404 protein-coding genes, 6 tRNA genes, 3 rRNA genes, 1 other RNA gene, 6 pseudogenes and 1 riboswitch (2 of these 421 only partly in view) are annotated in these 461,373 nt (G+C 66.5%); of the genes and pseudogenes, 281 read left to right on the forward strand and 139 right to left on the reverse strand.

Features of this window, described 5'->3' with window-relative positions:
• A protein-coding gene (locus BKA23_RS05235) for a sensor histidine kinase (RefSeq protein ID WP_211841597.1) crosses the window boundary here: on the forward strand, positions 1-1,120 show its 3' portion. The gene continues 47 nt to the left of window position 1, outside the view; 1,120 of the gene's 1,167 nt are visible here — the last part of the coding sequence; the start codon falls outside the window, past its left edge; its stop codon occupies positions 1,118-1,120.
• A gap of 83 nt (positions 1,121-1,203) precedes the next feature.
• Here BKA23_RS05235 and BKA23_RS05240 read toward each other — a convergent pair whose 3' ends face one another.
• From BKA23_RS05240 to BKA23_RS05255, 4 genes are all read right to left on the reverse strand, one after another.
• The gene (locus BKA23_RS05240) at positions 1,204-1,728 is read right to left on the reverse strand and encodes an SRPBCC domain-containing protein (protein ID WP_145226132.1); all 525 of its coding nucleotides are present in this window, start codon (positions 1,726-1,728) and stop codon (positions 1,204-1,206) included.
• The gene (locus BKA23_RS05245) at positions 1,725-2,042 is read right to left on the reverse strand and encodes an ArsR/SmtB family transcription factor (RefSeq protein WP_145226134.1); all 318 of its coding nucleotides are present in this window, start codon (positions 2,040-2,042) and stop codon (positions 1,725-1,727) included. The genes BKA23_RS05240 and BKA23_RS05245 overlap by 4 nt, the downstream gene beginning before the upstream one ends.
• A gap of 182 nt (positions 2,043-2,224) precedes the next feature.
• Positions 2,225-2,569: a hypothetical protein gene (locus tag BKA23_RS05250; protein WP_145226136.1), complete on the reverse strand. Its 345-nt coding sequence runs from the start codon at positions 2,567-2,569 to the stop codon at positions 2,225-2,227.
• A gap of 458 nt (positions 2,570-3,027) precedes the next feature.
• Positions 3,028-3,516 (reverse strand): lamin tail domain-containing protein, encoded by a 489-nt coding sequence (locus BKA23_RS05255; protein WP_145226138.1) that lies wholly within the window; start codon positions 3,514-3,516, stop codon positions 3,028-3,030.
• 248 nt (positions 3,517-3,764) lie between these two features.
• Here BKA23_RS05255 and BKA23_RS05260 point away from each other — a divergent pair, with 248 nt between their 5' ends.
• Positions 3,765-5,534, forward strand: coding sequence for a proline--tRNA ligase (locus BKA23_RS05260; protein WP_145226140.1), 1,770 nt, complete (start codon positions 3,765-3,767; stop codon positions 5,532-5,534).
• Positions 5,535-5,608: 74 nt separating this feature from the next.
• On the opposite strand, the gene BKA23_RS05265 is transcribed toward BKA23_RS05260, so the two are convergent.
• Both BKA23_RS05265 and BKA23_RS05270 read right to left on the reverse strand, forming a co-directional pair.
• The gene (locus BKA23_RS05265; protein WP_145226142.1) at positions 5,609-6,079 is read right to left on the reverse strand and encodes a vitamin K epoxide reductase family protein; all 471 of its coding nucleotides are present in this window, start codon (positions 6,077-6,079) and stop codon (positions 5,609-5,611) included.
• Positions 6,079-6,960 carry a DUF929 family protein gene (locus tag BKA23_RS05270; RefSeq protein ID WP_145226146.1) on the reverse strand — a complete coding sequence of 294 codons (882 nt, stop codon included), beginning with the start codon at positions 6,958-6,960 and terminating at the stop codon, positions 6,079-6,081. The genes BKA23_RS05265 and BKA23_RS05270 overlap by 1 nt, the downstream gene beginning before the upstream one ends.
• A 121-nt stretch (positions 6,961-7,081) precedes the next feature.
• Between BKA23_RS05270 and BKA23_RS05275 the strand changes: the two genes are divergently transcribed.
• Positions 7,082-7,585 carry a DoxX family protein gene (locus BKA23_RS05275; protein WP_211841598.1) on the forward strand — a complete coding sequence of 168 codons (504 nt, stop codon included), beginning with the start codon at positions 7,082-7,084 and terminating at the stop codon, positions 7,583-7,585.
• A 33-nt stretch (positions 7,586-7,618) separates the two neighbouring features.
• Positions 7,619-8,386 carry a DsbA family protein gene (locus BKA23_RS05280; RefSeq protein WP_145226148.1) on the forward strand — a complete coding sequence of 256 codons (768 nt, stop codon included), beginning with the start codon at positions 7,619-7,621 and terminating at the stop codon, positions 8,384-8,386.
• 10 nt (positions 8,387-8,396) lie between these two features.
• Here the strand turns inward: BKA23_RS05280 and BKA23_RS05285 are convergent, their stop codons facing one another.
• From BKA23_RS05285 to BKA23_RS05300, 4 genes are all read right to left on the reverse strand, one after another.
• A complete protein-coding gene (locus tag BKA23_RS05285) occupies positions 8,397-9,947 on the reverse strand; it encodes a class I adenylate-forming enzyme family protein (RefSeq protein WP_145226150.1) in 1,551 nt (516 codons plus the stop codon).
• Positions 9,944-10,273: a hypothetical protein gene (locus BKA23_RS05290; RefSeq protein ID WP_211841599.1), complete on the reverse strand. Its 330-nt coding sequence runs from the start codon at positions 10,271-10,273 to the stop codon at positions 9,944-9,946. Before BKA23_RS05290 ends, BKA23_RS05285 begins: the two co-directional genes overlap by 4 nt.
• Positions 10,274-10,389: 116 nt before the next feature.
• Positions 10,390-11,307, reverse strand: coding sequence for an aminoglycoside phosphotransferase family protein (locus BKA23_RS05295; protein ID WP_246104465.1), 918 nt, complete (start codon positions 11,305-11,307; stop codon positions 10,390-10,392).
• Positions 11,307-12,284 carry a ferritin family protein gene (locus tag BKA23_RS05300; RefSeq protein WP_145226152.1) on the reverse strand — a complete coding sequence of 326 codons (978 nt, stop codon included), beginning with the start codon at positions 12,282-12,284 and terminating at the stop codon, positions 11,307-11,309. Before BKA23_RS05300 ends, BKA23_RS05295 begins: the two co-directional genes overlap by 1 nt.
• 106 nt (positions 12,285-12,390) lie before the next feature.
• Between BKA23_RS05300 and BKA23_RS05305 the strand changes: the two genes are divergently transcribed.
• The 20 genes from BKA23_RS05305 to BKA23_RS05400 all read left to right on the forward strand — a co-directional run bounded on the left by BKA23_RS05305 (position 12,391) and on the right by BKA23_RS05400 (position 35,309).
• Entirely contained in the window at positions 12,391-14,034 is a 1,644-nt protein-coding gene (locus tag BKA23_RS05305; protein WP_246104466.1) for a nitrite/sulfite reductase, read from the forward strand.
• Positions 14,031-14,726, forward strand: a complete 696-nt coding sequence (locus BKA23_RS05310) for a phosphoadenylyl-sulfate reductase (protein ID WP_145226156.1) — start codon at positions 14,031-14,033, stop codon at positions 14,724-14,726. Before BKA23_RS05305 ends, BKA23_RS05310 begins: the two co-directional genes overlap by 4 nt.
• A complete protein-coding gene (cysC, locus tag BKA23_RS05315; RefSeq protein ID WP_246104467.1) occupies positions 14,723-15,262 on the forward strand; it encodes an adenylyl-sulfate kinase in 540 nt (179 codons plus the stop codon). The genes BKA23_RS05310 and cysC overlap by 4 nt, the downstream gene beginning before the upstream one ends.
• Positions 15,259-16,173, forward strand: a complete 915-nt coding sequence (gene cysD / locus BKA23_RS05320) for a sulfate adenylyltransferase subunit CysD (protein ID WP_145226160.1) — start codon at positions 15,259-15,261, stop codon at positions 16,171-16,173. The genes cysC and cysD overlap by 4 nt, the downstream gene beginning before the upstream one ends.
• Positions 16,174-16,175: 2 nt before the next feature.
• Positions 16,176-17,435 carry a sulfate adenylyltransferase subunit 1 gene (locus tag BKA23_RS05325; RefSeq protein WP_145226162.1) on the forward strand — a complete coding sequence of 420 codons (1,260 nt, stop codon included), beginning with the start codon at positions 16,176-16,178 and terminating at the stop codon, positions 17,433-17,435.
• Positions 17,436-17,466: 31 nt separating this feature from the next.
• Positions 17,467-18,564, forward strand: coding sequence for an ABC transporter substrate-binding protein (locus BKA23_RS05330; RefSeq protein WP_145226178.1), 1,098 nt, complete (start codon positions 17,467-17,469; stop codon positions 18,562-18,564).
• The gene (locus BKA23_RS05335) at positions 18,561-19,349 is read left to right on the forward strand and encodes an ABC transporter ATP-binding protein (protein ID WP_170226380.1); all 789 of its coding nucleotides are present in this window, start codon (positions 18,561-18,563) and stop codon (positions 19,347-19,349) included. The genes BKA23_RS05330 and BKA23_RS05335 overlap by 4 nt, the downstream gene beginning before the upstream one ends.
• Positions 19,336-20,304: an ABC transporter permease gene (locus BKA23_RS05340; RefSeq protein ID WP_145226181.1), complete on the forward strand. Its 969-nt coding sequence runs from the start codon at positions 19,336-19,338 to the stop codon at positions 20,302-20,304. Before BKA23_RS05335 ends, BKA23_RS05340 begins: the two co-directional genes overlap by 14 nt.
• 128 nt (positions 20,305-20,432) lie before the next feature.
• The gene (rimP, locus tag BKA23_RS05345) at positions 20,433-20,960 is read left to right on the forward strand and encodes a ribosome maturation factor RimP (RefSeq protein WP_145226183.1); all 528 of its coding nucleotides are present in this window, start codon (positions 20,433-20,435) and stop codon (positions 20,958-20,960) included.
• Positions 20,960-21,976 (forward strand): transcription termination factor NusA, encoded by a 1,017-nt coding sequence (gene nusA, locus BKA23_RS05350; protein WP_145226185.1) that lies wholly within the window; start codon positions 20,960-20,962, stop codon positions 21,974-21,976. Before rimP ends, nusA begins: the two co-directional genes overlap by 1 nt.
• 16 nt (positions 21,977-21,992) lie before the next feature.
• Positions 21,993-22,331, forward strand: a complete 339-nt coding sequence (locus BKA23_RS05355; RefSeq protein WP_145226187.1) for a YlxR family protein — start codon at positions 21,993-21,995, stop codon at positions 22,329-22,331.
• 202 nt (positions 22,332-22,533) lie between these two features.
• Positions 22,534-25,413, forward strand: coding sequence for a translation initiation factor IF-2 (infB, locus tag BKA23_RS05360; protein ID WP_145226189.1), 2,880 nt, complete (start codon positions 22,534-22,536; stop codon positions 25,411-25,413).
• Positions 25,414-25,586: 173 nt separating this feature from the next.
• Positions 25,587-26,459, forward strand: coding sequence for a Gfo/Idh/MocA family protein (locus BKA23_RS05365; protein ID WP_145226191.1), 873 nt, complete (start codon positions 25,587-25,589; stop codon positions 26,457-26,459).
• An 83-nt stretch (positions 26,460-26,542) separates the two neighbouring features.
• Positions 26,543-27,568, forward strand: a complete 1,026-nt coding sequence (locus tag BKA23_RS05370; protein WP_145226193.1) for a TRM11 family SAM-dependent methyltransferase — start codon at positions 26,543-26,545, stop codon at positions 27,566-27,568.
• Between the two features lie 135 nt (positions 27,569-27,703).
• Positions 27,704-28,255, forward strand: coding sequence for a 30S ribosome-binding factor RbfA (rbfA, locus tag BKA23_RS05375; protein ID WP_145226195.1), 552 nt, complete (start codon positions 27,704-27,706; stop codon positions 28,253-28,255).
• 4 nt (positions 28,256-28,259) lie between these two features.
• A complete protein-coding gene (gene truB / locus BKA23_RS05380) occupies positions 28,260-29,168 on the forward strand; it encodes a tRNA pseudouridine(55) synthase TruB (RefSeq protein WP_425473745.1) in 909 nt (302 codons plus the stop codon).
• 110 nt (positions 29,169-29,278) lie between these two features.
• A complete protein-coding gene (gene nicT, locus BKA23_RS05385) occupies positions 29,279-30,397 on the forward strand; it encodes a Nickel transporter NicT (protein ID WP_145226198.1) in 1,119 nt (372 codons plus the stop codon).
• Positions 30,398-30,406: 9 nt separating this feature from the next.
• On the forward strand, positions 30,407-31,354 hold the full coding sequence (locus BKA23_RS05390; RefSeq protein ID WP_145226200.1) for a bifunctional riboflavin kinase/FAD synthetase: 948 nt from the start codon (positions 30,407-30,409) through the stop codon (positions 31,352-31,354).
• Between the two features lie 101 nt (positions 31,355-31,455).
• Positions 31,456-33,288, forward strand: coding sequence for an AMP-dependent synthetase/ligase (locus BKA23_RS05395; RefSeq protein ID WP_145226203.1), 1,833 nt, complete (start codon positions 31,456-31,458; stop codon positions 33,286-33,288).
• A 65-nt stretch (positions 33,289-33,353) separates the two neighbouring features.
• Positions 33,354-35,309, forward strand: a complete 1,956-nt coding sequence (locus BKA23_RS05400; RefSeq protein ID WP_145226205.1) for a TIGR03960 family B12-binding radical SAM protein — start codon at positions 33,354-33,356, stop codon at positions 35,307-35,309.
• A 16-nt stretch (positions 35,310-35,325) separates the two neighbouring features.
• On the opposite strand, the gene BKA23_RS05405 is transcribed toward BKA23_RS05400, so the two are convergent.
• Positions 35,326-35,937 carry a TetR/AcrR family transcriptional regulator gene (locus BKA23_RS05405; protein WP_170226381.1) on the reverse strand — a complete coding sequence of 204 codons (612 nt, stop codon included), beginning with the start codon at positions 35,935-35,937 and terminating at the stop codon, positions 35,326-35,328.
• A gap of 91 nt (positions 35,938-36,028) precedes the next feature.
• Here BKA23_RS05405 and BKA23_RS05410 point away from each other — a divergent pair, with 91 nt between their 5' ends.
• The 9 genes from BKA23_RS05410 to BKA23_RS05450 all read left to right on the forward strand — a co-directional run bounded on the left by BKA23_RS05410 (position 36,029) and on the right by BKA23_RS05450 (position 47,153).
• The gene (locus BKA23_RS05410) at positions 36,029-37,603 is read left to right on the forward strand and encodes an MFS transporter (protein WP_145226209.1); all 1,575 of its coding nucleotides are present in this window, start codon (positions 36,029-36,031) and stop codon (positions 37,601-37,603) included.
• Positions 37,604-37,626: 23 nt separating this feature from the next.
• Positions 37,627-38,364 (forward strand): TIGR03936 family radical SAM-associated protein, encoded by a 738-nt coding sequence (locus BKA23_RS05415; RefSeq protein ID WP_246104469.1) that lies wholly within the window; start codon positions 37,627-37,629, stop codon positions 38,362-38,364.
• Between the two features lie 393 nt (positions 38,365-38,757).
• Positions 38,758-41,352: an Rne/Rng family ribonuclease gene (locus BKA23_RS05420; RefSeq protein WP_425473769.1), complete on the forward strand. Its 2,595-nt coding sequence runs from the start codon at positions 38,758-38,760 to the stop codon at positions 41,350-41,352.
• A 104-nt stretch (positions 41,353-41,456) separates the two neighbouring features.
• The gene (rplU, locus tag BKA23_RS05425; protein ID WP_145228241.1) at positions 41,457-41,765 is read left to right on the forward strand and encodes a 50S ribosomal protein L21; all 309 of its coding nucleotides are present in this window, start codon (positions 41,457-41,459) and stop codon (positions 41,763-41,765) included.
• 97 nt (positions 41,766-41,862) lie between these two features.
• Positions 41,863-42,129: a 50S ribosomal protein L27 gene (gene rpmA / locus BKA23_RS05430; RefSeq protein ID WP_145226213.1), complete on the forward strand. Its 267-nt coding sequence runs from the start codon at positions 41,863-41,865 to the stop codon at positions 42,127-42,129.
• A 181-nt stretch (positions 42,130-42,310) separates the two neighbouring features.
• Positions 42,311-43,852: a GTPase ObgE gene (gene obgE, locus BKA23_RS05435; RefSeq protein WP_145226214.1), complete on the forward strand. Its 1,542-nt coding sequence runs from the start codon at positions 42,311-42,313 to the stop codon at positions 43,850-43,852.
• Positions 43,842-45,005: a glutamate 5-kinase gene (gene proB / locus BKA23_RS05440; RefSeq protein WP_145226216.1), complete on the forward strand. Its 1,164-nt coding sequence runs from the start codon at positions 43,842-43,844 to the stop codon at positions 45,003-45,005. Before obgE ends, proB begins: the two co-directional genes overlap by 11 nt.
• Positions 45,006-45,019: 14 nt before the next feature.
• Complete coding sequence (locus BKA23_RS05445; RefSeq protein ID WP_145226218.1) at positions 45,020-45,781, forward strand: DedA family protein; 762 nt, start codon at positions 45,020-45,022, stop codon at positions 45,779-45,781.
• 58 nt (positions 45,782-45,839) lie between these two features.
• Entirely contained in the window at positions 45,840-47,153 is a 1,314-nt protein-coding gene (locus tag BKA23_RS05450; protein ID WP_145226220.1) for a glutamate-5-semialdehyde dehydrogenase, read from the forward strand.
• On the opposite strand, the gene BKA23_RS05455 is transcribed toward BKA23_RS05450, so the two are convergent.
• Complete coding sequence (locus BKA23_RS05455) at positions 47,150-48,088, reverse strand: glycosyltransferase family 2 protein (protein WP_145226223.1); 939 nt, start codon at positions 48,086-48,088, stop codon at positions 47,150-47,152. The two genes, BKA23_RS05450 and BKA23_RS05455, sit on opposite strands and share 4 nt — an antisense overlap.
• A 64-nt stretch (positions 48,089-48,152) precedes the next feature.
• On the opposite strand from BKA23_RS05455, the gene BKA23_RS05460 reads away from it, so the two are divergent.
• The 10 genes from BKA23_RS05460 to BKA23_RS05505 all read left to right on the forward strand — a co-directional run bounded on the left by BKA23_RS05460 (position 48,153) and on the right by BKA23_RS05505 (position 54,886).
• Positions 48,153-48,362, forward strand: a complete 210-nt coding sequence (locus BKA23_RS05460) for a hypothetical protein (RefSeq protein WP_145226225.1) — start codon at positions 48,153-48,155, stop codon at positions 48,360-48,362.
• A 17-nt stretch (positions 48,363-48,379) separates the two neighbouring features.
• On the forward strand, positions 48,380-48,967 hold the full coding sequence (gene nadD, locus BKA23_RS05465; RefSeq protein ID WP_145226227.1) for a nicotinate-nucleotide adenylyltransferase: 588 nt from the start codon (positions 48,380-48,382) through the stop codon (positions 48,965-48,967).
• Positions 48,968-49,324, forward strand: a complete 357-nt coding sequence (gene rsfS, locus BKA23_RS05470; RefSeq protein WP_145226229.1) for a ribosome silencing factor — start codon at positions 48,968-48,970, stop codon at positions 49,322-49,324.
• 10 nt (positions 49,325-49,334) lie between these two features.
• Positions 49,335-49,949 (forward strand): histidine phosphatase family protein, encoded by a 615-nt coding sequence (locus tag BKA23_RS05475; RefSeq protein ID WP_145226231.1) that lies wholly within the window; start codon positions 49,335-49,337, stop codon positions 49,947-49,949.
• A complete protein-coding gene (locus BKA23_RS05480) occupies positions 49,946-50,434 on the forward strand; it encodes a DUF4442 domain-containing protein (protein ID WP_145226233.1) in 489 nt (162 codons plus the stop codon). The genes BKA23_RS05475 and BKA23_RS05480 overlap by 4 nt, the downstream gene beginning before the upstream one ends.
• Positions 50,435-50,610: 176 nt before the next feature.
• Positions 50,611-50,683: transfer RNA gene (locus BKA23_RS05485), tRNA-Ala, on the forward strand.
• A gap of 300 nt (positions 50,684-50,983) precedes the next feature.
• The gene (locus tag BKA23_RS05490; protein ID WP_145226235.1) at positions 50,984-51,823 is read left to right on the forward strand and encodes an SDR family NAD(P)-dependent oxidoreductase; all 840 of its coding nucleotides are present in this window, start codon (positions 50,984-50,986) and stop codon (positions 51,821-51,823) included.
• Between the two features lie 66 nt (positions 51,824-51,889).
• The gene (locus BKA23_RS05495; RefSeq protein WP_145226237.1) at positions 51,890-52,807 is read left to right on the forward strand and encodes a hypothetical protein; all 918 of its coding nucleotides are present in this window, start codon (positions 51,890-51,892) and stop codon (positions 52,805-52,807) included.
• A gap of 28 nt (positions 52,808-52,835) precedes the next feature.
• Complete coding sequence (locus BKA23_RS05500; protein WP_145226238.1) at positions 52,836-53,249, forward strand: nuclear transport factor 2 family protein; 414 nt, start codon at positions 52,836-52,838, stop codon at positions 53,247-53,249.
• A gap of 89 nt (positions 53,250-53,338) precedes the next feature.
• Positions 53,339-54,886, forward strand: coding sequence for an acyl-CoA synthetase (locus BKA23_RS05505; protein WP_145226240.1), 1,548 nt, complete (start codon positions 53,339-53,341; stop codon positions 54,884-54,886).
• A gap of 103 nt (positions 54,887-54,989) precedes the next feature.
• Here BKA23_RS05505 and BKA23_RS05510 read toward each other — a convergent pair whose 3' ends face one another.
• Positions 54,990-56,717, reverse strand: a complete 1,728-nt coding sequence (locus tag BKA23_RS05510) for a PLL family lectin (RefSeq protein WP_145226242.1) — start codon at positions 56,715-56,717, stop codon at positions 54,990-54,992.
• A 108-nt stretch (positions 56,718-56,825) separates the two neighbouring features.
• Positions 56,826-58,445, reverse strand: a complete 1,620-nt coding sequence (locus BKA23_RS05515; RefSeq protein WP_145226244.1) for a PLL family lectin — start codon at positions 58,443-58,445, stop codon at positions 56,826-56,828.
• A 216-nt stretch (positions 58,446-58,661) separates the two neighbouring features.
• Here BKA23_RS05515 and BKA23_RS05520 point away from each other — a divergent pair, with 216 nt between their 5' ends.
• Entirely contained in the window at positions 58,662-59,468 is an 807-nt protein-coding gene (locus BKA23_RS05520; RefSeq protein WP_145226246.1) for a hypothetical protein, read from the forward strand.
• 3 nt (positions 59,469-59,471) lie between these two features.
• Here BKA23_RS05520 and BKA23_RS05525 read toward each other — a convergent pair whose 3' ends face one another.
• Positions 59,472-62,258: an AfsR/SARP family transcriptional regulator gene (locus BKA23_RS05525; protein ID WP_170226383.1), complete on the reverse strand. Its 2,787-nt coding sequence runs from the start codon at positions 62,256-62,258 to the stop codon at positions 59,472-59,474.
• A 143-nt stretch (positions 62,259-62,401) separates the two neighbouring features.
• Between BKA23_RS05525 and fdh the strand changes: the two genes are divergently transcribed.
• The 3 genes from fdh to nrfD are packed head-to-tail and all read left to right on the forward strand — an operon-like array spanning position 62,402 to position 67,892.
• Positions 62,402-65,707: a formate dehydrogenase gene (gene fdh / locus BKA23_RS05535; RefSeq protein ID WP_246104471.1), complete on the forward strand. Its 3,306-nt coding sequence runs from the start codon at positions 62,402-62,404 to the stop codon at positions 65,705-65,707.
• Positions 65,707-66,801, forward strand: coding sequence for a 4Fe-4S dicluster domain-containing protein (locus tag BKA23_RS05540; RefSeq protein ID WP_145226252.1), 1,095 nt, complete (start codon positions 65,707-65,709; stop codon positions 66,799-66,801). The genes fdh and BKA23_RS05540 overlap by 1 nt, the downstream gene beginning before the upstream one ends.
• On the forward strand, positions 66,798-67,892 hold the full coding sequence (gene nrfD, locus BKA23_RS05545) for an NrfD/PsrC family molybdoenzyme membrane anchor subunit (RefSeq protein ID WP_145226254.1): 1,095 nt from the start codon (positions 66,798-66,800) through the stop codon (positions 67,890-67,892). Before BKA23_RS05540 ends, nrfD begins: the two co-directional genes overlap by 4 nt.
• Before the next feature lie 254 nt (positions 67,893-68,146).
• Here nrfD and BKA23_RS17955 read toward each other — a convergent pair whose 3' ends face one another.
• A complete protein-coding gene (locus tag BKA23_RS17955) occupies positions 68,147-68,521 on the reverse strand; it encodes a phenolic acid decarboxylase (protein WP_246104472.1) in 375 nt (124 codons plus the stop codon).
• Between the two features lie 164 nt (positions 68,522-68,685).
• On the opposite strand from BKA23_RS17955, the gene BKA23_RS05555 reads away from it, so the two are divergent.
• On the forward strand, positions 68,686-69,354 hold the full coding sequence (locus tag BKA23_RS05555; RefSeq protein ID WP_145226256.1) for a pyridoxamine 5'-phosphate oxidase family protein: 669 nt from the start codon (positions 68,686-68,688) through the stop codon (positions 69,352-69,354).
• Positions 69,355-69,409: 55 nt separating this feature from the next.
• On the opposite strand, the gene selD is transcribed toward BKA23_RS05555, so the two are convergent.
• Positions 69,410-70,423, reverse strand: a complete 1,014-nt coding sequence (gene selD / locus BKA23_RS05560; RefSeq protein ID WP_145226257.1) for a selenide, water dikinase SelD — start codon at positions 70,421-70,423, stop codon at positions 69,410-69,412.
• Positions 70,424-70,466: 43 nt separating this feature from the next.
• Between selD and BKA23_RS05565 the strand changes: the two genes are divergently transcribed.
• From BKA23_RS05565 to selB, 3 genes are all read left to right on the forward strand, one after another.
• A tRNA-Sec gene (locus BKA23_RS05565) sits at positions 70,467-70,562 on the forward strand.
• A gap of 26 nt (positions 70,563-70,588) precedes the next feature.
• Positions 70,589-71,950 (forward strand): L-seryl-tRNA(Sec) selenium transferase, encoded by a 1,362-nt coding sequence (gene selA / locus BKA23_RS05570; RefSeq protein ID WP_145226259.1) that lies wholly within the window; start codon positions 70,589-70,591, stop codon positions 71,948-71,950.
• A 3-nt stretch (positions 71,951-71,953) separates the two neighbouring features.
• Entirely contained in the window at positions 71,954-73,744 is a 1,791-nt protein-coding gene (selB, locus tag BKA23_RS05575; protein ID WP_145226261.1) for a selenocysteine-specific translation elongation factor, read from the forward strand.
• A gap of 93 nt (positions 73,745-73,837) precedes the next feature.
• Here selB and BKA23_RS05580 read toward each other — a convergent pair whose 3' ends face one another.
• Positions 73,838-76,783: a glycoside hydrolase family 2 TIM barrel-domain containing protein gene (locus BKA23_RS05580; RefSeq protein ID WP_145226263.1), complete on the reverse strand. Its 2,946-nt coding sequence runs from the start codon at positions 76,781-76,783 to the stop codon at positions 73,838-73,840.
• 143 nt (positions 76,784-76,926) lie between these two features.
• Between BKA23_RS05580 and BKA23_RS05585 the strand changes: the two genes are divergently transcribed.
• The 3 genes from BKA23_RS05585 to BKA23_RS05595 all read left to right on the forward strand — a co-directional run bounded on the left by BKA23_RS05585 (position 76,927) and on the right by BKA23_RS05595 (position 78,951).
• The gene (locus BKA23_RS05585; protein ID WP_145226265.1) at positions 76,927-77,769 is read left to right on the forward strand and encodes a transglutaminase-like domain-containing protein; all 843 of its coding nucleotides are present in this window, start codon (positions 76,927-76,929) and stop codon (positions 77,767-77,769) included.
• A 94-nt stretch (positions 77,770-77,863) separates the two neighbouring features.
• Positions 77,864-78,598, forward strand: a complete 735-nt coding sequence (locus tag BKA23_RS05590; protein WP_145226267.1) for a hypothetical protein — start codon at positions 77,864-77,866, stop codon at positions 78,596-78,598.
• Entirely contained in the window at positions 78,595-78,951 is a 357-nt protein-coding gene (locus BKA23_RS05595; protein ID WP_145226269.1) for a GntR family transcriptional regulator, read from the forward strand. Before BKA23_RS05590 ends, BKA23_RS05595 begins: the two co-directional genes overlap by 4 nt.
• Positions 78,952-79,009: 58 nt before the next feature.
• On the opposite strand, the gene BKA23_RS05600 is transcribed toward BKA23_RS05595, so the two are convergent.
• The 8 genes from BKA23_RS05600 to aceB all read right to left on the reverse strand — a co-directional run bounded on the left by BKA23_RS05600 (position 79,010) and on the right by aceB (position 89,367).
• Positions 79,010-80,065: an SIS domain-containing protein gene (locus BKA23_RS05600; protein ID WP_246104473.1), complete on the reverse strand. Its 1,056-nt coding sequence runs from the start codon at positions 80,063-80,065 to the stop codon at positions 79,010-79,012.
• A gap of 38 nt (positions 80,066-80,103) precedes the next feature.
• On the reverse strand, positions 80,104-81,348 hold the full coding sequence (locus BKA23_RS05605; RefSeq protein ID WP_145226271.1) for an acyl-CoA dehydrogenase family protein: 1,245 nt from the start codon (positions 81,346-81,348) through the stop codon (positions 80,104-80,106).
• A gap of 93 nt (positions 81,349-81,441) precedes the next feature.
• Complete coding sequence (locus BKA23_RS05610; protein WP_145226273.1) at positions 81,442-82,773, reverse strand: acyl-CoA dehydrogenase family protein; 1,332 nt, start codon at positions 82,771-82,773, stop codon at positions 81,442-81,444.
• Between the two features lie 146 nt (positions 82,774-82,919).
• Positions 82,920-83,678, reverse strand: a complete 759-nt coding sequence (locus tag BKA23_RS05615; RefSeq protein WP_170226384.1) for an IclR family transcriptional regulator — start codon at positions 83,676-83,678, stop codon at positions 82,920-82,922.
• Complete coding sequence (locus BKA23_RS05625; protein ID WP_145226279.1) at positions 83,675-85,021, reverse strand: (Fe-S)-binding protein; 1,347 nt, start codon at positions 85,019-85,021, stop codon at positions 83,675-83,677. Before BKA23_RS05625 ends, BKA23_RS05615 begins: the two co-directional genes overlap by 4 nt.
• Positions 85,021-86,274 carry an FAD-binding oxidoreductase gene (locus BKA23_RS05630; RefSeq protein WP_145226281.1) on the reverse strand — a complete coding sequence of 418 codons (1,254 nt, stop codon included), beginning with the start codon at positions 86,272-86,274 and terminating at the stop codon, positions 85,021-85,023. Before BKA23_RS05630 ends, BKA23_RS05625 begins: the two co-directional genes overlap by 1 nt.
• Positions 86,274-87,755, reverse strand: a complete 1,482-nt coding sequence (locus BKA23_RS05635; protein WP_145226283.1) for an FAD-binding oxidoreductase — start codon at positions 87,753-87,755, stop codon at positions 86,274-86,276. Before BKA23_RS05635 ends, BKA23_RS05630 begins: the two co-directional genes overlap by 1 nt.
• Before the next feature lie 4 nt (positions 87,756-87,759).
• On the reverse strand, positions 87,760-89,367 hold the full coding sequence (aceB, locus tag BKA23_RS05640) for a malate synthase A (protein ID WP_145226285.1): 1,608 nt from the start codon (positions 89,365-89,367) through the stop codon (positions 87,760-87,762).
• Between the two features lie 1,276 nt (positions 89,368-90,643).
• Here aceB and BKA23_RS05645 point away from each other — a divergent pair.
• Positions 90,644-91,879, forward strand: coding sequence for an MFS transporter (locus tag BKA23_RS05645; RefSeq protein WP_145226287.1), 1,236 nt, complete (start codon positions 90,644-90,646; stop codon positions 91,877-91,879).
• Positions 91,880-91,991: 112 nt separating this feature from the next.
• On the opposite strand, the gene BKA23_RS05650 is transcribed toward BKA23_RS05645, so the two are convergent.
• Positions 91,992-92,630 carry a hypothetical protein gene (locus BKA23_RS05650; protein WP_145226289.1) on the reverse strand — a complete coding sequence of 213 codons (639 nt, stop codon included), beginning with the start codon at positions 92,628-92,630 and terminating at the stop codon, positions 91,992-91,994.
• A 201-nt stretch (positions 92,631-92,831) separates the two neighbouring features.
• Between BKA23_RS05650 and lepA the strand changes: the two genes are divergently transcribed.
• The 3 genes from lepA (at position 92,832) to BKA23_RS05665 (ending at position 95,981) form a co-directional block, all read left to right on the forward strand.
• On the forward strand, positions 92,832-94,688 hold the full coding sequence (gene lepA / locus BKA23_RS05655) for a translation elongation factor 4 (protein WP_145226291.1): 1,857 nt from the start codon (positions 92,832-92,834) through the stop codon (positions 94,686-94,688).
• A gap of 87 nt (positions 94,689-94,775) precedes the next feature.
• Complete coding sequence (gene trmB / locus BKA23_RS05660; protein ID WP_246104474.1) at positions 94,776-95,459, forward strand: tRNA (guanosine(46)-N7)-methyltransferase TrmB; 684 nt, start codon at positions 94,776-94,778, stop codon at positions 95,457-95,459.
• 54 nt (positions 95,460-95,513) lie between these two features.
• Positions 95,514-95,981, forward strand: coding sequence for a hotdog fold domain-containing protein (locus tag BKA23_RS05665; protein WP_145226293.1), 468 nt, complete (start codon positions 95,514-95,516; stop codon positions 95,979-95,981).
• Here the strand turns inward: BKA23_RS05665 and BKA23_RS05670 are convergent.
• Positions 95,947-96,867, reverse strand: coding sequence for a LysR family transcriptional regulator (locus BKA23_RS05670; protein ID WP_145226295.1), 921 nt, complete (start codon positions 96,865-96,867; stop codon positions 95,947-95,949). The genes BKA23_RS05665 and BKA23_RS05670 overlap by 35 nt on opposite strands.
• A 71-nt stretch (positions 96,868-96,938) precedes the next feature.
• Between BKA23_RS05670 and BKA23_RS05675 the strand changes: the two genes are divergently transcribed.
• The gene (locus tag BKA23_RS05675) at positions 96,939-98,009 is read left to right on the forward strand and encodes a YeiH family protein (protein WP_246104475.1); all 1,071 of its coding nucleotides are present in this window, start codon (positions 96,939-96,941) and stop codon (positions 98,007-98,009) included.
• A gap of 55 nt (positions 98,010-98,064) precedes the next feature.
• Entirely contained in the window at positions 98,065-99,306 is a 1,242-nt protein-coding gene (gene hemW / locus BKA23_RS05680; RefSeq protein ID WP_145226296.1) for a radical SAM family heme chaperone HemW, read from the forward strand.
• A gap of 51 nt (positions 99,307-99,357) precedes the next feature.
• Here the strand turns inward: hemW and nadC are convergent, their stop codons facing one another.
• The 5 genes from nadC to BKA23_RS05705 form a co-directional block, all read right to left on the reverse strand.
• Positions 99,358-100,236 carry a carboxylating nicotinate-nucleotide diphosphorylase gene (gene nadC, locus BKA23_RS05685; RefSeq protein WP_145226298.1) on the reverse strand — a complete coding sequence of 293 codons (879 nt, stop codon included), beginning with the start codon at positions 100,234-100,236 and terminating at the stop codon, positions 99,358-99,360.
• A complete protein-coding gene (locus BKA23_RS05690; protein WP_145226301.1) occupies positions 100,233-101,702 on the reverse strand; it encodes an L-aspartate oxidase in 1,470 nt (489 codons plus the stop codon). The genes nadC and BKA23_RS05690 overlap by 4 nt, the downstream gene beginning before the upstream one ends.
• A complete protein-coding gene (gene nadA / locus BKA23_RS05695; protein ID WP_145226303.1) occupies positions 101,702-102,715 on the reverse strand; it encodes a quinolinate synthase NadA in 1,014 nt (337 codons plus the stop codon). Before nadA ends, BKA23_RS05690 begins: the two co-directional genes overlap by 1 nt.
• Before the next feature lie 148 nt (positions 102,716-102,863).
• Entirely contained in the window at positions 102,864-103,778 is a 915-nt protein-coding gene (locus BKA23_RS05700; protein WP_145226305.1) for an NUDIX hydrolase, read from the reverse strand.
• Positions 103,775-104,656 carry a DUF3097 domain-containing protein gene (locus BKA23_RS05705; protein WP_211841601.1) on the reverse strand — a complete coding sequence of 294 codons (882 nt, stop codon included), beginning with the start codon at positions 104,654-104,656 and terminating at the stop codon, positions 103,775-103,777. Before BKA23_RS05705 ends, BKA23_RS05700 begins: the two co-directional genes overlap by 4 nt.
• A 182-nt stretch (positions 104,657-104,838) precedes the next feature.
• On the opposite strand from BKA23_RS05705, the gene hrcA reads away from it, so the two are divergent.
• The 9 genes from hrcA to leuA all read left to right on the forward strand — a co-directional run bounded on the left by hrcA (position 104,839) and on the right by leuA (position 114,558).
• The gene (gene hrcA / locus BKA23_RS05710; protein WP_145226308.1) at positions 104,839-105,876 is read left to right on the forward strand and encodes a heat-inducible transcriptional repressor HrcA; all 1,038 of its coding nucleotides are present in this window, start codon (positions 104,839-104,841) and stop codon (positions 105,874-105,876) included.
• A 36-nt stretch (positions 105,877-105,912) separates the two neighbouring features.
• Positions 105,913-107,040 carry a molecular chaperone DnaJ gene (gene dnaJ, locus BKA23_RS05715; RefSeq protein WP_145226310.1) on the forward strand — a complete coding sequence of 376 codons (1,128 nt, stop codon included), beginning with the start codon at positions 105,913-105,915 and terminating at the stop codon, positions 107,038-107,040.
• On the forward strand, positions 107,037-107,777 hold the full coding sequence (locus BKA23_RS05720; RefSeq protein WP_145226312.1) for a 16S rRNA (uracil(1498)-N(3))-methyltransferase: 741 nt from the start codon (positions 107,037-107,039) through the stop codon (positions 107,775-107,777). The genes dnaJ and BKA23_RS05720 overlap by 4 nt, the downstream gene beginning before the upstream one ends.
• A gap of 60 nt (positions 107,778-107,837) precedes the next feature.
• The gene (locus BKA23_RS05725) at positions 107,838-108,983 is read left to right on the forward strand and encodes a PhoH family protein (RefSeq protein WP_145226314.1); all 1,146 of its coding nucleotides are present in this window, start codon (positions 107,838-107,840) and stop codon (positions 108,981-108,983) included.
• Positions 108,980-109,477: an rRNA maturation RNase YbeY gene (gene ybeY / locus BKA23_RS05730; protein WP_145226316.1), complete on the forward strand. Its 498-nt coding sequence runs from the start codon at positions 108,980-108,982 to the stop codon at positions 109,475-109,477. The genes BKA23_RS05725 and ybeY overlap by 4 nt, the downstream gene beginning before the upstream one ends.
• 6 nt (positions 109,478-109,483) lie before the next feature.
• Positions 109,484-110,869 carry a hemolysin family protein gene (locus tag BKA23_RS05735; protein ID WP_145226318.1) on the forward strand — a complete coding sequence of 462 codons (1,386 nt, stop codon included), beginning with the start codon at positions 109,484-109,486 and terminating at the stop codon, positions 110,867-110,869.
• On the forward strand, positions 110,866-111,777 hold the full coding sequence (gene era, locus BKA23_RS05740) for a GTPase Era (protein ID WP_145226320.1): 912 nt from the start codon (positions 110,866-110,868) through the stop codon (positions 111,775-111,777). Before BKA23_RS05735 ends, era begins: the two co-directional genes overlap by 4 nt.
• Before the next feature lie 4 nt (positions 111,778-111,781).
• Positions 111,782-112,528, forward strand: coding sequence for a class I SAM-dependent methyltransferase (locus BKA23_RS05745; protein ID WP_145226322.1), 747 nt, complete (start codon positions 111,782-111,784; stop codon positions 112,526-112,528).
• A gap of 245 nt (positions 112,529-112,773) precedes the next feature.
• On the forward strand, positions 112,774-114,558 hold the full coding sequence (gene leuA, locus BKA23_RS05750; protein ID WP_145226324.1) for a 2-isopropylmalate synthase: 1,785 nt from the start codon (positions 112,774-112,776) through the stop codon (positions 114,556-114,558).
• Positions 114,559-114,565: 7 nt separating this feature from the next.
• Here the strand turns inward: leuA and BKA23_RS05755 are convergent, their stop codons facing one another.
• Positions 114,566-115,363, reverse strand: a complete 798-nt coding sequence (locus BKA23_RS05755) for a maleylpyruvate isomerase N-terminal domain-containing protein (RefSeq protein ID WP_145226326.1) — start codon at positions 115,361-115,363, stop codon at positions 114,566-114,568.
• A gap of 85 nt (positions 115,364-115,448) precedes the next feature.
• Between BKA23_RS05755 and BKA23_RS05760 the strand changes: the two genes are divergently transcribed.
• Positions 115,449-116,678: an aminotransferase family protein gene (locus tag BKA23_RS05760; RefSeq protein WP_211841602.1), complete on the forward strand. Its 1,230-nt coding sequence runs from the start codon at positions 115,449-115,451 to the stop codon at positions 116,676-116,678.
• Positions 116,678-117,955, forward strand: a complete 1,278-nt coding sequence (locus BKA23_RS05765) for a cytochrome P450 (RefSeq protein ID WP_145226330.1) — start codon at positions 116,678-116,680, stop codon at positions 117,953-117,955. The genes BKA23_RS05760 and BKA23_RS05765 overlap by 1 nt, the downstream gene beginning before the upstream one ends.
• Before the next feature lie 18 nt (positions 117,956-117,973).
• Here BKA23_RS05765 and BKA23_RS05770 read toward each other — a convergent pair whose 3' ends face one another.
• Positions 117,974-118,927 (reverse strand): serine hydrolase, encoded by a 954-nt coding sequence (locus tag BKA23_RS05770; RefSeq protein ID WP_145226332.1) that lies wholly within the window; start codon positions 118,925-118,927, stop codon positions 117,974-117,976.
• A gap of 59 nt (positions 118,928-118,986) precedes the next feature.
• On the opposite strand from BKA23_RS05770, the gene BKA23_RS05775 reads away from it, so the two are divergent.
• A complete protein-coding gene (locus BKA23_RS05775) occupies positions 118,987-119,550 on the forward strand; it encodes a GNAT family N-acetyltransferase (RefSeq protein ID WP_170226385.1) in 564 nt (187 codons plus the stop codon).
• Between the two features lie 218 nt (positions 119,551-119,768).
• On the opposite strand, the gene BKA23_RS05780 is transcribed toward BKA23_RS05775, so the two are convergent.
• Positions 119,769-120,410, reverse strand: coding sequence for an alpha-ketoglutarate-dependent dioxygenase AlkB (locus BKA23_RS05780; RefSeq protein ID WP_145226336.1), 642 nt, complete (start codon positions 120,408-120,410; stop codon positions 119,769-119,771).
• 157 nt (positions 120,411-120,567) lie between these two features.
• Positions 120,568-122,112: a phytoene desaturase family protein gene (locus tag BKA23_RS05785; protein ID WP_145226337.1), complete on the reverse strand. Its 1,545-nt coding sequence runs from the start codon at positions 122,110-122,112 to the stop codon at positions 120,568-120,570.
• A gap of 66 nt (positions 122,113-122,178) precedes the next feature.
• Between BKA23_RS05785 and recO the strand changes: the two genes are divergently transcribed.
• On the forward strand, positions 122,179-122,925 hold the full coding sequence (gene recO, locus BKA23_RS05790; RefSeq protein ID WP_145226339.1) for a DNA repair protein RecO: 747 nt from the start codon (positions 122,179-122,181) through the stop codon (positions 122,923-122,925).
• Complete coding sequence (locus tag BKA23_RS05795) at positions 122,922-123,710, forward strand: isoprenyl transferase (protein WP_145226341.1); 789 nt, start codon at positions 122,922-122,924, stop codon at positions 123,708-123,710. The genes recO and BKA23_RS05795 overlap by 4 nt, the downstream gene beginning before the upstream one ends.
• 25 nt (positions 123,711-123,735) lie before the next feature.
• On the opposite strand, the gene BKA23_RS05800 is transcribed toward BKA23_RS05795, so the two are convergent.
• Complete coding sequence (locus tag BKA23_RS05800; protein ID WP_145226343.1) at positions 123,736-124,152, reverse strand: Fur family transcriptional regulator; 417 nt, start codon at positions 124,150-124,152, stop codon at positions 123,736-123,738.
• Between the two features lie 20 nt (positions 124,153-124,172).
• Complete coding sequence (locus BKA23_RS05805; protein ID WP_145226345.1) at positions 124,173-124,481, reverse strand: DUF6703 family protein; 309 nt, start codon at positions 124,479-124,481, stop codon at positions 124,173-124,175.
• A gap of 98 nt (positions 124,482-124,579) precedes the next feature.
• On the opposite strand from BKA23_RS05805, the gene BKA23_RS05810 reads away from it, so the two are divergent.
• The 5 genes from BKA23_RS05810 (at position 124,580) to dusB (ending at position 129,568) form a co-directional block, all read left to right on the forward strand.
• Complete coding sequence (locus tag BKA23_RS05810) at positions 124,580-125,542, forward strand: ABC transporter ATP-binding protein (protein WP_246104476.1); 963 nt, start codon at positions 124,580-124,582, stop codon at positions 125,540-125,542.
• Positions 125,539-126,345 carry an ABC transporter permease gene (locus tag BKA23_RS05815; protein WP_145226348.1) on the forward strand — a complete coding sequence of 269 codons (807 nt, stop codon included), beginning with the start codon at positions 125,539-125,541 and terminating at the stop codon, positions 126,343-126,345. Before BKA23_RS05810 ends, BKA23_RS05815 begins: the two co-directional genes overlap by 4 nt.
• A gap of 40 nt (positions 126,346-126,385) precedes the next feature.
• Positions 126,386-127,660, forward strand: a complete 1,275-nt coding sequence (locus tag BKA23_RS05820) for a sensor histidine kinase (protein ID WP_170226386.1) — start codon at positions 126,386-126,388, stop codon at positions 127,658-127,660.
• Between the two features lie 11 nt (positions 127,661-127,671).
• Positions 127,672-128,265: a response regulator transcription factor gene (locus BKA23_RS05825; RefSeq protein WP_211841675.1), complete on the forward strand. Its 594-nt coding sequence runs from the start codon at positions 127,672-127,674 to the stop codon at positions 128,263-128,265.
• A 73-nt stretch (positions 128,266-128,338) separates the two neighbouring features.
• Positions 128,339-129,568, forward strand: coding sequence for a tRNA dihydrouridine synthase DusB (gene dusB, locus BKA23_RS05830; RefSeq protein WP_145226354.1), 1,230 nt, complete (start codon positions 128,339-128,341; stop codon positions 129,566-129,568).
• A gap of 10 nt (positions 129,569-129,578) precedes the next feature.
• On the opposite strand, the gene BKA23_RS05835 is transcribed toward dusB, so the two are convergent.
• Both BKA23_RS05835 and BKA23_RS05840 read right to left on the reverse strand, forming a co-directional pair.
• A complete protein-coding gene (locus tag BKA23_RS05835; RefSeq protein ID WP_170226387.1) occupies positions 129,579-130,823 on the reverse strand; it encodes an MFS transporter in 1,245 nt (414 codons plus the stop codon).
• An 82-nt stretch (positions 130,824-130,905) separates the two neighbouring features.
• The gene (locus BKA23_RS05840) at positions 130,906-131,736 is read right to left on the reverse strand and encodes a sulfurtransferase (protein ID WP_145226358.1); all 831 of its coding nucleotides are present in this window, start codon (positions 131,734-131,736) and stop codon (positions 130,906-130,908) included.
• 144 nt (positions 131,737-131,880) lie between these two features.
• Here BKA23_RS05840 and BKA23_RS05845 point away from each other — a divergent pair, with 144 nt between their 5' ends.
• The 10 genes from BKA23_RS05845 (at position 131,881) to BKA23_RS05890 (ending at position 139,156) form a co-directional block, all read left to right on the forward strand.
• Positions 131,881-132,678 (forward strand): DoxX family protein, encoded by a 798-nt coding sequence (locus tag BKA23_RS05845; RefSeq protein WP_170226388.1) that lies wholly within the window; start codon positions 131,881-131,883, stop codon positions 132,676-132,678.
• A gap of 108 nt (positions 132,679-132,786) precedes the next feature.
• Positions 132,787-133,059, forward strand: coding sequence for a DUF2277 domain-containing protein (locus BKA23_RS05850; protein WP_145226362.1), 273 nt, complete (start codon positions 132,787-132,789; stop codon positions 133,057-133,059).
• A complete protein-coding gene (locus BKA23_RS05855) occupies positions 133,059-133,481 on the forward strand; it encodes a DUF3806 domain-containing protein (protein WP_145226364.1) in 423 nt (140 codons plus the stop codon). Before BKA23_RS05850 ends, BKA23_RS05855 begins: the two co-directional genes overlap by 1 nt.
• The gene (locus BKA23_RS05860; RefSeq protein WP_246104477.1) at positions 133,478-134,713 is read left to right on the forward strand and encodes a deoxyguanosinetriphosphate triphosphohydrolase; all 1,236 of its coding nucleotides are present in this window, start codon (positions 133,478-133,480) and stop codon (positions 134,711-134,713) included. Before BKA23_RS05855 ends, BKA23_RS05860 begins: the two co-directional genes overlap by 4 nt.
• Entirely contained in the window at positions 134,710-135,732 is a 1,023-nt protein-coding gene (locus BKA23_RS05865; protein WP_246104478.1) for a nitronate monooxygenase, read from the forward strand. Before BKA23_RS05860 ends, BKA23_RS05865 begins: the two co-directional genes overlap by 4 nt.
• A 43-nt stretch (positions 135,733-135,775) precedes the next feature.
• The gene (gene dnaG / locus BKA23_RS05870) at positions 135,776-137,674 is read left to right on the forward strand and encodes a DNA primase (RefSeq protein WP_145226368.1); all 1,899 of its coding nucleotides are present in this window, start codon (positions 135,776-135,778) and stop codon (positions 137,672-137,674) included.
• 94 nt (positions 137,675-137,768) lie between these two features.
• A complete protein-coding gene (locus BKA23_RS05875; protein WP_145226370.1) occupies positions 137,769-138,287 on the forward strand; it encodes a hypothetical protein in 519 nt (172 codons plus the stop codon).
• Between the two features lie 366 nt (positions 138,288-138,653).
• Positions 138,654-138,779 carry a helix-turn-helix transcriptional regulator gene (locus BKA23_RS18110; RefSeq protein WP_281287534.1) on the forward strand — a complete coding sequence of 42 codons (126 nt, stop codon included), beginning with the start codon at positions 138,654-138,656 and terminating at the stop codon, positions 138,777-138,779.
• A 108-nt stretch (positions 138,780-138,887) separates the two neighbouring features.
• Positions 138,888-138,960 (forward strand) — tRNA-Asn (locus tag BKA23_RS05885).
• A gap of 122 nt (positions 138,961-139,082) precedes the next feature.
• A tRNA-Ile gene (locus tag BKA23_RS05890) sits at positions 139,083-139,156 on the forward strand.
• A gap of 117 nt (positions 139,157-139,273) precedes the next feature.
• On the opposite strand, the gene BKA23_RS05895 is transcribed toward BKA23_RS05890, so the two are convergent.
• Positions 139,274-139,621: a DMT family transporter gene (locus tag BKA23_RS05895; protein ID WP_145226373.1), complete on the reverse strand. Its 348-nt coding sequence runs from the start codon at positions 139,619-139,621 to the stop codon at positions 139,274-139,276.
• Positions 139,622-139,801: 180 nt separating this feature from the next.
• Here BKA23_RS05895 and BKA23_RS05900 point away from each other — a divergent pair, with 180 nt between their 5' ends.
• A complete protein-coding gene (locus tag BKA23_RS05900; protein WP_145226375.1) occupies positions 139,802-140,473 on the forward strand; it encodes a TetR/AcrR family transcriptional regulator in 672 nt (223 codons plus the stop codon).
• Between the two features lie 57 nt (positions 140,474-140,530).
• Complete coding sequence (locus BKA23_RS05905) at positions 140,531-141,058, forward strand: YflT domain-containing protein (RefSeq protein ID WP_246104479.1); 528 nt, start codon at positions 140,531-140,533, stop codon at positions 141,056-141,058.
• A 47-nt stretch (positions 141,059-141,105) separates the two neighbouring features.
• Here BKA23_RS05905 and BKA23_RS05910 read toward each other — a convergent pair whose 3' ends face one another.
• Positions 141,106-141,993: a hypothetical protein gene (locus BKA23_RS05910; protein ID WP_145226376.1), complete on the reverse strand. Its 888-nt coding sequence runs from the start codon at positions 141,991-141,993 to the stop codon at positions 141,106-141,108.
• 305 nt (positions 141,994-142,298) lie between these two features.
• On the opposite strand from BKA23_RS05910, the gene BKA23_RS05915 reads away from it, so the two are divergent.
• Together BKA23_RS05915 and BKA23_RS05920 are read left to right on the forward strand one after the other, a co-directional pair.
• The gene (locus BKA23_RS05915) at positions 142,299-143,717 is read left to right on the forward strand and encodes an LCP family protein (RefSeq protein ID WP_145226378.1); all 1,419 of its coding nucleotides are present in this window, start codon (positions 142,299-142,301) and stop codon (positions 143,715-143,717) included.
• A gap of 155 nt (positions 143,718-143,872) precedes the next feature.
• Positions 143,873-144,388 carry a DUF3145 domain-containing protein gene (locus tag BKA23_RS05920; protein WP_145226380.1) on the forward strand — a complete coding sequence of 172 codons (516 nt, stop codon included), beginning with the start codon at positions 143,873-143,875 and terminating at the stop codon, positions 144,386-144,388.
• Between the two features lie 103 nt (positions 144,389-144,491).
• Here BKA23_RS05920 and fabF read toward each other — a convergent pair whose 3' ends face one another.
• The 5 genes from fabF to BKA23_RS05945 form a co-directional block, all read right to left on the reverse strand.
• Positions 144,492-145,736: a beta-ketoacyl-ACP synthase II gene (fabF, locus tag BKA23_RS05925; RefSeq protein WP_145226382.1), complete on the reverse strand. Its 1,245-nt coding sequence runs from the start codon at positions 145,734-145,736 to the stop codon at positions 144,492-144,494.
• An 87-nt stretch (positions 145,737-145,823) separates the two neighbouring features.
• Positions 145,824-146,072 (reverse strand): acyl carrier protein, encoded by a 249-nt coding sequence (locus tag BKA23_RS05930; RefSeq protein ID WP_145226384.1) that lies wholly within the window; start codon positions 146,070-146,072, stop codon positions 145,824-145,826.
• Between the two features lie 90 nt (positions 146,073-146,162).
• Positions 146,163-147,227, reverse strand: coding sequence for a beta-ketoacyl-ACP synthase III (locus BKA23_RS05935; RefSeq protein ID WP_145226386.1), 1,065 nt, complete (start codon positions 147,225-147,227; stop codon positions 146,163-146,165).
• Complete coding sequence (locus BKA23_RS05940; protein WP_145228256.1) at positions 147,227-148,189, reverse strand: ACP S-malonyltransferase; 963 nt, start codon at positions 148,187-148,189, stop codon at positions 147,227-147,229. The genes BKA23_RS05935 and BKA23_RS05940 overlap by 1 nt, the downstream gene beginning before the upstream one ends.
• A gap of 131 nt (positions 148,190-148,320) precedes the next feature.
• Positions 148,321-149,451, reverse strand: coding sequence for a PucR family transcriptional regulator (locus tag BKA23_RS05945; RefSeq protein WP_246104480.1), 1,131 nt, complete (start codon positions 149,449-149,451; stop codon positions 148,321-148,323).
• Between the two features lie 252 nt (positions 149,452-149,703).
• Between BKA23_RS05945 and BKA23_RS05950 the strand changes: the two genes are divergently transcribed.
• A complete protein-coding gene (locus tag BKA23_RS05950) occupies positions 149,704-150,768 on the forward strand; it encodes a glycerophosphodiester phosphodiesterase family protein (protein WP_170226389.1) in 1,065 nt (354 codons plus the stop codon).
• A gap of 81 nt (positions 150,769-150,849) precedes the next feature.
• Here BKA23_RS05950 and BKA23_RS05955 read toward each other — a convergent pair whose 3' ends face one another.
• The 9 genes from BKA23_RS05955 to BKA23_RS05995 all read right to left on the reverse strand — a co-directional run bounded on the left by BKA23_RS05955 (position 150,850) and on the right by BKA23_RS05995 (position 162,078).
• A complete protein-coding gene (locus BKA23_RS05955) occupies positions 150,850-150,969 on the reverse strand; it encodes a DivIVA domain-containing protein (RefSeq protein WP_145226391.1) in 120 nt (39 codons plus the stop codon).
• Between the two features lie 3 nt (positions 150,970-150,972).
• Positions 150,973-153,735 (reverse strand): pyruvate dehydrogenase (acetyl-transferring), homodimeric type, encoded by a 2,763-nt coding sequence (aceE, locus tag BKA23_RS05960; RefSeq protein WP_145226393.1) that lies wholly within the window; start codon positions 153,733-153,735, stop codon positions 150,973-150,975.
• Positions 153,736-153,874: 139 nt separating this feature from the next.
• Entirely contained in the window at positions 153,875-154,696 is an 822-nt protein-coding gene (locus tag BKA23_RS05965; RefSeq protein WP_145226395.1) for a bifunctional allantoicase/(S)-ureidoglycine aminohydrolase, read from the reverse strand.
• 1 nt (position 154,697) lies between these two features.
• Complete coding sequence (allB, locus tag BKA23_RS05970; RefSeq protein ID WP_145226397.1) at positions 154,698-156,044, reverse strand: allantoinase AllB; 1,347 nt, start codon at positions 156,042-156,044, stop codon at positions 154,698-154,700.
• Positions 156,041-157,174: a glycerate kinase gene (locus BKA23_RS05975; RefSeq protein ID WP_145226399.1), complete on the reverse strand. Its 1,134-nt coding sequence runs from the start codon at positions 157,172-157,174 to the stop codon at positions 156,041-156,043. The genes allB and BKA23_RS05975 overlap by 4 nt, the downstream gene beginning before the upstream one ends.
• A gap of 49 nt (positions 157,175-157,223) precedes the next feature.
• Positions 157,224-158,990: a glyoxylate carboligase gene (gcl, locus tag BKA23_RS05980; protein ID WP_145226401.1), complete on the reverse strand. Its 1,767-nt coding sequence runs from the start codon at positions 158,988-158,990 to the stop codon at positions 157,224-157,226.
• Positions 158,987-159,883, reverse strand: coding sequence for a 2-hydroxy-3-oxopropionate reductase (locus tag BKA23_RS05985; RefSeq protein ID WP_145226402.1), 897 nt, complete (start codon positions 159,881-159,883; stop codon positions 158,987-158,989). The genes gcl and BKA23_RS05985 overlap by 4 nt, the downstream gene beginning before the upstream one ends.
• A 41-nt stretch (positions 159,884-159,924) precedes the next feature.
• Positions 159,925-160,749, reverse strand: coding sequence for a hydroxypyruvate isomerase family protein (locus BKA23_RS05990; RefSeq protein ID WP_145226404.1), 825 nt, complete (start codon positions 160,747-160,749; stop codon positions 159,925-159,927).
• An 87-nt stretch (positions 160,750-160,836) separates the two neighbouring features.
• On the reverse strand, positions 160,837-162,078 hold the full coding sequence (locus BKA23_RS05995) for a DUF6986 family protein (protein ID WP_145226406.1): 1,242 nt from the start codon (positions 162,076-162,078) through the stop codon (positions 160,837-160,839).
• A gap of 163 nt (positions 162,079-162,241) precedes the next feature.
• Here BKA23_RS05995 and BKA23_RS06000 point away from each other — a divergent pair, with 163 nt between their 5' ends.
• The 13 genes from BKA23_RS06000 to BKA23_RS06060 all read left to right on the forward strand — a co-directional run bounded on the left by BKA23_RS06000 (position 162,242) and on the right by BKA23_RS06060 (position 171,827).
• Entirely contained in the window at positions 162,242-162,994 is a 753-nt protein-coding gene (locus BKA23_RS06000) for an IclR family transcriptional regulator (protein ID WP_145226408.1), read from the forward strand.
• Positions 162,995-163,105: 111 nt separating this feature from the next.
• On the forward strand, positions 163,106-163,594 hold the full coding sequence (gene uraD / locus BKA23_RS06005) for a 2-oxo-4-hydroxy-4-carboxy-5-ureidoimidazoline decarboxylase (RefSeq protein ID WP_170226390.1): 489 nt from the start codon (positions 163,106-163,108) through the stop codon (positions 163,592-163,594).
• Positions 163,591-163,935, forward strand: coding sequence for a hydroxyisourate hydrolase (uraH, locus tag BKA23_RS06010; protein WP_425473770.1), 345 nt, complete (start codon positions 163,591-163,593; stop codon positions 163,933-163,935). The genes uraD and uraH overlap by 4 nt, the downstream gene beginning before the upstream one ends.
• Positions 163,936-163,942: 7 nt before the next feature.
• Positions 163,943-164,833, forward strand: coding sequence for a factor-independent urate hydroxylase (pucL, locus tag BKA23_RS06015; RefSeq protein WP_145226414.1), 891 nt, complete (start codon positions 163,943-163,945; stop codon positions 164,831-164,833).
• A gap of 4 nt (positions 164,834-164,837) precedes the next feature.
• Entirely contained in the window at positions 164,838-166,283 is a 1,446-nt protein-coding gene (locus BKA23_RS06020; RefSeq protein ID WP_246104481.1) for a nucleobase:cation symporter-2 family protein, read from the forward strand.
• 12 nt (positions 166,284-166,295) lie between these two features.
• Positions 166,296-166,718 (forward strand): DUF3052 domain-containing protein, encoded by a 423-nt coding sequence (locus BKA23_RS06025; protein WP_145226416.1) that lies wholly within the window; start codon positions 166,296-166,298, stop codon positions 166,716-166,718.
• Positions 166,715-167,191, forward strand: a complete 477-nt coding sequence (locus tag BKA23_RS06030) for a peroxiredoxin (protein ID WP_145226418.1) — start codon at positions 166,715-166,717, stop codon at positions 167,189-167,191. The genes BKA23_RS06025 and BKA23_RS06030 overlap by 4 nt, the downstream gene beginning before the upstream one ends.
• 49 nt (positions 167,192-167,240) lie before the next feature.
• Positions 167,241-167,313, forward strand: a tRNA-Val gene (locus tag BKA23_RS06035).
• 68 nt (positions 167,314-167,381) lie between these two features.
• Positions 167,382-168,224, forward strand: a complete 843-nt coding sequence (locus tag BKA23_RS06040) for a Nif3-like dinuclear metal center hexameric protein (RefSeq protein ID WP_145226420.1) — start codon at positions 167,382-167,384, stop codon at positions 168,222-168,224.
• Positions 168,225-168,231: 7 nt separating this feature from the next.
• Entirely contained in the window at positions 168,232-168,972 is a 741-nt protein-coding gene (locus BKA23_RS06045) for a zinc ribbon domain-containing protein (RefSeq protein ID WP_246104482.1), read from the forward strand.
• A gap of 4 nt (positions 168,973-168,976) precedes the next feature.
• On the forward strand, positions 168,977-170,149 hold the full coding sequence (locus BKA23_RS06050) for a bifunctional RNase H/acid phosphatase (RefSeq protein ID WP_145226425.1): 1,173 nt from the start codon (positions 168,977-168,979) through the stop codon (positions 170,147-170,149).
• An 86-nt stretch (positions 170,150-170,235) separates the two neighbouring features.
• Positions 170,236-170,643, forward strand: a complete 408-nt coding sequence (locus BKA23_RS06055; RefSeq protein ID WP_145226427.1) for a rhodanese-like domain-containing protein — start codon at positions 170,236-170,238, stop codon at positions 170,641-170,643.
• Complete coding sequence (locus tag BKA23_RS06060; RefSeq protein WP_145226429.1) at positions 170,631-171,827, forward strand: O-succinylhomoserine sulfhydrylase; 1,197 nt, start codon at positions 170,631-170,633, stop codon at positions 171,825-171,827. Before BKA23_RS06055 ends, BKA23_RS06060 begins: the two co-directional genes overlap by 13 nt.
• Here BKA23_RS06060 and BKA23_RS06065 read toward each other — a convergent pair.
• Positions 171,808-172,884 carry an SLC13 family permease gene (locus BKA23_RS06065; protein WP_145226431.1) on the reverse strand — a complete coding sequence of 359 codons (1,077 nt, stop codon included), beginning with the start codon at positions 172,882-172,884 and terminating at the stop codon, positions 171,808-171,810. The genes BKA23_RS06060 and BKA23_RS06065 overlap by 20 nt on opposite strands.
• Entirely contained in the window at positions 172,881-173,627 is a 747-nt protein-coding gene (locus BKA23_RS06070; protein WP_145226433.1) for a YaaA family protein, read from the reverse strand. The genes BKA23_RS06065 and BKA23_RS06070 overlap by 4 nt, the downstream gene beginning before the upstream one ends.
• A 358-nt stretch (positions 173,628-173,985) precedes the next feature.
• Between BKA23_RS06070 and rnpB the strand changes: the two genes are divergently transcribed.
• An RNA gene (rnpB, locus tag BKA23_RS06075) (RNase P RNA component class A) lies at positions 173,986-174,361 on the forward strand.
• Positions 174,362-174,381: 20 nt separating this feature from the next.
• Here the strand turns inward: rnpB and BKA23_RS06080 are convergent.
• The gene (locus BKA23_RS06080) at positions 174,382-175,878 is read right to left on the reverse strand and encodes a hypothetical protein (protein ID WP_145226435.1); all 1,497 of its coding nucleotides are present in this window, start codon (positions 175,876-175,878) and stop codon (positions 174,382-174,384) included.
• Positions 175,879-175,885: 7 nt separating this feature from the next.
• Positions 175,886-177,346: a GuaB1 family IMP dehydrogenase-related protein gene (locus tag BKA23_RS06085; protein ID WP_145226437.1), complete on the reverse strand. Its 1,461-nt coding sequence runs from the start codon at positions 177,344-177,346 to the stop codon at positions 175,886-175,888.
• 70 nt (positions 177,347-177,416) lie between these two features.
• Here BKA23_RS06085 and BKA23_RS06090 point away from each other — a divergent pair, with 70 nt between their 5' ends.
• Positions 177,417-178,070, forward strand: coding sequence for an MBL fold metallo-hydrolase (locus tag BKA23_RS06090; RefSeq protein WP_145226439.1), 654 nt, complete (start codon positions 177,417-177,419; stop codon positions 178,068-178,070).
• A 63-nt stretch (positions 178,071-178,133) separates the two neighbouring features.
• The gene (locus BKA23_RS17605; RefSeq protein WP_170226298.1) at positions 178,134-178,310 is read left to right on the forward strand and encodes a hypothetical protein; all 177 of its coding nucleotides are present in this window, start codon (positions 178,134-178,136) and stop codon (positions 178,308-178,310) included.
• A gap of 18 nt (positions 178,311-178,328) precedes the next feature.
• Here BKA23_RS17605 and BKA23_RS06095 read toward each other — a convergent pair whose 3' ends face one another.
• The 3 genes from BKA23_RS06095 to map all read right to left on the reverse strand — a co-directional run bounded on the left by BKA23_RS06095 (position 178,329) and on the right by map (position 181,018).
• Positions 178,329-179,309 carry a lipid II:glycine glycyltransferase FemX gene (locus BKA23_RS06095; protein WP_145226441.1) on the reverse strand — a complete coding sequence of 327 codons (981 nt, stop codon included), beginning with the start codon at positions 179,307-179,309 and terminating at the stop codon, positions 178,329-178,331.
• Positions 179,310-180,086 carry a polyphosphate--glucose phosphotransferase gene (ppgK, locus tag BKA23_RS06100; RefSeq protein ID WP_145226443.1) on the reverse strand — a complete coding sequence of 259 codons (777 nt, stop codon included), beginning with the start codon at positions 180,084-180,086 and terminating at the stop codon, positions 179,310-179,312. It lies immediately after the preceding gene.
• A gap of 68 nt (positions 180,087-180,154) precedes the next feature.
• Positions 180,155-181,018 (reverse strand): type I methionyl aminopeptidase, encoded by an 864-nt coding sequence (gene map / locus BKA23_RS06105; RefSeq protein ID WP_145226445.1) that lies wholly within the window; start codon positions 181,016-181,018, stop codon positions 180,155-180,157.
• A gap of 56 nt (positions 181,019-181,074) precedes the next feature.
• On the opposite strand from map, the gene BKA23_RS06110 reads away from it, so the two are divergent.
• The gene (locus BKA23_RS06110) at positions 181,075-182,289 is read left to right on the forward strand and encodes an MFS transporter (RefSeq protein ID WP_145226447.1); all 1,215 of its coding nucleotides are present in this window, start codon (positions 181,075-181,077) and stop codon (positions 182,287-182,289) included.
• Here the strand turns inward: BKA23_RS06110 and BKA23_RS06115 are convergent.
• From BKA23_RS06115 to BKA23_RS06125, 3 genes are read right to left on the reverse strand one after another with little or no spacing between them, the layout of a single operon-like run.
• Positions 182,232-183,419 carry a DUF4037 domain-containing protein gene (locus tag BKA23_RS06115; RefSeq protein WP_145226449.1) on the reverse strand — a complete coding sequence of 396 codons (1,188 nt, stop codon included), beginning with the start codon at positions 183,417-183,419 and terminating at the stop codon, positions 182,232-182,234. The genes BKA23_RS06110 and BKA23_RS06115 overlap by 58 nt on opposite strands.
• Before the next feature lie 51 nt (positions 183,420-183,470).
• Complete coding sequence (locus BKA23_RS06120; protein ID WP_145226451.1) at positions 183,471-183,893, reverse strand: VOC family protein; 423 nt, start codon at positions 183,891-183,893, stop codon at positions 183,471-183,473.
• Between the two features lie 48 nt (positions 183,894-183,941).
• Positions 183,942-184,454 carry a helix-turn-helix domain-containing protein gene (locus tag BKA23_RS06125; protein ID WP_145226453.1) on the reverse strand — a complete coding sequence of 171 codons (513 nt, stop codon included), beginning with the start codon at positions 184,452-184,454 and terminating at the stop codon, positions 183,942-183,944.
• Between the two features lie 73 nt (positions 184,455-184,527).
• On the opposite strand from BKA23_RS06125, the gene BKA23_RS06130 reads away from it, so the two are divergent.
• Positions 184,528-185,745 carry an MFS transporter gene (locus BKA23_RS06130; protein ID WP_145226455.1) on the forward strand — a complete coding sequence of 406 codons (1,218 nt, stop codon included), beginning with the start codon at positions 184,528-184,530 and terminating at the stop codon, positions 185,743-185,745.
• Positions 185,746-185,819: 74 nt separating this feature from the next.
• On the opposite strand, the gene panB is transcribed toward BKA23_RS06130, so the two are convergent.
• Positions 185,820-186,680 carry a 3-methyl-2-oxobutanoate hydroxymethyltransferase gene (panB, locus tag BKA23_RS06135; RefSeq protein WP_145226457.1) on the reverse strand — a complete coding sequence of 287 codons (861 nt, stop codon included), beginning with the start codon at positions 186,678-186,680 and terminating at the stop codon, positions 185,820-185,822.
• Between the two features lie 164 nt (positions 186,681-186,844).
• Here panB and BKA23_RS06140 point away from each other — a divergent pair, with 164 nt between their 5' ends.
• From BKA23_RS06140 to BKA23_RS06185, 10 genes are all read left to right on the forward strand, one after another.
• Entirely contained in the window at positions 186,845-189,205 is a 2,361-nt protein-coding gene (locus tag BKA23_RS06140) for an immune inhibitor A domain-containing protein (RefSeq protein ID WP_145226459.1), read from the forward strand.
• Between the two features lie 108 nt (positions 189,206-189,313).
• Positions 189,314-190,651, forward strand: coding sequence for a glutamine synthetase family protein (locus BKA23_RS06145; RefSeq protein ID WP_145226461.1), 1,338 nt, complete (start codon positions 189,314-189,316; stop codon positions 190,649-190,651).
• On the forward strand, positions 190,648-193,638 hold the full coding sequence (locus BKA23_RS06150; RefSeq protein ID WP_246104483.1) for a bifunctional [glutamine synthetase] adenylyltransferase/[glutamine synthetase]-adenylyl-L-tyrosine phosphorylase: 2,991 nt from the start codon (positions 190,648-190,650) through the stop codon (positions 193,636-193,638). Before BKA23_RS06145 ends, BKA23_RS06150 begins: the two co-directional genes overlap by 4 nt.
• Positions 193,639-193,781: 143 nt before the next feature.
• On the forward strand, positions 193,782-195,128 hold the full coding sequence (gene hisD / locus BKA23_RS06155) for a histidinol dehydrogenase (RefSeq protein ID WP_145226465.1): 1,347 nt from the start codon (positions 193,782-193,784) through the stop codon (positions 195,126-195,128).
• A complete protein-coding gene (locus BKA23_RS06160) occupies positions 195,125-196,234 on the forward strand; it encodes a histidinol-phosphate transaminase (RefSeq protein ID WP_145226467.1) in 1,110 nt (369 codons plus the stop codon). Before hisD ends, BKA23_RS06160 begins: the two co-directional genes overlap by 4 nt.
• Positions 196,231-196,836, forward strand: coding sequence for an imidazoleglycerol-phosphate dehydratase HisB (hisB, locus tag BKA23_RS06165; RefSeq protein ID WP_145226469.1), 606 nt, complete (start codon positions 196,231-196,233; stop codon positions 196,834-196,836). Before BKA23_RS06160 ends, hisB begins: the two co-directional genes overlap by 4 nt.
• A 4-nt stretch (positions 196,837-196,840) precedes the next feature.
• A complete protein-coding gene (locus BKA23_RS06170) occupies positions 196,841-197,464 on the forward strand; it encodes a hypothetical protein (RefSeq protein WP_145226471.1) in 624 nt (207 codons plus the stop codon).
• Positions 197,461-198,096 carry an imidazole glycerol phosphate synthase subunit HisH gene (hisH, locus tag BKA23_RS06175; protein WP_145226473.1) on the forward strand — a complete coding sequence of 212 codons (636 nt, stop codon included), beginning with the start codon at positions 197,461-197,463 and terminating at the stop codon, positions 198,094-198,096. The genes BKA23_RS06170 and hisH overlap by 4 nt, the downstream gene beginning before the upstream one ends.
• A gap of 41 nt (positions 198,097-198,137) precedes the next feature.
• A complete protein-coding gene (gene priA, locus BKA23_RS06180) occupies positions 198,138-198,881 on the forward strand; it encodes a bifunctional 1-(5-phosphoribosyl)-5-((5-phosphoribosylamino)methylideneamino)imidazole-4-carboxamide isomerase/phosphoribosylanthranilate isomerase PriA (RefSeq protein WP_145226476.1) in 744 nt (247 codons plus the stop codon).
• Positions 198,878-199,597 (forward strand): SseB family protein, encoded by a 720-nt coding sequence (locus BKA23_RS06185; protein ID WP_145226478.1) that lies wholly within the window; start codon positions 198,878-198,880, stop codon positions 199,595-199,597. The genes priA and BKA23_RS06185 overlap by 4 nt, the downstream gene beginning before the upstream one ends.
• Here BKA23_RS06185 and BKA23_RS06190 read toward each other — a convergent pair.
• From BKA23_RS06190 to BKA23_RS06220, 7 genes are all read right to left on the reverse strand, one after another.
• Positions 199,584-200,609: a 1-acyl-sn-glycerol-3-phosphate acyltransferase gene (locus BKA23_RS06190; protein ID WP_211841603.1), complete on the reverse strand. Its 1,026-nt coding sequence runs from the start codon at positions 200,607-200,609 to the stop codon at positions 199,584-199,586. The genes BKA23_RS06185 and BKA23_RS06190 overlap by 14 nt on opposite strands.
• A gap of 8 nt (positions 200,610-200,617) precedes the next feature.
• Entirely contained in the window at positions 200,618-201,475 is an 858-nt protein-coding gene (locus BKA23_RS06195) for a patatin-like phospholipase family protein (protein ID WP_145226481.1), read from the reverse strand.
• Positions 201,476-201,486: 11 nt separating this feature from the next.
• Positions 201,487-202,272: a hypothetical protein gene (locus BKA23_RS06200; protein WP_211841604.1), complete on the reverse strand. Its 786-nt coding sequence runs from the start codon at positions 202,270-202,272 to the stop codon at positions 201,487-201,489.
• A 40-nt stretch (positions 202,273-202,312) separates the two neighbouring features.
• Positions 202,313-203,686 (reverse strand): amidase, encoded by a 1,374-nt coding sequence (locus tag BKA23_RS06205; protein WP_170226392.1) that lies wholly within the window; start codon positions 203,684-203,686, stop codon positions 202,313-202,315.
• 4 nt (positions 203,687-203,690) lie between these two features.
• Positions 203,691-205,148 carry a purine-cytosine permease family protein gene (locus BKA23_RS06210; protein ID WP_211841605.1) on the reverse strand — a complete coding sequence of 486 codons (1,458 nt, stop codon included), beginning with the start codon at positions 205,146-205,148 and terminating at the stop codon, positions 203,691-203,693.
• Between the two features lie 156 nt (positions 205,149-205,304).
• Positions 205,305-206,705: a dihydrolipoyl dehydrogenase gene (gene lpdA / locus BKA23_RS06215; RefSeq protein WP_145226485.1), complete on the reverse strand. Its 1,401-nt coding sequence runs from the start codon at positions 206,703-206,705 to the stop codon at positions 205,305-205,307.
• Between the two features lie 43 nt (positions 206,706-206,748).
• Entirely contained in the window at positions 206,749-207,102 is a 354-nt protein-coding gene (locus tag BKA23_RS06220) for a DUF952 domain-containing protein (protein WP_145226487.1), read from the reverse strand.
• Positions 207,103-207,319: 217 nt separating this feature from the next.
• Between BKA23_RS06220 and BKA23_RS06225 the strand changes: the two are divergent.
• Positions 207,320-207,520 (forward strand): annotated as a pseudogene (locus tag BKA23_RS06225) (IS5/IS1182 family transposase); the annotation flags it as partial.
• Positions 207,521-207,919: 399 nt separating this feature from the next.
• Here BKA23_RS06225 and BKA23_RS06230 read toward each other — a convergent pair.
• Positions 207,920-209,503 carry a catalase gene (locus tag BKA23_RS06230; RefSeq protein ID WP_145226489.1) on the reverse strand — a complete coding sequence of 528 codons (1,584 nt, stop codon included), beginning with the start codon at positions 209,501-209,503 and terminating at the stop codon, positions 207,920-207,922.
• A 106-nt stretch (positions 209,504-209,609) separates the two neighbouring features.
• Positions 209,610-209,741, reverse strand: a complete 132-nt coding sequence (locus BKA23_RS18115) for a hypothetical protein (RefSeq protein ID WP_281287535.1) — start codon at positions 209,739-209,741, stop codon at positions 209,610-209,612.
• Between BKA23_RS18115 and BKA23_RS06235 the strand changes: the two genes are divergently transcribed.
• The 3 genes from BKA23_RS06235 to BKA23_RS06245 all read left to right on the forward strand — a co-directional run bounded on the left by BKA23_RS06235 (position 209,740) and on the right by BKA23_RS06245 (position 212,840).
• Positions 209,740-210,213, forward strand: coding sequence for a VOC family protein (locus BKA23_RS06235; protein WP_145226491.1), 474 nt, complete (start codon positions 209,740-209,742; stop codon positions 210,211-210,213). The two genes, BKA23_RS18115 and BKA23_RS06235, sit on opposite strands and share 2 nt — an antisense overlap.
• 128 nt (positions 210,214-210,341) lie before the next feature.
• Complete coding sequence (locus BKA23_RS06240; protein WP_145226493.1) at positions 210,342-211,538, forward strand: MFS transporter; 1,197 nt, start codon at positions 210,342-210,344, stop codon at positions 211,536-211,538.
• A gap of 78 nt (positions 211,539-211,616) precedes the next feature.
• Entirely contained in the window at positions 211,617-212,840 is a 1,224-nt protein-coding gene (locus BKA23_RS06245; protein ID WP_246104484.1) for a winged helix-turn-helix domain-containing protein, read from the forward strand.
• Between the two features lie 107 nt (positions 212,841-212,947).
• Here BKA23_RS06245 and BKA23_RS06250 read toward each other — a convergent pair whose 3' ends face one another.
• Positions 212,948-213,754, reverse strand: a complete 807-nt coding sequence (locus tag BKA23_RS06250; RefSeq protein WP_145226495.1) for a trypsin-like serine peptidase — start codon at positions 213,752-213,754, stop codon at positions 212,948-212,950.
• 452 nt (positions 213,755-214,206) lie between these two features.
• Between BKA23_RS06250 and infC the strand changes: the two genes are divergently transcribed.
• The 30 genes from infC (at position 214,207) to BKA23_RS06400 (ending at position 247,168) form a co-directional block, all read left to right on the forward strand.
• Positions 214,207-214,815: a translation initiation factor IF-3 gene (infC, locus tag BKA23_RS06255; RefSeq protein ID WP_145228266.1), complete on the forward strand. Its 609-nt coding sequence runs from the start codon at positions 214,207-214,209 to the stop codon at positions 214,813-214,815.
• Positions 214,816-214,908: 93 nt separating this feature from the next.
• Positions 214,909-215,103 (forward strand): 50S ribosomal protein L35, encoded by a 195-nt coding sequence (gene rpmI / locus BKA23_RS06260; protein WP_145226497.1) that lies wholly within the window; start codon positions 214,909-214,911, stop codon positions 215,101-215,103.
• Between the two features lie 43 nt (positions 215,104-215,146).
• Positions 215,147-215,536: a 50S ribosomal protein L20 gene (gene rplT / locus BKA23_RS06265; RefSeq protein ID WP_145226499.1), complete on the forward strand. Its 390-nt coding sequence runs from the start codon at positions 215,147-215,149 to the stop codon at positions 215,534-215,536.
• A 40-nt stretch (positions 215,537-215,576) separates the two neighbouring features.
• Positions 215,577-216,383, forward strand: a complete 807-nt coding sequence (locus BKA23_RS06270; RefSeq protein WP_145226501.1) for a TrmH family RNA methyltransferase — start codon at positions 215,577-215,579, stop codon at positions 216,381-216,383.
• Between the two features lie 88 nt (positions 216,384-216,471).
• Positions 216,472-217,566, forward strand: coding sequence for a phenylalanine--tRNA ligase subunit alpha (gene pheS / locus BKA23_RS06275; protein ID WP_145226503.1), 1,095 nt, complete (start codon positions 216,472-216,474; stop codon positions 217,564-217,566).
• On the forward strand, positions 217,566-220,094 hold the full coding sequence (pheT, locus tag BKA23_RS06280) for a phenylalanine--tRNA ligase subunit beta (RefSeq protein WP_145226505.1): 2,529 nt from the start codon (positions 217,566-217,568) through the stop codon (positions 220,092-220,094). Before pheS ends, pheT begins: the two co-directional genes overlap by 1 nt.
• A gap of 49 nt (positions 220,095-220,143) precedes the next feature.
• Positions 220,144-221,184, forward strand: a complete 1,041-nt coding sequence (gene argC / locus BKA23_RS06285; protein ID WP_145226507.1) for an N-acetyl-gamma-glutamyl-phosphate reductase — start codon at positions 220,144-220,146, stop codon at positions 221,182-221,184.
• Positions 221,181-222,332 (forward strand): bifunctional glutamate N-acetyltransferase/amino-acid acetyltransferase ArgJ, encoded by a 1,152-nt coding sequence (argJ, locus tag BKA23_RS06290; protein WP_145226509.1) that lies wholly within the window; start codon positions 221,181-221,183, stop codon positions 222,330-222,332. The genes argC and argJ overlap by 4 nt, the downstream gene beginning before the upstream one ends.
• Entirely contained in the window at positions 222,329-223,246 is a 918-nt protein-coding gene (argB, locus tag BKA23_RS06295) for an acetylglutamate kinase (RefSeq protein ID WP_145226511.1), read from the forward strand. Before argJ ends, argB begins: the two co-directional genes overlap by 4 nt.
• The gene (locus tag BKA23_RS06300; protein ID WP_145226513.1) at positions 223,243-224,430 is read left to right on the forward strand and encodes an acetylornithine transaminase; all 1,188 of its coding nucleotides are present in this window, start codon (positions 223,243-223,245) and stop codon (positions 224,428-224,430) included. Before argB ends, BKA23_RS06300 begins: the two co-directional genes overlap by 4 nt.
• On the forward strand, positions 224,427-225,359 hold the full coding sequence (gene argF, locus BKA23_RS06305; protein ID WP_145226515.1) for an ornithine carbamoyltransferase: 933 nt from the start codon (positions 224,427-224,429) through the stop codon (positions 225,357-225,359). Before BKA23_RS06300 ends, argF begins: the two co-directional genes overlap by 4 nt.
• Positions 225,356-225,859 carry an arginine repressor gene (locus BKA23_RS06310; RefSeq protein WP_145226517.1) on the forward strand — a complete coding sequence of 168 codons (504 nt, stop codon included), beginning with the start codon at positions 225,356-225,358 and terminating at the stop codon, positions 225,857-225,859. Before argF ends, BKA23_RS06310 begins: the two co-directional genes overlap by 4 nt.
• Before the next feature lie 13 nt (positions 225,860-225,872).
• Positions 225,873-227,318, forward strand: coding sequence for an argininosuccinate lyase (gene argH / locus BKA23_RS06315; RefSeq protein ID WP_145228267.1), 1,446 nt, complete (start codon positions 225,873-225,875; stop codon positions 227,316-227,318).
• Complete coding sequence (locus BKA23_RS06320; protein ID WP_145226519.1) at positions 227,315-227,929, forward strand: DNA-3-methyladenine glycosylase; 615 nt, start codon at positions 227,315-227,317, stop codon at positions 227,927-227,929. Before argH ends, BKA23_RS06320 begins: the two co-directional genes overlap by 4 nt.
• 82 nt (positions 227,930-228,011) lie before the next feature.
• Complete coding sequence (gene tyrS / locus BKA23_RS06325; RefSeq protein WP_145226521.1) at positions 228,012-229,277, forward strand: tyrosine--tRNA ligase; 1,266 nt, start codon at positions 228,012-228,014, stop codon at positions 229,275-229,277.
• Between the two features lie 544 nt (positions 229,278-229,821).
• Positions 229,822-231,344, forward strand: a 16S ribosomal RNA gene (locus tag BKA23_RS06330).
• A 392-nt stretch (positions 231,345-231,736) separates the two neighbouring features.
• Positions 231,737-234,857: ribosomal RNA gene (locus BKA23_RS06335) — 23S ribosomal RNA — on the forward strand.
• A gap of 111 nt (positions 234,858-234,968) precedes the next feature.
• Positions 234,969-235,086, forward strand: a 5S ribosomal RNA gene (gene rrf, locus BKA23_RS06340).
• The 16S, 23S and 5S rRNA genes sit together here, the layout of an rRNA operon.
• 982 nt (positions 235,087-236,068) lie before the next feature.
• Positions 236,069-236,833: a tetratricopeptide repeat protein gene (locus BKA23_RS06345; RefSeq protein WP_246104485.1), complete on the forward strand. Its 765-nt coding sequence runs from the start codon at positions 236,069-236,071 to the stop codon at positions 236,831-236,833.
• 156 nt (positions 236,834-236,989) lie between these two features.
• Positions 236,990-237,397 carry a single-stranded DNA-binding protein gene (locus BKA23_RS06350; protein ID WP_246104486.1) on the forward strand — a complete coding sequence of 136 codons (408 nt, stop codon included), beginning with the start codon at positions 236,990-236,992 and terminating at the stop codon, positions 237,395-237,397.
• 75 nt (positions 237,398-237,472) lie between these two features.
• Positions 237,473-238,528, forward strand: a complete 1,056-nt coding sequence (locus BKA23_RS06355) for an HAD-IIA family hydrolase (protein ID WP_246104487.1) — start codon at positions 237,473-237,475, stop codon at positions 238,526-238,528.
• 92 nt (positions 238,529-238,620) lie between these two features.
• Positions 238,621-239,358, forward strand: a complete 738-nt coding sequence (locus tag BKA23_RS06360; RefSeq protein ID WP_145226523.1) for a hypothetical protein — start codon at positions 238,621-238,623, stop codon at positions 239,356-239,358.
• 106 nt (positions 239,359-239,464) lie between these two features.
• Positions 239,465-239,791: a hypothetical protein gene (locus tag BKA23_RS06365; protein ID WP_145226525.1), complete on the forward strand. Its 327-nt coding sequence runs from the start codon at positions 239,465-239,467 to the stop codon at positions 239,789-239,791.
• Positions 239,736-240,587, forward strand: coding sequence for a TlyA family RNA methyltransferase (locus BKA23_RS06370; RefSeq protein WP_246104488.1), 852 nt, complete (start codon positions 239,736-239,738; stop codon positions 240,585-240,587). The genes BKA23_RS06365 and BKA23_RS06370 overlap by 56 nt, the downstream gene beginning before the upstream one ends.
• Positions 240,584-241,495 carry an NAD kinase gene (locus tag BKA23_RS06375; protein ID WP_145226527.1) on the forward strand — a complete coding sequence of 304 codons (912 nt, stop codon included), beginning with the start codon at positions 240,584-240,586 and terminating at the stop codon, positions 241,493-241,495. Before BKA23_RS06370 ends, BKA23_RS06375 begins: the two co-directional genes overlap by 4 nt.
• A gap of 26 nt (positions 241,496-241,521) precedes the next feature.
• On the forward strand, positions 241,522-243,216 hold the full coding sequence (gene recN, locus BKA23_RS06380) for a DNA repair protein RecN (RefSeq protein ID WP_145226529.1): 1,695 nt from the start codon (positions 241,522-241,524) through the stop codon (positions 243,214-243,216).
• An 80-nt stretch (positions 243,217-243,296) separates the two neighbouring features.
• Positions 243,297-244,982 (forward strand): CTP synthase, encoded by a 1,686-nt coding sequence (locus BKA23_RS06385; protein WP_145226531.1) that lies wholly within the window; start codon positions 243,297-243,299, stop codon positions 244,980-244,982.
• Between the two features lie 7 nt (positions 244,983-244,989).
• The gene (locus tag BKA23_RS06390; RefSeq protein WP_145226534.1) at positions 244,990-245,649 is read left to right on the forward strand and encodes an NUDIX domain-containing protein; all 660 of its coding nucleotides are present in this window, start codon (positions 244,990-244,992) and stop codon (positions 245,647-245,649) included.
• Positions 245,646-246,800, forward strand: a complete 1,155-nt coding sequence (locus BKA23_RS06395) for an aminotransferase class I/II-fold pyridoxal phosphate-dependent enzyme (RefSeq protein WP_145226536.1) — start codon at positions 245,646-245,648, stop codon at positions 246,798-246,800. Before BKA23_RS06390 ends, BKA23_RS06395 begins: the two co-directional genes overlap by 4 nt.
• Before the next feature lie 65 nt (positions 246,801-246,865).
• Complete coding sequence (locus BKA23_RS06400; protein ID WP_211841606.1) at positions 246,866-247,168, forward strand: hypothetical protein; 303 nt, start codon at positions 246,866-246,868, stop codon at positions 247,166-247,168.
• A 42-nt stretch (positions 247,169-247,210) separates the two neighbouring features.
• Here the strand turns inward: BKA23_RS06400 and BKA23_RS06405 are convergent, their stop codons facing one another.
• Positions 247,211-248,095 carry a patatin-like phospholipase family protein gene (locus BKA23_RS06405; RefSeq protein ID WP_246104489.1) on the reverse strand — a complete coding sequence of 295 codons (885 nt, stop codon included), beginning with the start codon at positions 248,093-248,095 and terminating at the stop codon, positions 247,211-247,213.
• 18 nt (positions 248,096-248,113) lie between these two features.
• Positions 248,114-249,529, reverse strand: a complete 1,416-nt coding sequence (gene argG, locus BKA23_RS06410) for an argininosuccinate synthase (protein WP_145226542.1) — start codon at positions 249,527-249,529, stop codon at positions 248,114-248,116.
• 57 nt (positions 249,530-249,586) lie between these two features.
• Here argG and BKA23_RS06415 point away from each other — a divergent pair, with 57 nt between their 5' ends.
• Positions 249,587-249,961, forward strand: coding sequence for a YchJ family protein (locus tag BKA23_RS06415; protein WP_246104490.1), 375 nt, complete (start codon positions 249,587-249,589; stop codon positions 249,959-249,961).
• 33 nt (positions 249,962-249,994) lie between these two features.
• Here the strand turns inward: BKA23_RS06415 and BKA23_RS06420 are convergent, their stop codons facing one another.
• The 7 genes from BKA23_RS06420 to BKA23_RS06450 are packed head-to-tail and all read right to left on the reverse strand — an operon-like array spanning position 249,995 to position 255,950.
• Entirely contained in the window at positions 249,995-250,846 is an 852-nt protein-coding gene (locus BKA23_RS06420) for a MurR/RpiR family transcriptional regulator (RefSeq protein ID WP_170226393.1), read from the reverse strand.
• Entirely contained in the window at positions 250,843-251,724 is an 882-nt protein-coding gene (locus BKA23_RS06425) for a metallophosphoesterase (protein ID WP_145226547.1), read from the reverse strand. Before BKA23_RS06425 ends, BKA23_RS06420 begins: the two co-directional genes overlap by 4 nt.
• Positions 251,724-252,596: a phosphonate ABC transporter, permease protein PhnE gene (phnE, locus tag BKA23_RS06430; protein WP_145226549.1), complete on the reverse strand. Its 873-nt coding sequence runs from the start codon at positions 252,594-252,596 to the stop codon at positions 251,724-251,726. Before phnE (BKA23_RS06430) ends, BKA23_RS06425 begins: the two co-directional genes overlap by 1 nt.
• Positions 252,593-253,396: a phosphonate ABC transporter, permease protein PhnE gene (phnE, locus tag BKA23_RS06435; RefSeq protein WP_145226551.1), complete on the reverse strand. Its 804-nt coding sequence runs from the start codon at positions 253,394-253,396 to the stop codon at positions 252,593-252,595. The genes phnE (BKA23_RS06430) and phnE (BKA23_RS06435) overlap by 4 nt, the downstream gene beginning before the upstream one ends.
• Positions 253,393-254,214 carry a phosphonate ABC transporter ATP-binding protein gene (gene phnC / locus BKA23_RS06440; RefSeq protein WP_145226553.1) on the reverse strand — a complete coding sequence of 274 codons (822 nt, stop codon included), beginning with the start codon at positions 254,212-254,214 and terminating at the stop codon, positions 253,393-253,395. Before phnC ends, phnE (BKA23_RS06435) begins: the two co-directional genes overlap by 4 nt.
• A gap of 1 nt (position 254,215) precedes the next feature.
• Complete coding sequence (phnD, locus tag BKA23_RS06445) at positions 254,216-255,247, reverse strand: phosphate/phosphite/phosphonate ABC transporter substrate-binding protein (RefSeq protein ID WP_145226555.1); 1,032 nt, start codon at positions 255,245-255,247, stop codon at positions 254,216-254,218.
• A 1-nt stretch (position 255,248) separates the two neighbouring features.
• Positions 255,249-255,950 carry an HAD family hydrolase gene (locus BKA23_RS06450; protein WP_145226557.1) on the reverse strand — a complete coding sequence of 234 codons (702 nt, stop codon included), beginning with the start codon at positions 255,948-255,950 and terminating at the stop codon, positions 255,249-255,251.
• 236 nt (positions 255,951-256,186) lie between these two features.
• Here BKA23_RS06450 and aspS point away from each other — a divergent pair, with 236 nt between their 5' ends.
• The gene (aspS, locus tag BKA23_RS06455; RefSeq protein WP_145226559.1) at positions 256,187-257,977 is read left to right on the forward strand and encodes an aspartate--tRNA ligase; all 1,791 of its coding nucleotides are present in this window, start codon (positions 256,187-256,189) and stop codon (positions 257,975-257,977) included.
• Between the two features lie 776 nt (positions 257,978-258,753).
• Here aspS and BKA23_RS06460 read toward each other — a convergent pair.
• Both BKA23_RS06460 and BKA23_RS06465 read right to left on the reverse strand, forming a co-directional pair.
• Complete coding sequence (locus BKA23_RS06460) at positions 258,754-259,578, reverse strand: thioesterase family protein (protein WP_145226561.1); 825 nt, start codon at positions 259,576-259,578, stop codon at positions 258,754-258,756.
• Positions 259,579-259,631: 53 nt separating this feature from the next.
• Complete coding sequence (locus BKA23_RS06465) at positions 259,632-260,402, reverse strand: GNAT family N-acetyltransferase (protein ID WP_170226394.1); 771 nt, start codon at positions 260,400-260,402, stop codon at positions 259,632-259,634.
• A gap of 103 nt (positions 260,403-260,505) precedes the next feature.
• On the opposite strand from BKA23_RS06465, the gene BKA23_RS06470 reads away from it, so the two are divergent.
• From BKA23_RS06470 to BKA23_RS06710, 49 genes are all read left to right on the forward strand, one after another.
• Positions 260,506-261,873, forward strand: a complete 1,368-nt coding sequence (locus BKA23_RS06470; RefSeq protein WP_145226565.1) for a replication-associated recombination protein A — start codon at positions 260,506-260,508, stop codon at positions 261,871-261,873.
• Between the two features lie 330 nt (positions 261,874-262,203).
• Positions 262,204-263,217 carry an ABC transporter permease gene (locus tag BKA23_RS06475; RefSeq protein WP_145226567.1) on the forward strand — a complete coding sequence of 338 codons (1,014 nt, stop codon included), beginning with the start codon at positions 262,204-262,206 and terminating at the stop codon, positions 263,215-263,217.
• Positions 263,218-263,309: 92 nt separating this feature from the next.
• Complete coding sequence (locus BKA23_RS06480) at positions 263,310-265,061, forward strand: ABC transporter substrate-binding protein (protein ID WP_145226569.1); 1,752 nt, start codon at positions 263,310-263,312, stop codon at positions 265,059-265,061.
• Between the two features lie 109 nt (positions 265,062-265,170).
• A complete protein-coding gene (locus tag BKA23_RS06485) occupies positions 265,171-266,160 on the forward strand; it encodes an ABC transporter permease (RefSeq protein WP_145226571.1) in 990 nt (329 codons plus the stop codon).
• Positions 266,157-267,257, forward strand: coding sequence for an ABC transporter ATP-binding protein (locus tag BKA23_RS06490; protein ID WP_145226572.1), 1,101 nt, complete (start codon positions 266,157-266,159; stop codon positions 267,255-267,257). Before BKA23_RS06485 ends, BKA23_RS06490 begins: the two co-directional genes overlap by 4 nt.
• Before the next feature lie 11 nt (positions 267,258-267,268).
• Complete coding sequence (locus BKA23_RS06495) at positions 267,269-268,342, forward strand: ABC transporter ATP-binding protein (protein WP_145226574.1); 1,074 nt, start codon at positions 267,269-267,271, stop codon at positions 268,340-268,342.
• 172 nt (positions 268,343-268,514) lie between these two features.
• Positions 268,515-270,221: an ABC transporter substrate-binding protein gene (locus BKA23_RS06500; protein ID WP_145226576.1), complete on the forward strand. Its 1,707-nt coding sequence runs from the start codon at positions 268,515-268,517 to the stop codon at positions 270,219-270,221.
• A gap of 294 nt (positions 270,222-270,515) precedes the next feature.
• Positions 270,516-271,505 (forward strand): ABC transporter permease, encoded by a 990-nt coding sequence (locus tag BKA23_RS06505; RefSeq protein ID WP_246104491.1) that lies wholly within the window; start codon positions 270,516-270,518, stop codon positions 271,503-271,505.
• A 101-nt stretch (positions 271,506-271,606) separates the two neighbouring features.
• Positions 271,607-273,370 carry an ABC transporter substrate-binding protein gene (locus BKA23_RS06510; RefSeq protein WP_145226578.1) on the forward strand — a complete coding sequence of 588 codons (1,764 nt, stop codon included), beginning with the start codon at positions 271,607-271,609 and terminating at the stop codon, positions 273,368-273,370.
• An 82-nt stretch (positions 273,371-273,452) separates the two neighbouring features.
• Entirely contained in the window at positions 273,453-274,445 is a 993-nt protein-coding gene (locus tag BKA23_RS06515; RefSeq protein WP_145226580.1) for an ABC transporter permease, read from the forward strand.
• A complete protein-coding gene (locus tag BKA23_RS06520; RefSeq protein WP_145226582.1) occupies positions 274,442-275,539 on the forward strand; it encodes an ABC transporter ATP-binding protein in 1,098 nt (365 codons plus the stop codon). Before BKA23_RS06515 ends, BKA23_RS06520 begins: the two co-directional genes overlap by 4 nt.
• 4 nt (positions 275,540-275,543) lie before the next feature.
• On the forward strand, positions 275,544-276,674 hold the full coding sequence (locus BKA23_RS06525) for an ABC transporter ATP-binding protein (RefSeq protein WP_145226584.1): 1,131 nt from the start codon (positions 275,544-275,546) through the stop codon (positions 276,672-276,674).
• A 238-nt stretch (positions 276,675-276,912) separates the two neighbouring features.
• Complete coding sequence (locus tag BKA23_RS06530) at positions 276,913-277,287, forward strand: DUF948 domain-containing protein (RefSeq protein WP_145226586.1); 375 nt, start codon at positions 276,913-276,915, stop codon at positions 277,285-277,287.
• Positions 277,284-277,493, forward strand: a complete 210-nt coding sequence (locus tag BKA23_RS06535) for a hypothetical protein (RefSeq protein ID WP_145226588.1) — start codon at positions 277,284-277,286, stop codon at positions 277,491-277,493. Before BKA23_RS06530 ends, BKA23_RS06535 begins: the two co-directional genes overlap by 4 nt.
• Positions 277,494-277,563: 70 nt before the next feature.
• Entirely contained in the window at positions 277,564-280,281 is a 2,718-nt protein-coding gene (gene alaS / locus BKA23_RS06540; RefSeq protein WP_145226590.1) for an alanine--tRNA ligase, read from the forward strand.
• Positions 280,278-280,781 carry a Holliday junction resolvase RuvX gene (ruvX, locus tag BKA23_RS06545; protein ID WP_145226592.1) on the forward strand — a complete coding sequence of 168 codons (504 nt, stop codon included), beginning with the start codon at positions 280,278-280,280 and terminating at the stop codon, positions 280,779-280,781. Before alaS ends, ruvX begins: the two co-directional genes overlap by 4 nt.
• The gene (gene mltG / locus BKA23_RS06550; protein WP_145226594.1) at positions 280,778-282,403 is read left to right on the forward strand and encodes an endolytic transglycosylase MltG; all 1,626 of its coding nucleotides are present in this window, start codon (positions 280,778-280,780) and stop codon (positions 282,401-282,403) included. Before ruvX ends, mltG begins: the two co-directional genes overlap by 4 nt.
• Entirely contained in the window at positions 282,376-283,245 is an 870-nt protein-coding gene (locus BKA23_RS06555; protein ID WP_246104492.1) for a shikimate dehydrogenase, read from the forward strand. Before mltG ends, BKA23_RS06555 begins: the two co-directional genes overlap by 28 nt.
• Before the next feature lie 81 nt (positions 283,246-283,326).
• Positions 283,327-284,541 (forward strand): chorismate synthase, encoded by a 1,215-nt coding sequence (aroC, locus tag BKA23_RS06560; RefSeq protein WP_145226596.1) that lies wholly within the window; start codon positions 283,327-283,329, stop codon positions 284,539-284,541.
• Entirely contained in the window at positions 284,538-285,050 is a 513-nt protein-coding gene (locus BKA23_RS06565) for a shikimate kinase (protein WP_145226598.1), read from the forward strand. The genes aroC and BKA23_RS06565 overlap by 4 nt, the downstream gene beginning before the upstream one ends.
• Positions 285,047-286,183 carry a 3-dehydroquinate synthase gene (aroB, locus tag BKA23_RS06570; RefSeq protein ID WP_246104493.1) on the forward strand — a complete coding sequence of 379 codons (1,137 nt, stop codon included), beginning with the start codon at positions 285,047-285,049 and terminating at the stop codon, positions 286,181-286,183. Before BKA23_RS06565 ends, aroB begins: the two co-directional genes overlap by 4 nt.
• 90 nt (positions 286,184-286,273) lie before the next feature.
• Positions 286,274-286,834, forward strand: a complete 561-nt coding sequence (efp, locus tag BKA23_RS06575; RefSeq protein WP_145226600.1) for an elongation factor P — start codon at positions 286,274-286,276, stop codon at positions 286,832-286,834.
• Positions 286,835-286,836: 2 nt separating this feature from the next.
• Complete coding sequence (gene nusB, locus BKA23_RS06580; RefSeq protein ID WP_342783594.1) at positions 286,837-287,319, forward strand: transcription antitermination factor NusB; 483 nt, start codon at positions 286,837-286,839, stop codon at positions 287,317-287,319.
• A 349-nt stretch (positions 287,320-287,668) separates the two neighbouring features.
• Positions 287,669-288,277 carry a bifunctional pyr operon transcriptional regulator/uracil phosphoribosyltransferase PyrR gene (gene pyrR, locus BKA23_RS06585; RefSeq protein WP_145226602.1) on the forward strand — a complete coding sequence of 203 codons (609 nt, stop codon included), beginning with the start codon at positions 287,669-287,671 and terminating at the stop codon, positions 288,275-288,277.
• A complete protein-coding gene (locus BKA23_RS06590) occupies positions 288,274-289,197 on the forward strand; it encodes an aspartate carbamoyltransferase catalytic subunit (protein ID WP_145226604.1) in 924 nt (307 codons plus the stop codon). The genes pyrR and BKA23_RS06590 overlap by 4 nt, the downstream gene beginning before the upstream one ends.
• Positions 289,194-290,525: a dihydroorotase gene (locus tag BKA23_RS06595; RefSeq protein WP_246104494.1), complete on the forward strand. Its 1,332-nt coding sequence runs from the start codon at positions 289,194-289,196 to the stop codon at positions 290,523-290,525. The genes BKA23_RS06590 and BKA23_RS06595 overlap by 4 nt, the downstream gene beginning before the upstream one ends.
• Positions 290,522-291,670: a glutamine-hydrolyzing carbamoyl-phosphate synthase small subunit gene (carA, locus tag BKA23_RS06600; protein ID WP_145226606.1), complete on the forward strand. Its 1,149-nt coding sequence runs from the start codon at positions 290,522-290,524 to the stop codon at positions 291,668-291,670. Before BKA23_RS06595 ends, carA begins: the two co-directional genes overlap by 4 nt.
• On the forward strand, positions 291,670-294,996 hold the full coding sequence (gene carB, locus BKA23_RS06605) for a carbamoyl-phosphate synthase large subunit (protein ID WP_145226608.1): 3,327 nt from the start codon (positions 291,670-291,672) through the stop codon (positions 294,994-294,996). Before carA ends, carB begins: the two co-directional genes overlap by 1 nt.
• 86 nt (positions 294,997-295,082) lie before the next feature.
• On the forward strand, positions 295,083-295,937 hold the full coding sequence (pyrF, locus tag BKA23_RS06610; protein WP_145226610.1) for an orotidine-5'-phosphate decarboxylase: 855 nt from the start codon (positions 295,083-295,085) through the stop codon (positions 295,935-295,937).
• Between the two features lie 148 nt (positions 295,938-296,085).
• A complete protein-coding gene (gene mihF, locus BKA23_RS06615) occupies positions 296,086-296,412 on the forward strand; it encodes an integration host factor, actinobacterial type (RefSeq protein ID WP_145226611.1) in 327 nt (108 codons plus the stop codon).
• Positions 296,409-297,008: a guanylate kinase gene (gene gmk / locus BKA23_RS06620; RefSeq protein WP_246104495.1), complete on the forward strand. Its 600-nt coding sequence runs from the start codon at positions 296,409-296,411 to the stop codon at positions 297,006-297,008. Before mihF ends, gmk begins: the two co-directional genes overlap by 4 nt.
• 32 nt (positions 297,009-297,040) lie before the next feature.
• The gene (gene rpoZ / locus BKA23_RS06625) at positions 297,041-297,304 is read left to right on the forward strand and encodes a DNA-directed RNA polymerase subunit omega (RefSeq protein WP_145226612.1); all 264 of its coding nucleotides are present in this window, start codon (positions 297,041-297,043) and stop codon (positions 297,302-297,304) included.
• Between the two features lie 29 nt (positions 297,305-297,333).
• Positions 297,334-298,554: a bifunctional phosphopantothenoylcysteine decarboxylase/phosphopantothenate--cysteine ligase CoaBC gene (gene coaBC, locus BKA23_RS06630; protein ID WP_145226613.1), complete on the forward strand. Its 1,221-nt coding sequence runs from the start codon at positions 297,334-297,336 to the stop codon at positions 298,552-298,554.
• A 70-nt stretch (positions 298,555-298,624) separates the two neighbouring features.
• Entirely contained in the window at positions 298,625-299,845 is a 1,221-nt protein-coding gene (metK, locus tag BKA23_RS06635; protein WP_145226615.1) for a methionine adenosyltransferase, read from the forward strand.
• Between the two features lie 78 nt (positions 299,846-299,923).
• A complete protein-coding gene (locus BKA23_RS06640; protein ID WP_246104496.1) occupies positions 299,924-301,999 on the forward strand; it encodes a primosomal protein N' in 2,076 nt (691 codons plus the stop codon).
• A 21-nt stretch (positions 302,000-302,020) separates the two neighbouring features.
• Positions 302,021-302,743: an HAD family hydrolase gene (locus tag BKA23_RS06645; RefSeq protein ID WP_246104497.1), complete on the forward strand. Its 723-nt coding sequence runs from the start codon at positions 302,021-302,023 to the stop codon at positions 302,741-302,743.
• Positions 302,744-302,753: 10 nt separating this feature from the next.
• Positions 302,754-303,299 (forward strand): peptide deformylase, encoded by a 546-nt coding sequence (gene def, locus BKA23_RS06650; RefSeq protein WP_145226617.1) that lies wholly within the window; start codon positions 302,754-302,756, stop codon positions 303,297-303,299.
• 4 nt (positions 303,300-303,303) lie between these two features.
• Positions 303,304-304,245 carry a methionyl-tRNA formyltransferase gene (gene fmt, locus BKA23_RS06655; protein WP_145226619.1) on the forward strand — a complete coding sequence of 314 codons (942 nt, stop codon included), beginning with the start codon at positions 303,304-303,306 and terminating at the stop codon, positions 304,243-304,245.
• Positions 304,242-305,777 carry an RsmB/NOP family class I SAM-dependent RNA methyltransferase gene (locus BKA23_RS06660; RefSeq protein ID WP_145226621.1) on the forward strand — a complete coding sequence of 512 codons (1,536 nt, stop codon included), beginning with the start codon at positions 304,242-304,244 and terminating at the stop codon, positions 305,775-305,777. The genes fmt and BKA23_RS06660 overlap by 4 nt, the downstream gene beginning before the upstream one ends.
• Positions 305,774-306,460: a ribulose-phosphate 3-epimerase gene (gene rpe, locus BKA23_RS06665; protein WP_246104498.1), complete on the forward strand. Its 687-nt coding sequence runs from the start codon at positions 305,774-305,776 to the stop codon at positions 306,458-306,460. The genes BKA23_RS06660 and rpe overlap by 4 nt, the downstream gene beginning before the upstream one ends.
• A 25-nt stretch (positions 306,461-306,485) precedes the next feature.
• A riboswitch (FMN riboswitch) is annotated at positions 306,486-306,613 on the forward strand.
• Between the two features lie 113 nt (positions 306,614-306,726).
• The gene (gene ribD / locus BKA23_RS06670) at positions 306,727-307,773 is read left to right on the forward strand and encodes a bifunctional diaminohydroxyphosphoribosylaminopyrimidine deaminase/5-amino-6-(5-phosphoribosylamino)uracil reductase RibD (protein WP_145226623.1); all 1,047 of its coding nucleotides are present in this window, start codon (positions 306,727-306,729) and stop codon (positions 307,771-307,773) included.
• A complete protein-coding gene (locus tag BKA23_RS06675; RefSeq protein WP_145226625.1) occupies positions 307,758-308,369 on the forward strand; it encodes a riboflavin synthase in 612 nt (203 codons plus the stop codon). Before ribD ends, BKA23_RS06675 begins: the two co-directional genes overlap by 16 nt.
• Complete coding sequence (gene pnuC, locus BKA23_RS06680; protein ID WP_145226627.1) at positions 308,366-309,070, forward strand: nicotinamide riboside transporter PnuC; 705 nt, start codon at positions 308,366-308,368, stop codon at positions 309,068-309,070. The genes BKA23_RS06675 and pnuC overlap by 4 nt, the downstream gene beginning before the upstream one ends.
• Complete coding sequence (ribB, locus tag BKA23_RS06685) at positions 309,070-310,305, forward strand: 3,4-dihydroxy-2-butanone-4-phosphate synthase (RefSeq protein ID WP_145226629.1); 1,236 nt, start codon at positions 309,070-309,072, stop codon at positions 310,303-310,305. The genes pnuC and ribB overlap by 1 nt, the downstream gene beginning before the upstream one ends.
• On the forward strand, positions 310,302-310,787 hold the full coding sequence (ribH, locus tag BKA23_RS06690) for a 6,7-dimethyl-8-ribityllumazine synthase (RefSeq protein ID WP_145226631.1): 486 nt from the start codon (positions 310,302-310,304) through the stop codon (positions 310,785-310,787). Before ribB ends, ribH begins: the two co-directional genes overlap by 4 nt.
• The gene (locus BKA23_RS06695; RefSeq protein ID WP_281287538.1) at positions 310,784-311,647 is read left to right on the forward strand and encodes a class I SAM-dependent methyltransferase; all 864 of its coding nucleotides are present in this window, start codon (positions 310,784-310,786) and stop codon (positions 311,645-311,647) included. The genes ribH and BKA23_RS06695 overlap by 4 nt, the downstream gene beginning before the upstream one ends.
• A gap of 26 nt (positions 311,648-311,673) precedes the next feature.
• Positions 311,674-311,937 carry a phosphoribosyl-ATP diphosphatase gene (locus tag BKA23_RS06700; protein WP_145226635.1) on the forward strand — a complete coding sequence of 88 codons (264 nt, stop codon included), beginning with the start codon at positions 311,674-311,676 and terminating at the stop codon, positions 311,935-311,937.
• Entirely contained in the window at positions 311,924-312,796 is an 873-nt protein-coding gene (hisG, locus tag BKA23_RS06705) for an ATP phosphoribosyltransferase (RefSeq protein ID WP_145226637.1), read from the forward strand. The genes BKA23_RS06700 and hisG overlap by 14 nt, the downstream gene beginning before the upstream one ends.
• A complete protein-coding gene (locus BKA23_RS06710) occupies positions 312,793-313,260 on the forward strand; it encodes a PH domain-containing protein (protein ID WP_145226638.1) in 468 nt (155 codons plus the stop codon). The genes hisG and BKA23_RS06710 overlap by 4 nt, the downstream gene beginning before the upstream one ends.
• A gap of 45 nt (positions 313,261-313,305) precedes the next feature.
• Here BKA23_RS06710 and BKA23_RS06715 read toward each other — a convergent pair whose 3' ends face one another.
• Positions 313,306-313,890: a nucleoside/nucleotide kinase family protein gene (locus tag BKA23_RS06715; protein WP_246104499.1), complete on the reverse strand. Its 585-nt coding sequence runs from the start codon at positions 313,888-313,890 to the stop codon at positions 313,306-313,308.
• Between the two features lie 59 nt (positions 313,891-313,949).
• Here BKA23_RS06715 and hisF point away from each other — a divergent pair, with 59 nt between their 5' ends.
• Positions 313,950-314,705, forward strand: a complete 756-nt coding sequence (hisF, locus tag BKA23_RS06720; RefSeq protein ID WP_145226640.1) for an imidazole glycerol phosphate synthase subunit HisF — start codon at positions 313,950-313,952, stop codon at positions 314,703-314,705.
• Positions 314,706-314,982: 277 nt separating this feature from the next.
• Here the strand turns inward: hisF and BKA23_RS06725 are convergent, their stop codons facing one another.
• Complete coding sequence (locus BKA23_RS06725) at positions 314,983-315,627, reverse strand: TIGR03085 family metal-binding protein (protein ID WP_145226642.1); 645 nt, start codon at positions 315,625-315,627, stop codon at positions 314,983-314,985.
• A 709-nt stretch (positions 315,628-316,336) separates the two neighbouring features.
• Between BKA23_RS06725 and hisI the strand changes: the two genes are divergently transcribed.
• The 12 genes from hisI (at position 316,337) to BKA23_RS06785 (ending at position 331,366) form a co-directional block, all read left to right on the forward strand.
• Positions 316,337-316,714, forward strand: a complete 378-nt coding sequence (gene hisI / locus BKA23_RS06730; protein ID WP_145228295.1) for a phosphoribosyl-AMP cyclohydrolase — start codon at positions 316,337-316,339, stop codon at positions 316,712-316,714.
• Entirely contained in the window at positions 316,711-318,264 is a 1,554-nt protein-coding gene (locus BKA23_RS06735) for an anthranilate synthase component I (RefSeq protein WP_145226644.1), read from the forward strand. Before hisI ends, BKA23_RS06735 begins: the two co-directional genes overlap by 4 nt.
• Positions 318,261-318,890 carry a Trp biosynthesis-associated membrane protein gene (locus BKA23_RS06740; protein ID WP_145226647.1) on the forward strand — a complete coding sequence of 210 codons (630 nt, stop codon included), beginning with the start codon at positions 318,261-318,263 and terminating at the stop codon, positions 318,888-318,890. The genes BKA23_RS06735 and BKA23_RS06740 overlap by 4 nt, the downstream gene beginning before the upstream one ends.
• A complete protein-coding gene (locus BKA23_RS06745) occupies positions 318,883-319,152 on the forward strand; it encodes an HGxxPAAW family protein (protein WP_145226649.1) in 270 nt (89 codons plus the stop codon). The genes BKA23_RS06740 and BKA23_RS06745 overlap by 8 nt, the downstream gene beginning before the upstream one ends.
• Positions 319,153-319,944: an indole-3-glycerol phosphate synthase TrpC gene (gene trpC, locus BKA23_RS06750; protein ID WP_145226651.1), complete on the forward strand. Its 792-nt coding sequence runs from the start codon at positions 319,153-319,155 to the stop codon at positions 319,942-319,944.
• Positions 319,941-321,212 (forward strand): tryptophan synthase subunit beta, encoded by a 1,272-nt coding sequence (gene trpB / locus BKA23_RS06755; RefSeq protein WP_145226653.1) that lies wholly within the window; start codon positions 319,941-319,943, stop codon positions 321,210-321,212. Before trpC ends, trpB begins: the two co-directional genes overlap by 4 nt.
• Entirely contained in the window at positions 321,209-322,036 is an 828-nt protein-coding gene (gene trpA / locus BKA23_RS06760) for a tryptophan synthase subunit alpha (protein WP_425473751.1), read from the forward strand. Before trpB ends, trpA begins: the two co-directional genes overlap by 4 nt.
• Positions 322,033-323,121 (forward strand): prolipoprotein diacylglyceryl transferase, encoded by a 1,089-nt coding sequence (lgt, locus tag BKA23_RS06765; protein ID WP_145226655.1) that lies wholly within the window; start codon positions 322,033-322,035, stop codon positions 323,119-323,121. The genes trpA and lgt overlap by 4 nt, the downstream gene beginning before the upstream one ends.
• Positions 323,122-323,611: 490 nt before the next feature.
• Complete coding sequence (gene gltB, locus BKA23_RS06770; RefSeq protein WP_145226657.1) at positions 323,612-328,150, forward strand: glutamate synthase large subunit; 4,539 nt, start codon at positions 323,612-323,614, stop codon at positions 328,148-328,150.
• A complete protein-coding gene (locus BKA23_RS06775) occupies positions 328,143-329,600 on the forward strand; it encodes a glutamate synthase subunit beta (protein ID WP_145226659.1) in 1,458 nt (485 codons plus the stop codon). Before gltB ends, BKA23_RS06775 begins: the two co-directional genes overlap by 8 nt.
• A gap of 103 nt (positions 329,601-329,703) precedes the next feature.
• The gene (pyk, locus tag BKA23_RS06780; RefSeq protein ID WP_145226661.1) at positions 329,704-331,143 is read left to right on the forward strand and encodes a pyruvate kinase; all 1,440 of its coding nucleotides are present in this window, start codon (positions 329,704-329,706) and stop codon (positions 331,141-331,143) included.
• 137 nt (positions 331,144-331,280) lie between these two features.
• Positions 331,281-331,366, forward strand: a tRNA-Leu gene (locus tag BKA23_RS06785).
• 391 nt (positions 331,367-331,757) lie between these two features.
• Here the strand turns inward: BKA23_RS06785 and BKA23_RS06790 are convergent.
• From BKA23_RS06790 to BKA23_RS06850, 13 genes are all read right to left on the reverse strand, one after another.
• Positions 331,758-333,137, reverse strand: a complete 1,380-nt coding sequence (locus BKA23_RS06790) for a recombinase family protein (RefSeq protein WP_170226395.1) — start codon at positions 333,135-333,137, stop codon at positions 331,758-331,760.
• Entirely contained in the window at positions 333,134-333,781 is a 648-nt protein-coding gene (locus tag BKA23_RS06795; RefSeq protein ID WP_145226665.1) for an ImmA/IrrE family metallo-endopeptidase, read from the reverse strand. The genes BKA23_RS06790 and BKA23_RS06795 overlap by 4 nt, the downstream gene beginning before the upstream one ends.
• A gap of 35 nt (positions 333,782-333,816) precedes the next feature.
• On the reverse strand, positions 333,817-334,200 hold the full coding sequence (locus BKA23_RS06800) for a helix-turn-helix domain-containing protein (RefSeq protein WP_145226667.1): 384 nt from the start codon (positions 334,198-334,200) through the stop codon (positions 333,817-333,819).
• A 225-nt stretch (positions 334,201-334,425) separates the two neighbouring features.
• Positions 334,426-334,722 carry a ribbon-helix-helix protein, CopG family gene (locus tag BKA23_RS06805; RefSeq protein ID WP_211841607.1) on the reverse strand — a complete coding sequence of 99 codons (297 nt, stop codon included), beginning with the start codon at positions 334,720-334,722 and terminating at the stop codon, positions 334,426-334,428.
• A 145-nt stretch (positions 334,723-334,867) separates the two neighbouring features.
• The gene (locus BKA23_RS06810; protein ID WP_145226669.1) at positions 334,868-335,467 is read right to left on the reverse strand and encodes an antirestriction protein ArdA; all 600 of its coding nucleotides are present in this window, start codon (positions 335,465-335,467) and stop codon (positions 334,868-334,870) included.
• Complete coding sequence (locus tag BKA23_RS06815; RefSeq protein ID WP_145226671.1) at positions 335,464-336,087, reverse strand: MT-A70 family methyltransferase; 624 nt, start codon at positions 336,085-336,087, stop codon at positions 335,464-335,466. Before BKA23_RS06815 ends, BKA23_RS06810 begins: the two co-directional genes overlap by 4 nt.
• Positions 336,084-336,854, reverse strand: a complete 771-nt coding sequence (locus BKA23_RS06820) for a replication-relaxation family protein (protein ID WP_170226396.1) — start codon at positions 336,852-336,854, stop codon at positions 336,084-336,086. The genes BKA23_RS06815 and BKA23_RS06820 overlap by 4 nt, the downstream gene beginning before the upstream one ends.
• A gap of 257 nt (positions 336,855-337,111) precedes the next feature.
• Positions 337,112-339,382: a type IV secretory system conjugative DNA transfer family protein gene (locus tag BKA23_RS06825; RefSeq protein ID WP_145226675.1), complete on the reverse strand. Its 2,271-nt coding sequence runs from the start codon at positions 339,380-339,382 to the stop codon at positions 337,112-337,114.
• A gap of 521 nt (positions 339,383-339,903) precedes the next feature.
• Positions 339,904-340,101, reverse strand: coding sequence for a hypothetical protein (locus BKA23_RS06830; protein ID WP_145226677.1), 198 nt, complete (start codon positions 340,099-340,101; stop codon positions 339,904-339,906).
• Positions 340,102-340,317: 216 nt separating this feature from the next.
• Positions 340,318-340,545, reverse strand: a complete 228-nt coding sequence (locus BKA23_RS06835) for a hypothetical protein (RefSeq protein ID WP_145226679.1) — start codon at positions 340,543-340,545, stop codon at positions 340,318-340,320.
• Positions 340,546-340,840: 295 nt separating this feature from the next.
• On the reverse strand, positions 340,841-341,146 hold the full coding sequence (locus BKA23_RS06840) for a hypothetical protein (RefSeq protein WP_145226681.1): 306 nt from the start codon (positions 341,144-341,146) through the stop codon (positions 340,841-340,843).
• Positions 341,147-341,316: 170 nt separating this feature from the next.
• Positions 341,317-342,144: a hypothetical protein gene (locus BKA23_RS06845; protein WP_211841608.1), complete on the reverse strand. Its 828-nt coding sequence runs from the start codon at positions 342,142-342,144 to the stop codon at positions 341,317-341,319.
• A 156-nt stretch (positions 342,145-342,300) separates the two neighbouring features.
• Complete coding sequence (locus BKA23_RS06850; protein ID WP_145226685.1) at positions 342,301-343,260, reverse strand: helix-turn-helix transcriptional regulator; 960 nt, start codon at positions 343,258-343,260, stop codon at positions 342,301-342,303.
• Between the two features lie 1,081 nt (positions 343,261-344,341).
• On the opposite strand from BKA23_RS06850, the gene BKA23_RS06855 reads away from it, so the two are divergent.
• Positions 344,342-344,683, forward strand: coding sequence for a hypothetical protein (locus BKA23_RS06855; protein WP_145226687.1), 342 nt, complete (start codon positions 344,342-344,344; stop codon positions 344,681-344,683).
• Positions 344,684-344,987: 304 nt separating this feature from the next.
• Positions 344,988-345,233, forward strand: a complete 246-nt coding sequence (locus tag BKA23_RS06860) for a hypothetical protein (protein ID WP_145226689.1) — start codon at positions 344,988-344,990, stop codon at positions 345,231-345,233.
• A 375-nt stretch (positions 345,234-345,608) separates the two neighbouring features.
• On the opposite strand, the pseudogene BKA23_RS18220 reads toward BKA23_RS06860, so the two are convergent.
• A pseudogene (locus BKA23_RS18220) lies at positions 345,609-345,851 on the reverse strand (hypothetical protein); the annotation flags it as partial.
• Entirely contained in the window at positions 345,821-346,039 is a 219-nt protein-coding gene (locus BKA23_RS18225; protein WP_425473771.1) for an Lsr2 dimerization domain-containing protein, read from the reverse strand. The gene BKA23_RS18225 and the pseudogene BKA23_RS18220, both read right to left, overlap by 31 nt.
• A gap of 222 nt (positions 346,040-346,261) precedes the next feature.
• On the opposite strand from BKA23_RS18225, the gene BKA23_RS06870 reads away from it, so the two are divergent.
• Together BKA23_RS06870 and BKA23_RS06875 are read left to right on the forward strand one after the other, a co-directional pair.
• Positions 346,262-347,410, forward strand: coding sequence for a hypothetical protein (locus BKA23_RS06870; protein ID WP_211841610.1), 1,149 nt, complete (start codon positions 346,262-346,264; stop codon positions 347,408-347,410).
• Positions 347,411-347,535: 125 nt separating this feature from the next.
• Positions 347,536-347,793, forward strand: coding sequence for a helix-turn-helix domain-containing protein (locus tag BKA23_RS06875; protein WP_145226691.1), 258 nt, complete (start codon positions 347,536-347,538; stop codon positions 347,791-347,793).
• A gap of 43 nt (positions 347,794-347,836) precedes the next feature.
• Here BKA23_RS06875 and BKA23_RS06880 read toward each other — a convergent pair whose 3' ends face one another.
• On the reverse strand, positions 347,837-348,373 hold the full coding sequence (locus BKA23_RS06880) for a helix-turn-helix domain-containing protein (protein WP_145226693.1): 537 nt from the start codon (positions 348,371-348,373) through the stop codon (positions 347,837-347,839).
• Positions 348,374-349,829: 1,456 nt separating this feature from the next.
• Between BKA23_RS06880 and BKA23_RS06890 the strand changes: the two genes are divergently transcribed.
• Positions 349,830-351,062: a hypothetical protein gene (locus BKA23_RS06890; RefSeq protein ID WP_145226695.1), complete on the forward strand. Its 1,233-nt coding sequence runs from the start codon at positions 349,830-349,832 to the stop codon at positions 351,060-351,062.
• A 23-nt stretch (positions 351,063-351,085) separates the two neighbouring features.
• On the opposite strand, the gene BKA23_RS06895 is transcribed toward BKA23_RS06890, so the two are convergent.
• From BKA23_RS06895 to BKA23_RS06910, 5 genes are all read right to left on the reverse strand, one after another.
• On the reverse strand, positions 351,086-352,012 hold the full coding sequence (locus BKA23_RS06895) for a protein NO VEIN domain-containing protein (RefSeq protein WP_145226697.1): 927 nt from the start codon (positions 352,010-352,012) through the stop codon (positions 351,086-351,088).
• Positions 352,009-353,916, reverse strand: a complete 1,908-nt coding sequence (locus BKA23_RS06900; protein ID WP_170226397.1) for a DEAD/DEAH box helicase — start codon at positions 353,914-353,916, stop codon at positions 352,009-352,011. The genes BKA23_RS06895 and BKA23_RS06900 overlap by 4 nt, the downstream gene beginning before the upstream one ends.
• Positions 353,909-355,369, reverse strand: a complete 1,461-nt coding sequence (locus BKA23_RS17610) for a hypothetical protein (protein ID WP_170226398.1) — start codon at positions 355,367-355,369, stop codon at positions 353,909-353,911. Before BKA23_RS17610 ends, BKA23_RS06900 begins: the two co-directional genes overlap by 8 nt.
• 36 nt (positions 355,370-355,405) lie before the next feature.
• Positions 355,406-356,554 carry a hypothetical protein gene (locus tag BKA23_RS06905; RefSeq protein WP_145226701.1) on the reverse strand — a complete coding sequence of 383 codons (1,149 nt, stop codon included), beginning with the start codon at positions 356,552-356,554 and terminating at the stop codon, positions 355,406-355,408.
• A 153-nt stretch (positions 356,555-356,707) separates the two neighbouring features.
• Positions 356,708-357,091 carry a hypothetical protein gene (locus BKA23_RS06910; protein ID WP_170226399.1) on the reverse strand — a complete coding sequence of 128 codons (384 nt, stop codon included), beginning with the start codon at positions 357,089-357,091 and terminating at the stop codon, positions 356,708-356,710.
• A gap of 373 nt (positions 357,092-357,464) precedes the next feature.
• Between BKA23_RS06910 and BKA23_RS17960 the strand changes: the two are divergent.
• Positions 357,465-357,689, forward strand: a pseudogene (locus tag BKA23_RS17960) (IS21 family transposase); the annotation flags it as partial.
• Between the two features lies 1 nt (position 357,690).
• Here the strand turns inward: BKA23_RS17960 and BKA23_RS06920 are convergent.
• Positions 357,691-358,284 (reverse strand): annotated as a pseudogene (locus tag BKA23_RS06920) (transposase); the annotation flags it as partial.
• A 249-nt stretch (positions 358,285-358,533) separates the two neighbouring features.
• Between BKA23_RS06920 and BKA23_RS06925 the strand changes: the two are divergent.
• From BKA23_RS06925 to BKA23_RS06935, 3 genes and pseudogenes are all read left to right on the forward strand, one after another.
• A pseudogene (locus BKA23_RS06925) lies at positions 358,534-359,322 on the forward strand (IS256 family transposase); the annotation flags it as partial.
• Positions 359,323-359,563: 241 nt separating this feature from the next.
• Positions 359,564-360,790 (forward strand): IS110 family RNA-guided transposase, encoded by a 1,227-nt coding sequence (locus BKA23_RS06930; protein ID WP_145225232.1) that lies wholly within the window; start codon positions 359,564-359,566, stop codon positions 360,788-360,790.
• A gap of 98 nt (positions 360,791-360,888) precedes the next feature.
• A pseudogene (locus BKA23_RS06935) lies at positions 360,889-361,362 on the forward strand (transposase); the annotation flags it as partial.
• Between the two features lie 923 nt (positions 361,363-362,285).
• Here the strand turns inward: BKA23_RS06935 and lanL are convergent.
• The 4 genes from lanL to BKA23_RS06950 form a co-directional block, all read right to left on the reverse strand.
• Complete coding sequence (lanL, locus tag BKA23_RS06940) at positions 362,286-364,964, reverse strand: class IV lanthionine synthetase LanL (protein ID WP_145226705.1); 2,679 nt, start codon at positions 364,962-364,964, stop codon at positions 362,286-362,288.
• A 63-nt stretch (positions 364,965-365,027) separates the two neighbouring features.
• Positions 365,028-365,189, reverse strand: a complete 162-nt coding sequence (locus tag BKA23_RS17615; protein ID WP_170226401.1) for a hypothetical protein — start codon at positions 365,187-365,189, stop codon at positions 365,028-365,030.
• Positions 365,190-365,454: 265 nt separating this feature from the next.
• Complete coding sequence (locus tag BKA23_RS06945; protein WP_145226708.1) at positions 365,455-367,665, reverse strand: hypothetical protein; 2,211 nt, start codon at positions 367,663-367,665, stop codon at positions 365,455-365,457.
• 306 nt (positions 367,666-367,971) lie between these two features.
• Complete coding sequence (locus BKA23_RS06950) at positions 367,972-368,913, reverse strand: hypothetical protein (RefSeq protein WP_211841612.1); 942 nt, start codon at positions 368,911-368,913, stop codon at positions 367,972-367,974.
• Here BKA23_RS06950 and BKA23_RS06955 point away from each other — a divergent pair.
• The 9 genes from BKA23_RS06955 to BKA23_RS06995 all read left to right on the forward strand — a co-directional run bounded on the left by BKA23_RS06955 (position 368,885) and on the right by BKA23_RS06995 (position 383,151).
• Positions 368,885-375,133, forward strand: a complete 6,249-nt coding sequence (locus BKA23_RS06955) for a polymorphic toxin-type HINT domain-containing protein (RefSeq protein ID WP_211841613.1) — start codon at positions 368,885-368,887, stop codon at positions 375,131-375,133. The genes BKA23_RS06950 and BKA23_RS06955 overlap by 29 nt on opposite strands.
• A gap of 9 nt (positions 375,134-375,142) precedes the next feature.
• Positions 375,143-375,490 carry a hypothetical protein gene (locus BKA23_RS06960; RefSeq protein WP_145226714.1) on the forward strand — a complete coding sequence of 116 codons (348 nt, stop codon included), beginning with the start codon at positions 375,143-375,145 and terminating at the stop codon, positions 375,488-375,490.
• A gap of 199 nt (positions 375,491-375,689) precedes the next feature.
• Positions 375,690-376,202: a hypothetical protein gene (locus tag BKA23_RS06965; protein ID WP_145226716.1), complete on the forward strand. Its 513-nt coding sequence runs from the start codon at positions 375,690-375,692 to the stop codon at positions 376,200-376,202.
• A gap of 414 nt (positions 376,203-376,616) precedes the next feature.
• Positions 376,617-378,662: a KAP family P-loop NTPase fold protein gene (locus BKA23_RS06970; RefSeq protein ID WP_211841614.1), complete on the forward strand. Its 2,046-nt coding sequence runs from the start codon at positions 376,617-376,619 to the stop codon at positions 378,660-378,662.
• On the forward strand, positions 378,643-379,467 hold the full coding sequence (gene qatB / locus BKA23_RS18180; protein WP_145226718.1) for a Qat anti-phage system associated protein QatB: 825 nt from the start codon (positions 378,643-378,645) through the stop codon (positions 379,465-379,467). The genes BKA23_RS06970 and qatB overlap by 20 nt, the downstream gene beginning before the upstream one ends.
• Positions 379,464-380,759, forward strand: coding sequence for a Qat anti-phage system QueC-like protein QatC (qatC, locus tag BKA23_RS06980; RefSeq protein ID WP_211841616.1), 1,296 nt, complete (start codon positions 379,464-379,466; stop codon positions 380,757-380,759). The genes qatB and qatC overlap by 4 nt, the downstream gene beginning before the upstream one ends.
• Positions 380,760-380,777: 18 nt before the next feature.
• The gene (gene qatD, locus BKA23_RS18230; protein WP_145226720.1) at positions 380,778-381,557 is read left to right on the forward strand and encodes a Qat anti-phage system TatD family nuclease QatD; all 780 of its coding nucleotides are present in this window, start codon (positions 380,778-380,780) and stop codon (positions 381,555-381,557) included.
• Between the two features lie 151 nt (positions 381,558-381,708).
• Positions 381,709-382,209 (forward strand): hypothetical protein, encoded by a 501-nt coding sequence (locus BKA23_RS06990; protein ID WP_145226722.1) that lies wholly within the window; start codon positions 381,709-381,711, stop codon positions 382,207-382,209.
• Between the two features lie 705 nt (positions 382,210-382,914).
• Entirely contained in the window at positions 382,915-383,151 is a 237-nt protein-coding gene (locus BKA23_RS06995; RefSeq protein ID WP_145226723.1) for a hypothetical protein, read from the forward strand.
• Here the strand turns inward: BKA23_RS06995 and BKA23_RS07000 are convergent.
• The 3 genes from BKA23_RS07000 to BKA23_RS07010 are packed head-to-tail and all read right to left on the reverse strand — an operon-like array spanning position 383,139 to position 386,402.
• Positions 383,139-384,470, reverse strand: coding sequence for a sugar ABC transporter permease (locus tag BKA23_RS07000; RefSeq protein ID WP_145226724.1), 1,332 nt, complete (start codon positions 384,468-384,470; stop codon positions 383,139-383,141). The two genes, BKA23_RS06995 and BKA23_RS07000, sit on opposite strands and share 13 nt — an antisense overlap.
• Positions 384,467-385,309 (reverse strand): ATP-binding cassette domain-containing protein, encoded by an 843-nt coding sequence (locus BKA23_RS07005; protein ID WP_145226727.1) that lies wholly within the window; start codon positions 385,307-385,309, stop codon positions 384,467-384,469. The genes BKA23_RS07000 and BKA23_RS07005 overlap by 4 nt, the downstream gene beginning before the upstream one ends.
• Before the next feature lie 49 nt (positions 385,310-385,358).
• Positions 385,359-386,402: a sugar ABC transporter substrate-binding protein gene (locus BKA23_RS07010; protein ID WP_170226404.1), complete on the reverse strand. Its 1,044-nt coding sequence runs from the start codon at positions 386,400-386,402 to the stop codon at positions 385,359-385,361.
• Between BKA23_RS07010 and BKA23_RS17620 the strand changes: the two genes are divergently transcribed.
• Complete coding sequence (locus BKA23_RS17620) at positions 386,401-386,610, forward strand: hypothetical protein (protein ID WP_170226405.1); 210 nt, start codon at positions 386,401-386,403, stop codon at positions 386,608-386,610. The genes BKA23_RS07010 and BKA23_RS17620 overlap by 2 nt on opposite strands.
• 126 nt (positions 386,611-386,736) lie before the next feature.
• Here the strand turns inward: BKA23_RS17620 and BKA23_RS07015 are convergent, their stop codons facing one another.
• Both BKA23_RS07015 and BKA23_RS07020 read right to left on the reverse strand, forming a co-directional pair.
• Positions 386,737-387,492 carry a response regulator transcription factor gene (locus BKA23_RS07015; protein ID WP_211841617.1) on the reverse strand — a complete coding sequence of 252 codons (756 nt, stop codon included), beginning with the start codon at positions 387,490-387,492 and terminating at the stop codon, positions 386,737-386,739.
• Positions 387,493-387,499: 7 nt separating this feature from the next.
• The gene (locus BKA23_RS07020; RefSeq protein ID WP_145226731.1) at positions 387,500-389,479 is read right to left on the reverse strand and encodes an ATP-binding cassette domain-containing protein; all 1,980 of its coding nucleotides are present in this window, start codon (positions 389,477-389,479) and stop codon (positions 387,500-387,502) included.
• A 142-nt stretch (positions 389,480-389,621) separates the two neighbouring features.
• Here BKA23_RS07020 and BKA23_RS07025 point away from each other — a divergent pair, with 142 nt between their 5' ends.
• From BKA23_RS07025 to BKA23_RS07060, 8 genes are all read left to right on the forward strand, one after another.
• Entirely contained in the window at positions 389,622-390,656 is a 1,035-nt protein-coding gene (locus BKA23_RS07025) for a DUF695 domain-containing protein (RefSeq protein WP_170226406.1), read from the forward strand.
• A gap of 142 nt (positions 390,657-390,798) precedes the next feature.
• A complete protein-coding gene (locus tag BKA23_RS07030) occupies positions 390,799-391,389 on the forward strand; it encodes an ANTAR domain-containing response regulator (RefSeq protein ID WP_425473753.1) in 591 nt (196 codons plus the stop codon).
• A gap of 174 nt (positions 391,390-391,563) precedes the next feature.
• Positions 391,564-392,802: a branched-chain amino acid ABC transporter substrate-binding protein gene (locus tag BKA23_RS07035; RefSeq protein WP_211841618.1), complete on the forward strand. Its 1,239-nt coding sequence runs from the start codon at positions 391,564-391,566 to the stop codon at positions 392,800-392,802.
• A gap of 92 nt (positions 392,803-392,894) precedes the next feature.
• On the forward strand, positions 392,895-393,899 hold the full coding sequence (locus BKA23_RS07040; RefSeq protein ID WP_145226735.1) for a branched-chain amino acid ABC transporter permease: 1,005 nt from the start codon (positions 392,895-392,897) through the stop codon (positions 393,897-393,899).
• Between the two features lie 111 nt (positions 393,900-394,010).
• A complete protein-coding gene (locus BKA23_RS07045) occupies positions 394,011-395,204 on the forward strand; it encodes a branched-chain amino acid ABC transporter permease (protein ID WP_246104500.1) in 1,194 nt (397 codons plus the stop codon).
• Between the two features lie 86 nt (positions 395,205-395,290).
• On the forward strand, positions 395,291-396,130 hold the full coding sequence (locus tag BKA23_RS07050; protein ID WP_246104599.1) for an ABC transporter ATP-binding protein: 840 nt from the start codon (positions 395,291-395,293) through the stop codon (positions 396,128-396,130).
• The gene (locus BKA23_RS07055; protein ID WP_145226737.1) at positions 396,117-396,827 is read left to right on the forward strand and encodes an ABC transporter ATP-binding protein; all 711 of its coding nucleotides are present in this window, start codon (positions 396,117-396,119) and stop codon (positions 396,825-396,827) included. Before BKA23_RS07050 ends, BKA23_RS07055 begins: the two co-directional genes overlap by 14 nt.
• A gap of 143 nt (positions 396,828-396,970) precedes the next feature.
• Positions 396,971-397,573 (forward strand): GNAT family N-acetyltransferase, encoded by a 603-nt coding sequence (locus BKA23_RS07060; protein ID WP_145226739.1) that lies wholly within the window; start codon positions 396,971-396,973, stop codon positions 397,571-397,573.
• Between the two features lie 6 nt (positions 397,574-397,579).
• Here the strand turns inward: BKA23_RS07060 and BKA23_RS07065 are convergent, their stop codons facing one another.
• Positions 397,580-397,939, reverse strand: coding sequence for a PaaI family thioesterase (locus tag BKA23_RS07065; protein ID WP_246104600.1), 360 nt, complete (start codon positions 397,937-397,939; stop codon positions 397,580-397,582).
• 142 nt (positions 397,940-398,081) lie between these two features.
• On the opposite strand from BKA23_RS07065, the gene polA reads away from it, so the two are divergent.
• Complete coding sequence (gene polA / locus BKA23_RS07070) at positions 398,082-400,763, forward strand: DNA polymerase I (protein WP_211841619.1); 2,682 nt, start codon at positions 398,082-398,084, stop codon at positions 400,761-400,763.
• A gap of 133 nt (positions 400,764-400,896) precedes the next feature.
• Positions 400,897-401,310 (forward strand): hypothetical protein, encoded by a 414-nt coding sequence (locus tag BKA23_RS07075; RefSeq protein WP_145226745.1) that lies wholly within the window; start codon positions 400,897-400,899, stop codon positions 401,308-401,310.
• Positions 401,311-401,430: 120 nt separating this feature from the next.
• Here BKA23_RS07075 and BKA23_RS07080 read toward each other — a convergent pair whose 3' ends face one another.
• Together BKA23_RS07080 and BKA23_RS07085 are read right to left on the reverse strand one after the other, a co-directional pair.
• Entirely contained in the window at positions 401,431-402,405 is a 975-nt protein-coding gene (locus tag BKA23_RS07080) for a nucleotidyltransferase family protein (protein WP_145226747.1), read from the reverse strand.
• Positions 402,402-404,399 carry an acyltransferase family protein gene (locus BKA23_RS07085; RefSeq protein WP_170226407.1) on the reverse strand — a complete coding sequence of 666 codons (1,998 nt, stop codon included), beginning with the start codon at positions 404,397-404,399 and terminating at the stop codon, positions 402,402-402,404. Before BKA23_RS07085 ends, BKA23_RS07080 begins: the two co-directional genes overlap by 4 nt.
• Before the next feature lie 98 nt (positions 404,400-404,497).
• Here BKA23_RS07085 and BKA23_RS07090 point away from each other — a divergent pair, with 98 nt between their 5' ends.
• Positions 404,498-404,947 carry a hypothetical protein gene (locus BKA23_RS07090; RefSeq protein WP_145226751.1) on the forward strand — a complete coding sequence of 150 codons (450 nt, stop codon included), beginning with the start codon at positions 404,498-404,500 and terminating at the stop codon, positions 404,945-404,947.
• Positions 404,948-404,974: 27 nt separating this feature from the next.
• Positions 404,975-405,811, forward strand: coding sequence for a class I SAM-dependent methyltransferase (locus BKA23_RS07095; RefSeq protein WP_145226753.1), 837 nt, complete (start codon positions 404,975-404,977; stop codon positions 405,809-405,811).
• On the opposite strand, the gene BKA23_RS07100 is transcribed toward BKA23_RS07095, so the two are convergent.
• A complete protein-coding gene (locus BKA23_RS07100; protein WP_170226408.1) occupies positions 405,782-407,071 on the reverse strand; it encodes a lipopolysaccharide biosynthesis protein in 1,290 nt (429 codons plus the stop codon). The two genes, BKA23_RS07095 and BKA23_RS07100, sit on opposite strands and share 30 nt — an antisense overlap.
• Positions 407,072-407,246: 175 nt before the next feature.
• Between BKA23_RS07100 and BKA23_RS07105 the strand changes: the two genes are divergently transcribed.
• The 5 genes from BKA23_RS07105 (at position 407,247) to BKA23_RS07125 (ending at position 415,447) form a co-directional block, all read left to right on the forward strand.
• Entirely contained in the window at positions 407,247-411,500 is a 4,254-nt protein-coding gene (locus tag BKA23_RS07105; protein ID WP_170226409.1) for an alpha-(1->3)-arabinofuranosyltransferase domain-containing protein, read from the forward strand.
• Complete coding sequence (locus BKA23_RS07110; RefSeq protein WP_145226759.1) at positions 411,493-412,326, forward strand: glycosyltransferase family 2 protein; 834 nt, start codon at positions 411,493-411,495, stop codon at positions 412,324-412,326. Before BKA23_RS07105 ends, BKA23_RS07110 begins: the two co-directional genes overlap by 8 nt.
• Positions 412,323-413,402 carry a glycosyltransferase gene (locus tag BKA23_RS07115; RefSeq protein WP_145226761.1) on the forward strand — a complete coding sequence of 360 codons (1,080 nt, stop codon included), beginning with the start codon at positions 412,323-412,325 and terminating at the stop codon, positions 413,400-413,402. The genes BKA23_RS07110 and BKA23_RS07115 overlap by 4 nt, the downstream gene beginning before the upstream one ends.
• Positions 413,402-415,192: an MmpA family trehalose lipid delivery protein gene (locus BKA23_RS07120; RefSeq protein WP_145226763.1), complete on the forward strand. Its 1,791-nt coding sequence runs from the start codon at positions 413,402-413,404 to the stop codon at positions 415,190-415,192. Before BKA23_RS07115 ends, BKA23_RS07120 begins: the two co-directional genes overlap by 1 nt.
• A gap of 105 nt (positions 415,193-415,297) precedes the next feature.
• The gene (locus tag BKA23_RS07125) at positions 415,298-415,447 is read left to right on the forward strand and encodes a DUF2613 family protein (RefSeq protein WP_145226765.1); all 150 of its coding nucleotides are present in this window, start codon (positions 415,298-415,300) and stop codon (positions 415,445-415,447) included.
• 65 nt (positions 415,448-415,512) lie between these two features.
• On the opposite strand, the gene BKA23_RS07130 is transcribed toward BKA23_RS07125, so the two are convergent.
• Positions 415,513-416,745: a glycosyltransferase family 4 protein gene (locus BKA23_RS07130; RefSeq protein ID WP_246104501.1), complete on the reverse strand. Its 1,233-nt coding sequence runs from the start codon at positions 416,743-416,745 to the stop codon at positions 415,513-415,515.
• 110 nt (positions 416,746-416,855) lie between these two features.
• On the opposite strand from BKA23_RS07130, the gene BKA23_RS07135 reads away from it, so the two are divergent.
• The 3 genes from BKA23_RS07135 to BKA23_RS07145 are packed head-to-tail and all read left to right on the forward strand — an operon-like array spanning position 416,856 to position 422,007.
• The gene (locus BKA23_RS07135; protein WP_246104502.1) at positions 416,856-417,695 is read left to right on the forward strand and encodes a class I SAM-dependent methyltransferase; all 840 of its coding nucleotides are present in this window, start codon (positions 416,856-416,858) and stop codon (positions 417,693-417,695) included.
• Complete coding sequence (locus BKA23_RS07140; protein WP_145226769.1) at positions 417,695-418,402, forward strand: class I SAM-dependent methyltransferase; 708 nt, start codon at positions 417,695-417,697, stop codon at positions 418,400-418,402. The genes BKA23_RS07135 and BKA23_RS07140 overlap by 1 nt, the downstream gene beginning before the upstream one ends.
• A complete protein-coding gene (locus tag BKA23_RS07145) occupies positions 418,399-422,007 on the forward strand; it encodes an alpha-(1->3)-arabinofuranosyltransferase domain-containing protein (protein WP_145226771.1) in 3,609 nt (1,202 codons plus the stop codon). The genes BKA23_RS07140 and BKA23_RS07145 overlap by 4 nt, the downstream gene beginning before the upstream one ends.
• Here BKA23_RS07145 and BKA23_RS07150 read toward each other — a convergent pair.
• Positions 421,901-423,040, reverse strand: a complete 1,140-nt coding sequence (locus BKA23_RS07150; protein WP_145226773.1) for an acyltransferase family protein — start codon at positions 423,038-423,040, stop codon at positions 421,901-421,903. The two genes, BKA23_RS07145 and BKA23_RS07150, sit on opposite strands and share 107 nt — an antisense overlap.
• 141 nt (positions 423,041-423,181) lie before the next feature.
• Between BKA23_RS07150 and BKA23_RS07155 the strand changes: the two genes are divergently transcribed.
• The 5 genes from BKA23_RS07155 (at position 423,182) to BKA23_RS07175 (ending at position 427,552) form a co-directional block, all read left to right on the forward strand.
• Positions 423,182-424,264 carry a GHMP family kinase ATP-binding protein gene (locus BKA23_RS07155; RefSeq protein ID WP_145226775.1) on the forward strand — a complete coding sequence of 361 codons (1,083 nt, stop codon included), beginning with the start codon at positions 423,182-423,184 and terminating at the stop codon, positions 424,262-424,264.
• Positions 424,246-424,887 carry a D-sedoheptulose-7-phosphate isomerase gene (locus BKA23_RS07160; RefSeq protein ID WP_246104503.1) on the forward strand — a complete coding sequence of 214 codons (642 nt, stop codon included), beginning with the start codon at positions 424,246-424,248 and terminating at the stop codon, positions 424,885-424,887. Before BKA23_RS07155 ends, BKA23_RS07160 begins: the two co-directional genes overlap by 19 nt.
• On the forward strand, positions 424,878-425,435 hold the full coding sequence (locus tag BKA23_RS07165) for a D-glycero-alpha-D-manno-heptose-1,7-bisphosphate 7-phosphatase (RefSeq protein ID WP_145226777.1): 558 nt from the start codon (positions 424,878-424,880) through the stop codon (positions 425,433-425,435). The genes BKA23_RS07160 and BKA23_RS07165 overlap by 10 nt, the downstream gene beginning before the upstream one ends.
• Positions 425,436-425,552: 117 nt before the next feature.
• The gene (gene pgfA / locus BKA23_RS07170; protein ID WP_170226410.1) at positions 425,553-426,551 is read left to right on the forward strand and encodes a cell envelope lipid trafficking protein PgfA; all 999 of its coding nucleotides are present in this window, start codon (positions 425,553-425,555) and stop codon (positions 426,549-426,551) included.
• Between the two features lie 5 nt (positions 426,552-426,556).
• Entirely contained in the window at positions 426,557-427,552 is a 996-nt protein-coding gene (locus tag BKA23_RS07175) for a UDP-glucuronic acid decarboxylase family protein (RefSeq protein ID WP_145226781.1), read from the forward strand.
• Between the two features lie 74 nt (positions 427,553-427,626).
• Here the strand turns inward: BKA23_RS07175 and BKA23_RS07180 are convergent, their stop codons facing one another.
• The gene (locus tag BKA23_RS07180; RefSeq protein WP_246104504.1) at positions 427,627-428,424 is read right to left on the reverse strand and encodes a class I SAM-dependent methyltransferase; all 798 of its coding nucleotides are present in this window, start codon (positions 428,422-428,424) and stop codon (positions 427,627-427,629) included.
• Between the two features lie 224 nt (positions 428,425-428,648).
• Here BKA23_RS07180 and rpsA point away from each other — a divergent pair, with 224 nt between their 5' ends.
• The 9 genes from rpsA (at position 428,649) to BKA23_RS07225 (ending at position 439,352) form a co-directional block, all read left to right on the forward strand.
• Positions 428,649-430,148 carry a 30S ribosomal protein S1 gene (gene rpsA / locus BKA23_RS07185; protein WP_145226785.1) on the forward strand — a complete coding sequence of 500 codons (1,500 nt, stop codon included), beginning with the start codon at positions 428,649-428,651 and terminating at the stop codon, positions 430,146-430,148.
• A 348-nt stretch (positions 430,149-430,496) separates the two neighbouring features.
• Positions 430,497-431,729: a dephospho-CoA kinase gene (gene coaE, locus BKA23_RS07190; protein ID WP_145226787.1), complete on the forward strand. Its 1,233-nt coding sequence runs from the start codon at positions 430,497-430,499 to the stop codon at positions 431,727-431,729.
• Between the two features lie 83 nt (positions 431,730-431,812).
• Positions 431,813-432,772 carry a carbohydrate ABC transporter permease gene (locus BKA23_RS07195; RefSeq protein ID WP_246104505.1) on the forward strand — a complete coding sequence of 320 codons (960 nt, stop codon included), beginning with the start codon at positions 431,813-431,815 and terminating at the stop codon, positions 432,770-432,772.
• Positions 432,765-433,661 (forward strand): carbohydrate ABC transporter permease, encoded by an 897-nt coding sequence (locus tag BKA23_RS07200; protein WP_145226789.1) that lies wholly within the window; start codon positions 432,765-432,767, stop codon positions 433,659-433,661. The genes BKA23_RS07195 and BKA23_RS07200 overlap by 8 nt, the downstream gene beginning before the upstream one ends.
• Positions 433,662-433,683: 22 nt before the next feature.
• Entirely contained in the window at positions 433,684-435,000 is a 1,317-nt protein-coding gene (locus tag BKA23_RS07205; RefSeq protein ID WP_145226791.1) for an ABC transporter substrate-binding protein, read from the forward strand.
• Positions 435,001-435,003: 3 nt separating this feature from the next.
• Positions 435,004-436,074 carry an ABC transporter ATP-binding protein gene (locus BKA23_RS07210; protein ID WP_145226793.1) on the forward strand — a complete coding sequence of 357 codons (1,071 nt, stop codon included), beginning with the start codon at positions 435,004-435,006 and terminating at the stop codon, positions 436,072-436,074.
• 62 nt (positions 436,075-436,136) lie between these two features.
• Complete coding sequence (locus BKA23_RS07215) at positions 436,137-437,375, forward strand: chloride channel protein (RefSeq protein WP_211841620.1); 1,239 nt, start codon at positions 436,137-436,139, stop codon at positions 437,373-437,375.
• 100 nt (positions 437,376-437,475) lie between these two features.
• Positions 437,476-437,904, forward strand: coding sequence for a MarR family winged helix-turn-helix transcriptional regulator (locus tag BKA23_RS07220; RefSeq protein WP_145226797.1), 429 nt, complete (start codon positions 437,476-437,478; stop codon positions 437,902-437,904).
• A complete protein-coding gene (locus BKA23_RS07225) occupies positions 437,901-439,352 on the forward strand; it encodes an MFS transporter (RefSeq protein WP_145226799.1) in 1,452 nt (483 codons plus the stop codon). The genes BKA23_RS07220 and BKA23_RS07225 overlap by 4 nt, the downstream gene beginning before the upstream one ends.
• A gap of 117 nt (positions 439,353-439,469) precedes the next feature.
• Here BKA23_RS07225 and BKA23_RS07230 read toward each other — a convergent pair whose 3' ends face one another.
• The 4 genes from BKA23_RS07230 to BKA23_RS07245 all read right to left on the reverse strand — a co-directional run bounded on the left by BKA23_RS07230 (position 439,470) and on the right by BKA23_RS07245 (position 443,203).
• Positions 439,470-440,111 (reverse strand): NUDIX hydrolase, encoded by a 642-nt coding sequence (locus BKA23_RS07230; protein WP_145226801.1) that lies wholly within the window; start codon positions 440,109-440,111, stop codon positions 439,470-439,472.
• Positions 440,108-441,595: a nicotinate phosphoribosyltransferase gene (locus BKA23_RS07235; RefSeq protein ID WP_145226803.1), complete on the reverse strand. Its 1,488-nt coding sequence runs from the start codon at positions 441,593-441,595 to the stop codon at positions 440,108-440,110. Before BKA23_RS07235 ends, BKA23_RS07230 begins: the two co-directional genes overlap by 4 nt.
• A 6-nt stretch (positions 441,596-441,601) precedes the next feature.
• Positions 441,602-442,477, reverse strand: a complete 876-nt coding sequence (locus BKA23_RS07240) for a ribose-phosphate pyrophosphokinase (protein WP_145226806.1) — start codon at positions 442,475-442,477, stop codon at positions 441,602-441,604.
• Between the two features lie 87 nt (positions 442,478-442,564).
• Positions 442,565-443,203 (reverse strand): CHAP domain-containing protein, encoded by a 639-nt coding sequence (locus BKA23_RS07245; RefSeq protein WP_145226808.1) that lies wholly within the window; start codon positions 443,201-443,203, stop codon positions 442,565-442,567.
• A gap of 41 nt (positions 443,204-443,244) precedes the next feature.
• Between BKA23_RS07245 and lplAB the strand changes: the two genes are divergently transcribed.
• On the forward strand, positions 443,245-444,294 hold the full coding sequence (lplAB, locus tag BKA23_RS07250; RefSeq protein WP_145226810.1) for a lipoate-protein ligase LplAB: 1,050 nt from the start codon (positions 443,245-443,247) through the stop codon (positions 444,292-444,294).
• Positions 444,295-444,301: 7 nt separating this feature from the next.
• Here lplAB and BKA23_RS07255 read toward each other — a convergent pair whose 3' ends face one another.
• Both BKA23_RS07255 and BKA23_RS07260 read right to left on the reverse strand, forming a co-directional pair.
• Positions 444,302-445,054 (reverse strand): SDR family NAD(P)-dependent oxidoreductase, encoded by a 753-nt coding sequence (locus BKA23_RS07255; RefSeq protein WP_145226812.1) that lies wholly within the window; start codon positions 445,052-445,054, stop codon positions 444,302-444,304.
• Entirely contained in the window at positions 445,051-446,355 is a 1,305-nt protein-coding gene (locus tag BKA23_RS07260) for a threonine/serine exporter family protein (RefSeq protein ID WP_170226412.1), read from the reverse strand. The genes BKA23_RS07255 and BKA23_RS07260 overlap by 4 nt, the downstream gene beginning before the upstream one ends.
• A 99-nt stretch (positions 446,356-446,454) precedes the next feature.
• On the opposite strand from BKA23_RS07260, the gene uvrB reads away from it, so the two are divergent.
• Positions 446,455-448,560 (forward strand): excinuclease ABC subunit UvrB, encoded by a 2,106-nt coding sequence (gene uvrB, locus BKA23_RS07265; protein ID WP_145226816.1) that lies wholly within the window; start codon positions 446,455-446,457, stop codon positions 448,558-448,560.
• Positions 448,561-448,628: 68 nt separating this feature from the next.
• Here uvrB and BKA23_RS07270 read toward each other — a convergent pair whose 3' ends face one another.
• From BKA23_RS07270 to BKA23_RS07285, 4 genes are read right to left on the reverse strand one after another with little or no spacing between them, the layout of a single operon-like run.
• Positions 448,629-449,531 (reverse strand): EamA family transporter, encoded by a 903-nt coding sequence (locus BKA23_RS07270; RefSeq protein ID WP_342783595.1) that lies wholly within the window; start codon positions 449,529-449,531, stop codon positions 448,629-448,631.
• On the reverse strand, positions 449,528-450,310 hold the full coding sequence (locus tag BKA23_RS07275; protein ID WP_170226413.1) for a C40 family peptidase: 783 nt from the start codon (positions 450,308-450,310) through the stop codon (positions 449,528-449,530). Before BKA23_RS07275 ends, BKA23_RS07270 begins: the two co-directional genes overlap by 4 nt.
• The gene (locus tag BKA23_RS07280; RefSeq protein ID WP_145226820.1) at positions 450,307-450,972 is read right to left on the reverse strand and encodes an MBL fold metallo-hydrolase; all 666 of its coding nucleotides are present in this window, start codon (positions 450,970-450,972) and stop codon (positions 450,307-450,309) included. Before BKA23_RS07280 ends, BKA23_RS07275 begins: the two co-directional genes overlap by 4 nt.
• Positions 450,962-452,815 carry a glycoside hydrolase family 15 protein gene (locus tag BKA23_RS07285; RefSeq protein WP_246104506.1) on the reverse strand — a complete coding sequence of 618 codons (1,854 nt, stop codon included), beginning with the start codon at positions 452,813-452,815 and terminating at the stop codon, positions 450,962-450,964. Before BKA23_RS07285 ends, BKA23_RS07280 begins: the two co-directional genes overlap by 11 nt.
• Before the next feature lie 95 nt (positions 452,816-452,910).
• Between BKA23_RS07285 and uvrA the strand changes: the two genes are divergently transcribed.
• From uvrA to whiA, 6 genes are all read left to right on the forward strand, one after another.
• Entirely contained in the window at positions 452,911-456,042 is a 3,132-nt protein-coding gene (uvrA, locus tag BKA23_RS07290) for an excinuclease ABC subunit UvrA (RefSeq protein WP_145226824.1), read from the forward strand.
• A 58-nt stretch (positions 456,043-456,100) separates the two neighbouring features.
• Positions 456,101-456,553, forward strand: a complete 453-nt coding sequence (locus tag BKA23_RS07295; RefSeq protein WP_145226826.1) for a Rieske (2Fe-2S) protein — start codon at positions 456,101-456,103, stop codon at positions 456,551-456,553.
• A gap of 175 nt (positions 456,554-456,728) precedes the next feature.
• Positions 456,729-458,765, forward strand: coding sequence for an excinuclease ABC subunit UvrC (gene uvrC / locus BKA23_RS07300; RefSeq protein WP_145226828.1), 2,037 nt, complete (start codon positions 456,729-456,731; stop codon positions 458,763-458,765).
• 15 nt (positions 458,766-458,780) lie between these two features.
• Positions 458,781-459,668 carry an RNase adapter RapZ gene (rapZ, locus tag BKA23_RS07305; protein ID WP_145226830.1) on the forward strand — a complete coding sequence of 296 codons (888 nt, stop codon included), beginning with the start codon at positions 458,781-458,783 and terminating at the stop codon, positions 459,666-459,668.
• 145 nt (positions 459,669-459,813) lie between these two features.
• The gene (locus BKA23_RS07310) at positions 459,814-460,758 is read left to right on the forward strand and encodes a gluconeogenesis factor YvcK family protein (RefSeq protein ID WP_145226832.1); all 945 of its coding nucleotides are present in this window, start codon (positions 459,814-459,816) and stop codon (positions 460,756-460,758) included.
• 92 nt (positions 460,759-460,850) lie between these two features.
• A protein-coding gene (whiA, locus tag BKA23_RS07315; RefSeq protein ID WP_145226834.1) for a DNA-binding protein WhiA crosses the window boundary here: on the forward strand, positions 460,851-461,373 show its 5' portion. Its footprint extends 458 nt past the window's final position; only the first 523 of its 981 coding nucleotides appear in the window; its start codon is at positions 460,851-460,853; its stop codon lies off the right edge, out of view.

The raw sequence follows: 461,373 nt of genomic DNA on the forward strand, positions 1-461,373 counted from the left end.
CGTCAGCCTGGTGTGCAGCCTGCTCGTCGGAGGTGCCGGCCTGCTGCTGGCTCGGCTGACCCGCACGTGGTCGCTGCGCTGGCACATCGTGCTGCTGGTGGCGATCGCCATCGGCGGCGCGTATGCCGGAATCCTGGCCATCGCGGCACTGATGTTCGTCTCCGAGCACGACCTGTTGGTCGAGACCGTCGTCAGCAGCACGTCCGCGGTGACGGCCTTCGCGATCGCTGTCATTGCGGGTGACCTGATCAGCAAGTGGTCGACCGTCATACGTGGGCAGGTCAAGGACCTGCAGTTGGACGACTCCGCTTCGCCGTCGCAACCTGATGGACCGCGTGAATTCCGTGACCTGGCAACCGAACTCGCGATCACCAAGGAGCGTTTGGCGCTCGCCCGGCAACGGGAATTGCACTTGGAGGAGTCGCGGCGCGAGCTGGTGTCGTGGGTCTCACACGACCTGCGCACTCCGCTGGCGGGTCTGCTGGCGATGACCGAGGCGCTGCAGGACGGTCTGGCCGACGACCCCGCGCGATTCCACGCGATGATGCGCGACGAGGTGCACCGTATGACGGCGTTGGTGGACGACCTGTTCGAGTTGTCCCGCATCCACGCCGGTGTGCTCAAGATCTCGCCTCGGACGCTGTCGCTCGAGGATCTGGTCAGTGACGCGATCGCGGCGGCGAGGTCGGTTGCGACCAAGCACGGCGTCACTGTCGACGGCCATGTCGATGCCGGACTCGAGGTCACCGCCGACTCCGCCGGCATCTCGCGGGCGCTGTCGAACCTCATCATGAATGCCGTGCGGCACACGCCGGCTCACGGCTCGGTCTATGTCACCGGCACGTCCAGCGGGGGATCGGTCGAGCTGCAAGTCATGGATCAGTGCGGGGGACTCACCCAGCACGAGATGTCACGCGTCTTCGACCTCGGCTGGCAGGGCACCAATTCCCGCGCCACCGGCGAGCAGGTGGGTTCGACGGCAGGGGCCGGGCTGGGCCTGGCCATCGTCAAGGGAATCGTCGAGGCTCACCAGGGTGAGGTGCTGGTGGCCAACCGTCCCGAGGACGAGGGCTGCAGCTTCTCGATCGTGATGCCTGCGGAGTCGGGGGCAGTCTGCTGACGTATGTCGGAGTCTGACCCCGTCGTGTCGAGCGAGGAATTGGCCCCAGAGTGCTGGTCGTAGATGAGCGGACGGAGTCGACGTCACTGCACCGCCATCGCCTGATAGTCGGGTATCAGCTCGACCCAGCGGTTGTGCCAGTTGGTCGAGGCTTGTGTGGTCGACCAGCCATCGGAGTGCACGGGGCCGTCGAGGCGAAGCGAGTGTGCGAGGTCTTCGAGGTGGACTTGCCATCCGGCACCGTGGAAGTGAAGCGTGTCGACGGGAAGACCGCGTTCTTCCACGACCAGTCGGGTCCGAGAGCCCTCATCAGTGAGCCACGCCTCGATCTGGGCCTCGTCGGCGGTGCCGGGTTCTGTGGTGAGCAGCAGGTGGTGCGGCGAGTCGCATATCTCGACCCGCGCGGGGCCGGTCCACGTGCTGGTGAAGGTGAGCTGGACAGTGCCGCCGACGTGCAGGTCGCCGGAGACCTGGGCGAGCCAACGGGCCAACCGCTCCGGCGCGGTGCATGCCTCCCAGAGGTCGCTGATGTCGGTGTCATAGAGATCTTCCACTCGTACCGCTCCGCGCTTGTGGTCGAGCGTGCGCATTGTGCCGATTGTCGTCATCGCCTGGTCCTCTTTCCTCGTTTGATTTCGGTGTGTAGCGCGTCGATCCGGTGCTGCCAGAGGGTTCGGTAGGTCTCCAGCCAGTCGTTGACTTCGATCAGTGGCTCCGGGCGTAGGTAGTAAATCCGTCGTTGGGCCTCTTGACGCACCTCGACCAAACCTGACTCGCGCAGGACCCGTAGGTGCCGCGAGACGCCTGGACGGGCGATCGGCAGCGCGTCGGCGAGTTCTCCCGCGGTGGCTTCGTGATCGCGCAGGATGTCAAGCACTGTCCGGCGATGGGGGTCGGCAAGAGCACGCATCACTGCATCCATGCGGATAAGCGTACCCACTACGTTACGTAACAACAAGGTTAAATATGAACTTGCCAGGCCGCAGACGTCCCGCCAGCACCTCGACCAGCGGATCGGGGATCGGATCGAATCGGAAAGCGCGTTAGAGATTGCGCGGGTAGGTCATGGCCGGTGTGTGGGTTTGGGTTCCAGCGGTGGGTGGTCTAGGCGGTGCGGATGAGGAGTCGGGTGATGGTGATCGTCTTGGCCAGGGCGTTGAACGCGTTGATGATCGGGGTGCGTCGTTCGGTGCGGACGCGGAGATCCCACTGGTAACAGACACGGTGCCCGCTCTTCGCGGCCGCGTGACTGTGCCGGCTCCTGGCGAGCGCCGAATACAGCCCGCACAATCTGTACGTCGCCGATGTGGCACCAGAGGTCGCCTCATGGGTCGCATGAACCCCGAAGACCTCACGCATCACGCATACGTCGCCGATGCGGCGGCGACGAGGACCCTCGCGTGGTGCGGTGACTGCCACCCGCCACATACGCCACGCCAGCAACGCCACGGTGGCCAGAATGACGATTACTTCCGGTCGCGGTCGCGATACTGGGAAGTAATCGTCATCTCGACCATGCACTTGCTGTGCCGGGGCAGCCCGGGCACCTGTACGTCGCCGATTCGGCGACGTACGGAGGGCGATGGCGGATACGTTGGGCGCCACACCGAGCACCTACCCGCGTAATTCCTTACACGCCGTATCAGGGACCCGTTTGACACTCAGGCCGGGCGTGGGCGGCTCGATGGCCCAGTTGCGGCACAAACGCTGTTTCCTTGGCCGCGGGTCCTATTCGGCGGATCAACTGGTCGTCGCAACACCGTGACCACGGAGATGATCTGAGCGCGGGTGAGATCTGCTGTAAACGTTGGCTGGATGCCATCGTCATGCTCGACGTCCACTGCCAGGTCCTGGAATCTCTGCGGTCCTGTCGGGTCGGCGATCTCAGGGCTGTCGACTGCCATCACTCAGCAGGTCTTGAATCCACCTGTCTTCGACGTGCTCTTCTTCGGTTTCACGTAGGTGCACGATGTAACGATCTTGCCCTTGGGGTTCAGCAAGGTCGCGGTGTCGCCGGTGTTGTTCCACACGAAGTTGCGCTGACTCCAGTAGAGGTTCGCAGCTGAGTTCCGACCCGATCCGGTGTGGATGGTGACCGATTTCTTCGCCCCGAGTGTGAAAGTGCCGAAGGTGTAGGTGTGCTTGGCCTTGGAGTCGCGCACCTTGTAGCCCTTCAACGACATAGCTTTCCGGGTCGTGTTCGTGACGACGATGTACTCCTTGTTCAAGCTGCTCGACGTCGCTCTGTCTGTCCCTGGCAAGTCGACGAACCACTTGCCGAACTTGACCGGGGGAGCGGCCGCTTGCGCATCAGTTGGACCGACAATGCCGGCGAATCCGCCGGCAAGCACGGTGACAGCCAGGACGTGGGCGAGGGCAGCGGTAGTACGGCGCATGAAGAGGGCTCCAGGTGACGCGACGGGGTGGCAACAAGTGGATCTACTGTCGAAGGACACCTGCCTTCGAGTGACGGTCAGTGACTCCAGCACGGATTATGGTGCAGCAGATCGACTGTCACACAATCGACCGCGCAGTTGTCCTCTACGTTCCGCACCCTGCGGACGGCCCCGATTCAGCACGGTTGCGCGGCATACAACACTATGGGAGCCGCTGATCATCATCATGAAGGAGCACACCTGTGGCTATGCGTATGTCGACCCTGTTCCTGCGGACCCTGCGCGAGGACCCGGCCGATGCTGAACTGCCGGGCCACAAGCTGCTCGTGCGCGCCGGCTACGTGCGCCGGGTCGCGCCCGGCATCTATACCTGGCTGCCGTTGGGCATGCGGGTGCTGGCCAAGGTCGAGGCGATCGTCCGCGAGGAGATGGACCGCATCGGCAGCCAGGAGGTCAAGTTCCCCGCGCTGCTGCCGCGTGAGCCATACGAGGTCACGAACCGGTGGACCGAGTACGGCGAGAACCTGTTCCGCCTGACCGACCGTAAGGACGCCGACATGTTGCTCGGCCCCACGCACGAGGAGATGTTCTGCCTCACGGTCAAGGACATGTACTCCTCCTACAAGGACCTGCCGCTGGCGCTCTACCAGATCCAGAACAAGTACCGCGACGAAGCGCGTCCGCGGGCCGGGATCCTGCGCGGCCGCGAGTTCATCATGAAGGACTCCTACTCCTTCGACGTCGACTCCGCCGGTCTGCAGAAGGCGTATGACGCCCACCGCGAGGCCTACATCCGCATCTTCAACCGGCTCGGATTCGAGTACGTCATCGTGCACGCCGACTCCGGCGCGATGGGCGGCTCCGCCTCGGAGGAGTTCCTCGCGGTCAGCGAGTATGGCGAGGACACCTTCGTGCGAGACGAGCACGGGTATGCCGCCAATGTCGAGGCTGTCGAGGTGCCGCAGGCTCCGGCGGTCGAGGTGACCGCGGGCCCCGCGCACGTCGAGGACACCCCGAACACGCCCACGATCGACACTCTCGTCGCGGCGCTCAACGAGCGTCACCCTCGCACGGACGGTCGCAGCTGGACCGGCGCCGACACCCTCAAGAACGTCATCGTGATGCTCGTGCACCCCGACGGCACCCGCGAACCGCTGGCGATCGGTCTGCCCGGTGACCGGGAGGTCGACGCGAAGCGTCTGGAGGCCAAGGTCGCTCCGGCCGAGGTCGAGGCCTTCGAGGAGAAGGACTTCGCGGCATATCCGATGCTCGCCAAGGGTTACATCGGCCCGGGGGTCCTCGGTTCGGAGAAGGCCTCCGGCATCCGTTACCTGCTCGACCCGCTGGTGGGGGAGGGCTCGGCCTGGGTGACCGGCGCCGACGAGCACGGCAAGCACGTCATCGATCTGGTGCACGGCCGCGACTTCACCGCCGACGGCACGATCCAGGCCGCCGAGCTGCGCGAGGGCGACGTCTCACCGTCCGGCAACGGCACGTTGCACCTGGCGCGGGGCATCGAGATGGGCCACATCTTCCAGCTCGGCACCAAGTATGCCGAGGCGCTCGGTCTGAAGGTCCTCGACGAGAACGGCAAGCTGGTCACGGTCACGATGGGCTCGTATGGCGTGGGCGTCACCCGCGCCGTGGGTGTCATCGCCGAGGACAACCTCGACGACTCCGGGCTGATCTGGCCCCGCAACGTGTCCCCGGCCGATGTGCACCTGGTCGCGACGGGCAAGGACGAAGAGGTCTTCGTCAAGTCCGAGGAACTGGTCAACACCCTGGAGGCCGCCGGCATCGAGGTGCTCTTCGACGACCGCCGCAAAGTCTCGCCCGGCGTGAAGTTCAAGGACGCCGAGCTGATCGGTGTGCCGACCATCGTGATCGTCGGCAAGGGCCTGGCCGACGGCGTCGTCGAGATCAAGGACCGCCGCTCCGGTGAACGCCGCGAGGTCGCGCTCGACGCCCTGCTTGCCGAGGTCCAGCGCGAGATCGCCGATCACGACGACGCCCGCTGAGCCAGTCGTTTCCAACACAACCGAGCCGCCCCGACAACACGTCGGGGCGGCTCAGTTGTGTCCGCGTCAGCAGGTCAGGCGGTCGGTTCTGCCGGCTTCCGGAGGATCTCGCCGAAGACGAGCGTGAAGAACAACACGAACGTCAGGATGTGAACTCCGGTGCACCACAAGCAGATTGCGTGGATCTTGAAGAACTCCGCCCACACCAGGTAGAACACCATCACCAGGCCACCGGCAGCTCCGACGAGCCGCACCGCGTCGACCACGCGCGGCGCGCGGCGCCATACCTGCGGCAGGCACAGCAACACCATGACGACGAAGAAGATCAGCCCGAGCAGGGCCACCGGCATACCCAGGAAGTGCGACCACTGACTGGTCGTCACCTTGGTGCAGTCGACGGTGCCCTTGTCCGAGCACGCCAGCGACGTCGATCCGGTGTAGTGCTCGAACGTCAGGTATGCCGCATCGGCGGCACCCAGCACGCTGAGCACGAGGCTGGTCGGTGGCAGCCAGCGCGGCGGCCGCAACGCGAGCGCGCCTGCCATCAGAGCTTGGAGCCGGCGGCCATGACGCCTGCGGTACCGCAGACGTTGCTCGGTTGATCCTTGGTGAGTTGGCAGATCTGAGCGGTGAGCACGTTAGCTGCGCCGACGATTCCCTGGGTGATGGGAGAGTTGGGGTTCTTCAGCGCGGCGATCACCTGCGCCTGCGTCATACCGCTCATCTGGCTCGCGTCGTTGTAGGTCGAGCCGGCCGAGGCGTAGGTCCCGCCGAAGATGAGGAACGGAATCGTTCCCGGACCGTTCTGCCCGATGCTCGGGACGTATTCGACCGCGTCGTACTTCGTGAACAACGCATTGTCGGCCGCGGGCGGGGTCTGCAGGGTGTTGTGGTTCTGGTCCAGCACCTCGTAGGGGGTGAACGAGATGTACTGGCTGGTGTATGACGACTTCAGGAAGTCCAGCGTCGGGATGCTGTCCTCACTTGACACCATGCCGGACAGCCCCTTGAAGGAGCCGAACCTGCTGAGCGCGGCCACGATCGACCAGCGCTCCATGGCGCAGTACGGGCAGAACTGACCGCCGTAGTAGATGATCCGCGGTTTGCCGTCGACGGTCAGCGCTGTTGCGCCCTTCAGCGCGCTCGGGAAGTTGGATGCGCTGCCCAGACCGACGGTGTTGAAGGTGCTCGCCGGGATCGAGGTCAGCGGGCCGACGAACGAACTGTTCTTGGCGGCCGCCGCCTGCGCGTTCTGCTGGTTCTGGTGGTCCTTGTCCGCGACCACCCAGAGGATCGCGACCACCGCAAGGACGACCACGACTGCGGCCGAGGTGATCGCGAGGAGCGTCTTTTGCCGTTTGGCGCGGGCCTGCTCGGCCTTCAACTGGGCGAGCTTGTCGCGTCCGGTGCGCTGCGTGGTCGACATTCGTCGTGGCCTCTCGTGGGCGATTGGTTTCCAGGGAAGTGTGGCTAGAAGCGCTGTGGGCGCGCTGAACAGAACGTGCGAGCGTCGACAATGTCGATGATCGATCAACTAGTTTAAGGGAGTGAGTTCTTCGACTGATGCGTCGTCCGTCACAACCACCCCCTGGATGCGGCGACCCGCCGCGGAACTGCTCGGCCTTCTCGCGCGGCTGATCCTGGGCATCACCTATCTGGTGGCGGGGGTGATCAAGATCCAGCAACTCGAGCAGACACGGATGGACACGCGGGCCTTCCGGATCCTTCCGTATGACGTGGCCAATCTGTGGGGCACCTTCATGCCGTTCCTGGAGATCGTCCTCGGGGTACTGCTCATCGCCGGGTTGCTGACCCGGATGACGGCCGTGGTTGGCGGCCTGTTGATGATCGCCTTCATCATCGGCATCGTCTCGGTCTGGGCGAGAGGCATCGTCATACAGTGCGGTTGTTTCGGGCACAGTGGTTCGCTGCCGACGACCGCGGCCTACAAATGGGACCTGCTGCGCGACATCGGCCTGTTGATCTGCGCGCTGTGGCTGGTGCTGTGGCCGCGCACCCGGGTGAGCGCCGATCGGGCGCTCTGGGGCTGAGGCGTCGAAAGGTCCGCTAGGTATGGTGACGCCATGCCCCGTCCAGATGCCTCCCAGAGACTTGCCGCAACCAAGCCGAAACAGGGCCCGTCACAGGCGCTGATCGCGTCGATCGTCGCCGTCATCCTGGTGCTCGGCGCTATCACGACCTTTGTGATCGTGCGCAGCAGCAACTCCAGCACCAAGGTCGCCGTGGCCGAGACCCCGGTGGGAGGGCTGCCGAACGGGAACGGCATCAACCCCTATCCCAACGTGAAGCTGCAGGCGGGCGCGCCGACGGTCGACCTCTATGAGGACTTCCAGTGCCCGGTCTGCAAGATGCTCGAGACCAACAACGACAGCCAGATCAATGCCGCCGCGCAGTCGGGCAAGATCAAGCTGATCTACCACATGATGACCTTCCTGGACGGCAACTTCGGCAACACCGCATCGGCGCTCGCGGCGAACGCGTCATACTGCGCGGCAGCCGACGGGAAGTTCGCGGAGTACCACCACCAGAACTACCTCGGCCAGCCGGCGAAGGAGGGCACGGGGTACACCGTCGCCCAGGTCAAGGAATTCGGTCAGAAGGCCGGCATCAGCGGTGCCGCCCTCACCACGTTCAACCAGTGCGTCGACGCCAACACGTTTGCGAAGTATGTCGCGGCGACGCAAACCCAGTCCGGCAAGAACGGTGTCACCGGTACGCCGACGTTGTTCTTCAACGGCAAGGAGTTGAGCCAGTCCTCGCAGCAGTACGCGGAACTGCTGCAGCAGCCCAACACCTTCGACTCGGTGCTGCAGAGCCAGACCGGCAAGTAGTCCCGACCGTTCAGCGGACCTGATCGCCCCACTGCGTCTCGCGGCGCAGTGGGGCCTTCAGTATCTTGCCGCCGGGATTGCGCGGCAACGGTTCATTGCGCACGTGGATGTACTGCGGGATCTTGAAATCCGCGATCCGGCCGCTGAGGTAGTCGGTCACCGCGACCGGGTCGATGTGACCGCCCGGTGGTGGCACGAGCACTGCACCCACTGCCTCGCCGAGGCGTTCGTTCGGCACCGCGATGACGGCCGACTCGAAGACGCCGGGAGCACCCGCCAGGGCGTTCTCGACCTCGACGCTGTAGACGTTCTCGCCGCCGCGGTTGATCAGATCCTTGGCCCGGTCGACGACATACACCTTGCCGTCCTCGGCCACCCGCGCCATGTCACCGGTGCGCAACCACCCGTCGATGAAGGCATCGCGGGTCTGTTCGGGCTTGTTCCAGTAGCCGGTGGTGATGTTCGGCCCGCGCACCAACAGCTCGCCGACACCGGTCTGCGGATCAGCCAGGTAGAGCGCCAGATCGACCACCGGCACCTGGTATCCCACCGAGTCGGCGTGCTCCGCGGCTTTGTCGTCGGGCAGCGACGTCAGCAGTGAGGCGGTCTCGGTCATACCGAAACCGTTGGAGACCTGCGCATTCGGGAAGGCCGCCTTGATCCGGTGGACCAGGTCCGGTGCGATGGGCGCGCCGCCGTATCCGCACCGTATGACGGTGCTCAGATCAGCGGTCTGCAGTGTCGGATGCGCCAGCATCATGGCGTACACCGCGGGCACGGTCACCATGAACGAGATGCGCTCGCGCGACAGTTCGGCGATCAGCCGCCCGACGTCGAGCGTCGGCATGATGACGCTGGTGCCACCGGCATACATCGACGTCAGCAGTTGGCTGTTGCACCCGGTGACGTGGAACAACGGCACGCTGATCAGCGTGCGGTAGGCATCCCCGGATGGCCGCTCCTCCCGCGGCGTGCCGCGCAGCATACTCTCGCAGTTGGACAGGAACGCCTCGTGGGTGGTGAGCGCGCCCTTCGGCTTGCCGGTGGTGCCGGAGGTGTAGAAGATCGCCGCGAGATCGCCCGGCTGAGGCTCGACCGCGGTCGCTGCTCCGCGCGGCAGAGGCTCACCCGGCGCGAAGACGTATGCCGCTCCGCTGTCGTCGAGGACGTAGTCGATCTCAGGTGGGGCGAACCGGGTGTTGATCGGCACAGCGACGACGCCGGCGAGCAGACATCCCCACAGGGCCAGCACCCAGTCGACGCCGGCCGGCAGCATGATCGCTGCACGGTCACCGGGCTGCAGCCCGGCCTCTCGCAAACCACCGGCGACCTGCGCTGCCCGTTGCCACACCTGCGCGAAGGTCAGGCGCTCGCCGTCGAGCGCGACGACGGCCTCGTCATTGGCGCGCTCGTCGGCCTGCTGGCGCAGCATGTGCACGAGCGACTGCGGCAGGTTGGTGTAGTGCGCGATGCCGTCGGCGTCGCGGCTGATGTCGGTTACGTCCCAGGTGGCCCCGCTCGGCGGGTCGACCAGCCGGATGTCGGGGGAGTGGTCGCTCATGACGCGGGGGTGAAGTAGTCGCGCGGGTTGTCCACGTGCATGCTGGTGATCTGCTGCTCGCTGACTCCCTGCTCCTTGACGGCGCACTTGAGGAAGGCCGCCTTGATGCCGGTGCCTGCGATGCCCTCGGTGATGTCCTTGATGAACAGCGGTGTCATCGGCTCGTCGCCACCGAGCAAGGTGCCTGGGCCGGTGAGGGAGAACACGAACGGCAACTCGTTGTTGATGCGGAATTCCTCGTTGAGCACGAAGACGTGCTCGTGCATCAGCACCTGACCGAGCGAGTCGATGGCGACAGCACCCCTGACTGTTGCGACTGTGGTCATGACACTCCGTCGGATCGTGGACCTGTCTTGCGATCCTATGGCGGGAGGGTGGCCTCGGGTCCGTGGTTCAGGGGAACGGCTTCGAACCCGTCGCGGACCGGCTCCGACCGTCGCTGTCAGTCGGTCATCGCCTTGGCGATAGTGATGCACTGCGAGATCCACTCGTCGTCCGGGATCGGTTCCTGCGCTTCCCAGACTGCGTTGAGCACCATGCGCGCGAACGTCCAGGCCAGTGCTCGGGACTCGTCCAGCCCGGCTGCCTCTGCCACCACGCCGAGGCGCAGTCGAAGGTGGGTGCGCACGTTGTGTGCTGCCGCGGCGTGATCCCACCGGTTCCACAGCAGCGGTGCGACGGCGAACTCCCACTCGCCCGAGAGCGGCTTGGGGTCGATCGCGAGCCACGGCTCGCGCTGCGCGGCCAGAACGTTCTCATAGTGCAGATCCCGGTGGATCAGCCTGCCGTCGCAGTCCGGCGCAAGTTCGGAGAGCAGCCCGGCCGCCTGGTCGGTCAACCGTCGCGGCACCAGCCGAGAACCACTGCGGCACAGGGTGATCCAGCGTTCGGCGCACTCGCTCAATCGCGTGAACTGCGGAGTCGCCGGCCGGTCGAGGCGGGTGAACAGGCCGCCGATGACCTCGATCGCATCCAGCAGCGGAGGGTCGGTGAGGTCGGCGTCATGGGCCACCGATTCGAGCAGCATCGCCCAGTGCGCCGGATCAGCCGCGAGCAGCCTGACCGCGCCTCGTCCATGCCAGTTCTGCAGCGCGAGGTGCTCCAGGCGGGCCTCCTCGTGCGGCCAACTGACCTTGAGGACGACCGGCTCGCCATCGCGATGGCAGGGCAGCACGAGCGCGCACTGACCGTGCCACACCGGCCCGTCGAGACGCAGCGACCACTGCCGAACGCAGTGGTCGACGATCCCCGGCAATGACGCAAGCCAGTCGTCGCCACTCACGCCGACGTCGGCGGCTCGCCCTTCGACCAACTCGCGGAAGGATGCCGGGATCGCCTCACCGCCGAAATTCATTGGCATCACAGCAATCCGGGGAAGGCCGCAGGCGTTGATCCCCACTGCCAACTCAGCCCGGTCACGTCGCCCCAGAGCTGCACGAGTCCGGCGAATTGCGCCGGCTGGTGGTGGGTCTGGCCGACCTGACTGGCGATCGTCGTGACCAGGGTGCCGAGCAGCTGCTGCGCCAACCGGCTGCGCGCCGCATCGGTCGTGGGCTGGATCGGCAGGTCGTAGCCCGGCGGCTCGACCGGGGCAGCACCGGCGGCAGTCGCCTCGTAGGAAGACCGCGCGGCATACAGCACAGTCAGCGTTGCTTGCGCCCGACTGCGAGCGTTCTCAGGGGTCTTGGCGATGATCGTCTCGAGTCCGTAGACCGCGGCGCGCAGATTCGGCAGCACCGCGACGATCGCGGTCGTGGGGGGAGTGCTCTGCGGGGCAAGCGTGATCGGCGATCCCAGCAAGCGTGTGGCGGCGACGCGGGTCGCCAGCACGGCGGCCCCCATGGGCAGGTCCGAGGTGGTGAGCTTCGAGACCTCCGACAGCAATGAGGCGGTCAGACCGACCTTCTCGATGGTCAGCAGCTGGGCGGCGGTCGGTTCGGTCACAGCCGTGGACGAGGTGGACGAGGTGGGCGAGGACGTCGAGGAGGCAGGTGCGGACGTTGCCACCGACGCCGCCGGCACCGCGATGCCCTCACTGGCCATCACGGCCTCGAGTGTGGTCAGCTGGGCCCGGTGCATCATTGCCAGTCGAGACACCCACGAGGTGGATGTGGGGACGTCATTCGTGGTCGCTGCCCGCACGCCGGCCAGCAGAGCGAGTAGCGCGGCCTGATTCTCCGGCGGACCCTGCGCCGCAATGCCAGGGATGTCGGGCGCGTTCTTCTTGAGCCGTATGTCGCAGCCGGTGAGTCCGAGAGCGGTTGTTCCGACGGTGGCCAGCAACAGCGTCCGACGGCTGGTTTTGCGTGGCGGCACCCGATCCGGCATGTGCGTCATCTTCGCATCCCGATCGCGCGGTCACGGCGATGAGACGACGTCTCGCGCCGTGAGACGTCGTGGCGTCAGGTTGACCGGCTGCTGAAGTTAATGACACGTTATGCAAGTGGTAACAAGAACGAATGGTCAATGGGCGCTGGGTGAACACACCCCGCTGAACTCGAACGAGCAGTTCAAGCTCGACGACGACGGTCTCAACGTCCGTGCGCGGATCGAACAGGTTTATTCACGTAAGGGCTTCGCCTCGATCGACCCCAGTGACCTGCGCGGCCGGATGCGCTGGTGGGGGCTCTACACCCAGCGCAAGGAGGGCATCGACGGTGGTCGCACGGCGACGCTGGAGCCGGAAGAACTCGACGCAGAGTTCTTCATGATGCGGGTGCGCGTCGACGGGGGAGCGCTCACCACGGAACAACTGCGCGTCATCGCGGACATCTCGGTGGAGTTCGCAAGGAACACAGCCGATCTCACCGACCGGCAGAACATTCAGTACCACTGGATCCGCATCGAGGACGTTCCCGAGATCTGGCGGCGCCTGGAGGCTGTGGGGTTGTCGACCACCGAGGCCTGCGGCGACTGCCCGCGCGTGGTGCTGGGATCACCGGTCGCCGGCGTCAGCGCCGACGAGGTCATCGACGCGACCCCCGCGATCGACGAGATCACCCGCCGGTTCATCGGTGACCCGACGTTGTCCAACCTGCCTCGTAAGTTCAAGACCTCGGTCGCCTGGCTGCCGGACTGCGCTCCCGAAATCAACGACCTGTCCTTCGTCGGTGTCGAACACCCCACGCTGGGTTATGGATTCGATGTCCTTGTCGGCGGGGGGCTGTCGACCAACCCACGTCTGGCTGAGCGTCTCGGAGTTTTCGTGACGCTGGAGCAGGTGCCCGACGTGTGGCACGCCGTCGTGCAGGTCTTCCGCGACTACGGCTATCGCCGGTTGCGCAACAAGGCGCGGCTGAAATTCCTCATGGCCGACTGGGGCCCGCAGAAGTTCCGCGAGGTGCTTGAAACCGAGTACCTCAAGCAGCCGCTTCCGGACGGACCGGCAGCTGCCATCGGTGGCACGACGCTGGATCACATCGGCGTGCACCGGCAGCAGGACGGCCGCTCCTACATCGGCTTCGCCCCGATCGCCGGCCGGGTGAGCGGGGTGACCCTCGCCGAGGTGGCGGACGCCGCGGAGCAGGCCGGGTCGCATCGGGTTCGCCTCACGCCCTACCAGAAGCTCCTCGTCCTCGACGTGAGCGACGATGCCGTGCAGCCGCTGACGGAACGGCTGAGTCACGTAGGTCTGCAATCGGATCCGTCGCCGTGGCGACGTTCGGTCATGGCATGCACCGGCCTCGAGTTCTGCAAGCTGGCGATCGTCGAGACCAAGGCCCGTGCACACACCCTCGTGGCCGAGTTGGAGCGGCGCCTTGCGGACATCGAGCTCGACACGCCGCTGTCGATTCACCTCAACGGCTGCCCCAACTCCTGCGCGCGCATTCAGGTCGCGGACATCGGTCTCAAGGGCCAGATCGTCACCGACGGCGAGGGACGTCAGGTCGAGGGCTACCAGGTGCGCCTCGGTGGTCGCCTCGGTCAGGATGCCGAATTCGGTCGCAAGGTCCGCGCGCTGAAGGTCACCGCTGACGATCTCGGTGACTACGTCGAGCGGGTGACGCGCACGTATGTCGACACCCGTTCTCCCGGTGAGCCATTCGCCCAGTGGGCGGTTCGCGTCGACGAGTCGGCGCTGCAATGAGCGCGCTCGACGTGGATCTGCGCGCGCTCGCTGTGGAGGCGGCCGAGCGGCTGGAGGAGGCCTCGGCTCAAGACGTGATCGCCTGGGCTGCAGAGACTTTCGGGTCACGAGTGGCTGTTGCCGGATCCATGCAGGACACGGTGCTGATCCACCTGGCAAGCAGTGTCGTGCCCGGCATCGAGGTGCTCTTCCTCGACACCGGGTACCACTTCGCGCAGACGCTGCAGACTCGTGACCGGGTCGCCGATCGATATCCGGTACGGGTGCGCACCCTGCACCCTCGCCAGACCGTCGCTGAGCAGGACGCCGACTTCGGGGCGGCGCTGCACGATCGGGATCCCGACCTGTGCTGCGCGCTGCGCAAAACCCAGCCGCTTGATGACGCCCTCGACGACTACGACGCCTGGGCCACCGGCCTGCGCCGGGTGGAGTCGCCGTCTCGAGCATCCACGGCGGTCGTCTCCTACGATGCGCGCCGCGACAAGGTCAAGCTGGCGCCTCTCGCGGCCTGGACCGACGACGACGTCGCGGCATACAGCTCGAAGCATGGCCTGATCGCGAATCCCCTTTTGCAACAGGGGTATCCGTCAATCGGGTGCGCGCCGTGCACGTCCCGAGTCGCAGCCGGTGGTGACAGCCGCGCGGGACGGTGGGCGGACAGTGACAAGACCGAGTGCGGAATCCACCTGTGAGCGGCGGCAGCACGATCTGGCTGACCGGACTGTCCGGCGCAGGCAAGACCACCATCGCGCAGGCACTGGCAGCTGAGCTGAGCGCGGTCGGCAACCGTGTCCAGGTGCTCGACGGCGACGAGTTGCGCACGAATCTGTCTGCCGGGCTTGGCTTTTCGCGGCAGGACCGCAATACCCACGTCGAGCGGGTGGGCTTCGTTGCCCAGTTGCTCGCCACACACGGTGTGACGGTGATCGTGCCGGTCATCGCGCCCTATGCCGACGCCCGGGCGCGGGTGCGGTCCTCGCACGAAACTCGCGGCCTGACCTTCCGCGAGGTGTATGTCGCAACCTCTCTGCAGGAGTGCCGACGTCGTGACGTCAAAGGCCTCTACGCCCGCTCCGCAGCCGGCGAGATCGCCGCGATGACCGGAGTCGACGACCCCTACGAACCACCCACCGACCCCGACCTGGTGCTGGACACCGAGCACGTGTCGATCGACGCCGCCGTCGCGCGCGTGCGATCGCTGCTCACTGAGCTGAAGGAGACCGCATGACGACCGTGACGGCGCTGCCCACCGACTCCGCACTGCGCGAGTTGGAGGCCGAAGCCATCGAGATCATCCGGGAGGTCGTCGCCGAATTCGACCGCCCAGCCTTGCTTTTCAGTGGTGGCAAAGACTCCGCCGTGTTGCTGCATCTTGCGCGTAAGGCGGTCTGGCCGGCACCGCTGGGCATCACCTTGTTGCATGTCGACACCGGCCACAACCTGCAGGAGGTCCTCGACTTCCGCGATGCCCTCGTCGCCGACGGCGGTCACCGCCTGGTGGTCGCCGAGGTCGAGCAGTGGCTGGCCGACGGACGTCTCGCCGAGCGCCCCGACGGCACCCGCAACCCGCTGCAGACGGTTCCACTGCTCGACACGATCGTCGAGCAGAAGTTCGACGCACTGCTCGGGGGAGCGCGACGTGATGAGGACCGCGCCCGCGCCAAGGAACGGATCTTCTCGGTGCGTGACGCCTTCGGCGGCTGGGACCCACGCCGACAGCGTCCGGAGCTCTGGAACATCTACAACGGCCGGCACGCACCCGGTGAACACACCCGCGTCTTCCCGATCTCCAACTGGACCGAGCTCGATGTGTGGCGCTACATCGCGGCGGAGGATGTCGCGCTGCCGAGCATCTACTACGCACATGACCGGGATGTCTTCGAGCGTGCCGGCATGCTGCTGACTCCCGGTCCCTGGGGCGGTCCCAAGCCGGGAGAAGCCCTGCAACGACTGCGAGTTCGTTATCGCACCGTCGGCGACGGCTCGTGTACCGGAGCCGTCCTCAGCACTGCCACGACGGTCGACGAGGTCATCGAGGAGATCTCGGTGAGCCGCATCACCGAACGCGGCGCGACCAGGGCCGACGACCGGCTGTCCGAAGCGGCGATGGAAGACCGCAAACGTGAAGGGTATTTCTAGACATGAGCGATCAATTGCGCCTGGTCGTCGCCGGCTCCGTCGACGACGGCAAGTCCACCCTCGTTGGGCGGCTGCTGCACGACACGAAGTCGATCCTGGCCGACCAGTTCGAGTCCACGCTGCGCGCGAGTGAGGGTCGTGGCGCCACCGAGATCGATCTGGCGCTGCTGACCGACGGACTGCGGGCCGAACGTGAGCAGGGCATCACGATCGACGTGGCATACCGCTACTTCGCCACTCCGGCACGCAGCTTCGTGCTGGCCGACACCCCGGGGCACGTGCAGTACACCCGCAACACGGTCACCGGAGCGTCGACGGCCGATGCCGCAGTCGTGCTGGTCGATGTGCGTGGTGGCGTCTCGGTGCAGACGAGGCGGCACGCCGCCGTGCTGGCGTTGCTGCGGGTGCCGCACGTGATCTTCGCGGTCAACAAGATGGATGCGATCGACTGGTCGGAGCAGCGCTTCGCCGAGGTCGCCGACCAGATCCGCGATGTCGCCGCGCGGGTCGGTCTGGTGTCACCGGCGATCGTGCCGATCAGTGCTCTCACCGGAGCGAATGTCGTTGCACCGGGTCCTGATTGGTATGCCGGGCTGCCGCTGCTGACCCTCCTCGAACAGCTGCCGGCGCGCCCGGATGAGATCGATGCGCCATTCCGTATGCCGGTGCAACTGGTCATCCGCCCGCGCACCGCCGAGCACCCCGACTACCGAGGTCTGGCCGGTCGCGTCGCGTCCGGAACGATCGCCGTCGGTGACTCGATCACCGCCCACCCGAGCGGCGCCACCTCCGTCGTGTCCGCGATCGACGGCCCGACCGGTCCGTTGGATCGGGCGTCGGCAGGTCAGTCGGTCACGGTGCGCCTCGCCGACGAACTCGACGTGGCTCGCGGCGAGGTGCTGACCGACGACGCAGGCATCGCCTCCTCCCGCGCGTTCGACGCCGTGCTGACCTGGCTCGACGAACGCCCGGCCAAAGCTCGACAGCGCGTTCTGATCAAGGCCGGGACGAAGACCACCCGCGGCCTGCTGTCTGCTGCGACGTCGACCTGGGATGTCGATGACCTGCGGTGGCGTGAGGCTCGAGAAGACCTGCACCTGAACGACATCGGCCGGGTGAACGTGCAGCTGGCGGATCCGGTCGCCGTCGACGACTACGCCGACCATCGAGCGACGGGTGCCTTCCTGGTCATCGATCCCGATTCCGGGGCGACTCTCGCAGCCGGGCTGACCGGCGCCGATCTCGGCCAGCTTGTCCACTGAATCGTCATACTTCACAAAGGAATTCAAACTCATGACACGTCATTCTCTGGCGACGGTGCTCACCGTGCCCGTCGTCGCCGCACTTGCCATCGCTTCGCTCAGCGGGTGCTCCCGAAGGACCTCGAGCGCCGACGACATCGCGACCGCGGGCGCGAGGACCAGCCCGGCCGCGCAGCTGCGGCTGGGGTACTTTCCGAATGTCACGCATGCCGTCCCGGTCCTGGGCGTCGCCGACGGCACCTACCGCAAAGACCTCGGCTCCACAAAGCTGACCACCCAGACGTTCAACGCGGGGCCGGCCGCGACCGAGGCACTGGTGGCCGGCTCCGTGGACGCTGTGTATGTCGGACCGAATCCCGCGATCAACGCCTACGTCAAGACCGGCGGCGCTGTCCGCCTCATCGCGGGTGGCGCATCCGGAGGAGCAGCCCTGGTCGTCAAGCAGGGCATCACCTCGATCGCCGATCTGGCAGGCAAGACCCTGGCTGACCCGCAACTGGGCGGCACCCAGGACATCGCGTTGAAGTACTTCCTCAAGCAGCACGGCTTCACCGTCAACGGCTCCGGCCCCAAGAACGTCACGGTGGTATCCGAGGACAACGCCCAGACGCTGCAACTGTTCCAGCAGGGCACCATCGACGGTGGTTGGTTGCCCGAGCCGTGGGCCACCCGCCTGGAGGTGCAGGGCGGAGCGCACCAGCTGGTGAACGAGAAGTCGCAGTGGCCCGGCGGCAACTTCATCACCACCAACCTGCTTGTCTCGACGAAGTACCTCAACGCGCATCCGGACACCATCGAGGCGTTGCTGCGGGCGCAGGTCCAGACCGCCGAATACATCCGCGCCAACCCGGCCAAGGCCGCGATTCAGATCGATGCGGCGCTGACGAAGCTCAACGGCAAGGCGCTGCCCAAGGGCGTGACCGCGAAAGCGCTCGCGAATGTCAGCGTCGGCTGGGACCCGTACGCAGCCAGTCTGCAAGAGGTCGCAGCGCACGCGGTCGACGTCGGTCTGTTGAAGAAGCCCGATCTCGCCGGCCTCTACGACCTCACGCCACTGAACAATGTGCTGAAATCTCTTGGCCTTCCAGCGGTTTCGGCTGATGGTCTGGAAGCGAAGGCAGCGTCATGAGTCTTGTCGACGAACGTATGCCGCAGACGGTCGAGGCGACCGCTCCTCGTGCACGAGTGCGCGGACTCGGCAAGACGTTTCGGCAGGGCAATCGGTCGGTGGTCGCGCTCGACGGCATCGATCTCGACGTCGCGCCGGGGGAGTTCGTCACGGTGTTGGGAGCTTCCGGCTGCGGTAAGAGCACTCTGCTGCAATTGCTCGCCGGCCTCGACAGGCCGACCACCGGCACGATCGAGACGAGCGAGCAACCGGCGCTGATGTTTCAGGAGTCGGCACTGTTCCCGTGGCTGACGGCGGCCGGCAACATCGACCTGGCGCTGCGCCTGGCTGGGGTGCCGCGCGCGCAGCGCCGCGACCGGGTGCACGAACTGCTGGAGGTGGTTCGTCTCGGCGCTGCTGGTGACCGCCGCGTGCACGAACTCTCCGGTGGGCAGCGGCAGCGAATCGCGTTGGCGCGCAGTCTTGCTCAGGGATCCAACCTGTTGCTGATGGATGAGCCGTTTGCTGCGCTCGATGCGATCACGCGGGATGTGCTGCACGAGGAGCTGACCAGGTTGTGGCAGCGCACCGGCATGAGCGTCGTCTTCGTGACGCACAACGTGCGAGAGGCAGTCCGGCTCGGGCAACGAGTCGTGTTGCTGTCGTCCCGGCCGGGCCGGGTACTGCGCACCTGGGAGGTCGAGCTGTCGCAACCACGCAGCATCGAGGATCCGGGCGTCGGAGCACTGTCGGCAGAAATCACCACGGCGTTGCGTCAGGAGATCAGTCGTCATGCCACTTCGTGAACGCACCCGCTCCGCTGCGCGTACGAGTGGCGAGCAGTCTTCGAACGGGCAGCCTGATCGCATCCGCGCCGACAGCCGCCGGACCGACGTCGATCGGCCGGAGATCGACAACCTCGACTCCGTCAGCGACGGACTGGACGCGTTGGAGGTCGTGCCCTCCCAGCGGCGGCGCGTCGACTGGGTCGCGATCGTTGCGCCGGTGCTCGTCCTCGCAGCCTTTGTCGGCGTCTGGCAGTTCATCTGGTGGACCGCATGGAAGCCGGAGTCGACCCTGCCCGCGCCTGCCACGGTCGGCAGCACGCTGTGGAGCGAGATCACCGACGGCACAGCGGGTTCGGCGATCTGGACCAGTCTGAGCCGCGGGCTGTTCGGGTTCGCGATCGCGGTGGTGGTCGGGACGGTGCTCGGTGTGCTCGTCGGCCAGGTCTCGTTGCTGCGCAAAGGTTTCCGGCCGATCCTGTCCGCGCTGCAGTCGCTGCCGTCCGTGGCGTGGGTGCCGTTCGCGCTGATGTGGTACGGCCTTGGCACCGGCACGATCTACTTCGTGATCCTGCTGGGCGCCGTCCCATCGATCGCGAACGGTCTCATCGGCGGACTCGACCAGACTCCTCCGCTGCTGCGCCGTGCCGGAATCGTCCTAGGCGCCAAGAGAGTCCAGCTCGTGCGACGGGTGCTGCTGCCAGCGGCGCTCCCGACATACGTAACGGGTCTCAAGCAGGGGTGGGCCTTCGCCTGGCGATCGCTGATGGCGGCGGAGGTCATCGTCAACAGTCCCGACCTCGGCACCGGTCTCGGCCAGCTGCTCGAGAACGGCCGCGAGCTGCTCGACATGCCGACGGTGATCTCGTCGATCCTGCTGATCCTGGCCGTCGGCATCGTGGTCGATCTGTGCATCTTCGGACCCGTCGAACGCAAGGTGCTGCGCGATCGGGGGCTCACCGGGTCGGGGTTGTGAACCCCTGACAGTGGCACCGTCGCGACCGAGTGGATGACCGGCACGGCGGTTCGCGCACCCGGGAGTCCGCTGCGATCCGGGTATTGTGTGGTGTCCACTCGAGAACAGCAGGAGCGAAAGTCACAGCCATGAGCGCGAACCCATCCGCCCGAACTTCGCGGATCGCCGCAGATGTGACCGAGGTCCTCGCTCCGATCGGATTACTGGTCGAGGACATCTCCGTCGCACCCGCCGGCAAGCGTCGCATCGTCCGTGTGCTGGTCGACCGTGTCATCGCCGATGATGCAGACCCGGAGGCACAGGTGCCGCCGCTCGATCTCGACGAGGTCGCCGAGGCCACCCGCGTCGTGAGCGAGTGTCTCGACGAGACCGACGCCATGGGCGAGCAGCCCTACGTGCTCGAGGTGAGCTCGCCGGGCACCGATCGACCCTTGGTCCTGCCACGGCACTTCCGGCGCAACATCGGACGACTGATCCGGCTCGACGGCGAAGGCAATGTCGCCGGCCGTATCCGCCGGGCGGATGCCGAGGGCTTCGACCTCGAGGTTGTCGGCAAGGCCGGCCGGATGTCTGTCCGCACTGTGACGTATGCCGATGAGCCGCGCGCTCACGTGGAACTCGAATTCAACCGGCCCGACGGCGGAGAGGACGACTGATGGATATCGACATGGCAGCGTTGCGTGCATTGGAGCGCGAACGCGAGATCCCGCTGGATGTCATCATCCCCGCAATCGAGCAGGCGCTCCTTGCGGCATACCACCGCGAGGAGGGCACCTACCGCAACGCGCGGGTCGAACTCGACCGCAAGAGCGGCCACGTGGTCGTGCTCGCGCGTGAGGACGGTGTCGTCGACGAGGACGGCGTTCGTGGCGAACCCGGTCCTGAGTTCGACGACACCCCGTCCGACTTCGGCCGCGTTGCGGCAGCGACCGCCCGCCAGGTGATCGTGCAGCGGATGAGTGACGTCGAGGACGAAGCCATCCTGGGCGACTTCCGCGGCCGTGAGGGCGACATCGTCGCCGGTGTCATCCAGCAGTCGAACGACCCGCACAATGTGCACGTCGACTTCGGCACGGTCGAGGGCATCCTGCCGTCCGCCGAGCAGGTTCCGGGCGAGACCTATCAACACGGCGACCGTTTGCGCTGCTACGTCGTGAGCGTCAAGCGCGGCCCCAAGGGTCCGCAGATCACCTTGTCCCGCAAGCACCCCAACCTGGTGCGCAAGCTCTTCGCGCTCGAGGTGCCCGAGATCGCCGACGGCACCGTCGAGATCGCGGCTCTGGCGCGCGAGTCCGGCCATCGCACCAAGATCGCGGTGCACACCAAGGTGGCCGGCCTCAACGCTAAGGGCGCGTGCATCGGGCCGATGGGCTCGCGGGTGCGTGCTGTCATGGCCGAGTTGCACGGCGAGAAGATCGACATCGTCGATTTCTCCAACGACCCGGCAGTCTTCGTCGCCGCGGCCCTGTCGCCCTCGCGGGTGCAGTCGGTCGAGATCGTGGACGAGCGCTCCCGCTCGGCCAGGGTCGTCGTGCCGGACTTTCAGCTCAGCCTGGCGATCGGCAAGGAAGGGCAGAACGCCCGACTGGCCGCGAAACTCACCGGCTGGCGCATCGACATCAGGCCGGACACTGCCGCCGCTGGCTCTGCCGCGTCGGCCACCGCAGAGTGACTGCGGTAAGCTGACGATGAGCGGTCGGCTGCGAGCCCGCCGCACACCCACGCCAGTCACAGTCCGGACAACCGGGCTGCGCACCTGTGTGGGATGCAGGGCTCGCGACGAACGGTCAATGTTGCTGCGGGTGGTCGCGCTCCCGGGGAACGACAGCGGTTCCGACCCGGTCGGGATGGCTGTCCTGGCCCCCGATGAGCGGGTCCGGCTGCCGGGCCGCGGGGCCTGGTTGCATCCGTCGCTGGACTGCCTCGACAAGGCGATCCAGCGCCGCACGTTCGCTCGCGCGTTGCGCCTTTCCACCTCGGTGGATGCAACGCGGGTGCGCGCCTGGATCACGCAGCAGCAGGTATGAGCACACGTCATACGTTCTCGTATGACGTGACGTATGACGACAGACACTGCTCGGCTTCGGCCGGGCGATCACGACCAAAGGCGGGTTTGACGCTGATGAGCACCCGATGAGTACTCAGCGATGACGCACCCATAACTGGCGGTTTGTGCTGCCCGGCGACAGCCGGAGGCCCGGACCGCCGCAAACTTCGACGAGGAGAAGCGTGGCTAAGGTTCGGGTTCACGAGCTGGCAAAAGAGCTCGGAATGCCCAGCAAGGATTTGCTGGCCTATTTGAAGGAGCAGGGCGAGTTCGTCAAGACGGCGAGCTCGACCATCGAGGCTCCCGTTGTTCGCAAGATCAAGGAAAATCCCCCCGCCGGCGCGACGACCGGTGGCGACGCCCCGGCGCAGTCCGCTCCGGCTGCCAAGAAAACATCTCCGGCTCCCGCCGCTGCGCCCAAGGCGACGGCTGGTGGCGCTGCGCCGACCCCCGGCCCGCGTCCTGGTCCGAAGCCAGCGGCGACGCCGGCTCCGGCTGCCGAGCAGACGGTTGCCGAACCGGCTCCATCCGCTGCCCCGGCGCAGCCTGCAGCTGCGGCCAAGCCCGCTGCTGCGGCGGCACCCGCCGCGGCCGCAGGGACTCGCACCGAGCAGCCGGTTGCTCCGACGGCACCGGCCGCTCGTGAAGGCGCCCCGCGTCCGTCCGCCCCGCGTCCGGCTCAGCCGGCCCCGCGTCAGCCTGCCGCTCGTGGTGGTGCCGGCGGTGCCGGTCGTCCCGGTGGTGGCGCACCCCGCCCCGGTAACAACCCGTTCTCGCCCAGTCAGGGCATGCGCTCCGGCGCTCCGGCCCGTCCGGGCAACAATCCGTTCGCCAGCAGCCAGGGCATGCCGCGTCCGGCCGCGGCACGCGGTGCCGGCGGCGCCGCGGGCCCTCGTCCGGGTGCGCCGCGCCCGGCCGGCGCGGGTGCAGCTGCCGGCGGTCCGCGTCCCGGCGGTGCCCGTCCCAACCCGGGCATGATGCCCGACCGCGCCGCTGTCCGTCCGGGTGAGCGCCCGGCACGCGGTGGCGGCCGTGGCGGGCCCGGTGGCGGCGGTCCCGCGGGTGGTCAGCGCGGTGGATTCGCTGGTCGCCCCGGTGGTGGCGGTCGTGGCCCCGGCGGTCGGGGCGGCACGCAGGGTGCGTTCGGACGTGGCGGTGGAAAGGTCAAGGGCCGCAAGTCCAAGCGCGCCAAGCGCCAGGAATTCGAGCAGATGCAGGCGCCGACGATCGGCGGCGTCAGCGTGCCGCACGGTGACGGCAAGACCGTCGTGCGCGTGCGTCGCGGCGCGTCGCTGACCGACTTCGCCGACCGCATCGATGCCAACCCCGCATCGCTGGTCACCGTGCTGTTCCACCTCGGTGAAATGGCAACGGCGACGCAGTCGCTGGACGAGGACACCTTCAAGCTGCTCGGTGCCGAACTCGGTTACAACATCGAGGTCGTCTCGCCCGAGGACGAGGAGAAGGAGCTGTTCAGCTCGTTCAACATCGACCTCGAGGCCGAGGAAGCCGCCGAGGACGACGACGACCTGCAGCCGCGTCCGCCGGTCGTGACCGTCATGGGTCACGTCGACCACGGTAAGACGCGACTGCTGGACGCCATCCGTAATGCGGACGTCGCCGAGGGGGAGGCCGGTGGCATCACGCAGCACATCGGTGCCTACCAGGTGCACGTCGAGCACGAAGGCAACGACCGCGCCATCACCTTCATCGACACCCCGGGTCACGAGGCGTTCACCGCCATGCGTGCCCGTGGTGCGAAGGTCACGGACATCGCGATCCTCGTGGTCGCGGCCGATGACGGTGTCATGCCGCAGACCATCGAGGCGCTCAACCACGCGCAGGCCGCTGACCTGCCGATCGTGGTGGCGGTCAACAAGGTCGACGTCGAGGGTGCGAACCCGGCCAAGGTGCGTCAGCAGCTGACCGAGTACAACCTCATCGCCGAGGAGTATGGCGGCGACACGATGTTCGTCGACGTCTCTGCCAAACAGGGCCAGAACATCGACGGTCTGCTGGAAGCGGTGCTGCTGACCGCGGACGCTGCACTCGACCTGCGTGCCAACCCCGACAAAGACGCCCGCGGTGTCGCGATCGAGGCCAACCTCGACCGTGGACGCGGTGCCGTTGCAACGGTTCTGGTGCAGTCGGGCACATTGCGCGTCGGTGACGGCATCGTCGCCGGCACGGCCCACGGTCGCGTGCGTGCGCTGCTGGACGAGCACGGCAACAACCTGCAGGAGGCCGGTCCCTCGCGTCCGGTGCTCGTGATGGGTCTGGCGTCCGTGCCGCGTGCGGGTGACACCTTCATCGTGGCTCCCGACGACCGCACTGCACGTCAGATTGCTGAGCGCCGCGAGGCGGCCGACCGCCAGGCGTCGCTGGCCAAGGCACGCAAGCGGATCAGCCTGGAGGACCTCAACGACGCGCTCGCCGCCGGCAAGGTGGAGACGCTCAACCTGATCCTCAAGGGCGATGTCTCCGGTTCGGTGGAAGCCCTCGAAGACGCGTTGATGCAGATCGACGTGGGCGATGAGGTCGAACTGCGCATCATCGACCGTGGCGTCGGTGCGATCACGATGAACAACATCAACCTTGCGGTGGCCTCGAATGCGGTCATCATCGGCTTCAACGTCCGGGCCGAGGGCCAGAACGCTGAGTATGCCGACAAGGAGGGCGTCGAGATCCGCTACTACTCGGTGATCTACCAGGCCATCGAGGAGATCGAGTCCGCGCTCAAGGGCATGCTGAAGCCGGAGTTCGAGGAGGTCGAGCTCGGCACCGCCGAGATCCGCGAGATCTTCCGCTCCAGCAAGTTCGGCAACATCGCCGGTTCGATGGTGAAGTCCGGTGAGATCAAGCGCGGCTCGAAGGCGCGCATCACGCGTAACGGCGTGGTCGTGGCCGAGAACATCGAGGTCGCCGGTCTGCGTCGCTTCAAGGATGACGTCACCGAGGTTCGCGAGGGCTTCGAGTGCGGTATCAACCTGGGGTCCTACAACGACCTGCAGGAGGGTGACCTGATCGCCACCTACGAGATGCGTGAGAAGCCTCGCGACTGATCGGTTGATCGGGTGATCACCCGCTGAATATTCGACGCCGGGGCGGCACCAGCCGCCCCGGCGTCGATTATTGGTGGGGTGTTCCCCCGGCAACACCGCTGGCTGTTCGTCGTGGATGTGCGCACCGCGGATCCCGCGTTGCTCTGGGAGGAGCCGGCTGGCAGGTTGGACCCATGCGATTCGGACTGGTCGGCACAGGTCACTGGGCACGTGTGACACATGGGCCGGGTATCAAGGCGTCTGCACAAGAGCTCGTGGGAGTCTGGGGCCGCGACCCCGAGAAGACCGCTGCGATGGCGGAAGGCCTTGGGGTGCCATCGTTTTCGTCATACGCGAGCATGCTCGAGGCGGTCGATGCTGTGGCCTTCGCGGTGCCGCCGGACGTGCAGGCACCGGCGGCAATCCAGGCCGCCCGTGCCGGCAAGCACCTTCTGCTGGACAAGCCCGTGGCGCTCGATGCCGAGGTGGCCGCCGAGTTGCGCGATGTCGCGCATGCCAATGCCGTGCGCAGCGTGGTCTTCTTCACTGCGCGCTTCACCCCCGAGTTGCGCGAGTGGCTCGCGACCCAGCAGGCGATCGACGGCTGGCGGGGTGCGTGGGTGCGATGGGTGGTCGCGAACCAACGGCCGGACAGCCCTTACAAGGATTCGGCCTGGCGTCAGCGAGAGGGCGCTCTCTGGGACATCGGGCCGCATCTGCTGGCCACCGTCATACCGGTGGCAGGCGACGTCACGTCACTGAAAGCCGTTGCAGGGCAAGGTGATGCGGTCTTCCTGACGCTGACACATGACTCCGGAATGGTCACCTCGGCGACGCTGTCGCTGTTCGGACCACCCGCGGCATACATCTGGTCGACGCAGTTGTGGGGAGATGCGGGGGTGACCGACGCACCGGCACCCGTCGACGAACCACAGGTCGCCTTGGCGGTCGCAGCCGACGAACTTGCTCGCAGCGTTGCAGACGGCGTCGAACATCCGCTCGGTCTGGATTTCGGCGTCCGTGTCGTCGAGATTCTGGCCGAAGCGACTCGCAGGCTGCGCTCCTGACAGAGCGATGTTCGACGGGAGGGCGGCTATCACCGCCGCCGTGTCGAATATCGAGCAGATCGGCGAGCACTACCCTGTCGATCGTGCCAGAACATCTCGTCCTCATCTCACCCAGCGCCAACCGGGTGTATGCCGCAGCCACGCCTTCGCTGATCACCGCCGAAACACGCGCACTGGCAACGGGTTTCGGCATACCTGACATCGAGGTCGAGCCGACTGTCCTCGGCGGAGTGCCGTATCTCGCAGTACGCACACCGGACCATCTCGCAGAGGACGGCGTCGCACTGCTGTCCAACCTGTCCGCGGTGCACGCGTTGTTCCGTCGTGAGGGGGCCCTGCTGGCGCCGGTGGAATTGCAACGCTCCGAGCGGTATCCGAGCGATCTGGTGACGATCCAGAAGTACCAGGGCAAGACCAACGAGCAATGGACGCGCCTCCTGCTCAACGTCACTGCCGCCGCCACCCGCCACCCGCGCAAGCTTCTCGACGGCACCCTGCAGGTGTTCGACCCGATGTGCGGTCGCGGCACGACACTCAACCTCGCGCTCTCGCTCGGTCTCGATGTCACCGGCGTCGACCTGGATCGCAAGGATTACGAGGCATATTCGGCGTTCATCAAGACCTGGCTCCGTCAGCACCGGCTCAAGCACACCGCCGAGGACAAGCAGTTACGAACGGGCGGCCAGACCCGTGGCAGGCGACTGGACATCGAAGTCGCGCCCACCAAGGAGGACTTCAAAGCAGGCGCCGTGCAGCGGGCGAGCTTCCTCAACACCGACACCTCCGACCTCGACGGGTTGCTGCGTGCAACGAGCCAGGACGTCATCGTCACCGACACTCCGTACGGCGTGCTGCACGGCTCGCACGGAGACCGCTTGGCGCGCAGCCCGTTGGATCTGCTTGAGGTCGCTCTGTCGGGCTGGCATCGAGTGCTGCGCTCCGGCGGCGCCATCGGATTGTCCTTCAACAGGCACGTCGCTCCCCGATCGGAGTTGTCGACACTGTTGCAGCAGCATGGTTTTGAGCCGGTAACGGGTGAGGAGGATGCCTTCCGGCATCGCGTCGACGCCTCTATCGACCGCGACCTGCTGGTGGCCGTCAAAGCGTGAGCGGTTCGGCCGCCACCGACGTCAGGGAGCCACCGCTGTTCTCGTGGCTGCCCCTGCTGCCCGCGCGCGATGGTGAATCGGTTTCGCACTAGGCTTGCTCTTTGCCAGCAAGACCGTCGCACCCCGGAGGCACTCATGGCTGACCCTGCCCGCGCCCGCAAGATCGCCGAGCGCACCAAGGCACTCGTCGCAGGATTCATCGAGCATCGCCTCAAGGACGAGCGCCTTGGTTTCATCACCGTCACAGACGTCCGCGTGACCGGAGACCTGCAGCATGCCTCGATCTTCTACACCGTCTTCGGCGATGACGACGAACGTCAGAAAACCGCTGCTGCGCTTGAAGATTGGCGTGGACGGATCCGGTCGCACGTGGGCAAGGGCCTCGGCATCCGCCTGACGCCCTCGCTCGAGTTCATCCCCGACGCCATCCCCGAGGGTGCCGCCTCGATCGAAGAGGCGCTGCGCGCAGCCCGCGAGCGCGACGAAGAACTCGCCAAGGCCAAGACCCAAGCGTCGTATGCCGGGGACGCCGACCCCTACAAGAAGCCGGCGCCCACGGATGAATCCGCTGACGAGGACGCAACCGATGCGCCTTCGGCTGACGTGAGCGACGCGGCCGGCGCCGGCAGCAGGTCCGACGCGGGCACCGAGCAGCAGACAGCGACGGCCGGAGCCCGGGATCAGTGACCTGGTGACGCCGGACGGCCTGCTGATCGTCGACAAGCCGGCCGGCTGGACCAGTCACGACGTCGTCGCACGCACGCGCCGGTTGGCGCGCACGCGTCGCGTCGGGCATGCCGGCACCCTCGACCCGATGGCCACCGGCGTCCTGGTGCTCGGCATCAACAAGGCCACCAAACTGCTGACCTTCCTGGTCGGCTGTGACAAGACCTATACCGCGACGATCCGCCTCGGGCAGTCCACGCTGACCGATGACGCCGAAGGCGAGGTGACCGCCCAGCATGACGCCGCCGGCATCACCGATGCTGCGGTCGCGGCCGCCGTCGAGGCACTGACCGGCGACATCCAGCAGGTCCCCAGCTCGGTCAGCGCGATCAAGGTCGACGGCGTCCGCTCGTATGCCAAGGTGCGCGGCGGCGACGACGTCACACTGCAGGCACGGCCCGTCCGCGTCGATCGCTTCGACATACTCGATCGCCGCGAATCACCGGACGACACAACGGATTCGACGTTCCTCGATCTGGACGTCGAAGTGGTGGTGTCATCCGGCACCTACGTCCGCGCACTCGCTCGCGATCTCGGCACGATGCTCGGGGTGGGTGGCCACCTGACCGCGCTGCGCCGCACCCGCGTCGGCCGGTTCACGCTCGACGATGCGCGCGCCCTGACCGACCTCGAGCGCGGCTTCGACGCCGGCGCGGTGCTTGACGTCGTACCGATGGCGGCTGCCGCGGCGGCGCAGTTCCCGGTGCGCGCCGTCACTGCGACCGAGGCCCGCGATCTGCGGCACGGAAAACGTCTCGCCGCCCGTGACGAACGCCACGACGTCAGCGCTGCGATCACCGCTGCAAACGAACTCGTGGCCATGCTCGACGAGAGCGGCGCCATACCTGTGTCCCGGGTTGTCTTCCCGGCCTGACGATTCGGCCCTCCCCGGTCGAACAGGTCGGCCCCGCCATACAGGTGGATCTGATCCTCGCCTGATGCGACATAGTCGCATCACCTGTACGCTCCCTGACCGTGGCCACAATGACAGCTCAACCCCAGTCATCCGTCAGTCGTCTGCGGACCGGGTTCGCCGATCTCACCCCGGGTGAGCGACGGTCGCTGCTCGGTATGACGCTCGCGGTCCTCGCTCTGCACATCATCGGATGGGGCACGCTGATCGGGCTGGTCGCTCCGCGCCACTTCTCGATGGGAATCGACGCCGGACACGCCCAGGTCTTCGGGATCGGGCTCGGCGTCACGGCATACACCCTCGGCATGCGACACGCGTTCGACGCCGACCACATCGCCGCGATCGACAACACCACCCGCAAGCTGCTCAACGACGGTCGACGCCCGATGAGCGTCGGCTTCTGGTTCTCCCTCGGCCACTCCAGCGTCGTCTTCGGCCTGTGCTTCCTGCTGGCCCTCGGTCTCAAGGCCCTCGCCGGCCCGGTAGAAAACGGCAACTCCACCCTGCACACCGTCACCGGCATCATCGGCACCAGCGTGTCCGGCACCTTCCTGTGGATCATCGGCGTGCTGAATCTGTTTGCCCTCATCGGCATCGTCAAGGTCTGGCGCCGTGCCCGCACCGGCGAACTCGACGAGGCCGCACTCGAGCACCACCTCAACTCGCGGGGTTTCTTCAACCGGTTCCTCGGGGGGATGACTCGCTCGGTGCGCAAGCCCTGGCAGATGTACCCCATCGGCTTCGTCTTCGGTCTCGGGTTCGACACCGCCACCGAAGTGAGTCTGCTGGTCCTTGCCGGGGGCGCGGCGACGATGTCCCTTCCGTGGTACGCCATCCTGACGTTGCCGGTCCTGTTCGCCGCCGGCATGAGCCTGCTCGACGCGGCCGACGGTGTCTTCATGAGCAAGGCCTACGGCTGGGCCTTCGCAAAACCGCTGCGGCGGCTCTACTACAACGCGACCGTCACCTGGTTGTCGGTCTTCGTCGCCCTCGTCATCGGCACCATCGAGTTGTCGTCCGTGGTCTCCGACCAGCTCAACTGGTCGTCCGGGCCGGTCGCCGCACTCGGGTCGATCGACCTCGACGGAGTGGGCTTCGTGATCGTCGGTGTGTTCGTCGCGACCTGGCTGCTCGCCGTGCTCGTATGGCGCATGCTGCGGCTGGACAGCAAGGAATTGTCAGCGGGCTAAAGTGGCGCCGTGCTGCGCCTCTCCTCAGTCAGCGACCTGCCCGCCGATTTCGGCGAAACCGTCGTCACCATCGGCAATTTCGACGGAGTCCACCGTGGTCACGCAGCCCTGCTCGACGCGGTCGTGCAGCAGGGTCACAGCACGGGGCTGAAGTCGGTCGCGGTCACCTTCGAGCCACATCCGTTGCTCGTGCTGCACCCCGACCGTGCGCCGGCGCTCATCAGTTCGCTCAGCGAGCGCATCGAACTTCTCGACGCCGCCGGTCTCGACGCCGTCCTGGTCATGGAGTTCACCCTCGACCTCGCCGCCCGCACTCCAGAGGAGTTCGTCAGCGAGACCTTCGTCGACGGGCTGCATGCCCGCCACGTCGTCGTCGGCGCTGACACCCGTTTCGGCGTGCGCAATTCCGGCGATGTCTCGACCTTGCGTGAACTCGGCCGTCGGTACGGCTTCGACGTGCGGGTGGTCGCCGACGTCGGCGAAGGCCATCGATACTCCTCCAGCGACGTCCGCGCCGCGCTGGCCGCGGGCGATGTCGAAGCCGCCGCGGCGGTGCTGGGCCGGTTGCACGAGGTGCGCGGGGTCGTCGTCCGTGGCCTGCAGCGTGGACGCGACCTGGGCTTCCCGACCGCCAACCTGCGCAGCGACAGCGAAGGTCTGGTGCCGGCCGACGGGGTGTATGCCGGGTGGCTGGTGCGCGAGGCACTTCCTGCCACCGATCCCGAACATTGCATGCCTGCAGCGATCTCGGTCGGCACGAATCCCACCTTCGACGACGTTCCCGAGCGCACCGTCGAGGCCTACGTCCTGGATCGCGACGATCTCGACCTGTATGACGAGGTCGTGCGCGTGCAGTTCGTCCGACGGCTGCGCGGCAACACCCGTTTCGAGTCGATCGATGCGCTGGTCGTGCAGATCGGCCACGACGTCGAGGCGACACGCGACCTGTTGTGCTGACAGCAAGGTCGCCAAGCACCTGCGTTCGCCACCTGGTGCATCTCATCGTGCCGTCGGGCGGCGTAGGGCCGCTGCGCTGACCCGTGGGTAGGCTGCGCTTCATGACCATGTCGCTCGCCGACGAGCACCCGGACCTCACCATCATCGAGCAGCGCGCCACATCGGTGGCGCAGTTGTTCGTCGATCGCGTCGCCGCGTCGCCGACTCGGGAGGCATTCCGCTTTCCGGTGGGGGAGCAGTGGCGGTCGATGACGTGGCGGCAGGCAGATGACCGGGTCCGGCTGATCGCGGCCGGGCTGGTTTCGCTCGGGGTGCAGCCCGAGGATCGCGTGGCCATCGCAGCCGCAACGAGCATCGAGTGGGTCCTGGCCGATCTCGGAGTGATGCTCGCGGCAGCGGCCACCACGACGGTGTACGCGACCAGCACTGCCGACGACGTGATCTACATCATTTCCGACTCCGGCAGCCGCGTCGTCTTCGCCGACGACGACTCCCAGATCGAGAAGCTGCGCGCTCATCGCGACTCCATCCCCGGCGTGGCCAAGGTGGTCACCTTTCACGGGACCGCAGACGGTGAGTGGGTCATCGGCCTGGACGAGCTCGAGACCCTCGGCGCGGCATACCTGAAGGACGATCCGACGGTGCTCGACCAGCGCATCGGCGGCATCGAGGCGCAGTCGCTGGCAACGTTGATCTACACCTCCGGCACGACCGGACGGCCCAAGGGCGTCCGGCTGCCGCACGACGCCTGGACCTACGAGGCTGCCGCGGTCGACGCCACCGGCATCCTCAGCCAGGACGACGTGCAATACCTCTGGCTTCCGCTGGCCCATGTCTTCGGCAAGGTGCTACTGACGCTGCCGCTGCAGATCGGCTTCCCGACCGCCATCGACGGCCGGGTCGACAAGATCGTCGAAAATCTCCCCACCGTGCGACCGACCTGGATGGGCGCTGCGCCGCGCATCTTCGAGAAGGTCTACGGCCGGATCACCACGATGATGGCCGACGAGGGCGGAGCCAAGGCCAAGCTGTTCGACTGGGCATCGGCCAACGGCACCAAGGTGGCGACACTGCGCAGCGAGGGCAAGCCGGTCGGCGCGATGCTCGCGGCGCAGCACGCTGTCGGCGACAAGCTGGTGCTGGGCAAGATTCGTGACCGTTTCGGCGGCCGGGTGCGTTTCTTCATCTCCGGCTCCGCGGCACTGAACCGCGACGTCGCCCGGTGGTTCGATGCGATGGGTATGCCGATCCTCGAGGGGTACGGCCTGACCGAGACGTCGGCGGCGTCCTGTGTGAACCGTCCTCACGCCAACCTCGTCGGCACCGTCGGCTGGCCGATTCCCGGCACACAGGTCACGATCGCCGACGACGGCGAGATCCTCATCAAAGGCCCTGGTGTCATGCAGGGCTACCGCGGCCTGGAGGACGCGACCGCCGAGGCGCTGGTCGACGGGTGGTTCCACACCGGCGACATCGGCGAACTCCTCGAGACCGGTCACCTGCGCATCACCGACCGCAAGAAAGACCTGTTCAAGACCTCCAACGGCAAGTACGTCGCCCCCAGCCTCATCGAGGCGACCTTCAAGGGCATCTGCCCCTACGCCTCGCAACTTGTCGTCGAAGGCGACGGTCGCACCTTCGTGTCGGCCCTGATCACGCTCGACGAGGAGTCGATCATGGAGTGGGCCGCAGGCAAGGGGATGCAGGACGCGGACTACCACACCGTCGTCACCTCCGAGCAGGCGCGCGAGATGGTGCAGGACTACGTCGACGAACTCAACCTCGGCCTCAACCGCTGGGAGCAGATCAAGAAGTTCATCATCCTGCCGCGTGACCTCAGCGTTGAGGAGGGTGAGATCACGCCGAGCCTCAAGCTCAAGCGCAAGGTCGTGATCCGCAAACACCAGCAGGAGCTGGACGACCTCTACAACTGAGGCAACCACAACTGGCGCAGGCACGAATTCGCGCGCGGCAGGGGCACCGCCATACCCTGGAACCCATGTCCGGAGAGTCTGTCTTCCACGATCTCGAGCCGCTGCTGGAGCGGGTGAGCAAACCGATCCAGTATGTCGGGGGCGAGCTCAACTGCACGGTCAAGGACTGGCAGTGCGGTGGCTTCGGGGACGGCGGTGAAGAACTCACCACGCGCTGGGCGCTGATGTATCCCGACGCCTATGAGGTCGGCCTGCCCAACCAGGGCGTGATGATCCTGTACGAGGTGCTCAACGAGCGGCCCGATGCGCTGGCCGAGCGCACGTATGCCGTCTGGCCCGACATGGAAGCCGCCATGCGCGAGGCGCGGGTGCCGCAGTTCACGGTCGACGGCCATCGACCGGTGCGCGACTTCGACGTCTTCGGGCTGTCGTTCTCCACCGAACTCGGCTACACCAACATGTTGACCGCGCTCGACCTGGCCGGCATCCCGCTGCACGCAGCGGACCGTGGTGACGACGTTCCGATCGTGCTCGCCGGCGGTCACGCCGCCTTCAATCCCGAGCCCATCGCCGACTTCATCGACGCAGCGGTCGTCGGTGACGGGGAAGAGGCCGTGCTGGCAATCACCGAACACGTGCGAGCCTGGAAGGCCGCCGGCCGTCCCGGTGGTCGTCGGGAGTTGCTGCTCCGGCTGGCCCGCACCGGTGGTGTCTACGTGCCCGCGTTCTACGACGTCGACTACCTGCCCGACGGCCGCATCCAGCGTGTCGCGCCGTCGCCGACCGCTCCCGGCGTGCCGTGGCGCGTCTCCAAGCACACGGTGATGGATCTCGACGAATGGCCCTACCCCAAGCAGCCCCTCGTGCCGCTGGCCGAGACCGTGCATGAGCGGATGTCGGTCGAGATCTTCCGTGGCTGCACCCGCGGTTGCCGATTCTGCCAGGCGGGCATGATCACCCGCCCGGTGCGCGAGCGTTCGATCACCGGCATCGGTGAGATGGTCCAAAAGGGTCTGGCTGCAACAGGTTTCGAGGAAGTCGGCCTGCTGTCGCTGTCGTCCGCCGACCACTCGGAGATCGCCGACATCACCAAGGGTCTGGCCGACCGGTATGACGGCACGCAAACCGGTCTGTCGTTGCCGTCGACGCGGGTGGACGCCTTCAACATCGACCTCGCCAACGAACTCACCCGTGGTGGTCGCCGGTCGGGCCTGACGTTCGCACCGGAAGGCGGCTCCGAGCGGATCCGCAAGGTCATCAACAAGATGGTCACCGAGGACGACCTGATCAACACGGTGGCTGCGGCATACAGCGCGGGGTGGCGGCAGGTGAAGTTGTACTTCATGTGCGGCCTGCCGACCGAGACCGACGAGGACGTCCTGCAGATCGCCGATCTCGCCAAGCGCGTGATCGAGACCGGCCGAAAGGTCAGCGGGCGCAAGGATATTCGCTGCACGGTGTCCATCGGCGGATTCGTGCCCAAGCCGCACACGCCGTTCCAGTGGTGTGCGCAGCTGGGCGCCGACGAGACCGATGCGCGGCTGGCCAAACTGCGCGAGGCGATCCGCTCCGACAAGCGGCTGGGGTCGTCCATCGGCATGCGCTACCACGACGGCAAACCCGGCATCGTCGAAGGCCTGCTGTCCCGGGGCGACCGCCGGGTGGGTGCCGTCATCGAGGCTGTCTGGCGCGCCGGCGGTCGCTTCGACGGCTGGAGCGAACATTTCAGCTATGAGCGCTGGATCTCCTGTGCCGCAGAGGTTTTCGACGGTTCCGATGTGTCGCTGGAGTGGTACACGACGCGTGAGCGCGGTGAGCACGAGGTGCTGCCGTGGGACCACCTCGACTCCGGTCTCGACAAGGACTGGCTGTGGGACGACTGGCAGGAGGCGCTCGACGAGACCGAGGTCGACGACTGCCGCTGGACGCCCTGCTTCGACTGCGGCGTCTGCCCGCAGATGAACACCGAGATCCAGGTCGGCCCCACCGGCAAGAAGCTGCTGCCGCTGTCGGTCGTCTGACCCTCACCAGCCTCGGCTAACCCGGAGGCGGCCGGCGAGCCGGCCGGGCGCCGCGCAGGTGGACGGCGATGCCCGGCGCCGCGACGCGGATCAGTTCCTCCTGAGGCATCGCCGCGATTGTCGGCACCCGTATGACGTAACGCGCTGTCAGCACCCCGGCGATCGTGAGGATCACGCCGACAGCCCGGGCGTCGCCGTCGCGACCGGCCAGCCGGGCCTTGAGCCGTCCGAGCAACTCCGTCTCCAGGAATTCATCGAAGCCACCGGTGTGCCCCTCGTGAGCCGCGCTCGTCAGCACCGTCTGGACCAGAACGGGACCGATGCGCGGGTCGTCCCACACGTGCAGCAGCATCCGCAGGATCCGCTCGGGCCATTGCTGGAGCGGCGCGTCCAGAGCATGGTCGAGAAGTTCGCCGGGCCGGACCGGAATTGCCATGGCAGCCGTAAAAAGCCCCTGTTTCGAGGCGAAGTGGTAGCTCAGCAGAGCCACATCGACCCCGGCGTCCGCGGCGATGGCGCGCAGGGTGGTCCGCGCGTACCCGGCGTCGAGGAAGCGGCGGCGCACGGCATCGAGGATCTGGGCTCGTGTGTCGGGCTTACCGGTTCGGCGACCTCTGGTTTTATTCATCAGCGTTGAATCTAGTGTGCGCGGCGGCTGACCGTAAGCCTCGAGGAGCGACCGAACAGCGGTCACGCTCACCGGAGGAAGGGTTCTCGTCATGAGGAGCAACAAGGGCGCGCTGACCGCCGTCTGTGTGGGACTCGCCACGGTGGTGTCCGCGGTGTCATCGCTGATGGTCGCGCTGCCGGATGTGGCTCGTCATACCGGCGCTTCGCAGACCCAACTGTCCTGGATCGTCGACGGCTACGCGCTCACCCTCGCCGCACTGCTCCTGCCCGGTGGCTACCTGGGCGATCGTCTCGGTCGACGCCGGGTGATGCTCTGCGGACTTGGACTCATCGTGCTCGCTGCTGCAGGTGGTGCACTGGTCACGGACCCGACGGCGCTCATCGGTGTGCGTGTCGTGATGGGTATGGCGGCCGCGCTGATCATGCCCGCCACGTTGTCGACAATCACCGCGACCTTCCCGCCGGACGAACGCGTCCGTGGCGTGGCGATCTGGGCCGGGCTGGCCGGCGGCAGCGCGGTGCTCGGCCTGTTCGCCTCCGGGTTGCTGCTGGAGTGGTTCTCGTGGCAGGCGATCTTCTGGTTCACCGTTGCGCTGGCGACGGCTGCGACCGGGCTCACGATTCGCTCGGTGCCGGAGTCGCGAGCCGTGAGCATCGGGCGCTTCGACGTCGGTGGAGCAGCCCTGTCGGTGCTCGGTCTCGGCGTGCTCGTCTACTCGATCATCGAGGCGCCGATCGAGGGCTGGGGGAGTGCGCGCACCTTGCTCGGCCTCGCCGCCGGTGCTGTCATCCTGTGCTGCTTTGCCGTTTGGGAACTGCGAAACAGCGCTCCACTGCTGGATGTTCGGCTGTTTCGGCACCGCGGCTTCGCTGCCGGCATGCTGAGCGTGTTCTCGCTCTTCTTCGTCTTCTTCGGGTTCATCTTCGTCTTCATGCAGTACCTGCAGTTCGTCCGTGCCTGGTCGCCGCTGGTGGCTGCGTGCGCGGCGACACCGGTGGCACTCGGCCTCCTGCCCGGTGCCCGGATCGCTCCACGTCTGGTCGAGCGGTTCGGCTCGCGGGTGCTCGCTCTGGTCGGTATGGCGCTCGTCGCCATCGGCATGAGCGGCCTGGCGACCGTGCACGCCACCACCGACTACTGGTTGATCGCGGTTCTGCTCTGGCTGGCTGGCACCGGCATGGGCTGGGCGATGACGCCCGCGACCACCGACATCACCGACTCCCTTCCGCAGGACCAGCAGGGTGTCGCCTCCGCGATGAACGATGTCGCTCGCGAGGTCGGCGGAGCACTCGGCATCGCCGTGCTCGGCAGCGTGCTCAGCAACGGCTACCGGTCAGGACTTCCGTTGCACGGGGTTCCGCAGCAGGTGGCGACGGTGGCTCGAGAGTCCGTGGCGGCCGCGGTCGGCTTGCCCGAGCCGATGAGCTCGCTGGCCCGCAGCGCATTCGTCGACGGGCTGGGTGATGCGCTCGGCCTGGCAGCGGTCGTGCTGATCGTCTGCGCGCTCGGTGTCGCACTCGTTGCCGGACCTACCGGGCGACGCAAGTCCGACGCCGCAGATTCGGTCGAGCGTCCGCGCGGCGGAGCGACAATCCCCGTCACAGGTCGGCGCCGGCAGACGCACGGCCCTGTGCTGCGATCTGCCGCCTGCGAAGAGCACTGACGCTCTCAACTACGCTCCCGTGAGTGGCAAGACAGCGCGTCCCCGAAGGTCCGGCACCCGATCCGGCAGTGCAGAAATTGCGTGTGCACTACGCCAAACGAGGTCGGTTGAGATTCTCCTCGACCCGCGACTTCCAGCGGGCCTTGGAGCGGGCGCTGCGCCGGGCCGAGGTGCCGATGGCGTTCTCCGCGGGATTCCACCCGCACCCGCGCATCAGCTACGCCAATGCCGCGCCCACCGGAACAGCCAGCGAGGCGGAGTATTTCGAGCTGCAGCTGCGTGAGCGACGCGACCCAGCCGCACTGCGCGCGGATCTCGACGGCGCGTTGCCGGACGGGCTCGACATCATCGCCGTCGCCGAGGCGCTGCCCGGCGCCCTTGCCGACCGGCTCGCCGCGAGCGTATGGCGTCTGGAGTTCGCCGACATCGACACCGAGACATTGCAGAATGCTGTCGGCGCCTTCCTGGACCTCGATCGCGCCGAAGTCACCCGGATGATGAAGCAGGGCCCGCGCACCTTCGATGTGCGCGAAGCCGTTCTCAGTGCAGCGACCGACGACAAGGGACTACGCGTCGTCATACAGCACATGACTCCGCTGGTCCGTCCCGATGATCTGCTCCAGGCACTGAGCACGTATGCCGGGCTCAACCCCACCCGTCCGCCGTTGGTCACCCGACTGAGCCAGGGGCCGCTCGCGGGGGATGGCACCGTCGGCGATCCCTTGACCGATTCTCGATCGACCGATCCGGCGATTGATTGACAGTCAGAGTGCTTGGCGTGTGCGACAATGATCCTCGGTCGTCGGCATCACCACAACGTGCCCACGCCCCGTCGAATCCCTGAACGTACCCGCGATATCGCGACGAGTGCTGTTCGGGACCGACGGCGTCCGGCCTTCGGTGCCGCGCTTGGTCGCGAGCCGCAGCTTGGACGTAACAGCCGACTTTGGGTCGCCCAACCAGATGGTTGGTAGCGGCGAACCACCCGCGCCACGCGGGCGTGCGGGCCGATGCCCTCGTTGTGGGCCGTCCGCGTGCTTGACAGAAGGAGGGCCATGGCCCCCTCTACGGACAACCCATTCCTGATTCCCGGACTCGGCGACGCCGCAGATTCCGACAGTCGCGCCGAGCAGGGCGCCGTCGTTGACGATGCGGTGGAGGACGCCACCTCGCACGAGTCGGCCAGCGGTGCCGACGGCGACGCGACGCAGGCGACCGGCGACGACAGTGCTGCCGACGCGCAGGCCGACACCGACGATGCCGATGACGAAGAGACCGACGCTGCTTCGGCTCCGGCAGCCGCGGCACCCCTGACCTTCGGGCTGCTGTTCCAGGCACCCGATCCGGTCGTGGCGCGTGCTCCGCGTCGGGCGACCAGCACCACGGTCACCGTCGATGAGGCCGACGACACCGACGCCGACGACGAGTCGTCCGACGCAGGATCGGCTGCTGCCGACGACGACACCACACAGACGTCGCGGTCACGCCGCCGCGGCGGACGAGGCCGTCGCGCCAAGTCCGAGAGCGATTCGGAGTCCGGCAGCCAGGATGCCGCTGCCGAGGACGCCGGCAACTCCGGCGACGCAGATATCTCGGACGACACCTCCGGCACCGACGACGACTCCGCAGAGCAAGGCAGCCGTCGCCGTACTCGCCGGCGTCGCCGCAGCGCCAACTCCGGCGCCGGCACCGACGACCCGCCCGGCACCGTCACGAAGGTGCGTGAACCGCGCGGTGGTCGCGACGAGGTCACCGCCATCAAGGGCTCCACGCGGCTGGAGGCCAAGAAGCAGCGCCGCCGCGAGGGTCGTGAAGCCGGCCGCCGCCGCACCGTGATCACCGAGGCAGAGTTCCTCGCCCGCCGCGAGAGCGTCGACCGCGTGATGGTCGTGCGCGAGAAGGACGGCCGCACCCAGATCGGCGTTCTCGAGGACGGCGTGTTGGTCGAGCACTACGTCTCGCGCGAGGTGCAGCAGTCCTCGATGGCCGGCAACGTCTACCTCGGCAAGGTGCAGAACGTCCTGCCGAGCATGGAAGCCGCCTTCGTCGACATCGGCCAGGGCCGCAACGGCGTGCTGTATGCCGGTGAAGTCAACTGGGATGCCGCCGGCCTCGAGAACGGTCAGGCCAAGCGCATCGAGAACGCCATGAAGTCCGGCACCAACGTGCTGGTGCAGGTGACCAAGGACCCGATCGGGCACAAGGGTGCCCGCCTCACCAGCCAGGTGTCTCTCCCGGGCCGGTTCCTGGTCTACGTGCCGGGCAACTCGATGACCGGCATCTCCCGCAAACTGCCCGACACCGAGCGCGCGCGGCTGAAGAAGATCCTCAAGGAGATCGTCCCCGCCGACGCCGGCGTGATCGTCCGCACCGCCGCCGAGGGTGCCAGCGAGGCCGACCTGCGCGCCGACGTCGAGCGCCTGCAGGCGGACTGGGAGCAGATCCAGGCCGACGCCAAGACCGCCAACGCCCCGAGCCTGCTGCACGGCGAGCCCGACCTGACCGTGCGCGTGATTCGCGACGTCTTCAACGAGGACTTCGCCAAGCTGGTCGTCTCCGGCGACAAGGCGTGGAACCAGGTGCAGGGCTATCTCACCTCGGTCGCGCCTGACCTGGCCCAGCGTCTGGAGAAGTGGACCGGTGAGACCGACATCTTCTCGGTGCACCGCATCGACGAGCAGTTGGCCAAGGCGATGGACCGCAAGGTGTGGCTGCCCTCCGGTGGCTCGCTGATCATCGACCGCACCGAGGCGATGACGGTCATCGACGTCAACACCGGCAAGTTCGTCGGGTCCGGCGGCAACCTCGAGGAAACCGTCACTAAGAACAACATCGAGGCAGCCGAGGAGATCGTCCGGCAGCTGCGGTTGCGCGACATCGGCGGCATCATCGTGGTCGACTTCATCGACATGGTGCTGGAGTCCAACCGAGACCTGGTGGTCCGGCGGCTGCTGGAGTGCCTCGGCCGCGATCGCACCAAGCACCAGGTCGCCGAGGTGACCTCGCTGGGCCTGGTTCAGATGACGCGCAAGCGCGTGGGGTCCGGTCTCATCGAGATCTTCTCCGAGCCGTGCGAGCACTGCGGTGGCCGTGGTCTGATCGTCCACACCGAGCCGGTCGACCGGTCCTCGGGTCGAGGCGGCAACGACTCGAACGGTGCAGGCACCTCCGGTGGCCGTGCCCGCAAGGGCCGCAAGAAGGCTGAGCCAGTTCCCGAGCAGGCACCCGGCAAACCGACCGGTGGCCCGACGGCGGCGCAGATCGCGGCCGCTGCCCACGCGGCCGCCCTGAGCTCCGGCACCAAGGACGACGCCGTGGCAGAGCCAGCCGAGGTGACGGTGGAGGCCGCCGACTCCAGAACGTATGACGATGCTCTTGTGGTCACCGCCGAGCCGGTGGAGGCAGCACCGAAGGTGTCGGGCCGAGCCCGTCGTCGCCGCGCGACTGCTGCGGTGGCCGCGCCGCCGGCAGTCGATGTCGACAGTGCTGGTGACACCACTACGGACGCCACGGCAGGCGCGCACGACGTGTCGAATCTGTCGGACGACTCCGGCGCCGCGCACAGCTCTGCCGCACCTGTTGCGGACGACCACGGTGCGGAGGAGGCAGCGGCATACGTGCCCGTCGACACCGAGCCGGTGGCCGACGACGCAACTGCCAAGGCCGCGGCCAAGCGCAAGAAGCGCAAGCGGGTCGTCGCGCCCGCGGGGCCGCCGGTGAATTTGGATGAAAGCAGCGACGACCAGTAAAGTTGACCCTCGGTGTGCCCACCGAGCCGACGTCCCGGAACCCCGGGGTCGCTGTTGGCCGGTCACCCATCCAAGAGCACACCAAGACGAAAGAGAGTTCCGACGTGTACGCGATTGTTCGCGCAGGCGGTCGCCAGGAGAAGGTCTCCGTGGGCGACGTGCTGACCATTGACAAGGTGGCCGTGGCCGCCGGTGAGAGCATCGAACTGCAGCCGCTGCTGCTGGTCGACGGCTCCACCGTGACCTCCGACGCCGGCAAGCTGGCGAAGGTGACCGTGAAGGCCGAGGTCGTCAAGGCCGCCAAGGGCCCGAAGATCACCATCATCAAGTACAAAAACAAGACCGGCTACCGCAAGCGGCAGGGCCACCGTCAGCCGCTGACGCTGGTCAAGGTCACCGCGATCGAGGCCTGAGCGCCCGTCACGACGTTTCCGGCCCCTGCGGCAGCGAGTTCGCGCGCGACCGAGCCGGAATGCTCCTAGTCACTCATACACGTAAGGCTGAAAAGACATGGCACACAAAAAGGGTGCATCCTCGACCCGCAACGGTCGCGATTCCAATGCCCAGCGCCTCGGCGTGAAGCGTTTCGGCGGCGAGATCGTCGGCGCCGGCGAGATCATCGTCCGTCAGCGCGGCACGCACTTCCACCCGGGTGAGGGCGTCGGCCGCGGTGGCGACGACACGCTGTTCGCACTGGTGCCCGGCGCCGTGCAGTTCGGCGCCAAGCGCGGTCGCAAGACCGTCAACATCGTGGAGGCCGAAGGCGCCGACGCCTGACGCATCGTCTTCGTACCTCACGTCGAAGGGGTGGGTTCCGATCAACGGGACCCACCCCTTCGGCCGTCATAAGATCACCAGCAGGTGCGGTGGGCGGCTGCACGGCACCTGTCGCATCCGTTCAGGGCCGCCCGGCGGTGCCGGCGCCGCCCGACCCTGACCCCTTCCGCTAGGAGCAACCGTGGCCACCAATTTCGTCGACCGAGTCGTGCTGCAGGTGCGTGCCGGCAACGGCGGCCACGGCGTGGCCTCGGTGCACCGTGAGAAGTTCAAGCCGCTCGGCGGCCCCGACGGCGGCAACGGTGGTCGTGGCGGCAGCGTGATCCTCGAAGTCGACCCGCAGTCGACGACCCTGCTCGAATATCACCGCAATCCGTTCCGCGGCGCGCCGAACGGCAAGCCCGGAGCAGGCGACGAGAAGAACGGCGCCGACGGCGACGATCTGATTCTGCCGGTCCCCGAGGGCACCGTCGTCAAGGATCCGACCGGCGACGTGCTCGCCGACCTGGTCGGCATGGGCACCCGGTATGTCGTCGCCGCCGGCGGGCGCGGTGGCCTCGGCAACAAGGCATTGGCCTCCCAGCGCCGCAAGGCACCCGGTTTCGCGCTGCTCGGTGAGCCCGGGGACGAACTCGACATCGTGCTCGAGCTGAAGACGCTCGCCGACGTGGCGCTCATCGGCTTCCCCAGCGCCGGCAAGTCCAGCCTGGTGTCGGTGATGTCGGCCGCCAAGCCCAAGATCGCCGACTACCCGTTCACGACCCTGGTGCCCAATCTCGGTGTCGTGACTGCAGGTTCGCTGCGTTACACCATCGCCGACGTGCCCGGTCTGATCCCCGGAGCCAGCCAGGGCAAGGGCCTGGGCCTTGAGTTCCTGCGGCATGTCGAGCGCTGTTCGGTGCTGGTGCACGTCATCGACTGTGCAACTCTCGACCCCGGCCGCGACCCGATGAGTGACCTTGAGGCGATCGAGCACGAATTGTCGGAGTATGTCGCAGACGAGTCCCTCGGTGGCAAGCCGTTGTCCGAGCGCACCCGCATCGTGGTGCTCAACAAGGCGGACGTCCCCGACGCCCGTGACCTCGCCGACCTCGTGCGCCCTGACCTGGAGGCCCGCGGCCTCGAGGTGCACGTCGTGTCCGCCGTCGCCCACACCGGTCTGCGCGAGCTGAGCTACTCCCTGGCCAAGCACGTGCAGGATGCCCGTGCCGAGGTCGAGCAGGCCATGCCGCAGCGAATCGTCTTGCGTCCCAAGGCTGTTGACGACTCCGGCTTCACCATCCGCAAGGAGCAGCACGGCACCACCCAGGCCTTCCGGATCCTGGGTGACCGGCCCACCCGCTGGGTCCGGCAGACCGACTTCTCCAACGACGAGGCCGTGGGCTATCTCGCCGACCGGCTCGGCCGCCTGGGCGTCGAGGACGCGCTCTACAAGGCCGGAGCGGTGCCGGGCTCGATGGTGCTGATCGGTCCCGAGGACAACTCCGTCGTCTTCGACTGGGAGCCCACCATCTCCGCCGGTGCCGAACTGCTCGGCCGTCGCGGCACCGACCTGCGTCTGGAGGACACCGGCCGCGCCACCCGATCGGAGAAGCGCGAACAATTCCACAACCGCAAGGACGCCCAGCGGGAGGCGCGCGAACTGCTCGCGGCCGAGCGCAAGGCGGGCCTGTGGACCGAGCGCGACCCGGTCGAGATCGACGCCCCCGACGATGAGCAGTGAGCTGCGCTCGCGGATAGCCGCTGCGCGCACCGTTGTCGTCAAAGTCGGGTCGAGTTCGCTGACCGACCCCCGTGGTGGCCTGTCGACCGGGCGGATCGACTCGCTCGTCGCCGTGTTGGCGAAGCGACGGCTGGCGGGCGCAAATGTCGTGCTCGTGTCTTCCGGTGCGATCGCTGCCGGCATGGTGCCGCTGCGATTGCCGCGTCGACCACGGGATCTGGCCACCCAGCAGGCAGCGGCCAGCGTCGGGCAGGGAGCCCTGCTTGCGGCATACACCTCGGCCTTCGCCGACCACCAGCTGACGGTCGGGCAGGTGCTGCTCACGGCCGACGACGTGACCCGTCGCGGGCACTACACCAACGCGCGGCGCACCCTGGAGCGACTGCTGGCATTGGGAGTCGTGCCCGTCATCAACGAGAACGACACCGTCGCCACCCACGAGATCCGCTTCGGCGACAACGACCGGCTCGCGGCCCTGGTTGCGCACCTCATCGACGCCGATGCGCTTGTGCTCCTCTCCGACGTCGATGCGCTGTATGACGGTCCGCCGTCGCGGCCGGGCGCCCTTCGGATCGGAGCGGTGCTCGGACCGGAGGATCTGGCGGGCGTCGACATCGGCACAGCAGGCACGTCTGTCGGCACCGGAGGGATGGTGACCAAGGTCGAAGCAGCCGCCATCGCCACCTCCGCCGGTGTGCCGACGGTGCTGACCTCGACCGGCAACGCCGGCGCTGCGCTGGCGGGCCACGACATCGGCACGGTCTTCGCGCCGACCAGTGAACGGCCCAGCGCCCGCGCGCTGTGGCTGCGGCACGCGACGACACCTGCCGGACGGCTTGTGCTCGACGCCGGTGCGGTCACGGCCGTCACCACCCGCGGCACCTCCTTGCTACCGGCCGGCATTCGCGCGGTCGAGGGGCACTTCAGCGCAGGTGACGCCGTTGACCTCGTCGACGAGACCGGTCACGCCGTAGCCCGTGGCCTGGTCAACTACGACTCCAGGGAGCTGCCCGAATTGCTCGGTCACACGACACGCGAGCTCGCAGCCACGCTCGGCCCGACATACGAGCGCGAGGTCGTGCATCGTGACCACCTCGTGCTGCTGTCACATGGTTTGTCCGGCACGCCCACAGGCGATCGCGCAGGACGATAAGCAAGGATGCTGGCGTGACTGCGGCAGACGAACCGGCTGAGGCGACGGCGAGCGCCGACGGCAAGGACTCCAAGCCCGCGGAATGGTGGGACGACCCGCGGATGCCCTGGAAGGGCAAGCCGACCAAGGCCGAACTGTGGTGCATCGGGCTGATCATCGCCACGGGTGCCTACGGCCTCCTGACGATCCCGGTGCGGCCGTGGATCCTCGGTTCGTTTTCAGCCCCGACCCGCGACTACGTGCTCGCGGTCTTCAACGGCTCCAACATCGCGATGGTCGACCTCGGCGCCTTGATGCGCGTGGGTCAGCACCAGCCGCTGTGGTGGCTGGCTCTGATCGCGGCGTCTCTCACGTCGATCAAGTTCGACTGGCTGTGGTGGTGGGCCGGGCGCTTGTGGGGACGCGGCGTCATCGACATGGTGGCCGCGCGATCCAAGTGGGCTGCCCGCACCGCGTACGCCGCCGAGCGCCTCGCGAAGCGTTTCGGCGGGCCGGCGGTCTTCCTGGTGTGGTTCATCCCGTTCCTGCCGAGCTCGATCATCTACGCCTTCGTCGGCGACGCCCGGATGAGCCTGAAGAAGTTCCTGGCGATCGACTTCGCCGCGGGCATCGTCTACCGCGGGATCTGGATGTATCTCGGCTACCGCATGGGCGCAACCGCCAAGGATCTGGTCAACGAGCTGGCGAAGTACGCGCTCTGGCTGACCATCGCCGGTGTGATCGTGGTGTTCGTCAGTGTCTACCGGCAGCAGCGGCGGTTCGCGGCCGGTCGCTGATGACCGAAGCCTGGAAAGGCTCCCGTCATACCGAACCTCTCGGCCTACGCTTCCGGGTATGACGAGCACGATCGACGAGCGTGACCGGTCCGATGTGACGACTGCTGACGAAGCGACGCACCGGGTGCAGGCGGCCGCGTCCGCTGCCCGCCGCGCAGCGCGGCGGCTGGCGCAACTGGCCACCGCCGACAAGAACTCCGCGCTGCATCACCTCGCCGACGCGCTCGTCACGGCCACGGATCAGATCGTTGCCGCCAACGACATCGACCTGGCCAGAGGTCGTGACCAGGGCATGCCCGACGGTTTGCAGGATCGACTGCGACTCACTCCGGAGCGTGTTCAGGCGATCGCCCAGGCGTTGCGCGACCTGGCGGCGCTGCCGGATCCGATCGGAGAGGTCGTGCGGGGCAGCACGTTGGCCAACGGCTTGCAGCTGCGACAGGTGCGGGTGCCGATGGGCGTCGTCGGCATGGTCTACGAGTCACGACCCAATGTCACAGTCGACGCCGCCGGCCTGGGGCTCAAGAGCGGCAATGCGATGATTCTGCGCGGGGGTTCGGCAGCTGCGCGCACCAACGCGACGATCGTCGATGTGTTGCGCACCGCTCTCGTCGACGACGGCCTGCCGGCCGATGCGGTGAGCCTGCTGGAGGGTGGCCACGAGGATGTCGACGCGCTCATCACCGCCCGCGGTCTCGTCGACCTGGTGATCCCGCGAGGCAGCGACCGGCTGATCCAGGCCGTCGTGCAGGGCGCGACGGTGCCGGTGATCGAAACCGGCGTGGGCAACTGCCATGTGTATGTCGATGCTGCCGCAGACCTCGATCAAGCGGTGCGCATCGCGCTCAATTCCAAAACGCACCGGCCCAGCGTGTGCAATGCGGCCGAATCGCTGCTGGTGCACACGGCCGTTGCGGACGAGGTGCTGCCCGCGTTGTATGACGCGCTCACGGCGGCCGGGGTCGTGCTCCACACGGACGAGCCGGCGTCGCGTATCGCCCAGGCGCACGGGTCGGCATACCTGCCCGTGACCGAGGAGGACTTCGCCACCGAATACCTCGCGCTCGAGATGAGCGTTGCCGTCGTGCCCGATCTGACTGCCGCGATCGAGCACATCGACCGCTACGGCTCGGGCCACACCGAGGTGATCGTGACCGAGGACCGTGCGGCGGCCCGGCGGTTCACCGCAGAGGTCGACGCGGCCGTGGTCATGGTCAACGCGTCGTCGCGGTTCACCGACGGGGGGGAGTTCGGTTTCGGCGCCGAGATCGGCATCTCCACCCAGAAGCTGCACGCGCGTGGACCGATGGGTCTGCAGGAGCTCACCAGCACCAAGTGGATCGTCGAAGGCGACGGTCAGATCCGGGGCTAGCTGTTGTCGTTGAGCGAGTCGTAGGCGACGTAATAACTGGGCCTGTCCTGCTGGGCCACGAAGATGCGGCCGATGTATTCGCCGAGGATGCCCAGGCAGAGCAGTTGGAGGGCGGCAAAGGCCGCCACGATCGCGACGATCGATGTCCAGCCCTGCAGCACCTGCCCGCCGAACAGTTTCATGCCGAGTGCGTAGGCGAGCATGACGGCGGCGACGACGAAACCCACGAGGCCGAACCACGTCGCGAGGCGCAACGGTGCCTGCGAGAAACCGGTGATCGAGTCGAGGGTGAGCTTGAGCATCTTCGACAACGGGTACTTCGACTCGCCGGCGGCGCGCTCCTCGCGTCGGTATCCGACTGTGGCAGAAGGAAATCCGAGAGTGGGCACGACCAGCCGAAGCACCCGGTTGTGCTCGGGGAGCGCATTGACGGCCTCGACCGTCGCGCGCGACATCAGGCGGAAGTCGCCCGCATCCGGCGGTGCGTCGATGCCGGACAGGCGGCGCATGAGCAGGTAGAACGCCCGAGCGGTCTGCCGCTTGAAGGCGGTGTCGGTGGTGCGGTCGGTGCGCACGCCATACACGACGTCGGCGCCCTCCCGGCCCGCCTTGACCATGTCTGCGATGACCTCGGGCGGGTCCTGCAGATCGGCGTCGATGGTGACCATCCACTGGCCACGTGCGGCGGCAAGGCCGGCGGAGATCGCTGCCTGGTGACCCGCGTTGGCGCGCAGTCGAATCACGCGCAGTTGCGGCCATTCGCGCTTGAAGCGCTGCAGCAGTACCGGCGTCTGGTCCTTGGATCCGTCGTCGACGGCGACGACCTCATAGGTCGCGCCGATGGATTCCAGGGTCGGGCGTAAACGCTCGACGAGCAGCGGGAGGACATCCTGTTCATTGAACATCGGGATGACGACAGAGAGCTCCGGGGTCATGGTGGCCATAGGGTAACGCGACGCATTGAGCACTTCGTCTGAGTCACCCGATAGGCTGCACACCATGAAGTCGTCCCTGGCCCGTATCGGCGCGGATTCCTATGTACCTCCGCTGCAGGAGCACCACCTGCCGTTCCCGCACATCGTCTACGGGCTGATCGCCTTCTGCGTGTTCCTGGGTCTGCTCGGCCTGCTGTGGAGCTTCCGCAACACGGCCACGAAAGCAGCGGCACCGACGGCGGGCAACGAGCACGGCGGACGGTCGGAGCACTGACCGTTCGGCTGGGGGTGATGGGCGGAACCTTCGACCCCATTCACCACGGCCACCTGGTGGCGGCCAGCGAGGTGCAGTCGCTCCTCGGTCTTGACGAGGTCGTCTTCGTGCCGACCGGTCAGCCCTGGCAGAAAAGCGGCCGTGAGGTCGCTCCCGCTGAGCATCGCTACCTGATGACGGTCATCGCGACCGCGTCGAACCCCCGGTTCACCGTCAGTCGCGTCGACATCGACCGGCCCGGCCCGACATACACGCTGGACACGCTGACCGACCTGCGCCGGGCCCGCCCGGATGCGGAGTTGTTCTTCATCACCGGCGCCGACGCGCTGGCACAGATCGTGTCATGGCGCGGCATCGACCAGATGTGGGAGCTCGCCAACTTCATCGGCGTCACCCGTCCCGGTCACGTTCTCAGCGATCATGGGCTGCCGCGCGACCGGGTCACGCTGAAGGAGATCCCGGCGATGGCGATCAGCTCCACCGACTGCAGGCGCCGGGTCACCGCCGGCCAGCCCGTCTGGTATCTCGTGCCCGACGGCGTCGTGCAGTACATCGCAAAGCATCAGCTCTACCGGCCAGGTGCCGGTCAACTCCAGGAGGACTGAATGGCCGCCACCCAGCGGGCCATCGATCTGGCCAAGGCAGCCGCCGTGGCCGCAGCGGACAAGGTCGCCACCTCGGTCATCGCGATCGACGTCAGCGATCAGTTGGCTCTCACCGACATCTTCGTCGTGGCTGCCGGCAGCAACGAGCGTCAGGTCTCGGCAATCGTCGACGCCGTCGAGGAGCGCCTGCACGACATGCAGGCCAAGCCGATTCGCCGCGAGGGGCGCGGCGACGGACGCTGGGTGCTGCTGGACTTCGGGGACATCGTCGTGCACGTGCAGCACGAGGAAGAACGCGACTTCTACGCCCTCGACCGGCTGTGGCGGGACTGCCCCACGATCGACCTCACGGCCTGAGCGCTGCGCTGTGTCGACGGGCCGACGGTTGGTGGTGCTGCGCCATGGCGAGACCGAGTTCAACGCGGCCGGGCGCTGGCAGGGTCAATTCGATGCGCCGTTGTCCGAGCGCGGTCACGTGCAGGCGGCGGAGGCGGCGCGGATGCTTGCGTCATACAGCCCGAAATGCGTTGTCGCCAGCGATCTTTCGCGTGCGGCTGACACCGGGCGAGCTGTCGCCGAGGCTGCCGGCATACCGATCACGTATGACGCCCGGTTGCGTGAGGTCAACGTCGGCGATTGGGCCGGGCTGACGAATGCGCAGATCCGTGAGCAGTCCGGTGACCTGCTGGAGCGCATCGATGCGGGGGAGGACCTGCGTCGTGGCGGCACCGGAGAGACGCTGGACGAGGTTGCTCGACGGGTACACGCCGCTGCACTGGAGGTTGCCGAGCGGATGGCGCCGGACACGACGACGGTGATCGCCACGCACGGGGTGGCGGGGCGTGCGTTGGTGGCCGCTCTGACCGGTATCGCGCAGCACACCGCCTGGCTGGGTGTGGGTAACCTCGGCAACTGCCATTGGGCGGTGGTGGAGGACGGTTCGCGCGGTTGGCGCATGACGGGATGGAATCTGCCGGTATGACGAGTCTGCTGGTGCCGTGGAAGTCGCCGAAGCGGATGTCCGCGCGACGGCTGGCGCGGCTGATGAGTTTCTGGCCGCCGATGCTGGGCGCGGGGATCCGCGTGCGGTACATCGCCGACGACTGGACGGAGTGCCGCGCTGAACTGGTGCTCAACAAGCTGAATCGCAATACGCACGGCACGGCGTTCGGCGGGTCGATCCAGGCGATGTCGGATGCCTTCTTCGCACTGCTGCTGGTGCACCAGCTCGGCGACGACTACAACGTGTGGGATCAGGCGGCCGAGGTGAAGTTCGTCAGCCCCGGGTCCGGTTCGGTCTTCGGCACCTTCGAGGTGCCGAAGCAGATCGCGGAGGAGGTGCGCGCCGAGGCCGCGTCGGGGGAGAAGGTGCTGCGCTGGTTCGAGACGAAGTTCACGCTCGCCGACGGCACGGTGGTCGCGGAGGTGCGCCGGCAGCTCTACATCCGCAAGAAGAAGGGCCGCTGAGGCGGCTGCATTGTGCGACGGCCGAAGGGTCGGTGGACTGGCTGCTGAAGCGGTGTGGACGGGCTGGTGGCGTCGGTCTCGCGCGAAGACGCAGCAATGACACCCGATTTGGTGACTGGTGGTCGGGTTGGCTACTGTATGTCGGTCGCCGCAAGTCGGGGCGGCACAACCCACACGGGGCATTGGCGCAGTTGGTAGCGCGCTTCCATGGCATGGAAGAGGTCAGGAGTTCGAATCTCCTATGCTCCACTCAGACAACGGAGGCCCTTGAACCGCAGTGACGCGGATCAGGGGCCTTCTTGTGCTTTCGGACCACATCCGTGCACAGCAACTGTCGCTTTCGGTGGTCCGCTCACGCCCAGGCAAGGATGCGGGGGTTCCACATCCCCGTCGTGGTGGCCGAGAGTACCGGATCGGCAAAGCCGGAGACCGAGACGAGCACGTCGGCAATCTCGGGGGAGGCTCATCTTCGCGGCGGGATCGAATGCGCCATGCACGGTATTTCTGCTGCGCGCGCGTGCCGAATCGGTCGACGAGAGGTGATGCTCAATGTCCAAGGTGTGGTTCGTGACAGGGTCTTCGCGCGGGATCGGTCGCGCGTGGGCAGGGGCGGCATTGGAGCGCGGGGACCACGTCGTCGCCAGTGCGCGCAATCCCGAAGACGTCGCCGATCTCGTAGAGCGCTTCGGCGACCACGCGGTTGCGGTGGCGCTGGATGTCACTGATCACGACGCGGTGCTGGCCGCTATCCACGCCGCGCGGGATCGCTTCGGTCGTCTGGACGTCGTGGTCAACAACGCCGGCTTCGGTCTGGACTGCGTGATCGAAAACCTCGACGAGGCACAGGCGAGGGCGTCGATGGAGACGAACTTCTTCGGCGCACTCTGGGTGAGCCAGGCTGCCGCCCAGGTGATGCGGCCGCAGGGCAGCGGGCTGATCGTGCAGATGTCCACCCAGGGTGGACACATGGCGCATGCCGGCCTCGGTCTCTATCACTCGGCCAAGTGGGCGCTGGAGGGTTTGACCGAGTCGTTGCATCACGAACTGGCGCCGTTCGGTGTGCAGACCGTGTTGATCGAACCTGGCGCGATCGTCACCGACTGGTTCGGGTCGTCCCTCATGCACGGCGAGTCCGACGACGTCTACGAAGACATCCTGGCGACTCGGTGGGGAAGTTTCGATCCCGCCGACATGCCAATGCCGCGGACGGTGGTCGACGCCGCCATGCAAGCCGTGTTCGGTGAAAACCCGCCACAGCGCTTGCTGTTGACCAACCAGGCGTATGACCAAGTCACCACCATCTGCCGCGAGCGGCTTGAGGGCTGGGCGCAGTGGGAGCACCTTGCCCGATCGATCGAGGCGCCTGATCAGCCGGAGGCGCGACAGTAGGAACGCCGAATCTGCCTGGCGGTCTCGTAGATTGGCCTCACGTTTCGTCAGGGAGGGACCCCACTCGTGGATGCAGCCGACATCGATTTTCGACCGCTGAGCGCGCCTGTGTCGCGGGAGACCATTCGAGCGGCCAAGGTCGCTGCGCTCGCGGGTGAGTTGGGCAAGAGCACACAACGGCAGGCGAAGATCGACTCCGGCAGTTGCGCTCTGATCATCGGGTTCGCGTGTGCGGGTCTCGGATTCGTAGCGATGGCAACGGTTTCCGTCGTGCTGTGGGCGCACGTCGCATCAGGCGGAGGACCGGCCATCTTCCTGTCGAGCGTGTGCACCATCGCCGCGTTGCTGCTGGCGTACTCGCTCTACCGGCTGTTTCTGAACGTCTACGCCCCACCGCAGTGGGCACACGCCGCGCGGTTGCTCGCATTCGGTCGCGCGAACGGGTTCGACGTCATACCTCGCGCCGATGCCTCGCGTGCTCCTGGTCAGCTGCGACGACACCAGAACATGGGCACCAGTTGGGTGGCCGACGAGGTTCGGTGGACGCAGCGAGGCAGGGCTGCTCGGACCGGCGTCTATCACTCGTACGACGCGCGCGGTGGGCGTGGCAGCTCGAGGGCGGTGATCCGCTACCTGTCGATCGACATCGACGGTGGACCCCAGGATCGGATCTTCCAGATGGTTGCGGGTATCAAGGCACCGATCGAACAATCGCACGCCGCACACGGGCCGAAGTGGGTGAACGTCCTGCCGACCAAGAAACCCCGTCTCACCTGCCCACCTGACGGCGTCTCGCATGTGCGGGCGTACTTCACCGACGAGGTCATCGAGGCGTTGACCCGGCTGCGCGCGAATGCGCACTTCGTCAGCGGGCGGCTTATCGCCTACCGGGCCGCGGGGGACTCCCTCGACCCGAACCTCTGGAAGCAGATGATGAGCCTCGTCGATGCGGTCGATGCAATAGTGCCGCCACAGAACGTATGACGCTTGTCGCGTCGGAAGGAACCACGGGATGGATCAGGACACGACATCGCACGAGGCACTTCCCAAGGCGGTGCGGCGCTGGTACGACATCGCAGCAGCCAAGGACGCCTCGCAACTGCCCGGCATACTCGCCGACGGGGTGGTCTTCCGGTCCCCGGCCGTGCACACACCGCAAGAGGGGCGGGCACTGACCACGGCATACCTCAGCGCTGCGCTCGCCGTCCTCGGGCCGTCGCTTCGATATCACCGCAACTGGATCTCCGACACCTCCGCGGTGCTGGAGTTCACCGCCGAACTCGACGGCCTGCAGGTGCACGGCATCGACATGATCGCGTGGGACGAGCACGACAGGCTGGTCGAATTCACGGTGATGGTCCGGCCGATGAAGGGCCTTCATCGATTGGTCGAACTCATGGGCGCGCAGTTGCAGTCCGGCCACTGACCGACCTTGCCGGGCCACAGGCCCGCTCCTACAGTCGGTGCTGACCAGCGTGTGACCCAGGTCACTGCACCGTCCTCAGGAGGCCCGCCATGTACCCCGGTGCCCACGTCGCGCAGCATGCCGACAAGATCGCGATCCGGCTGGTCGACACGGGCGAGACCCGGACGTATGCCGAGCTCGAGACGAACTCGATCAGGCTGGCCCGGCACCTGCGCGACTCCAGTCTTCGCGTCGGTGACGATATCGCCTTCTTCGCCGACAACATCCCGCAGGTCTTCGAGGTCTACTGGGCCGGGCTGCGTTCCGGGTTCTACGTCACCGGCGTCAACTACCACCTGACGAGCGACGAGGCGGCATACATCCTGGGCGACTGCGACGCCAAGGTCCTCTTCGTCTCCAGCGAGTATGTCGAGTTGGCGCGCGAGATCCACGATCGTGTGCCGGGCCTGTCGACCATGGTCGTCCTCGACGGCCCGGCGCCGTCCGACTTCGTCGCGTATGACGATGTGCTGGCCGGCACGAGCAGCGAACCGCTGGGTGACGAACCGCGCGGCGTCGACATGCTGTATTCGTCAGGAACCACCGGTCGGCCCAAAGGCGTGAAGCCGTCGCTGACCGGCAAGCAGGTGGGGGAGCAGGGGTGTGATCTGACGACGACCGTCTTCGGCGCGGCCTACGGCTTCGGGACGGATTCGGTGTACTACTCGTGCGCTCCGACCTACCACGCGGCGCCGTTGCGGTTCTGCGGCATTGTCAACGGGTTAGGCGGAACCGTAGTCCTGGCAAAGCGATTCGACGCCGAGGCGATGTTGCGGGCCATTGACGAATTTGAGGTCACCCACACCCAGTGCGTGCCGACGATGTTCGTGCGGATGCTCAAACTCCCGCAGCAGGTGCGCGAGAAGTATGACGTGTCGAGCGTGCGCGTCGCCGTGCATGCTGCTGCGCCGTGCCCGGTGCAGGTCAAACAACAGATGCTCGACTGGTGGGGCCCGGTGCTCTACGAGTACTACTCATCGACCGAGGCCAACGGGGTCACCCTGATCAGTCCGCAGGAATGGCTGGAGCGTCCCGGGACGGTCGGGCGCGCGGGTCTCGGCGTCATACACATCTGTGCGCCTGACGGCACCGAGCTCCCGACCGGTGAGAACGGCGTCATTTTCTTCGAGCGGGAACAACGGCCGTTCAGCTATCACAAGGACCCGGGCAAGACCGAGGCTGCGACCCACCCGACGCATCCGACCTGGACCACCACCGGCGACATCGGCCACGTCGACGAGGACGGCTACCTCTTCCTCACCGACCGCGCGGCGTTCGTCATCATCTCCGGCGGCGTCAACGTCTACCCGCAGGAGATCGAGAGCGAGCTGGCGCTGCACCCGGCGATCCTCGACGTCGCGGTGATCGGGGTGCCGGACGAGGACCTCGGGCAGGTACCGAAAGCTTTCGTCCAGCCGGCGGCAGGTATGACGCCGACCGCCGACCTGGGCGAGGAGATCCTGCACAGCCTGGACGGCAGATTGGCGCGCTTCAAGATCCCGCGGTCAATCGAGTTCATCGACGAATTGCCGCGCACCGCAACGGGAAAGCTGGTCAAGGGCCGGCTGGTCGAGATGGTTGCGGCCCGCTCCGCCTGATCCGGACGTCAGCCGATGGCGCTGTATGACGTCGGCTGTGCCCACGTGATGCAGCGCCATCGGGGGTCGAATGTGGTTCCGTTCACCTGCTCTGCGGGACGTCTCAGCTGGTCGGCACGCTGCTGGCGCCGGTGACCTTCTCAGCGGTCCAGGTGCTGGAGGGGAGTTGGTGTCCCAGCCACAGCTGGTGGCTGCCGGCACCGACATACGTGATGTCGGTCTGGCCTGTCGCGCCGATGGTGGAGGCGAGATTGTTGCCGAAGCCGCCCGTGAGTTTTCCGAGGGCCCATGCGCCCGATCCGGAGGTGTTCGACGCGTGCCACAACTGGGTGCCGCCGGCGCCGATATACGACACGTCGAAGGATCCGGCTGCGGAGGCGGTTGTTCCAAGGTCGGAGCCGAATGCCCCGGTGACTTTCTCGCCGGCCCACGCCTTGCCAGGCAGATCGTAGGCGTACCAGATCTGGGTGCTGCCGGCGCCGACATATGCGATGTCGGTCTCGCCCGATGACCTGTCCAGAAGCACGGGGTCCGAGCCAAAAGCGTTGGGGATCTTGCCGATTGCCCACGTCCCCGCGGTGTTCGAAACATGCCACAACTGGGTGCCGCCGGCACCGACATACGCCAGGTCGAATCGGCCCGAAGGGGTGACGCCCGCGGTGAGGCCGGATCCAGCCGCACCGGTCACCTTCTGCCCGGTCCACGACTTGCCGGGCAGGTGCGACGAATACCAGATCTGCGTGCTGCCGGCACCGACATACGCGACGTCGAGTTCACCGTTCGAGCGCACGACGGACACCGGGTCCGATCCGAAAGCGCCCGTCACCTTCTCGATGCCCCAGCTGGTGCTGCCGGGCGCGTTCCACACATGCCACAACTGGGTGCTGCCGGCTCCGACGTACACGACGTCGATCTGGCCGGAGGGTGCAATCGTGAGGCTCGGGTACGAGCCGACCGCACCGGGAATGACGTGCGAGGACCACGTGGTCGATCCCGCGGCACTCACGTATTCGACGAGTTGACCGGAGGCCTCCGGAGCCACGACCACGGTCTGTCCATTGCTGCGTATGGCGACCGCCTGCCTGCTCGAGACCCGCCCCGCGACCGGCGACGAAGGAGCTGACCACAACGCATTCACCACGAGTGCGGCGGCGGCCGCCTCTGGGTCGTAGGCGCCCGGATCACCGGAGCGCTGCACACCCTGGCAGATCGAGCCGATGTCCGTGCTCGACAGATTCCAGGTGGTAGGGAAGTCCGCCTGCATCCGATCAAGGAACATGTCGGAGGCGTCTGCCGGGTTCTCCTCCTGGGCAGGTGTGCCCCAACCCTCACTGGCACGTTGCTGATACAGCCCCAGACTGTCGAGATTGTCCGAGGCCGTGTAGTCGTGCAACGTCGACTCGGTCATCGCAGTGGTCACTGCAATGACAGCCGCTCGTTGATCGAGCTTCAGCGCCTGCGTCGCCGCCACGATCGCCCGGGCACACGAGACCTGGTAGCCCGTGATGCCGGACAGTCGCGGGGTGTTGATCTGCGGAGCGAGTCGGGTGGCGATGGCGTTGTCGGACGCACTCGGACCAGAAGCTTCGCAGTTGGCGAACGGCAGAGCGGCGCTGCCGGCGATGCTGCGGGGGCCGACTTGTGGCCCGGTGCTCCCGGCACGTGAGGGTGTGAAGGGAGCGCCGGATGCCAGCCGCACCTGAGCGGCCGGGGCGGGTTGACTGGCGTGGGCGGCACCGGCAGTGGCGATCATGCTGAGCGCAACTGCCGCGCCGGCGGTGCCGCGCAGTGCGATCTGGAGGGTGGTGTGAGAACGGGACGTGGATGTCATGACTGGGCCTTGCCTCTCGGGCGGTTTAGCTGTGTTTAGTGGATGAGGGAACGTGTGTCGATCCCTGAAGTTCGACGGCCGGCCGGTGGGGCGCGGCCGTCGACAGTCTCAGCTGGCGCTGGCCGTGGTGCCGGTGCCGATCTTGCCGACGACAGTGCCGCCGGACGGTTGCGTCGCGAGCCACAGCTGGTCGGATCCCGCACCGACGTATGCCGTTTCGGTCGTTCCGGATCCCTGCATGGTGGTCGCTGCCTCAGATCCGAAAGCGCCGGTCAGCTTCGCGCCTGCCCAGCTGCTTCCACCCACCGGGTGCACGGTGCGCCACAGCTGGGTGCTTCCGGATCCGACATACGTGATGTCGAAGGTGCCATTCGACGACAGGCCGGTGCCCAAGTCGCCACCGAAGGCGCCGACTGCCTTCTGCAGCGCCCACGAGCCAGGTGTGCCGGTCGCGAACCAGATCTGGCTGCTGCCGGCTCCGACATACGCCACGTCGAGCTTGCCGTCGGGCTGCTGCAGCAGGACGGGGTCGGACCCGAAGGCGCCGGTCACCTTGCTCTCCGACCACGAGGTGTCCGAGCCGTTCGCGGCGCTGGTCTGCCAGATCTGAGTGCTGCCGGCGCCGACATACGCCAGATCGAGAGTCTTGCTGTCGCTGCTGAGACCGGCGGTGAGCTGGTTGCCGAACGCACCGGTGACCTTGTTGACCGACCAGTTCTTTCCGGACGGCTGCGACGCGATCCAGATCTGCGTGCCACCAGCACCGACATACGCGACATCGAGCTCACCGGACGATCTGGTGACTGCCACGGGGTCGGAGCCGAAGGCGCCGGTCACCTTGTCCAGAGCCCAACTCGCGCCGGTCGAAGCCTGATGCGCCCGCCACAACTGGGTTCCGCCGGCGCCCTGATACACCAGATCGAGCGCGCCGGCCGACGACAGCGAGAGCGACGGCGATGATCCGAACGCTCCGCTGATCGGTCGCGCGCTCCAGGTCGTCGAACCCGCCGGTCGCACATATTCGACCAGTTGCCCGGTCTTGGGCAGCGGCGCGACGACGTCGACCTCGCCGTTGGCCCGAGTGACCATCGCGATCTTGCCGGTCACCCGGCCCGTCACGGGTGGCGCCACCGGAGGGACCAAGTTGTTGTCACGGTAGGCGATCCACGTCGAGCTGCCGTCCATCACACCCGGGTAGTAGGGGAACGGTATGACGTGCTCGACAGCGCCCTGCTGACCGTCGTTCTCATCGGCGAGGTACGCCGTGTGCTGCGCATTCGCCCACGACACGAACATGACCACGTGCGAGCCATCGGTCGGATCCTTTGTGCTGTTGTAGTCGAGGATGTCGCCCATCTGCAGCTGGGAGTCGGTGATCTGGGTGGCCACTCCTCTCAGGCTCTGTGTCGTGTCTGAGGTGTTCAGTCCCCACGCCATCGAGACGAATCCGGAGCAGTCGGTGCGATAAGGCCCGACGTATGGCGCGGGCCCGTCGACATACGTGGTCTGGCTGTAGGGAACATGCTCGTCGATCCACGCCAAGGCGCGCTGGTGGATCTGAGTGCCGGTCAGGGCGGGCTCCACGGTGGTCGGAGTGGTCGTGACGGTTGAGCGGCCGACTCTTGGCGCGGCGTGAGGCGCGGCGGTGCCGGTGGCGGCGAATGCTGCCGGGGCGACCGCGAAACTGCCGGCGACGAGCATGGTGATGGTGGTCTTCTTGAGGTTCATGACGAGCTTCTTTCAGCTTCAGGAGATGACATGGATGTCGTCGAGGGCCTCCATTCGCGGCCGCCGTCGATGTGGATGAGCGTTGCGACCGGCCATGTCGTCGCCGTGACGGCTGTGTGACGTCACGCTCGCGTCACGCCGCTCTCGTAGCGTCTGTCGCGTTGGACCAGAAACGCCGTCGATCACCGGGGGCGGATGCGATGCAAGGAGCACATGATGAGACTCGCCACCACGGTCGTCGCGACGACCTGCATGGCTGCCGCGGCTGCGGTCGCCACCCCGGCGATCGCCTTCGCCGCCACCGGGCCGGCGCGGGCGGTCACCGCCGGCGCCGTCGCGCCCGGGGCGCCCGGTCACCTGACGTTGACCATCGCCCCCAACGAACAGGCCATCGCCACCTGGACGGGCGCGTCCGGAAATCCCAGCTACTACGTCATCCAGCTGTACTGCAAGGGCAACTCGAAGGTGAAGGCGAGCACGACTGCTCCGGCGTCCGCCCGGACCGCCACACTGACGCTCGGCAAGGTCTCGGGCAAGTCGGCGGCGCAGCCAATTCCGGTCAATGCCACAACCACCTACAAGACCGGCTGCGTCGACTATGTCGCGTACGCCTACGCTGAGACGCCTGAGAACGTCGCGTCCAAGGTGTCGGCGCCGAGTAACCTGCTTACTGCTCCCGCTCCGCCGACCGACGCCGTTTTCACCTTCAACGGCAAGGTCGTCGCCGTCAGCTGGAAGTCCTCAACCGCGGCTACGGCATACACGCCGGAGTACTGGCACAAGAACGACTCCACGAAAACGAAGACGCCGGTCGGCGGAGTGTGGGTCGAGGCGCCGACGACCACTGCCGTCGTGACCGACACCAAGACGACCTGCGGCTGGGTGTATGCGACCAACTGGATCGGCACCTCCGCGCCGAGTCAGCTCACCTGGACAGATGGTGTGCAACCCGCCAGTTCCTTCGCGACTCGCAGCGTCGGGGTCGATGCTCAGACCGGATCCTGCTGCCAGGGTTACCCGTGATCCTCAGCCTCTTGGATGCGGAAGCGCACCGGCGGCCTCACATTCTGCAATGAGGTCGTCGGCGCGCCCGACGAAGTAGCTCTCGTTGCCAAGTGCCTCGAAGAGCGCGCGTGCCGACTGCGCGCTGTCGTGCGCTTCACTCAGTTGGCCAAGGCCGAACAGAGCCTGCGCCATACGAAGTGTCGCCACGGCAGTTCCGTGCACCGGGGCCGGGCGGATCTCGACCGATTGTCGGCTCAAGCGCAGCGCTTGGTCGAAGTCTGATCGGTGCAGGTGCACCAGCGCCAGACAACTGAGGGCATCCGCGTGACCGAAGTCGAAGCGCTCGCGTTCGCAAATCTGTGCGGCTTCGAGGGCGGATTTCTCGGCAGGACCGTCCAGACCGTTCTGTATGGCGGCTTCGGTCAGGCCGAGCAACGCGCTCGCCAGGCCGAGTGGGTTGTCGCACTGGCGCCACAGCCCGACCGCATTCTCGAATCCCGTACAGGCAGAATCGAATTGGTCGGTCGAGAACTCCAGATATGCCAAGTTCATCCGCACAGCCGCCTGGCCGGCAACATCGCCCAGAGCGGTCCTCAGATCGAGGGCATTCCGGAAGTGGTCTGCAGCCTCGTCGAGTTCGCCGAGATCCTGCAGCGAGGTTGCCAGGTTGTTGTGTATGCGCGCCTGCGCCGAGAGGTCCTCACAACGCTCGGCCGACGTCAGCCCGAGCCGCAGCATCGACGCCCAGTCCTCCAGCAGTCGGCGATAGCTGAAGTATCCCCAGAGCGCGACCGGGAAGGTCCAGCTCACGTCGTCGAGCCGATGGTCGATCGCCTGCTGCATGGCGATGCAGACACTGGGGTAGTGCCGGTCCATCCAGGCCACAGCGTCCTCGACACTCGTGAACATCGGCAGCTCGGCTCCGGTGGCTCCGGCGATCTCAACGCCCTCGGCGACTCTTCGGTCGATGGCACGCCCAGCACGCAACGCCGCAACGGCATACCACCGCACCAGCCGCTCCACCGCCTCGACACCGAAGTGGCGTTCGTCCGCGGAGGCCGGCAGGTCGAGGGCGTACGCCCGCAACAGATCGTGATAAACCACCGCCTGGTCCGGGGCGATGTCGATCATGCGGGCCTCGGCGAGCTCGTCGACGATCGCCTCGACGCGCGGCACCGGACAGTCGAGCATGGCGGCAGCGGCCATCGGATCCAGTTCCTGGATGTTCGCCAGAGCGAGGGTGCGGAAGGCGAGCCGCCGATCCAGCTCTCCGTCGCGCGGCTGACCGAGCGACTCATATCCGGCCGCGAAGACATTCCGAATCCGCAGATCCCCGACCTGCAACACGTCCAGGCGCCGGGCCGGATCGGCGATCCGGTCGGCAATCCGCTGCACGGTGGCTTTCGAGCCGACCGCGAGCCGGCTGGCCACGATCCGGATCGCGATCGGCATACCGCCACAGGCAGGGACGATCACCTCGCGCACCTGCGCGGAGTCGGCGATCGTGTCGTCACCGATGACCCTGCTGAACATCCGCACGCAGTCTTCACTCGACAAAGGATCGAGGGTGAGGCGACGGGCCCCGGCGACTTCGGCGAGAGTCCGGCGGGTGGTCATGATGCAGGCGGACCCTGGGCCGGCGGGGATCAGCCGGTCGATCTGCGACGCGCTCTCGACGTTGTCCAGCAGCACGAGGACTCGCTTCTGCCGCACCATTGCGCGGAACATCGCGGTCTTGGCGGCGATCGTGTCGGGCACGACGGCCGAAGCATCGAGTGCTCGCAGGAAGCCGGTCACGATGTGCTCCACGCTGCCGAGCGATTCCTCACGCAGGTCTGCATACAACGCGCCGTCGGGGTAGGAGTCGAGCACGTCATACGCGAGGCGAACAGCCAGCGCGGTCTTGCCCAAACCGGCCGCACCCGTGACGATCAGGGTCTGTCCACCTGCCAGCGCAGACCGACCTGACTCGAGCTCGGTCTCACGCCCGACGAAGTCGGCGACGTCTGCAGGCAGCTGCACCGGTCCGCTTGCCCCGGTCGTGGCGTGCGGGGCGACCGTGCCGTTGAGCACCTGTTGGTGCAGCGACGCCAGTTGCTGGCCCGGCTCGATTCCAAGCTCATCTATCAGGCGCTCACGCTGGGCGCGATAGACCTCAAGTGCCTCGTCGCGGCGACCACTCTCGGCGAGTGCCTGCATCAGCCGAGCGGACACCGACTCGCGCAGCGGGTGCGCCGCGCTGAGCGTGCGATGGTCGCGGATCAACTCCTCGTAGCGGCCCAGCTGCAGCTGAGCGGCGGCGTGCACGTCGTGCGCCTGCCACCGCAGTTCTTCCACGACCGGCACGACATCCAGGTGCAACAGCTCCGACGGCACGTCGGCGAGCATCGGTCCGCGCCACAGCGCCAGTGCCCGCTGCGAGGTCTCCAGAGCGACCGACCATTCGTGCCGACCGCTCGCCGAATGTGCTTGCTCGATAAGCGTTTTCACCTGGTCGATGTCGATCTGAGCAGGGTCGGCGTCCAGGACGTAGCCGGGGGCCTGGGTGCGCAGCCGGGAGGCGAGCGGTCCCAGCACCTTCCGCAATCGCATGACATAAGCGCGCAGCGTGTCGCCGGCGCCATCGGGCGCCTGCTCGCCCCAGACGGCGTCGATGAGGCGCGCCGACGAGACCGGGCGCCCCGGCTCGAGCAGCAGCGCAGCCAGGATCACGCGCTGCTTCGCCGCCGAGACCGGCAACTGGACGCCGTCGACGCTCACCGACAGTGGCCCTAACAGGCCGAAGGTGATGTCTGGCGAACGATCCAAGAGTCTCCACCCGCTCAGAACCCGTGCCGGCCGACACGGATTCGCCTCCACAACGCAGGCGGAAGGCTACTCCAGCAACCAGCGCGAATCCTGCGTCTGTGCCACCCCCTCGGGGTGGGCCGACCGAGATGTATGACGGAGTAATGTCGGCTCTTGTGAAGCGTCTGACCCCTCTGGAATGGCCGGTGTTCCGGCAACTCCGGTCAGGCGACTACCTCGGACGGGGTCCGGCGGTCGCCTCGCCGACCACGCGCGAGACCACCAGTCGCAATGCCACGGCCGATCGGGTCGTGCGCAGCGTCTGTCCGTATTGCGCCGTCGGCTGTGGTCAGAAGGTCTACGTCAAGGACGAAAAGGTCGTTCAGATCGAGGGTGACCCGGACTCGCCGATCAGCAGGGGGCGGTTGTGCCCCAAGGGCTCGGCCAGCGAGCAGTTGGTCAACGCGCCGAACCGGCAGATCAACGTGCTCTACCGGGCGCCGAAATCGACACAGTGGCAACGCCTTGACCGCGACAAGGCGATCGACATGATTGCCTCCCGCTTCGTCGCCTCCCGCCGCAACGGGTGGCAGGAGCGCGACGAGAAGGGCCGCCTGCTGCGTCGCACGATGGGCATCGCCAGCCTCGGCGGAGCCACGCTGGACAACGAAGAGAACTACCTGATCAAGAAGCTGTTCACCGCGGCGGGCGCCATACAGATCGAGAACCAAGCGCGTATTTGACACTCCGCCACGGTTCCCAGTCTGGGAGCCTCCTTCGGGCGCGGCGGCGCCACCCAAACGCTGCAGGACATGGCCAACGCCGATTGCATCGTGCTGCAGGGCGGCAACATGGCAGAGGCGCACCCGGTGGGATTCCAGTGGGTCGCTGAGGCAAAAGCCCGTGGCGCCACCGTGATTCACGTCGATCCGCGTTTCACCCGCACCTCCGCCGTGGCGGACAAGCACATCGCCATACGTGCCGGGTCCGACGTCGTGCTGCTCGGTGCGCTCATCAATCACGTCATCAGCAACGAGTTGTGGTTCAAGGAGTACGTGCTGGCGTACACCAATGCCGCGACGCTGGTGAGCGAGGACTTCCGCGACACCGAGGATCTCGACGGCCTGTTCTCCGGATTCGACCCGGAGACAGGCACATACGACACCAGTTCATGGTCGTATGCCGACGCCCAGGGGGATCCGATCGGCAGCCCGGGGGACGAGCATGCCGAGTCCGAGGCGACCCATCGCGCGCCCGGTGATCATCACGGCAGCGGGGGCCCGTCCCTGGAGCACGCGGGCGTCGAGCGCGACGAGACGCTGCAGGACCCGCGCACCGTCTTCCAGATCCTCAAACGCCACTTCAGCCGGTACACCCCGCAGATGGTGAGTGACCTGTGCGGCATCGATGAACGCGACTTCGGCTTCCTGGCCGACGCGGTGACCAAGAACTCTGGTCGCGAACGCACCACCTGCTGGGGGTATGCGACCGGTTGGACCCAGCACAGCCTGGGTGCGCAGTTCATCCGCACCGCTGCGATCCTGCAGCTGCTGCTGGGCAACGTCGGTCGACCCGGCGGCGGGATCATGGCGCTGCGTGGACACGCCAGCATTCAGGGATCCACTGACATACCAACGCTTTTCAACCTTCTGCCGGGCTATCTGCCGATGCCGTCGGCCGCGCTGCACGACACGCTGCCGGACTATCTGGCCTCCATCGCGTCGAAGAAGCAGAAGGGTTTCTGGACCGAGGCCGACTCGTATTTCGTGAGTCTGATGAAGGCGTACTTCGGTGATGCGGCGCGAGAGGACAACTCCTGGGCGTTCGACTATCTGCCGCGGCTGAGCGGTCCACACGGCACCTACCAAACCGTGGTGGGCATGCTGGAGGACCAGGTCGAGGGTTACTTCGTGCTCGGGCAGAATCCCGCCGTCGGTTCGGCGAATGCCCGTCAGCAGCGGGCCGGCCTGGCCCACCTGAAGTGGCTGGTCGTGCGTGACCTTCGCATGATCGAGACGGCGACCTTCTGGAAGGACAGCCCCGAAATCGCCTCTGGCGAAACACGATCCGAAGACATCGACACCGAGGTCTTCTTCATGCCGGCGGCGACGCACGTGGAGAAGGCCGGCTCCTTCACCCAGACGCAGCGGCTGCTGCAGTGGCGGCACAAGGCGCTGAATGCACCGGGGGAGTGCCAGAGCGAGCTCGACTTCTTCTACCACCTGGGCGTGCGCATCCGGCAACTGCTGGCTGACTCCACAGATGAGCGTGACCGCCCGCTGCTCGACCTCACCTGGGACTACGACCTCGACGACCGCGGCGACCCCGAGCCCGAGTCGGTGCTGGCCGAGATCAACGGCACGCAGTTGACGGGACCGGATGCCGGTGAGGCGTTGTCGTCATACACGCAGTTGAAGGCGGACGGCAGCACGTCGAGTGGCTGCTGGATCTACACCGGGGTGTATGCCGGTGCTCACAACCAGGCAGCCCGTCGCGTGCCGCACGGCGGCGACGGCGTGTCGCAGTCGCAGTGGGGCTGGGCGTGGCCGGCCGACCGTCGGATCCTCTACAACCGCGCGTCGGCCGACCCTGACGGCAAGCCCTGGAGCGAGCGCAAGAAGTACGTCTGGTGGGACGCCGACCAGGGCCGGTGGACCGGTGACGACGTGCCTGACTTCCCGGTCGACCGGGCACCACACGCACGCCCCGATCCCGACCTCGGCGGCCCTGCCGCACTCAGCGGCGACGACCCGTTCATCATGCAATCGGACGGAAAGGCATGGCTTTTCGCGCCCAAGGGATTGGTCGACGGGCCGCTGCCGACGCACTACGAGCCACAGGAGTCACCAGTCGGCAACGCGTTGTACCGCCAGCAGCAGAGCCCGTCGCGGGTGGTCTTCCCGCGCACCGACAACCTCGACGCACCCAGCTTCGGTATGCCGGGGGCCGACGTCTACCCCTACGTGTTCACGACCTACCGGCTGACCGAGCACCACACCGCCGGCGGCATGAGCCGGTTCCTGCCGTATCTGTCGGAGTTGCAACCGGAGATGTTCTGCGAGGTGTCACCGGCGCTGGCCGCCGAACGCGGTCTGGTCAACGAGGGATGGGCGACTTTGATCTCACCTCGTGCGGTCATCGAGGCCCGCGTGCTGGTCACTGAACGGATGACGCCGCTGACGATCAACGGCCGCCTTGTGCATCAGGTGGGCCTGCCCTATCACTGGGCCGTGGGCGACGAGGCGCTGATCACCGGCGATGCCGCGAACGACCTGCTCGGGGTCACCCTCGACCCGAACGTGCAGATCCAGGAATCCAAGGTGGCCTCGCTCGACATCATCGCCGGACGCCGTCCGCGGGGCGCCGCAGCGGATGAGTTGGTGCAGCAATACCGTCGCAGGGCAGGCGTCACGACGCAGACCGACAACGACCGGGTGACGCCGCTGCGCGACCAGGAAGGCGACAACTGATGGCGAGCCGGATCAATCCCTCGACCAGTCGGGTCTTCGGGCGACAGTTGAGCGGACCGACCGACCCCGCGGCGGATGCGCACTGGCCGGTGCATCACGAACGCAAGGGCTTCTTCACCGACACCTCGATCTGCATCGGCTGTAAAGCGTGCGAGGTCGCGTGCAAGGAGTGGAATCGCAACCCGCGAGATGGCGATCTCGAACTCACCGGCATGTCCTACGACAACACCGTGGCGCTGGGCGCGAGCACGTGGCGACACGTGGCCTTCATCGAGCAGGACGGCGAGCGGATCGCCGCCGCCCGCAAGTCCGGCGCGCGCCTGGTCGATCTCGGGATGCCGACGGTGCGCGCGCCGCGTCATACCGAACGGGGGAGTACGCCCGGCTCCGAAGGGGATGAAAGCAGAGTCAGCGCAACGGTTTTCGAGAATGTAGCACTTGACACGGCTCCGCCGGACACGCCTGAGTTCCGCTGGCTGATGGCATCGGACGTGTGCAAGCACTGCACCCACGCCGGCTGTCTGGATGTCTGCCCGACGGGAGCGTTGTTTCGCACGGAGTTCGGCTCGGTGGTCGTGCAGGCCGACGTGTGCAACGGCTGCGGCACCTGCGTGGCCGGGTGCCCGTTCGGTGTCGTCGAGCGGCGCAGCGACGGCACCGCGGCACCCACAGCGCGCGACGGTGACAAGAAGGGCGAACAGCCGCAGGTGCCCAAGCGCGGCGTCGCGCAGAAGTGCACGTTGTGCTACGACCGGCTGCTGGATGACGAGACACCCGCTTGCGCCAAGACCTGCCCGACGACGTCCATCAAGTTCGGCGATCACACCGACCTGGTGCACGCGGCGCGCGAGCGCGTCGACCAGTTGCACGCGCAGGGGATGACGGAGGCGCGGCTCTACGGCGCCAACGAGTTGGACGGCGTGGGCGGCACCGGCGCGATGTTCCTGCTGCTGGACGAGCCCGAGGTCTACGGCCTGCCGCCGGACCCGCGGGTGCCGACGGCGGACCTGCCGGAGATGTTCCGGCGCGCCGGACTCGCGGCGATCGGCATGATCGCGGCCGCGTCGGTGGCCTTCCTCGGTGGTCGCCGATGACGCTGTCCGACTACGACCAGTTCCGCCCGCCCGAGCCGCCGCGCAAGCGCCGCTTCGGCAAGGCGCAACGCAGCCGTCGGCGCACGTCCGAGGGCCGCGGTGACGGCTCGGTCGAGATGCTGATGGTGCCGGAGGTCGAATTCACTTCGTACTACGGGCACAACGTGGTCAAGCCCCCACCGTGGGGGCCAGAGGTCGCGGCCTACCTGTTTCTCGGCGGGGTGGCCGGCGGCTCCGGATTGCTTGCGCTGGGGGCGCTGCTCACCGGGCGAAACCTGTTGCGCCGCAACGCTCGTCTGGGTGCGATGGCTGCGGTGGCAGTCGGCGGTGCCGCGTTGGTCAAGGACCTTGGTCGACCTGACCGGTTCTACAACATGCTGCGCACGATCAAGCTGACCTCGCCGATGAGCATCGGCTCGTGGATCCTCACGGCATTCAGCGTCAGTATGTCGCTGGCCGTCGCAGGCGAGCTGGATCGCTTGACCGGAGAACGGATTCCGCTGGGTCCGGTGCGCAAGGCGGTCGCGCTGATCGAAGGACCGGCCGGTTTCGCGGCGGCGGCCTTCGCACCACCGCTCGCGGCATACACGGCGGTCTTGTTGTCCGACACCGCGAACCCCACCTGGAATGCCGCGCACCGTGATCTGCCGTTCGTCTTCGTCAGCTCGGCGAGCTTGGCGGCGGGCGGTCTGGCCATGATCACCACGCCGGTGCGTGAGACCAGGCCCGCGCGGGCGCTCGCGGTGATGGGCGTCGTCGGCGATGTGATGGCGACGAAATACATGGAGAGTCGGATGGACCCGCTCACGGTCGAGCCGCTGCACCACGGCCGACCCGGTCAGCTGATGGCCTGGAGTGAGCGGCTCGCCGTTGCCGGTGGCGTCGGCACCCTGCTGGTCGGGCGCCGGCGGATCCCGGCGGCGGTGTGCGGTGCGGCGCTGATGGGCGCATCGGCGCTGACGCGTTTCGGCGTGCTGGCTGCCGGGATCGCCTCCGCGAAGGATCCGAAGTACACCGTCGAACCACAGAAGAGACGTCTCGCTGCCCGACGGGCGGCCGGTGTCACCGAGGACTCGATCACCACGGCGTGAGGCTCGGTCGGTCTCGAGCGCCGAATCAGTTGGCACACATAGCAACTCGCCGAATCGGCGACTTCTGGTGGCCGTCAGAGGCAGCCCGTCGCCGTACTCGCCGAATCGGCGAGTTATGTGGGGCTGACGTGATGAGTGAGGCCAGTGAGTCTTGCGTGGCGGTGAAATCGACCGCATCGGCGACTTACTTCGTTAGCGAGATGCGAACTCGCGCCGAACTCGCCGGATCGGCGACGTATGTCGTGCATGCTGCCTCACCACCCAAGCGGAACTCGCCGAGTCGGCGACTTCTGGTGGCTGTCAGTTGTAACCCGTCGCCGTACTCGCCGAATCGGCGACTTCTCACATCCCACGCGGAGGCAGTCATGACGACCGGTTCCACTGGCTCGCCAGATCGGCGACTTTCGATACGCCGCAGGCGTTGGTCGTCTCCCCGTCGCCGCCAGGTCTGGCCCCGTGAGCCCGTCCGTCAGTTCACCCGGGCCAAGAAATCTGTTGGCAGGTCCTCGGGCGCCACCGAAATGACGGATTTGTCGTTGTCGCCGACATGTTCGAACAGCGTGATCCGGGGCGAACTCAGGCACCACGAAGATCGGGTATGTCGGTCCGGCGTCGCGAAATGCGCGCATCTCATCGAGATGGTCGTTCTGGTAGAGCACCGTCCCGGCTCTGCAGTTTCTCCACCAAGGGCTTCGCCAACGCCAGTGAGGCGGCCGACGGCTATCGGAAAGCCGGCCGGATGGAATCGCCCGTATGCCGGTCGCGCATGAGGCGTCACTGCCATCATGGCGCGATGAGCTACGACCCGCTGAACAGCTTGACCCGCAAGGAGGGCCGCGCGAGCGCGGACCGCAGCACCCTGGACGCGCTGCTGGACGAGGTGTCGGTCGGAGTGCTGTCGACGGTGCTGGACGGTATGCCGTGGTCGGTGCCGATGCTGTTCGCCCGCGACGGTGACAACGTCATACTGCACGGGTCGACCGGAGCCGGTGCGTTGCGGCAGGTGACCGAAGGGGCACCCGCGGCCTTCACGGTGTACTCGCTGGACGGTTATGTCGTGGCGTACAACGCGTTCGAGTCGTCGGCGAACTACCGCAGCGCGGTGTTGCGCGGCACGCTCGTGCACCTCAGCGGCGATTCCGCGGTCACCGGTCTCGAGCGACTGACCGACCGACTGTTTCCCGGTCGCACCGGCGAGGTCGTGCCGAGCACGCGCAAAGAACTCGCGGCGACGGTCTGCCTCGCGCTGCCGATCCGCGAAGGCTCCTGGCTCTACAGGGGGCGAGTCGGCGGGTCCGAGCCACCCGAGTATGACGATGCCACCGTGCCGGCAGCCCCGGTCTGGACCGGCATCGTGCCGTTGCGGCTCACGGCCGGCGAACCGCAACGCGATGAGTGGAATCACGACGACGTGCCGATTCCGGAGTCGGTGCGCGCGATTCAGCGGCACTACTCCCGCTGAAGCCGACCGCCGACCGCCAACCGCCCGCGGGCCGGCAAGCTCCGACGCGCAGGTCTCAGCGAATGCTGATGCCGGCTTCTGCTGTCGTGTGGCCGATCACCGGATGACCCGGCACTTCGCCGACCACGAGCAAGCCACCCGACGTCTGCGCGTCGGCGAGCAGCAGCAGGTCGTTCTCGGTGATGGCTGCCGTCGTGGCGAGATGCGGACGCACCCAGTCCAGGTTGCGCCGAGTGCCGCCCGAGACGTAGCCGTCGCGCAGCGCCTCGCGCGCACCGTCGATCACCGGCACAGCGGCGATGTCGATCACCGCGCCGACGCCGGATGCGCGGCAGAGCTTGTGCAGGTGTCCGAGCAGGCCGAAGCCGGTCACGTCGGTGGCGCACCTCGCACCGGCGGCCAGTGCGGCCACGCTCGCATCGCGATTGAGGCCGGTCATGACCGCCAGCGCCTCCGGTGAGGTCTCGCCGGTCTGCTTGTGCCGGTTGTTCAGCAGGCCGGTGCCCAGGGGCTTGGTCAACGTGAGTGGCCGTCCGGGGACGGCGGCGTCGTTGCGCAGCAGTCGATCCGGGTGCGCGACCCCGGTCACCGCCATACCGTACTTGGGTTCCGGATCGTCGATCGTGTGGCCGCCGATGACCGGGCAGCCCGCCTCGCCGGCGACGGCCAGCCCCCCGCGCAGCACCTCCGTCATCAGCTCCATCGGTAGCACTCCGCGCGGCCAGCCGACCAGGTTGATCGCGACGACCGGGGTGCCGCCCATGGCGTAGATGTCCGACAAGGCGTTGGCTGCAGCGATGCGACCCCAGTCGAAGGCGTCGTCGACGACCGGCGTGAAGAAGTCGGCGGTCGACAGCAAAGCCAGGTCGTCGCGCAGTCGGATCGCCGCGGCGTCGTCACCGTCGTCGAGGCCGACCAGCACGTCAGGACCGGCTTGTCCGGTGAGACCCCGCACGGCGTCCTCAAGCTCGCCCGGCGGGATCTTGCACGCGCAACCACCCCCGTGCGCGTAGCTCGTCAGGCGCGCTGCAGCAGCCTCGGACGGCGGTGTCGACTGGGTCTCGGTCACCCTCCGACCCTATGCCTGCCGAAGATTCGCTAGCTTGGCCTGCGGAAGCGTCAGGGTTCCTGGTGGGCCCCCCGGTCTTCAAAACCGGTGAGACCGAGTATCTCGGCCTGGCGGGTTCGATTCCCGTCCGCTTCCGCCAACAGCACTGTGGTGCAAGGAGATTCCGTGCCAATGACCGACCCGCGCAGGCGTATCCCGCGGACCGACGACATCCTGCGGTCGGCCCCTGTCGAAGCCGCCCGGGCATCGGTCAGCGAGCAGGTGATCCGCGATGTCATCGCGGGTGTGCAGCAGCGTGCGCGCCACGGCGAGATAGCACCCGAGCAGGTCGAGTCAAGCGTCGCCGAAGCACTCGCACGTCGAGGGAGCATCGCTGCGCGACCGGTGCTCAACGCGACGGGTGTGGTCATCCACACCAACCTCGGCCGGGCGCCGCTGTCAGCTGCCGCTGTCGACGCCTTGGTCACCGCCAGCGGCTATGTCGACGTCGAGCTCGACCTCGCCACGGGTGTGCGGTCCAAGAGAGGTATGTCGGCGCGCGCCGCGCTGCTGCGGCATTGTCCGGCGGCGCAGGACGCGCTGATCGTCAACAACGGCGCCGCCGCGTTGGTGCTCGCGACCACCACGTTCGCAGCCGGCGCCGAGGTGATCGTCAGCCGTGGCGAGCTCATCGAGATCGGCGCAGGCTTCCGGCTGACCGATCTCATCGAATCGACCGGCGCGCGGCTTCGCGAAATCGGCACCACCAACCGCACGCACCTGCGTGACTACGTCGACGCGATCGGTCCGCAGACCGGATGCATCCTGAAAGTGCATCCGAGCAACTTCCGTGTCCAGGGCTTCACCGCCGAGGTGGATATCGCCCAATTGCGTTCAGCGGCAGACAGATCCGGCATACCGCTCGTTGCGGACCTCGGCAGCGGACTGCTGCACCCAGACTCATTGTTGCCCGACGAGCCCGATGCGGCGTCGGCTCTGAGGGCCGGCGCCGACATCGTGACCGCCAGTGGGGACAAACTGCTCGGCGGTCCACAGGCGGGTCTGGTGCTCGGGCGCGCCGACCTCGTCGAACGTATGGCGCGGCACCCGTTGGCTCGGGCCGTGCGCGCGGACAAGCTCGCGCTCGCCGCTCTCGAAGCGACCCTCGATGGCCCGAGCACGCCGGTCGAGAGTGCGCTGCACGCCGACGCGGGCCGGATGGAAGAACGCGCCCGCCGACTTGCCGCAGCAATCGATGCCGAGGTGGTCACTCATGACGGCAGGGTCGGGGGCGGGGGAGCACCGGGCGTGCCGCTGCCTGGCTGGGCGGTTGCGATCACTGCCGGCGGCGCCCCGCCGACCGAGCTGGCGCGGCGGTTGCGCACCGGAGACCCAGCGGTGCTGCCGCGCCTGCACGAGGGCGTGCTGCTGCTGGATCTGCGCTGCATTCCCGAAGCCGACGACGATCGGCTTGCTGTTGCCGTCCGCGACGCTCTGACGACTCTGGTGCCGAACGATGGTGAGCCCGCCGTGACACCGGAGCACTGAACCGTGCACGTCATCGCGACCGCCGGTCATGTCGATCACGGCAAGAGCACCCTCGTGCGCGCGCTCACCGGCACCGAGCCCGACCGTTGGGCCGAGGAGCAACGGCGTGGGCTGACCATCGACCTCGGATTCGCTTGGCTGACAACGCCATCCGGACGAGAAGCTGCCTTCGTCGACGTCCCCGGACACGAGCGCTTCATCGGCAACATGCTCGCCGGACTGGGCCCGGTGCCAGTCGTGTGTTTCATTGTCGCGGCCGACGAGGGCTGGCGGGCCCAGTCGGCCGAGCACGCTGACGCGATCGCGGCGCTCGGCATACAGCACGGGTTGGTCGTGATCAGCCGCTGCGATCTGGCGCCCGACCGCGTCACCGAGGTCATGGCTGAGGCGCGTGCCGGGCTGACGCACACGGGACTGCGGGATGCGCCGGTCGTGGGCGTCTCCGCGGTGACCGGGACCGGCATGGATGACCTTCGGAGGACGCTGGATCAGGTGCTTGCCAGGGTGCCGCGGCCCGCAGTGGACGACCGCGTACGCATGTGGCTGGATCGTTCTTTCTCGATCAACGGTGCCGGCACCGTCGTGACCGGCACCCTCGCGGGTGGCACGCTCGCGGTCGGTCAGCAACTGGACCTGGCCTCTGGTGAGCACACCTATGCCGTGACGATTCGCGGCCTCCAGCGCCATGGCCAGGCGCACGATCGGGTCGGTCCGGTGAGCAGAGTTGCCGTCAATCTCCGCGGTCGAGGCGCAACGGAGATCCATCGTGGTGATGTCCTGATCTCGCCCGGGGCCTGGCCTTGGACAGCGACGGTCGACGTGCGCCGAGTCAGCGGGGTGCCGCTGGACGAGGTGCCCGTCGAGGTCATCGCACACGTCGGAACTGCAGCCATACCAGGCAGATTGCGATCATTCACCGATCGGCACGCCCGGTTGACGTTCACGTGGCCGGTGCCGGTGGTGCACGCCGACCGCATCGTGCTGCGGCATCCCGGATCCCGGCGTGTGCTGGGCGGTGTGCAGGTGGCAGACGCAGACCCCCCGGCGCTCGGCCGACGCGGCGATGCCGCAAGGCGAGGCCAGGTGCTGGCCCAGCTACCTGCAGCGGGGGACCTCGGCTACGAGGTGCGACGGCGCGGCGCGGTCAGGCAGGCACACCTGGTCCGGCTGAATCTCACTGCGCCGCACGCAGATCCACCCGACGGGATCCGCGCGGTCGGGGAGTGGTGGATCGACGGCACGGTCTTTGCCGCCTGGGTGGACCGCCTGCGCGACGTGGTTGCCCAGCACCATACCGAGCAGCCGTTGTCCGGCGGTCTCACCACGTCGGCAGTACGTGACCGGCTCGGCATGCCCGACACTGCACTCGTGCCGGAGGTCGCTGCTGTTGCCGGCTTGCGGCTCAGCGACGGCTTGATCAGCGACCCGGCTCGCGAGGCGTCACTCGGACGCGCCGAGCCTGGCATCACTGCCATCGAGGCGCGGCTGACGGCCCGACCGTTCGATGCCCCGGAGACGGACGACCTGATAGCGCTCGGCATCGGTGCACGCGAACTGGCGGCGGCCGAACGCCTCGGCCGCCTTCTGCGCCTCGACGACGGCGTGGTGCTGCTGCCGAGCACGCCCGCGCTGGCGATGCGCGAACTCAGCCGGCTTCCCCAGCCGTTCACGACCAGTGAGGCACGACAGGCGCTTTCGACCACACGGCGCATCGTCATACCGTTGCTGGAGCACCTCGACCGACGCGGCTGGACCAGACGCACCGACGCGCAGCACCGTGTCGTCGTGCGCTGATTCGCGTTGTTGTGGTCGCACACCAGGACCGTGACGTGGCCGGGCCCGCGATCGGCGAGCACAACGACGAGGTGTGGCAGGAGGTGCGAACGCTCAGCCGGTCGCGGTGAAACGCAGCGTGAGCGCCTGCGGCTGCATCATCAGCGTGTGCTGTGGCAACGGTTCGGGTCCGCACGCGGCCGAGCCGAGCCCGTGTTGGGCGACGTCCAGATGCCACCAGGTGGTGCCTTCCGCCTCGAGTTGACTGTCATGCGCGGCGCGCGCGAGCTGATCGAGACTGTGACGCCGGACCGTCATACCGATCGGACGATCGGCGGCGATTCGCAGCCCGGTCACGTCTGCTGCGTCCGTGGCTTGCAACTCGCCCCATCGCACGTTGCTGCGCTGTCCGTTCTCCTGCGGCCGCACGTATGGCGTGTGCAGTTGATCCAGCGAGCGTCGCCACAGACCGAGGCGGGTCCCGTTGCGGCTGTCGATATATGACTCGCCCGGGCCGTCGCCCCACCAGGTGAAATCGCCTGTCCAGTCTGGCAGTTGAAGCATCCAGCCGATGCGGGCGACTGGGTGTGACCACTCGCCCTCGGGCGTGCAGCTCAGGTGGCACCGCACGACGTCGGTCTGCGCCGACCACACCGCCCGGGTCACCACCGCGATGTCGCTGTCCGCAGGAGCGGACCGCACCATCGTGACGATCGAACGGTCGTCGACCTGCAGGTCCAGCAACTCGTGGGTCAACCGGTGCAGGCCCATGCGCGACCAGTGGGTGGCAACCGGCGTGAGGTCGCCGTTCAGGCCGCCACCGTGGTCATTGTCGGTGGGCGCGCGCCACAGCGTCAGGCTCGGGCCGGCGAGCGGGTTGCCGAACAGTCGCGTCAGCATGCCGGTGGCACGGTTGATTTCGGCGGGGCCGACGGTGAGGGTGCGCGCAGTCGGAGTGGGGGCGACTACAGCGACTGCTGTGTCGTCCTCGGCACCCGCGGTCGCCGGGATCTCGGCAGTGCTGTTCGACACCTCGAAACCTGCTGGTGCGTATGCCGTTTCGTTGGTCAAGTAGGCGTGGACCGTCACGGCCAGTTCGCCATGCGGCGCGTCGAAAATGTCGAGCACTTCCACCGGCAGCGCCACGGTGACGCTCGCGCCGCGCGCGATCGGCGGGATGATGAGAGGCCCGTCATACTCGTTGCCGGATTCGTCCGTGATGGTCCAGCGGTAGCTCAGGTCGGACGTGTCGCGGTGGTCACGGATGTTACGCACGTGCACCTCATGGTCGGTGACCCTGATCCGCGCAGGTGCGTTGAGCGCGGCCCAATCGAGCATCGCGGGGGAGGGTGTGCGGTCTGGGAACAGCAGACCGTCGCAGCAGAAGTTGCCTGAGTGCAGCGTTTCGCCGAAGTCTCCGCCGTACCCCCAGGTGGGGCGCCCGTCGATCGAGGTCCGCAACCCGTGGTCGAACATCTCCCACACGAAGGCGCCGATCATCCGGTCGCTGCGCTCGACATCTCGCAGATACTCCGCAGTGGCGCCGGCACCATTGCCCATCGCATGCGCGAATTCGCAGAGTATGTAGGGCTTTCCACGTCGGGCGGCATCGGCGTGCACATCCGGCAGCGCCGGCTCGGCGCGGTCGGCGATGGCGCTGACCGCGTCATGCCCGGGATACATCTGCGACCACACGTCGGTGTCCGCGGTGTTCTGATCCGGCTCGTAGTGGATCGGTCGCGTCGGGTCGGCCTCCCGGCACCAGGTCGCCATCGCGCTCACCGAGGATCCGGTGCCGGCTTCGTTGCCGAGCGACCACATGACAACGCACGGATGGTTGCGGTCGCGCGTCACGGTGCGGCGCATCCGGTCGACCAGCGCGTCGCGCCACTGCGGGTCCGCGGAGGGATTCCGTCGCCAGCCGAAGTCGACGAAGCCGTGCGTCTCGAGATCGCACTCGTCGATCACGTAGAGCCCGAACTCGTCACAGAGGTCGAGGAAGTCCGGGTGCGGGGGATAGTGCGAGGTGCGAACGGCGTTGACGTTGTGGCGTTTCAGCACGAGCACGTCGTCCAGCAGGTCGTCCCGGGTCAGCGCCCGTCCGCGGTCGGGATGAAAGTCGTGGCGGTTGACCCCGCGCAAAACGGTCCGGCGGCCGTTCAGCCGGAAGACCCCGTCACTGACGTCGACGCGACGGAATCCGACGCGCTGCGTGACTGTGCCCGCCGGCGTGGTCACCTGGACGTCGTACAAACGCGGGGTTTCGGCGGTCCACGGTTGCACCATGCCGACGGAGATCGGTTCACCGGTGCTTCCGGTGATGCCCAGTTGCGGCACGCCGACCTCGGCTGGGAGATCACTGGTGACGGTGAGTATGCCGTCGCCTGTCGCGGGGTCGAAGTCCGCGTGGCAGCGGACGTCGGAGGGCAGTCCGGATGGCAGCAGCCGCAGGGTCACCGGCCGGAAGATGCCCGACAGCCACCACATGTCCTGGTCCTCCAGGTAGCTTGCGGCGGACCACTGGTGCACATGCACGGCGATGAGGTTGTCACCGTCATGCACCAGGTCGGTCACGTCGAACTCGTGCGGTAGTCGCGAGCCCACCGTGGCTCCCAACAGCGTGCCGTTGCACCACAACTCACCGAACGAGTCGATCCCTTCGGTCCGCAGCACGACACGCGCACCGTGCGCGACGGCATCCAGCCACGACGGTGGTACCTGCGTCATACAGCGGTAACTGCCCACCGGTCCGCGCGGGGCACGTGGTGGGTCGACGGGGAACGGGTACTCGGTGTTGGTGTACTGCGGCGCTCCGTAGCCTTCCAGTTGCCAATGTGACGGCACCGCAATCGATTTCGTGTCACAGGGTGCTCCAGAAGCGAAGCCGTCCGGCACGTCCATCGGGTGCGGTGCGTAGTGGAACTGCCAGGTGTCAGGAAGAACAACGACCGGAGTGCCATCGGGCACTGTCCGGGGTGGCAGCGCGCCGACGGAGGGCTGCTGATGCAGCGCCGGGTCGACAGCTCGAACGGAAGAGGTGCCGTGTCGAGAGGTGTTCACCGCACGAGGCTACGCGTGAGCGCGCTGCTGATCGAGAGCGCAACGCGGCCGCTCTCACCCTTTCGGGTTGGATTGCAACGCGTCCGTCTCGTCGGGGAGGATGAAGGACCATCCCGCTCGTACACCACGAAGGCGAACTCGCGTTGGACACTCGGCTCATCGAACTCGGCTGCTACTTCCGCCACCAGGCGGCGTGGCCCACAGCCGCTGTCTTCCAGGTCACCGCCGCCGGCAGCGATCGAGTCCGGGTCAGTGATGCCAGGTGGTCGGTCGAGCCGAACGTCCCGTTGCACCACTACACCGACACCTTCGGCAACACCTGCACCCGGCTGGAGCTGCCGTCCGGTGTCAGCGTCGTCGAATACCATTCACTGGCAACGGTTCCCGACGCCATCGACGAGGCCGAAGAGTCAGCGCCCGAGATTCCCGCCGCAACGCTGCCGGATGACGTCCTCGTCTACACCCTGGCCAGCCGGTTCTGTCAGCCGGACGAACTCGGCCGTCACGCCTGGCGATTGTTCGCAGACGTGCCCACGGGCTGGTCCCGCGTTCAGGCGATCTGCACCTGGGTGCACGAGTATCTCGTCTATACAACGGGATCCACCGTTCCGACCTCGACGAGCGTGGACGCGTTCAGCTCCGGCGTCGGTGTGTGCCGCGACTTCGCCCACCTTATGATCACCATGTGCCGGGCTCTGAACATCCCCGCGCGGTATGCCTTTGGCTATCTGCCCGATGTCGATGTCGCGCCCAACCCGACCCCGATGGATTTCCACGCCTGGGTGCAGGTCTGGCTCGGCGACCGATGGTGGGATTTTGACCCGCGCCACAACAACCGGCGCAAAGGTCGGGTTCAGATCGGGCAGGGGCGTGACGCAGCCGATGCGGCGATGGTCACGACCTACGGCGCACCCTGGCTGCAGTTGATGACGGTCACCGCCCGAGAGGTGGTGCAGGAGCCCACACCTTCGGTTCCTACGGTCTGAGCAGAGCGCCAGGGCGTGCCTTATTGGCCAACCGCAGGACAGATCACGGTGCGTCACCCGTCCATCCGGGCTGCGGCGGTCTAGTTTTCTGGTCATGAGACGCGATGCGCCGGATGCGACGTGGACCCGACAGGGTCAGTCGCTGGCTGCCGCGCGGCGTCGGGCCCGTGATGTGCCGCCTGGGCTCCGTCGCCTCGGCATGATCCTGTGCGGCCTGCTCGCGGTGCTGCTGGTGTGGATCATCGTGGTCGATGGATCCCGCACGCTGTTCACGATCGCGCAAGCGGTGACCTTCGTCGTCGTGTTGGGCGCTGTCTCGATCATCCGGCGCCGGATCGTGATGGGCGAACGCACGCTCGCCAGACGGATGCGGCGCCGGATCGCGACACCCGAGAGAGCAACACTGACAACGTATGTCGGGCGTCCTGTCATCATGGCCGCGCTCGGTGCGCTTGTGGTCGCAGTGGTGACGTCGGTGTGCGCGATCCTCGCGCCCGGCGGCAGCGTGGCCCTCGGCGCCATCACCTTGGTGGGCTCCGTTCTGTATGCCGCCGGCGCCCGTCAACTGATCCGCTGGATCGTCGCGGCGCCGACACTTGCGGTGGATGACGGGTCATTTCAGCTCGATCGCGAGTTGCGCCGACGAGATCTGCTGCGTGCGCTGTCACCGGTGCCGTTGTTCCTGATTGCGCTGTTCGCCGCGGCCGGTCCACAAGTCGCCGGTGGCTGGCCGTTCGTTCGCATCGGCTGCATCGTTGCCGGGATCGCTTGTCTGCTGATCTGGCTGCCGTCCGAGCTTGGGTCGGGCACCGATCGGGGCGCGCCATGAGAGTGCACATCAATCGCGCGTCCCCGATCGCGCCATACCAACAGATCTGCGAGCAGATCGCCGCGCAGATCCAGGCCGGCGAATTGCCTGTCGGCACAAGGCTGCCCACGGTCCGCGCGCTCGCAGCCGAGGTGTCCGTCGCGCCCAACACCGCAGCGAAGGCGTACTCCGAACTCGAGCAGGCCGGACTCATCGAGACCGCAGGGCGCGCAGGCACCCGGGTAGCCGCGGCCGGTGACGCCTCGCGCGCGCTGGCGGCGGCGGCCGCAGCAGACTTCGCAGACCGCGTCAAAAGGCTCGGTCTGCCGGCCGATGATCTGGTCGCTCTGGTGCGGGCGGCGCTGGCCGACTGATCCTGCGGCATACCGGCCCCTGTTCTGACTTCGGTATGCCGCAACGCATCTCGTCTGCTCAGGTGGTCTCGGTCACCTTCCGCAGACCCCGCGGGCGGTCCGGGTCGTGATGACGCGACAGCGCCAACTGGAGCGCGAGTTGTTGCAACGGGATGATCTGCACGATCGGCGCCAGCTGCTCCGGCAGGTCCTCCGGCAACGGAATCCGGACCTGCGCCGTCCTGGTGCCGGTTGCACCGACCAGACACACGTCCGCGCCTCGCTCGGTGAGGCGATCCAGCACCGGGTCGAGCATCTGACCGCCGGCCCCAGGTGGAACGATCACCACGACCGGGCGGTCCTCGTCGATCATGGCGAACGGGCCGTGCAGCAGATCCGCGCCGGAGAAGGCGTGTGCGGACAGATAGCAGGTCTCCATCAGCTTCAGTGCTGCCTCACGCGCGGTCGGATACGCGAAGCCCCGTGACGTGGTGACCATGCGGTCGACGAAGCGATAACGCGAGGCGACCTGCGCGACCTCGGGCAGGTCGAGCGCTGCCGCCGCGACCTTGGATACGAAGTGTCCGGGCGCTAGATCGCCGCCTGACCACGCAGTCACCAGCTGCCACAGCCGCATCAGGCTGGCGGTGTAGGTCTTGGTCGCTGCCACTGACAGTTCCGGTCCTGCGAGCATCGGCAGGTGCAATTGGGCGGCATCCTGCAGTGGGCTCGAGGGTGTGTTGGTGACTGCGATCGTGAGTGCGCCGCCGCTGCGTGCGGCAGCGGTTGACTCGACCAGATCGGGTGATCCGCCGGACTGGCTGACGCAGATCCAGACCACACCGGTCAGGTCCGGCCGGGTCCCGTATCCGGTGAAGGTCGATGTCGAGACCAGACCGACGGGTAGACGGAGCTGGGTCTCGATGAGGTACTTCGCATAGAGCGCCGTGTGGTCCGAGGTGCCACGTGCCGCAAGCAGCACCGCTCGCGTCGGATGCCCCTGCAAATGTCGGACAAGTGCAGTCAACGGCTCCGTGTCAGTTGAGGCGATGCGATCGAGAACCTGTGGCTGCTCGCTGATCTCGGCGGCCATCAGGTGGCCGGGTGCGGTGGTGTGGGTGCGGTCTTCGGTCACACCGACCAGTATGTCGTGACCACCCCAGTGCGTCGCGACTACTTCAACTGACTGGAGTTCAGCTCCAGCAGCCGACGAGCGACCACGAGCAACTGGATCTGTTGGGTGCCCTCAAAGATGTCGAGGATCTTGCTGTCGCGGGCCCATTTCTCCAGCAGCTCGCGTTCGGCATAGCCCGTCGCCCCGCAGAGTTCGACGCACGTGAGAGCGATCTCGACGCAGGTCCGGCCGGCCTTGGCCTTGGCCATGGACGCCTGCATCGAGTTCGGCTTGCCGTTGTCGGCCATCCACGCGGCTCGCAGTGCCAGCAGGTATGCCGATTCGTAGTCGGCCTCGAGCTGGATCAGGCGTGCGGCGGCATACGGCTGGGTATGCACAGGTGCGGCGAGGTCGGCTGTGACGCCTGCCTTTTCGAGGATCTGGGTCGTCAGGTCGAGGCTGGCTCGGGCCAGCCCGACCGCCATGGCGGCGACAAGTGGCCGGGTGTTGTCGAAGGTCTGCATCGCGCCGCCGAAGCCGCCTTCGATGCGGATCTCCGGGTCGCCGAGCAGGTCCTCCGCCGGCACCCGGCAGTTCTCCAGGCTGAACGCAGCCGTGTCAGATGCCCGGATGCCGAGCTTGTGCTCCAGACGCATCAGTTTGAGGCCGGGGTTCTCGCGGCTGACGACGAACGACTTGATCGCCTGCTTGCCCAGCGAGCGATCGAGCGTCGCCCAGACGACGACGAGTTCGGCACGCTCGCCGGAGGTCACATAGATCTTCTCGCCGTTGAGCACGTAGTCGTCGCCGTCCTTGATGGCGGTGGTGCGGATGGCGCCGGAGTCCGAGCCGGTGTCGGGCTCGGTGATGGCCATGGCCGCCCACTTGCTGCCATAGCGCGCCTTCTGCTCGTCATTGGCGACGGCGGCGATCGCGGCATTGCCCAAGCCTTGTCGCGGGATGGACAGTGTCAGCCCCACGTCGCCGCGGCAGGTCTCCATGATCGACAGCACCGACGACAGGTTGGAGCCGTTCTTGTTGCCCGTGGAGACAGCCGCGCGCTTGCCCGCACCGACACCCGACGGGGAGTTCTCGGACGCACTGGTGGTGCGCGCGCCGGCGCCCTGGCTGGCCCCGGAATCTTGCAGGCCGTCGATCACCGCGGACATCAGGTCCAGCTCGCGGGGGTACTCGTGCTCGGCCAGGTCGTATTTGCGGCTGATCGGCCGGAAGACATCGTCGGCGAGACCTGCTGCCTGCTTCACCAGTGGGACGAACTTCTTGGGAACTTCAAGGTCGATCATCTGTCGGGTCCTTTGTCGTGTGGTCGATGAGAACGTATGTCGCAGTTGGTCTTTCGGGGCGTGGCACCCGTGAACAGGCGCAGCCGCGCCGACTCAGACCAGCAGTGCACCTTCGAAGAGGCCGGCGCCGCGCAGGTCGCGGTACCACCGCTCGTTGTCGAATTCCTTGACGAATCCGTGACCGCCGAGCAACTGCACTCCGTCGGACCCGATCTGCGCGGCATACTTCGCGGTCAGAGCTCGCGCGTGAGCGATCTGAGCACCGGCGTCACGGCCCGCGTCGAGCCGGGCCGCTGCGCGCCATACGACGAGGCGCAGCCCCTCCAACTCGATGGCGATGTTGGCGACGGCAAATGCCACCGCCTGGCGGTAGGCGATCGGCTCGCCGAAGGCCGTGCGTTCCTTGGTGTAGATGGTCACGTGGTCGAGCACCGCCTGAGCCGTGCCGACCGCGGCGGCCGACCAGGCCAGCCGGGCGCGCGCGACGACATCGCGATGGTCGTCGGCCGTGCCGAGCAGATTGCTGACCGGCACCCGCACATCCTCCAGGTGCAGGGCTCCGGTGTTCGCGGCGCGCACGCCCATCGCGGGGTCGTCCGAGACGCTCAGTCCCGGCGTGCCGGGCGCGACGATCACCAGTCGCGGCACACCGTCGATGGTTGCTGAGACGATGAACAGGTCGGCGCTGTCAGCACCGGGCACCAGTGCCTTCTCGCCGGAAAGCACGAGTTCCTGGCCCTCCACCTGCCCGGTGGTCGCGGGCGTTGCCGGGTCGAAGAGCGGCTGTGGCTCCATGAGCGCGAGGGCACCCGTCGCCGGGGAGCTCTCGTCGGTGAACGGCGGCAGGAAAGTCGCCTGCTGGTCCGAATCGCCGTAGTTGACAAGCGCATTGGCGACCGCAGCAGAGGACATGATGGCTACGGCGAGGCCCATGTCGCCGCGGGCGAGCTCTTCCATCACCAGCACCCCGGTCACGGCGGATGCCTCCTCGGCGACGCCGCCGAGGTCGGCAGGCACGCCGAGCAGCGTCATACCGAGCTGAGCAGCGGACTCTCGCACCGACTCAGGCACGGAGCGGCTCGTGTCGGCCTCGGCCCCGGCCGGTCGCAGAACCTCCTCGGCGAGCTCGCGCGCGGCCTGCCGGATCATCTCCTGATCCTCGGTCGGCGTCAGATCGAACTCGCGCTTGGGCTTGACCGGCGTGTTGCGGGTGGCGGTGCCCGCGCCGGATGTGCGCTGGAAGGCGCGGCCTGCAGCCGTCTGCGCCTTGAAGCCCTGGCGCGACCCGCGGTAGAGCGCCTTCTCGACCTTGGAGCGGAGGCTGGGGTTCTTCATCGCCTCCAGACCGCCGACCCGTGTGATCAGCCGCATGCCGAGGGACTGACTCTTGTCAACGAGCGTCGGCTTGGTGTGCAGGTTGCTCATCGCTGCCTTTCACGAGGTTGGGGATGGCCCGGAATCGTGCGCTTCTCCGGGTCGTACCCGAGAGTACCGGATTAAAGGTACGAGCGGTACCGGAAACATCGGGTACCGGGTAAATGGATCTCGTGAACGGCGCGTCGACGGCGTCCTCAGCCCGCAGCAGGTGCCTCGGCGAACTCGCGCGCCGCAGCCGCGACGCTTGGTCCGGCGGCCTCGGCGACCTGGCGGGTGAACCGCTCGCTGGGCCCCGACACCGACAGCGCGACGGTGGGAGCAGCGCTACCCGGGGCGACAGCCGCGACACACCGGACGCCGAGTTCCTGCTCCTCTTCGTCGATGGCGAAGCCGCGTTCACGGATGCCGTCGAGCTCGGCCTCGAGGTCGGCGACGGTGACGATGGTGTGCCGGGTCGTCGCGCGCAACGACAGCGAACTGATCAGTTCGGTGGCCTCGTCGCCCGGGAGTGCTGCGAGGGTCGCCTTGCCGATCGCGGTGCTGTGCATCGGCACCACGCGGCCTACCTCGGTGAAGATACGCAGTGAGTGCGGTGACGGCGCCTGTGCGACATACACCATCGAATTGCCGCGTCGAATCGCGACATTCGCAGACTCGCCGAAGATGGCGGCAAGGCGTCTCGCATGGGGGAGAGCGCGGTCGGCCAGGCTCTGGCGGCTCAGATCGGCCAGGCGCAGTGCCGCCGGGCCGACCGTGTACTTGCGTTCGTCGACCTGCACCGAATAGCCGCGGTCCGACAAAGTCGTGAGGATTCGGTGCACTGTGGCGACGGACAGCCCGGTCGCCGTGGCGAGTTCGCTGATGCCACGAGGTCGTCCATCGCCGAGAGCCTCGACGACATCCAGGGCGCGATCTACCGACTGCACTCCGGTGCGGCGTTCGCTTGCGGTCATGTCCGGCCCAGCAACTCGTCGACGCCGGCCCCGCGAATCGACGCATCCACGATCGACGCGGTGTGCATGATCGGCAACGGTCGGCCCAGGCGCTCGAGCGCGGTCGCGATCTGCATCATGCATCCCGGATTGGCGGTGACGATGAGGTCGGCACCGGTGGCCAGGATGTTGCGGGCCTTCGTCTCGCCCAGTTCCGCGGCCGGCTCGGGGTTGAGGATGTTGTAGATCCCGGCGGACCCGCAGCAGATCGCAGCGTCGGGGATCTCGAGCAACTCGAGGCCAGGAATCTCGCGCAGCAGAGCGCGCGGTTGGTCGCGGACTCCCTGCGCATGGCCGAGGTGACAGGCGTCGTGATAGGCCACCTTCAGCGGCAGTGGATGCCGCTCGGCGACCGTGCCGAGCGACGCCAGCAGTTCCGCCAGGTCACGCACCCGATGGCCGAACTGGCTGAATCTGACGTCCGCAGAACCGTTTTCGTCAGTCGGTAGATGGCCGTAGTCCTTCATGGCGCTGCCACAGCCGGCTGCATTGGTCACCACGTAATCACACGGAACGCCCAGTCGCGCGTCATCGAAGGCATCGACCGTGCGTTGCGCGAAGTGCACGGCCTCGTCCTCGCGTCCGGCATGTCCGCTCAGTGCACCGCAGCACCCCTGACCGGCCGGCACGAGCACCCGGCATCCCTCGGCAGCCAGCACGCGGGCGGTCGCCGCGTTGACGTCGCCGAAGAACGCGTCCTGGATGCATCCCGTCAGCATGGCCACCGTGGCCCTCGTCGGGCCGAGGGCGGGAATGTCGTCGGGCAGTCGGGGGTTGCGCGAGCCGAGCGCAGGCGTCAGCCGTTCCATGGCCGCGACCTGGGGAAGGAACCGGTCGAGCAGCCCGGTGCGGCGCAACGCGCGGTCCAGCCGGGTCACCTGCATGACCCGCAGCGGGCCACGGAGCAACCGCAGCCGTGCCGGATACGGGAAGAGTCCGAAAATAGCTGCACGCAGAGCCTTTTCGGCGGGTGTGCGTTCGTGGCGGCGTTCCACCTGTGCGCGGGTCTGCTCCAGCAGGCGGTCGTACTGCACCCCACTCGGGCAGGCCGTTACGCACGCCATACAGCCCAGGCAGGCATCGAAGTGGCCGACCATCGTGTCGGTCAGAGGAGCACCCTCCAGCCCCGCTTTCATCAGGTGGATCCGGCCGCGCGGCGAGTCCATCTCCTCGCCCCACAGCGTGTAGGTCGGACACGTCGTCATGCAGAAGCCGCAGTGGACGCAGTCCGAGATCAGGTCGGCTGAGGGTGGGTTGGAGTCGTCGAAAGCGCCTGTCGGCGCTGCGATGTCGCTGTCGGTCATCAGATGCCTCCCACGAATCTGCCCGGAGCAAGCAGTCGTCCTGGATCGAACTGATCTTTGAGCCGACGCATCACCGGCAGCCCGTTCACCGGCCCCCAGACATCGACCTCGGAACGTATGTCGCGTGGCCCGTCGAGCACGACGGCTGTTCCACCGAGGCGAGCGGTCAGGGGGCGCAGCTCACTGAGCACAGTGGTGAGTTCGGCGCTGGTGATCGAGGTCGGCGCTGCGGCATACAACACTCCGGCGCCTGCCGATCCGCGCACGTGCAGCCCGTGCGCCACGGCAGCGGCACACACCTCGACCACTCCGCCGAGAGCCGCCGTCAGTTTGAGGCCGACCTGCGTGCCGCCTGTGGTGAACGGGAATCGCAGCGTCCAGTCCTGCGCATCGCCGAGGCCTGATTTCGCTTGGTCGTGGTCGTCCGGCCCGAGATCGAAGGCGGCCAGCATCGTGCTGATGGCGGAGGCACGTGCCGCGACACCGGCACCCGTGCCTTCGACCAGAATCGCGACAGTGGCGGAATCGGGTGCATTGCAGTCGATTTCGATTGCCGATGGTGCGACGACGGACGCGCACGCCGCAGCGAGCACGGTTTCGAGGTCAGCCGTGGCGATACGGGTTGAGAGCCACCTGGTTGCAGTGGGTTCGGGGTGCAGGCGGAAGGTCGCTTCGGTGATGACCGCGAGAGTTCCGTGGGACCCGGTCATCAATTTGCCCAGGTCGTATCCGGCGACGTTCTTGACGACTTTTCCGCCGGAGTGTGCGATCGTCCCGTCCGCCAGCACGATGGTCACGCCGATCAGCAGATCGCGCACGGTGCCGGTGTGCACGCGTCGCGGTCCGCTCACATTGCTGCCGACGAGGCCGCCCACGGTCGTGCCGGGCACCATGGTGTCCACCGCGAGACGTTGTCCTCGGCTGCTCAGCGCAGCCTGGAGGTCAGCGATCGCGGCGCCGGCCTCGGCGCTGGCGATGAGGTCACCAGGCTGGTGGTCGAGGATTCGGTTCATCAGGCTGAGATCCAGCAGGATCGAGGCCTCCGGAGCGGGCGCGCCCCAGGTCAGCTTGGTCCCGTGCCCGCGAACGATGGTCACGGCATCGTGCTCGGTCGCGATGCTCATAAGGGCGCTGACCTGCTGCGTCGAGCGCGGTCGGACCAGCAGGCGTGGCAACCGGCCGTCGACGGTGTCCGCGCTGACGGCAGCGCGCACGTCGAGGTCTGCGCCGCGCAATGCGTTCAGCAATCCCATCAGAAGATCTCCACGCCGGCAGTTGTGGTGGGCGTGCGGGAGTCGTCGGACGCACTGTGTCGTCGTGGCACCTCGCCGCACAGGCGTGGGGTGGGAAAGACCTTGCCAGGATTGGAGATTCCGGTCGGGTCGAACGCGCAGCGGATGCGTTGCATCGTGTCGAGGTCGTCTTCGGTGAACATCTTCGGCATGTGCTTCGCCTTGTCGGAGCCGACTCCGTGTTCGCCGGTGATCGAGCCGCCGTGCTCGAGGCAGAGGTCGATGATGGCGCCGGAGGTCTCTTCGGCGGCGTCCGCCTGACCGGGCACTGCGTCATCGAAAAGCACGAGCGGGTGGAGGTTTCCGTCGCCGGCATGAAACACATTGGCCACTCGCACGCCACCGTCGTCGGCGAGTTGTTTCATCCGTCGCAGCACCTCTGGCAGCGCGGTGCGCGGGATGACGCCGTCCTGCACGATGTAGTCGGGGCTGATGCGTCCGACTGCCGCGAAGGCCGATTTGCGGCCGCGCCAGATCGCTTGGCGCTCCTGGTCATCCGCAGCAATGCGGATCTCGAAGGCACCGTGCTCGCGGCAGTGCTGCTCGGCGGCGGCCAGCTCCGAGTCGACCTCCGCCCCAGGCCCGTCGAGCTCGACGACAAGCACTGCACCCGCACCGGCCGGATAGTTGCAGGCGACGGCCGCTTCGGCTGCTTCGATCGCGAGGGCGTCCATCATCTCGATCGCGGCCGGCACGATGCCTGCGCCGATGATCGCCGAGACGGCGGCTCCGGCAGCGTCGGTGTCGGCGAAGCCGGCGAGGAAGGTCTGCACTGTCTCCGGGGTGCGCAACAAGCGGACGGTGGCCGAGGTTGCGATCCCCAACGTGCCCTCGGAGCCGACGAAGGCGCCGAGCACGTCATACCCGGGGGCGTCCGGCGCGCGGGTGCCGAAGGCGAAGCGGTCGCCGTCAGGAGTCACCACGTCGAGGCTGAGCACATGTGCCGCTGTGAAGCCGTACTTGAGGCAGTGCGCTCCGCCGGAGTTCTCGGCGACGTTGCCGCCGATGGTGCAGATCTGCTGACTCGACGGGTCGGGCGCGAAGTAGTAGCCGTCGGGGCGAGTGCGTTGCGAGATCTGCAGATTGATGACGCCTGGATCGACTACGGCGCGCTGGTCGCGCGCGGAAACCTCTCGTATCTCACGGAATCCGCTCATCACGATGAGCACCCCGTCGGCGTGGGGGAGCGCGCCACCGGACAGGCCCGTGCCGGAGCCGCGAGCGACGAACGGGAGGCCGTGCGTCATACAGGCCTGGACTGCGGCCTGCACCTGGTCGGTGTCGCGCGCGAGCACGACGACCGCGGGGGTGACCCGGTAGTGCAGCAGACCGTCGCAGTCGTATGCCGCTCGTCTGGTCGGGTCGGTGATGACCGCGTCGGACGGCAGGGTCGATCGCAGTCGTTCGGTGACGGCTGCGATCGACCCCGACGCGTCGGACATCGTGTTACGGCATCCGTCGGTATGCCGGCAGCGTCAGGAAGTCCGCGTAGTCGTCGGCGACCGCGACCTCGAGGAAGGTCGCCTTTGCATCGTCGTAATCGCTTGCCTCGCCGGGCAATTCGGCGATGACGTCATCGACGAGTGCGAGCACCATCTCCTTGGTGACCTGCTCACCGGTGTCGGCGAGGACGACGTCGTTCTTGATCTGCTGCCAGATCTGGGAACGGCTGATCTCCGCGGTCGCTGCGTCCTCCATCAGGTTGTGGATGCCCACGGCACCGCGGCCGGCCAGCCAGGAGCGGAGGTACTGCAGGGCGACGTCGATGTTGCTGCGCAGTCCCTGCGAGGTGACATCACCGGGCGTCGACTTCACGTCGAGGATCTGCTCGGCCGTGACGTGAACGTCCTCGCGCTTCTTCTCCTCGATCTGGTTCGGCTTGCCGCCGAGCACGTCGTTGAACACCTGGAAGCACGTGTCGACCATCGCCGGATGCGCAACCCACGAGCCGTCGAATCCGTCGTTGGCCTCGCGCGTTTTGTCGGCGGTGACCTTCTCGTAGGCCGCGGTGTTGACGGCGTCGTCCTTGCTCGGGATGAATGCAGCCATGCCGCCCATCGCGGAGGCCCCACGCTTGTGGCAGGTGCTCACGAGCAGTTCGGTGTAGGCACGCATGAACGGCACTGTCATGGTCACCGAATTGCGGTCGGGCACAATGTAATCCGCCCCTCGGGTGCGATAGGTCTTGATGACCGAGAAGAGGTAGTCCCACCGGCCGGCATTGAGACCGGAGGAGTGCTCGCGCAGCTCGTAGAGGATTTCCTCCATCTCGAACGCAGCCGGCAGCGTCTCGATCAAACAGGTCGCGCGGATGGTGCCCTGCGGGATGCCGATGGCGTCCTGGGCGATAACGAAGGCGTCGTTCCAGATGCGCGCCTCGAGGTGGCTCTCCATCTTCGGCAGGTAGAAGTACGGTCCCTTGCCCCGGTCGATCTGCTTCTGCGCGCAGGCGACGAAGTACAGCGCGAAGTCCACCAGCGAGCCCGAGGTCTCCTCACCGTCGACGGTGATGTGCTTCTCGGGCAGGTGCCAACCGCGGGGCCGCACGATGATCGTGGGCCGCTTGTCTGCCGAGACGAGCTTGTATTCCTTGCCCTCCGGACTGGTGAAGTCGAGGTTGTCGTCGAGAGCATCCATGAGATTCAACGGGCCTTGGACGACGTTGCCCCACATGGGGGTGTTGGCGTCTTCCTGGTCGGCGAGCCAGGCGCGGGCGCCGGAGTTCAGCGCGTTGATGACCATCTTGCGATCGGTCGGACCGGTCATCTCGACCCGACGGTCCTCCAGGCCAGGTGCCAGGGGAGCGACCCGCCAGTTGTCGTCCTCGCGGATGCTGCGTGTCTCCTCCAGGAAGTGCAGATCCTCGCCCGCAGCGACGGCCTCGACTCGGGCCTGTCGCGCTCGCAGGGCCTCCAGTCGCCGTCCGTTGAGATCCCGGTGCAGGGTCGCGACCAGGTCGAGCGCCTTGGGGCTCAGGATCTCGTCATACCGCTCCTGAATCGGACCGGTGACCTGCACACCCTCCGGCGTGGCGAGGGTGGATGAGTCGGACATGCAGACCTCCTAGCTGTCGCATCGCTTTTCGCAATGCGGAAAGATTGGCTCGCTCCGTGGAAAACCATACCCCCTCGCCGGGTGGAGTCACGGGGCGCGGGGAGCGCGATCGTGGCGCGCGCGACCGTGGCGAGCAGCAGGCACCGGGCACCGGACCTCGCGGGCTGAGCCTCGGGTGCGGGCCAACGGCGGATGCGCTGTATGCCGCACCGGGTCGGTCGCCTGGTCCAGACAAACTCGCCGTATCGGCGACTTTCGTGTGACCGCTGGTACCAATGGGTCTTGTGATGTATATGAGGCGGGAAGGTCGACCGAATCGGCGACTTTCGTGCTCCGCAATCTGGTGACGTGTGTCGGGTCGTCCGTCCTGCGTGCAGTTTCTCGCTGTGTCGGCGTGTGGATTGGCGCTGGTCGTGAGAATGTCGGTCTTTGCCGGTTCCGGGGTGTGCTGCGCGCACGAGATGTCGATCTTTACCGGTTCCCGGGTGTGCTGCGCGCACGAGATGTCGATCTTTACCGGTTCCCGGGTGTGCTGCGCGCACGAGATGTCGATCTTTACCGGTTCCCGCTAGCGGTTCCGACCAATGCCGACATCTCGTGGCTCATGGCCTTCGTCCGCAGTGGCCAGACCAACGCGCGTCGCCGCGTCGGCGACTTTCGTGTGACTGCTGATGCCAATGGGGCTTGTGATGTACATGAGGTGGGAAGTTCGACCGGATCGGCGACTTTCGTGCTCCGCAACCTGGTGACGTGTGTCGGGTGGCCCGTCCTGCGTGCAGTTTCTCGCTGCGTCGGCGTGTGGACTGGCGCTGGTCGTGAGATGTCAATCTTCGCCGGTTCCGGGGTGTGCTGCGCGCACGAGATGTCGGTCTTTGCCAGCTCCCGCTCAAGTCGCGCTTACGAGATGTCGGTCTTTGCCGGTTCCCGCTGGCGGTTCCGACCAATGCCGACATCTCGTGGCCCATGGCCTTCGTCCGCAGTGGCCAGACCAACGCGTGCCGCCGCATCGGCGACTTGTGGATGCCGCCGCATCCGCTTCGAACGGATGGCCGCCTCGGTATGGCCTCACACGGGTGAGTTCGCTGCCAGCGACGACTGGGAAGCATCCGCCGAGCCTGCTTGTTGTGAGCAAGGAATCGCAACCGGATTTCTCGGCGCCGACTCGGCGTGGACTCGGCGCCGATTCGACGCCGACTCGACGCCGACTCCGGAGGCAACGAATCCAACGCGTTGGCCGGATTCGTCAGAGACCCCATCCCACCGGAAGACTTGATCTGTGACCGAGCAAGCCGCCCTCCACGACATCTGCGACGACGAAGCGGCGGATGCAATCGGTCCGGCTCCGGCCGGCAGTCACGTCAATCTTGCCATCCTCGCTCTCGCGCTCGGCGGATTCGCCATCGGCACAACGGAATTCGTGACCATGGGGCTGCTTCCGCAGATCGCTGCCGGGGTCGGCATCTCGATTCCGACGGCCGGGCACGTGGTGTCGGCATACGCGCTCGGTGTCGTCGTCGGTGCGCCCACCATCGCCACGATCGCGGCCAAGGCTCCACGCAAACACGTGCTCATCTGGCTGATGGTGGCCTTCGCCGCCGGCAACATCGCCTCCGCGCTCGCGCCGAACTACGCCACCTTGATGATTGCGCGCTTCGTCGCAGGGCTGCCACACGGTGCCTTCTTCGGCATCGGCGCGGTGGTCGCCGCGGGACTGGTTGACCGACAGCGACGCACCTGGGCGGTGTCGATGATGCTGACCGGTCTGACGGTCGCGAACATCGTCGGCGTGCCGGTGGCGACGCTGCTGGGTCAGCAGTTCGGGTGGGAGTGGCCCTATGGGCTGGTGGCACTGCTGGCCATCACGACTGCCGCCGTCGTCGCGTTGTGGGTGCCGAAGCAGGACGGCGATTCGGCCGCATCCGCCCGCAGCGAGCTCAGCGCCCTGGCCAAACCGCAGGTCTGGCTCACCCTCGGCATCGGGACCGTCGGATTCGGTGGGATGTTCGCCACCTTCTCCTACATCGCGCCTACGATGACCAAGCTTGCCGGATTCAGCAGCGACGTCGTGCCGCTGATCCTGATGGTCTATGGGGTCGGTATGACGATCGGCACCGTGCTGTCGGGCCGCGTTGCCCGTATCGGCATGCTGCGCGGAATCTTCCTCTCGCTGATCGCGATCGCCGTCATGCTCGCGGCATTCGGACCCTTGGCGCAGCACAAGGTCACCGCAATCGTGGCGGTGCTGCTTCTCGGCCTGCTGCCGTCGATCTTGGTGCCGATGTTGCAGACCCGCTTGATGGACGTCGCACACGAGGGGCAGTCACTCGCCGCCGCGCTGAATCACTCGACGCTGAACATCGCCAATGCGCTCGGTGCCTGGCTGGGCAGCGTGGTGCTGGCGTCGGGTTTGGGTTACGAGTGGCCCAGCAGGTTCGGTGCGATGCTGGCCGTCGGTGGGCTGTTCGTCACCGCGACGTCGGCGTTGGTCGCCCGGCGCAGCGTGGCGGCCTGACCGCAACGTCCCGAGCGCGGATCGCCCGGCTGCGGCATACCGAATTTCCAACAGAACTGAGTTGCCCCCGAGATCTCTCTCGGGGGCAACTCAGTTCCGGGGAGGAATCCGGTCACCCAGCGGCCGGCGTGAAGGTCGCAGTCACGGTGTTGCCCGAGCCGGAGGTGAGGCTCGTGATGACACCGGTCAGCAGACCACAATTGGCGAAGCTCGGGAGGGTGTACGTCGTGTGCATGGAGAACGGCGAGAAGATGTTGGTGATCTTGCCGGTCAGGTGCATCGAGGCCGGTGTGGCCGTCTTGCAGGTGTCGGGAACCAGATTGACGAAACTCAGCACCGGGGGAGTCAGCTTGGTCACCTGCACATTGAAGTACTGCGTCACGTCGATGTTGCCGCTGTCGAAATTGCCCTTCGCGGGGCCGGTCGGCTCGATCTGCAGGGTCGCCGTGGCGATGCCCGGAATGGTGACCAGACCCGGGATCAGCGGGAGGTCGACCGTCATGGTGCCCGGCTTGAGGCTCAGAGCCGCGCTCACGTTGTTCTTGAGAGCGCCGATGTCGACCATCGTCGTCTGGGTGCCAGTGAAGTTCACGGTCTTGCCGGGCTTCTTGACGTAGGTGGAGACCTTTGCCGTGTAGTGCAGCGTCCAGATCGGTGCGGCGCTGGCGCCGGGGGACGCGGCCACGGTGGTGGCAACGGCGGTTGCGGCTGCTGCAACCGCGAGGATGCTTCGTCGGGCGGCCAATCGCATGATCTTCAGAACCTCTCGTCACTGGGACAGCGTGATTTCGGTCACGCTAGCACGGAATGACTGCTTTCGCTACCGGTCGGTAACAAGACGAGCCCGAGCGACGGAGGTGACGAGCGCTCGCGATTGGTTGACGTGACTGGGGTCATGGGAGACTGGCCCAACCCGATTTCAGCTCTACCCCCGAGGTATGTCTTGTCACCCATGGCCCGCACTGCGCTGCCGCCTGCCGCGACGCCGCCGGACCTGATCCGCAACTTCTGCATTATCGCGCACATCGACCACGGCAAGTCGACGTTGGCCGACCGCATGCTGCAGATCACCGGCGTGGTGCAGGAGCGCGACATGCGTGCGCAGTACCTCGATCGCATGGACATCGAGCGCGAACGCGGCATCACCATCAAGAGTCAGGCGGTGCGCATCCCGTGGGAAGCCTCCGGAACGACCTACTGCCTCAACATGATCGACACCCCGGGGCACGTTGACTTCACCTACGAGGTGTCCCGGTCGCTGGCCGCCTGCGAGGGCGCCGTCCTGCTGGTCGATGCGGCCCAGGGGATCGAGGCGCAGACGCTGGCCAATCTCTATCTCGCGATGGAGAACGATCTGACGATCGTGCCGGTGCTGAACAAGATCGACCTGCCGGCGGCGCAGCCGGAGAAGTATGCCGAGGAGCTCGCCGGCCTCATCGGCTGCGATCCGGCCGATGTGCTGAAGGTGTCCGGCAAGACCGGAGCCGGCGTCGAGGAACTGCTCGACGAGATCGTGACCAAGCTGCCTGCGCCGGTTGGCAACGCCGATGCGCCGCCGCGCGCAATGATCTTCGACTCCGTCTATGACACCTACCGCGGTGTCGTGACCTACGTGCGGGTCGTCGACGGCCAGCTGAACCCGCGCGAGCGGATCCAGATGGTGTCGACCAAGGCGACCCACGAGCTGCTCGAGATCGGTGTCATCTCACCGGAGCCCGAGCCCGCCAAGGGTTTGGGGGTCGGCGAGGTCGGCTATCTCATCACCGGTGTGAAGGACGTGCGCCAGTCGCGCGTCGGTGACACGGTGACCTCCGCTCGCGACGGCGCGACGAGCGCGCTCGGCGGCTACCGTGACCCCAAGCCGATGGTCTACTCCGGGCTGTATCCCATCGACGGCTCTGACTACCCGATCCTGCGTGATGCGCTCGACAAGCTGAAACTCAACGACGCGGCGCTGGTCTACGAGCCCGAGACCTCAGCTGCACTCGGGTTCGGCTTCCGGGTCGGCTTCCTGGGCATGCTGCACCTGGAGATCGTGCGCGAACGCCTGGAGCGCGAGTTCGACCTCGATCTGATCTCCACCCTGCCGAGCGTGGTGTATGACGTGACTCTCGACGACGGTCGGGTGGTCGTGGTGACCAACCCCAGCGAATTTCCCGAGGGCAAGATCGCATCGATCACCGAACCCGTTGTGCGCGCAACGATTTTGGCGCCCTCGGAGTTCATCGGCTCGATCATGGAGCTGTGCCAGTCGCGCCGCGGGATGCTTCGGGGGATGGATTACCTGTCTCCGGAGCGCGTCGAGATGCGCTACACCCTGCCGTTGGCGGAGATTGTTTTCGACTTCTTCGATGCGCTGAAATCCAAGACCCGCGGATACGCCTCGCTGGACTACGAGAACGACGGTGAGCAGGTCGCCGACCTGGTCAAGGTCGACGTGCTGCTCCAGGGCGACAAGGTCGATGCGTTCTCCACGATCGTGCACAAGGACAAGGCCTATTCGTACGGCGTCATGATGGCGACCAAGCTGAAGGACCTGATCCCGCGACAGCAGTTCGAGGTGCCGATCCAGGCCGCGATCGGTGCGCGGGTGATCGCCCGCGAGACCATCCGCGCCATCCGTAAGGACGTGCTTGCCAAGTGCTACGGCGGCGACATCAGCCGTAAGCGCAAGCTGCTGGAGAAGCAGAAGGAGGGCAAGAAGCGAATGAAGATGGTCGGTTCGGTCGAAGTTCCGCAGGAGGCCTTCATCGCGGCGCTCTCCCAGGACGGCGGTACCGGCGGCAACGCCGAGAAGGCGAAGAAGTAGGTGTCAGAGCAGGATTCGCGCCCGCAGGCGCGCACGCGATCGTTCACGCGTCGTGGCGGGCGGATGCCCCCGCGGCATCACCGGGCGATGGAACGACACGCTGCGGCATACCTGATCGACGTGCCGATGGACGGTCAGGGGACCACTGTCGATCCCGGATTCCGGCTCGAGGTCGAGGCGCACTTCGGGCGCTGGGCTCCGTTGATCGTCGAGATCGGCTCTGGCTCCGGCGACTGCGTGGTGCACGCGGCGGCCCGGCATCCCGACCACGACTTCCTGGCCATTGAGGTATGGCGACCCGGTGTCGCGCAGACGATCGCCAAGGCGGTGCACGACGGTGTCGGCAACCTCAGGTTGATCTGCGCCGATGCCGCGCAGGCGCTGCCGACGATGCTGGATGCCGGCAGCGTGCACGAGGTGTGGACGTTCTTTCCGGACCCATGGCCGAAGACCAAGCATCACAAGCGGCGCCTGGTGCAACCGGAGTTCGCCGACCGGATCGCCGATCTGCTGGAACCGCAGGGTAGTTGGCGCCTTGCCACCGACTGGTCCGACTACGCGTGGCAGTTGCGTGACGTCGTCGAGGGATGCCCACGTCTGGTCAACCCGTATGCCGGGCGGCTGGCCGACCCCGGGGACGTCGAGGTCGATCCGCGCGGCGAGCACGGCGGCTTCGCGCCACGATTCGACGGCCGGATCCGCACCAGGTTCGAGGCCAAGGGGCTGAACGTCGACCGGGTCGTGCGCGACGTGGTCGGCGTCCGGGTATGACGCTGCGTCGGGTAGGGAGCGACCGCATGGTTACCGGGCAGTAGGGTCGCGGTCATGAATCCGACCTACGCGATGTACCGCAAGGCGAGCCGCAAACCGTTCGGGCGGCGCTTGTTCTCGCTGGGCTACATGTTCAAGGCCCCGTACTTCGCCTCCGTGCAACCGCAGGTCGTCGACATGGCGCCGAACCGCGCGGTGGTGCGGATCCGTAACTGGAAGGGTGTGCAGAACCATCTCGGCACGATGCACGCCATCGCTGTCGCCAACGGCATGGAAGCCGCGATGGGTCTGCTCGCCGAGGCCAGCGTCAAACCGCGAACGCGCTGGATTCCCAAAGGCATTCAGCTGGAGTATCTCGCCAAGGTGACGGCAGCCGTCGAGTGTGTGGCGCAGACCGATCCGGCGGACTGGGACAAGCCCGTGCCGCACCAGGTCGACATCCGGGTCAGCGGAGCGTTGCCCGATGGCACCGAGGTCGTGCGCGGCGTCATTCCGGTCTGGGTGACTGCGGTGCGCGACTGACCGGCGGCGCCGAGGCGACCGAGACCAGATCCGCCACCACTCCGGAGAGCCTGCGAGGACCACTCCAGACAGCGCGCAACGAGCGTCGCAGGGCGAGTCCCTCCATCGGCACCTCGCACAGTGTTCCGGCCGCGACGGCGTCGTCGACGGCCAGCCGGCTCAAGACCGCCGGAGCACTGCCAGCTGCGACACTCACCCGGACAGCGGCATTGCTCGGCAGTTCGAGCAGAGGCCGGACAGGTGTGCCGAGAGCCTCGTCGAGGGCTACCCGCGTGCCCGACCCCACCTCCCTTGTCACCAAAGGTGTTTCGCGCAGTTCGTCGGCTGTCACCGGCTCGCTGCGCGCGGCCCACGGGTGGGCCGGGGCGACGACGAGCACGAGCTCGTCTCGCGCAACGACCAGATGACGCACACCGCGTGGCGGATTCGGACCTTCCACGAAGCCGACCGTGCAACGGCCGGCGAGCAGGTCCTCCACGACGCCGAGCGTGTTGCGGACGCTGACCTTCACCGTGACCTCTGGATGGACCGACCGGAACCGCGACAACCACAGCGGCAGCAGATGTTCGGCCACCGTCTGGCTCGCCGAGACAGTGATCTCGGCTGAGTGGTCGACGCGCAGGGCAGCAGCGCCATCCGTCAGTTCGGTTGCGGCTTCGAGCAATCGGCGCGCCCACTCCACGGTGAGCAGGCCCGCTGGAGTGAGTGTGGAGCCCGCGGTCGAGCGACGCAGGAGGGGTATCTGCAGTTGCCGTTCCAGCCGCGCCACGGAGCGGCTGGCGTTGGGTTGCGCCATACCGATGGATCGGGCGCCGGCCGACAAGCTGCCGTGGTCGGCGACGGCCACGAGCAGTTCGATCGCCACGAGATCGGGCCATCTGCTCATATGCGCAGGATATAGCACCATGCCGGTTCAGTGGCTACCGAGAGCGACCGACGGCCAGGACGATAAAAGATGTGACCACCTCAGCCGTGACCGGCGCACATGACGTCCGGATGCCGGATGCCGGCGGACGAAGGCAGGCTCGGGTCCGCGCCCTGCTGCCGGGCCTGCTCTTGTGTGTCGCCGTTGCGGCGGTCGCGACCGGACTCGGACGCGAGGTGCCGGTGATCGGTGGACCGGTGCTGGCGATCGTGATCGGGATCGTGCTCAGCACGTTGGTCCCGTGGGCGCGGAACGAGTCGCTCACGCCGGGTCTGGTGTTCGCATCGCGGCCGGTGCTGCAGACCTCGATCGTGGTGCTCGGGACAGGTCTGTCGTTGCAGGAGGTGCTGCGGGTCGGCGGTGCGTCCCTCCCGGTGATGTTCGGCTCGTTGGCGGTGTCGTTGATCGGTGCGCAGCTCATCGGCCGAGCGTTGGGAGTGAGTCGGGACGTTCGCACGCTGATCGGTGTCGGCACCGGCATCTGCGGCGCGTCGGCGATCGCCGCGTCGACGGCTGTGATGAAGCCACGTGACAGTGATGTGGCATATGCCATCGGGACGATCTTCACCTTCAACATCGCCGCGGTGTTGCTGTTTCCGCCGCTGGGACACCTGATCGGCATGTCGGGTCATTCCTTCGGCCTGTGGAGCGGCACCGCTGTCAACGACATGTCGTCGGTGGTGGCAGCGGCCTACAGCTTCGGCGACGGTGCCGGGCCCTACGCGATCGTGGTGAAGCTCACCCGGTCGTTGATGATCATCCCGATCGTGGTCGTGCTCGCGTGGGCGACCTCCCGGCGCACCGGCGTGGGTGTGGCCGAGCGTGGCGCTCTGCCGTGGCGCAAGGTGGTGCCTGCCTTCCTGGTCGGCTTCGTGATTGCTGCAGCGCTGGACACCGTCGGCGTCATACCGCACTCGTGGCACGGCGGTCTGAGCCAGCTCGGCACCTTCCTGATCACCGTTGCGCTCGCCGGCATCGGCCTGTCGATGCGCCTGCGGCAGCTGCGTCAGGCGGGATTGCGACCGCTGGTGCTTGGCGGGATCCTGTGGATCTGCGTGGCGGGCACGAGCCTGGGGCTCCAACTTGTCACCGGCACCATCTGACACAGGTCGTTCACGCAGTTCCTGGCGACGCCGGTTGCCTTCGTAGGATGGCGGGATGCCCAGCGTGCTGCCCGACGGCGACCCAGTGCCCGTCGACGGCGCGCTGCCGCAGGCGGCTCTTGCAAGCCTGCAGCGGCGGCCGTTGAGCGTCTATGTGCATGTGCCGTTCTGCTCGGTGCGGTGCGGATACTGCGACTTCAACACCTACACGCTGACGGAGTTGGGTGGCCGCGGTGCAGGCATCAGCACGTATGCCGATGCTGTTCTCGCCGAACTCGATCTGGCGCAGCAGGTGCTCGGTGCAGACGGGAGTGAACCGCCCTCTGTGTCAACGGTGTTCGTCGGCGGTGGCACCCCGACCATGCTTGCAACGGACGATCTCGTGCGGATGCTCGACGGAATTCGGTCCAGGTTCGGGCTGACTGCCGACGCCGAGATCACCACGGAGGCGAACCCGGACACGATCGACGGCGATGTCGCGGCGACCCTGGCTGAGGGCGGGTTCACCAGAGTCAGTCTCGGGATGCAGTCGGCCGTGCCGCACGTGCTCAAAACCCTTGAGCGCACGCATGATCCGCGCAATGTGCTTCGTGCGGTGGACGCCGTCCGGCAGTCCGGAATGCAGGTGAGTCTCGACCTGATCTATGGCACGCCGGGGGAGTCGTTGCAGGACTGGCGCACCAGCATCGAATCCGCCACTGCGATGAGTCCGGACCACATCAGCGCCTACGCCCTGGTCGTCGAGGACGGCACGAAGCTGGCGGCCCAGGTGCGGCGGGGTCAGGTGACGATGCCCGACGACGACGACGAGGCCGACAAGTACGAGCTGGCCGACGAACTCCTCTCGGCGGCGGGTTACGAGTGGTACGAGATCAGCAACTGGTCGCGGACGTCCGCCGACCGATGCCGACACAACGAAGCCTATTGGCGCGGCGACAACTGGTGGGGGATCGGCCCGGGTGCGCACAGTCACATCGGCGGAACCCGGTGGTGGAACGTCAAACATCCGTCGCCGTATGCCGACCGGGTGCTCGCCGGGACCAGTCCCGGCGCCGGTCGGGAAGTGCTCACCAAGGCGCAGCAGTATGACGAGCGGGTGCTGCTCGGCATACGTCTCGGCTCCGGGCTTCCGTTGAATCAACTTGATGCCAAAGGGCATTCGGCTGTCGCCGGATTGATCGCGAGCGGCCTGCTCGACGGCCCTGCGGCACTACGTCGCGATGAGCCGGTAGCCCGGTTGACCCTGCGCGGACGGTTGCTCGCCGACACCGTGGTGCATCAACTGCTCCACGGCTGAGCGGCGGCACCGACGGAAGGCGCCGTCAGGTCGTCCGGTTGGTCGCAACCGTCACGACACGTCGAGGTCGAGGCCGAAGTCATGACAGGTGACGCTGTGGGTGAGGGCACCCACCGAGATGGCGTCGGGTCCGGCTTCGGCCAGCGCACGCACGGACGTCTCGGTCACTCCTCCTGACACCTCGACGATCACCGGCGCCGGGTGGGCGCGCACCTGTTCGACTCCGGCGCGCACGAGCTCCGGTGTCATGTTGTCCAGCAGGATGGCATGTGCCACCGGCGACTTGTCGCGGGCGATGCGCTCTGCGTCATACGTGAGGATCGTGCGCAGTTGCTCAAGGGAGTCCACCTCGATCTCGACGCGTACAAGGTGACCGGTGTGTTCGGCCAGCCGGTCGAGCACCGGCACGAGTCCGCCGCCGAGCCCGATGTGGTTGTCCTTGACGAGGATTGCGTCGAACAGGCCGAACCGGTGATTGGTGCCGCCACCGTCGAGCACTGCCTGCTTCTCCAGCGCGCGCAACCCCGGTGTGGTCTTTCGAGTGTCGACGATCCTGGTGCCGGTGCCGTCGACCAGGGCCACGAATGTGCTGGTGCGAGAAGCGATTCCGGTCAGATGCCCCAGCAAGTTAAGAGCCGTGCGTTCGCCGGTGAGGATCGACCTGGCTGAGCCGCTGAAGGTGGCGACCAGATCGCCGCCGGCCACCTTGTCGCCGGACCGACGGTGCCAGGTGACGCGCACGGCCGGGTCGACCGCTGCGAAGACGGCCTCAACTGCGGCGGTGCCCGACAGCACCCCGGGCCCCCGGCTGACAACGTATGCCGTGCCGGTGGCGTCCTGCGGAACCGTCACCGTCGTCGTGAGGTCTCCGGCCATGCCGAGATCCTCGGCCAGGGCGCGTTCGACGACGAGTTGCAGATCGGGTGTCATGCCGGAACTCCTTGTGCGGTGGTGTCATCGGTGCGCCGATGCGCTCCGATGCTGTGCGGGTGCGCCAGCGCCGATCGGGCGACGAGCCAGGCGACGTATGCCGCATCGTCGGCGGCGATGTGCGGCTCCAAGGCATCGACGCAGTCGCGCAGGTCCCGACCGTTGCGCAGCACCCCGCAGCTGGCACCGACGAGACTGCGGATCTGCCCGAGGCCGAGCGCGGGCCCGCTCGGGAGTGCGACATTGCGTGTGACGTCGTGGCGATCTCTTGCTTCGGCGGGCGTCGACACCTGCGCCGTCGACCAATCTTCAATGGTCGTGCTGCTGCTGACAGCCGCCGCCTGACCGGTCACGACTGCTTCGAGCAGCGAGTTCGACGCGAGACGATTGGCGCCGTGCAGGCCGGTGCGCGCCACCTCGCCCACCGCCCACAGGCCGCGCACGCTCGTGCGGCAGTCGGCATCGACGGTGACGCCGCCCATCGAGTAGTGCAGTGCTGGGCGGACCGGCAGCAGGTCCTGTGTCAGGTCGAACCCGGACTCACCGACCAGGTGCTGCACCGCCGGGAATCGTTGCGCGACATCGGGCACGTGTCGTGCGTCCAGGTGTACGACGCGTTCCAGCGTGAGCTGCTCCCAGACGGCCGCGGCCACGACGTCACGGGGTTGCAGTTCGTCGACGAACCGTCGGCCGTCGCTCAACAGCCGAGCGCCGGCGCCGCGGAGCGCCTCGGTGAGCAAGGGCATCGGATCGCGCGGTACGTCGAGACCGGTCGGGTGGAACTGGACCAAGTGCAGGTCCTGTGTCCGGGCTCCGGCACGTGCGGCGAGGGCGACACCCTGGCCGAGAGCGGTGCGAGGGTTCGTGGTGTGCGGCCAGAGCCCGCCCATGCCTCCAGTGGCGAGAACGACCCGTTCACAGGCTAATTCGAGCTCTCTGCCACTGTCGTCGCGCATGCGTATCCCGTTGATGCGGCCGCCGGCATCGATCAGCAATCGGGTGACGGTGTGGTCTTCCAGGACGGTGATGTGGGACGCATCGCGCACCGCCGCTGCCACAGCAGTGGTGATCGCGGCACCGCTGCGGTCACCGGCGTGAGCGATCCGATGCCTGCTGTGGCCACCCTCCAGCGCCAGATCGAGAGTTCCGTCCGCCTGCCGGTCGAACGGGACAGCGAGATTCTCCAGATGCGCCACCACGGAGGGTGCGGCGGCGGTGATCGCGCGAATGGCGTCGCGGTCGCCGGCATAGGCCCCGGCACGCCAGGTGTCCTCGGCGTGCAGATCGACGCTGTCGCCCGAGCCGATGGCCGCCGCGATGCCACCTTGCGCCCACATGCTGGCAGCCGCTTCGGTGAGCGAACCCGCAGTGATCAGAAGGCAATCCGTGGTCGCCGACAGTGCGCAGGTCAGGCCGGCCAGCCCGGAGCCGACGACGACCAAAGGTCCAGCTGGGCGTGTGGCCATCACCGCACCGCCAGCATCGCTTCGATGGCTGCACGGGCCGCCGGAGCAGTCGCAGCATCGACGTGCACCTCGTGGCGGCCGGTTTCGAGCGTTGCCCGGATCGCGGCCAGCGTGTTGCGTTTCATGTGCGGGCACAGATTGCACGGCCTGATGAACTCGATGTCCGGATGATCCGCCGCGACGTTGTCGCTCATCGAACACTCGGTGATGAGAGCGACTTTCGCGGGCCGGTTGTCTTCGACGTAGTGCTGCATGTCGGCGGTCGAGCCGGCGAAGTCTGCCTCGGCGACGACCTCCGGCGGGCACTCCGGGTGCGCCAGGACGGTGACGCCTGGGTGTCCTTCTCGGATCTGCACGATGTCCAGCGGGCTGAAACGCTCGTGCACCTCACACGAACCTGGGTGGGTGACGACCTCGACACCGGTCTGCGCGGCGATGTTCCGTGCGAGGTACTGATCCGGGATCATGATGACCTTGGCGACACCGAGCGAGCGGATGATCTGCACCGCGTTGCCGCTGGTGCAGCAGATGTCACTTGCCGCCTTGACTGCTGCCGAGGTGTTGACATAAGTCACGACAGGTGCGCCCGGATGCTGTGCTCGTAGCTCCGAAATGTCTTGTGGCGTGATGCTTTCGGCGAGCGAACAACCTGACCGGAGGTCCGGCAGCAGGACTCTCTTGCCCGGGTTCAGCAGCTTCGCCGTCTCGGCCATGAAGTGCACGCCGGCCAGCACGATGGTGCCGGCGTCGACCTGCTGGGCCTCACGGGCCAGCGCGAGCGAGTCGCCACGGATGTCGGCGACCCCGTGAAAGACCTCGGGCGTCATGTAGTTGTGCGCCAAGATCACCGCGTCCTGCTCCTGCTTGAGGCGCTGGATCGCGGTGACGTCATCCTCGTAGATCGCCCACTCGACCTCGGGTATGACGTGCCGGACCCTGGCGTAGGCGGCCTGATGGTCGTAGCCGTCGAAGCCGGTGGTGGTGGCATCGTGCGGCGTATCGGTGATGGTCATGGCGTGGTCCTCAGGTCCGCTTCTTAATACTCATATTGAGTAAATGCTGAGGTTGAGCATAACAGGAAACTGAGGAGGTGCTCACGCTCGTCCGAAGAGGCGCCGTGCGTTCTACCCGCGGCCGAGCCGCGGTCCACGCCGCTGGGTCTCAGCGAGGTGAGCGCGGCAGCGGCAATTTGGTGCCGACCTGGCCGCGTTCGTGCAGCACCTCGCGGCGGAACCGGTACATCCGCGCCGGGCGGCCGCCGGTGTCGCGGGACAGTTCGTCGGTCGGCTCGACCAACTCGTGCTGCACCTCGACCGTCCGGCGAAAGTTCTGCTTGTGCAGCGACTGGCCGGCGATCGTCTCGACGGTCTCCTGCAGTTGCCCCAGAGTGAAGGTGTCATCCATCAACTCGAAGACGACCGGGCGATACTGCAGCTTGGCGCGGACCCGTGACAGTGCCGTCGCGAGGATGCGGCGATGGTCATGCCACATCGCCGCACCGGTCAATGCGGAAACCCTTGCTGCAGATGGCGATTCGGCGACGAGTTCGGCCTCCCACAGCAACTCGTAGCGTTGCAGTGCGAGATCCGGGCGCCACGGTTGATCGTCACACCCGAACAGGAATTTGCAGCGCTCCGAGCGCTCGCGATCAGACCCCGCCCACCTGCGCAGTGCGGCTTCGATCTCCTGCGACAGGCGGTCGACCGGCGCGTCCTCGCTGACGTGCCGCCGGTCCTCCCACGGCAGCAGGTCGTACAGCGCCGACCACTCGCCGTCGCCCGTCGAGGCGTCCGCCTTGGTCAGGCCCAGATACGAGATCGACACGACGCGGTCGTCGTTGTGACTGCGAGCCCCGTCGGCGAAGGTGTAGAGCTGCTCGACATACCCGAGACGAAGCCCGGTCTGGTCGAGGACGAAGTCACGCGCCCCGGTCTGCAGGGAGTCCTGGTCCGCCCCGAGGGGCCCGGCCGGCAGGTGGGCCGGATCTCCACTGGCGAGCACCCACGCGCGACCGGCGGCCACCGTCAGCACGACCGCGACGAGTTCGGCGCGAAGCTCCGCCGCGCGATGCGTCATACCTCTGCCGTCACGAAGTCGATGAGTTCCTCGACGCGTCCGAGCAACTCCGGTTGCAGATCCGCGTAGCTGCGCACCTGGCGCAGGATCTGCTTCCAGCCGCGGGCGACATCAGCTTGCGAGTCGTGCGGCCAGCCGAGTTCGGCGAGGACCCCGTGCTTCCACGACGTGCCGCGGGGGATCACCGGCCACTGCGACCAGCCGAGCCGCTCGGGCTGGACGGACTGCCAGACGTCGACGAACGGGTGACCGACGACGAGCACATGATCGCGAGCCTCAGGTATGCCGAGCGCCTCGTCGACGATCCGCTGCTCTTTGGTGCCCGGCACGAGGTGGTCCACCAGCACGCCCATCCGCCGCTGGGCCGAGGGGCGGAAGTCGCGGATGACGGCGCGCAGGTCGTCGACGCCCTCCAACAGTTCGACGACGACGCCCTCGATGCGCAGGTCGGCGCCCCAGACCTTCTCGACCAGTTCGGCATCGTGGCGACCCTCGACGAAGATGCGCGAGCCGCGAGCGACCCGCGCCGGCGCATCGGCAACAGCCCGCGAACCGCTGGCGGTGCGGGTCGCGGCCTCGCGGACGGCGGCCAGTGCGGCGCGGTCGCCGGCGCTGGGTGCCGGAGGCACCAGCTCGACCGGTGCTCCGTCGATGAGAAATCCGGGGCCGAGCGGGAACGCGCGGACCCGGCCGTGCCGATCCTCCAGGTGCACCACGTGCATACCGCCGGCCTTCTCGACACGCACGATCATGCCGCACCACCCGGTCTCGACTTCCTCGACGACGAGCTCACGTTCGGCGGGGATCTGCTGCGAGCGCCCCCGCGCGGGAGCGCGCCAGTCACCGGCGAGGACGTCGGCGGAATATCTGTCGGTCACGAGGCCTGAGATTAGTGCGCGCGACGCGCTGAGGTCGGCAGGCCGGGCCATGTCGGAGTGCACGTAGACTTGGCACTCGGCATACGTGAGTGCCAGGCGCTGTTGTCGGCAAGGCAGGGTGGTTGGTGAGTCGGGCCCGTTGGCAGGTCAATGTTGGTGACGAGGACGGAAGAGGTGAGGACATGAGCGACGAGCGTCGGTTGGACGTCCTGCGCGCGATCGTCCAGGACTACGTCTCGACATCGGAGCCGGTCGGCTCCAAGGCGCTGCTCGAGCGCCATCACCTGGGCGTCAGCGCCGCGACCGTGCGCAACGACATGGCGGCGCTGGAGGACGAGGGTCTGATCGCTGCACCACACACCAGTGCAGGGCGGATCCCGACCGACGCGGGCTATCGGTTGTTCGTCGACAAGCTCAGCCAGATCAAACCGCTGACACGCGCCGAGCGATCGGCGATCGAGACCTTCCTGTCGCAGTCGGTCGATCTTGACGACGTCGTGACGCGCACGGTTCGCCTGCTGTCCTCGCTCACCGGCCAGGTGGCGGTCATGCAGTACCCCTCGCTCAACGCCGCGACGGTGCGGCATGTCGAGCTGGTCTCGCTCGCTGCGGACCGACTGATGCTGGTTGTGATCCTGTCGACAGGTCAGGTTGAGCAGCGCATCCTCGAACTCGGGTCGCCGACGCACCTTGACGACGAGGCGGCTGTTGCCCAGTTGCGCTCTCGCGTCAATGAACTCAGCGTCGGCCGACGACGCGCCGAAGCTGCAGTGGCGCTGGTTGCGGCGGTGGCCGAACTCGAAGCACCTCCGGGAGACGCGCAAGGCCAGTCGCGCGCCGCGGTTCTCCGGGCGGTCGCCGGGGTGCTCGCCGAGCAACGGGAGGATCGCGTCGTGCTCGCCGGCACCGCCAACCTGGCGCGCTCCAGCAACGACTTCCCGCTGACGTTGAGCCCGGTGCTGCAGGCGCTGGAGGAGCATGTCGTGCTGCTGCGTCTGCTGGCATCGATGGACGGCGAGTCACGCGAGAGTGTGGCGGTCCGCATCGGCGCGGAGAACCCGATCTCCGATCTGGCGAGCACGTCGGTGGTGACGGCGTCATACACCGCCGGCGGCGTGGCCGGTCTGGGTGTCCTCGGCCCGACCCGGATGAACTACCCCTCGACGATGGCCGCTGTGCGGGCGGTTGCCCGCTATGTGACCGAGATCCTGAATCAGTAACGACCACAGTACTTTTCGCCCCTGACAAGGACAGTTGTGAACGACTACTACGGCGACCTCGGAGTCGCGCAGAACGCCACGCCCGAGGAGATCAAGCGGGCCTACCGCAAGATGGCGCGCAAGCTGCACCCGGACGTGAACCCCGATCCGGACGCGGCCGACCAGTTCAAGAAGATCTCCCAGGCGTATGACGTTCTCGGCGATGCCGAGAAGCGTCAGGCGTACGACATGGGCAGCGACCCGTACGGCGGTTCCGCAGGTTCCGCCGGCTTCGGCCAGGGCTTTTCGTTCAGCGACATCATGGACGCCTTCTTCAGCGGTGGCGTCGGTGGCCAGACCGGCCCACGCTCGCGGGTGCAGCGTGGCCAAGACGCCCTGATCGGTGTCGAGATCGACCTTTCAGCAGCGGTTTTCGGCAGTACGGAGGACCTCACGTTCGACACTGCTGTCGTCTGCGAAACCTGCCACGGCGACGGTGCCCGGCCAGGCACCGGTCGTCATACATGCGACATCTGCCACGGATCCGGCCAGGTGCAGCAGGTGCAGCGCTCCTTCCTCGGTCAGGTCATGACGACCCGCCCGTGCAATGCCTGCCGCGGCTTCGGCGAGATCATCGACAGCCCCTGCTTCGACTGCTCTGGCGAGGGCCGTGTGCGCGATCGCCGCACCATCTCGGTGAAGGTCCCTGCAGGAGTCGACAGCGGCACGCGAATCCAGCTGACCGGAGAGGGTGAGGTCGGTCCGGCAGGTGGTCCGGCCGGTGACCTGTATGTCGAGGTGCGTGTTCGCAAGCACCCGACCTTTCAGCGACAGGGCAACGACCTGCACTGCTCGGTCGAACTCCCCATGACAGCAGCGGCTCTGGGCACGACGCTGTCGCTGGAGACCCTTGACGGCAAGCGCGATGTCGACATCCGTCCGGGAACGCAGCCCGGGGACGTCATCACGCTGCGCAACCTCGGGGTCACGCAGTTGCGCAGCAGCGCCCGTGGTGACCTCATGGTGCACGCAAACGTTCGCGTACCCACCAAGCTGGATGCCGAGCAGGAGCAACTCCTGCGTCAGCTCGCCGACCAGCGCGGCGAGGATCTGTCGCAGGCGCGTTTCGACCGGGTCGAGAAGGGCTTGTTCGGCAAGTTGCGCGACGCCTTCCAGCAGAAGTGACCGCTCCGCTGTTCTTCGTCGACGACGGCGCGCTGGCCGTCGCCGAGGTGCACGGTGAACTCGTGCTCGCCGGGGCAGAGGCCCGGCACGCTGTTGTCGTGCGTCGCATCGGCGCCGGAGAAGTCGTGCACCTCGCCGATGGCAGCGGACGTGTCGCAGAGTGCCGTGTGGTCGCTGCGGCTGCCGACGCGCTCACCGTCACGGTGCTCGCACTGCACGAAACCGATGCGCCCGCAGTGCGATTCGTGTTGATGCAGGCGCTCGCCAAGGGTGACCGCGACGACCAGGCGATCGAGGCGGCGACCGAACTCGGCGTCGACGTGGTCGTTCCGTGGCAGGCCGAGCGCAGCATCGTGCAGTGGCGCGGCGAACGCGGGGCAAAGGCGCATCGCAAGTGGGCCGCGCTGTTGCGCGCCGCAGCCAAGCAGTCGAGGCGGCCGACGGTGCCCGATCTGGAAGATGTCGTCAGCTCTCGTATGGCGGTGGACCGGCTTGCTGCAGCGACGACAGCGCTGGTGCTGCACGAGGAGGCCACGGCGCGCCTCACCGACGTCGACCTTCCGGGTGAGGGCGAGGTCATGGTCGTCGTCGGTCCCGAGGGCGGCATCACGCCGGGAGAGGTGGCAGCGTTCGAGGCGGCCGGCGCCATACCGGTGCGCCTGGGGCCGACGGTGCTGCGCGCGTCGAGCGCAGGACCGGCTGCACTGGCTGTGCTTGCGGCCCGATGCCGTTGGTGACGGCGGGCGGACGGTATGAAGTCGCCGCCTGTCACGGGCCGACCGTAGGATGGCGGGACGATGACACGTGACGATCAGGCCCATCTGCCCGCAACGACCGCCAGCGCGGACGCCACCGAGTCGAGTCCGGTGAGCCGATCCGCCGACATCGAGGCGGAGCACACCATCGAAATTCCACCGGACGTCGCGATGGTCACCCTGCTCGGCCCGCGCGATGAGCTCTTGCGCACCATGGAGCGTGCCTTTCCCCGACTGCGACTGCACGTGCGCGGCAACGTCTTCCACCTGGCCGGTGCGCCCGCGGACATGGCGCTGGTCGAAGAACTCATCGACGAGCTCCTGGTCATCATCGACGCCGGTCAGCCGCTCAACCGCGACGCCGTCGAGCGGTCGATCGGCATGCTGCGCGGCCGCACGCGCGAGCGTCCTGCGGACGTGCTGACGATGAACATCGTGAGCAACCGCGGACGCACGATCCGTCCCAAGACGCTGGGCCAGAAAGGGTATGTCGACGCGATCGACGCCAACACCATCGTCTTCGGGATCGGCCCGGCCGGCACCGGCAAGACCTATCTGGCAATGGCCAAGGCGGTCGCGGCGCTGCAGGCCAAGCAGGTCAACCGGATCATCCTGACCCGTCCGGCGGTCGAGGCCGGCGAGCGGCTGGGGTTCCTGCCCGGCACACTCAACGACAAGATCGACCCTTACCTGCGCCCGCTCTACGACGCACTGCACGACATGGTCGACCAGGATTCGCTCTCCCGACTCATGGCCTCCGGCACCGTCGAGGTCGCTCCGCTGGCCTACATGCGCGGCCGCACGCTCAACGACGCGTTCATCATCCTCGACGAGGCGCAGAACACCTCCGCCGAACAGATGAAGATGTTCCTCACCCGGTTGGGCTTCGGGTCCAAGATGGTTGTCACCGGCGATGTCACCCAGGTCGACCTGCCGGGGGGCACCCAGTCAGGTCTGCGGGTGGTGCAGGACATCCTTGGCAACGTCGACGACGTGCACTTCTCCCGACTCACCGCCGACGACGTCGTGCGGCACCGGCTGGTCAGCGCGATCGTCGAGGCCTACGAGGAATTCGACGCCGCAACCACGGCCACCTCCGGTCATCAGCGGCCCGCGCGCCACGGCGCCCGTCGCAGCAGCGGTGGCAGCGCGACCGGCACGAGCAGCGAACGCGGTGAGCGCTCGTGAGCATCGATCTGCGCAACGAGACCGACGCGGTCATCGACCTCGAAGAGTTGCACGACTGCGCGGCCTTCGTGCTCGACCAGATGCGCGTTCACCCGGGCGCCGACCTGTTCGTCGGGGTGATCGACGAGGCTGCGATGGAGACACTGCACCGGCAGTGGATGGATCTGCCCGGGCCGACCGACGTCATGAGCTTCCCGATGGACGAGTTGCGCCCGGGCTCCGCCGACGAAGAACCCGCCGAAGGCGTGCTCGGTGACATCGTGCTGTGCCCGACGGTGGCGGCTCGCCAAGCCGCCGACGCCGGTCACACGATGGACGAAGAGCTCTTGCTGCTGACGGTGCACGGCATCCTGCACCTGCTCGGTTTCGACCACGCCGAGCCGGACGAGCGGCGCGAGATGTTCGAGTTGCAGCGCACCCTGCTGCTGACCTTCCTGGCCGGCCTTGGGCGCAGTGGTGCCGCGGTGCGGATCAAACCGCCGTCGGGGGAGTAACTCGCCATGGTGCTGCTGCTCGTCGCTGCACTTGCCTCTGTCGTACTCGGATTCCTCTTCGCAGCAATCGAATCCGCGCTCAGCCGAATCGGGCGCCATGGCGCAGATGCGCTCGTCGACGAAGGTCGTCGTGGCGCTCCGGCGCTGAGCCGACTGGTCGACGACAGCGCCGCGGTTGCCATGGTGCTGACCTTCCTGCGCGTCGTCACCGAGGCGACCGCGGCTGTGCTGGTGACCTTCGCCTGCCGTGAGGCGCTGCACGACTTCTGGGCCGCGTTGCTGGTGGCGATCGCTGTCATGGCGATCGTGTCCTTCGTCCTCGTCGGCGTCTCGCCGCGCACTCTCGGGCGGCAGCACTCTGCGGCTTTCGCCCTGTCGACAGCACCTGCGGTTCTGTGGTTGCACCGGTTGCTCAGCCCCGTCGCCCGAGCGCTCGTCGCTCTCGGCAACGCGGTGACACCGGGTCGCGGATACCGCGACGGGCCCTTCGACTCAGAGGCCGAACTCCGCGAATACGTCGATCTGGCAACTGATTCCGATTTCATCGAAGACGACGAGCGCAAGATGATCCAGTCGGTCTTCGAACTCGACGAGACGGTCGCACGCGGGCTCATGGTGCCACGCACCGACATGATCACCGTCGACCGGCGCAAGACACTGCGCCAGGCCATGTCGCTACTGCGCCGCTCCGGTTTCTCCCGGATCCCGGTGACGGACGGCAGTCCTGACGACATACAAGGCGTCATCTACTTCAAAGACGTGGCGGCCCGCGTGATCGGCCACGAGGCGATGCTCGACCACCCGGTGGCCGAGGTGATGCGCGACGTGTGGTTCGTGCCCGACAGCAAACCGGCCGATGACCTGCTGCGCGAGATGCAGACCGCGCGCACCCACTTCGCGATCGTGATCGACGAGTACGGCGGCACCGCCGGCCTGGTGACCCTCGAGGACATCGTCGAGGAGGTCGTGGGTGAGATCGACGACGAATACGACCGTGTGACACCGGGTTTGGAAGATCTGCCCGATGGCACCACCCGGGTGCCGGCCCGCATGTCACCACGCGACCTGGCCGAACACTTCGACGTCACCATCGACGATGACGACGACGTCGAGACCGTCGGCGGTCTGCTGGCGAAGCTCGTCGGTCGGGTCCCGCTGCCAGGCGCGTCCGCGCAGGTGGCCGGCCTGCAGCTCACCGCCGAACGTATGGCGGGCCGCCGACATCAGCTCGCCACCCTCATCGTCGAGCCGGTCGACACCGAGGGCCGTGATGACCCCAATTCCGTCAGCCACGGCTCCGACGCGCGTCCCGAGGAGAGGGCGAGCGAGCGGGAGGCCCGCGGCATACGCGATGATGGCGCACGCGGGTCGGATGAGGAGAGAGTGTCGTGAGCGAATATCGAGCGGGTTTTGCCTGCCTGGTCGGCCGACCCAATGCGGGCAAGTCGACGTTGACCAATGCGCTGGTCGGACAGAAGGTGGCGATCACCTCCAGCAAGCCGCAGACGACCCGGCACACCATCCGGGGCATCACCACCTCGGACGCCGGTCAGCTGATCCTGGTCGACACCCCCGGACTGCACAAGCCGCGCACTCTGCTCGGCCAGCGGCTCAACGACGTCGTGCGCGAGACCCTGCTCGACGTCGACGTGATCGGATTCTGTCTGCCGAGTGATCAGCGCATCGGCCCCGGGGACCAGTTCATCGCGGCCGAACTCGACGAGATCCGGCGAGGCCGTCGCCGGCCAGTGGTAGCCATCGCGACCAAGAGCGACACCGTCGACAAGGACCGCCTCGCCGAGCATCTGCTGGCGATCGACCAGCTGGGTCAGTGGGATGACATCGTTCCGTGCTCGGCCACACGTGGTGACCAGGTCGAGACGGTGCAGCAGGTGCTCACCAGCCATCTGCCGGTGTCGCCGCAGCTGTATCCCGACGGCGTGCTGACCGACGAGCCGGACGACGTGATGATCGCCGAACTCGTGCGGGAGGCCGCCCTGGAGGGTGTGCGCGACGAGCTGCCGCACAGCATCGCCGTCGTCGTCGAAGAGATGACACCACGCGAGGACCGTCCCGCCGACAAGCCGTTGATGGACATCCGTGTCAACGTCTTCGTCGAGCGATCCAGCCAGAAGGCGATCATCATCGGCCGCGGTGGCTCGCGGCTGCGGGAGGTCGGCACCAACGCGCGCACTGCCATCGAGGAGCTGCTCGGGCAGCGGGTCTACCTCGACCTGCACGTCAAGATCGCCAAGGACTGGCAGCGCGATCCCAACCAGCTCTCGAAGCTGGGATTCTGAGCGCGTGAGTGAGGATCCGGAGAACCTCGCCTGGGCGGAGTTCAGTGATGTGCTGCGGCTGTCCGGTCTCGAGGAGGACGGTGAACCGCACCAGATCCCTTGGGACGCAGCACGATTCAACACCGACCACCCACTGGTCGATATCGGTTGCGGCAGCGGCCTGTCCACGGTCGGCCTTGCGCAGCAGTTTCCTGATGCCGAGATCCTGGCCGTCGAGCCCGACGATCGGATGCGCTCGCTGCTGATGCTGCGGGTCGCCGAGCGGGCGGAGCTCCGCGACCGCATCACCGTGCTGCCCGAGTCGATTCTCGACGCCTGGCTGCCGACGCAGTGCGGGGGAGCGCTGCTGCTCAACGTGATCTACTTCCTCGGTGGCCGCGCCCGGGATGAGTTCTGGGCACGTATGGCGCAGGTGATGGTCCCCGGAGCGCCGATCCTGATGAGCCGCTCGTATGGCGGGGTTCCGGACAAGCCGGTCGAACTGTCGATGATCCGCTCGGCGCGGATGGGCCGCCATGAGTACCAGCGGTGGTTCCAGTCCGAGCCGGTGCGCGACGGTCGCGTCGAGATCACCAACATCTACCGGGTGCTGCGCGACGGTGAGCAGGTCCGCGAGATCGTGACCCGTGTCGCGCCGCTGGGTCTGGACGAGGACCTGGTGCTGGGTGAGGTGCCGATCGGCACGTTCGGCATCGAGGAGATCGACGAGCGGTATTTCGCCATTCGCCGGCAGCCGGACATCGTCCGATGAGTGCCGAGCCTGCCCCCGGCTGCGCCGGCGCCGGGAGCGATCGGTGCGGCGACACCGATCTCGCCATACGGACTCTTTGGTCAAAACGTGGACGCACTCAGGACCACCGGCCTACAGTCGCTGACGTGCGTGCGGCATCCTCGCTTCTCCTTCGTTGCCGCGGCGGGGCCTGACACTTCGGCCAACCTCGCCGCGGAGAATTGTGCTGCCCAGGCCGAGCCCGCATACACTCGAAGGCGACAGAAGTGAAACACCCCCAGCAGAACACTCAGATGCCGATCGGCAAGTACGTCCCGTTCCACGAGCAGATCAAGGTCGACCTGCCGGATCGCCAGTGGCCGGACACCATCATCACCAAGGCTCCGCGGTGGTGCGCGGTCGACCTGCGCGACGGCAATCAGGCTCTGATCGACCCGATGAATGCCGAGCGCAAACTGCGAATGTTCAAACTGCTCGTGCGGATGGGCTACAAGGAGATCGAAGTCGGCTTCCCCAGCGCCAGCCAGACCGACTTCGACTTCGTGCGTGAGCTGATCGACGGCGGACACATCCCCGATGACGTCACGATCCAGGTGCTCACCCAGTGCCGTGACGCGCTGATCGAGCGCACGTATGACGCGATCCGCGGTGCCAAGCAGGCGATCGTCCACTTCTACAACTCCACCTCGGTGCTGCAGCGCCGCGTCGTCTTCGGCCTCGACCAGGACGGCATCATCGACATCGCCACCCAGGCGGCACGGCTGTGCCGCAAGCTGGAGGAGACGGTCCCCGACACCGACGTCTACTACGAGTACTCGCCGGAGTCCTACACCGGCACCGAGCTGGAGTTCGCGGCGCGGATCTGCAACGAGGTCATCGACATCATCGACCCGACGCCCGACCACCAGATGATCGTCAACCTGCCTGCGACGGTCGAGATGGCGACACCGAATGTCTACGCCGACTCCATCGAGTGGATGAGCGCTCATCTGCACCGGCGTGAGTCGGTCGTGCTGAGCCTGCACCCACACAACGACCGCGGCACCGGGGTCGCCGCTGCGGAGCTGGGCTATCAGGCCGGCGCCGACCGCATCGAGGGCTGCCTGTTCGGCAACGGTGAGCGCACCGGCAACGTCTGCCTGGTGACATTGGGCCTCAACATGTTCGGTCAGGGCATCGACCCGCAGATCGACTTCTCCGACATCGATGACATCCGCCGCACCGTCGAGCACTGCAATCAGCTGCCGGTCCATGAGCGCCACCCGTATGGCGGGGACCTGGTGTTCACGGCCTTCTCCGGCTCGCACCAGGACGCCATCAAGAAGGGCTTCGACGACATGCAACGTCAGTCCAAAGAGACTGGCAAGCCTGTCGATTCGTTGGTGTGGGGCGTTCCCTACCTGCCGATCGACCCGCACGACATCGGCCGCTCCTACGAGGCGGTCGTGCGGGTCAACAGCCAGTCCGGCAAGGGCGGGGTCGCCTATCTGCTCAAGACCGAGCACCAACTCGACCTGCCGCGTCGCCTGCAGATCGAGTTCAGCGGGGTCGTGCAACGGCAGACCGACGAGTTCGGTGGTGAGGTGTCGCCGGCGCAGCTGTGGTCGGCTTTCGAGGACGAATACCTGCCCGGCACCGGCGAGGGCGCGAAGGCGTGGGGCCGCTTTGCGCCGATCACGCACAACATCAGCTCGGGTGACTCCGGGCGCGACCACATCACCGCAACGATGACCGATCGTGGCGAACAGATCACCATCGAGGGCGAGGGCAACGGTCCGATCGACGCGTTCGTCGGCGCGCTCGGCTCGATCGGCGTCGACGTTCGCGTGCTCGACTATGCCGAGCACGCGGTGTCCGCCGGTGGCGACGCACGTGCCGCGGCATACCTGGAGTGTGCGATCGGCGATCGCGTGATCTGGGGAGTCGGGGTGCACTCCTCGATCGTCAAGGCGTCATTGACCGCGATCCTGTCAGCGGTGAACCGCGCCGAGCGCGACGCTGAAGGTGTTGCGACGCAGGATGATTCGACCGCTCAACCGGTGCGCGTCTGACGATCTGTCACTGCAGGCCCGCGGCGAGGATCTCGTCGAGGGCCTGCAGTGCGTCGCTGTCGCCGGACCGCGTGAGCTGACCGGATGTAGGGCGATTCCACAGCCACAGGTCAAGGTCGGCGACGGTCCCGCTGACGGTCGCAGCAGAGGCGATGTCGTCGACAGGACGGAAGTTCGCGTCGTCGATGTGTTCGCCCGACTCAGGGATGACGCCGCGCTCCCGACCCAACTGCAGAGTCCATGCCACAGAAGCATCCGTTGCTGCGATGCGGACGACCTGACCCTGCGTGGGTGCAAAGGTGAGGAGTGCGTGTTCTCGGCCGTACATCACGTGCACCACCTCATCGATGCCGTCGGCTGCGAGAGCGGCATCGATGACTGAAACCGGTTGTCTCGCAACAAGTTCGGCGTCGACCCGGTGAACGAGAGCCTCGTGTGCCTGGCGACGCCGGATGTAACCAGCGGTGTGCAGGGCCGGGTCCGCCGTCCACATCCAGCGTTCGGTGGCGTCGGGCAGCGCTTGCAGAGCCGCTTGCAGATGTTCACCGGCATCGTCATACATCGCGAACAGGTCGGCCAGATCCGCCGGACGTTCGGGGCGGTCGAGTGACTGCGGGTCGCGTACGTCGTGCGCCACGACCTGCCCCCAGAACCACTGCACCTCGGTCAGATGCCACAGCAGATCGGTCGCTGACCAGTCGGGACAACTGGGCACCGGCGCATCGGGCTCGGCTGTCTGGAGTGCGGTGCGGAATGCGGCCGATTCGGTTCGCAGCGCTGCGGCGAAATCCGGCGTGATCGTCATACCCGACGACGATAGGTCCGGGTGAGGTCGGCGCACCAGGTAAATTCGAACCGGATCGAGTTTCTGTGAGCAAATGAGGTGTGCGGTGGGCGCGTTCTGGCATCCGTTCTCGGACATGGGCGCGGTCGAGCGCGCCGGTGACTTCGTGATCACCCGGGGCGAGGGGGTCCACGTCTGGGACGACCAGGGGCGGCGATATCTCGATGCGACAGCGGGACTGTGGTTCACCAATGTCGGGCACGGTCGTCGCGAGCTCGCCGACGCGGCTGCTGCGCAGATGGCGCGGCTGGCGCACTACTCGACCTTCGGTGACTACACCCCCGACGTCACCCTCGAGCTCGCCGAGCGACTCGCCGGCATCGCACCCGTGCCCGGGTCGAAGGTCTTCTTCACCTCTGGTGGGTCGGACTCAGTCGAAACGGCAGCCAAGATCGCCCGGAGATACTGGGTCGAGACGGGGCAGCCCAGCCGCCGCATCATCATCGGGCGCGACAAGGCCTACCACGGAATGCATTACGCCGGAACATCGCTCGGAGGCATTCCCGGTAACACCCAGGGATACGGCGAACTGATCGCCGATCAGGCGCACGTCGCATGGGATGACCCCGAGGATCTGCGTTCCACCATCGAAGGTCTCGGCGCCGAGAATGTCGCAGCCTTCTTCTGCGAGCCGGTCATGGGGGCCGGCGGGGTCTATCCGCCCCCGGCGGACTATCTGATGGAGGTCCGCAAGATCTGCACCGAAAGTGAGGTGCTCTTCGTCGCTGACGAGGTCGTGACCGGTTTCGGTCGGATAGGTGGATCGTGGTTCGCATCAACCCGATTCGGCCTCGAGCCCGACTTCGTCACCACCGCGAAGGGCCTCACGTCCGGCTACCTGCCGATGGGTGCTGTCCTGGTCGCTCCCAAAGTTGCGGCACCGTTCTTCGAGCCAGACGCCGGTCGCTGGCTGCGGCATGGGTACACCTACTCCGGCCATGCGGCTGCCGCCGCAGTGGCTCTGGCGAATCTCGACCTCATCGAGCGCGAAGGTCTGATCGACGAGGCGTTGCGTCTGCAGGACTCGCTGGCAGCCCGGCTCTCACCCCTCGATGTTCACGAGTCCGTGTCCGAAGTCCGTTGCGGCACAGGCGCGCTCGCCGCCGTTCAGCTGAACGACGCGAGCGCCGCCGCGGGCCTGGCGACGGCCCTGCGCGGCCACGGCATCGCGACACGCGCCGTCGGGGCCGGCGGCATACAGATTTCACCCGCCTTCACGATGACCGATGCGCAGGTCGATGAACTCGCCTCGGCGATCGAGGCGGCGCTGGGCTGATGGCAGGATCTCGGCTGGCTGACGGCGCGGGTCAGGTCAAGCAGGCTGCCCGATTCGCCACCGCCCTGTATGCCGATCGGGTGGGTCGCTTCTATGCCGCCAACATGCGCGGCAACCTTCCGGCGAAGCTTGCCGGAAGGCCCGGGCGGGCCGACCCCTATCCGATCTACGAGCAGATGCGTGAGCAAGGAACGTTCTGCCGCAACAGGTTCGGCAGCTTCGCGACCGTTGAGCACGCCGTTTGCGACCAGGTGTTGCGCAGCAGGCGATTCGGCCCACGACCGGAGCTGCCGGCCTATGACCCGGCCAAGACCGAGGACGCCGAAGCGACGATCCTGTCGATCAACCCGCCCGACCACACGCGGTTGCGTCGGATCGCAACTCCGGCATTCGGCCCCAAGGCGATCGGTGCGTTCGAGCCGATGGTGCAGGCGCGGATCCATGAAATCGTCGACACGGCAGAGCGATTGGGAGAGTTCGATTTCGTGGAGCAGATCGCCGCACCGTTGCCGATTGCGGTGATCACGACGTTGCTCGGCATACCGGGTGACCATCGACGCGAGTTCGAGAAGTATGGCGCGGTGATCGGCGGCGCGCTGTCGGGAATCCGCGGCCTGCGCCACGCGGCTGCCTTGCAACAGGCGGACCGGGCGCTGAACGCGATGTTCACGCAGTTGTTCGAATTGCGACGTAACGAACCCGGTGACGATGTCATCAGCAGACTGGTGGCGGTCGAGGGGGAGCAGATCGAGCCGGCGGAGATGGCGCCGATGTGTCAGTTGCTGTTGATCGCCGGATTCGAGACGACGGTGAACGCGCTGGGCAACGGCATGCTGGCTTTCGACCGGCACCGCGATCAATGGGAGCGGCTGGTCGCCGACCCGACCCTCGCGGCGGGCGCGACTGAGGAGGTGTTGCGCTTCGACTCGTCCGTCCAACGCACAGCGCGAATCTCCTTTGACGACACCGAGATCGCCGGGCAGCCGATCCGCGCCGGGCAGTTCGTGCAGTTGATGCTGGGTGGCGCCAATCGCGATCCGGCTGTCTTCGACGCGCCTGACACGTTCGACATCACCCGCGCCAACGCGGCCAGCCACCTGTCGTTCTCCAGCGGCATCCACTACTGCCTTGGTCAGCCACTGGCCCGACTCGAACTCACGACGGCCTTCGGCATCCTCGCCGAACGCCTGCCTCGCCTGCGTCCGGTGGCGGCGCCGCGATACCGAGCGTCGACTTTGTTGCGCGGGCCGCGGTCCCTGCAGGTGACATGCCGCTGAAGAGCTGTTGTGCTCTCGTCAAGGCATCGGCGTCGCAAGGGCGTCGTAGATCAACTGCGAGACGCCGTTGATCGTGGTCTGGCCGTAGTAGAACCCGGCCGGCGCCTGGGTCAGGATCACCGCGGTGTAGTTGCGGCCGTTACCAGTGATGTGACCCGCTGAATTCAGCACATAAGCGCTACCCAGTGGGCCCCAGCCGTTCTTGGTCGCCCACGTGTTGCTCGTCGGCAGCGGTGGCGCGCAGACGCCCCAGCGTTCGATGGCGATCACCTGCGACATCAAGGTGAGCACATAGGTGCGATGCGCCGCGGTGAGCACGGTGGTGCCCCAGACCAGACCGTTGATCAGCGACAGCAGATCTTTGCTCGTGGTTGTCGAATAACCCCACCAGTTGGAGCTACCGGCGACGATGCCGCCTTGCACGTGCGTGCTGGTCATGCCGTAGTACCCAGCCACCCGCTGCACGTTCGCGACGCCTGCCCAGGTGATCAGCGCGTTGGCGGCGTCGTTGTCGCTCTGGGTGATCATGGCGGTGGCCAGTTGCATCTGTGTTGTCGACAGGTTGATCCGCAACTCCTGACAGCGCCGCAGCACGGTCGCCATGATCACCATCTTGACCGTGCTGAGGGTGTCGTTGACCCAGGTGTCGCGGTAGCCGTAGTAGCCACCCGTCGTCCTGTCGTACACCGCGCACGCGATCGTGCCACCACGTGACTTCTGGTAGTTCGTGATCGCGGTGGTGAGCCGGGTGCCCCATGCGGTCGTCGTGGCGGCGGCCGTGGTTGCCGCCACCGTCGGGCTCGTGATGGTCGTGGCAGGTATGTCGGTGGTGATCGCGGTCGATGCCACGCGCCCGGCGCCCCCCGCGGTCGATTGGCGCGCTTCCGCGCGAACTCCGATGGCAGTGAATCCGGCTGCGAGCGTGACGCCCGCACCTCCGATGAGCAGGTTGCGCCGGCTGGGTTCGATCATGAATGAGGAACCTAGAAAGCCGCGGTATCAGCGATGCATGCGAAACGTATGCTCAGGCTGTGATCGCATCTTCCACCGGTCCGGTGTTCGTCGACGACGTCATCATGGGTACTGGCAGTCTGCGACTGCGCGCATTGGATGAAGCGGATGCCGAGGCAGTCGCCGAGGGTTGTGCCGATGCGGAGACGCTGCGCTGGTTGCCGCTGCCGACCCCCTATCCGCGTGATCTGGCGGCAGAGTGGATCAGAGACGATGTGCCGTTACAACGCACGAGTGGCCGAGGCATCGTGCGGGCCATCGAGTATGACGGAGCCTTCTGTGGCGTCATCGATCTGAAGAAGACCAACTGGCGGGCGCTGACCACGGAGATCGGATTCTGGGTGATGCCTGCCGCGCGTGGGCAGGGTCTGGCCGGTCGCGCATCGCGATTGTTGTCCGACTGGGCGATGGAGATGGCGGGCATCGAGAGAGTCGAAATCCGTTCGGCCACAGGAAATTTCGGCTCGCAACGCAGCGCCGTCGCTGCCGGCTTCACCCAAGAAGGCGTGTTGCGCTCGGCCGGGATCGTGCACGGCGGACGCGTCGACCTGGTGGTCTTCGGCCGCACGCGCGACGACGTCTGACGAGCGGCGCCACTGTCGAAGTCGCGGGAACGCCGAGGTCACGCGACCTCCGCAATATTTGACGCCAAGGCGGTTATTGCGGCCGTGCCGTCGAATATCGACGCTAGGGATGGCGCGATTTTCGACGTGAGGGCGGCAATTACGGTCGTGGCGCCGAATATCGGTGGGTGGGGTGGCGCAGGGCGGGCGTGGAATGTCGGACTGATCTGCAGCGGTCGTCAGCGAACGCCGTGCGGCCGGAACTGGATGCTGATCCGCGGACCGACCGGCTGACTTGTCTTGGGGATGCAGTGCTCCCAGGTCCGCTGACACGAACCGCCCATCACGAGCAGGTCGCCATGGCCGAGGGTGTAGCGCAGCGACTCGCCGCCACCGGCCGGACGCAAGGCAAGTACGCGCGGCGCGCCGACCGACACGATCGCCACCATCGTGTCCTGGGTGCGGGACCGGCCTTCGCGGTCGCCATGCCAGGCGACGGAATCAGACCCGTCTCGGTAAAGGCACATGCCGGTCGTCGCGAACGATTCGCCCAACTCGCGCCGGTAGTGCGCCGAAAGCTCCGAACGTGCTTGTAGAACAACAGGATCCGGCAGTGTTTCCGATGCTGAATAGAAACGCAGGAGGCGTGGCGTCGCCACCTCGCGGTCGTACATCATCCGCCGCTCGGACTCCCACTCGACACCGGCGCTTCCGCCCAGTGACAGTCGCGTGAACAACTCGTCGGCGCCGGTGACCCAGCCGGGCCGCAGGTCGATCCACGCCCCGCGAGTAAGGACGGTTCGTCTCACCGCCCCCTTGAGCGGACGCAGCCCGACTTCATCGACCTGGTCCAGCAGCGAACCCTGCAACGCGAATGCCATATGGCGATTCTAGACATATGTTCGAATAACGTCCAGGGTGTCTGGCACGTCGGCCGCCCGCCGTCAGCGCGAAGCCTGGCTGCGTCCCGGCGGCGTCATGTGCCCTCGACGACTTGTCCGGCCGCGTGCTGTGTCCCTGACGCGGCCGTCGACCGCGTCACGCGTCCTCGAGCACCGCCCGAGCCGCGTGATAGCCGCCCAGGCCGCTGACGCCGCCACCGCGGCGACTGCCTGCGCCTGCCAGCAGGATGCTGCCGTAGGGAGTGGCGACCCCCCAGCGCTGCGCCGGTGTGGTCAACGGCTCCTCGTCGTCGGCGAACGGCCAGGACAGTGGTCCGTGGAAGATGTTGCCGCCAGGCATCGCCAGGGTGTCCTGCAGGTCGCGCGTCGTCTTGGTCTCGATGCACAGCGCGCCCGAGGGGCCGCGCATCACGACGTCCTCGATGGGTTCGGCGAGCACGCTCGACAGTGAATCCAGCACTGCCTGCTGCAGTTTCGCGCGTTCTGCATCCGATCCGTCCAGCAGCCGATCCGGGGTCTGCAGCGAGAAGACCGTCAGCGTCTGCGCACCCGACTCGCGCAGCGCAGGCGACAGGATGCTCGGATCGGTGATCGAGTGGCAGTAGATCTCGGCCGGCACCGGTGTCGGCACCTGACCGGAAATCGCTGACCGATAAGCACTCTCGAGCTGCGTGTAGGTCTCGTTGATGTGGAACGTCCCACCGAAAGCGGCCTCAGGTGCCAGTGCGGCGTCCCGCAGTCGAGGCAGTCGCGACAGCAGCAGATTCACCTTGACCTGAGCGCCTTCTGCAGCGCCGGGGGAGGTGGCCATCAGTGAGTCGAGCACCGCCGGCGCCGCGGCCCAGAGCACTCGCTTGGCGTGCACGGTGTGCAAGTCGTCACCGCTCACCCAGGTGATCTTGTCGTCGGCGACTGCCGTGACCTGCGCGTCGGTGCGAAGGTCGGCACCGGCCGCGGTCGCGGCCGCCAGCAGGGCACCGGAGACCTCGCCCATCCCGCCCACGGGGACGTCCCACGCGCCGGTGCCGCCGCCGATCACGTGATAGAGGAAGCACACGTTCTGCTGCAGGTCGGCGTCATGCGCAGAGGCAAACGTCGAGATCAGGCCGTCGGTCAGGATCACCCCACGCACCAGATCGTGGGCGACGCTGCGTTCGATGACCTCACCCAGGGGCCGTTGCAGGAAGTCGCGGACGATCGTGTCGTCGCCGATGCGACGCGAGACCTCCGACATACGTGCCAGAGGTTCGGTCACCGTCGGCCACAACGCGTGCGCCAGGTGCGCGGTGCGGGCATAGAACCCGTGCCAGCCGTCCACGTCACCGCCGGCGCCGATCGCTTCGAACGACGCGCGGGTCGCCGCAGCGTCGCCGTTGTCGACCAGCAGGCCGAGGTCACCACCCGGTACCGGGGTGTATGACGCAAACCGCCTGCGGGCCAACGTGATCCGCAATCCGAGGTCGTCGATGATCTGCTGAGGCAGCAGGCTCACCAGATAGGAATAGCGGGACAGCCGGGCACCCATTCCCGGGAACGCCTCGGCCGACACCGATGCGCCGCCGAGGTGGTCTTGGCGCTCCAGCAGCAGCACCGACTTGCCGGCTCGAGCGAGGTAAGCGGCTGCGGTCAGTCCGTTGTGACCACCACCGACGATGACGACGTCATACGACTTGGTCTGCATGGGCACGCAGCCTACGAGGCGCGCCTGCAGTCGGTCCGTGGCCCGATCGGCGACAATGGAGCCGATATGGCCACCTATCGAGACGTCGGCATCGTGCTGCGCACCCACAAGCTGGGTGAGACCGACCGCATCGTGACGCTCCTGACCCGCAATCGGGGCAAAGTCCGTGCCGTCGCCAAGGGCGTCCGGCGCACCAAGTCCCGCTTCGGCGCCCGGCTCGAGCCGGGCATGATCGTGGATCTGCAGTGTTACGAGGGTCGTTCGCTCGACACGGTCACCCAGGCCGAGATGCTCGCGCCGTATGGCGATCAGATTGCCCGCGACTACCCGTCGTTCACGGCGGCAACCGCCGCCCTCGAGACCGCCGACCGTCTCAGCGAGGAACACGAGCCCGTCCTGCAGCAGTTCAACCTGCTGGCCGGTGCGCTGGCGTCGCTGGCGCACCGCGAGCACGCGACCGATCTGGTGCTCGACTCGTATCTGCTGCGCGCTCTGTCGATCGCCGGCTGGGCGCCCAGTTTCGTCGACTGCGCGGGATGCGGGGCCACTGGGCCGCACCGGGCATTCAACCTGGCCAGCGGCGGAGCAGTCTGTTTCAGCTGTCGCACACCAGGCAGCTCCGCCCCTGATCCGCGCACCTTTGCGCTCCTGGCCGCGCTGCTGACCGGTGACTGGGACGCCGCAGATGGTTCCGACCAGCAGACGCGCCGCGAAAGCAGCGGCCTCGTGGCGGCCTACCTGCAATGGCACCTCGAACGTGGCGTGAGATCGTTGCGACTCGTGGATCGCACCAGCACCGGGGCAGTGTCATGAGCAGCCTCAGCGGCGTCGTCGCGCCTTTCCCACACGCGGGCGGCGCGACACCTCCCGTCATACCGAACGGTCTGGTGCCGCAGCACATCGCGATGGTGATGGACGGCAACGGCCGCTGGGCGAACCAGCGCGGCCTGCCCCGCACTCGTGGGCACGAAGCCGGTGAGGCGCAGCTGATCGATGTGATCGCCGGCGCGATCGAGGTCGGCGTGCCGAATCTGTCGGCATACATGTTCTCCACCGAGAACTGGCGACGGTCGCCCGACGAGGTGAGATTCCTGATGGGCTTCAACCGTGACGTGATCCGGCGCCGGGTGGACCTGTTGCACTCGTGGGGTGTGCGCTGCCGTTGGTCCGGTCAGCGACCGCGGCTGTGGCGCTCGGTGCTGAAGGAGTTGCAGCGCGCCGAGGAGATCACCGCCGGCAACACCGTCATGACGTTGCAGATGTGCGTCAACTACGGCGGTCGCGCTGAGATCGCGCAGGCCACCCGTCGCATCGCCGAGCAGGTGCAGGCCGGCAAGCTCAAGGCATCCGCCATCGACGAGCGCACCATCGCGCGCAATCTCACCTGGCCGGACATGCCGGATGTCGACCTGTTCGTGCGGTCATCGGGGGAGCAACGCACCAGCAACTTCATGCTGTGGCAGTCGGCGTATGCCGAGATGGTCTTCCTCGACACGCTGTGGCCCGACTTCGATCGGACGCACCTGTGGGAGGCGATCAGGATCTTCGTCGACCGCGACCGGCGGTTCGGCGGGGCGGTCGACGCATCCGGCAGTTGACCGTTGCCGCAGCGGTCTGCTCGGCTCAGGCGTTCTGAGCCGAGCATTCGGCACACATGCCGAAGATCTCGACGGTGTGCTCGACGTTGGTGAAACCGTGCTCCTCGCTCACCTTGGCGGCCCAGCGCTCGACGGCGGGACCCTCGACCTCGACGGCGCGACCGCACTGCCGGCAGACCAGGTGGTGATGGTGACCGGTGCTGCACCGGCGGTAGATCGACTCGCCCTCGGGATTGCGCAGAACGTCGACCTCACCGTCGGTGGCCAGCGTCTGCAGCACGCGGTACACCGTTGCCAGTCCTACGGATTCGCCGTTGTCCCGCAGCGACGCATGAAGCTCTTGAGCCGAGACGAAGTCGCTCAACTCATCGAGTCGGTGGGCTACAGCCGCCTGCTGTTTGGTGCTGCGGCGCACCGGTCCGACGTTTCCAGACATGCTCATCGCACTCCTGATCCTCGACGTCAGCCTGCGGCGCACACGACGGTGAGGGCGACGGCGAGCAGCAGGACGGCGGATCGCATCATCCGTTCTGTCGAACCTGCCCGTGGCCATGCCAGATAGAGCAGCCACGCGAGCACCACGGCGATGGCGCCGAAGCAGATCGCGCCGGTGGCGCCGCGGAAGATGGCTCCGACCACGATCAACAGCAGGTCCACCACAGCGGGCACGGCGCGCGGCACCCGGGCCAACGCCTGCACGGCCGGGTCACTGGCGTGCTCGACGCGCGCCCGCAACGGCGACACGGACACAGAAGGCTGCGAAGAACTCATCGGGACAAGCGTAAGCCGTCCTGCCATGACCGATGTCATGGCAGGGACATGACGCTCGCCGGGTGTGGTGAGCCGCGATGCCCGCCAGAGTTGCTGTCATGACAACGACACCAGGCCAGGCGCCGGCCGTCACCATGGCGCCCACGGGACAGAGGCCGGCGATCGACCTGTCGTCGGTGACCAAGAGTTTCGGCAAGGTGCACGCAGTTCGCGGCATCGACCTGCAGGTCCAGCCCGGGGAGGTCGTGGCCTTCCTCGGACCCAACGGCGCAGGCAAGACCACCACGATCGACATGCTGCTGGGCCTGTCCAAGCCGGACTCCGGCACGGTCGAGGTCTTCGGTATGCACCCGCGGCAGGCTGTCGCACGCGGACTGGTCGCGGCCGTGATGCAGACCGGCGGTCTGCTCAAGGATCTCAGCGTCCGTGAAACGGTTCAGTTGACGGCGAGTCTGTTCGTGCAGACTCGGTCACCGCAGGAGTGCCTCGAGCGGGCCGGGATCGCGGACATCGCGGACCGCAAGGTGAGCAAGTGCTCCGGAGGTCAGCAGCAGCGGCTGCGGTTCGCGATGGCACTCGTCTCCGATCCGGCGTTGATCGTGCTCGACGAACCCACGACAGGCATGGACGTCACCGGTCGCCGCGACTTTTGGAACGCCATACATCGAGACGCAGAACGCGGTCGCACGGTGCTTTTTGCGACGCACTACCTCGAAGAGGCCGACATGTATGCCGATCGCATCGTGCTGCTGCGGCAGGGCCAGATCGTGGCCGACGGCACCGGGCCGCAGATCAAGGCGATGACCTCCGGCCGCACGGTGCGTGCCACGCTGCCGGGCGCCGACGAGCACGCACTTGCTGCGTTGGCGGGCGTGGATTCGATTGAGGTGCGCGGAGATTCGGTCATGCTCCACTCACGCGACAGCGATGCCGTCGCGCGCTTCCTGCTCACACAGACACCCGCAAGGGACATCGAGATCGAGGCCCGTGGCCTGGAGGACGCCTTCATCGCCCTCACCTCGGACGACTCGGACAACAACGGACAAGGAGAACAGCGATGAGCATCGAGGGTGCAGCCATTCATCCGCTCGACACACCGATCAACCTGGACAGGAAGGTTCCACCCAGGGGCGGATTCAACGGGGAACTGCTGCTGATCGAGTTGCGGCGCGTGTTGCGCAACCGCCGCACGATGATCTTCACGGTGGCGTTGCCGGTGATCTTCTTCGTGGCCTTCGGCCTGCCGCAGAAGGGCAATCTGACCGGCTCGATCAACGCTCGGGCCTACGAGATGATCAGCTTCGCGATCTACGGGGCCTTTGCGGCCTCGACCGCGATCGGAGCCTCGGTGTCGGTCGAGCGGGCGCAGGGCTGGTCACGGCAACTGCGGCTGACTCCGTTGAGCGGCGCGGCATACATCGCGGTGAAGGTCATCGCAGCGATGGCGGGGGCGGCGCTGCCGGTCATCATCGTTTTCGCGATCGGGATGGGCTCAGGCGCCAAACTCGGCACCGGGGCGCTGATCGCCTCGCTGCTGCTCACCTGGATCTGCGGCAGTGTGCTGGCCTCGCTGGGGCTCTTCGTCGGCTACGTCGTGCCCTCGGAGAACGCCATGCAGATCCTCGGCCCGGCTCTGTCGATCCTGGCCTTCGGCGGCGGCATCTTCTACCCGCTGGCCGTGATGAGTCACACCATGCAACAGGTCGCGTCGTTCACGCCCCTGTGGGGACTGTCGCAGATCGCGCGTTACCCGCTGCTGGGAGGCAGTTTCGATGTGATGTGGATGGTCAGCGGTGTCGCCTGGGTGGCCGCCTTCACCCTGGGAGCCATCTGGCGGTTCCGTTCCGACACCAAGCGCGTCTGAGCTCCCTACGGTCCCTCGAGATGGTGCAAGGATGAGCGACATGAACGACCGGCGAACCCGATTCGGCATCGTCCGGATCGGGTCCGCCGGCACGACACCCGAGGACGGGCGAGGCAGCTACGACCGTTGGATGGCCTACTTCTGGGGCGGTGTCTGGCTCTTCTGGCTCCTCCAACCGCTGAGCGTCGCCTACGACCGCCGGGCGACCTTCGGCGGCGCGAGCGCGCTCGTGCTGGTTCCGGCCTTCGTGGCGGTGTATTTCTGGCACTTCGGCAGCCGGATGGCTGCCTTCGGCGGCGAGAAGCTGACACTCACCGGTTCTCGTCTGGTGCTCGACCGGTGCCGCTACCTCGTGCAATGGGTGATCGCCCTGGCCACCGTCGTCGCCATCGGACAGATCGGATTCACGCCGGTCGTCTTCGCGGCCATCTCGACGATGTGGACCTTTCGCGTGCGCATCGGCTTCATCGTGGCTCTGGTGACCGGGGTGCTCTACGTCGTGGCCTGGAGGTCATTCGCAGGATGGACCTCCGACCCAGGGTCACTCGTGGGTCTCGGCTTCGGCACGCTGGCGTGTGGTGTGGGCAGGGTCGCGGGGGAGCGTCAGCATCAACTGCGACAGGCCCGCTCCGAGAACGCCGCTCTGCTCGTGCAGCAGGAGCGCAACCGGATGGCTCGCGATCTGCACGACATCCTCGGGCACTCGCTGACGGTGATCACGGTCAAGGCCGAACTCGCGGGTCGGTTGCTCGACGCCGATGCGGTCGATCGGGCGCGGGCCGAACTGGCCGACCTCGAGCAACTGTCCCGCTCGGCTCTCGGCGACGTGCGTCGCGCGGTGGAGGGGTACCGAGAGATCTCGTTGTCCGGCGAACTGACCCGGTCGAGGGACGCCTTGCGCGTCGCAGGCATAGAGGCACGTATGCCGACCGCACTGGGCCAGGTGTCTGCCGACCTGGTCGAGGTCTTCGCGTGGACGGTCCGTGAAGGGATCACGAATGTGTTGCGGCACAGTGAGGCGACCACCTGCACGGTCAGCGTCACCCCACGTTCGATCACGATCGAGGATGACGGGATCGGCTGCCGGGCCGGCTCGTCGACGGGCAACGGACTGCATGGACTCACCGATCGTGCCAATGCCGCCGGTGCTGTGCTGCTGACGTCGTCAGTGCAGCCACATGGTTTCCGGATGGCGGTGATCGCCCGAGACGCGCTGCAGGACGGCTCATCCCCGCGGTCCGAGCCGTCGGCAGCGGCCGGCGAGCGGAACACCGCACGGTCCGGCGCGGTCACAGAAGGCGAGGCGCTGGCGTGACGATCAAGGTCATGCTCGTCGACGACCAGGCACTGGTCCGTGGCGCGCTGGCGGCTCTGTTGGATCTCGAGACCGACTTGAGTGTCGTGGCAGAGGTGGCCGACGGCACCGAGGTGGTCGAAGCCGCCAGAACTCACCAGCCGGACGTGGTCGTGATGGATGTGGAGATGCCCGGGCTGGACGGCATCTCGGCCACAGCTCAGTTGCGCCGCGCCTATCCGGATGCGCGCGTTCTCATCGTGACGACCTTCGGGCGCCCGGGTTACCTGCGCCGCGGGTTGCAAGCAGGGGCAGTTGGATTCGTCGTCAAGGACACTCCCGCGCGCGAACTGGCGGATGCCGTGCGGCGGGTACACCGCGGCCTGCGTGTGGTCGACCCGGCGCTCGCGACCGACTCGCTCATCGCGGGGGAGTCGCCGCTCACCCCGCGCGAGACCGATGTGCTGCGAGCGGCACGCAAGGGAGGCACGGTCGCTGACATCGCGGGTGAGCTGTACCTCTCCGAGGGCACCGTGCGCAATCACCTGTCCGCGATCATCGGCAAGACGAACGCCCGAACGCGCGCCGAAGCTGCGCAGATCGCGGAGTCGAACGGCTGGCTGTGACGGCGCCCGACCCGGCTGTCCACCCGGATGGCGAACGCCCGGATTTGCGCCGTGCTGAGACGATGGAGGGGTTATGACCCAGACCCTCACCGACTCCGCCCCGCGCATCGAGGCGCCGACAGCAGTGCTGCCTGCGCTGCACATCGGGCGGCACACGATCGAATCACCCGTCGTGCTCGCCCCGATGGCGGGCATCACCAACCGTGCCTTCCGGCGCCTGTGTCGGCAGTATGGCGATGCCGGTTCGGCTGCCGGCGGTGCGAGCGGCGCGACGAGCCTTTATGTGAGCGAGATGATCACCTCGCGCGCTCTCGTCGAGCGCACACCGCTCACCATGCGACTCATCGAGCATGACCCCGACGAGTCGCCGCGCTCGATCCAGCTCTACAGCGTGGACCCCGAGACCACCGGTCGGGCAGTGCACATCCTGGCCAGCGAGAACCGTTGCGATCACATCGATCTCAACTTCGGCTGCCCCGTGCCCAAGGTCACCAGGAAGGGCGGCGGCGCCGCTCTGCCGTGGAAGACCGAGCACTTCCGCAGGATCGTCGCCAGCGCCGTGCGCCAAGCAGCGCCGTATGACATCCCCGTGACGGTCAAGATGCGCCGCGGGATCGACGAGGACCATCTGACCTTTCTCGAGGCCGGCCGGATCGCTGAGGGCGAAGGCGCGGCGGCTGTCGCGCTGCACGCGCGCACCGCCGCGCAGGCGTACTCCGGGACCGCACAGTGGGAGGCCATCGCCCAACTCAAGCAGGCCGTGACGTCGATTCCCGTGCTCGGCAACGGTGACATCTGGTCGGCGGAGGATGCCGTGCGGATGGTGCGCGAAACCGGCTGCGATGGCGTCGTCGTAGGGCGTGGTTGCCTGGGGAGGCCGTGGCTGTTCACCGATCTGGCCGCCGCCTTCGCCGGTGCACCCACCCGCGTCCAGCCCACCCTGCGCGAGGTCGCGACCACGTTGCGACTGCACACGGTCTACCTCGCTGAGTTCTTCGAATCCGAGACCAAGGCATGCCGCGACATCCGTAAGCACATCGCCTGGTATCTCAAAGGCTTCCGCGCCGGGTCCGAGATCCGCAGCCGGCTGGGTCTGGTCGACTCGCTGGCCGCGCTGGACGACCTCATCGACTCCCTCAATCTCGACCAGCCCTGGCCCGGTGCGCCAGCGGAGGGTCAACGCGGCAGAGCCGGTTCGGAGCGCCATGTCGTGTTGCCCGAACACTGGCTCGAGTCGCGCGAACTCGACGACAGTGCACGCGCCGAGGTGGCACAGGCAGAGGTCTCGGCCTCCGGCGGCTGACCGTCGGGGCTCAGGCGTCTGCCTCTGCCGCCGTGGCTGCTGGCAACCTGGTCAGGCTTCGCACCGACGGCACCAGCAAGGTGCTGAGTGCCACGACGGCATAACAGGAGCCGGCGATGATCAGCAGGGGCCGGATCTGGACGTGTGACGCCAGGTAGCCGAATGCCATGGTGCCGACAGGTATGGCGATGAACGAGCCGAGCATGTCGTAGCTCGACACGCGCGACAGCACCGCCGAGGGGATCCGCTCCATCATCGCGACGGTCCAGGCGGTGCTGAACACCTGCGTCCCTGCGCCGCCGACGAAGGCCGCGACCGCCAGCGGCACGGTGTGCGGATGAATCCCCAGCAGCAGCAACGGTATGGCGATGAGCGAGACTCCCGCCATACCGTCGAGCAGCAGCCGGTGGATGTGCACCCGCATGAGCACGACCGACATCACGAGCATGCCGATGGCCTCGGCCCCGAGCACGATTCCCCAGCCGCTGATGCCCAGCGACGGGTTGTTCTTCGCGACGGTCGGGCCGACGACCACCCAGACGCCGATCTGGATGGCGTTGAGCACACCGAATGCGAGCACGACCACCCACAGCCATGACCGTGACCTGAATTCGTTCCACCCTTCGCGCAGTTGTCCGAACAGCGACGTCGCAGCGCGGGCCGCCGGTGGCAGCATCACCCGGGCCAGCAGCGCGGCGGCAACCAGGAACGACGCGCCGTCCACCGCCAGAGCCAGCTCCAGCCCGAGTGACGCGACCAGCAGGGTGCCGATCACAGGGCCGATGAACGTAGCGCCGTTGCGCACGAACGACATCAGCGAGTCGGCCTGTTGCAGATGCTCGCGCGCCACCAGTTGTGGGATCAGCCCCTGTTGCGCGGGCATCGAGAAGGCCGACGCGCCACCCGCAACCGCGCCGAGAAGTGACATCCAGAGCACCGTCGCCCAGCCGCCGGCCAACAAGGTGACCAGCGTCAGCTGGACAGCAGCCATCACGAGATAGCACGTCTGCATCACGGTCCGGCGTGGCAGCCGGTCGGCGATGACGCCACCGAACAACAGGCACAGCACGTTCATGCCCATCTCGGCGGTCACGACGATGCCCAACGCTTGTGGCGAGTTGTCGATCGTCAGCACAGCGAAGGCGATGGTGACCGGCGTCATCATCCCGCCGATCGTGTTGATCGACCGGGACAGGAAGAACCACCGGAAATTCCGCTCGCGCAGCACCGGCAGGGCGGCAGCCCACTTGTTCACGACCGCGCCACTCCTCTTCTTCGTCGATGTGCCGCACCACGCGGTCTTGTCCGATGCCCCGGCCCAGATGTACCCCGACCGGTCAGCGTGCCACGGGTCGTGCCGGATCGGTGATCCAGTGCGACCAGGACCCGACATACACCTCGGGCCGCGGGGCAACTCCGGCGATCTGCAAGGCCAACGCGAGGTGGGCCGCCTGCACCCCCGAGCCGCAGTAGACACCGACGCGTGAATCCTCCGTCACGCCCAGTTCGCCGAACCGGGCAGCGAGCTCGTCGGCCGGCAGGAAGTGCCCGTCCGCCGTCACGTTGGTCAGCGCAGGAGCCGACACGGCACCCGGGATGTGGCCCGCGACGGGGTCGATCGTCTCGTTGTGTCCGGCGAAGCGGTCGGCAGGGCGCGCATCCAACAGGATTCCCTCGGCTGCGATCCGGGCAGTGTCGTCGGCGTCGATGAGGTCGATTTCGCCGACCGTCGCCGTGAAATCACCAGGTATGACGCTGCCGGCCTCGTCGGTGACCGCTAGTCCGGCATCGACCCAGCCTGCGTAACCTCCGTCCAACACCCGCACGTCCTGCTTGCCGAAATGCCGCAGCAGCCACCAACACCGACTCGCCGCAAGGGAATTGGCTGCGTCATACACCACGACGGGCCGGTCGTCGCGCACTCCGGCTTCCCGCATCGCGGCCTCGAACACGTGACGGTCCGGCATCGGATGCCGACCGTCCTTGCCCGGCTCTCCGGAGCAGGCGGCCTCGAACTCCACCCAGGCCGCCCCTGGCAGGTGCCCCTGGTCGTATGCGGGTCGTTGCGAAGGCGCGCCCAGTTGCCAGCGCACGTCGAGAACGGTCACGTCGGTGAGGATCTGCGCAAGTGCGGAAGCCGTGATGAGTGGATTGCTGCGATCGGTCATGGGTGGAGTCTGGTCGGCCGCCGGTCGGCGCTGCAACGCGCACTCATCCGCGAGGGTGAACCCGATGGCCGACCCCGCATGGGTAGGCTCGGAGGAAAGCCGCAGTTGTGGCAGACAAGTTCCCGACCTCGAAGGAAACGCCCGATGCTGATCCGCCGTCTCGCCCGCCCGATGCTCGCCTCGATCTTCATCGCAGGCGGCATCAAGTCGCTGCGCAACCCCGACGTGGCGGCGCCCCTGGCGGCTCCGGTGGTGGACAAGACCCGTGCGCTCCTGCCCGAGCCGGTGGCGTCTTTCGTCCCTCGTGACCCGGCCGCCGCCGTGCGTCTGAACGGAGGGGTGCACGTCGTGGGCGGCCTGATGCTCGCGACCGGGCGGTTCCCGCGAGTGTCATCCTTCGTGCTCGCGGCCTCGCTGGTGCCGACGACCCTGGCGGGCCACCCGTTCTGGCAGGAGCAGGACAAAGCCAAGCGTGCGCAGCAGCAGACCCAGTTCTTCAAGAACCTCAGCCTCATGGGCGGCCTGATCATCGCCGCAGTCGACACCGAGGGTCGTCCCGGCGTGGCCTGGCGCAGCAAGAAGGCCGCAGCTGCTGCCGGCTCGGCGGTCGCCGGCGCGTTGCCGAGCGGCAGCGACGGTTCCGACACGGTCGAATCGTTGAAGTCCACGGTCGGGCACCTGGCCGAGGCTGCGAAAGAGCACTCCGCACATCTGGCGGAGGCCGCCAAGGAGCACGCACCCGAGTTCGCCGATGCCGTCAAGACGCAGGCGGCTTCGGTCGCCGAGATCGCCAAAGAGCACGGCCCCGGCATCGTCGAGGCCGTCAAGACCCAGGGCGCCGACCTTGGTCGCCGTGCTCAGAAGCGCGCCGCCAAGGCGTCCAAGCAGGCATCGAAGCAGGCCGCGAAGGCGCAGAAGCAGGCGCGCAAGCAGTTCGCCTGAGCCGCCACACAGCACGTCCGAACCGCACGTCGGGACCTGTCTCCGGCGTGCGGTTCGCCATACCTGCTCATCGGTTCGACCCATCGTTGGTCGGACTAGGCTGTTGGCATGTGCCGCAACATCCGCCCGCTGAACAATTTCGAGCCGCCCGCCAATGACGACGAGATCCGTGCTGCCGCGGTGCAATACGTCCGCAAGGTGAGTGGCACCACCAAGCCGTCCGCGGCCAACAGCGACGCCTTCGACGCGGCGGTGGAGGCGGTGACGGCGGCTACTCGCGAGCTCATCGACGCACTGGTCACGACTGCTCCGCCCAAAGATCGTGAGGTCGAGGCAGCCAAGGCGCGCGCTCGTTCGCAGCAGCGCTTCCAGACCGCCTGATGGCAGACGGAGACATCACGGTCCGGCCGCTGGACCGCATCGCACAGCGCGCGCTGACCGGCTGGCTGGGCGACGCCCACGCCGCCGGAATCGACGTTGACGACATCGATTCGATCGGTGGCGCCTACGACGATTACGTGCACGAGATGCTGCTCACCCCGGCCGACGAACGCTCCGACCCGACGGCATTCCTGACGATGATCGGTATGGCGCTGGGCGAACACCTGCGACGCAATTCCAGCTTGCACTGGCGGATCGTCTCCGACTCGCACGGCACCGATCTGGCGCTCGCGTCGGCCGATGACCTCGGCGTGCTTTACCCGGTGGATCCAGTCGCCGAGGCATGGTCGGCACAGCAACGCGGCTGGCTGCCCGAGTTCGCGACCGGTGTCCTCGGCCAACTCGGAGCTGCCTGGTCGTGAGCTACTCGACCGAGGACCGGCAACGGTTCGTGCGTGAGGATCCCGCGCTCAAACGCGCCGATCGAGACGACTTCGCCCGTGATCGTGCTCGCGTGCTGCATTCCGCCGCTTTGCGGCGGCTGGCCGCGAAAACTCAGGTCCTGCAACCGGACTCGGATGACTTCATCCGTAACCGGTTGACCCATTCTCTCGAAGTCGCACAGATCGGTCGTGAGTTCGGGCAGGCGCTCGGCTGCTCGGCGGATGTCGTCGACACCGCCTGCCTGGCGCATGACCTCGGCCATCCGCCGTTCGGCCACAACGGCGAACGTGCCCTCGACGAGCTCGCCCGCGACATAGGTGGCTTCGAGGGCAACGCCCAGACGCTGCGCATCCTGACTCGTCTGGAAGCCAAGCGTGCCCGCCCCGACGGCACCTCCGTCGGGCTCAACCTCACTCGCGCCAGCCTCGATGCGACATCCAAATATCCATGGTTTCGTGGCGCCAACGACGCCAGCCCCGCGAAATTCGGCAGTTACGTCGATGATCGCGAGATCTTCGAGTGGATCCGCTCGACGGCGCCGGCCGACCGGCATCAGCAGCGCTGCGTGGAGGCGCAGGTCATGGACTGGGCCGACGACGTTGCCTACTCGGTCCACGACGTCGAGGACGGCGTGATCGCCGGGCTGATCGATGTGGGGGTGATGCGTTCGTGCAGCGAGGTCGACCACCTGGCTGACCTCGCCCACGACTTGTACGCACCCGGTTTCGACACGGCCTTCCTCGCTGCAGCCTTCGAGCGGCTGCTCGAGTCCGGCGTCGTACCAAGCGAACACCGCCCTGACCGGCAGGGTGTCGCAGCGCTGAAGGACATGGCCAGCCGGCTCATCGGGCGCTTCGTCGGTGCGGCAGAGACCGCAACCCGTGACCGCTTCGGCCAGGGCCCGCTCACCAGGTATGCCGCGGACGTCGTCATACCCGACACGGTTCTCGCCGAGTGCGTGATGCTCAAAGCAGTCGCTGCGCGTTACGTGATGCTCACCGACGACCGCATCCACTTGCTCGAGCAGCAGCGCGAGGTGATCCACATGCTCGTCGACACGTACCGCCGCCGACCCGAGCTGCTCGACCCGATGCTTGCGCCTGACTTCGCGCACGCGCCCGACGATGCGGCCGGGACCCGGGTGATCATCGACCAGGTCGCCTCGCTGACCGACAAGCGTGCGTGGTCGCTGGCCAGGGAGTGGCAGTGAGCGGCGGCTGGGACCTGTCGCGGCAACCGGTGGTGGGTGCTCCGATGGCCGGCGCCGGCACACCGCAGCTTGCCGCGGCGGTCAGTGCCGCGGGCGGATTCGGGATGCTGCCGGCCGGTTATCTGTCGACCGCCAAGTTAGGCGAAAACATCTCGCGCACAAGGGAACTCACCGATCGTCCGTTCGGCGTGAACATCTTCGTCCCCGCGCCCAGTTCCCGGCAGCGGGACGAGGCCGAGGTCCGTGCGTATGCCCATCGGCTCGCACCGGTCGCGGCGGATCTGCGAACCCACATTCCCGAGCCGCGCTGGAACGACACCGACGAGTTCGACGCGAAGGTCGATCTGCTGGTGGGGGAGCGGTTGCCGATGGTGTCGTTCGTCTTCGGGTGTCCGCCGCAGGACGTCGTCGAACGGTTGCACTCGGTCGGCACCCGGGTCGTCACCACCGTCACCGACGCCGACGAGGCGCTGGCAGCCGTCCGCGGTGGTGCTGATGCGCTGTGCGTTCAGGGCTGCGACGCGGGCGGTCACCGTGGCACCCACACGGTCGCCGGCATCCCGAACGAGCATTCCTTGCACCACCTCTTGCGCGAGGTGCGCAGTGTGACCGGTGTGTCGCTCATCGCGGCCGGCGGAATCATGGACCCGCACGATGTCGACCTCGCGATTCGGCTCGGAGCCGTGGCCGTGCAATGCGGCACTGCTTTTCTGCTCACCGATGAGGCGGGCACCACGGTTGCCCACCGCGCCGGGCTGACCGACCCGGCCCTCGACTCACTCGTTGTCACCCGGGCGTTCAGCGGCCGACCGGCACAAGGCCTGCGCAACCGGTTCGTCGACACCTTCGACGAGCACGCCCCGTCGGTCTTCCCCATCGTCGACCAGTTGACCAAGCCGCTGCGCGCCGCCGCCGCGGCCGTGGAGGACCACCACTGGGTGAGCCTGTGGGCCGGATCGGGATGGCGTCGTGCCCGCACCGGTTCGGCGTCCGACGTCGTCCGCCACCTGTGCCCGTGAGCAACGCAGCCGCCGTCGCAGCACCGCCATACACTCGGTGATCATGGCGGGTCGGATCAAAGCGGAGGACGTCGAGCTCGTCAAAGAGCGCTCGTCGATCGAGGACGTCGTGCGCGAGCACGTCACACTCCGTCGTTCCGGTGCCAACCTGATGGGGCTGTGCCCGTTCCACGACGAGAAGTCGCCGTCCTTCTCGGTCAACCCCGGCGCCGGTTTCTACCACTGCTTCGGCTGCCAGAAGGGCGGCGACGTCATCTCCTTCGTCATGGAGGTCGAGCACCTGACCTTCACCGAGGCGATCGAGCGACTCGCGGGCAAGGCCGGGGTCGAGTTGCACTACGAAGACGGTCCGCGGCCCCGTGACGAGTCGGTCGGCCGGCGCGGCCGGTTGATCGAGGCGCACCGGGTGGCTGCGGAGTTCTACGCCGAAGCCCTCATCGGTATGCCGGAGGCGCGTGCAGGGCGAGACTTCCTGCGCGCGCGCGGATTCGACAGTGGCGCGGCGGCACGGTTCGGTGTCGGGTTCGCCCCCCGCGGCGGCCAGGTGCTGGCAGATCGCTTGCGGCAGAAGGGTTTCAGTGAGGAGGAGCTGGTGCTCGGCGGGCTCGTCGGGCGTGGCCAGCGGCGCATCTACGACCGATTCCGTGGCCGCCTCGTCTGGCCGATCCGCGACATCACCGGCGACACCATCGGGTTCGGTGCCCGGCGGTTGTATGACGACGACCGGATCGAGGCGAAATACCTCAATACCGCCGAGACCCCTGTCTACAAGAAGCAGCAGGTGCTCTACGGCCTGGATCTGGCGAAGAAGTCGATCGCGGCAGACCGCAAGGCGGTCGTCGTCGAGGGTTACACCGACGTGATGGCTGCCCACCTGTCCGGCGTCGAGCAGGCCGTCGCCACCTGCGGCACCAGCTTCGGCGTCGACCACATCAAGTTGCTGCGGCGGCTGATCCGCGACGAGAGCAGCGGTGTGCCCGCGCGCGTCGTCTTCACCTTCGACGGAGATGCCGCTGGTCAGAAGGCCGCGCTCAAGGCCTACGAGCAGGACCAACGGTGGGCCTCACAGTCCTACGTTGCCGTCGCCGCCGACGGGCAGGACCCGTGCGAGTTGCGCCAGAGTGGCGGCGACGAAGCCTTGCGTGCGCTGATCGACGGCGCGGTGCCGATGTTCGAGTTCGCGGCACGTATGACGATCGCCCGATTCGACCTGGATTCGGTCGAGGGTCGCGTCTATGCGACGAGGGCGGTCGCACCGATCGTGGCCGGTATCCGCGACGATGCGATGCGCAACGCGCAACTGCACGAGGTCGCGCAGTGGCTGGGCGTCTCTCTCGAACAGATGGCGCAGGAGGTCCGCAAAGCGCCCAAGGACGGATTCGCCAAGGCAGCCGCGCAGGCAGGTCAGCGGACCCGTGACGCCGACCGCGCACCGGAGCCCGCGCCATACGAGAGCGGTATGCCGATGCCGGATCTCAGCGACCCCATCGTGCGGGCCGAGCACATGCTCCTGCAGTGCCTGGTGCAATTTCCGAGCACGATCCCCGTGCAGCAGTTGGAGCTGATCGACCCGGCCGCCTTCACTGCGCCGGCGCATCGTGCCGTCTTCGAGACGGCGCTCGCGGTCGGCATCGACACCGGCCGGTCCCAGGCCGGCTGGGTGTCGGCGATCAGCGACAACGTGCCGCAGGTCGTGCGGCCGATGGTCGCTGCGCTCGCCGTCGAGCCGTTGCCCACCAAGCTCGACAGTCAGGGTGTGCCGGACTGGCATTACGTGCGAGCGCTCATCGTCCGGGTCCGCGAGATCGCGCTGCGCCGGCAGATCGGTGAGGCGATGTCGGCACTGCGACGCAGCGACGACGCCGAGCGAAGCCGAGCCATCTCGGTGCGGCTGACGGACCTGCAGCGCACCGTCACCGAATTGCTGGCATCGCTCGAGTGAGACGATGGGCGTTCTGTTTGCCGACACGAGGAGTTGCCACCGTGCCCGACCACACTCCAGGTCGTCGTACCGTCCGCCGCGCACTTGCCCGCTGATGGCCTTGTTCAAGGCGCGCACCGCGTCACTGCCCGCCGACGTCGAGCACGCTCTGGCGCTGTCGCGCGGCGAGCGGGTGCTGGCATTCGGTGTCGATGACAACTCCGGCCAGTTCGTGGTGGCAACCACCTTCCGGTTGCTGGCCGTCGGCGACAACACGCTGCGGCTGGATCGACCTTGGCATCTCGTCGACGTCGGGCAGTGGCAGTCCGAAACTTTTACCCTCACGGTCACCTGGGTCGATCACGCACGTGGTGACCAGTGGACTTTCGCCCGGCAGGCGACCCGTCTGCCGGAGGCATTCCGCGAGCGGGTGCAGGCGAGCGTGGTGCTGTCCGAGCCACTGCCGCTGACCGGTCCTCGCGCGAAGGGCCGTGTGGTGATCCGTCGTGAGCTGAGCACGGGGGAGTTGCTTGCACAGACCGTTCTGGGTCGGTCCACGCGCGGCGACGATCCGCAGGTCCAGGCCGCCGTCGAGCGCCTCACCGCGGACCTCAAGGAGCAAGTCGGGTTGTGAGGAAGCGACATTCGATGAGCCTCGACGCTTCCTGATGCGCGTGCAGGATCCGCGGAAAGTGTTGTTTGCCAACGTGATTCGAGGACAACGCGCGCCTGTCCGGGCTCTGTGATGCCCGACGAGTGTTCTGTTTTGGCAACAGCTGTGCCCAGGCTGGATTCGTCGCACGCTGACTGGAAGAGCCGATGCAGCAGAGGTCAACGAACGCTAAGAAGTAGCCGGCGCACCCGTCTCATCGACGCCGACAGGAGGACGCATCGTGGCCATCTCGACCACGAGGCGGCGCCCGATGCGCAATCGACTACGGGAACTACGCACGCAGCATGGGCTCTCGCGCCGCGAGTTGGCGGACCGGATCGGGTCAATGTGCAGACGGTCGGTTCGCTCGAGCACGGGCAATATTCCCCGACCGTCTATCTGGCGCTGGTGATCGCCGAGCAGTTCGGCACCCGGGTCGACGAGATCTTCTGGCTCGACACTACGGATCAATAGGACCGGCGGCCCGCCGCCGGTCCTAGTCGGGGCGTGCCTTGACACGTCAGGTCGATTCGGAACCGGTGAGGGTGTTTGCTATATTTTCGGACGCGCCGCAAGGTGCGATCCCCTGTAGCTCAATTGGCAGAGCATTCGGCTGTTAACCGGAGGGTTCTTGGTTCGAGTCCAAGTGGGGGAGCAACACCGGGGACCTGCTCGAACGTGATCGGCATCGGACGCGTCTGTCGTATGACGCAGGTCGTCTGCCTTCAGCGCCCGCCAGGTTCACGTGCTGGTTGCGACCCGCACCATCGCGACCACGGGGCGGTAGCTCAGCCGGTTAGAGCAGCGGACTCATAATCCGTCGGTCCTGGGTTCAAGCCCCAGCCGCCCTACGTTTGCCCAGGTCAGAGCGTTCTCTCTCGTCATTGTCATGACTTTCAGGACCACAGTGACCGCAAGAAACTGGGCTTGCCGTCGCGCCCTAGGCGCATCCAGTCAGTGCGAGTCGGTCAGTGTGACTGGGCAGACGCCTGGATCAGGACGACACCGCCGATGATCAGCGCCATACCGATGCCGATCTTGGCCGTCAGGGCCTCGTGGAAGAACAACGCGCCGAGCAGGGCGGTGAAGGCGACACCGACACCGGACCACACGGCATACGCGACGCCGATCGGCATGCCCTGCCGCAGCACCACCGACAGGCAGATGAAGGACCCCAGGTAGCCCACGCCCACCGGCGCCGCCCAGATCCATTTCTGCATCCCGTCGGAAGCTCGCAGCGACAGGGTGGCCATCACCTCGAGCACGATGGCCCCGCCGAGGGTTGCCCAGGTGCCCCACGAGATTCCTGAATTCATGGCGTCACAGTACGAAAGGGCCGAGTCAGCGGCGGTGAGTGTCCACCACCGACTGACGGCCGCGGCTGTCACGACGTGCTAGCGACTTCGTCAGTCAGGCGCGTGTCGCCCCATGGCGATCCAGCTGTACGACTGTCAAGCTTGAGCTGTCAGTATGCCCAGAACCTTTCAGGAGTCGTCATGTCCAGCTTGCGAACCACCACATCGCTGGGGTCGAGCCCCATCGTGGACGCCGTCCGGCCGGCGGTCGACGACTCGCTCGCAACTGGAGCCGACGTGAGCCTTTCGCCGAATGCCGACGATCGTCGCGGTTACTTCGTCCAGGTGGCGTTGGAGCAGTGGGCCGAATCCGGCTACCACTCCGTGACGATGCGCAATGTCGCCGGCCGGTCGGAGTTCTCCCACGGTCTGCTGAGTTACTACTTCGGTTCGCGCGAGCAACTGGTGCGCGAGTGCCTTGACTTCAGCTGCCGCAGTCTCGCGGACAGCTTCGCCCAGGTGCCGGCCGGGCCGTTGTCCGTCGACGAGGTCGCCCACGAGATCGCCGGCTCCGTGATCGAGCGGGAGGTGCACCATCGGGTGCGCCTGGACCTGCGTAACCTGGCGATGTTCGATGAAACCGGCGCCGAGTTCAGCGAATCCTGCGACGGTGCCTACGAAGCGTCGCTCGGCGCCTTGCTGGGCCGCATCACCGACGAGAATGGTCAGGCCGCCTTCACAGTCGATGCCACTGTGCACACTGCGATAGATGGTTTGGTGCGTCGTCAACTGAGCGAGCACGCGCCTCCGATGGTCGAGGATGGCTTGCTGGAGGAAGAGTTGGTGCGGCTGCTCAACGCTCTCGCCGACTGAACCTCAGGACAATTCGCAGTGGCCCGGGACGCTCACCTCTAGGCATAAACTTCAGCCATGTCGAATCAGCCGATGTCCGGCGGTCTCAGCCGCAACCGCCAGGTCCCGCCCGGCGGTCTCAACCTCGAATACCCCATGTCACTCGGCATCTTCGGTGAATACCTCGACGCGCAGCGCGCCGTGGACTATCTGTCCGACAACGAGTTTCCAGTGCAGAACTGCATGATCGTCGGCACCGAACTCAAACAGATAGAACGCGTCATCGCCCGGTTGACGTGGGGTCGCGTGCTGGCCGGAGGTGCGGCATCCGGTGCGTGGTTCGGCGCCTTCATCGGACTGATCCTGTCGATGTTCTCCAACGTGCACGTGGTGCCGGCGGTCCTGTCGACCATCATCTTCGGCGCGATCTTCGGTGCCGTGTGGGCAGCCAGCGGCTACAGCCTCACCCGTGGCCAGCGCGACTTCCAGTCGGTGACACAAGTGGTGGCGACGAAGTACGAGGTCCTCGTCGAGCACAAGTTTGCTCAGCAAGCTCGTGAACTGCTGGATCGGATGCCCGGAGCAGGCCCGACCTTGACCAACTGAAACTCCCGGGGCGCCGCTGTGTGGTACCGCCCAGCGACGCAGCCGGGTTACAGCCGCAGGTCCGAGTCCTGTGCGGTGAAGCGATCGCGGACGAATCGGTAGTGACTCAGCATCTGGTCATCGCGGGTTGCACTCGCTGACGCCATCACCTCGTTGACCGCGCCGTGCAGCAAGGTCAGTTGTTCCATCAACAGGTCTTCGCCGGTGCGGCCGGCGTCGAGCGGCCGTGTGCGCGCCGTGTGCGCGGGGAGGGCGAGATAGGTCCGTATGGCGTTCGGGGCGAAGTCGTCACGGATCTGCTCCACCTCGAAGGTTTCTCGGCCGGTCAATCCGCCGGCGCTGAGATGACTCAACGTCTCCTCGCAGCGCCAGAACAATGCGTCCGCACTCTCTCGGGCGGGTGCGGGCAGGCGTGGGTCGGCCAGCATGGCAGCCACCGTGGACATTGCTTCGGCTGCTGCAGCATCGCTCGTCGGGGGCACGTCGACACTGGGCACTCGCAACGCATCGAGACGGGCCTTCTTCGCCTCGTGGCGCAGACGCCTGCGGCGGTTGCGTGCAACACCACCGGTGATCCACCACACGAACACCAGCGTTGCGAGCGGGATGAACACCCACGGAAACCGCCCGAGCGCGGCGGCTGTGATGCCGAACGCGACAGCTCCCGCGACGGACTCCAGCAGGGCCGAGCGCACCTTGAAATAGGACCGGAAGATGAACGATGCGGTGGCCGCGAGGGTCAGCGCCATACCGACCTCGACCGTCCACCAGCTGTTTCGGAACAGCACTGCGGCGGCCAGCAGCAGCACGATCGCCATCCGTGCGGGGCGGCGCCGCGCCGGGCGCCGGGCGAAGCCCGTCGCGCACAGCGCGACAATGCAGAATGCGCTCAGCAGCGACGCCATCCATTCGACAGCAGCTGGAATCTCGAACATGTGCGGGGCTCCCGGGGTGGCGATGCGGCGCTGACGGCACCGCGTCCGACCACCGTACGCCGATCCGGTCCATGATGCGATATGTCGCGAGTTGACGGCGGTGCCCGTCGCGTGAATTTCTCTCGCCTAACGTGCGGCTGGTTCACAGTTCTCGCACGGCAAAGTCTCACGAAGGAACTTTACGATCGTCCTTCGGCCCGGGTACGGCAAGCTGCCCCTTCCCGGCCCGGGCCCACCAACGCAGCGCGCCGCCAGCGACGAATGAGGAGAACTGATGTTGGAGCGTTACGACCGGTCGTACCTCGATGACTGATCGCCACCGTCTCCCAGGTCAGCCGCCGTTGGGGCCGTCGGATCGACCACAGGGGCCGTCATACACCTCAGGCGTTCCGAGTGGATCACCCGGTCCTGGACGGCGCCGCAGCCAGCTTCAGCGCCAGGCCGCACGGCGCAAGGTTCGGCGACGCCGCATCCTGGCGGGAGTTCTCGTCGTAGCGCTCGTCGTCGTCGGTGCGGGCATCGGCTTCTACCTGCATCTGGACAAGAACCTGCACACCGTGAAACTCACCAGCGGCGGTGGCAAGGAGAAGAAGGACAACCAGGGCCGCACGCCGATCAACCTGCTGATCATCGGATCGGACACGAGGTCCAGCAGCGAGGACTGCAAGATCGGTGGTGACTGCTCGACATCGACGGAAACTGCTTCAAGCTCAGCGCCGGCAACGTCGTCGGCAGCGAATGCCGACGTCGAAATGCTGGTGCACATCTCCGCCGACCGCAGCAACGCGACCGTGATGAGCATCCCGCGCGACACCTACATCAAGGTTCCGGCCTGCACTGATCCTTCGACGGGTGCGACTGAGACGCCGCACATGGACCGGATCAACAGCACTCTGCAGTACGGCCCGAACTGCACCGTGGCCGCTGTGCACCAGCTGACGGGTGTGCCGATCGACCACTTCATGGTGATCGACTTCGCCGGTGTCGTGAAGATGTCCGATGCCGTCGGCGGTGTGAACGTCTGTGTCGACAACAACGTCTACGACCCGTACTCCCACCTGAAGTTGACGAAGGGGGACCACACGCTCAAGGGCCTCGCCGCCTTGGAGTTCCTGCGGACCCGCCACGGCTTCGGTGATGGCAGCGATATCGGACGCACCGTCGCGCAGCACATCTTCTTGTCCTCGATGCTGCGGAACATGGAGAGCGCGTCGACGCTGACCAACCCGGTGAAGGTGGTTGAGCTCGCGGACGCTGCGACGTCGGCGATCACTGTCGACACCGGCCTGGGCAGCGTGGCCGACCTGACCAGCCTGGCCTACCAGATGAACCAGGTGCCCGGCGACCGGACCACCTTCGTGACGATGCCCAACGTGCCGTACGCGCCGAACCCGAACGTCGTGGTGCCGGCGGGCAACGCTCAGGCGTTGTTCACCAAGATCGCCGACGACGTGAGCCTGTCCCAGCCCAAGGCCACCGCTTCGGCTTCGGCTTCGGCATCGCCGTCGGCCAGTGCGTCAGCCAGCACCTCTCCGTCCACTCCAGCCACCACGACCCCGTCGTCGGCCGCGCAACCGTCGGCAACCGACTACGCGATGACTGTCGACGGAGCCCAGGGCTGTGCTCAGGTCAGTCATGCGTACACGGTCGAGGTCAACGGCGTCATCATGAATCCGATCGAGGCCTTCTCGGCCAGTCCGAACGTGCCGCTTTCGGCGCCCTGATCTCTCGCGGCGTCCGTCACACCGACCCGAGGGTGGTGCTGGTGTGACGGATGCGGCACAATAGCTCTCGCACGCGAGTGCACAGGCGATCGAGTCTCAATTCGTCGATCGAGGTCGTTGGGGAAGACGTCCCTCGAGATGACAAGGAGGCTCGGATGTCTGCTGCACATGCCCGTGCCGTGACACGCGGGGTGGTGTTCATTCACTCCACCCCGGCAGCGCTGTGCCCGCACATCGGGTGGGCTATCGAGAGCATTCTTGGCGTGGCGGCTCCCGTGGACTGGATCAAGCAACCTGTCTCGCCTGATCTGGTGCGTACGGAGGTGTCGTGGATGGGCGACCCCGGCACCGGTGCTCGACTGGCCAGCGCGCTGCGCGGGTGGGAGAACGTCCGTTACGAGGTGACCGAGGAGCCCAGCCCCGGCGCCGACGGCTCCCGCTGGTCGCACACGCCGTCGCTCGGTATCCACCACACCTGGACGTCCGCAAGCGGCGATGCGGTGGTGTCCGAGGACCGCTTGCGCTCGGCACTGGCTGCCAGCAAGGGGGACCCCGAGCAGTTTCGTGTCGAGATGGCCGAGTTGCTCGGCACCGCATGGGACCAGGAGCTCGAACCCTTCCGGTATGCCGGCGACGGTGCCCCGGTCCGGTGGCTGCACCGCGTGTCCTGACCCAGACCGGTCTGGCAGAACCTCCGAACGTCATACGTCAGCGGCGCCCACCCTTACAAGCAGAGGGTGGGCGCCGTTATGTATGACGTTCGCGCGTCGCGCGTCAGACGCTCTTGATCACGATGGCGATGTTGTGGCCACCGAAACCGAAGGCATTGCTCATGGCGGCGATGTCACCCTCGGGCAGTGCACGGTGCTTGCCGAGCACCAGGTCGAGATCGATGCTCGGGTCGACCTCGGTCGTGTTGATCGTGGCCGGGACGATGCGCTCCTTGATGCTGAGCACGGTGATGAGGGCCTCCAGCGCACCGGCGGCGCCGAGCAGGTGACCGGTCATCGACTTGGTGCCGGTCAGGCACACACCGTCGACGGCGTCTCCGAACGCGCGACGGATAGACACCGCCTCGGCCTGGTCGCCGACTGGGGTCGAGGTGGCGTGCGCGTTGATGTGCACGATGTCGCGCGGCGTGAGGCCGGCGAAATCGATGGCTTCGTTCATGGCGCGTGCCTGGCCCACGCCCTCCGGGTCGCCGGCCGTGATGTGGTAGGCATCGGCCGACATACCGATGCTGGCGAATTCGGCATAGATCTTGGCGCCGCGAGCCACTGCGTGCTCGTAGGACTCCAGGATCATGACCGCCGCACCCTCTGCGAGCAGGAAGCCGTCGCGGTCGGTCGCCCATGGGCGCGAGGCGGCCGTGGGGTCGTCGTTGCGACGCGACAGTGCCTGTGCCGCAGCAAAACCGGCGATCGGCAGCGGGTGGATCGCAGCTTCGCTACCGCCGGCGATGGCGATGTCGGCGCGACCGGCACGGATCATGTCCGCCGCCATACCCATTGACTCCGCGCCGGAAGCGCAGGCCGACACGGCCGTGTGGGCACCGGCACGTGCCTTGAACTCCAGTGACACCATGCCGGATGCGGCATTCGGCATCAGCATCGGCACCGTGAGCGGGTAGACGCGACGTGGCCCTTTCTCCTTGAGCACGTCGTACTGGTCGAGCAGGCTGTGTACGCCACCGATGCCCGTGCCGATCGCGGCCAGCAGACGCTCGGGCTCGATGTCGGGCTCGCCGGCGTCGGCCCACGCCTCGCGCGCCGCGATCATCGCGTACTGCGAGAAGGGGTCCATGCGGCGGGTCTCGACCTTCTTGAGCACTTCGCCCGGCGGTTGCTTGAGATTCGCGGCGAAGGTGACCGGAAGTTCGTACCGGTCCAGCCATTCCTGCGGGAGCGGACGCGCGCCGGACTCGCCGGCCAGCAGTCCCTGCCACGTCTCCGTGGCCGTACCCCCGACGGGGGTGGTGGCACCGATGCCGGTGACGACGACGCGCGTATGAGCGCTCATGCAATGGCTCCTGTTGTCTGGGATCTGATCGATCGGATGTGCCGCTGCTCGTGCCGCGGGGCCTGGTGGCCCCACGGCACGAGAAGGTCAGCCCTGGGCGTTCTGGATGTACTTGACCGCGTCACCGACGGTGGTGAGGTTCTTGACCTCGTCGTCGGGGATGCGCACGCCGAACTTCTCCTCGGCGTTGACCACGATCGTCATCATCGACAGCGAGTCGATGTCGAGGTCGTCGGTGAAGGACTTCTCGGGCTGCACGTCGGCAGCCTCGACGCCGGTCTCTTCGTTGACGATCTCTGCGAGGCCCTCGAGGATCTCCTGGTCGGTCTGCGCCATGTTAGTTCTCCTTGAATAGTGTTGCTTTTGAACAGTTTTCAATCGGGCTGACCCGGATTTCCCGCCGGGCCGCGGGTGCCTGTATGCCGATCAGGGCAGTTCGATCACTTGGGCGGCGTAGACCAGCCCGGCACCGAAGCCGATCTGCAGTGCGAGCCCGCCGTGCGGCGCCTCACCCTCGCGCAGCATCCGCTCGGTCGCGAGCGGAATCGAGGCCGCCGAGGTGTTGCCGGTCTCGCTGATGTCGCGCGCGACAGGTATGTCGGCCGGCAGTTTCAGTTGCTTGATCATCGCGTCGACGATGCGCATGTTCGCCTGGTGCGGGATGAAGACGTCGAGGTCGTCGGCGGTGATTCCGGCAGCGTCGATGGCTTTCTGCGCGACTGGTGCCATCGACCAGACGGCCCAACGGAAGACCGACTGGCCCGCCATACCGATCGACACTGCGGTGCGGGTGTGACCGGGCTCGGCGGCTTCGGCGGCGCCCTCGGGGGTGTCGAGACGGTCGAGCACGTCGGTCCACGGCGTGCGCTGAGCGATGGTCTCCCAGTGGCTGCCGTCCGAACCCCAGACGGTCGGGCCGATCGCGGCGTGATCGGACGGTCCGACCACGGCGGCGCCGGCTCCGTCGGCGAAGATGAACGAGGTGCCGCGATCGTGCTTGTCGGTGAAGTCGGACAGTTTCTCGACGCCGATGACCAGGACATGCTCGGCGCTGCCGCCTCTGACCATGTCCGATGCCAGTGAGATCGCGTGACAATAGCCGGCGCAGGCTGCCGAGATGTCGAAGGCCGGCACGCCTTCGGCCCCGATGCGCGTCGCGAGCAGTGGTGCTGCGGCCGGGGTCTGGTAGGGATGGGTCACGGTCGCCACGATCACTGCGCTCAGCTGATCCGGGCGGATGCCGGCCATCTCAAGGGCAGGCAACGCGGCGGCCTCGGCCATGTCGATGACGGTCTGCTCGGGCGCGGCCCAGCGACGGCTGACGATGCCGGTGCGTTCGCGGATCCACTGGTCGGAGGAGTCGATCCAGGTGCAGACCTCTTCATTGGTGATCACCCGCTCCGGCCGGTAGCCGCCGACGCCCATGATGCGAGCGAAGCGTGCGCCGATGCTGGCCTGCAGCGTGCCGGTGTTCTTCGGTGAGGGAGCCATCATGCACCTGCTGTCGTGTCGTCGGTGGTAGCCGGTGCTGCGTGGTCGCGGATCATCCGGGCGGCCGCGTCGAGGTCGTCCGGGGACTTCAGCGCCAGAATCTCGACACCGCGCAGCTCGCGCTTGGCCAGCCCGGCGAGGGTGCCGGCCGGCGGGAGTTCGATCAGACCGGTGACTCCGAGTTGCCGCATCGTCTTCATGGTGAGGTCCCATCGCACCGGGCTGCTGACCTGGGTGACCAGGCGCCGGAGAACCTCTGTGCCGTCGGTGACCTCGGCGCCGTCCTTGTTGCTGAGCAATCGGATGCGCGGATCGTGGGTACCGATCGCCCGGGCGTAACCCGCCAGGGTGTCGGTCGCCGATGCCATGTGCTGGGTGTGGAATGCGCCGGCGACTGCGAGCGGGATCACCTTCGCCTTCGCCGGGGGCGCGTCCTTGAGCGCGGCGAGCTGGTCGAGGGTGCCGGCCGCGACGATCTGACCGGCGCCGTTGATGTTCGCCGGGGTCAGGCCGTGGGAAGCCAGCGTGTGCAACACGTCGTCGACCTCGCCGCCGAGAACCGCCGTCATGCCGGTCGGGGTCACGGCGCTGGCCCGGGCCATCAGTCGGCCGCGTTCGCGCACAAAGACCATTGCCTGCTCGCCGGAGATGACACCTGCCGCGGCGGACGCGGTGATCTCACCGACGGAGTGACCGGCGGTGACGCCGACGACACCCGACAGTGCCGTGTCGTGCCCGACGACCGCGGGCAGGGTCACCAGACCGGCGGCCACGAGCAGGGGCTGAGCGACTGCGGTGTCCTTGATCGTGTCCGCGTCAGAGGTGGTGCCGTGTGCCACGAGGTCGATGCCGGCAGTGGCGGACAGCCAGGTCAGCTGGTCGCGCACGCCGGGGAGTTCGAGCCATGAGGCCAGGAAGCCGGGTTTCTGGGAGCCCTGTCCGGGGCACACGATCGCAAGCACAGGACCACTCTCGTGCATGGTCGGCTGTGACGAGGTCACCGAAACCGACCAAGCTGGTGACCAGGTTTTGTAGGAGTTCCACAACTCTGGGCAACGTCCCGGGTGCTACGAGCAGTGCAGTATGACGCAGGTCACAATCGTGACAAAGCCATCGCCAGCCTGATGCTGAAAGCGTCGCGCGGGTTGGTCACGTCATAGCCGGTCAGTTCGGTCACGCGGCCCAGCCGGTAGCGGACAGTGTTCGGATGCACGAACAGCAGGCGAGCCGTCGCCTCCAGGTTGGTGTGGTCGAGATAGACCGCGATCGTCTCGCGCAACGCCGGGCGGTCGGCAAGGGGCCGGGTCACACGATCGATGAGGCCGCGGCGAGCGCGGCCGTCGCCGGCGAGAGCGCGTTCGGCCAGCAGTTCCTCCGCCAGGCACGGTCGTGGAGCGTCCGGCCACGCGGGCGCTGCGGCATACCCGGACAGAGCGGCACGGGCACTGCGGCCTGCGGCATACAAGTGGGGGACCAGCGGACCGGCAACGACCGGCCCGGCGCCCCACAGGTGCTGGATCTGCGCGGCGGTCGCCACCGGATCGCTCACACCGCCCAGAATCGTGACGAGCATGCGGCCCTGCACAGAACCCAGGGCGACGAGTCCGGCGTGGGAAGCACTGTGCCGCAAGCGTTCCAGCGCTTCGCTGCCGGAGCCGGACGGCGCTGATCCGGCCACCACCGTCACGCCGCGCACCTCGTCCCAGCCGAGCGCTGCGACCCTCGAACGCAGCGACTCGTCGGCCTCGCCGCGCAGCACCGCGTCGACCACGAGCGCCTCCAGCCGGGCATCCCAGGCGCCCCGTGACTCCGCCGCCTGGGCGTAGACGTGGGCGGCGGCGAACGCGATCTCGCGCGAGTAGGTCAGCACCGCCTCACGCAGTTGCTGCTCCTCGCCGGGCGCGGCCAGCAAGGGCACCTCTGTCTCGACGACGTCGATGACCGTGCGAACCATCTCCAGGGTCTGCTGCAACGCGATCGAGCGGGTGAGGTCGCGCGGGGCCGTGGCAAAGACGTCGATCGTCATCGGTGCTGCCGAGGTCGGATCGCGATACCAGTCGATGAAGGCGCCGATCCCGGCCTGGGCGATCAGGCCCACCCACGATCGGTCGTCCGCGCTCAGCTCGCGATACCAGTCGAAGCCGGCCTCCAGCCGGGCGATGGCAGCGGTCGACAGCTGACCGGCCTGCCGTTCGAGGCGTTCGCGGGTCGTCGGTGACGTCACGCAGGCCAGCATATTTGGAGAACGTGCACAGGTGGCGCCGCTGGCGCCTGGGCCGGGCTCGGGCGCCGCCGGAGCACCGGACCACGAGTGCGACGAGATGTCGATCGCGGCCGCGCGAGCTGCGAGGTCTGCGACGACCAGCGTTCACCCACTGGTCGGCTCGATGCTGTCTCGCGGATGCCGTGCCGTCGAACCGGAGCAGTCGACTGGTGCTCGCGTACGACGACGATCGACGAACGGGATGAGTGTCAGATGCCAACGACGGCCACGAGACAGCGACGCGACATCGCCTCGACTTTTTCGATCGGCGGTCCGCCGATGGTCGTGGGCCACCGCGGCGCCAGTGGGTACCGTCCGGAGCACACTCTCGCGTCATACGAGCTCGCGGCGCGGCTGGGCGCGGACTCGCTCGAACCGGATCTGGTGTCGACCGGCGATCACGTGCTGGTCTGCGCGCACGACTTGGAGATGTCGGCGACGACGGATGTTGCGCAGCGGCCGGAGTTCGCTGCACGTCGCACGACGCGGCGTGTTGCCGGGCAGGAGAAGTCCGGCTGGTTCTACAGCGACTTCTCGCTCGCGGAGGTCAAGACGCTGTGGGTGCGCGAGCGTTATGCCGACCTGCGGCAGTCGAACACGATCTACGAACGCCGTTTTCGCATCACGACCTTCGAGGAACTGTTGCGACTGCGCGCTCGGCTGTCCGACGAACTCGGACGCACGGTGGGACTCAGCGTCGAGCTGAAGGATCCGGCCCACCACCGTTCGATCGGGCTGCCGTTGGAGGAACCGATGCTGGCCGCACTGCGTGCTGCGGGTGTCGACCGGGTCGGCGGTCCGGTCTTCGTGATGACCTTCGAGCCGACAGCGCTGATCCGGTTGCGGGCGGACTTGGGAATGCAGGCGCCGTCGGTGCTGCTGGCCGCGACGGGCGAGGTGCCGGTGGATCTGCGCGGGGGCGCGGACGAGCCGACGTATGACGAACTGCTCACCCCGACGTCCTTGCGCCGACTCGCGACCTGGATCACGGCCGTCGGGCCTGAGAAGGACATGGTGATCCCGCGACGTGGTGATGGTTCGCTGGGTGGCCCGACCGACTTGGTGCGCCACGCCCACGAGGCGGGTCTGCGGGTGCACGTGTGGACCTTCCGTGCCGAGAACGCCTTCCTGCCGACGAACTTCCGCTCCAGCGACCGAGCCGGCGACTACGGCGACGTGCTGGGGGAGATGACGACGTTCGTGCGGGCCGGCATCGACGCGTTGATCAGCGACCACGCCGACCTTGCGGTGCTCGCGCGGGCCGAAGTCTTCGCCTGACGCAGCAGGCATGAGCCGACAGCCCGGTCAACCACTCCGGATGGTGCGCGCAGGCGCGAGTTGCCGCCCACGTGCTCGTGGCTACTTTCCGCCGCGCATGCGGTGGACGACCTCGTCCAGGAAGTCGTCCACCTCACGCGGGTCGTAACCTCGGCGTCCTCCGGACCCGAATTCGGTCCGGACGACGTCATCCGGCGTCATGGGTCAGGCGTCTCCGCCGGCGTTGCCCGACGTGCCTGCCTTGACGTTGAGCAGGTCGTACTTGCGGGTCGCTTCGACGGGTACACCGGCGTCGAGCTCGCCACGGTCGGCCAGCGCCTGCAGGGCGCGCACCGCCAGCGACGGTCCGTCGATGTGGAAGAACCGTCGTGCGGCCGCACGCGTGTCGCTGAAGCCGAAGCCGTCGGCACCGAGTGCGACATACTCCTGCGGCACCCAGTGCGCGATCTGGTCCTGCAGGTCACGACTCCAGTCCGAGACCGCGAGCACCGGACCGGGTGCGTCCTGCAGGCGCTGGGTGACGTAGGGCGTGCGGCGCTCCTGATCGGGGTGCAGGAAGGCCTGTTCGTCGCATTCCATCGCCTCACGGCGCAGCTGGGTCCACGACGTCACCGACCAGACGTCGGCGACCACGCCGAAGTCGTCCTTGAGCAACTGCTGCGCCTCCAGCGCCCACGGCACGCCGACACCGGACGCCAGCAGTTGCACCCGGCGAGCGTCGTCGCCGACACCCTCGGTGGAACCGGCGGAGATGCGGTGCATGCCGCGCAGGATCCCGTCGACATCGACGTCGTCGGGCTCCTTGGGCTGGTTCATCGGCTCGTTGTAGACCGTGAGGTAGTAGATGAGGTCCTCAGGGTTGTCACCGAACATCCGGCGCAGACCGTCCTGCATGATGTGCGCGATCTCATAGCCGTATGCCGGATCGTAAGCAACGACAGCGGGATTCGTCGCCGCGATCAGGTGGCTGTGGCCGTCGGCATGCTGCAGGCCCTCGCCGGTGAGCGTGGTGCGGCCGGCGGTTGCACCGACCAGGAAGCCGCGGGTCATCTGGTCGGAGGCCGCCCAGATGAAGTCGGCGGTCCGCTGGAAACCGAACATCGAGTAGAAGATGTAGATCGGCACCATCGGCACGCCGTGCGTCGCGTAGGACGTGCCTGCCGCGGTGAACGCCGCAACCGAGCCCGACTCGTTGATGCCCAGGTGCAGGATCTGCCCGTCGCGAGCCTCCTTGTACGCCAGCATGAGCTCGGCGTCGACGGAGGTGTAGTTCTGCCCGTGCGGGTTGTAGATCTTCGCCGTCGGGAAGAAGGAGTCCATGCCGAAGGTGCGGGCCTCGTCCGGGATGATCGGCACCACGTGCTTGCCGAACTCCTTGTCGCGCATGAGGTCCTTCAGGATGCGCACGAAGGCCATCGTCGTGGCGACCTCCTGCTTGCCCGAGCCCTTCTTGGCGACCGTGTAGGCGCTGTCGTCGGGCAGTTTGAGGGCTGCGACAGTATGACGCCGGCTCGGCACCCCGCCGCCCAGCTTGCTGCGCCGCTCGCGCAGATACTGGATGGCCTCGTCGTCCTCGCCGGGGTGGTAGTACGGCGGCAGGTAGGGGTCGCTCTCAAGGCGCTGGTCGCTGATCGGGATGTGCAGCGAGTCGCGGAAGTTCTTCAGGTCGTCCAGCGCCAGCTTCTTCATCTGGTGCGTGGCATTGCGGCCGGCGAAATGGGTGCCCAGGCTGTAGCCCTTGATGGTCTTGGCCAGGATGACCGTCGGCTGACCGTGGTGCTCGGTGGCGGCGCGGTATGCGGCATACACCTTGCGGTAGTCGTGCCCGCCGCGCTTGAGCTTCCACCAGATGTCCTCGTCCGACCAGTCCTTGACCATCTCGCGGGTGCGCGGGTCGCGACCGAAGAAGTGTTCGCGGACGTAGGCGCCGTCGTTGGCGCGGAACGTCTGGTAGTCGCCGTCGGGGGTGGTGTTCATCAGGTTGACCAGCGCACCGTCGCGGTCGGCGTGCAGCAGCGGGTCCCACCCGCGGCCCCAGATGCACTTGATGACATTCCAACCGGCTCCGCGGAAGAACGCCTCCAGCTCCTGGATGATCTTGCCGTTGCCGCGCACCGGGCCGTCGAGGCGCTGCAGGTTGCAGTTGATGACGAAGGTGAGGTTGTCGAGCTCCTCGTTGGCCGCCAGCTGCAGCAGACCACGGGACTCCGGCTCGTCCATCTCGCCGTCGCCGAGGAAGGCCCACACGTGCTGCTGGCTGGTGTCCTTGAAACCGCGACCCGCCAGGTACTTGTTGAACTGCGCCTGGTGGATGGCGTTCATCGGGCCGATGCCCATCGACACCGTCGGGAACTCCCAGAAGTCGGGCATGTTGCGCGGGTGCGGGTAGCTGGGCAGCCCCATCCGCTGGCCGCCGACAATGTGCGACTTCTCCTGGCGGAAGCCGTCGAGCTGGTCCTCGGACAGCCGTCCCTCCAGGAACGCACGGGCGTAGATGCCGGGCGAGGCGTGGCCCTGGATGAAGATCTGGTCGCCGCCACCGGGGTGGTCCTTGCCGCGGAAGAAGTGGTTGAAGCCGACTTCATACAACGTTGCCGCCGAGGCGTAGGTCGAGATGTGACCGCCCACGCCGACGCCGGGGCGCTGAGCGCGATGCACCATGACCGCGGCGTTCCAGCGAAGCCAGGCGCGATAACGACGCTCGACATCCTCGTCGCCGGGGAACCATGGCTCGGCCTCCGGCGCGATCGTGTTGATGTAGTCGGTGGCAGTGAGCGAAGGGACGCCGATCTGGCGTTCACGTGCCCGCTCCAGCAGCTTGAGCATCACATAGCGCGCCCGTGCCTGGCCGCCTTCGTCGATCACCCCGTCGAGCGAGTCCAGCCATTCCTGGGTCTCTTCAGGGTCGATATCCGGCAGTTGGCTGGGGATTCCATTGAGGATCGGTCCTGCGTCCTCACGCGCCATGAGTGGCTCCTCTCACATGGGCGCCGCGTGCGGCTGCGACGGCGGCGTCATTCATTCCATCTTCTACCCGCGAGTCGCTGTGGGCCCGCGGGGGTCCCTGACTTGTGAGTAGCGAGGTGGGTCGGTTATACGGTTGCTGTCACGGCAGGTTGAGCAGGGCGTGGCGGTTGACGTCCTTGTAGAGCAGGTAGCGGAATCTCCCGGGCCCACCCGCGTAACACGCCTGCGGGCAGAACGCGCGCAACCACATGAAGTCACCCGCCTGCACCTCGACCCAGTCACGGTTGAGCAGGTAAACCGCCTTGCCCTCCAGGACGTACAGACCGTGTTCCATGACGTGCGTCTCCGGGAACGGTATGGCGCCGCCGGGTTCGAAGTTGACGATGTTGACGTGCATGTCGTGCCGTATGTCGGTGGGGTCGGCGAAGCGCTGGGTGGTCCAGGCGCCATCCGTGCCGGGCATCTCGCCACCCACGACCTCGCTGTCGTGGGTCACGAAAGCCGGCGGCGCGTCGATGCCCTCGACGACCTCGTAGCGCTTGCGGATCCAGTGGAAGGTCGCCGTCGCGTCGCTGTCGTTGTGCAGTGTCCACTGTGCCGCCGGCGGGACGAAGACGTAACTGCCCGCAGTCAGCGCGTGAGCGTTGCCGTCCAGTGTCAGACGCAACTCGCCCTCGACGACGAACAGCACGCCCTCGGCCGCCGGGTTGAGCTCGGGACGGTCGCTGCCACCGCCGGGGGACACCTCGACGATGTACTGCGAGAAGGTCTCGCTGAAACCCGTGAGCGGCCGCGCGATGACCCACAGCCGGGTGTTGTCCCAGAACGGCAGCAGGCTGGTCACGATGTCGGTCATGGTCCCGCGCGGCAGCACGGCATACGCCTCGGTGAACACGGCACGGTCGGTGGTGAGCTGTGTCTGCGGCGGCAGGCCACCGGCCGGGGTTGCGTAGGAGGTCATGTCAGGAGCCTTTCGTCAGCAGGGTGCCGTGCGGGTCGTCCAGGATCGTGACCTGACGGCCGCGCAGCCAGACGCGCCGGGCATCGCCGTCGAGGGTCAGGTCCTGGTATGCCGTGAGCTTGTTCTTGTGCTCGAGCGTCGCGGCGTCGATGAGGTGGTGATGGTCGGGCGCGAAGGCGATCAGGTCGGCGGCTGCGCCGACGGCGATGCGGCCTTTGTCGGTCAGGCCGACCAGGTCGGCAGGGGCGGTGCTCATCCACCGGACGACATCGGTCAATGCGAAACCGCGTGACCGTGCCTCGGTCCAGACCGCCGACAGTGCCAGTTGCACGCTGGCGACCCCACCCCAGGCCTGACCGAAATCGCCGCTCTGCAACTGCTTGAGGTGGACGGTGCAGGGGGAGTGGTCGCTGACGACCAGGTCGATCGTGCCGTCGGCGAGCGCATCCCACAGCTGAGTTCGGTTGGCATCACTACGGATCGGCGGACAGCACTTGTGCGCGGTCGAGCCGTCGCGGATGGTTTCGGCGGTGAAGGTCAGGTAGTGCGGGCAGGTCTCCACCGTGAGCGGAAGGCCGGCGGCCTTCGCAGCCCGTATGGCGGGCAGCGCTTTCGCGGAGGACAGGTGCAGGATGTGCGCCCGCCCGCCCGTCTCGCGCATCGCGGCGATCACCGACTCGATCGCGGTGACCTCGCTCTCGTCGGGTCGGGACGCCACGAAGTCGGCATACTTCGGCCCGGCAGCCGGTGGTGCCGAGTCCAGTGCGGCGGCATCCTCGGCGTGGACGATGAGCAGCGCGTCGAGTTCGGCGCAGCGGGCGAGGTAGGTTCGCAGCTCCTCGCGAGACAGGGGCGGAAACTCCGGCACACCCGAGTCGACAAGAAAGCACTTGAAGCCGAAAACGCCTGCGGTGTCGAGCTTTTCGAGTTCCTCGAGATTGCCGGGGACGGCGCCTCCCCAGAAGCCGACGTCGACGAACGCCTGAGGTGCCGCCGACGCCCGCTTGATCTGCAGGCCCTCGAGCGTTGTGGTGGGCGGCAGGCTGTTGAGCGGCATGTCGATGATCGTCGTGGTGCCACCGCGCAGGGCGGCTCTGGTGGCGGTCGTGAAGCCCTCCCAGTCGGTGCGCCCCGGCTCGTTGACGTGCACATGGCTGTCGACCATTCCCGGCAACAGCACCTCGTCGGCAGCCAGGTCGACGCTCGAGGTCGCCGTCCAGCCGGTTGTGTCGCCGCCGAGACTGATCGCCGCGATCACACCGCTGTGTATGCCGATCGTCGCGGGCTGCTCGACGCCGTCGACGACAGCGCGCGCTGCGCGGACGACCAGATCGAAGTGGTGGGTCATGACGTCCTTCGGTCGTGGATGATGGCGGCGCCGATGCGTTCCAGGTAGGGGCCGGGGTCACGCATCGAGGTCTCAGCGTCGGGCGCGAGATCGATCACAGCGTATGCCGCTTGGATTCCGTGCTCGGCCAACGTTTCGTGGTCCAACTCGATCCGGCCGCCGACGACGACGACCGGCACGTGCGCGGTCGCCGCGGCACGGGCGACGCCGATGGGCGCTTTGCCGTTCAGGCTCTGCCGATCCACCGATCCCTCGCCGGTGACGACCAGATCCGCTCCGTCGAGCACGGTGGCAAGATCGCACAGCTCCAACACCACGTCGATACCGGGACGGAACGCCGCGCCGATCAGCAATGCGGCGTAACCGCAGCCGCCGGCTGCGCCGGCACCTGCGAAAGTGACTGCCTGCGAGGCTATTTCGCCGATTCCGGCAGTGGCGGCCAGCACGTTGCTGAATCTGGTCAGAGCGAGCTCCAGGACACGCACCTGCTCGGGATCGGCGCCCTTCTGCGGTGCGTAGATCGCGGCGGCGCCATCGTCGCCCAGCAGCGGGTTGCTGACATCGCTGGCGACGATGAGACGCACGTCGCGCAGCAGGTCGTGGACGCCAGACAGGTCGATACGTGCGATGGCGGCGAGTCCGGCACCGCCGGGGGCGATGTCACCGCCGTCCTCGTCGTGGAGCGCGGCGCCGAGAGCCTGCAGCATTCCGGCGCCGCCGTCCGTGCTCGCCGACCCGCCGAGACCGACGACGACCTCGCGTGCGCCAGCTTCGACAGCCGCACGGATCGCCTCGCCCACACCCCGGCTGGAGGCGGTCATGGGCGCGGATCCACCTGCGGGCAGCAGTTGCAGCCCGCAGGTGGATGCCAGCTCCACGACGGCGCGAGCGCCGAGCATCGCGTAACTGGCGCTGACGACCGCACCGGTCGGTCCGGTGGTCGTGACCGGCACACGCCGGTATCCGGCCGCGACCGCGGCGTCGACCGTGCCGTCACCCCCGTCGGCGATGGGGAGTTCGACCACGTCGAGGCCGGACCGCTCGCGCGTCATACCCGTGGCGAGATGACGTGCGACCGCGCTCGCCGGCATGGAGCCTTTGAACTTGTCGACGGCCAGGACGACTCTCATGACACCAGTGTGGTCGTGCCGGCGCCGGTTGCGCGATCTGTGGTCATTGTCAGTCCAGCAGCGCGATCGTTGCGGTCGGTGCGTCGATGCCGCTCTGCGCGAGATCCTCGAACTCGACGACGTTGTCGATCTCGGTGCCCATCGACACATTTGTCACCCGCTCGAGGATGACCTCGACGATCACCGGCACCTCGAACTCCACGATGAGCTTCTTGGCCTGCTCAAGCGCGGGCCGGATGTCGTCGGGTTCGGTGACGCGAATTGCCTTGCAGCCCAAGCCTTCCGCGACCTTGACGTGATCGACGCCGTAGTTGCCCAGGCCGGGTGAGTTGATGTTCTCGAAGGACAACTGCACGCAGTAGTCCATGTCGAAGCCGCGCTGGGACTGACGGATCAGCCCGAGGTAGGCGTTGTTCACCACGACGTGGATGTAGGGGATGTTGAACTGTGCACCGACCGCGAGCTCCTCGATGAGGAACTGGAAGTCGTAGTCACCGGACAGGGCGACGACGGTGTCGTCCGGGGCGCCGGTGGCGACACCGATGGCCGCCGGCACGGTCCAGCCGAGCGGACCGGCCTGACCTGCGTTGATCCAGTGGCGCGGTTTGAAGACGTGCAGCAGCTGCGCGGCCTGGATCTGGGACAGGCCGATCGTCGACACGTATCGCGTCTCTGGTCCGAAGGCCTTGTTCATCTCCTGGTAGACCCGCTGCGGCTTGATCGGCACCACCTCGAAGTTGGTCTTGCGCTGCAGGGTCGCCCGGCGGGCACGGCAGTCGTCGGCCCACTCCCTGCGGTCCGGCAGAGCTTGTTCCCGAGCGGCCCGGATGAGTGCGTCCAGTGCGGCTCCGGCGTCGGAGACCACGCCGTAGTCGGGCGCGAAGACGCGGCCGATCTGGGTGGGCTCGATGTCGATGTGCACGAAGGTGCGGCCCTGCGTGTAGGTCTCGACCGATCCGGTATGACGGTTGGCCCAGCGGTTGCCGATGCCGAGGACGAAGTCGGACGCCAGCAAGGTCGCGTTGCCGTAGCGGTGCGATGTCTGCAAGCCCACCATGCCCGCGGTGAGCGGGTGGTTGTCGGGGATGCTGCCCCAACCCATGAGGGTGGGAACCACCGGAATGCCTGTCAGCTCTGCGAATTCGATCAGCCGGTCACCCGCGTCGGCGTTGATGATGCCGCCACCGGCAACGATCAGTGGTCGCTTTGCGGCAGCCAGCATCTCGAGCACACGCTGCGCCTGGGCCGAGGTCATGGCCGGTTTCGACACCTGCATCGGCTCGTAGGTGTCGATGTCGAACTCGATCTGCGCCAGTTGCACGTCGATCGGCAGGTCGATCAGCACCGGCCCGGGCCGACCGCTGCGCATCAGGTGGAAGGCCTGCTGGAAGGTGCCCGGCACCTGGCCCGGCTCCATCACCGTCACGGCCCACTTCGTGACTGCGCCGGCGATGGTTGCGATGTCGACCGCCTGGAAGTCCTCCTTGTGCAGCTTGGCCACGGGGGCCTGGCCGGTGATCGCCAGCAGCGGCACGGAGTCCGCGGATGCGGCATACAGCCCGGTGACCATGTCGGTGCCGGCCGGGCCCGAGGTGCCGACGCACACGCCGATGTTGCCGGCTCGCGCACGGCTGTAACCGTCGGCCATGTGCGAGGCGGCCTCGACGTGGCGGGCCAGCACGTGGTGCAGGCCACCGTGGTCACGCACCGCGCTGTAGAACGGGTTGATCGCAGCGCCCGGAAGACCGAAGAGCTGTGTGGCGCCTTCCTTTTCGAGGATCAGGACGGCCGCGTCGACGGCGCGCATGCGGGTCATTCCGCACCTCCCTCGGACAGGCCGGACAACCGTCGCACGCCGCGCAACAGGGCGCTGTGGTCGAGGCTGCCGTCGCCGTTGGCGCGTGCCGAGGCCATCAGCTGGGCGACATTCGCCCCGAGCGGGATCACGACTCCCGCCTCGCGTGCGGCGGAGGTGACGATGCCCATGTCCTTGTGGTGCAGGTCGATCCGGAATCCGGGCTCGAACGAGTCCTGCGACATGTTGCCGCGCTTCTGCTGCAGCACGGCGCTGCCGGCGAGACCGCCGCCGAGCACGTCGAGCGCCGCGCCGAGGTCGACGCCGTAGGCCTGCAGGAAGACCACGGCCTCGGCGAGGACCTCGATGTTGCAGGCCACGATCAACTGATTGGCAGCCTTCACGGTCTGCCCTGCGCCGGCAGGGCCGACGTGGACGACGGTCGTGCCGACGGCGTCCAGCACGGGTCGAGCGGCAGCGAAGTCGTCGGCCGCGCCGCCCACCATGATCGACAGCTTGGCGTTCTTGGCACCGGCCTCACCACCGGAGACCGGAGCATCGATCAGCCGAAAGCCCTTCTCCGCGGCGACTTTCGAAAGGCCGGTCGTGACATCGGGGCGGATCGAGGAGAAGTCGATTACCAGGGTGCCGGGTGCTGCGTGGGCAAAAACGCCGTCCTCGCTGAGCAGCACATCCTGCACGTCGGGGGAGTCCGGCACCATCACGCAGACGACGTCGGCGCCCTGCACCGCCTCGGCCAGCGAGTCGGTGGCAGTGCCGCCGGCCTCGACCAGTGCGTCGGTGCGTGCCGGTGGTGGGTTGTAGCCGCGCACCGTGAAGCCCGCGCGTTGGAGGTTGACGGCCATGGGATTACCCATGATTCCCAGGCCGATGAAGGCGATCGTCTGTGACATGACTGGCTCCTGGTGGATCGATGAAACGATGGGTGGTGACGTCAGCGGCCGGCGCGAGCCTCGCGCGGCAGCCACTGATCCAGACCGTCCACGGTGGTGGACGTCGTCTTGTATTCCAGGGCGATCGCCCCGTCGTAGCCGGCCGCGACGAGTGCGTCGAGATGCCGGTCGAGGTCGAGTTCGCCGGTGCCGGGTTCGCCGCGCCCGGGCAGGTCGGCGATCTGCACGTGAGCCGTCCGTGCGGCATACCTGTCGATGACCACGTCGAGGTCGTCGCCGTTGGCGGCCAGGTGGTAGAGGTCGCACAGAAAGCCGAGATTGTGCACGTCGTGCTCGGCAGCGACACGGTCGATGACTGCGATCGCGTCGGCGGCGGTCTTGATCGGGTATGCCGGGCTGCCGCTCACCGGCTCGATGAGCACCGTGCCGCCGAGCGGTTCGACGACTCGGCCCGCCTCGGCGAGCGCACCGGCGGCGTAGGCGTCGGCTGCCGCTTCATCATCGGCAGGCAGGCGGTTGCCGTAGAGCGCGTTGAACGCGCGGCAGCCGAGACGCTCGCCGATGGAGGCGACGATCGGCAGGTTGGCGCTGAGTTCGGCCTCGCGGTCCGGTTGGCAGAAGAGCCCACGCTCACCGCCTGGCATGTCGCCGGCGAAGAAGTTGAGCCCGATCAGCTGCACCCCGGCGTCCTGGATTGCTGCGACGAAGGCGTCGACGTCGGCGGGCTCAGGGGTTGCGGTCGCCCATGGCCACCAGGTCTCGACCTCGGTGAAGCCTGCCTCGCGGGCCGCGGCCGGCCGGTCGAGCATCGGCAGTTCGGTGAACAGGATGGACAGGTTGACGGCCCACCGTCGGTCGGGATTCATCTGATCTCCTGATATTCCGTATAATGGAATCATAATTCCGTATGACGAATAGTGGCACTGGATCCATGGAAGGTCAAGAGGGGTCCGTCAGTGCGTGAAAGCGGTCAGTCCGGCGAGGTCGAGTCCGCTGGCTGCCTCGACCTCCGTGAGGTCGATGGCACCGCAGTGGATGCCGCGCAGCAGCGCGAAGGCGAGCATGCGCGCCGTCGCGGGTTCGTCCATCACGTCGCCCTCGATGCGCTGCAGGTAGGCGCGCAGTCGCGAGCAGGCGTCCGGCATCGCGCGGCGGAAGAACAAGTACGTCGCCAGATAACGCGACACCAGGTGGCCCGGATGCATGTCCCAGCCCTGGTAGATCCCCCGCACCAGAGCACGGTCGACCAGATCGGTGTGCAGTCGCCACGTGGCGTGCGCGGCGGCCTCGTCGCCGAAGGCCACGACATTGGTCGATCCGTCGCACACGGTGGCTCCGGTCTGGGCCGCCGCGACCTGCATGACGGCCTTGGCGTGATCGGCGGCCGGGTGGTCAGCCGCTTGATATGCCGCAGCCACTCCCATGCCGGCGCTGTAGTCGAAGGTGCCGTAGACCAGGGCAGTTGCCCGGCCTCCCGCCGCATGGACCATCTGGGCAACGGCCGCCTCACCGGATGCGGCCATGATCGCCTGCGCGGTTTCGACCTGGATCTCGAAAGTGATGGTGCCGGAAGGGATTCCGTAGCGCTCTTCCAGGACCCCGCATGCTTCCGCCATGGCTTCGACCTGCGCGACCGAGGTCACCTTCGGCAGGGTCAGCGTCATACCGGCCGGGCGGCCGTCCTCGGCCCAGCGATCAAGGAAGTGCACCAGCGTGCGCAATCCGCGCGCCCTCGTCGGCCCCTCGAACGACTTGAACCGGATGCCCCACCAGGCCGGCAGGGATCCGAGCTCCCGCAGCGACCGCAGGCCCTCGACGGCCGCAGTCAGATGGGCGTCCTCGATGTCGTCGGAGCGGCGCCCGTAGCCGTCCTCGAAATCCACGCGAAGGTCTTCGATCGGATCGTTCTCGAGTTTCGCGAGCAGTCGCGGATACACCTGCTGCACCTCAGCTTCGGCCCGGCCGGTGGCCCTTGCCAACGTCGCGGCATCGGGCGCGAACCGCTGCAGCAAACCTCGCGCAGTCGGCCCCCAGGTGGCGACGACGTCCGCGTCGAAGCGGTCGGCAGGCAGGTAGACCGTGTGCACGGGCCGGCGCGTGACGGGATCGCCCGGGTAGGACCGCCTGTATGCCGCATCGTCGGTGTCCAGTCGCGCGTTCATGCGGTCGGTGAGATCGGTCAGGAAGTCGGTCATGGGGCCGGGCCTCTCAGCTGGAAGAACCATTTTGTGATGTGGACTTTACATTCCGCATTATGGAAACGCTAGTGAAACCCGTGTTGCCAAAAATGTGCGTAAACTTCCGCACAGTGGAATCGACAGGTCGGTCGCCCCGTGGCGCCGGCGAAAGGGAGAGACGATGACGCAGCAGACGCGCACTTCGGGCGTGCAGTCGGTCGGACGTGCGCTGGACATCTTGGAGATCATCGACGCCGCCGGCGGCCAGATGGCTCTGATCGATATGAGTGCCGCGTCGCAGCTGCCCATGCCGACGATCCATCGCATCGTGCGCACCCTGGTCGACCGTTCCTATCTGCGACAACTGCCCGACCGGCGGTACGCCCTCGGGTCCCGGTTGATCCCACTGGGCAATACTGCCCGCGATGTCTTCGGATCGCAGAGCGATGCCGAACTGGCCAAGGTGGTCGACGAGTTGGGGGAGACCGCAAACCTCGCGGCGCTCGACGGCGACATGCTCGTGTATGTCGGTCAGGTCCCATCGCCCAAGGCCATGCGGATGTTCACCGAGCTCGGCCGCCACGTGCACCCGCACTGCCGCGCCGCAGGCAAGGCGCTGCTGTCCCAGCTGACCGACGAGCGCGTCCGCGGCATCCTGCAGCGGGTCGGGATGCCGGCGGTCACCCCCGCCACGATCACCTCGCAGGACGACTTCATCGCCGAGCTTGCCCGTGTGCGTCGCGAGGGCATCGCACGCGAGTTCGGCGAGATGGAGGAAGGCGTCGTGTGTCTGTCGGCGCCGGTACCCAGCCCGAGCGCGCATCTTGCGGTGTCGATCTCCGGACCGCAGTCGCGCATGACCGAGGAGCTGCAGGCGCGGGCTCTGCCGGTGCTGCGCGACGTCGCTACGCGGTTGTCGGCGCAACTGGCCTGACGCGCCGGACGGGTATCTCGCCGCACGAGTTGTCCGAAACCCCTTGACAGCGCCGAATTGGCGCAGCACTATTTCTTCATGCGGAATGATGATTCCATCATATGGAATTCGTTGGACTCGTTCAACGCGGCGGACACGGCGGGCGCTACTGCCGCGCTGCTGAGCCTGTGCGCCAGTTCCCGCTGGGCCACGTCGATGTCGGCAGCTCGACCCTTCCCCGACGTCGATGCTGTGCTGGACACCTCCGACGCCGTCTTTCCGCACCTGGTGGAGAGCGACCTGCGGGAGGCATTGGCCGGGCACCCACGGATCGGCGACCGGGTCGCCGGCTCCGACGCCGGGGCCCGGCTGTCGCGTTCCGAGCAGGCCTCGATGGCCGATGCGGACGGCGCCGTCACCGCAGCGATCCGTGAGGGCAACATCGACTACGAGCAGCGCTTCGACCGGGTCTTCCTGATCCGGGCCGCAGGCAGGACGCCTCAGCAGATGCTGCAGGAGTTGCAGCGGCGGCTGCGTAACGACGACACCACCGAACTCGCCGAAGTGCGCGAGCAGCTGCGCCAGATCACCCACCTTCGACTGGAAGGCGCCCTGCGCTGATGGCTTCATCACTGTCCACACACGTCCTCGACGCGGTCGAGGGCGTGCCGGCACCCGGCATACAGGTCGAGGTGCTCACTCAAACCGGCGCCGGATCCGATTGGGAATCCATCGGATCCGGGGTCACAGACGATGACGGGAGGATCCCGCGGCTGGTCCCGGACGGGCTGCCCGCGGGAACCTTCCGCATCGTCTTCGCCACCGGTGCGTATTTCGAGCGCGCCGGGGTCCGGGCCTTCTATCCCGAGGTGGCGATCACCTTCGTCGTCGACGAAGAACGGCACTATCACGTGCCGTTGCTGCTCAGTCCGTTCGCCTATTCCACCTACCGAGGGAGTTGATCCACCCATGTCCTATGTCCTGGGCCATAACCAGTACGGCAAAGCCGAGATTCACGTCGTCCGTGTGTTCCGCGACGACGCGAGCGCCCCCCATGATCTCGTCGATTACAACGTGTCGGTGTCGCTGACCGGCGATTTCGCCGACGCGCACATCACCGGTGACCAGGCCAAGGTCCTCACGACCGACGCCTGCAAGAACACCGTGAACTCCTTCGCCAAGGAGGCCGGTGAGGCCGTTCGTGAGCCGGAGTCGTTCGGGCTCGCGCTCGCCAACCACTTCGTCGACGACGTGCCGCAGGTCAGTGGTGCGCGCATCATCATCGAAGCCTTCCCGTGGCAGCGCGCGCACGGCCACCCGCACGCCTTCGTCAAGAACGGCGATTACGTCCGCACCGCCACGGTGACCAAGAACGCGGCCGGTACCACCGTGGTCAGCGGCCTGAAGGAACTCACCGTCCTGAAGACCACCGACTCGGAGTTCCACGGCTTCTACCAGGACAGATACACCACCCTGCAGCCGACGAACGACCGCATCATGGCCACCGCGGTCACGGCCCAGTGGGCCCACGAGGGCGTGGACGTGCAGTGGGCGGAGTCGTTCGCAGCGGTCAAGGACGCCATCACCAGCAGCTTCGCCAAGGCCTACAGTTACGCCCTGCAGGCAACCTTGTGGGAGATGGGCACCGCTGTGCTCGACGCGGCATCCGACGTCTCCGAGATCCGATTCAGCTGCCCGAACAAGCACCACTTCGTGCTCGACCTCAGCCCGTTCGGCGTCGAGAACAACTGCGAGGTGCACCACGCCGACGACCGGCCGTACGGCTTGATCGAGGCAACGATCAAACGCAGCGAGGACGTCGACGCCACCGGGGCATACGATCCCGGCCAGGCCTGGTGAGCTCGTGAACGACGTCGCTGAGACCCAGGCAAAGCACCCGGTCGATCAGACCATGCCGGCGCCCCAGTCGGTGATGTACGGCCTGCAACACGTCCTGTCGATGTATGCCGGGGTGGTGGCCGTCCCGCTGATCGTCGCGGGAGCGCTGAAGCTGTCGGAGTCCGACACGATCTACGTGGTCTCAGCGGCGTTGTTCTGTGCCGGGCTCGGCACCCTGCTGCAAACCATCGGCTTCTGGCGGGTCGGTGCACGTCAGCCGATCGTGCAGGGCACCTCGTTTGTCGCGGTGTCCACGATGCTGTCCGTCGGTGCCACGGCCGGCGGCGGGCACAAGGGCCTGCAGGCGATCTACGGAGCGCTCATCGTCGCCGGTGTCTTCGGATTCCTGATCGCACCGGTGTTCACCCGCCTGCTGCACTTCTTCCCCGAGGTCGTGACCGGCTCGGTCATCACCATGATCGGTCTGTCGCTGATCCCGGTCGGAGTGCAGTGGGCTGCCGGGGGAGTCGGCGCGAAGGACTTCGGGTCCGGCAAGAACCTCGGCATGGCACTGGTCACCTTCGTGATCGTCGTGCTGATCTACCGGTTTCTGCCCGGCTTCTTCGGGCGCATCGCGATCCTGCTCGGCCTGATCGTCGGCACCGTGATCTCCATGCCGTTCGGTATGGCGGATCTCGGCGCCATCAGCCACGCGAAGACGTTCCAGTTGCCGACGCCATTCCACTTCGGCACCCCGACCTTCACGGTGAGCGCGGTCATCTCGATGGTCGTGGTGATGCTGGTGATCATGACCGAGGCGACCGCGGACGTGCTCGCGCTCGGCCAGGTCTGCGAGAAGCCCGCCGACCGCGACACGGTCACCGCAGGACTGCGCGCGGACACGATGGCGACCGCGGTCGCGGGAGTCTTCAACGGTTTCTCCCTCAGTGCTTTCGCGCAGAACGTCGGACTGGTCGCGATCACCGGTATCCGCAGCCGGTTCGTGGTGGCCGTCGGTGGCCTGATCCTCGTGCTGCTGGGGTTGTTCCCCGTGCTGGGTGCTGTGATCGCCGCCGTACCTCTTGCGGTGCTCGGTGGCGCGGGCCTGGTGCTGTTCGGCACCGTCGCGGCCTCCGGCATACGAACTCTGCGTGAGGTGGATTTCTCCGGCAACGCCAACATCGTGATCGTCGCGTCGGCACTGGGTTTTGGTCTGGCGCCCATCGTCGAGCCGACGGTCTACGACAAGATGCCCATCTGGTTCCAGACCATCTTCGGATCCGGCATCACGTCCGCGGCCATCGTCGCGGTCCTTCTCAACGTGATGTTCAACATCCTGGGCCGTCATGACGAGGAGGAAGGCCCGGTGTTCAGCCATGCACCGGCGCCCGCGACGATCTCCGACACCGATGAAGAACGCCTTTCCGGGCGGCTTTCGGTGTCTCCGGTTGCAAACCCGAGCCGTTCCTAGTGAACTACGGCCATGGCTAATGGGGACCCGCAACGGGGACTGCTCGAGAAGTTGGGTTTCGAGGCGGACCAAGTGGTCCTCGAGATCGGCTGGGACGAGGACTGCGATGAGGCCGTTCGGGTCGGGATCGAAGAGGTCGCCGGCTCGGCTTTGGAGGACGAGGACTACGACGGCGTCGTCGACGCGGTCGTGCTCTGGTGGCGCGACGGTGACGGCGACCTGATCGACGACTGCGCCGACGCGCTCACCAATCTCGCCGACAAGGGCTTCGTGGTGCTGCTGGTGCCCAAGGCCGGTCACCCGGACCACGTCGACGCCAGCGACATCAAGGAAGCCGCCCAGACGGCCGGTCTCAATGCCGGCACGTCCACCAAACTCGGAAAGGACTGGATCGCCACCAGGCTCGTGCAGGGCGGCGTGGCGAAGCAGCGATGAGCCCGACAGCGACCGACACACCACGGGTCGGTGACCACGCCCCCGACTTCACCCTGAAGACGCAGTATGGCGAAGACCTCTCGTTGAGCGCCGTCACCGCCACCCAGCCGGCCCTGCTGGTGTTCTATCCGTTCGCCTGGAGCGGCATCTGCACCGGCGAACTGTGCGCGATCAGGGACGATCTCAGCGGATTCGAGGGCGGAAAGGCCAAGGTTCTGGCCATCTCCTGCGACCCGATGTTCACCCTGCGCGCCTGGTCCGACGACCAGGGTTTCGCGTTTTCGCTGCTGTCCGACTTCTGGCCGCACGGGCAGGTGGCATCGTCATACGGCGTGTTCAACTCCGACGCGGGTCTGGCGATCCGCGGCACCTTCCTGGTCGGCACCGACGGTCTGGTCGCGTGGGAGCAGGTCAACGGCCCGGGTGAGGCGCGAGACTTTGCCGGTTATCGCGAGGCGTTGGCGGCGCTCTGAGGCTGCCGATCACAGCCACCCCGCACACTGCTGGCACAATGTGCGGCCGGGGCCTGTAGCTCAGTTGGTAGAGCACCGCGTTTACACCGCGGGTGTCGTCGGTTCGAGCCCGGCCGGGCCCACCGATCGCAATACTGCTGCAAACACACATCATTCGAGAACACTGCCGCTCCGAAGGAGGCCCGCCGCCATGACTGCGATCCTGGCCGACGTGGTGGCGGTGCTCGATTCGTTCTACCCACCGCAGACGGCGGCCGGCTGGGACCAGGTCGGTCTGGTGTCCGGTGATCCCGCCCAGCCGGTGCGGCGGGTGCATTTCGCCGTCGACCCGACGCTGTCGGTGATCGAAGAGGCCCGTGACACCGGCGCCGACCTGCTGGTGACACACCACCCGCTGCTGCTGCGCGGGATCCACTCCGTCGCGACCACCACGGCCAAGGGTGCGGCCGTCACCACGCTGATCGTCGCCGACGTGGCGCTCTACTGCGCACACACGACCGCGGACGTCGCCTCCCCGGGCGTCAACGATGCGCTTGCGCTCGCCGCGGGGTTGCCCGAAGGCTGCGCCGCGCTCGACACCGAGGACGGCCAGCCCATCGGCCGGGTCGGCGACCTGGCCAGGCCTGTGCCGCTGCGAGAGTTCGCGCAGTCCTTGGCGGCAGCACTGCCCGCTGCGCCGGTCGGCCTGCGGGTGAGTGGTGATCCGTCGGCGATGGTGCAGCGGGTCGCAGTTCAGGGCGGCGCTGGCGACGGCCGATTCGATGCGGTCCGCGCCGTGGGCGCCGACGTCTACGTGACCGCGGACCTGCGCCACCACCCGGCGCTGGAGGCGCGTGAGGAGGCGCGGGGTGCTGCGCCATACCTGATCGACGCCGGGCACTGGGCCACCGAGGCACTCTGGCTGGCTGACAGTGCCGACCGCCTGCGGGCAGCTCTGTCCGAGCGCGGCGCCGACGTCGAGACCTATGTCTCACGGCTGTGCACCGACCCGTGGGACTTCCTCGTACCGACCACCGACGACCAGGAGAAGTGAGCATCCCGTGAAGGCTGACCTCGTGCGCCAGTGGCGCCTGTTGGATCTGCAGAAGCTCGACACCAGGCTGGACCAACTGGCGCACAAGGAGCGGCAGCTGCCTGTCACGGCGCAGCTTGAGCAGGCGACCGCCCGGCGCGCCGCGCTCGCCGAGGAGGTCGTGCTCGCCGGCATCGCGGTGCAGGACAGTGAGCGTGCCGTGACCAAGGCCGATGCTGCCGTGCAGCTGGTGCGTGACCGCGCCGCACGAGACAAGCAGCGGTTGGAGTCCGGTGCCGGCTCGGCCAAGGACCTTCAGGGCCTGCAGCACGAACTGGAGACCCTGGCCCGTCGGCAGGCCGAGCTCGAGGACGCCGAGCTTGAAGTGATGGAGAACGCCGAGGCGCTGAAGGCCGACCTGGCGACGAAGCAGACCGCGGAGGCCGACGCCGAGGCCGAGGTCGCGCAGCTGTCCGTTCGCCGCGAGCAGGAGGTCGCCGAGATCGCGAGCGAACGCGAGCAGGTGCAACGTGATCGGGCCAATGTCGCTCCCGGCATCGGCGCCGAACTGCTCGGCCTCTATGAAAAGATCCGCGAGCAGCAGGGCGGGGTGGGGGCGGCTGCGCTGTCTCAAAAGCGCTGCGGTGGTTGCGGCCTCGAGCTCGGGTCGGCTGACCTGGCCCGGATTCGCGCCGCCGCCGAGGACGAAGTGGTGCGCTGCGAGGAATGCCGCCGGATCCTCATCCGGACTGCCGAATCAGGTCTGTGAGCTGATGGGCCGTCGACTCGTCGTCGAAGCTGACGGAGGTTCGCGCGGCAATCCCGGCGTCGCCGGGTATGGCGCCCTGGTTCGCGACGCGACAACCAGTGCCCTGCTCGCCGAACGCGCCGCGCCGCTGGGCAAGCAGAGCAACAATGTCGCCGAATACCAAGGCATGATCGCCGGTCTGCGAGCTGCGGTGGCGATCGATCCGGGTGCCGACATCGCGGTGCGGATGGATTCCAAGCTGGTCATCGAGCAGATGGCCGGGCGGTGGAAGATCAAGCACGCCGACATGCAGCGGCTCGCCGCCGAAGCGCAGGAGATCGTGCGCGAGCTGCGCTCCTGTGGTGGTTCGATCAGCTGGACCTGGATTCCACGGGCCGAGAACAAGGCCGCCGACAAGCTCTCCAACGACGGCATGGACGGCAAACACGTCGACCGCGATGTATGGCGCGAGTCGGGCGCCGCTGCGTCGTCTGCTGAACCTGTCCCGTCGTCAGCATCTGCTTCGTCCTCCGAACCGACACCGGCGACGGTGCCTGGCCCGGAGGATCGGGTGGCATCGACACCCGCGATGCGCCTGATCCTCGTGCGGCACGGGGTCACCGACTTCACCGTCCAGAGCCGCCTCGACGGTCGTGGGGGAGCCGATCCCAGCCTCAACGCCGCCGGCCGCGAGCAGGCAGCTGCTGCGGCAACTGCGGTCGCGGACATCGTCACCGGTCCTGTCGCCGTGCTGACCTCGTCACTGGCGCGGGCCCGCGAGACCGGCGCGGCCATCGCTGCCGAGCTGGGTGTCGCGGCGCGTCAGGACGCCGACTGGGACGAGCAGAGCTTCGGCGAGTGGGACGGCCTGACCTTCCGGCAGATCGGTGAGCGCTATCCGGGCCAGGCAGCGCGGCTGCGAGTCGAGGACGATTTCCGTGCGGCCGGTGGTGAGAGCCACGTCGAACTCGCCGACCGCATCGCGCAGGCGCGGAAGCGGGCCATCGCCATTGGCGGCACCGTCGTGGTGGCGACTCATCGCAAGCCGATCATGACCGTGCTGCAGTCACTGCTCGGTATCTCGACCGGCCACGCGTGGCTGATCAACATCGATCCCGCGTCGCTGACCGCGATCGACGTGCGTGCCGACGGCACGGCAACCGTGACCTGGGTCAACGACACCCACCACCTGCGCTGACTCCCCAGGTCGGCGAGAGCCGGCGCGGAGTGTCGCGGCTGGACGCCGGGCACCGCCGAGGTGGTGCTTGTGCAAGGCTTTCGCACATGAGTTACGCCGGTGATGTGACCCCCGAGCAGGCGTATGACGCGCTGCGCGACGACCCGGACGCGGTCCTGATCGATGTCCGGACCCGCGCCGAGTGGACCTACGTCGGTGTGCCCGACCTGACTGCGTTGAACAAACAGGTCGTGTGCATCGAATGGCTGGACTTTCCTGACGGCCAGGTCAATCCGGACTTCGTCGACCAGGTGCGCTCGATGTGTCCGGGCAGCGGGGCGGCATACCTGTTGTGTCGTTCCGGGGTGCGATCAGTGGCCGCTGCTGAGGCGCTGACCGCAGCCGGCGTGCCCGCGGTATACAACGTGCTCGAAGGATTCGAGGGCGGGCTCGACGAGCACGGGCATCGCGCGGTCTCTGGGTGGAAGGTGGCGGGCCTGCCATGGCGCCAGTAGACGAATCCGGTTGGCAGCCGGACACTCTCGCGGTGCGCGCCGGCCTGAGCCGCAGCGCGTTCGAGGAGACCGCCGAGGCGATGTATCTCACCTCGGGCTTCGTCTACGCCACCGCAGAGGAGGCCGAGGCAGCCTTCAAGGGTGATGTCGACCGCTACGTCTACAGCAGATACGGCAACCCCACCGTCACGGCTTTCGAAGAGCGGCTGCGCCAACTGGAAGGTGCGGAGGCGTGTTACGCGACCGGTTCGGGCATGGGCGCGGTCTTCACCGCGCTCGCGGCGCTGCTCGGTGCGGGGGACCGTGTCGTCGCTGCCAGGGGCCTCTTCGGGTCGTGCTTCGTGATCCTTGACGAGATCCTGCCGCGCTGGGGAGTGCAGACGGTCTTCGTCGACGGCGGCGACAACGAGCAATGGCGCGCGGCATTGTCCGAACCGACGACAGCGGTCTTCTTCGAGACGCCCAGCAACCCGATGCAGGAGCTTGTCGATCTCGAATTTGTTTGTGCAGCAGCGCATTCCGCGGGGGCGAAGGTCGTCGTCGACAACGTCTTCGGCACCCCGGTGTTCTCGCGACCGATGCAGCACGGCGCCGACATCGTCGTCTATTCGGCCACCAAGCACATCGACGGTCAGGGCCGTGTGCTCGGCGGCGCGATCCTGGGGCCGGCGGACTTCATCAACGGCCCGGTGGAGAACCTTGTGCGGCATACCGGCCCGTCGCTGTCGCCGTTCAACGCCTGGGTGCTCCTCAAGGGTCTGGAGACGATGCGGCTGCGGGTGGAGCACCAGGCGCGCTCGGCGATGGCGGTCGCGCAGACCCTGCAGGCGCACCCAGGTGTGCAGCGGGTCTGGTACCCGTTCCTGCCGTCGCACCCGCAGCACGATCTCGCGCAGCGTCAGATGCTCGGCGGCGGCACGGTCGTCACCTTCGAGTTGCCCGGTGGCCGCGACGAGGCCTTCACGGTGATGAATGCCCTTGAGATCATTGACATCTCAAATAATCTCGGTGATTCCAAATCGCTCATCACACATCCGGCGACGACCACGCACCGGCGGATGGGCGAAGCGGCGCGTGCCCAGGTCGGCATCACCGACGGTGTGCTGCGCATCTCCGTCGGCCTTGAGGACGTCGACGATCTGGTGCGCGATCTGAGCGCAGCGCTCAGCAGACTGCCAGCGTGAGGGTGGCTGCCGTCACCGTGACCACGGCGACGGCAGCACTCTCAATCGTGAAGCGCCGCAACGGGATCGACAGGCCGGCGCGCTGGCAGCGCGAGCGCCACAGCAGGGTCGCCAGCGAGCCCCACACCGTGACGATCGGGCCGGCGTTCACTCCGATCAGCAAGGCCATCAACCGGTGGGCGTCCTGGGCGACCGAAGGTTGCAGCGCCAGGAATGCCGGCAGATTGTTGACGGCGTTCGCACCGAGCGCTCCGATGCCCGCGACACGCAACAGGTGACCGGCGCCGGTGCCCTCTCCCGTCATCCGCTGCAGCAGTGAGGTGAGACCGTGCGGCCCGGCTGCTTCGACCAGGACGAACAACGCGCTGACACCGATCACCATCTGCCACGGGACGGCGATGTGGCGCACCCCGGCGCGATCCCGCAATGCGAGTGTCGCCAGCAGTGCAACGGCCGCGACGGTGGCCGGGATCGCCGGAGTGATCCCGGTGACGAACACCGGCCCCAGCGCGACGCACACGAAGCCCGACACGCGCAGCAGCACCGGATCGTGGCCGGTCGGCGCATCGGGTGCCGCGTAGGTTCCGCGTAGTTGGCGACCGTGCAGCGCAGCGATCGTCAGGGCTGTCGCCACCATCGCCACGAGTGCGGGTGCCCAGGCGACCGAGACGTATGCCGCAAAGCCGCCCCAGCGTGAGAAGTCATGCATGGCAAGCAGATTCGACAAGTTGGACACTGGCAGGAGTAGTGATGCGGTGTTCGCCAGCCAGACGGTGGTCAGGGCGAATGGCAGTGCCGCCACGCCGATCTGCCGCGCCATCGCGATGACCACGGGTGTCAGCAGGACAGCGGTCGTGTCGAGGCTGAGGACCGTCGTCGCGGCGCAGGACAGCACGACGACCACAACCCACAGTCGCCAGGTGCGCCCTCTGGCAAGGCGTGCCGCCCAATAGCCGGCGATCTCGAAGACGCCTGCCCGCTGCGAGATCTCGGCGACGACGGTGATCGCGACCAGGAAGACCAGGATCGGTCCGACCCGGTCGATCAGCTCACTCATGCCGGTGTCACGGACAGGTCCCACGGGACGGTCGCCCTGGCAGGCTCCTGCAGGGCCACCTCGAACCGGGTCGCCAGCACGTCACGCAAGGCTGCCGGAGAGCGAGCATCGGTTCCGGTCTCGACCAGGTGGCGGGTGACCAGGCCGCGCGTGTGCTTGGCCATGTGGGTGGCGCCTGGAACGACGATGCGGACCCAGCGGCGGGCCTGCTCCTGACCCGGATGCCAGGCTGCGGCATACGTGCTCGATCTGCAGTCGACGATCACGCCGCGTCCGGCGGCCGCGGTCATCTCGGTATCGAGTTCGGGCCGCCAGATAGCGGCGAGCGGCGCGAGGCCGGGCAATTTCGTCGACATCGACAGCCGGTATGCCGGGACCTTGTCGCCCAGGCGCAGTGCTCCGAACAGTGCGGACTGCACCACGATCCACCGCCGGGCGCGCCGCGTCGCCGCGCTGTCGAGGGAGGCCAGGTCGAGGGCGTCATACAGCACACCGGTGTAGAGATCGGCCACCATCTGCGCGGGCGAGGTCCGCAGATCGACATTGCGCGCGACCTCTGCGGCGACGCCGGGACTGATGCCGAGCCGGTGGCACGCGTCGGGGCCGGCGCTCGCCGCCGCCAGAGTGTCGGCGATCAGGCTGCGGGTCCTGGTCAGGCCGGGGAAGCTGAGTCGCTCCAGCTTCAGCGGCGCACCACGTCGGCGAGGCGTCTTGGTCTCGGAGGGCGGCAGCAGGATCAGCACGCGCCGCAGAATACGGCCTGCGCCGCCGCCGTCGAGGCGCTGGTCATGACAAGAAGCTCCGCCCGTGGACAAATCTGCCGATCCCGGAAATTCAAACGTGTCCGACAGTGACGTCTGAACTTCCGGCGAGGGAGCTGCCCGGTCGGTGTCCGGCACGAGAGCTGTGTCGTGCTGGGCGGAGCACGCGAGACGAGTCACCGCAACATGACGGCCGTCTGCCGGAGCGCGACGGCGGTCGAGCCAGGCAAGGCGACCGGCGGACGTGCCGGCGGAACGACGAGGCCGCTCGGCGGCCGAACGCCTGGGCGTCGGCGCCCGCTGAACCACAGGTCGCGACGCCGGTATGCTCACTCACGGATGAGTCGGCCGGGCGGCCGCGTCGGGAGTGTTCCCGCCGAGGAAAGTCCGGACTCCGACAGGGCAAGGTGGTGGCTAACGGCCACCCGGGGTGACCCGCGGGACAGTGCCACAGAAAGCAAACCGCCGTCGGTGAGAGCCGACGGTAAGGGTGAAACGGTGTGTGTAAGAGACCACCAGCACGCCAGGTGACTGGCGTGGCTAGGTAAACCCCACCTGGAGCAAGATCAGACAGTGTGCGTTCGAGGGCGGCCCGTCCGAGCACGCGGGTAGATCGCTGGAGGCGGCTGGCAACAGTCGTCGTAGATGGATGGTCGCCACGTGTCGCCCGAGAGGGCGGCGCCATACAAAATCCGGCTTACAGGCCGACTCATCCACTTACGTGCCCGGCCATTCTTCAGCGGGCCAGGCCCGCCGACGTGGCCCAGGCCGAGATGTCGGCGACCGTCGGATTGTCCGACAGCTTTGGTAAGTCGACCAGGTCCGGTATGTCGAAGTCGGTCGCGCTCATGCCGGCACCACCCAGCGTCGACGTCTTCGCAGCGCGGAAGTCGGGCTTCGCCGTCCAGCGCACCGCGTTGGCGTTGCTGGAGACGTAAAGGCCGGCGGCGTTTTTGTGGGCGGCGCTCTTGGTGCCTTTTGCGAGGGTGATTTCGCCCAAGGCGAGCGAATTGCCCGTCGAACGTATGGCGACCGCCGCCGGGTTGGCGAACGTGTCGTGCCAGGGATCGCTGATCGTGCCTCGGCCGATGCGGGCGCTGGTGTTGTCGTACCAGAGCGCGATGCCGAACGGCGATGGCTCGATGATGCGGAAGTCGTCGATGAGCACGTGGTCGGTCTGATACAGCTGCACTCCGGCCGCAACCGTCGACGGGTCGCCGTTGGCGCCGGTGTTGGTGCGCCCGGAGCCGTAGCCGATGACGGTGTTGCCGATGATGCGCCCGGTCGCCGCTTCGGTCCGGCGCCCGGAGATGCCGGCGCCGATGAGTTTGATGCCGCTGCCGAGCGACCCGTCCGACACACCCGACTCCACCGTGCAGAAAAGCACGTTGATGTCGGTGGGACCCATGATGTCGGCGCCGGTGCTGTCAGGGCAGGGCACCGCGGCGATCCCGTGATAGCAGCCATGGACCCTGGTGCCCAGTACGGTGATGTGGTCGCCGCCGTGGGTCTCGACGCCTTCCCAGCCGGTGGAGGCGATGAGGCCGCCACGCACATCGCACCACCGTGACCGGGGGTACCTCGCAAGGTCGTCCTCGGTCTGATCCCGAGAGAAGGCGATCGGGTAGCTCTGCCAGTAGTGGTTGGCGTCTTTGCCGTACAACCGCTCCACATGCGGGTCGTCGATCGTCACGTTCCAACAGGACAGATGCTCGAAGCCGGCATACCCGCAGTTGGTGACCTCGCACGAGCGGTACGCCAAGTCGAGGCAATGCTGCATCCACCATCCGGCGGACTGGAAACCGTCGACGCTCACGTCTTCGAACCGCAACCCCCGGATCCACCCTGCTGTGTCGGTATCACCGTCGGCGCCGACCGCCGGGGTGCCGGCGCAGTCGAAGGCGCGGTGCATCGGATTGCCGTAGGGCCGGCCGCCCTTGTCGCCTTGCAGGTGCAACCCGATGAATCGGGAGCCGGAGTTGTCCGGGCCGAGGGCGAAGGCAGGGGTCGTGCCGTTGTCGACGATGGTGGCGCCGCGCGCGTCGAGGGTCACGGCGCCGTTCGGTGTCACCGGTCCGTCCGACAGGTTGATGGTTGCTCCCGCCGGAATGTGCACGACCGAACCGGTCGGGGCGTCGGTCAGCAACTGCTGCAGTGCCGTCGTCGAGCAGGCGACACCGGACAGGTCCACATCCGGTGCCGCGGTGCGCACGTCCAGCGTGGCGGCAGTCATCGCAGGATCACCACGAGGTTTCGCGTGGACGGCCTTCGTCATACCCGCTGGCGCTCTGCACGCCGATGCGCGCGCGCTCGCGGAATGCGGTGATGTCCAGTGCTCCTGCGTAGGTGAAGCTGGAGCGCACTCCGGCGATGATCGAGTCGATGAGGTCCTCGACACCCGGTCGTGCGGGGGAGAGGTACATCTTGGAGGCGGAGATGCCTTCCTCGAACAATGCCGACCGGGCCCGGTCGAAGGCGCTGCGACCCTGCGTGCGGCCGCGCACAGCGCGGGCGCTCGCCATACCGAAGGACTCCTTGTAGAGCCGGCCGTCGGCGTCCTGATTGAGGTCGCCGGGGCTCTCCCACGTGCCGGCGAACCACGAGCCGATCATCACCGAAGAGGCTCCCGCGGCCAGCGCGAGAGCGACATCGCGAGGGTACTTCACGCCACCGTCGGCCCACACGCTGGCGCCGAGTTCGGTTGCGGCTGCTGCACATTCGAGCACCGCAGAGAACTGCGGCCGACCAACGCCGGTCATCATGCGAGTCGTGCACATCGCGCCGGGGCCGACCCCGACCTTGACGATGTCCGCGCCGCCGTCCGCGAGATCGGCGGCGCCGTCGGCCGTGACCACGTTGCCGGCCGCGATCGGAACCCGGACACCGGTCTCCGCCTCGTGGCGGTCGCGGCCCTCGCGCACGAGGGCGAGTGCCTGCAGCATCTTGTCCTGGTGGCCGTGCGCGGTGTCGACGACCAGCACGTCGGCGCCGGCGGCGAGCATGGTGGCGGCCTTGGCGGCCACGTCACCGTTGATGCCGATCGCGACTGCGATGCGCAGCCGACCCTGCGCGTCGACCGCCGGCTGATAGATCGCCGACCGCAGGATCCCCTTGCGGGTGAGCACCCCGGCCAGCGCGCCGTCGGCGCGCACGACCGGTGCGACGTCGAGATGGTGGGCGGTGAGCTCCTCGAAGGTGGCGTCGAGGTCGACCCCGTCGCCGACGGTGAACAGGTCGCGGGTCATGACCTCGCCGACTGTCGCGAAGCGATCCACCTGGCGACAGTGCTTCTCGGTGACGATGCCGATGGGTGCCCGATGTTCGTCGATGACGACAGCGGCCCGGTGGGCGCGCTTGCCGATGAGCGCGAGTACGTCCGAGATGGGCGCGCTCGCGGCAACGGTCACGGGCGTCTCGTAAACCGTGTGCCGTCCCTTGACGTAGTCGATCGTCGCGTGGACCGCGTGATCGGGGATGTCCTGTGGCAGCACGGCGATGCCGCCGCGGCGGGCAACGGTCTCCGCCATACGTCGTCCGGCGACCGCCGTCATGTTCGCCACGACCAGCGGGATGGTCGTGCCGACACCGTCAGGAGTTGTCAGGTCGACGTCGAGGCGGCTGCTCACCGAAGAACGGGAGGGCGCCATGAAGACGTCGTTGTAGGTCAGGTCGTATGCCGGGCGATCGCCGAGGAACTTCACGTTCGCCGATTCTACGGTCAAACCGCCTGGGAGCGGCACGAAGCACAGTGCACCGGCATACGGTGGGCTTATGCAGATCACCCATCTCGGACATGCCTGCCTGCTCGTCGACGTCGCCGGATCCCGGTTACTCCTCGACCCCGGAGCTTTTTCGACGTATGCCGATCTCACCGATCTCGACGCCGTGCTCATCACCCACCAGCACCCCGATCACGTCGAGGTCGACAAGCTGTCTGCACTGCTGGAACGCAACCCGGCCGCCGTCGTGCACGCTGACCCCGAGACGACGAAAATCCTTGCGGAGAAAGAGATTCCGGCTACTGCGACGGTCGTTGACGAGAGCTTCCACATCGGTGACGTCGTGATCATCCCGGCAGGTGACAAGCACGCCGTCATCAATGAATACCTCCCGCGGATCGACAACGTCGGATTGCTGATCACCGCGCAGGACGAGCCGTCGCTGTTCCACCCCGGTGACGCTCTTGATGCGCACCCGGCCGGCGACGTCGACGTGCTCGCAGTGCCGATCAACGCGCCGTGGTGCGCCGCTAAGGAGACCGTCGCGTTCGTCCGGCGGATCGAACCCCGCGTCGTCGTGCCGATCCACGACGCCCTGCTGTCCGACATCGGCCGGACGTTCTACATCACGCAGGTGGGGTCGTTTGGTCGCGAGGGCGGCATCGAGGTCAAGGACCTCAAGGGAGCAGGGGCGACCAACTTCTGACCGTTCGTCGCCGATCGGCACGCCACCTTCGTGATTGAGGTAAGCCTCACCTATGATGGTGACGTGCCCACGGTGTCGACGAAGAAGAAGTGCTGCAAGGACTCACCGCGGTGCAAGAAGTGCCCGGTCACGTTGAACCGGTTGCGCAAGGCCGGGTATGCCGAGCAACTCAGCCGCACCAGTTACGCCGTGTCCAAGGACATCCCCCGCAAGACGCTCAAGGCGGCGCGCGCCGCCTGAGGCCCCCGGGTGTCGAGCTCAGCGGCGAAGTTTGCGCAGCGCCTTGCGCGCCAGCGGCAGACCGCGTGCCCACACCGGATACAGCGGTGACAACGGCCGGTCGTAGCTGCCGACGAGCAGGTTCTCGTGACCGGCGAAGCCTTGCTTGAAGGTGCTGACGCCCTCACTGACCAGGCCGTTGAGGTCGTAGCGCGTCACGCCGCGCGCCTTCATGGCCGTGATCGCGTGCCACTTGAGCGCGTAGTTCGCGCGCAGCTTCTGGCCGAGATCGTTCATCCCGCCATACAGCTCGAAGGTCGTCGCGGCACTCGTCGCCAGCCAGAGGAAAGCGACCGGCTCCTCGCCGGCGTATGCCGCGAAAACCGGTGAGGCGTCATCGAGTTCGGTGAAGACATCGCGGTAGTACGCATCGCCGTGCAATGCAAAATCCGCTCGATGTGCCGTCTCGCGATAGACGTCCAGGCAGCCGTCGAGCGCGGCGACCTCTGTCACCTGCCGGATCTGCAACTGCTCCTCGCGGCCGGACTTGCGGATGTACTGCCGTGTCTTCTTGCTCATGTCCGACATCAGCTCGTCCTCGGACCGGGTGAGATCCAGGATCAGCGTGTGCGGCATGAGGATCGCGTTGTCCGATCGACTCCACCTGGCCGGCAGCGTCGGCAGCTCTTCCCAGTCGGGCTCGATCGTCAGCACGACGGCCTTGAACGTCGTGCGGGCGTATGCCGCAACGGCCTCCAGCAGCTCGCCCGTCTGTGCCGGAACACCGATCGGGCCGCGCGGCAGATAGGCGATCGCGCGCAACGGGAAGGGCACCGACCGTACGAGCATCTGCGCGCCACCGACGGCCGTGCCGTCGCGCATTGCCCGCAGCCGCACCACTCGCCATCCGTGCGCCGCCTTGACCTCGCCCCAGCCCCACAGCTGCAGCGGGTGACCGTCGTGAGCGGTGACCAGGCCGTCCCACTCGCGGTGGTCGGTGCATTCGTCGAGCGTGATCATCTAGGAGTGGTGTCCGTTCGAGTTGACGGCGTGGTCGGCCAGCCAGGCGGCGCCGACGATGCCGGCGGCGTTCTGCAACTGGGCCGCAACGATGGGCGCGCGCAGGTGCAACTGCGGCAGAAACTTGTCGGCCTTCTTCGACACACCGCCACCGACGACGATCAGATCCGGCCAGAGCAGGTCCTCGATGTGGCTGAAGTAGCGCTGCAACCGCTCGGCCCACTTGTCCCACGACAGGTCGTCGCGCTCACGAGCGCTCTCGGCGGCCTTGGACTCGGCGTCGTGGCCGTCGATCTCGAGGTGGCCCAGCTCCGAGTTCGGCACCAGCGCACCGTCGTTCAGCAGAGCCGAGCCGATGCCGGTGCCGAGTGTCGACACGAGCACGAGACCGTCGTTGTTGCGCGCTGCGCCGTAGTGCAGTTCGCCCACGCCGGCCGCGTCCGCGTCGTTGACCACCGTCACCGCTCGACCGAGGCGGTCGCTCAGCAACTCCTCGACATTGGTGCCGATCCACGACGAGTCGATGTTCGCGGCAGTTCGCACAATGCCGTGCGTGACGACGGCCGGCAGGGTGATGCCGATCGGCTGACCGTCGGTCTGTTCGGCGAAGTTCTCCGCGATTTGCTCGATCACCTCGGCGACGGCATCCGGCGTCGACTCGCTGGGGGTCGCGACGCGCATCCGGTCGGCCGCGAACTCGCCCTTGTCCAGGTCGACCGGCGCGCCCTTGATGCCGGTGCCGCCGACGTCGATGCCGAGGGGGTGTGTCTTGCTCATGGTGCGGGCTCCTTTGACCGTTGGCTGGTGGTGCGACCGTGCCCCTGGGATCCGGGCCGGGTGAAACCTTATGGGACGGTGAGGATCTCCGGCCCGGACTCGGTGATGAGAATGGTGTTCTCGAACTGCGCCGACCGCGACAGATCTGCGGTGACGACGGTCCAGTCGTCGTCCCACATCGTCCAGTCGGGCGTGCCGAGGTTGAGCATCGGCTCGACCGTGAACGTCATACCGACCTCGATGACGTCGTCGTATGCCGGTGCCGAGTCGTAGTGCGGGATGATCAGCCCGGAGTGGAAGACCGGACCGACGCCGTGACCGGTGTAGTCGCGCACCACGCCGTACCCGAAGCGGGCGGCATACATCTCGATGACACGACCGATGACGTTGACGGCGCGACCCGGGCGAGCGGCCCGGATGCCGCGCAGCATCGCTTCCTTGGTGCGCTCGACCAGCAGCCGCGACTCCTCGTCGACCTCGCCGACCAGGAAGGTCGCGCAGTTGTCGCCGTGGGCGCCGTCTTTGTACGCCGTGACGTCGATCTTGACGATGTCGCCGTCTTCAAGCGGCCGATCGTCCGGGATGCCATGACAGACAACCTCGTTGACGCTCGTGCACAACGACTTCGGGAATCCGCGGTAGCCCAGCGTCGAGGGATAGGCGCCGTGGTCGAGCATGAATTCGTGCCCGATGCGGTCGAGTTCGTCGGTGGTCACGCCCGGCCGGACGGCGGCGCCGGCTACCTGCAGCGCCTGCGCGGCGATGCGCGAGGAGACGCGAATGCGCTCGATCAACTCAGGGTCACGGATCTCCGATCCGGTCCAGGCCGCGGGCTCGGGGCGGTCGACATACTCGGGGCGGGCGATGCGAGGCGGCACACTGCGACGGGAACCAACCCGGCCGGGCAGCACTGGCGCGGAGGTGACAGGCATATGCAGGAGTCTAGGCGTCGGGCGCTCACGCGGTAGTGCGCGTATAGCCTCGCCTGATGCTGACGCCGTACCGCTCGTTGTTGCAGATCCCCGGCGCCCGCACCTTCCTCGCCGGATCCTTCTTCGCCCGCCTCGGCGGTGCGATGTTCGGTGTGGCCGTCGTGGCGATGATCTCGGGTCGTCGCGGTTCGTACGGCCTGGCCGGTGCCGTGTCGGCGGTCGGCCTGGTGGTGCTGGCTGTGACAGCTGCGCCGATCGGGCGGTTCATCGACGGGCGTGGTCAGCGTCGAGTCACCCTGCCCCTGATCATCTGGTCGACTGCGTGGGGCGGCGCGATGATTCTCGTCTCGTTGCTCGATGCGCCGTCGTGGCTGCTGTTCGTGACCTACGCGATGTCCGCAGTCGTTGCAGCGACCGGCTCGATGAGTCGGGCTCGGTGGTCGTATCTGCTTGACGGGCAACCAGATCGGCTGCACACCGCGATGTCGTTGGAGCAGGTGGCCGACGAGCTGTCCTTCGTGCTCGGGCCCGCGATCGCCGTCCTCCTCGCGACGACAGTGCTGCCTGAAGCCGGGTTGATCGCTGCCTTCGTTCTGTATGCCGCAGGGTCCTGGCTGTTCGTGTCCGCGCGCTCGACGGAGCCACCGGTGCACGTCGACGCATCCGGAGGCACCCTCGTGCTGCGCAATCCCGCCGTGGTCGTGGTGGCGATCGTGATGGTGCTCACCGGCGGCATCTTCGGCTCGAACGAGGTTGTCACGCTTGCGTTCTCGCAGGCGCACGGATACAAGGACATGTCTGGTCTGATCCTTGCGTTGTTCGCCATCGGGTCGGCGACAGCCGCCGTGGTCTTCGGTACACGCGGGGTCCCGGGATCACTGGCGCGGATGCTGCTCCTCGGGACGGCCGCGATGTTCGTCCTCGAGGCGCCGGTCCTGCTGGTCGATTCACTGCCGTGGCTGGCCGGGGTGCTGCTGCTGGCCGGCTTCGCGACCGCGCCGACGCTGATCACCTCGATGAAACTCGCCCAGCGTCTGGTGCCACAGTCGCAGGTCAACGAGTCGATGGGAGTGGTGTTCACCGGCACGATCATCGGCATCGCGGCGGGTTCGGCGATCAGCGGCGCGGTGGTGCAGCACTGGGGCGCCCGCGCCGGTTTCGTCGTGCCGGTCGCCTCCGGATTCGGCGCTCTGGTGCTCGCAGCGCTCAGTTTTCAGCTGCTGCGACGCACGACCGGCGACCCGGCGTCCGAGCCCGCTCTCCAGCCCTGAACGCGCAAGGGCTCAGGCTGAAACGCGTCGGTGACGTCCTCTGGTCGCGTCGCTGCGACAGTGAGCGCGCGGGACACCCCCGGCGATGTGAGCACGTCGGTGTTGTCGCTCAGGTGATCGATGGCACCCGTGACCGGCAGGTCGCGCACGGCAGGATCGGCAATCGATGCCATCAGCGCGCCGGTGAAGCGGGCCGCGTCGAGCACCTGGAAGGGTCGGTCGTGGAATGCCCTGGTCGTCGGTTCGAGCACATTCGTCAGACCGAGGTCGTTGTGCAGGCGCGCGGTGGCTCGGTAGGCCCCGGCGAGTGCGTCTTCTCGTACCTGGTGATCGTCGGCCGTGACGGCGCGACGAAGAACATCGGCCAATGGTGCGATCCCCGGTAGACGGCCGAAGGCCGAACCGAGCCACTTGCTGTAGGGCGGATAGCGCCGGTGCATCAGAAGGGTGAGCGTCATGAGGTCGCGCGCCATACGAGCGGCGAGGACGGCGCTACCCAGCTCGTCACCGACCTCAGCTGTCCGACCGACGAACGGCTCCTCCTGCGCCACACGCATCCACTGGCAGGCGAGCACGTAGCGCCATACGTCGTCGGGGTAGAACTCGAATATCGTTCGGAGTCTTGTCAGTTCGCCGATGTCGTCGTGGTGCACAGCACCACCGGTGAATTCCGCCAGACGCTGCGTCGGGATCGACAACCAGTCGGTGGGAGTCGGCGCGTGGTCAGGGCTGAAGCCCAAGTGGTGCGGCAACCAACGCGCCAAAGATGTGACGAGGACGGAGTGCCGAGGGTGGTCCGGCGGGAGCTGACGCGATGAACGTATGACGGCGAGATCAATCGGCCAGCCTTTGATGGTGGGCGGCAGGTCGCTGGCCAACCGCGTGCGGAGTGCCGGACCGTGGCTCGCCAGGTCATCCGGACTGAGGAAGAGTTGCACGCGCGGTCCCCAGTCGTGATCCCTGGAACGCTCGGTGTCGAAACCGAGCACCTCCGAGCCCGCTCCGATGAGTGCTGCTGCGTGCCGCATGCCCGGGAAGTGCTGCTGCACAAGGGGTTCGACCGCATCGGCATACAGCCTTCGGGACAACTGGACTCCGGACACGAACGGGCGCACCGGATCAGCATGCATCCGCAGGTGCCTTCGGCCCAACCGATGTCCACCGGGCGCGGCCTGTGTCGATCAATCGGGCCTCTGCTCCGGCGGGAAGTGCGCGGCGCCTTCCCAGAAGTACCACCGATAGCCCCATGGATCGGTGACATGGCAGGTGCGGGGTCCGTAGTCCTCTTGGCGCACGGCGTCGATCGTCTGGCCCGTTGCCTGCACGCGCGCAAAGACGGCATCGACGTCGTCGACGCTGACGATCAGGGTCGCGCACCGTCCACTCTCGGCATCCGGGGTCCGGCCGGCGCTGATCGACACGACCGCCGACCCGACGTCGACCTCACCCTCCTGCCACCGTCCGTCGGCATCGGCGACCCGTCGCGACGGGCCGAAGCCGAACGTACGCATCAGCCACGCGGCGGCCTCGTCGCCGTCGGGATAGAACAGATATGGCGAGATTGCCGTGAAGTGAGGTGCGTTCGGGTGCTGGGTGGTGTCCATGAGACTGATCTCAGCACTGGCCGACCATTGCTGTCTTGCAGAAAATCGTCAGGCGAAGCGGATGTGCCCCGGAGACAGCGCGCCGGCGAGGTAAGCCGTCGGGGACATGCCGACCAGTTCGGTGAAGTCGTGCGCCAGATGTGTCTGATCGGCGTACCCGTGCGACACCGCAAGCTCAGCCCAAGTCGGGCGTGGCGTGCCCCGCACGTGGGTCATCACCCGATTGAGCCGCGAGATCCGTTGGTACTGCTTGCGTCTGACACCGACAGCAGCGGTGGAGCGTCGGGTGAGAGTCGCATGTGACCAACCGCGGTTGCGGGCAAGCTGATGCACCGCTGTTCCCGCGGCAAGCTGCGCCGCGGCGGCATCGAGGCCTGGGTCGGGCAAGGTCGGTTCCCGCAACACCTCGTGAAGCGTGCCGGCAAGATGGGCGCGATCCGACGGCGCCTTCAATTCCAGCCCTGCGGCACACGGGGAATCGACATACCAGGCGTGCTCCACGTTCCCTCGAAGTCGGGCCGGGATCGGCACCTGCCGCATCGTTCCGTGGACCGCTGCCATCAACCCAGTGTGGCCCGGTCACGTTGTGGACGCGAGATCAAGCACTGAGACAAAGTGGTTAGACTAGCTAACAATGAGTGGCCAACCAGATTTCAACCTTAAGTCCCTGGCCATACCCGCATACGGACCGTCGTTGCTGTTCGGTCTGGCCGAAGGCGCAATGCTGCCGGTGCTGCCCTTGTCGGCTCGCAGTCTCGGTGGCTCGGTCGCCGTCGCGGCCCTGATGATCACGCTGATCAACATCGGCTCGTTGATCTTCAACGTCCCCAGTTCGATGATCACCGACAAGTATGGCGAGCGTCACGCGATCATCGGCGCCTCCATCGTGGGAGTGGTCTCCGCCCTGTGCTGCATGCTCGCGCAGGACCTGCTGGTCTTTGCGCTGGGTGCCTTCTTGCTCGGCGTCAGCGGGTCGGTCTTCATGCTCGCGCGGCAGAGTTATCTCACCGAGGCGGTGCCCGCGCAGTACCGCGCTCGCGCGCTCTCGACTCTCGGCGGGGTCATGCGGGTCGGGGTCTTCATCGGGCCGTTCATCGGCGCCCTGGTGATGCAGCTGTGGCCGTTGCGCGGCGCGTACGCCGTATGTGCCGGTGCCTTGGCGCTGGCCGGCATCCTCGGTGCGACCTTGCAGGACCTGCCCGTACAACCGGAGGTGGCGGCGGCTGCTGCCGAGCATCCGCCATCGGTGCGCAATGTGGTGCGCGACTACCGCCGTGTCTTCCTGACCATCGGCATGGGGGTGCTGCTGGTCTCGGCGATCCGCGCGACCCGTCAGGCGGTCATTCCGCTGTGGGCCGAGCACCTCGGTCTGTCGGCCCAGACCGCGTCGCTGATCTACGGCATCTCCGGTGGCATCGACATGCTGGTCTTCTATCCGGCGGGCAAGGTCATGGACCGTTTCGGCCGACGGTGGATCACGGTGCCCTCGATGCTGGTGATGGCGGTGTCGATGATGGCGATACCGCTGACGCACGGCGCGGTCAGTCTGTGTCTTGTCGCCTGTGTGCTGGGCTTCGGCAACGGAATCGGTGCGGGCATGGTGATGACTTTGGGCGCGGACTTCTCACCGACAGTTGGGCGTGCGCAGTTCCTCGGCATCTGGCGCGAACTGTCGGATGCGGGTTCGACGATCGGGCCGGCGATTCTTTCCGGAGTGACCGCCGTGCTGACCCTGGGTGGTGGAGTCGTCATCTCTGGCGCCACTGGTCTGGCGGCTGCGGCGGTCATGTGGCGTGCCGTGCCGACCAGCAGCGATCACACCTCCACGCCGGAGAAGGTGCGCACCGGCTGAGTTGTACGCCGGCTGCCGCCGGTGTCAGCTGAGCGACGAACAACCGCGGGGCACGCCCCGCGGTTGTTCGTCGCTCACGACTCGAAACTGTTTGCTGCAGAGGGAAATTCGCCGGAAGCGACGTCGGCGGCATACGCAGTTGCGGCTGCGCCCAACTCACCACGCAGGTCGGCGTACTTCTTGACGAATCGCGGCGACTTGCCTCCGCGCAGACCCGCCATGTCCTGCCAGACCAACACCTGGGCATCGCATTCGGGACCGGCGCCGATGCCGATGGTGGGGATGTGCAACTCCTGGGTGACGCGTGCCGCCGCCGGAGTCGGCACCATCTCTATGACGATCGCAAAACATCCCGCGGCCTCCAGTGCGAGTGCGTCCTCAAGCAACTGGTCGGCGGCATCGCCGCGCCCCTGCACCCGGTAGCCGCCCAGCACGTGCTCGCTCTGCGGAGTGAAGCCGATGTGGCCCATGACGGGGATGCCGGCCCGGACGAGCAACTCGACCTCCGGGACCATGGCCTTGCCGCCCTCGAGCTTGACCGCGTGGGCCAGGCCCTCCTTCATGAAGCGGGTGGCCGTCGCGAGCGCCTGCTGCGGGGAGGCCTGGTACGAGCCGAACGGCAGATCGGCCACCACAAGGGCGCGAGAGGTCGCCGTCGCCACCGCACGCACCAGCGGCACGAGGTGGTCCACCGTGACCGGCACAGTGGTCTCGAAGCCGAAGACGTTGTTCCCGGCCGAGTCGCCGACCAGCAGCACGGGGATGCCCGCTTCGTCGAAGATCTCTGCGGCATACATGTCGTATGCCGTGAGCATCGCCCACTTCTCGCCGCGTTCCTTGCGTGCCTGCAGGTGAGGGATGCGGACTCGCCGCTGGGGCGCTGCCTGCGCGCCGGTGCCGTACGGGGCGGTGACTTCGGTCGGCCTGTCGCTCATGCCGGGAAGCCTAACCACGGCCGCTGATCGTAGTTCGTAGAGTGGGCGAAACACGCAAACATTAAAAAAAGCTGAGTGTTAACCCCCATTTGCTGTGAATCTGGGACAGACTTCTCGGCGTCGTCGTCCGGACACCCCGGCTGACGCACGACCGAAGGAGAGAAATGAACCGACGCATAGTGGGCGCGGCTGCCGGTACCACCGCCATGGCCGTCACCATGGTGTTCTCGGCCGGCGCAGTCGCGGCGCCGAAGGCCGCCGCACCACACCAGGCAGCCCCGGCAGTGAGTGACCCGGACGGCGTGTCGCAGCGTTCTGACGTCCTGCCGAACCCCAAGGCGGAGGCGCAGGCGAAGCTGCGCAGGGATGCCGTGGATCAGGTCGTCAAGGGCACGGCAACCGTCAAGACGGTCGGGGGCAAGAAGGTGATCGAGGTGCAGGCTCCGGAGGCCGCCACGAACGCCAAGAGCGCGCAGACCGGCAAAGCCACCAGCCAGGGTTCGAAGGGCAGCAAGGGCAAGAAGGGCAAGTACGTCGAATACGACCCCAACCGGACCACGAAGATCTTCACCACGCTGGCGGCGTTCGGCGAGCAGACCAAGCCCGCGACCGGCGGGACGGTCGGGCCGAAGCAGAACCAGATTCCCGAGCCCGACCGCTCGGTGAACAACTCGACATACTGGGTCAAGGACTTCAGCCGTCAGCACTACCTGACCATGTTCAACGCTCCGAACAAGGAGTCGTTCACCAACTTCTACAAGGCGCAGTCGCAGGGTCGCTTCCAGGTCACGTCCGATGTGACGGACTGGGTCACGGTGCCGTACAACGAGGCGCGCTACGGCCACAATCCCGTGGCCGGAGACGGCACCAGCGAGTCCGAAGGCTACTGGGCGTTCGTCGGCGACTCGCTGACCGCCTGGTACAACCAGCAGAAGGCGCTGGGTCGCTCGAATGCCGAAATCACCACGTATCTCAAGCAATTCGACACCTGGGACAGATACGACTTCGATGGTGACGGTAACTTCAACGAGCCCGACGGTTACATCGACCACTACCAGGCGATCCACGCGGGTGAGGGCGAAGAGGCCGGTGGCGGGGCTCAGGGCGATGACGCGATCTGGTCGCACCGCTGGGCCGTGCAGTCCGGCGCTGGCAAGACCGGCCCCGGCTCGAACAAATCCGGTGGGGTGCAGATCGGCAACACCGGCATCTGGGTGCAGGACTACACCACCGAGCCCGAGAACGGCGGTCTCGGTGTGTTCGCGCACGAGTTCGGTCACGACCTGGGCCTGCCCGACCTCTACGACACGGCAGGCGGCGACAACAGCACCGGCTATTGGTCGTTGATGAGCAGCGGGTCCTGGTTGAATCACGGGCAGAACGCCATCGGCGACGTGCCCGGCTACATGGGCGCCTGGGAAAAGCTGCAGCTCGGCTGGTCGGACACCCAGTCGGTGAAGTTCGGCGCCAACACGACCATCGCACTCGGCCCGGCCGATCAGGACAACAAGAACAAACCGACCGCGGTCGCGGTCAATCTGCCCGACAAGGTGCTCACCACTCAATACGTCAAGCCCTGGTCCGGCAGCTACGAGTGGTGGAGCGGGCGTGGAGACGACCTGTCGAACTCCCTCACCCGCGACGTCGACCTGACCGCGGCAACGACGGCGTCGCTGTCGGCGGCGGTGTCATACGACATCGAGGAGGGATACGACTATCTGTACCCGCAGGTCTCGACCAACGGAGGCACCTCCTGGACCGAGGTCGGCACCCCGATCAGCGGCACGAAGTCCGGCTGGTCGACGGTCAACTACGACCTGTCTGCGTACAAGGGCCAGAAGATCAAGTTCCGCTTCCTGTACGTCACCGACGGAGGCGTCAACCAGGCCGGCGCCTTCCTGGACGACCTGGCCCTGACCGTCGGCGACACCACGGTCACCGACAACGTAGAGTCCGGCACCTCGGTCTGGACACCGGCCGGATTCACCCGGATGAACGGCACGACGACCGAGAGCGTCACGCGGTACTACCTGGCCGAGTATCGCCGCTACAACGGATATGACAAGACACTCAAGCAAGGGCCGTACAACTTCGGGTTCGCCGACAAGGCGGACTGGGTCGAGCACTACCCCTACCAGGACGGCCTGCTGGTGACCTACGCCAACAACGAGTTCGTCGACAACAACACGTCCGTCCACCCCGGTGGCGGACAGGTGCTGCCGGTCGATGCCAATCCGGTGCCGCTGAGCTGGCCGAACGGCACCCGGGTGAGCAACCGGATCCAGCCGTATGACGCAACGTTCGGCCTGGAGAAGACCGACGCGTTCGTCCTGCACCGCGCAGGCGGCACGTTGTTCTTCCCCGCCCGCAAGGCGGTGTCGACCTTCGACGACACCAACCCGAACAGCTACTGGTTCGAGTCCAACCCGATGGCATCGACCAAGGTCGCCGGCACCGGCACCAAGATCGCCGTCAAAGCCAAGCAGGGCGACGGTCTGAAGGTCGCCGTGTCGTTCCAACGGTGACCACACGCTGACGCGATCACCCGTGATGCGCCCCGGAGCTCATGGCTCCGGGGCGCATCGTGCGTCCCGGCTGATGCGTGGTCTGCTCCGGTAAGGCAGGATCGGCCCATGGACCGTCAGCAGGAGTATGTCCTCCGCACCATCGAAGAGCGCGACATCCGTTTCATCCGGCTCTGGTTCACCGACGTGCTCGGCACCTTGAAGTCGGTCGCCGTCGCACCGGCCGAATTGGAGGGGGCCTTCGCCGAGGGCATCGGCTTCGACGGCAGCTCCATCGAAGGCCTGGCCCGGGTCTTCGAGGCGGACATGCTGGTGCTTCCCGACGCCGACAGCTTCCAGGTGTTGCCCTGGCGCGGTGAAAACCCCGGCACCGCAAGGATGTTCGCCGACATACAGCTGCCGGACGGATCCGCGAGCCTGGCCGACCCGCGGCACGTGCTCAAGCGGGCACTGGCGCAGGCCAGCGACAAAGGGCTCACGTTCTACACCCACCCCGAGATCGAGTTCTATCTCTTCGAAAAAACCCTCGCGCCCGGGCAGCCGCCGACGCCCGTCGACACCGCCGGCTTCTTCGACCACGTGCCGCATGGCACCGGTCACGACTTCCGACGCTCGGCCATCTCGATGCTGGAGCAGATGGGCATCTCGGTCGAGTTCTCCCACCACGAGGCCGGCCCCGGCCAGAACGAGATCGACCTGCGATATGCCGATGCCCTGTCGACGGCCGACAACATCATGACCTTCCGCACTGTCATCAAGGAGGTCGCGCTCGAGCAGGGCATCTTCGCTTCCTTCATGCCCAAGCCGCTGGCCGACGCGCCAGGGTCGGGCATGCACACCCACCTGTCGTTGTTCGAAGGCGACCGCAATGCGTTCTACGAAGCCGGCGCGCCATACCAATTGTCAACGACGGCAAAGGCGTTCATCGCCGGGATCCTGCACCACGCAGGCGAGATCAGTGCAGTGACCAACCAGTGGGTCAACTCCTACAAGCGGATCTGGAGCGGCGCCGAGGCACCGGCTCATGTGTGCTGGGGGCACAACAACCGCAGCGCGATGATCCGCGTGCCGATGTACAAGCCGACCAAGGGCCAGAGCACCCGCATCGAGATCCGCTCCATCGACGCCTCCGCCAACCCCTACCTTGCCTACGCCGTCGTGCTCGCCGCAGGGATGAAGGGCATCGACGAGGGCTACGAATTGCCGCCCGAGGCCGAGGACGACGTCTGGAATCTCACCGACCGCGAGCGCCGCGCCATGGGCATCGAGCCGCTGCCGGCCTCGCTCGACCACGCCGTCCATCTGATGGAGCGCAGCGAACTCGTAGCCGAGACCCTCGGCGAACACGTCTTCGACTTCTTCCTGCGCAACAAGCGCGCCGAATGGGCGGGCTACCGCGACCAGGTCACCCAGTTCGAACTGGACCACTACCTGACCCGGTTGTGAGCCCGGCTGCCAGCGCGTCCCGCCGCACGTCGTTCGTCCGTGCGGGATTCGCCGACCCCGACCGCGCCATACAACTGCTGGACGAATTGCAGGCGCCGGACGAGTTCGTCGGGGCGCTGTCGAAGGCAGCCTCACCCGACGGTGCGCTGCTCGGACTCGTGCGTCTGCGCGAAGCCCTACCGGCCGACGAGCGAGAGGTTGCCGAGCAGCTGCTGACCGACGACGACACCGGGCGGTGCCGACTCGTGCAGCTGCTGGGCGCCTCGTCGGCGCTGACCGACCATCTGGTGCGACATCCCGAGCAGTGGCGCGACGTCGTGGCCTCCCGGGTCGCCACCCGGGAGGAGTTGTATGCCGCGCTGCGCGGTGCCGTCGGCGAACTCACCGGCACCGAGGCGTATGACGCGCTGCGCGTGGCCTACCGACGGCAGCTGATCCAGATCGCCGCCGTCGACGTCACCAGCGACGCCATCGAGCAACTGCCGGTCATCGCCGAGGCGCTGGCAGATCTGGCCGGCGCAGCGGTCGCGGCGGCGCTGGAGGTGGCGCGGCATACGGTCGCCGACTCCGACGCCTGCCGACTCACGGTCATCGGCATGGGCAAGTGCGGCGGTCGCGAACTCAACTACATCAGCGACGTCGACGTGATCTTCGTGGCCGAGCCGGCCGACGGCGAGGTGGAGGAGAACGCGCTCACGGTCGGCACTGCGCTCGCGACCGAGGTGATGCGCGCCTGCTCGGTGTCGACGGGCGAGGGCAACCTGTGGCAGGTCGACCCGGCGCTGCGGCCGGAGGGCAAGCAGGGCCCGCTGGTGCGGACCGTCGACTCGCACCGCATGTATTACGAGCGCTGGGCCAAGACGTGGGAGTTCCAGGCGCTGCTCAAGGCCCGCCCGATCGCGGGGGATGAGCAGATCGGGCAGGACTATCTCGACGCCGTGATGCCACAGGTATGGCGCGCGGCCCACCGCGAGAACTTCGTCGAGGACGTGCAGGCCATGCGCCGGCGGGTCGAACAGCATGTGCCGGCGGCGGAGGCGGACCGTCAGCTGAAGCTGGGGCCGGGCGGGCTGCGCGACATCGAGTTCAGCATGCAACTGCTGCAACTGGTGCATGGGCGCACCGACGACCGCCTGCGGCACCGCTCGACGCTCGCGGCCATCGAGGCGTTGTCGCGTGGCGGCTACATCGGGCGCGTCGACGCGCACGAGTTGGACGAGGCCTACCGGCGGTTGCGTGTGCTCGAACACCGCATCCAGTTGTCGCGGATGCGCCGCACCCACCTGATGCCGACGAGCGAGGCCGACCTGCGGGCGTTGGGCCGTTCGATGGGCTTGCGGGTCAACCCCGCCGAGGCCGTGGTGACGATGTGGCGCGACCAGGCCAGGGACGTCCGGCGGCTGCACGAGCGCATCTTCTATCGCCCGCTGCTGTCGGCCGTTGCCCGCTTGTCGACCGACGACGCGAAGCTGTCGACCGCCAGCGCCCAGGACAGATTCGCGGCGCTGGGTTTCCGGGATGCTCCAGGAGCGATGCGGCACATCGAGGCGCTCACCACGGGAGTCAGCCGGCGCGCCGCGATCCAGCGGACGCTGCTGCCGGTGATGCTGCAGTGGTTCGCCGAAGAGGTCGATCCCGACCTGGGGCTGCTGTCCTTCCGCCGGCTCAGCGACGAACTGGGCTCGACGCCGTGGTTCCTGAAGATGCTGCGCGACGAGGGACGTGCCGCCGAGATCCTCGCCAAGGTGCTGGCCAGCGGTCGGTATGTCGGGCAGATGCTCGAGCGCGCCCCGTCGGCAGTCGCGGTCTTCGGCAGCAAGGACGCGCGCGTGCCGCTCACCCGAGCCCAGCTGTTGACCACGATGAGCGCGGCCATCACCAGACAGGGCGATGATGAAGCGGCACTGCTCGCCATACGCTCCGCGCGTCGCTCCGAGCTCATCCGCATCGCGGTCGCGGACCTGACGCAGACGCTGGAGCTTGACGATCTCGAGCTCGCGCTGACCGACCTGACCTGCGCCACGCTGCAGGGCGCCCTGGATGTCGCGATCCGGCATGTCGAGAATGACGTCGGCACGCAGCTGTCGACGCGGATCGCCATCATCGGCATGGGCCGTCTCGGCGGGCGCGAGCTGGGGTATTCCAGCGATGCCGACGTGATGTTCGTGCATGATCCGCTGCCCGGCGCGGACGCGCAGCAGGCGCAGTCGCACGCCGAACAGGTGGTGGCCTTCCTGCGGTCCGGGCTGATGGCGAGCGGTCCCGATCCCGCCCTCGGTGTCGACGCCGATCTGCGACCGGAGGGCAAGGCAGGACCGCTCGTGCGGACGCTCGCGTCCTACGCGGGCTATTACGAGCGCTGGTCGGAGGGCTGGGAGGCGCAGGCGTTGCTTCGCGCCACCCCGGTGGCCGGCGACGAGGCGCTCGGCACAGCGTTCACCGACCTGATCGACCCGCTGCGGTGGCCGGAGGGCGGCATCTCCGAGCAGGCGGTGCGGTCGATGCGCCTGCTCAAGGCCCGTATGGAGGCCGAACGTATTCCGCGCGGCGGGGATGTGCGCACCCACTTCAAGCTGGGCCGGGGCGGCCTGTCCGATGTCGAGTGGACGGTGCAGATGCTGCAGATGCAACACGCTCACGAGATCCCCGGGCTACGCCACCCGGGCACGATGACGCCCTTGCGAGTGCTGGCCGAACATGGCTTGCTCGATGCAGAAGAGGCAACTGCGTTGCGCGAATCATGGTGTCTGGCAACACGATTGCGTAACGCGTCGGTGCTGTGGCGAGGACGGCCGGTGGACTCGTTGCCGAGCAGGATGACCGACGCCGACGGCATCGCGCGGATCCTCGGGGGCCCGGTCGGGTCCGGTCACGACTTGGCCCAGCAGTATCTGCGGGTGGCCCGCCGGGCCCGGCAGGTCGTCGAGCGCAGGTTCTACGGAACCGACCCCGAGGACGACCTCGAGCACGAGCCCACCCGCTGCTGACCCGCTCACCGAGGCGCGTCCGGCTCGCAGCCGGTTCAGGTCTGCGCCCACGGCAGCAACGTTGCCGGCGGGCGGTGCACCTCTGGTGCCCGACGAACGGACGTCCCGGCGCCGCTGTAGCGGACTTGCCTAAACTCGGTGACGTGATTTCTCGCCTCGATCTGCGTGGTGCCGCACTGTCCAGCCTGGACGCGCGCGCCCTGCGCACCACCCTGCCCCGTGCCGAGTTCGACGTCGAAGCCGCCTTGGCGACCGTGCGGCCGATCTGCGAGCAGGTTCATCATGGCGGCGTCGAAGCCTTGCTGGAGCTGGGGGAGAAGTTCGACCGGGTGCGGCCGACCAGTCTGCGGGTGCCGGCGGCGGTCATTGCAGCTGCACTGGACCAGCTCGATCCGGCTGTGCGCGCGGCGCTGGAGGAATCCATCCGCCGCGCCCGCACGGTGCACGAGGACCAGCGCCGGATCGACACCACCACTCAGGTCGTGCCGGGGGGCACCGTCACCGAGCGATGGGTGCCGGTGGACCGCGTCGGCCTCTACGTGCCCGGTGGTGTCGCGGTCTACCCCAGCAGCGTCGTGATGAACGTCGTCCCGGCGCAGGTGGCCGGTGTCGGGTCGCTCGCGGTGACCAGTCCGCCGCAGGCCACCAACACCGGCGTGTTCGCCGGCTACCCGCACCCGACGATCCTCGCGGCGTGCGCGCTGCTCGGCGTCGACGAGGTCTTCGCAGCCGGAGGCGCGCAGGCGATCGCGATGTTCGCGTATGGCGCAGCCGACGCCGACGGCACCGTCGTCTGCGAGCCGGTGACGCTGGTCACCGGCCCTGGCAACATCTACGTGGCTGCCGCCAAGCGCCTGCTCAAGGGGCTCATCGGCATCGACGCGGAAGCCGGCCCGACCGAGATCGCGATCCTCGCCGACGACAGCGCCGACGCCGAACTTGTTGCGGCAGACCTCATCTCGCAGGCCGAACACGACGATCTTGCAGCGTCGGTGCTGGTCACCGACAGCACCGACCTGGCCGATCGCGTGGTCGCGGCGTTGGAGCGCCGCTCGGCGCTGACGAAGCACACCGTGCGGGTCAATACAGCCCTCGGTGGCCGCCAGTCGGGGATCGTGCTGGTCGACGGGCTCGACGAGGGCATCCGCGTGGTCGACGCCTACGGCGCCGAGCACCTTGAGATTCAGACCCGCGATGCGTCTGCCGTCGCGGCCCGGATCCGCAATGCCGGTGCGATCTTCGTCGGCGACTATGCGCCGGTGAGCTTGGGCGATTATGCGGCCGGCTCCAATCACGTGCTGCCCACCGGTGGCTGCGCCTGCCACAGCAGCGGGCTTTCGGTGCAGTCCTTTCTGCGTGGCATCCACGTCGTCGACTACTCCCGTGACGCGCTCGCCGATGTGGCGGATGTCGTCGTGACCCTCGCCAACGCGGAGGATCTGCCGGCTCACGGCGAGGCGGTCACCGCACGATTCCCGACGGCGCAGTGAGCGAGCTCGCCGGCCTGATCCGCCCTGATCTGCAGGGACGGACGCCATACGGCGCGCCGCAGTTGGCCGTGCCGGTCGCACTCAACACCAACGAGTCGTCCTATGACGTGCCACCGGAGGTCGTCGACGCGATCAGCGCAGCGGTAACGGCCGAGGCCGCGCACCTGAATCGCTATCCGGATCGCGAATTCGTCCGGTTACGAGAGCGACTCGCGGCATACGTGCACCGCACGACGGGATGCCCGGTCAGCGCCGAGCAGGTGTGGGCGGGCAATGGTTCGAACGAGGTGCTGCAGCACGTCGTGCAGGCATTCGGTGGCCCGGGCCGCGTGGCACTCGGTTTCACACCGTCGTATTCGATGCACCCGATCATCAGCGAGGGCATCGGCACGACCTGGGTGGATGGTCTGCGCGGCCGTGACCCGGGCCGCTTCGATGTCGATGCCGACCTGGCGGTCGAGCAGGTGCAGCGGCACGATCCGGACGTCGTCTTCCTGTGCTCACCCAACAATCCGACCGGCACTTCCTTGGACCTGTCGGTGGTTGAGCGGGTCTACGAGGCAGCGCCACACAGTGTCGTGGTGGTGGACGAGGCGTATGCCGAGTTCGCCCGGCCCGGCACGCCGAGCGCGGTCTCGCTGCTGCCGGGTCGCCCTCGCCTGGTCGTCACCCGCACGATGTCGAAGGCGTTCGCATTCGCCGGTGTACGTCTCGGATACCTCGCTGCCGACACCGAGTTCACCGATCTCATGCGGCTGGTGCGACTGCCCTACCACCTCTCGAGTGTCACCCAGGCGATCGCCTGCGCGGCCCTCGACCACGCAGACCTCATGCTCGCCACGGTCGAAGCCGTCAAGCAGACCCGCGACGAGTTGGTGTCGGGCTGTATGGCGCTCGGCCTGGTCCCGGTGCCCAGCGATGCGAACTTCGTGCTGGTGGGCGGATTCGCTGACGAACGCGCGTCGTGGCAGGCTCTCCTCGACCGGGGCGTGCTGGTGCGCGATGTCGGGATCCGGCACCACCTGCGGATCACTGCCGGCACACCCGCGGAGAACGCCGCCGTCCTGGACGCGCTGCGTGTCGTCACCGAAGGAGAATCAGCATGACCGAACACCGCACCGCACACCTGCAGCGTGCGACCAAGGAGAGCCAGGTCGACCTGTGGCTCGACCTCGACGGAACCGGTGTCAGCGAGATCTCCACCGGCGTGCGCTTCTACGACCACATGCTCGACAGCTTCGCCCGGCACAGCCTGATCGACCTGCGCATCACGGCGACCGGTGATCTCGACGTCGACGCCCACCACACGGTCGAGGACACCGCCATCGTGCTCGGCCAGGCGCTGCGGCAGGCGCTCGGCGACAAGTCGGGCATCTCTCGCTTCGGCGACGCGAGCGTGCCGCTGGACGAGGCGCTCGTCCACGCTGTCGTCGACGTCGCCGGTCGTCCTTACTGCGTGCACGAGGGTGAACCGGACGGCCAGGTCTACGCGATCATCGGCGGCGACTACACAGGTGCGCTGACGCGGCATGTGCTCGAGAGCTTCGCCTTCCACGCGGCCATCGCGCTGCACGTGCGGGTGCTGTCAGGTCGCGATCCGCACCACATCGTCGAGGCGCAGTTCAAAGCGGTCGCCCGCGCGGTGCGCGCAGCGGTCGCGATCGATCCACGTGTCGTCGGTGTACCCAGCGCCAAGGGAGCGCTGTAAGCCCATGCCGTCCGCGAGCGCTGAGCGCCGTGGGGTCGTGCTGGTGCACGGCGACGCCAGGACGACGACGTCGTGGGTGCGCCAGGGCCTGGTGCCGTCATACGTCGTGCCGTTGGCAGGCTGGACGGCCGTGGTGCCCGGGGGAGACGCGCAGGCGGTTGCGCCATACGACGCGACATTGACCGTGATGGCCAACCGGCCTGTGCCCGGTCGGCTGCGAAATGCGTTGGGATTCTTCGAGATCGACAAGCGCGCGGTGGTTGTGGTGCATCCTCGCGGCTGGCGGGCGCTGCCACGGTGGCTGGTGTGGATGCCCGGCCGCGGGGTGACCAAGGTGCCGTCGTTGCCGGTGGCGCGGCCCGGCGATCTGACGACGGCGGCCGGGGTGGTGCCGGGTGCGGCGGGCCAGGTGCGTGAGATTCTGGCCGATCGCGGTGCGGCCGCACTCGATGTGCTCAGCGATCTGATGGCAGCGCTGGCGCTGCCCGGTGGTGAGCTGCTGTTCGGGCGCCTCGCGCAGCAGGCACAGGACGCGACTCTGGTCGAGCCGGACCGCAAGGCGGTGCGGAGGTTTGCCCGAGTCACCAGTGAAGACAACGAGATTCGCACCGAGATGGAGCAACTGTGACCCGCCGGGTGGTCGTGCTGGATTACGGCAGCGGCAATGTCCGCTCCGTCGTGCGGATGCTGCAGCGCGTGGGCGCGCAGGTCGAGCTCACTGCCGATCACACTGCGGCGGTCGAGGCGGACGGGCTCTATGTGCCTGGTGTCGGAGCATTTCACGCCTGTATGTCGGGGCTCGTCGGTGCCGGCGGTGATGCGATCATCGCGCAGCGGCTGGCCCTCGGTCGGCCGGTGCTGGGTGTGTGCGTCGGTTTCCAGGTTCTTTTCGAAGGATCCACCGAGCCGACCACGATCAGCCCGGCGCCACCAGGGCTGGGGTTGTTCAGCGGCGTCGTGCGTCGGCTTGATGCGCCGGTCGTGCCGCACATGGGTTGGTCCGGGGTGCGCGGTGCCGCGGGGTCGGTGCTGCTGGAGGGCATCGCCGACCAACGGTTCTACTTCGTCCACTCGTATGCCGCGACCGAAGCCCCGGTGTCCCGTGAAGCCGGTGCCGACCACATGGTGACCTGGGCCGTGCACGGCGAGCCGTTCATCGCCGCGATCGAGGCCGGCCCACTTGCCGGCACCCAGTTCCATCCGGAGAAGTCCGGTGACGCCGGAGCGCAGCTGCTGCGCAACTGGCTGGCTGCGCTCTGACGCGCCCGGGCCCGAGAAGTCTTGTGAGTAAAGGAGATTCGATGACCGACATCAGTGCCCCACGTCTTCAGCTGCTTCCCGCGGTTGACGTTGCCGGCGGGCAGGCGGTGCAACTCGTCCAGGGCGTCGCCGGGACCGGTGGCCAGTTCGGCGACCCGTTCGAGGCCGCCCTCGCCTGGCAGGACGCCGGTGCGGAGTGGTTGCATCTGGTCGATCTCGACGCGGCTTTCGGTCGCGGCAGCAACCGTGAGCTGCTGGCGAGCATCGTGCGGCGGCTCGACCTGCAGGTCGAGTTGTCCGGCGGGATCCGTGACGAGGAGTCGCTGACCGCAGCATTGACCGCCGGTTGCCGGCGGGTCAACCTCGGCACCGCGGCGCTGGAAAACCCGGAATGGACCGCACGGGCGATCGCGCAGCACGGCGACCGCATCGCTGTCGGACTCGACGTGCGCGGCACGACCCTGGCGGCGCGCGGCTGGACCCGTGAGGGTGGCGACCTGTGGGAGACGCTCGCGCGTCTCGACAGCGAGGGCTGTGCCCGGTATGTCGTGACCGACGTCGCCAAGGACGGCATGCTGCAAGGCCCGAACATCGCTCTGCTGCAACAGGTCTGCGAGCGCACCGACCGCCCGGTCGTTGCTTCCGGCGGCATCTCGACACTCGCCGATCTGACCGCTCTGCGCTCTCTGGTCCCGGCAGGGGTCGAGGGCGCGATCATCGGCTCGGCGCTCTACAAGGGCGCGTTCGCGCTGCCCGATGCGCTCGATGTTGCGGGCCGGCCGTGAGCACCGACTCGGCAGGACAACCCTTCAACGGTCGGTCGCTGACCAGCACTGGTTTCGACGGCGACGACGGCGCCGCCGACCCTGCACTGGTGGCCGCGCTCGATGACCGATCCGACGAACCCGCGCTCATGCGGGTGATCGCAACCGCACGGCTGTTGGTGCCGATCGTGGCGGCAGCCACCGATGTCGACGACACCTCAGGTGTCGCGGTCGAGAAGTCCACCGACATGGCTGTTGTGACGCTGACCTCCCCGACCGGCGAGCGTGCACTGCCGGTGTTCACCAGCGTTGCGGCCCTCGCGCAGTGGAACCCCGAAGCGCGCCCGTCGCCGGTTCAGGCCGATCGCGCCGCGCAGGCGGCCATCTCGGAGCGGTGCGATGTCATGGTGCTCGATGCAGCCGGTGACCGTCCGCTGGTGCTGCGGCCCAGTATGGTGTGGGCTCTGGCGCAACGTTCCCAGTGGCAACCGGCCCACGTCGATCCTCATGTGCAGCAGGCGATTTCGGCCGCTGTGCACGATGAGCCCGCCGTCGCGCGGGTCAGTTGCGAGGCAGGCGGCACACCGGGGGAGTTGCGGGTTGTGCTGGCGGTTGTCGAGGGTCTGACCCAGCCGGAGCTGCAGTCAGTGGCTCAACGGATCGGCGAGCGCATCGCCACCGACGGTGAGACGCGTGCCCGCATCGACGGACTCTCCTTCGCGATCACCGTCGCCTGACCTCGCCCACCGGTTCGCCGGTCGACTCGTCCGAGCCGGCGCGGGTCCATCGGTCGATCGCGGCCCACCGCACCCGCAACCACTGCTCGAGAGCATCGTGGTCGGTCGGCGCGTTGCTGGTGCGCAGCCTGATCTGGACCGGCTCGGTCAGCGGTATGCCGCGCCACACCGTGCTGACGGAGTTCAACAGCTCAAGACCACGATGCGCCGCGATGACGACCTGCAGGTCGGGGCTCTCCTGCAGGAAGAGTGACGCGCCGCCGGCGTGCGGCGGCAGCACGGTGGGGTGCGTGCGCATCCACGTGGCCTCGTCGCCGTCGGCGTCCGCGACCGCGTCCTTCCACCGGTCCGGCGTCCAGTTTCGACCCTCTGGAAACAGCAGCACGGCGTCATCGTCACGGTTGATTCCCCGTGCGAATGCTGCGAGTTCGGCCTCCCGACGATCCTGGGACATCCGGTGCGAGGGTAGGAAGTAGGCGCCCAGCCGCCCGAGCACCAGATCGATCGCGGCATCCCACTGCAGCCAGCGTTTGAGCACCACTCGTGGCGCCCGGTGCAGTCGTGTTGTGATGAGCATTGCCACCAGGGGTGAGTCGCCGACACCACCGTGGCGGGTCAGCACCAGCAGCGGCCCGGTGTGCGTTTGTACGGCGTCGTCGATGTCGACATTCAGCCGCAGCCGCAGGATTCGCTCGGTGCAGGCGACCGCGCGACTGAGGGCACGGCCGAGCAGCGCCACATGGTCGGAGCGCCAGCCCTCGGAGCCACCAGGGCGTGACCGATCCCGCACCGCGGCGCGCAGCCACAGCCACCAGGCGCCCGCGACCACCGACAGATCCACGCCGATCACCGTGGCCATCGTCAGCAGGACCCGCGTGAGTCGCTTTCGCGCAGTGGGCAGTTCGAGCAGCGACGTCACCAGCGACGCCACCAGTAGCACGACCAACAGGACCATGCCGACGATCATCTGGATCGGGTGCAACAGCACGCGCCGCACGATGCGAGGCGGCACCGGCATACTCATCGGTCGTCGTCGGATCGCTGCGCGTCGAGATAGACGCATGCCGCGTTGTATGCCGACTCGATGCGGTCACGCACGAACGACTGCTTCAGATGCAGCAGCGACACCATCGGCGCGTCGTCGGTACCGGTCGGGATCACGTGCAGTCGCACGTCGCCTGGCACCGAGGCGATCTCCTCCATGTACCGGTGGCGGCGGGCGATCTCGAAGGTCACCTGGCCCACCTGCCAGGGCCAGCGCGGCGGTGACAACGGCTGCTCCACACGGCCCACCTGCAGCACATAGATGTCGGTGGCCCCGAGTGCCACAGCACGCCCGACCGGGATCGAATGCACCAGGCCACCGTCCAGGAAGCTCTCGTCGCCGATGCGCATCGGTGGGAACAGCCCCGGAACCGAGCACGAGGCCATCACCGCCTCCGCGAGTGGGCCGCTGTCGAACCAGTGCGCCACGGCGCGCTCGACATTCGCCGCGACGCATTGAAACGGCACCGTCAACTCGTCGAAGTCGGTGACCGGCAGTTGGGCGCGCAAGACGCGCAGGACCGGTCCGGGGGAGTACAGGCTCGTGCGCAGGTGACTCGGGCGCCAGCGCCGGCCGCCTCCGGATCGCGCACCTGACTCGAGCATTCCCCGTCCGCTGCCGAAGGAGGTCCACAGATCAGCGAGGGCGGCGACACCCGAAGCGGTCGGATCGGCGGCGATGAACGCCCCGTTGATCGCGCCGATGCTGGTGCCGAGCACAAGGTCGGGCCGCACCTTCGCTTCGACGAGTGCGCGCAGTGCACCGATTTGGGTGGCGCCGAGAACTCCGCCACCACCGAGCACATAAGCGATGCGCTGTGGCGTGGAGGTCATGATGGCCGACTCTACCGACCCGGTCCAGGGTCGCTGGTGGAGTGGCTGCCGGCGACGAAGTCGGCGATGTTCGCAGTCAGCCGGCCCCACTTGGCATCCCAACGCAACGATCGTGCCTCAGCTCGCGCGAGCCGCTCGGGCCCGTATCGCCGTGCCCACCATGACTGCGGCCGAGCCAGGGTGAGCGCAGCGAAGAAGGCGACCGGTCCGGCGAAGGCACCGATGAGCGCGACGTGGTACTTGCCCTTGGCGACCACCACGATCTCGGCCAGCACATGGACCGGCAGACCAGCCAGAAGCAGGAGGTGTATCCACCGGTGTTGCGGGTCGTGGTCGGTGGGGAAGTGGAACGGCTGGAGCCCGATGGTCAACAATGCCAGGCAGGCCGCGGCAAGTGCGACGAGTTCGACCGACACGCGTCCTTCACCGCTCCAGTAGACATCGCGCAGGTGCAGGATCAGCGCGAATTCGTCCAGCAACAGCGAGGCGCCGATGCCGACCAGCAGACCGGCGATGTCGATCCAGGGGTGGGTGTCGTGACATGCCAGCGCGCTGAAGGCACCGACCAGCAGCACCACCAGACCTGGCACTGCGTGGTGCACGTGCACGCCGTCGGGGGACACGCGGTCGTGGAAGGGTCCCTTCCCCGCGCGGATCAGCCGGGTGATGGTGCGCGTGACCAGAAACGTCATGATGAAGGCGAACAGCGACAGCAGCAGCGGCAGCCGCCCGGGATCCAGGATGTGGCGGTCCACCCAGTGGTGGCCGTTGCCGGTGAGCAGGAGCAGCAACTGCATGACTCAAGTGTCCGTCATGTATGCCGCTGGGTGGTGCGACTCACCGGCCGATCAGGTCCTGCACGCTGGTCGCCGTATGCAGCAGGGTGTGATCAGCTCCGCGACGCGCCTGGATCTGCAGACCTATCGGCAGGCCGTCCTCGTCGGTGCCTACCGGAATCGAAAGCGCGGGTGTACCAGCCAGATTCGCCGGCAACGCAAGTGCACACCAGGCGTCGAAGGACGCGCTCACCGGTCGTCCGCCGAGGCTGGTCGGACCGAGCAGGTTGGCGTCGAAGGCGGTCAGCGGCATCGTCGGTGTCAGCAGCAGGTCGACGTTGTCGAGCAACCGTAGCCACTGGGTGGCGAACTCGCCGCGACGCTCCTGGGCGTCCAGATAGGTGCGGGAGTCGACGGCGCCGGCCGCGATGATCGCCTTCGCGTCGTCACCGACGAGCTGTGGGGAACGCTCCAACAGCGGCCCTTCGGAGGCGTGCCCCTCCGGCAGCGCGATCGAGTCCCAGATCGGGCACGGGTCCGGCAACGTCGCAGCCACGGAGTTGATGTGCAGACCGGCTGCCCGAAGGTCGTGCAGCACCTGCTCGAAACGCTCCGCGACGGAGTCGTCGACTGCTGCGAAACCGAGGTCGAGAGAAGCGCCGATCCGTAGCTCCCGCAACGGTTTTCGATCGGTGGTCGCCAGATGAGCTCCGGCTGCCGGATCACCGTTGGTCGCCCCGGCCATGACTGCCAGGGCGATCTGCAGACCCCGTAGCGAGCCGGCGATCGGTCCGTGCACCGACAACGAGGGCCAGCCGCGGAATCCGGGCCGGGTGGGGATGGCGCCGTACGTCGGTTTGAGGCCGTAGGTGCCGCAGAAGGCGGACGGGATCCGGATGCTGCCACCGCCGTCGGTGCCGACGGCCAGCCCGACAACACCGGACGCCACGGTCGCGGCCGCGCCACCGCTGGAGCCTCCCGCGGTGCGGCTCACGTCATGCGGATTGGTCGTCATGCCGAAGACCTCGTTGGAGGTCGTGCCGCGATAGCAGAACTCCGGGTTGTTGGTCTTGGCGATCACCACCGCCCCGGCATCCAGCAGCCGTTGCACACAGACCGCGCTGCGCTCGGGCACGAAATCCGCCAGAGCCCGTGACCCGTTGGTCGACCGGGTGCCGGCCAGCCAGACGTGATCCTTGACGGTGATCGGCACTCCTGCCAAAGGACCCAACTCGACGCCGGATGCCACCGCATCATCGACGGCTCGGGCTGCTGCGAGCGCCGCATCGTCATACCGGTCGGTGATCGCGTTGATCCGCGGGTCGAGGGAGTCCAAGCGGTCGTATGCCGCTGCGACCGCGGCAACGCTCGACGCGCGGCCGGCCCGGATGTCAGCACCCAGGCCGGCGACGTCGATCATCGGGACATCGATCATCGGGTCATCTGCTCCATCGAGCCTCCTGTGCGCCGGGGTCGAGTTCGGCCTGCTCCTGCTGCGCCAGGCGCACCTCGGCATCGATGTCGAGATTGCGGCACAACGCCCAATACAGGATTCCGGCGACGGGTAGGCCGATGAAGAACGAGATGTCGGCCCCGTCCATCGCGTGGGCGATCCAGCCGGTGAACATTCCGGACACCGAGAAGAAGGGCACCATCGCGCCGAATCCGACCAGATAGGCGACGATTCCGCGCCAGCCCCACCGGGTGTAGATGCCGTTCGGCTTGAAGATCTCGGCGATGGCGTAGTGACCCCGGCGCACCAGGTAGTAGTCGACGAGGTTGACCGCGGTCCACGGGATGAACAGATAGAGCACCAGCAACAGGAACTGGTTGAACCGACTCAGGAAGTCGTTCGTGGCAGTCAGTGCGCCCACGAGCGAGAGCAACGCGGTGATCCCGACGGTCACGATGCGCACTCCGGTGCTGGGCACGACCTTGCGGAAGGAGTCCATCGCGCTGATCAGGGTGAGGGATCCGCCATACATGTTGAGCGCGGTGACCGAGATCAGGCCAAAGGCAGCCAGCCCCAGCACGATCGAGCCGTAACCGTGGAACAGGTGGTCGCCGGCGGCCTTGATCTCCGGGATGCCGGTGCCGCTGAAGTTCTTGCCGGCCCACGCGGCCAGCACACTGCCGACCACCATCATCCAGCCGCCGCCGATGGCGGAGCCGAAGTAGGTCCACAGGAACGTCTTGCGCACGGTGACGCCCGGCGGCAGGTAGCGCGAGTAGTCCGACACGTAGATCGCCCAGCTGATCTGGTAGCCCGCGACGACGCCGAACTGGCCGAGGAAGGGGGTCGCCTGGAAGGTGCCCACGTCGAAGGTGCCGGCCGGGTAGTGCAGGAAGAACAACGCGATCGTGAACAGGCCGAAGATGACGATCATCAGGTAGGTCAGCACCTGCTCGGCGCGGTGGATGATGTCGTAGCCGATGAGTGCGATGACGAAGGCCACGATCGTGACGACGACGATCCACATCTTGGTCGGAGCGTGCACGGTGGAGTGCACGGATTCGGCCGCGAGGATGGTGTTGAAGACGTTGAATCCGGCGTACTGCACGTAGGCGAACAGCCACACCAGCAGCGCTCCGACATACCCGAACTGCGGCCGCGACTGGATCATCTGCGGCAACCCCAGCTGAGGGCCCTGGGCGGAGTGGAAGGCCATGAACAACGTGCCGACGGCGGTGCCGAGCACGATGGAGACGACCGACCAGAACAGCGAGGCGCCCTCACTGATGCTGATCAATCCGACTGCAAGAGTGGCGATCTGGGCATTCGACATGAACCAGAGCGGTCCGAGATGCCACAACTTGCCGTGGCGTTCGTTCAGTGGCACGTAGTCGATGGAGCGGGACTCGATCCCGGCGATGCGCGGTTGCTCCGAAGTGGTCATGCGCCACCTTCCCGCACTCAACGGTGTCGAGGTGGCAAAACGCTGCAATCAGTTCATCGGAGCCGACGCTTCGGATCCACCCCCCCAACGCGCGAGGCGCCGGCCGGGCCGCGAGCGCGACCGACCGGCGCCTCGGGGACGTCCGAACCTGCTGGGTCAGAAGTTGATCATGTGCCCGGCGATGCCGTGCACGGCTTCCTTGACCGCCTCGCCGAGCGTGGGGTGGGCGAAGATGTTGCGCGACACCTCGTCCGCGGTGAGATCCCACTGCTGGGCCAGCGTCAGCACCGGCAGCATCTCGGTGACGTCCGGGCCGATGAGGTGGGCTCCGATGATCTCGTTGTGCGCGGCATCCGCGACGACCTTCACGAAGCCGACCGCCTCGCCCAGGCCCTGCGCCTTGCCGTTGGCCGAGTAGGGGAACTGCGCGACCTTGACGTCGTAGCCCTTGTCCTTGGCCTGCTGCTCGGTGTAACCGAAGGACGCGATCTGCGGCTGACAGTAGGTCGCCCGCGGGATCATGTCGTAGTTGATCTCCATCGTCTCGGTGCCGGCGATCGTCTCGGCTGCGACGATGCCCATCGCCTCGGCGGTGTGCGCGAGCATGAGCTTGCCCGTGACGTCACCGATCGCGTAGACGCCGTCGACCGTGGTGCGTCCGCGGCCGTCGATCGCGATGGCTCCGCGGTCGGTGAGCTGTATGCCGGTGCTCTCCAAGCCGTAGCCGTCGACGCGGGGCGCGAAGCCGATCGCCTGCAGCACCTTGTCGGCCTCGATGACGCGGCTCTCGCCACCCGCGGCGGGGGAAACGGTGACCTTCACCTTGTCGCCGGAGTCGTCGATGGACTCGACCTTGGTCGACAGCAGGACGTTGACGCCGAGCTTCTTGTAGTGCTTCAGCAACTCCTTGGACACATCGGCATCCTCGGTGGGCACCATCCGGTCGAGGAACTCCACGATCGTGACGTCGACGCCGAAATTGCGCAGCACGTAAGCGAATTCGACGCCGATGGCGCCGGAGCCGGCGATGATGATCGAGCCTGGCAGGTTGCTGTCGAGGATCTGCTCCTCGTAGGTCACGACCCGCTCGGACAACGTGGTGCCCGGGATCAGCCGCGTGGTCGCACCGGTGGCGATGATCAGGTTGTCGCAGGTGACCTGCTCGGAGCCACCGTCGTTGAGTTCGACGTCGATGGTGTGGCCGTCGCGCAGCGTGCCCCACCCGTCGATCTCGGTGATCTTGTTCTTCTTCATCAGGAAGTGCACGCCTTTGACGATGCCGGCGCTGACCTGACGACTGCGTTTGTGGGTGACGCCGAAGTCCATCGTCGCGTCGCCGGAGATGCCGAACTTGTCCTTCTCGTGGGTGAGGATGTGCGCGAGTTCGGCGTTGCGCAGCAGTGCCTTCGACGGGATGCACCCGACGTTGAGGCAGACACCTCCCCAGTACTTCTTCTCGATCACGGCGGTCTTGAGGCCGAGCTGGCTGGCGCGGATCGCCGCGACATACCCACCGGGGCCTGCACCGAGGACTACGACGTCAAAGTGTTGTGCCACGCAACCGACGATATCGCCATCACCGACGTCCGCCGTCAAGCGGTCAGTCGGTGCTCGCGCCGCCGGTGCCGTGCGGCGGAGGCACGGTGTGCACCTCGACCACTGCGGACATCTCGACCGGTCCGTAGATGTGCGGGAATCGCTCGCCGGTGACCGGATCGCCGACCTCCCACACCACGGGTGCCGACAGCCGGTCGGGGTCGATGACCAACAGGAACAGGTCGGTCTCGACGTCGGCGTAGAAGCGCTGTCGGGTCAGCGGCCACTGCGCCTCACTGGAGGCATGGATGAACTCCGCGTCAGCGAGCGGCACGCCTCGGGTCGACTGCTCGTAAACGCCGGACTGCTGTGCGCGCGACCAGTGTTCGGGCTCAGCGAGGTGGTAGATCGAGTCCATGTGCCCACTGTCGCAGGGTCCGAGCACGTATGACGACGCGACGACGCATCGTCATACAGAACGGGCCGGACCTCCGTGGTGGGGGGTCCGGCCCGCATAAATCGCTGCGGGTTAGAGATCGCGCGGGTAGGTGCTCGGCGTGGCGTTGCCGTGGGGCGGGCACGGTGTCTGTTACCAGTGTGATTTGTGAGAAAAACGCTGATCATCAGGATGCACCGTGCCCGCGGTCCCATCTTGGCTCATTGACCCGATCTGGGACCAGTTCGCCGCGCTGATCCCGCCGATCATCGACACTCATCCGCTCCGGTGCCACAACCCACGCGTCGCCGACCGGATCGTGGTCGACAACCTGGTCCAGGTCCTGCAGTGTCATGCGTGCCTACTCCGATCCCGCCCACAGCAGTGGGCGTGTCACGGACCAGAAACACCGAAACTGCGATAGTCCGAGTCGCCGATGTGGCGAGAACGGGTGGCGCGGACCGAGGCGGCAGACATAGGTCGCCGACTCGGTTGATCTTTCCGCCTCACCGGCACCACGAAACGCACTAGCCCCACTGATCACACATAAGTCGCCGATTCGGCGGCGACGAGGACCCCTCGCGTGGTGCAGTGACTCCCACCCGCCACATACGCCACGCTAGCAACGCTGGTGTGGTTGGAAAGACGATTACTTCCGGTCGCGGTCGCGATACTGGGAAGTAATCGTCATCTCGACCATGCACTCGCTGTGCCGGGGCAGCCCGGGCACCCGTACGTCGCCGATTCGGCGACGTACGGAGGGCGATGGCGGATACGGTGCACCTACCCGCGCAATCTCTTACTTGGCCGCCTGGCCGGCGGTCTCGACGAGCGGGTCCTCGACCTCCTTGGCGGCATCGGCCTCGCCGCCGGGGTTCTGCGACTTCTGACCAGCCCGCACGGCCTTCTCGATGGCATCGCCGGTCGTGCTGTCGACGTTCTTCCAGTAGTCGAAGGCGCGCTCGAGCACCGGTGACTTCACATCGCCCAGCAGGTGCCCGGCCACGGTCTCGACGAAGGCCGCGCGTTGTTCGTCGTTCCAGACCTCGCGCACGAGCATCCCGGCCTGGGTGAAGTCGTCGTCCTTCTCGCGCGGGGTGTATGCCGCACGCACCATCTCACCGTCGGTCTCCCACGACCCGTCGACCTCTCCGACCTGGTCGGAGTAGCCGCGGCCCTCGGAGTTCGGGGCGTAGACAGGGCGGTCCTCGCCGTCGAAGTCGTAGGCCATCGGGCCGTCCTGCACGTAGCTGTTGTAGTCCTTGACTCGGGGCCTGTTCACCGGCAACTGCAGGTAGTTCGGGCCGATGCGGTAGCGCTGGGTGTCGGCATAGGCGAAGGCACGACCGAGCAGCATCTTGTCGGGAGAGAAGCCGATGCCCGGCACGATCGACGACGGAGCGAAGGCCGCCTGCTCGATCTGGGCGAAGAAGTTGTCGGGGTTCTTGTTGAGCGTCATCTGCCCGACCTCGATCAGCGGGTAGTCGCTGTGCGGCCACACCTTGGTCAGGTCGAACGGGTTGATCGGGTAGGTCTTGGCGTCGTCATATGGCATGACCTGCACCGACAGAGTCCAACTCGGGAAGTCACCGGCGTCGATCGCGTCGCTCAGGTCGCGACGGTGGTAGTCGGCATCCTGCCCGGCGATCCGGGTCGCCTCGTCACCGGTGAGGCCCTCGACGCCCTGGTTGCTGTGGAAGTGGTACTTCACCCAGAATTTTTCGCCGTCGGCGTTGATCCACAGGTAGGTGTGGCTGCCGTAGCCGTTCATGTGACGGAACGTCTTGGGGATGCCCCGGTCGCCCATGAGATAGGTGACCTGATGGGCGGATTCGGGATTGAGCGTCCAGAAATCCCACTGCATGTGGTTGTCCCGCAGGCCGGTCGCGGCGCGGCGCTTCTGGCTGCGGATGAAGTGCGGAAACTTCATCGTGTCGCGCACGAAGAAGATCGGGGTGTTGTTGCCGACGAGGTCGTAGTTGCCCTCGGTCGTATAGAACTTCAGCGAGAAGCCCCGCGGGTCGCGCCACGTGTCGGGGGAGCCCTGCTCACCGGCGACCGTCGAGAAACGCGCGAGCATGTCGGTCGACACGCCCTTCTGGAACAGCGCCGCCTTGGTGTACCTGCTGACGTCGTGGGTGGTCTCGAAGACACCGAAAGCGCCCGATCCCTTGGCGTGCACATTGCGCTCCGGCACGCGCTCGCGGTTGAAGTGCGCCATCTGACTGATCAACTGCACGTCGTGCAACAGGATCGGACCATCGGCCCCGATCGTCAGGGAGTTGCGGTCACTGATCGCCGGTGCGCCGGTGTCGGTGGTCGAACCCAGCTTCGCCTCGGACGACGGCGCGGTTTCGATCGAGGGGGTGGATGAGTCGGTCATACGCGGTGCTCCTCAGGTGTGGATGTGCATCCGGTCACTCCTGCGCATCGCGCAGGGCGTTCTTCAACCAATCAGCTTTTCTGGACTGAGTCAAAGGAAGGGGAGCCTACGATCGGGCATCGAGTATGGCGCGGGCGACGATGCCGCAACAGGAGTTGTGGGGCTGGCCGGCTCCGCTGCGGGTCGCGGCGTCGTGCTCGTCCGGATGCTCGGCCCGAGATGAACGGATGTGGCTCATGGCTCACCTGACGACCTGCCTGTGGTTCGACGACCAGGCGGAGGAGGCGGCGCAGTTCTACCAACGGGTGCTGGGCGCGACGATCGGATCGGTCAGCCGGTGCGGCGAGGGCGGTCCGCTGCCGGCCGGCAGCGTGCTCACCGTCGAGTTCACGATCCTGGGCCAGCACTTTCTGGCGCTGAACGGCGGCCCGCTGTTCACACCCAACGAAGCCGTGTCATTTCAGATCCCGACTGACAATCAGGACGCGACGGACCGCCTCTGGGGAGAGCTGATCGCCGATGGTGGTCAGCCCAGCCAATGTGGTTGGTGTCGGGACAGATTCGGCTTCTGGTGGCAGGTCGTGCCGACGCGCCTGCCGGAGTTGCTGAGCGACCCTGATGCCGGCCGGGCGCAACGTGCAATGGCCGCCATGATGACGATGGGCAAGATCGACATCGCTGCGATCGAGGCTGCCGCCGGCGCGGGATGAGTCGGCCGGGATGAGTCGACGCGGATGAGTCGGCGAGGCTGCCGGGAAAAGAAGTGGCGTCAACTATTTCGATATGGAAGTATTGAGGGCACCGCCATCGCCGACGCCTTCGTGGGAGTGACTTCCGCATGTCCATTCAGCCGTACCAGCGTGTCCTGAGCATCACCGACGCCCGCCGGGTGCTGCTGCTGGGCTTCCTGCTGCGGATCCCGATCTTCTCCGCGGGCGTGATTCTCACTCTGCACGTCGTCGGCGCACTGCACCGCTCGTATGCCGATGCCGGTCTCGTCGCCGCCGGCGCGACGATCGCCATCGCGATCTCCGGCCCCTGGCGGGGGCGCCTGCTCGATCGCATGGGTCTGCGGCGGGTGGTCCTGCCGTCCCTGCTCGTCAGCGGCGTCTGCTGGGCGGTGGCGCCGTTCGTCGGTTACTGGGCGTTGCTCGTACTCGCAACGATCGCAGGCCTTTTCGTCGTTCCGACCTTCTCCATCATCCGGCAGGGAGTCATCGCCGCGGTGCCGGACCCCGATCGCCGTACCGCGCTGTCGTTGGACGGCATGGTCGTCGAGTTGTCGTTCATGATCGGCCCGATCCTCGTGGTCTGGCTGGCGACCTTCATCGACACCGCCTGGGTGCTTTTCGGCATCGAGATGGTCGGTGTCGTCGTCGGCGCACTGCTGTGGTGGGCGAACCCACCGTTGCGGTCCGCCTCCACCGATGCGGCCGATGCCGCCGCGGAGCGGGTGCCGCGCTCGTCGTGGTTCCGTCCCGCCTTCGTGGCCATCTGTGCCGCCGCGGCTGCCGCGACCATCGTGCTCGCGGGCAGCGACGTCGGCATCGTGGCCGCCGTGCGGCATTTCGACGCCGTCGACGAGATGGGCATCGTGCTGGTGCCATGGGGTGCCGGATCATTGTTGGGCGGGCTGATCTACGGCGCGCTGTCGCGGCCGATACAGCCGTTCCTGCTGCTGGGTGGCCTGGCGGTGGTGACCGCGCCGATGGCGTTCGCCGACGGAATCTGGTCGCTCGCCGCGCTGTCGCTGCTCGCCGGTCTGTTCTGCGCGCCCACGATCACAGCCACCGTGGATGCGGTGAGTCAGGTCGTTCCGGCCGCCGCCCGCGGTGAGGCGATGGGCTGGCACGGTTCCTTCATGACGGCCGGTTCGGCGCTGGGTGCTCCCGTCGCGGGGGCTGCCATCGACAGCTGGACCTTCCGCGGTGGTTTCGTCTCCGTCGCGGTGGTCGGCGTGGTCATCGCTGCGGCGGGAGCCGTCGCGATGCAGCTGCGGCAGCGGGTGCGCGACTCCCACGTGCTCGTGGCCTGATCTGAGCGACCGCATCCGGCCGATCAGCTCATCCGCTCGGCGCCGCGTCTGTCGGTGGTGGCATCTAGGCTGCACGTCGTGACATCGGATTCGCTCAGCGTTGCCCAAGCGCGCCGGATCGCGTTGGCTGCACAGGGTTTTCGCGATCGTCGCCATGATCGACCGACCATGCGGACCCTCATGCGTGCGGTCGACCGCACCGGCCTGCTGCAGATCGATTCGGTCAACGTGCTCCAGCGTGCCCACTTCATGCCCCTGCTGTCGCGCATGGGGCCGTATGACGTGGCTCTGCTCGAGCGTGCGGCGCAGCGCCGGCCGCGTCGGCTGGTGGAGTACTGGGCGCACTGTGCGGCATACATGCCGGTCGAACTCTGGCCGGTGATGTATCACCGGATGGCCGACTACGCAGCGCGCGGCCACGCCTGGGTCGGCCTGCCGGACCAGCCCGGTTTGCCCGAAGCACTGTTGGCGACGATCACCGAGGACGGACCCGCGACCGCACGTGATCTCGACGACGGGCTGCCCCGCACACGCAACAACTGGGGCTGGAACTGGTCGGCCACCAAGGGGGCCTTGGAGTACCTGTTCTTCGCGGGCAGGCTCTCGGTCGCGCGACGCAATACGGCCTTCGAGCGCGTCTACGACCTGCCCGAGCGGGTGATCCCACCCGATGTGCTGGCGATGCCGGTGCCGAGCGTGGCGGATGCCACCACCGAGCTCATCCGACGAGCGGCGCGCTCGTACGGCGTCGCCACCGAGTTCGACCTGCGTGACTACTTCCGGCTGCAGACGTCCAAGGTCCACCAGCCGCACCTCAAGCCGGCGATCCAGTCACTCGTCGATTCCGGCGAACTCACGCCGGTGTCCGTCGAGGGATGGCGACACCAGGCCTATCTGCACCGCGACGCCGCGCTGCCGCGTCGGATCGAAGCCCAGGCGCTGCTGAGTCCGTTCGACCCGGTGGTCTGGGAGCGTCGCCGCACCGAGTCGCTGTTCGACTTCCAGTACCGCATCGAGATCTACGTCCCCGAGGCCAAACGCGTGCACGGCTACTACGTACTGCCGTTCCTGCTGGGCGATCGCATCGTGGCCCGCGTCGATCTGAAAGCCGACCGGCACGCCGGTGTGCTGCGGGTCCAGGGCACGTATGCCGAGCCGCACGCTCCCGGGCACACGGCGACGGCGCTGGCGCAGTCCCTCGGCGAACTGGCGCAGTGGCTGGATCTTGATGCGATCGAGGTCAATCCCCGCGGTGATCTGGCGCCGGCACTCACTCGGGCCGTCATACCGATCGCCGGGTGACCTGCGTTCGGACGCTGTCCCCGCCCGGGCTGCGGGTGCGGCAGGGACAACGCCCGATGCGGTCTTCAGGAAGTCCGGTCACGCGAGTCCGGTCGGCAGGTGCGCGGTCAGCAGCCGTCGCTGCCGGCGACGGGCAGCACGTCTCCTTTGCGCGACCAGATGGCGCGCTGGATCAGGCGCTGCACGTCCCAGCTGAATCGTGACGAATACGACGTGTATTCATAACAGCCACCCTGGTGCAGTCCACCGATGACGCCGACCACCGACTCCTTGTTGCCGTGCCAGACCAGCCACGGACTGCCACTGCTGCCGTTGACGTAGCCGTGGCAGTTGAACGACGGATAACCCGCGGTCCAATAGGTCGGCACAGTGCAGCTGACGGCTGTCTGGGCGCCGTCGTTGTAGGCGATGTCGTCGATCTGCTGCCCGGTCCTCGGGGCCCAGCCGACGGTTGCGGCCCCGGCGACCGACTGCAGGGTCCGCCACGTGCCGTTGATCTTCTGCGGTGCGACCTTGAGGATGGCCACGTCCTGCTGGGTGTTGCCGTGGTCGCGCCACCCGCGCAGGGCGTATGCCGCCGTCACCGTCCAGACTCCCTCCGGGGTCGATCCCTGGCTCCAATCGGGCGCGAAGGTCCACCCGGCGACGGTGCCCGAGACACAGTGCGCCGCGGTCATGACAAGGTCACCGGCGGGCGAGGAGATGACCGTGCCGGTGCACGCGTGATCGGGGGAACCTGGCGGGAAGAGTGCGCCGACGAATGGCGACCCGGCGCTCTGCGTTGCGGTCGGCGTGCCAGGGGGTGCACCTGCGGCGTCGGCATAGGCGGCCGCCGTTCCGAAGGCGGTCACCACGATTGTTGTGAGGCTGACGAGAGCCAGACGCGCGGGGGAGAACTTCTTGAACGGGCGCATGTGCTGCCATCCTTGGGGGAGGTTGGTGTTGTCGCGTGATTCAGCGGAACCTTCGGCAAGCTAGGGGGAGCCGTGCAACGGTCGCCATCCGCAACGCGGCGATCCCAGGGATTTGCCAGGTTGTCGCCGCCAGCCCCGATTTCCGGGAATGGCGCACGTCCTGTTACCGTTGTGGTCACCGATCGGGCTGCCTGATGCAGGCCGATATGCAAAGAGAAGCTCCAGTGCTTCCACCCGAGACGGCAGGCATGCCGCCGGGTACCCGGTCTCGCAGAGGGTGCGAGATGTCGCGGCGTCCAGGCGCTCAGCGGCGTCATACACCTGCGGAGCTTGGCACACGTGCCGATCACCCGCTCTGCGTCGCTTGCGCTGAAGGCTTCTCGTTGCACCACAAGGTGGCGAGGAGCCTTTCTTCGTCTCCGCAGGTTTTCACGCACGACGAAGGAGCAGACATCAGCGCTGAGCCCCGTATCAATGACCGCATCCGGGTTCCGGAAGTGCGGTTGGTTGGGCCGAACGGTGAGCAGGTCGGCATTGTGCGCGTCGAGGACGCGCTGCGACTTGCAGCAGAGGCAGACCTCGACCTGGTCGAGGTCGCGCCGATGGCGAAGCCCCCCGTGGCGAAACTCATGGACTACGGCAAATTCAAGTACGAAGCCGCCATGAAGGCCCGTGAGGCACGCAAGAACCAGGTCAACACCGTCATCAAGGAGATCAAGCTCCGACCGAAGATCGACCCGCACGACTACGGCACCAAAAAGGGCCACGTCGAGCGCTTCCTCTCGGCCGGTGACAAGGTCAAGGTGACGATCATGTTCCGAGGCCGCGAGCAGTCGCGCCCGGAGCTCGGTTTCCGGTTGTTGCAGCGACTCGCCGAGGACGTCCAGGAGTTGGGCTTCGTCGAGAGCTCGCCCAAGCAGGACGGCCGCAACATGATCATGGTGCTGGGCCCGACGAAGAAGAAGGCCGAGGCCAGGGCTGAGGGCCGTCGTCGACGCGAGCAGGCAGACGCTGCTGCGGCACCCGCCGAGGAAGCCCCGGCAGCAGCCGACGCCGGCTGAGCCAGGACAAGACCAGATGGCCTTTCGGGGTCATCGAGTGAAGAGCATCGCCGGTGCGGCGATCAGACACCACGCAATGAAGGAGATCGGCTGATGCCGAAGATGAAGACCCACAGTGGCGCCAAGAAGCGCTTCAAGATCAGCGGGTCGGGCAAGGTCATCCGGCAGCGTGCACGTCACGTGCACAAGTTCCAGGAGCGCTCCAGCAGCGCTGCCCGCCGCCTGGTGCCGGACGTCGAGGCGACCAAGGCCGACAGCAAGAAGATCAAGAAGCTCCTGGGCAAGTAAGCCCTCGTTTCACCACATACCACTGATATAGAAGGAGATTCACGTGGCACGCGTGAAGCGGGCGGTCAACGCCCAGAAGAAGCGCCGCACAGTTCTTGAGCAGGCCAGCGGCTACCGCGGACAGCGTTCGCGTCTCTACCGCAAGGCCAAGGAGCAGGTAACCCACAGCATGGGTTACAGCTACCGTGACCGCCGTGCGCGCAAGGGCGACTTCCGTCGCCTCTGGATCCAGCGCATCAACGCCGGCGCCCGCGCCAACGGCATGACCTACAACCGATTCATCCAGGGCCTGAAGGCCGCTGAGATCGAGGTCGACCGCCGTATGCTCGCCGAGCTGGCCGTCAACGACGCCCCCGCCTTTGCGGCGCTCGTCGAGATCGCCAAGGCGAACGTGCCGGCAGCTGCGGACGCCGCGTCCGACGCCGTTGCCTGAGCACCGCACCAGTAGTCACCTTCGTAACGCCGGCCGAGCCGTGCCCGCCGTCCTGACCAACCCGCGCGCTGAGCGGGTCAAGGACATCCGGGCGCTCGGCCGGCGTTCGGCGCGTGAGCGCTCCGGCCGGTTCGTCGTCGACGGCCCGCAGGGCGTGCGTGAGGCGCTGCGGTTCGCCCCGCAGACCGTCACCGAGCTGTATGCCGAGGAGGGGTCCCGGCATACCGAACTTCTCGACCTCGCCCGCGATGCCGACATCCCGGTGTTCCGGTGCGACGCTGCCGTGATGGCCGCTTTGGTCGACACCCAGCACCCCCAGGGCATTGCCGCCGTCTGTCGACCGGTCGATGTATCGCTGGATCGGGCGCTCGCCGATTTGGGCGGATTCGTCGTCGTGCTCGCCAACGTGCGCGATCCGGGCAACGCGGGCACCGTCATACGCGGCGCCGACGCTGCCGGGGCGAAGGCTGTGATCCTGAGCGCGGCCAGCGTCGACCTGTACAACCCCAAGGTGGTGCGCTCGACGGCTGGCTCGTTGTGGCATCTGCCGATCGCCGTCGGCGCCGAGATCGAGCAGATCGTCGCCGCCTGCCAGGCCGCCGGCCGCCGGGTGCTGGCCGCCGACGGAGCTGGCACAACCCTGCTCCCCGATGCCGATCTGAGCAACCCGCACGCATGGCTGATGGGCAACGAGGCATGGGGCTTGGAGCAAGTCACCCGTGATCTCTGCGACGACGTGGTGCGGGTGCCCATCCACGGTCATGCGGAGTCCCTGAACCTCGCGATGGCAGCGACTGTCTGCGTCTACGCGAGCGCCGCAGCTGCCACGCGCGTCGAGCGCGCCTGAGCTGCCTTCGGCGTCGTCGACGGTGGCCGCCGGCTTTGCAGCTTTCCGCCCGAATTCACTTTGACCGGCCCCACTAGACTCGGGCACCGTGTCAGGACCGAATACGTCATACGACCCTGTGGAGGTCGCCGCCTTGGATCCCGCTCAGCTCGACCAGGCCGTGCAGGACGCGCTGAGCGCCATCGCCGCTGCCGGCACCCTCGATGAGCTCAAGGCCGTCCGGATCGCCCACCAGGGTGACAAGAGCGCACTGGCCCTGGCCAACCGCGAGATCGGTGCGCTGCCACCGTCGGCGAAGGCGGAGGCCGGCAAGCGCGTCGGTCAGGCTCGCGGACAGGTGGGTGCCGCACTCAAGACGCGCCAGGCGGAGTTGGAGGCCGAGCGCGACGAGCGGATCCTGGTCGAAGAGGCCGTCGACGTCACCATGGTCCCGGGCCGGCGGCCGCTTGGCCGACGTCACCCCAACGAACTCATGGCGCAACGCATCGCCGACATCCTGGTCGGCATGGGGTGGGAGATCGCCGAGGGCCCCGAGGTCGAGGCGGAGTGGTTCAACTTCGACGCACTGAACTTCGACATCGACCACCCGGCCCGCCAGATGCAGGACACCTTCTACGTCGAACCTGCCGACGGGGGACTGGTGCTGCGCACGCACACCTCGCCGGTGCAGGCGCGCTCGCTGCTCGAGCGTGGTGTGCCGCTGTACATCGGGTGCATCGGTCGCGCTTACCGCACCGACGAGCTCGATGCGACGCACATGCCGGCATTCCACCAGATTGAGGGGCTCGCCGTCGACGAGGGCATCACGATGGCCAATCTGAAAGGCACCCTGGACCGTCTGGCGACCGAGTTGTTCGGTGACGGCATCACGACGCGACTGCGCCCGTCGTTCTTCCCGTTCACCGAGCCGTCCGCGGAGATGGACCTGCGCTGCTTTGTATGCCGCGGCGCCGATCCGGACTGCCGCACGTGTTCCGGCACGGGCTGGATCGAGTGGGGCGGTTGCGGGATGGTCAACCGGAATGTGTTGTCCGCGTGCGGGATCGACCCCGACCGTTACACCGGTTTCGCGTTCGGGATGGGTGTCGACCGTGCACTGATGTTCCGCACCGGTGTCGCGGACATGCGCGAAATCATCGAGGGAGACGTGCGCTTCAACGCGCAGTTCGGGATGGAGATCTGATGCGGGTTCCGTTGGACTGGCTGGGAGAGTATGTCGAACTCCCTTCTGGCACAAGCGGTCTCGACGTTGCCGCCGCGCTGGTCAAGGTCGGCCTGGAGGAAGAGGGCCTGCACGGCCGTGAGATCACCGGCCCGCTGGTCGTCGGTCGGGTGCTGACCCGCGAGCCCGAGCCGCAGAAGAACGGCAAGACGATCAACTGGTGCTCGGTCGACGTCGGCGCGGCCAATGGCACCGGCGAGCCTCAGGGAATTGTCTGCGGTGCGCACAACTTCGAGGTCGGCGACCTGGTCGTCGTCGTGCTGCCGGGGGCCGAGCTGCCGGGAGGCTTCGCCATCGCCGCCCGCAAGACGTACGGTCACGTGTCGGCCGGAATGATCTGTGCCGCGGACGAGCTCGGACTGCCCGATGACGGCTCCGGCGGCATCATCCGGCTTGCGGATCTTTTCGAGGGTGCCGATCTCGAGCCGGGTCAGGACGCCATACCGCTGCTCGGTCTTGATCGGGAGACGATCGAGATCAACGTGACCCCGGACCGCGGTTACTGTTTCTCGCTGCGTGGTGTCGCACGCGAGTACTCTCACGCCACCGGAGCGGTGTTCACCGATCCGGTTGCGGCGCTTGCAGATTCGGCACCGGCGGCGACGGAAGGCGGCTTCGCCGTGCGCGTGTCCGACGACGCGCCGCTGCGTGGCCGGGTCGGTTGCGACCGGTTCGTCGCTCGCATCGTGCGCGGTATCGACGTCTCCGCACCGACGCCTGCGTGGATGGCGACCCGGTTGACCGAAGCCGGAATGCGTCCGATCTCGTTGCCGGTCGACATCACTAACTACGCCATGCTCGCCCTCGGGCAGCCCTTGCACGCCTACGACCTGGCCACGCTGACCGCGCCGATCGTGGTGCGACGTGCTGCGCCGGGCGAGAAGCTGAAGACCCTCGACGGTGTGGAGCGCGATCTGTTCGCCGAGGACCTGTTGATCACCGACGGGTCGGGCCGTGGCCTGGGCATCGCCGGTGTGATGGGCGGCTTCGACTCAGAGATCACCGCGTCGACGACCGACGTGCTCATCGAGGGCGCCCACTTCGACCCGACGACGATCGCGCGGTCCGCGCGCCGGCACAAGCTGCCGTCGGAGGCCTCGCGCCGTTTCGAGCGTGGCGTCGACCCGCAGCTGGCCCCGGCCGCCGTGCAACTCGTCGTCGACCTGCTGGTGACGTATGCCGGTGGCACCGTCGACGCCGAGGTCACCGATGTCGACGCCACGGTCGCGGCGGCCACCATCGAGTTCGACCCGGCACTGGCGACCCGGCTGATCGGAGTGGAGTACTCCGCAGCTGAGGTGTCGTCGGTGCTGACACAGGTCGGCTGCGAGATCGTCGAGCGCGACGGGCTGCTGGTCGTGTCACCGCCGTCGTGGCGACCCGACATCACGACAGGTCCGGATCTGGTCGAGGAGGTGGCCCGCATCAAGGGCTACGACCAGATCCCCTCCATTCTGCCGACGCCGCCGGGTGGTCGCGGACTTACGCACGCCCAGCAGGTTCGCCGGATCCTCACCGATCTGCTTGCAGCGCAAGGACTTTCCGAGATCTGGTCGGCACCCTTCGTCAGCGACGACCGCCACGCCGCGCTCGGTTATCCGGTGGAGGCAGCCAGGGCACGCACCGTCCGACTCGCCAATCCGCTCAACGAGGAACTGCCGCTCATGCGGATCAGCGTGATCTCGACGATGGTCGACGCGCTGAAGCGCAACATCGCACGTGGCATCAAGGATGTCGCGCTGTTCGAGCAGGGGCTGGTCGTCGCGCTCGAGGGTCCGCAACTGTCGGCTCCGACCTCGCCGGTCGGCGTACGGCCCGCGCCGGAACTTCTGGACCGCATCCGGGCTGCTGTCCCTGCGCAACCCCGGCACCTGGGGATCCTCATCTCGGGTGAGGCCGAGCACAGTGGTTGGTGGGGCAAGGGCCGCGCCGCCGACTGCAGCGACGCGATCGCCCTTGTCCGCGCGCTGGGCGAAGCGCTCGCCGTGCCGCTCACGGTGGCGGCTGATCATGAGATGCCGTTCCACCCTGGCCGGTGCGCGCAGTTCACTCTGGCGGACGGCACGCTGGTCGGTCATGCGGGGGAATTGCATCCCAAGGTCGTGTCCGCGCTCGGACTGCCGGCCCGCACGATCGGCGCGGAGGTCGACATCGACGTCCTGGCCGCGGCGAGCGAGTCAGCGGTGACCGCACAGCCGATCGCCAACCTGCCACTGGCCGGCAGCGACGTCGCGCTGGTGGTCGATGCCGGGGTGACGGCTGCGGCCGTCGAGGCTGCCTTGCGGTCGGGCGCCGGTGATCTGCTGGAATCCATCACGCTGTTCGACGCCTACACCGGAGACCAGGCCGGTGACGGCAAGAAGTCGTTGGCCTATCGGATGGGCTTCCGGTCCGCAGATCGCACACTGACGACGGACGAGGTCAATTCTGCGCGCGATGCCGCCGTCGCAGCAGCAGCCAAGGCGACCGGCGCAGTCCAACGGACCTGACAGATCTGAAACACAATGCATGACTATGCGCAGTCGTGTATAGTCATGCATTGTGTTCAAGGTAGCGGTCGCGGGAGCGAGTGGGTATGCCGGTGGCGAGTTGCTGCGGCTGCTGCTCGGGCATCCGCAGGTCCAGATTGGTGCTCTGACGGCAGCGGGTAGTGCCGGTGACGTGCTGGCCCGACATCAGCCGCATCTGCCGGCGCTTGCGGACGTCGTGATCCAGCCGACGAATCCCGACGTGCTCGCCGGTCACGACGTGGTCTTCCTCGCATTGCCGCACGGAGCGTCTGCGGTGCTGGCGGAGCAGCTCGATGCCCGTGTCGTCATCGACTGCGGTGCGGACTTCCGGCTGATCGATTCGGTCGCCTGGCAGCAGTTCTACGGCACCGAGCACGCCGGAAGTTGGGCCTACGGACTGCCCGAGTTGGCAACCGCGGAGGGTCCGCAGCGCGATCACCTGCAGGGGGCTCGCCGCATCGCCGTGCCCGGTTGCTATCCCACTGCGTGTTCGCTCGCGCTGGCACCGGCTTTCGCCGAGCAACTTGTCCAGACCGAGCAGGTTGTCATCGTCGCGGCCAGTGGCACCTCGGGTGCCGGTCGCAGCTTGAAGCCTCATCTGCTGGGTTCGGAGACCATGGGCTCGATGAGTCCGTATGGCGTCGGCGGGAGCCACCGGCACACTCCCGAGATCGAGCAGAATCTCTCGGCCGCCGCGGGGCGTCCGGTCACGGTGTCCTTCACTCCGACACTCGCACCGATGTCGCGCGGCATCCTTGCGACGTGCACTGCGAGCATCGCCCCTGGAGTCTCCGTCGATGACGTGCGGGCCGCCTACGAAAACGCTTATGGCACAGAAGCTTTCGTGCATCTGCTGCCCGAGGGCAGCTGGCCCACGACTGGAGCAGTGCTTGGCTCCAACAACGCCGTGCTGCAGGTGGCTGTCGACGAGCGGGTGGGCCGCGTTGTGATCGTGTGCGCGATCGACAATCTGACCAAGGGCACGGCGGGTGGCGCCGTGCAGAACATGAACCTCGCTCTCGGCCTGCCCGAGACGATGGGACTACCGACGACGGGAGTGGCGCCGTGAGCGTGACTGCGGCCAAAGGATTTCGCGCAGCAGGTGTGACGGCCGGTCTGAAGCCCAGCGGCAGTCCGGACGTGGCTCTCGTGGTCAACGACGGCCCGACGTATGACGCAGCCGCGGTCTTCACGAGCAACCGGGTCGAGGCCGCACCGGTGACCTGGTCGCGACAGGTGCTGACCGACGGTCGCGTCGACGCGGTCGTGCTGAATTCAGGTGGCGCCAATGCGATCACCGGCGCACAGGGATTCGCCGACACGCACGCGACTGCCGAGCGCGTCGCGCAGGTGCTGGGTGTGTCGGCAGGCGACGTGGCGGTGTGCTCGACCGGGCTCATCGGTGAACTGCTGCCGATGCCCACGCTGCTGGCCGGAGTCGACGAAGCCGCGACAACTCTTTCCCCCCAAGGCGGTTCGGTTGCGGCAACGGCGATCATGACGACCGACACGCGTTCCAAGCAGGCTGTCGCAAGCGGTGACGGCTGGACTGTCGGTGGAATGGCCAAAGGTGCCGGCATGCTCGCACCGGCGCTGGCCACGATGCTGGTCGTCATCACCACGGATGCGCAGGTGCCCTCGCAGCAGCTCGCCACGGCCTTGCGTGCGGCGACCGCGCTCACCTTCGACCGGGTCGACTCGGACGGTTGCCAGTCGACCAACGACACCGTTTTGTTGATGGCGTCGGGAGCATCAGGCGTCGCCCCCGATCCACAGCAGTTTCAGGACGCCGTGACCGAGGTGTGCGCCGATCTGGCGCGTCAGCTCATCGGAGATGCCGAAGGCGCGCATCACGACATCGCCATCGAAGTGCGTTCTGCCGCAACAGAATCAGACGCTCTCGAGGTCGGTCGAGCGATCGCCCGCAACAATCTGTTCAAGTGCGCCATCTTCGGCAAGGACCCGAACTGGGGTCGCGTTCTGGCAGCCGTCGGCACCACGTCTGCGGCGTTCGATCCGCATCAGCTCGGGGTGAGCATCAACGGAGTTCAGGTGTGCCGCGACGGCGGCGTCGGCGACGATCGCAATCTCGTCGACCTCGAGCCTCGTGACGTGCACCTCGTGGTCGACCTCTCCGCGGGGGAGCACACTGCGACCATCTGGACCAACGATCTGACCCACGACTACGTCCACGAGAATTCGGCATACTCGACATGAGCACACGCACCCACTCCGACCTGGCGACGGCCGCGGGCAAAGCCGCAACCCTTGTCGAGGCGTTGCCGTGGCTGCAGCGTTTCAAGGACGCCCTCGTCGTGGTGAAGTACGGCGGCAATGCGATGACCGACGACCGCCTGAAAGCAGCGTTTGCCGAGGATGTCGCCTTCCTGCGGTATGCCGGTCTGCGACCGGTGGTCGTGCACGGTGGCGGACCGCAGATCCAGGCGATGCTCGACCGGCTCGGCATCGCCTCGACGTTCAAAGGCGGCCTGCGGGTCACCACTCCGGAGGCGATGGACGTCGTGCGCATGGTGCTCACCGGACAGGTGTCCCGCGAGCTCGTCGGACTGATCAACCAGCACGGAGCGCTCGCGGTCGGTCTCTCCGGCGAGGATGCCGCCTTGTTCGGCGCACGCCGCCGCGGCGCTGTCGTCGACGGTGAGCCGGTCGACATCGGTCTCGTCGGCGACGTCGTGGCGGTGAACCCGGCCGCGGTGGAGGACCTGCTGGCGGCCGGCCGCATCCCGGTCGTGTCGTCGATCGCGCCCGATCTCGACATCGACGGACAGGTGCTCAACGTCAACGCCGACACCGCCGCAGCCGCCCTGGCCCAGGCGCTCGGTGCCTCCAAACTCGTCGTCCTGACCGACGTCGAGGGCATCTACGCCAACTGGCCGGATCGCGACAGCTTGCTCAGCTCGCTGCCCGTCAGCGACGCCGAGGATCTGCTCACTCGCGTCGACTCGGGCATGGTGCCCAAGCTGGAGGCATGCATCCGTGCGATCAGGGGCGGGGTGCTGCAGGCGCACGTGATCGACGGTCGCGCCCCGCACTCGCTGCTGCTGGAGATCTTCACCGACGAGGGCATCGGCACGATGGTGCTTCCGGACCCACAGGAGGATCGGCAATGAGCACGAACGACGCTTTGCTGCAACGGTATTCGGACAGTGTGCTCGGCGTGTTCGGCGTGCCACCGTTGGTGCTCGAACGCGGCGAGGGTTGTTACGTCTGGGATGTCGACGGCCGTCGTTACCTCGACCTTCTCGGCGGCATCGCGGTCAATGCGCTCGGTCACGGGCACCCGGCTTTGGTTGCCGCGGTCTCCCGGCAGGTTGCCACCGCACTCCACGTGTCGAATCTGTTCACCTCGCCCGGTCAGATCGCCCTCGCCGAGAAGCTCCTGCAGATTTCCGGCGCCCCCGCAGGGTCGAGGGTGTTCTTCGGCAACTCCGGCGCCGAGGCGATCGAGGCGGCGATCAAACTCGCCCGTCGCACCGGCCGGCCAGGCATCGTGGCGGCGCAGGGAGCGTTTCACGGTCGCACGACCGGCGCGCTCGCCCTCACCGCCAAGGCCGCATACCGTGAGCCCTTCGAGCCGCTCATCCCCGGTGTCTCCCACGTCCCGTATGGCGATGCCGACGCCCTGCGAGCTGCCGTCGATGCGACGACGGCCGCGATCGTGCTCGAGCCACTGCAGGGTGAGGCGGGGGTCGTCGAGCCGCCAGATGGCTACCTTCGCCAGGCACGCGAGATCGCCTCTGACGCAGGCGCATTGCTCATCGTCGACGAGATCCAGACCGGAGTCGGCCGAACCGGTGCCTGGTTCGGATTCCAGCACGCTGGGATCATTCCGGACGCCATCACCGTCGCCAAGGGACTCGGCGGGGGAGTGCCGATCGGAGCGCTGGTGACCTTCGGTGACGAGGTGTCCGGTCTGCTCAGGGCGGGACAGCACGGTTCGACCTTCGGCGGCAACCCGTTGGCCGCCGCCGCCGGTCTGGCAGTCCTTGAGACCATCGAGAGCGAGGGTCTCCTGGCCCACTCCACCGCGATGGGAGAGCACCTCGCGCGCAGCGTCCGAGCGTCCGACATCGACGGACTCACCGGAGTTCGCGGTCAGGGGCTGCTACGCGCCATCACTCTGCGCGAGCCGATCAGCGCCGCCGTCGCAGCCGCGGGACGCGCCGCCGGATTCATCGTGAATCCCGTGGCGCCACATGCGATCCGCCTGGCGCCGCCGCTGATCGTCAGTGAGCAACAGGTGACATCCTTCGTGAACGTACTTCCCGAACTCCTCCAGGAGGCGACCAGATGACCCGGCACTTTCTGCGCGACGACGATCTCTCGCCGTCCGAACAGGCGCACGTCTTGCGCACGGCCGCGCAGATGAAGGCCGACCGACTCGGGCACCGGCCGCTGGCGGGTCCGCGTGTCGTCGCGCTCATCTTCGACAAGCCCACGCTGCGCACACAGCTGTCGTTCACCGTGGGTGTCGCCGAACTCGGCGGCCATCCGATGGTGGTCGACGGCAACCTGGCGCAGATCGGGTCGCGGGAATCCATCGCCGATGTGACGCGGGTCGTCGAGCGGCAGGTCGCCGCCATCGTCTGGCGCACCTACGAGCAGACGCGCATCGAGGAGATGGCCGCGCACTCACGCGTGCCGGTGGTCAACGCCCTCACCGACGAGTTCCACCCGTGCCAGATCCTGGCCGACCTGCTGACGATCACCGAGCGCAAGGGTTCGCTCGCGGGCCTCACGATGGCGTATGTCGGCGACGGAGCCAACAACATGGCCCAGTCCTATCTGCTCGGTGGGGCCACGGCCGGACTGCATGTGCGCATCGGCACCCCGCAGACGCATCAGCCCGATCCGCAGGTGGTTGCGAGAGCTGCCGAGATCGCCGCCGGCACCGGCGGATCCGTGCTGGTGACCGCCGACCCGGTGGCCGCGGTCGCTGACGCGGACGTGGTGATCACCGACACCTGGGTGTCCATGGGTCAGGAGGCCGAGAGCGACACGCGCAAGGGTGGTGCATCGCCTTTCGCGTCATACGCTCTCGATGCCGAGCTGCTGGCCCGCGCCGCGGACGATGCCATCGCACTGCACTGCCTGCCCGCCTACCGTGGTTACGAGATCAGCGAGGACGTCATCGACGGACCGCAATCGGTCGTCTGGGACGAAGCCGAGAACCGCCTGCACGCACAGAAGGCGTTGCTGGAATTTCTGGTCGAATCCGTATGAGTGACAAGCCATTCGCGACGACCCGCGGGGCACGCCAGCAACGCATCACCGAACTCATCGCCCGGGAGTCGGTGCATTCGCAGGCGGAACTCGCCGAGCGCCTCGATCATGACGGGTTCACCGTCACCCAGGCGACGCTCTCACGCGATCTCGTCGAGATCGGCGCCGTCAAGGTCCGGCAAGGGCGCCAACTGGTGTATGCCGTTCCCGGCGCCGGTGGTGACCGGACACCAGTGGCCGGGTCCGGTGGCATGGTGTCCGATGCGCGGTTGCGCCGGGTGTGCGGTGAACTCCTTGTGACTGCAGTGGTTTCCGGAGATTTCACCGTCCTGCGAACTCCACCGGGCGCAGCCAGCTTCCTGGCGTCGGCGATCGACAATGCGGCGCTGGGCAACGTTCTGGGCACGATTGCCGGTGACGACACGATCCTGGTCATCTGTGCCGAAGGAACGGCGCAGACGGTGTCCGACGGGCTGATGGAGTTGGCGGCACGTGACTGAGAGTGAGGAACACATGGGTTCGGGTGAGCAGCGGATCAGCCTGTGGGGCGGGCGATTTGCCGACGGCCCGGCAGATGCATTGGCCGCGCTGTCCAAGTCGACTCACTTCGACTGGCGACTGGCTCCCTACGACATTGCCGGTTCGAAGGCGCACGCGCGTGTGCTGCATCGCGCGGGGCTGCTGTCGGACGACGCGTTGGCCACCATGACCTCCGCGCTGGACACACTGGCGGCCGACGTGGTCGCCGGGCGATTCGTCGCCGCTGACGACGACGAGGACGTCCACACCGCACTGGAGCGCGGGCTGATCGAGCGCGCCGGTGCCGACGTCGGCGGCCGGCTGCGCGCCGGACGTTCGCGCAACGATCAGGTCGCGACGCTGTTCCGGATGTACCTGCGTGATCACGCACGTGTCGTGGCGGGCTTGGTGCTCGATGTGGTCGACGCACTGGTGGCGCAGGCGGATACGCATATCGATGTCGCCATGCCGGGCCGCACCCATCTGCAGCACGCGCAGCCTGTTCTGTTGTCGCACCACCTCCTGGCGCACGTGTGGGCGTTGCTGCGGGATGTGCAGCGCCTTCAGGACTGGGATCTGCGTGCCGACGAATCGCCATACGGCTCAGGAGCTTTGGCTGGTTCTTCGCTCGGGCTCGACCCGCAGGCTGTCGCCGAGGACTTGGGGTTCACCCGATCGGTGCGCAACTCCATCGACGGCACCGCCGGTCGTGACTTCGTCGCCGAGTTCGCATTCGTCTGCGCGATGACCGCGGTCGACATCTCGCGGATCGCGGAGGAGGTTGTGCTGTGGGCAACCAAGGAGTTCTCCTTCGTGACCCTCGACGATGCGTTCTCGACCGGGTCGAGCATCATGCCGCAGAAGAAGAATCCGGACGTCGCCGAACTCGCCCGCGGCAAGGCCGGCCGTCTCGTCGGTGATCTCGCCGGTCTGCTCACGACGCTGAAGGCGCTGCCGTTGGCCTACAACCGCGACCTGCAGGAGGACAAGGAGCCCGTGTTCGACGCCGTCGACACACTCGTCCTGTTGTTGCCTGCCTTTGCCGGCATGGTGGCCACCCTGACGTTCAACCAGGAGCGACTCAACTCGCTCGCGCCGCAGGGCTTCGCGTTGGCGACCGATGTCGCTGAGTGGCTCGTCCGCGAAGGAGTGCCGTTCCGGATCGCCCACGAGGTTGCCGGCGAGTGCGTGCGCGTCTGCGAGTCTCGTGGCATCGAGTTGTGGGATCTGTCGGACGCCGACCTTGCCGCGATCAACCCGTCTCTCACACCTGGTGTTCGCAGCGTCCTGACCGTGGAGGGGTCGATGGGCTCGCGTGACGCCGTCGGCGGCACCGCGCCGGTGCGGGTCCGCGAGCAGCTGGCCCAGGCGAGCGAGGCGTCTGCGGCTGGGCGTTCGTGGGCAACCGACCAGGTCGACATTCCGCAGCGCGTGAGGTGAACGTCCCGGCCGGTGTGGCCGCGTCCGGCGCTGAGCTGCACGAGGTCGCGCAGCGTCTGCTCGGCAGCGTCGTCAGCGCCAGCGGCGTCAGTGTGCGTCTCACCGAGGTCGAGGCGTATGCCGGTGCCGACGACCCGGGTTCGCACGCCTTCCGCGGCCGCACCGATCGCAATGCCGTGATGTTCGGGCCGCCGGGCCTTCTCTACGTCTACTTCACCTATGGGATGCATCACTGCGCCAACTACGTGTGCGGTGCGACCGGTACGGCAGCCGCGGTGCTGTTGCGTGCCGGCGACGTGGTCGACGGTCGTGACATCGCTCGCTCGCGCCGCGGCAATTCCGCCGAACGCGATCTCGCACGGGGCCCGGCACGCCTGTGCCAGGCACTCGACATCACGCTGGCGGACAACGGGCTGCGACTGGCTGATGACACGTCTTCCGTCAGCATCGAGTGGCGGACTTCTCCCACACCAGGTGATGTGCGAACCGGCCCACGTGTCGGGGTCAGCGGTGCCGGCGGAGACGGCGCGGCATACCCGTGGCGTTACTGGATCGACGGCGACCCGACGGTATCGGCGTACCGCCCCGCGAAACCGCGTGGCCCACGTTGATCGGCATACGGCAGGCTTGCTCTGCACGAACACTGTCCGGCGGGCACCCGGCCCTCCGGCATACGGGAAGAAGGCATGGATCGTGAGTGGCATCTTCGATGAGTTGATGTGGCGAGGTCTGGTGGCTCAGTCCACCGACGAGACCGCGTTGCGCGCAGCACTCGATGAAGGCCCGATCACGATGTATGTCGGATTCGACCCCTCTGCCGACTCGCTGCACATCGGCAACCTGGTGCAACTGATCGTGGCCCGCAAGATGCAGCGCGCCGGCCACCGGGTGCTGTGCCTGGTGGGAGGTTCGACCGGTCTGATCGGCGATCCGAAGCCGGATTCCGAGCGTGTGCTGCGCGACAAGGAGCAGGTCGCGGGTGCCGTCGAGGCCATCCGCCGTGAGGCTGCCTCACTGCTGGACTTCACCGGTGACAACCCGGCGATGATGGTCAACAACCTGGACTGGACAGAGCCGATCTCGGCGCTGGACTTCCTGCGCGACTACGGCAAACACTTCCGGGTCAACGCCATGATCAAGAAGGACGCGGTGTCCCGCCGGCTCAACTCCGAGCAGGGGATCAGCTACACCGAGTTCAGCTACCAGATCCTGCAGGCGCTGGACTTCCTGCACCTGCATCGCGCGGAGAAGTGCACATTGCAGTTGGGCGGCAGCGACCAGTGGGGCAACCTGCTCGCCGGCGTCGACCTGATCCGGTCCGCCGAGGGAGTCTCGGTGCACGCGATGACCACGCCGCTGGTGACCGACGCGTCCGGCCGCAAATACGGCAAGTCCGAGGGCAACGCGCTCTGGCTCAGCCCGGAGCTGATGTCGCCGTACGCGTTCTACCAGTTCTGGATCAACATGGATGACGCAGACGTGGTCGAGAAGTTGCGGATCTTCACCGACTTCACGCGTGAAGAGATGGATGAGTTCGAGCGACAGGTGGCAGACGAGCCTTTCCGGCGGACGGCCCAGAAGGCGCTCGCGGAGTCGGTGACAACGCTGGTGCACGGCGGCGAGGCAACCGCTGCCGCACAGGCGGCGTCCGAGGCGCTGTTCGGCAAGGGTGACGTGACCGCACTGGATCCCCGCACTCTCGCTGACGCCACAGCGGAACTTCCCGGGGGAGAAGTGCGGGTCGGCGACACGATCATCGACGTGCTCATCGCGCTCGACATTGCCGACTCTCGTAACAGCGCGCGGCGTCTCATCGGTGACGGGGGAGTGTCGGTCAACAACGTCAAGGTGAGTGACGTCGATGCGGTGATCACCGCTGACGACTTTCTGCACGGCAGCGTGGCCATCGTCAAACGTGGCCGCAAGCACTTGTGCGCGGCTCGACTGACGCAGGACTGAGCCGATTTCGGCGGGATGCGGCTCGTTGCGCGGGCTCGTGATCATGCCGGCGGCCGAGGAGTCGTTGAGCATTCGACGGGCCACCGACCCTTCTGTGGACCAGGTGAATCAGCCGGCACCGGGGCGCGCCATGACCGGGGCCACGTCGCCCGTCGGGTGCGATCGGACGGGTGCCTGGGCCGATTTGGACCGACACCGCGCTTCGTGTAACGTATTCGCTCGTTGCCCAGGGAGGCACGGACATCACCGGGAGACCGAAGATGGCCGGTCCCGGCAGCGAAAAGCATTCGAGGATTTCAGTCCTCTACGCGATTCAAATCGGCGGAAACGCGGATTTGAAAGTGAGTCGGACAGGGTGCTAAGGTTTTAAATGTCGCCGGAACAACACCGGAGCGGATAGCTCCGGAAAGTTTCGCAGCGGTCGTTTTTTGAGAACTCAACAGCGTGTCGAGATGGTTGATGCCAGATTTTTGTTTGGTTATTGATTGGTTTTGAGTTTTTTTGCTCTTGATCAGTTTTTGCCGGATTGGATTTTTTGTGTTTTTTTGCGGAGAGTTTGATCCTGGCTCAGGACGAACGCTGGCGGCGTGCTTAACACATGCAAGTCGAACGATGATACCTGTGCTTGCGCGGGTGGATTAGTGGCGAACGGGTGAGTAACACGTGAGTAACCTGCCCTTCACTTTGGGATAAGCCTTGGAAACGGGGTCTAATACCGGGTATGACTGCGCATCGCATGGTGTGTGGTGGAAAGCTTTTGTGGTGGGGGATGGACTCGCGGCCTATCAGCTTGTTGGTGAGGTAGTGGCTTACCAAGGCTTTGACGGGTAGCCGGCCTGAGAGGGTGACCGGCCACACTGGGACTGAGACACGGCCCAGACTCCTACGGGAGGCAGCAGTGGGGAATATTGCACAATGGGCGGAAGCCTGATGCAGCGACGCCGCGTGGGGGATGACGGCCTTCGGGTTGTAAACTCCTTTCAGCAGGGACGAAGCTTTTGTGACGGTACCTGCAGAAGAAGCACCGGCTAACTACGTGCCAGCAGCCGCGGTAATACGTAGGGTGCGAGCGTTGTCCGGAATTATTGGGCGTAAAGAGCTTGTAGGCGGTTTGTCGCGTCTGCCGTGAAAGCCCAGGGCTTAACCCTGGGTCTGCGGTGGGTACGGGCAGGCTAGAGTGTGGTAGGGGAGACTGGAATTCCTGGTGTAGCGGTGAAATGCGCAGATATCAGGAGGAACACCGATGGCGAAGGCAGGTCTCTGGGCCATAACTGACGCTGAGAAGCGAAAGCATGGGGAGCGAACAGGATTAGATACCCTGGTAGTCCATGCCGTAAACGTTGGGCGCTAGGTGTGGGACTCATTCCACGAGTTCCGTGCCGCAGCTAACGCATTAAGCGCCCCGCCTGGGGAGTACGGCCGCAAGGCTAAAACTCAAAGGAATTGACGGGGGCCCGCACAAGCGGCGGAGCATGCGGATTAATTCGATGCAACGCGAAGAACCTTACCAAGGCTTGACATACACCGGAATCATGCAGAGATGTGTGCGTCTTCGGACTGGTGTACAGGTGGTGCATGGTTGTCGTCAGCTCGTGTCGTGAGATGTTGGGTTAAGTCCCGCAACGAGCGCAACCCTCGTTCCATGTTGCCAGCACTTCGGGTGGGGACTCATGGGAGACTGCCGGGGTCAACTCGGAGGAAGGTGGGGATGACGTCAAATCATCATGCCCCTTATGTCTTGGGCTTCACGCATGCTACAATGGCTGGTACAGAGGGTTGCGATGCCGTGAGGTGGAGCGAATCCCTTAAAACTGGTCTCAGTTCGGATTGGGGTCTGCAACTCGACCCCATGAAGTTGGAGTCGCTAGTAATCGCAGATCAGCAACGCTGCGGTGAATACGTTCCCGGGCCTTGTACACACCGCCCGTCAAGTCACGAAAGTCGGTAACACCCGAAGCCGGCGGCCTAACCCCTTGTGGGAGGGAGTCGTCGAAGGTGGGATTGGCGATTGGGACTAAGTCGTAACAAGGTAGCCGTACCGGAAGGTGCGGCTGGATCACCTCCTTTCTAAGGAGCGTTTGAACCTTTCATCACCGAGTGTGTGGTGGGGTGAGCTCATGGGTGGAACATCAACCGTTTGTGATGGTGTGTGGCAGTGTCCACCGCGAGTACGAATCGTGCTTTCACTTTTGTGTGGGGGTGTGGTTGTGGAATGTGGTGGGTGGTGTTGGGCGTCGTTGTCGGCACGTTGTTGGGTCCTGAGGAAACGACCGTTCGCTGTCGTGTGGTGACTGTCATGGTGTGAGCTGTGGTGGTTGGTGCGTGGTGGTGGTTGTTTTTTCTGGTACTGCCTGCTGGTTGCGCCGCGTTGGTGTGGTGTGGTTGGTGGTGTTGGTGTGTTGTTTGAGAATTGTATAGTGGACGCGAGCATCTTTGTGGCTTTTAAGAATTTCTTAATTGTTTAAGTTTTTAAGGGCGCATGGTGGATGCCTTGGCATCAGGAACCGATGAAGGACGTAGGAATCTGCGATAAGCCTCGGGGAGCCGATAACCGGGCTGTGATCCGAGGGTTTCCGAATGGGGGAACCCCGCACCAGTTATGTGGTGTGACCCGTACCTGAACTCATAGGGTGCGTGGAGGGAACGTGGGGAAGTGAAACATCTCAGTACCCACAGGAAGAGAAAACAATATGTGATTCCGTGAGTAGTGGCGAGCGAAAGCGGATGAGGCTAAACCGTGGTTGTGTGATACCTGTCAGGGGTTGCAATCAGGGTGTTGTGGGGCCTTTTTTTACCGTATCTGACAGTGCGGTGCGTGGCGTGTGCGTGTAGTCGAACCAGTGTGAGTGCTGGACCGTAGTGGGTGGGAGTCCCGTAGGCGAAACACGTTGCTGTCATGTGGGAGGGTGCCCAAGTAGCACGGGGCTCGAGAAATCTCGTGTGAATCTGCCAGGACCACCTGGTAAGCCTAAATATTTCCTGATGACCGATAGCGGACTAGTACCGTGAGGGAAAGGTGAAAAGTACCCCGGGAGGGGAGTGAAATAGTACCTGAAACCATGCGCTTACAATCCGTCAGAGCCTCCGTTTGGTGGGGTGATGGCGTGCCTTTTGAAGAATGAGCCTGCGAGTTAGTGCTCAGTGGCGAGGTTAACCCGTGTGGGGAAGCCGTAGCGAAAGCGAGTCCGAACAGGGCGCCTTGAGTCGCTGGGTCTAGACCCGAAGCGGAGTGATCTACCCATGGCCAGGTTGAAGCGACGGTAAGACGTCGTGGAGGACCGAACCCACTTCAGTTGAAAATGGAGGGGATGAGCTGTGGGTAGGGGTGAAAGGCCAATCAAACTCCGTGATAGCTGGTTCTCCCCGAAATGCATTTAGGTGCAGCGTCACGTGTTTCTTGCCGGAGGTAGAGCTACTGGATGGCTGATGGGCCTCACCAGGTTACTGACGTCAGCCAAACTCCGAATGCCGGTAAGTGAGAGCGTGGCAGTGAGACTGCGGGGGATAAGCTCCGTAGTCGAGAGGGAAACAGCCCAGATCACCAGCTAAGGTCCCTAAGCGTGTGCTAAGTGGGAAAGGATGTGGAGTTGCTGTGACAACCAGGAGGTTGGCTTAGAAGCAGCCACCCTTTAAAGAGTGCGTAATAGCTCACTGGTCAAGTGATTCCGCGCCGACAATGTAGCGGGGCTCAAGCACATCACCGAAGCTGTGGCAATCACACATGTTCCTAGCCCCTTTTGGGGGGTTCAGGGGTGTGGTTGGGTAGGGGAGCGTCGTGTCACCAGTGAAGTCCCGGTGTGAACCAGGGGTGGAGGTGACACGAGTGAGAATGCAGGCATGAGTAGCGAATGACGGGTGAGAAACCCGTCCGCCGAATAACCAAGGGTTCCAGGGTCAAGCTCATCTGCCCTGGGTAAGTCGGGACCTAAGGCGAGGCCGACAGGCGTAGTCGATGGACATCCGGTTGATATTCCGGAACCGGCGAAGGACCGCCCATATCGAATCAGGGGATGCTAACCACCCGAACTACCGTGTTGATCCCTTTCGGGGGTGATCGTGTGTGGGGAGCGTGGGACCCGATCTTGTAGTAGGTAAGCGATGGAGTGACGCAGGAAGGTAGCCTCCGCGGGGCGATGGTAGTCCCCGTTCAAGCGTGTAAGCCGACTGGTAGGTAAATCCGTCAGTCATGTAGGCCCAGGCGTGATGGTGACCACGTAATGTGGGAAGTGGGTGATCCTATGCTGCCGAGAAAAACTTCTAGCGAGGTTCGAGCCGCCCGTACCCCAAACCGACTCAGGTGGTTAGGTAGAGAATACTAAGGCGATCGAGTGAATCGTGGTTAAGGAATTCGGCAAAATGCCCCCGTAACTTCGGGAGAAGGGGGGCCTGATCCTTGATGTCATTTACTGACTAGGGGTGAGGGCCGCAGAGACCAGGGAGAAGCGACTGTTTACTAAAAACACAGGTCCGTGCGAAGAAGTAATTCGATGTATACGGACTGACGCCTGCCCGGTGCTGGAACGTTAAGGGGACCGGTTAACACGTGAGTGTGAAGCTGAGAACTTAAGCGCCAGTAAACGGCGGTGGTAACTATAACCATCCTAAGGTAGCGAAATTCCTTGTCGGGTAAGTTCCGACCTGCACGAATGGCGTAACGACTTCTCCACTGTCTCAACCACGAACTCGGCGAAATTGCACTACGAGTAAAGATGCTCGTTACGCGCAGCAGGACGGAAAGACCCCGGGACCTTTACTATAGCTTGGTATTGGTGTTCGGTACGGCTTGTGTAGGATAGGTGGGAGACTGTGAAGTACCAGCGCCAGCTGGTGTGGAGTCATTGTTGAAATACCACTCTGGTCGTTCTGGGCTCCTAACTTCGGTCCGTGATCCGGATCAGGGACAGTGCCTGGTGGGTAGTTTAACTGGGGCGGTTGCCTCCTAAAAGGTAACGGAGGCGCCCAAAGGTTCCCTCAGCCTGGTTGGTAATCAGGTTTCGAGTGTAAGTGCACAAGGGAGCTTGACTGTGAGACAGACATGTCGAGCAGAGACGAAAGTCGGGACTAGTGACCCGACGGTGGCTTGTGGAAGCGCCGTCGCTCAACGGACAAAAGGTACCCCGGGGATAACAGGCTGATCTTGCCCAAGAGCTCATATCGACGGCATGGTTTGGCACCTCGATGTCGGCTCGTCGCATCCTGGGGCTGGAGTAGGTCCCAAGGGTTGGGCTGTTCGCCCATTAAAGCGGTACGCGAGCTGGGTTTAGAACGTCGTGAGACAGTTCGGTCCCTATCCGCTGCGCGCGTAGGAAACTTGAGAAGACCTGTCCCTAGTACGAGAGGACCGGGATGGACGAACCACTGGTGTGTCAGTTGTTCCGCCAGGAGCACCGCTGATTAGCTACGTTCGGAAGTGATAACCGCTGAAAGCATCTAAGCGGGAAGCACGCTTCAAGATGAGGTTTCCATCAGGGATCAAACCCTGGAGAGGCTCCCAGCTAGACGACTGGGTCGATAGGCCGGACGTGGAAGCACAGTAATGTGTGGAGCTGACCGGTACTAATCAGCCGACAACTTAAACACCACAAAACACGTTCAAAAAAGCGTCCACTATACAATTCTGAAACAACACCCACCCCGCCCCCGGAAAACATTCCAGGGTTCGCAGGCTGGTTGGTGATAGTTTCATAGAGTTACGGCGGTCATAGCGAAGCGGGAAACGCCCGGACACATCCCGAACCCGGAAGCTAAGCCCTTCAGCGCCGATGGTACTGCACTCGGTAGAGTGTGGGAGAGTAGGACACCGCCGAACAACCATTACACGTTTCAGCGTGGAACCCCCACCCCAACCCCCAACCAAAGGGGGCCAGGGACGGAACAGGGCTCCACGCTGAAACCATTTCCACCGCTACTTTCTCGTCGTGGCGTTCGGCGCCGGCGTGGTCGGTGATGAGGCGGATGTGAATCGAAGCCACGTGAACTGACGATGGTTTCTGACAGGTGTCCGCCGAAGGCGATGCTGGTTATGCTGGTGGCGAAGAAGTCCAATCTCAATAGCGAAGGTTGTTCCCGTGTCTGACGACTCCGAATCAACACCACCTCCGGAGATCCCGCGTCGTTCTGGTCGTTGGTCCCGCGCAGCAGGTGAAGGAACGTCACAGCGACGGGACAGCGGAGACGACACCGGTGGTGAGTCGAGATCGGCCTCGCACCCACGTCGTGACGACGGCGACCGGGACTACCGGCGCCAACCGAGTCGTGATGATCGGTCCGGAGGCGGACGTGATGAGCGTGGCGGTCAGCGACGAGATGGTCGCAGGGGGCCGTCGTCAGAAGGCGATCGAAGCGGGAATCGTGGGTATTCGACGTCACGGCGGGACGACCGAAAGGGTGGGGATCGCAACCGAGGCTCGGGCGATCGATCGACGGAGCGTGCTCGCCCAGGTTTCAGCGATCGCTCAGGGCGGACCGAAGCATTCGACCGTGGCGGTCGAACTGAGCGGAGTGGTCCCGCGCGGTCGAATGCGGGCAGGTCGGATCGGCGGAACGACGGAAGGACTCCGCAGCCGGGCACCGGTGGCCGTGGCCCGCGCAGCTGGGATCGGTCCTCGCCGTCGAATGTCACCGGACGTGACTCTCGGCAGGAACCACCGCTGGACGAGGAGATCACCGGCAAAGAACTCGACCGTTCGGTATGGCGCGAACTTCGGACTCTCACCAAGGAGAACGCTGAAGGGGTCGCCAAACACCTCGTTGCTGCTGCAACACTGCTCGAGGAGGATCCCGATCTAGCCTTGGCACACGCTGAACATGCGGCGCGTCGGGCCGGCCGCGTTCCGGCGGTCCGAGAGGCGCTTGGCCTCGTGCGCTACCGCCGTGGGGAGTTCTCTGACGCCATACGTGAGTTCCGCACCGCGAAGCGGTTGTCCGGGTCCAACCACCTGCTGCCGTATCTCGTCGATTGCGAGCGTGGCTTGAAGCGGTACGACCGAGCCCTCGACCTGGCTGCGTCGCCTGAGGCAAAGGGACTCGCTGAGGCCGACAACATCGAGCTCGCGATCGTCGTCTCCGGCGTCCGTCGTGATCTCGGCCAGCCGGAAGCGGCGGTCATGGTGCTGCGCATCCCGGCGCTGGATCACGCGAGATCCCAACCGTGGGCGGCGCGACTGTTCTACGCCTATGCGGAAGCGGTGCTGGCGACAGGTGACCCTTCCACGGCTCGTGAGTGGTTCAGCAAGGCGCTTGATGCCGACAAAGCCGAGGAGACCGACGCGGGCGAACGCATTGATGAGCTCGACGGAATCGTCATGACAGACCTGCTGGCTGACGATGAGTTGCCCGACGATGAGGTGCCGAACGCACTCCCGGATGAAGCCTCTGTTGTGCATGCGGTGACGGACGTCGGGCAGGCTGCTGTCTGGACGCCCTTTGCCGGATCCGGCGAAGGTCCCGATGCGCCGTCACCCTCGGATGCGGGTTCAGGCAGCACGACAAGCGGGCCGAACTCGAGCGGTCCGGCATCGATGCCCACGTTTGACGAGGGCAACGGGAGCAACTGAAGGCGAAGGTTGAGGTCGCGGTCTCCGCCTTCATCGTCCACTGGGTGATGTATGACGGCGGCCTGTCCACAGGTCACTCTGTTTCTGGCCCCGTCGCGGGCGCTCCACCTGGACACTGATTCGAACACAGATGCGAATCCATTGTTCGGAGTGAAGATGGCAACCAAGAAGAGTTTCGTGGACGGTACGGCAACCCCGGGAGGTGCAGCAGGGTCCATGGTCGCCGACGTCGAGGGCGTCAACGATGTCCGGCTGATCGGCCGGCTCAGCGCGCCACCGCAGGCGCGGGTGCTGCCCAGCGGTGACGAGGTGGTCCAACTGCGGCTGGTGGTGCCTCGATCGCAGAAGTCCGCATCGCGGACTCCGCGCACACCCTCTGTGGACACGATCGACGTCGCATGCTGGTCCGCCTCGAGCCGACGGGCAGCCAAGCGACTGCTCGGCACCGAAGCGATCGAGGTGGAAGGTGCCTTGCGGCGTCGCTTCTGGCGTGCGGGGACGGCCGTCGCCAGTCGTTATGAAGTGGAGGCGTCATCGGTCCGACTTCGCCGGCCATCGTTTTGACACGCGGCACAGGGCACGTAGTCGTCCTACCGGCAACGTTTCATGTGTTGCACCAGGGTGGGAGACAATGCCGCGGTGAGCATCCCCCTGATGAGGTCCTACCCGGCGATGGTTTTCGATCTGGATGGCGTCGTCTACCGCGGCCCGGACCCGGTGCCGCATGCTGTCGACACGCTCTCGTCGCTGCGTGATGCTGGGACCGGCATCGTCTTCGCCACCAACAACGCGTCGCGCACGCCAACGGACGTCGCGCGACAACTGCAGTCCCTTGGTGTGGCGGCCGAACCCGCTGAGGTGCTCACAAGTGCGCTGGCCGGTGCGACCGTTCTGCGCAACGCGCTCGCGCCGGGTGCCCAGGTTTTGGCCATCGGCGGTGATGGGGTCGCCCGTGCCCTGGAATCGGTCGGACTCACGCCAAAGATTCCGGTGCAGCACAGCGCCGATGATGGCCCCACCGGAGCTGTTGCTGCAGTCTTGCAGGGTTATGGCGCTTCGGTCTCAGCCAGCGACCTGGCGGAGGCGGCCTACGCCATACAGAGCGGAGCGAGGTGGATTGCCACCAATGATGATCTGACCCTGCCGACGAATCGGGGGGTCGCGCCCGGCAACGGGTCCCTTGTGGCCGCCGTGCGCATCGCCGTGGACTCCGATCCGGAGGTCGTCGGCAAGCCTGGGCCGCTGATGTATGAGCTTGCTGCACGCCAGTTGGGTCAGGACGCTGCTCACACCCTCGGAGTGGGTGATCGGTTGGACACCGACATCGCGGGAGCGCATGCCGCAGGGATGGATTCACTGCTCGTGTTGACGGGAGTGCACGGGCCGCAGGACCTGGTCCGGGCGCCGAAGAGTCACCGGCCCCGGTACATCGGGACCGATCTGAGAACCTTGTCGGCACCGTATGACGAGCCTATTCACGACGCGGACGACCGGTGGTCGGCCAGTGGATTGGTGGCATCGCTGAAGGGTTCCGCCGACAAGCCTCGGGTGGCCTTCGAAGGAGACGCGAGCGTCGCACCGGAGCAAGCCGACGTCATTCGGCTCCGGCTGGCGTTGCGTGTGCTGTGGTCCGCACTCGATCGGGGGAAGGTCTCGGTCGCGTCGGCGGTGTCGGCGGTGACGGCGGCGCAGTAACCTGAGCGAGGCGGTCGGCGGGCCTTTCTCTGTACGACAGCGTCCGACACGCTCCAGGTCGCGCACGATCTGGCACCTTCAAGGAGTTCCTGATGGCATTGGACAGCGTTCGAACCGCTCTGCAGATCGTCACGGGCGCGGGTGAACTCACTCGTGCCAGAGCTCTTGAGGCAGCAAGTACGTTGCTGGATCTGCCGATGGTGGGCAGTACCTCGGCCAGAGCCGGCCAGGTGGCCGCCCAAGCCGGCACGATCGCAGACGAGTTGCTCGCGGCGGCTTCGGCCAACCGGGAGATGGTCCGAGATCTGGTGCAGCAGGAGTTGGAGAGTCAACTTCAGCGGGTCGGTCTGACCACGACTGCGGAGTTGGCTGCAGCTCGGACGGAGATCAACCGACTCAAAGACGAGGTGGTCGACCTCCGTCGCTCTCTCGGAGGTCGGGAGCAGCACGAGCCGAGGTCCGGTGCGGTGCGTCCGAGCCGCCGCGCCGTCACCCGCACGGCCGGTCGCGCCGCCGTAGGCCGCCCGGACAGCGGCGCATCCGCAAGCACCGCTGCTCAGAAGAGTGGATCGCCGAAACAGAAGACGGTTTCAAAGACGGCCGCCGCCAAGAAGGCTGTCGCCAAGAAGACTGTGGCGGAAAGGGCGGCTGCTCAGAAGACCCCGGCGAAGGCGACTGCCAAGAAGGCGACCCCGGCGAAGGCGACTGCCAAGAAGGCTGTCGGCAAGACAGCACCGGCGACGAAGGCACGTGCGAAGAAGGTGGTCGCCAAGAAGGCTGATGGCGCGAAGCCGGCCACGACTGCTCCGACGACGACCACCAAACCCTGAGGAACGTGTGACACACCCCGCTTCGCAGCCCGTGACCGGTCAAGATTCCGCCGCTACGGGACACCAGACGATGAATGCCGGACCGCGCCCAATGCCACCGATAGCGATGCCGCAACCCGGGCCGCCGACACCGCCGGGAGAGGCCTTGCATGACGAGCGCTTCGAACCCACCGGAGACGAACACGTCGACCGGGCGCTGATGGGTCTGCCGCATCCGGAAGAGTTGCGGTCGAGTCAAACGCCCGCTGACGTGAGTGACGAGGCGCCGGCCGGCTCGCACAACACTGCGGCGACCGATGGCGGCACAGCCGGCACAAGCGATGCAGCCGATAGGGCCGACGCAGCCGACAAGGCCGATCTCGACTCCCAGGTTGCGGATGTCACGGCGGTTCATCGGCAACTGCAGCAGCGGCTGTCCGATCTCGCCGGCTGACCGGATGCGTGCGGATCAAGGGCTCGTCTCACGCGGACTCGCTCGCTCAAGAGCCGTCGCTCGTGAACTCATCGACGCCGGTCAGGTGCGCCTGGACGGAGCGGTCGTGACCAAGGCGGCTCAGCAGGTGGATCCTGCTGCACTGACCGTCGACGGTGAACAGGATCCATGGGTCGGGCGAGCGGCATACAAACTCCTGGCCGCTCTGCAGGCGTTCCCGGTGATGATCGAGGGCAAACGCTGCGTCGACGTGGGAGCCTCGACCGGGGGATTCACCCAGGTGTTGCTGCACCACGGCGCCAGTCAAGTGGTCGCCCTCGACGTCGGGCACGGGCAACTAGTGGAGGAACTGCGCCAGGATCCACGCGTCGTCGATCTGCCCGGCACCAACATCCGCGACGTCACAGCGGACTCGATCGGGGGAACGGCTCCGGTTGTCGTGGCCGACCTCAGCTTCATCTCCCTCACCCTGGTCTTGCCGCAGCTGGCAGACCTGGTCAGCGATGCCGGTGATCTGGTGACCCTCGTCAAACCGCAGTTCGAGGTCGGCCGCGAGCGGCTGGCCCGCACAGGGGTCGTCACCTCCGTGACGGAGCGACGACGCGCGCTGGTCACTGTCCTGAACGCCGTCGCAGATGCACACCTGCACGTTCACGGCCTCGCCGCCAGCCCGATCTCGGGCGGGACCGGCAATCACGAATACCTGCTGTGGGCGCGTCCCATCGCCGAGGGCAAGATGAACGACGTGCAGATCTCAACGACGATCACCCAGGTACTGGCGCAGGAGCCGGCATGAGCCGCCGCATTCTGCTCGTCGGACACCCCCGACGTCCCTCAGCAGTCGACGTCGCGGCCACCCTCGTGCAGGATCTTGCCGCGCACGACATCAAAGTCACCGGTGCGGCCGAGGAACTCGAGGCCTTCGGTGTGCTCGACATGCCGAGCGTCACCGCGCATGAGAGCGCGCGACCTGACGGTTGCGAGCTTGCCGTGGTCCTGGGCGGGGACGGCACGATCTTGCGCGGCGCTGAGACCGTGCGCGACAGCGGCGTCCCGCTGCTGGGCATCAACCTCGGACACGTGGGCTTCCTCGCCGAGGCCGAGCGTGACGACATCCACTGGACCGTCGCCAAGATCGCCCACCGCGACTGGAAGGTCGAGGAACGCGAGACGCTGGAGATCGAGGCCTTCGTCGACGGGCAGTCGCTGTGGACCAACTGGGCGCTGAACGAAGCATCCGTCGAAAAGGCAGCGCGTGAGCGGATGCTCGAGGTCACTCTCGAGATCGACGGCCGCCCGCTGTCGACCTGGGGCTGCGACGGCGTCGTGATGGCGACGCCTACCGGATCGACGGCCTATGCTTTCTCGGCCGGCGGGCCGGTCGTGTGGCCCGGTGTCCGTGCCATCCTCGTGGTGCCGATCTCCGCGCATGCGCTGTTCGCCCGGCCACTCGTGCTCAGCCACGACGTGCGCATCGCGATCGATCTGGTCTCGGGCGCGGCCGATGCCCACGCTGTGCTTTGGTGCGACGGCCGCCGATCCTTCGACCTGCCCGAAGGGGCTCGTATCGAGGTGCGTCGCAGTGACACTCCGGTGCGCCTGGCCCGCCTGGGCTCGGCGCCGTTCACCGACCGCCTCGTTGCGAAGTTCGACCTGTCCGTGTCCGGCTGGCGCGGCAAGCCTGTGGGCGGCCGTCCGGACTGACGCCGACCCGTCGTTACGCTGGCGGCGTGCTGCGCGAACTTCGAATTCAAGGCCTGGGCGTCATCGATGATGCCTTGCTGGAGCTGTCGTCGGGGCTGAACGTCGTCACCGGTGAGACCGGGGCGGGTAAGACGATGGTGGTCCAGGGTCTCGGCCTGCTGTTCGGTGGCCGATCCGACGCGGCGCTGGTGCGCTCCACCGCCGACCGAGCCGCCGTCGAAGGCCTGCTGGAGCTGCCGTCGGAGCATCCGGCGTTAATCCGGGCGCTCGACGCCGGCGCCGACGTCGACAATGGCGATCTCATCCTGGCCCGAACTGTCGCCGGGTCCGGTCGCTCCCGCGCTCATGTCGGCGGCCGAAGCGTGCCGGTCGGAGTGCTCGCCGAACTCGGTGAGCACCTTGTCGCGGTGCACGGACAGGCAGACCAGTGGCGGCTGCAACGTCCTGAGCAGCACCGCGTGATGCTGGACGACTTCGGTGGCCGACCCGTCGCGACAGCACGGACGAGCTACTCCGTCGCGTATGACGCGTGGACAGCCGCTCGTGCCGAACTCGCGTTGCTCACCGACCACGCCCGTGAGCGGGCCCAACGGCTGGAGATGCTCACCGCGGCGCTGGAGACCATCGAACGCGTCGATCCGCAGTCCGGCGAGGATGACGACCTCGCAGCCGAGGCGCAACGGCTGATCCATGCCGACGGCCTCCGCGAGGGCGCTCAGGTGGCGCATGATGCCATCGTCGGGAACGAAGATTTGCCAGACGGCGCGTATGTCGGAGAACTCCTGGCGCGTGCCCGGCATGCTCTCTCGTCGGTGGTCGAACACGACGACGCGCTCGCTGCGATCGACGCGCGGCTGCGCGAACTCACGATCCTGGTTGCGGACGTGGGTGCCGACCTTGCGTCATACCTGGCAGATCTGGACGTCGACCCGGGGCGGCTGGAGCACGTGCAGCAGCGGCGGGCCGAGCTGACCGGCCTGCTACGCACGTATGGCGAGAGCATCGAGGACGTCCTGCAGTGGAGCCGTGCCGCGGCGGCCGAATCCGCCGAACTCGCGGGTTCGGACGACCGCATCCAACTGCTGACCACGCAAGTGGGCGAACTCGACGCTGCCGTCGCCACAGCGGCGGCCGCCCTCACCAAGGCCAGGACGGCCGCGGCGCGCAAGCTGGAGAAGGCTGTCACGGGCGAACTCGCCTATCTGGCAATGGGTTCGGCGAGTCCGAAGGTGCAGGTCACCACCGATCCGGGGCATCGGACACCACATGGCGTCGACGAGGTCGAGATCCTGCTCGCCGCCAATGCCGGCGCCCCGGCGCGTACCGTCGCCAAGGCGGCCTCCGGTGGAGAGTTGTCGCGCGTCATGCTCGCGCTGGAGGTCGTCAGTTCCTCCGGTGGCGTGCCGACCTTCGTCTTCGACGAGGTCGATGCCGGGGTGGGCGGCGCCGCCGCACTCGACATCGGCGCACGCCTGCGGGCGCTGGCCCAGAACGCCCAGGTGATCGTCGTGACCCACCTGGCGCAGGTCGCAGCGTATGCCGACCGTCACCTTGTCGTGCACAAATCCAGCGACGGCCACATCACCGCCAGTGGCGTCAGCGCCGTCGAGGACGAAGCTCGGCTGAGCGAGCTGGCGCGCATGCTGGGCGGCAACGACAGCGCGACAGCCCGGGAACACGCGCGGGAGCTTCTACAGGATGCACAACGAAAAACGTTGTGAGACAACGGCATTCGACATACGTGAGGATTGACGTCGGCGAACGGCGACACGGCGGCCCCGGTGACGTAGACTGAGAGCCCGTGGTGGAGCAGACGAAACATATCTTCGTGACCGGAGGCGTTGCCTCTTCGCTCGGCAAGGGGCTGTCGGCCTCGAGCCTCGGACATCTGCTCCGCGCGCGTGGCCTGCGCGTGACGATGCAGAAGCTGGATCCTTACATCAATGTCGATCCGGGCACCATGAACCCGTTCCAGCATGGTGAGGTCTTCGTGACCGAGGACGGCGCCGAAACAGACCTCGACATCGGTCACTACGAGCGTTTCCTCGACGTCAACCTCGCCGGCGACGCCAACGCGACGACCGGCAAGGTCTACAGCGAGGTCATCGCCAAGGAGCGCCGGGGGGAGTACCTCGGCGACACGGTGCAGGTGATCCCGCACATCACTAACGAGATCAAGGCGCAGATGCGCGCTCAGGCTGCACCCGATGTCGACCTGATCATCACCGAGATCGGTGGCACCGTCGGTGACATCGAGTCGCTGCCCTTTCTCGAGGCGGCACGCCAGGTGCGCCAGGACGTCGGGCGGGACAACGTGTTCTTCCTGCACGTGTCGCTCGTGCCCTATCTCGCACCCAGCGGTGAGCTGAAGACCAAGCCGACCCAGCACTCGGTCGCTGCCTTGCGCCAGGTCGGCATCCAGCCGGATTTCCTTGTGCTGCGCGCAGATCGAGAGATTCCCGAGAGCATCAAGCGCAAGATCTCGCTGATGTGCGACGTCGAGACCGAGGCGTGCGCTGCGGCAGTCGACGCGCCGAGCATCTACGACATCCCCAAGGTGCTGCACGCCGAAGGCCTCGACGCCTACGTCATCCGGCGTCTCGGACTGCCCTTCCGTGACGTCGACTGGCATTCCTGGGACGAACTCCTCGAGCGCGTGCACCACCCCGAGCACGAGGTCGAAGTGGCGCTGGTCGGCAAGTACATCGACCTGCCGGACGCCTATCTGTCGGTGACCGAAGCGCTGCGATCCGGCGGTTTCCACCACGATGCGCGGGCCAAGATCCGCTGGGTCGCCAGCGACACCTGCGCGACTCCGGCCGGTGCGGCCAAGGCACTCGACGGCGTCGACGCGATTCTGGTGCCCGGTGGTTTCGGCGTGCGAGGCATCGAGGGCAAGCTCGGCGCACTGCGCTGGGCGCGCGAGCGGCAGGTGCCGACGCTGGGCATCTGCCTCGGCCTGCAGTGCATGGTGATCGAGCACGCGCGCAATGTCGCGGGCATCGAGGGTGCGTCGTCGACCGAGTTCGACCCCGACACGCCGGCTCCGGTGATTGCGACGATGGAAGAGCAGAAGGCCTTCGTCGACGGTGCCGGTGACCTGGGCGGCACGATGCGACTGGGGGCCTACCCGGCGAAGCTCGCCGACGGTTCCGTCGTTGCCGGCGCGTATGGCGCGACCGACGTCTCAGAACGGCATCGCCACCGGTACGAGGTCAACAACTCCTACCGCGCCCAGTTGGAGGCAGCGGGTCTGGTGTTTTCGGGCCTGTCGCCGGACGGCGGGCTCGTCGAGTTCGTCGAGCTGCCGGCGGAGGTGCACCCGTATTACGTTGCGACACAGGCCCATCCGGAGTTCCTGTCGCGGCCGAACCGTGCGCACCCGTTGTTCGCCGGCTTGATCGGTGCGGCGATCGACCAGCAGCGCGCCGCGCGACTGGTCGAGGTCGAACGCCCTCGGGCGGTCGAAGCCGTTGCGGCGCAATGACGTTCGCATGAGCGGAACGCACCCGGTGCTGCCTGCCGACATCGCCGACCGGCTCGCGCCCCAGCACGTCACGTCGTCACAGCTGGCCTACCACGGCCGTGTCTGGGACGTCGTGACCGACGATGTCGATCTCGGCGAGGCGGGGCACGTGACGCGCGACTACGTGCGGCATACCGGAGCAGTCGCCGTACTCGCGTTGCGCGGTGAACCCGGCGCCGAAGAGGTGGTGTTGATCCAGCAGTACCGTCACCCGGTCGGGACCTTCGACTGGGAGATCCCGGCGGGCCTGCTCGACATCGCGGGGGAGGATCCGCGCGATGCTGCCGCTCGCGAGTTGCGCGAGGAGGCCGACCTCGACGCTCACGAGTGGCACGTGCTGCTGGACCTGTTCACCTCACCCGGTGCCTCGTCGGAGAACCTGCGGGTCTTTCTGGCACGCGACGTGTTCCCGGCGACGGCGGACGGATTCGACCGGGAGGGCGAGGAGGCTGACATGCCGACCGGCTGGATCAGCCTGGACGATGCAGTCACCGCTGCGCTGGAGGGCCGCCTGCACAATGGCATCGCGGTCGCGTCAGTTCTCGCGGGATCCGTTGCACGTCAACAGAACTGGTCTTCGCTTCGACCAGCCGACGTTCCGTGGCCCGAGCACCCGGCATACCGATGACACCGTCTGCCCGCAGCGTCGTTCCGCCCTTCCACGTCATGGAGGTTTTGCGGGCTGCCGCTGTGCGCCAGCGGTCGCACGGAGACATGATCCTGCTGTGCGTCGGTCAGCCGTCGACCCCTGCGCCACGGCCCGTGCTCGACGCGGTCCACGAGGCGGTTGATGCAGAACAGCTGGGCTACACCGAGGGCAACGGCATACCGGCCTTGCGAGAGACGATCGCCCGGCACTACGAGGCGACATACAGCGTGACGATTGATCCGGACGAGGTTGTCGTCAGCAGCGGTTCATCCGGAGGATTCAGCACGTTGTTGCTGACGGCCTTCGATGCGGGGGACCGGATCGTGATGGCGCGGCCGGGCTATCCGGCATACCGAAACACCCTGCACGCGCTCGGTCTGGACGTCGTGGAGATCCAGTGCGGCGAGCGGACGCGCTTCCAGCCCACTGTCGGCCAACTCGAGGAACTCGTCGCCAGCGACGGCCCGGTCGCCGGGCTCATCATCGCCAGCCCCGCCAATCCGACCGGCACGATCATCGATCCCGATGAGCTTGCGGCGCTTGCGGATTGGTGCAGGCAGCACAACGTGCTGCTCATCTCCGACGAGATCTACCACGGCATCTCCTACGGCCGCCCGACGCACACCGCGTGGGAGTTCTCGCGGGATGCTGTGGTGCTCGGGTCGCTCAGCAAGTTCTGGTCGATGACCGGATGGCGGGTCGGCTGGAATCTGCTGCCGGAGCACCTGCGCCGGCCGTTCGACGTCCTGCAGACCAACCTGTCGATCTGCGCACCAGCCGTCTCGCAACATGGTGCGGTCGCAGCGTTCTCGCCCGAGGCGACAGCGCAACTCCAGCGCCACGTCGAGCGCTATGCCGTCAATCGGCAGGTGCTGCTCGACCGGCTCCCGGCCCTGGGGATCACCTCCTTCGCACCACCGGACGGCGCGTTCTATGCCTACTGCGACATCTCGCACCTGACGTCCGATTCGGTGGCGTGGTGCGCGGATCTGCTCGAGGCGACGGGCGTGGCGCTCGCGCCTGGCATCGACTTCGACCCGGTCGACGGGGGACGTTTCGTCCGGCTGAGTTTCTGCGGGGACACCGCCGCACTGCACGAAGGGCTCGATCGGATTCAGGCGTACGTATGACGGGCCCTTCTGTCCCGGACGTACCGCAGACTGAACACCCCGAGATCGTATGTATCTGCGGATCAATGAGATTCGCCGCTCAGATGAACGCGGTGGAACTGGAACTAAGCATCGCCGGCGCCGTCGTCCTGGCGCCGACGGCCATCGCACCGGCTGAGGAGGGCACGACAGCTGTTGTTCTGACGGCGGACGAACGCGCCGCGCTCGGAAAGCTTCACCGGCGCAAGATCGACCTGGCCGATCGCGTTCTGGTCGTCAACCCCGGTGGGTATGTCGGTGAGTCGGTTCGCGCAGAGATCACATATGCACGCCAGGTGGGCAAGCCGGTTGCCTTCATCGACGCGGATTCGGTGCCGACCGGTTCATAAGTTTGCCGATCCGCAGGTGTGGCAGCCTGCGGACGGACCGGATCAGCTGGTGGCTGAGTTGTCGATGCCTAGAAATTCGCGAATGGCGGGCAACTCGCGAACGGCCTGCTCGTAACCGTCCTGGAAGGTCCGCTCGAGCACATCCAGCCGGCGTTCACCGTTCGACACCAATGCGTGTTCGGGAGTGAATAGGTATGCGTGGCCGGACTTTTCGAGTTCAAGCAACTCATCGCGGGTCGCGTTGTAGCGGTCGGCGCGGGTGCGCATCGCCTCCGCGACGGCGGGGTACTTGCGGAAGTATGTGCGTAGCGCCCGTTCGTGGCCTTGCGGAGCTTTGACGAAGCCTCGCGGCTGGGTCAGCAGCACGAGGAAGCGCTCGAAACCGTCGGCCTGGGCGGCATCCAGTGGCACACCACCGGAGGACCCGATGGCACCGTCGAGGTACTGATGGCCGTCGATCCGGACCGCAGGCATGAGCACCGGCATCGACGACGACGCCTGCACCCGTACGAACACATCGTGCATCGTCGGCATGTCTTCCCGTCCCCAGTAGACGGTGCGGCCGTCGGTGGCGTCGAAAGCACCGATCCGCCACTGATCGGTCGACTCCGACCACCGTTGCCAGTTGAAAGGCACTGCGGCTCCTGGCAGTCCGGACTCGGTGTAGATGTACTTCGAGTTGAAGAAGCCATTCCCTCGCGCGAAGCTTCGCCAGCCACCGAACTTCGGGTCCTGCGCGAACGTGGTGAAGCACGCCTTCGCGCGCCAGGCGTCCTGGGTCAGGTAGTTGGACGCATTCGTCGAGCCTGCGGAGATGCTGCTCACCCACGACACCCGGATGCCCGCCTCGATGAGCGCGACCACCGCGCCGGCCGTATGGGTGCCGCGCATCGCACCGCCTTCGATCACCAAGGCGGTGTCGGTCACCACATGCGTAGCCAACGGTCAGTCGACGCCGAAGTCGATGGCTGCGCGGTCGAGCGCCTCGTCCTCGTCGGACACTGCCGGATTCGCCGAGATCGACGCAGCACCACCGGGTTTCAGCTCACCGACGAGGTCGGTCTCACGCTCGGGCAGTGCACCCAGACCGGCATACAGTTCGAGCTTGGCGCGGGTGTCTGCGATGTCGAGATTGCGCATCGTCAACTGACCGATGCGGTCCGTAGGGCCGAACGCCGCATCCGCGGTGCGTTCCATCGACAACTTGTCGGGGTGATAGCTCAGCGCATCGCCGCGGGTGTCGATGATCGAGTAGTCGTCGCCACGGCGCAGTCGCAGCGTCACCTCGCCGGTCACGGCGGAGGCGACCCAGCGCAACAGACCCTCGCGGATCATCAGCGACTGCGGGTCGAACCAACGGCCTTCGTACAGCAGGCGGCCGAGACGACGGCCCTCGTTGTGGTACTGCGCGATGGTGTCCTCGTTGTGGATCGCGTTCACCAGACGCTCGTAGGCCGCGAAGATCAGCGCCATGCCCGGCGCCTCGTAGATGCCCCGGGACTTCGCCTCGATGATGCGGTTCTCGATCTGGTCGGACATGCCCAGGCCGTGACGTCCGCCGATCCTGTTGGCGAGCTGGAACAGCTCGACCACGTCGTCGTAAGACGAACCGTTGATCGCGACGGGACGGCCCCGCTCGAATCGCACTGTCACGTCTTCGGTTTCGATCGCGACCGCGGGATCCCAATAGGCGACGCCCATGATCGGCTCGACGATCTCGAGCGAGGTGTCGAGGTGCTCGAGTCGCTTGGCCTCGTGTGTGGCGCCGAGGATGTTGGCGTCGGTGGAGTAGGCCTTCTCGGTGGAGTCGCGATAGGGCAGATCACGCGCGACCAGCCACTGCGACATCTCGTGGCGGCCACCGAGTTCGTCGACGAAGGCGGCATCCAGCCACGGCTTGTAGATCCGCAGACCGGGGTTGGCCAGCAGGCCGTAGCGATAGAACCGCTCAATGTCGTTGCCCTTGTAGGTCGACCCGTCGCCCCAGATCGAGACGCCGTCCTCCTGCATCGCGCGCACCAGCAGGGTGCCGGTCACCGCGCGGCCGAGGGGAGTGGTGTTGAAGTAGATGCGCCCGCCACTGCGGATGTGGAACGCGCCGCACGCGACGGCAGCCAGACCTTCTTCGACCAGCTGGCGTTTGCAGTCGACCAGGCGCGACAACTCTGCGCCATACTGCCCGGCACGGCCGGGGACCGAGTCGATGTCGGGCTCGTCATACTGCCCGAGGTCGGCGGTGTAGGTGCACGGGACGGCACCCTTCTCGCGCATCCAGGCAACGGCGACCGAGGTGTCCAGGCCGCCGGAGAAGGCGATGCCGACACGTTCGCCGACGGGAATGGAATTCAGGACTTTCGACACAGCGATCAAGCCTACGGTCCGGGCGCCGTCGCGTGCGCTCCGGTCTAGCGTATGGACGTGACCGACGATGACATCTGCCCTTGCGACACCGGCCGCAGCTTCGATCAGTGTTGCGGGCCGCTGCTGGCCAGCGAGCGTCTGGCGGACACCGCGGTGGAACTGATGCGTTCGCGCTACACGGCCTATGTCTACGGCAACCGCGAACACCTGTGGCGGACGTGGCATCCCACGACGCGTCCGGCCGAGGTGACCCTCGGCCCCGACACCACGTGGATCTCGTTGCACATCAACCGGATCGAGGCTGGGACCGAGTCCGACTCGCACGGGTTCGTCGACTTCACGGCAACGTATGCCGGGGGCCGTCTGCACGAGCGCTCGCGCTTCGAACGTCGGGCTGGTCGGTGGTTCTACCTCGACGGTCAGGACGCCTGACCGTCGCTGAGGGTCGTCCGCGCCGCTCGCGCCTCACTCCTCGATGTAACGGGACACGACATCGACCGAGTGTGCCTTCGCGGCCTGCCCGGAGTCGCCCAGACGGTCTGCCACAGCGGTCAGCAGGCCCTCCAGCAGGATCGTCTGCGGGATGCGGCTGGTCACGACGATCTCGTCGCGGAAGGACAGCTCCGGCATACCGGTGACCAGGGTGACGTCGGCGAGCTCGACCAGCGGCGAGTGACTGAACGCGGTCAGCACGACCACCCGTGCGCTTGCGTCACGCGCAGCCCGCGCGATCGTCAGGGACAGGCGATTGCTGCCGGAGCCGGAGACGATGAGCACGACGTCGTCACTGCTGAGGGCGGACACTGCGATGTGCTCGCCGATGATGTCGGGGAAGCGCTCGGAGACGCGCCCGGAGTCGTTGAGGCGGGCGGTCGCATCGGCCGCCAGCGGCGCGGAGAAGCCATGCCCGACGACGATGAGGCGGCGGGCAGTCGCCAACAGCTCAACGGCAGCGTCCACCGCCTCATCGGTGAGCAGGGCGATCATGGCGTCCACCGATGCGGCCACATGACGGAAGGTCGCAGCGACGGTGGCGCGTGGGCCATCCGCAGGGTCGGCAGGTATGGCGGTGCTGGTTGCGGTCGCCACACCCTCGCGGGCGAGCAGCACCCGCAGCTGTTGGTAACCGCTCAGACCCAGCGACTGGCAGGTGCGGACCACCGTCGGGCGTGAGACCCCGGCGAGTTCGGCCACCTGGGCACTCGACAACTCGATGATGTCGTCGGCGCGGTCCAGGATCACCTGGGCGACCGCGCGCTCGGCGCCGCCCAGCGACGGCGCTTGCGCTCGCAATCGGGCGAGCAGGTGCTCACTCATGGTGCCGGGTCCTTCCATCGCTCCAGCCAATCGGCCGGTCCGCTGCCCGCAGCGATGCGTTGCATGAGGTCGTCGGACAACGCGTTCGCGGGTCCGTCGGAGCCTGCCTGGATCGCCATGACGTCGACACTCTCGTCGCGGACGGTGACCACCTGCGCGCCCCAGATCGGGCGGGTGACGTGAGCCGGGTAGCCCGCGCTCGGGTCGACGACGTTGGCCACGCCGGGTGCCACGTGCACCGGCACGCCGCCGAAGGACGACGACAACTGGTGGTGATAGTGCCCGGCAAGTATGACGCGCACGAGTCCCGTCGCCAGAAGTGGTTGCAACGCCCCCGGATTCACCAGTTCCAGCACATGCGTGATGCGACTGGCGGAGGGCACGGGCGGGTGGTGCAAGGTCAGCACCACGGGTGCTCCGGCAGCGACGACCGCTCCGGCGAGGACGCGGACTCGTGCCTCGTCCAGTTGCCCGTAATCACGGCCGGGCACCTGTGTGTCGAGCACGGCGAAGGTGTGCCCGGTGATCGAGGCGAGTGCATCGACCGGTGCATCCGCGGCCTGCACCACACCGCCGACGCCGTCGCCGAGCACAGCGGTGAAACCGGCCCGGTCGTCGTGATTACCGACGACGTAGACCGGGGTCGCACCGTGTGCGGCTGCGAACCCGCCGACCTGCGCCGACAGGAACTCGTAGGAATCGCGAGAACCGTCGTCGGAGCAGTCACCCGAGACGACCACTGCGTCCAGGGAGCCGATGCCCTGCAGGTGCGCCAGCGCCGACGCCAGGTGGGCGCGGGTGTCCGTGGTGCCCAGGTGCAGCTCGCCCGAACGCAGGATGTGCGTGTCGGAAAGGTGCAGGATCCGCAGCCGTGTCATCACACGCTCTTGGGTGTGAGCGACCTGCGGCGCTTGCCGTAGCCGACCCACGCCCAGCGGCCGGTGATCAGCCGCTGACGCAGCGTCCCGGAGATCTGGTCGATGATCATCGTGACGATGACCACCACGATCAGCAGCATGCCGACGACGTTCCAGTTCTGATACTGGATGTTGTCGCTCAGCATCTTGCCGATACCGCCGGCGCCGATCAGGCCGAGGATGGCTGACGAGCGGACCGAGATCTCGAAGCGGTAGAGCCAGAACGCGAGTACCTCGGACTGCGCCTGCGGCCACAGGCCCCACCGGACGATCGCGAAGCGCGACCCACCGGTTGAACGGGCAGCCTCCATGGGACCGGGTGCAACCGACTCGAACGACTCATAGCCCCACTTGCCCAGCGTGCCGATCGAGCCGATGCCGAGGGCGAGGGCGCCGGTCCAGGCGGTCAGACCGGTGACCGACAGGATCAGGATCGCGATGACGACCTCGGGCACCGCCCGGAAGACCGCCAGGATCAGCCGCACGGGCAGGCGCACCCACACCGGCACGACGTTGGCCGCCGCGAGGAAGGACAGTGGGAACGACACCAGCACACCGAGGATGGCGCCGATCCAGGCCATCTGGACGCTCAGGACCGTTGCTGAGAAGGCCGCGGAGGTCTGCGACCAGGCCGGTGGCCCGAACATCAGATGGATGTAGTGGAACAGGCTGGGGAAGAAGTCGGACAACTCCGACCAGTCCACGTTCACCCGCCAGAAGCAGATGAGCACGATCACCACGAGCAGTGCCCACCCGAGTTTGATCGGCAGGCGGCCCGGCTTCGCCGGGCGTGTGGCGGTCGCTGCACCGGGTGCGAGGGACGGGGCGCTCATCGCGCCAGTCGCTTCCGCAGGGTGGAGGAGCCGGCCTCCACGAGGAGCACCAGCACGAGGATCTCCAAGATGATCAGCGACAGGTAGTGGTAGTGGTAGAACGTTCGCACGTTGTCGATCAGCACACCGAGGCCTCCGGCGCCGACCAGCCCGATCACCGTCGAAGCGCGGATGTTGACCTCGAAGGTGTAGAGCACGTGGGAGGCGTAGCTCGGCGCGACCGCCGGCAGCATGCTGGCGCGGTCGGCCGCGAACCACGTGCCACCGGCTGCCAGTGCCGCCTCCTGCGGGCCGCGGTCGAGGCCGTCCAGTGCTTCGGACACCAGCTTCACCACGATGCCGATGTTGAAGAAGATCAGCGCGATGATGCCGGACAGTGCGCCGGTGCCGACGACCGCGACGAAGATCGCGGCATACAACAGGTCGGGGATCGCGCGGATGAGGTTGTTGACGAACCGTATGACGGCCAGCAGGCCCCTCGACGGATTGGTTGCGCGGGACGCGAGGAAGGCCAGCGGCAGCGAGACCGCCGAGCCGATCGCGGTCGCGATGACCGCCATCATTAGCGTCTCCTCGATGGCTGTGAGCGTCTGCGAGAAGAAGCCGTAGTCCGGTTGCATCAACTGCACCAGGGTGCCCGAGGCGTTGCCGAAGTTTTCCCAGATGGCGGGTATGTCGACCTGCACCCCGCGCCCCGACCAGACCGTGATCGCAATGAGCACGATCGCCACGATCCACACGCCGGCTCCACGCCTGGGCTTCGGCGGCCGCGCCGTCACCCGGGTGTCCCCGGCGGTCACGCCGTGTCCAGGTTCGGAGTCGCGTCCAGCACATCCTCGTTGGTGAGCGAACGGCCGTAGATGGATTCGAAGACCGCCTCGTCGGCGTCCGCGCCGGTGCCGTCGAAGACGACCTCACCGGCACGCAAGCCGAGTAGCCGGTCCGAGTATTTTCGGGCCAGATCCAGGAAGTGCAGGTTGGTGATCACCGTGACACCCAGGTCGCCGTTGATCCGACGCAGATGCTCCATCACGACGTGGGAGGTGGGCGGGTCAAGGGAGGCCACCGGTTCGTCGGCCAGGATGATCGTCGGCTTCTGTGCCAGTGCCCGGGCGATGCCGACGCGCTGTTGCTGTCCACCGGAGAGCTCCGAGGCGCGCGAGTAAGCCTTCTGCACGATCTCGACGCGTTCCAACGCCTCCATCGCAAGCTCGACGTCGTCCTTACGCCAGGCGCCGAGAAGCGTGCGCCACCAAGGGCTTTCGTACAACCGCCCCATGAGCACGTTGTTCAGCACCGTCGTGCGTCCGGCCAGATTGAAGCCCTGGAAGACCATCCCGACGTCGGAGCGGATCGCGCGCAACTGCCGCCCGTTCGCCCGCGTCACGTTGCGGCCGCCGACGGTGAGCGTGCCTTCGGTGGCCGGCACCAGCCCGTTGATGGTGCGCACGAGGGTCGACTTCCCGGCCCCGGAGAGCCCGACCACGCCGACCATCTGTCCGGCGGGGATCGTCAGGGACACCTCACGCAGGCCGTGGAAGCCGTTCGGATAGGCGACACCGACGCCGTCGAAGACGATCTCGGAGTCCGGCCCGGAGCCGGGAGGTCGACCGCTCACGTCAGTTCACACCGATCGAGTTGGCGACCTGCTGGGTCTGGTCCAGCGCCGAGGCGTTCGCCGGAGCCAGACCGGTGATCTGGTAGATCGCGTTGAGCGCGTTCTTGCCGGCGGGCGTCGCGGCATACGCCAGCAGCGCGTCCTTGATCTTGGTCTGCCACGCCGGGCTCAGCTTGCTCGACAGCGACACGCCGTCGTTGGGGATCTCGTTGGTCAGGGCGAAGACCACGACCTTCTGGCCGACGTTCGGGTCGCTCTTGACCACGACGGTGCGGGCGTCCCAGTACGACGCGCCCACCTGCGAGTCACCGTTGTAGACCGACTGGATCGCGGCGTCGTTGGCGGTGACCTGGGTGACTTTGAGGTCGCTCAGCGAGATCCCGGCGGCCTTCAGCGCGGCAACCGGAAAGATGTAGCCCGCGGGGGAGGCGGGCTGCAGCAGGGTGATGCTGGCGCCCTTGACCTTGGACAGCGAACTCAACCCGGCGGGTCCGTTGCCGGACTGGGTGCCATTGCAGTAGAGCATCCCGTTGGCGCCCTTGACCGGCGTCGTCGTGCAGAACTTGTTCGGGTCGTTGGTGAAGAACTGCGCGGCATAGGTCGATTTGCCGGCGCGTACCGACTGCAGCGACGGGACCGCGCCATACCGCTGGCAGGCCTGCGACATCTGCAGCGAGGGGAGCATGCCAATCTGCGCCTGGTTGGCACCGATCGCCTCGACAGCGGCCTGGTAGTCCTCGGTGATGACGCCCTTGACCGGGATCCCCAGACTCTTGGTGAGCGCGTCGGTCAGCGGCTTGACCGTTTGGACGAGCTGGTTGGCGTTGCCGGAGGGAACCAGCGCCAACGTCAGTGACTTCGGCGCCGAGGCGGATGCCGTGGAGGTGCCCGCGCATGCGCCACCGCCTGAGCTGGAGCCGGACGGCGACCCGCCGGCGGAGTTGCCGCCGGCACTGGAGGCGCCGCAGCCGGCGAGGGCGAACGCCGAGGCCGCGGCGAGTGCCGCTGCGCCGACGAGAGAGCGATGAGCCATGTCAGTTTCCTTCGAGATGGGCGGAGGTGAGCCACTCCGCGAGAGCGGGGTAGAGATCGGGGAAGCTCGGCGCCGTCCAGGTGGGCGCCAGCGGCAGGTCCGCGGAACCGAAACGGTCGATGAAGGCCGTCGCGACGCCATACGGAATGAGTGGCGCGATGTCGTTGCGATAGACATCGCCCACGGAGACGGCGGCGGTGGCCGGTCGCTCTCCGAGGATCTGGGGGAGGGTCGCCGTCCAGCCGTCGGGCTTGCCGACGGAGGAGATCACGCGATCCAGCTCTGAGGTCAGACCCAGTCGGGTCAGCACCTCGGCGACACCCTCGATGGGCGCATTGGTGACCAGCACCCGTTCGGCGACGCCGTTGAGCGAACTGAGGAACAAGCGCAAACCGATGGGGAGGTACACCTCGACCTCGCCGGCTTGTAGTCGTCTGCGGGACTCGGTGTATGCCGCATCGAGGGTGGGCCGCTTGAGCAGGCCCGCGGTCAGCTCCTGCACCGCAAGGTAGCCGTCCGCCCACCGAGGACCGACCGCGCCGCTGAGGTACTCGTCGAGTTCCTTACGTATGCCGCGCGCCGTCGCGTCGTCGAGGTCCTTCAGAGCCGCGTCGGCATACGCCAGCACCGGCCCGTCGCCGAGGCAGACCGTGCCGTCGAAGTCCAGCAGGAGTACAGGCAGCTGCGCAGGTGTCGTCAACATCGCGGACAGACTAGCCGCGCTGTGAACGCAACGTCCACAAAAAAATGCATCTCGAAACGAACGTTCACACGAAGTTAACCGAGCCGCCCGACGCCGGCGACAGCAGGCCCCCGGAGGCCAGAAGGGAACCCACAGCCGCGCCACTACCATGGACGGGGCCCGCGACGCCGGGACCGACAGGAGACGGGCGGAGGTGCCCGTCATACCGAACCTCCATTCCAAGCAAAGGAAGATCAGTGCTTCGCACCCATGAGGCCGGCACCCTTCGTGCCGCCGACGCCGAAAAGACAGTCACGCTCACCGGGTGGGTCGCCCGGCGGCGCGATCACGGCGGGGTGGCCTTCCTGGATCTGCGCGATGCCAGCGGCGTCGTGCAGGTGGTGGCGCGCGACGAGGTGCTGACCGGCGCTGCGCACGGGCTGCGCAACGAGTACTGCATCAAGGTGACCGGCACCGTGACCCCGCGCGCGGACAAGGACGTCAACCCGGACCTGCCCACCGGCGCGATCGACGTCGTGGCCGACGAGATCGAGGTGCTCAGCGAGTCCGCGCCGCTGCCCTTCCAGATCGACGAGCGGATCACCGTCGGTGAAGAGGCACGGCTCAAGCACCGCTATCTGGACCTGCGGCGCCCTGCCCAGGGCGCCGCCATCCGGCTGCGTAGCAAGGTCAACGCCGCCGCCCGCACCGTCTTGGCGGCGCGTGACTTCGTCGAGATCGAGACCCCGACGCTGACCCGCTCGACTCCGGAAGGCGCTCGCGACTTCTTGGTGCCGGCACGCCTGCAGCCGGGCAGCTGGTACGCCCTGCCGCAGAGCCCACAGTTGTTCAAACAGTTGCTCATGGTCGCCGGCATGGAGCGCTACTACCAGATCGCGCGCTGCTACCGCGACGAGGACTTCCGCGCCGACCGGCAGCCGGAGTTCACCCAGCTGGACATCGAGATGAGCTTCATCGAGCAGTCCGACATCATCGAACTCGGTGAGGCGATCGCGACGGCGCTGTGGCAGGTCATCGGCGTCGACATCCCCACACCGTTCCCGCAGCTGACGTATGCCGACGCCATGGCCCGTTACGGTTCCGACAAGCCCGACCTGCGATTCGACCTCGAGATCCACGAGTGCACGGAGCTGTTCAAGGACACCACCTTCCGCGTGTTCCAGGCGACGTATGTCGGCGCCGTTGTCATGCCCGGTGGTGCCTCCCAGCCGCGCCGTCAGCTCGATGGCTGGCAGGAATGGGCCAAGCAGCGCGGTGCGCGCGGTCTGGCCTACGTGCTCGTGCAGGACGACGGCACTCTCACCGGCCCGGTGGCCAAGAACCTCACCGACGCCGAGATCGCCGCGCTGCCGCAGCACGTCGGAGCCGAGCCCGGCGACTGCATCTTCTTCGCCGCTGGCGAGGTCAAGGCGTCCCGCGCTCTGCTGGGTGCTGCGCGCTTGGAGATCGGCAAGCGGTGCGAGCTGATCGACGAGTCCAAGTGGTCCTTCCTGTGGGTGCTGGACGCCCCGCTGTTCGAGCCGTCCTCGGATGCCGTTGCCTCTGGTGACGTGGCCGTGGGCTCGGGCGCCTGGACTGCGGTGCACCACGCGTTCACCATGCCGAAGGCCGAATTCGTCGACACCTTCGACACCGACCCGGGCTCGGCGCTCGCCTACGCCTACGACATGGTCTGCAACGGCAACGAGATCGGCGGTGGCTCGATCCGTATCCACCGCAAGGACATCCAGGAGCGCGTCTTCAAGGTGATGGGCCTGAGCGAGGAGGAGGCGCAGGAGAAGTTCGGCTTCCTGCTCGACGCGTTCGCCTTCGGTGCCCCGCCGCACGGCGGCATCGCCTTCGGCTGGGACCGCATCTGCGCGCTGCTCGCCGGCACCGACTCGATCCGAGAGGTGATCGCGTTCCCGAAGTCCGGAGGCGGTTTCGACCCGCTGACAGCGGCTCCGGCTCCGATCACGGCCGCACAGCGCAAGGAGGCCGGTGTCGACGCCAAGCCGGAGCCTGCCTCGCCGGTGTCGGAGAAATAGCCCGCACGTGAGTCGAAAGAAGGGCCGGTCACCGCGAATTCGCGGTGACCGGCCCTTCTGAGAGATTGCGCGGGTAGGTCATGGCCGGTGTGTGGGTCTGGGTTCCAGCGGTGGGTGGTCCAGGCGGTGCGGATAACGCGTCGATGAGGCGATGAACGCGTCGATGAGGCGATGAACGCGTTGATGACCGGGGTGCGTCGTTCGGTGCGGACGCGGAGATCCCACTGGTAACAGACACGGTGCCCGCTCTTCGCGACCGCGTGACTGTGCTGGCTTCTGGCGAGCGCCGAATACATGCCCGCACAGTCTGTCCGTCGCCGATGTGGCACCAGGGGTCGCCTCATGGGTCACATGAGCCCCGAAGACCTCACGCATCACGCATACGTCGCCGATGCGGCGACGACGAGGACCCTCGCGTGGTGCGGTGACTCCCACCCGCCACATACGCCACATGCGCCACGCTAGCAACGCTGGTGTGGTTGGAAAGACGATTACTTCCGGTCGCGGTCGCGATACTGGGAAGTAATCGTCATCTCGACCATGCACTCGCTGTGCCGGGGCCAGCCCGGGCACCCGTACGTCGCCGATTCGGCGACGTACGGAGGGCGATGGCGGATACGGTGGGCGCCACACCGAGCGCCTACCCGCGCAATCTCTTACATCCCTGTTGCCCGCACGTGAGTCGGAAGAAGGGCCGGTCACCGCGAATTCGCGGTGACCGGCCCTTCTTCCGTTCCCGTGGTCGTTGGCCACTGATGTCGTTGCGGCCCGGCAGCTCAGTCGGCGAAGCGGGCGCTGGCCAGTTGCCGGGAGTGCGCCACCAACCGGCCGGTGCTGTCCCAGATGTCGCAGTCCTCGTTGAGCAGGCCGCCGGCGACATGTGTCGCGCTCAGCGTGACCTGCAACCAGCCCGGAGCCGGTATGCCGCGCACATATCCGGTGAACTCCACGGTCGGCACCCAGCCGCTGGATCCGAGATCGAAGGCCACGGGAGGAAAGGCGTCGAGTGCAAGCAGCAGCGACACGGCATCGAAATCCCGCTCGTCGGCGAGGCGCAGCCACCCGCGCATGAGCCCTGCCCCGCTCGGCCGGCCGACGGCCCAGCCGACGGTCGCCGGATCCATGCGTAGGTCCCACCGCTGCAGAAAACCGGATTTGGTCAGCGCCGATGGCGGGGCCTCCCGTGCCGAGACGCACTCCTCCGCGGCCGGAATCGATGGTGCTGCAAGCGTTTTGCGCACTGGCTCGGCATACGTCGCGAGGTCGCCGAGGGTGAGCAACGCCCGCAAGCGCTCGACCTCCTGGCCGTCCTGGTCCTGCGTCACGCGAACCTGCGCGGTCGTCATACGTCGCCCGGTGCGCAGGATCTGCGGTTCGACGGTGACCGGTCCGGCGGCGCCGGGGGACAGGAACACCCCCGAGAAGCTCAACGGGTCGGCGTGCCCACCCTGTGCCTGGCTGGTGCTCGACACCGCCGTGGTGGCCATCGCCATGAGCAGGCCGCCGTTGACGGCCTCCCCGATCGCCCAGTCGTCACTGAGTTCGCCGACCCAGGTGGAGCCATCCGGCCGCAGCGCGATCGCGTCGTCGTAGTCGGTCATGGGGTCATCATGCCGACGACACCGATCGCACTCACGACCCGCCCGGCCGCTGGTCAGGCCGGCCGCAGCCGACGGCTCGCCCAGGCGCGAGCGACCTGATACCCCAACCCGGCGTAGACCGACCGGGCGCGGTCGTTGTCGGCATACATCCCCAGCGTGGCCACCCCGTCGCGCTCGACGGCCCTTCGCGTCAGGGCCGCGGTCAGTGCCAGACCGAGGCGCCGGCCGCGTGCGTCCGGATGTACGACCAGCCCGGTCAGATGGGGCGCCCCACCGCCGGTGCGATGCAAGGCACCCGCGACGATCAATCGGCCGGATTCGCGCAGCCCGAGCCAGTATTCGCTTGTGCCCGTGCCCGGCTCGGACTCCGCCGTGGGGTTGCCGATCGCATTCAGTGCTCGGATCTCATCGGCATCCCGGGTGTCGTCGAGTTCGTGCAACAGCTGCTCGGCAGGTATGACGGGCGGGGTCATCGTCGTCCACATCCAGTCCCAGTTGCCGCCGACGGACAGCCGTTCGCCGAAATGCTCGTGCAGCAGCGGCAGATTCACGCGCTCGATGCTGATGCCGTTCACCTCAGGCTGCAGGTGTGTCGCCACAGCACGCAACAGCACCGCGACGTCGGCAGGCGGGCCGAACATGGTGAGGCTGCGCAGGTGACGCGAGTGCGAGGTGCGCTCGAACGCGACGGCATCGCCGTACACACGGATCGGTGAGGTGTGCGGCTGCGCGATGTCCCAGCGCACGAACGGGTCGTCGCCCCACGCGCGGTGCAGTTCGAGGCCCTCAAGAGTGCGCACCGAGTGGTCTGCTGCAGGTGTCACCTCAGCCATTAGTGGTCGCGAAACCCTCACCCGGCGTGCGTCCGTAACCATCGCCGGAGTCCGCGCCGGTCGTATCCTGCGTCACCCCGTTAGCGTGTCACAGGTGACTGACGACCTGTTCGCCGCGGCCAACTCCACCGACAGCGCCGACGCCCATCGACTTCCGCTGGCGGTGCGGATGCGTCCGAGATCGGTCGACGAGGTCCGGGGGCAGGCCGATGCCCTCAAGCCGGGTAGCCCGTTACGCCGCCTCATCGAGGGCGCGCGGGGAGCAGCGGGTCCGGTGTCGGCCATCCTGTGGGGCCCGCCGGGCACCGGCAAGACGACCTTGGCGCACCTGGTCGCGACGGCTGCCGAGCGGCGCTTCGTCGAACTGTCGGCGATCAACGCCGGCGTCAAAGATGTGCGCGCGGTGATGGATCAGGCCACCCGAGAGCGGGATCTCTACGGCCGGCAGACGGTGCTCTTCCTCGACGAGATCCACCGGTTCAGCAAGGCGCAGCAGGATGCCCTGCTGCCAGGCGTCGAGAACAGGCTGGTGGTGCTGGTCGCGGCGACCACCGAGAACCCGAGCTTCAGTGTCATCGCGCCCTTGCTGTCCCGGTCGATGCTGGTGCGGCTCACGTCGCTGGACGATGCGGATGTCGCTGCGCTCATCGACGACGCGGTGGTCGAGTCTCGTGGATTGGCAGGCGGGTTCACCCTCACGGATGCCGCACGTGATCATCTGGTCCGGATGGCCGGAGGTGACGCGCGACGCTCGTTGACCGCACTGGAGGCCGCGGCGGGCGTCGCTCAAGACGCTGCTGCGGGCGAGCAACCGGTGCCCATCGAACTGGCTCACGTCGAGCAGGCGATGGCGACCGCTGCGGTCCGCTACGACCGGGCCGGGGATCAGCACTACGACGTCGCCAGTGCGCTGATCAAGTCGATGCGCGGCAGCGATGTGGATGCTGCCTTGCACTACCTGGCACGGATGCTGGAGGCCGGCGAGGACCCCCGCTTCATCGCCCGGCGCATCGTGATCGCGGCCAGCGAGGACGTCGGCATGGCCGATCCCACCGCCTTGCAGACGGCGGTCGCAGCGATGCACGCCGTGGCTCAGATCGGCATGCCGGAGGCACGCATCATCCTGGGGCAAGCCGTGGTGCACAACGCGCTCGCGCCGAAGTCCAATGCGGCCTATCTCGGCATCAACGCGGCGATCGCGGACGTGCGTGACGGACGCGGTGGAGCAGTGCCCGCGCATCTGCGGGGGAGTTCGTATGCCGGCGCGTCCGCGCTCGGTCATGGCGACGGCTATCGCTACAGCCACGACGAACCTGGGGGTGTCGGCCCGCAGCAGTTCCTGCCAGACGATCTGCTCGACGCGGACTACTACCACCCGACGGATCGGGGCTGGGAACACACCCTTGGTCCGCGATGGCGCATGGTGCGATCAATTGTCAAGGGCACAGATGAAAAACAGTAAAGTGGCAGTTTCGACTCAGAAATAGGACGAGCGACCACGACGGGCACAACCGAAGTGGTTTGATCGAGAGACGTTGGTGTGCAACAAGTTTCGACGGTCATGGCAATTCAAACGCAACGCCCGATGGTGATCTTGACGCAACAATTCCAGGCTATTCACAGTCCACATGTTGGTAACGATTGGGTTACCGCTGGCGTCTGATCCGGTGAATTCCGGTCGATCCGTGTCAGATTTCTTCCGGTTGCTGCGAAGGCACAGGGAGATGCCGTCGGCAGCCGCACGGGAGTGATCCCGGTTGATCTGTCACCGACACCCTTCTGCGGAGGATCCATGAGCCAGGGCCCTGATGCCACCGTTCTGCTGAGCGAAGCAGAGACGGTGGAGAGCCCGGAATCGGTTGCTCCGGCCAAGGCGGGTCTGTCGCCGACCCAGATCGCCCTGGCACGACTGCGCAAGGACAAACTCGCGTGGGCGAGTGTGGTCGTTATCGTGTTCTTCGTGCTGGTCGCGATCTTCCAGGACCTGATCACGAAGATCGTGGGCGTCAACGGTGACACCGATCAGACGCTGCTGGATCCCAACACCACCCTGCCGATGTTCACGGCGACCGCGGCCCACCCGTTCGGCGTGCAACCGCAGACCGGTCAGGACTTGTTCTACGAGTGGGCGCATGGAGCGCGGCCGAGTCTTATCGTCGGCATCGGCGCCTCGCTGCTGACGATGATCATCGGTGTCGTGCTCGGCCTGCTCGCCGGATTTCTCGGCGGCTGGGTGGACCGGGTGATCTCCTGGGTGATCGACTTCTTGCTGTCGCTTCCGTTCTTGTTGATGGCGATTGCACTGGTGCCGGTGGCGCTGGCCCGCTTCGGGCATCCCGACGGTTCCGGCTACATCCAGCCCGGGCGCGAGGCCGCCATCCGGTTCGCATCCCTGATCTTCGTGCTGGTCGCCTTCAGTTGGCCGGGCCTGGCCCGCTTGATCCGCGGAGCTACGTTGTCGCTGCGCGAGCAGGAGTTCGTCCAGGCGGCCCGGTCCCTCGGACAGCCCACCTGGCGGGTGGTGATGAAAGAGATGCTCCCGAATCTCACCGGCCCGATCATCGTCAACCTGACCGTCCTCATCCCGGCGTTCATCGCCGCCGAAGCCGGTTTGTCCTTCCTCGGTGCCGGGCTCAAGGCCCCCATCGTCTCGTGGGGACAGACCATCGCGGCTGCCACCGGCAGTTTCGACACCTATCCGATCTGGCTGTGGATCCCCGTCGCCAGCATCGCCCTGCTCGTTCTCGCGCTGAGCCTCTTCGGAGATGCCGTCTCCGATGCGTTCAACCCGGCCACCAGGCGCTGAACGAGCACGCAGCGCCCCGCCCCACCCCGTCAGGATCACCAATCGCACGTCGTCGGTCGTCACGCCGGCAGTGCACATCGAAGGAGAAATACATGCGTTGGACCAAGGTTGTGGCCCTCGCCGCAGTCGGCACCGTTGCGGTCGCCGGATGCGGTGGCGGTTCCGCAAACACCAAGAGCACTGCGAGCAACTCGGCTCTGGGTGACACCTTTGAGAAGGTGCCGGCAAGTGCCGGTCTGCAGCCCGACGTGAAGGGGCCGGCGGCCGAGGTCGCCGGCGCCACGAAGGGTGGGACCCTCACCTTCAACGTCAACTCGGTGCCGGAGTCCACCGACCCATCGGTGCAGTACTACCAGGACACCGCCGCGATCATGCGGCTGACGAACCGAACGCTCACCCAGTTCAAGATGCAGGGCAACAAGTCGGTCCTCGTCCCCGACATGGCCACCGACCTGGGTTCGGTGTCGAAGGACGGCCTGACCTGGAGCTTCACCCTCAAGCCCAACTTGAAGTATGAAGACGGCACCGCCATCAAGGCGTCCGACATCAAGTACTCCGTCGAACGGTCCTTCGCGGTCGACGAGCTGCCGGGTGGTCCGACCTACCAGATCGACTACTTCAAGGGTGGCGACACCTACAAGGGACCGTGGCAGTCCAAGGGCGGTCTCGACTCCATCAAGGCCGACGATGCCACGGGCACGATCAGCTTCACCATGCGCAAGAAATTCGCGTCGTTCCCCTACTTCGCATCGTTCACGATGTTCGGTGGCATTCCGCAGGCGAAGGACACCAAGACCAACTACCAGTTGCACTGGATCTCCTCCGGTCCCTACAAGATCCAGAGCTACAACAAGGGCACCAACCTGACTCTGGTCAAGAACACCAACTGGGACGCCAGTTCCGACCCGGCCCGGCACCAGTACCCCGACACGATCACGTTCAACTTCGGCAAGGACATCCCGACCACCGCGAAGTCGATCATGGCCAGCAATGGCACCGACGCGACGACCGCGTCGTATGACGGTGTCGACGCCTCGATCCTGCAGCAGGCGCTGGGGTCCAACAAGAACCAGGTCGCGACCGGTGCGTCGCCGTGTGTTGCCTGGCAGACCCTGGACACCCAGAAGATCCCGCTGGAGGTGCGCAAGGCGATTGCGGTCGCCTACCCCTACGACCAGCTGCGCATCGCCGGTGCGGTGACCCAGTTCGATTACTCACCGGCGTCGACCATCGCCGCCCCGCAGATCCCGGGCTTCGAGAAGTATGTCGACCCGATGTTCCCGGGCAAGGGCAAGGGCGACCCCGCCAAGGCCAAGCAGATGCTGGCGGCCGCGGGCAAGACCGGCTTCGAGCTGAGCTACTACTACACCAACGACGACCCGACAGCCCAGAACGTCGAGGCTGTCCGCAAGCCCCTGCTCGAGGCGGCCGGCTTCAAGGTGAAGTCGATCGGTGTCTCCAAGACCGAGCGTCGCAAGAAGGTCCGCGACCCCAAGGCCGAGGTCAACATGGGCCAGGGCGTCTCCGGTGGATGGTGCTACGACTGGCCGGCAGGTGACTCGGTCTACCCGCCGCTGTTCAACAGCACGCTGCCGCTCAACGGTGGCGTCGGCAACCTCAAGGACAAGGCTCTCGACAACGAGATGTCCGACATCTCTCAGCTGCCCCTGGAGCAGCAGGGTGCCAAGTGGACCGCTTTGGACAAGAAGATCCTCACCACGATGGTCCCGGCGATCCCGACCAACTACAGCAAGGGCTCGGTCATCTTCGGCACCAAGGTGCACAACACCGTGGTCGACCCCAACTCGGGTATGCCGGACATCACCGGCATGTGGGTCGGCTGACCGACGCCGAGATGCCCGTCTGACCGGTGGGGGATGGCGCGCGGTTCGCGCCGCGCACCATCCCTCACCACGGCCGGCTCCATATTTCCGCCCTGACCAGGAGTTTCTCTTGCTGATCTACCTGCTGCGCCGCATCGTGCTCGGCGTCAGCGTCGTCACCGCGGCGATCGTGGCGACCTTCGCCATCTTCTTTCTCGGTCCGAGCGACCCCGCGGGCGCCCTCTGCGGCCGCAACTGCACGCCCGACCGCATCGCGACCATCGAGAAGAGCCTCGGCCTGGACAAGCCGAAGGTCGAGCAGTTGGTCGACTACGTCGGCGGTGTCGTCGTCGGCCGGGACATGCGCGCCGGCGGCCTGGTCAATCACTGCGACGCACCGTGCCTCGGTTGGTCGTATGTGCAGAACCGCCCCGTCACCGACATGGTGATGCAGGCCTTCCCTGTCACCGCCTCAATCGTGGTCGGCGGCGTGGTGGTCTACACCATTCTGGGCATCGGCCTCGGCATCCTGTGTGCGCGCTTCCGCGGTCAGTGGTTGGACAAGGTGATCGTCACGATCTCGCAGGTGCTCGGCGCGATTCCCTACTACGTCCTTGCGGTCGTCTTCTTCCTCTACGCCATGAAGTTCTACGGCGTGATCCCGCAGAGTTCCTGGACCCCGCTGACGCAGAACCCTTGGGCGTGGTTCACGGGGCTGCTCGGTGTGTGGTTGTTCTACGGCACGATCGCATCTGCGTCATACGTGCGCTACGTGCGTGCCTCGATGATCGACGTGCAGGGTCAGGACTACGTTCGCACCGCCCGCTCGAAGGGCATCTCCGAGCGCCGGATCGCCGTCAAGCACGCGCTGCGCGCGGCCATCGCGCCCTTCCTCACCTTGCTCGGGCTCAGCATCGCCGCGGAACTCACCGGAGCGATCTACACCGAGACGGTCTTCGGTCTGCCCGGCATGGGTCTGCTGTCGATCAACTCGTTCAACAACAGCGACCTGCCCGTGATCAGCGGGGTGGTCGTCGTGTCCGCGGCACTGATCGTCGTGGCCAACATCATCGTGGACGTTCTGTATGGAGTGGTGGACCCCCGCGTGAAGCTGTCATGAGCGCCCAGCCGAACGACGCCGACATCGTCGAGGTCGGCGGCCCGACGGATGTGGAGAACAACGCCGCCCAGGCCGGCCGGACGGTCCTGACCGTCGACGACCTCAAGGTGCAGTTCCCGACCGCGGATGGCCTGGTCAACGCCGTCAACGGGCTGAGTTACTCGGTGCGGATGGGGCAGACCCTCGCGATCGTGGGGGAGTCCGGGTCGGGCAAGAGTGTGTCGTCGATGGCGGTCATGGGCCTGCACGACGCCAAACGCACCCGGATGACCGGCTCGATCAACCTCGACGGCACCGAACTGCTCGGCGCGTCGCAGGGCACGATCCGCCGGATTCGCAGCGCCACCGCGTCGATGATCTTCCAGGACCCGCAGTCCTCCTTCCACCCGTTCATGAAGATCGGCGCGCAGATCGCTGAGGCATATGCCGAACACCACCACGTCTCCAAGCGCGCCGCGATGGCGCGGGCGATCGAGATGCTCGACCGGGTCGGCATCCCGAACGCCAAGCGCCGGGCGAACCAGTACCCGCACGAGTTCTCCGGCGGCATGCGCCAGCGCGCCATGATCGCGCTGGGTCTGGTCAACGACCCGAAGCTGCTCATCGCCGATGAGCCGACCACCGCACTCGATGTCACGGTGCAGGCGCAGATCCTGGATCTGCTGGCAGATCTGCAGAGCGAGTTCGGTTCCGCGATCATCCTGATCACCCACGACCTGGCCGTCGTGGCGGAGGTCGCCGACGAGGTGCTGGTGATGTATGGCGGTCGCGCCGTCGAGCAGGGCACGACCAGCGAGGTGCTGGCATCGCCCCGGCACCCGTACACGTGGGGCCTGCTGGGCAGTGTGCCGTCGGTGTCGGCGCGCGGTGGCAGGTTGCGCGCGATCCGGGGGTTGCCGCCGAGTCTGATCGACCTGCCCACCGGGTGCTCGTTCTGCCCGCGCTGCGACTTCTCCGACCGCGTATCCGGAAGCCGTTGTGCCACACAGCTGCCCGAACTCGCTGAGGTCGAGATCGGATCGACCCGGCGCAGCCGGTGCTTCCTCGAACAGCCGGCCTCGATCTTCGAGACCGAGATCGCTCCGACGCTGAAGTGAGTTCCGAGATGATGACGACGACGACCGACGAGCGTGCTGCTGCGGCCACAGGCGATGCGGCTCCGCTGCTCGAAGTGACCGACCTGGTCAAGCACTACCCGGTGAAGGAGTACGCGAGGCTCTTTCCCAAGACGCTGCAGACCCGCGCCGTCGACGGCGTCAGCTTCTCGCTGAAGGCCGGCGAGACACTGGGGCTGGTGGGAGAGTCCGGCTGCGGCAAGACGACGACGGGCCGGTTGATCACCCGGCTCATCGAACCCACCAGCGGTTCGATCCGCTTCGACGGCACCGACATCGCGACGATCAAGGAGAGCAAGCTCCGGCCGTTACGTCGCGATTTCCAGCTCATCTTCCAGGACCCCTACCAGTCGCTGAACCCGCGACAGACCGTCGGCACGATTGTCGGGACCCCGCTGGCGGTGCACAACCTGGTGCCGAAGAACAAGATCAAGGCGCGCACCGCTGAGCTGATGGAGCTCGTCGGCCTGAACCCCGAACACCTCAACCGGTATCCCAACGAGTTCTCCGGTGGCCAACGGCAACGCATCGGTATCGCTCGTGCGCTCGCGGTCGAGCCCAAGCTCATCGTGGCTGACGAGCCGGTGTCAGCTCTTGACGTCTCGATCCAGGCGCAGGTGATGAACCTCATGGAAGACCTGCGCCAGAAGCTCGGCCTGGCATTCGTCTTCATCGCCCATGACCTCGGCGTAGTGCGGCACTTCTGCGATCGCGTCGCGGTGATGTACCTCGGCAAGATCGTCGAGATCGGCGCCAGTGACGACATCTACACCGCGCCGCAGCACCCGTACACACAGGCGTTGCTGTCGGCGGCTCCGGACTTGAATGTGGTCCGTGGCGCAGAGCCCAACGAGCGGATCCGCCTCACCGGTGATGTGCCCAGCCCGATCGACCCGCCGACCGGCTGCCGGTTCCGCACCCGTTGCTGGAAGGCGCAGGAGGTCTGCAGCACCACCGAACCGGTGCTCGAGACGCCGGACAGCGCCGTCCGCGGCAGCGCGCACCGGCTCGCGTGCCACTTCCCCGAGGTGCGTACGGACCTGGTGGCCGAGGCCCCCGTCGACTGACCGGCCCCGCCCACGATGCGGACCTGACAGCCGTGATCGCCCCACCGGCGGTCGGCGTGTGCCAGTCTGCCGATCGACGGCGTGGCAGCCTGCCCGCCGTCATACTCGGTGGGACAGGTGGGTGTCAGGGGTGCGTCGTCGAGCATCGTGGGTCGCAGCAGGGGTGGTAGCCGTGCTGCTCGCAGCATGCAGCGGGGGGCCAGGATCGTCGAGCGGCTCATCGGGTGCGGCGGCGCCGACGGCTTCGGCGACCGCGCCGCTGCTGCGCGACGTGGCGTCCGGGCCGGCTCCGCAGATCGCGGGTGCGAAGACCGGGGGCACCTTGACGATCACCGACGAGGGTGCGCCCCCGACCTTCGACCCGTCGGGTGCTTACTACGAATTCTCGATGATGGTCCTGGACGAACTGCTGGTCCGCAGCCTCACCGGCTATCAGAACGTCGACGGCAAGGCGACCCTGGTGCCGGATCTGGCCACAGATCTCGGCGAGCAGTCTGCCGACGGACTCACGTGGACCTTTCATCTGAAGCACGGGATCCGCTACAGCGACGGTTCACCGGTGCGGGCTGCCGACGTCGTGTATGCCGTCAAGCGCTCGTTCGCCTACGACAGTGTCGCCGAAGGCGGGCCGCAGTATGTGCAGCAGTACCTCAAGGGCGGATCGACCTACAAGGGGCCGTTCGACCAGCCGACCGTCGACTTCCCCGGCGTGACCGCACAGGGCGACGACACGGTCGTCTTCCACCTGGTCAAGAAGTGGCCGACACTGCCGTATTACCTTGCCTTTCCTGAGGTTTCGCCGATCCCGCAGGCCAAGGACACCAAGGCGACCTACCAGAACCACCTGCTGGCGACCGGGCCCTACGAAATCCAGTCGTTCACCAAAGGGATCTCGATGGTGCTGGTGCGCAATCCCGACTGGAGTGCCGCCACCGACCCGATCAGGCACCAGTTCCCGGCGAGGATCGAGATCCAGCTGGGCGTGAATCCGCAAACCACCCAGCAACGGATTCTGGCCGACAGCGGCACTGGGTCCACCACGATCGACGTCTCCGGTGTGGTGGCGTCCGTGCAGAACCAGGTCACGGGCGACAAGAAGGATCAGTTCGTGTCGGGGCTGTCACCGTGCGAGTCGTACACCAGCATCGACACCCAGACGGTGCCGCTGGCGGTTCGCAAGGCGATCGCGATCGCGTATCCGTTCGATCAGATCCGCAAGGCCAGTGGCGAGAGCCCGCTGACCTATCGACCGGCGAGCACGATCGCACCGCCCCAGGTGCCTGGAGTCACGGCATACCCGCCGGTCAATGGTCTGACCGGTCATGGTCCAGGGGACCCGGCCAAGGCGAAGGCCATGCTCTCGGCGGCCGGGCAGCTGGGATTCTCGCTGTCCTACTACTTCATCGACAGCCAGCCGTCGTCCGTGCAGGCGAATGTCGCTTTGAAGGCGGCGCTGACAGCCGCGGGTTTCACCGTTCATGACCTGGGCGTGAGCGCACAGCAGTACCCCACGGATGTCACCAATCCCAGCGCCACTCAGAACCTCGGTCAGGGCATCAACTCGTGGTGCTACGACTGGCCGTCGGGCGATTCGATCTACCCCGAGTTGTTCGCAGCCTCCCGTGCGCAGACCGGTCAGAGCGCCGGCGACCTGCAGTCGGCCGCGCTCGACGCCCAGATGACGCAGATCGAGAATCTACCGATCACGCAGGCGGCAGCTGCCTGGGGAAAGTTGGACCAGCAGATCCTCAGCCAGGATCTGCCGACGATCCCGGTCGACTACGCGATCGCGTCGTACGTTTTCGGTGATCGGGTGCACAACGTGGTCAACGACGCCAACCACGGACTGCCCGATCTGGCACAGCTGTGGGTTGGTTGACGCTGCTGAAACCTGTTGCACCGCAACGACATTCGCGTGATTATCAGCGAAAACTCAGGTTATTTTTACCATCTATATAAGTAACGATTAGGTGTCTGTCCGCGCCTGTGTATCGGCCATGGGGCGATGCGTGTGGCAGATTCAGCCACGCAGAGTTCACCTGTAGGACCAACAGCGAACAGCGCGGTCCGAAGGTTTCCGTATCCCACAATCTGGGACACTTGTGTTGGAGGACGAATGACGGCAGGGCCCGGCGCTGGCACTGGTGGTGATGTCAATCAGGTGTTGTCAGAGGTGGAGCAGGCACACCAAGGGGCAGCCGGGGGGCTGCCGTCGCTCGACGGACCGGCTCCGCAGGAGAGCAAGTCGCCGACACGGATTGCCATGGAGCGGCTGCGCAAGGACAAGGTCGCCGTCGCCTGCGCCGTTGTGATCGTGCTGATGATCCTGATGGGTATCTTCGCCCCGTTGCTCGCGGGCCTCGAGGGTCAGTCGCCGACGACCGCGCACTACAACCTGGTGGGGGCAGACTCGCTGCCGACGTTCTACACCAACAGCCAGCACTGGCTAGGCGTCACGTCGTCGACCGGGTACGACGTCTTCGCCCGGTTGGTCTACGGCATCCGGCCGTCGTTGCTGATCGCCGTCGGTGCCAGCATCGGCTCGACTGTGATCGGGGTGCTGCTCGGCTTGATCGGTGGGTACTTCGGCGGCTGGCCGGACAAGGTGATCGTCTGGATCATCGACTTCACCCTGTCGCTGCCCTTCCTGCTGCTGGCCATCGCGCTGGTGCCGGTCACCGAGAACATCATCCTCGGCGGCAACTCCGAGCCCACGGACTCCCAGACGCAGACCTTCCGCATCGTCGCGATGCTCTTCGTGCTGATCTTCCTGTTGTGGGGTGGCACCGCCCGGCTCATCCGCGGCGAGGTGCTCTCGCTGCGCGAACGCGAGTTCATCCAGGCCGCGCGCGCTCTCGGGGCCCCGACCAACCGGATCATCTTCAAGGAGGTGCTGCCGAACCTGCTGAGCATCTTCCTGGTCAACTTCACCACGGCCGTGCCGGCCTACGTCAGCGCAGAAGCCGGCCTGTCCTACCTCGGTGTCGGCATCTCGCCGCCGACGGCTGACTGGGGCCTGGACATCAACGAGGCGCAGCAGCAGATGCAGAACTTCGCGCTGCCCTTGCTGGTGCCGTTGGTCGCTCTGCTGATCCTCGTGCTCGCGCTCAGCCTGCTCGGTGACGCGGTCTCCGACGCCTTCAACCCGAACACCCGACGCTGACCGAGCGTCACATCTGCTCTTTCATTCCGATCACCATCAAGTTGCACCACCCGAACACTTTTCGGCGGCTGGCCGAGAAGCATCTCAAAGGAGAAAAGTACATGCGCTGGACCAGAATTGCGGCAGTGACCGCAGTGGGGGCTGTCTCGGTGTCCATGGCCGCCTGCGGCAGTGGCAACCCGTCGAAGGGTGGAAACAACTCGGCAGCGAACAGCGCCGCCGCCCAGAACTCGGAGGCGGTCGTCGCACCGATGAACGCGAGCCTGTCGGGTGCGGCGCCGGCCATTCCCGGGGCCAAGAGCGGCGGCACCCTCAGCGTCGACGACCCGACGACCCCGCCGACGATGGACCCGTCGGGCATCTACTACACCGACTCCAGCGCCTACGCGACGCTGCTGTACCGCGGCCTGACGCAGTACCGCTACGTCAACGGCAAGCCGCAGCTGGTGCCCGACCTCGCCACGAACCTCGGCACCGCGTCTCCCGACGGCCTGACCTGGACCTACACGCTGAAGTCCGGCCTGAAGTTCTCCAACGGCCAGCCGGTCACCGCGGCCGACGTGGTCTACGCGGTGAAGCGCTCCTTCGCCGTCGACAGCGTCGCCAAGAACGGCACGCAGTACCAGATGGAGTATCTGCAGGGCGGCTCGACCTACAAGGGTCCCTTCGACCAGCCGAACGCCAACTTCCCCGGTGTCACCGCGACAGGCACCAACACGGTGGTCTTCCACCTGACCAAGAAGTGGCCCTCGCTGCCCTACTTCATGAGCTTCCCGGAGGTCTCGCCGATCCCCAAGGCATCGGACACCAAGGCGACCTACCAGCAGCACCCGGTCACGACCGGCCCCTACATGGTCAAGTCGTACACCATCGGGTCGAAGATGGTGCTGGTCAAGAACCCGTACTGGAACCCGAGCACCGACCCGGTACGCCACCAGTACCCCAACCAGATTGACATCAACTTCTCGGTGACCCCGCTGACGTCGCAGCAGCGGATCCTCGCCAACAGCGGCGTCGGCGCCACGACGGTGAACATCGCGCCGATCGACTCGTCGTTGGTCACGGAGGTCGAGGGTGCCAAGAAGGACCAGTTCGTCGACGGCCCCACCGGCTGTGTGTACTACGACAACATGGACACCCGCAAGATCCCGTTCGCGGTCCGCAAGGCGATCGCCATCGCCTGGCCGTACAACCAGATCCGCAAGGCAGGCAGCGTCAGCCCGCTGTCCTTCCAGCCGGCCACGACCTACGGTCCGCTGTCGCTGCCCGGTTTCAAGGCCTACCCGCCGGTGAACGGCGCAATCGGTCAAGGGAACGGTGACCCGGCCAAGGCCAAGGCGATGCTGGCTGCGGCCGGTGACAGCAACTACAAGTTGTCGTACTACTACATCAACAACCAGCCCAACGGCATCAAAGCGAACCAGGCCCAGAAGGCTGGTCTTGAGGCAGCCGGCTTCCAGGTGCAGGACATCGGTGTCAGCAGTCAGGTCTACGAGACCGACATCGCCAACTCGTCCGCACCGGTGAACATGCTGCAGGGCACCCCCGGTTGGTGCTACGACTGGCCGACCGGTGACGCGGTCTACCCGCCGCTGTTCAACGGGAAGGGCATCACCAACGGTCTGTCGGTGGGCGAGTTCTCGAACCCGGCCATCAGCGCCGAGATCGCGCAGTACCAGGCGCTGCCGATCGCCCAGGCTGCACCGAAGTGGGCCGCGCTGGACCAGACGCTGATGACCGACTACCTGCCCGCGCTGCCGGACAACTACGCGTTGGCCAACTTCACCTTCGGTGACCAGGTCCACGGAGTGCAGGACGCGCTGGTCGTCGGTATGCCCGTGATGACCGACCTCTGGGTCGGCTGACGCATCACCACCAGGCGCAGCGGGGGAATTCGATTCCCCCGCTGCGCCGCCCCATCATCGTGATCGCACGAGGAGCCCTCCGTTGATCGTTTACATCCTTCGCCGCCTGCTGTTGGCACTGAGCGTGGTCTTCGCGACCATCGTGCTGACGTTCTCGCTGTTCTTCTCGGGTGCAGGTGGCAACCCGGCCTACCAGCAGTGCACCACGCACTGCACGAAGTCGATCGTCAAGGCGCTGGATCACCAGATGGGCCTCGACAAGCCGATCATCGACCAGTTCGGCACCTACGTGGAGGGCCTCGTCGTCGGCCGCGACATCAGCAGCGGCGGCGTCTCCCAGCGGTGCACCGCGCCCTGCCTCGGCTGGTCCTTCGTGCAGAGTCAGTCGGTGACCACGATGGTGGGCCAGGTGCTGCCGGTCACGATCTCGATCGTGGTGGGCGGAGCCGTGGTCTTCATCCCGCTCGGATTGCTGCTCGGGGTCATTGCGGCGACGAAACGGGGGTCCCCGATCGACAGATTTGTGGTCGGGGTCTCACAGGTGGTCGGCGCGATCCCGTATTACGTGTGGGCACTTGTCCTGAATCTCTACCTCGTGCTCATCTGGGGAGTGCTGCCAGCGGTGCAGTACAACCCGATCACCCAAGGCCCGTGGCAGTGGTTCACCGGCTTCTTCTCGATCTGGGTGATCTTCGGGGTGTTCAACGCGCTTGCCTACGTGCGCTATGTGCGGGCCTTCATGATCAACACCCTCTCGGCGGACTACGTCCGCACAGCGCGGTCCAAGGGTGTCGGTGAGTTGCGGGTCATCGTCCTGCACGCCCTGCGTGCCGCGATCGCGCCCTTCCTCACCCTCATCGGCATCGACCTGGCCGGGCAGCTGTCCGGCTCGATCTTCACCGAACAGGTCTTCAACGTGCTGGGCATGGGCAAGCTCAGCATCAACAGCCTCACGCAGTCGGATCTGCCCGTGATGGCCGGGACCGTGCTCGTGGGTGCTGTCTTCATCGTGCTCGGTAATCTCATCGTCGACATGATGTATGCCGTGGTCGACCCGACGGTGACCCTGTCATGACCGACACCGCAGGAGTTGAGCAGTCAGTGAACGCTGGGGACGCACGTCGTCCGCCCCTGGACCCCAACGCGCAGGTCGTCCTCGAGGTCGAAGATCTCAAGGTCGAGTTTCCGACAGCCGACGGTCTGGTGCACGCCGTGAACGGCGTGTCATACCAGGTCAAGGCCGGCCAGACGCTCGCCATCGTCGGTGAGTCCGGCTCCGGCAAGAGTGTGTCGTCGATGGCCGTCATGGGTCTGCACGACACCAAGAAGGCTCGCATCAGCGGCTCGATCCGCCTCGATGGCAAAGAGCTCGTCGGTGCGTCCGCCAACACCTTCCGCGATCTGCGCAGCGAGACCGTGGCGATGATCTTCCAGGATCCGCAGTCTTCGCTGCACCCGTTCAAGAAGGTCGGCGCGCAGATCACCGAGGCCTACCGCGCGCACCACAAGGTGTCGAAGAGCGTGGCCGCCAAGCGGGCTGTCGAGATGCTCGACCGGGTCGGCATCCCCAACCCGGCACGGCGGGCCAAGCAGTACCCCTTCGAGTTCTCCGGCGGTATGCGCCAGCGCGCCATGATCGCGCTCGGGCTCGTCAACGACCCGAAGCTGCTCATCGCGGACGAGCCCACGACGGCTCTCGACGTGACGGTGCAGGCGCAGATCCTCGACCTGATGAACGACCTGCAGCGCGAGTTCGGGTCGGCGATCATCATGATCACCCACGACTTGGCGGTCGTTGCGGAGGTCGCCGACCATGTCATGGTGATGTATGGCGGCCGCAGCGTCGAGTTCGGCACCGCTCAACAGGTGCTGGCCAATCCACGGCATCCCTACACCTGGGGTCTGCTCAGCTCGGTGCCCTCCCTGACCGCGGATGTCGGCAGCGACCTCAAGCCGATCCAGGGTTCACCGCCCAGCCTGGTCCACCTGCCGTCGGGATGCTCGTTCCACCCACGCTGCGACTTCAAGGAGCGCGTCGGCGGTGGCAAGTGTGCCCGGGATCTGCCCGAGTTCATCGAGGTGCCAGGCGAACCGGGGCGTCTCTCGCGGTGTTTCCTGCCCGACCCGGCCCAGATCTTCGCGACCGAGGTCGCACCCAACCTGGAGTGATGCAATGACCGACATCAACGCAGAAGACTCCTCGGCGCAGCCGAGGCATGCGGCAGACGGTGAGGCCGTCGCCGCCGAGACCATCGTGCATCCTTCGAACGGTCCCCGCGGCGAGATGCTGCTGGAGGTGCACGACCTGGTCAAGCACTTCCCGGTCAAGGAGTACTCCGGACTCTTCCCCAAGACGCTGCAGACCCGTGCGGTGGACGGAGTCAGCTTCGATCTGGCGGCAGGGGAGACCCTCGGTCTCGTGGGTGAGTCCGGCTGTGGCAAAACCACGACCGGCCGGCTGGTGACCCGGTTGATAGAGCCCACGTCGGGCACGATCAACTTCCAGGGCACCGACATCGCCAAGCTCAAGGAGAAGCAGCTGCGGCCGCTGCGACGCGATCTGCAGCTGATCTTCCAGGACCCCTATGGCTCGCTGAACCCGCGCTTCACGGTGCTCAACATCATCGGCGCAGCCCTGGAGATCCACGACATCGTGCCCAAGAAGCAGGTCAAGGCGCGGGTTCAGGAGCTCCTGGATCTTGTCGGCCTCAACCCCGAGCACGTGAACCGCTACCCGAACGAGTTTTCCGGTGGTCAACGCCAGCGCATCGGCATCGCCCGCGCGCTGGCGGTCGAGCCCAAGGTGATCGTCGCCGACGAGCCGGTGTCGGCGCTCGACGTGTCGATCCAGGCGCAGGTGATGAACCTGATGAACAAGCTCCGGCGTGAGTTGGGCATCTCGTTCGTCTTCATCGCCCACGACCTGGGAATCGTCCGGCATTTCTGCGACCGGATCGCGGTGATGTACCTCGGCAAGGTCGTCGAACTCGGGGACCGGGTCGACATCTACGAGAAGCCACAGCACCCGTACACCCAGGCTCTGCTGTCGGCGGCTCCGGACCTCAACGTCGTGCGCGGCGCGATCCCGACCGAGCGCATCCGCCTGACCGGCGATGTGCCGAGCCCGATCGACCCGCCGAGCGGCTGCCGATTCCGCACCCGGTGCTGGAAGGCACAGGAGGTCTGCGCGCTGGAGGAACCGGTCCTGGAGGCCGAGCGCGGCAAGCCGGAGCACACCATCGCCTGCCACTTCCCCGAGGTCAAGGCCGACCTCGTCGTCGAGTCGGGATCCGTCACCGCCTGATCCAGTCCGACCCCGCATGATGTCGATGCCCGCCCGCCCGGTTCTTCGGGAGGGCGGGCATCGGCATACACCGATCGTCGCTCAGCAACCGAACGCCATCGTGGCCGCGCTGCAGCGCAGGCCGACCTTGATCGGGCTGTCTCGGCCGGGTCGGCTGACGCGCTGGGGCCGGACCAGCGTCAACGAGCAGGTCAGCAGGGGACGGTAGGCTGACCGGCGCGATGGAACAGGGCCGCAGATGAGCGTCTCGCTCGGAGACATAGCTGGAGTGATCGCCGCATTGGCGTTCGCTGTCCTTGTGCTGCGCATGGGCTCCATGATCGGCAAGGCCGGCAAAGTGCTCGACGAGTCGCGCGCCGGAGTCCGCGAGATCACCGACGAGACCGTCGTGCTGCTGCGTGAGGTCACCGAGACCGTGTCCGCGACCAACCAGCAGATCGCCCGGCTGGACACCATCTCCAGCAATGTCGCCACAATGTCGACCAATGTGAGCGCGCTCACCTCGGTGACCGCGGCGACGGTGGGGCGCCCGTTGATCAAGGTCGCGGCGTTCTCGTATGGCGTTCGCTCCGCCGTCGCAGCGCGTCGCCCCGGCACACGGAGCGGCTCGTGAAGTGGGCACTGGTCGCCACCGGCGCGGCCGTCGCCGCGGTCGGGGCCAGCCGGCCTGTTCGCAGGAGCGCCGGCGGATTCGTGCGCGACATACAGACCGGAATGGCACAGCGTGAGTCGCAACTACGTCAGGCGCTGGCGGTGGACACACACCTGACGCTGCCGGGCGAACGCGCCGACGACGCGCGAGCTATCGAGGGCCGCTGAGCCCCGCCTGGTTGCTGTGCCCTGCCCCGACGTGGGCGACGAAAAGCTTTGATGTGTAAAGGAACTGATGATGGAAACCGCTGAGATCCGCCGACGGTGGCTGGCCTATTTCGAGCAGCACGAACACACGGTGGTGCCGTCCGCGCCGCTGATCTACGACGACCCGAACCTGTTGTTCGTCAACGCCGGCATGGTGCCGATGAAGCCGTACATGCTGGGGCAGCAGACGCCGCCGTGGAAGCGCGCCACCAGCGTGCAGAAGTGCGTGCGCACCGGTGACATCGAGGAGGTCGGCAAGACCTCGCGGCACGGCACGTTCTTCCAGATGAACGGCAACTTCAGCTTCGGCGACTACTTCAAGGAAGAAGCCATCGACCTGGCCTGGGGGTTGCTGACGAGCCCGCAGGGCGAGGGCGGTTACGGCCTGGATCCCGAGAAGCTGTGGCCGACGGTCTTCAAGGACGACGACGAGGCGTTCTCCCTGTGGCGCGACAAGATCGGTATTCCCGAGCAGCGGATCACCCGGCGCGACGAGAACGACAACTACTGGTCCATGGGCGTGCCGGGGCCCGGTGGCCCCAGCTCGGAGATCTTCATCGACCGCGGCGAGGAGTACGGCCAGACCGGAGGCCCCGCAGTCGACGAGGACAGATACATGGAGATCTGGAATCTCGTCTTCATGCAGGACGAATTGTCGGCGGTGCGCAGCAAGGCCGACTTCGACATCGCCGGGTCACTGCCGACCCGCAACATCGACACCGGCATGGGTCTGGAGCGCATCGCCAGCGTGCTGCAGGGCAAGGACAACCTCTACGAGATCGACGAGGTCTACCCGGTGCTGGCCAAGGCGGCCGAACTGACCGGCAAGACGTATGGCGAGCGGTCGGGTCACTCGGCGGGATCGAGCCACCCCGATGACGTGCATCTGCGCGTGGTGGCCGACCACGTGCGCTCGTCGCTGATGCTAATCGGCGATGGCGTCACGCCCGGCAACGAGGGCCGCGGCTACGTACTGCGCCGGATGTTGCGACGTGCGGTCCGCGCGATGCGCCTGTTGGGCTTCGAGGACCACGCGCTGCCCGAGCTGCTGCCGGTGAGCATGGAGCGGATGAAGGCGTCGTACCCCGAACTCGAGACCGACTTCGCCCGCATCACCCAGATCGCGTATGGCGAGGAGGATGCCTTCCGGCGAACGCTCGCGGCCGGCACCACGATTCTGGACACCGCGGTCACCAAGGCCAAGCAGTCCGCGGCCTCGCTCGGCGGGACCCGGGCGGCGGTGCTGCCCGGTGGCGAGGCCTTCCAACTGCACGACACCTACGGATTCCCGATCGACCTGACCCTGGAGATGGCGGCCGAGCAGGGCGTCGAGGTCGACCGTGACGGATTCCGCCGGTTGATGGACGAGCAGCGTCAGCGCGCCAAGGCGGATGCGAAGGCCAAGAAGTCCGGCCACGCCGACACCGAGGTCTGGAAGGAGTTGCGCGAGCTCGGCGCCACCGATTGGCAGGCGTATCAAGCGCTTTCGACCGAAGGTGTGGTGCGTGGCCTCGTGGTCGACGGTGCGCGAGTGCAGGAGCTTGCACCCGGTCAGGTCGGCCAGGTGGTGCTGGACCGCACGACGTTCTACGCCGAATCCGGTGGCCAGATCGCCGACGAGGGCGTCATCACGACGCCGTCGGGCAGCCTGCGCGTCGTCGACGTGCAGCGACCGGTGAAGGGCCTGGTGGTGCACACAGTCGAGGTCGCCGAGGGTGGCGTCCAGGTCGGTGACCAGGTGCGGGCCCAGGTCGACCCGGACTGGCGGATCAGCGCCTGCCAGGCTCACTCGGGCACCCACGTGATCCACGCTGCGCTGCGGCAGGTGCTCGGCCCGTCGGCGCTGCAGAGCGGCTCCTACAACAAGCCCGGTTATCTGCGGCTCGACTTCGCGTGGAACTCCGCGCTGTCCGCGGCCACCCGTTCGGAGATCGAGGAGGTCGCCAATCTCGCTGTGCGACAAGACCTTCCGGTCAGCTCGCAGTACATGACCTTGCCCGAAGCGCGCGAGTGGGGCGCGCTGGCACTGTTCGGCGAGACGTATGACGAGCAGGTGCGCGTCATCGAGATCGGCGGTCCTTGGTCGCGCGAGTTGTGCGGTGGCACGCATGTCGCGCACTCCTCGCAGGTGGGCGCGCTGACGGTGACCGGTGAGTCGTCGGTCGGCTCGGGTGTGCGCCGTGTCGAGGCCTTCGTCGGCATGGAAGCGTTGCGCTATCTGGCGCGGGAGCGCGCGATCGTCAGCGAGTTGTCCGGCCTGGTGAAGGTGCAGCCACAGGAACTGCCCGAACGTATCAACGACCTGCTGGGCCGGGTCAAGGAGGCCGAGCGTGAGATCGCCCGCCTGCGGCAGCAGCAGCTGCTCGCCTCGGCGGGTGCGTTGGTCGGCAGTGCGACCGAGGTGCACGGCGTGCGTTACCTCGGGCACGACGCCGGTCAGCTGGGTGCCGACGAGATCCGCGGGCTGGTGACCGACCTGCGGTCGCGGCTGGGCGAGGGTGCGCCATCGGTGGTCGCCGTAGCAGGCGTGGCCAAGGAGCGCCCGGTCGTGGTGATCGCCACCAACGCGGCGGCGCGCGATCGCGGTGTCCGCGCCGGTGACCTGGTGAAAGTCGCCGCCGGCGTCCTCGGCGGCGGAGGCGGCGGTAAACCGGACCTGGCTCAGGGCGGCGGCAGCGACAGCACGAAGATCGCCGACGCACTGACCGAGGTGCAGCGCACCATCGGCGAGAAGGTCGCCGACAGGTGAGGAGCGGAGTTCGTCTCGGGGTCGACGTGGGCAGTGTCCGCGTCGGCCTCGCGGCGTGTGACCCCGACGGCTTGATCGCCACCCCGGTCGCCACGCTCACACGTGCGGCGGACGACTCCGACATACGTCAGGTGGTGCAGGAGGCGGCCGAACGCGAGGCGATCGAGGTCGTCGTGGGTCTGCCGCTGTCGCTGGACGGGCACGAGCATGCCGCCGCGCAGGCGGCCCGCCGGTGGGCGGGGGAGTTCGCCAAACAGTCGCCCGCGGTGCCGGTGCGTCTGGTGGACGAACGTATGACGACCGTCGACGCCCACCGCGCGATGCGCGAAGCTGGAGTGTCCAGCAAACGCAGCAGGGCGCACATCGACCAACAGGCGGCCGTGCTGATCCTCCAGGTCGCGCTTGACTCGGAGCGGGTTTCGGGGAACCCTGCCGGAGTGCTTCTGGGGGGACGTAAACCGCGTCGAAAGAACAACAGGTCCGTGGAAGGTCTCCGATGAACACCCCGCCTCCGGCAGGCAACGGCGCTGAGGACGGCAACGAGCCGCTGATGACCCGGCGCGAACGGCGCGAACGCGCGGCGCGTCTTGCGGCATCCTCGTCCGACGCGCCCTTCGACCAGGAGCAGCAGTCCGCGTCGCCTCCGCCCGCGACGCAGCCGGTCACCGAGCAGCCAGTCTCCGATCAGACAGCTGCCGAGCGAACGCGAACGTCGCCATACCGGAGTCGGCCGGTGACCGCGCCGGTCCCGGTCACAGCGCCGACCACCCGCTCCGAACAGCGCCGCACGACTCCCTATCCGACGGTCGCGCCCCCGGTTCTGGCCGAGCAACGCGTGACCGTTCCTGCCGCAGCGTCCGTTCGCGCTGCGCGTGCGGAGCCGGACACCAGCGAGGACGAAACGACATACATCCCGACGCGGCGTAGTCTGCGCGAGGAGCAGGCGCCCACAGGCCGGCGCGGCGAGGACGACGTCGTCTATGGCGGAGTCGCGGATCTGGTTCCTGATCACACCGACCACGAGGACGACCACCCGATGGATGCTGCCGGGTACGACGAGGACCCGCACGCGCGGCGTCGGGCCGGGCGTTCGTGCCTGTTTTTGGTGCTCGCCCTCGCTCTGGTGCTGGGCGGTCTGGGCTTCGCGGTCACCAAAGTTGGTCTGCCGCACTTCGGCAGCAGCAGCTCCAGTGGCGGCGACTACACCGGCAACGGCACCGGAAGTGTGAACTTCACGGTGAACCAAGGCGATTCAGGCGCTCAGATCGCAGCCAATCTTGTCGCGGCCGGCGTGGTGAAGTCGGCCAGCACCTTTTTGTCGGTCGCCGACGGCAACCAGCAGTTCACCTCGATCCAGCCGGGCACCTACAAGCTGCGAGAGCACATGAGCTCGCAGGCTGCGCTCAACCTGATGCTCAACCCGGCGTCATTCGTCAGCACCGGCACCACGATTCCCGAGGGTCTGTGGGACAACGAGATCTTCGCGTTGTTGTCGAAGAGCACCGGCGTGCCGCTGGCGAACTACCAGAAGGTCACTGCCGCCTCGTTGGGGCTGCCGGCGGCGGCGAAGGGTGACATGGAAGGCTTCCTGTTTCCCTCGACGTACAACTTCCCGACCGGTGCGACTGCTCAAGAGCAACTGCAGACCATGGTCAACCAGGGCAAGGCGGAGTATGCCGCGCTTGGCATACCGGCCTCGCAGTTGCGCCAGGTGATCACGGTGGCGTCGCTCGTGCAGGCGGAGTCAAAGCTGGGTTCCGACGGCCCGAAGGTGGCGCGGGTGATCTACAACCGTGTCGCGCAGGGCATGCCGTTGCAGTTCGACTCGACGATCCACTTCGCCGAGCAGAAGCGCGGCACCGTCACGACCACCAACCAAGAACGTGCGAGCACCAGCCCGTACAACACCTACCTGGTCAAGGGACTGCCGCCCGGCCCGATCGATAACCCCGGTGTGGCAGCGATCAACGCCGCGCTGCACCCTGCCGCGGGCAGCTGGCTGTATTTCGTGACGGTGAACCTGGCCACGGGCGAGACGCTTTTCGCCGACACCTACCCCGAGCAACAGCAGAACGAGAATCAGTTCCACGCCTGGTGCCAGGCGAACCCGGGCAAGTGCTGACGCCGGTGCGGCACCGGGCCGCCGTGCTCGGCAAGCCGATCCGGCATTCGCTGTCGCCGGCGCTGCACCGGGCGGCATACGAGGCGCTCGGTCTGCAGGACTGGTCCTACGAGGCGCACGAATGCGACGTGTCGGGCCTGCCGGAGTTGGTTGCCGGTCTCGGCCCGACGTGGGCCGGGCTGTCGCTGACGATGCCGCTGAAGGAGCGGGCGCTGCTGGTGGCGAGCAACTCCACCGACGTCGCTCGCCGCACCGGAGCCGTCAACACGTTGATCCGGACCCGGGACGGCTGGCGCGGTGACAACACCGATGTGGTGGGTGTGCGGCAGGCGCTGGTCGACGCGGGCATCGTCACCGGAGGTGTGCGGCGCGCGGTGATCGTCGGGTCCGGAGCGACGGCGCGCTCGGCACTGGCTGCGATTGCCGACCTCGGTGTGCGCGAGGTCGAGTTGGTGGTGCGCGACCAGCCGCGACCGTCGACCATTGCGCAGGCACGCGACCACGGCATGGCGGTGCAGACGGTGCGGATGGACGACGCCGCAGCAGACTGCGCGGATGCCGAACTGCTGATCAACACCACACCGTCCGGGGCTGCCGACGGTCTCGCCGAGGCGATGTCACGGCTGGCCGCCCGGGCGGACATGCGCGGCGGGGTGCTGCTCGACGTGGTGTATGCCGGCTGGCCCACCGCTCTCGCGAGGGTGGCTGCGGCATACCGGATGACGGTCGTGCCGGGTATCGAGATGCTGATCCACCAGGCGGCCGCGCAGGTCGAGCAGATGACGGGCCGGACCGCTCCGCTAGCCGTGATGCAGCAGGTGGGCCGCGCGGCGGTCGCCTGACGGGTTCGAGCCGGGCGGGCCTTGTGCTGCCGGTTTGGACATCCAGCCGGGCGCCGATGCGGACGTGGCAGGATTCGGGCCATGCTTCGCTGGTTGACCGCAGGTGAATCCCATGGCCCGCAACTGACGGCGGTGATGGAAGGACTGCCAGCCGGAGTCCAGATCACCGCGGATGATCTCGCCGCCGCGCTGGCGCGGCGCCGGCTGGGCTACGGGCGCGGCGCCCGGATGTCCTTCGAGAAGGACGCCGTGTCCTTCGTCGGCGGGGTGCGCCACGGCTCCACCCTCGGCTCACCCATCGCGATCACCGTCGGCAACACCGAATGGGCGAAATGGGAGACCGTCATGAGCCCGGAGCCGGTGTCGCGGGAGGCGCTGCAGGGCGCTGACGACGTCGGCGCCCCCAAGGAACTCGCGCGCAACCGTCCGCTCACCCGTCCGCGGCCCGGCCACGCCGACCTGGTCGGGATGCAGAAGTACGGCTTCACCGAGGCGCGGCCGATCCTCGAGCGCGCGTCGGCACGTGAGACCGCGGCGCGTGTCGCACTGGGTGCGGTCGCCTCGGCGTTTCTGCAGCAGACCCTCGGCGTCCGGGTCGTGTCGCACACGGTCGCCATCGGCTCCGCCGGCTGCCCTGACGACGCCCCGCTGCCGACCCCCGACGATGTGGCCGCACTCGACGCGAACCCGGTGCGTTGCCTCGACCCTGCGTCCGCCGCGGCGATGACCGAGCAGGTCGATCTGGCCAAGGCCGACGGCGACACCCTCGGTGGTGTTGTCGAGGTGCTGGCGTATGACGTGCCCCCGGGTCTCGGCTCCCACGTGCACGGCGACCGCCGCCTCGACGCGCGGCTCGCTGGAGCGCTCATGGGGATCCAGGCGATCAAGGGCGTCGAGGTCGGCGACGGCTTCCGGACTGCCGCGCGACGCGGGTCGGCCGCGCACGACGAGATCGTGCGCACCGACGGGCGGGTCCGCCGTGAGACCAACCGGGCCGGGGGCACCGAGGGCGGCATGTCGACCGGTGAGGTGTTGCGCGTGCGCGCGGCGATGAAGCCGATCTCGACGGTGCCGCGGGCACTGCGCACGATCGACGTCGCAAGTGGCGAGGAGGCCACCGCCATACATCAGCGGTCGGATGTCTGCGCCGTGCCGGCGGCAGGTGTCGTCGCGGAGGCGATGGTGGCCCTGGTGCTGGCCGAGGCGGTGCTGGAGAAGTTCGGCGGCGACAGTGTGGGGGAGACTCGGCGCAACGTGGCCGGATACCTCGCGGCGATCCCGGAGCTGATGCGATGAGTGTCGACATACCCACCGTGGTGCTGATCGGCCCGCCCGGTGCCGGCAAGTCGACCGTCGGGCGCGAGGTCGCGCGGCGACTGGACCTGCCGTTCACCGACTCCGACGACCTCATCGAGTCCGAGCAGGGCGTGACGATCTCGGAGATCTTCGTCGAGCAGGGTGAAGCCGTCTTCCGGGCGCTCGAAGCCGACGCGGTCGCACGCTCGCTGCAACAGCCCGGCGTGGTCGCCGTGGGTGGAGGGGCTCCGATGACGCCGTCGACGGCGGACCTGCTCGACGGACAGCCGGTCGTCTTCCTCAGCGTCGCTATCGCGGACGCCGCCGGCCGTGTCGGGTTCGACGGCAATCGACCGCTGCTCGCGGTCAACCCGCGCGCGACGTGGACCCGGCTGATGGGCGAGCGGCGCGCGACCTACGAACGCCTGGCGACCTGGACCGTCGACACCGCCGGTCGCACCGTGGCCGATGTTGTCGCCGACGTCATCGGGCTGGTGCGCGAATCGTGAGCGATCTCAAGGTGATTGACGTCGCCGGGCAGTATGACGTCGTCATCGGCCGAGGCGTCGTCACATCGGTCGCCGATCGCATCCCCGAAGGCGCGCTGCGGGTGCTGATCGTGCACGCGCCGGCCCTGCAGTCCGTCGCGGACGCGCTGACCGGGGAGCTGGCACACCGGGGATTGCATCCGACGTCGGTCGCACTGCCCGACGCGGAAGAGGCCAAGACGGCCGCCGTTGCGGCCGACCTGTGGGCACGGCTGGGTCAGGAGGGCTTCACCCGCACCGACGTCGTCGTGGCGATCGGTGGAGGTGCCACCACCGATCTCGGTGGCTTCGTGGCGGCCACCTGGCTGCGCGGCGTGCCGGTGGTGCAGGTGCCGACGACCCTGCTCGGCATGGTCGACGCGGCGGTGGGCGGCAAGACGGGCATCAACACCCTTGAGGGCAAGAACCTGGTGGGCGCGTTCCACCCGCCGGCCGTCGTGGTGTGCGATCTGTCGTTGCTGCGCACGTTGCCGCGTGCCGACCTCGTCGCCGGTATGGCGGAAGTCGTCAAATGCGGCTTCATCCGGGACCCGCGGATTCTGGAACTGGTTGCCGATCCCGGGGCCGCGCTCGACATCGACGGCGACGTGCTGCCCGAACTCGTCGCGCGCGCGGTGCAGGTCAAGGCCGATGTGGTCGCCGCGGATCTGCGGGAGGCCTCGCTGCGCGAGATTCTCAACTACGGGCACACCTTCGCGCACGCGATCGAGCAGGTCGAGCACTACGGGTGGCGGCACGGTGACGCGGTCGCCGTCGGGATGGTCTTCGTCGCCGAACTCGCCCACCGGGCCGGGCTGATCGATGAGGCGCTGGTCGCCTGGCACCGCTCGGTGTTGAGCAGCCTCGGACTGCCGACGGAGTACCGCTTCGACGACGACCCGCAGGCGCGGTGGGGCGCGCTGACGACCGCGATGATGCGCGACAAGAAGACGCGCGGCGCGATGCTGCGTTTCGTGGTGCTGACCGGCATCGGGCAGACCGACCGGCTGGAAGGCCCGCTGCCGGCGCAGTTGTACGAGGCCTTCGAGGCTGTCGCCATACAGGTCGGGACTGGCACGGCGGGATCGGGGACGTCGCCGCAGCCGGTAGACTGAGGCGATTCCCCTTCGACTCACGGGACTGCGACCTGCCCGAAAGCATTCGGCGCGGCGGCGGACCGTCATACAGAACGCAAAGGACCAAGCGTGGCTAGCACGAACGATCTGAAGAATGGCCTGGTGCTGAACATCGAGGGCCAGCTGTGGTCTGTGGTGGAGTTCCAGCACGTCAAGCCCGGCAAGGGGCCGGCGTTCGTGCGCACGAAGCTCAAGAACGTCCTGTCCGGCAAGGTCGTCGACAAGACCTTCAACGCGGGCGTCAAGGTCGAGACCGCCAACGTCGACCGCTCCGACATGCAGTTCCTGTACAAGGACGGCACGGATTTCGTGTTCATGGACACCAAGACCTACGACCAGATCAACATCCCCGAGGGCACCGTCGGCCGCGCCGCGGACTTCATGCTGGAGAACCAGGAAGCCATCGTCGCCACCCACGACGGCACCGTGCTGTATGTCGAGCTGCCCACCTCGGTCGTGCTCGAGATCACGCACACCGAGCCGGGCCTGCAGGGTGACCGCTCCACCGGCGGCACCAAGCCGGCGACGTTGCAGACCGGCGCCGAGATCGCCGTCCCGCTGTTCCTGGAGACCGGCACCAAGGTCAAGGTCGACACCCGCGACGGTTCCTACCTCGGCCGGGTCAACTGACGATGACACCCGCCCCCGGCGGCGACGGTGAGACCGAGCTGATCAGCAGCACCAGCGCGGACCTGTCGAAGCTGCCTGCTCGCAGCAAGGCGCGCAAGAAGGCGCTGGAGTTGCTGTTCGAGGCAGAGCAGCGCGGTGAGAACGCCGCCGAGTTGCTCGAGGCGCGCCTGGTCGCGCCGACCACCCAGACGCCGCTGCCGCGTTACACCGTCGAGATCGTGCGCGGCGTCGTCGACAACTGGCGTTCGATCAACGAGGCGCTGACGACGTACAGCAAGGACTGGCCGCCGGAGCGCATGCCCGCCGTGGACCGTGCGCTGTTGCGGGTGGCCACGTGGGAGCTCGTCTACAACGACGATGTCGACGACGCGGTCGTCATCACCGAGGCGGTCGGCCTCGCGTCGGCGCTGTCGACGGACAACTCCCCGCGGTTTGTGGGGGGTCTGCTCAACCGGCTGGCGTCGGTCAAGGCGACACTCGCCTGACTCGGCGAGCGTCCGCGAGGTCCGCCCGGCTGCGGAGCGGGGGTTTTCTTGCCGCGGCCCGGGTTGACCTGGCAGTTTTGGCGGCCGGACGTGGTCGACCTGGCACCAGATGTCGTTGTGGGGCGCGTGTAACGACATCGTTTGCCAGGTCGACGTGGGGGTGCGGGCAGACCGCGGGTAACGACACCGTCTGCCAGGTCAACGTTGGGGTGCCGCTAGGAAGCGTGTCTCGCGTCGAGGCGCCGGCGTGGACACGGTTCGGCGGCGACCGCCGGGCGGAGTACTATCGCAGACGTTCGACATCCTTTAACGATCCGTCCCGTGAGGCGGCGAAGGAGGTCTACGACGCATGACGCGTCCTGACTTGCAGCACAGCCCGCAGCAGGCACAGCCGCTGGGGCGGACAGTCCTTTCCAGCACTGACATCTCCCGAGCGCTGCGGCGTATCGCCCACGAGATCGTCGAGCACAACAAGGGCACCGACGATCTGGTCGTGTTGGGAATCCCCACCCGCGGCAACGTCCTCGCCGACCGGCTCGTGGCACTTCTCGCGCAGATCGAAGGCACCCAGGTGCCGGTCGGTTCACTCGACGTGACGATGTACCGCGACGACCTGCGCCGGCAGCCGGTGCGAGCCGCGGCGGCGACCCGGATCCCGACCGACGGGATCGACGACAAGATCGTGGTGCTGGTCGACGACGTGCTCTACTCCGGCCGCACCGTCCGCGCGGCGCTGGACGCCCTCGGCGATCTGGGCAGGCCACGGGCCGTGCGCCTGGCGGTTCTGGTGGACCGGGGCCACCGCGAGTTGCCGATCCGCGCCGATCACGTCGGCAAGAACCTCCCCACAGCCAAGGCCGAGCGGGTGGCCGTGCGTCTGGTCGAGCACGACGGAGGTGTCGACCAGGTGCGCATCGCCGGAGGCGCCGACGATCACGAAACGGGGGAGCAGGCATGAGGCATCTGCTGTCCGCGGCTGACCTCAGCCGCGACGACGCACTCCAGTTGCTCGAGACCGCGACAGCGATGCACGACGTGCAGCACCGCGAGGTCAAGAAGCTTCCCGCCCTGCGTGGCCGCACGGTGGTCAACCTGTTCTTCGAAGACTCCACCCGCACACGCTCCAGCTTCGAGATCGCCGGCAAGTGGCTGTCCGCCGACGTCATCAACGTCTCGGCCAAGGGCTCCTCGGTCAGCAAGGGCGAGTCGCTGCGCGACACCGTCATGACGGTCGCCGCGATGGGTATCGACGGCCTGGTGATCCGCCACCACGCGAGCGGCGCTCCCCAGCAGGTCACGCAGTGGGTCGACGCCATGGTCGTCAACGCCGGTGACGGCACGCACGAGCATCCGACCCAGGCGCTGCTGGACGCCTACACGATGCAGACGCGGTTGGGCGACCTCGACGGTCGGCATGTCGCGATCGTCGGCGACCTGACCCACTCTCGTGTCGTGCGCAGCAACCTGATCCTGCTGCGGACCCTCGGCGCCCGGGTGACCCTCGTAGCCCCGCCGACGCTGATGCCCAGCGGGGTCGGGGCGTGGGCCGCGGCCGAGGGTTTCGCCACGTCATACGACCTCGACGAGGTCCTGCCCGATGCCGACGCGGTAATGATGCTGCGGGTGCAGAAGGAGCGTATGTCGGGGGGATTCTTCCCCACGCCCCGCGAATACACGGTCGGCTACGGCCTGACCCGCGAGCGACTGGCCCGCCTTGCGCCACATGCGGTGATCTGCCACCCCGGCCCGATGAACCGCGGCCTCGAGATCACCGCCGACGCCGCAGACAGCGCCCAGTCGCTGATCCTTGACCAGGTGTCGGCGGGCGTGGCGGTGCGGATGAGCGTGCTTTACCACCTGCTCGGTGGCAGCGAATGACCGACAACACCAACGCGAAAGGCGCCTCCGACGCGATGGCAGCGACATACCTGATCAAGGGCGCGGACCTGGCCGGAGCAGGGGCAGGCGACCTGCTGGTGCAGGACGGCGTCATCACCCGAGCCGGTTCGATCACGGCCAAGGACGCCGTTGTCGTCGACGCCGACGGACTCGTCGCTCTTCCCGGCCTCGTCGACCTGCACACTCACCTTCGCGAGCCTGGGCGAGAGGACGCCGAGACGATCGCGACCGGTTCCGCGGCTGCCGCGGCCGGTGGCTTCACAGCGGTGCTGGCGATGGCCAACACCAATCCGGTGACCGACACCGCCGAGGCCGCCGAGCGGATTCTCGACCTCGGTCGGCGATGCGGACTCGTCGACGTGCAACCGGTCGGCGCTGTCACCAAATCGCTTGGGGGAGAAGAGCTTGCCGAGCTAGGCCTGATGGCGCGCTCGCGCGCCAGGGTGCGCGTGTTCTCCGACGACGGCCGTTGCGTGCACGATGCGCGCCTCATGCGCCGGGCCCTGGAATACATCAAGGCCTTCGGTGGCGTGATCTCTCAGCACTCCCAGGACCCGCGACTGGCCGACGGCAACGCCTGCTGCCACGAGGGCGAGTTGTCCGGCCGGCTCGGTCTACCCGGCTGGCCCGGTGTTGCCGAAGAAGTCATCGTCGCGCGCGACGTGATGCTCGCGCGGCACACCAACTCAAGGGTTCACGTCGCGCACGTGTCGACCGCGGGCTCGGTCGAGGTGCTGCGCTGGGCGAAGGCGCAGGGCATCGCGGTCACAGCCGAGGTGACCCCGCACCACCTGCTGCTGACGACGGAGCGCCTCGCGACATACGACCCGACCTTCAAGGTCAACCCGCCGCTTCGTCCACAGGAGGACGTCATCGAGCTGCGAAAGGCGTTGGCAGACGGCACTATTGACGCAGTCGCCACCGACCATGCACCGCATGCGCGACATGACAAGCAGCACGCTTTCGCCGAGGCGGCCTTCGGCATGCTCGGACTCGAACAAGCCCTGCAGGTCGTCGCCACCGTGATGGTGCACGAGGGTCTCATGACCTGGGCTCAGGTCGCCGCGGCGATGTCCGCGACACCTGCACGCATCGCCGGGCTCGCCGGGCACGGCCGCCCGCTCGCGGTCGGTGAGCCCGCGAATCTCACGCTCGTGGATCCAGCCGCCATCGTCACGGTGGATGCCGGGCGGTCGCATTCCCTCTCCCGCAACAACCCATGGCACGGCGAGACGCTGCGCGGACAGGTGCACGCCACCTTCCTGCGCGGCCGACCGACATTGCTCGACCAGGAGGTTCAGGTATGACGTCTGCACTCGATCCGCTGACCGGGCGCGCGTCCGCGACGCTGGTGCTGGAGGACGGAACCACGTTCGACGGATTGGCCTACGGCGCCGTCGGCGAGACATATGGCGAGGCCGTCTTCTCCACCGGCATGACCGGATACCAGGAGACCTTGACCGACCCGAGTTACCACCGTCAGGTGGTCGTGATGACCGCGCCGCACGTCGGCAACACCGGTGTCAATGATGGGGATTCGGAGTCGCGGCGCATCTGGGTGAGCGGCTACGTCGTCCGTGATCCTGCCCTCCGGCCGTCGAACTGGCGCTCGGTGCGCACCCTTGAGGACGACCTGCAGGAGCAGGGCATCGTCGGGATCTGCGGCATCGACACCCGCGCGCTGACCCGTCACCTGCGCGAGCGAGGTGCGATGCGCGTCGGGATCTTCTCCGGCGACGAGCTCGTGACCGGTGACCTGGTGCAGCGGGTGCAGGACCAGCCGGTGATGGCAGGTGCCGAGCTCGCCTCGCAGGTCTCGACGCCCGAGGTGTATGTCGTGCCCGCTGTCGGGGAGCGCCGATTCACCGTGGCCGCAATCGATCTCGGCATCAAGGCCGCCACTCCGCACAGCCTCGCGTTGCGCGGTGTCGAGGTGCACGTGCTGCCCGCGACAGCCACTCTGGCGGACATCCGCGCAACCGGTGCCGACGGTGTGTTCTTCTCCAACGGCCCTGGCGACCCCTCGACAGCCAGCCAGGTCAGGCTGCTGCGCGAGGTGCTCGACGTGCGAATCCCGTTCTTCGGCATCTGTTTCGGCAACCAGTTGCTCGGCCGGGCGCTGGGTTTCGGCACCTACAAGCTGAAGTACGGCCATCGAGGCATCAACCAGCCGGTGCTCGACCGCCGCACCGGCAAGGTCGAGATCACGGCACACAACCACGGGTTCGCCGTCGACGCCCCACTGGAGGGTGAGGTGCAGGCGCCGGCGGATGCGGCATACGGGCGCGTGCGCGTGTCCCACATCGGACTCAACGACAACGTCGTCGAGGGCCTGGAATGCCTTGACATCCCTGCATATTCGGTGCAGTACCACCCGGAGGCAGCGGCCGGCCCGCACGACGCCGCCTACCTTTTCGACCGCTTCGTTGAGCTGATGGAGGCCAACCGCTGATGCCGAAGAACACCGACCTCAAGAGCGTCCTCGTCATCGGTTCCGGCCCGATCGTCATCGGCCAGGCCTGCGAGTTCGACTACTCGGGCACACAGGCGTGCCGGGTGCTGCGCGAAGAGGGTCTGCGGGTGATTCTGGTGAACTCCAACCCCGCGACGATCATGACCGACCCGGAGTTCGCGGACGCGACGTATGTCGAGCCGATCACGCCGGACGTGGTCGAGGCGATCATCGCCAGGGAGCGCCCGGATGCGGTGCTTGCGACGCTCGGTGGTCAGACAGCTCTCAACACGGCGATCGCGTTGCACGATGCCGGCGTGCTCGAGAAGTACAACTGCCCACTCATCGGAGCAAACGTCGAGGCAATCCAGTTGGGCGAGGACCGCGAGCGGTTCAAGGGTGTGGTCGCCCGCTGCGGTGCCGAGTCGGCGAAGTCGCTGATCTGCCACACGATGGACGAATGTCTCGCAGCAGCAACCGAACTGGGCTACCCGTTGGTGGTGCGCCCGTCGTTCACCATGGGTGGCCTCGGCTCCGGCTTCGCCTATGACGAGAAGGATCTGCGCCGCATTGCCGGTGCCGGTCTGCAGGCCAGCCCGACCACCGAGGTGCTCCTGGAGGAGTCCATTCTCGGCTGGAAGGAGTACGAACTCGAGGTGATGCGTGACCATGCCGACAACGTCGTGGTCGTGTGCTCCATCGAGAACCTCGACCCCATGGGTGTGCACACCGGTGACTCGATCACCGTCGCGCCGGCACTGACGCTGACCGATCGTGAGTATCAACGGCTGCGTGACATCGGCATCGCCATCATCCGTGAGGTCGGCGTCGACACCGGCGGCTGCAACATCCAGTTCGCGGTGAATCCCGCCGACGGTCGCATCATCGTCATCGAGATGAATCCTCGTGTCTCCCGGTCGAGCGCTCTCGCCTCGAAGGCCACCGGCTTCCCGATCGCCAAGATCGCGGCGAAGATGGCGATCGGTTACACCCTGGACGAAGTGCCCAACGACATCACCCGCGAGACGCCGGCCAGTTTCGAGCCGACCCTGGACTACGTCGTGGTCAAGGTGCCGCGGTTCGCATTCGAGAAGTTCCCCGCGGCCGACCCGACCCTCACCACGACGATGAAGTCCGTCGGCGAGGCGATGTCGATCGGCCGCAACTTCACCGAGGCCCTGCAGAAGGCGCTGCGGTCGATGGAGCGTTCGGGTGCGGCCTTCCACTGGAACCCCGACAACAACCCCTCCAAGGAGATGGGTCGGGCCCTGCTGGACCAGGCCAGGACCCCGACCGACGGCCGGATCCTGTTGGTGCAGCAGGCACTTCGCTCCGGCCTCAGCGTCGAAGAGGTCCACGAGGCCACCAAGATCGACCCGTGGTTCCTCGACCAGATCGAGCTGATCAACACAGTCGCGCGGCTGCTGAAGGATGCCGAACAGCTGACGCCTGACCTGTTGCGCACCGCCAAACGGCACGGCTTCTCCGACGCCCAGATCGGCGAGATCACCGGTATGCCGGAGGCGGTCGTGCGCGGTGTGCGTCACGCCCTCGGTGTGCGGCCGGTCTACAAGACCGTCGACACCTGCGCGGCCGAGTTCGCCGCGAAGACGCCGTACTACTACTCCAGCTATGACGAGCAGACCGAGATCGAGCCGCGCGAGCGCCCGGCAGTGTTGATCCTGGGCTCCGGGCCCAACCGCATCGGCCAGGGCGTCGAGTTCGACTACTCCTGCGTCCACGCGTCGTTCGCGTTGCGCGACAAGGGTTTCGACACGGTGATGGTCAACTGCAACCCCGAGACGGTCTCCACCGACTACGACACCTCCAGCCGGCTGTACTTCGAGCCGCTCACCCTTGAAGACGTGCTCGAGGTCGTGCACGCCGAGCGGAGCGCCGGCCCGATCGCTGGTGTCATCGTGCAGCTCGGCGGACAGACCCCGCTGGGGCTGGCACGGGCGCTCAAGGACGAGGGTGTGCCGATCGTCGGCACGTCGCCGGAGGCGATCGACCTCGCCGAGGACCGTGGCGCCTTCGGGCGCGTGCTGGCCGAGGCAGAGCTGCCCGCGCCACGCCACGGCACGGCATACAGCTCGGACGAAGCTGTTGCTGTCGCCGCCGAGATCGGCTACCCGGTGCTGGTGCGCCCGTCATACGTGCTCGGTGGCCGCGGCATGGAGATCGTCTACGACGACGCGACGCTGACCGCCTATGTCGACCGGGCCACGCAGGTGTCGAACGAGCATCCGGTGCTGGTCGACCGGTTCCTCGACGACGCGATCGAGATCGATGTCGACGCGTTGTATGACGGCACCGAGATGTACCTCGGCGGGATCATGGAGCACATCGAGGAGGCCGGGATCCACTCCGGCGACTCGGCCTGCACCCTGCCACCGGTCACCCTTGGCGCTGAGGAGATCGAGCGCGTCCGCGAGTCCACGCTGAAGCTCGCCGAGGGCGTTGGTGTGCGCGGCCTGATCAATGTGCAGTTCGCTCTGGCCCACGACGTGCTCTATGTCCTTGAGGCCAACCCACGCGCCAGCCGGACAGTGCCCTTCGTCGCCAAGGCGACCGGTGTGCCGCTGGCCAAGGCTGCCGCGCGCGTCATGCTCGGTTCCTCGATCGCGCAGCTGCGTGACGAGGGCCTGCTGCCCCGGCACGTCGACGGGGGGTCGATGCCGACCGACGCCGCGATCGCGGTCAAGGAGGCCGTGTTGCCGTTCAAGCGCTTCCTGACCCGCGAGGGGCAGGTCGTCGACAGTCTGCTCGGCCCGGAGATGCGCTCGACCGGTGAGGTGATGGGTATCGACGCCGACTTCGGCGCTGCCTTCGCCAAGAGCCAGCTCGGGTCGGTGACCGGGTTGCCGCGCGAGGGCACGATCTTCGTGTCGGTGGCCAACCGTGACAAGCGCGCGATGATCTTCCCGATGAAGCGCCTGGCCGATCTCGGGTTCAGCATCCTGGCGACTGCCGGCACTGCAGATGTGTTGCGCCGCAACGGGATCCGCGCCGAAGTCGTCCGCAAGCACAGCGCGGGCCGGGGCGACGCCGGTGAACCGACCGTGGTCGACCGGATCCTCGCCGGTGACGTGGCGATGGTGGTCAACACCCCGTCCGGGTCGGGTGCCCGGGCCGACGGCTACGCGATCCGCGCCGCGACGACGAGCATGGATCGCCCGATCATCACGACGGTCCAGCAACTGGCCGCGGCGGTGCAGGGCATCGAGGCGCAACTGTCCGGACCGGTCAACGTCAAGCCACTGCAGGAGCACGCCCGCGAACTCGACCTGTTCGGCCGGGTCCGTGAGGTGGGTGGCGAGTCCTGACCGGCAGAAGTGGCGCCGGTCCGCAGCTTCCGGCCGCAGTGCGGCCAGACCCGACCTCGGATGACCGCAAGGAAGGACCGATCATCATGTCACCGTTCGGAATCCGGCTTGGTGCCGCGATGTCGCACCAAGGGCCCGTCTGCGTCGGCATCGACCCGCATCGCGCCCTGCTGGAGGCGTGGGGCCTGCCGGACACCGTCGAGGGGTTGCGCCGGTTCAGCCTGACCGCGCTCGAGGCGTTCGCGGGGCACGCTGCTGCGGTCAAGCCGCAATCGGCGTTCTTCGAACGTTTCGGGTCTGCCGGAGTCGCGGTGCTCGAAGAGGTGCTGGCCGGGCTGCGGGAGGCCGGCACCGTCAGCCTCCTCGACGTCAAGCGCGGTGACATCGGGTCGACCATGGGCGCGTATGCCGAGGCCTACCTCTCCGACGGCTCCCCGCTGAGGGCCGACGCAGTGACCGTCAGTCCCTATCTCGGCTTCGGTTCCCTGGACCCCGCGCTGGAGCTGGCCCGGAGTACCGGACGTGGTGTGTTCGTCCTGGCGATGACCTCGAACCCGGAGGGCGCTGGTGTGCAGCACGCGACCTGGCACGACACGACCGTCGCAGGCGAGGTGATTGCCCGGACGACCCGGGCAAATGCCGCGGCGGTCGATGCGGGTGTGCTCGGAGACGTCGGTCTGGTGGTCGGCGCGACCGTGGGCGGCGACATCGCGGAGCTGGGCCTCGCGGATGATCTCGCGGCATCCGCGGCTCCGTTGCTCGCGCCCGGTTTCGGGGCACAGGGTGCGACGGTGGCCGATGTCACGCGTGGTTTCGGTGCGGCAGCCGGACAGGTTCTCCTGGCCACGTCCCGCGCCGTCCTGCAGCAGGGCCCCGACATACGTTCGCTGCGGGTAGCCCTGCGACAGGCGCAGGACGAGGCCGCCGCGCTGCGCGGGTGATCGCGTGATCCGGTGCGCTCGACCTTCGGGCACGCATGCCCGCGTTGCCACGGCGCGCGACCAGTCGCTAGGTTCGCGGGGGAGCGGACAGAGCCGGCAGCGGCACCCGCGTACCTCATCCGACGAGCACCCGCACAGGAGATTTCCCGTGGCCCTACCGCAACTGACCCCCGAGCAACGGGCGGAGGCGCTGGCGAAGGCCGCTGCCGCCCGACGCGAGCGCGCTGAGGTCAAGAACCGCCTCAAGTACGCGCAGGGTTCGCTGCGATCGGTCATCGACGAGGGCCGCGACAACGACGTCGTGGGAAAGATGAAGGTGTCGGCCCTGCTCGAAGCGATGCCGGGTATCGGACGGGTCCGCGCCCGCCAGATCATGGCCGAGATCGGCATCGCCGAGACGCGGCGCGTGCGAGGTCTCGGCGCCAACCAGGCGGCTGCGCTGCTGGAGCGTTTCGAGCAGGACAAGGACGCGTGAGCGAGCAGCAGCAGGACGCATCCGGGCGCTGTGCACCTCTGGTCGTGCTGGCGGGTCCGACCGCCGTGGGCAAGGGCACGGTTTCGGCATACATCCGCGAGCACTACCCCGAGGTGTGGCTGTCGGTGTCGATGACCACCCGGCATCCACGGCCCGGCGAGATCGACGGAAAGCACTACCACTTCGTCACCCAGCCGAAGTTCGACGAACTCGTCCGCCAGGGGGAGTTCCTCGAGCACGCGGTGGTCCACGGGCGGGCGAGCTACGGCACACCGCGCGGACCGGTGCTCGCGGCAGCGCAGGAGGGCCGTCTGCCGCTGCTGGAGATCGATCTGCAGGGTGCCCGTCAGGTCCGCGAACGTATGCCGGATGCCTACTTCGTCTTCCTGGCGCCGCCCAGCTGGGACGAACTCGTGCGACGCCTGGTCGGCCGCGGCACCGAGAGCGAGGCCGAACGCGAGACCAGACTGGCCACCGCACGCCGCGAACTCGCGGCCAAGTCGGAGTTCGATCACACCATCGTCAACGACGACGTGCAGCGCGCTGCGCAGGAACTCGTACACTTGATGCAGCAACACGTGTGCGTCAAGCGCTGAAACAACCACCACCGACGAAACGAGAATTCTTCGTGTCTGGCACCAAGGCTGCCCCCGAGGGCATCACCAACCCGCCGATCGACGACCTGCTGCAGGTCGCCGACTCCAAGTACGCGCTGGTCATCTACGGCGCCAAGCGGGCCCGGCAGATCAACGCCTACTACTCGCAGCTGACCGAAGGCCTGCTGGAGTATGTCGGTCCACTGGTCGACAGCCAGGTCAACGACAAGCCGCTGTCGGTGGCATTGCGCGAGATCAACGAGGGTCTGCTGTCCATCGAGAAGGTCGAGGCCTGACACCCGCCTTCGCGGGTCGGACACTCCCGATGCGGATCGTTCTGGGCGTCAGCGGCGGCATCGCGGCATACAAGGCGTGCTCGCTGTTGCGCCTGTTCACCGAGGCGGGTCACGACGTCACCGTCGTACCCACGGCCGCGGCCCTGGAATTCGTCGGAGCCCCCACGTGGGCGGCACTGTCCGGCAAGCCGGTCTCGACGCAGGTGTGGACCTCCGTCGAGCAGGTGCCGCACGTGCGCCTGGGCCAGCAGGCCGATCTGGTGGTGGTCGCACCCGCGACCGCGGACCTGCTCGCGCGCGCCGCGCACGGTCTGGCCGACGATCTGCTCAGCAATGTGCTGCTGACGGCCCGCTGCCCAGTGGTGCTGGCGCCTGCGATGCACACCGAGATGTGGCAGCACCCGGCGACGACTGCCAACGTCGCGACCTTGCGCGCTCGCGGCGTGCACGTCATCGACCCCGCCTCGGGCCGGCTCACCGGAGCCGACAGCGGCCCCGGGCGGCTGCCTGAGCCCGAGGACATCGCTGCCTTCTGTGAGAGCGTCGTCGCAGGCGGAACTGCGGCCGAAGGAGCGCTCACCGGATTGCACGTGGTGGTGTCCGCAGGCGGCACCCGTGAGCCGATCGATCCGGTGCGCTATCTGGGCAACCGGTCCAGCGGCAAGCAGGGTTACGCCCTGGCCCGTGTCGCGCGGGATCGTGGCGCTCAGGTCACCTTGATCAGTGCCAACGTCTCGCTGCCCGCACCGTCCGGCGTCGAGGTCGTCGCTGTCGAGACCACCCGTGATCTGCAACAGGCGGTGATGGCCGCCGCGGCCGGTGCCGATGTCGTCGTCATGGCCGCAGCCCCCGCCGACTTCCGGCCGGCCAGCTATGCCGATCACAAGATCAAGAAGTCCGACAGCACACCGGGTCTGCACCTCGACCTGGTCGAGAACCCCGACATCGTCAGGGGTCTGGTCGCCGGGCGCGGCGAAAGTCGATCCCCCCTGATCGTGAGTTTCGCCGCCGAGACCGGCGACGCGAGCGCCAGCGTGATGGATCACGCGCGCGCGAAGTTCGCCCGCAAGGGCAGTGATCTGCAGGTCGTCAACGAGGTCGGGCCGGGCCTGACGTTTGGTCAGGACGACGCCGTCATCCGCATCCTGCGTCGTGACGGAGGCCCCGACGAACCCATCGGGCCTGCGGACAAGGTGACCTTGGCCGCGGCGGTGTGGGACGCCATACAGCACGAACTCACGTCCATCTAGAATCCGGGACGGCCGGGCAAACCCCGGTCTCCAGCCAGCAGCCGCTGCACACCGAAGGAGCACGCTCACCGTGGCACGTCTTTTCACCTCCGAGTCCGTGACAGAAGGTCACCCGGACAAGATCTGCGATCAGATCAGCGATTCGATCCTGGACGCGATGCTTCGGGACGACCCGAAGTCGCGGGTCGCGGTCGAGACGATGGTCACCACCGGCTTGGTGCATGTCGCCGGTGAGGTCACCACCGACAGCTACGTGCCGATCGCCAAACTGGTGCGTCAGACCATCGTCGACGTGGGTTACGACTCGTCTCTCAAGGGCTTCGACGGCGAGTCGTGTGGCGTCTCGATCTCGATCGGTGAGCAGTCGCAGGACATTGCCCAGGGTGTCGACACCGCCCACGAGCACCGCGCCGAGGGCGGCACCGACCTGCGCGACAGCCAGGGTGCCGGTGACCAGGGCCTGATGTTCGGCTACGCCTGCGACGACACCGCCGAGCTGATGCCGTTGCCGATCTTCCTGGCGCACCGCCTGTCCGAGCGGCTGACCAGCGTCCGCAAGAGCGGCCAGCTGGCCTACCTGCGGCCCGACGGCAAGACCCAGGTCACGATCGCCTACGAAGGCGACAAGGCCGTCAAGCTCGACACCGTCGTGCTGTCGACGCAGCATGCCGACAACATCTCGCTGGAGGCGATGCTCGAGCCCGACATCGTCACCCACGTCATCACACCCGTGCTCGAGGAACTCGCCGCGACCGGCAACCCCCTCGACACCTCCGACTACCGCCGGCTGATCAACCCGACCGGCAAGTTCGTCATCGGCGGCCCGATGGGCGACGCCGGCCTGACCGGTCGCAAGATCATCGTCGACACGTATGGCGGCATGGCTCGTCACGGCGGTGGCGCGTTCTCCGGCAAGGACCCGTCGAAGGTGGACCGCTCCGCGGCATACGCCACCCGCTGGGTTGCCAAGAACATCGTCGCCGCGGGTCTGGCCCGTCGCTGCGAGGTGCAGGTTGCCTACGCGATCGGCAAGGCCCAGCCGGTCGGGTTGTATGTCGAGACCTTCGGCACCGAGACGGTGCCCCTGGACAAGATCCAGGACGCGATCAGTGCGGTCTTCGACCTGCGCCCGGCGGCCATTGTCGAGGAACTCGACCTGCTGCGTCCGATCTACAAGCCCACCGCGGCCTACGGTCACTTCGGCCGTACCCGCGCGGAGGGCGTCGAGAACGCCTTCACCTGGGAGCGCACCGACAAGGTCGAGGCACTGCAGAAGGCCGTGCGCGGCTGACGCGGTCTTGCCGCACATCGACGCGATGGCGGGGACGTCCCAGACGGGCTGTCCCCGCCATCGCCTACGTTGGCAGCCGTGACCCAGGAACTGCCGCACTCGGCCAACGCCGAGCAACTGCAGTTGTTGCACACCGCGGTCAGCCGTCCTGCGCCGGCCACGCCATCCGGTCCGCCACCTGGGCCCGCGCAGCCGGTCGCCAGGGTCGTGCTCGATGTCGGGCTGGCGCACCTGGACCGGCCGTTCGAGTATTCGGTGCCGCACGAGCTCGACGAGACCGCCCAGCCGGGTGTCCGGGTCAAGGTGCGCTTCGCGGGCAAGGACGTCAGCGGGTATGTCGTTGCTCGCGTCGACGAGGCCGAGCACGCCGGAAAACTCACGCCGTTACGCCGGGTGGTCAGCCCGGAGCCGGTCCTGACACCGGCGGTGCTGACCGCGGCGCGGCAGGTCGCAGATCACTACGCGGGCGTGTTGTCCGATGTGCTGCGGTTGGCCGTCCCCCCACGTCATGCCGCCGCCGAGCGTGCGCTGGATGCGCACACCGGACCGGAGTGGCAGCCGCCGGAGCCGACCGTAAATGGCGCCTGGCAACGGTATTCAGCCGGACCGGCCTTCCTCGCCAGACTCGCGGCGGGTGGTGGTCCGGCCGCCTCCTGGGTCGCTGCGCCGACCACCGACCCTGCCGTGGACTGGCCGGCGGCACTGGCGCAGGCGGCCGCCTCGACGCTGAGCGCTGGGCGCGGCGTCCTGATCGTCGTGCCGGATCATCGCGATCTGGATCGGGTCGAAGCCGCGCTGCGCGAGCACCTCGGGCCGGACCAGCACGTCCGCCTCACCGCGGAGCAGGGTCCGCAGGCGCGCTACACCGCGTGGTTGAAGGTGCTGCGCGGACACGTCCGCTGCGTGGTGGGCACCCGAGCGGCCGCCTGGGCTCCGGTGCGCGATCTGGGCCTGGTCGCCTGGTGGGATGACGGCGACGACCTGCACTGCGAACCTCGATCGCCATACCCGCACGTGCGCGAGGTCTTGCGATGCCGAGCCAGGATCGAGTCGGCCGCGCTGCTGGTGGGCGGTTTCGCCCGGACAGTGACGGTGCAGCAGTGGGTCGACGGCGGGTGGGTCCAGACGGTGCAGCGTGCGGTGCGACGTGGCGAGGTCCCACAGGTCCTCGTCACCGGTGACGAGGTCGACGTCGAACGCTTCGGTGCCGCCGCGCACGCCCACCTCCCGCCGGCGGCGTGGACCGCCGCTCACGAAGCATTGCGCTCCGGCCCGGTGCTGGTGCAGGTGCCCCGTCGCGGCTATCTGCCGACGTTGCGATGCGGCACCTGCCGGGCACCGGCCCGTTGCGGTGAGTGTCACGGTCCGCTGGGCTTGAGCGCGCCGCAGGCACCTCCCGTATGCCGGTGGTGCGGCCGGGCAGCGGCGCGGTGGACGTGCGACGAATGCGGTCAGACGCGCCTGCGGGCGTCGGTCGTCGGTGCACGCCGCACGGCGGAAGAACTCGGCAGGGCCTTTCCGGGTGTGCCGGTGGTGCGTTCGGGGGCCGGCGAGATCGTCGCGAGTGTCGACGCGTCACCGGCCCTGGTGATCGCGACCCCGGGCGCCGAACCCGTTGCTTCGCAAGGCTATTGCGCGACCTTGCTGCTCGACGCATGGGCGCTGCTGGATCGGCCCTCGCTCGACGCGGGGGAGGAGGCTGTGCGCCGCTGGCTCGCGGGTGCCGCGCTCACCCGTGATGCCGACGCCGGCGGACGGGTCGTGCTCTGCGGCGTCGCACCCGGGGCGCCGCAACCCGCCGTGCAGGCGCTGGTGCGGTGGTCGCCGGTCTGGTTTGCCGAGCGCGAGTCGCGCGAACGAGTCGAGTTGCGTCTGCCCCCAGCCGAATTCGTGGCCGTCGTGGGCGGCACCATCGGTGATGTGACCGCCTTTGCCGATGCGGTCGACCTCGATCTGGCCGACGACGGACCGGTGGAGCGACTGGGCCCGCTGCAGGGGGACACGACCGACACCGCGCGACTGCTGCTGCGGGCCCCCCTGCGGCAGGGGTCGCGGCTGGCCAGGGCGATCGCGGTGGCACGCGCCGGGCGTAGTGCACGCAAACTGCCCGGAACCCTCAGCGTCCGGGTCGACCCGAGCGGTGCGCTGCTGTGAGCGCTGGATACTGTCCTGTCCGTGAATCCGCTGTCATCCGACGCGACCGCACCGGCCTCGTCGTCCCCTCATCCGGCCACTGACGAATCGCCGTCGGGCGCGGATTCAGACGACTTCGCACCGGCTCCGGTCGACGCGGTGGTCTTCGATCTGGGCAATGTGCTCATCGCATGGGATCCGTTGCCGGCCATCGCAGCCGGCGTCGGCATGCAGCGCGCCGAGGCGTTTCTCGCCGACTTCGACTTCGCCGGCTGGAATCTCGCGCAGGATTCGGGGCGCACCTTTGCCGACGGTGAAGCCGCGGCAATCGCGACCCACCCGCATTACGAGGCCGAGATTCGTTCTTATCGAACGCATTTCGAGGCCTCGTTGCGTGGCCAGATCGACGGGACCGTGGCTCTGCTGCACGAACTCAAGGCAGCCGACGTGCCGCTGTTCGCCTTGACCAACTGGGCAGAAGAGACCTTCCCGGTGGCACTGGACCGCTTCGACTTCCTGGAGGCCTTCGAGGACATCATCGTGTCCGGTGAGGAGGGTGTCGCCAAGCCGGACCCGGAGATCTTCGAGGTGCTGGAGGAGCGCATCCGTCACATCGGCGGCCTCGACGACTGCATCTTCATCGACGACAACCTCGCCAATGTGCACGCGGCAACGATGGCCGGGCTCGACGCGATCGCCTTCACCACACCCGATGAGTTGCGCGCGGACCTGCTGGTGCGTGGACTCCCGGTTGCTGCGAATTGAGGAACACGCCATGTCAGTGACCCCGATCCGGCTGTTCGGCGACCCGGTGCTGCGCACCCCGGCTGCAGAGGTGACCGTCTTCGACCGTGAGCTGCGCTCGCTGGTGAAGGACCTCACCGACACGATGATGCACGCGCCCGGGGCCGGCCTCGCCGCCCCGCAGCTCGGTGTGGGCCTGCGCGTGTTCACGTATTACGTCGACGGGCAACTCGGCCACCTGGTGAACCCGCAACTCACGCTCTCCGACGAGCAGCAGGTCGGCGACGAGGGTTGTCTGTCGATCCCGGACATCGTCGTGCCCACCCCGCGCGCCTTGCGTGCGGTCGCCCGCGGGTGCGACATGTATGGCGAGCCGCTCGTCGTCGAAGGCACCGAGTTGCTCGCGCGCTGCATCCAGCACGAGACCGACCATCTGGACGGCATCCTGTTCATCGACCGGCTGGATCGGGAGCAGCGCAAGCTGGCCCTCAAGATGATCCGCGACGCCGAATGGGCCGGTCTGCCCGGCCCCATCGTGCGCGACAGTCCCCATGCCAACCCGACCTGGCAAGGTTGAGCAGATGCGCATCGTCTTTGCCGGCACTCCTGCTGCGGCTGTCCCGTCGCTGCGGGCCTTCGCCGACTCCGGGCACGACCTGGTAGCGGTGGTCACCCGACCCGACGCGCGCGCCGGCCGCGGTCGCACCCTGCAACCCTCACCGGTCAAGGTGCTCGCCGGGGAGCTCGGGGTGCCGGTGCTGACACCGGCTTCGGCGAAGGACTCCGACTTCCACGACCAGTTGCGCGAACTTGCTCCGGATGTCTGCCCGGTCGTCGCCTACGGATCACTGATCCCACGCGCGGCGCTCGACATACCGACCATGGGCTGGGTGAACCTGCACTTCTCGCTGTTGCCGGCGTGGCGCGGCGCCGCACCGGTGCAGCACGCCGTGATCCACGGCGACGAGGTGACCGGTGCGACGACCTTCCTGCTCGACGAGGGCATGGACACCGGGGCAGTGCTCGGCACCATGACCGAGGCGATCCGTCCCCGCGACACCAGCGGCGAGTTGCTGACCCGGCTGGCGCAGGCGGGTGCGGGACTGTTGCTGGCATCGGTCGACGGACTCGCCGACGGTTCGATCACGCCGGTCGCCCAGCCGCCCGAGAACGTCTCGACGGCTCCGAAGATCACCACAGCCGACGCCGAAATCAACTGGCACCACCCGGCATTCGCAGTCGATCGGCAGATCCGCGGGTGCACACCGGCACCTGGTGCATGGACCACATTTCGCGGCGAGCGGTTACGTGTCGGGCCACCGGCAGCGGCAACACCTTCCGCCGAATTCGCCGACGTCCACTTGGCACCGGGTGAGTTGCACGTCGCCAAGAAGGTCGTCCTCGTCGGCACCGGCAGCACTGCGTTGCCGTTGGGCGAGGTGCAGGCACACGGCAAGAAACTCATGCAGGCGGCAGACTGGGCCCGCGGCAGCCGGATCGACACGAAGGAACGCCTCGGATGAGCAGCAGCGAGGATCGACCCCGCAGGGACGACGACTCCCGATACCGCGACGCCAAGGGGCGTCAGCGACCCGAGGTGCGTCGCACGGGCGGCCGTGACCGCACGGCGCTCAGACCGGCGGACCGTCGCCGGGGCGGCGACCCGGCACGCAAGACCGCCTGGGAGGTCTCACGTCGGGTGGCCGAGGGCGCATATGCCAACCTCGAGTTGCCGAAAGCGTTGCGCCACAACGGTGTCGACGGTCGTGACGCTGCCTTCGCCACCGAACTGACCTACGGCGCGATCCGGATGCGCGGGCTGTATGACGCCGTCATCGAGTTCGCCGCCGGCCGGCCCGCCAGTCAGATCGACCCTCCCGTGCTCGACACCCTCCGCCTGGGCGCACACCAGATCCTCGGGATGCGGGTGCCACCCCACGCTGCGGCCTCCGAGACGGTCGCGCTCGCCCGTGAGGTCAACGGCACCGGGGCCTCCGGCTTCGTCAACGCCGTCCTGCGCCGGATCACCGAGCGCACCAGGGCGGAGTGGATCGCCGAGGTCACCGGCGGACGCGACCACCTCGACGCCCTCGCGGTCGAGCACTCGCACCCGTTGTGGATCGTCCGCGCGCTGCGCGGCTCGCTGCTGGCCGGCGGCGCCGCCGATGACGAGCACCTCGACGCTGCGCTCATCGCCCTGCTCGCGGCGGACAACGCACCGCCGAAGGTGTCGCTGGTCGCCCGCCCCGGCCTCGCGAGCGTCGCCGAGCTCGTCGACGCCGGCGCCGAGGCGTCCAAACTGTCGCCGGTCGGCGCCACGCTCGGCCATGGCGATCCGGCCGACATCCCGGCCATCCGGCAGACCCGCGCGGCCGTGCAGGACGAAGGCTCGCAGTTGCTGGCACTGGCGTTCGCGGCAGCGGACGGATCCGGTGCCGGTCACGAGGAGTGGCTGGACCTGTGTGCCGGTCCGGGCGGGAAGGCCGCCCTGCTGGCGACGCTGGCTGCCGGACAGGACGCCGTGCTCTTCGCCAACGAGGTCAGCGAGCACCGCACCGAACTCGTCCGGCGCACGATGGCCGCGGCTATCGATGCCGGCATCGAGGTCATGGTCGGCACGGGTGATGGTCGGGAGCTCGGTTCGGAGGAGCCGGACACCTACGACCGGGTGCTCGTCGACGCTCCGTGCACCGGGCTGGGTGCGCTGCGGCGCCGGCCGGAGGCGCGCTGGCGGCGCAACCCCGGCGACATACCGACTCTCACCGCGCTGCAGACCGAGCTGCTCAACTCGGCGCTCGACGCCGCCAAGCCTGGCGGCCTCGTCGGTTACGCCACCTGCAGCCCGCACGTGGCCGAGACCACCGAGGTCGTGCGCGCGGTGCTCGAACGCCGCGACGACGTTCAGGCCGAGGACGCGCGAGGGTTGTTCCGCGACGCCGCGGGCCAGCAGGTGACCGATCTCGGTGACGGCCCGACGGTGCAGCTGTGGCCGCATGTGCACGGCACCGACGCGATGTTCTTCGCGTTGTTGCGCAAGGCGGGCGGCGACCGATGACCGGCGCGCCCGAGAACGGCATACAGATCGCACCGAGCATCCTGTCCGCCGACTTCGCCAACCTGGAGTCCGAGCTGCGCCGGATCGCAGGCGCCGACTGGGCGCACGTCGATGTGATGGATGCGCACTTCGTGCCCAATCTGACCATCGGCGTGCCGGTGGTCGAGGCGCTGGCGAAGGTCAGCCCGATCCCGCTGGACTGCCACCTGATGATCGAGGACCCCGATCGCTGGGCTGTGCAGTATGCCGAGGCCGGTGCCGCCAGCGTGACCTTCCACGTCGAGGCCGCGCGCGACCCACGTGCCATCGCGGCCGATCTGCACGCGCACGGGGCGCGAGCGAGCATGGCGCTCAAGCCGGGCACCGCCTTTGGTCCCTACGAAGAGTTGCTCGACCATCTCGACCAGGTGCTGGTCATGACGGTCGAGCCGGGATTCGGCGGGCAGTCCTTCATGACCGACCAGTTGCCGAAGGTTCGCCAGGTGCGGGAAGCGGTCGCGCGACGCGGCGGCAGCATCTGGGTGCAGGTCGACGGCGGGGTCTCCGCGGACACCATCGAGCAGTGCGCCGACGCCGGTGCGGACGTCTTTGTCGCCGGCTCCGCCGTGTATGGCGCGGACGATGCCGCCGCGGCCATCGACGAACTGCGCGCCTTGGCGCAGTCGTGCGTCGGTCACGGCTGAGGAATCTGCGTGGCATACTTGGCGGTACGTGCTCCGGGGTCGGTGTAATTCCGAACCGGCGGTAACAGTCCGCGACCCGGTCGTTTCGGCGGCCGGTTGACCTGGTGGAACTCCAGGACCGACGGTGAAAGTCCGGATGGGAGGCAGCACGGCGAGGTGTCGGCGACGGCATCTCGCGCGGCGACGCGTCCGTCCGACCAGTTGGTCGAGCGGCCCGGCGCTGTCGCTCGTCACCCCCGGAGCCCGACCGGCCCGGAAGGAGTGACATGACCGCCGCAGCGGATATCGCAGCGCATCCCGATGATGCCCGCCACGTGCACGACGCGCTCGTGCTCGCTGCCCGGGGGCCGATCGTCGATCCCAATCCGCGCGTCGGATGTGTCGTGGTGGCACCCGACGGCCAGGTCGTCGGCCGCGGCTGGCATGCCGGCGCGGGCACGGCCCATGCCGAGGTCGTCGCGCTGCGCGAGGCCGGCGATGCGGCACGAGGCGGCACGGCATACGTGACGCTCGAGCCGTGCGCGCACACCGGGCGGACGGGCCCGTGCGCCCGCGCGCTGGTCGACGCTGCCGTCTCGCGCGTCGTCTTCGCGCAGACCGACCCCGACCTGCGGGCACGTGGGGGAGCAGACGTCCTTCGAGCCGCCGGGGTCGAGGTCACAGGCGGTGTCCTGGCCGAAGAGGCAGCGGCGCTCAACCCGTATTGGACCTTTGCTGCGCAGCACGAACGCCCATATGTGACCTGGAAATTCGCCGCCACCCTCGACGGCCGTAGTGCCGCGGCCGACGGCAGCAGCCGGTGGGTTTCCGGCCCACGCTCTCGCGCCGACGTGCATCGGCTGCGCAGCGAGGTCGGTGCGGTGCTGGTCGGCACCGGCACCGTGCTCGCCGACGACCCACAACTGACCGCCCGCGACGACGACGGCGTGGCATCACCGCGACAGCCGCTGCGCGTCGTGATGGGTGAGCGACAGATTCCCGCCGGGGCACGGGTGCTCGGTGAAACTGCGCCGACCCTCCACCTGCCGACCCGAGACCCTGCGATCGTGCTGAAGTCGTTGCACGACAAGGGAATCCGGCGGGTGCTGCTTGAGGGTGGCCCCACAGTCGGCGCGGCCTTCCTGCAGACGGACCTGGTCGACGAGGTGATCGCCTACATCGCGGCGAAGCTTCTGGGGTTCGGGGCGTCCGCGGTCGGGCCGCTCGGAGTCACCACCATCGACGACGCGATCGAACTGAACCTGCACGACGTGCGGCGTCTGGGCGACGACGTGCGACTGACCTACCGGAGGCCACGATGTTCACAGGCATAGTCGAAGAGCTCGGAACTGTCGATCTGCTGCAACGACAAGCGGATTCGGCACGACTGCGGATCCGTGCGGCACTCGTCGTCCAGGATGCCGAGCTCGGTGCGTCGATCGCGGTCAACGGCGTCTGCCTGACCGTGACCGAGTTCGACCACGAATCCTTCGCTGTCGACGTGATGGCCGAGAGCCTCGACCGCAGTGGCCTGGGCTCGTTGGTGCAGGGAGACCGCGTCAACCTCGAGCGGGCGATGTCCGCCGGTGGCCGGTTCGGCGGTCACATCGTCCAGGGTCACGTCGACGGTGTCGCCACGATCGCGGAGCGTGAGCAGCAGGAGCACTGGACGCGCGTGACCGCCGCGGTGACACCGGAGCTGGCGGCATACGTCGTGGAGAAGGGTTCGATCACCCTCGACGGTGTCTCACTGACGGTCGCGGGCGTGACCGAAGACACCGTGACCGTCTGTTTGATCCCGACCACACTTGCGGCAACCACACTGGGAATCAAGGGAATCGGCGACAACCTCAACGTCGAGGTCGACATCCTTGCCAAGTATGTCGAGCGACTCGTCGGCACCAGCACCATGACCAAGGAGAGCGTGTGAACTTCTTCGACCGCATGTACGACGCGTCGATCACCATTGCCGGCCACGGCATCACCTGGCGCGAGATCATCGGCAACCTGTTCGGTTTGGCCTCGGCGGTCGGCGGGATGCGACGCAAGGTCTGGGCCTGGCCGGTCGGGATCATCGGTAACGCGCTGCTGTTCACGGTCTTCTTCGCCGTGGGCTTCACCGCGCACGGTGGTCAGGTGCTGTTCGGGCAGGCGGGCCGGCAGGTCTTCTTCATCCTCACCTCCATCTATGGCTGGTGGTTGTGGCAGCGCACCCGGGCCGGCCACGGTCGCTCCGCGCCGGCGGTGCAGCCGCGATGGGCCACCGCGCGTGAGCGGACGGCATACCTGGTGTTCTGGGTCGTTGCTGTCGTCATCTGCCAGTGGCTGTTCCGGCTGATCGGTGAGGGCTGGAATCCGCCGAACTTCTACTACTGGGCCGACGCGTGGATCTTCGTCGGATCGATGGTCGCGACCTTCGCGATGGCGCGTGGCTGGAACGACTTCTGGCTGGCCTGGCTCGCTGTAGACCTCGTCGGTGTGCCCGAGCTGATCTATTTCAAGTACTACCCGTCGGCCACGCTGTATGCGATCTACGCGGCGTTCGTGGCCTACGGATTCGTGGTCTGGCTGCGGGCCACCCGGCAGCACGAGCAGGTCGGTGAACCCACCGGTCAGGTGGTGGCGTCGTGATGGCGACGATCGAGACGGCGATCGCCGAGATCGCCGCGGGGCGGCCGGTGCTGGTCGCCGACGACGCGGACCGCGAGAACGAAGTCGATCTGATCATCGCCGGTTCCGGGCTGAGCAGTCAGTGGCTCGGGTGGGCTGTGCGGCACGGCTCCGGCGTCATCTGCGCACCGGTCTCCGACGCCGTCGCGGACCGGCTCGACCTGCCGCCGATGGTGCGTGACAACCAGGACCCCAAGGGGACGGCATACACCGTGTCGGTCGATGCGGGCTCCGGCAGCACGACCGGCATCAGTGCGGCCGAGCGTGCGAACACCATTGCAGTGCTTGCTGATCCGCGGTCTGTGGCAACCGATCTCATCAGGCCGGGTCACGTGTTTCCGCTGCGAGCGCAGCCCGGAGGGGTGTTCGAGCGCCGCGGTCACACCGAGGCTGCAGTCGACCTGTGCCGGCTCGCCGGACTGCCGGAGGTTGCCGCGATCGTCGAACTCGTGCGCGACGACGGTTCGATGATGCGCTTGGACGAGGCAGTCGATCTCGCGGACCAGGAGTCCTTGGCCGTCGTCACGATCGCTGATCTGGTGCAGTGGCGCCGCCGCTACGACCGTGTCGAGCGTCGCGCGGTGACCTCGTTGCCGACCGCGGGCGGGCAGTTCACCGTGCACGGATACCTCGACCGGCGCACCGGCGCCGAACACCTCGCGCTCATCTCGGCCGGCACCGCGCCCGGCGCGGTCTCGGCGGGCATCGCCTCATCGGGCGCGCCTTCGACCGGCGCCGCGCCACTGGTGCGAGTGCACTCCGAGTGCCTGACCGGCGACGTCTTCGGCTCCCAGCGCTGCGATTGCGGGCCCCAACTGCAGGAGTCGATGCGCCGTGTCGCCCTCGAAGGCGGGGTCGTCGTCTATCTCGGCGGCCACGAAGGCCGCGGTGTCGGCCTCATCGACAAGCTGCGCGCCTATGCCCTGCAGGACGGCGGGCTCGACACCGTCGATGCACAGTCGGCGCTGGGGCTGCCCGTCGATGCGCGCGAATTCGACGCAGCCGCAGCGATTCTGACCGACCTTGGCATCGAATCGGTGCGGTTGCTGACCAACAATCCGAAGAAGGAGGCGGCGCTGCAAGAGCTTGGTCTGACCGTGCAGCGCGAGCCGCTCGAGGTCGGCCGGACCCCGAGCAACGCCGGTTACCTGCACACCAAGGCCGTGCGACTCGGCCACGTCATGGAGGCATCATGAGCGGCCACGGAGCCCCGGTCACTGTCGTGTCAGGCGCCGGTTTGCGAGCGGCGATCGTCGCCGCGTCCTGGCACACCGAGGTCATGGACGGCCTGGTCGACGGCGCACATCGCGGCCTCGCCGCCTGCGACGTCTCCCAGGTCGACCTGGTCCGAGTGCCCGGCACCTTCGAACTCCCGGTCGCGTGCGCGCGACTCGCCCCGCTGTATGACGCCGTGGTCGCTCTCGGCGTCGTGATCCGTGGTGGCACACCGCACTTCGACTACGTCTGTCAGGCCGCCAGCGTCGGACTGACCGATGTCGCGGTGCGCACCGGCATACCTGTCGGCTTCGGCGTCCTCACGTGCGACACCGAGCAACAGGCACTCGACCGGGCCGGTCTGGCCGGGTCGGCCGAGGACAAGGGCTTCGAGGCGAGCACGGCCGCGATCGCGACCGCGGTGGCGTTGCGCGCAGTCGCGCCCCTGAGTGACCGACGGTGATTCCCGGCGAGCCGAGCCGCACCGCGTGGTCCGCCGCGATGCACCGAGCAGCCCACCAGGCGGTCGACCGGCTGAGCGTGTTCGACGACCCGGTCGCCATCCCGATCACCGGCTGGACGCGATCCCAGGTCCAGGCCGATGTCGCCGACCACCCCGAGCGGGCCGGCATGCGATTCTTCATCGCGTGCCGGCACAGGTTCGGTCGTGATGTGATCGCCGAGGTCGGTCGTGCGGGTCCGGTGCAGGTCGTCGTGCTCGGCGCGGGGCTGGACACCACGGCATACCAACCGAATCCGGACGCGAGCATCGCTGCGGTCTTCGAGGTCGACCACCCGGCCACCGGCAGTTGGAAGCAGGACCGCCTGGCCGAGGCCGGCATCCGGGCCACCGTTGAGGTGACCTATGTCGGCGTCGATTTCGAACACGACGAGCTGGGTGAGTCGCTGGCCGCCGCGGCTCTCGATCCGGCTGCGCCGGTCGTGGTGCTGTGGCTCGGAGTCCTGATCTATCTGACCCGCCCGGCGATCGAAGCGACCCTTGAGTCGCTGCGGCAGCTGCCGGTCACGGACGTTCACGTCGTGTTCGATTACGCCGCACCCACCACCGGTGACGACCCGGTCGCGAGGATGCGCACCGAGCGTGCAACGGCGGTCGCGGCGCTCGGCGAACCGTGGCAGTCCTATTTCAACCCGCAGCAGGCGGCGCAGGTGCTGCATCAGCACGGCTTCGACCCGGTCGAGGATCTCGACCTGCCGGACTGGGGAGCACGCTATCTGCGGCGCAGTGCCGCCTCGTTCGCCGGCCGGAGGGGCGCGCACCTGGTGCACGCGCGGCGCAACGAACCTGCGACGGCCCCATGAGCGGCGCTCCCGTAGCCTTGGCCAGCGTGAAGACGTTCGATCAGCTGTATTCCGAGCTGACCACCAAGGCCCAGGACCGACCCGGTGACTCCGGCACCGTGCGCGAACTCGACGCCGGTGTGCATTTCATCGGCAAGAAGGTCGTCGAGGAGGCCGCCGAGGTGTGGATGGCGGCCGAGTACGAAGGCACCGAACGCACCGCCGAGGAGATCAGCCAACTTCTCTACCATCTGCAGGTGCTGATGGTGGCGCAGGGAATCTCGCTGGAGGACGTCTATGCCCACCTCTGAGAGCGACCGCCAGGTCTTGCGGATAGCGATGCCCAACAAGGGCGCGCTGTCCGAATCCGCCGCCGAGATGATGCGCGAGGCGGGCTACCGCGGGCGCCGCGAATCCAAGGAGCTCGTTGTCATCGACCACGAGCTGTCCGTCGAGCTGTTCTATCTGCGGCCACGCGACATCGCGATCTACGTGGGGCAGGGCACCCTCGACGTCGGCATCACCGGACGCGACCTCTTGCTGGATTCCGGCGCCCCCGCAGCAGAGATCATGCAACTCGGCTTCGGTGCCTCGACCTTCCGGTATGCCGCCCGGCCCGGTTCGGTCTCCTCCGAGGAGCAGATCAACGGCAAGCGGGTGGCAACCAGCTTTCCCGGTCTCGTCGCTGCCGATCTCGCGCGCAGGGGCCTCGATGCCTCAGTCGTGCGTCTCGACGGAGCGGTCGAGACGGCGGTCACTCTCGGTGTCGCCGACGTCATCGCCGATGTCGTCGAGACGGGCACGACCCTGCGCAATGCGGGTCTTGCGGTCTTCGGCGAACCCATCCTCACCAGTGAAGCCGTGCTCATCCGGCCCGAGGATCATGATCAGCACCCGGCCGTCGAGGTGCTGGTCAGGCGGTTGCACGGCGTGCTCACCGCACGTCGCTACGTGATGATGGACTACGACATCCGGGTCGAACTCGTCGAGCGCGCCTGTCAGTTGACGCCCGGCCTCGAGTCGCCAACGGTGTCGCCGTTGCACGACAAGGGCTACGTGGCGGTCCGGTCGATGGTGCCCCGCGCACAGACCAACGCGGTCATGGACGAGCTCTACGAGATCGGTGCCCGCGCCATACTCGTCACCGAGATCGCAGCGTGCCGGCTGTGAGCGACCCCGACCCGTTCGCCGACTTCCGGCCGCAACGATCGCGAATCGTCAGCATCTGCGCGGCAATCGGCATCGTGGTCGTGTTCACGATCGTGGCTTTGAGCGTGCCGCACGGTGGCAGCACCGGCTGGAACGGCCCCGACAGCGCCGCGATGATCGCCTTCGGGGTGCTGCTGGCGGCCTTCCTGCTGAAATTCGCGATGGTGCGGGCGACCCCGAACGAGCGCGGCTTGCATGTGAAGAACCTCATGGTGACCCGCGACGTCACCTGGGCAGAGATCGTCAACGTGCAGTTCGGCGGCGGACACCCGTGGCTGGTGCTCGAACTCGCCGACACCGAGACCCTGTCGGTGATGGCGGTGCAGCGTTCGGACGGTGAGCATGCGGTCGACGAGGCCGGCCGGATGGCGGCCCTGGTCCAGGCGCACCTGGCCACCGAAATCGAGCGACCGCAAGGCGACTGACCCGAATCGACTGAACGGTGGCGCGACTCCACCGGCGAGCCCCACTCAACCGGTGCGGATCACCAGGTCGGCCCGGGCGATGGTGCCGTCGGCGCCGAAGATCGTGTCCTCCTGAGCTGCCCAGCGATCCCAGTGCGGCGCGTAGGAGTCGCCGTCCCGCGCCAGGCCACGGCGACGGCGCTCCGATGTGGGTGCCTCCAGCCAGACACGCACATCGGCATACGGCCCGGCGATGCCCACGCTGCTGCCGACGCCCTCCACGATCACATAACCGGCGAGGGGAACGTGGCACAGTTCGGCGAATTCGCCTGCCTCCCAATCGAATCGGCGGTATGCCGCAGGCTCGCCCCGGCGCAGTGGCGTCAGCACTTGGGCGGCCAGCAGGGCCGGCGCCACGGCCAGACCGTCCCACCCGGGGTACATGTGCTCCACGTGCACGACCGTCGCGTTCGGCAGCTGTCGCTCGACCAGAGCGGCGAGCGTGGTCTTGCCTGCGCCGCTGCGCCCGTCGATGGCGACGACGACCGGTTGTTCGGCATTCGCCGGCTGGGTGACCGCCATCGCCATACGTGCCACCCTCGCCGCAGCCGTCTGCAACTCGTCGTGCCAGGTCGGGTGATCGGGGCTCACGACGCCTGATCCTGTCACGTCGACCACCCACCGCGACGCCCTGCTTTAGGCTCGGGCCCGTGTCTGTAGCTGTGCGTGTCATTCCCTGCCTCGACGTCGATGCCGGACGGGTGGTCAAGGGCGTCAACTTCGCCCATCTGCGCGATGCGGGCGACCCGGTCGAACTCGCCGCCAGGTATGACGCGCAGGGTGCCGACGAGTTGACCTTCCTGGACGTGACCGCCAGTTCCGCAGATCGCGAGACGACCTACGACGTCGTCGGCCGGACAGCGGAGCAGGTCTTCATCCCGCTCACCGTCGGCGGGGGAGTGCGCACGGTCGAGGATGTCGACCGGTTGCTTCGCGCCGGCGCCGACAAGGTCGGCATCAACACCGGCGCGATCGCGCGGCCGCAGGTCATTGCCGAGATCGCCGACCGGTTCGGGGCGCAGGTGCTGGTGTTGTCCGCGGATGTGCGGCGCGACGAACGAGGCAACTACGAGGTGACCACGCACGGCGGCACGCGGTCCGCAGGGCTTGAGGCGATCGAATGGTGTTCTCGCGCAGCGAAACTCGGAGCCGGTGAGATCCTGCTCAACTCGATGGACGCCGACGGCACCAAGTCCGGCTTCGACGTCGAACTGATCCGCGCCGTGCGCGCGCACGTGTCGATCCCGATCATCGCCAGCGGCGGTGCCGGCAGCGTCGCGGATTTCGTGGCTGCGGTCGAGGCCGGAGCTGACGCCGTGCTGGCAGCATCGGTCTTCCACTTCGGTGAGTTGACGATTGCCGATGTCAAGGACGGTCTGCGTGCTGCGGGGTACCCGGTCCGCTGAGCAGGTGGCCGCTGACCCGCTCGGCCGCCGCGGGGGATCCGGTCCGCTGACCCACGTGGCCGCTGGGCCGCCGCGGGGGATCCGGTCCCCGCTGACCCAGGTGGCCGCTGGGCCGCCGCGGGGCATTCGGTCCGCTGACCCACGTGGCCGCTGGGCCGCCGTGTCGGCGGGTGGCAGCCATCATCGACGTGCTCCTGGCCGGTTCGGTTCGGTGACCGGGAGTCGGCTGGTGCGTGGCGACAGAATCAGAACTCGAGTGACATTCCCGCGATCAGGCTCAGAATCCGAGCGAGGTTCCCGCGATCATTTTCAGGTCGCCGTCGGCGCCGTCCAGGTGCACGTCTGCGACCGCCTGCCGGCCATAGCAGAACAGCAGCACCTCACCCGGCTCGCCGCTGACGACGACACTGCCGTGCTGGTCCTTCGGCTCGCGCAACGTGCGCCGGCCATGTCCGTCGCAGTCGGCGACGATGCCCACCCGGCAGTCCCGCAGCGTCATCTTCGCCAGCATCGGCAACGCCGCCCAGATCGCGGCGTCTTCAGCGGGTTCGAGCGTCCTGTGGGCCGCATCGGGCTGCGCGCGAAGCACATCCTCGTGGTGGATATAGAACTCCGCGAGGTTCATCCGCTCGTCGATTGCGGGCAGAGCTCCCATGGGAGTCCAGCGCGGAGGGCCACTGCGCACCCGATCGACCAGCGTTGCCCAGTCGGAGCCGGCGATGCCGTCCTGCACGGACGACAGGTGACCTGCGAGCGGCGGCAGGAACATGCCGAGCGCCGCGTCCGGGCGCCGCTCGCGCACGACGAGATGCGCTGCCAGATCCTTGGTCTGCCAACCGTCGCACAGTGTGGGGGCATCCGGCCCGACCTCCAGCAAGGTTTCGCAGAGGCCGGAACGTTCCTTCTGGGCGTATCGCGTCATACCAGCCATTGTGCGCGGTCCACCCGACGGCGCTGCCGACACGACGGCGCTGTCGACGCGACAGTCGCGCGTGGGCCCAACGACCCGCGAATGTCATGTGGGGGCCCTCATGATGCTCGACTGTCACGTGCTGGCCTAAAGAACGCGCGAGTGGAGCGCTATTGCCCTGGCGGGGCAGCGGGCGGGGCGCGCGCGTGCCACTCGATCTGTACGCGGGCAATCCCGTGCCACTCGCTGAGGTGCGCGCACATGCGTACTTGTCGGGCAGGCGTGGGGCGATCTCGTGCCACTGGCACCGCATGAGTACCGAGATCGCGTGCGAGTGTCACGTGTGGGGCCTTGGGACGCGCGAGTGGAGCGCTATTGCCCTGGCGGGGCAGCGGGCGGGGCGCGCGCGTGCCACTCGATCTGTATGCGGGCAATCCCGTGCCACTCGGCGACGCGCAGGGCTGTGCCGTGCCATTCGACGCGTGCGGGAGCGAGTGTCACGTGGGGGGCCTTGGGACGCGCGAGTGGTGCGCTATTGCCCTGGCGGGGCAGCGGGCGGGGCGCGCGTGTGCCACTCGTCCACGCGCAGGGCAATCCCGTGCCACTCGCTGCCGGTGAGGGCACATGCGTACTTGTCGGGGAGGCGTGGGGTAATCCCTCGCCACTCGCTGAGGTGCGCGGGCACGTGGTCTCACGATGTCCGGCTCGCCGGGGCGGGTCGATGGTGGTGCGGCACAATGGCCCGGTGAGTTCCGCTGGTCTGTCGCCCGAGTTGTCCGCCCGGCTCAAACGCGACCGCGACGGCCTCGTTGCTGCCGTCGTCCAGCAGCATGACACCGGCGAGGTGCTGATGCTGGGCTGGATGGACGACGAGGCTCTGCATCGCACGCTCACCTCGGGGCGGGTGACCTTCTGGTCTCGTAGCCGGTCGGAATACTGGCGCAAGGGCGACACCTCCGGCCACATCCAGGTGGTCAAATCCGTCGCGATCGACTGCGACGGCGATGCTCTTCTGGTGCGTGTCGACCAGACCGGTGCTGCCTGCCACACCGGCGAACGCACCTGCTTCTTCACCGATCTGGAGGCCACGGCCGTATGACGTCCACCGTCTCGCCAGACGTCCGCGCCGACCTCAGTTGGGGTGTCACCTGGCCCCAGCTGCCACTGTTCAGCGAGCTCGCCCGCGACCGCCGCGTCATACCTGTCGTTCGCCGGTTGCTCGCCGACGCCGAGACACCGCTCGGCGTCTACCGCAAGCTTGCCGCTGACCGGCCGGGCACCTTCCTGCTCGAGTCGGCCGAGCACGGCGGCGTCTGGTCGCGCTACTCGATCATCGGAGCGGCAAGCCGGGCAACGCTCACCGAGCGCGACGGTCGGGCGCACTGGATCGGTGAGCCCCCGGTCGGTGTCCCGACGACCGGCACACCCACCGACGCCCTGCGCGACACGGTCGCCACCCTCGCGACGCCTGCGATCCCCGGACTGCCACCGCTGACCGGTGGGATGGTCGGTGCGATCACGTATGACGCTGTCCGTCGCTTCGAGTCGTTGCCGGACACCGGCCGCGACGACCTTGATCTGCCGGAACTGGCGATGCTGCTGGCCACCGATCTGGCGGTCCTCGACCACTCCGACGGGTCGCTGCTGTTGATCGCCAACGCGATCAACTACGACAACACTCCCGAGCGCGTGGAGCCGGCCTGGCGCGATGCGCTCGACCGGCTCGACGCCATGCAGGCCGCGCTGAGCAGGCCGGCCGACAGCACTGTCGCCATCCCGGCGCCCGTCGAGCAGGACCCCGCGAGTACCCACACACAAGCGGAGTACCACGACATGGTCGAGGCCTGCAAAGACGCCATACGTGCCGGCGAGGCCTTCCAAATCGTTGTCTCGCAACGGTTTTCGGTGCCCTGCGCGGCGGAGGCGCTCGACGTCTACCGCGCCCTGCGCGCGAGCAACCCGAGTCCCTACATGTATCTGTTGCGACTGCCGCACCCGGACGGATCGACCTACGAGGTGGTCGGTTCGAGTCCCGAGGCGCTGGTGAAGGTCAGCGGCGATCGGGTGATCACCCACCCGATCGCAGGTTCGCGGCCGCGGGGCAAGACGCCCGAGGCCGACGAGGAACTCGCCATCGAGCTCGCCGCGGACCCCAAGGAACGCTCCGAGCACCTCATGCTGGTCGATCTCTCACGCAACGACCTGCAGCGCGTGTGCGGAGCAGGCACGGTCGACACGGTGGAGTTCATGAAGGTGCGCAAGTACAGCCACATCATGCATCTCGAATCCACCGTCGTCGGGCGTCTGCGCGAGGACGCGCACGCCTTCGACGTGCTGCGAGCCACCTTCCCGGCAGGCACGTTGTCCGGCGCGCCCAAACCGCGCGCGATGGAGATCATCGACCGGCTCGAAGGCGTCCGTCGCGGTGTGTATGGCGGAGTCGTGGGCTACCTCGACTTCGCAGGTGACCTCGACCTGGCGATCGCCATACGAACCGCGGTGATCAAGGACGGCACCGCGCACGTCCAGGCCGGCGCCGGCATCGTGGCCGACTCTGTGCCGCAGTCGGAGTACCTCGAGACGATCTCCAAGGCGGCGGCCGCCCTGCGCGCCGTGGCCACCGCAGGCGGAATGCGAGTGATCCGATGAGCTCGAAGCGAACGGTGCTGATGACCGGCCTGGTCGCGGTGATCCTGCTGGTGCTGGCCAACTCCCGCACCTGGGTGCAGGGGACGATCCAGGATGCGGTGCTGCGGAATGCCCACGCGACGGCCGGCGGCTCGACCGCCGCCCCGGCGCTCGTGGCGGCCGCGCTGGTCGGCGCCGCGGCGATCCTGGCGGCCTGCACCACCGGGCGCGTCGCCCGTCTCATCGCCTCGGTCGTGGCGCTGTTGTCCGGAGTGGTCGCACTGGTGACCGCCATCGCGGCGGTGCGCGACCCGGGCGCGGCGCTCCGCGAAACCGCAACCAACATGACCGGTCACACCGGAGACCGCGAGGTGGCGGCCTCGCTGACCTTCTGGCCCTGGGTCGGCGTGCTCGGCGGCGTCATCCTCACCATCGCCGGAGTGCTCGCCGTGCTCGGCGTCCGCTCCTGGCGTGGACTGTCCGATCGGTATGACGCACCCACGGCGGCGCCGACCCGCAAGACGTCGGACTGGGATCTGCTCAGCGAGGGTGAGGACCCCACGGATTCCCAGACAGGGTCTGACACAATCGACGAGGCCGAAACGGCCACCGCTGACCCCCGAGAAGGAGCAGACCCCCATGGCTGAGGAAGTCCACGAGAATCACGGACACAGCGTCGCTGCATGGACCGCCGTGATCCTGCTGATCGTCGCATCGGTGTTCGTCTCGCTGGGAGTGGCCTTCGGCTGGCACGTCTGCACCTGGCTGGGTGTCGTCTTCGTGGTGCTCGGCGTCGCCGCGGGCAAGATCCTGGCCAAGATGGGCTTCGGCAACAAGGACATCATCACCGCGCCGCCGGTGCCCGGGTCCCGCAGGCAGCGGGTGACCTCCGACCAGCAGGCGTCGTAGGTGCCCACGGTTCTCGACGACATCATCGCCGGGGTCCGGCAGGATCTGGACTCGCGTCGCAGGGATGTTTCCGCGGCGCAGGTCGCGGTCGTTGCGTCGCAACAACGACCGCCGCTCGACGCCGAAGCCGCACTGCGCGCTCCTGGTGGGATGAAGGTGATCGCGGAGGTCAAGCGACGCAGCCCGAGCAAGGGTGATCTGGCGCAGATCGCGGACCCGGCGACGCTGGCTGCGTCATACCAGACCGGTGGCGCGGCGGCGATCTCGGTGCTGACCGAGCAGCGGCGCTTCGGTGGCACGCTCGCCGACCTCGACGCGGTGCGTGCCGCCGTGCGAATTCCGTTGCTGCGCAAGGACTTCATGGTCGACGCCTACCAGATCGACGAGGCGCGGGCGCACGGCGCCGACCTGATCCTGCTCATCGTTGCTGCGCTCGAGGACACGCTGTTGCGAGACCTTTTCCAGCAGGCCACCGACCTCGGTATGACTGCGTTGATCGAGGTGCACGACGAGGCAGAGGTCGAGCGCGCAATCACGCTCGGTGGCCGCGTCATCGGCATCAACGCGCGCAACCTCAAGACCCTCGAGGTCGACCGGGCCACCTTTGCCCGGCTGGCGCCACTGGTGCCCGCCGAGTGCGTGCGGGTGGCCGAGTCGGGTGTCCGCACCGCTGACGACGTGCGGGAGTATGCCGCCGCCGGTGCCGATGCGGTCCTGGTCGGAGAAGCTCTGGTGACCGGCGGCGACCCGGTCCACGCCATACCTGAACTGATCGGAGATGTCGTCGCATGACGACCCCCACCACCGGCCTCGGCCGATTCGGCGCGTATGGCGGGCGCTACGTCCCCGAAGCGCTGGTCTCGGCGCTGCAGGAGCTCGACGAGTGCCGCTCCAAGGCGATGTCCGACCCGGCGTTCCTGGGCGAACTCGCTGCCTTGCAGCGCAGTTACACCGGTCGTCCCAGCATCATCACCGAGGTGCCACGATTCGCCCAGCACTGCGGCGGGGCGCGGGTGGTGCTCAAGCGTGAGGACCTCAATCACACCGGATCGCACAAGATCAACAACGTGCTCGGGCAGGCGTTGCTGACAAAACGGATGGGCAAGACCCGGGTCATCGCCGAAACCGGCGCCGGGCAGCACGGTGTTGCGACGGCAACGGCGGCGGCTCTGCTGGGACTCGACTGCGTGGTCTACATGGGCCGGGTCGACACCGAACGCCAAGCGCTCAACGTGGCACGCATGCGGTTGCTCGGCGCGCAGGTGGTGCCGGTCGACCATGGCTCGCGGACGCTCAAGGATGCGGTCAACGAAGCCTTCCGTGACTGGGTCGCCAATGTCGACCACACCCACTATGTACTCGGCACGGTGACCGGGCCCTACCCGTTCCCGGAGATGGTGCGCGACTTCCACCGGATCATCGGCGTCGAGGCCCGCCAGCAGATGCTCGACGAGATCGGTCGGTTGCCCGACGCGGTGCTCGCTTGCGTAGGCGGTGGCTCCAACGCGATGGGTATCTTCCACCGGTTCATCGACGACGCCGATGTGCGTCTGATCGGTCTTGAAGGCGGCGGTGAGGGAGTTGCCACCGGTCGGCATGCCGCGCGCTTCAGCGGTCAGGCCACGCCCGGTGTGTTGCACGGCGCGTTCACCTACGTGCTGCAGGACGATGAGGGACAGACCGTCGAATCCCATTCGGTGTCAGCGGGTCTCGACTACCCGAGCGTCGGCCCGGAGCACGCCTTCCTGCATGACGCCGGTCGCGCGGAGTACTACCCGGTCACCGACGACGAGGCGATGGAAGCCTTCCGGCTGCTCTCGCAGACCGAGGGGATCCTGCCGGCGATCGAGAGCGCGCACGCACTTGCCGGTGCGATGCGCATCGGCCGCGAGCTCGGTCCCGACGCCCTGCTGTTGGTGAACCTCTCCGGCCGAGGTGACAAAGACGTGCACACCGCCGCACGCTGGTTCGGCTTGCTCGACGACGGGGTGGCTGCTGATCCGGTCAGTGTCTCGGCTGCCGCGCCGGTCGAGGCAGAGGGCGAAGGAGTTCAGCTGTGAGCGAGTCAGTGGCGTCACCCCCGTCGGCCAAGACTCGGTTGACCCAGGTGCTGGCCGAGGCGAAGGCACAGGATCGCGCCGCGCTCGTGGGCTACCTTCCCGTCGGCTACCCCGATGTCGATATCTCGATCGAGGCCATGGTCGCCATGGTCGAGGCCGGTGCCGACATCGTCGAAATCGGCCTTCCCTACACCGATCCGCTGATGGACGGTCCGGTGATCCAGGCCGCAGTGACCGGAGCGCTGGCCGGTGGGGTGCATGTCGCCGACGTCTTTCGGGCAGCTCGTGCAGTCGCCGACGCCGGGGCCGCTGCCGTCGTCATGACCTACTGGAACCCCGTGCTGCGGTATGGCGTCGACCGATTCGCCGCTGACCTTCGCGCCGCGGGAGCATCAGGGCTGGTGACTCCGGACCTGGTGCCGGACGAAGCGGCCGAGTGGATCGCCGCCAGTGACGCCCACGGCCTCGACCGCATCTTCCTGGTTGCGCCGAGCTCGACACCGGAGCGGCTGATCAGCACCACGGCGGCGGGACGGGGATTCGTCTACGCGGCCTCACTCATGGGGGTCACGGGCGCGCGTGACTCGGTCGGTTCGCAAGCGCAAGCTCTCGTCGAGCGCACCAGGGCCGTGACCGACCTGCCGATCTGCGTCGGGCTGGGTGTCTCGACGCCAGGGCAGGCGCATGAAGTCGCCGGCTTCGCCGACGGCGTGATCGTCGGCTCGGCGCTGGTGCGTTGCCTTGTCGATGCCACCGACATACAGGACGGATTGAGCCAGTTGCGTTCACTGACAAGAGAACTCGCACAGGGGGTACGTCGGTGACCGCTGTCGCCAGTTATCTGCCGAGCCCGACACAGGGCGTGTTCTGGCTGGGGCCGATCCCGGTGCGGATGTATGCCCTGTGCATCCTGTCCGGCATCGGGGCCGCGCTGTGGATCTGCGGCCGCCGGCTCGAGGATCGCGGCTACCAGCGTGAGGATGCACTCACCGTTGCCTGGTGGGCGGTGCCCTTGGGGATCCTCGGCGGGCGGCTCTACAACGTCATCACCTCTCCGCAGCCGTACTTCGGACATCACGGCAATGTCTGGGACGCCTTCGCGATCTGGCACGGCGGCCTCGGCATCTGGGGGGCTGTGGCGCTGGGTGCCCTCGGCGCCTACATCGGTTGCCGTCGCACCGGTATCGCCTTTCTGGATTTCGCCGATTCCGCGGCACCCGGGGTGGTGCTGGCGCAGGCGATGGGCCGGTGGGGCAACTACTTCAACAACGAGTTGCACGGGCGCAGCACCGATCTGCCCTGGCGCCTGAAGATCTACGAGTGGGACGAAACGCGCGGTCACGCTGTGCACGACGCGTTGGGGCACCCCATCGTGCTGGGGTACTACCAGCCGACCTTCCTCTACGAGGCGATCTTCTGCCTGGTCATCGCCCTGTTCATCGTCTGGCTGGACCGCCGCCGGATCCTCGGTCGTGGCCGATCGCTGTTCCTTTACATCATGCTGTATCCCGTCGGCCGCATCTTCATGGAGTGGATGCGTGACGACCCGGCGAACCGGATCCTCGGACAACGGGTCAATGTCTGGGTCTGCATACTGGTCTTCCTCGGTGGGCTTGCCGGTTACCTGTGGTCGCGCAAACACCACCCCAACGGCGTCCGCGAGCACATCGCAGAGCTGTCGACACCACCGGACCTGGGCGATTCCGAGGATGCCGGTGGTGAGGCCGGTGATACCGGTGACACTGGTCGCTCCGGTGTCGACGGATCCTCCGAGCAGACCGCCGAATCTTCCGGCAAACTCGAGGATGCTTCCGTGGATGTCGTGTCGGGAAGTGCGATCGCCGGACGGTCCTCGCGCGATGGAGTCAACGGCCAGGGCGACGCCGAGGCGGATTCTCCCGCGAAGTGATGGCGGCGTCACTCGCCGCATCGGCGACGTAGGGACGATCGGTGGTTCGGCTCGCTCTGAAGTCGCCGCATCGGCGACTTATGTAACTCTGGTGGGTTTGCCTCGCTATGGAGTCGCCGGATCGGCGACGTATGTGTGTCGCGTGTGACTCGCGGGGCTGACGAGACACATGCGGCGGGCAGATCGACCGCATCGGCGACTTATAAACCTCGGGCGGGTTTGCCTCGCTCTGAGGTCGCCGCATCGGCGACTTACGCACAAAGCCGTAACGCACAGACCGCGGAGGGGGCTGGTGTGTCACCGGCCCCACCGCGACCATACGCGTCGCGCGTCTCATCATTCGAGATGCGCGTTTCATCTTGTGGTCACGGCGTCGTCGGGGTTACTCTTTCGGCACGCTGGCAGGCCAATGTCGTCCCGCTGAGCTTTTTCAGTGATTCCACGGCGCCCTCCGGCGTCCGACGCGACGACAGGACGGTGACTCACTTCCGTGACCGCGCTCACCACGTTCTCCGCACTGCCCTCCGCCCAGGGTCTCTACAACCCCGTCAACGAGCACGATGCCTGCGGTGTCGCCATGGTTGCGACCATGCGAGGCACGGCGGGCCACGACATCGTCGATCACGCCCTGACCGCGCTGCGCAATCTCGAGCACCGTGGCGCGACAGGCGCTGATCCGGCGGTGGGTGACGGCGCAGGGATCCTGACGCAGGTGCCGGACGAGTTCTTCCGGGCCGTGTGCGAGTTCGACCTGCCCGCCAAGGGTCGGTATGCCGTGGGCATCGCGTTCCTGCCGCAGTCGGCGGACGAGCAGTGGTTCATCGGCGAACGTTTCGCGCAGATCGCGAACGAGGAGGGTCTGCGGGTGCTCGGTTGGCGTGATGTGCCGACCGACCCGAGCCTTGTCGGCGACGCCGCGCGCGAGGTCATGCCGGTCTTCCGCCAGGCGTTCGTCGCCGGAACGTATGACGATGCAAGCGGTCTCGAGCTCGACCGTCGTGCGTTCTGTCTGCGTCGCCGCATCGAACGCGAACGTGAGGTCTACTTTCCGTCGTTGTCGGCGCGCACGATTGTTTACAAGGGCATGCTGACCACAGGTCAACTGGAGCCGTTCTTCCCCGACCTGTCCGACCGCCGGTTCACCACTGAGCTCGCGCTGGTCCACTCCCGCTTCTCCACCAACACCTTTCCGTCGTGGCCGCTGTCCCACCCCTACCGGCTGATCGCGCACAACGGCGAGATCAATACGGTGCGCGGCAATCGCAACTGGATGCGTGCCCGCGAGTCGACGCTGCGCAGCGACCTGCTGGGTGGCGACATGGAGCGGCTGTTCCCGATCTGCTCCGACGGCTCCGACTCCGCCTCCTTCGACGAGGTGCTGGAACTGCTGCACATGGGTGGCCGGTCACTACCGCACGCAGTGCTGATGATGATCCCCGAGGCGTGGGAGAACCACGCCACGATGGACCCGGCACGCAAGGCGTTCTACGAATACCACTCCACGATCATGGAGCCGTGGGACGGCCCGGCCTGCGTGGCCTTCACCGACGGCACCCTGGTCGGTGCGGTCCTCGACCGCAACGGGCTGCGACCCGGCCGGTATGCCGTGACCGACGACGGGCTGGTCGTGCTTGCCTCCGAGGCGGGAGTGCTCGACCTGCCCGCCTCGAACGTCGTGCGCAAGGGCCGGCTCCAACCGGGCCGGATGTTCCTGGTCGACACTGCCCAGGGTCGCATCATCAGCGACGACGAGGTCAAGCGCGATCTTGCCGCCGAACACCCCTACGAGGACTGGCTGCACGCCGGCATCATCAAGCTGAAGGACCGCCCCGACCGCGAGCACGTGTGGCACACCCCGGCCTCGGTGGTGCGCCGGCAGCAGACCTTCGGCTACACCCAGGAAGAACTGCGAATCCTGTTGTCGCCCATGGCTTCCGGTGGTGGTGAGGCGCTCGGGTCGATGGGCACCGACACCCCGATAGCGGTGCTGTCGGATCGTCCACGGCTGCTGTTCGACTACTTCACGCAGTTGTTCGCGCAGGTCACGAACCCGCCGCTGGACGCCATACGTGAGGAGCTCGTCACCTCGCTCGGCACCCTCATGGGGCCGGAGAGCAATGCCCTGGAAGTCGGGCCGCAGCACGCACGTCAGGTCGAACTGGACTTCCCGGTCATCGACAACGACGAGCTTGCCAAGATCGTCAACCTCAACGCCGACGGCAGTTTCCCCGGTTACGAGACCTACGTCATCCGCGGCACCTACCGCGTCGCCGGAGGGACGAGTGCGCTGCGCGCCCGGCTGAAGGGCATTTGCGCCGAGGTGTCCCAGGCGATCGAGGACGGGCACCGGTTCGTCGTGCTGTCCGACCGCGAGAGCACCGCGGCCTTCGCGCCGATCCCGTCATTGCTGCTCACCGCGGCCGTGCACCACCACCTCACCCGCGAGCGCACCCGTACCCAGGTCGGCCTGCTCGTCGAGGCGGGAGACGTGCGCGAGGTGCACCACGTCGCCCTGCTCATCGGGTATGGCGCAGCCGCTGTGAACCCCTATCTGGCAATGGAATCCGTCGAAGACCTGGTGCGGCGTGGCGCCATTCAAGGCGTCACGGCTGAGCAGGCCGTCAAGAACCTCATCAAAGCGCTCGGCAAGGGCGTCCTGAAGGTCATGTCCAAGATGGGCATCTCGACGGTCGCGTCCTATCGCGGTGCGCAGGTCTTCGAGGCGATCGGCCTGTCGCAGGAGCTCATCGACGAGCACTTCACCGGAACGGCATCCCGCCTGGGCGGTATCGGCCTCGACGCCATCGCCCAGGAGACCGCCGAGCGCCACGCCACGGCATACCCCAAGACCGGTCAGCACCAGGCGCACCGCACGCTACAGACCGGCGGCGAATACCAGTGGCGTCGTGAGGGTGAGCCGCATCTGTTCGACCCCGAGACGGTCTTCCGGCTGCAGCACTCCACACGCCAACGCCGGTATGACGTCTTCAAGCAGTACACCAGTCGCGTCGACGAGCAGTCCGAGCGGCTGATGACGCTGCGAGGACTCTTCTCGTTCAAGCAGATTCGCCCCGCCATACCTGTGGATGAGGTGGAGCCGGCCGAGCAGATCATCCGGCGCTTCTCCACCGGCGCGATGAGCTACGGCTCGATCAGCAAGGAAGCCCACGAGACGCTCGCGATCGCGATGAACCGGCTCGGCGCGCGTTCCAACACCGGCGAGGGCGGGGAGGATGTCGACCGGCTGCTCGACCCGCAGCGGCGTTCGGCGATCAAGCAGGTCGCCTCCGGGCGATTCGGGGTGACCTCGCTCTACCTGACCGAATCCGACGACATCCAGATCAAGATGGCGCAGGGTGCCAAGCCGGGTGAAGGTGGTCAGCTGCCCGGCCACAAGGTCTACCCGTGGGTGGCGTCGACCCGGCACTCGACTCCGGGCGTCGGGCTGATTTCGCCGCCTCCGCACCACGACATCTACTCCATCGAGGATCTCGCGCAGCTGATCCATGATCTGAAGAACGCCAACCCCGCCGCGCGTGTGCACGTCAAGCTCGTGTCCGAGGTGGGTGTGGGCACGGTTGCTGCCGGAGTCTCCAAGGCACACGCCGACGTCGTGCTCATCTCCGGGCACGACGGTGGCACCGGTGCGGCCCCGCTCACCTCGCTCAAACACGCGGGCGGTCCGTGGGAGCTGGGCCTGGCCGACACGCAACAGACATTGCTGCTCAATGGTTTGCGCGATCGCATCGTGGTGCAGACCGACGGCCAGCTCAAGACCGGCCGTGACGTCGTCATCGCCGCGCTGCTGGGTGCCGAGGAGTTCGGATTCGCCTCCGCGCCGCTGGTGGTCAGCGGCTGCATCATGATGCGCGTCTGTCACCTCGACACCTGCCCGGTCGGCATCGCCACGCAGAACCCGGTGCTGCGCGAGCGCTTTTCCGGCAAGCCCGAGTTCGTCGAGACCTTCTTCGAGTACATCGCCGAGGAAGTCCGAGAGTTGCTGGCGTCATTGGGTTTCCGCACTCTCGAGGAGGCGATCGGTCAGGTCGGCACGCTCGACACGACGCGTGCCATCGAGCACTGGAAGGCCGCCGGTCTCGACCTGACGCCGATCCTGGCGGAGGTCGACGTCCCCGCCGACGCGCCCCGCCGGCACGTCATACCGCAGGACCACGGCCTGGAGAAGGCACTGGACCAGCAACTCATCACGATGAGCCGCGACGCCCTCGAACATCAGGTGCCGGTGCGCCTGGACGTGCCTGTCGCCAACGTCAACCGAACGGTCGGCACGATGCTGGGTCACGAGGTGACCAAGCGCCATCCGAACGGTCTGCCGGACCAGACGATCGACGTCACGCTCACCGGGTCCGCCGGTCAGAGCTTGGGCGCCTTCCTGCCGCGTGGTGTGACGCTTCGCCTGTTCGGTGAGGCGAACGACTATGTGGGCAAGGGACTTTCGGGTGGCCGCGTCGTCGTGCGCCCGATGCGCGAGGCCGCGCTCGTCGCCCACCACAACGTCGTCGCAGGCAATGTCATCGGGTATGGCGCGACCAGCGGCGAGATGTTCCTGCGGGGACTGGTCGGTGAGCGCTTTTGCGTCCGCAACTCCGGTGCGACCGCTGTCGTCGAGGGCGTGGGCGACCACGGCCTGGAGTACATGACCGGGGGAGTCGTGCTGATCCTCGGCCCCACCGGTCGCAACCTCGGCGCCGGTATGTCGGGTGGTCTCGGGTTCGTGCTCGATCTGGAGGAGTCGCTGGTCAACAAGGAGTTGGTCGATGTCGGCCCGTTGCGCGACAAGGATTGTGAACTCGTGCACGACTTGTTGCGCAAGCACCACGAGTGGACCGAATCCTCTGTCGCCGCAAAGCTTTTGCAGAACTGGCCGGAGAGCGCAGAGCGCATCTCGCTGGTGCTCCCGAGGGACTACCAGCGGGTGCTGGACGTGCGTGACGAAGCTCAGACCGAAGGCCTGGACCCCGACGGCGATGTCGTCTGGGATCGCATCATGGAGGTGTCCCGTGGCTGACCCACGCGGTTTTCTGAAGGTTCGTGAACGTGAGCTTCCCGTTCGCCGGCCGGTGCCGGTCCGGATCCGCGACTGGAAAGAGGTCTACGAGGAGCAGGAGCTCGGCCAGCTGCAACGCCAGGCCGGCCGCTGCATGGACTGCGGAATCCCGTTCTGCCACAACGGTTGTCCGCTGGGCAACCTGATCCCTGAGTGGAACGACCTCGCCTGGCGCGGCGACTGGGACGACGCGATCGACCGACTGCACGCGACCAACAACTTCCCGGAGTTCACCGGACGTCTGTGCCCGGCGCCGTGCGAGACCGCCTGCGTGCTCGGCATCAGCCAGCCCGCGGTGACCATCAAGCAGGTCGAGGTCACGACCATCGAGCAGGCCTTCAGCACCGGTTCGGTCGAGCCGCAGTTGCCGCTGCGGCTGACCGGTAAGACAGTCGCGGTCGTCGGCTCAGGTCCGGCCGGTCTGGCGGCGGCGCAGCAGCTCACGCGGGCGGGTCACACCGTCGCGGTCTACGAGCGCGCCGACAAGCCAGGCGGTCTGCTGCGCTACGGCATCCCCGAATTCAAGATGGAGAAGTCCGTCCTCGACCGACGTCTGGAGCAGATGACCGCCGAAGGCACCCGGTTCCGGTGCGACACCGAGATCGGCGTCGACCTCACCGGTGAGCAGTTGCGGCAGCGGTATGACGCTGTCGTGCTGGCCATCGGCGCGACCGTGCCCCGCGATCTCGCGGTCGAGGGTCGCGACGTCGGCGGCATCGTGCAGGCGATGGACTTCTTGCCCGACGCCAACCGGGTCGCACTCGGCGAGGAGGTCGAGGATCAGATCACCGCCGAGGGCAAGCATGTCGTCGTGATCGGCGGCGGCGACACCGGTGCTGACTGCATCGGCACCTCGCACCGCCAGGGTGCGAAGTCGGTCACCTCGCTGGAGATCATGCCGCAGCCCGGTGAGCAGCGTTCGGCGGCGCACCCGTGGCCGACATACCCGATGATCTTCCGGGTCGCCAGCGCGCACGAAGAAGGTGGTGAGCGGGTCTACGCGATCAGCACCAAGGCCGCGATCGACGACGGCGCCGGCAACATCAAGGCTCTGCGCGTCGCCGAAGTGCGTTCTGGCGACAAGGGATTCGAGGAGGTCGAGGGCACCGAACGCGAGATCCCGGCCGACCTGGTGCTGCTCGCGATGGGCTTCCTCGGGCCGCAGGGCTCGGGCCTGCTCAAGCAGCTGGAGGTCGAGCTCGATGCGCGTTCCAATGTCGTGCGCGACGCGAACTTCATGACCTCGGTGCCCGGTGTCTTCGTCGCCGGCGATGCCGGTCGTGGCCAGTCGCTCATCGTCTGGGCGATCGCCGAAGGCCGGTCCGCAGCGCAGGCGGTGGACCGATTCCTGATGGGCCAGTCGGAGCTGCCCGCACCGATCGCACCGACGGATCGACCGCTCACGGTGTGACGGCGCTGCGGCATACAGCTCGTGCGTCGCGGGTGCAGCAAGTTACTCGTACGTATGCCGGACCTGGTGTCCGGCATACGTACATCTCACTAGGGTTGGAGTCATGCGTCGAGCCAAGATTGTTGCGACCCTCGGACCTGCCACATCATCACCGGAGAAAGTACGCGAACTCGTCGACGCGGGCATGGATGTCGCCCGGTTGAATCTGTCGCACGGCGCGTACGCCGACCACGAAAAGGTCTATGCCGCAATTCGTTCCGCGAGTGCCGAGTCCGGCGCGGCCGTCTGTGTGATGTGCGATCTGCAGGGTCCGAAGATCCGGACCGGCCGGTTCGCCGAAGGCCCGATCACCCTGGCGAACGGCGAACGTTTCGTCATCACCGTCGACGACGTGCTCGGTGACCACGACCGCGTTTCGACGACCTACAAAGGTCTGCCCGGTGACGTGCAACCCGGTGACCGGTTGCTGATCGACGACGGCAAGGTCTGCCTGCGAGCGGTCGAGGTGACGGCCACCGATGTGATCACCGAGGTCGTCGAGGGCGGCGTCGTCTCCAACAACAAGGGCATCAACCTGCCAGGAGTCGCGGTGAGCGTGCCCGCGCTGTCGGAGAAGGACGAAGCCGATCTGCGCTGGGCGCTGCAGCTGGGCGCCGATGTCATCGCGCTGTCGTTCGTGCGCGACGCCGACGACATCGAGCGGGTGCACGAGATCATGGCCGAGGAGGGCCGCACCGTCCCGGTGATCGCCAAGGTCGAGAAGCCGCAGGCGGTGGCCAATCTCGCGGCGATCATCGCCGCCTTCGACGGTGTGATGGTGGCGCGTGGCGACCTCGGCGTCGAGCTTCCGCTGGAGGAAGTGCCGCTGGTGCAGAAGCGCGCCGTCGAGATGTGCCGCAAGAACGCCAAGCCGGTCATCGTCGCCACGCAGGTGCTGGAGTCGATGATCGAGAACTCGCGCCCGACCCGCGCCGAGGCGAGCGACTGCGCCAACGCGGTGCTCGACGGTGCCGACGCGATCATGTTGTCGGGGGAGACCAGCGTCGGCGCGTGGCCGATCGAGGCCGTGCGCACCATGGCGCGCATCATCGAAAGCACCGAGGAGCACGGTCTTGAGCGGGTGCCCCCGCTGGGCTCGCGCCCGCACACGAAGGGCGGCGCGGTCACGGCGGCAGCAGCCGAGGTCGGTGACCTGCTCGGCGTGCGCTACCTGGTGACCTTCACCGAGTCCGGTGATTCGGCCCGTCGGTTGTCGCGGCTGCGCAACCCGCGCCCGATGCTGGCGTTCACGCCGTCGGAGGCGACTCGCTCGAAGCTGGCGCTCGTGTGGGGTGTGCAGACCTATCTGATGCCGCAGGTGCAGCACACCGACCAGATGGCGATGCAGGTCGACGAGCTGCTGCTCGAGACCGGCCGCGGCCAGGAGGGCGATCTCGTGGTGATCGTCGCCGGTTCGCCGCCCGGAATCCCCGGTTCCACCAACGCACTGCGCGTGCACAAGGTGGGTGATGCCAAAAACCACGTCGCGCCGGCCTACGAGTGAGAGCTGTGGATCGTGGGAGCGACGTGCCGTGTCGTCGGCGAGCCTCGCGAATCCTGTTGTGACCCGGCCTGTTTCGGGCTGACTCAGCCCGTTTTGGGTTGGAGCCGTGGCATCCCATAGACTGTCGCGGCATCCTCGCCGGGATGGTGGAACGGCAGACACGGAGCACTCAAAATGCTTTGCTCGAAAGGGCGTGCGGGTTCAAATCCCGCTCTCGGCACCAAGACCCCCTTACTCGAACCCGCACGAAATAAGTCGGCGAGTCGGTAGGTCTCAGTAGCAACTTCAGTGCCGTTGGCCGGTAGGCCAGCGGCACTGTTTCGTTGGAGGACCGCGCTGGGCTGCGTGTTTCGCGTCGTGTGGCCCTCTATGGCCGTTTCGCTGGAAGTACCCGCGCCAACCATGGTCGTGGGCCTGTGGGCGGCGTACGCCTTGGCGGCTTCGTGAAGTTCTTCAACGATTGGCGTTTTTTCGTCTCGCGTGACGCCGTCTTCGTCGATCCAGAGGCGGACGAAGCTGGCTTGGTTGAGGTCACGCCGTGAGGCGGCTGGTGCTCCGTTGTAGAACTCTTCTGGTCGTTCGAGCAGCGTGGTGTGGTGCTGGATGAACCGAGCTCATTGGGCGATTTTGTCGCCGGTCTCGGTGAGTCCTTGTTCGGCGCGGTGGCGTTCGATTTGGAGTTGGCGCAGTCGGGCTCGAATTCTTTCTCGTGGCAGTGCGCCATCTTCTGTGAGATCGAGCAGTTTTTCTTCGCGCGCCGCCAGGGTGGTGAGCTTCCTGCGGTACCTCGCGTGGAGTTCGCGGATACTGGCGGATTCGCTAGCCATATTTTGGTCAATGGCCTCTCGGATCTCGGTCAGAAAGTCCGTGGGTAGACCCAGTGTGACGTAGTGCCGTGCGACGGCATCTTCGACGCGGTCCACAGGCAGGTATGGCAGGTCGCAGACGCCATCTTGTCGGCCGCGGCATAGGTAGTAGGCGTAGGTGCCGCCACGGCCTTTGGCTTCGGTGTAGATGAGGCGGGCGTTTCGTCCGGCCTTAGCGCAGCGGTCGCAGTACAGCAGGCCCTTCAAGTAGTGATAGAGCACACGGTCGCGTTGTCCTCGCTTCGACCGGTGATTCATGACCTGCTGCACTTGATCGAACAGGTCTTGATCGATGATCGGTTCGTGCCGTCCGGGGAACTGTTCACCTTTGTAGGTGACTATTCCGACGTAGTACGGGTCTCGCAGCATGGTGTGTAGCTTCGCGATTGAAACGGGTTGCTGCGCGAACTTGCGGCTGGGTCTGGTGGTGAACCCGAGATCCGCCATCGCGACATGGAGCCGCTCGAGTGAGTAGTCGCCAGTGGCGTAGAGCTCGAAGGCTTGTTTCACAAGCGGTGCTCGCTCCTGGTCGAGGGCAATGCTGTTGATGAGCCGCCCGTCGTGCTCGACCCGGACGTTGAGGTAGCCGAGCTTTGCTCGGCCAGTCGTTCCCCCATTTTCGACTTTGTGACGCAGCTTGATCTTGATGTCTTCGCCGGAGAGGCGGACTTGGACTTCATTCATGATGTCCGTGACGGCTTCCATGGCGTCCGCCATGATGCCGTCACCGAAGTCTTCTTTGGCCGACACGAGTTTGACCCCGAGTCGCTCGAGTGTGCGCTTGGTCATGACGGCGTCTCCGAGGTTGCGGAAGGCGCGCGAGCGCATGTAGATGATGACGTAGTCGACCTCTGGGTGTTCGCCGAGGTAGGCGAGCATCTGCTTAAACACGGGCCGTTTCTCGATTGTCTGCGCTGATGCGCCTGGTTCGACGAATTCCTGTTGCAGGCTGGCGCCGAGGGCGACTGCTTTCTTCGCGCTCCACTCGCGCTGGGTGGCGATGGAGTTGCCTTCGGCGTCGACGTCGGCACCGGCACTCATTTGTCTCGTGGTCGAGACGCGTAAGTAGGTCACTGCCACTTTGGTTGCCGTCTCGGTCGCTGTGGGGTGTGTGGCGGTCGTGCTCATGTGCGTGCTCCGTTCATCTGGATGGTTCGAAACTGCTGTGGCTGCCATGGCAGCCTTGAGACTGGTCGTGCGCACCGCTCGGTGCGCTTCGTGGTCGGGTCGACAAGGCCGGTTTGCTCAAGGCGCACCTGGATGGCCTGCTGGCTGACGCCGAAGTGCGTGGCGAGTTGGTTGACGTTTTGTGTCAGGTTGCAGAAGACGTGCTTGAGCTCTCGTTTTGGCACGAGGACGGTGCCTGCGAAGTAGTCAGCGGCGCGTTCTGCTTCCCACCGGCTGCGGTAGAGCCGCTTATCGGCTCCGTGGTCGATGATGTGCTTGAACTCGTGCAGGAGGGTGAAGCGCTGGCGTGCGAGGCTGTCCTCCTGGTTGAGGGCGATGACCCACTCGTGCCCGTTCCAGAACGTCATGCCCGTACTGGACAGCACTTCGTGCACAACCCGGATGCGCGGCATACGGGCAAGATCGGCCTCGTCGATGCCGTGGCCGCTGATGCCACCTTCGCCGAGGAGTTGCACCAGCCTGGCCGCTTGTCGTTCCGCTAGTGCTTTGGTGTCGTCGAAGGACATGTGGCATCTCGGGGTCATGGCGCGAAGGCTCGCCAGCGGAGACGTGGATGTTGCGTGGGTGGTGTTGATAGTTTTCATGGGAGCCTCCTTTCGGGTAACGGTTGTGTTTGGTACTAGCGTTCGTCTTCTCCAGGTCGTGGACCAGGGTTGTTCGGGTCGAAGCCGTATTTCTTGGTGATCGCTTCAATTTCGTTAATCGCTGCGTCGGGCATGCCTGGGTACTTGTTGCGGAAGTACGGCTGCACTGTTGGCAGCGTCTCGGCGGTGTCGTACCCAGCCAGTCGGACCAAGTCCATCTGATCGATGTTGAGCAGACTGGCGAGGCGCATGACGGCACCATGATCCGGGTGGGTGACTTGATCGGATTCCCATAAATGCAGCAATGATTTAGATACCCCGACCTGTGTCGCCGCTTGGCTGAAGCTGAGTCCTGATTTCATTCGTTCTCTGTGAATAAGTTGCCCGAACGTCAGTCCGGTCTTTTGTTGTTTGTCCATGGTCCAATTTTACGCGATTCGTCCAGTGAACTAAACGATTTTCTCGTTTTCTACAACATTATTTTCTATAAGCACAATATGTATGCACGCCGAGTAGTTTCTTATGTCGAATGTGTGTGCGGTGGAAACCGAGAGAGTGCTGGTGGCACTCGATCTCGGTTTCCACCTGGGTGGAGGGGTGGGCAGGGAGCGGCATGTCGATCCCTTGGGTGCAGGCTGCAGGTGTTACTTGCTGCCTGGTGACGTGCGCCGAGACGAACTCGGGGCGGTGTTCTGTTTCGCGTGGTCTCCGACCAGGGCCGCGAGTGCGGCTTGTTGGGCGGTGGCTTCACGGGTGAGTTCGTCCTGGAGTTCGGCTGCGCGGGCAGCGATCTCTGGGGCTTTGCTCATCGTGTCGAGCTGCGTTTCGATGCCGGCGCGGATGATGTCCGTGGCGGATCGACCCGACAGCTTGGCGAGCAGGGTCAACCGGGCGTGCAGCTCGCTGTCGAGTCGCACGGCGAATGTCTTGATGTCGCTCATGTCCGTTTGTCTCCTTCCTGAGGGTCTTGTCCCGTTTGTTCGCCGCGTGGCGTTTGAGCGGGCCACCGTCCTCGGGGTGGTGCAGCCCTCGACCTGGGGATTCGGGTCGAGTGGCTGCAGGTGCCCGGGGACAGTGACGACAGAGTCAGGTCGTTCTGAAGACCCAGCAGCGGCCGTCGTCACGGCGTTCGATCCAGACATGCCCGTCATCCACGGCGTTCTCAACGAAGGCATCGGCGTCGAAGTGGAAGAACTCGACGAGATCCCCGATGTCCAGACGTAGTTCGTTCAGGATGTTCTGCGCGTCGGTGATCGCCAGTGCCCAGTCGGCGGGTGTGGCGTAGTCGCCGAGGTAGGCGTCCTCGAAGCTGGCGAGCATGCCGGGGTCGCCGTCGTGTAGGTGCGCCCAATACGCGAAGGGCTCGCCGTACTCACGGATACCACGGGCGATAGTAGAGATGAGCTGCGGATTGTCACCGGGTCGGAAGTGGAAGTCGCCGAACCCGATGCTGTCGTAGATGTCGCGGCCGTCGAGCGCGACCTTGAGCTGGTCGGGGTCGAGGGTGGCGTCGATCCACTGCCCGGTCATCGCCTCGGAGCCGGTGGCGACCCAGATACTCGGCTGCGGCGGTAGGTGCTCGGGGTCGAACCCGACGGCGGGTTCGTCGTCACGACGCGTGGACTGTTGCGTCTCGTGGCTGTCTTCGTGGTGGTGTCTGCTGTGGCGTGGGGTGTATTCGTTCATGGTGTTCCTCCTTTCGTGGTCTTGGTGATCGGCTCGCTGCTGCCGTTGTTGTTGGGTACCGGATAGCCGGGGATGTGGATGTCGCTGTGGATTTGGTTGCCCCAGACATGCCACCGATCTCGCCCTGAGGTGTGCGGGGGTTGCCGGCGGGCGAACAGTTCGAGGTAGGGTCCGGGCGAGATCCGTTCGATGAGGGCGTACTGCTCTTCCGGTTTGTGGGAGTGGTCTTGGACTGGTGCCTGGATCCACGTCGGCTGTGACCGGAACCGCACGGGTGCGGTGCCTTTGGTGGCGAACAGCAGGTGCTCGGTCGAGTTGCGCAGGTAGTTGCCCAGGCCGAGGCGGAACTTGATCCAGGTCAGCGGTGAGCGGACGGTGAACCCCCACGCTTCGGCGACGTCGTACCCGTGCCGGAGGGTGGCGTTAGTGACCCACAACCACAGGTGCGCGTCGTCGGCGGCCAGGTCCGCGACCGGCATCGCTGTGATCCGCTCGAGGGTCATGAGTTGGTAGTGCTCCCCGGCGCCGCGCTTACCCTTCTGCTGGATGTCCCAGGGCGGGTCGGCCAGGATCGTGCGGTACTTCGGTGCTGCTGGTGGTGTTGGTGCTGGCACGCTCATGTGGCGCCTCCGGTGACGAGCAGTTGGTGGAGTTGCTGTTCGGTGGTGGCGACGCGATGGATTTGGCTGGTGAGTTGGCCGCGTGCTGCAAGCGTGGTGATGCGTTTGATCAGTTCGTCTTTGCGCTGCTGGGCGCGTGGTCCGTGCAGTACCCAGACGATGAGCGGGAAGACACCATTGGTGGATTGCTCGGTGCCGGAGCGGTAGTACGCCTCGTACTGCTCGCATTTGCGTAGCAGTGTTGGGAGGGATTCGCTGCCCATGTCGACTTCGACGAACCAGTGATCGTCGTAGCTGCCTTCAGTGTCGTGGCCGGCGAAGCGCAGCTCGAGATCAGGGATGAGTCGTAGTGCTGTGCCGCCGAGGCCGGTGTAGAGCCGCGTCGCGTGCTTCTCGATTCGTACTTGTAGGGCGGCGTTCATTGCAGTGGCAGCGGTCATGGCGGCCAGGTGCGCGTCGGCCATCGCGAGTTCGTGGGCGACGAATCGGCTGCTGGGTTGGCTGCCGCTGCGGTAGCGCCAGCCGGGTGGTTGCAGTTCGGCGGCGTGTCGGTGCCCGGCACTGGTGAGTTGCCATAGCTGCACGCCTGACCCGGCTTCGATGCCTCCGACACGGCGTGGTGTGACGGGCTGCACCACTCCGGACAGTCGCAGCCGCAGTAAGGCGCGGCGGGTGACGCGGGCGGCTGAATCGAGGCGCAGCTCATTACTGGTGGGGAAGCAGAACTGCTGCACCTGATGCGTCGAGAGGAAGCGGTGGGTGCCCAAGATCGTCAGAATGGCGTTGTCGCGCTCGACGAGTTCCGTGCGGAGTCTCGCACCAGCGGCTCGCCCGATGACTCGTCGACCGGGCGCCGCCTTCGCCCCTGTAGGGGGCGAAGTATTCGCGGGCGAAGACCCCTGGGAAAGGGCGGTGACGTCGGACGATGCTGTATTCGGGGACGCAGGGATCGGACGGACGAACGGACTGTTTTGGTTACTGGCAGGCATGCCGTTTGTGCCGTCGTTGGTTTCATTTCTGGTGTTCATTGGTCGTCCTCCTTTCGTGTGCGGTGGTTGATTCGGGGTGCCGCGTCGTCTGATGCGTCGCCTGTGGTGGGTGGCGGTGTTGGGGCTCGGCGTACCCGGCCCAGTGGTGCCGCCCCCGACTGACCAGGTGCGCTGGGTCCGCGTGTCGTGGCAGTGGCACCTCGGGGCGTGGTCAGTTCGATCAGGGCGGCTTCGGTGTCCTGGGCTGGGTGCCCGAAGGTCGTCTCCGACGCATGTTGCAACTCGATGGGGTCACGGATCGGGGCGGGTAGGACCCGGGTGGTCAGGGAGACCCAAGGCGCGGTGGAGCCGTCGACCAGCAGTCGGGCGTACGCGTGGTAGCGCGGCAACGTGGCGAAGTCGTCCGCGACCAGGAGCTTGTCGCCGAACAGGTGCGCGGTCGCACTAGCGTCGTCGCCGGAGAGCCGGAAGACGATCTTGCTGCCGGTGTTGGCGTCGACACCGGGCAGCAGCCCGCCGAGTTGTTTGCGGTATTGGTGAGCCAGGGTGACGCCCATTCCGAGGGACCGGGCCTGCGCTAAGGCATCGTCGAGGGGGCTGTTCAGTCGCACGTAGTCCTGGGCTTCATCGACGACGAGGCCGACCTGGGTGCGCTGACTGGCGGGGACCTGCAACCTGGTCAGCGCGGCGCGCCAGACGTCGGCCACGATGAGCGAGCCGAGCAGCGAGGCGGCTTCGTGCCCGATGCGGTCTTTCCCGAGCCGGACCAGCAGGATCTTGTTCTCGGTGAAGACCTGCTCGATCCGGAAGCCTGGTTCGAGTTGCCCGATGACGGCGCGCAGGCTCGGACGCAGCAGCACGGTGCGCAGTTTGTTCATGAGCGGCCGGATGATGACGGCGCGGGCGTCGTCGCTGAGGGCGTCGTATTCGGCCCAGAAGGCGCCGAGCCCGAGTGGATCACCAGGTGCTACGGCTGCGACGACTTTGCGGCGGAGTCCAACATTTGTGAGTAGTAGTGGGATGAGCGCTAATGATGCCTGCCCACCCGTGAGTCGGTACCGGGCCAGGCTCAGCGCGGAGGAATGGAGCAGGTCGGTGGAGCGTGGTCCGAGGCCGGTCCCGAACAGCGAGGTGAAGACGGTGACGATCTGATCCGCGACCAGGTCCGCTTCCGCCGGGGTGCTGACGCTGCCCAAGCTGTTGAACCCCACGGGTCGCGCTGAACCCGGGTCGAGCACCACCACATCTGCTCGGCGATGCTCGGGGATGCGGGCCAGCAGGTCCGTCACCAGATCCGCTTTCGGGTCGATGACAATCTGCCCCAGGCCGGCGTCGATGTCGTGCAGGATTTGCTGCGCCAGTAGCGTCGATTTCCCGACCCCGGTCGGACCCAGGATGTGCCGGTGCTGCAGTCCGTCGCGCAGCCCCTGATGGATCTCCCGGTCGACACCGTGTTCGGCGGCCACCGTGCTGGTCCCGTAGCAGATGCCGCCCGATGAGGGGTGTTGTTTCGTTGCTGGCAGCAGCCGTGGGTGCCTGGGGCGCAGCCCCGGTAATGGGGTATCCGGTGTGGCGGCGACGGGCAGGCCGAGCGGCACTAGATCTGCGACGCTCAAGCTGAGCGGCCACAAGAATGGGGATGACACCGAGGTGACGGATTTCGGGCTGCAGTTGAGCAGGCGAACTGCTTGGCCGGGGGCTTCGAGCCCACGCAGCGCGGCACCGACCTGCCCGATGAGGTGACCGGCACGCTCCTTAGAACCGAAGGCGGCTAGGACTCGGATGCAGCAGCCGAAGCCGTGCTGCCCGAGCTTGGCCACCTCGTCCACTGGTGCCTTCTGACCATTCGCTCCCGACACGGTGCGGGGCCAGGTACGGACCCCAAGCACTAGTTGGAACCGCAGCACCTCCTTCGTGCCAGCTTGTGTCAGTGCTGCCAGCAGACTGCGGGTGACCGCGGACTGTTCGGCAGCGGCATCGGCACGCAGTGGCCGCTGGCGGTGCCGTGAGATCCGCAGCGTCGCCGCCACCTGAACCGAATCCATGCCAGACGGCAGCGAGACATCGGTCGAAGAAACCAGCACCGTCGGCAGGTGCGTGCGGACCACGTGCAGCGCTTTCCGCAGCGCGATGTCATCGTCCGCACCGAGCCGCCACCGCAGCGTCCCGCCGGTCCCGATGACTTCCAACACCAGCCGGGGTTGCCGAGCCAGTGCAGCCAGACCGAGGAACAGCGCACGGACGGCATCCGGCGAGAGCGCTTCAGTGAAGCGCAGCTCGCGCCATACGGAGGAGGGTCTAGTCATCCGCCTGCTCCAGACGGTCGCTGGTGCTGTCGGCAGTGAGCGGAGCCGTTTCACCGGGTGCTGCTGCGCGACCGGCTTGCTGCTGCGCTTCGGCTTCAGCTTGCGCCATCGCCATCGTGATGACCGCCCTCGCGATTTTCTGTACATCGGGTGCGCTGCGGAGTTCACCCCGAACGCTGATGTGCCGCTGCTTGCCCCGATACGCCCGGACGGTGCGGCGAGCAGTCGGGGGAGGAGAAGCTGATCCAGTGTTCTGCCGATCGTGTGCTTCTCCGTGCTTCTTAGGATTTTTTGGCATGACAAATACACCCTCCTTTCAGTGTGGTTGATGAAATCAATTCTGATGCGGCGGAACGAATGCGAGTCGTTCAGTACGCTGCACGAACTGCGTGTCTTTCACTATGCGTCCAACGCGCTGAACGGTCAATAGGAAATGTGCATTTCACATCACCGATCGGACGGCCGCGAAAAGATACGCAGTGAACGAAATTCCCCGTCAATACAATAGTGACTTTTGTGCGTTACCAGCCACGCCCGCGCCGCACCAGCAGCCAGACGCCGATCATTGCCAGCATGGCGCAGACACCGATGCACAGCGGCAAGAACACAGCCGCAATAAGTCGCACCGCGCCGTAAAGGGCTATGGCGCCAAGCAACACCGCGAAGCAGCAGCTGACGATCCGGTCGAGTAACTTGCTCGGATCCCGGTCGCCGCTCATGACGTTCCTTCCGATGGCCCAGCTGTCGGTTGACCAGGTGCCTCAATAACCCCTAACGCCTTCGCGGAGCTGTCAGAACCTGCACAGATATCGGTACGGTTCGAAGTGGACATAGATGTAATCCATTTCGTGGGAGTGAGTGACATTGATGGTCCGAAAGTCCCCGGAGGCGCCGCGGTGCAACGCGGCGCCTCCGGGGCGCCCAGATCGACTGGACTACTCGAACGGGTTGCGCCAGCTGTGACCTGCGGCCCGGTTCATCTGACGTTTCGCGCTGCGAAGCGCCGTCGAGAGGTCGGTGTCAGCGCGGTGCAGATCACGCACGACACCTCGTTCGCTGCGGCGATCATCAAAGGTGACCCATCCGCAGATCAACAGGTAGAGCACGCCGAAGATGCTGGCACCGACAGCGACAACCTCGCCCATCGTGATCAAGAAGCTCACCACGGGCGCTCACCAGGCCGGTACTGCTGCTGGCCGTTCGGCTTCTCGAAGCGGCGCAGGTGTTCCCGCAGGTGGGTGTTCCCGCCTGCGAGGTGATCACCGTACGCGGCGACGTCAGCCTGTCGGCTGTTGGCGTACAACGAGATGTCCGGTCCATTCCCTCCGTTGGCTGACCTCATTGGAGGGGTGGGGTGGCGTCGATGAATCCGTCGCGTTGCTGCTGAGATGACCACCTGCGTTGACAGGGCTGCAGTTCCGCCGGCAGCTCCAGTCGCGAGGGTAAGCAGCAGGCCGCTCATGACAGGAACTCGGATCCGAAGTTGCGCTGGATGCGCTGTGCCTTGTCAACGAAGCCGACTTCGATACGACTGAGCACAGCGTCCAGAACCGGGTCACCGTTGGCCAACTGACGCCGGTAGTTGTCTAGATCCACGGCCCGTTCCATGATGCGGCCGGTCAGGGCCGCTTCAGCATCCACCTTGAGGCCGTTGAACTTGGTCTCGCGGATGAGGTTGCCCACAGCCCGGGTGTGCTGCCGTTCTTCCTTGCTCGGTACCAGGCTGCGGCGGGTGTCCGCCCAGCGTTCGAGTTCGTTTGACATGTGCCGGATTCCTTCCCAAGTCTCGATCCGCCGCAGCTGAACGCTGTTACTGATGTGATCGGTAACTTGGAAGCGACGCTAAGCGAGGCAACAGTGGCGAGTCACTGACACAAAACTGACACCGGTGGAGCCGATCTTGGCGACCACGGCGGCATCGCAGTGGCTGCGAACTACGTCGTCGACGGCCCCTCGCTAGCGTCGGACTTCGGCGGTGGCGGGAAGGACGCAAACGGTGGAGTGCGAGGTACGTCGTTGTAGCCCGGCCAGCTGCCCCAGGTGACGGTGGCTTCGGTCATGAAGTTGCGCTGGGTTTGGATCTTGGCGACCAGGCGGTTGTCGGCCATCTGGCTGCCGAGCACCCACTGCGGCCAGACGCCCATCCGCCACTCAACGTCGACCTTGAAGAGCCACTTGGCACTTGGCTGCAAGACCACTGGCTTCAGTTGCCAGCCGGCGCGCACGTATTCGGTGGCAGGGCTTGGTGGGTCCTCGAACTCGAACGGAAGATCCTGCAACTTGTCGTTGATCCACACCGCTGGCTCGCGATATTCCGATCCCGGATCCATGTGCAGCGCAATGACCGGGAACACCAACGGGCCGGTCTGGTAGATCGTCAGGTGACCCCACGGGCGAAAGAACAGCACCTCGTCACGGAAAATCGTGGCCAGTGCCTCGGTACCACGGTCACTGCGACGTCGAGCCGTGCGCTCGTCCACGAAATGCGTCTCCGCGTACGAGCGCAGACGCTTCTCGAGCGTGTCACCGGCAGACACCAGCCCACACGTTTCGAGATAGGCGCGAATTTCGCCCTCTGGCTCTGCCGCGTGGTGCTTGAGCATGTCAACGACCGTGGTGAACGCCTGATCCTGGCTCCCCATCCCGACAACGCGGACGAGCGCCCCCTGGCCCACCAAATCCGCAGCCGCGTGCAGCCCTCCACCCCGACGAACAGCGCGCAGGCACCGAAGCAGTTCCTGCTGCAGCGGATCAGGCGTCACTCGCCAAACGGTAGCCTGGACCCGAACATGTACGCGCTGCGGTGGTGACCGCCACAAACTCAACGCAGCCGAATCCCAGCCGAGGCCGCGCGACACACACCCATCCTGAGTCTTGGCTTTTGCTCCAAAGGGCAACCACTTAAGCCATCCCGCGCGTCATAACCGTAGTGCGAAGGCCAACCGCCGAAGGTCATGTCGGGTCCTGACCTCACACTTGCCGATAGCGCTGGCAACGATCTTCTTGACGTTGGCGGTGCTGGTGCCGAGTTGCTCGGCGATCCGGGCGTTGGTGAGGTGACCAGTTGTATCGGCTGCCAGCAGCGCCATGACCTGTCTCTCGCGAGCGGTCAGTTTTCTTGCCAGGTCGGTTGAGGACCCGTAAGTGGCCGCCGCGTATCCCTGCGCGTCAAAGCAGAGTGCGTCTGCCTCCTTCAGGAAACCAAGTGCCGCCTCTGCGGCGTCGTTCCTGACGTGCGCGCTAGCCACATGGATGGAGCTTCGGATTGCGGCCAAGGTGTCGACCACCCAGTTGACAAGCTCGCCTTCTTCGAGCTGGGGATAGTAAAGCAGCGGTTCGAACCGCCTGGATGGCGACAGACGGTAGATTGCGGCGCTCGCAGCAAGCCACTTCATGACCTCCCTGATGTGGGGCGTGAACTGGCGTGGGATGAGCGATGACGCGACGAACCCGCCATAAAGGCTGCCGTCCGGCCGATAGATGTGAACCGCAGCGGCGTCACGAGCTTTGAACTCATCGAGATGCGCGAATCCCGTGCGGAAGACTCGCCCGTTATCCTCGTCGTAGCGGTAGTCCGTATTGCTGCTGAGCAGCCGGGCGCACAGGCCATGCGCTCCGTACGGTCCGCCAACGATGCCGGTCTCCGCACCGGCAGCCGGATGGTGGACGTGCTCGATCGTGTGAGTGCAACGGACCGGGTCAATGGCGACGACGTAGCAGACGTTGAGCCGAACGAGCTGGGCAAGCGCAACCCGGCACTCGTCCCAGATCCGCACAGCGCTCGCCCGCTGTGGCAGGTCAGCCCAGCGCACCAGTGCGAGGCGAAGCGTCGAGCGCTCTCGAGCAGAGAGAGGCTCCGGCAGGGCTGGAGGCTGCATGCTCGAAATGTAGCCGTCATGACGACAGTAGCCAATGGCTACCCGGCTCAGCCAGCTGCTGCTCGGCCGAGTGAATCTGTGGCACCCTTCCGAATGGACGACATAACGTCGCCGACCACAATCGCTCAATTCCTGGTGGTGTGAAATGTCCGACGGTCTATCTTCTTGTTGCGGGGCCTCGATTGAGACCTGGAATGACAATACTGAGCACTGCTCGGAGTGCGGGAAGAAACAATAGTGCCAGAATCTGGTCGAGCCGCACGCGGTGGTTCATCCGCCTCAGGGCGAGCGGCAACAAGTTCAAACGACCTAGAGTTCATGCGCGCTTCGGCACGTCGAGCCGAAGCTGAGGCTCGGCTCGCAGACACTCTCGCCAGCCGCGAACTGAAACTTGCCGCTGACGCCGCGTGGGCTGCCCGGCAAGAGCGAACGGCCCGAGATCAGCAACGTTTAGACCAACTCTATTCGGAACGAAAGCGACGCAGCCATGGGTAGTGAGTTGTCCCTGCCGGGGAGGGATAACGTCCCGGATGGGCCCCGAAGTTGGGGAGAGCGCCGGGAACGTAGCGCTGTGGAGCGCAAGGCTCGGGTTGACGCTGTTCGTCAAGCACGGGAGCAAGAAAAGGACCATCGGCGAAGGCTGACAGAACAACGGAACAAGGGTGAGCGCACAGTGTATGGCGCGGCCGTTATCAGGAACACCGTAGATGCTGTCGATGACATCGTCGGAGATGACCCTTACATCGGAGAACTAGCTCGTCGGATGATCGAAAAGGGCGCGCGCGGTATCGCCGACCAGATCTGAGGAATCTCGGGTGAGTAAAGAAATTTCGTCGGCCGTAAATCCGTCAGGCAGCGCGATCGGAGGTGTTGCAAGTGGCCTAATGGCGTCGATCGGCAACAGGCGTCGGATGCGTGGTATGGATGAAATCGGCAAGACGGTCGTCGCGGAGGTGGAGGGTGCCGCAAGAGTCCTGAGAGCCGCTGGACGCGACCCAGAAGACACAACTATACGACGCCTACGTGATCGCTACCTTCGGGGGATGGAGTGAGGAAGAGATTTCACAGGCGGTCCGGAAGCGTGATTCCTGCGGCTGGAACATCAAACGGCCAGAAGGCAGGTATCGATAGAGATGCCGTCGCGCGCGATGCAGCTCGCGAGGTGAGTCATCGAGATCTAGACCCTCGGGATCGGGCTGCTATTGAGCAGGCAACCGCCACGGCACAGTTCGCGCGAAGAGTACAAAGTGAGTCGGACGCGCGCATAGCCAAGTTTCTAGAGCCACTGCTTGCAAAGGCGCAGGCCGATGGCCGGGATCTTATTACCGACATTGCACTGTCCAACGGGTTTATTCGTGCTGACGACTATGTTTCTGATGCAAAGAACGATACCGATGGCCCTGATTCCGGACAGCAACGGTAGTGTCCCTCCGCCGAAGACTTGCCATCAGTGCACGGTCACACATCTACGTCTGGGCAATTGAGCTCCAGAGGCGTAATCTGCTTTGGATTACGCTGGCGGCATGTGGGGTCACGGCAGTCTTGTTATTTATAATCCTTTGGCCGCTCATATGGATGATGTTGAAGTTCCTATTCTTCCTTATTTTGGGAATAGCTATTGTTCTCCTGGTACTCTGGATTCTCGTTTGCCTTCTACTTGACATGTGATAATATCTTAATTAGGAATAAACGTTAACAAGGCTGCCGCCTCAGGGAAATCTACGTAGATGCGTGAAGAACAACTAAATATTGAATACCACGACACACTCCAACACTCGCTCCGCGCGAGATACGAAGCAGATCTCGCGGAGCTAAATGCCAAGTATCGTGACGAGCGTAAGGCGAGGTCGGAAACCTTGCTGCGTGACGTTGATGCTGCATTGAGCGAGATAAAAGAAGCGTCACCTGCTTCTTCGCCGTACTTGGAGATGCTGCGGGACACGTTTGTAGAGGGACTTGATAATATCGGCTAAATGGGACCGGTTGCACCGAGGAATTGGTCGTATCGCGTCCTACGATGCCTCGGTCTTGCGCCCTCAAACTGGAGACTCACTGCACGCCTAGTCTCCGGTCCGGAAAATCGAATGATTCGGGCGCGAAACTTCTGACTTCATGCGAATAAGGTACTAGCTCGCTTATTTCGCAACTCGACAAGTTGCACTAATGACGCGTTATTCGATGCCTGAAGTGAAATTGCATTAGATTACCATATGGTTGCGAGTAGTCATATGAAAGTGTTGGGTAAGTGCAATCTTGTGCGCCGGGCAACGTTAGCATGATGTGCCGAATTCGGGTAAGTCCCATCCACTTCAAGGCGAACGGCCTGGGCCGTTCTTTTTGAGATCAGATCAGGTACAGGCTTGAGCATGGGGAACAGTGCCCCTTGTTTGTTGCGCCGGGTAATCACGGGTCCTTGAAGATTTCGCTCGCTTCATAGTCGGTTGGCTACATCGATTCTCCTGACAGGTAACAAGGCCAGGTCTCCGACAGGGTCGTGCACTTATAGGGAGAGCTGATAGTGAGTGTGCCGCCTGGAAGGCCACAGCAATCTCCTTGGAAATCAGACCCCGGTCGGAGACCTTGTAGCCAGCGCTTCGTGCCTATTTCCGGATGGCGGCAGTTGCGATGGGTCTGTCTTGGTGGATCGCCGTGCCGCTGCTGTGCTGCTGGTCTTGCGACCTCCAACACACCGTCCATGCTCGATGTAGGGCTTCAGGGCGTCGCGCAATTTCGAGGCGTTGGTGCCGGTCAGGTCGATCCCGCACTGCACCCCATCCAGGGAGAACTAAACAGTCTTGCTACTCCCGGTGACTTCTTCGTCAGTGATGTCGTCAACGATAACTACCTGCACGGGCTGAGCCATAGGCGTCCTTCGGTTCGATGTTTTGTGTCGGTTCTCAGGTTTCCACGACCAATGCGGGTGAGGTCAACTCTTCCCTAGGGGTATCGAGCAAATTACTATTGTTGCGTCGCCTAGTCTGTCATAAAATAGTTGTAGTATATGGCAGAAAAAGAATCATCAAAAGCTAAGATCTATCGCCTTAAGCTCACCATAGTGGGTACCGCGCTCGTGATCGCTGGTCTTCTCTGCAACATTTTGGGCGACTGGCTCTCGAGTAACAACGCCAACCATCTGCTGGTGTCGGCCGTCAACTCGCTCGGCGATGCCGCCATCTTCACCGGGGCGCTCGGCATCCTGCTCGACTTCGTCACTGGCCGTGAACGCGACGACAAGGACGAGGAACGTCAGCGCCGGATCCTGAAAGAGATGACACCGGACTACATCGACGCGGTACTGCGCGCATTTTCTGCCGCACCGGAAGATTTGAAGCGTGTGGCCACCCCCGAGCTGCTCGACAGCTTGGCAACCAATGTCATGGGTCTCCGACTCGGCGATGCCCAGTTCGCCAGAGAGATCTACGAAGATGTGCGCGATCAGGCGATCCGTGCTCCTGAGCGGTGGCACGACGTCGAGGTGTCGATTCGTCTCTCTACTGCAGTAGAGAGGAGTGCCGCAGGCACTCCTCTGTTCGATGTCTTAGTTGAGTGGGAGTACACGACGGTGCCAAGTCACCCGGTGCGCAAGTTCGCCTGTGTGTCGGATCGTGATGAGTATGCCGACCTGATGGCCGACGTTCCAGCCACGAGCACATGGCTGATGACACCTCGACCCGGCTTCGACGCCGCTACCCGCGAATGCTTTGAACTGCTGAGCTTCACCGTCAATGGCGACGAGCGGAAGATCTCACGTAGTACGCGTAAGTCTGGGCAGACCTACAGCGTCCGCATCGGAGATGACCTTGTGCGGGCCGGTCAGCCAGTGCGCATCAAGCATCTGTTCCGAGTAGTGACGGCGCAGAGCGGCCACCGTTTGTACTTTGAGCTGGCCCAGCCGAGCAGAGACGTCAAGCTGACCGTCGACTACACAGATGCCGACATCGCTCGGTTGTCGATCGGGGACATGGTGACCAGCCTTCGCCGGGCGGAGATCAACCAGTACCCAAAGCAGCTCGACGCCAAGGTCATTAGCGCCGAGCTGCCTGGATGGGTGTTGCCACGGGCTGGATTCACCCTGGTGTGGACGCTCGTCAGTGAGCAATCCGCGACAGCAGACGCTGCCACCAGCGCCGATCGTCCAACTGCGGCGTAAGTGTGAAGTCGCCACCACCGGCCATGTCAGGTCCTCCTTGTTCGATAGGCACCGTGTATGCCCAAACAGAGATTCCCATACATGTATGGTGGTGAGCAACCAAGGTCGGCCTCAACGTTGGTCGTGTGGCGCGGGCGAAGGAACTTCCTGAGGGGTGGGATGAGAAAGCCCGCCAGATCGGTATCCGCCTGCAGCGCGCCCGCCAGGCGCTCGACCTTAGCCAGGAAGAAGTCGCTCACCGCGCAGGCATCTCGGCGTACACCTACCAGAAGTTCGAAAAGGGCGAATCCAAGCCCGGTACACCCTTGAATCCGCGGCTGACGACACTGCTCGCGCTATGCGACGCGCTGCAGGTCTCGCTCCATCACGTTGTCAATGATTAGTACTGACAAATGGATCGCGGTCGGTAATGCTGGATGCAATGAACTAGACGCTCGATCCTGTGAGATCGCCGAGTTCGTGTAACAACGTGATGATCCACTCATCCTGGTCCTCTGCAGCAGGCGCGGACTTTGCCTCCAAGAGGCGCTGCAGCGCTTCGATTATTGACTCAGGATCGGCACTGTCCGCGTGGAGACATAAGAATGAGATCCAAGTACCGGCTTCAATACCAAGCAACGGCACCTTCCGAGCTGATTCGATGAAGTCATCCATCAACGGAAGGTACCTCGAAAGCCTTCCGAAGTTTTCGCCGCCGTCGTCAGCCGGCACGGCTATCACTTGGTCAGCCTTGGAAGAATACGGCGCGGCGTCTGCCGGATGATGAATTGTCACGTCGGGATATTTGGACTTACGGACGTACTGCCGGGGAGGACCCGCTTGGTTGACCAGTGCCACGACTGACTGTCTTGAGATCCCGTATGCGGTCGCAAGTTCGTAGGGTGATTTACCGCTGCTGTAGCGCGCGAGCAAAGCGGTACGCTCGTCATCAGTGAAGCGCCAGGCGATGGGATGAGGTTTCACGGGCCTTGTAGCAGGCGCCGGGGGATAGTCGGCAGCGGACTCAGCGGCTCGTCGTAGCATTCTAAGCTGATATCTCGGGTTTGAGCGTTGAGTGACGACCCCGACTTGAGGTCGTGGAGCAGCGTTGCACATTACCGGTGGCACGAACTGAGGAACCGAAGCGGAGCGCCCAGATCTGGGGCTTCTGTGACGTGACCGGAGACCTTGGCCTCAACCGATGGCCGAGCCGCAGACACAGCGGTCCGACACGCCCTTGCAGATCGGGAGCATGGTCCCGAAGGTGGTCCGGGACCTTGATATCCTTTCTAGATGCACGATCAAGGTTGCGCGAACTGAGATGTGAGGTGGCTCAAGTGGCTGCAGCCGAACATTCACGTCTGCTACCGACGGGTAAATGCTGGTGCGGATGCGGAGAGGAAGTCGCCCTCGGCGCTTTCTTTGCTCGTGGGCACGACAAGATCGCTGAGGCGGCTCTGCTCGCCGCTAGGTATGGCGGCTCTGTAGCGCAATTGCTCCGCACACATGGGTATGACGCAGAACACTCGGTTACTGCCGATGCGGTGCAGTTGGGGGTTTGGGAACGGTGCTCTCACTCTGGCTGCAGCTATGCTGGCGCGCCTGCGAGTGTTCGTAACCACTGTACAAAGGCTGACCACTGATGGTGCGGTCTTCGGCCAGACCACACGCTGCGGCGTCGGACCGGAACGGATCCAGCCACGAGCCACGTGCCGCAACGATTCACAGCCCGCTTAGACATTTTGACGCTGAGGCCGTCAGCGTGAAGGTACGCCGCGAGGTCCGGAATCGTGAGGTGTACCTGCCACCCGTAAGCACCTACCGCTGGTGGGCTCGCCGGACCGAGGCTGTAAGTGGATCGATCATCGACGCGGTTAGCGTTGACCGCCCTGGGCGGATGGTCGTCAGCGACCCCTTTGCTGGCGGGGGTGTCATTCCCTTGGCAGCGGTTATGCGCGGGCACTCTGTGTACGCCCAGGACTTGAACCCGTGGGCGGCGCAGGGTCTAGCGTCGATGCTGGCTCTGCCAGATCCTGAAGCTTTGAGAGAGGGCATCGCTGCGTTGACTCAGCGGGTGCTGACGAGCGCACAAGCGGCTTACGGCACTGTCCTGACGAACGGAACCCCAGCTCTCGTGAGCCATACATTCCGGGTAGCTGTCGCGCCATGCACAGCCTGTGGTCTGGGCCGGCGAATCTTTCCGCATGCACTCGTGAGTCTCACGAGTCGCGTCGAGAGGAATCTCCCCGAGGCGTTCCTGGCATGCCCAAACGGCCATCTGTTCAAGGGGCGTCGGGACATGGTCGCTGCATGCTCGACCTGCGGAGAGCTAACAGATCCGGCTCGTGCGTACACACCTAGGCGAGTCATCACTTGCCCTTGTGGCCACCAGGACAGGCTTCAGGACCGGGCGAGGGCAACGGGCCTGACGTGGGAAGTCGTGCTGGTGGAGCGCGCGGGCGGTGGGCGACGTGAGCTTTCGTTGCCGACGTCCGGCGAGCTGGCCGCCGCTGAGGCCATGCATCTGGACCCGCGGATGCAACTCGGCGCCATCCCGGAGGGTCAGGAGACCGCGGTCCTCAGACGCCACGGATTCCGCAGCTGGGAAGACCTCTACCCGCGCCGCCAGCGCGCCATGGTCGAGAAGCTCCTTGAACTCGCATCTAGCTGCTCGCCTGACGCTGACGTGGTTGCCGCGCTGAAACTCGCCATCATTGGTTCCACCGAGATGGCTGGCCACCTTTCTCGATGGGACCGGTACTACCTAAAGAGTTACGAGTCGATGGCTGGCCACCGGTTTAACTTCACGACGCTTCCAGTGGAACCGAACGCATGGGGTACCACAACAAGTGGACGAGGTACCACTCTGCGGCGTGTCGTGCAGCTGATCAAGTCCGCGGAGTGGCTCAAGGAGAGAACCGGCGGTGGGCTGCAAATTGCGGGCCCGCTCGCCGCCAGTGCGCCAATGGTTCCAGCCTTGCTCGGACAGGATGTCGATGGCCAGTCGCTGGAACGCCCCGACGTCCTCGTGGTCGTCGGGAGTTCCCAACGGCAGCTCCTGCCCACTGGTTCGGTCGACCTGGTCTTGACTGACCCGCCGTACCACGACGACGTGCAGTACGGGGAGCTTTCGCAGCCGCTGCAGGCATGGGCTGGCCTCACGTCGGCAGAATCAGGAGGAGATGCCGTAGTCAACCGAGCTACGGGACAACTCGTCGCCGCTGGCAGCTATACCGCGCTGCTTGCCTCGATCTTTCGGGAGTCCGCACGGTTGCTGCGCGATGCCGGGCACCTGATCTTTAGCTATGCGAATCGTGATCCCCAAGCATGGGCGCAACTCTTGGAGGCGCTACAGAGCGCGGGGCTCCGGGCCGTTGGCTGCACGATCGTTCACAGCGAGAACGAGACAGATCATGCGAAGAGGAACGTTCGCGCTTGCACCTTGGATCTGTTATTGGACTTAGTCCCACTGTCCGGTATCGCGGTCGCTAAGCATCGACCCACCGTGGGTGATACAGCCGAGGAGAAATTCCTCGGCATCATCGCTGAATACGTATTGGCCGTGGGTGAACTGGATACGAACTGGCAGAAGGAGTTCCTTGAGGCAACTTCCTCCGCCGAGTTCTTACAGCCCCGTCGTGCCCGTCGCTCGAATGGTCTGGACACCAGCTAGCGCATGGGACCTTTGCACCACGCTCAGCTATGTGCGTCTAGCGGGAGACCCGGTTGGAAATCCGTGATGGCAATGCTGAGTCGAACATTCGTCCATCGACCCTGGGCCGACACGTCGCGTGGGAGGTGCGGGACAAGATTCACCGAAGAACACCAGCCGATAAGCTCCAAGGTGTCGTCGCGGTTGCGTCGTACTGCCACGAGGGACCAGCCAGGATCTCTCGCGCCTACCGTTGCCTCGTTGCGCGAAAGGAAGAACTCCACACGACCCACCGAGGCGCTGCTCGTCGTCTTGACCTCAATGCGGTGGCGATGGCCGGTGGTGTCGGGGCTGGCGACGTCGTAACCCAGTTCGTCGCTGCGGAGACTGACCCGACTCACGGCGGCGGCCAGATCTCGCCGATCTCGCCCGCGTAGGTGGGCCTGGCAAAGTTCCACAACGAACTCTTCGCCCCGCGCTCCTTGTTCGGCGAGCTGGACAGCATCCAGTGTTCGCCCCACGCTCATCAAGAGCGCCTCGCGTCGTGTCGCATCCTCAAGCACCTGTTCCAGAGCCTCTTGGTCGGCCTCTGGGACGTTCTCCCACCGGACCTCGTCGTCGACGACAGCTGCGTACAACCACAGCGGCGGTTCTTCGAGCATCAGCTCTTGCAGAAGCAGCTCAGCGGCAACATCACCGGGCAGACTGCACAGGCTGAGCAGCGTCGGTGTGGGCACATGGTTGCTGTCTTTGATGACTACCAGGTGCGCCCGTTGAAGAAGGACGTGCCCTGCTTGCAGGTCTTGCGAGCGGTATAGGCCGCCCGTGGCGAGTTGGTCATAGCTCACGGCAAGAGAAGCTTCGCTGTTTCCCGCTTCGTCCAGAATGCGGCCTGCCAGGACCGCGGCCTGCAGTTGATAGGCCGTCGGCGTCGACCGTACAGGTCGGCTCTCGTGGGCAGCGTTGCTCACAGGTCCCCACGCAGGTGCGAGAAAAGGGCCACCATGTCGGCCGTCGAGTCCAAGGCCGGTCCGTAGTTCTCGTCAGAGGGCAGCGCCATTGTGCTCAGGTCGGGGTCGTCCAGCATCTCCCCGAGGCGCTCAGCCTTCTCCCTGATCCTCGAGTCGATGACTTCGTCGATAGTGCCAGTGGTGAGGAGGAACGTGATCCGGGTTTCTTGTCCGGGCGCGAGTCCCAGCCGGTGGATTCGGTCGACGCTCTGCAAGTACTGGCCCGCGTTGAAGGTGCGGTCGAGGTAGATGGCGTCGTGACAGACTTGATGCAGGCTGACGCCCTCGCTCATCGCAGCCGGGTTGGCCAGCAAAACAGCACAAGCCGGATCGGTTCTGAAGCGAGCCAGCTCACTCTCCCTCGTCCGTACGGCGTTGGGATCGGTCAGCTCTGACGGAATGCCTCCGTAAATCAGGGCTGGCTGGTAAACCGCTAGCATCCGCTCAAGTGCCTGAAGATTTCTCACGAAGTTGCTCCAGATAAGGGTCTTGCGCCCCTGTGAAGCGTTAGCTTCGATCATCTCGGCCAGCTGGCGGAATTTCGCCGGGGTCTCGTACTGGTTGTACTCCTGCAGGAGATCCCACAGTGCGCTGCCGGGCGGAACGTCGAGCGGCGGGTGCCGGAACGTGATGGCGTCGTCGGAACTTGAACCCGCGGTGAGCAGCTGGGGGTTGGTGGCAGCTTCAAGGAGGTACATGACGATTTCGCCCATGCTCGCGAAGTTCGCGCGGTCCGTCATGCTGACGTCGAACGAGCCCACGTAGCGGTCCCTGAGAGCGTTGTAAATCTCTGCTTGAAGGGGATCAAGTCCGACCTCGACCACCCTCATCGTTGGCTGGTCGAGGCCCAGCTCGCTCTTACGAGTACGGGCGAACAATGGCGCGATCACCCTGGCCACCATCGCGCCAGCATCTGACGGTGGCGGCGACACGAGCGCGTCGACGGGAAGGATCTTTTGACCCTGCCCTGGCCACAGGTAGTCCATAAGTGCGACGAGATCTTGAGGACTCTGCGGAGCTGGCGTTCCCGTAAGGATGTCTCGGCGCGCAGCCAAAAACGCGATGCTCAGACACGCGCTGCCGAACGTTCCATCCCAGCCCCGCTTCATGCGGTGCGCCTCGTCAAGGAGAACCAAGGTCGGTCTGCGACCTACCCACTCCGCCACTGTGTCGTACCGACTGTCGAGGCGGTGGTAGTTGACGACGAGCACCTCAGCATCTTGCGGCGGCTGGTCCACGAGCGGAGCCACGACCGGCCGCTCTCCTTCGGGGAAGCAGTCGTCGACCTCGTTCTGCCAGGCGTCAAACGCTGAAAGTGGGGCCACGACGAGCATCTGCTCAACTCGACCGGCGGCTCGCTCGCTCTCATATACGGCATAGGCCACCGTCGTCTTGCCTGCTCCCGGCACAGAGAAGTTGGCGCCGTTGGCGAGTCCCAGCAATCTTCCGAGATCGCGGATCTGGAAGCTGCGGAGTGGCCGTGCAAAACGCGTGCCGGCGAGTCTTCTGGCGACCTGGGAATCATCCAGCGGCTGTGGGGAGGAGAGAGCCGCTTGCAGCAGCCTTCGTTGTGCACGGGTCTGGTGCAGAATGCCGTCGAGGTCTGGTGTTGAGATGATTCCGACGCCGTAACGCTGGCAGGCCGTGCGAAGCCAGACCATGTTGCTCAACAGCCGCTCAAGCGGAAGTACAACCTGCTCACCGGGGCTGTCGCCGTCGGAGCCCCATTCGCTGAGCACCTGCAGCCAGAACCCCTGGGGCACGTCGCCAAGGCGGGTGGCCTGCACTGACGGTGGGGTGCCAATCAAGGCCAGTCCGAGGGATGGCCCCGACTCGGCGTCGACGACAACGGCTGATTCAGTCACCCGATTCCTCGCTCGGAAAAACGACGGACTTGAATGATGCGGCCGCCCGCTCGTACTCCTGTACAGCGGCCTCGAAGTTGGCGCGCTTGAAACCGGGACTGTCTTTAACGTCGGCATACGCGGCGGCGGCCTTATCGAGAAGTCGTGCTACCTCTTTCAAGTGCGCCACCGGTGCCGTCAAGTCGTCGATCTGACGGGTGTCTCGCTTCTTATTCTCGATCGCAGTGGTCAGGCCGCCGAACAGTTCCGTAGTGACCACCGCCCGAGGGAGATTCACGGTACTGTCGGCGACCTCCGGGTCCGGCAGCGTGATGTCCTCGTCCGGCTTCGTCTTGGCCAGCAAGGTGTACACCCCGGACAGGCTCGGCTTGTCCGGGGTCAACGAGTTGGGCGTGCCGTCATCCGTATTGGCGTCTTCCTCGTCGTCGCCGAAGAATTCGCTCACACCGGCGGGAGCGTCGGTCGCTGGCGTCGCTCTGAGACCGTGACTTGCGAGCAGCGTCTCGACATGCGGCGCCAGGGCGGAGGACTCATTAAGCGCCGGAACAACGTAGTTGTCGAGAAGGTTAGAGTCGATCTCTCGAAGCCGGCGGTAATCAACGCCCGCGATCATCGCCGCCAACTGCGCGTCGCGCACGCGGCCCGCCTCTTCCAGCTTCGTGCTCTTCAGGCGCTGATAGTCCTGGTCAATCTCGATCAATGCCTGGCGTTGGTCATCGAAGTAGAGAAAGTTCAGAACCCCATCGCTTGTGCTCACGATCTCGCGAATGAGGCTCAGCAAGCGAAGTTCACCCTCGACCAGATCGACTGCTGCTTTGGTGTCCTTCTTGCTGGTCGTCAGGGACGGGCGAAGCGCCCGTCCGACCTTTAGAGTGGTGTAGTTGCCGCTGTTGATGAGGTCCTCAATGAAAAGCAATTGGCTGGTGAAGCTGTACTCTTGCTTCACCTCCTGCTCCATCTGCAACTGCAACTCAAGCTCGGTGATTTCCTTCGGACCCGCGTCGGCCGGAAGGATGATCACCCTGATGTACTGCTCGCGTAGGTCCCGGAGGGCGACCGCGCGAGTGTTGGCATTGACGAGCACGCCCCCCGTGGTGAGCACACCAGCGTAAAGCTGACCATCGTTGGCCAAGGCGTTCTTGATGCGCTCGTATCCGGGAGTCTCGCGGAGCAGATGAGCGATCAGACTCTGGGCTTGTGAACCATACGGGTCAGCGGCAACGAGGTCCTGCTCACTCTGCGGCAATGACTGCAGCTGTGCCTTAATCCGGTGGCTGTGTGGGCTCAGCAGGACGATGTCCAGGTCGACCGTGGCCACGGGGAGGACCAGCTTTCCGCCCTTCCACCGCAGTTCCTCCGCGGTCCCACCGCCAGTCGGGACAGCCTGCTTGGCCGCTTCGATAGCGTTTTGGATAGCACTCTCTCGAGTGGCTGTTGTGAATACCTGGCTCATGCACCTCTCCTGTGCTGACGTTCAAGGACTAGCATCTCAGTCCACACCGACACTTGCCGCGAGGCTGGCGAGAGCGTCGAGCGTTCGCTCCGTATAAATTCGGCCACCGTAAGCGCGGACGAGGTCGTCGCTTTCCCCGCGGTCTGCCCAGCCTGTTCCGAACAGGACCAGAACGGCTGGCATGGAGATCTTTTGGGGGAGTTGGAGCAGCGTGGCTGCCGTCTTCCGTGCCGTCCCGCCGTCTCGAGCGATCGCAACAAGCACTGCTAGGCCGGCGGTGTCGTCTCTCCGGCGGGTCACCACGGAGAGTTGCCCGGGCGGTTTGCCAGACACGCCGGCTTGCTCGCCGAGGAAAGCTCTCGCGACAGGCTCGCTCCCTTCCGTCGACCAGTAGTCGACGCGGTGGTCATAGAGCGCACCGAGCACACGTCTGACCATGAGCCTGCTTATCTCGTTGTTGCTCCGGTTTCGGTGAGCGCTCCACCCACTACCCACGTCCCGTTGCGCGAGGAGCGTCCCGTAACTTACGCCTTCAGCACGAAGCTTCTCGATCGCATCCCATCCGCTTGCGCCATCCAGCAGTAGTTCAAGAGGTCGAGCTGCGACGGCACCAGCAAGCTGCGGCTTGACCTGTGCTCGCACGACGTCGTCAATGACTCGGAAGGCCCCGAGAACCTGGCTGGGGTTCCAAACCCCATGCGAGTCACCTGGGAGCGGAACGCCCCGGGCCTGTGAGCGGGATTGAAGATCGCGCCAACTGAGGCCGGCTACAAGCCCCAAAGTTTCTATCACCTGCGGGTCGCCGGCCTGAGCTGCCATTACGGTCGCACTTGTGATGTCGGAAAGGGTTCCGCTTGGGGTTCGGCGTGCGAGGTTGGCCAAGGCGGCCTGATACCGGTGCGGAGGCACGATCGAGTCGGTGAGGACGAGGTCCGCGCTCGTATCGACCGAGCTACGCAGCGCCGACCTGACTGCGGTCCGGAGCGCGCTGTCAGCGCCCTGGATCCCAGAGTCTGCTGCCGCGACGACGGCGACGAGGATGCTCGAGCTATCTACATCCAACAGGGATCGGCCTTCAGCGATCCAATGCAGCGCGTCGATCAGATCCGATCTCCCGGTAGCCGCCAACAGCACGGACTCATGCTCGCGTTCCAGCTCGCGCCGCTTCTCTTGATGCTCCACCATGCAGCCAATCTTGCCGTGCGTCTGATTCGTTGGTGTGTAGGAGGACCCTTCGGGATTGTCGTCAAGTGAAGCGTCGCTCGTGCGCGTCTACGCGTTCATTCGATTAACCAAGCGACGCTGCCGTCAGGCATCGCGAGCGCCATGAATATACGACTACCTACGCGGGAGCGAGTTTGGCCTGATGGATGTGGTGCTGGGTCGTATCTCGGGCCATGCCTTTCGTAGAACATCTATCAGCCGGTCTCCCGTGTACCCCGCGGCCTCAACTCCGTGCGCGACGAGCAGTAGCGCGTAGCCCATTGCGTCTCCGATGAGGCCGAACTCATCGAGTATTTGGTCATATTGAACGCTTAGGGGTCTGAGATTAATCTCCAGGGCGATCACGGCTGCGACGCTGGCCCGGTCTGCCGGAGTCCGTGCCCTGTTCAGCGCAGGGTGGCCCTTGAACCGCCGGACCGCGTATGCGAGCCGCCCCTCATCGAGTGCATCGCGGCCGATGTCCGCGAGTACGGCGAGCATCTCGCTCTCTGGCGACATAGCCGCGTGGTTACGCCAAGCGGCCGTGCCCAGCTGGTCCTGTCTCACTCTGCCGGCGACTTGGCACAAAGTCTCCAGCGCGCCCTCAAGCTCAACGAACAAAGCCTCCTCGAGGTCGCGGTCCGTGGGAGCACCGGCACCGGCACTGGCTTGTGCATCTCGCCAGGCTTGGGCTTCCGTAGTGCGGTTGTAGTCTGCATGCTCGTTGGTATGTCGCTGATCGTTCAGTAGTCGCTTGAAGTCGCCGAGAGTCGACTTCTCCAGAGTCGTTGCTCGCGCGAAAAGAAATTGAAGGTCATGATGTCGATGCCGTCTGAATACTGACCCCGTGGTGCCGTCTGAAAGTTGACCCCTATCTCGGCACGCTGGGCGGGTGATGAGTGTGGAGGACTGGGCGGAGATCCGTCGGCTGCATAACGGTGAGGGTGTGTCGATCAAGGAGATCGTGCGGTTGCTCGGGGTCTCTCGGAATATCGTGCGTGCCGCGTTGCGCGCGGATCGGCCTCCGGAGTATCAGCGTCCGGCGAAGGGGTCGCTGGTCGACGCTGCGGAACCCGCGATCCGGGCGTTGCTGGTGCGGTATCCGCGGATGCCGGCGTCGACCACTTCCGGTCCTGCCGGTGTGGCTTGTTCCGCCCCTGCCAAGGCGGCGTGCCGGGGCCATCGACCACTGCCCCGTCGGGACCGGTGACTTGGCCGTTGAGACGGTCCTGCACGTAGTCATGCAACTCGGTGTTGGCGACAAGTTTCGCGGTCTTCGGGCGACGAGCCATCAGCTCGGCCTTCCACTGCGCGACCGATGCCCGGTACTCAAGCTTCCCGCCGCGAGTGGCCGCATTTCGGCGCAACTCCCGCGAGATCGTCGCCGGGTCGCGCCCCAGCCGACGCGCGATCTCGCGCACACCATTGCGTTGGGCTTTCAGCAGTGCGATTTCCTCGCGCTCGGCGAACGACAGGTACCGGCCGCCGGGTTCAGTCAGCGTGATCGTGGGCATGCCACCACCGTGCCGGAACCACCGGTTGCCCACAGCGGGCGCCACGCCCACCGACACCGCGGCGTCCTCGGACGACGCACCCGCCACAATCTGCCGCCAGAACTCGCGCTCGATGCTGCGCCTCGTGCTCGGATGCCCCGGCGAAATCATCGGATTCCGCCCCGTCAACTCCTTCAACCATCCCGCAGGACGTCCCATCAACACTCCTCACATCAGGGTGTTGCGACGACCAGTTAAGGTCAAGTCCCTGGTAGTGGTGTAGCGGGGTGCGTTGGGACTGTCCGGCGAACGGTGTAACTGGCCTGACACGCCGACCGTGGTTGGCGGGGAAGGTTTGTGATGACCGAAACACTGGCGGCTGTGCCGCTTGAAGATGATGCTGTCCCTGTTCGTGCCGATGAGGCTGCGCCGATACCTGCCGCGGCGGATGAGTCTGCGGCGGTGGTGATGCCCTCGGAGCGGGCGATGATCGCGCAGCTCGTGCGCGCCGCGCGTGCTCGTGGTGATGATCTGACCGGTCCGGACGGGTTACTGAAGCTCTTGACCAAGACGGTGTTGGAAACTGCCTTGGATGAGGAGATGAACCAGCACTTGGGCTATGACAAGCACGCCGTGGCGGGCCGTGACGGCGGCAACTCCCGCAACGGGACCCGTACCAAGACCGTGCTGACCGACAACGTCGGCCCGGTCACGATCCAGGTGCCCCGCGACCGCGACGCCTCTTTCGACCCAGTCATCGTCCGCAAGCGGCAACGCCGACTGGGTGATGTCGACACGATCGTGTTGTCGTTATACGCCAAGGGTTTGACCACTGGTGAGATCAGCGCGCACTTCGCCGAGGTGTACGGCGCGAGCCTGTCCAAGGACCGGATCAGCGTGATCACCGACCGTGTCATCGGTGAGATGACCGACTGGTGTGCTCGACCGTTGCTGCCGGTGTACGCGGCGATCTTCATTGACGCGATCTACGTCAAGGTCCGCGATGGACAGGTCGGTAACCGCCCGTTCTACGCCGCGATCGGTGTTGATCTGCAGGGCCGGCGTGACGTCCTGGGGTTGTGGGCCGGTACTGCCGGGCACGGTGAGTCCGCGAAGTTCTGGATGAGTGTGCTTGCTGAAATGAAGAACCGCGGTGTCACGGACGTGTTCTTCATCGTGTGTGACGGCCTCAAAGGATTGCCCGACAGCGCGAACACGGTCTTCCCACTCGCCACGGTTCAGACCTCATCTATGCACCATGGGTGTGGCGGGATAGTCCCGCTGGTTGTCTGCGCCGTCGCGGGTAGGACCGATTCAAACGAGTTGCCCTCGAGGTCCACACGCAGACCCGTCCGCCCGTGGCGGGGCAGGCTCGACATGATTGGCCAGCGGGAGCAGCGCCTACCCGTTCCGGGTTGAGCGCCGAGATGAGGTTCCGAACAGTCGAGCCCGCCGCGCATACGGCATCAGGCGACCCGAAGTTCCCGGAAGGAGCAGCATGGTCACCACCGAAGCAGAACATCCGCACGCGATGTTCGCCGGCATCGATTGGGGCGGCACCCACCACCAGATCTGCGTCGTCGACCACACGGGCACGATCCAGGTCCAACGAAGAATCGAACACACGGTAACCGGGTTCACCGAAATCGACCGGCTTCTGGACGCTTTCGCATCTCGAGGAGTCCTACGGGTATCCATCGAACGGGCCGAGGGAATCCTGGTCGAGCACCTCCTTGACCGTGGTGAGAGCGTGTTTTGCATCTCGCCGAAGATCTCCGCTCGGGCCCGGGAACGATACCGGGTTGCCAACACCAAATCCGACGCCTTCGACGCGTTCGTCCTGGCCGACACCCTGCGCCATGAACACGTGCACTGGCGGCCCCTGAGCCGGCCATCCGCGCTGACCGCTCAGATCGCAGCGTTGTCCCGGGACCGAGAACGAGTCATCGTGATGCAACGCGCCGTGGAGTCACGGCTCCGCGCCGCGTTGGAGGCCTACCACCCCGCGCCGTTGCACCTGTTCTCTTCCCTGGACCGCGACATCACCCTGGCGTTCATCCGCGACTACCCCACCCCCGCGGCAGCCGCCCGGGTCACCGAAGACCGGATGCGACGATTCTGCGCCCGACACGGCTACACCGGCCGCGTCGAGCCAGCAGCCCTGTGCGACCGGTTACGTCCGCACCTACTCACCGCAACTGACGGCACGATCACGGGAAAGCACACGGCAGCCTTGATGCTGGTCGATCAACTCGAACTGCTCAACACCAACATCCGCACGTACAACGCGATGTTGACCCCGCTGGTCAGCGCACACCCTGACGGGCCAGTCTTCACCAGCTTCCCCGGCATCGCCACCGTGATCGCCGCGACCATGATCGGGGAAATGGGCGACGACAGAGCCCGATTCCCCACCGCCGCAACCCTGCTGGCCGAAGCAGGCCTGGCCCCGGTCACCCGCGCATCCGGACGCACCCGCCAAGTCCGCTTCCGGTACGCCGCGAACAAACGACTACGGCATAGCATCGACTGGTGGATGACCGTCGCCGCCCGCGAAGACCCCTGGTCAGGCGACGTCTATGAACACGCCCGCAACGCAGGCCAGGGCCGCTACCGCGCCTACCGCGGCCTGGGCGCACGCTGGACCCGGATCCTGTGGCGCGCTTGGACCGACCACGAACCGTTCGACCCCACCCGCGTCCACCACCAAGCACCCGCGGCATAACCCCACCAGCACCACCAACCGGCAAGACAACCCCAGCCTCGCCGGCGCCCCCACCTGCCCACTACCCACCACCGCCACACCCACCCAGGTTGACAGCGGGAGTCTGCATCATCCATCTGATCCGTGGCTCGTTTCGGTACGCCTCCAAGAAGTACTGGGAGAAAATGGCCAAAGACCTACGACCGATCTACACCGCACCCTCACGGGATGCGGCGTGGGCGGCGTTCGAGCAGTTCGAAGAGACCTGGGCAGCCCAATATCCGGCGATCTCGACGCTGTGGCGCGACGCGTGGGAGCGGTTCGTGCCGTTCCTGGACTACGACGTCGAGATCCGCCGGGTCTTGTGCTCCACCAACGGGATTGAGTCATTGAATGCTCGTTACCGGCGTGCGGTCACCACGAAGGGCCACTTCCCGACCGAACAGGCCGCGCTCAAAACCTTGTACCTGGTGACCAGGTCGCTGGACCCCAAGGGCACTGGCCAGGCACGCTGGACCATGCGGTGGAAACCAGCCCTCAACGCGTTCGCGATCACCTTCGCCGACCGCATGCCAGCAGCGGAGAACCTCTAAAATGAACAACGCCAGTTACACCGTTAACCGGACACTCCCGGAATCATCAGAAGTGGCACGAGTCAGGTCAGAGCCGCAACCGAACGGGGCATGAACGCGCCCAAGTGTGTAAACACCAGGAGAATAATGATGACGACGAGGCCTCTCGCCGGACACTGGACCGCTGCGATTTCGAGCAAGCTCCAGCCGCACCGTTGAGTCTGGCACCCCAACTCGCCGTGATATTTCCATGATCGAGATGCCGGTGCTGGCAAGCTCAACGATCCGCCCAACTTGCTCGCGGGCCAGCGAGCTGCGGCTCGGCGCTATGCCTTCTTCAGCGAAGAATATCCTGAGGGAGTAGTCGCTGACGCCGTACTTCGGAGCACGGCTTGGCATCCCAGCGCTGGCTTGCCGCTCCGTGATGATCTGCCGACGGACCGAGGAAGACAGTCGATCCTTCAGCCGTCGTGATGTGTCTCGCGTTCGTCGGACTGTTCTTGTCGTTCCAGCGATTCTTTTGAGGCGGGAAGTTGGGTGAATCCTGCCCCGCGTACCGTCCCATCGGGTGCACCGAGACCCCTTAGTCGAACCCGCACGAAAAAATCGGCGAGTCAGTAAGTGTTCGCTGTAGGACGCCGTAAGGCCGCGTGTCTTGCGCTGCGTGGCTGTCATGGCCGCTTCGCAGGAAGTACCCGCGCCAACGGTAGGTGGATCTAGGGAACGCGGCGGCCCACGCCCGTTCGTCGCCTTCATTCAGGGGAGCCGGGCCGCTTGTGCTCAGCGAGAACAAATCTGGCCGATTCCGACTACACGCTCCTCTCTGGGGCCAACTTGCGAGGTGTCGTCACTTGCGGTGTGACATCAGTGTTGAGCTGTGACGAGCTTGTTCGACATGGTTGATCCTTGTATTTCTGATCACTGCCGATTCTTAACTGCCTGCGTCAGCGGGTGGTTGCAGGCATGGCGATCCGTGAGCTGTTGTTTCGGCAGAGTCGGCGGAGGTACGACACGATTCCGGTGGTTCCGGTGCAGAGGGCTGCTGTGCTCTTGGAGGGGACGCTGCTGGGGTAGATGGGGTTTGTCGCAGTGCCGCCACTTCGTCCGAGGATGAGTTGCATGAGGTCATGCGCGGAGTTCAAATATTCTGTGTTGCCGGTGACGGTTGCTAGGTCGATGAGGAATTCGCCGATTCCGGCGAGACCGCAGCATTGGACGATGTTTTCGCGGCGGGGCGCGAGGATGATGCACGCGTGTGCTGCATCTTCAGCGATTTGAAGGTAGTGCTGGGACTGGTCAGGGTTGCTCGATCGGAGTAACGCTGTTCCCATGCCGGCGGGGCCGCGACACCAACCCAAGGAGTGAGGTGTCCCGCTGCGTAGCAGTAGTTGGGTGCGTTCTTGTGTTCCGATTGCCAGTCGATCAGTCGCGGTATGTGCCGCGACGGTGAGTTCGTGATCTCCGGTTGCTTGAGACGTGGCGGATAGGAACGTTGCGATCCCGGCGAGGCCATGGGCGTACCCGTAATCGAATGTTGGTGAGGGAGTTGCTGGTAGCCAGTGGTCTTGTTCTACCAGTAGCTGTCGGGCGGCGGTTACCGCGTTCTGGAGGTGAAGGTCTGCGTTGGTTGCCTGGCCGGCGTGGGTGGCGATGTCGGCGAGGAGCAGGTGCCCTGTGCCGATTCCGGCGAGGCCCGCGATCTGATCGTACGGGTCCGTGGGGGGCACGTCGACGTCGTGACAACGGTCATCGAAGGTGTCTCGTGCCAGAGCAACTTGCGGGTCGGTGATGTGCGCTGCGGCTGTGTGTAGGAAGAGGCGTACGCCCATGGTCCCGTCGAACAGGCCGGGCCTCAGGTGTTGTGGTTCGACGGCTGTACTGGTCCATATTGCGAGTCGGTTCACTGTTGTGGCGACGTTCGGTTCTGACAAGTGTTGTAGGAGTTCGAGCCCGATCCCGGATGATCCGGAGTAGATGCTGACGTCAGAGACCCCGGCATGTTGTGGCTCGCGATTTGTGTACTCCATTGCAGCAGTGATCACGTCGCCGAGACCTTGAGTGATCAGACCGGCGAGGTGGTCAAGCTGCAAGGAGCGCTTCTCAGCGGACGAATAGTGATCCGGTGGTGACTGCGCGCGGCCGCCGTCGGCCATGGGTTGGTTTGAAGTACGGAGCGCTTGAGCCGCCGCGATCCGATGATCTGGGTCCGGGCTCATGAGCGCATCGACGATGCGCACTGCGTCGTCGGCGGACGTGAACCCTGAACTGTAGGTCGGGTGGGCGTGGACGGCACGGTCCATGGCGGCAATCGTCTGATCGCGGTTGTGTTGCCAGTCGGTGTCGATGATGACCGGTGGCAGTCCGGTGGCCAGGAAGCTGAGGGTGGCGCCGAGAGCGTAGTAGTCGCTGTCCGGCCCTGGTGCACCGTCGCGCCAGTGCGAAGGCAGTGAATATCCCGGGGTGAACCCGGCGGGTGTCACCGGGTCGGATGCGGCGGACGTATGTGAAGCTGCGTCAGCGCTATCGGACGGGGTGTGTGCGATGCCGAAATCGATGAGACTGGGATTCCCGTGTCGGTCGAAGACGACGTTGGATGGTTTCAGGTCATTGACGATGACGCCATGTTTATGGATCTGGTCCAAAATGTGGAGCAATTGCCGAGCCAAGGCCCACCAGTCGTGGTCGAGGTCCCACCCGTACGGGCCTGTTCGTCGCAGCGTGCGTTGCATGTCATGCACGCCGCAGTCAGTGGTGACCAAGTACTCCACGGAGCCGTGGTGGAAGTAGTCGACAAGGTCTGGGACCCCACCCACTCGTGCTAGGCGCTGCAACGCTGTGGCTTCGTTTCGTAAACGAGTTCGGGCATCCCATCCTTGAGCGTCTTCAGCGACGAACGGACGTGCTTGCTTCACCACCACGTGATCACCGCTGACGGTGTCTGTTGCCCGGTACACGTTGCCTACGGGCGCGCGGACGATCCCGGAAGTGATGGTGTAGCGGCCGCCCAATTGGGCGGGCCCGTCCGGCGGTGGCGTGGGGGCTTGCTGGGTGAATGGGTCTGTCACCCATGGCGGCTGCTTGTAGGTGGTTCCCGCGTTCCCGGGGACCGTTTGGCCGTCGGGCCCGACGATGATGGAGTTGATTTTTCCGCCGACCCCGACCACGAAGCGGTCCGGATGCATGGGGCCGTACCGGTAGTACACGGGCGCATCAGGGCTCACCTGCCGGTCACTTGATATCGAGGGGCCTTCCATCCCATGCAGGCATCGCACGAGTTCCGAAGCCAACTGCACGAGATCGTCTGGTTCGGGGTAGATCGTGATGGCCTTACCGACGGCTGCGGGATCGTCGGCGCCGCTGTTGAGAGCAGCCATCACGTCGAGGCTGCGAGCGAATTTCGCGTCGCACCGGTGTCGTGAGAGCACCGGCAGCACCTGTCGTATCGTCTCGATAAGGGTGCATGACCGAGCTGAGATGTGCAGCTTCCACCCGTTGGGGCGTCTGGCGTAGGACGGGTCGTGCAGGTACACCCACACGTCATCGGTAGCCATTGACCGATGAGCGGACCGGCTGGCCCGGTCGACGACCTGTTCCACTGTCGACATAGACGTGCTGGGTGTCATCGCAGTAGTGGCCGGCAGCCTGGGAAGCTGTCGGCCACTACAAGGGGTACGAGAGATCAAACCTTAATGACAGATCGTCACGTACGTCGGGTAGATCGACGCGTAGCCGCCACCGACGTAGCAGTCCTGAGGCAGCATCAGGTCCGCTTCATCAATGTCCGTCTCGAACTTGATGTCACGCTCCGCGAGGTCTGTGTCCCCTGCATCACGTGTGAGCATAGCCACTGGCATAGCAAATCCTTTCGGTAGTGATGAACGCTTCGCACGCTACTCCCGAACGAAACGAAAAAGAGCGACAACAACGATGGGATTTTTCTGAGCGAGGACTGCTGAATTCCACTACGAGCGCGAGCTTCTCCACGGCATATGGCAAAGGTAACCAACCATTATGGCGATTTGCAGGACTATTCCTGCCGACAGGATGATCGAGGCGGCCTCGACCCAAGTGATACCTGGGTCAAGGCCGCCTCACGGTGTGTGCTTCAGCGGGTCAACGCGGGTTTGGCAATTCCAGGTGGTGTGTGGTTGATGCGGTGTCGGTGGGAAGGGTTGACGATTCGGGGGAGGGGACGTGTGAGCCGGTGAAGGCTTCGACGAAGAGGTAGTTGTAGGGGAGCCAGCCTGGGACGGTGAGGGAGGCTGTGCCGGTGCTGTCGGCGGTGACGAGTCCTCCGGTGCTGCTAGTGCTGTTGTAGGTGCACTGGTTGGAGGTGGGGACAGGTTCTTCTTGAGAGTTCAGTGCCCATGCGAAGCCTGCGGCGCCTGGTGCGTTGAGGGTGAACGATCCTCCGCCGTTGGAGGTGATGGTGGGTGCTGCTGGGGCGGTGGGGTCGTAGGAGAATTGCAGTGGGGTGGTCCAGGCGGAGCTTTCTTGGGTGCTGTCGGTGGCCAGGCTGGTGGCTTGGGCTTGGATTTCCCAGTGGGCTGGGTAGAGCGGGCCGGGGTTGGTGGCGTCGGTGGTGGCTGCGTCCCAGGTCGCGGTGCCGTTGGCGGATCCGGTGGTCACGATGGGTGTTTTGGTTTTGTTGCCGGCTACGGGCGTCGGGTCGGTGAGGTTGTCTCGGAAGGTTGCGAAGCTGATCCCGACGGGGGTGGTGTTCCCGGTCGGGTTTTCGTCGGTGGATTGGGCGCTGAACGTCGGTGTGTCGGTGGTGAGGTAGGTGCCACAGACGACGTCGTTGGGGTCGATCGTCAGGTCCGTGGGGGTGGCGGGTGCGTAGTCGAAGAAGACTTGCGCGGTGGTGTCACTCGCGACGTTGGAGAAGCGCTTCCATTCGTCGCCGTCGCCTTCATTGGGTGCGACCAAGCCCAGGTAGAGGGTTTTGCCGTGGGCGTTGGCCAGGCCTTGGAAGGCGTTGATGACGTTGGCGTCGCCAAATTTGACCTGCGCAGGTGCGTGGCCGGTGTAGCCGGCGACGGAAGCTTGGGTATCGAGCACTCCTTCACTGGACGGGCCGGGCCAGGTTTGGGTGGGGGGAAATCCTTGGGTTTGCTCGAGGTTGACGTCGGTGGCTGTGGAGGCGGCGGACCAGATCTCTTCGACGGTGACGATGGCGTTGGAGACGTGCGCGACGCCGGTGGTGCCTTCGAAGGCGGTGGTGTTGACGTCGAAGAAGGAGCGGGCGACGCCGATGCCGTTGCAGTAGGACCAGTCGCAGTCGCCGACGTCGAGGTCTTCGCTGCTGTCATCGTCGTAGTGGTATCCGCCGGAGGTCACGGTTAGGAAACTGGACCGGGTCACGTTGAAGCTGGGGTCTATGTACAGGGGGTAAGTCACGCCCGGCCCGGTCAGGGCTGTCTTGGGCGGGACGATGGCGATCGTGTTCTGCGTGGTCGCTGCACCAACAGCCGACGCCGCGGACGCTCCTGTGGTGCTGCTAGTGGTGACGGTGGTGGACATCGGTGTGATGGTGGCGCCGCCGGGGTCGGTGGCCGTGGGTGCTGGTCCCAGGTGGGGGTGGTTGGTCGAATCCCACATGGCCGGTGGCGCAGCGTTGAAGTCTTGACCACCGGACCCGGTGAGGGTGAGGGAGCCGTCATGGGCCTTGCTCAGGTGCATGCCTCGGGTGGTGGCGGTGATCCGCAACGTGGCCAAATGAGGGTTCGCGGCCGCTGCGGCGGTGCGGACGACGAGGGTTTCGGTGTACCCGGTGCCGGTGGCGGTCAGGTTCAGGTCGACGCCGGGGTAGATGTTGCGGTAGGTGGCGCTGGACCCGGACAGCACAGGTGTCGGGAGCGTGAGGGGCAGGCTGAGGGTGGTGGTGTGAGCGCCGCTGCCAAGGATGACCAGCGGGCCGGTGCCGCCGCCGCTGAAGGCGACCTGGTCGGTGGCCGCGACGGGGCGGATCATCCCATCGGTGCCCCGCTGCAAGGTGGTGTTGATCGGCACCCACCCGTTTCCGCGTTGGATACGGACGGGGCCGGCGGAGGTGTCGAGTTTGAACTGCCCGTTCGGCAGAGCCGTGAGCTGACTGGTGGGAGTGGTCTGACTGGACACCACCACCCCGCGATGCGTCCGCGTCGCAGCCTGGGATGCCGACCGGAACGCTGCTGGGATCGATGTTGATGGCGCGGCGACCTGGTGGGTCATGGGGGAGTGATGGGCTGGCGCGGCGGCGTGAGCTGCGGACCCGGTCGCCAGCGCGGTCGCTGCTGCTGCGACGGCCCCAACCAGTGTGACGGGGACGGTCTTCTTCATCATGGGATGTGCCTTTCACGGGCAAGAGAGCACCGACGGAGCACGCGGGTATGCGTGATCGCTGGTCGGTGACGTGGGTGAGGTGGCGTCGGCCAGCACTGGAGCTGGCAAAGGCGTAGGACCCCCTGGATGGAACGCTCACGGTCTTACCAAGAAAACCCCAGCTGTGCCCAGAGCAAAGAATCTATTCCCAGCGAATTGGCAGATTCATTATCAGTGATTTTGCAGCTAAACATTCGTATTACTCTCAGGAATCGCTCCATGGCGGTGATTTTGCGAGATTTTGTTTCCCTCGGTGGGTTTTGTGCTCTAAGGTCCGATCCGGAATGCGTGAAGGTTTCCTGAAATCATCAGGTTCAACGGGGCACGCCAGCACAGTGTGGGGATGGGTGTCGAGATGACACGGTGGGGCGCGCGCGTCGGAGCCATGGTTGCAGTGGGGTTTATCGGCGGAGTGTGGGGCGGTGCCATCCCGGTAGCGTCGGCTGCGGTGGCCGCGGATGATTCGACGCCGCCGGCGGTGACGATGATGACCCCGGTTCCGGTCACGGCAGACGGCTCGACTGGTAGTTCCGTGACGGCGGCGAAAGCACGCCCAGCGGCGGCTACGTCCTGGCCCTCAGCGGTCTCAGCCAGCGTGTCGACCACGGTCGGCGGTGGGGCCAAATCTGCGGGGTCGTCGCCGGTCTCGATCCAAACCATCACCGGCGGTAGCGCAGCGCCGTCAACAACGCCGTCGCCTTCCGCGTCGGCCACCGGTAGCCCGTCTCCGTCGGGTGGGTTGCACATGTCTCCGCAAGCGAAAACACTTGCTACGACAGCAGGTTCAGCGCCGACCTCCACCGCAGCGGCGCCTTCACCATCATCGACTGCCTCGTCGGCATCGGCGGGGTCGCCGCAGCCGAGCCCGTCCTCGACAGCCTCGTCCTCGGCGGGTGCTGTGTCCTCGGGTGCGGCATCGTCGAATGCCACATCGGGCGCGGTGGTGTGGGGTGTGCAGGTTGCCAGCCATGCTGCGGCATCTAGTGCTGGGGTGACCGGTGTGCTGGTGCACGTGTCCCGGTCGGATGCGGGGTCTGCTGCTGGGGCGAAGATTTCGTTGTCGACTAAGCAGTGGGGGTCGGCGCAGGCTGAGTTCGGGTCACGGTTGCGGTGGGTCGCGATGCCCGCCTGCGCGCTGACGACGCCGTCGGTGGCGGCGTGTCGGGTGCAGACACCGTTGGTGACCACGACGGACGCGAAGACTTCCACGATTACCGCGGTGTTGCCGAGTTTCGCCAAGACCGGCGGCGTCAACGCGACCGCGGCTGCCACCCCCATGGCGAAGGGCGCGTCCGCTGCTGGTGCGGGCCTGTCCGCAGCGGCGTTGTCCAAGGACGTCAGCAACGGGGCGATGGTGGTCGCCGCGACGACTGGCGCGACGGGGGCGTCGGGGTCGTTCACGGCGACCTCGTTGCAACCACAGGGCACATGGTCAACCTCGGGTGCCTCGGGTGATTTCCAGTGGTCGTATCCGATCCAGGACCCGAACCCTGGGTACGGGGCGGATGTGGCCCCGGATGTGGATTTGTCGTATGACTCGGGTGCGGTGGATGGTCAGATCGCGGGCGGGAACACTCAGACCGGCCTGGTGGGTGAAGGCTGGGGTAACCCGGGCGAGTCGTACATTGAACGCACGTACCAGACGTGCTCGGATGACAGCTCGTTGCCGACCGCGGATCAGACTGGTGATGAGTGCTGGGCCGGGCAGATCTTGACGATGCAGTTGCAGGGCCAGTCAAACCCGATCGTGATCGATGACTCGAACGGCACCTACCACCTGCAAGGTGATGACGGGTCGAAGCTGGTCCGGTTGACTGGCGCCGATAACCACGCGTTGGCCGGGGAGTATTGGCAGCTGACCACCACCAACGGCGTCGTCTACACCTTCGGTGAGAATGTCCTGCCCGGTGGATCCGAGTCCACGGCAACCAACTCCGTCGACACTGAACCTGTCTACGGGCCGACCTCAGGTGACCCCTGCTACAACGCGACGTTCAAGGACGCGTCCTGCACCCAGGCGTACCGGTGGAACCTGGACATGGTCCAAGACCCGCACCACGTGACCACGATCTACAACTACACCAAAGAATCCAACTACTACGGCCCGGACAACAGCACAACCCCGACGACGTACGACCGGTACTCCGAGCTGGCGAGTGTGATTTATGGGATCCCGGCCACCTCGAGCAGTGTGTACGCCAACCCCGGCTCCGATCAGATCACCCTGGGGTATTCCCAGCGGTGCATCGCCTCCTCATCGTTCAACTGCGCTTCGTCCTCGTTTAATGCGGCGAACGCAGCCCAGTGGCCCGACACACCCCAGGACCTGGTGTGCGCGTCGACCGGAACATGCAACACCCACTCGCCGTCGTTTTGGACGCAGGTGCGGTTGACCTCGATCGCGACCGCGTACCGCTCCGGGTCCTCGTGGGTGCCCGTCGATTCCTACGCGGTGGGGCAGGACTTCCCCTCCAGCGGGGATGCTCAGATGGACATGACCTCCCTGACACAGACCGGGCATTCCGGGTCATCCACAGCCACATTGCCATCAGACCAATTCGAGTACATCACCTTGGCCAACCGGGTCACCGATGACAGCAACGACAACGAAATGCAGTACGACCGGCTCACGGACATCCTGACCGAGACCGGCGAACACATCCAGGCGTTCTACAACTCGATGCCGGGCCAGTCGGGGCGGTCGCAGCCACTGTGTACGACCAGCACCCTGCCCTCCGACGTCTCGGAAAACACGAGTGAGTGCTTCCCGGTGTACTGGACGCAGCCATACGCACCGACCCCGACCCTTGACTTCTTCCACAAGTACGTGGTCACTGAAGTCACCACTGGGTCAGTATCGGGGATCGTCCCGGAAAGGGTCGTGACCTACACCTACGAAGGGTCCCCGGCCTGGCATTACGACGACAACCCTTTGGTAAAAGCCAAAGACCGCACCTACGGTCAGTGGCGCGGCTACGGCAAGGTTCAGTCGGTGGTCGGTAGCGGGTCATCGGCGCAAACCACTGTGGACACCTATTTCCGCGGCATGGACGGCGACACGCTCCCCACGGGGACTCGGTCGGTGTCAATCACCGACTCCACCGGGCACTCCTACACCGACAGCAACCAGTACGCCGACACGCTACTGGAATCACAGGTGTACAACGGAACCGCACAGGTCTCAGCGACGATCACCGCACCCACGACAGTGGCCACGACTGCGTCGCAGGCCCGGTCCGGGATGCAGCCGCTGGTGGCGACTATGGTCCGGCCCGCCTCGACGATGGTGCTGCGGAACCTGGCCACCGGCGGGGAAGATGAAGTGCTGGACACCTATGGGTACGACGCTGAGGGTCGTCAGATCAGCGACTCTGAGACGGGGTCCGGTCTGGCACCAGCGTGCACGACCACCTCGTACGCGGACAACACCACCAGCTGGATCCGCGACGACGTCGCCGAAGTCATCCACTCCGCGCAGGCCTGTCCCGCAGCCGGGACCGCCCCTAGCGGGATCTCGTCCGATATCCGCTCCTACTACGACGGGTCCACCACCCTCGGCGCCGTCCCCGGCGCGGGGGACGAAACCGAGACGGACACCGCGATCAGCAGCACCCATTTCGCGAAAGTCACCACCGCCTACGACAGCCTGGGCCGGCAAACGTCGACTACTCAGTACACCTCCGCCACTGACACGACCGGTCGTACCTCGAGCACCGTCTACACTCCGTCGACGAGTGGACCGGTCACCCAAGTCGTGCAGAAGGACCCTTTGGGTCACACAAGTACGGAAGTTATTGATCCTGGCCGGTACCAGGTGACCTCCGAAACCGATGTGGCCGGGCACGTCACCACCGCAACCTATGACCCACTCGGCCGGCTGACCGCGGTGTGGAAGCCCGGGCAAACCCAAGGCTCCACCCCCGCCACGACCAGTTACGCCTACCAGGTGTCGCAGAGCAACCCTTCGACGGTGACCGCGACCACCCTGGTGGACGCGGGTACCGGCAGCACGTCCACCACCACGAATGTCACCTTGTACGACTCCTACGGCGAGGTGATCCAAACCCAGGACAGCGCTGTCGGTTCTGGGGCGATCGTGAACGACACCGCCTACGACGACGCCGGACGGGTCTCGGGTAACGACAACCACTTCTACATCACCGAAAACCCGTCCACCACCTTGCAGGTACCCACCACCGATGGGGACGCGTTCATCGCGAACCGCACCGTCACCTCCTACGACGGTGCCGGCCGCCCCACCACAGTGCAGTTGTATGACGGGAACACCCTGACCTCGACAACGACCACCGTCTACGGCGGAAACGCCACCACGGTGATCCCACCCACCGGTGGTGTCGAAATGACCACGATCACCAACCCGCGCGGGGAAACCACCGAAACTGATCGGTGGTCCAGCCCACCCACCTTCTCCGGGAACACGTATTCGGGTGGGACCGCGGTGCGTGACACGTACACGTTCAACGCCGCGGGTGAGCAAACCCAAATGGTCACCGCTGCGGGCACACCGCAGGCGGCGACGTTTACGACCAGTTACGACATGGCCGGACGTCAGACCTCAAGCGCGGACCCGGACAGTGGCACGACAACCACGTCCTATGACGACGCCGGGGACCCCATCAGCATCACCGACGCGCAAGGATCAACCGTCGCGCAGACCTTCGACGCCGACGGACGCCTCACCGGCCAGTACCAGGGCAGCACCTCTGGTACCCAGCTGACCGGCCTGGTGTATGACACGCTGCAGACCGGGCAGCAAACGTCCGCCACCCGCTACGTCGGCGGTAAGGCGTACACGACCGCCGCGACCGGGTACGACAATGCCGGCCGCCCCACCGGAACCTCGGTGTCCTTGTCCGTCCCCGGGTTCGCCGCCGCTTACACCTCACCAGAAACGTGGACCAGCACCGGCCTACTGAAGACAGCGACGATCCCCGCCGCCGGGTCAGCGCCAGCAGAAACGCTCACCTACGGGTATAACAACAACGGGGACCCGGTCAGTGTGACGGGTGGCAATCAGTATGTCGCCGCAGCGGATATCGACCATGACGGGAAACCGTTGGGCTACACCCTGGATCAAGGCACAGACACCACGTATCTGGCATTCCTATACGACGCGCAGACGCTGGATGTGACGCAACAGCAGTTCGACGCTGGTAGCACCGTCCTGGATAACACCACCACCTCTTACGATCTCGCTGGAAATATCACCTCCTCCACCGACACCCAGGGCGCGTCTGGGGCGGCCTCGACCACGACCTGTTACAACTACGACCACCTGGACGAGCTCACCCAGGCGTGGACGTCCACAGACAACTGCTCCGCGGACCCCTCCACCGCAGGCAACGCGACCGTGGGTGGGGCGGCACCGTTCTGGGAGTCTTGGACCTATGACGCGGGCGGATCGCGCACCACCCAAACCGCGCACCAACTCCCCGCGACCGCGACTCCGGTGTCCGGAACTAACCCGCTGACCCCGACCACGGGTGACAACGTGACCACCTCGGCGGTCGGGTCGACCGGTCACGCCCACGATCTGACCGGGACTACCACCACCGGCCCGAACGCAGGTTCCACTAGTCAGACCGTGAACGCGGACGGGCAGGTCACCGCGCGCACCACTGCAGGCGGGAGCCAGACTCTGACTTGGGACCCTCTGGGATTCCTGGCGTCGGTGACGACTCCTGCTGGGACGACCAGCTACGTCAATGACGCCAGCGGTGACCCGCTGCTGGAAACTGACCCGTCCGGTGCGACGACGTTGTACTTGGGTTCTGAGGATGTGACCGTCACCGGTGGTGCCGTCAGTAACGTCACCCGGTACTACGACATCGCTGGTCGGCAGATCGCCTACCGGGTCGGCACCGTGGGCCCCACCTACGTTGACGCCAACACTCAGGGCACCACGACCACCACATACACCCCCAGTGGGTCCGGTGGGACGCCGGCCGCGAATACGACTCGCCAGTACTTGGACCCGTACGGCAATAACCTTGCTGCGACATCGGCATCAGCCCTGGTCGCACCCACCCTGGCGACGAATCGGTCCTTCCTTGGTGCTGCCAGTAACGGTGACACCGGCCTGATCAGCACTGGCCTGCGCAAATATGACCCCACCACCGGCACCTTTATGTCTGTGGACCCCGTCCGAGACCCCTCAGCTGTGGATGAGCTCAACGGGTACGCCTACGGCGGTGGGAACCCCGTCACCAACAGTGACCCGACCGGTGCCCGGTACCCCTCCTCGGCAGAAAACGGGCCCCACTCCTACGGGTGCGGCAATTCCTGCTGGTCAGAAAGCGCCACCGCACGCTACGACTACTGGTACGACCACACCTACCTGCCCGAACTCCGCTGGGAATACTGGCAATCCCAAGCAGCGCTGCGTCGACAAGAAGCAGAAGCCGCCTACGATAGGCGCATCGCCGCCGAAGAATCCTGGTACAAGGAAATGCACGCCGGGTGGCGCGCACCCACCCCTGCACCCCATAAGAGTTCTGGAGGCGGCTTCTGGGGATTCGTCACTCACCACGCTGGCGCCATCCTCATGACCGGCGCCGTCGTCGGACTCACCGTCGTTAATGTCGTCCAAGGAGGAGCCGACCCCCTCACCGACGGACTCGAAGCAGAAGCCGTCGCCGACGATGTCTCCCTTATCGCTAGCGAAGACGCCGGAGAAGGAGCCGCGGCAGAAGGCTCTTCAAACGACATGTGCGCGACGCAGTCATTCATCCCCACCACCAAGGTGATCCTGGCGAGCGGAGCGACTGCTGCGATCAGCACGTTGAGGGTTGGGGAGAAGGTCGTAGCATCGGATCCAGTGACTGGAAAGACCACGACCAAAACCATCGATGCCGTGTGGATCAACCACGACACCGATTTGATGAACCTCGCGGTTCGTACTCAGTCCGGCAAACAGACCGTGATCCACACCACCGCACACCACCCGTTCTGGGATAACACAACCCACGCATGGACCGAAGTAGACTTCCTTCACCCCGGCGATGAACTGCGCTCTCTTAACGGCCAGCCCGTCACCGTAGTCGAACACACCGCGGTCACCGGCGCTGCGAACATGTGGGACCTCACCATCGACAATCTGCACGACTTCTACATCGCCACCGCAACCAACGCCGTCCTCGTCCATAACTACGGCTGCGATGAATGGGCGTCAAACTTCGCAAGCAAGAACGGCGGCGAGATCAAGTCATTCTCAGACCCGGATGGTCTTCCTTTGGGAGAATATCGCCCCGACGGACCGGACACGGACGCAGTTCCCGAGACATGGTTTCATCACACTGTAGTTTTGCGAGATGACCTGGTCTACGACGAATACAACCCCAATGGCGCCAGCATAGATGATTTCAAACAGATGTTTCAGTATCATGAGTTCATACACTTTGGATTTTAGGGCAAAAAAATGGACTTTGTTGATTTTTATCCAGATTTCAGAAAAAGGCCAGGAATGTATGTTCCAACCCTTTCGTATGTTAGTCTTTGCGGATTTATTGAAGGGTTCAGCCATGGATCGTCGACAACTAACCGAAAAGATTCGGTAATGGCCAGATTTGATGCGTGGCTTCTAGCAAGAAATGGCGTTCGACCTGAACTTGCGTGGCCGTCTCGCGTACTGTGCGAATTATATCCTCCCGATCAATTGCCAAGGGCGCGTGATTTCAACCTAGCGCAAGATCGCGAAGCGATGGCATTGTTGTTCAACCTCTTAGATGAATTTCTTGATCTAACTGCCGGAGCCAGTGATCAATAGGGTTTGCATCTGCTAAGCAGTACCGCGATACATCGGGACGCGCCGAAGAACGAAACGCGCCTCCACGCCAGCCTTTGTGGGCTCCAGCGGCACCGACCTCATTGTGCCCTCGATCAGAACGAACAAGTGGACTACGCGGTACTTGCGCTAGCTTCGTGCGGAGTCTGCGCGGCGCGTTCGTAGGCTCGAGGAGCAGATTGTGGACTTGACTGTTGCCGTTGCGCTCATCACTGGAGGATCCACTCTCGCGGCCGGCTTCGGAGCCGTTGGCCTCACGACTTGGTTTCAGCACCGAGAGCAAAAGGCTGCCGCAAAACGGCGCCTGGTTGCCGTGGTGGACGCGGCCGTGACCTCAGCTGCGGCGGGCATCGGGTCCGCGGCAGCCCTGGTCAAAGTCGACACTTCTTTTTCGCAGCGCGTTGCGACGCTGATGGGCGTCACGAGGCCCATCGATGCGCAACGTGCGATGGAAGCCGTGATGTCGCAAGTGTGGATTCTCGTCGAAGCCGTTGCGGAGGCGCGGCAGCTGGGGGACAATGACCTCTTTGAGGCCATTAGAGACGTGCACGACCGCTACCTCGACTTCCAGGGATTCTGGACGGACCAGATTGGCCGCGAACCGCGCAGCGCGGTAGAACGCGACGCGACGACTGAGGCGAGCATGCAAGCATTGTTCGCTGCTCTTGATCGTCTCCGCGCGGTCACCTTATAGGCGACTGTCACATCTATGCGGCGGTTAGACGCACCGTGTCTGTGTGAGATCTCGGTTGGGAGCAGCGCCGCGTTGCGCCTCACAATCGGGATATTGCGTGGACCTGTCGGACTACTGTTTGACGATGAATGCGTTGTCGTTGGACTACGCCGACCTCATGTCCACATTCCGCCCGCCACTGGACCTGGCGCTCGTGGGCACCGCGCTGCTGAAAGCCCTCGCGGACTCGTACGAAGCATCTTGACCATGAAGCGTGCACGGAACTAGACCAATACCGCGCGCTGGCTGACACGACCAGGTGGGCTCGCGGGCGACCTTCGAGACACTACGGCGCAGATGAGCCGAGCGCCGGTACCCTGTGCTGAAGGCAACGGACTCGAGACGACTAGCGATCCCGGGCCTGGGAGCGGAGGGGTGGCCGTGTGGTCCGACACTGAGACGAATATTGACTACATCAATTTTTCTACCGTCGCCGATTCTGTGGTCGAATTGATCGAGCAGGCGCAAGGAAAGCCTCTCTCTATCGGGATCTCGGGCGCCTGGGGAGTCGGCAAGTCTTCACTAGTGATGCTCACCAAGGAAGCACTCGAGCGCCGCGAACGAGAGCGGGCGCTCACAACTGGTGTCAAAGCGAGCGACTTTAAGTCGAAGTACATCTTCGTCTCCTTCAACGCCTGGCTCTATCAGGGCTACGACGACGCCCGAGCGGCGCTAATGGAAGCGATCGCGGTGAAGCTCGCCGAGGTCGCTGAGGAGCGTAAGACCGGAATCGACAAGACCCAGGATTTCCTGCGACGGATCGACTGGTTCCGGCTTGCGAGTCTGACCGCGTGGTCCGCGGCCGCCCTAGCACTCGGATTGCCACCAGTCGGATTGTTCGGTCAATTCGCGTCCTTGTTCACTCGGGGCCGTAAGGATGGCGTCGACGACGCATTGATCGAAGACGCCCAAGGCGCGATCACTGAAGGTGCCAAGCAAGCCAAGGGACTCCTCAAGGACAAGCCCGCTCAGGACGAGAGCCCCCGACAGCGGATCCAGGCCCTACGCGACTCCTTTGTCGCAGCCCTTGACGAGCTCAACGTCACCCTTGTGGTCTTGATCGATGACCTTGACCGGTGTCTGCCTGAAACCGCCGTCTCGACGCTTGAGGCTATCCGCCTGTTCCTCTTCTTGGATGGAACTGCTTTCGTCATCGCTGCCGACGATCAGATGATCAAGCACGCCGTCAAGAAGCACTTCGACCAGCCCGACGACGCCCTGGTCACGAACTACTTCGACAAGCTGATCCAGATCCCTATTCGTGTCCCGACGTTGGGCACGCAAGAAGTTCGCGCCTATATGTTCCTGCTCTACGTGCACAACAGCGCCCTGGGGGAAGAAGAACGGGAGACGATACGCGTCGCCGTTTGTGAGCGGCTGGCGACGACGTGGAAAGGGCTGCGCATAGACCGCGCGTTCATCCAGAGTCTGGGGATCGAGCTGCCGACCGAACTGGTCGCACAGCTTGACACCGCTGATCGCCTCACGGCCATTATGGCGACGGCCAGTGGAATCGCCGGCAATCCTCGGCTGGTCAAACGATTCCTCAATGCCCTCTCCGTGCGCATGGCCGTTGCTAAAAACCAAGGAGTCTTCGTTGACGAAGCGGCACTGGCGAAGTTGCTGCTTTTCGAGCGTCTCGCGCCACCAGAGCTTTACCGGGAATTGGCGACGAGCATTACCAACAGTGCGGACGGCAAACCGCACATGCTCGAAGGATGGGAACCCGTTGACTCCGTTTTGCACACTGAATTAAGAGGCATGGATATCTCTGTCGAGCCGGTCGATGAAGTCCGGCGCGCCGAAGAATCAGGTATCGAAACCAAGGAAGCGACGACTGACCAGGTCCTCGCCGAAGACGATTTCGCGGTGCAAGCCTCGGCTAACCATATTCCCGAGAGATGGGCGACAGGCTTTCCCAGGGAATGGCTCGCGCTGCCGCCTCGGCTGACGGATATCGACATGCGTGGTGCGCTCTATGTCAGCCGCGAGCACCTTCCCATCCTAACGGTCGAGGACGGCATGTCCTCGACCGTGGCTGAGCTTCTCAACGCGATCAAGGAACACCCAGGCGAAGCAGCTGCACTGACCGACCGTATTCGAACGCTCACCAGCGCCGAGCAAGCCGGTATCTTCGACTGCCTCCTCGACATCGCTCGCCCTATTGACGAGTGGGGCGTGCCAGAGATCCTCGAAGCCCTGCTGGTGATTGTCCAGGTCGCTCCTAGTTTGAGCGGAAGCTTGGCTGGTTTCCTCGGTGACCGACCGGCCGCCCAGATCCAGCCCGATCTCATTCCCCGGCTCTCTGGCTTGGTGTGGGCGAGTCGCTTGATGGAGACCTGGTTAACCAACCCCGATATCGAACAGCCTGTAAAGGTAGCCATCGAACAGAGAGTGGGCAATGGGAACATCGCAAAGTAGCGCCGGCCCAGGATCGAATGTAGCTCTTGTTCCACCGTGGGCCGAGCCGCTGCCAGAGGACGCAACCCTAGTCACGCTTGAGCCAGTGGCACCTGAGTCTGAGACCGAGCCCGACCGTCCGGTGCCCTCGGATCTGGACCAGCTAGCACCGGATCGGCGCTTTGTGAGCGCCCGACGCAACCTTGGGTCGTTCGCGAAGACCGGTAACGGTGTTAGCTTGCGCCGCGGTGTCGCCCACTATGTTGGCAATGGGTATGGCGGTCCTGGAACCATGTCTCGTCGCCTCGGGTCGATTCCCACTACCGCAAGATCGCTTAGCAGAGCCCTCGACCCCAACAACGCTGACCCGGGTTTGGATCGCGCCCTTCTGCAGGGCAAGTCAGCCGAGGAGGTCATCGATGCCGTGGTTGAGGCTGCTCGCCCTCAAGACGGCACCCAGGATGCCGAAGCGTCTCGTGAAGCGATTCGCAACGCCCTATCAGAGCTTTTGCACGAACACGCCGACATCGACCTCCTGAACATGAGCGACGATCAACGGGAGTTCGTCATCGAGCACTACACTGCCCATGACGTATATCGACGATTCCTCCTCGACATCGGTAAGCACGTCGTCGACAACGCGCCTAACGCCACCGTCGGCTTGGCGCGCCTCAAGCAGGCTCGCAGTTGCATCCGTCAAACGATCGCTGAATCGTTCCGACGTCTGCGCGAGACGGGCCGGTCGATGAACACGACCAACGTGCGGATTACCGTCGCGTACACCCTCAAAGACAGTCTGACTGTCTTTGAGGGGTATCTGGCATGAAGTACATCGTTCGCCCTTCTGGAGCAGACCCCGCTGCAAGGGGGCATATGCCGGACGGCGCAAGATTCGTCGAGCTGTATGCACGACCCGGTAATGCGCACGGCCTTACGGCGGGAGCCTCCATCCTCCAAGAAGTCCGGCGTGCTCATCTCGAGCCGAGCCTCCGCGCCTGGGACTTCCTCTCCATCGCCCTAGCCGCCGTCGTCGCGGACGCCGCGACTCTTCGTCGCAACAGTCCCGATGGCTGGACCCGTGAGATCAGCCTCGATCTCGCGTTGGCCGAACCGGAAGCATGGAAGCCTTATCTCTCCGTATTGACGAGTGCTCTCAGATTCCTCACCACCGACATCTGGGACATCGAGATCACGACGACGGCCACCGTCCCGTTCAAGACACCCACGGCCCCAGCGACGCACAATGCGGATTGCGTTGCTCTACTCTCCGGCGGGCTCGACAGCCTTATTGGCGGCATCGATCTCGTTCAGGCTGGCAGGAAGCCCTTCTTCGTCAGCCACACCGTGCGTGGGGACGCCGCCAAGCAGGAGGACTTCGCCACGCGTCTCGGCGTCAACGAAATGAGCATCCGGCTCAATCACAGCACGAAGGCAAGGAGCCTAGCCGGCTCGGACGAAACGAGCCAGCGCGTCCGGTCGCTGATCTTCATCGCCTACGCCGTGCTAGCCGCTTCAACGATCATTAGCCCGAACGGAGGGCCCGTTGACCTTTATATCAATGAAAACGGTTTCATCTCGATCAATCCTCCGTTGACACCTATGCGGGTAGGAAGCCTCAGCACCCGCACTGCACATCCGCGCTTCCTGGGTCTCCTCCAGCAACTGCTCGACGCAACCGGGCTAAACGTGCGCCTGATCAATCCCTATCGTTTACGCACCAAGGGACAGATGCTGGCGGAGTGCAAGAACCAGAAGCTACTGGCTGAACTCGCCGATCGAAGCACGAGCTGTGGTCGTTTCCAGCGGTACAACTACCGCCATTGCGGGAGGTGTCTTCCGTGCCAAGTTCGTCGTGCTGCATTCCTGGCGTGGAACCGGCCCGACGGCACCGAATATGTCTTCAGTGATCTGGGCCGCAAGGACAACGATCACTCGGCGTTCGACGACGTACGTGCGGTAGCTATTGCCCGTCTCACCGTCGAAGAGGATGGGTTCGCCTACTGGGCGGGAGGCTCCCTATCGTGGGTCCCTCTGAGCGAACGAGATGCAGTCAGGGTCATGCTGAAACATGGCATCCTCGAACTCGGCGAACTGCACGACCACTACCAAGTCACCTGAACAGGCATTGCTTCCCGCATGATCGACTTTCACTGCCATTTGGATCTGTATCCCGACCCTGAAGCCGCTGCTACCGGGGCACAACAGGACCAGGTGTCCGTGCTATCGGTTACCACAACGCCGTCCGCATTCACCGGCACGGCGACTCTGGCAGCCGGACGGCCCATGATCCGAACAGCCTTGGGCCTCCATCCCGAGCTAGCACACGAACGCAGTCACGAACTCCCGCTCTTTGACGAGCTCGTATGCACGACCCCGTTCGTAGGAGAGATCGGACTGGACGGCAGCTCTCGATTCGCTCAAACCCGAACAGTCCAGGCCGAAGTGTTCACCCATATTCTTCGCTCGTGCTGCGACGTCGGAGGACGGATTCTCTCGATCCACAGCCGAGGCGCCGTCAGGGCAACGCTCGACGCGCTGCGAGAGTCGCCCGACGCAGGGATCCCCGTGCTGCATTGGTTCACTGGCACAGCTCGCCAGGCAGAGAAGGCGATCGAGCAAGGTTGCTGGTTCAGCGTTGGGACGTCGATGCTGATATCCGCAAGGGGGCGCGAACTGGTTGCGATGTTTCCTCGAGATCGTGTACTTACCGAGACTGACGGGCCGTTCGCCACGCACGAAGATCGAACTGTGGTGCCGAGCGATGTTGCGGTCACGCAACGGTTGCTCGCCGCCTGCTGGGACATCGAGCCGTCGCAGGCGCAGGATCTAGTCGCCTCGAACTTGCAGGCACTCTTAGCTTCAGGAGCCGAGGATCGGTCGGCTGCTAGGCCAGGCGATGAGCCCCCCACGACGTAGGTTGCCGAACCCACGACTGTCTGGCAAACCATCACCGCTCCGCGATCCGCCCAACCGTGCCGGCGAAAGCTCATTCTGAGCGGTAGGACGCATTTATACATCGAAGGATTGCGCGCCTCATGCGTCTCTGGGCCGATTCGGGCGAGGCGGAGTGACGATGCCCCGCTTTACAAACCATCATTATCTCGAACTCCATCGTCGCCTGCGGGCATTGTGGCTTCAAGACGATGCCAACTATCTGGATTTCACAACCACAGAACAACTGACAATTCATCGCTTCTTTGCTCCGGGTAAAGATCTGGACGATGAGGCACTCCTCGCTCGCCGTCAGGAGATCACAAAGTTAGAGCCCTCGCTGCCACAGCGTGCTGGCCGCGCGATCGCTAATCTGGATCAAATCGAACGAATCGCCGCATACCGCCAGAACCGTGCCGAAGAACTCGCGCGCAATCCACCGCAGCCGCGCCCAAAAGGCCAACGAGTCACACGGCCGAAGGGCAGCGAATATAATATTACGGTTCGTGGTGTCATGCGCCCCGAGATTGACATCCAGCGTCTCGCTTGTGCCATCGTTCATATGGCGATGGATAAAGCTGAGAAGGAAGTTGCCGCTCAAAAGAAGCGCAAAAGAAGACTCAAGGACTCTGACTAATATCCCTAGTAGAGACGGAATTGCGTCACAACAACCCGCGACCACTCTTCTTTCTCGACATCCCCTGTAAGCTCGCACTTCGCAGGAGTAGTCGCACGACACCTTCGGAAACCCCAACCTGACGAGCAATCTCGAGCGCTGAGTCGCCACCCACGAATCGCTGGCAGATTTCATCGACCTGGTGTTCGGGGAGTCTATGTGTAGGGGCGATACCTGCGTCAGCCAGAAGCATTCGAATGGAATAGTCCGACACGTGATAGCGCTTTGCTAACTCGACTTTTGTAATTCCCTTTCGGTACTCGGCTACGATCTGTGCGAGATCGTGTTCGCTCAACCTTGACGTGAGCCGTCGACCTGACGCCAGGGGTAGAGGCGAGGCCGAGGTCCGCGGACGCTCAGCCAGGCTCTCCGTCACCGAGGTTAGGTGAGCCATATTCGAGTACCGTCGTGCACAGTGCACCATGGTTCGCGCTTGACGGCGCAACGAATCCCCCGCAGGCGACATCTCGCCGGCGGGGGTTTTTCGTTGTGCGCGGTACTCGCCGCGGGCCGAGGTCGCTCCGGCTCCTAGAGCACACCTCCACCGGTTGAGCTGGCACGCGATGACGTTATCCGGCGCGGACAACGACACCTGGTGCCAGGTCGACGGCGCTCCGAAGGGCGGACGAATCCCTCGAGTGGCGCCCCTGGTTGAGTTGGCACGCGATGTCGTTCAACGACCCCGATAACCGCACCTGGTGCCAGGTCAACGACGGCACGTCCGGAGTGCCAGGTCAACGATGCACGGCAGGTATGGCGCGGGCCACGGCCGACCACCGCGACGACCGCGACATCGGTGACCACAACGACGAAGGTGGGGCCGGCGATGTCATCGCCGGCCCCACCTTCGTCACACCCGGTCTCAGGGTGACCGGTTCACGAGGATTCGCTCAGGTGGCCTGAGCTCCACGACGCGCGATCGCGTCGATCACCACTGCCGCGAGCAGCACGAGCGCGGTGATCATCTCCTGGGCTGCCGCTCCGAGGCTGAGCAGCGACATACCGTTGGCGATCGTGGCGATCACCAGACCACCGAGCACCGCGTGGATGATCTTGCCGCGACCACCGAACAGGCTGGTCCCACCGATGACCGCAGCAGCCACGGCATACAGGACGTACTGCCCACCGTTGAAGCTGGTGCTGATCGATCCGAGGTTCGAGGCGTAGATGATGCCTGCCATACCGGCTGTGACCGAGCAGAGCACGAAGCACAGGATCCGGATCCGGTCGACGGCCACACCCGCGCGTCGCGCCGCCTCGGCGTTGCCACCGATGGCGTAGACGTAGCGGCCGAAACGCGTGCGACCCAGCAGGAAGCTCCACAGCGCGGCGATACCGGCCATGATCAGCACCACCCACGGGATGCCTGACTGACCAGTGGTCTTCAACAACCCGATCGAGCGGTTGCTGTTGCAGATCAGCAGCAGACAGACCCCCGCTGCGGCAGCGAGCACGATCTTGATCGCGCTGACGGCCGGCGGCGGCGACTCCAGCCCGGCGGCCTTGCGGCGCATGTCACGCGTCACGGTCGCCACGGCATAGAGCACCACCACGACGACGACCACGATGACGCTCCACAACGGGCTGATGTTGCCGTTGTTGAGGTCGTTGAGCACCGGATTGGTGACGTTGACGCTTCCGCCGTTGTCCTTGCCGCCGTAGTTGTTGATGAACCACAGCAGGAAGCCTTCCCAGAACAGGAAGCCCGCGAGGGTGACGATGAACGATGGCAGCTTCAGCCAGGTCTTCAGGAAGCCCTGCAGGAATCCGATGACCGCGCAGACCAGCAGACCGAGCACGATCGAGGGAAACCACCCCCACCCGTGCTGAGTCGACTCCACACACGTGAAGGCCGCACCCACCGCGCCGACGAAGGCGGCCGACAGGTCGATCTCGCCGAGCAGCAGGACGAAGACCTCTGCAATGCCGAAGAGCACCAGGAAGCCCGCCTGTTGCAGCAGGTTGGTCAGGTTGAGGGCGGTGAGGAACTTGGAGTTCTCGATCTGGAAGATGATCACCAGCACCACGACACCGACGAGCACGGGCAGCAACCCGGTCTCACCGCTGCGCAACCGGGCCAGCCACGCCCGGGTGTACTCCGGGAAGCTGCGGGCCAGGTTGGCGTCGATCAGTGCCGGCTCGACAGCGGCCGATCCGGCAGCGGCCTCCTCCGCGTGGACGACGGCCTCAGGGCGATCGTCAGGCGTCTGTATGTCGGTCATGACCGCTCCTTGGTCGCGTCGTCGGTGCCACCGAGAGTCGGAGCAGCAGCATTGAACCGGGTCTCCCGGCTGCCGGAGGTGATCAGCGAGACCGCGCTCTGGGAGTCGAAGTCGCTGATCGGCCCCTCGGCGCACATGGTGCCGAGATACAACACTGCGAGGCGGTCGGCCACCTCGAAGACGTCGTTGAGGTTGTGGGAGATGACCAGCACCGCGATGCCGCGTTCGGACAGGGTGCGGATCAGGTTGAGCACCATCGCGGTCTGGGAGACACCGAGGGCAGCGGTCGGCTCGTCCATGATGACCAGGCGGGTCTTGTTCATGACCGCCTTGGCCACGGCGATCGCCTGGCGCTGACCACCGGACAGTGACCCCACCGACTGACGGATCGAGCGGACGGTGGTCACGGACAGGTCGGCGAGGGTCTCCTTGGCGACCTTCTCCATCGCGTCCTCGTCGAGCAGACCCCTCTTGCGGACCTCGCGGCCCAGGTAGAGGTTCTGCACGATGTCGAGGTTGTCGCACAGGGCGAGGTCCTGGTAGACGGTGCTGATCCCGAGTGCCGAGGCATCACGCGGCGAGTGGATGTCCATCGCCGCGCCGTCCCACAGCATCTGACCGCCGTCCAGCCCCCAGATGCCCGAGATCGTCTTGATCAGCGTGGATTTACCGGCACCGTTGTCGCCGACGAGGGCAGTCACCTGACCGTCAGGGATGGTGAGGTTGACGTCATTGAGCGCCCGGACGGGACCGAAATGCTTTTCGACGCTCTTGAGTTGCAGGAGCGGGGCAGATGCCCGGTCCGAGGACCGGGCATCTGCGTGCGTCGTGGCCGTCACAGCTCAGAACCGCCCTCGCGCCATACGTGCTCGAGTTGGGTTGCCATCATCAGCCCGAGATGCCGTACTTCGTGCAGTCGGCGGCGTAGCTGCCGGAGCACAGTTGGGACACGGTGATCGCACCGTCCTTGATGACAGTGGAGCTGATCGTCGACGGGGTGACCCACTGCGGGGCCAGCAGCACCGACGGCACTTCCGCGCCGGTCTTGGGGTCCTTGTTGGTGCCGTTGAGCAACGAAGACGGCGGGGTCTTGGAAGCGCGGGCGTAGATCGCCACGGCGACGGCGGCCTGGGCCTCCTGGTTGATGGCCTTGTAGACCGTGCCGCACTGGTAGCCGGAGATGATGTTCTGCAGACCCACGAGGGTGGCGTCCTGACCGGTCACCGGGAAGGTGTCGGGCTTGATGCCGTGGCTCTTCAGGTAGGTGATGATCGGGGCCGCGTTCTCGTCGTTCGGGCTGAGCAGCGCGTTCGCGTCCGGGTGGGCGGTGTAGGCCTGCTCGAACTCGGTGGCCGCCGTCGGCGGGTCCCAGGTGCCGGCCGGCGATGCGGCGAGCTTCCAGGTGCCGGCCTTGAACAGCGGGTTGAGCACGGCGTTGTAGCCCTGCGCGAACTGCGCCGCGTTGGGGTCGGTCGGCGAGCCGGTCATGTCGATGACGTTGGGGTTCTTGACCTTCCAGTTCGCGACACAGGACACGAGGCCGTTGCCGATCAGGGTGCCGACCTGCACGTTGTTGAAGGACACGTAGTACTGCCGGCTGCCCCCGGTGGTCATCCGGTCGTAGTCGATGACGACTGCGCCCTTGGACTTCGCGTAGCTCTCGATCTTCGCGCCGACACCGTCGTCCAGACCATCCAGAATGATCACGTCGGCGCCGTTGGTGATGTCAGCCTGCGCGTCGGCGTACTGCGTGGCGTCCGAACCCTGCGCGTTCTGCACGATCATGTCGGAGCTCGGGATGCCGGCCATCGAGGCGGCCTTCATCAGGTACGGCGCGTCGAACTCGGTGTAGCGAGCGGAGGTCGTGGTGTCGGGCAGGATCGCGGCGATCTTGCCCTTGCCCTCAGCGGCGAGCGACTTCAGGGAGCTCATGGCCGAGAACGTGCTGTTGAGGTCGGTGGTCGAGATCATCGGGCCGCCGGTGGAGCCGGACGAGGCGGAGGTGCCGGTGTTTGACGAGGTGGACTTGCCGCTGCTTGACGAGCTGCCGCACGCAGTCATGGCGAGACTGGCCGCAACCATCGCCGTGAGAACCGCAGCGCCTTTGCTGGAACTTTTCACGGAACGAAACTCCCTGTGAATACTGCCTGTCGGCAGTCGGTGGATCACCAGGGCGGTATGACGCTGCCCGGTGTTGGCGATCTTGAACCTAGGCGCAGCCCCATAAACGTGGTGTGAACATCGCCACATTCGCGTTAAAAAAGCGTTAACGGGAGGTGGAGTCCATGTCGCCCGCCCACGGCTCGGCCGCGATGCGGTATCCAGCCCGCGGGTGCGTCAGGATCAGCGGCGGCTCGCCCTCGAGCTCCAGCTTCGCGCGCAACCGCCGGACATAGACGCGCACGTATTCGGTCTCGGTCGCGTAACCCGGACCCCACACCCGCCGCAGCAGTTGCGCATGGGTGAGCAGCTTGCCGCGATTGGCCAAAAGCTCTCGTAGCAATGCGAATTCGGTCGGCGTCAGGTGGACGTCCTGGCCCTGGCGGGTGACGTTCTTTCCGGTCAGATCGACCGCGAGGGCGCCGATGGTGATGACTTCCGACGCCGGTGACTGCGGCGCCATCACCCGTGAGCGCCGCAGCGTGGCGGTGATCCGGGCCAGCAATTCCTCGATCGAGAACGGCTTGGTCATGTAGTCGTCGGCGCCCATGTGCAAGGCGGCGACCTTGTCGCGCTCCCCACCGCGCGCGGAGACCACGATCACACCGACGTTGGACTGTTCGCGGATCTGCTGGCACAGCACGAGCCCGTCGGCTTCGGGCAGCATGAGGTCCAGCAAGACGATGTCGGGCTGCTCGTGCTCGATGGTCGACAGGACGTCGCGTCCGTCCACCGAGACCACGGTTTCGAACCCGCGGACGGCCAGATTCGACCGGATCATGTCGACGATGTTGGGGTCGTCCTCGACCAGCAGCACGCGCGTCGAGGAGGCCCTGTCGCTCATTGCGGAGGTGTCGGTCATCGCGGACTCACCTGCCGTGTTCGACTGCAGCAGCGGTGGATTCGATGGGGATGCGGATGCGCCACAGTGTTCCCTTGCCGCCCTGGTTCTCGAGTTCGATGGTGCCGCCGTGGGCGTCGACCATGCCTTTGGCGATGGACAGGCCAAGGCCCGCGCCCGCTGTCGAAGACCGGCGTTCGCGCCCCACCTGGAACGGATTACGCAGCACGTACTCCGGCGGCCCGCCACCACTGTCCGCGACGGTGAGTTCGACCATCGCCGACTCGACCGGGCGTGCCTCGACGGTGACGGATGTGCCCGGAGGAGTATGCCGCACCGAGTTGTCGATGAGGTTCACCAACACCTGTTCGAGCCGGTCGTGGTCGGCCCATACGGGCGGTATGTCGGGGTCGCATCTCACGGCGATCGGCCGGTCCGTCGTCTGCGGGACGCACGCGACGGCCGCTTCGAGGATGAGCTCGAGGTCACACCAGTCGGGGTTGAGCCGCAGCAGTTCCGCTTCGATCGCGGAGAAGTCGAGCAAGTCGTCGACCAGCCGGCCGAGCCGTGCCGACTCTCCGGCGATCCGGGTCAGGAAACGCGCTTCGGATTCGGCATCCCAGGTGACGTCGGTCTGCAGCAGGCTGGACGCATACCCGCGTATGGCGGTGAGTGGTGTCCGCAACTCGTGACTCAGGCGGGACAAGAAATCCCGCTGCAGCTCCTGACTGCGCCGCAGCGCGGCCGCTTCGTTCTGGGCTCGGATGGCGCCGGCCCGCTCCATCGCGCCGATCACGTAGTCGGCATACAGCACCACAAGGTCACGCTCGAGGGCGGTCGGCGGCTGGTCGTGCAGCATCAGCATCGTGATCACACCTGGCGCGTCGGGGTCGTGCCGGACGGGGATGCACCACACCTGTTGCACCGGCTGATCGGCGAGCGTGGCCGACCAGACACCGCTGTCGACCGAGGGCACGGGTTCGACCGAAAGGGCACCCGGAACGGCGATGCTGCGCACGAGCGGATTGTCCGTGGCATCGCTGTCCAGCATCTGCCAGGCGGCGTCGGTCAGGGCGTCGAGCCCGGTCGATGCCACCAGTCGCAGGACACCGGCGCGCTGGTCACTCTGGTGCACGGCCACCCCGCTCGTGGGAAACGCCCGTGACATCACCTCCAGGATCAGACGCAGGCCCTGGTCCGGGTCGGCGGTGGTGAGTTGGTCGGACAGGGTCTGCAGCCGGTCCAGCTGATGCCGGGCAGAGGTCGCCGGCTCCTGGCCGCGCATCAGCGCCACGATGTCGTCCGGGTGCGAATCGCTGGGGTCGACCTCGGCGCGGATGGTCCCCTGATGCATCACCACGATGCGATCCGCCAGGCGGAACATCTGATCGAGGTCGTGAGTCACGAGCAGGATCGACGTGCCCTGCCGGCGCAACCGATCCGCGAGTTCTTCCACCTGGTCGGCCCACCCGATCGCCAGATTCGCGGTGGGCTCGTCCAGCACCAGCACCTTGGGCGCGCCGCGCAATGCCCGTGCCACCGCGAGCAACTGTTTCTGGCCACGCGACAGTTCGCCCACCCGGCGGTTGGTGGGAGCGCCGAACGGGACACCCAACCGGTCCAGCAGTCGAGCCGCCTTGCGGTGTTGGGGGGCGTCCCGCAGAAATATCCCCGAGCGCTCGTCGCCGAGCAGGAGGTTGGCTGCCACGTCGAGGTTGTCGCAGAGCGCCAGGTCCTGCCACACCACCGAGACGCCCTGCCGGTCCACTGTTGCCGGTTCGGAGGCCACCGGCCGGCCGTCGATGGTCACGACGCCCATCTCCGGTGACAGGTCGCCGGTCAGGCAGCGCACCAGAGTCGACTTGCCCGTGCCGTTCTCACCGGCCAATGCGGTGATCTGGCCGGGCCACAGGTCGAGGTTGATGTCGCTGATGCCGCGCCTGGGCGCGTAGTGGAAGCTCACGTGCTGCGCGCGCAACAGCGGTCTGGGTTCGATGACCTGGGTCACATTCGTCAGTGTGCCGCATCGCCGGAGCGGCCCTTGCCGCAACCGGAGGTCCGGGTCGATTCGTCACCGGCGTCGGTCCACCGCTCGAGCCGTGCACCGGGCCGCGAGGCGGCTGACGTCGGCGCGGGTGTTGGATGACCGCATGCCGCTCTTCGGGAAGCGCCGTGCCGATGCAGGCCCCGCGATTGATCAGTTCTGGCAGTGGTGGCACGCGCAGGGCGCGCGCCAGGCGTCCGCCGCGGTGGGGGAGACCCCGGACCCCGCGCTCGTGACGGAACTGACCGAGCGGGTCGTCGCGATCCGGCCCGGGCTGGCCTGGGAACTCGCTCCTGGCAGCGCGTCGGCCCAGCTTCTCATTGTGACCGCGGACGGCGACCCCGACCTGCGTGCGACGGCTCGACGATGGTTGCGGGCAGCGCCGGAAGCCGACGTCGTGTGGTCGTATGCCGACAGCCGCCAGCCGGTCGCCGACATCGCGGGGCGGACCCTGAACGTCGACGGCGGTGAGATCGCTCTGGATCGTGCACTCGTGGGCGTCCGGCGGCAGACGACGCGCGTCGACGTGACGTTCTACCACCCCGGATTTGCCGATCTGCCTGAGCAACAACGTCTTTCGGTGTGTTTCCTGGCGCTCGATGCTGCTATCGGTGAAGAGGCCACCGAGACTTGGATCGGCGAATTGACGCCCGCTACGCACCCTCCCATCGACGGCTTCGGTCTTGCAGGTCTGCGCGCGGTCGTCCGTGACCTCAAGGCCGAACACCTCGACGTCGACGGCGAGCCCGCCTGGATGGAGTTGCGCGGGCAGGGACGCAAAGGTGCGGTGAGTGGCGGTGCGCAGGTGCCGCTTGCCGCCGCGTGGGCGCCGCAGCTCAACAGCCACGTGAGCATCGCCGTGCCGTATGCCGATCGCGACGAGGCCGGGCTGCCCGGTCCTGCCGCGACCGAGGCGTTGCGGTCACTGCAACGGCATGTGACCGAACGGATGGAGGGTGCCGGCCGGGTCGTCGCGTTCGAGAGCAGCGCCGGCCTGCACGTGATGCACGCGTATGTCGAAGGCGACTCCCACGCCGCGGAGCAGATCCGCGCCGCGGTCCGCGGGTGGCCGGACGGGCAGGTGACGGTGGCCGTCGAGGACGACCCGGGGTGGTCCGGAGTGGCGCACCTGCGCGGCTGAGCCGTCGCAGTTCCAGGGACCGGGCACAGCACCGTTCGCGGCGTTGGCCCCGTTCCACGAGCACGACCTCCCGCGCGCGGCGTGTCCTGCCGGTGACGCTGCTGTGACGCATTCGAAACATGAGCATGATGGGGTGTACTGCGTGATCAAAGATGACGCGAAACTGCGGGTGCTGGTGGCCGAGGACGAGGCGCTGATCCGCCTCGACATCGCCGAGATGCTGCGAGAAGCCGGGTATGACGTGATCGCCGAGGTCGGCGACGGACGTCAGGCGGTCGATGTGGCACTGGACCTGCGACCCGACCTGGTCGTCATGGACGTCAAGATGCCGCTGTTGGACGGCATCAGTGCCGCCGACGAGATCGGCGCCGCCGGTGTCGCACCGGTCGTGATGCTCACGGCCTTCTCCGACAAGGAACTCGTCGAACGCGCCTCCGACGCAGGCGTCATGGCCTACGTCCTCAAACCGTTCACGATCGACGACCTGCGCCCGGCAATCACCGTGGCGCGCTCGCGGTGGACCGAGCGCAAGGCGTTGGAACAGGAGATCGCCGACCTCGGCGACCGGCTGGAGACGCGCAAGAGCCTCGATCGCGCCAAGGGAATCCTCATGACGCAGCTGGGCATCGACGAGCCCGGCGCCTTCCGCTGGATCCAGAAGACCGCCATGGACCGGCGGCTGGGAATGCGCGAAGTCGCGGACGCTGTCATCGCGGGTGCTGGCGAGCGCTGACAACGCTCCCGTCGAAGGTCTGCGCCATACAGAAGCACTGCTACATGGTGCCGGTTAGGTCACGAACCGGAAACGAAATGCATGGTTTGCTGAGAAAACACCCTGCGGGGCCTTAATTTTTCCGCAACGACGCTCCCAGCCCTGGGGTAGCGCGGCGTTTGAGGAGGAATTTCCGTGCGTGTTTCGCAAAAAGTGGCGATCCCGGTGGTTGCGCTCGCAGTGGTCCTGACCGGTTGTGCCAACAGCAGCTCCGGCTCCGGCTCCAGCAGCGACAGCAGCGGGCTGGCCGACGGCCTGACCAACCTGCCCGTCCAGAGTCAGATCGACGTCCCGGCGGATGCCGTGAAGCCGGCCGGTGACGGCAAGGCAGTGTGTGCCTCGACCACCGCGCTGGGCTATGTGGGTGCCGAGACCGGCGCCAACGCGCAGTTGGGCATCAACATCGTCAACGGTGTGAAGCTGGCGCTGAAGGAGCACAACGCGGCCAACCCGAACTGTCAGGTCAAGCTCAAGGAGTTCGACACCGAAGGCGACCCGACCAAGGCAACCGGTCCCGCTGTCCAGGCGACCAACGACAAGACCATCGTCGGTGTCGTCGGCCTTCCGTTCTCGGGCGAGTCCAAGGCCACGGGCAAGATCTTCGAGCAGGCCGGCCTGGCGCACATCACCCCGTCTGCCACCAACCCCACGCTGACCCAGAACGGCTGGACCACCTTCTTCCGGGGCCTGGCCAACGACAACGTGCAGGGCCCGGCAGCTGCGGAACTGGCCAAGAAGCTCGGGGCCAAGAAGGTCTTCGTCGTGCAGGACGACTCCGACTACGGCATCGGCCTGGCCAAGACGACCACCGACGCGCTCGGCAGTTCGCTGCTGGCCGGCACCGACAAGGTCACGACCGGGCAGAAGGACTTCTCCGCGACAGCACAGAAGGTCATCAACTCCAAGGCCGACGCGGTCTTCTACTCCGGTTACTACGCCGAGGGCGCGCCCTTCGACCAGCAGCTGGTGCAGAAGGGCTTCAAGGGCGTCTTCATCGGCCCCGACGGTGTCAAGGACCCACAGTTCATCAAGCAGGCGGGCAACGCGAGCACCAATGCGTACTTCACCTGCCCGTGCATCCCGGGTGACCTGATCCCCAGCTTCGCCACGGCATACAAGATGGTCTCCAACGGTCAGGCTCCCGGCACCTACTCCGTCGAGGGGTATGACGCCACGACGATCATGCTGACCGCCATCGACAAGGGGCAGAGCACCCGCGCGCAGATGAAGCAGTTCATCAAGACGTATGACGCGGACGGGCTGTCCAAGCGCTACAAGTGGAACGCCCAGGGTGAGCTCGAGGCGCTGCCGGTCTATGGCTACAAGGTTCAGGGCAGCGACATCGTCTCGGTCGGAGTCGTCAGCAAGAACTAATCACGACAGTCGCGAATGCGGCCCCTCTTCAACGGTTTTGGGGCCGCATTCGCGACGTCCGACCTGCCTCACCACTTCAAGGAGCCGATCACGTGCACAGCCTTGCCAGCAGCCTGGCTGCCGACGGCAGCTGGATCCAGTTCAACTGGGACTACCTGTTCCAGAATCTGGGTCCCGCCACCGTCGACGGTCTCACCTTCGGCGCGATCTACGCGCTCGTCGCCCTTGGGTACACACTCGTCTACGGCGTGCTGAACCTCATCAACTTCGCCCACTCCGAGGTCTTCATCTCCGGCGCCTACGCCGTGGTGTTCACCCTCTCGTGGCTCGGTTTCGGGCCGAATACGCCCAACCTGTCGCCGATCGCGATCGCCGGTGACCTGATCCTGGCGTGCGTCGCGGCGATGATCGTGTCGGCTTTGGTCGCGCTGCTGGTGGAACGGGTGGCGTACAAACCGCTACGTGACCGGGGCGCGCCGCGGCTGGCCTATCTGATCAGCGCGATCGGCGCGTCCTTCGCGATTCAGTACATCTTCTTCAACTGGCGCGGCTCGAACGCCGAACCTGCGGTGATCATGTTTCAGCCGAAGGCGATCTTCGACATCGGCGGCACGCTCATCGACAGCCAACAGCTGACGATCGTGATCGCAGCCGTCGTGATGATGGTCGGCGTCGACCAGTTCATCCGACGCACCCGGCTGGGCCGGGGAATCCGCGCGGTGGCGCAGGATCCCGACACCGCGACGCTGATGGGCGTCAACAAGGAACGCATCATCATGGCGACCTTCCTGATCGGCGGTCTGCTCGCCGGCGCCGCGGCGTTGTTCTACGTGATGAAGGTGCCGTCCGGGGTCATCTACAACGGCGGCTTCATCCTCGGCATCAAGGCCTTCACCGCGGCCGTGCTCGGTGGCATCGGCAACATTCGCGGCGCTCTGCTGGGCGGGCTGCTGCTGGGCATGATCGGCAACTACGGGCAGTACCTCCTGGGTGACGCCCAGTGGACCGACGTCGTCTGTTTCGTGGTGCTCGTGCTGGTGCTGATGGTGCGACCCGAGGGAATCCTGGGCTCCAACCTCGCGAAGGTGCGTGCGTGATGACCATGAGCATGAGCGAGGGAAGAGGCGCGGCACTATGAGCATGAGCGACGACCGAGCCGAGGACACGAACGCAGTGAGGCCCGCAGGCAAGGGAAGAGGCGCGGCACTATGAGCATGGGCCAGGCCCCGATGGGCGGCGCCGTCGAGGCGCAGGAACACCAGGACGAGCAGCTCGAACAAGCCCGAAAGCCCAAGCTGCTGGCCGGTGTCCAGGAGAAGTGGAACGGACTCGAGCGTTGGCAGCAGTGGCTGGTGCTGGCGGTCGTGGCGATCATCGTGTTCTTCCTGCCGGTGATCAACCCACCGATCATCACCACCGAACCGGGCACCGACTTCCCGCTCGCGTGCTTCGACATGGCGCGTTTCGCATTGGCGGCGCTGGGTCTCAGTGTCGTGGTGGGCCAGGCCGGTCTGCTCGACCTGGGCTACGTCGGCTTCTTCGCTGTCGGTTCGTATGTCGCAGCACTGTGGACCAGCACCGACTCCACGATGGTGCACATCCCGTATCTGTGGACCCTGCCACTGGCCATGGTCGTGACAGTGGTCTTCGGAGTGCTGCTCGGCATACCGACCCTGCGCCTGCGCGGCGACTATCTGGCGATCGTGACCCTCGGCTTCGGCGAGATCATCAGGTTGCTGGCCAGCATCGTGCCGGCGCTGCGCGGCAACGTCGGCTTCCAGAACATCGGTGCGCCGCCCGGCACCCATGACGGCAAGCAGATCTTCGACAACAGCAACGGCACACCGTGGTACATGCTGACCGTCGCGATCATCATCGTGGTGATGTTGCTGCTCGGCAACCTCGAACGCTCCCGGGTCGGTCGCGCCTGGATCGCGATCCGCGAGGACGAGGACGCCGCCGAGACGATGGGCGTGCCGACCTTCAAGTTCAAGCTGTGGGCCTTCGGCACCGGCGCCGCGATCGGTGGCCTGTCCGGGGCGATCTTCGCCGGTCAGGTGGGCTTCGTGAACAACCAGAAGTTCGACGTGGCGACCTCGATGCTGTTCCTGGCAGCGGTGGTGCTCGGCGGATCCGGCAACAAGTTCGGAGCGGTGATCGGTGGTGCGGTGGTGTCGTACATCCCGAACCGGTTCATCGACATCGCGCCCTACAAGTACCTCGTCTTCGGCGTGATCCTCATCGTGCTGATGATCTTCCGTCCGCAGGGCCTCCTGGGTGTCCGCAACCACCTGCTCGGCGCGATCGGCCGGCTGCGGCAATGGGTCGGCTCGGCGCCAACGGCGACCGCCGGCGGGCGCGCTGCCACCGTCGACCTGCCTGAGAAAGGTGATCTGTCGTGACCGACTCCACGAATGACCAGACACCGCCGGTGCCGGCCGATGTCGATGCCGACGTCGATGTCGATGTCGTCACGGTGCCGGACGATCTGCCCGACATCGCCGAGGTCGTGGCCCCCGACCGGGAGATCTCGGTCGCCGTCGGCGAACCACTGGTGCGACTCGACGAACTGACGGTGGAGTTCGGCGGTCTGACGGCACTCGATCACGTGACCTTCGACATACGTCGCGGGGAGATCCTCGGGCTGATCGGCCCGAACGGTGCCGGCAAGACCACGTGCTTCAACGCGATGACCGGCGTCTACAAGCCGTCGCACGGCACCGTCACAATGGAGGGCGCGTCGCTGCTCGGCAAGAAGAAGCACGCGATCACCCGTGCCGGCGTCGCCCGGACCTTCCAGAACATCCGCCTGTTCGGCGAGATGACGGCTCTGGAGAACGTCGTCGTAGGCCTGGACGCGCGCCACCGCACCAGCGTGCCGGGCGCCATCTTCCGGACCCCGCGGCATCTGCGCGAGGAGCGCGAGTCCATCGACAGAGGTATGGCGCTGCTGGAGTTCGTCGGCATCGCCGACAAGGCCACGGCACCCTCGCGGAGCCTGCCCTACGGCTACCAACGCCGGCTCGAGATCGCGCGTGCGCTGGCCACCGAACCCAAGTTGCTGTGCCTGGACGAACCGGCAGCGGGATTCAATCCTGCCGAGAAGCAGGAGCTGATGCAGCTGATCCGGACGATCCGCGACGACGGCTACACCGTCCTGCTCATCGAGCACGACATGAAGCTGGTCATGGGCGTGACCGACCGCATCGTGGTGTTGGAGTTCGGCCGCAAGATCGCCGACGACGTGCCCGTGAAGATCCAACAGGACCCGGCCGTGATTGCGGCATACCTCGGGGTCGAGGAAGAAGATGACGATGGCGCTGCTTGAGATCGACGACGTGAGCGTCCACTACGGGCGGATCCAGGCTCTGCACAACATGTCGATCACCGTCGAACAAGGTGAGATCGTCTCGCTCATCGGCGCCAACGGCGCGGGCAAGACCACCACGATGCGCTCGGTGGCGGGGCTGCTCGGTCTGTCGGGCGGCGCGATTCGCTTCGACGGCGAGGACATTTCCAAGACCAAGGCCCACCTGCGGGTCGTCAAAGGTATGTCGCTGACGCCCGAGGGTCGTGGGATCTTCCCGTCGATGACGGTCCTGGAGAACCTCGACATGGGGGCCTACGCCCGCAAGGACAAGTCAGGCATGGCCGCCGACTTCGACCGGGTCTTCGACCTGTTCCCGCGCTTGAAGGAACGCCAGAAGCAGACCGGCGGAACGATGTCCGGGGGCGAGCAGCAGATGCTGGCGATCGGGCGGGCATTGATGGCGCAGCCCAAGCTGTTGCTGCTCGACGAGCCGTCGATGGGTCTGGCGCCGCAGTTCATCCGGCAGATCTTCGCCATCATCAAACAGGTCAACGAGCAGGGCACCACGGTGCTGCTGGTCGAGCAGAACGCCAATCAGGCGCTGCGTCTGGCACACCGCGCGTACATCCTTGAGACCGGTCGCATCACCCGTGAGGGCACGGGACGTGAACTCGCTGCCGACGATGCGGTGAAGGCGGCCTACCTCGGAGCGTGACCAGCGAGTACACGGTCAACCCACAGCAAGCGATGGTGCGCTGTGGGCAACCTGTCGGGAACCGATGCGGGGTCTGACAGGGAGGCGTACGCTTCCTCGGGCACGGCAGTACGCCAACAGGTACCGGTTGCTTGGAGGAATTCATGGCCCGTCAGAGCGTGCAGGTTGTTCGGGCCAGGCCCGAGGACGAAAGCAGCTTCGCGCAGTTGTGGACGGCGTCGCGGGCGGCCACCGGACTCAGCGCCAAGCATGCGGAGAAGTCGGTGCGTGACGGTCGGCTCGGCTGCGCGCTGCGTCGAGCGGACGTGCGCGTCTACCTGGCCACCTCCGACGGTGAGGCCGTCGGCTACGTCATGTGCATGCAAGGACCGGTCGGCGCCCTGAGCGATGAGCTCGCCGTCTGGATCGACCTGATCTGGGTCGACCCGGCACGACGCGGCGGCGGCGTCGCGCGAGCACTGTTGGGCATGGTCGTGGAGTTCGCCGATCACATCGGCGCGGTCGACATCGTGTCGTGCGTGCCCGCCGGAGAGCGCGAGCTCAACCGCTACTTCGCTCGCCTCGGGTTCTCCTCGGTGGTCACCGAACGCACCACGACACCAGCGGCGCTGCGCCGCCGGCTGGCGGGGGGGCCGGTGTCGATGGCCGCAGAGGCCGTCCGTCGCAGGCGGTCACTGCGTGCTCGGGCGCGTGGTCAGGTCGCCATGGTGCGCGAGATCCAGACGCATTCCACCTCGCCCTTCTGAGCCGGCTCAGCGCGCCTTGGGGGCGCTGTCTCGCAGCAGGCAGGTGATTCGCGCCGTGCACACTCGATTGCCCTCGTCGTCGACGATCGCCACGTCATACGACGCCAGCGTGCGGCCCAGCGACAGCGGAGTTCCGGTGGCAGTCACATAGCCCGATCGGGCACCACGGTGATGCGTCGCGTTGATGTCCAGCCCGACCGCGATGCGCCCGGGGCCGGCGTGCAGCGCCGCGCCCACGGAGCCGACCGACTCGGCGAGCACGACACTGGCCCCTCCGTGCAACAGACCGTAGGGCTGGGTGTTGCCCTCGACCGGCATGCGCGCGACGATCCGCTCCGGGGTCGCCTCCAGGAACTCCACACCCATTCGCTCCGCCAGAGTTCCGCGACCGCCCTCGTTGATCGCGTGCACGGTGGCCGCGTCGTCGGTGCCGTCGACGGGGAGGGCGACATCGGATGCTGCGGACGGGGCGGTGGTGTTGTCGGTCATGCCCCATAGGCTGCCATGCGTGAAACGCCTGCTGCTGCTCGATGGCCATTCGCTCGCCTACCGCGCCTTCTACGCGCTGCCGGTGGAGAATTTCTCGACGACGACGGGTCAGCCGACGAACGCCGTCTACGGGTTCACCTCGATGCTCATCAACGTGCTGCGCGACGAGGAGCCCACCCACATCGCGGTGTGTTTCGACGTGTCCCGGCAGACCTTCCGCGCCGAGGAATATGCCGAATACAAGGCCGGCCGCGCCAAGACGCCCGACGAGTTCAAGGGCCAGGTGTCGCTGGTCCACGAAATCCTGGATGCCCTGCGGATCACGTATGTCGAGCGCTCCGGCTGGGAGGCCGACGACCTCATTGCCACCCTCGCGACGCAGGCCGAGGAGTCCGGCTTCGACGAGATCCTCATCTGCTCCGGAGACCGCGACGCTCTGCAACTGGTCACCGGCAAGGTCACCGTCCTCTATCCCGCCAAGGGAGTCTCAGACCTCTGGCGGATGACGCCGGCCGCCGTCGAGGAGCGCTATCTGGTGCCGCCTGCGTCATACCCCGACCTTGCTGCGCTCGTGGGCGAGAAGTCCGACAACCTCCCCGGCGTGCCCGGAGTCGGTGCCAAGACCGCCGCCAAATGGATCACGATGTATGGCGATCTGCCCGGCATCGTCGACCACATCGACGAGATCAAGGGCAAAGTCGGCGATGCGCTGCGCGAGCACCTCGACGGGGTGCTGCGCAACCGCCGCCTCAACCAACTCGTGCGCGACGTCGAGGTTCCGGTCACCGTCGACGAGCTCGAGCGTCAGGTGTGGGATCGCGACCAGGTGCACCAGGTCTTCGACGGTCTGGAGTTCCGGGTGCTGCGTGACCGCCTGTTCGCGACCTTGGACGCTGCCGGACCCGAGGCGGAGGGGTCCATCGAGGTCGACGGCACGGTGCTTGAGCCGAACGACGTTGCGGCGTGGGTTAATTCGCACCTGACAGCCGATGCCCGAGCCGGTCTGCACGTGCTCGGCACCTGGGCCAGGGGAGTGGGCGAAGCGCACGCGCTGGCCGTCGCGGTCGGTGACGACGACGCGGCTGCTGCGGCATACATCGATCTGACGACACTGACCCCGGACGCCGAGACGGCTGTGCGCGGCTGGCTGGCCGACGGCGACCGGCCCAAGGTGCTGCACGATGCGAAGGGTCCGCTGCAGGCGCTGCACGCGACCGGCCTGCCACTGGCCGGGGTCGTGAGCGACACCGCACTTGCGGCATACCTCGTGCGCCCCGACCAGCGCTCCTACGACCTGGCCGATCTTGTGCTGCGCCATCTCAAGCGGGAGCTGCGACCGGAGCAGGCCGACCCGGCCCAGGGCATGCTCGACCTCGACGGCCATGATTCCGCCGCAACCGAAGCCATGAGCGCCGCCCGTGCCGTCCTCGACCTGAGTGCGGCGCTGGACGAGGAGTTGCAGCACACCGGCGGCTCGGCGCTGCTGCGCGACATCGAGTTGCCGCTGGTGGACGTGCTGGCGCGGATGGAACGCGCCGGCATCTTCGCCGACACCGAGGTGATGACCGCTCTCGAGAGCGACTACGCCGACGGCGTCGCGCAGGCCAGCGAGGACGCCTACGAGGCGATCGGGGGCGAGCGCATCAACCTCGGCTCGCCCAAACAGCTGCAGACGGTGCTCTTCGACACCCTCGGGATGCCCAAAACCAAGAAGACCAAGACCGGTTACACCACCGACGCCGACGCGCTGACCGAGTTGTATGCCAAGACCGAGCATCCGTTCCTGGAGGCGCTGCTGCGTCACCGGGATGCCTCGCGCTTGCGGGTGACTGTGGAGGGGTTGATCCGCTCCGTCGCCGATGACGGTCGGATCCACACGACCTATCAGCAGACGATCGCTGCAACCGGGCGATTGTCCTCGACCGACCCGAACCTGCAGAACATCCCGATCCGCACCGAGGCGGGCCGCCGGATCCGCGAGGTCTTCGTCGTCGGCGACGGTTACGAGTCGCTCATGTCGGCCGACTACAGCCAGATCGAGATGCGGATCATGGCGCATCTGTCCGGCGACGAGGGGCTCATCGAGGCCTTCCGCACCGGGGAGGACCTGCACCGATTCGTCGGGTCGCGGGTCTTCGGTGTCGAGCCGGCCGATGTCACCACCGAGATGCGGGCCAAGGTCAAGGCGATGTCCTACGGGTTGGCGTACGGCCTGTCGGCCTTCGGGCTGTCCAAGCAGCTGAGCATCTCGACGGCGGAGGCAAGCACCCTGATGGAGGAGTATTTCTCCCGGTTCGGCGGGGTGCGCGACTATCTGCATGAGATCGTCGAGGTGGCCCGCAAGACCGGCTACACCGAGACGATGCTGGGACGCCGGCGGTATCTGCCCGATCTCACCTCCGACAATCGGCAGCGGCGCCAGATGGCCGAGCGGATGGCGCTCAACGCGCCCATCCAGGGGTCTGCCGCCGACGTCATCAAGCTGGCCATGCTGCGGGTCGATGCTGCGCTGACGCAGCAGGATGCCCGCTCGCGGATGCTGCTGCAGGTGCACGACGAGCTCGTCCTCGAGATCGCGCCGGGGGAGCAGTCCGACGTTGAAGAACTCGTCCGGCGTGAGATGGGCGCGGCCATCGAGATGGACGTGCCGCTCGATGTGAGCGTCGGTGTCGGCGGCTCCTGGCACTCCGCGGCCCACTAGCTCGACTCCGACCGAGCAGTTGCGCGGCGCGCTGGGCTGTTTTCGGCGGCGGGTGCCGCTATGGTCGCCGTAACCGTCGGTTCTACTGAGAAGTAACCGGGCGAGAGCCCGGTCTTCGCACGGAGGAGTGCGCATGGTGCATGACGAGAACGAACCCAAGGCAGTGCCCAGCTCGGACCTGAATGCGCGTCAGGAGGTGCTCACCTGGGCGGTGATCGACGTCGCGGCGCTGCTGGTGATGTTGCTGATCGCGTTCATCTTCCGACCGGAGCACGGTTGGATCCCCGGACCCGTCTGGCTGACCGGGCCGCTCGTCGGGTGGGTCGTCGGCAATGTCGTCGGCTGGTTCCTGCCGCGGATGGCGTCGGTTCCGTCGCTGGCGATTGCCGGAGCAGCGCTGGTGCTGGTGGTGCTCTGCGCGATCGTCCTGCGTGGATCGGCCTTTGCCTTCGGTCAGGCGCTCGCCGGTTGCTTCATCGGTCTCGCCGGCGGTGTGCTGGTGGGACGGTCGTGGAAGGTCCATCACGAGGCGCACATCGCTCACTGATCCACCGGCAGCCTGATTCACCGCTCCGCCGGCCACCGAGCGTCAACGCCCACGATTCACGCGGGGTTCGCATCACCCGGTCGCCTCCGCTTGAGGTGCCCGGGTGACGCGCCTTCGCGCTCAGGAACCGATGACGCCGCGGTTGTATGTCGAGCCTGGATCCACGTGCGCGTCCCAGGTCACCACGCAGTCGGTGAGTCGGGCACCCTCGTGCACCACGGCGCCGCCGAGGATCACGCTGCCGGAGACGAACGCACCTGCCGCGACGGTGGCACCGGCACCGACGTAAGACCCGCCGGTGACGACGGCGTCCGCGGCGACGCTCGCGCGTGTGTCGATCAGCGCGCTCCGACCAGAGTTCGTCACGGCCTCGACATTGGCCCGTCGGAAGGTGTCCGGGGTGCCGATGTCGCGGCCGGCACGCTCGTCGTGGAAGACCGTCACGACTCGGCCGACGGAGAGGGCCTGAGGCAGCACGTCGCGTTCGAAACTGAGGTGCGTGTGTCGTGGGAAATCTTGCAGGAGAACGGGATCCACGACATACGTTCCGGCGTTGACCAGCCCGGCACACGCCCGGCTGGGTTTCTCCTCGAAGCTCACGAGGAGGTCCTCGCCGCCGCCGGATTCGACGCCGAGCAGCCCGAACGCCCGGACGTCCTGCACGGTGCGGGCATGCACCGATCCGCCCGCGCCCGCCTGCACGCGGGCGGTCTCGAAACGCTGGAGTTGAGCGGTCAGATCGTGTTCGGTGAGCTGATCCCCATTGAGCACCACCAGCGTGTCACCTGGCACTGCTCGGAGTACGGCTGCGGCAGCGACGAGAGCGCCGCCTGTGCCCAACGGGGTTGTCTCCCAGGAGTAGATGCAGCGGAGGCCGAGACGGGACCCATCCCCGAACATTGGCTCGAACCGATCGCCCAGGTATCCGGTGGCGATGGCCACTTCGGTGATGCCGGCGGCGGCCAGTCGCCGCAACTGGAGGGCAAGGAGTGGTTCACCGGCGATCGGGAGCAACGGTTTGGGGCACCGGTCGCTGATCGGCCGCAGCCGGCTGCCGCGACCTCCGGCGAGCACGACGCCCAGCAGCCTGCTCATGGGCGCGTCGTGGCGTCGGGTGCACGTCCCTGGACGATGTCGCTGATCTGCGGCGCGAGCCAGGACCAGACGATGGCGCCGGATTGCTTGGAGAAGTGCAGTCCGTCCACATAAAGGGGAATGCGGTCGATGGTGGTGTGGAAGCCACCGGTGCACAACAACGCCTTCAGATCCAGGACAGGACTTCCGCTGCTCTCAGCCCACTGCTGCACGACCTGATCGACGTGATCGACGCGAGAATCGTTGTTGGTGTTCTGTGCGCCTTTGCTCACGGTGGCGAACGGCATCCGGTGGTACGCGAGGGTGAGCACCGCGAACCGCTTCGAACCCGCAGCGAGCGCTTCCTTGCGAACCAACGTCAGGGTGCGGTCGATGAACGCGTCATACGCAGGCGTGCCCCAGGTCAGCCTCTTGCCGTCGACGATGTAGTCGCCGGTGAAGGTCTGCGGGATCATGTAGACCGTCAGATCCGGCTTGAGATCGACGATCGCTTGCGTCCAGCGCTGGTGCCACTGCTCGCAGGCGGGCGTAGGCGGTTGCGGGGTGTTGCCGTAGATCTGGTCGCCCGGATACGGATCGCAGCCCAGACTGGTCGCGGTGTTGACGGTCAGACCCGGGTAGGCGCCGTTGGGGTAGGCGACGGCCAGGCTGTAGGGCATCGAGTTGCCGGCCAGCACCACGGAGGCACCGCCGGGCGGTGCGACGTAGTGGCCGCCCTTCACCACGACATTGGTGCTGCTGTCGGTGCCGGGGTCGGCGACAGCAGCGGAGCTTGGCGTCGTGCCGAGCGGGAGCATCAGCGCACCCAGGACGACCGCAGGTATGGCGAGCGTCGCGATCGCCATACTCGGTCGTGGGTGGCGGGGCAGCAGCCCTCGAAAACCCTGGGTGCGGATGGGTTTCTCCACCCACCGCCATGTCGCATAGGCCAACGCCACTGCGATCGCGACCTCGATGACAGCGTCGATCACCGCGTTGCCGGTGAGCCTGCCGGTCAGGAAGACGATCACCGGCCAGTGCCACAGATACAGCGAGTAGCTGATCAGACCCAGCCGACGCAGCGGCTCCCAACTCAGTGCGCTTTGCAGCATGCTGGGCTGTGGGCTGGCGGCGGCCGCGATAGGGGCGACCAGCAGCACACACAGCACGGCCAGTCCGCCGCGGAAGACGATGGTGTCGTTCTGGGAGACGAGGCAGCAGGCCACGACCAGCACGGCCAGACCGGCGGCGCCGGTCCATGGCAGCAGCCCGGCGCGGACGGTCCGCTCTGCCCGCGGCGGTCGTCGTGCGGTGAACTCTCGGGCACCGAACAACAGTCCGGCACCCGATCCGATGAGCAGTTCGAAGGCGCGTGTGTCTGTGCCGTAGTAGACGCGACTCGGGTCGGTGCCGGGAACATAGAGCGCCCACATGCGCCATACCGACGCCGCTGCCAGCGCCAGCAGGACACCGGCGATCAGCCGACGACGTGCGGTCCAGCGCATGGCGTGCGTCAGCGTGAGCAGCAATGCCAACAGGATGGGGAAGACCCAGTAGTACTGCTCCTCGATGCCGAGCGACCAGGTGTGCCGTAGCGGCGAGGGCAGGCTGAGATTGGCGAAGTAGTCGTCGTCGGAAAAGAGCAGTCGCCAGTTTGCGACATAGAACAACGTGGACACGGCGTCGTCCCGCACCGCGGCGCGACGGGCAGCGATCGTCCAGAATCGCGACACGACCAGCACGGCGAGCAGCATCAGCACGAGCGACGGCAGCAGCCGACGGGCACGAGCGAACCAGAAGCCGGGCAGATAGATGGATCCCCACCGTTGATATTCGGTGACCAGAAGGGAGGTGATGAGGAAACCCGACAGGACGAAGAACAGGTCAACCCCGAGCCAGCCGCCTGGCAGCCACGAACTGTTCAGGTGGTACACGACCACTGCCGACACCGCGATCGCGCGCAGCCCGTCCAGCGCCGGGCGGTACGGCAGCGATCGGTGAGAACGTGGGCTCAAGGGTTTCTTTCGTCGCGGAACCTGCGGCCGGTCGACCGACGGCCAGATCGTACTAGCCGGTAGCGATAGATGTGGTGTGCGCCACTAGTATTCCCGGCATGTCTGCACCGACCGTGGAAACCCGTACCGTCATCAGGTTGCGCAACGGCAGCAAGATCTGCGTGCTCATCGCGATTGCGCTGGTCGCGGTGGGGGTCTACTACTACTTCCTCCCCGTGAAGATCACCAGTGCCAACGGCATCTTCGGGTGCGGGTCGGCGGCGCATCCTCCGTCCGGCACGTTCCAGACGTCCACCTGTCAGGACCTCACCCACGTCAACCTCTTCCGCACCTACCTGTTCGTCGGCGTCGGCATCATCACTGCGGCACTCGGATCATGGATGTTCGGGGTGGACCGCCAGACCCAGGTGCGCCACGCCGTGGTGGAGTCGCGCCAGGACGACGGCCTCGGCGCTGACGAGCGTGACCACGGACGTCAGGACGAGGCGTCCGACGACGGGCAGCACCAGCAGGAGCCTGGCCGCCCAACCTCCGGTGACAGGGACTGACGTCACCGCATCGCGCACTGAGCAGCTATGGACACGTCCGCCTTCTTCGATCACCTCGGCACCGCATTTGCCGGCGACCCGCAGACCAGCGATCCGCTCGACCCTCGATGGACCCGCATCGCCACCGACGTCGCCGGCTACACCGGACCCAACGAACTGGCCGTCCTCAATGCCGCCGCCGCGCTGCTGCCGGAACATGAGGCCTACCTGGAGGTCGGCACCTTCAAAGGTCGTTCTCTCGTCGGCGCCGTCGCGGGCAACGAGGGCAAGAAGTTCTACGCGATGGAGAACTTTCTGGAGTTCGGTATGGCGGGTCAGGAGGCACGCGCCGAACTCGAGGACAACCTGCGCACGTATGCCGCATCCGCCGATATCGCCCTGCTCGAAGGCGACTGCTTCACGCTGATGGCGCAGCCGGGAGCCGTCGACGCACCGGTCGGCGTCTATTTCTACGACGGCGAGCACACCTTGTTGTCGCACTACCTGGCGCTGGCGGCGGTGGAGCCGCTTCTCGCGGACGAGGCGCTCGTGCTTGTGGACGACGCCACGTGGCCGGTGGTCCAGCGCGCTCACCGCATCTTTCTGCGGCGTCATCCGGGCTGGTCGGTCGCGGCCACCTGGGATGCCGCGCACGCCGACGACCCGCGCTGGTCGAACGGGCTGCACGCGCTGGTGTTCCGGCGTACGGGCCGCCGGACGCGGATGAGTCGGGTCGACGAGGGACTGCGGATCTACCAGACGCGGGTCCAGGACCGCCTCAACCATGCCGCGTGGGCGGTCGCCGACCGGTTCCCCGGCATCACCAAGCGGGTGGCGGCAGTGGTGATGGGCCGGTCACGGGCGATCGGCGACGACGATCACTGACTCCTCCGGCATTGCCAGGCGGGTGCGATGGCGTGCCACGACGCGCACCAGGCCGGTCAGCGCGATCAGCAGGGCGCCGGTCAGGCAGGTGCCGACGATCTGTGCTGCGTTGTGGTGCAACCAGACGGCAATGGCGGCGGCCTCGGCCACGATCACCGCCCAGGTCAGTGCGCCGAGGATGCCACGGTTGGCACCCATCTCGGAGAACAACCAGATCTGTGCGACCGCCCACGCCATACCGAGTACGACGAACAGCAGTGCCAAGTGCCCGAATTCGCGATAGTCCGAGCCGCCCGCGACGGTGATCCACCACTGCGGATCGATCGCGACGATCCCGAATCCCACCAGCCCGATGCCGAGCACCAGAGCGCTCGCGCGCAGCAGGGTGCGTGCGGCATCGGCACCGTGCATGCGCGGCACGATCAACAGCGCCACGAACTGCGTGCCCCAGCAGATGGCCCGTCCGAAGGTGGACGCGAGCGCGTAGCCGCCGGACTCGTGCGGCGACAGGAAGTGCCGGGCGAACAACACGTCGATGTTGGTCAGTGCGACGTATGCCGCCAGGGTGCTGTTGGAGCGCAGCATCTCCGCCGCGACGCCGGGCGCATTCGGTGGAACCAGCCGAATGTCGTGACGGCACAGCCAGGCACCGGCCACGGCGGTCGCCGCCGCGGCGAGGAACATCGCTGCGAACACCTCGGTGACGTCCAGGTGGTCGATGGCCGCTGCTGCTGCCGCCACCACTCGGGTGACGGCGGTGATCAGGTAGAGCGCCGACAGGGCACGCAGCCGGTGGCGGCCCAGCAGGATGCCCTGGAAGCACCCGGTCACCATCATCGGGACCAGCATCGCCCCTAGCAGCACCGCCGACAGTGCGGAGTGCAGATGGAAGGCCTCCGCCAGCGGCGCCGAGATCGCTGCGGTCACCGCGAAGAAGGCCACACCCAGCACGGCGGCGGGCGCCAGTCCGGTCGTCTGCAGTGCATCGCTCCCGGCGCCGGACCCGTCGGCGTCGCCTGCGCGGCGTGACAATCTCCGGGCCACGACCACCTGGAAGACGCCGGCCGGGATCGCGAGCAACACGCCATACGTCGACAGCGCTGTGTAACCACCGAACTCGGCTGGTCCCAGCGGGCGCGACAGCAGCATGACCACGAGATAGCCGAGGGCGTTCGACATCCCCATCGCCACACCCAGAACCGCGCCCTTGAGGGCAGTCGGCGCGGGCTTGCGCGCCCGGTGGGGGACAGTGGGTGCCACGGGTTGGCCTCGTCGGTCGGCGGTGGAGTCTGCGCAGGCTGATCGGAACCTGTGGAGTTCGCCCCACATGCCGGGGTAAACGTGACTCAGGTTACTCAGCGGTTATATTTGGCGGCGCCCTGCCCGCCTGCGCCCACCGCAGCCGAGCGCATCGACCGTTCGGAGAGATCCCATCTTGCGACGTACCGCCACGAATTACCGGCTGACCGTCGCGGCTCTGGTGCTCTTGCTGGCGCTGATCGTCGGACTCAACGGGTGGGGAACCTTCTACACCGACATCAAGCCCGAGGTGTATCTCGCGCCGAGTCGGATGATCTCCCAATACCTGTCGGCATGGACGGCTACGCCATACCTGGGGTCCCCCAACTTCAACGTCGGCCTGGTGCCGGTGCTGGTCGTGACCGCGGCACTTCGCGGAATCGGGCTGTCGCCGGAGTGGACCTACAAGGTATTCCACTTCGCCCTCTGGCTGCTCACCGCGTGGGGGACGGTCCGGCTCACCCGGCGGCTGGTGCCGCGCGCCGGACGGTGGGCAGCACTGACCGCCGGCGTCCTGGTGCTGGCGAATCCCTACACGATCCAGGCCGGCGCGACCCTGGCGATCGCCTTGCCGATGGCGCTGCTTCCGTGGAATCTGCTCTGCTTCGTGCGGGCGGTGCACACCACGGGCAACAGGGTGCGTGACCCGCGCGGGTGGGCCTGGCCGGCAATGTTCGGTCTGACGTTCTTCGCGATGAGCGGGATGAACGTCGCGGTCGTCCCGGTCTTCCAACTGCTGGCGCTGCTGCCGATCATCGTCGTGGCGCGACTGGACTGGCAGATCAGCTGGCGCGACATTCTGCTGACGCTGGGCAAGTGCGCGATTTTCGTCGTCGGGGTGTCGGTCTACTGGCTGGAGCCCGGTTTCGGCGCGCTGAGCACCGGCAACCAGATCGTGGGGGAGTCCGAGACGATCACCGGCATCGCCAAGGTGTCGTCCTTCCCGGAAGTGCTGCGCGGCATGGGCCTGTGGCCGCTCTACGGTCACGACAGCAACGGGCCATGGGTGCCGCAGGACACCGTCTATGTCACCAGCCCGGTCATGATCGTGCTGACCATGCTGTGGCCGGCGTCGGCTCTGCTGGCCCTGCGCTGGCTGCCTCGGGCGATGCGCCGGATCTGCGCGCTGAGCATCGCGATCGCTGCTGTGGTGATGGTCGGTGCCTTCCCCGGTGCCGATCACACCGCATCGCCCTTCGGATACGCCTTCCAGCACTTCCTGAGCCTGCCGGGGATGGGTGCCTTCCGCACCACGAACAAGGTCGGTGCGGTGCTGGCACTGGCGTTCGCCATCGCGCTCGGTGCCGCCGTTGCCGCGGTCGGTCCGCGATTGATGAGGCACGACTTCTTCGCACCGATCGCGGCCATGATGGCGGTGCTGCTGGTGGTGGCGTGGACGCTTCCGGCGCTGACCAACCGGCTGTACACCTCGCCGATGAACATCCCGTCGTACTGGCGGCAGGCCGCCGCCGCGATCGACAAGGGCAACCCCGACTCCAGCGTGTTGTTCCTGCCGGGCCAGACGCAGGCCGACTACCGCTGGACGGTGGAACGCCCTGACGACGTTGCGAATTCGCTGTTCACCCGCAACGTCATCATCCCTGAGACGACCCCGAATGCGTCCGCGCCCGGAGGCAACTTCCTGCAGTCGATGGACGCCACGCTGCAGAACGATGTCGGCCCGTCGACGCTGGTGTCGACATACGCACGCTATCTGGGAGCGGGCACCGTCCTGCTGCGGCACGACATGCAGTGGGAGGACGACGGCGGCGCGCGCCCGGCGACCACCAGCGCCGAGTTGGCCGGTGACCCTGGTCTGTTCGGTGTCGCCAACTACGGGCAGCCCGGGGAGTATGTCGTAGCGCCCGATGAGAACGCCGCGGCATACGGCGAGGAGATCCTGCCGCCGTTGCAGCAGTACGACGTGCAAGGCGCAACCACTTCGTTGCGCGCGCAGCCGATCTCGAACTCGATCGTCGTCGCCGGTGACGGGTGGTCCGTGCCGGCCATGACCGCGGCCGGTCTGCTCGGGTCCACCCCGACGTTCCAGTACGCCCAGAACCTCAGCGCGTCGCAACTGGCCGACTCCATCGGCGGCGACCACACGCTGGTGCTGTCGGACACCAACGCCCGCCGGCTGGCCATCACCAACCGGCTGACCGACAACGAGGGCCCGTTGCTGGCGGCGGACCAACCACTCGACGGACCCACCCGCACGCTGGGCACCGACGTGGCCGACCAGACGGTGCTGGTGCGCTCCGGTGCACAGGTGACGGCGACGTCCGAGGGCAGCGCCTTCTTCGACCTGCCGTATGCGGTGCCCGCGAACGCCCTCGACGGCGACCCCTCGAGCGCATGGCTGTTCGGCGATTTCAACCGCGCGCGTGGGCAGGTGTTGACGATCACCGAACCGGCGCCGGTGACCATCGACACGATGCAGATCGCGCAGGCGCAGGTCGGCAGCGTCAAGATCGACAAGGTGACCGTCCGCGCCGGTGGGAAGGCCGTCACGCAGACACTTCCGGACAGCGGCTACGCCACCTTCGACCTGGGCGGGGTGGCCGCCTCGAAGGTCACGGTCACCATCGACTCCACCCGCGGGTCCGGGTTCAACCTCGTCGGCATCAGCGACATCAAGATGCCCGGACCGCTGGCCCAGCAGGCCGCCCGCACGCCGCTGACCTTCTCCCGGCAGTACTCCGAACTGACGCCCGCGCAACGCGCCGTGTTCGACCGCACGCCGTTGGACGTCCTGCTCACCCGCGACCAGGGAACCTCCGGATCGACCACGGACGACCCCGAGATCTCGCTGCGCCGAATAGTGACACTGCCCGACTCACGCACCTTCGACACGATGGCCGCCGTGCGCGTCCAAGGGTCCCTCGAAGCCGTCTATGACCAGGTGGCGGGGTACTCCAGCTCGGTGCAGGCGTCCTCGTCCGGGTTCTATTTCAACAATCCCTCCGAGCGCGCCTCGATGGCGGCCGACGGTGATCCGAGCACCGCCTGGGTGCCCGGCGGGTCGGTCAAGGGCGGCTGGTGGCAGATCACCGGCCCGCGACGCGCGATCACCTCGGTCGCCATCACCCAGCACGCTGCTCCCAGCGATCCGAGTGGCGACCAGACGCTCTACGCCGGTCGGGTGACCATCACCGTCGACGGTAAGGCGGTCGGCACCGGCACCCTGGCTCGCAACGGCACGACCACGATCCCGATTCCGACAGTCGACGGGCGGCCGGTGACCGGGCGAACGGTGCGTATGACGATCGACTCCACCTCGGGCGACCTGGCCGGTGCACCGCCCGCCTTTCCCTCCATCGCCACCGGCGTCACGATGCACGCCACCACGACCACGCCCATCTCCCGGGCCGGGGCTGGTGACCCCCGGTGCATCACGGTGGCCACGATCGACGGATCCCCGGTGCGGATGCGTCCGGCCACCCAGACCCTGGCCGGTGCGAGCTCACAGGGCACCGCATGGGTCGGTTGCGGCACCGTGAAGGTCAGCGCGGGTCAGCACCAGATCGACCAAGCACCCGGATTCACCCTGGACTCGCTCAACCTGATCGATGTGCAGACACCGACGGCCTCGACGGTCGCCCCGAGTCCCAGCACCACGGTGATCGCCAACGGCACCACCAGCAAGAAGCTGACGGTCAGCAGTGCGGCGGGCTTCGCCGTCGTCATCAGCCAGAGCTACGACTCGAGATGGCAGGCCACAGCCAACGGCAAGAGCCTGGGCACCCCACAGATCATCGACGGCTACTCCGTCGGCTGGATCATCCCCAAGGGCGGCAATTACACCATCGACATCCACTACGGCCCGCAGGTGCAGGCCGACGTCACTCTCGGCGTGAGCATCGTGGCGGTGCTCACCGCAGCAGCACTGGCGGTCCAGCCCTTCGTCCGGCGGGTACGCCGCCGGCGGGGGCACGATGACGACACCGAGCCGTATGACGATGACGACCCCGACGACCTCGATCCGGTCGCCGGGCGCACGAACCGTCGCATCCGTCTCCCGCGGGTGTGGAAGGAGATCGCCCTGGTGGTGTGCGGTGCGATCTTCGTCGGCCCGGCCGGGGCCGTCGCCGCGTTGGTGGTGGTCGGCACACTGCGTCTGCGTCCGGTCAGTGCCTGGCGCCTGCAGGTCGCCGGGGCCGCCTTGCTGATGGCTGCGATCGTGGTCTACCTGATCGCACTGGGGCCGCTGCGTGGGCAGTTGAGCGCTGACGGTGTGGCGCGGAACATGTGGCCCAACTACCTCGCCGGCGCCGGGTTGGTCGTCGGTCTGACGGGCGCCCTGCGCGGCGACTGGCGGCGGCATACCGACGACGGGTCCGATGGTTCGCCTGACGAGCAGGCTCCCGGCGGTCGGAGCGCGGATGCCTGAGCAGCCACTGGTCAGTGTCGTCGTGCCGACCCGCAACAACCGGCGCACGATCCGCGCCTGTCTGAGGTCTGTGCGCGAACAGAGCTACCCGCGCATCGAACTCATCGTCATCGACAACCACAGCACCGACGAAACCTTCGACGTGGCAACCGAACTCGCCGATATCGCGCTGTCCGGCGGGCCGGAGCGGTCGGCCCAGCGCAACCTGGGCATCGAGCGCGCCACGGGGGAGTGGGTGCTGTGGCTGGACAGCGACATGATGCTGCCGCCGGACAGCGTCGCGGTCGCGGTCGCGACGGCGACGGCAACCGGAGCGACGGGCGTTGCACTACCGGAACGCACGATCGGCTCCGGCTTCTGGACAGCTTGCCGCGCTCTGGAACGCGAGTGCTATCTCAACCAGCCGCTGCTGCACAACCCGCGCCTGGTGCGCCGTGAGTACCTGGCCGGCGACGGCGGATTCCACCTGGCGATGTCCGGGCCCGAGGACGCCGATCTGCGGTTGCGGATGCGCGCCGCCGGCGAAGGCATCGAACTGGCACCGATCATCGTCGACCACGACGAGGGCAGGCTCACCGTCCGTGACGTGCTGAGCAAGCGCTACTACTACGGTCGCAGCATCCCGGCGTTCGCCGGCCGCCACGACGGCGCCGTCAGCACCCAGGGCCGTGCGGTGCTGCGGGCGTATGTCGTCAACCGGCGTCTGCTGGCCCGCGATCCGGCACACGCGGCGGGCATGGTGCTGCTGCGTAGTCTGGAGGTCGTCGGCTATGCACTGGGCGCCCGTCGTGGGCAGCATGACCGCAGAGGGGAGCGAGACGTATGACGCGGCGCATGCTGTGGGTGTCGCTGCCCGATCAACGCGCGCGTCGTGAGCTCTACTGGATGAGCCGCATGCCCGGCACCGAGGTCACCGCGCTGGCCGCGCAGGAGCCGGTGGGCGACATCACCTGGATCCCGAGCACCTATCGGCGGCCGGTGAAGCGCTTCGTCGAAGCGGGTGCCCTCGCCTGGATCGACGGCCTCGACCGGCAGGAGCCTGCGGCATACGACTGGGTCACGTCGTTGGAGCTGTGCTCGCTGGTGACCGGTCAGGCCAGCGACTGGCGCCGCGGTGGACAGCCGCTGCAGGCGGTCATCACCTGGGAGAACCTCTCCCACCAGCCGTTGTACAAACTGCCCCCTTATCGCAATGCGCTCGACTCGTGCCGATCGGCGGACCTGCTGTTGTGCATGGTTGATGCTGCGCGAAATCACCTGCTGGACAACGGTTTTCCGGATCGGATGATCCGGGTGGTGAAACCCGGCGTCGACACCACGATGTTTGCTCCCGCCGATGACCCGGCGCTCGAACCCACAGTCGTGTTCACCTCGCCACTGGCTCCGAACAAGGGCATCGACCGGGTGCTGGCCGCGATGCGGCTGGTCCGTCGCGAGATCCCGCAGGCACGACTGCTCGTCGCCGGCGACGGTCCGCTGCGCGACAAGGTCGCGGCCGCGGCAGCCGACCGGCATACCGGTGTCACGTTGATGGGACACCTGGATGCCTTCGGGGTCGCCGAGCTGCTGCGCTCGGCAGCGGTCTTCTGCACGGCACCGCGACCGACCTGGAAGTGGACCGAGCAGCTGGGCCTGGCTTATCTGGAGGCTCAGGCGTGTGGAATCCCGGTGGTCACCACCCGGTGCGGCACCAACGACGAGGCCGTCCACCCGCCGAATCTGCTGGTCGAGGATTCCGCGGAGGCGGTCGCCGAGGCGCTGCTGACCTTCCTGCGTGATCGCGACCTGCGCATCCGCGTCGGCGCGGCCAACCGGGCCCGGATGGTGGCCGAGCACGACCTGGTCACGCAGTGCGCACGGATGGGTGACGCCTTCGCCGACATCGAGGCGCAGCGAGCCTGATGCGGGTCAAGCTGGCCCTGCCCGGTCGCGGCGACCGGTCGACCCGACCGGACCACCGCGCGCTGGGCGGTCTGGTCGGTCTGGTGTGCGGACTGCTGGCGCTCGGGCCGGCCCTGCGGCCGGGATACCTGTTGTTCTACGACATGGTCTTCGTGCCACGGCTGGCGTTCAGCGACCGGACGATGGGCGTCGACGGCTCGGTGCCACGTGCCGTGCCCAACGACTTCGACGTCGCGGTCCTGTCACACCTGGCGCCCGGCTGGGTGGTGCAGAAGGTGCTGCTCATCGGGGTCTTCGTCGCAGTCGGTGCCGGCGCCGCCGGGCTGATGCGCACGCGGCTGGGTGCCGTCGCCGCGGCACTGGTGGCCGCCTGGAATCCTTATCTGGCTGAGCGTCTGGCGATCGGCCACTGGGGTTACCTGCTCGGCTACGCATGCGTTCCTTTCCTGGTGAGCGCCGCTGCAGGCTGTCGATCCGGTGCAGTCCGTGGGCGCTTCCGGCTCGGGGTGTGGCTCGTGGTGCTGGCCTTCACCGGGTCGACCGGCGCGGTCTTCGGGCTGATCGCGGTGCTCGCCGTGCTCCTCGCACCGGGGCCGCGGCCGTCGTGGCACCGCAGCATGCGGGACATCGGCTGGGCACTGCTGATCTGGCTGCTCGCCGATGCGACGTGGTGGTTCTCCTATCTGTTCCTCGCGCCGACGCCGCCCGGCGGCAGCGCCGGGGTGACCGCCTTCATGGCACGCGCCGACACGCCATACGGCGTGATCGGCTCACTGCTCACCGGCGGCGGCATCTGGAACCAGGGGGTGTGGTTCTCGGCCCGCTCCTCGGTGGTGGTCTCCGGGCTGGCGCTGCTCGTCGTGGTCGTCGCCGTCGTGGTTGCGGTCCGCCGCCGGGTGTGGCGCCAGAGCCCGGCCCTCGCCGGCCTCGGCATCGCCGGGGTCATCTGTCTGGTGCTCGCGGGCGCCAGCGCGCTGCCCGGCGGCTCGCACGTGATGACGATCCTCGGCAACGACCTGCCGGGCGGTGGCCTGCTGCGCGATGCCCAGAAGTTCGACGCCGTCTGGATGATTCTGGTGGCGGTCCTGGCCGGACAACTGGTGGAACGCACGCGTGACCTCGGCATCCGGGTCGGCGCGCAGCGCAGCACCGCCCTGGTCTTTGCCGCGGCGCTCGCGGCCTGGCCGCTGATCACCCTCACCGGAATGGCGTGGGGCGCCTGGGGGCGCTGGCAGGCCGTGGACTACCCCGCGTCATACGTGCACACAGCGCAGCAGATCGACCGGCTGCCACCGGGTGGGGTCGCGGTCTTTCCGTGGACGCAATACCGCAGCTACGCCTGGGACGGACACCGCGTGCTGCTCGACCCGTGGCAGCGGCTGGTGTCCCGGCAGGTGCTGGTCAACGATGCCCTGCCGCTGACCAGCGGTGTCGTTCCGGGCGACGACCCCGACGCGCGCAAGGTGACGCAGGCGCTTGCCGACCATGGCGACGTCGCCGCGGTGCTGCGCTCGGTCGGGGTGCGCTATGTGCTGGTCGAGACCGATCAGCCGGTGGCCGCGGGTCTGCCGAACCTCGCGGGCGACCGGGTGCTGGTCGCCGCCGACGGATTGCGCCTGTACGACCTGGGACCGGTTCATGTGTCCGGTGGCCACGACGGGCCGTTCCGTTACACCGGATGGTTACTAGCCGGTATGTCGGTGCTTCTCGTCGGCGTGGCAGGTGTGTCCGCCGGGCGCTCGGCGACAGGGCCGCCCGCCGGAACCAGCGCGCGCCACGAGGATCTCTAGGCCTGTCGAACAGGGCCTGCTTTGCTATGCTGAGCCGAAAGTCATTGATACGGCATCGACGTCCCGGGCGTTCCCCTGGGCGTGATCGGTCCAGGAGAGGCGCGGATGAATCCGGCAAACAAGATCATCTACAACGTCGGCGGCGCCATCGTCGGCGCGCTGCTTGCTGCCGTCGCGATCTTCGGCCTGGTGCAGCAGCAGGGCTCGCAGACCCAGCCGCAGACCTACAAGGGCGCCATCACCTACAACCAGTGATCTGACCGCGGCGCCGTGCGCACCGCACAGAAGAACTTCGACATCGGCGATGTCGACTCCCGTGATCAGGGTGTCGGCGTCGCCGATTCGTGTTCGGCGACGATCTCGTCCAGCGACCGCAGCCGGGGAGCCACGATGGGGGGTGAATCCGGTCGCTCGACCTGACCCAGCACCGACCGGATCGACCGCTCCAACTGCGCACCACTCGAACGCCAGTCGAAGGACAGCGCGTGCTCGCGAGCGGTCACGCCCAGCCGGTGCCGCAGGTCATGGTTGGTGAGCAGCACCCGCACCTGGTTGGTCAGTTCGTCCGCGTCGGTCGCAAGCAGCCCGGTCAGCCCGTGCATGATCGACTCGGTGGGTCCGCCGGCGTGCTCGAAGGCCAGCGCCGGCGTCGCGTGCAGACCCGCTTCGACGATCGTCAATCCCCAGCCCTCCTTGTGCGAGGGCATCAGCACCAGCCATGACTGGGCCAGCAGTTGATGCTTGCGCTCCTCGGTGACGAAGCCGTGGAAGTCCACCCGGTCGGCGACGCCCCGCTGGTGTGCGTGATCGACCAAAGCGTCGCGCCAGTAGCCCTCACCGACAACGTTCAGCCGTAACTCCGGCTGGTCGACGGTGAGATCGGCGAGTATGTCGATCGCGATCTCGACCTGCTTGTGGGGCACCAGCCGCCCGAGCACGGTGATGGACGGCGCCGGCGTGCGCGGGACATCGGCATACTGCCGCAGATCCGCGGGGTGGTCGTTGCCGGAATACACCAGGTCGATGCGATCGGCGTCGACGCCGAGCCCGACGAGGTCGCGACGGCTCGCCTGAGAGACGGTCACGTAGCGCGATCGGCGGTAGACCCACGGAGCGACCCGGGATTCGAGGAACCACCCGATACGCGCGACGCGCTGGGGAAAGATCACCGACCACTGGTCACGGTGGGTGTGATGCACGATGTTGATGACCGGTGTCCCGGTGACCAACGGGCTCCAGAAGGGCACACCGTTCTGCACATCCAGGATCAGGTCGAAGTCGTCGCGGTGCTGGGCGGCATACAGCATTCCGCGCAGATAGCAGGTGAACCGGCCACCGCGTCGCAGCACGCGCACCGGGCCGTGCCGGTCGACGGCGGCGCTGCCGGGAAACCGGCTGGTGACGATGGTGACCTCGTGCCCGAGTTCGGTGAGCACCTCAGCGGTGCGCTCGGTGAACGTCTCGGCACCGCCTGCTTCGGGGTTCTCACGATCGCGCCAGGAGAGGTACAACAGGCGCAGTCGCGGTGCTTCCGCGGTGTCGGACACCGGCACGTCGATACTCCTTCTGACCACCGCTGTCGGAGCGGGTGGTCCTGACAGGTCGGCCGATAGACTAACCGCATTCCTACTCGGAGGTAACCCAGATCACAATGGTCGATGCGGTGTGTGAGATCTGTGCCGGCCGACTGCGCGACCGGCATGTCCGCGGTGGCGCGACTTTGCAGGAGTGCTCCGGGTGCGGCCACCTGCTGCGGTCACTCGCCTGCGCCCCCGCCGGCCACCGTGATCATGCCTACGGCGGCGAACCGACGCTGGACCGGTGGCGGCTGGCGCTGACCTACCGGTTGTTGCGGCGGCACAGTTCGCCTGCATCGGTCTTCGAGGTGGGTTTCGGCACGGGCGCTCTGCTGCGGCGATTCCTCGATGACGGCGCCTCGGTCGCCGGGGCGGACCCCGACCAGTTGGGGCTGTCGGTCGACCCGCGCGTGCGTGCAGTGGGCGACCTGCACGCCTGTGCCGTTGAAGACGTCGCCGATCAAGCGGTCTCCGCCGACCTGGTCTACGGCATCCATGTCCTCGAGCACGTGCGCGACCCCACGCGCACGTTGCAGTTCGCCGCGCGCCTGCTGCGACCGGGCGGCAGCGTGCAATTCCTCACGCCGGCAGGGGACAGCGACGGCTTGCGGCTGTATGGCGCCGCCTGGTGGATGCTCGAGGACCCGACCCATGTGCGCTTCTTCACCGCCCGGAGTCTGACTCTCGCGGCAGAGGCCGCCGGGCTGGTCGACATACGGGTCGAACGCCCGGCACTCGACAGCACCTCCACCGACGCGGCCAGCCTGGTGCGACTGGTGCGCCCCGCGCAACGGCCCGGTGGCGTGCTGTCCTCGGCGCCCGCGGTGGTGAGCAGTATGGCGACCACACCGCTCGTCCTCGCCGCACGCGCTGTGGCGCCACGCCTTCGCCCCACACTGCACCTGATCGCACGGAGGCCGCACTGATGCAGCGTGGGATCGCCAGGTCGGTGCGGTTGTTCCGTGCGTTCCGCCTCGAACAGTCACGGCCGGAGGTCTTCTACGGAGCGCTCGCGGCGGACTCCATCGAACTGCTCGACGAGTGGACGACCCTCGACAGCAAGGTGGTCGTCGACGTCGGAGCGGGGCCGGCGGAGTTCGCACACGCGTTCCGCGCTGCGGGAGCCCGGTATGTGCCGGTCGACTATGACCCGTCGGTGTCGTCGGTCCGCGACGGTGGTCTGGTCGCGACGGCCGAGTCGTTGCCGTTCGCCGACTGCAGTGTCGACGTGGTCTTCAGCAGCAATCTGTGGGAGCACGTGCGCGACCCGGAGGCCGTCGCGGACGAGGCGGTGCGGGTCGCGCGGCCAGGCGGGCTCGTCTTTCTGTCGTACACCAACTGGCTGTCGCCGTGGGGTGGACACGAGACGTCGCCGTGGCACTGGCTGGGCGGCGAACGAGCCGCCCGCCGCTACGAGCGGATCAACGGTCACGCACCCAAGAACACCGTCGACAAGACGCTGTTCCGGGTGAGCGTCGCGCAGGGCCTGCGCTGGGCCCACGGGCAACCAGACGTCGAGTTGCTTGCGGCCCGACCGCGCTATCTCCCCGACGCCGCGCGGCACGTGCTGCGGGTCCCCGGTGTCCGCGAGATCGTCACCTGGAACCTGCTGCTCATCCTGCGGCGGCGATGAGCACACGGCAGAAGGCGCCTGCCGTCGATCGGGTGCAGTGGTGGCTCGCCGTGGCTGCTGTCGTCGTGCTGCCCTGGCTGATCTCTCCTGGCCTCACGGAGCCGGACACCAAGATCGACCTGACCGTGTCGCCGTGGCGCTACCTGGGCCGTGCGCTGGACGCTTGGAACAACCACGCCGGCCTGGGCGAACTGCAGAACCAGGCCTACGGCTATCTCTTTCCGATGGGTCCGGTCTTCGGAATCTGCCACAGCCTCGGCATCGCGCCCTGGGCCGCTCAGCGGGTCTGGTGGACGCTGCTGCTGGTCGTGGCCTTCACCGGCAGCCACCGGTTGATCCGGCGGCTCGGCGTCGCCGACGGTGCGCCCGCGTTGATAGCCGCAGCCGCCTACGCACTGTCGCCTCGCGTGCTGACCGTGCTGCCGGTCATCTCGATCGAGGCCTGGCCGTTGGCGCTCGCGCCCTGGCTGGTGGTCGCCGTCATACCGCTCGTCGACCGCAGGGCACCCCGTCCGGTCGTATGGCGCTCGCTGGCCCTCGCCGGCGTGCTCGCTGCGACGCTGGGCGGCGTCAACGCCACGGCATCAGGCATCGTGCTCGCGCTTCCGTTGTTGTTTCTGATCACCCATCGCGTCGGCCGCCGTCGCGTGCTGCCCTGGCTGGTCGCGGTCGTCGCCGGTGCCGCCTGGTGGCTGCTGCCGCTGCTGGTGCTCGGCAAGTACGCCTATCCGTTCCTCAACTACATCGAGACTGCGTCGATCACGACCGCGGTGACATCGGTGCCCAACGATCTGCGCGGCGCCTCCGACTGGATCGCCTACATCCTCGACAGCGCGAATCACCCCACCTGGCAAGGCGGTTGGGTGATCGCGCAGTCGGTGACCGCGATCATCGCGACGAGCGCCGTCGCAGCGCTCGGCGCCTGGGGGCTGCTGCGCTGGCGCGGTCATCTGGCCCGGTGGTGCATCGCGAGCGTCGTCGGCGCGACCGTGTTCATGGCGATCGGGCACGCCGGCATCGTGAGCGGGCCGTTCGCCGGACCTGCACGGGCGCTGCTGAACGGCGCGCTCGCACCGCTGCGCAATGTGCACAAGGCCGATCCGATGATCCGGCTGCCATTGATCATCGGCCTCGCCGGGTTGCTGCAGTACTTCGCCCGGTCGGCGAAAGTCCGGCACCGGTTTCTGCCAGCCGTCCTCGCCCTGTTGGTCGCGGTTGCCATGACGCCGATCTGGCAGGGACGCGTGGGGGCGCAGGGGGCTTACAACGGCATACCGAAGCAGTGGTCGCAGGTGGCCACGGCCGTCGATGCCGCCGCTCACGCCGACGGTGGTGCCACGATGCTGCTGCCGAACTCCCGCACAGCGACGTACACCTGGGGCAGTCCCACGGACGAGCCGCTGTCGGCGCTGGCGACGTCACCGATCGTGACGCGAGAGGCCGCGCCGCTCGGCATACCGGCATCCACGCGCATCCTCGACGTCGCCGACGAACTCGCTGCATCGGGTGCGCCGCAACCGAGCCTCGCAGCGGGTCTGGTCCGGATGGGCATCACCCGCATCGTGCTGCGGCGCGATCTCGCCTCGGTCGTGCAGGCGGAGCCGTGGCAGTTGGTGCAGCGGACCCTCGCTGCCTCACCGGGTTTCCGCGCGGTGCAGACCTTCGGCAGCGGCACGTCCGCCCTCACCGTCTACGACGTGACCGCGCCGGGCGCACCGACCGCGACGACCGACGACGTGACGGCATACAGCGGCAGCAGCCCGCTCACGGTGGCCGGCGGTCCCGAGGCGATCTTCGACCTGTATGCCGCAGGGCTGATCTCGGCGCAGCAGTGGCTGCAACTGGACAACTCCACGACCGGCAGCGCGGACATCGTGACCGACACGATGCGCTGGCGGGCCTACAACAACGGGGTGCCGACAGCGCTCGGTTACAGTCCGACCCTCCCGGCGGACGACACCGAGCCGGACCACATCGGCTCGCGCGACCTGCCACCTGCGACCGATGTGGCCGAGCAGCCGACTCGGCGGCTCATCGGCCTGTCCGCCTTGACCGCCTCCTCGTCGGGTGCCGACCCGTTCGCCAAGGCGTACGTCAGCCCGGCAGCCAGTGTGTATGCCGCAGTCGACGCTGACCCGGCGACATCCTGGCTGACCGGCGACCACGAGCGCGTCGCCACCCTCACCGCGGACCTCGACCCGGTCGTGACGGTCAGGTCTGTGCGGCTGGTACTGGCCGGGCCGGCGCAGGGGGCCTCGCTGCCGTCGACGGTCGAGGTCACCGTCGGCGGAGTCCGCCGACAGATCGCGGTTGACGGTCGACGCGATGTGACCGTTCAGTTGCCGAGCACACGAGCAGGCACGGTCCGCGTGCAGCTGACCGCGGCGGCCGGCAGTACCGACCCGGTGCTGGGTGTCACCGAACTGCAGATTCCCGGAGCCACTCTCGGGTCGGTCATCTCGCTGCCGCATCCGATCGATCCCGCACGGCAGGCCGTGTTGATCACTCGGGATCCGCTCGAACGGTCCGTCGATGCCCGGGCGGGTGAGGACGGTCCGGATCTGGTGCGTCAGGTCACCTTCGACAGCGCCGGGGTGTTGCCGGTGAAGGTGTGGGTGCGCCCGGTGCCGGGCGCGGCGCTGCAGACTCTGCTCGCACAGTCCGGCGGCATCGTGAGCCTGGGCTGCGGTCAGGCCGGCCGGGTGCGGGTCGGCGGCGCGACCGTCGACCTCCGCCTGACGGCGGCGCGCAGCGACGTGGTGGCCGGGGGCCTGCTGGCGGCGACGCCCTGCAGTGCCGGCCTCAGCGTGGCAGCGGGCTCGACCACTGTCACGGCCGCTGCGGCGCCTGCTGTCCAACCCGATCTGGTGCTGCTGGGTCATCCCACGGTGGCAACCGGATCCACCCGGGCTGTGCGGGTGCTCACCGACGATCCCGGTCACCGGGTCGTCGACGTCGCTGCCGGCCCAGCCGGGGTGATCGCGCTGGACGAGGGCTTCAATGCCGGATGGCAGGCCACCGATGCCTCGGGCCACCGCCTGCAACCGGTGGAGGTCGACGGCTGGCGCCAGGGGTTCCGGTTGTCCGGCACGAACGCGCAGCGGGTGACCGTCGATTTCACGCCGACGACGCCGCAACGTCTCGGCTTGCTGATCGGAGCGGTGCTGGCTGTCCTGCTGCTGGCGGTGCTGTGTGCGTGCGCCGTTGTCTGCCGCCGGCGCGGGCTGACCGCGCGCGTCGAGCAGGTGCGGCTCGACGACAGACACACGGTCCTCGCGCCGCGGCGGATCATCGCCGCGGTGGTGAGTGTCGTCGTCGCGACGCTGGTGTGTGGTCTTGCGGGAATCGTGGTCGGGCTCCTGGTTGCGGCCGTGCCGAGGCGGTGGCTGCGGCATACCGCACTGGCCGGTCTCGTCCTGGCCGGAGTGGCACTGGCCTTCCTCGGCGTCGTCGACCAGCGGTCGGCCGGAGCCGTCGCCGGTCAGCTGCTCGGCACCGTCACGCTGTGTGCACTGGCACGCGGGGGCGTTGAGGCGAGCGATGCACCCGGCGCAGGATCGGCTGCTCCACCAGCACCGCCGACGCCCAGGCGATCAGCACACTGAAGACCCCGACCGCGAACAACACCCGGGTGAACGATCCGGTGAAGATCGACCAGCCCGTGAGCAGGTAGATCAGCTGCAGGAGCAGCACGTGCCACAGGAAGACGCCGTAGGAGATGTCGCCGACGAACCGCGTCGCACCCGCCCGTGCGACGGCGGCCCATCGTTGGTCGGAGGGTCCGCGCACCGCAGCCAGCAGCAGAGCTCCGGCGAGTATGGCGTACAGCGTCTCCTTGGTGACTGCTTCGGCGACGGTCGGCAGTTGCAGCTGCCGCGGTCCGGCGAGCGAACTGGAGGCGACCAGGAAGACCACCGCTCCCACGGCGATCCAGGTGCCGACACCGACCGCGGCGAACCGGTCGAGGTCATGGTTGGCCGCTGCGACCGAGATCGCGGCACCCACCGCGAACCACGCCGCATGGCCGAGGACACAGGTGGCGAGCACGCCCGCGTGTCCGTGGGGCTGCGACAGCGACCAGGCAGCACAGCCTCCCTGGATCGCGATGCCGACCACGGCCACTGCGGCGAGGATGCCGTAACACAGACGCGAGTTGTGACGCCGCAACCGGCCGAGCGCCACACCGATCGCGGGAACGAGCAGATAGAAGGTGCCCTCCGTCGTCAGGCTCCAGGTCTGGGAGAACGCCTGATACGACTGCCCGGTGTACCCCTGCACCAGGAAGATGTGAGCCAGCACGGTGCCCGGTGAGCCCGGCCCACCTGAGGCGCTCCAGGTGACTGCCACGAGCAGCACGGCGACCAGTGCGATCCAGTAGGCGGGCAGGATCCGTGCCGCCCGCCGGATCGCATACGTGCGTACCGACGGCTGGGGCCTCGTGGCGCCAGCGAGCAGCCAGGGTTGCAGCAGCAAGAAGGCGCTGATGGCGAAGAAGATCGCCACGCCGCTGTCTCCCCGGGCGAGCAGCCCGCCGGAGACGTCCATCGTCGACGCGCCGGTCCAGAACGCCACGTGCGCGAGCAACACCAGCGACGCGGCCACCCCGCGCAGGCCGTCGATGAGGCGGTACCGCGGCATGTGTCCACCCTCTCAGGCCGGATTTCCGAGCCTCTTGGAAGCGCGGCCGTCGCTCTCGTCAGTGACTACTCTGCAGTAGGTTAGTGTGTCGCCCGCCACAGCCGGTGGCATCGATGTCTCACCGCGGAGGCCACCCACATCATGACCGTCCCGGACACGCAGGTCGCGGACTCCACGACCCTGGACCCGACCCGGCCGGTCCTGCGCGCGCGCGCTCCGCTGCGGATCTCCTTCGCCGGTGGCGGCACCGATGTCGCGCCCTTTCCGCAGCGCGAAGGTGGCGCCGTGCTGTCGGCGACAATCTCCAGTTTCGCGTTCTCCACCTTGCGGCCACGATCCGACGGCAAGGTCACCGTGCAGTCGCTGGACTACAACACCGCGATCGGCTTCGGCATCGACGACCCGGTCGAGTTCGACGGCCAGCTCGATCTGCCGAAGGCCGCGATCCGGCGGATCCGCGACATCGACGGGGCCCGGCCGTCCGGCGGATTCGACCTGTTCCTGCACACCCAGGCGCCTCCTGGTTCCGGCCTCGGCTCGTCCAGTGCCGTCATGGTGTCGGTCATCGGTCTGGTCGCCCAGCACTGCGGGCTCGACCTCACGCCGTACGACGTGGCCGAACTTGCCTATCGCCTGGAACGTGAGGACCTGAGCATCCCTGGTGGTTCGCAGGATCAGTACGCCGCGGCCTTCGGCGGCTTCAACTACATCGAGTTCCAGCCGAACGAGGTCATCGTCAATCCGCTGCGGGTCCGCGATGACACGGTGCACGAGCTTGAGCACAACATGCTGCTGGCATTCACCGGCAACACCCGCGTCAGCGACCACATCATCGAGGATCAGCGCACGCGTTACGAGGACGGCGTGTCCGAGGCGCTGGAGGGCTTGCGGGCACAGAAAGAGCTCGCGGTCCGGATGAAGGTCGCCCTGGTGCGCGGCGAGGTCGACAGGTTCGGCGAACTGCTGGGTCAGGCGTGGGCGCAGAAACGCAAGATGTCGGCCAAGATCAGCACTCCGCTCATCGACACCGCTGTCACGACGGCGCTTCGCTGTGGGGCTCTCGGCGGCAAGGTGACCGGCGCCGGCGGCGGCGGCCACCTGGTCTTCGTGTGCGAGTTCGAACGCCGACACATCGTGGCGCAGGAGTTGCTCAAGCTCGGCCTCACGTTGTCCGAGATCACCTTCAGTCAGCAAGGTGTGACCACGTGGCGGGGGCAGAGCTGATGTCGCACGAGCACGCGCTGCACACCGTCGGGCCGCACCAGCGCGCGTCGGCCGTCGCGGGGCAGCACCGCAACGGTCTGGCAGCCTGGGCCCGCCTGTCGCAGAATCTGGCCGAGCCCGACCTCACGGCACGGGTCGATGCAGCAGGCGAGGCACTGCTCTCGGCGCTGGTCGCCGGAGGCACCCTGCTGGTGGCCGGCAACGGCGGCAGCGCGGCGATCGCCAGTCACGTCGCCGCCGAGTTCATCGGCAAGTGCATCCACGACCGCGACCCGCTGCCGGCGATCAACCTGTCGGAGTCGCTCAGCTCGGTGACTGCCGTCGGCAACGATTACGGCTTCGAGGAGGTCTTCGCACGCGGTGTTGCAGCGCATGGCCGCCCCGGCGACGTGCTCCTCGCGATGTCGACGAGCGGCACCAGCCCGAACATCCTGCGCGCCTTGTCCTGCGCGCGAGAGCGTGGCCTGCTGACGATCGCGCTGTCAGGTGGCTCCGGCGGAGCGCTGCCCGGCGCGGCCGACCACGTGCTGCTCGCCCCCTCGCAGGAGACACCTCGGATCCAGGAAGTGCACATGTTCTGGGCACACACCTGGTGCGAGGCAGTCGACGTCGTATGCCGGTGACGCTCTCCGACGCGGAGTTGCTCGGCGAGGCGACCGGCCCCATAGCGGCAGGCACCCCGACAGCGGCATACGACATCGTCTTCCTCGATCGGGACGGCACCCTCAACGTCCATCGACCGGGGTATGTCGCAGACCCGGCCCGGTTGGTACTTCTGCCGGGCGCGGCGCGCGCCGTCGCACGGCTGAATGCAGCAGGCTGCCGAGTCGTCCTGGTCACCAACCAGCGGGGGATCGCGACCGGCCGGCTCACCCGTGCCGGGCTCCTTCTGGTGCATCGCACTCTGGTCGCCCAGTTGGCTGCGCAGGGGGCGCACCTGGACGCGCTCCAGGTGTGCCCGCACGACGTCGGCACCTGCACCTGCCGCAAGCCCGCGCCCGGGTTGTTCGAGACTGCGCTGCGCCGAGCGACCTGGGCGTCACCCGCGCGCTGCGCGATGGTGGGGGACCAGCCCAGTGACATTCTTCCGGCGGCCGAACTCGGGATGACCACGGTGCTGCTCGGAGAGGGAACGGCATCCCTGGCGGCAGCCGTGCAGCGACTTCTGTGACGCTGCCCGGTCAGGTCCGGACGGCGACACACCCCCGCACGCATCGATGTGACACAAATCGCACCATTACTGCTACTGTCCGGTAGCAGTCCATCGAACGTCCCCGGAGGTATGCCCGTGCGGAAATCCGCAATCGTGATCGGTTTCGGCGCGTTCTTCGTGACGATGGCGTTGCTGCTGAAGTTCTACGCCTACCCGAATCTCGCTGTCATTCCCAAGGATCAGAACACCGGCCAGACGCTGTCGGACCCGGACGCGTACTTCTTCAACGCCAACACGCTCAAGTTCAACCGGGGCGAGTTGGTCACCAAACTGGCGGTCGTCGTCAACAAGGAACTCACCAAGAAGGCAGGCGGGAACACCCTGGTCATCGACCAGTGGCAGTACTCCAACACCCCCGGTGACGCCGCCGCGGGCAAGCCACCGATGGAGGCTTACCACGCGCAGTTCGCGATCAACCGCAAGACCGGGTTGCCGGTGAAATACGCCGACGACAACCAGGACAACATCCCGACCACACACGAGGGATACACGATCAAGTTCCCGTTCGGGTTGAAGAAGAACAAGTCCTACGCCTACTGGGACACCACGCTCGAGAAGGCCATCCCCCTGAAGTACTCCGGGACCCAGACCATCGACGGGATGGAGACGTACAAATACACCGTCGACATCCCGACAACCGTGTATGAGAAGTACGAAGTCCCCGGCTTCCTGTTCGGTCTCGGGCAGTCCAGCCCCGGCCAGAACGCCGACCGCACCTACGCCAACCAACGGACGATCTGGGCCGATCCGGTCACCGGAGTCTTCATGAAGGTGCAGGAGAACCAGACTCAGACCGTGGAGATCCCCGGCCACGCGCCGGTGACGGTGCTCAAGACCGACACGGTGATGGACCCGTCCACCGTGAAGGCCAACGTCGATGAGTACAAAACCAAGGCGACCCAACTCAAGGCGCTCATCGCGGCGCCGGTGATCCTGGGCATCCTGGGTGTGCTGCTGATCGTCGGCGGCATCGTGTGGGCGGTCATGGCCGCCGGTCGTCGCCCCGAGGACGACGCCGACGGTGGTGGTGTCTCCCTGCGGAAGAACGACGACACCTTCGTCGAAGAGACCTGATCCTCATGCGCGCAGTCGTCACAGGTGGCGCCGGTTTCCTCGGCTCGCATCTGTGCGAACAGTTGGTTGCCCGTGGTGCGGACGTCGTGGCGCTCGACAACTTCTGCACCGGCTCCGCCGCCAACGTCGAGCACCTGCACAGCACTGGTCGGTTCGACCTCATCGAGCAGGACCTCACGACCGGGGCGCCGGTCGACGGTCCGGTCGATCTGGTGCTGCACTTCGCCAGTCCGGCATCACCAGTCGACTATCTGCGGCTGCCGATCGAGACTCTGCAGGTGGGCTCGTTGGGCACCCAGCACGCCTTGGACCTGGCCCGTGTGAAGGGATCCCGGTTCGTGCTGGCCTCGACCTCTGAGGTGTATGGCGATCCTCAGGTCCACCCACAGCGGGAGGACTACTGGGGCCACGTGAACCCGGTAGGCCCGCGCGGGGTCTATGACGAGGCGAAGCGTTTTGCCGAGGCGCTGACGCTCGCATATCGCCATACCCACGGGGTCGATACGGCGATCGTGCGCATCTTCAACACCTTCGGCCCACGCATGCGACCCAACGATGGTCGCGCCATACCGAACTTCATCCGTCAGTCGCTGGCCGGTGAACCGGTGACCGTTGCCGGTGACGGACTGCAGACCCGGTCGATCTGCTACGTCGACGACCTCGTGCAGGGCATCCTGGCGATGGCTGCCGCGCACCATCCCGGCCCGATCAACATCGGCAATCCGCACGAGATCTCGATGATCGACCTGGCGCACTGGATCGTGAAGCTCGCCGAATCGGGCTCCCCGGTCACACACATCGAGCGGCCCGTGGACGATCCGACGGTCCGTCGCCCCGATGCGACGCTCGCCCACGAGGTGCTCGGCTGGGAGCCGCAGGTGCAGATCGAGGATGCGTTGTTGCGCACGATCGACTGGTTCCGCACCAACGAGCTCCGCACCCCGGTGCTCAGCCCCGCTGCGACGGAGCAGATCCTCACGCGCACCGATCCGTCGGTCTGACACCACCGCGAGAGTGCCGGCGCCGGTTGCTCCGTGTCGTTCGTGTCATCTGCGCACAGTCGGACCGATCGGCGTCAGCTGCGTTCGGTGACGAAGATTGCCGTGCCGGGCAGAACGGCGCCCCGCGTAGGGCTCCAACCACCCCACTCGTTCAGGTTGTCGGCGGGCCACTCCGGCTCGACGAGGTCGACCAGTCGCAGCCCTGCCGCATGGATCTCTCGTACCCGGTCGCCGGTCGTCCGATGGTGTTCGACATACGTGGCGTTGCCGTCATCGTCCTGCTCGACATACGGCGTGCGGTCGAAATACGACCAGTGCGCGGTCAGGCCCTCGGCGCCGGGGACGTCCGGGAAAGCCCAACGGATCGCGTGCGTGGTGGCGAAGACGAACCTGCCGCCCTCGTGCAGCACCCGAGCGGCCTCCCGCATCAGCGCGGCGCTGTCGGCGACGAAGGGCACCGCGCCATACGCGGTGAAGACGATGTCGAACGAGTCCGCGGCGAACGGCAACTCGACCGCATCGCACTGCACAAGAGGTATGCCGTGGGCGTTGCCGGCGTCGATCGCCTGTGCCTGCCGCAGCATTCCGTGAGACAGGTCCGTGGCGACGACCTGTGCACCGCACCTGGCCAGATGACGGGCGCCCTGTGCCGCACCGGCACCGATCTCCAGCACACGGCGGCCGCGGACGTCGCCGAGCAGGTGCAGCCGGCTTTCCTGATGACCTTCCGGACCCCACACCAGGGCCTCGTCGCCGAGGAAGTCACCGTGTTCGAGGTAGTACGGCGCTGCCTCCGCGTCCCACCACCGGCGGTTCGCCGCGCGGGTCTCGGCAGGTCCGGTGTCGCGATGGCCGACGCCGAACTCGTCCACGGTGGGTCTCCTGCGGCTCGGTGATGATGCGTTTGCGGTGGTCGGGGTGGCGCCATGAGCGCTGCCCGGCCGGCGATATGAGACTACTTTGACCCGGCTATAGACATATCGGTAGGGTGAGAAGGCGCACATGTGTGCGTACCCGGCCCTCATCGGTCCTCGGACCATGATCCTCGCCGGGATCACTGTCCATCATCAAGTGTCCACCAAAGGTTTCCTACTACATGACTGCCACCACCACCTCGCCGATCGCTGTCAACGACATCGGATCGGAGGAGGAGCTGCTCGCCGCGATCGACGCGACGATCAAGCACTTCAATGACGGAGACATCGTCGAAGGTGTCATCGTCAAGGTCGACCGGGACGAGGTCCTGCTCGACATCGGTTACAAGACCGAGGGCGTCATCCCCTCGCGCGAGCTGTCCATCAAGCACGACGTCGACCCGTCTGAGGTCGTTGCGGTCGGCGACGAGGTCGAGGCTCTGGTTCTCCAGAAGGAGGACAAGGAAGGCCGCCTCATCCTGTCCAAGAAGCGTGCACAGTACGAGCGCGCCTGGGGCACCATCGAGCAGGTCAAGGAAGAAGACGGCGTCGTCACCGGCACCGTCATCGAGGTCGTCAAGGGTGGCCTCATCCTCGACATCGGCCTGCGCGGCTTCCTGCCGGCATCGCTCGTCGAGATGCGTCGCGTGCGCGACCTGCAGCCGTATGTCGGCAAGCAGATCGAGGCCAAGATCATCGAGCTCGACAAGAACCGCAACAACGTGGTCCTGTCGCGTCGCGCCTGGCTCGAGCAGACCCAGTCCGAGGTCCGCACCACGTTCCTCAAGGAGCTGCAGAAGGGCCAGGTCCGCTCTGGTGTCGTCAGCAGCATCGTCAACTTCGGTGCGTTCGTCGACCTGGGCGGCGTGGACGGTCTGGTCCACGTGTCCGAGCTGTCCTGGAAGCACATCGACCACCCGTCCGAGGTCGTCGAGGTCGGCACCGAGGTCACCGTCGAGGTGCTCGACGTCGACATGGACCGCGAGCGTGTCTCGCTGTCGCTGAAGGCGACTCAGGAAGACCCGTGGCAGCACTTCGCCCGCACCCACGCGATCGGTCAGGTTGTGCCGGGCAAGGTCACCAAGCTGGTCCCGTTCGGTGCGTTCGTGCGCGTCGAGGACGGCATCGAGGGTCTGGTCCACATCTCCGAGCTGGCCGAGCGTCACGTGGAGCTGCCGGAGCAGGTCGTCACTGTCGGCCAGGAGATCTTCGTCAAGGTCATCGACATCGACCTCGAGCGTCGCCGCATCTCGCTGAGCCTCAAGCAGGCCAACGAGGACGGCGCCGGCCAGGTCGAGTTCGACCCGACCCTCTACGGCATGGCCGCGGAGTACGACGAGCAGGGCAACTACAAGTACCCCGAGGGCTTCGACTCCGAGTCGGGCGAATGGCTCGAGGGCTTTGAGACCCAGCGCGAGAAGTGGGAGAAGCAGTACGCCGAGGCGCACGCCCGCTACGAGGCACACCAGGTGCAGATCGAGCAGGCTCGCAAGGACGACGCCGAGGCTGCCGCCACCGCAGCGACCTCGGGCACGACGTCCTACTCCTCGGAGAGCAGCGACAACTCCCCGGCGTCGGCCGGTTCGTCGAGCAGCTCCTCCTCGCACTCGGCCCCGGCCGAGGGCACGCTGGCCTCGGACGAGGCGCTTGCCGCGCTGCGCGAGAAGCTCACCGGCGCCTGATCGCCGCTGACACCCGACTGACCAGGGTCGCAGCTGTGACCTGACGTCGGAAGCACGTCACGAAGGCCCCCGGAATCATCACGATTCCGGGGGCCTTCGTCGTTCGGCCCGCGGTTCGGCTGCGGGGTGTTGGTGCCGGGGTGCGTGTTTCGGTGCGCCACGCGAAGCTGACGCGTATGGCGCCGAATCGGCGACTACTGCATAGAGCCCCCGACTGAATCCGCCGGATCGGCGAATTGTGTGGGTGGAGGCAGGTCGTAGTCGCCGGATCGGCGACTTATGGCGTAGGCGCGGTCCATCGCAGCGTCCGCACGAGACGCTCGGTGCGACGGGACCTAGGCTGGCGGGATGTTGTGCATCGGGCTGACCGGCGGGATCGGCGCGGGTAAATCGACGGTGTCGTGTGAACTCGCCCGACTCGGCGCCGTGGTGGTCGACGCAGATCTCATCGCCCGCGAGGTCGTCGCTGCTGGAACTCCTGGACTACACGAGATCACAGCACATTTCGGTGAACAGGTCCTGTCCACAGACGGCTCATTGAACCGGCCGGCGTTGGGCGCGATCGTCTTCGGCGACGCGACCGCGCGACGCGAGTTGGAGGCCATCACCCACCCGTTGATCCAGCGACGGACGCGCGAACTGTTCGAGCAGGCGCCACCCGAAGCGGTGCTGGTGCACGACGTGCCACTGCTGGTCGAGCTGGGCATGGGCGCGGCATACCACCTGGTCGTGATCGTCGACGCGAGCGAGGAAGCCCGGCTGGCTCGGCTCATGGACAACAGAGGTATGACGCAGGCCGAGGCCCGCGCACGCATCGACGCTCAGGCGAGTCATGCGCAACGTGAGGCTGCTGCCGACGTCTGGCTGCACAACCACGGCAGCACCGACGACCTGCAGGCACAGGTCGATGCTCTCTGGCGGGACCGGCTTGCGGCATACAACTCGAACCTGCTCGACGGCCGTTGCGTGCGGCGAGTGCAGCAGGTGCAGATCGTGCAGCCGCGCGACGAATGGGCCGCGCAAGGCGAACGCGCAGTGGCTCGCATCAGGCATCAACTGGCTCAGGCGGGCGTCGGCGGGCAGGTGCGGTCGGTCGAGCACATCGGATCGACCAGCGTTCCTGGATTGCCGGCGAAGGACGTCATCGACCTGCAGGTCGAAGTCGACGACCTCGCTCTGGCGCAGACCGCCGAATTCAAGAAGGCCATGCTGGCGGCCGGATTCGTCTACGACGGCGAGCGTCACGACGATCCGCAGGCGTGGGCGCCGGACCCGAGTCAGTGGTCGAAGGTCTTCTACGGGGGTTGTGATCCGGCGGTGGTGCACCACGTGCATGTGCGCGGGAGTGGAACCCCTGGTGCCGTGATCGCACCCATGTTCCGCGACTGGTTGCGCGCCCATCCGGCTGAAGGAGATGACTACGCGGCGATGAAGTTTGCCGTCGCGGAGCGTTTCCCCGGTGGCGAGCCGGTGGGATCGGACTACAGTGCGGCAAAGTCTCCGTGGCTCGCAAGCGCATTCGAGCGTGCCCGGGAATGGCACGCAGGCGCGGCCGGATCATCCGATAACGGTTCGGCGTAGCGACCCGATAGTTACCCCCGTGTCAGCGTGCCGAGCGCTAATGTTCACCCCGTGTTGAATCTCATCGGTGAGACTTCGCGACCGTGACCACTTCGCCGGAGACCGTGTCGGCGTCGCCACGCTCGGGTCCGCCTGCTCCGGTAGGCCCTGCGCCGCGACGCAGCGGCCGACCGTATGGCGAGTGGATCCTCGCCGCGGCGCTGCTTCTGCCCAACCTGGTGCTGCTGGTGATCTTCACCTACCGGCCGTTGCTGGACGACTTCCGGTTGTCGTTCACCGACTGGAACATCTCGGCGCCGGTCGCGCACTACATTGGCTTCCAGAACTACGTCACCTGGTTCCACGACCCGAACTCGCACCAGGTGCTCATCAACACCCTGGTGTTCACGGTCGCGACGGTCGGACTGTCGATGGCGCTGGGTCTGATCCTGGCGATCCTGCTCGACCAGAAGCTGCGCGGACGCAACCTCGTGCGGTCGGCCATTTTCGCGCCCTTCGTCATCTCCGGTGCCGCCGTCGGCATCGCCTTCCAGTTCGTGTTCGACCCGAACTTCGGCATGCTGCGCGACCTCTTCCACCGCGTCGGCGTGACCGTGCCCGACTTCTATCAGCAGCCCCACTGGGCGCTGGTGATGGTGACGGCGACATACGTCTGGAAGAACCTGGGCTACACCTTCGTCATCTACCTGGCGGCGCTGCAGGGTCGGCGAGCCGACCTTGATGAGGCTGCCGAGATCGACGGGGCCTCGGCCTGGCGCCGGTTCTACAAGGTGCTGCTGCCGCAGCTGCGGCCGACGACGTTCTTCCTGTCGATCACGGTGCTGCTGAACTCCGTGCAGGTCTTCGACATCATCAACGTGATGACCAAGGGCGGGCCGCAGGGGTACGGCACGAGCACGATGGTCTACCAGGTCTACGAGGAGACCTTCGTCAACAACAAGGCTGGGTATGGCGCAACGATCGCGACGATCATGTTCTTGATCCTGCTGGTGATCACGGTCGTGCAGGTGCGTGTGATGGATCGAGGCATGAAGAATGACTGACACCATCGTGGACGAAGGCGTCGACGCCCCCGCCAAGGGCGCTCACCAAGCCGAGGCGGCGACGTTTTCGGGGCCGGTCATGCGGGTCGTGGGCTACATCGCGATGGTGATCGTATTCCTGATCGTGGCGTTGCCGTTGTTCTGGATCGTGATCACCTCGTTCAAACAGCGCCAGGACATCTACACCCAGCCGGCGCAGTGGTGGCCCAAGAACCCCACCACCAACGGCTACCACCTGGCGACGACGACGATCGCCTTCTGGGACTACTTCCGCAACTCGATCATCATCACTGCGATCCTCTCGGTGACCAAGATCGTGCTCGGCGTCATCAGCGCCTATGCGCTCTCGCTGCTGCGGTTCCCCGGGCGCACTGCGCTGTTCCTGCTGATCATCGCGGCGCTGATGGTGCCCAACCAGATCACCGTGATCTCGAACTACGCGCTGGTCAGCCAGTTGGGTTGGCGCAACACCTACCAGGGCATCATCATCCCGTTGGCCGGCGTCGCCTTCGGCACCTTCCTGATGCGCAACCAGTTTCTCTCGGTGCCGAGCGAGATCATCGAAGCCGCCCGGCTCGACGGTGCCGGGCCCCTCAAACTGCTGTGGCGGGTCGTCCTGCCGATGTCGTGGCCGACGCTCATCGCGTTCTCGATCATCACGGTCGTGAACGAGTGGAACGAATACCTCTGGCCGTTCCTGATGGCCGACGACCAGCGGGTCGGCACCTTGCCGGTCGGTCTGACCCAGTTGCAACAAACCGACGGCATCACCAACTGGGGTCCGGTCATGGCCGCGACCGTCCTGGCGATGTTGCCGGTGCTCATCCTGTTCCTCGCACTTCAACGACACATGATCAAGGGCCTCACCGCTGGTGCGGTGAAGGGCTGATTCCCTCACTAGGAGAAAACTGATGACTGAATTGACCCGCCGCGGATTCCTCGGCGCAGCCGGTGGTGCGGCTCTTGCGACTGGATTGGCAGCATGTGCCGGCACCGGCGGATCCTCCAGTTCTTCCGGCGGAGGTGGCGGCGGCAACTCCAACACCATTGACTTCTGGAGCAATCACCCTGGCACCTCCAAGACCACCGAGCTGCAGCTCATCGCGGCCTTCGAGAAGGCCAACCCCGGCCTCAAGGTCAAGCTGACCGACGCCGGCAAGTCCTACGAGGATGCTGCTCAGAAGTTCAACGCCGCCCTCGCCGGTGGCAGCCTGCCGGACGTGGTCGTCGCCTCGGACGTGACGTGGTTCAACTTCGCCCTGAACAACCGATTCGCCGACGTGGGTGCGTTGTTCCAGCAGAACGGGCTCTCGACGACCGACTACGTGGACGGCCTGTATGCCGACTACCTCTATCAGGGCAAGCACTATGCGATTCCCTACGCCCGCTCGACGGTCGTCTTCTACTACAACAAGAACGTCTTCAAGAAGGCCGGAATCCCGGACCGCTCCCCGGAGTCCTGGGACGAGTTCACCTCGTGGGCGCCGAAGCTGCAGGCTGCGATCGGCTCCGGCAAGAGCGCGCTGATCCTGGACGACGGCTCGGACTACCTGGATTGGACCTTCCAATCCATCGTCTGGTCGTATGGCGGCGCCTACTCCACGGGCTGGACGCCGACGTTCACCGACCCCAAGACGATCCACGCCGCGAATGTGCTGCAGGGCTGGGCCAAGTCGAAGTACATGAAGACGTCCGCGGACTCCTCCAGCGACTTCGGTGCCGGACTGGGTGCGGTGCTGTTGGAGTCGACCGGTGACCTCGGCGGGTTCAAAGATCTCAACTTCGACCTTGGCGTCGGCTTCGTCCCGGCGCCGGGTGGCGTCAAGACCTGCCCGACCGGCGGCGCCGGCCTGGCGATCCCGTCCGGGATCTCGGCCGACCGGCAGAACAACGCCGCCAAATTCGTAGCGTTCATGACCGACCCGGCCAACACCGCCACCTTCACCCAGGCAACCGGCTACATGCCGGTGCGCAAGTCGGCGCTGGAATTGCCGCAGGAGAAGGCATACCTGGCGGCCAACCCCAGCTACGACGTCGCAGTGAAACAGTTGCCGTACACCCGTCCGCAGGACTACGCACGCGTTTTCGTGCCGGGTGGCGGCGCGATGATCGGCCAGGCGCTCGACAAGATCGTCGCCGGCTCCGATGTCACCTCGACGTTCAAGTCGCTGAACGGCTCCATCACCTCGGCATACGACAGCCAGGTCAAGCCGCTGCTGAAGTCCTGACGCATGGCATCCGTTTACTTCGACGAGGCGTGCCGGATCCACAAGGGCAACACCCGGCCGTCGGTCGACAGCATCACGCTGGACATCGAGGACGGCGAGTTCCTGGTGCTGGTCGGGCCGTCCGGTTGCGGCAAGTCGACGACGCTACGCATGCTCGCGGGTCTCGAACCCGTCGACAAGGGGCGCATCCTCATCGACGGTCATGACCAGGACGGTGTGCGGCCGCGGGACCGCGATGTGGCAATGGTTTTCCAGAGCTACGCGCTGTACCCGAACATGACCGTCGAGGAGAACATGGCATTCGCGTTGCGCAATGCCGGGGTCAACAAGGCGGACGCGCATGCTCGCGTGCTCGAAGCCGCGAAGATCCTCGAGCTCGACCAGTTGCTGAAGCGCAAGCCGGGGCAGATGTCGGGTGGTCAGCGGCAGCGCGTCGCTATGGGCCGGGCGATCGTGCGGAACCCCAAGGTGTTCTGCATGGACGAGCCGTTGTCGAACCTGGACGCCAAACTGCGGGTCTCGACACGTGCTCAGATCGCGTCCTTGCAACGACGGCTGGGCGTGACGACGGTCTACGTCACCCACGACCAGGTGGAGGCGATGACCATGGGTCACCGCGTCGCGGTGCTCAAGGACGGCGTGCTGCAGCAGGTCGACACTCCCGAGGAGCTGTACGAACGGCCGCGGAACACCTTCGTGGCCGGCTTCATCGGCTCACCCGCGATCAATCTGCTCGACGTGTCGGTGCACGAGGGTGTCGCGGACCTGCTCGGTGCGAGTGTGCCGTTGGACCGTGCCAAGGTCGACGGCAGCGACAAGGTCACGATCGGCATACGGCCCGAGAGCTGGTCACTGGAAGGTGCCGGTGCTGGGGTCGCGCTCCGGGTCGAACTCGTCGAGTCTCTTGGCGCGGAGTCGTTCGTCTATGGACGGCCCGAGAACGACGAGGACGGCCCACGGATCACCGTCCGCTGTGACCGTCGGCTCAAGCCGGACCAGGGCGATGTCGTACAGATCGTTCCGGACGCGAAGGAGATCCACATCTTCGACGCCGAAACGGGTGACCGTCGCTGAACGAAGCGATCACGTCGAAACGGTTGCGCCGCGCAGGGCCTTGGTCCCTGCGCGGCGCAATGGTGTCGTCTCCACTCACGGTGACACCGCGTTACCTGCTGGCAGTCGTCGTCGTCGGCCTCGGCTCAGGTGTTGCCGGGGCCGCACTGACACTGTTGCTGCACGCGGTCCAACGGGTCGTCTTCGGCTACACCGGCAGCCTGACCTTCCTGGTCGGTGTGGAGCATGCGTCGCCGGCACGGCGGGTGATCGGTATGACGATCGCCGGCGTGATCATCGCCCCTGCGTGGTGGCTGTTGCGATCGCGCCGGACTCTCGTCAGCGTGCCGGCTGCGCTGCGCGACGAGCAGGTCCGTTTGCCGGGTGCCCGCACCACCGTGGATGCGGTGCTGCAGATCGTTGCCGTCGGTGCCGGTGCCTCCCTCGGTCGGGAGGGCGCCCCGCGGCAACTCGCCGGTGCGATTGCGGTGCGGGTGGGGGAGTGGCTCGCGCTGGATGCCACGCAGCGTCGGGTGCTGTTGGCGTGTGCGGCAGGTGCGGGTCTCGGAGCCGTCTACAACACCCCGTTGGCGGGGGCCGCGTTTGCTGTCGAAATTCTTTTGCTGACAACGGATCTGCTCCAGATCGGCACGGCTGCGGTGGTCAGCGCGGTTGCCGTTGTGGTGGCGTGGCCGGTGGTCTCCTCCGATCCGACCTACGTGATCGGTGCACACCGGGTCGGCGGCGGCAGCTGGATCTGGGCAGTGCTGGCCGGCCCCCTGTGCTGGGCTGCCGGCCGGGGCTGGCTGGCGCTGATGGCAGCGGCGAAGTCACGTGATCCGGATTCTCCGACGCGAGATCTGCCATGGCGTATGGCGGGGGCGATGTGCGCCGTCGGAGTCGTCGCTATTGCGCTTCCACAGATCACCGGTAACGGCAAGGGGATCATGCAGACCGTCACCGGCGCGGGCACCATCGGTGCCGGGCTGCTGGCGTTGTTGGTGATTGCCAAGCCGCTGGTCACCGCCTTGTGTCTGCGTGGGGGTCTCGTCGGAGGCCTCATCACGCCGTCGATGTCGACAGGTGCGGCGATCGGGGCCCTCGTGAGTCTGGGCCTCGGACAGGTGCTCGGCTCGACCTCGATGGTCGTGTGCGCCATGGTCGGCGCTGCCGCGATGCTTGCGGCAACTCAGCACGCGCCGATCACAGCGGCAGTCTTCATGCTCGAACTCGCGCACGCTCCATGGCAATTGATGCCGCCGATCTTCGTTGCGGTCGCTGTGGTCGGGATGCTCGAGCACCGGTTGCCGATGCGCCGCTGAACTCGGGTGGCCGCGAGTTGTGCTCGGCGGTGGCGAGGCGTGCGGGTCAGGTGATCGTTCGACGTTGATGCGCAGATAGTTGTGTGTATACAATGGTTGTATGCCAACAACCAATTCCTCGCCCATCGCGGTGTGGTTGGCGATGTTCTCGCTCGTCATGGACAACAAGAGCTCGCTGCAGGAACTGCTGGACGACCGGATCGGTATGCCGTGGAGCCGATTCCGTGTCCTTCGCAGACTGGAGCACGCCGATCGCACACAGCGCGAACTCGCCGAGCGCATGGGCATCGACGCCCCGGCCGCTTCGGTGATCGTGGCCGATCTGGTGAATCGTGGCTACGTCATACGTGCGCAGCATCCGCGCGATCGCCGATGCAAGGTCGTGCGAATCACCGACACGGGGCGCGCGCTGCTGGAACAGCTTCGTGACCTCGACGTCGTTCCCGCGACGACAGCGCCGCTGACGGCGACCGAGCGGAAAGAACTTGCCCGACTGGTGGAGAAAATGCGCCAAGGAGCCGAAAAATGACTGATACCAGTACCATTCACGCCTCATCCACATCAGCGATCGACAAACGCCGAGCGATGCTGATTCTCGGGATCTGCTGCCTGAGCCTGTTCATCGTCGGCATCGACAGCACGGGGGTCAACCTCGCGTTGCCGTCGATCCGACGCGATCTCGGCACGAGTGCCTCACAGCTGCAATGGGTGGTCGACGCCTATACGTTGGTGCTCGCGAGCCTGCTGATGCTGTCGGGGTCGATCGGTGACCGGATCGGGCGGCGTCGGGTGTTCCAGGTCGGTCTGGTGATCTTCGGGTCCGGCTCGGTGCTGTGCTCGCTGTCGCAGTCGCCGGGGATGCTCATCGGCGCGCGCATGCTGCAGGCGATCGGCGGCTCGATGCTGAACCCTGTCGCAATGTCCATCATCACCAACACTTTTCGCGACCCGAAGGCTCGTGCACAGGCCATCGGCATCTGGGGCGGAGTGATCGGGTTGAGTATGGCGCTCGGCCCTGTCATCGGTGGCGCCCTTGTCGATGCGGTCAGCTGGCGCGCGATCTTCTGGATCAATGTGCCCGTCGTGATCGCTGCGGTGATCCTGACGGCGTTCTTCGTGCCGGAGTCGCGCGCCGAGCACACCCGCCGACTTGATCCGCCGGCGCAGATCCTCGTGATGATCCTGCTCGCGACCGTCACCTACGGCATCATCGAGGGCCGCTCGCTGGGATGGACCTCAGCGACCGTGATCGGCTTGTTTGCAGCGGCAGTACTGTCGGCGGTCGCGATGGTGCTGGTCGAACGTCGTCGTAAGGAGCCGCTGCTGGATCCACGGTTCTTCCGGAGCGTGCCGTTCAGCGGCGCGGTCGTGAGTGCGGTGATCGGGTTCTGTGCAATGGCGGGCTTCTTGTTCCTGAATACCCTTTATCTGCAGGACGTTCGGGGTTACACGCCGTTCCACGCTGGTCTGATGACTTTGCCGATGGCGGTGGCAACAGCCGTCTTCGCACCGGTCTCCGGTCGTATCGTCGGTTCTCGGGGTCCGCGGCTGCCCATGCTGATCGCAGGTGTCGGTATCAGTGTCAGTGCCCTCATGCTGATGCAGCTGACCGGGTCGACGTCACCATGGTTGCTCGGGCTTGCGTATCTGGCGTTCGGCATCGGCTTCGGCATGCTCAACGCCCCTATCACCAATGCCGCTGTTTCCGGCATGCCCCGCAGCCAGGCCGGCGTGGCTGCGGCCATCGCGTCGACGAGTCGTCAGGTCGGCTCGTCGCTCGGAGTGGCGGTCCTTCCAGCGGTGGCGTTCGCCGGACTCGACGGGCCGCTGAACACTGCGCTGCCCGCCGCGACCCATGCGGCGTGGGCCATGATGCTCGGGTGCGGACTTGGTCTGCTGGTGATGGCATTCCTGGTGACGTCGTCGTTCGCGACGCGGTCGCGGGACAAGGTGGCTGCCGAACTCGGCGCTTCCTGAGGTCACCGTGACGCCGGGCCATGCGGACGGGGCGCCGGCGCTGGGAGCAGCGCCTTCCGATATTCGACGCCAAGGCAGTGACAGCTGCTCTGGCGTCGAACATCGAAGGGGTGCGCCTCAGGACGGTGGAGGCTCCGTGGTCCAGAGTCGCGCCGGTCGTCCTCGGCCGGTCACCTGCGAGCGACCGGTGTCGGTGAACATCGTCCCCAGCCGTCGGGCCAGGTTGGCCTGGCTCATCTCGACTCCCAGATACTCTGCGAGCACCGCGACCTCCAATGTGCTGAAGGTCGCGCCGAGGAAGGCCGGAATGACGCGTGTGTCGACCCAGAACCGGGCGAGCAGGTCCTCGACCGCGTCCGCGACGATCTGACTGTGCGCGAACGGCAGCTTCGGCAAGGCTGTCAGCGGCACCGCCCACGTGCCTTCCCAACCGTGTGCAGCGGGATCCAGCACCAGGATCTGGGTCAGCGAGATGGTCGCCCCGCGCGGGTCGCGATTGCGCTCGTCGTTGTAGCGTCCGGCCGCCTGCCAGCGCACGGCGCCGGCCTCCACACCACACTTGTCGCGAAGGCCACGCAGGGCGGCGGCATGCGCGCTCTCGCCCGCTGCGAGCATCACGCCCGGGAGAGCCCGGCGGTGCCGGAAGGGCGCGAACTGTCGCTCGACAAGGACGACGCCGACACCCTCACCGGTATGCCGCAGCGCCACCGGATCCACACTGATCACAGGCTGACTGGCGTTCATGATGGCCTGCGTCATACCTGGCCGGCCAGCGTGTCACGCACGTCGGCGAAGGTCTGGAACTGCAGGAACTCGCCGTCCTGCCACACCGGCTGCAGCAGCGATGCGGCCTCCTGCTCGGCGCTCGCCTGCTGCACCAGGGTCAACTCGCCGTCCTCGCCGCGAAGCACTGCCAGGCGACCGGTCGCGGACTTCTTGGTGCCTGAGTCGGTCACCGGGTTCTTGGCGAGGTCGAAGCCGTGCCCGTCGACTTCGGCCCACGTCGCTTTGACCGCCGAACCGAAGGTGTCACGGGTGACGTACTGGTAGGAGTAGCTGCCAACGCCGAAAACGACGTTCGTCGAAGCGAATCCCTTGTCCGCCAAACGTTTGCAGATCTCGTCGGCACGCTCCCGGGTGATCGAGTCGCCGTAGATCGCGCCGATGTGCGTGTCGAGCTCGCGGTAGCCGGCGTCATTCACCGTGCCGCCGAAGATGTCCCACAACAACTCGACCACACCGCGTTCGACCGGGCCGTCGCCACCCGTGGCGGCGTCGGTGCCGCACAGGATGTCGGCCGGATTGCCCGAGTCGGGCCGGATCACGAGCCTGCCGTTGCGTGCCAGGACCTTGTCCTTGAGGGTGGGCAGGTAGTCGGTGAGCACGCGCCACAGGTCGAAGGTGTCGCTGACGACCGAGACGATCCCGGTGGGATAGAGGTCCAGCAGGCGGGAGAACATGTCCCGCTCGCCGATCGTCGCGATGCCGGCCATCATCACCGAGTGCTCGGTGGCGGGGACCGACGCTGCGACATACTCCCCGCCGTAGAAGCGGTCGATCCAGTCCAGTGACACCAGTGAGTCGGTGCCCTGGAAGGACAGCAGGTGACCGGCGCCGGATGCTGCTGCGGACTGGTCACTGGTCTGCCCGCGGTAGGAGAAGTCGTGTGCCTGGAAGTCGACCGCCGCCGCGGGGCCGCCGGTCTTGGTCGCCCAGTCCTGCAGGATCTGCCGGTAACTGTGCGCGATGGTCGCCGTGGTCGACGGATGCCACACCCCGGCGGACAGCGCCGTCTCGATGTAGTTGGTCAGCCAGTAGAACTCCGGGTCGGTGTTCTCGACTGTGAAGCTCGGCACCTTGATCGGCACCAGCGTGCCCTCGGGCACGGCGCAGAAACGCAACGGCAAGTGCCCGCGGCGATGCAGTGCCCGGATGTGATCAGACCCGATCGTGTTGGGGCCGAGGATCGAGGTGACCCGCTCCTCGTACAGCGAGCAGACCTCGTCCTCGTCGGCCGCGAAGAAGGGCTCGAAGTCGGCCACGAGATTGCCGGCGATGAATGCCTGCAGACCGAAGTGCACGACGTGGTCGATCTGCGGGATCAGGGACGACCGGTTGGTGTAGTTGGCGTAGACGCCGGTCACTCGTCCTTCGCCGGCGAGGGTGTACTGCTGGATGTGGCCGAGCTTGTAGGCGTCGGTGGCGAACAGTGGTGCGACTGGTGCAAATCGGTTGGTGGTCATGGTGATTCAGTCCTTCTTCGGTGAGTCGTGGTCGGCGATGGCGGCGAGCAGGCTGGTCAGCAACGGCTGGCGCTCGACGTCGAAGTGGGTGAAATCGGCAGTGCTCGGGACGCTGTCGGTGGAGGCGATGAAGCTGAATGCCTCGGGCAGGGTGGTGGCTGCACTGCCGGAGAAGATGCCGTGCGTGACCCACAGGCCGAGGCGTTCCTTCGGTATGCCGGCGACGCCCGCGAGGCCGAGGAAGGTGCCGCCGCCGTCGCAGATGTCGTCGACCACGAGGAGCTGCCCGGATGCAGGCAGTGGTTCGACGCTGAAACCGGTCAGGCCACCGGTCGCAGGGTCGCGGTGCTTGAGCGCCTGGAACATCGGCACGCCGAGTGCGGTGGCGATGCTCGCCGCGTGCAGGCTGCCGGACTTGTCAGCGGCGATCACACCGCTGACCGCGTCGGTGCGGTCCTGCCAGGTGCCTGCGGCGGCCGTCACGAAGGGCGTGTGATCGGCGATCGTGAGGTGGTCGTAGAGCCCGGCGGAGAAACTCGAGTGCGGATCGATCGTCACGACGTGGTCGAAGCCGAAGCCGTTGACCAGCGTCGCGTAGACCTCCGCGCCCATGACCTCGTCGTGGTCGGAACGGGCAGCGGGCAGGTAGGGAAGCAACAGCACGGTGCGCATCCCTGCGTGGCGCGCGAAGCTGGCGGCGATGCCGGCCCGCACGAGGTCGTCGGTACCGCTGCCGCGCACATCGACCACCAGATCCTGGGTGGTGTCGAGGTCGCCCGTCCTGCGGATCGACCACTCACCCCCGGGGAAGCCGAAGAACTCCAGCGGGGCCGGCTGTGGCCAGCTCGACCCTGGTTCTGTGATCCACGTTGTTGTCGTCATGGAGATGATTATTAATAAACATCCGCACGATGTCAAATATGGGTGGATGCTGCCGGTTCCGGGGCGCGATCGACTGCAACCGCCGTTTCAGGCGGGCGATCCGAAGCCGAGAATGCCGGAATCGTCGGCAGGTTCGGTTGTGACGGTGATGCCGCCCGGTTGGTTCCCGCCGACGGTCGTCAATCTGCCGTCGCGGTCGCTGAGCACCAGATTGGTGTGGGCGCCGAAGCGGCTGCCGGTCTTCCACAGCACGAGGTCGCCCGGTTGCGGCTGATAACCAGACCCCTGCAGGTGCAGCCGGTGGACCGACTGCAGGTAGTCCTGAAGCGTGTAAACCCCTGGTATCCGCCAGGATCCGGAGTTGGGATTGCTCATCGGAACGCCGGCGGTGTTCCATACCCAACTCACGAAATCCGCGCACCAGGCCTCCTGAGCACCTTGCGAATACTTCGTGGCCGGCCCCGGGTCGTCGAACTGCGTGTGCGCGACCTGCACGATCGCGGCACGGTCGGCGGGAAGCGCCTGCAGGTCCACCGCCGGAAAGCTGCCGCGGCTGTCGTTTCCGGCGGCGGAGTGGCCGCTCTTCATGCGCCATACGACACCCGCGGCGACGACACACACGATCAGTGCGAGCACGCACGCGACGAGGGCGCGCCGTCGCCGCGGCGTGCCAGGGGGAGGGGCTGCGGCATACTGCCCGGTCCGCCCGGAATCGATGGTCGACATGCCGAGATCGTATGCCGCTGACGCCGCACTAGCCTGGAACCATGCGCGGCGAATACAAGGTTCTGGGCGGCAAACTCGTCGCGGTCGATGTCGACGTCGAGGACGGCCGACTGGCGAACGTCTCGGTGTCGGGCGACTTCTTCCTCGAACCCGACGAAGCGCTGCAGGACATCGACGCCGCGTTGAACGGTATGCCGGCCACCGCCTCCGTCGAGCAGCTGTCGTCGGCCATCACCGGCGCGCTCGACCCGGGTGTGCAGCTGATCGGATTCACGCCGGAGTCGGTCGGCGTCGCGGTCCGACGCGCCCTTGGCAAGGCGACCGGCTGGGCGGACCACACCTTCGACGTGATCCCGGCGACAGTGCTGCCGCCGGTGCAGCACGTCGCCCTGGACGAGGTGATCGGGCAGGAGGTGGCCGCCGGGACGCGCCGGCCGACGTTGCGTTTCTGGGACTGGGATTCACCGCTGGTGGTGATCGGATCCTTCCAGAGCTACCGCAACGAGATCGACCCCGACGGAGCCGCGCGTCACGGAATCGACGTCGTACGAAGGATTTCCGGCGGCGGTGCGATGTTCATGGAGCCCGGCAACTGCATTACGTATTCGCTGGTCGTGCCGTCGTCGATGGTCGAGGGACTTAGCTTCGAGCGGTCCTATGCCTTCCTCGACGAGTGGGTGATGGCGGCGCTGGCGGATGTCGGAATCAATGCGCACTACGTCCCACTGAACGACATCGCCTCCGACAAGGGCAAGATCGCCGGCGCCGCGCAGAAGCGGTTCGCCGCCGGAGCGGTGCTGCACCACGTGACGATGGCCTACGACATCGACGCGGACAAGATGCTCGAGGTGTTGCGCATCGGGCGCGAGAAGATGTCGGACAAGGGCACCAAGAGCGCCAACAAGAGGGTCGACCCGATGCGTTCGCAGACCGGTATGCCGCGCGCGGACATCCTCGCGACCTTCACGTCGTCCTTTCTCGCCCGCTACAGCAGTGAGCTGTCGTCATACCGCCCGGAGGAACTCGAACTCGCCGAGCAACTGGTGCGCGAGAAGTTCGGCACGACGGAGTGGACCCACCGCGTCCCGTGAGGTCAGCTCAGCCGCGACCCAGCAACGTCCCGCCGTTGACCTGCAGAATCTGCCCGGTGGTCCAGCCGGCGTCGGGGGAGACCAGGTAGGCCACGGCCTCGGCGATCTCGTCGGGCGTGCCCGGCCGGCCCATCGGAACGGGCGCGGTGCGGTTGTCCATCAACGTCGGGTCCGCGGCGATGCGGTCGGCCCAGAACTCGGTGTCGGGCACAAAGCCCGGCGCCACCGCATTGACGGTGATGCCGTCGGCCGCGAGCGCTGTTGCCCGATCGAGCACCCAGGCGTTCACGGCGGCCTTGGCGCCGCCATAGGAGCCCGAACCACGAAGTGCCGCAATGGAACTCATGGCCACGATGCGGCCACCCGGGCGACGCAGGTGCGGCTGCAGAGCCTGCGCGAGGAGCACCGTCGTCAGCACGTTGCCCTCGAAGTCGGCGCGCCATCCATCAGCAGTGGCGCCCAAGCCGCCGGAGGCTCCGACTCCGTAATTGCCGCCGGCGTTGGCAACGAGCACATCGATGCCGTCATCGGCGGTGATGGCATCCGAAAGATGCTGCACCGCAACCGGATCGGTCAGATCGCAGCTGTATGTCGTGACTCGGGCCAACTCGTCGACAGCCATGAGCGAGTCCGCCGCATCCTGAAGCACTCGCTCACGTCGGCCGACCAGGATCAGCTCGGGCTCCTCGACGAGCAGACGGTGTGCGATGGCCAGGCCGATGCCGGTGCCGCCACCGGTGATCACGATGCGTCGGGTCATGGCAGCAGGTTAGTGGCGCTCCACGTCGGACGGGTCGACGACGGGCGCGGGGAGCCGTGCCGGATCCAGGGCGCGTTCGACGGCGCGGCCCGCGGCGCTGCCGATGAGCGTGCCTGCTGCCACTGCGACCACGGCGCCGACAGTGGCCGCGATCGACGAGACGCCGGCGTGGCCCGCTGCGAACTGCGCGGTGCTGAGCAGGCCGAGGCTGCCGGGCACCAGCAGCCAGAAGGACGGCAGGAAGACCACGAGGCGCAATGGTCGGCCCGAGAAACGATGCACCAGCGCCGCCGAGGCCGCCGCGACCGAACCGCCGGCCAGCCCTCCGAGTGCGACTCCCCAGTGTTCTGCACCAGCCACTGCGTGCCGAAGGTCAGCACCAGCACGCCACAGATCCAGGGGATGGCGGGCCGGGATGCAGCGACGTTGACGACGATCCCGGCGCCGACCAGCGCCACCCCGGCGAACGGCGCGATCGGTCCCAGGTCCGATGCCCGCACGTTGGTGAGGGCATCCAGACCCACGCCCGTCGCCGCGACGGCGGTGAAGACGCCGACGGCGAACAGCACCAGCTGGACTCCACCGGACACCAGGCGTGCCGTTCCGGCGACCGCTGCACCGGAGGCGACCTCCGACATACCCGTCACGATCATCGAACCGGGCAGCAGCACCGCGATCGAGCAGACGAGGGTGCGCAGGGTGCCTTCCAACGGCCACCACTGTGCAGCTGTCAGCACGACGCAGCCGACCCCGAAGGACGCCAGTAGTGGCTGCAGCGTGCGCACCAGGGTGGAGCGGTGCCCGATCATCACGATGACCGCGACCAGCAGCGCCCCCGCCGCCGTCACCACGAGGTCACGCCAGGTCGGTTGCAGGATCGCGCAGATGCCGACGGAGATCGGCAGGATCGCAAGGTCGCACAGCCAGCCCGGCCGGCTCGCCGGCATCGCTTCGATGTCCGCCAGCTCGGCGACCGCGTCCGCGGCTCGCATCTGCCCGGATCCGAGGTTGTCGACGACCTGCTGCACCCGGGTCATCTGCTCGAATCGCAAGGTCTCCGAGACAGATTCGAAGCCGACCACCTGATCGGGCGTGGTGGCCACGAAGACGCCGGTCGGGGTGGCCGCGACTCGCACGTGGCTGACTCCCATCCGGGCTCCGAGCCGGGTCAACTGTGCCTCGACGTCCGGCACGGGAGCAGCGCCGGCGAGCAGGGCCGCGCCGACCTGGAGCAGGCAGTCGCGCGTCACGTCCGGCGTGGCGACGTCGTCAGATGGTGGCGGCGCAGCGGCGTTCGTCATACGGCACATGATCCCGGTGGGTCGGTCTGCGCACGTATGGCGGGTTGCCGTGCCCGCTGCCACCGTTGGGGTGTCGGTGCACCCGTATACGGTCGATGCATGCGCCCCACGACTGATCTGAAACGTCGAGTTGCACCCTTCGAGGTGGTCTCGGAGTACTCCCCGAGTGGTGATCAGCCGACCGCGATCGCCGACCTGACCAAGCGCGTGCAGTCAGGGGAGCAGGACATCGTGCTGCTCGGTGCGACCGGCACGGGCAAATCAGCAACGACCGCCTGGTTGATCGAGCAGGTGCAACGCCCGACGCTGGTCATGGCGCCGAACAAGACCCTGGCCGCGCAGCTGGCGAACGAGTTCCGCGAGCTGCTGCCCAACAACGCCGTCGAATACTTCGTCTCCTATTACGACTACTACCAACCCGAGGCATACATCCCGCAGACCGATACCTACATCGAGAAGGACTCCTCGATCAACGACGAGGTCGAGCGGCTGCGGCACAGCGCCACCAACTCGCTGCTGACCCGCCGCGACGTGGTGGTGGTGGCATCGGTGTCGTGCATCTACGGTCTGGGCACCCCGCAGGAGTACGTCGACCGGATGCAGAAGCTGCGCGTCGGTGAGCAGCTCGACCGCGACGACCTGCTGCGAAGATTCGTGCAGATGCAGTACTCCCGCAACGACCTTGCGTTCACCCGGGGCACCTTCCGCGTGCGTGGCGACACCGTCGAGATCATCCCGGTCTACGAGGAGCTCGCGATCCGGATCGAGTTCTTCGGTGACGAGATCGAACGCATCTACACGCTGCACCCGCTGACCGGTGAGGTCGTGCGCGAGGAGCAGGAGATGTACGTCTTCCCGGCGTCGCACTACGTCGCCGGCCCGGCGCGGATGGAACGCGCCATCGACGGCATCGAGGCCGAACTCGAGGACCGCCTGAAGACGTTGGAACGACAGAACAAGCTGCTCGAGGCACAGCGGCTGCGGATGCGCACCACCTACGACATCGAGATGATGCGGCAGGTGGGCTCGTGCTCCGGCATCGAGAACTACTCCCGGCACATCGACGGCCGTGGCCCCGGGACGGCGCCGAACTGCCTGCTCGACTACTTCCCGGAGGACTTTCTGCTGGTCATCGATGAGTCGCACCAGACCGTGCCGCAGATCGGTGCGATGTACGAAGGCGACATGTCCCGCAAGCGGATGCTGGTCGACCACGGCTTCCGGCTGCCGAGCGCGATGGACAACCGGCCGCTGAAGTGGGAGGAGTTCCTCGAACGCATCGGCCAGACCGTCTATCTGTCGGCGACACCGGGCGACTATGAGGTCGCGAAGGCCGACGGTGTCGTCGAGCAGGTCATCCGGCCCACCGGCCTGGTCGACCCGGAGATCGTCCTGAAACCCACCAAGGGCCAGATCGACGACCTGCTGCACGAGATCCACGAGCGCACGGCCAAGAACGAGCGTGTGCTGGTCACCACGCTCACCAAGAAGATGGCCGAGGACCTCACCGACTACCTTCTGGAGCGTGGTGTCCGGGTCCGCTATCTGCACTCCGAGGTCGACACCCTTCGGCGGGTGGAACTGCTGCGCGAGTTGCGGATGGGCGAATACGACGTGCTCGTCGGCATCAACCTGCTGCGCGAGGGCCTCGACCTGCCGGAGGTGTCGCTCGTAAGCATCCTCGACGCCGACAAGGAGGGCTTCCTGCGATCGGCGCGCTCGCTGATCCAGACGATCGGTCGTGCGGCGCGCAATGTGTCCGGGCAGGTGCACATGTATGCCGACAAGATCACCCCGAGCATGCAGGAGGCCATCGACGAGACCACCCGACGTCGCGAGAAGCAACTGGCCTACAACAAGGCGGCCGGTGTCGACCCGCAGCCGTTGCGCAAGAAGATCGCCGACATCACCGACCTGCTGCAACGCGAGGATGCCGACACCGATGCACTCATCGGCAGTGGCCGGCAGCAGTCGCGTGGCAAGGGACGCGGTGGTCGGGGAGCCGCCGCGGCCGACGCCGACGCAGCCGGCGCAGCTCGCGTCCACGGGCTGCCCGCCTCGGATCTGGCGAACCTGATTCAGGAACTGACCGCCCAGATGCACCAGGCCGCAACCGATCTGCACTTCGAGTTGGCCGCGCGTCTGCGGGACGAGCTCGGCGACCTGAAGAAGGAGTTGCGCCAGATGACGGAGGCGACCAGGTAGTCACTGGGAGATGGCAGCTGCAGGCGCCCGGTCGGAGTCGCTCGCCGGGGCGTGGCGTGACCTGGTGATCAGCCGGCTTCTTCGACAGTGGGTTCTGCAGTCTGGGCGCGACCGGAACCCAGCACGATCACGCTCGCCGCGACGACCAGCGCCATACCGAACAATCGCACTGCTGCGAGGTGTTCACCGAGCACGATGTACCCCGCGAGTGCGGCGGCGACCGGCTCGAGGGACAGCAGGATTCCGAAGACGTTCGCTGCCAGGCGACGCAACGCCATGAGTTCGAGCGAGTAGGGCAGCACCGACGACAGAAACGCTATTCCGGCACCTTTCAACAGCGCCGTCGCAGTGAACAGGTGAGCGCCCGCCTCCAGGACACCGGCCGGCAGCACGAAGATCCCGGCGATCGCCATGGCGATGGCAAGGCCGTCGAGGCCCGGGAAACACCGACCGGTCCGCCTCGATCCGATGATGTATGCCGCCCACCAGGCGCCCGCCGCCAAGGCAAGACCGATGCCGACAAGGTCCAGTGAGGCGAGATCCGTCGACAGCGCTCCGGACACCAGCAACACACCGAGCGCGGCCAGCGCCACCGCCGCCACGTCGCGACGGGTTCGGGACAGCACCGCCGCGAGCACAAGCGGTCCGACGAATTCGATCGTGACGGTCACCCCGATGGGCAGCCTCTCGAGAGCTCCGTAGAAGCAGAGATTCATGGCGCCCAGGGAGACCGCAAAGCCACACACCGCCAGCCAGTCGCCGCGGCTGTGTCCGCGCAGGCGTGGGCGGGCGATCACACACAGGACAGCGGCGGCCAGGACGAGGCGCAGCGACACCGAGCCGGCGACACCGACGGTCGGCAGCAGCGTCGCTGCCAACGCTCCGCCGAACTGCACCGACACGATGCCCGTCATCACCAAAAGCGGTGCCGGAACGGCGGCGAGGTGACGCGAAGGCTGTGCGAAGGTCACTGCAGGCAGCGTAGGCGCCCAGCGGCCACCAGGGTGCGGCGTCGGGTCTCGGGCATGGACTCCTCGACGATGCGGTGACCGGTCGACGGCGAATGCAGGATCGTGTCGCCGCCTGCGGCGATCGCGACGTGATGGATGCGTTCCGCCGGTCGCGCGAAGAACAGCAGGTCGCCGGGCTCGGTGGTGCCCAATTCGACCGGTTCGCAGTCGATTTCGTGCTGGTCGTCGCAGTCACGCGCCACCGTGAGCCCGAGGTTGCGGCAGCTGAAGTGCACCAGACCGGAGCAGTCGAGCCCGTCGGCCGAAATGCCGCCCCAGAGATAGGCCAGGCCGACGTATCGCCGCGCCTCCGCCAGCAGATCGGTGCGCGTGACGGCACCGCCGGCAGACGGTCGCGCGCGTGTGGCGCCGCCGGCATCCAGATGTGCCGTGCGGATGAACCCCGGGTATCCCTCGGCATCCTTGCTGCTCGGCTGCCATGGGCAGACGACCTGGCTCCACCCGTCAGCGGTGTGGGAGCGCACCACCACCGGTTCACCCTCGAGCGCCTCGGTCTCGAAGCGATCCAGCAGTCCCAGTCGCCCGTCCTCGAGGGCGACGCCATCGAGATCACGCAGCCACTGCTCGTGGTCGGCATCGTCCGCGACGATGGCGGCATCGATCGGACGCGGTGACGTGGTTCTGGCCCACACCCCCGCCACAGGGACTCGGATCGTTGCGGTGCCAGGGAGATTCACGATGTTGCCGTTGCCCTTCGACGGTTCAGTTGTCGGACTCACCATCCGCGAGCACGCCACTCTTGCAGGTGTGGACGCTCCGCGGCCAGTGTCGTGTCATCGCCATGGCCCGGGTAGACCCAGGTCCTGTCGTCATACACCTCGAAGACGCGATGTTCCACGTCGTCGATGAGCTGCGGAAATGACTGGTAATCATAATGATTGGTCGCACCAACTCCACCGGGGAACAACGAATCGCCGGTGAACAGATGGATGCTCCCGTCGGAGGCGCGCAGTGCCAGCGCAATCGACCCAGGTGTGTGACCCCGCAGATGTATGACGTCCAGCACGAGCTCGCCGACGTGCACCTGGTCGCCATGCCGCAGGGCGCGATCGACGGCCAGCGGCAGGTCGTCGGCGTCGTCCGCACCCGCGATGACCTTGGCACCGGTGGCGTGCGCGGTCTGCACCAGCGCGCGCACGTGGTCCCAGTGCCGGTGCGTGGTCGCGATCGCCGTCACATGCGTCCGCGCGTCGCTGATGGCGGTCTCGATCGCCGGCCAGTCGTCGGCGGCATCGATGAGCAATGCATCTCCGGTCGATGCATCCCGCACGATGTAGACGTTGTTGTGCATGTCCGACACCGACAGTTTGGTGATGGTGGCGTTGCCCAGATTGTGCGAGATCGGCGCGTCACCCGGGGCGACGTGACCGTCATACGTCATCTGAATCTCCTTGTCTGAGAGCCTTTTCCGCATCTGCAATCGCGACAGCGGCCTGCACCAACGTCAAGTGGCTGAACGCTTGCGGGAAATTCCCGATCATGCGTTGCCCGACCGGGTCGTATTCCTCGGACAACAGGCCGACGTCATTGCTCAGACCGGTCAGCCGACCCATGAGAGCGTGCGCCTCGGCGAGCCGGCCCGCCTTGGCATACGCGGACACCAGCCAGAACGAGCACGCGAGGAACGGGTGTTCGCGTCCCGGCAGGCCGTCGACACCCGCCTCGGTGCGATACCGCATCAGCAGGCCGTGGTGCATGAGGTCGTGCTCGATCCGGTCGATCGTTCCGAGCACCCGCGGGTCGTCGCCGGGCAGGAAACCGACCAACGGGATGTTGAGCAGAGAGGCATCGACCTCGGTCGTGTCGTAGTGCTGGGTGAAGCTGTTGATCTCGGTGTTGAAGCCCTTGGTGAGCACTTCCTCGCGGACCTTGTCCCGGAGTTCGCGCCATCGTTCGACGGGTCCCTCGAGGCCGTGCTCGTCGACAGCGCGCACAGCGCGATCGAAGGCCGCCCACACCATGACCCGTGAATGGGTGAAATGGCGCAGCGGTCCGCGGATCTCCCAGAGGCCGTTGTCCGGGTCCTGCCAGTTGTCGGCGAGCTCCTCCACCAGCGCGCGCTCGACGGCCCAGGTGTGCGGAGACTCCTCGAGGCCGAGGTCGCGGGCCAGATGCAAGGCGATCATCACCTCGCCCAGCACGTCGGTCTGCTTCTGGTCGACCGCGCCGTTGCCGACGCGCACCGGCTGCGATCCGGCATACCCCGGCAGGTGGTCCAGGGTGGACTCCGGCAGTCGACGTGACCCGTCGACGGCATACATGATCTGCATGTCCTGTGGATCACCGGCGATGGCGCGCACCAGCCAGTCTCGCCACAACGCCGTTGATTCGGAGAAACCCGCCTGCAGCAGTGCCTCCAGCGTGAGCGAGGCGTCGCGCAGCCAGCAGAACCGGTAGTCCCAGTTGCGCACGCCACCGAGGTCCTCGGGCAGGCTCGTCGTCGGGGCAGCGACGATTCCACCGCGCCGGGTGTCGGTCAGCAGGCGCAGCAACAACAGCGAGCGGACCACCGCATCGTCATACGGACCGTCGTACGTGCACTCGGCGGCCCAGTCCTGTGAGGTCTCGATCGTGCGGGTGATCCGCGCCGGTATGTCGAGCGGTGCCGGTATCGGCTTCCACGAACTGACCCACGACAGGTCGAACTGCAGACGCTCGCCGGCGTGGACCGTGAACCGGTCGTGGTGGCGGCCGTCACCGCCCCGGGGCAGACGGCTGCCTCGCAGCAGAAGCATGTCCGGGCCGGCGATGGCGACGAGGATCTCCTGGTCACCGCTGTCAGCGTCGTGATGAGACACCCACGGCCGGATGCGACCGTAGTCGAAGCGGACGACAAAATCGTGCGCCATCTCGACCTCACCGTCGAGACCTTCGATGACGCGCACGATATCGGCGCGGCCTGCGCCGAGCGGCATCAGATCGGTGACCTTGACAATGCCCGTTGCCGTCTCGTGAATGGTCTCCAGCACCGAGGACCGGCCGATGTAACGGCGGTGGCTGTCGGCCTCGCTGACCGGCCCGATCAGCCATCGGCCGTGCGACGGATCGCCCAGCAGTGCGGTGAAACACGAGGCGCTGTCGAACCGCGGTAGACACAGCCAGTCGATGGACCCGTCCCGGCTGACCAAGGCTGCGGTCTCGGTGTCGCCGATGATCGCGTAGTCCTCGATACGCACCCGTGGGGGAGTCGTCTGGCTGGAGTTGACTTCGTCATCACCTGTCACGGTCCCGAGGGTATGCCGCACGCTGGTCCCGCCGCCGGGGTATCTCGTCCTTTGCGGCGTGTCTGGCTGTCGGTGGTGCCACCTAGCATGGCGTGGTGCCTTCGTCGCTCTCATCGTCCTCTGCCGCCGGCCGCAGCCACGACCACCTGCGGGTGCGCGGTGCGCGCGAACACAACCTGCGCAACGTCTCCATCGACATCCCACGCGATGCGCTCGTGGTCTTCACCGGGCTGTCCGGCTCGGGCAAGTCGTCACTGGCCTTCGACACGATCTTCGCCGAGGGTCAGCGGCGGTATGTCGAGTCGCTGTCGGCATACGCGCGCCAGTTCTTGGGCCAGATGGACAAGCCCGATGTCGACTTCATCGAAGGCCTGTCGCCGGCAGTCTCGATCGACCAGAAGTCGACCAACCGCAACCCTCGTTCGACGGTCGGCACGATCACCGAGGTCTACGACTATCTGCGCCTGCTGTTCGCTCGGGCGGGCCGGCCGCACTGCCCGGTCTGCGGCGAACCGGTCGGTCGGCAGACTCCTCAGCAGATCGTCGACCGGCTGCTCGAACTGCCCGATCGCACCCGATTTCAGGTGCTGGCGCCGGTGGTGCGTGCCCGCAAGGGCGAGTATGTCGATCTCTTCGCCGAGCTGCAGACCAAGGGATTCTCACGCGCGCGCGTCGACGGCGAGGTCGTCTCGCTCGCCGAGCCACCCACCTTGGCGAAGCAGAAGAAGCACACCATCGACGTGGTCGTCGACCGGCTCGTCGCCAAGGAGGGTGATCGCACCGGCAAACAGCGGCTGACCGACTCCGTCGAGACGGCTCTGGGGCTGGCCAACGGTGTGCTGGTGGTGGAGCTTGTCGATCTCGACGCCGACGACCCGCTACGCGAGCGACGGTTCTCCGAGAAGATGGCCTGCCCCAACGATCACCCGCTCGGCATGGACGAGATCGAGCCACGGTCGTTCTCGTTCAACTCGCCGTTCGGTGCCTGTCCGGCGTGCTCGGGTATCGGCACCGAGCTTGAGGTCGACACCTCGCTGGTAATCCCGGACGAGGACAAATCCATCCGTGAGGGCGCGATCCTGCCGTGGGCGCAGGGCTCGCAGTCAGCCGACTACTTCCTGCGCGTGATCGGTGCCCTCGCGGAGGACCTGAAGTTCTCGCTCGACACCCCGTGGCACGCGCTGCCCGACCGGGCACGCCACGCATTGCTCGAGGGCCAGAACCACCAGGTGCACGTGAAATACCGCAACCGGTTCGGCCGCGAGCGCAGCTATTCCACCGGCTTCGAGGGCGTGATCCCGTTCGTCAAGCGTCGGCACGCCGAGACCGAGTCCGACTGGAGCCGCGACCGCTACGAGGGCTACATGCGCGAGGTGCCCTGCCCGGTATGCCGCGGCGCCCGCCTCAAGCCGGAGTCGCTCGCTGTCACCATCGGCGGTCAGTCGATCGCCCAGGTGTGCGCGCTGCCGATCTCGGAGTCGGCGACCTTCCTGCAGGGTGTGGACTTCACCGCGCGCGAGAGGCAGATCGCCGAGCGGGTGATCAAGGAGGTCGAGGCGCGGTTGGGGTTCCTGCTCGATGTCGGCCTCGACTACCTGTCCCTCGACCGGCCGGCCGGCACATTGTCCGGTGGTGAGGCGCAACGCATCCGGCTGGCGACCCAGATCGGGTCAGGCCTGGTCGGTGTGCTCTACGTGCTCGACGAGCCATCCATCGGGCTGCACCAGCGCGACAACCACCGATTGATCGAGACGCTGACGCGGCTTCGCGATCTCGGCAACACGCTCATCGTCGTAGAGCACGACGAAGACACCATCGCGACCGCCGACTGGGTGGTCGACATCGGCCCGGGCGCGGGCGAGCACGGCGGCAACGTCGTGCACTCCGGCAGCGTCGCAGACCTGCTGACCCACCCGGAGTCACTGACAGGCGCCTATCTGTCGGGCCGGCGCGAGATCACCACCCCGGCCGTTCGTCGTCCGCGCGACGGGCGCGAGATCACCGTCCGGGGTGCCCGTGAGCACAACCTGCAGGATGTCGACGTCAGCATCCCGCTCGGCAATCTCGTTGCGGTGACCGGTGTTTCAGGATCGGGCAAGTCGACCTTGGTCAACGAGATCCTCTACAACGTGTTGGCCAACCAGCTCAATGGCGCGCGTCACGTCCCGGGTCGCCATCGCACCGTCGAAGGCCTCGACCAGTTGGACAAGGTCGTGCACGTCGACCAGAGTCCGATCGGCCGCACCCCGCGCAGCAACCCGGCCACCTATACCGGTGTCTTCGACAACGTCCGCAAGTTGTTCGCCGAGACCACCGAAGCGAAGGTGCGTGGTTATCAGCCGGGCCGGTTCTCCTTCAACGTCAAGGGCGGCCGGTGCGAGGCGTGCACCGGAGACGGCACCATCAAGATCGAGATGAACTTCCTACCTGACGTCTATGTGCCCTGCGAGGTGTGTCACGGAGCGCGGTACAACCGGGAGACGCTGGAAGTCCATTTCAAGGGCAAGACGATTTCCGACGTGCTCAACATGCCGATCGAGGAGGCCAAGGAGTTCTTCGCCGCGGTCCCGGCGATCGCTCGGCACATGAACACCCTTGTCGACGTCGGGCTGGGCTATGTGCGTCTCGGGCAGCCGGCGCCGACGCTCTCCGGTGGTGAGGCGCAGCGCGTCAAACTGGCCGCCGAACTCCAGAAGCGGTCGACCGGCCGCACCATTTATGTGCTCGACGAACCCACGACTGGTCTGCATTTCGAGGACATCCGCAAGTTGCTGCTGGTGTTGCAGGGTCTGGTCGACAAGGGCAACACGGTGGTGGTGATCGAGCACAACCTCGACGTGATCAAGTCCGCCGACTGGATCGTCGACATGGGCCCCGAGGGCGGCCACCGTGGCGGCACAGTTGTCGCGACCGGCACCCCGGAGGAGGTTGCAGCCGTGTCCGAGAGCTACACCGGGCAGTTCCTCGCACCGCTGCTGGCCAGGTCGGGCAGTTCCGCTCGGCCGTCTCAGACGTCCACCGGGCGCAAGGCGACCGCTCCTCGCGCCGGCACCACGGCAGGTGGCTCCGAAGCGGCCGCCGCAAAGACCGCTGCCGCCAAGGCCACCGCTGCCAAGGCAAGAAGTGCCGGCAAGGCGCGCTCGGCGTCGGTCTCTACCACCAAGCGCACGACGAAGACCGGCGCGGCGACCAAGACCGCCTCGACGCGGTCCCGGAAAGCCGGCTGACAGGTGGCGGTAATGAGGCTCCTACGGAACGCCCGGTTTCGTCGCTCATGATGGGCCTATGACGACCGACTTCACCGCCCGCCAGCCCGACCAGACGCAGCCCGTACCGACGACTGGTCCGTCCCGGCGGCGGGTGGTGCAGTCCGCAGGCGTCGCCGGGGGCGTGGTGGCTGCGACGGTGCTGGCCGGCTGCGGTGGCAGCAGCAGCGCCGGTTCATCGAACAAGAGCGGCAGTGTGCCGATCTCGAAGGTGCCGGTTGGTGGCGGCTACATCGACACCTCCATCACCGCTGTCGTGACGCAGCCGACCAAGGGCGAGTACAAAGCCTTCAGTGCCATCTGCACTCACCAGGGTTGCCTCGTCACGGAGGTCACCGACGGCGTGATCACCTGTCCGTGCCACGGCAGCGAGTTCAACATCGCCAACGGCAACGTCGTCGTAGGACCGGCGACCAGGCCGCTGCCGGCCAAGACCGCGACGGTGTCGGGCGACACGATCGAGATCTCCTGACCACCGCTCCTCGGACACAGCTTCGGCATACCGCGCGGCAGGTCGTGCAGTGGCCACCGGGTCCCGGAACCGAGACCCGGCATACCTCCCGATCGGCCGACCGGTTGCCGCTCCCGTGCTTCAGGTGACACGGTCCCGCACAACGACTGTCGGTCCGGCTTCCTAAGCTGGCAGGGTGGCAGATCCGTCGACCTACCGTCCCCGTCCCGGGGAGATACCGACCGATCCCGGTGTCTACCGCTTCCGGGACAAGGACGGCCGGGTCATCTACGTCGGCAAGGCCAAATCGCTGCGCAGCCGGCTGTCGTCATACTTTCAGGACATCTCGGCGCTACACCCACGGACCAGGTCGATGGTCACGACCGGCGCCAGCGTCGAATGGACCGTCGTCCGCAACGAGGTCGAAGCCCTGCAGCTGGAGTACTCCTGGATCAAGGAGTTCGATCCGCGCTTCAACGTCAAATACCGCGACGACAAGTCCTACCCCTATCTCGCGGTCACCCTCGGCGAGGAGTTCCCACGCGCCCAGGTGATGCGCGGTTCGAAGCGCAAGGGCACGCGCTACTTCGGCCCGTATGCCCATGCCTGGGCGATCCGCGAGACCCTCGACCAGTTGCTGCGGGTGTTCCCGGTCCGCACCTGCAGCAGCGGAGTCTTCAAACGCGCCGGCCAGGTCGGCCGGCCCTGCCTGCTCGGCTACATCGACAAGTGCTCGGCGCCCTGTGTCGGGCGGGTCACCGAGGCCGAGCATCGCGAGATCGCCGAGGAGTTCTGCGATTTCATGGCTGGCAACACCGCACGCTTCGTCAGACGCCTCGAGCAGCAGATGCGGCAGGCGAGTGACGATCTCGACTTCGAGACCGCGGCGCGGCGGCGCGACGACATCGTCGCCCTGCAGAAGTCGCTCGAACGTTCGGCCGTCGTGCTGGGCGATGCGACCGACGCCGACGTCTTCGGCATCGATGACGACGAGCTCGAAGCAGCAGTCCAGGTCTTCCACGTCCGCGGCGGCCGCGTGCGGGGCCAGCGCGGCTGGGTGGTCGACAAGCAGAGCGAAGGCGATCTGGCACTTGCCGAGGTTGTCGAACGGCTCCTCCTGCAGGTGTATGGCGGAGAGTCACCTGAGGGCGTGCCGCGCGAGGTGCTGGTCCCGGTGCTGCCACCCGATCCGGAATCGGTGGCGCAATGGCTGTCCGATCGCAGGCAGGCCCGCGTGGACCTGCGCGTGCCGCAACGCGGCGACAAGCGCACTCTCATGGAGACCGTCGAACGCAACGCCAAACAGGGGCTGGCCCGGCACAAGGTCGCGCGTGCTGGCGATCTGACAGCGCGCAGCCAGGCCCTGCAGGACCTGCAGGAGGCACTGGAACTGCCGCAGGCGCCGCTGCGCATCGAGTGTTACGACGTCAGCCACGTGCAGGGCACCAATGTGGTCGCGTCGATGGTCGTCTTCGAGGACGGCCTGCCGCGCAAGTCCGAATACCGCCGCTTCATCGTGCGTGGCACACCGCAACCGGACGGCTCGGTGCGTGTCGACGACACCGCTGCGATGGACGAAGTGCTCACTCGCCGGTTTCGTCGTTACCTCGACGACCGCGATGACGCGGGCGACATCGAACTCGACGACACCGACCAGGGCGACGACGCCGGGGTGCTCGACCGTAGCGGCCGGCCGGCTCCCGCCAGCGGGCCGATCGACGAAAAGACCGGCAAACCAAAGCGTTTCGCCTACCCGCCACAACTGGTCGTCGTCGACGGCGGCAAGCCCCAGGTGGACGCCGCCACCCGTGCCTTGGAGGCCCTGGGCATCGACGATGTCGCGGTCGTCGGTTTGGCCAAGCGCCTCGAGGAGGTCTGGGTGCCGGGCGACGACTTCCCCGTCATACTGCCGCGCACCAGCGACGGTCTCTACCTGCTGCAACGGCTGCGCGACGAGGCGCACCGGTTCGCGATCACCTTCCACCGGCAACGCCGCTCCAAGGCGATGACCACATCCGCGCTCGACGACGTGCCGGGCCTCGGGGCGGTGCGTCGCAAGGCGCTGCTGCGCGAATTCGGCTCGGTCAAGCGCCTCAAAGCAGCCGACGTCGACGATCTCGCAGCGGTCAAGGGCATCGGGCCGGGTCTCGCCGCGACGATCCATGCCCACTTGCGAGAAGATGGCGACGCCGCACCCGCCGTCAACCTCACCACCGGTGAAGTCCTGGACTGAAGGAGAGTCGCCTCGATGAGCGAGAACGACGAGTCAGCGCCCCGCTCCGCCGAACTCATCGTGGTCACCGGCATGAGCGGCGCAGGCCGCACCACCGCCGCGAACGTGCTGGAGGACCGTGGTTGGTATGTCATCGACAATCTGCCACCGCAGTTGCTGGTGTCGATGGCCGATCTGATCGCCCGCGACGACGAGACCATGCCCAAACTGGCGGCCGTCGTCGACGTCCGCTCCCGCACGTTCTTCTCCGACTTTCAGGTGGGCCTGGACCACCTGCGCGACAAGGGCTGGCAGCCGTCCGTGGTCTTCATGGACGCCACCGACGAGGCGTTGGTGCGCCGGTTCGAGTCGGTGCGCAGACCGCACCCGCTACAGGGGGAGGGTCGGCTGCTCGAAGGCATCATCCGCGAGCGCGAGATCCTGCGCGACCTGCGATCGAACGCCGACATGCTCATCGACACCAGTGGTCTGAACGTGCACCAGTTGAGCGCGAAGGTGCGTGAGTTCATCGGCGGCGACGACGGTCCCGCGCTGCGCATTGCCGTGCTCTCGTTCGGATTCAAGTACGGCATCCCGCTCGACGCCGACCTGGTCTTCGACATGCGCTTCCTGCCCAACCCGTTCTGGAATCCGCAGCTGCGCCCGCACACGGGGCGTGAGGCCGTCGTCGCCGACTACGTGCTCGCTCAGCCCGGTGCCCAGGAGTTCCTGCACGGCACCCTCGAGTTGATGAAGCCGATGATCGCCGGATACCTGCGCGAGGGCCGTAGCTACGTCACACTCGCGGTCGGGTGCACCGGCGGCAAGCATCGCTCGGTGGCGATGGCGGAGGCTCTCGCCACCCGCCTGGACCATGAGGATGTGCACGCTCTCGTCGTCCACCGTGATCTGGGCCGCGAATGAGCGGCCTTGGACGCCACGGCTGGGCAGTTCGAAAAGCCTTGAGCGCAACGTTTGTGCCGTCGGATCGCAGCTGCCGATGCGCGCGACACGACGACGGTCCGATGAGAGAAGAATCACTCAGTCGCCTTGCCTCGGGAACTGCCGCATGAGCCGCCGCCCGGCCATTGCGGCGCTGGGCGGGGGTCACGGACTCTTCGCCTCGCTGCAGGCACTGCAGCTCGTCACCGACAAGATCACCGCCATCGTGACCGTTGCGGACGACGGCGGATCCAGCGGTCGGCTGCGGCAGGAGTTCGACATCCTGCCGCCGGGAGATCTGCGGATGGCGCTGGCGGCGCTGTGCGACAGTTCCGAGTGGGGCCTGCAGTGGCGCGACGCGCTGCAGCACCGGTTCGCAGGTGACGGCCCGCTCGGCGGTCACGCCCTCGGCAACCTCATCATCGCCTCGCTGTGGGACCTGCTCGGCGACCCGATCGCCGGTCTGGACCTGGTCGGCCGGCTGCTCGGTGCACGCGGCCGGGTGCTGCCGATGGCCGCCGAACCCCTGCGCATCGAGGCCGACGTGCTCGGCGCAGACCCGGTCCTGCCGCACGAGGTCACTGAGATCGTCGGGCAGGCAGAGGTCGCCAGCACCTCCGGCCGGGTGCTCAGCGTGCGCCTGCATCCGGACCCGCCGCTCGCCTGCCGCGAAGCCGTCGACGCCGTGTATGACGCGGACTGGGTGATCCTCGGCCCGGGGTCGTGGTTCACCTCCGTGATGCCGCACCTGCTGGTGCCCGACCTGCGCGATGCCCTCGTGCACACCAGCGCCAAGCGGCTGCTGACGCTCAACATGGTCATGGACACCGGTGAGACGGTCGGGTTCAGTGCCTCCGATCACCTCGAGGTGCTCGCCGCGCACGCGCCTGACCTGCACCTCGATGTGGTTCTCGCCGACCCGAGCGTCGTCGCCGATCACGGCGACAGTCTGCGTAGCACAGCCGAATCCCTTGGCGCAGAGGTTGTTTTCGCCGATGTGGCCGATGTCGACCAACCGGGCAGCCATGACACCCTTCGACTGGCGGCGGCCTATCGAGATGTGGTGGAGTGATTCGCCGAACCGACGCCCGATGAGCCCTACGATCGGTGACGTAGCCCGCGCTGGCGATGACGCCACCGAGAAAGCACGAGGATTGAATCCGTATGTCGATGACCGCAGCCGTCAAGGACGAACTCAGTCGGTTTGCCGTCACCAAGACCTGTTGCCGTAAAGCCGAGATCTCCTCGATCCTGCGATTCGCGGGCGGGTTGCACATTATCGGTGGGCGCATCGTGATCGAGGCCGAACTCGACACGGCCGCCGCGGCACGCCGCCTGCGCCAGTCGATCGCGGAGGTCTACGGGCAGACCCCGGAGGTGCTGGTCATGAACAGCGGCGGCCTGCGCAAAGGCAGCCGGTACATCGTGCGCGTGGTCAACGACGGCGAGGCGCTCGCCCGGCAGACCGGTCTGATCGACCACCGCGGTCGGCCGGTGCGCGGTCTGCCCCCGCGCGTCGTCAACGGCTCGGTCTGCGATGCGGAGGCCGCGTGGCGCGGCGCCTTCCTGGCACACGGTTCGCTCACCGAGCCCGGCCGGTCGTCCTCGATGGAGGTCACCTGCCCGGGTCAGGAAGCCGCACTCGCTCTCGTGGGCGCGGCGCGGCGCCTGGGAGTGCAGGCCAAGG

Source organism: Rudaeicoccus suwonensis (genome assembly GCF_007829035.1).
Taxonomy (GTDB): domain Bacteria; phylum Actinomycetota; class Actinomycetes; order Actinomycetales; family Dermatophilaceae; genus Rudaeicoccus; species Rudaeicoccus suwonensis.

Bases quoted from the DNA above. Each gene is read 5' to 3' on its own strand.
- BKA23_RS05825 (WP_211841675.1), top strand. From the start codon at position 127,672: ATGCTCGTCGACGACCAGGCACTGGTCCGTGGCGCGCTGGCGGCTCTG.
- BKA23_RS05780 (WP_145226336.1), bottom strand. From the start codon at position 120,410: ATGGCATTCGCGTTGCAGGGTTCGCTGCTGGACCAGGTCGATGAAGTC.
- argB (WP_145226511.1), top strand. From the start codon at position 222,329: ATGAGCACACGCACCCACTCCGACCTGGCGACGGCCGCGGGCAAAGCC.
- BKA23_RS06510 (WP_145226578.1), top strand. From the start codon at position 271,607: ATGCGCTGGACCAGAATTGCGGCAGTGACCGCAGTGGGGGCTGTCTCG.
- nadA (WP_145226303.1), bottom strand. From the start codon at position 102,715: ATGACCATCACCGATACGCCGCACGATGCCACCACCACCGGCTTCGAC.
- dusB (WP_145226354.1), top strand. From the start codon at position 128,339: ATGACCCAGACCCTCACCGACTCCGCCCCGCGCATCGAGGCGCCGACA.
- BKA23_RS05615 (WP_170226384.1), bottom strand. From the start codon at position 83,678: ATGACCGCAAGCGAACGCCGCACCGGAGTGCAGTCGGTAGATCGCGCC.
- BKA23_RS07110 (WP_145226759.1), top strand. From the start codon at position 411,493: ATGCCTGAGCAGCCACTGGTCAGTGTCGTCGTGCCGACCCGCAACAAC.
- coaE (WP_145226787.1), top strand. From the start codon at position 430,497: ATGTTGTGCATCGGGCTGACCGGCGGGATCGGCGCGGGTAAATCGACG.
- BKA23_RS06450 (WP_145226557.1), bottom strand. From the start codon at position 255,950: ATGTTGACGACACCTGCGCAGCTGCCTGTACTCCTGCTGGACTTCGAC.
- BKA23_RS05950 (WP_170226389.1), top strand. From the start codon at position 149,704: ATGCCAACGACGGCCACGAGACAGCGACGCGACATCGCCTCGACTTTT.
- BKA23_RS05995 (WP_145226406.1), bottom strand. From the start codon at position 162,078: ATGACCGACTTCCTGACCGATCTCACCGACCGCATGAACGCGCGACTG.
- BKA23_RS05325 (WP_145226162.1), top strand. From the start codon at position 16,176: ATGAGCGATCAATTGCGCCTGGTCGTCGCCGGCTCCGTCGACGACGGC.
- BKA23_RS05500 (WP_145226238.1), top strand. From the start codon at position 52,836: ATGGATCAGGACACGACATCGCACGAGGCACTTCCCAAGGCGGTGCGG.
- BKA23_RS06000 (WP_145226408.1), top strand. From the start codon at position 162,242: ATGACGCAGCAGACGCGCACTTCGGGCGTGCAGTCGGTCGGACGTGCG.
- BKA23_RS05330 (WP_145226178.1), top strand. From the start codon at position 17,467: ATGACACGTCATTCTCTGGCGACGGTGCTCACCGTGCCCGTCGTCGCC.
- BKA23_RS05815 (WP_145226348.1), top strand. From the start codon at position 125,539: ATGAGCATCGAGGGTGCAGCCATTCATCCGCTCGACACACCGATCAAC.
- BKA23_RS05540 (WP_145226252.1), top strand. From the start codon at position 65,707: ATGGCGAGCCGGATCAATCCCTCGACCAGTCGGGTCTTCGGGCGACAG.
- BKA23_RS06800 (WP_145226667.1), bottom strand. From the start codon at position 334,200: ATGGACAAACAACAAAAGACCGGACTGACGTTCGGGCAACTTATTCAC.
- BKA23_RS05855 (WP_145226364.1), top strand. From the start codon at position 133,059: ATGGCAGACGGAGACATCACGGTCCGGCCGCTGGACCGCATCGCACAG.
- BKA23_RS06390 (WP_145226534.1), top strand. From the start codon at position 244,990: ATGAGCGGAACGCACCCGGTGCTGCCTGCCGACATCGCCGACCGGCTC.
- map (WP_145226445.1), bottom strand. From the start codon at position 181,018: ATGCCTGTCACCTCCGCGCCAGTGCTGCCCGGCCGGGTTGGTTCCCGT.
- BKA23_RS05985 (WP_145226402.1), bottom strand. From the start codon at position 159,883: ATGTCACAGACGATCGCCTTCATCGGCCTGGGAATCATGGGTAATCCC.
- rapZ (WP_145226830.1), top strand. From the start codon at position 458,781: ATGAGCGAGAACGACGAGTCAGCGCCCCGCTCCGCCGAACTCATCGTG.
- BKA23_RS06830 (WP_145226677.1), bottom strand. From the start codon at position 340,101: ATGAGCGGCGACCGGGATCCGAGCAAGTTACTCGACCGGATCGTCAGC.
- nadC (WP_145226298.1), bottom strand. From the start codon at position 100,236: ATGACACCCGATCTGCAACTCGTCGTCGAACGCGCCCTGGCCGAGGAT.
- BKA23_RS05510 (WP_145226242.1), bottom strand. From the start codon at position 56,717: ATGACATCCACGTCCCGTTCTCACACCACCCTCCAGATCGCACTGCGC.
- BKA23_RS05505 (WP_145226240.1), top strand. From the start codon at position 53,339: ATGTACCCCGGTGCCCACGTCGCGCAGCATGCCGACAAGATCGCGATC.
- BKA23_RS07165 (WP_145226777.1), top strand. From the start codon at position 424,878: ATGCCGGTGACGCTCTCCGACGCGGAGTTGCTCGGCGAGGCGACCGGC.
- BKA23_RS05555 (WP_145226256.1), top strand. From the start codon at position 68,686: ATGAGCTACGACCCGCTGAACAGCTTGACCCGCAAGGAGGGCCGCGCG.
- BKA23_RS06040 (WP_145226420.1), top strand. From the start codon at position 167,382: ATGACTGCGATCCTGGCCGACGTGGTGGCGGTGCTCGATTCGTTCTAC.
- hisG (WP_145226637.1), top strand. From the start codon at position 311,924: ATGCCCACCTCTGAGAGCGACCGCCAGGTCTTGCGGATAGCGATGCCC.
- BKA23_RS07260 (WP_170226412.1), bottom strand. From the start codon at position 446,355: ATGACGAACGCCGCTGCGCCGCCACCATCTGACGACGTCGCCACGCCG.
- BKA23_RS07115 (WP_145226761.1), top strand. From the start codon at position 412,323: ATGACGCGGCGCATGCTGTGGGTGTCGCTGCCCGATCAACGCGCGCGT.
- BKA23_RS05935 (WP_145226386.1), bottom strand. From the start codon at position 147,227: ATGGCTCCCTCACCGAAGAACACCGGCACGCTGCAGGCCAGCATCGGC.
- BKA23_RS07015 (WP_211841617.1), bottom strand. From the start codon at position 387,492: ATGACCGACACCTCCGCAATGAGCGACAGGGCCTCCTCGACGCGCGTG.
- BKA23_RS06850 (WP_145226685.1), bottom strand. From the start codon at position 343,260: ATGCAGCCTCCAGCCCTGCCGGAGCCTCTCTCTGCTCGAGAGCGCTCG.
- BKA23_RS07225 (WP_145226799.1), top strand. From the start codon at position 437,901: ATGACTGATACCAGTACCATTCACGCCTCATCCACATCAGCGATCGAC.
- BKA23_RS06660 (WP_145226621.1), top strand. From the start codon at position 304,242: ATGAGCAGCAGCGAGGATCGACCCCGCAGGGACGACGACTCCCGATAC.
- rimP (WP_145226183.1), top strand. From the start codon at position 20,433: ATGAGCGCGAACCCATCCGCCCGAACTTCGCGGATCGCCGCAGATGTG.
- BKA23_RS05605 (WP_145226271.1), bottom strand. From the start codon at position 81,348: ATGATCGACCTTGAAGTTCCCAAGAAGTTCGTCCCACTGGTGAAGCAG.
- hemW (WP_145226296.1), top strand. From the start codon at position 98,065: ATGCCCAGCGTGCTGCCCGACGGCGACCCAGTGCCCGTCGACGGCGCG.
- BKA23_RS05785 (WP_145226337.1), bottom strand. From the start codon at position 122,112: ATGCAGACCAAGTCGTATGACGTCGTCATCGTCGGTGGTGGTCACAAC.
- BKA23_RS06360 (WP_145226523.1), top strand. From the start codon at position 238,621: ATGGCATTGGACAGCGTTCGAACCGCTCTGCAGATCGTCACGGGCGCG.
- BKA23_RS05410 (WP_145226209.1), top strand. From the start codon at position 36,029: ATGAGGAGCAACAAGGGCGCGCTGACCGCCGTCTGTGTGGGACTCGCC.
- BKA23_RS06735 (WP_145226644.1), top strand. From the start codon at position 316,711: ATGACGTCCACCGTCTCGCCAGACGTCCGCGCCGACCTCAGTTGGGGT.
- BKA23_RS05405 (WP_170226381.1), bottom strand. From the start codon at position 35,937: ATGAATAAAACCAGAGGTCGCCGAACCGGTAAGCCCGACACACGAGCC.
- BKA23_RS07090 (WP_145226751.1), top strand. From the start codon at position 404,498: ATGTCTGCACCGACCGTGGAAACCCGTACCGTCATCAGGTTGCGCAAC.
- carB (WP_145226608.1), top strand. From the start codon at position 291,670: ATGCCGAAGAACACCGACCTCAAGAGCGTCCTCGTCATCGGTTCCGGC.
- phnE (WP_145226549.1), bottom strand. From the start codon at position 252,596: ATGAGCGCCCCGTCCCTCGCACCCGGTGCAGCGACCGCCACACGCCCG.
- BKA23_RS06095 (WP_145226441.1), bottom strand. From the start codon at position 179,309: ATGATCACGCTCGACGAATGCACCGACCACCGCGAGTGGGACGGCCTG.
- BKA23_RS05845 (WP_170226388.1), top strand. From the start codon at position 131,881: ATGCTGATCCGCCGTCTCGCCCGCCCGATGCTCGCCTCGATCTTCATC.
- BKA23_RS05690 (WP_145226301.1), bottom strand. From the start codon at position 101,702: ATGGCCACACGCCCAGCTGGACCTTTGGTCGTCGTCGGCTCCGGGCTG.
- BKA23_RS05800 (WP_145226343.1), bottom strand. From the start codon at position 124,152: ATGAGCATGTCTGGAAACGTCGGACCGGTGCGCCGCAGCACCAAACAG.
- BKA23_RS06310 (WP_145226517.1), top strand. From the start codon at position 225,356: ATGAGTGACAAGCCATTCGCGACGACCCGCGGGGCACGCCAGCAACGC.
- ribB (WP_145226629.1), top strand. From the start codon at position 309,070: ATGGCGACGATCGAGACGGCGATCGCCGAGATCGCCGCGGGGCGGCCG.
- BKA23_RS17955 (WP_246104472.1), bottom strand. From the start codon at position 68,521: ATGCGCGCATTTCGCGACGCCGGACCGACATACCCGATCTTCGTGGTG.
- BKA23_RS05515 (WP_145226244.1), bottom strand. From the start codon at position 58,445: ATGAACCTCAAGAAGACCACCATCACCATGCTCGTCGCCGGCAGTTTC.
- BKA23_RS05295 (WP_246104465.1), bottom strand. From the start codon at position 11,307: ATGCCAATGAATTTCGGCGGTGAGGCGATCCCGGCATCCTTCCGCGAG.
- BKA23_RS07125 (WP_145226765.1), top strand. From the start codon at position 415,298: ATGAATCCGGCAAACAAGATCATCTACAACGTCGGCGGCGCCATCGTC.
- BKA23_RS06375 (WP_145226527.1), top strand. From the start codon at position 240,584: ATGAGCCGCCGCATTCTGCTCGTCGGACACCCCCGACGTCCCTCAGCA.
- BKA23_RS05735 (WP_145226318.1), top strand. From the start codon at position 109,484: ATGGTGCTGCTGCTCGTCGCTGCACTTGCCTCTGTCGTACTCGGATTC.
- BKA23_RS05905 (WP_246104479.1), top strand. From the start codon at position 140,531: ATGTCGAATCAGCCGATGTCCGGCGGTCTCAGCCGCAACCGCCAGGTC.
- BKA23_RS06370 (WP_246104488.1), top strand. From the start codon at position 239,736: ATGTCACGGCGGTTCATCGGCAACTGCAGCAGCGGCTGTCCGATCTCG.
- BKA23_RS06480 (WP_145226569.1), top strand. From the start codon at position 263,310: ATGCGTTGGACCAAGGTTGTGGCCCTCGCCGCAGTCGGCACCGTTGCG.
- proB (WP_145226216.1), top strand. From the start codon at position 43,842: ATGAGCAGTGAGCTGCGCTCGCGGATAGCCGCTGCGCGCACCGTTGTC.
- BKA23_RS06520 (WP_145226582.1), top strand. From the start codon at position 274,442: ATGACCGACACCGCAGGAGTTGAGCAGTCAGTGAACGCTGGGGACGCA.
- lplAB (WP_145226810.1), top strand. From the start codon at position 443,245: ATGCGCGGCGAATACAAGGTTCTGGGCGGCAAACTCGTCGCGGTCGAT.
- coaBC (WP_145226613.1), top strand. From the start codon at position 297,334: ATGCGGATCGTTCTGGGCGTCAGCGGCGGCATCGCGGCATACAAGGCG.
- BKA23_RS18115 (WP_281287535.1), bottom strand. From the start codon at position 209,741: ATGAGCCACATCCGTTCATCTCGGGCCGAGCATCCGGACGAGCACGAC.
- aceE (WP_145226393.1), bottom strand. From the start codon at position 153,735: ATGGCGCGTGAGGACGCAGGACCGATCCTCAATGGAATCCCCAGCCAA.
- BKA23_RS07150 (WP_145226773.1), bottom strand. From the start codon at position 423,040: ATGCCGCGGTACCGCCTCATCGACGGCCTGCGCGGGGTGGCCGCGTCG.
- pyrF (WP_145226610.1), top strand. From the start codon at position 295,083: ATGTCACCGTTCGGAATCCGGCTTGGTGCCGCGATGTCGCACCAAGGG.
- BKA23_RS05335 (WP_170226380.1), top strand. From the start codon at position 18,561: ATGAGTCTTGTCGACGAACGTATGCCGCAGACGGTCGAGGCGACCGCT.
- BKA23_RS06860 (WP_145226689.1), top strand. From the start codon at position 344,988: ATGCGTGAAGAACAACTAAATATTGAATACCACGACACACTCCAACAC.
- BKA23_RS06460 (WP_145226561.1), bottom strand. From the start codon at position 259,578: ATGACCGACTACGACGACGCGATCGCGCTGCGGCCGGATGGCTCCACC.
- BKA23_RS06400 (WP_211841606.1), top strand. From the start codon at position 246,866: ATGAGATTCGCCGCTCAGATGAACGCGGTGGAACTGGAACTAAGCATC.
- BKA23_RS05920 (WP_145226380.1), top strand. From the start codon at position 143,873: ATGTCTGCTGCACATGCCCGTGCCGTGACACGCGGGGTGGTGTTCATT.
- BKA23_RS05795 (WP_145226341.1), top strand. From the start codon at position 122,922: ATGAGCAGCCTCAGCGGCGTCGTCGCGCCTTTCCCACACGCGGGCGGC.
- alaS (WP_145226590.1), top strand. From the start codon at position 277,564: ATGGAAACCGCTGAGATCCGCCGACGGTGGCTGGCCTATTTCGAGCAG.
- BKA23_RS05265 (WP_145226142.1), bottom strand. From the start codon at position 6,079: ATGGCAGGCGCGCTCGCGTTGCGGCCGCCGCGCTGGCTGCCACCGACC.
- BKA23_RS07240 (WP_145226806.1), bottom strand. From the start codon at position 442,477: ATGACGACAACAACGTGGATCACAGAACCAGGGTCGAGCTGGCCACAG.
- BKA23_RS06945 (WP_145226708.1), bottom strand. From the start codon at position 367,665: ATGATGAAGAAGACCGTCCCCGTCACACTGGTTGGGGCCGTCGCAGCA.
- BKA23_RS05490 (WP_145226235.1), top strand. From the start codon at position 50,984: ATGTCCAAGGTGTGGTTCGTGACAGGGTCTTCGCGCGGGATCGGTCGC.
- BKA23_RS06745 (WP_145226649.1), top strand. From the start codon at position 318,883: ATGGCTGAGGAAGTCCACGAGAATCACGGACACAGCGTCGCTGCATGG.
- BKA23_RS07295 (WP_145226826.1), top strand. From the start codon at position 456,101: ATGACGACCGACTTCACCGCCCGCCAGCCCGACCAGACGCAGCCCGTA.
- BKA23_RS06055 (WP_145226427.1), top strand. From the start codon at position 170,236: ATGAGTTACGCCGGTGATGTGACCCCCGAGCAGGCGTATGACGCGCTG.
- BKA23_RS17620 (WP_170226405.1), top strand. From the start codon at position 386,401: ATGGCCGAGAACGTGCTGTTGAGGTCGGTGGTCGAGATCATCGGGCCG.
- BKA23_RS06235 (WP_145226491.1), top strand. From the start codon at position 209,740: ATGGCTCACCTGACGACCTGCCTGTGGTTCGACGACCAGGCGGAGGAG.
- BKA23_RS05240 (WP_145226132.1), bottom strand. From the start codon at position 1,728: ATGACGACAATCGGCACAATGCGCACGCTCGACCACAAGCGCGGAGCG.
- BKA23_RS05965 (WP_145226395.1), bottom strand. From the start codon at position 154,696: ATGACCTCCTACGCAACCCCGGCCGGTGGCCTGCCGCCGCAGACACAG.
- rpe (WP_246104498.1), top strand. From the start codon at position 305,774: ATGACCGGCGCGCCCGAGAACGGCATACAGATCGCACCGAGCATCCTG.
- BKA23_RS06125 (WP_145226453.1), bottom strand. From the start codon at position 184,454: ATGGCAGCGGTCCACGGAACGATGCGGCAGGTGCCGATCCCGGCCCGA.
- BKA23_RS05895 (WP_145226373.1), bottom strand. From the start codon at position 139,621: ATGAATTCAGGAATCTCGTGGGGCACCTGGGCAACCCTCGGCGGGGCC.
- hrcA (WP_145226308.1), top strand. From the start codon at position 104,839: ATGAGCGACGAGCGTCGGTTGGACGTCCTGCGCGCGATCGTCCAGGAC.
- BKA23_RS05820 (WP_170226386.1), top strand. From the start codon at position 126,386: ATGAACGACCGGCGAACCCGATTCGGCATCGTCCGGATCGGGTCCGCC.
- BKA23_RS05625 (WP_145226279.1), bottom strand. From the start codon at position 85,021: ATGACCGACAGCGACATCGCAGCGCCGACAGGCGCTTTCGACGACTCC.
- BKA23_RS07140 (WP_145226769.1), top strand. From the start codon at position 417,695: ATGCAGCGTGGGATCGCCAGGTCGGTGCGGTTGTTCCGTGCGTTCCGC.
- BKA23_RS05700 (WP_145226305.1), bottom strand. From the start codon at position 103,778: ATGACGCATCGCGCGGCGGAGCTTCGCGCCGAACTCGTCGCGGTCGTG.
- nusA (WP_145226185.1), top strand. From the start codon at position 20,960: ATGGATATCGACATGGCAGCGTTGCGTGCATTGGAGCGCGAACGCGAG.
- BKA23_RS06495 (WP_145226574.1), top strand. From the start codon at position 267,269: ATGACGACGACGACCGACGAGCGTGCTGCTGCGGCCACAGGCGATGCG.
- BKA23_RS05610 (WP_145226273.1), bottom strand. From the start codon at position 82,773: ATGAGCAACCTGCACACCAAGCCGACGCTCGTTGACAAGAGTCAGTCC.
- BKA23_RS06060 (WP_145226429.1), top strand. From the start codon at position 170,631: ATGGCGCCAGTAGACGAATCCGGTTGGCAGCCGGACACTCTCGCGGTG.
- BKA23_RS05630 (WP_145226281.1), bottom strand. From the start codon at position 86,274: ATGGGATTGCTGAACGCATTGCGCGGCGCAGACCTCGACGTGCGCGCT.
- BKA23_RS06675 (WP_145226625.1), top strand. From the start codon at position 307,758: ATGTTCACAGGCATAGTCGAAGAGCTCGGAACTGTCGATCTGCTGCAA.
- BKA23_RS05900 (WP_145226375.1), top strand. From the start codon at position 139,802: ATGTCCAGCTTGCGAACCACCACATCGCTGGGGTCGAGCCCCATCGTG.
- BKA23_RS06565 (WP_145226598.1), top strand. From the start codon at position 284,538: ATGAGTGTCGACATACCCACCGTGGTGCTGATCGGCCCGCCCGGTGCC.
- BKA23_RS07145 (WP_145226771.1), top strand. From the start codon at position 418,399: ATGAGCACACGGCAGAAGGCGCCTGCCGTCGATCGGGTGCAGTGGTGG.
- BKA23_RS05365 (WP_145226191.1), top strand. From the start codon at position 25,587: ATGCGATTCGGACTGGTCGGCACAGGTCACTGGGCACGTGTGACACAT.
- BKA23_RS05665 (WP_145226293.1), top strand. From the start codon at position 95,514: ATGAATCCGACCTACGCGATGTACCGCAAGGCGAGCCGCAAACCGTTC.
- BKA23_RS06790 (WP_170226395.1), bottom strand. From the start codon at position 333,137: ATGAGCACGACCGCCACACACCCCACAGCGACCGAGACGGCAACCAAA.
- nicT (WP_145226198.1), top strand. From the start codon at position 29,279: ATGACAGCTCAACCCCAGTCATCCGTCAGTCGTCTGCGGACCGGGTTC.
- BKA23_RS05400 (WP_145226205.1), top strand. From the start codon at position 33,354: ATGTCCGGAGAGTCTGTCTTCCACGATCTCGAGCCGCTGCTGGAGCGG.
- BKA23_RS07230 (WP_145226801.1), bottom strand. From the start codon at position 440,111: ATGACGCAGGCCATCATGAACGCCAGTCAGCCTGTGATCAGTGTGGAT.
- BKA23_RS07010 (WP_170226404.1), bottom strand. From the start codon at position 386,402: ATGAGCTCCCTGAAGTCGCTCGCCGCTGAGGGCAAGGGCAAGATCGCC.
- BKA23_RS05765 (WP_145226330.1), top strand. From the start codon at position 116,678: ATGGCAGGATCTCGGCTGGCTGACGGCGCGGGTCAGGTCAAGCAGGCT.
- BKA23_RS07055 (WP_145226737.1), top strand. From the start codon at position 396,117: ATGGCGCTGCTTGAGATCGACGACGTGAGCGTCCACTACGGGCGGATC.
- BKA23_RS07000 (WP_145226724.1), bottom strand. From the start codon at position 384,470: ATGACCGACATACAGACGCCTGACGATCGCCCTGAGGCCGTCGTCCAC.
- BKA23_RS05270 (WP_145226146.1), bottom strand. From the start codon at position 6,960: ATGTCGACCACGCAGCGCACCGGACGCGACAAGCTCGCCCAGTTGAAG.
- BKA23_RS07210 (WP_145226793.1), top strand. From the start codon at position 435,004: ATGGCATCCGTTTACTTCGACGAGGCGTGCCGGATCCACAAGGGCAAC.
- ribH (WP_145226631.1), top strand. From the start codon at position 310,302: ATGAGCGGCCACGGAGCCCCGGTCACTGTCGTGTCAGGCGCCGGTTTG.
- BKA23_RS07175 (WP_145226781.1), top strand. From the start codon at position 426,557: ATGCGCGCAGTCGTCACAGGTGGCGCCGGTTTCCTCGGCTCGCATCTG.
- BKA23_RS06050 (WP_145226425.1), top strand. From the start codon at position 168,977: ATGGGCCGTCGACTCGTCGTCGAAGCTGACGGAGGTTCGCGCGGCAAT.
- BKA23_RS05520 (WP_145226246.1), top strand. From the start codon at position 58,662: ATGAGACTCGCCACCACGGTCGTCGCGACGACCTGCATGGCTGCCGCG.
- hisB (WP_145226469.1), top strand. From the start codon at position 196,231: ATGACCGAACACCGCACCGCACACCTGCAGCGTGCGACCAAGGAGAGC.
- ppgK (WP_145226443.1), bottom strand. From the start codon at position 180,086: ATGAGCAAGACACACCCCCTCGGCATCGACGTCGGCGGCACCGGCATC.
- argH (WP_145228267.1), top strand. From the start codon at position 225,873: ATGGGTTCGGGTGAGCAGCGGATCAGCCTGTGGGGCGGGCGATTTGCC.
- BKA23_RS05975 (WP_145226399.1), bottom strand. From the start codon at position 157,174: ATGAGAGTCGTCCTGGCCGTCGACAAGTTCAAAGGCTCCATGCCGGCG.
- uvrB (WP_145226816.1), top strand. From the start codon at position 446,455: ATGCGCCCCACGACTGATCTGAAACGTCGAGTTGCACCCTTCGAGGTG.
- BKA23_RS06425 (WP_145226547.1), bottom strand. From the start codon at position 251,724: ATGACACGGCTGCGGATCCTGCACCTTTCCGACACGCACATCCTGCGT.
- BKA23_RS05340 (WP_145226181.1), top strand. From the start codon at position 19,336: ATGCCACTTCGTGAACGCACCCGCTCCGCTGCGCGTACGAGTGGCGAG.
- carA (WP_145226606.1), top strand. From the start codon at position 290,522: ATGACGTCTGCACTCGATCCGCTGACCGGGCGCGCGTCCGCGACGCTG.
- BKA23_RS05850 (WP_145226362.1), top strand. From the start codon at position 132,787: ATGTGCCGCAACATCCGCCCGCTGAACAATTTCGAGCCGCCCGCCAAT.
- BKA23_RS06145 (WP_145226461.1), top strand. From the start codon at position 189,314: ATGGACCGTCAGCAGGAGTATGTCCTCCGCACCATCGAAGAGCGCGAC.
- BKA23_RS06590 (WP_145226604.1), top strand. From the start codon at position 288,274: ATGAGGCATCTGCTGTCCGCGGCTGACCTCAGCCGCGACGACGCACTC.
- pheT (WP_145226505.1), top strand. From the start codon at position 217,566: ATGCGGGTTCCGTTGGACTGGCTGGGAGAGTATGTCGAACTCCCTTCT.
- BKA23_RS06725 (WP_145226642.1), bottom strand. From the start codon at position 315,627: ATGACGCGATACGCCCAGAAGGAACGTTCCGGCCTCTGCGAAACCTTG.
- BKA23_RS05810 (WP_246104476.1), top strand. From the start codon at position 124,580: ATGACAACGACACCAGGCCAGGCGCCGGCCGTCACCATGGCGCCCACG.
- rpsA (WP_145226785.1), top strand. From the start codon at position 428,649: ATGACTGCCACCACCACCTCGCCGATCGCTGTCAACGACATCGGATCG.
- BKA23_RS06350 (WP_246104486.1), top strand. From the start codon at position 236,990: ATGGCAACCAAGAAGAGTTTCGTGGACGGTACGGCAACCCCGGGAGGT.
- BKA23_RS05590 (WP_145226267.1), top strand. From the start codon at position 77,864: ATGAGACGCGATGCGCCGGATGCGACGTGGACCCGACAGGGTCAGTCG.
- panB (WP_145226457.1), bottom strand. From the start codon at position 186,680: ATGAGCGACAGGCCGACCGAAGTCACCGCCCCGTACGGCACCGGCGCG.
- priA (WP_145226476.1), top strand. From the start codon at position 198,138: ATGACCGACATCAGTGCCCCACGTCTTCAGCTGCTTCCCGCGGTTGAC.
- argF (WP_145226515.1), top strand. From the start codon at position 224,427: ATGACCCGGCACTTTCTGCGCGACGACGATCTCTCGCCGTCCGAACAG.
- BKA23_RS06795 (WP_145226665.1), bottom strand. From the start codon at position 333,781: ATGAAAACTATCAACACCACCCACGCAACATCCACGTCTCCGCTGGCG.
- BKA23_RS06110 (WP_145226447.1), top strand. From the start codon at position 181,075: ATGCTGACGCCGTACCGCTCGTTGTTGCAGATCCCCGGCGCCCGCACC.
- nrfD (WP_145226254.1), top strand. From the start codon at position 66,798: ATGACGCTGTCCGACTACGACCAGTTCCGCCCGCCCGAGCCGCCGCGC.
- BKA23_RS06205 (WP_170226392.1), bottom strand. From the start codon at position 203,686: ATGATCGATGTCCCGATGATCGACGTCGCCGGCCTGGGTGCTGACATC.
- BKA23_RS06080 (WP_145226435.1), bottom strand. From the start codon at position 175,878: ATGACTGCCGCCACGCTGGACGTGCGCACCGCGGCACCGGATGTGGAC.
- trmB (WP_246104474.1), top strand. From the start codon at position 94,776: ATGGAACGACACGCTGCGGCATACCTGATCGACGTGCCGATGGACGGT.
- BKA23_RS06195 (WP_145226481.1), bottom strand. From the start codon at position 201,475: ATGACCTCCACGCCACAGCGCATCGCTTATGTGCTCGGTGGTGGCGGA.
- BKA23_RS06870 (WP_211841610.1), top strand. From the start codon at position 346,262: ATGGCAGAAAAAGAATCATCAAAAGCTAAGATCTATCGCCTTAAGCTC.
- BKA23_RS06365 (WP_145226525.1), top strand. From the start codon at position 239,465: ATGCCGCAACCCGGGCCGCCGACACCGCCGGGAGAGGCCTTGCATGAC.
- BKA23_RS06530 (WP_145226586.1), top strand. From the start codon at position 276,913: ATGAGCGTCTCGCTCGGAGACATAGCTGGAGTGATCGCCGCATTGGCG.
- BKA23_RS06065 (WP_145226431.1), bottom strand. From the start codon at position 172,884: ATGAGTGAGCTGATCGACCGGGTCGGACCGATCCTGGTCTTCCTGGTC.
- BKA23_RS06090 (WP_145226439.1), top strand. From the start codon at position 177,417: ATGCAGATCACCCATCTCGGACATGCCTGCCTGCTCGTCGACGTCGCC.
- gcl (WP_145226401.1), bottom strand. From the start codon at position 158,990: ATGACCCGCATGCGCGCCGTCGACGCGGCCGTCCTGATCCTCGAAAAG.
- BKA23_RS06960 (WP_145226714.1), top strand. From the start codon at position 375,143: ATGGACTTTGTTGATTTTTATCCAGATTTCAGAAAAAGGCCAGGAATG.
- BKA23_RS06905 (WP_145226701.1), bottom strand. From the start codon at position 356,554: ATGGTGGAGCATCAAGAGAAGCGGCGCGAGCTGGAACGCGAGCATGAG.
- BKA23_RS05770 (WP_145226332.1), bottom strand. From the start codon at position 118,927: ATGATCGAACCCAGCCGGCGCAACCTGCTCATCGGAGGTGCGGGCGTC.
- BKA23_RS07080 (WP_145226747.1), bottom strand. From the start codon at position 402,405: ATGAGCAGGCTGCTGGGCGTCGTGCTCGCCGGAGGTCGCGGCAGCCGG.
- BKA23_RS06240 (WP_145226493.1), top strand. From the start codon at position 210,342: ATGTCCATTCAGCCGTACCAGCGTGTCCTGAGCATCACCGACGCCCGC.
- BKA23_RS05650 (WP_145226289.1), bottom strand. From the start codon at position 92,630: ATGCGATTGGCCGCCCGACGAAGCATCCTCGCGGTTGCAGCAGCCGCA.
- BKA23_RS06140 (WP_145226459.1), top strand. From the start codon at position 186,845: ATGAACCGACGCATAGTGGGCGCGGCTGCCGGTACCACCGCCATGGCC.
- BKA23_RS05755 (WP_145226326.1), bottom strand. From the start codon at position 115,363: ATGACGATCACGCCGGATTTCGCCGCAGCGCTGCGAACCGAATCGGCC.
- BKA23_RS06595 (WP_246104494.1), top strand. From the start codon at position 289,194: ATGACCGACAACACCAACGCGAAAGGCGCCTCCGACGCGATGGCAGCG.
- BKA23_RS05255 (WP_145226138.1), bottom strand. From the start codon at position 3,516: ATGCGCCGTACTACCGCTGCCCTCGCCCACGTCCTGGCTGTCACCGTG.
- pucL (WP_145226414.1), top strand. From the start codon at position 163,943: ATGTCCTATGTCCTGGGCCATAACCAGTACGGCAAAGCCGAGATTCAC.
- BKA23_RS06490 (WP_145226572.1), top strand. From the start codon at position 266,157: ATGAGCGCCCAGCCGAACGACGCCGACATCGTCGAGGTCGGCGGCCCG.
- BKA23_RS06825 (WP_145226675.1), bottom strand. From the start codon at position 339,382: ATGACTAGACCCTCCTCCGTATGGCGCGAGCTGCGCTTCACTGAAGCG.
- BKA23_RS05595 (WP_145226269.1), top strand. From the start codon at position 78,595: ATGAGAGTGCACATCAATCGCGCGTCCCCGATCGCGCCATACCAACAG.
- pyrR (WP_145226602.1), top strand. From the start codon at position 287,669: ATGACGCGTCCTGACTTGCAGCACAGCCCGCAGCAGGCACAGCCGCTG.
- BKA23_RS07280 (WP_145226820.1), bottom strand. From the start codon at position 450,972: ATGACGTATGACGGTCACGTCGCCCCGGGTGACGCGCCGATCTCGCAC.
- BKA23_RS06025 (WP_145226416.1), top strand. From the start codon at position 166,296: ATGGCTAATGGGGACCCGCAACGGGGACTGCTCGAGAAGTTGGGTTTC.
- BKA23_RS05455 (WP_145226223.1), bottom strand. From the start codon at position 48,088: ATGACCCCGGAGCTCTCTGTCGTCATCCCGATGTTCAATGAACAGGAT.
- BKA23_RS06300 (WP_145226513.1), top strand. From the start codon at position 223,243: ATGAGCACGAACGACGCTTTGCTGCAACGGTATTCGGACAGTGTGCTC.
- BKA23_RS05260 (WP_145226140.1), top strand. From the start codon at position 3,765: ATGCGTATGTCGACCCTGTTCCTGCGGACCCTGCGCGAGGACCCGGCC.
- BKA23_RS06395 (WP_145226536.1), top strand. From the start codon at position 245,646: ATGACACCGTCTGCCCGCAGCGTCGTTCCGCCCTTCCACGTCATGGAG.
- BKA23_RS05930 (WP_145226384.1), bottom strand. From the start codon at position 146,072: ATGGCGCAGACCGACCAGGAGATCCTCGAGGGCCTCGCAGAGATCGTC.
- BKA23_RS06210 (WP_211841605.1), bottom strand. From the start codon at position 205,148: ATGACCACTTCGGAGCAACCGCGCATCGCCGGGATCGAGTCCCGCTCC.
- BKA23_RS07075 (WP_145226745.1), top strand. From the start codon at position 400,897: ATGGTGCATGACGAGAACGAACCCAAGGCAGTGCCCAGCTCGGACCTG.
- phnD (WP_145226555.1), bottom strand. From the start codon at position 255,247: ATGGCTCATCGCTCTCTCGTCGGCGCAGCGGCACTCGCCGCGGCCTCG.
- BKA23_RS07025 (WP_170226406.1), top strand. From the start codon at position 389,622: ATGCCGCTCTTCGGGAAGCGCCGTGCCGATGCAGGCCCCGCGATTGAT.
- BKA23_RS06120 (WP_145226451.1), bottom strand. From the start codon at position 183,893: ATGGACACCACCCAGCACCCGAACGCACCTCACTTCACGGCAATCTCG.
- rpmI (WP_145226497.1), top strand. From the start codon at position 214,909: ATGCCGAAGATGAAGACCCACAGTGGCGCCAAGAAGCGCTTCAAGATC.
- BKA23_RS06030 (WP_145226418.1), top strand. From the start codon at position 166,715: ATGAGCCCGACAGCGACCGACACACCACGGGTCGGTGACCACGCCCCC.
- BKA23_RS05310 (WP_145226156.1), top strand. From the start codon at position 14,031: ATGAGCGCGCTCGACGTGGATCTGCGCGCGCTCGCTGTGGAGGCGGCC.
- BKA23_RS05910 (WP_145226376.1), bottom strand. From the start codon at position 141,993: ATGTTCGAGATTCCAGCTGCTGTCGAATGGATGGCGTCGCTGCTGAGC.
- BKA23_RS06220 (WP_145226487.1), bottom strand. From the start codon at position 207,102: ATGGACTCGATCTACCACCTCGCTGAGCCCGAACACTGGTCGCGCGCA.
- def (WP_145226617.1), top strand. From the start codon at position 302,754: ATGTCAGTGACCCCGATCCGGCTGTTCGGCGACCCGGTGCTGCGCACC.
- BKA23_RS05460 (WP_145226225.1), top strand. From the start codon at position 48,153: ATGAAGTCGTCCCTGGCCCGTATCGGCGCGGATTCCTATGTACCTCCG.
- qatD (WP_145226720.1), top strand. From the start codon at position 380,778: ATGATCGACTTTCACTGCCATTTGGATCTGTATCCCGACCCTGAAGCC.
- BKA23_RS05915 (WP_145226378.1), top strand. From the start codon at position 142,299: ATGACTGATCGCCACCGTCTCCCAGGTCAGCCGCCGTTGGGGCCGTCG.
- BKA23_RS05805 (WP_145226345.1), bottom strand. From the start codon at position 124,481: ATGAGTTCTTCGCAGCCTTCTGTGTCCGTGTCGCCGTTGCGGGCGCGC.
- mltG (WP_145226594.1), top strand. From the start codon at position 280,778: ATGAACACCCCGCCTCCGGCAGGCAACGGCGCTGAGGACGGCAACGAG.
- aceB (WP_145226285.1), bottom strand. From the start codon at position 89,367: ATGTCCGACTCATCCACCCTCGCCACGCCGGAGGGTGTGCAGGTCACC.
- BKA23_RS06475 (WP_145226567.1), top strand. From the start codon at position 262,204: ATGAGCCAGGGCCCTGATGCCACCGTTCTGCTGAGCGAAGCAGAGACG.
- BKA23_RS06805 (WP_211841607.1), bottom strand. From the start codon at position 334,722: ATGAGCGACATCAAGACATTCGCCGTGCGACTCGACAGCGAGCTGCAC.
- aroC (WP_145226596.1), top strand. From the start codon at position 283,327: ATGCTTCGCTGGTTGACCGCAGGTGAATCCCATGGCCCGCAACTGACG.
- fmt (WP_145226619.1), top strand. From the start codon at position 303,304: ATGCGCATCGTCTTTGCCGGCACTCCTGCTGCGGCTGTCCCGTCGCTG.
- BKA23_RS07065 (WP_246104600.1), bottom strand. From the start codon at position 397,939: ATGGGTGTGGAGTTCCTGGAGGCGACCCCGGAGCGGATCGTCGCGCGC.
- BKA23_RS05480 (WP_145226233.1), top strand. From the start codon at position 49,946: ATGACGAGTCTGCTGGTGCCGTGGAAGTCGCCGAAGCGGATGTCCGCG.
- BKA23_RS05990 (WP_145226404.1), bottom strand. From the start codon at position 160,749: ATGAATCCCGACCGACGGTGGGCCGTCAACCTGTCCATCCTGTTCACC.
- BKA23_RS05670 (WP_145226295.1), bottom strand. From the start codon at position 96,867: ATGAGCAGATGGCCCGATCTCGTGGCGATCGAACTGCTCGTGGCCGTC.
- allB (WP_145226397.1), bottom strand. From the start codon at position 156,044: ATGACCCACCACTTCGATCTGGTCGTCCGCGCAGCGCGCGCTGTCGTC.
- BKA23_RS07205 (WP_145226791.1), top strand. From the start codon at position 433,684: ATGACTGAATTGACCCGCCGCGGATTCCTCGGCGCAGCCGGTGGTGCG.
- recO (WP_145226339.1), top strand. From the start codon at position 122,179: ATGGCCACCTATCGAGACGTCGGCATCGTGCTGCGCACCCACAAGCTG.
- BKA23_RS07235 (WP_145226803.1), bottom strand. From the start codon at position 441,595: ATGACCACCAACCGATTTGCACCAGTCGCACCACTGTTCGCCACCGAC.
- ribD (WP_145226623.1), top strand. From the start codon at position 306,727: ATGACCGCCGCAGCGGATATCGCAGCGCATCCCGATGATGCCCGCCAC.
- BKA23_RS06230 (WP_145226489.1), bottom strand. From the start codon at position 209,503: ATGACCGACTCATCCACCCCCTCGATCGAAACCGCGCCGTCGTCCGAG.
- dnaG (WP_145226368.1), top strand. From the start codon at position 135,776: ATGGCGGGTCGGATCAAAGCGGAGGACGTCGAGCTCGTCAAAGAGCGC.
- BKA23_RS06130 (WP_145226455.1), top strand. From the start codon at position 184,528: ATGAGTGGCCAACCAGATTTCAACCTTAAGTCCCTGGCCATACCCGCA.
- pyk (WP_145226661.1), top strand. From the start codon at position 329,704: ATGCGTCGAGCCAAGATTGTTGCGACCCTCGGACCTGCCACATCATCA.
- nadD (WP_145226227.1), top strand. From the start codon at position 48,380: ATGGGCGGAACCTTCGACCCCATTCACCACGGCCACCTGGTGGCGGCC.
- BKA23_RS06810 (WP_145226669.1), bottom strand. From the start codon at position 335,467: ATGAACGAATACACCCCACGCCACAGCAGACACCACCACGAAGACAGC.
- BKA23_RS05395 (WP_145226203.1), top strand. From the start codon at position 31,456: ATGACCATGTCGCTCGCCGACGAGCACCCGGACCTCACCATCATCGAG.
- BKA23_RS06250 (WP_145226495.1), bottom strand. From the start codon at position 213,754: ATGCGCCCGTTCAAGAAGTTCTCCCCCGCGCGTCTGGCTCTCGTCAGC.
- rpmA (WP_145226213.1), top strand. From the start codon at position 41,863: ATGGCACACAAAAAGGGTGCATCCTCGACCCGCAACGGTCGCGATTCC.
- BKA23_RS07120 (WP_145226763.1), top strand. From the start codon at position 413,402: ATGCGGGTCAAGCTGGCCCTGCCCGGTCGCGGCGACCGGTCGACCCGA.
- lanL (WP_145226705.1), bottom strand. From the start codon at position 364,964: ATGACACCCAGCACGTCTATGTCGACAGTGGAACAGGTCGTCGACCGG.
- BKA23_RS05450 (WP_145226220.1), top strand. From the start codon at position 45,840: ATGACGAGCACGATCGACGAGCGTGACCGGTCCGATGTGACGACTGCT.
- BKA23_RS06840 (WP_145226681.1), bottom strand. From the start codon at position 341,146: ATGTCAAACGAACTCGAACGCTGGGCGGACACCCGCCGCAGCCTGGTA.
- BKA23_RS06525 (WP_145226584.1), top strand. From the start codon at position 275,544: ATGACCGACATCAACGCAGAAGACTCCTCGGCGCAGCCGAGGCATGCG.
- qatB (WP_145226718.1), top strand. From the start codon at position 378,643: ATGGGAACATCGCAAAGTAGCGCCGGCCCAGGATCGAATGTAGCTCTT.
- BKA23_RS05840 (WP_145226358.1), bottom strand. From the start codon at position 131,736: ATGACCGATCGCAGCAATCCACTCATCACGGCTTCCGCACTTGCGCAG.
- BKA23_RS07220 (WP_145226797.1), top strand. From the start codon at position 437,476: ATGCCAACAACCAATTCCTCGCCCATCGCGGTGTGGTTGGCGATGTTC.
- rbfA (WP_145226195.1), top strand. From the start codon at position 27,704: ATGGCTGACCCTGCCCGCGCCCGCAAGATCGCCGAGCGCACCAAGGCA.
- BKA23_RS07095 (WP_145226753.1), top strand. From the start codon at position 404,975: ATGGACACGTCCGCCTTCTTCGATCACCTCGGCACCGCATTTGCCGGC.
- BKA23_RS07255 (WP_145226812.1), bottom strand. From the start codon at position 445,054: ATGACCCGACGCATCGTGATCACCGGTGGCGGCACCGGCATCGGCCTG.
- BKA23_RS05300 (WP_145226152.1), bottom strand. From the start codon at position 12,284: ATGACGCACATGCCGGATCGGGTGCCGCCACGCAAAACCAGCCGTCGG.
- qatC (WP_211841616.1), top strand. From the start codon at position 379,464: ATGAAGTACATCGTTCGCCCTTCTGGAGCAGACCCCGCTGCAAGGGGG.
- BKA23_RS07045 (WP_246104500.1), top strand. From the start codon at position 394,011: ATGAGCATGGGCCAGGCCCCGATGGGCGGCGCCGTCGAGGCGCAGGAA.
- BKA23_RS07245 (WP_145226808.1), bottom strand. From the start codon at position 443,203: ATGTCGACCATCGATTCCGGGCGGACCGGGCAGTATGCCGCAGCCCCT.
- BKA23_RS07155 (WP_145226775.1), top strand. From the start codon at position 423,182: ATGACCGTCCCGGACACGCAGGTCGCGGACTCCACGACCCTGGACCCG.
- BKA23_RS05635 (WP_145226283.1), bottom strand. From the start codon at position 87,755: ATGTCCGACGCGTCGGGGTCGATCGCAGCCGTCACCGAACGACTGCGA.
- BKA23_RS05355 (WP_145226187.1), top strand. From the start codon at position 21,993: ATGAGCGGTCGGCTGCGAGCCCGCCGCACACCCACGCCAGTCACAGTC.
- trpB (WP_145226653.1), top strand. From the start codon at position 319,941: ATGACGACCCCCACCACCGGCCTCGGCCGATTCGGCGCGTATGGCGGG.
- BKA23_RS07060 (WP_145226739.1), top strand. From the start codon at position 396,971: ATGGCCCGTCAGAGCGTGCAGGTTGTTCGGGCCAGGCCCGAGGACGAA.
- BKA23_RS17610 (WP_170226398.1), bottom strand. From the start codon at position 355,369: ATGAGCCAGGTATTCACAACAGCCACTCGAGAGAGTGCTATCCAAAAC.
- BKA23_RS06420 (WP_170226393.1), bottom strand. From the start codon at position 250,846: ATGAGTGAGCACCTGCTCGCCCGATTGCGAGCGCAAGCGCCGTCGCTG.
- BKA23_RS06115 (WP_145226449.1), bottom strand. From the start codon at position 183,419: ATGCATGCTGATCCGGTGCGCCCGTTCGTGTCCGGAGTCCAGTTGTCC.
- fabF (WP_145226382.1), bottom strand. From the start codon at position 145,736: ATGAGCGCTCATACGCGCGTCGTCGTCACCGGCATCGGTGCCACCACC.
- lepA (WP_145226291.1), top strand. From the start codon at position 92,832: ATGGCCCGCACTGCGCTGCCGCCTGCCGCGACGCCGCCGGACCTGATC.
- BKA23_RS06170 (WP_145226471.1), top strand. From the start codon at position 196,841: ATGCCGTCCGCGAGCGCTGAGCGCCGTGGGGTCGTGCTGGTGCACGGC.
- BKA23_RS05285 (WP_145226150.1), bottom strand. From the start codon at position 9,947: ATGAGCGACCACTCCCCCGACATCCGGCTGGTCGACCCGCCGAGCGGG.
- BKA23_RS07200 (WP_145226789.1), top strand. From the start codon at position 432,765: ATGACTGACACCATCGTGGACGAAGGCGTCGACGCCCCCGCCAAGGGC.
- cysD (WP_145226160.1), top strand. From the start codon at position 15,259: ATGACGACCGTGACGGCGCTGCCCACCGACTCCGCACTGCGCGAGTTG.
- BKA23_RS06200 (WP_211841604.1), bottom strand. From the start codon at position 202,272: ATGCAGTTGCTGCTCCTGCTCACCGGCAACGGCCACCACTGGGTGGAC.
- rsfS (WP_145226229.1), top strand. From the start codon at position 48,968: ATGGCCGCCACCCAGCGGGCCATCGATCTGGCCAAGGCAGCCGCCGTG.
- BKA23_RS05290 (WP_211841599.1), bottom strand. From the start codon at position 10,273: ATGACCACAGTCGCAACAGTCAGGGGTGCTGTCGCCATCGACTCGCTC.
- nusB (WP_342783594.1), top strand. From the start codon at position 286,837: ATGACACCCGCCCCCGGCGGCGACGGTGAGACCGAGCTGATCAGCAGC.
- BKA23_RS05875 (WP_145226370.1), top strand. From the start codon at position 137,769: ATGGCCTTGTTCAAGGCGCGCACCGCGTCACTGCCCGCCGACGTCGAG.
- BKA23_RS06930 (WP_145225232.1), top strand. From the start codon at position 359,564: ATGGTCACCACCGAAGCAGAACATCCGCACGCGATGTTCGCCGGCATC.
- BKA23_RS06995 (WP_145226723.1), top strand. From the start codon at position 382,915: ATGTCGTTCAACGACCCCGATAACCGCACCTGGTGCCAGGTCAACGAC.
- BKA23_RS05280 (WP_145226148.1), top strand. From the start codon at position 7,619: ATGCCCCGTCCAGATGCCTCCCAGAGACTTGCCGCAACCAAGCCGAAA.
- BKA23_RS05955 (WP_145226391.1), bottom strand. From the start codon at position 150,969: ATGACGCCGGATGACGTCGTCCGGACCGAATTCGGGTCCGGAGGACGC.
- BKA23_RS06910 (WP_170226399.1), bottom strand. From the start codon at position 357,091: ATGTCGCCAGAGAGCGAGATGCTCGCCGTACTCGCGGACATCGGCCGC.
- BKA23_RS06740 (WP_145226647.1), top strand. From the start codon at position 318,261: ATGAGCTCGAAGCGAACGGTGCTGATGACCGGCCTGGTCGCGGTGATC.
- BKA23_RS05725 (WP_145226314.1), top strand. From the start codon at position 107,838: ATGACACGTGACGATCAGGCCCATCTGCCCGCAACGACCGCCAGCGCG.
- BKA23_RS07310 (WP_145226832.1), top strand. From the start codon at position 459,814: ATGAGCCGCCGCCCGGCCATTGCGGCGCTGGGCGGGGGTCACGGACTC.
- BKA23_RS06815 (WP_145226671.1), bottom strand. From the start codon at position 336,087: ATGAGCGTGCCAGCACCAACACCACCAGCAGCACCGAAGTACCGCACG.
- hisI (WP_145228295.1), top strand. From the start codon at position 316,337: ATGGTGGTGCGGCACAATGGCCCGGTGAGTTCCGCTGGTCTGTCGCCC.
- BKA23_RS05245 (WP_145226134.1), bottom strand. From the start codon at position 2,042: ATGGATGCAGTGATGCGTGCTCTTGCCGACCCCCATCGCCGGACAGTG.